The 369761-nt window shown below is 73.4% G+C and carries 276 protein-coding genes, 8 tRNA genes, 3 rRNA genes, 1 other RNA gene and 19 pseudogenes (1 of these 307 only partly in view); 149 read left to right on the top strand and 158 right to left on the bottom strand.

Translation table 11 applies throughout. The features are described from left to right. From BS72_RS35220 to rrf, 4 genes and pseudogenes are all read left to right on the top strand, one after another. Nucleotides 1-152: pseudogene (locus BS72_RS35220) on the top strand (tyrosine--tRNA ligase); the annotation flags it as partial. Nucleotides 153-638: 486 nt separating this feature from the next. Then, a 16S ribosomal RNA gene (locus BS72_RS06915) occupies nucleotides 639-2161 on the top strand. Between the two features lie 311 nt (nucleotides 2162-2472). Further along, nucleotides 2473-5596: ribosomal RNA gene (locus BS72_RS06910) — 23S ribosomal RNA — on the top strand. Nucleotides 5597-5727: 131 nt separating this feature from the next. After that, a 5S ribosomal RNA gene (gene rrf, locus BS72_RS06905) occupies nucleotides 5728-5844 on the top strand. The 16S, 23S and 5S rRNA genes sit together here, the layout of an rRNA operon. A 350-nt stretch (nucleotides 5845-6194) precedes the next feature. Here the strand turns inward: rrf and BS72_RS06900 are convergent. Then, the gene (locus BS72_RS06900; RefSeq protein ID WP_037907231.1) at nucleotides 6195-7127 is read right to left on the bottom strand and encodes a hypothetical protein; all 933 of its coding nucleotides are present in this window, start codon (nucleotides 7125-7127) and stop codon (nucleotides 6195-6197) included. A gap of 728 nt (nucleotides 7128-7855) precedes the next feature. On the opposite strand from BS72_RS06900, the gene mtnA reads away from it, so the two are divergent. The 7 genes from mtnA (at nucleotide 7856) to BS72_RS06865 (ending at nucleotide 17293) form a co-directional block, all read left to right on the top strand. Further along, nucleotides 7856-8905: an S-methyl-5-thioribose-1-phosphate isomerase gene (mtnA, locus tag BS72_RS06895; protein WP_037907229.1), complete on the top strand. Its 1050-nt coding sequence runs from the start codon at nucleotides 7856-7858 to the stop codon at nucleotides 8903-8905. A 384-nt stretch (nucleotides 8906-9289) separates the two neighbouring features. Beyond that, on the top strand, nucleotides 9290-9979 hold the full coding sequence (gene mtrA, locus BS72_RS06890) for an MtrAB system response regulator MtrA (protein ID WP_198545765.1): 690 nt from the start codon (nucleotides 9290-9292) through the stop codon (nucleotides 9977-9979). Between the two features lie 52 nt (nucleotides 9980-10031). Then, nucleotides 10032-12059, top strand: coding sequence for an MtrAB system histidine kinase MtrB (gene mtrB, locus BS72_RS06885; protein ID WP_232792257.1), 2028 nt, complete (start codon nucleotides 10032-10034; stop codon nucleotides 12057-12059). Further along, entirely contained in the window at nucleotides 12059-13885 is a 1827-nt protein-coding gene (locus BS72_RS06880) for an LpqB family beta-propeller domain-containing protein (protein WP_037907228.1), read from the top strand. Before mtrB ends, BS72_RS06880 begins: the two co-directional genes overlap by 1 nt. Before the next feature lie 430 nt (nucleotides 13886-14315). Next, nucleotides 14316-15158, top strand: a complete 843-nt coding sequence (locus BS72_RS06875) for a ComF family protein (RefSeq protein ID WP_037907227.1) — start codon at nucleotides 14316-14318, stop codon at nucleotides 15156-15158. Between the two features lie 305 nt (nucleotides 15159-15463). Then, nucleotides 15464-16156, top strand: coding sequence for a ribosome hibernation-promoting factor, HPF/YfiA family (gene hpf, locus BS72_RS06870; RefSeq protein ID WP_037907225.1), 693 nt, complete (start codon nucleotides 15464-15466; stop codon nucleotides 16154-16156). Nucleotides 16157-16612: 456 nt separating this feature from the next. Next, on the top strand, nucleotides 16613-17293 hold the full coding sequence (locus BS72_RS06865; RefSeq protein WP_407638931.1) for a response regulator: 681 nt from the start codon (nucleotides 16613-16615) through the stop codon (nucleotides 17291-17293). A gap of 285 nt (nucleotides 17294-17578) precedes the next feature. On the opposite strand, the gene BS72_RS06860 is transcribed toward BS72_RS06865, so the two are convergent. Both BS72_RS06860 and BS72_RS06855 read right to left on the bottom strand, forming a co-directional pair. Further along, a complete protein-coding gene (locus BS72_RS06860) occupies nucleotides 17579-18766 on the bottom strand; it encodes a winged helix-turn-helix domain-containing protein (protein ID WP_037907223.1) in 1188 nt (395 codons plus the stop codon). A 261-nt stretch (nucleotides 18767-19027) separates the two neighbouring features. Beyond that, nucleotides 19028-19624, bottom strand: a complete 597-nt coding sequence (locus BS72_RS06855) for a GNAT family N-acetyltransferase (protein ID WP_037907212.1) — start codon at nucleotides 19622-19624, stop codon at nucleotides 19028-19030. Between the two features lie 210 nt (nucleotides 19625-19834). Between BS72_RS06855 and secA the strand changes: the two genes are divergently transcribed. Further along, a complete protein-coding gene (gene secA, locus BS72_RS06850) occupies nucleotides 19835-22651 on the top strand; it encodes a preprotein translocase subunit SecA (protein ID WP_037907210.1) in 2817 nt (938 codons plus the stop codon). Between the two features lie 81 nt (nucleotides 22652-22732). Here the strand turns inward: secA and BS72_RS32030 are convergent, their stop codons facing one another. Further along, on the bottom strand, nucleotides 22733-23302 hold the full coding sequence (locus tag BS72_RS32030) for an Rv3235 family protein (protein WP_051950718.1): 570 nt from the start codon (nucleotides 23300-23302) through the stop codon (nucleotides 22733-22735). A gap of 142 nt (nucleotides 23303-23444) precedes the next feature. On the opposite strand from BS72_RS32030, the gene BS72_RS06840 reads away from it, so the two are divergent. The 3 genes from BS72_RS06840 to BS72_RS06830 all read left to right on the top strand — a co-directional run bounded on the left by BS72_RS06840 (nucleotide 23445) and on the right by BS72_RS06830 (nucleotide 30195). Next, nucleotides 23445-23951 (top strand): DUF6912 family protein, encoded by a 507-nt coding sequence (locus BS72_RS06840; RefSeq protein ID WP_037907950.1) that lies wholly within the window; start codon nucleotides 23445-23447, stop codon nucleotides 23949-23951. Nucleotides 23952-24209: 258 nt separating this feature from the next. Next, on the top strand, nucleotides 24210-24863 hold the full coding sequence (locus BS72_RS06835) for an HAD family hydrolase (protein WP_198545763.1): 654 nt from the start codon (nucleotides 24210-24212) through the stop codon (nucleotides 24861-24863). Nucleotides 24864-25203: 340 nt separating this feature from the next. Further along, nucleotides 25204-30195 (top strand): NAD-glutamate dehydrogenase, encoded by a 4992-nt coding sequence (locus BS72_RS06830; protein ID WP_037907208.1) that lies wholly within the window; start codon nucleotides 25204-25206, stop codon nucleotides 30193-30195. 169 nt (nucleotides 30196-30364) lie between these two features. Here BS72_RS06830 and BS72_RS06825 read toward each other — a convergent pair whose 3' ends face one another. The 4 genes and pseudogenes from BS72_RS06825 to BS72_RS37835 form a co-directional block, all read right to left on the bottom strand. After that, a complete protein-coding gene (locus BS72_RS06825; RefSeq protein WP_037907206.1) occupies nucleotides 30365-31330 on the bottom strand; it encodes a carbohydrate ABC transporter permease in 966 nt (321 codons plus the stop codon). Beyond that, nucleotides 31327-32730 (bottom strand): carbohydrate ABC transporter permease, encoded by a 1404-nt coding sequence (locus BS72_RS06820; RefSeq protein WP_078901064.1) that lies wholly within the window; start codon nucleotides 32728-32730, stop codon nucleotides 31327-31329. The genes BS72_RS06825 and BS72_RS06820 overlap by 4 nt, the downstream gene beginning before the upstream one ends. Nucleotides 32731-32736: 6 nt before the next feature. Beyond that, nucleotides 32737-34137, bottom strand: a complete 1401-nt coding sequence (locus BS72_RS06815; RefSeq protein ID WP_037907205.1) for an ABC transporter substrate-binding protein — start codon at nucleotides 34135-34137, stop codon at nucleotides 32737-32739. 479 nt (nucleotides 34138-34616) lie between these two features. Further along, nucleotides 34617-37851: pseudogene (locus tag BS72_RS37835) on the bottom strand (FtsK/SpoIIIE domain-containing protein). A 556-nt stretch (nucleotides 37852-38407) separates the two neighbouring features. On the opposite strand from BS72_RS37835, the gene BS72_RS06800 reads away from it, so the two are divergent. The 5 genes from BS72_RS06800 to BS72_RS06785 all read left to right on the top strand — a co-directional run bounded on the left by BS72_RS06800 (nucleotide 38408) and on the right by BS72_RS06785 (nucleotide 45288). After that, nucleotides 38408-40183, top strand: a complete 1776-nt coding sequence (locus BS72_RS06800) for a serine/threonine-protein kinase (protein WP_063835982.1) — start codon at nucleotides 38408-38410, stop codon at nucleotides 40181-40183. Nucleotides 40184-40516: 333 nt separating this feature from the next. Beyond that, entirely contained in the window at nucleotides 40517-41710 is a 1194-nt protein-coding gene (locus BS72_RS37830) for a serine/threonine-protein kinase (RefSeq protein WP_232792234.1), read from the top strand. Nucleotides 41711-41865: 155 nt separating this feature from the next. Further along, entirely contained in the window at nucleotides 41866-43065 is a 1200-nt protein-coding gene (locus tag BS72_RS37820; RefSeq protein WP_232792233.1) for a hypothetical protein, read from the top strand. Then, complete coding sequence (gene prfB / locus BS72_RS06790) at nucleotides 43035-44153, top strand: peptide chain release factor 2 (RefSeq protein WP_037907199.1); 1119 nt, start codon at nucleotides 43035-43037, stop codon at nucleotides 44151-44153. The genes BS72_RS37820 and prfB overlap by 31 nt, the downstream gene beginning before the upstream one ends. 343 nt (nucleotides 44154-44496) lie before the next feature. Beyond that, a complete protein-coding gene (locus BS72_RS06785; RefSeq protein ID WP_037907197.1) occupies nucleotides 44497-45288 on the top strand; it encodes a hypothetical protein in 792 nt (263 codons plus the stop codon). A gap of 461 nt (nucleotides 45289-45749) precedes the next feature. On the opposite strand, the gene BS72_RS06780 is transcribed toward BS72_RS06785, so the two are convergent. After that, nucleotides 45750-45944, bottom strand: a complete 195-nt coding sequence (locus BS72_RS06780; RefSeq protein ID WP_037907196.1) for a hypothetical protein — start codon at nucleotides 45942-45944, stop codon at nucleotides 45750-45752. Between the two features lie 546 nt (nucleotides 45945-46490). On the opposite strand from BS72_RS06780, the gene ftsE reads away from it, so the two are divergent. The 5 genes from ftsE (at nucleotide 46491) to ssrA (ending at nucleotide 50873) form a co-directional block, all read left to right on the top strand. Continuing rightward, nucleotides 46491-47180 (top strand): cell division ATP-binding protein FtsE, encoded by a 690-nt coding sequence (gene ftsE, locus BS72_RS06775; protein ID WP_037907191.1) that lies wholly within the window; start codon nucleotides 46491-46493, stop codon nucleotides 47178-47180. A gap of 174 nt (nucleotides 47181-47354) precedes the next feature. Then, nucleotides 47355-48272, top strand: a complete 918-nt coding sequence (gene ftsX / locus BS72_RS06770; protein ID WP_037907189.1) for a permease-like cell division protein FtsX — start codon at nucleotides 47355-47357, stop codon at nucleotides 48270-48272. A 233-nt stretch (nucleotides 48273-48505) separates the two neighbouring features. Continuing rightward, complete coding sequence (locus BS72_RS06765) at nucleotides 48506-49819, top strand: S41 family peptidase (protein WP_037907186.1); 1314 nt, start codon at nucleotides 48506-48508, stop codon at nucleotides 49817-49819. Between the two features lie 18 nt (nucleotides 49820-49837). Beyond that, a complete protein-coding gene (smpB, locus tag BS72_RS06760; RefSeq protein WP_037907184.1) occupies nucleotides 49838-50317 on the top strand; it encodes an SsrA-binding protein SmpB in 480 nt (159 codons plus the stop codon). 169 nt (nucleotides 50318-50486) lie between these two features. Then, nucleotides 50487-50873: a transfer-messenger RNA gene (gene ssrA, locus BS72_RS33065) on the top strand. A 113-nt stretch (nucleotides 50874-50986) separates the two neighbouring features. On the opposite strand, the gene BS72_RS06755 is transcribed toward ssrA, so the two are convergent. From BS72_RS06755 to BS72_RS06740, 4 genes are all read right to left on the bottom strand, one after another. Next, nucleotides 50987-51655: a hypothetical protein gene (locus BS72_RS06755; RefSeq protein ID WP_051950717.1), complete on the bottom strand. Its 669-nt coding sequence runs from the start codon at nucleotides 51653-51655 to the stop codon at nucleotides 50987-50989. Beyond that, nucleotides 51652-52872, bottom strand: coding sequence for an AAA family ATPase (locus tag BS72_RS06750; protein ID WP_037907182.1), 1221 nt, complete (start codon nucleotides 52870-52872; stop codon nucleotides 51652-51654). The genes BS72_RS06755 and BS72_RS06750 overlap by 4 nt, the downstream gene beginning before the upstream one ends. A gap of 210 nt (nucleotides 52873-53082) precedes the next feature. After that, entirely contained in the window at nucleotides 53083-54081 is a 999-nt protein-coding gene (locus tag BS72_RS06745) for a phospholipase D-like domain-containing protein (RefSeq protein ID WP_037907180.1), read from the bottom strand. Nucleotides 54082-54685: 604 nt separating this feature from the next. Continuing rightward, nucleotides 54686-55543: a FadR/GntR family transcriptional regulator gene (locus tag BS72_RS06740; RefSeq protein WP_051950716.1), complete on the bottom strand. Its 858-nt coding sequence runs from the start codon at nucleotides 55541-55543 to the stop codon at nucleotides 54686-54688. A gap of 863 nt (nucleotides 55544-56406) precedes the next feature. Here BS72_RS06740 and BS72_RS06735 point away from each other — a divergent pair. Together BS72_RS06735 and BS72_RS06730 are read left to right on the top strand one after the other, a co-directional pair. Then, complete coding sequence (locus BS72_RS06735) at nucleotides 56407-57720, top strand: APC family permease (RefSeq protein ID WP_232792231.1); 1314 nt, start codon at nucleotides 56407-56409, stop codon at nucleotides 57718-57720. After that, nucleotides 57720-58634, top strand: coding sequence for an acetamidase/formamidase family protein (locus BS72_RS06730; RefSeq protein ID WP_037907177.1), 915 nt, complete (start codon nucleotides 57720-57722; stop codon nucleotides 58632-58634). Before BS72_RS06735 ends, BS72_RS06730 begins: the two co-directional genes overlap by 1 nt. A gap of 139 nt (nucleotides 58635-58773) precedes the next feature. Here BS72_RS06730 and BS72_RS06725 read toward each other — a convergent pair whose 3' ends face one another. Continuing rightward, on the bottom strand, nucleotides 58774-60906 hold the full coding sequence (locus BS72_RS06725; RefSeq protein ID WP_051950715.1) for a carbohydrate-binding protein: 2133 nt from the start codon (nucleotides 60904-60906) through the stop codon (nucleotides 58774-58776). 489 nt (nucleotides 60907-61395) lie between these two features. On the opposite strand from BS72_RS06725, the gene BS72_RS06720 reads away from it, so the two are divergent. Next, nucleotides 61396-62181, top strand: a complete 786-nt coding sequence (locus tag BS72_RS06720) for an SDR family oxidoreductase (RefSeq protein WP_037907175.1) — start codon at nucleotides 61396-61398, stop codon at nucleotides 62179-62181. Nucleotides 62182-62257: 76 nt separating this feature from the next. Here BS72_RS06720 and BS72_RS06715 read toward each other — a convergent pair whose 3' ends face one another. After that, nucleotides 62258-62842, bottom strand: coding sequence for a TetR/AcrR family transcriptional regulator (locus tag BS72_RS06715; protein WP_063835981.1), 585 nt, complete (start codon nucleotides 62840-62842; stop codon nucleotides 62258-62260). A 256-nt stretch (nucleotides 62843-63098) separates the two neighbouring features. Between BS72_RS06715 and BS72_RS06710 the strand changes: the two genes are divergently transcribed. Both BS72_RS06710 and BS72_RS06705 read left to right on the top strand, forming a co-directional pair. Beyond that, nucleotides 63099-64166 carry a zinc-dependent alcohol dehydrogenase family protein gene (locus BS72_RS06710; RefSeq protein ID WP_037907173.1) on the top strand — a complete coding sequence of 356 codons (1068 nt, stop codon included), beginning with the start codon at nucleotides 63099-63101 and terminating at the stop codon, nucleotides 64164-64166. A gap of 271 nt (nucleotides 64167-64437) precedes the next feature. Beyond that, the gene (locus tag BS72_RS06705) at nucleotides 64438-65172 is read left to right on the top strand and encodes a DUF899 domain-containing protein (protein ID WP_037907170.1); all 735 of its coding nucleotides are present in this window, start codon (nucleotides 64438-64440) and stop codon (nucleotides 65170-65172) included. A 60-nt stretch (nucleotides 65173-65232) separates the two neighbouring features. Here the strand turns inward: BS72_RS06705 and BS72_RS06700 are convergent, their stop codons facing one another. Genes BS72_RS06700 through BS72_RS06685 form a run of 5 tightly spaced genes read right to left on the bottom strand, consistent with a single transcriptional unit; the run spans nucleotide 65233 to nucleotide 67021 of the window. Next, nucleotides 65233-65451, bottom strand: coding sequence for a DUF397 domain-containing protein (locus BS72_RS06700; protein ID WP_037907168.1), 219 nt, complete (start codon nucleotides 65449-65451; stop codon nucleotides 65233-65235). Between the two features lie 29 nt (nucleotides 65452-65480). Further along, nucleotides 65481-65699: a DUF397 domain-containing protein gene (locus BS72_RS06695; RefSeq protein ID WP_037907165.1), complete on the bottom strand. Its 219-nt coding sequence runs from the start codon at nucleotides 65697-65699 to the stop codon at nucleotides 65481-65483. A 29-nt stretch (nucleotides 65700-65728) separates the two neighbouring features. After that, entirely contained in the window at nucleotides 65729-65947 is a 219-nt protein-coding gene (locus BS72_RS06690) for a DUF397 domain-containing protein (RefSeq protein ID WP_037907164.1), read from the bottom strand. A 28-nt stretch (nucleotides 65948-65975) separates the two neighbouring features. Continuing rightward, nucleotides 65976-66194: a DUF397 domain-containing protein gene (locus BS72_RS33675; RefSeq protein ID WP_078901061.1), complete on the bottom strand. Its 219-nt coding sequence runs from the start codon at nucleotides 66192-66194 to the stop codon at nucleotides 65976-65978. Then, nucleotides 66173-67021 carry a helix-turn-helix domain-containing protein gene (locus BS72_RS06685; protein WP_037907162.1) on the bottom strand — a complete coding sequence of 283 codons (849 nt, stop codon included), beginning with the start codon at nucleotides 67019-67021 and terminating at the stop codon, nucleotides 66173-66175. Before BS72_RS06685 ends, BS72_RS33675 begins: the two co-directional genes overlap by 22 nt. A gap of 464 nt (nucleotides 67022-67485) precedes the next feature. On the opposite strand from BS72_RS06685, the gene BS72_RS37815 reads away from it, so the two are divergent. The 9 genes and pseudogenes from BS72_RS37815 (at nucleotide 67486) to BS72_RS36320 (ending at nucleotide 80516) form a co-directional block, all read left to right on the top strand. Then, nucleotides 67486-67959 (top strand): ATP-binding protein, encoded by a 474-nt coding sequence (locus BS72_RS37815; protein WP_407638930.1) that lies wholly within the window; start codon nucleotides 67486-67488, stop codon nucleotides 67957-67959. Between the two features lie 424 nt (nucleotides 67960-68383). After that, a pseudogene (locus BS72_RS06675) lies at nucleotides 68384-69501 on the top strand (uroporphyrinogen-III synthase). Between the two features lie 274 nt (nucleotides 69502-69775). Next, the gene (locus BS72_RS06670; protein WP_037907160.1) at nucleotides 69776-70372 is read left to right on the top strand and encodes a CGNR zinc finger domain-containing protein; all 597 of its coding nucleotides are present in this window, start codon (nucleotides 69776-69778) and stop codon (nucleotides 70370-70372) included. A gap of 308 nt (nucleotides 70373-70680) precedes the next feature. After that, nucleotides 70681-72189, top strand: a complete 1509-nt coding sequence (locus BS72_RS06665; RefSeq protein WP_037907158.1) for a PstS family phosphate ABC transporter substrate-binding protein — start codon at nucleotides 70681-70683, stop codon at nucleotides 72187-72189. A gap of 334 nt (nucleotides 72190-72523) precedes the next feature. Beyond that, nucleotides 72524-74796: pseudogene (locus BS72_RS06660) on the top strand (HelD family protein). Nucleotides 74797-75425: 629 nt separating this feature from the next. After that, complete coding sequence (locus BS72_RS06655; RefSeq protein ID WP_037907156.1) at nucleotides 75426-76868, top strand: NAD-dependent malic enzyme; 1443 nt, start codon at nucleotides 75426-75428, stop codon at nucleotides 76866-76868. A gap of 506 nt (nucleotides 76869-77374) precedes the next feature. Continuing rightward, nucleotides 77375-77878, top strand: a pseudogene (locus BS72_RS39465) (RHS repeat-associated core domain-containing protein); the annotation flags it as partial. A gap of 155 nt (nucleotides 77879-78033) precedes the next feature. Then, complete coding sequence (locus BS72_RS06650; protein WP_037907155.1) at nucleotides 78034-79944, top strand: Hint domain-containing protein; 1911 nt, start codon at nucleotides 78034-78036, stop codon at nucleotides 79942-79944. A gap of 71 nt (nucleotides 79945-80015) precedes the next feature. After that, a complete protein-coding gene (locus BS72_RS36320; protein WP_157856157.1) occupies nucleotides 80016-80516 on the top strand; it encodes a hypothetical protein in 501 nt (166 codons plus the stop codon). A 133-nt stretch (nucleotides 80517-80649) separates the two neighbouring features. On the opposite strand, the pseudogene BS72_RS40145 reads toward BS72_RS36320, so the two are convergent. Next, nucleotides 80650-81000: pseudogene (locus BS72_RS40145) on the bottom strand (tyrosine-type recombinase/integrase); the annotation flags it as partial. A 626-nt stretch (nucleotides 81001-81626) separates the two neighbouring features. Beyond that, nucleotides 81627-82085, bottom strand: coding sequence for a hypothetical protein (locus BS72_RS06640; RefSeq protein ID WP_037907151.1), 459 nt, complete (start codon nucleotides 82083-82085; stop codon nucleotides 81627-81629). Nucleotides 82086-82615: 530 nt separating this feature from the next. On the opposite strand from BS72_RS06640, the gene BS72_RS06635 reads away from it, so the two are divergent. Beyond that, nucleotides 82616-82897 (top strand): HU family DNA-binding protein, encoded by a 282-nt coding sequence (locus BS72_RS06635; RefSeq protein ID WP_037907150.1) that lies wholly within the window; start codon nucleotides 82616-82618, stop codon nucleotides 82895-82897. A 477-nt stretch (nucleotides 82898-83374) separates the two neighbouring features. Here the strand turns inward: BS72_RS06635 and murA are convergent, their stop codons facing one another. Next, on the bottom strand, nucleotides 83375-84742 hold the full coding sequence (gene murA, locus BS72_RS06630; RefSeq protein ID WP_037907149.1) for a UDP-N-acetylglucosamine 1-carboxyvinyltransferase: 1368 nt from the start codon (nucleotides 84740-84742) through the stop codon (nucleotides 83375-83377). A gap of 178 nt (nucleotides 84743-84920) precedes the next feature. Here murA and BS72_RS06625 point away from each other — a divergent pair, with 178 nt between their 5' ends. Genes BS72_RS06625 through BS72_RS06615 form a run of 3 tightly spaced genes read left to right on the top strand, consistent with a single transcriptional unit; the run spans nucleotide 84921 to nucleotide 87097 of the window. Continuing rightward, nucleotides 84921-85499 carry a YqgE/AlgH family protein gene (locus BS72_RS06625; RefSeq protein WP_198545762.1) on the top strand — a complete coding sequence of 193 codons (579 nt, stop codon included), beginning with the start codon at nucleotides 84921-84923 and terminating at the stop codon, nucleotides 85497-85499. 28 nt (nucleotides 85500-85527) lie between these two features. Next, nucleotides 85528-85842, top strand: coding sequence for a DUF3039 domain-containing protein (locus BS72_RS06620; RefSeq protein ID WP_037907146.1), 315 nt, complete (start codon nucleotides 85528-85530; stop codon nucleotides 85840-85842). Nucleotides 85843-85900: 58 nt separating this feature from the next. Continuing rightward, nucleotides 85901-87097 (top strand): tetratricopeptide repeat protein, encoded by a 1197-nt coding sequence (locus BS72_RS06615; protein WP_037907145.1) that lies wholly within the window; start codon nucleotides 85901-85903, stop codon nucleotides 87095-87097. Between the two features lie 129 nt (nucleotides 87098-87226). On the opposite strand, the gene BS72_RS06610 is transcribed toward BS72_RS06615, so the two are convergent. Further along, nucleotides 87227-87667 (bottom strand): ATP-binding protein, encoded by a 441-nt coding sequence (locus BS72_RS06610; RefSeq protein WP_078901106.1) that lies wholly within the window; start codon nucleotides 87665-87667, stop codon nucleotides 87227-87229. Between the two features lie 39 nt (nucleotides 87668-87706). Continuing rightward, nucleotides 87707-87916: a hypothetical protein gene (locus BS72_RS06605; RefSeq protein WP_157856156.1), complete on the bottom strand. Its 210-nt coding sequence runs from the start codon at nucleotides 87914-87916 to the stop codon at nucleotides 87707-87709. A gap of 456 nt (nucleotides 87917-88372) precedes the next feature. On the opposite strand from BS72_RS06605, the gene BS72_RS06600 reads away from it, so the two are divergent. The 5 genes from BS72_RS06600 to BS72_RS06580 all read left to right on the top strand — a co-directional run bounded on the left by BS72_RS06600 (nucleotide 88373) and on the right by BS72_RS06580 (nucleotide 97175). Further along, on the top strand, nucleotides 88373-89551 hold the full coding sequence (locus BS72_RS06600; RefSeq protein WP_037907143.1) for a helix-turn-helix domain-containing protein: 1179 nt from the start codon (nucleotides 88373-88375) through the stop codon (nucleotides 89549-89551). A gap of 75 nt (nucleotides 89552-89626) precedes the next feature. After that, on the top strand, nucleotides 89627-91324 hold the full coding sequence (locus BS72_RS06595) for a beta-N-acetylhexosaminidase (RefSeq protein WP_037907141.1): 1698 nt from the start codon (nucleotides 89627-89629) through the stop codon (nucleotides 91322-91324). Between the two features lie 331 nt (nucleotides 91325-91655). After that, a complete protein-coding gene (locus tag BS72_RS06590; RefSeq protein WP_037907139.1) occupies nucleotides 91656-92528 on the top strand; it encodes an FAD binding domain-containing protein in 873 nt (290 codons plus the stop codon). Next, entirely contained in the window at nucleotides 92525-94771 is a 2247-nt protein-coding gene (locus BS72_RS37075; RefSeq protein ID WP_051950714.1) for a (2Fe-2S)-binding protein, read from the top strand. Before BS72_RS06590 ends, BS72_RS37075 begins: the two co-directional genes overlap by 4 nt. 106 nt (nucleotides 94772-94877) lie before the next feature. Continuing rightward, entirely contained in the window at nucleotides 94878-97175 is a 2298-nt protein-coding gene (locus BS72_RS06580; RefSeq protein WP_232792256.1) for a xanthine dehydrogenase family protein molybdopterin-binding subunit, read from the top strand. Between the two features lie 200 nt (nucleotides 97176-97375). On the opposite strand, the gene BS72_RS06575 is transcribed toward BS72_RS06580, so the two are convergent. Beyond that, entirely contained in the window at nucleotides 97376-98167 is a 792-nt protein-coding gene (locus BS72_RS06575; protein WP_037907137.1) for an SDR family NAD(P)-dependent oxidoreductase, read from the bottom strand. Between the two features lie 109 nt (nucleotides 98168-98276). Between BS72_RS06575 and BS72_RS06570 the strand changes: the two genes are divergently transcribed. Together BS72_RS06570 and BS72_RS06565 are read left to right on the top strand one after the other, a co-directional pair. Continuing rightward, nucleotides 98277-98759: a MarR family winged helix-turn-helix transcriptional regulator gene (locus BS72_RS06570; protein WP_037907135.1), complete on the top strand. Its 483-nt coding sequence runs from the start codon at nucleotides 98277-98279 to the stop codon at nucleotides 98757-98759. Between the two features lie 261 nt (nucleotides 98760-99020). After that, nucleotides 99021-99275, top strand: a pseudogene (locus BS72_RS06565) (hypothetical protein); the annotation flags it as partial. A 10-nt stretch (nucleotides 99276-99285) separates the two neighbouring features. Here BS72_RS06565 and BS72_RS06560 read toward each other — a convergent pair. Together BS72_RS06560 and BS72_RS06555 are read right to left on the bottom strand one after the other, a co-directional pair. Further along, nucleotides 99286-100011, bottom strand: a complete 726-nt coding sequence (locus BS72_RS06560) for an isocitrate lyase/PEP mutase family protein (RefSeq protein WP_037907131.1) — start codon at nucleotides 100009-100011, stop codon at nucleotides 99286-99288. Then, a complete protein-coding gene (locus BS72_RS06555) occupies nucleotides 100008-100466 on the bottom strand; it encodes a carboxymuconolactone decarboxylase family protein (RefSeq protein WP_037907130.1) in 459 nt (152 codons plus the stop codon). The genes BS72_RS06560 and BS72_RS06555 overlap by 4 nt, the downstream gene beginning before the upstream one ends. Nucleotides 100467-100759: 293 nt before the next feature. Here BS72_RS06555 and BS72_RS06550 point away from each other — a divergent pair, with 293 nt between their 5' ends. Beyond that, nucleotides 100760-101944: an SPFH domain-containing protein gene (locus BS72_RS06550; protein ID WP_037907127.1), complete on the top strand. Its 1185-nt coding sequence runs from the start codon at nucleotides 100760-100762 to the stop codon at nucleotides 101942-101944. Nucleotides 101945-102068: 124 nt separating this feature from the next. Then, complete coding sequence (locus BS72_RS06545) at nucleotides 102069-103190, top strand: hypothetical protein (protein WP_232792229.1); 1122 nt, start codon at nucleotides 102069-102071, stop codon at nucleotides 103188-103190. A gap of 122 nt (nucleotides 103191-103312) precedes the next feature. Here the strand turns inward: BS72_RS06545 and BS72_RS06540 are convergent. Beyond that, nucleotides 103313-103387, bottom strand: a tRNA-Cys gene (locus BS72_RS06540). Between the two features lie 356 nt (nucleotides 103388-103743). On the opposite strand from BS72_RS06540, the gene BS72_RS06535 reads away from it, so the two are divergent. Then, nucleotides 103744-105186 (top strand): MFS transporter, encoded by a 1443-nt coding sequence (locus tag BS72_RS06535; protein ID WP_037907125.1) that lies wholly within the window; start codon nucleotides 103744-103746, stop codon nucleotides 105184-105186. Between the two features lies 1 nt (nucleotide 105187). On the opposite strand, the gene BS72_RS06530 is transcribed toward BS72_RS06535, so the two are convergent. From BS72_RS06530 to BS72_RS06520, 3 genes are all read right to left on the bottom strand, one after another. After that, nucleotides 105188-105676, bottom strand: coding sequence for a hypothetical protein (locus BS72_RS06530; RefSeq protein ID WP_051950763.1), 489 nt, complete (start codon nucleotides 105674-105676; stop codon nucleotides 105188-105190). Nucleotides 105677-105794: 118 nt separating this feature from the next. Continuing rightward, nucleotides 105795-106625, bottom strand: coding sequence for a heavy metal-binding domain-containing protein (locus BS72_RS06525; RefSeq protein WP_107498672.1), 831 nt, complete (start codon nucleotides 106623-106625; stop codon nucleotides 105795-105797). A gap of 94 nt (nucleotides 106626-106719) precedes the next feature. After that, nucleotides 106720-107733, bottom strand: coding sequence for a heavy metal-binding domain-containing protein (locus tag BS72_RS06520; protein ID WP_051950713.1), 1014 nt, complete (start codon nucleotides 107731-107733; stop codon nucleotides 106720-106722). A gap of 284 nt (nucleotides 107734-108017) precedes the next feature. Here BS72_RS06520 and BS72_RS06515 point away from each other — a divergent pair, with 284 nt between their 5' ends. After that, on the top strand, nucleotides 108018-108215 hold the full coding sequence (locus tag BS72_RS06515; RefSeq protein WP_037907123.1) for a hypothetical protein: 198 nt from the start codon (nucleotides 108018-108020) through the stop codon (nucleotides 108213-108215). Then, a complete protein-coding gene (locus BS72_RS06510; protein ID WP_037907117.1) occupies nucleotides 108212-108592 on the top strand; it encodes a type II toxin-antitoxin system death-on-curing family toxin in 381 nt (126 codons plus the stop codon). Before BS72_RS06515 ends, BS72_RS06510 begins: the two co-directional genes overlap by 4 nt. A gap of 12 nt (nucleotides 108593-108604) precedes the next feature. Here the strand turns inward: BS72_RS06510 and BS72_RS06505 are convergent, their stop codons facing one another. Beyond that, nucleotides 108605-109135: a GntR family transcriptional regulator gene (locus tag BS72_RS06505; protein WP_037907115.1), complete on the bottom strand. Its 531-nt coding sequence runs from the start codon at nucleotides 109133-109135 to the stop codon at nucleotides 108605-108607. Between the two features lie 263 nt (nucleotides 109136-109398). On the opposite strand from BS72_RS06505, the gene BS72_RS06500 reads away from it, so the two are divergent. The 3 genes from BS72_RS06500 (at nucleotide 109399) to BS72_RS06490 (ending at nucleotide 113605) form a co-directional block, all read left to right on the top strand. Beyond that, nucleotides 109399-111195 (top strand): DEAD/DEAH box helicase, encoded by a 1797-nt coding sequence (locus BS72_RS06500; protein WP_037907111.1) that lies wholly within the window; start codon nucleotides 109399-109401, stop codon nucleotides 111193-111195. Nucleotides 111196-111798: 603 nt separating this feature from the next. Further along, the gene (locus tag BS72_RS39460; protein WP_037907109.1) at nucleotides 111799-112623 is read left to right on the top strand and encodes an IclR family transcriptional regulator; all 825 of its coding nucleotides are present in this window, start codon (nucleotides 111799-111801) and stop codon (nucleotides 112621-112623) included. A gap of 193 nt (nucleotides 112624-112816) precedes the next feature. Continuing rightward, nucleotides 112817-113605, top strand: coding sequence for a S16 family serine protease (locus BS72_RS06490; protein WP_037907106.1), 789 nt, complete (start codon nucleotides 112817-112819; stop codon nucleotides 113603-113605). Nucleotides 113606-113720: 115 nt separating this feature from the next. Here the strand turns inward: BS72_RS06490 and BS72_RS06485 are convergent, their stop codons facing one another. Beyond that, a complete protein-coding gene (locus tag BS72_RS06485) occupies nucleotides 113721-115292 on the bottom strand; it encodes an MFS transporter (protein ID WP_107498671.1) in 1572 nt (523 codons plus the stop codon). Between the two features lie 591 nt (nucleotides 115293-115883). Next, nucleotides 115884-116354, bottom strand: coding sequence for an Lrp/AsnC family transcriptional regulator (locus BS72_RS06480; protein WP_037907103.1), 471 nt, complete (start codon nucleotides 116352-116354; stop codon nucleotides 115884-115886). A 123-nt stretch (nucleotides 116355-116477) separates the two neighbouring features. Here BS72_RS06480 and hppD point away from each other — a divergent pair, with 123 nt between their 5' ends. Both hppD and BS72_RS06470 read left to right on the top strand, forming a co-directional pair. Beyond that, entirely contained in the window at nucleotides 116478-117602 is a 1125-nt protein-coding gene (gene hppD, locus BS72_RS06475) for a 4-hydroxyphenylpyruvate dioxygenase (protein ID WP_037907101.1), read from the top strand. Nucleotides 117603-117709: 107 nt separating this feature from the next. After that, nucleotides 117710-119080, top strand: coding sequence for an FAD-binding oxidoreductase (locus BS72_RS06470; RefSeq protein ID WP_037907100.1), 1371 nt, complete (start codon nucleotides 117710-117712; stop codon nucleotides 119078-119080). A gap of 133 nt (nucleotides 119081-119213) precedes the next feature. Here the strand turns inward: BS72_RS06470 and BS72_RS06465 are convergent, their stop codons facing one another. Then, nucleotides 119214-119744 carry an SsgA family sporulation/cell division regulator gene (locus BS72_RS06465; protein ID WP_078901057.1) on the bottom strand — a complete coding sequence of 177 codons (531 nt, stop codon included), beginning with the start codon at nucleotides 119742-119744 and terminating at the stop codon, nucleotides 119214-119216. A gap of 310 nt (nucleotides 119745-120054) precedes the next feature. Here BS72_RS06465 and BS72_RS06460 point away from each other — a divergent pair, with 310 nt between their 5' ends. The 4 genes and pseudogenes from BS72_RS06460 to BS72_RS37795 form a co-directional block, all read left to right on the top strand. Then, complete coding sequence (locus tag BS72_RS06460) at nucleotides 120055-121203, top strand: RDD family protein (protein WP_051950712.1); 1149 nt, start codon at nucleotides 120055-120057, stop codon at nucleotides 121201-121203. Between the two features lie 576 nt (nucleotides 121204-121779). Next, nucleotides 121780-122211: an RDD family protein gene (locus tag BS72_RS39455; protein WP_037907095.1), complete on the top strand. Its 432-nt coding sequence runs from the start codon at nucleotides 121780-121782 to the stop codon at nucleotides 122209-122211. A gap of 996 nt (nucleotides 122212-123207) precedes the next feature. Continuing rightward, on the top strand, nucleotides 123208-125625 hold the full coding sequence (locus tag BS72_RS06450) for an immune inhibitor A domain-containing protein (RefSeq protein ID WP_037907093.1): 2418 nt from the start codon (nucleotides 123208-123210) through the stop codon (nucleotides 125623-125625). 151 nt (nucleotides 125626-125776) lie between these two features. Continuing rightward, nucleotides 125777-126073: pseudogene (locus BS72_RS37795) on the top strand (hypothetical protein); the annotation flags it as partial. A gap of 217 nt (nucleotides 126074-126290) precedes the next feature. Here the strand turns inward: BS72_RS37795 and BS72_RS06440 are convergent. Then, nucleotides 126291-126881: an isochorismatase family protein gene (locus BS72_RS06440; protein ID WP_037907090.1), complete on the bottom strand. Its 591-nt coding sequence runs from the start codon at nucleotides 126879-126881 to the stop codon at nucleotides 126291-126293. A gap of 308 nt (nucleotides 126882-127189) precedes the next feature. Further along, the gene (locus BS72_RS06435) at nucleotides 127190-128521 is read right to left on the bottom strand and encodes a nicotinate phosphoribosyltransferase (protein ID WP_037907089.1); all 1332 of its coding nucleotides are present in this window, start codon (nucleotides 128519-128521) and stop codon (nucleotides 127190-127192) included. A 191-nt stretch (nucleotides 128522-128712) separates the two neighbouring features. Here BS72_RS06435 and clpS point away from each other — a divergent pair, with 191 nt between their 5' ends. The 9 genes and pseudogenes from clpS to BS72_RS06395 all read left to right on the top strand — a co-directional run bounded on the left by clpS (nucleotide 128713) and on the right by BS72_RS06395 (nucleotide 135075). Then, a complete protein-coding gene (clpS, locus tag BS72_RS06430; protein ID WP_037907908.1) occupies nucleotides 128713-129018 on the top strand; it encodes an ATP-dependent Clp protease adapter ClpS in 306 nt (101 codons plus the stop codon). Further along, a complete protein-coding gene (locus BS72_RS06425) occupies nucleotides 129018-129578 on the top strand; it encodes a DUF2017 domain-containing protein (protein ID WP_037907085.1) in 561 nt (186 codons plus the stop codon). Before clpS ends, BS72_RS06425 begins: the two co-directional genes overlap by 1 nt. 369 nt (nucleotides 129579-129947) lie before the next feature. Continuing rightward, nucleotides 129948-131270: pseudogene (locus BS72_RS06420) on the top strand (amino acid permease); the annotation flags it as partial. 296 nt (nucleotides 131271-131566) lie between these two features. Then, nucleotides 131567-131977 carry a Mov34/MPN/PAD-1 family protein gene (locus tag BS72_RS06415; protein ID WP_037907083.1) on the top strand — a complete coding sequence of 137 codons (411 nt, stop codon included), beginning with the start codon at nucleotides 131567-131569 and terminating at the stop codon, nucleotides 131975-131977. 58 nt (nucleotides 131978-132035) lie between these two features. Next, nucleotides 132036-132140 (top strand): putative leader peptide, encoded by a 105-nt coding sequence (locus BS72_RS39450; protein ID WP_322942116.1) that lies wholly within the window; start codon nucleotides 132036-132038, stop codon nucleotides 132138-132140. A gap of 145 nt (nucleotides 132141-132285) precedes the next feature. Then, nucleotides 132286-132630 carry a MoaD/ThiS family protein gene (locus BS72_RS06410; protein ID WP_051950711.1) on the top strand — a complete coding sequence of 115 codons (345 nt, stop codon included), beginning with the start codon at nucleotides 132286-132288 and terminating at the stop codon, nucleotides 132628-132630. Then, nucleotides 132630-133580 carry a PLP-dependent cysteine synthase family protein gene (locus tag BS72_RS06405; RefSeq protein WP_037907081.1) on the top strand — a complete coding sequence of 317 codons (951 nt, stop codon included), beginning with the start codon at nucleotides 132630-132632 and terminating at the stop codon, nucleotides 133578-133580. Before BS72_RS06410 ends, BS72_RS06405 begins: the two co-directional genes overlap by 1 nt. Before the next feature lie 268 nt (nucleotides 133581-133848). Then, nucleotides 133849-134601: an MBL fold metallo-hydrolase gene (locus BS72_RS06400; RefSeq protein ID WP_037907078.1), complete on the top strand. Its 753-nt coding sequence runs from the start codon at nucleotides 133849-133851 to the stop codon at nucleotides 134599-134601. 207 nt (nucleotides 134602-134808) lie between these two features. Further along, a complete protein-coding gene (locus BS72_RS06395; RefSeq protein ID WP_265736783.1) occupies nucleotides 134809-135075 on the top strand; it encodes a PTS glucose/sucrose transporter subunit IIB in 267 nt (88 codons plus the stop codon). 184 nt (nucleotides 135076-135259) lie between these two features. Here BS72_RS06395 and BS72_RS06390 read toward each other — a convergent pair whose 3' ends face one another. Then, complete coding sequence (locus BS72_RS06390) at nucleotides 135260-136228, bottom strand: alpha/beta hydrolase family protein (RefSeq protein ID WP_037907074.1); 969 nt, start codon at nucleotides 136226-136228, stop codon at nucleotides 135260-135262. Between the two features lie 187 nt (nucleotides 136229-136415). On the opposite strand from BS72_RS06390, the gene BS72_RS06385 reads away from it, so the two are divergent. Both BS72_RS06385 and rph read left to right on the top strand, forming a co-directional pair. Continuing rightward, nucleotides 136416-137060 (top strand): TetR/AcrR family transcriptional regulator, encoded by a 645-nt coding sequence (locus BS72_RS06385; RefSeq protein WP_078901055.1) that lies wholly within the window; start codon nucleotides 136416-136418, stop codon nucleotides 137058-137060. 158 nt (nucleotides 137061-137218) lie between these two features. After that, complete coding sequence (gene rph, locus BS72_RS06380; RefSeq protein WP_037907072.1) at nucleotides 137219-137941, top strand: ribonuclease PH; 723 nt, start codon at nucleotides 137219-137221, stop codon at nucleotides 137939-137941. 399 nt (nucleotides 137942-138340) lie between these two features. Here the strand turns inward: rph and BS72_RS06375 are convergent, their stop codons facing one another. The 3 genes from BS72_RS06375 to BS72_RS06365 all read right to left on the bottom strand — a co-directional run bounded on the left by BS72_RS06375 (nucleotide 138341) and on the right by BS72_RS06365 (nucleotide 141185). Then, entirely contained in the window at nucleotides 138341-139300 is a 960-nt protein-coding gene (locus BS72_RS06375; RefSeq protein WP_037907070.1) for an ABC transporter ATP-binding protein, read from the bottom strand. Between the two features lie 123 nt (nucleotides 139301-139423). Then, a complete protein-coding gene (locus BS72_RS06370) occupies nucleotides 139424-140188 on the bottom strand; it encodes an ABC transporter permease (protein ID WP_051950762.1) in 765 nt (254 codons plus the stop codon). Nucleotides 140189-140369: 181 nt separating this feature from the next. Next, nucleotides 140370-141185 (bottom strand): ABC transporter permease, encoded by an 816-nt coding sequence (locus tag BS72_RS06365; protein WP_037907068.1) that lies wholly within the window; start codon nucleotides 141183-141185, stop codon nucleotides 140370-140372. A gap of 291 nt (nucleotides 141186-141476) precedes the next feature. Here BS72_RS06365 and BS72_RS06360 point away from each other — a divergent pair, with 291 nt between their 5' ends. Further along, the gene (locus BS72_RS06360; RefSeq protein WP_051950710.1) at nucleotides 141477-143921 is read left to right on the top strand and encodes a transglycosylase domain-containing protein; all 2445 of its coding nucleotides are present in this window, start codon (nucleotides 141477-141479) and stop codon (nucleotides 143919-143921) included. 297 nt (nucleotides 143922-144218) lie between these two features. Here the strand turns inward: BS72_RS06360 and BS72_RS06355 are convergent, their stop codons facing one another. Both BS72_RS06355 and BS72_RS06350 read right to left on the bottom strand, forming a co-directional pair. Further along, nucleotides 144219-144521, bottom strand: a complete 303-nt coding sequence (locus tag BS72_RS06355; protein WP_051950761.1) for a GroES family chaperonin — start codon at nucleotides 144519-144521, stop codon at nucleotides 144219-144221. Nucleotides 144522-144579: 58 nt separating this feature from the next. Continuing rightward, the gene (locus BS72_RS06350; RefSeq protein ID WP_037907062.1) at nucleotides 144580-144906 is read right to left on the bottom strand and encodes a DUF3618 domain-containing protein; all 327 of its coding nucleotides are present in this window, start codon (nucleotides 144904-144906) and stop codon (nucleotides 144580-144582) included. A 97-nt stretch (nucleotides 144907-145003) separates the two neighbouring features. On the opposite strand from BS72_RS06350, the gene bcp reads away from it, so the two are divergent. From bcp to BS72_RS06335, 3 genes are all read left to right on the top strand, one after another. Beyond that, nucleotides 145004-145480: a thioredoxin-dependent thiol peroxidase gene (bcp, locus tag BS72_RS06345; protein WP_037907061.1), complete on the top strand. Its 477-nt coding sequence runs from the start codon at nucleotides 145004-145006 to the stop codon at nucleotides 145478-145480. Between the two features lie 157 nt (nucleotides 145481-145637). Next, nucleotides 145638-145722 (top strand) — tRNA-Leu (locus tag BS72_RS06340). Between the two features lie 341 nt (nucleotides 145723-146063). Further along, entirely contained in the window at nucleotides 146064-146276 is a 213-nt protein-coding gene (locus tag BS72_RS06335) for an EF-hand domain-containing protein (protein ID WP_037907060.1), read from the top strand. Between the two features lie 78 nt (nucleotides 146277-146354). Here the strand turns inward: BS72_RS06335 and BS72_RS32020 are convergent, their stop codons facing one another. The 3 genes from BS72_RS32020 to BS72_RS06320 all read right to left on the bottom strand — a co-directional run bounded on the left by BS72_RS32020 (nucleotide 146355) and on the right by BS72_RS06320 (nucleotide 149891). Next, nucleotides 146355-147617 carry an eCIS core domain-containing protein gene (locus BS72_RS32020; RefSeq protein WP_078901054.1) on the bottom strand — a complete coding sequence of 421 codons (1263 nt, stop codon included), beginning with the start codon at nucleotides 147615-147617 and terminating at the stop codon, nucleotides 146355-146357. 477 nt (nucleotides 147618-148094) lie between these two features. Continuing rightward, nucleotides 148095-149192: an FUSC family protein gene (locus BS72_RS06325; protein WP_107498670.1), complete on the bottom strand. Its 1098-nt coding sequence runs from the start codon at nucleotides 149190-149192 to the stop codon at nucleotides 148095-148097. 528 nt (nucleotides 149193-149720) lie between these two features. Continuing rightward, nucleotides 149721-149891 (bottom strand): hypothetical protein, encoded by a 171-nt coding sequence (locus BS72_RS06320; protein ID WP_037907057.1) that lies wholly within the window; start codon nucleotides 149889-149891, stop codon nucleotides 149721-149723. Nucleotides 149892-150957: 1066 nt separating this feature from the next. Between BS72_RS06320 and BS72_RS06315 the strand changes: the two genes are divergently transcribed. Next, on the top strand, nucleotides 150958-152139 hold the full coding sequence (locus BS72_RS06315; protein ID WP_037907056.1) for an MFS transporter: 1182 nt from the start codon (nucleotides 150958-150960) through the stop codon (nucleotides 152137-152139). Here BS72_RS06315 and BS72_RS06310 read toward each other — a convergent pair. From BS72_RS06310 to BS72_RS06290, 6 genes are all read right to left on the bottom strand, one after another. Then, nucleotides 152131-153807: a glycosyltransferase family 4 protein gene (locus BS72_RS06310; protein ID WP_037907055.1), complete on the bottom strand. Its 1677-nt coding sequence runs from the start codon at nucleotides 153805-153807 to the stop codon at nucleotides 152131-152133. The genes BS72_RS06315 and BS72_RS06310 overlap by 9 nt on opposite strands. 53 nt (nucleotides 153808-153860) lie before the next feature. Then, nucleotides 153861-154586: a class I SAM-dependent methyltransferase gene (locus BS72_RS06305; RefSeq protein ID WP_037907052.1), complete on the bottom strand. Its 726-nt coding sequence runs from the start codon at nucleotides 154584-154586 to the stop codon at nucleotides 153861-153863. Between the two features lie 27 nt (nucleotides 154587-154613). Then, complete coding sequence (locus BS72_RS06300; RefSeq protein ID WP_037907049.1) at nucleotides 154614-154970, bottom strand: hypothetical protein; 357 nt, start codon at nucleotides 154968-154970, stop codon at nucleotides 154614-154616. Nucleotides 154971-154995: 25 nt separating this feature from the next. Beyond that, nucleotides 154996-155118 carry a hypothetical protein gene (locus tag BS72_RS39115; RefSeq protein ID WP_265736777.1) on the bottom strand — a complete coding sequence of 41 codons (123 nt, stop codon included), beginning with the start codon at nucleotides 155116-155118 and terminating at the stop codon, nucleotides 154996-154998. Nucleotides 155119-155360: 242 nt separating this feature from the next. Further along, the gene (gene rdgB, locus BS72_RS06295; protein WP_037907048.1) at nucleotides 155361-155981 is read right to left on the bottom strand and encodes an RdgB/HAM1 family non-canonical purine NTP pyrophosphatase; all 621 of its coding nucleotides are present in this window, start codon (nucleotides 155979-155981) and stop codon (nucleotides 155361-155363) included. Between the two features lie 153 nt (nucleotides 155982-156134). Then, nucleotides 156135-157277 (bottom strand): aminotransferase class V-fold PLP-dependent enzyme, encoded by a 1143-nt coding sequence (locus BS72_RS06290; RefSeq protein WP_051950708.1) that lies wholly within the window; start codon nucleotides 157275-157277, stop codon nucleotides 156135-156137. 228 nt (nucleotides 157278-157505) lie between these two features. Between BS72_RS06290 and BS72_RS06285 the strand changes: the two genes are divergently transcribed. The 8 genes from BS72_RS06285 (at nucleotide 157506) to BS72_RS06245 (ending at nucleotide 167487) form a co-directional block, all read left to right on the top strand. Beyond that, entirely contained in the window at nucleotides 157506-158957 is a 1452-nt protein-coding gene (locus BS72_RS06285; protein WP_232792255.1) for a DUF445 domain-containing protein, read from the top strand. Between the two features lie 261 nt (nucleotides 158958-159218). Continuing rightward, nucleotides 159219-160073: a fumarylacetoacetate hydrolase family protein gene (locus BS72_RS06280; protein ID WP_037907047.1), complete on the top strand. Its 855-nt coding sequence runs from the start codon at nucleotides 159219-159221 to the stop codon at nucleotides 160071-160073. 192 nt (nucleotides 160074-160265) lie between these two features. Beyond that, on the top strand, nucleotides 160266-161045 hold the full coding sequence (locus tag BS72_RS06275) for an HAD-IIA family hydrolase (protein WP_037907046.1): 780 nt from the start codon (nucleotides 160266-160268) through the stop codon (nucleotides 161043-161045). Nucleotides 161046-161321: 276 nt separating this feature from the next. Then, nucleotides 161322-162083, top strand: coding sequence for a hypothetical protein (locus BS72_RS32015; protein WP_051950707.1), 762 nt, complete (start codon nucleotides 161322-161324; stop codon nucleotides 162081-162083). Nucleotides 162084-162088: 5 nt separating this feature from the next. Then, entirely contained in the window at nucleotides 162089-162835 is a 747-nt protein-coding gene (locus tag BS72_RS06265; RefSeq protein WP_078901053.1) for a class F sortase, read from the top strand. Nucleotides 162836-163259: 424 nt separating this feature from the next. After that, nucleotides 163260-165944: an FAD-binding and (Fe-S)-binding domain-containing protein gene (locus BS72_RS06255; RefSeq protein ID WP_078901104.1), complete on the top strand. Its 2685-nt coding sequence runs from the start codon at nucleotides 163260-163262 to the stop codon at nucleotides 165942-165944. After that, nucleotides 165827-166360, top strand: coding sequence for a heterodisulfide reductase-related iron-sulfur binding cluster (locus BS72_RS33650; protein WP_037907044.1), 534 nt, complete (start codon nucleotides 165827-165829; stop codon nucleotides 166358-166360). The genes BS72_RS06255 and BS72_RS33650 overlap by 118 nt, the downstream gene beginning before the upstream one ends. A 239-nt stretch (nucleotides 166361-166599) precedes the next feature. After that, nucleotides 166600-167487 (top strand): pentapeptide repeat-containing protein, encoded by an 888-nt coding sequence (locus tag BS72_RS06245; RefSeq protein WP_407638928.1) that lies wholly within the window; start codon nucleotides 166600-166602, stop codon nucleotides 167485-167487. Nucleotides 167488-167664: 177 nt separating this feature from the next. Here BS72_RS06245 and BS72_RS06240 read toward each other — a convergent pair. Next, nucleotides 167665-167738 (bottom strand) — tRNA-Lys (locus BS72_RS06240). Between the two features lie 134 nt (nucleotides 167739-167872). After that, the gene (locus tag BS72_RS06235; RefSeq protein ID WP_037907040.1) at nucleotides 167873-168616 is read right to left on the bottom strand and encodes an IclR family transcriptional regulator domain-containing protein; all 744 of its coding nucleotides are present in this window, start codon (nucleotides 168614-168616) and stop codon (nucleotides 167873-167875) included. Nucleotides 168617-169167: 551 nt separating this feature from the next. Between BS72_RS06235 and BS72_RS06230 the strand changes: the two genes are divergently transcribed. Both BS72_RS06230 and BS72_RS06225 read left to right on the top strand, forming a co-directional pair. Next, a complete protein-coding gene (locus tag BS72_RS06230) occupies nucleotides 169168-170253 on the top strand; it encodes an LLM class flavin-dependent oxidoreductase (RefSeq protein ID WP_037907880.1) in 1086 nt (361 codons plus the stop codon). A 425-nt stretch (nucleotides 170254-170678) separates the two neighbouring features. Further along, nucleotides 170679-172448, top strand: a complete 1770-nt coding sequence (locus BS72_RS06225; RefSeq protein ID WP_037907038.1) for a glycosyl hydrolase family 18 protein — start codon at nucleotides 170679-170681, stop codon at nucleotides 172446-172448. Between the two features lie 193 nt (nucleotides 172449-172641). On the opposite strand, the gene BS72_RS06220 is transcribed toward BS72_RS06225, so the two are convergent. Continuing rightward, nucleotides 172642-174315 (bottom strand): putative bifunctional diguanylate cyclase/phosphodiesterase, encoded by a 1674-nt coding sequence (locus BS72_RS06220; RefSeq protein WP_051950705.1) that lies wholly within the window; start codon nucleotides 174313-174315, stop codon nucleotides 172642-172644. A 477-nt stretch (nucleotides 174316-174792) separates the two neighbouring features. Here BS72_RS06220 and BS72_RS06215 point away from each other — a divergent pair, with 477 nt between their 5' ends. Together BS72_RS06215 and BS72_RS06210 are read left to right on the top strand one after the other, a co-directional pair. Further along, nucleotides 174793-176067: a M6 family metalloprotease domain-containing protein gene (locus BS72_RS06215; RefSeq protein WP_232792227.1), complete on the top strand. Its 1275-nt coding sequence runs from the start codon at nucleotides 174793-174795 to the stop codon at nucleotides 176065-176067. A 165-nt stretch (nucleotides 176068-176232) separates the two neighbouring features. Further along, a complete protein-coding gene (locus BS72_RS06210) occupies nucleotides 176233-177327 on the top strand; it encodes a M6 family metalloprotease domain-containing protein (protein WP_107498669.1) in 1095 nt (364 codons plus the stop codon). A 39-nt stretch (nucleotides 177328-177366) separates the two neighbouring features. Here BS72_RS06210 and BS72_RS06205 read toward each other — a convergent pair whose 3' ends face one another. The 9 genes from BS72_RS06205 to BS72_RS06165 form a co-directional block, all read right to left on the bottom strand. Further along, nucleotides 177367-177795, bottom strand: a complete 429-nt coding sequence (locus tag BS72_RS06205; protein ID WP_037907037.1) for an OsmC family peroxiredoxin — start codon at nucleotides 177793-177795, stop codon at nucleotides 177367-177369. Between the two features lie 276 nt (nucleotides 177796-178071). Then, a tRNA-Lys gene (locus tag BS72_RS06200) sits at nucleotides 178072-178145 on the bottom strand. A 77-nt stretch (nucleotides 178146-178222) separates the two neighbouring features. Continuing rightward, a complete protein-coding gene (locus BS72_RS06195; protein ID WP_078901101.1) occupies nucleotides 178223-178834 on the bottom strand; it encodes a bifunctional DNA primase/polymerase in 612 nt (203 codons plus the stop codon). A 311-nt stretch (nucleotides 178835-179145) separates the two neighbouring features. Next, nucleotides 179146-179508 carry a hypothetical protein gene (locus BS72_RS06190; protein ID WP_037907035.1) on the bottom strand — a complete coding sequence of 121 codons (363 nt, stop codon included), beginning with the start codon at nucleotides 179506-179508 and terminating at the stop codon, nucleotides 179146-179148. Nucleotides 179509-179935: 427 nt separating this feature from the next. Beyond that, nucleotides 179936-180463, bottom strand: a complete 528-nt coding sequence (locus tag BS72_RS06185) for a DUF6879 family protein (RefSeq protein WP_037907033.1) — start codon at nucleotides 180461-180463, stop codon at nucleotides 179936-179938. Between the two features lie 204 nt (nucleotides 180464-180667). Further along, nucleotides 180668-181948, bottom strand: a complete 1281-nt coding sequence (locus tag BS72_RS06180) for an AAA family ATPase (RefSeq protein ID WP_051950759.1) — start codon at nucleotides 181946-181948, stop codon at nucleotides 180668-180670. 443 nt (nucleotides 181949-182391) lie between these two features. Then, a complete protein-coding gene (locus tag BS72_RS06175) occupies nucleotides 182392-183810 on the bottom strand; it encodes a hypothetical protein (RefSeq protein WP_063835979.1) in 1419 nt (472 codons plus the stop codon). Beyond that, nucleotides 183807-184907: a hypothetical protein gene (locus BS72_RS06170; protein ID WP_407638942.1), complete on the bottom strand. Its 1101-nt coding sequence runs from the start codon at nucleotides 184905-184907 to the stop codon at nucleotides 183807-183809. The genes BS72_RS06175 and BS72_RS06170 overlap by 4 nt, the downstream gene beginning before the upstream one ends. A gap of 236 nt (nucleotides 184908-185143) precedes the next feature. Continuing rightward, nucleotides 185144-186274, bottom strand: coding sequence for a phosphatase PAP2 family protein (locus BS72_RS06165; protein WP_232792226.1), 1131 nt, complete (start codon nucleotides 186272-186274; stop codon nucleotides 185144-185146). A gap of 352 nt (nucleotides 186275-186626) precedes the next feature. Between BS72_RS06165 and BS72_RS06160 the strand changes: the two genes are divergently transcribed. The 6 genes from BS72_RS06160 to BS72_RS06135 all read left to right on the top strand — a co-directional run bounded on the left by BS72_RS06160 (nucleotide 186627) and on the right by BS72_RS06135 (nucleotide 193085). Beyond that, nucleotides 186627-187412 (top strand): TetR/AcrR family transcriptional regulator, encoded by a 786-nt coding sequence (locus BS72_RS06160; protein ID WP_078901049.1) that lies wholly within the window; start codon nucleotides 186627-186629, stop codon nucleotides 187410-187412. A 286-nt stretch (nucleotides 187413-187698) separates the two neighbouring features. Beyond that, on the top strand, nucleotides 187699-188298 hold the full coding sequence (locus BS72_RS06155; RefSeq protein ID WP_037907031.1) for a histidine phosphatase family protein: 600 nt from the start codon (nucleotides 187699-187701) through the stop codon (nucleotides 188296-188298). 257 nt (nucleotides 188299-188555) lie between these two features. Next, entirely contained in the window at nucleotides 188556-188912 is a 357-nt protein-coding gene (locus BS72_RS06150) for a hypothetical protein (protein ID WP_407638927.1), read from the top strand. Between the two features lie 200 nt (nucleotides 188913-189112). Beyond that, nucleotides 189113-189970 (top strand): spermidine synthase, encoded by an 858-nt coding sequence (locus BS72_RS06145; protein ID WP_037907028.1) that lies wholly within the window; start codon nucleotides 189113-189115, stop codon nucleotides 189968-189970. A 519-nt stretch (nucleotides 189971-190489) separates the two neighbouring features. Further along, entirely contained in the window at nucleotides 190490-191803 is a 1314-nt protein-coding gene (locus tag BS72_RS32010; RefSeq protein WP_232792225.1) for a right-handed parallel beta-helix repeat-containing protein, read from the top strand. Nucleotides 191804-192071: 268 nt separating this feature from the next. Beyond that, on the top strand, nucleotides 192072-193085 hold the full coding sequence (locus BS72_RS06135; RefSeq protein WP_037907854.1) for a methyltransferase: 1014 nt from the start codon (nucleotides 192072-192074) through the stop codon (nucleotides 193083-193085). Between the two features lie 252 nt (nucleotides 193086-193337). On the opposite strand, the gene BS72_RS06130 is transcribed toward BS72_RS06135, so the two are convergent. The 7 genes and pseudogenes from BS72_RS06130 to BS72_RS06095 all read right to left on the bottom strand — a co-directional run bounded on the left by BS72_RS06130 (nucleotide 193338) and on the right by BS72_RS06095 (nucleotide 199212). Then, the gene (locus BS72_RS06130; protein WP_037907024.1) at nucleotides 193338-193664 is read right to left on the bottom strand and encodes a TcmI family type II polyketide cyclase; all 327 of its coding nucleotides are present in this window, start codon (nucleotides 193662-193664) and stop codon (nucleotides 193338-193340) included. Nucleotides 193665-193669: 5 nt separating this feature from the next. Beyond that, nucleotides 193670-194200 (bottom strand): SRPBCC family protein, encoded by a 531-nt coding sequence (locus tag BS72_RS06125; protein WP_051950703.1) that lies wholly within the window; start codon nucleotides 194198-194200, stop codon nucleotides 193670-193672. A 128-nt stretch (nucleotides 194201-194328) separates the two neighbouring features. After that, a complete protein-coding gene (locus BS72_RS06120; protein WP_051950702.1) occupies nucleotides 194329-194631 on the bottom strand; it encodes an acyl carrier protein in 303 nt (100 codons plus the stop codon). 69 nt (nucleotides 194632-194700) lie between these two features. Further along, nucleotides 194701-195960, bottom strand: coding sequence for a beta-ketoacyl synthase N-terminal-like domain-containing protein (locus BS72_RS06115; protein WP_037907019.1), 1260 nt, complete (start codon nucleotides 195958-195960; stop codon nucleotides 194701-194703). After that, nucleotides 195957-197225 (bottom strand): beta-ketoacyl-[acyl-carrier-protein] synthase family protein, encoded by a 1269-nt coding sequence (locus tag BS72_RS06110; protein WP_037907015.1) that lies wholly within the window; start codon nucleotides 197223-197225, stop codon nucleotides 195957-195959. Before BS72_RS06110 ends, BS72_RS06115 begins: the two co-directional genes overlap by 4 nt. After that, a complete protein-coding gene (locus BS72_RS06105) occupies nucleotides 197222-197659 on the bottom strand; it encodes a cupin domain-containing protein (RefSeq protein ID WP_037907014.1) in 438 nt (145 codons plus the stop codon). Before BS72_RS06105 ends, BS72_RS06110 begins: the two co-directional genes overlap by 4 nt. Before the next feature lie 387 nt (nucleotides 197660-198046). Beyond that, nucleotides 198047-199212 (bottom strand): annotated as a pseudogene (locus tag BS72_RS06095) (SchA/CurD-like domain-containing protein). 336 nt (nucleotides 199213-199548) lie between these two features. Between BS72_RS06095 and BS72_RS06090 the strand changes: the two are divergent. Then, a complete protein-coding gene (locus BS72_RS06090) occupies nucleotides 199549-201474 on the top strand; it encodes an FAD-dependent oxidoreductase (protein WP_078901048.1) in 1926 nt (641 codons plus the stop codon). Between the two features lie 113 nt (nucleotides 201475-201587). On the opposite strand, the gene BS72_RS32005 is transcribed toward BS72_RS06090, so the two are convergent. Further along, the gene (locus tag BS72_RS32005) at nucleotides 201588-202913 is read right to left on the bottom strand and encodes a multicopper oxidase domain-containing protein (protein ID WP_051950701.1); all 1326 of its coding nucleotides are present in this window, start codon (nucleotides 202911-202913) and stop codon (nucleotides 201588-201590) included. Nucleotides 202914-203341: 428 nt separating this feature from the next. Between BS72_RS32005 and BS72_RS06080 the strand changes: the two genes are divergently transcribed. Beyond that, nucleotides 203342-203794: a hypothetical protein gene (locus BS72_RS06080; protein WP_037907011.1), complete on the top strand. Its 453-nt coding sequence runs from the start codon at nucleotides 203342-203344 to the stop codon at nucleotides 203792-203794. A 325-nt stretch (nucleotides 203795-204119) separates the two neighbouring features. Further along, nucleotides 204120-204833 (top strand): class F sortase, encoded by a 714-nt coding sequence (locus tag BS72_RS06075; protein ID WP_037907008.1) that lies wholly within the window; start codon nucleotides 204120-204122, stop codon nucleotides 204831-204833. A 182-nt stretch (nucleotides 204834-205015) separates the two neighbouring features. Here BS72_RS06075 and BS72_RS06070 read toward each other — a convergent pair whose 3' ends face one another. From BS72_RS06070 to BS72_RS06055, 4 genes are all read right to left on the bottom strand, one after another. Next, a complete protein-coding gene (locus BS72_RS06070; RefSeq protein ID WP_037907004.1) occupies nucleotides 205016-206488 on the bottom strand; it encodes a GH1 family beta-glucosidase in 1473 nt (490 codons plus the stop codon). 63 nt (nucleotides 206489-206551) lie between these two features. Next, nucleotides 206552-207466, bottom strand: coding sequence for a carbohydrate ABC transporter permease (locus tag BS72_RS06065; protein WP_037907001.1), 915 nt, complete (start codon nucleotides 207464-207466; stop codon nucleotides 206552-206554). Between the two features lie 3 nt (nucleotides 207467-207469). Further along, nucleotides 207470-208477, bottom strand: coding sequence for a carbohydrate ABC transporter permease (locus BS72_RS06060; protein ID WP_037906999.1), 1008 nt, complete (start codon nucleotides 208475-208477; stop codon nucleotides 207470-207472). A gap of 293 nt (nucleotides 208478-208770) precedes the next feature. Further along, nucleotides 208771-210114, bottom strand: a complete 1344-nt coding sequence (locus BS72_RS06055) for an ABC transporter substrate-binding protein (protein ID WP_037906996.1) — start codon at nucleotides 210112-210114, stop codon at nucleotides 208771-208773. Nucleotides 210115-210443: 329 nt separating this feature from the next. Between BS72_RS06055 and BS72_RS06050 the strand changes: the two genes are divergently transcribed. Further along, nucleotides 210444-211466, top strand: a complete 1023-nt coding sequence (locus BS72_RS06050; protein WP_037907843.1) for a LacI family DNA-binding transcriptional regulator — start codon at nucleotides 210444-210446, stop codon at nucleotides 211464-211466. A gap of 356 nt (nucleotides 211467-211822) precedes the next feature. On the opposite strand, the gene BS72_RS06045 is transcribed toward BS72_RS06050, so the two are convergent. The 9 genes from BS72_RS06045 to BS72_RS06005 form a co-directional block, all read right to left on the bottom strand. Beyond that, complete coding sequence (locus BS72_RS06045) at nucleotides 211823-212029, bottom strand: hypothetical protein (protein WP_037906994.1); 207 nt, start codon at nucleotides 212027-212029, stop codon at nucleotides 211823-211825. Between the two features lie 202 nt (nucleotides 212030-212231). Further along, entirely contained in the window at nucleotides 212232-214034 is a 1803-nt protein-coding gene (locus BS72_RS39110; protein WP_037906990.1) for a discoidin domain-containing protein, read from the bottom strand. Nucleotides 214035-214537: 503 nt separating this feature from the next. Beyond that, nucleotides 214538-216091, bottom strand: coding sequence for a cellulose binding domain-containing protein (locus tag BS72_RS06035; RefSeq protein WP_078901047.1), 1554 nt, complete (start codon nucleotides 216089-216091; stop codon nucleotides 214538-214540). A gap of 620 nt (nucleotides 216092-216711) precedes the next feature. Then, nucleotides 216712-217683 (bottom strand): hydroxymethylbilane synthase, encoded by a 972-nt coding sequence (hemC, locus tag BS72_RS06030; protein WP_037906988.1) that lies wholly within the window; start codon nucleotides 217681-217683, stop codon nucleotides 216712-216714. Between the two features lie 150 nt (nucleotides 217684-217833). Beyond that, on the bottom strand, nucleotides 217834-218157 hold the full coding sequence (gene cutA, locus BS72_RS06025) for a divalent-cation tolerance protein CutA (RefSeq protein WP_037906986.1): 324 nt from the start codon (nucleotides 218155-218157) through the stop codon (nucleotides 217834-217836). 197 nt (nucleotides 218158-218354) lie between these two features. Next, nucleotides 218355-219002, bottom strand: a complete 648-nt coding sequence (locus BS72_RS06020; RefSeq protein WP_037906984.1) for an HAD family hydrolase — start codon at nucleotides 219000-219002, stop codon at nucleotides 218355-218357. A gap of 186 nt (nucleotides 219003-219188) precedes the next feature. Continuing rightward, nucleotides 219189-219264 (bottom strand) — tRNA-His (locus BS72_RS06015). Nucleotides 219265-219612: 348 nt separating this feature from the next. Next, a complete protein-coding gene (gene orn / locus BS72_RS06010) occupies nucleotides 219613-220242 on the bottom strand; it encodes an oligoribonuclease (protein ID WP_037906981.1) in 630 nt (209 codons plus the stop codon). A gap of 5 nt (nucleotides 220243-220247) precedes the next feature. Further along, nucleotides 220248-221555, bottom strand: a complete 1308-nt coding sequence (locus BS72_RS06005) for a GlxA family transcriptional regulator (RefSeq protein ID WP_078901046.1) — start codon at nucleotides 221553-221555, stop codon at nucleotides 220248-220250. Nucleotides 221556-222350: 795 nt separating this feature from the next. Between BS72_RS06005 and BS72_RS06000 the strand changes: the two genes are divergently transcribed. Next, the gene (locus BS72_RS06000) at nucleotides 222351-222872 is read left to right on the top strand and encodes a universal stress protein (protein WP_037906976.1); all 522 of its coding nucleotides are present in this window, start codon (nucleotides 222351-222353) and stop codon (nucleotides 222870-222872) included. A 282-nt stretch (nucleotides 222873-223154) separates the two neighbouring features. Here BS72_RS06000 and glmS read toward each other — a convergent pair whose 3' ends face one another. From glmS to BS72_RS05950, 10 genes are all read right to left on the bottom strand, one after another. Further along, complete coding sequence (gene glmS / locus BS72_RS05995) at nucleotides 223155-224969, bottom strand: glutamine--fructose-6-phosphate transaminase (isomerizing) (RefSeq protein WP_037906972.1); 1815 nt, start codon at nucleotides 224967-224969, stop codon at nucleotides 223155-223157. Nucleotides 224970-225178: 209 nt separating this feature from the next. Further along, nucleotides 225179-225454, bottom strand: coding sequence for a hypothetical protein (locus BS72_RS05990; protein ID WP_037906970.1), 276 nt, complete (start codon nucleotides 225452-225454; stop codon nucleotides 225179-225181). 258 nt (nucleotides 225455-225712) lie between these two features. Continuing rightward, nucleotides 225713-227596, bottom strand: a complete 1884-nt coding sequence (locus BS72_RS05985) for an IucA/IucC family protein (protein WP_051950700.1) — start codon at nucleotides 227594-227596, stop codon at nucleotides 225713-225715. 334 nt (nucleotides 227597-227930) lie between these two features. Continuing rightward, a complete protein-coding gene (locus BS72_RS05980) occupies nucleotides 227931-228482 on the bottom strand; it encodes a GNAT family N-acetyltransferase (protein WP_037906968.1) in 552 nt (183 codons plus the stop codon). Next, the gene (locus BS72_RS05975; protein WP_037907838.1) at nucleotides 228479-229738 is read right to left on the bottom strand and encodes a lysine N(6)-hydroxylase/L-ornithine N(5)-oxygenase family protein; all 1260 of its coding nucleotides are present in this window, start codon (nucleotides 229736-229738) and stop codon (nucleotides 228479-228481) included. The genes BS72_RS05980 and BS72_RS05975 overlap by 4 nt, the downstream gene beginning before the upstream one ends. Before the next feature lie 202 nt (nucleotides 229739-229940). Continuing rightward, nucleotides 229941-231569, bottom strand: a complete 1629-nt coding sequence (locus BS72_RS05970) for a pyridoxal phosphate-dependent decarboxylase family protein (protein WP_037906966.1) — start codon at nucleotides 231567-231569, stop codon at nucleotides 229941-229943. Nucleotides 231570-231773: 204 nt separating this feature from the next. Next, nucleotides 231774-232940, bottom strand: a complete 1167-nt coding sequence (locus BS72_RS05965; RefSeq protein WP_198545760.1) for an acyl-CoA dehydrogenase family protein — start codon at nucleotides 232938-232940, stop codon at nucleotides 231774-231776. A 3-nt stretch (nucleotides 232941-232943) separates the two neighbouring features. Continuing rightward, nucleotides 232944-233876 (bottom strand): hydroxymethylglutaryl-CoA lyase, encoded by a 933-nt coding sequence (locus BS72_RS05960; RefSeq protein WP_051950758.1) that lies wholly within the window; start codon nucleotides 233874-233876, stop codon nucleotides 232944-232946. Between the two features lie 56 nt (nucleotides 233877-233932). Next, a complete protein-coding gene (locus BS72_RS05955) occupies nucleotides 233933-236380 on the bottom strand; it encodes an ATP-binding protein (RefSeq protein WP_198545759.1) in 2448 nt (815 codons plus the stop codon). A 7-nt stretch (nucleotides 236381-236387) separates the two neighbouring features. Continuing rightward, nucleotides 236388-238016 (bottom strand): carboxyl transferase domain-containing protein, encoded by a 1629-nt coding sequence (locus BS72_RS05950; RefSeq protein ID WP_037906962.1) that lies wholly within the window; start codon nucleotides 238014-238016, stop codon nucleotides 236388-236390. Nucleotides 238017-238097: 81 nt separating this feature from the next. Here BS72_RS05950 and BS72_RS05945 point away from each other — a divergent pair, with 81 nt between their 5' ends. From BS72_RS05945 to BS72_RS05935, 3 genes are read left to right on the top strand one after another with little or no spacing between them, the layout of a single operon-like run. Continuing rightward, complete coding sequence (locus BS72_RS05945; RefSeq protein ID WP_037906960.1) at nucleotides 238098-238733, top strand: SACE_7040 family transcriptional regulator; 636 nt, start codon at nucleotides 238098-238100, stop codon at nucleotides 238731-238733. 33 nt (nucleotides 238734-238766) lie between these two features. Then, nucleotides 238767-239924 carry an acyl-CoA dehydrogenase family protein gene (locus BS72_RS05940; RefSeq protein ID WP_037906957.1) on the top strand — a complete coding sequence of 386 codons (1158 nt, stop codon included), beginning with the start codon at nucleotides 238767-238769 and terminating at the stop codon, nucleotides 239922-239924. A 13-nt stretch (nucleotides 239925-239937) separates the two neighbouring features. Continuing rightward, nucleotides 239938-240822, top strand: coding sequence for an acyl-CoA thioesterase (locus tag BS72_RS05935; protein ID WP_037906955.1), 885 nt, complete (start codon nucleotides 239938-239940; stop codon nucleotides 240820-240822). Between the two features lie 14 nt (nucleotides 240823-240836). Here BS72_RS05935 and BS72_RS05930 read toward each other — a convergent pair whose 3' ends face one another. Then, on the bottom strand, nucleotides 240837-241721 hold the full coding sequence (locus BS72_RS05930; protein ID WP_063835975.1) for a phosphatase: 885 nt from the start codon (nucleotides 241719-241721) through the stop codon (nucleotides 240837-240839). Nucleotides 241722-242233: 512 nt separating this feature from the next. Here BS72_RS05930 and BS72_RS05925 point away from each other — a divergent pair. Then, nucleotides 242234-246109: an ABC transporter ATP-binding protein gene (locus BS72_RS05925; protein WP_037907828.1), complete on the top strand. Its 3876-nt coding sequence runs from the start codon at nucleotides 242234-242236 to the stop codon at nucleotides 246107-246109. Between the two features lie 223 nt (nucleotides 246110-246332). Here the strand turns inward: BS72_RS05925 and BS72_RS05920 are convergent, their stop codons facing one another. From BS72_RS05920 to BS72_RS05910, 3 genes are all read right to left on the bottom strand, one after another. Then, nucleotides 246333-247130 (bottom strand): sugar phosphate isomerase/epimerase family protein, encoded by a 798-nt coding sequence (locus BS72_RS05920; protein ID WP_037906953.1) that lies wholly within the window; start codon nucleotides 247128-247130, stop codon nucleotides 246333-246335. A gap of 156 nt (nucleotides 247131-247286) precedes the next feature. Then, complete coding sequence (locus BS72_RS05915; RefSeq protein ID WP_037906950.1) at nucleotides 247287-247997, bottom strand: vWA domain-containing protein; 711 nt, start codon at nucleotides 247995-247997, stop codon at nucleotides 247287-247289. Between the two features lie 168 nt (nucleotides 247998-248165). Next, nucleotides 248166-249254, bottom strand: a complete 1089-nt coding sequence (locus BS72_RS05910) for a LacI family DNA-binding transcriptional regulator (protein WP_037906948.1) — start codon at nucleotides 249252-249254, stop codon at nucleotides 248166-248168. 319 nt (nucleotides 249255-249573) lie between these two features. Here BS72_RS05910 and BS72_RS05905 point away from each other — a divergent pair, with 319 nt between their 5' ends. The 7 genes from BS72_RS05905 to BS72_RS05875 all read left to right on the top strand — a co-directional run bounded on the left by BS72_RS05905 (nucleotide 249574) and on the right by BS72_RS05875 (nucleotide 258936). Further along, nucleotides 249574-250725 (top strand): Gfo/Idh/MocA family protein, encoded by a 1152-nt coding sequence (locus BS72_RS05905; RefSeq protein WP_037906946.1) that lies wholly within the window; start codon nucleotides 249574-249576, stop codon nucleotides 250723-250725. Next, nucleotides 250722-251876 carry a dihydrodipicolinate synthase family protein gene (locus BS72_RS05900; RefSeq protein ID WP_037906943.1) on the top strand — a complete coding sequence of 385 codons (1155 nt, stop codon included), beginning with the start codon at nucleotides 250722-250724 and terminating at the stop codon, nucleotides 251874-251876. The genes BS72_RS05905 and BS72_RS05900 overlap by 4 nt, the downstream gene beginning before the upstream one ends. Beyond that, complete coding sequence (locus BS72_RS05895; RefSeq protein ID WP_037906941.1) at nucleotides 251873-252718, top strand: sugar phosphate isomerase/epimerase family protein; 846 nt, start codon at nucleotides 251873-251875, stop codon at nucleotides 252716-252718. The genes BS72_RS05900 and BS72_RS05895 overlap by 4 nt, the downstream gene beginning before the upstream one ends. Before the next feature lie 327 nt (nucleotides 252719-253045). Continuing rightward, complete coding sequence (gene recD2, locus BS72_RS05890) at nucleotides 253046-255265, top strand: SF1B family DNA helicase RecD2 (protein WP_037906939.1); 2220 nt, start codon at nucleotides 253046-253048, stop codon at nucleotides 255263-255265. Nucleotides 255266-255389: 124 nt separating this feature from the next. Next, the gene (locus BS72_RS05885) at nucleotides 255390-256679 is read left to right on the top strand and encodes a citrate synthase (RefSeq protein ID WP_037906936.1); all 1290 of its coding nucleotides are present in this window, start codon (nucleotides 255390-255392) and stop codon (nucleotides 256677-256679) included. 410 nt (nucleotides 256680-257089) lie between these two features. Beyond that, nucleotides 257090-257836 (top strand): SDR family NAD(P)-dependent oxidoreductase, encoded by a 747-nt coding sequence (locus BS72_RS05880; RefSeq protein WP_037906932.1) that lies wholly within the window; start codon nucleotides 257090-257092, stop codon nucleotides 257834-257836. Between the two features lie 239 nt (nucleotides 257837-258075). Beyond that, the gene (locus BS72_RS05875) at nucleotides 258076-258936 is read left to right on the top strand and encodes a DedA family protein (protein ID WP_078901043.1); all 861 of its coding nucleotides are present in this window, start codon (nucleotides 258076-258078) and stop codon (nucleotides 258934-258936) included. Nucleotides 258937-259074: 138 nt separating this feature from the next. Here BS72_RS05875 and BS72_RS05870 read toward each other — a convergent pair whose 3' ends face one another. Continuing rightward, complete coding sequence (locus BS72_RS05870) at nucleotides 259075-259275, bottom strand: hypothetical protein (protein WP_037906929.1); 201 nt, start codon at nucleotides 259273-259275, stop codon at nucleotides 259075-259077. An 811-nt stretch (nucleotides 259276-260086) separates the two neighbouring features. Here BS72_RS05870 and BS72_RS05865 point away from each other — a divergent pair. Then, nucleotides 260087-260875 carry a DeoR/GlpR family DNA-binding transcription regulator gene (locus BS72_RS05865; protein ID WP_037906927.1) on the top strand — a complete coding sequence of 263 codons (789 nt, stop codon included), beginning with the start codon at nucleotides 260087-260089 and terminating at the stop codon, nucleotides 260873-260875. A gap of 66 nt (nucleotides 260876-260941) precedes the next feature. On the opposite strand, the gene BS72_RS05860 is transcribed toward BS72_RS05865, so the two are convergent. From BS72_RS05860 to BS72_RS05780, 18 genes and pseudogenes are all read right to left on the bottom strand, one after another. Beyond that, entirely contained in the window at nucleotides 260942-261433 is a 492-nt protein-coding gene (locus tag BS72_RS05860) for a MarR family transcriptional regulator (protein WP_037906925.1), read from the bottom strand. A gap of 1048 nt (nucleotides 261434-262481) precedes the next feature. Beyond that, nucleotides 262482-263285, bottom strand: a pseudogene (locus BS72_RS37065) (SigB/SigF/SigG family RNA polymerase sigma factor); the annotation flags it as partial. A gap of 516 nt (nucleotides 263286-263801) precedes the next feature. Further along, nucleotides 263802-264848: a hydrogenase expression/formation protein HypE gene (gene hypE, locus BS72_RS05850; RefSeq protein ID WP_037907822.1), complete on the bottom strand. Its 1047-nt coding sequence runs from the start codon at nucleotides 264846-264848 to the stop codon at nucleotides 263802-263804. A 145-nt stretch (nucleotides 264849-264993) separates the two neighbouring features. Further along, nucleotides 264994-266127, bottom strand: coding sequence for a hydrogenase formation protein HypD (gene hypD, locus BS72_RS05845; protein ID WP_037906923.1), 1134 nt, complete (start codon nucleotides 266125-266127; stop codon nucleotides 264994-264996). Next, nucleotides 266124-266498, bottom strand: a complete 375-nt coding sequence (locus tag BS72_RS05840; RefSeq protein ID WP_078901040.1) for a HypC/HybG/HupF family hydrogenase formation chaperone — start codon at nucleotides 266496-266498, stop codon at nucleotides 266124-266126. Before BS72_RS05840 ends, hypD begins: the two co-directional genes overlap by 4 nt. Before the next feature lie 16 nt (nucleotides 266499-266514). Continuing rightward, on the bottom strand, nucleotides 266515-269031 hold the full coding sequence (hypF, locus tag BS72_RS05835) for a carbamoyltransferase HypF (protein ID WP_078901039.1): 2517 nt from the start codon (nucleotides 269029-269031) through the stop codon (nucleotides 266515-266517). 7 nt (nucleotides 269032-269038) lie between these two features. After that, nucleotides 269039-270025: a hydrogenase nickel incorporation protein HypB gene (gene hypB / locus BS72_RS05830; protein ID WP_078901038.1), complete on the bottom strand. Its 987-nt coding sequence runs from the start codon at nucleotides 270023-270025 to the stop codon at nucleotides 269039-269041. A 4-nt stretch (nucleotides 270026-270029) separates the two neighbouring features. Further along, the gene (locus BS72_RS05825; protein ID WP_037906922.1) at nucleotides 270030-270437 is read right to left on the bottom strand and encodes a hydrogenase maturation nickel metallochaperone HypA/HybF; all 408 of its coding nucleotides are present in this window, start codon (nucleotides 270435-270437) and stop codon (nucleotides 270030-270032) included. Nucleotides 270438-270591: 154 nt separating this feature from the next. After that, on the bottom strand, nucleotides 270592-270696 hold the full coding sequence (locus BS72_RS39760) for a DUF6893 family small protein (protein ID WP_407638926.1): 105 nt from the start codon (nucleotides 270694-270696) through the stop codon (nucleotides 270592-270594). Then, nucleotides 270693-271349 (bottom strand): hydrogenase maturation protease, encoded by a 657-nt coding sequence (locus BS72_RS05820; protein ID WP_063835973.1) that lies wholly within the window; start codon nucleotides 271347-271349, stop codon nucleotides 270693-270695. Before BS72_RS05820 ends, BS72_RS39760 begins: the two co-directional genes overlap by 4 nt. Continuing rightward, nucleotides 271346-272899, bottom strand: coding sequence for a hypothetical protein (locus BS72_RS05815; RefSeq protein WP_051950699.1), 1554 nt, complete (start codon nucleotides 272897-272899; stop codon nucleotides 271346-271348). Before BS72_RS05815 ends, BS72_RS05820 begins: the two co-directional genes overlap by 4 nt. After that, complete coding sequence (locus BS72_RS05810) at nucleotides 272896-273651, bottom strand: DUF6084 family protein (RefSeq protein ID WP_232792224.1); 756 nt, start codon at nucleotides 273649-273651, stop codon at nucleotides 272896-272898. Before BS72_RS05810 ends, BS72_RS05815 begins: the two co-directional genes overlap by 4 nt. 163 nt (nucleotides 273652-273814) lie before the next feature. Then, nucleotides 273815-274243: pseudogene (locus tag BS72_RS37775) on the bottom strand (DUF5947 family protein); the annotation flags it as partial. Nucleotides 274244-274400: 157 nt separating this feature from the next. Further along, nucleotides 274401-274844: a hypothetical protein gene (locus tag BS72_RS05800; protein ID WP_322942113.1), complete on the bottom strand. Its 444-nt coding sequence runs from the start codon at nucleotides 274842-274844 to the stop codon at nucleotides 274401-274403. A 145-nt stretch (nucleotides 274845-274989) separates the two neighbouring features. Then, nucleotides 274990-276771: a nickel-dependent hydrogenase large subunit gene (locus tag BS72_RS05795; protein ID WP_037906918.1), complete on the bottom strand. Its 1782-nt coding sequence runs from the start codon at nucleotides 276769-276771 to the stop codon at nucleotides 274990-274992. A gap of 204 nt (nucleotides 276772-276975) precedes the next feature. Next, nucleotides 276976-278061 (bottom strand): NADH-quinone oxidoreductase subunit B family protein, encoded by a 1086-nt coding sequence (locus BS72_RS05790; RefSeq protein WP_037906916.1) that lies wholly within the window; start codon nucleotides 278059-278061, stop codon nucleotides 276976-276978. A gap of 316 nt (nucleotides 278062-278377) precedes the next feature. Next, nucleotides 278378-279694, bottom strand: coding sequence for a S53 family peptidase (locus tag BS72_RS05785; RefSeq protein ID WP_051950757.1), 1317 nt, complete (start codon nucleotides 279692-279694; stop codon nucleotides 278378-278380). Between the two features lie 80 nt (nucleotides 279695-279774). Then, complete coding sequence (locus BS72_RS05780; protein WP_157856155.1) at nucleotides 279775-281862, bottom strand: hypothetical protein; 2088 nt, start codon at nucleotides 281860-281862, stop codon at nucleotides 279775-279777. 269 nt (nucleotides 281863-282131) lie between these two features. Between BS72_RS05780 and BS72_RS05775 the strand changes: the two genes are divergently transcribed. Beyond that, complete coding sequence (locus BS72_RS05775; protein ID WP_037906909.1) at nucleotides 282132-283115, top strand: LuxR C-terminal-related transcriptional regulator; 984 nt, start codon at nucleotides 282132-282134, stop codon at nucleotides 283113-283115. A gap of 170 nt (nucleotides 283116-283285) precedes the next feature. On the opposite strand, the gene BS72_RS05770 is transcribed toward BS72_RS05775, so the two are convergent. From BS72_RS05770 to BS72_RS35175, 3 genes and pseudogenes are all read right to left on the bottom strand, one after another. Then, nucleotides 283286-283513 carry a non-oxidative hydroxyarylic acid decarboxylases subunit D gene (locus tag BS72_RS05770; protein ID WP_037906907.1) on the bottom strand — a complete coding sequence of 76 codons (228 nt, stop codon included), beginning with the start codon at nucleotides 283511-283513 and terminating at the stop codon, nucleotides 283286-283288. Between the two features lie 142 nt (nucleotides 283514-283655). Further along, on the bottom strand, nucleotides 283656-285080 hold the full coding sequence (locus BS72_RS05765) for a non-oxidative hydroxyarylic acid decarboxylases subunit C (protein WP_037907805.1): 1425 nt from the start codon (nucleotides 285078-285080) through the stop codon (nucleotides 283656-283658). Between the two features lie 189 nt (nucleotides 285081-285269). Then, nucleotides 285270-285845, bottom strand: a pseudogene (locus BS72_RS35175) (non-oxidative hydroxyarylic acid decarboxylases subunit B); the annotation flags it as partial. Between the two features lie 152 nt (nucleotides 285846-285997). Here BS72_RS35175 and BS72_RS39445 point away from each other — a divergent pair. The 3 genes from BS72_RS39445 to BS72_RS39105 all read left to right on the top strand — a co-directional run bounded on the left by BS72_RS39445 (nucleotide 285998) and on the right by BS72_RS39105 (nucleotide 287232). Then, nucleotides 285998-286645 (top strand): hypothetical protein, encoded by a 648-nt coding sequence (locus BS72_RS39445; RefSeq protein ID WP_063835972.1) that lies wholly within the window; start codon nucleotides 285998-286000, stop codon nucleotides 286643-286645. After that, nucleotides 286642-286929, top strand: a complete 288-nt coding sequence (locus tag BS72_RS39440; RefSeq protein ID WP_322942129.1) for a helix-turn-helix domain-containing protein — start codon at nucleotides 286642-286644, stop codon at nucleotides 286927-286929. The genes BS72_RS39445 and BS72_RS39440 overlap by 4 nt, the downstream gene beginning before the upstream one ends. Nucleotides 286930-287106: 177 nt before the next feature. Beyond that, a complete protein-coding gene (locus tag BS72_RS39105; RefSeq protein ID WP_265736776.1) occupies nucleotides 287107-287232 on the top strand; it encodes a hypothetical protein in 126 nt (41 codons plus the stop codon). Between the two features lie 92 nt (nucleotides 287233-287324). Here the strand turns inward: BS72_RS39105 and BS72_RS05755 are convergent, their stop codons facing one another. Continuing rightward, nucleotides 287325-289241 (bottom strand): pentapeptide repeat-containing protein, encoded by a 1917-nt coding sequence (locus BS72_RS05755; RefSeq protein ID WP_232792223.1) that lies wholly within the window; start codon nucleotides 289239-289241, stop codon nucleotides 287325-287327. 600 nt (nucleotides 289242-289841) lie between these two features. After that, nucleotides 289842-289914: transfer RNA gene (locus tag BS72_RS05750), tRNA-Arg, on the bottom strand. A gap of 329 nt (nucleotides 289915-290243) precedes the next feature. On the opposite strand from BS72_RS05750, the gene BS72_RS05745 reads away from it, so the two are divergent. From BS72_RS05745 to BS72_RS05720, 6 genes are all read left to right on the top strand, one after another. Then, entirely contained in the window at nucleotides 290244-291899 is a 1656-nt protein-coding gene (locus BS72_RS05745; RefSeq protein ID WP_037906904.1) for a dynamin family protein, read from the top strand. A 5-nt stretch (nucleotides 291900-291904) separates the two neighbouring features. Continuing rightward, entirely contained in the window at nucleotides 291905-294181 is a 2277-nt protein-coding gene (locus BS72_RS37770; RefSeq protein ID WP_456049130.1) for a GTPase, read from the top strand. 346 nt (nucleotides 294182-294527) lie between these two features. Then, complete coding sequence (gene ssb, locus BS72_RS05735) at nucleotides 294528-294938, top strand: single-stranded DNA-binding protein (RefSeq protein WP_051950697.1); 411 nt, start codon at nucleotides 294528-294530, stop codon at nucleotides 294936-294938. 589 nt (nucleotides 294939-295527) lie between these two features. Then, a complete protein-coding gene (gene ettA, locus BS72_RS05730) occupies nucleotides 295528-297192 on the top strand; it encodes an energy-dependent translational throttle protein EttA (RefSeq protein ID WP_037906903.1) in 1665 nt (554 codons plus the stop codon). Then, nucleotides 297192-297614, top strand: coding sequence for an acyl-CoA thioesterase (locus BS72_RS05725; protein WP_037906900.1), 423 nt, complete (start codon nucleotides 297192-297194; stop codon nucleotides 297612-297614). The genes ettA and BS72_RS05725 overlap by 1 nt, the downstream gene beginning before the upstream one ends. Beyond that, a complete protein-coding gene (locus tag BS72_RS05720) occupies nucleotides 297611-298336 on the top strand; it encodes a hypothetical protein (RefSeq protein WP_232792222.1) in 726 nt (241 codons plus the stop codon). Before BS72_RS05725 ends, BS72_RS05720 begins: the two co-directional genes overlap by 4 nt. Before the next feature lie 165 nt (nucleotides 298337-298501). Here the strand turns inward: BS72_RS05720 and BS72_RS05715 are convergent, their stop codons facing one another. After that, the gene (locus BS72_RS05715) at nucleotides 298502-298906 is read right to left on the bottom strand and encodes a globin (RefSeq protein WP_037906898.1); all 405 of its coding nucleotides are present in this window, start codon (nucleotides 298904-298906) and stop codon (nucleotides 298502-298504) included. Between the two features lie 152 nt (nucleotides 298907-299058). Between BS72_RS05715 and BS72_RS05710 the strand changes: the two genes are divergently transcribed. Beyond that, on the top strand, nucleotides 299059-300135 hold the full coding sequence (locus BS72_RS05710) for a methyltransferase domain-containing protein (RefSeq protein WP_063835970.1): 1077 nt from the start codon (nucleotides 299059-299061) through the stop codon (nucleotides 300133-300135). Nucleotides 300136-300147: 12 nt separating this feature from the next. Here BS72_RS05710 and BS72_RS39755 read toward each other — a convergent pair. After that, nucleotides 300148-300525, bottom strand: a pseudogene (locus BS72_RS39755) (FHA domain-containing protein); the annotation flags it as partial. Nucleotides 300526-300930: 405 nt separating this feature from the next. On the opposite strand from BS72_RS39755, the gene BS72_RS39750 reads away from it, so the two are divergent. After that, nucleotides 300931-301086, top strand: a complete 156-nt coding sequence (locus BS72_RS39750) for a hypothetical protein (RefSeq protein ID WP_407638925.1) — start codon at nucleotides 300931-300933, stop codon at nucleotides 301084-301086. Between the two features lie 153 nt (nucleotides 301087-301239). Here BS72_RS39750 and BS72_RS05700 read toward each other — a convergent pair whose 3' ends face one another. The 13 genes and pseudogenes from BS72_RS05700 to BS72_RS39745 all read right to left on the bottom strand — a co-directional run bounded on the left by BS72_RS05700 (nucleotide 301240) and on the right by BS72_RS39745 (nucleotide 320309). Then, nucleotides 301240-302562, bottom strand: a complete 1323-nt coding sequence (locus BS72_RS05700; RefSeq protein ID WP_037906896.1) for a vWA domain-containing protein — start codon at nucleotides 302560-302562, stop codon at nucleotides 301240-301242. 69 nt (nucleotides 302563-302631) lie between these two features. Then, nucleotides 302632-303744: a PP2C family protein-serine/threonine phosphatase gene (locus tag BS72_RS05695; protein WP_322942112.1), complete on the bottom strand. Its 1113-nt coding sequence runs from the start codon at nucleotides 303742-303744 to the stop codon at nucleotides 302632-302634. A 381-nt stretch (nucleotides 303745-304125) separates the two neighbouring features. Continuing rightward, a complete protein-coding gene (locus BS72_RS05690) occupies nucleotides 304126-306774 on the bottom strand; it encodes a serine/threonine-protein kinase (protein WP_078901095.1) in 2649 nt (882 codons plus the stop codon). A gap of 88 nt (nucleotides 306775-306862) precedes the next feature. After that, on the bottom strand, nucleotides 306863-308161 hold the full coding sequence (locus BS72_RS05685; RefSeq protein ID WP_051950696.1) for a hypothetical protein: 1299 nt from the start codon (nucleotides 308159-308161) through the stop codon (nucleotides 306863-306865). A gap of 314 nt (nucleotides 308162-308475) precedes the next feature. Next, complete coding sequence (locus BS72_RS05680) at nucleotides 308476-309579, bottom strand: glutamate ABC transporter substrate-binding protein (RefSeq protein WP_037906893.1); 1104 nt, start codon at nucleotides 309577-309579, stop codon at nucleotides 308476-308478. 62 nt (nucleotides 309580-309641) lie between these two features. Then, complete coding sequence (locus BS72_RS05675; protein ID WP_232792221.1) at nucleotides 309642-311063, bottom strand: hypothetical protein; 1422 nt, start codon at nucleotides 311061-311063, stop codon at nucleotides 309642-309644. Between the two features lie 509 nt (nucleotides 311064-311572). Then, nucleotides 311573-312550: an N-acetylglucosamine kinase gene (locus BS72_RS05670; RefSeq protein WP_037907787.1), complete on the bottom strand. Its 978-nt coding sequence runs from the start codon at nucleotides 312548-312550 to the stop codon at nucleotides 311573-311575. Nucleotides 312551-312651: 101 nt separating this feature from the next. Continuing rightward, nucleotides 312652-313929, bottom strand: a complete 1278-nt coding sequence (locus BS72_RS05665; RefSeq protein WP_037906891.1) for a 6-phospho-beta-glucosidase — start codon at nucleotides 313927-313929, stop codon at nucleotides 312652-312654. Then, entirely contained in the window at nucleotides 313926-314861 is a 936-nt protein-coding gene (locus BS72_RS05660; protein WP_078901034.1) for a carbohydrate ABC transporter permease, read from the bottom strand. Before BS72_RS05660 ends, BS72_RS05665 begins: the two co-directional genes overlap by 4 nt. Nucleotides 314862-314866: 5 nt before the next feature. Then, on the bottom strand, nucleotides 314867-315814 hold the full coding sequence (locus BS72_RS05655) for a carbohydrate ABC transporter permease (RefSeq protein ID WP_037906890.1): 948 nt from the start codon (nucleotides 315812-315814) through the stop codon (nucleotides 314867-314869). Beyond that, the gene (locus BS72_RS05650) at nucleotides 315811-317145 is read right to left on the bottom strand and encodes an extracellular solute-binding protein (protein WP_037906888.1); all 1335 of its coding nucleotides are present in this window, start codon (nucleotides 317143-317145) and stop codon (nucleotides 315811-315813) included. The genes BS72_RS05655 and BS72_RS05650 overlap by 4 nt, the downstream gene beginning before the upstream one ends. A gap of 326 nt (nucleotides 317146-317471) precedes the next feature. Beyond that, nucleotides 317472-318698 (bottom strand): ROK family transcriptional regulator, encoded by a 1227-nt coding sequence (locus tag BS72_RS05645; protein WP_037906885.1) that lies wholly within the window; start codon nucleotides 318696-318698, stop codon nucleotides 317472-317474. Nucleotides 318699-319056: 358 nt separating this feature from the next. Further along, a pseudogene (locus BS72_RS39745) lies at nucleotides 319057-320309 on the bottom strand (dihydrofolate reductase family protein). A gap of 607 nt (nucleotides 320310-320916) precedes the next feature. Here BS72_RS39745 and BS72_RS05630 point away from each other — a divergent pair. Continuing rightward, entirely contained in the window at nucleotides 320917-322719 is a 1803-nt protein-coding gene (locus BS72_RS05630) for a hypothetical protein (RefSeq protein WP_322942110.1), read from the top strand. Nucleotides 322720-322933: 214 nt separating this feature from the next. On the opposite strand, the pseudogene BS72_RS05625 reads toward BS72_RS05630, so the two are convergent. Continuing rightward, nucleotides 322934-324013, bottom strand: a pseudogene (locus tag BS72_RS05625) (mechanosensitive ion channel family protein); the annotation flags it as partial. Between the two features lie 424 nt (nucleotides 324014-324437). On the opposite strand from BS72_RS05625, the gene BS72_RS05620 reads away from it, so the two are divergent. After that, complete coding sequence (locus tag BS72_RS05620) at nucleotides 324438-324974, top strand: HNH endonuclease (protein WP_037906882.1); 537 nt, start codon at nucleotides 324438-324440, stop codon at nucleotides 324972-324974. Between the two features lie 105 nt (nucleotides 324975-325079). Here BS72_RS05620 and BS72_RS05615 read toward each other — a convergent pair whose 3' ends face one another. From BS72_RS05615 to BS72_RS05605, 3 genes are all read right to left on the bottom strand, one after another. Continuing rightward, nucleotides 325080-325523 (bottom strand): ATP-binding protein, encoded by a 444-nt coding sequence (locus BS72_RS05615; protein ID WP_232792220.1) that lies wholly within the window; start codon nucleotides 325521-325523, stop codon nucleotides 325080-325082. 325 nt (nucleotides 325524-325848) lie between these two features. Continuing rightward, nucleotides 325849-327033 (bottom strand): helix-turn-helix domain-containing protein, encoded by a 1185-nt coding sequence (locus BS72_RS05610; protein ID WP_037906879.1) that lies wholly within the window; start codon nucleotides 327031-327033, stop codon nucleotides 325849-325851. A 125-nt stretch (nucleotides 327034-327158) separates the two neighbouring features. Further along, nucleotides 327159-328484, bottom strand: coding sequence for a helix-turn-helix domain-containing protein (locus BS72_RS05605; RefSeq protein ID WP_078901031.1), 1326 nt, complete (start codon nucleotides 328482-328484; stop codon nucleotides 327159-327161). A gap of 215 nt (nucleotides 328485-328699) precedes the next feature. On the opposite strand from BS72_RS05605, the gene BS72_RS05600 reads away from it, so the two are divergent. Beyond that, entirely contained in the window at nucleotides 328700-329554 is an 855-nt protein-coding gene (locus tag BS72_RS05600; RefSeq protein ID WP_078901030.1) for a hypothetical protein, read from the top strand. Nucleotides 329555-329639: 85 nt separating this feature from the next. Here BS72_RS05600 and map read toward each other — a convergent pair whose 3' ends face one another. Beyond that, the gene (map, locus tag BS72_RS05595) at nucleotides 329640-330416 is read right to left on the bottom strand and encodes a type I methionyl aminopeptidase (RefSeq protein ID WP_037906875.1); all 777 of its coding nucleotides are present in this window, start codon (nucleotides 330414-330416) and stop codon (nucleotides 329640-329642) included. Between the two features lie 90 nt (nucleotides 330417-330506). On the opposite strand from map, the gene BS72_RS05590 reads away from it, so the two are divergent. After that, nucleotides 330507-330773, top strand: coding sequence for a helix-turn-helix domain-containing protein (locus tag BS72_RS05590; protein ID WP_037906874.1), 267 nt, complete (start codon nucleotides 330507-330509; stop codon nucleotides 330771-330773). Nucleotides 330774-331027: 254 nt separating this feature from the next. Here the strand turns inward: BS72_RS05590 and BS72_RS05585 are convergent, their stop codons facing one another. Together BS72_RS05585 and BS72_RS39425 are read right to left on the bottom strand one after the other, a co-directional pair. After that, complete coding sequence (locus BS72_RS05585) at nucleotides 331028-331966, bottom strand: alpha/beta fold hydrolase (protein WP_037907768.1); 939 nt, start codon at nucleotides 331964-331966, stop codon at nucleotides 331028-331030. Nucleotides 331967-332389: 423 nt separating this feature from the next. Then, a pseudogene (locus tag BS72_RS39425) lies at nucleotides 332390-332677 on the bottom strand (MFS transporter); the annotation flags it as partial. A gap of 198 nt (nucleotides 332678-332875) precedes the next feature. Here BS72_RS39425 and BS72_RS05580 point away from each other — a divergent pair. The 3 genes from BS72_RS05580 (at nucleotide 332876) to BS72_RS05570 (ending at nucleotide 338721) form a co-directional block, all read left to right on the top strand. Next, nucleotides 332876-333472, top strand: coding sequence for a TetR/AcrR family transcriptional regulator (locus BS72_RS05580; RefSeq protein WP_037907766.1), 597 nt, complete (start codon nucleotides 332876-332878; stop codon nucleotides 333470-333472). Between the two features lie 466 nt (nucleotides 333473-333938). Next, nucleotides 333939-336515, top strand: a complete 2577-nt coding sequence (gene pepN, locus BS72_RS05575) for an aminopeptidase N (RefSeq protein ID WP_037906873.1) — start codon at nucleotides 333939-333941, stop codon at nucleotides 336513-336515. 778 nt (nucleotides 336516-337293) lie between these two features. Continuing rightward, nucleotides 337294-338721, top strand: a complete 1428-nt coding sequence (locus BS72_RS05570) for an alkaline phosphatase family protein (protein WP_037906872.1) — start codon at nucleotides 337294-337296, stop codon at nucleotides 338719-338721. On the opposite strand, the gene BS72_RS05565 is transcribed toward BS72_RS05570, so the two are convergent. Continuing rightward, on the bottom strand, nucleotides 338618-339664 hold the full coding sequence (locus BS72_RS05565; protein WP_037906870.1) for an EamA family transporter: 1047 nt from the start codon (nucleotides 339662-339664) through the stop codon (nucleotides 338618-338620). The genes BS72_RS05570 and BS72_RS05565 overlap by 104 nt on opposite strands. A gap of 138 nt (nucleotides 339665-339802) precedes the next feature. Further along, nucleotides 339803-341293 (bottom strand): MFS transporter, encoded by a 1491-nt coding sequence (locus BS72_RS05560; RefSeq protein ID WP_063835968.1) that lies wholly within the window; start codon nucleotides 341291-341293, stop codon nucleotides 339803-339805. A 273-nt stretch (nucleotides 341294-341566) separates the two neighbouring features. Here BS72_RS05560 and BS72_RS05555 point away from each other — a divergent pair, with 273 nt between their 5' ends. Continuing rightward, a complete protein-coding gene (locus tag BS72_RS05555; RefSeq protein ID WP_063835967.1) occupies nucleotides 341567-342118 on the top strand; it encodes a MarR family winged helix-turn-helix transcriptional regulator in 552 nt (183 codons plus the stop codon). Nucleotides 342119-342417: 299 nt separating this feature from the next. On the opposite strand, the gene BS72_RS05550 is transcribed toward BS72_RS05555, so the two are convergent. Beyond that, complete coding sequence (locus BS72_RS05550; protein ID WP_037907763.1) at nucleotides 342418-342633, bottom strand: hypothetical protein; 216 nt, start codon at nucleotides 342631-342633, stop codon at nucleotides 342418-342420. Between the two features lie 90 nt (nucleotides 342634-342723). Then, nucleotides 342724-345009, bottom strand: coding sequence for a 4-alpha-glucanotransferase (malQ, locus tag BS72_RS05545; RefSeq protein WP_078901028.1), 2286 nt, complete (start codon nucleotides 345007-345009; stop codon nucleotides 342724-342726). A gap of 635 nt (nucleotides 345010-345644) precedes the next feature. Between malQ and BS72_RS05540 the strand changes: the two genes are divergently transcribed. Continuing rightward, entirely contained in the window at nucleotides 345645-347399 is a 1755-nt protein-coding gene (locus tag BS72_RS05540; RefSeq protein WP_037907761.1) for a TIGR03767 family metallophosphoesterase, read from the top strand. Between the two features lie 27 nt (nucleotides 347400-347426). Here BS72_RS05540 and BS72_RS05535 read toward each other — a convergent pair whose 3' ends face one another. Further along, complete coding sequence (locus BS72_RS05535) at nucleotides 347427-348488, bottom strand: hypothetical protein (protein ID WP_037907759.1); 1062 nt, start codon at nucleotides 348486-348488, stop codon at nucleotides 347427-347429. Nucleotides 348489-348686: 198 nt separating this feature from the next. After that, nucleotides 348687-351307: pseudogene (pepN, locus tag BS72_RS05530) on the bottom strand (aminopeptidase N). Nucleotides 351308-351676: 369 nt separating this feature from the next. Between pepN (BS72_RS05530) and BS72_RS05525 the strand changes: the two are divergent. From BS72_RS05525 to BS72_RS05510, 4 genes and pseudogenes are all read left to right on the top strand, one after another. Further along, nucleotides 351677-352324 (top strand): mycothiol-dependent nitroreductase Rv2466c family protein, encoded by a 648-nt coding sequence (locus tag BS72_RS05525; RefSeq protein WP_037906864.1) that lies wholly within the window; start codon nucleotides 351677-351679, stop codon nucleotides 352322-352324. 378 nt (nucleotides 352325-352702) lie between these two features. After that, entirely contained in the window at nucleotides 352703-353290 is a 588-nt protein-coding gene (locus tag BS72_RS05520; protein WP_037906862.1) for a biotin transporter BioY, read from the top strand. Between the two features lie 95 nt (nucleotides 353291-353385). Beyond that, a complete protein-coding gene (locus BS72_RS05515; protein ID WP_037906861.1) occupies nucleotides 353386-353877 on the top strand; it encodes a ribose-5-phosphate isomerase in 492 nt (163 codons plus the stop codon). Nucleotides 353878-353891: 14 nt separating this feature from the next. After that, nucleotides 353892-354778: pseudogene (locus BS72_RS05510) on the top strand (Fpg/Nei family DNA glycosylase). 162 nt (nucleotides 354779-354940) lie between these two features. Here the strand turns inward: BS72_RS05510 and BS72_RS05505 are convergent. Continuing rightward, entirely contained in the window at nucleotides 354941-355393 is a 453-nt protein-coding gene (locus BS72_RS05505) for an Lrp/AsnC family transcriptional regulator (protein ID WP_037906860.1), read from the bottom strand. Between the two features lie 133 nt (nucleotides 355394-355526). Here BS72_RS05505 and BS72_RS05500 point away from each other — a divergent pair, with 133 nt between their 5' ends. After that, a complete protein-coding gene (locus tag BS72_RS05500) occupies nucleotides 355527-356621 on the top strand; it encodes an asparaginase (RefSeq protein ID WP_078901026.1) in 1095 nt (364 codons plus the stop codon). Here BS72_RS05500 and BS72_RS05495 read toward each other — a convergent pair. Both BS72_RS05495 and BS72_RS05490 read right to left on the bottom strand, forming a co-directional pair. Further along, complete coding sequence (locus BS72_RS05495; RefSeq protein ID WP_037906858.1) at nucleotides 356586-356780, bottom strand: hypothetical protein; 195 nt, start codon at nucleotides 356778-356780, stop codon at nucleotides 356586-356588. The two genes, BS72_RS05500 and BS72_RS05495, sit on opposite strands and share 36 nt — an antisense overlap. A 177-nt stretch (nucleotides 356781-356957) precedes the next feature. Next, on the bottom strand, nucleotides 356958-358100 hold the full coding sequence (locus tag BS72_RS05490) for a SpoIIE family protein phosphatase (RefSeq protein WP_037906856.1): 1143 nt from the start codon (nucleotides 358098-358100) through the stop codon (nucleotides 356958-356960). Nucleotides 358101-358298: 198 nt separating this feature from the next. Between BS72_RS05490 and BS72_RS05485 the strand changes: the two genes are divergently transcribed. Next, nucleotides 358299-359564, top strand: coding sequence for a GNAT family N-acetyltransferase (locus BS72_RS05485; protein WP_037906854.1), 1266 nt, complete (start codon nucleotides 358299-358301; stop codon nucleotides 359562-359564). A 60-nt stretch (nucleotides 359565-359624) separates the two neighbouring features. On the opposite strand, the gene BS72_RS05480 is transcribed toward BS72_RS05485, so the two are convergent. After that, entirely contained in the window at nucleotides 359625-360008 is a 384-nt protein-coding gene (locus BS72_RS05480) for a hypothetical protein (protein WP_157856154.1), read from the bottom strand. Nucleotides 360009-360121: 113 nt separating this feature from the next. Further along, nucleotides 360122-360195: transfer RNA gene (locus tag BS72_RS05475), tRNA-Gly, on the bottom strand. Between the two features lie 110 nt (nucleotides 360196-360305). On the opposite strand from BS72_RS05475, the gene BS72_RS05470 reads away from it, so the two are divergent. The 5 genes from BS72_RS05470 to clpX all read left to right on the top strand — a co-directional run bounded on the left by BS72_RS05470 (nucleotide 360306) and on the right by clpX (nucleotide 365490). After that, nucleotides 360306-360382: transfer RNA gene (locus BS72_RS05470), tRNA-Pro, on the top strand. A 301-nt stretch (nucleotides 360383-360683) separates the two neighbouring features. Next, nucleotides 360684-362093 carry a trigger factor gene (tig, locus tag BS72_RS05465; protein ID WP_037906849.1) on the top strand — a complete coding sequence of 470 codons (1410 nt, stop codon included), beginning with the start codon at nucleotides 360684-360686 and terminating at the stop codon, nucleotides 362091-362093. Nucleotides 362094-362545: 452 nt separating this feature from the next. Further along, nucleotides 362546-363166, top strand: coding sequence for an ATP-dependent Clp protease proteolytic subunit (locus tag BS72_RS05460; protein ID WP_037906846.1), 621 nt, complete (start codon nucleotides 362546-362548; stop codon nucleotides 363164-363166). A gap of 107 nt (nucleotides 363167-363273) precedes the next feature. Then, nucleotides 363274-363912, top strand: coding sequence for an ATP-dependent Clp protease proteolytic subunit (locus BS72_RS05455; protein WP_051950754.1), 639 nt, complete (start codon nucleotides 363274-363276; stop codon nucleotides 363910-363912). A 294-nt stretch (nucleotides 363913-364206) separates the two neighbouring features. Next, nucleotides 364207-365490, top strand: coding sequence for an ATP-dependent Clp protease ATP-binding subunit ClpX (gene clpX, locus BS72_RS05450; RefSeq protein WP_037906844.1), 1284 nt, complete (start codon nucleotides 364207-364209; stop codon nucleotides 365488-365490). Between the two features lie 89 nt (nucleotides 365491-365579). Here clpX and BS72_RS05445 read toward each other — a convergent pair whose 3' ends face one another. After that, on the bottom strand, nucleotides 365580-366323 hold the full coding sequence (locus BS72_RS05445) for a hypothetical protein (RefSeq protein ID WP_051950694.1): 744 nt from the start codon (nucleotides 366321-366323) through the stop codon (nucleotides 365580-365582). Nucleotides 366324-366720: 397 nt separating this feature from the next. Between BS72_RS05445 and BS72_RS05440 the strand changes: the two genes are divergently transcribed. Together BS72_RS05440 and folC are read left to right on the top strand one after the other, a co-directional pair. Continuing rightward, a complete protein-coding gene (locus BS72_RS05440; RefSeq protein ID WP_037906841.1) occupies nucleotides 366721-369357 on the top strand; it encodes a valine--tRNA ligase in 2637 nt (878 codons plus the stop codon). Between the two features lie 186 nt (nucleotides 369358-369543). Beyond that, on the top strand, nucleotides 369544-369761 hold the 5' portion of the coding sequence (gene folC, locus BS72_RS05435) for a bifunctional tetrahydrofolate synthase/dihydrofolate synthase (protein ID WP_051950693.1). The gene runs 1408 nt beyond the window's last position; 218 of the gene's 1626 nt are visible here — the first part of the coding sequence; it begins with the start codon at nucleotides 369544-369546; its stop codon lies off the right edge, out of view.

The following is a 369761-nucleotide window of genomic DNA, read 5'->3' as shown; positions in this document are numbered from 1 at the left end:
CCCGGCGCACCATCAACGAGGGCGGCGCCTACCTCAACAACGCCAAGGTCGCAGGCGAGGACGCCGTCGCCACCCGGGAGGACCTCATCCACGGCCGCTGGCTGGTGCTGCGGCGCGGCAAGCGCAACCTCGGCGCGGTCGAGCTGACCTGAGTCGGCTGGAAACCCACGTTTGAGCGGCGGTCGAGCTTGACTCGGCCGCCGCTCGTCCGTAATGTAGTCCGAGTCGCCAAACGCCGGACGGGGTCCTGAAGGACCTCACCGCCGGCCGGCGGCCACCCAACTACCTACGTCTTCCCGTACTTCGGGCTGATTTTTGGTGCGCCTCGGTGTTCCAAAATTCATTTCGAAAACGCCGATTAGGAACCGGCGAGGGAATGGGGTAAGCTAGTAAACACGAAGGGAAAGCCCGGAGGGCAGCCGGGAGACGGTGACCGAAGGAAGCGTCCGTTCCTTGAGAACTCAACAGCGTGCCAAAAGTCAACGCCAGATATGTTGATACCCCGTCTCTCGGAGATCATCTCTGAGGACGAGGTTCCTTTGAAGAAAAACACACAGCGAGGACGCTGTGCACGGTCCGGCTTATTCCGTTGGACTGTGCCGCTCTTTCGCGGGTGTTGCCAGGATTACCTGGAAGCATTCACGGAGAGTTTGATCCTGGCTCAGGACGAACGCTGGCGGCGTGCTTAACACATGCAAGTCGAACGGTGAAGCCCTTCGGGGTGGATCAGTGGCGAACGGGTGAGTAACACGTGGGCAATCTGCCCTGCACTCTGGGACAAGCCCTGGAAACGGGGTCTAATACCGGATACGACCTGTCCTCGCATGGGGACGGGTGGAAAGCTCCGGCGGTGCAGGATGAGCCCGCGGCCTATCAGCTTGTTGGTGGGGTGATGGCCTACCAAGGCGACGACGGGTAGCCGGCCTGAGAGGGCGACCGGCCACACTGGGACTGAGACACGGCCCAGACTCCTACGGGAGGCAGCAGTGGGGAATATTGCACAATGGGCGAAAGCCTGATGCAGCGACGCCGCGTGAGGGATGACGGCCTTCGGGTTGTAAACCTCTTTCAGCAGGGAAGAAGCGCAAGTGACGGTACCTGCAGAAGAAGCACCGGCTAACTACGTGCCAGCAGCCGCGGTAATACGTAGGGTGCGAGCGTTGTCCGGAATTATTGGGCGTAAAGAGCTCGTAGGCGGTTTGTCACGTCGGATGTGAAAGCCCGGGGCTTAACTCCGGGTCTGCATTCGATACGGGCAGGCTAGAGTTCGGTAGGGGAGATCGGAATTCCTGGTGTAGCGGTGAAATGCGCAGATATCAGGAGGAACACCGGTGGCGAAGGCGGATCTCTGGGCCGATACTGACGCTGAGGAGCGAAAGCGTGGGGAGCGAACAGGATTAGATACCCTGGTAGTCCACGCCGTAAACGTTGGGAACTAGGTGTGGCGACATTCCACGTCGTCCGTGCCGCAGCTAACGCATTAAGTTCCCCGCCTGGGGAGTACGGCCGCAAGGCTAAAACTCAAAGGAATTGACGGGGGCCCGCACAAGCGGCGGAGCATGTGGCTTAATTCGACGCAACGCGAAGAACCTTACCAAGGCTTGACATACACCAGAAAGCTCTGGAGACAGAGCCCCCTTGTGGTTGGTGTACAGGTGGTGCATGGCTGTCGTCAGCTCGTGTCGTGAGATGTTGGGTTAAGTCCCGCAACGAGCGCAACCCTTGTCCTGTGTTGCCAGCAGGCCCTTGTGGTGCTGGGGACTCACAGGAGACCGCCGGGGTCAACTCGGAGGAAGGTGGGGACGACGTCAAGTCATCATGCCCCTTATGTCTTGGGCTGCACACGTGCTACAATGGCCGGTACAATGAGCTGCGATACCGTGAGGTGGAGCGAATCTCAAAAAGCCGGTCTCAGTTCGGATTGGGGTCTGCAACTCGACCCCATGAAGTCGGAGTCGCTAGTAATCGCAGATCAGCATTGCTGCGGTGAATACGTTCCCGGGCCTTGTACACACCGCCCGTCACGTCACGAAAGTCGGTAACACCCGAAGCCGGCGGCCTAACCCCTTGTGGGAGGGAGTCGTCGAAGGTGGGACTGGCGATTGGGACGAAGTCGTAACAAGGTAGCCGTACCGGAAGGTGCGGCTGGATCACCTCCTTTCTAAGGAGCACTTCCTACCATCGCAAGGTGGTCAGGGGGCCAGTTCATCGGCGAGTGTCCGGTGCTGGTTGCTCATGGGTGGAACGTTGACTATTCGGCACTGCCGGTTCGCCGGCTCGATCTAGTACGACCTCTTCGGGGGTATGGAACGGTGGGGTCGGGGGTGGTGGTGTCGGGCACGCTGTTGGGTCCTGAGGGAATGCCGTTGGTGTTCCTTCGTGTTATCGGGACCTGTCGGATCATGCTTTCGGGTGTGGTTTGTGGGTGACCGGTCGTGGCTTGAGAACTGAACAGTGGACGCGAGCATCTGTGGCCAATTTACTAAGGGCGCACGGTGGATGCCTTGGCACCAGGAACCGATGAAGGACGTGGGAGGCCACGATAGGCCCCGGGGAGCTGTCAACCAAGCTTTGATCCGGGGGTGTCCGAATGGGGAAACCCGGCAGTCGTCATGGGCTGTCACCCGCTGCTGAACTCATAGGCAGTGTGGAGGGAACGCGGGGAAGTGAAACATCTCAGTACCCGCAGGAAGAGAAAACAACCGTGATTCCGGGAGTAGTGGCGAGCGAAACCGGATGAGGCCAAACCGTTGGCGTGTGATACCCGGCAGGGGTTGCGTCAGCGGGGTTGTGGGAGTTTCCTTGATCGGTCTGCCGGCCGGTCGGAGAGTCAGAAACCGTATGTGTAGGCGAAGGGCATGCGAAAGGCCCGGCGTAGAGGGTAAGACCCCCGTAGCTGAAATGTGTACGGCTCTCTTGGAGATCACCCAAGTAGCACAGGGCCCGAGAAATCCTGTGTGAATCTGGCGGGACCACCCGTTAAGCCTAAATATTCCCTGGTGACCGATAGCGGATAGTACCGTGAGGGAATGGTGAAAAGTACCGCGGGAGCGGAGTGAAATAGTACCTGAAACCGTGTGCCTACAAGCCGTGGGAGCGTCGCAGTGTGTGCTTGCATGCACTGTCGTGACTGCGTGCCTTTTGAAGAATGAGCCTGCGAGTTTGCGGTGTGTTGCGAGGTTAACCCGTGTGGGGGAGCCGTAGCGAAAGCGAGTCCGAATAGGGCGTTTCAGTAGCACGCTCAAGACCCGAAGCGGAGTGATCTAGCCATGGGCAGGTTGAAGCGCGGGTAAGACCGTGTGGAGGACCGAACCCACCAGGGTTGAAAACCTGGGGGATGACCTGTGGTTAGGGGTGAAAGGCCAATCAAACTCCGTGATAGCTGGTTCTCCCCGAAATGCATTTAGGTGCAGCGTCGTGTGTTTCTTGCCGGAGGTAGAGCACTGGATAGGCGATGGGCCCTACCGGGTTACTGACCTTAGCCAAACTCCGAATGCCGGTAAGTGAGAGCGCGGCAGTGAGACTGTGGGGGATAAGCTCCATGGTCGAGAGGGAAACAGCCCAGAGCATCGACTAAGGCCCCTAAGCGTATGCTAAGTGGGAAAGGATGTGGAGTCGCAGAGACAACCAGGAGGTTGGCTTAGAAGCAGCCACCCTTGAAAGAGTGCGTAATAGCTCACTGGTCTAGTGATTCTGCGCCGACAATGTAGCGGGGCTCAAGTATACCGCCGAAGTCGTGTCATTGCAGCATTACCCCCAACGGGGGCTGTGATGGGTAGGGGAGCGTCGTGTGCCGGGTGAAGCCGCACTGGAAGGTAGTGGTGGACGGTTCACGAGTGAGAATGCAGGCATGAGTAGCGATTCAAACGTGGGAAACGTTTGCGCCGATTGACTAAGGGTTCCTGGGTCAAGCTGATCTGCCCAGGGTAAGTCGGGACCTAAGGCGAGGCCGACAGGCGTAGTCGATGGACAACCGGTTGATATTCCGGTACCCGCTATGAAGCGCCCAGTATCGAATCCTCTGATGCTAAGGCCGTGAAGCCGCCCTTGATCTCTTCGGAGTGATGGGGAGTGGTGGAGCCGCTGATCCGAGGGGGTAGTAGGTAAGTGATGGGGTGACGCAGGAAGGTAGTCCAGCCCGGGCGGTGGTTGTCCCGGGGTAAGGGTGTAGCCCGGACGGTAGGTAAATCCGTCGTCCATGCAGGGTGAGACCTGATGCCGAGCCGATTGTGGTGAAGTGGATGATCCTATGCTGTCGAGAAAAGCCTCTAGCGAGTTTCATGGCGGCCCGTACCCTAAACCGACTCAGGTGGTCAGGTAGAGAATACCGAGGCGTTCGGGTGAACTATGGTTAAGGAACTCGGCAAAATGCCCCGTAACTTCGGGAGAAGGGGGGCCATTCCTGGTGATGGGCCTTGCGCTCTGAGCTGGGGGTGGCCGCAGAGACCAGCGAGAAGCGACTGTTTACTAAAAACACAGGTCCGTGCGAAGCCGTAAGGCGATGTATACGGACTGACGCCTGCCCGGTGCTGGAACGTTAAGGGGACCGGTTAGTCACATTTCGGTGTGGCGAAGCTGAGAACTTAAGCGCCAGTAAACGGCGGTGGTAACTATAACCATCCTAAGGTAGCGAAATTCCTTGTCGGGTAAGTTCCGACCTGCACGAATGGCGTAACGACTTCTCGACTGTCTCAACCATAGGCCCGGTGAAATTGCACTACGAGTAAAGATGCTCGTTTCGCGCAGCAGGACGGAAAGACCCCGGGACCTTTACTATAGCTTGATATTGGTGTTCGGTTCGGCTTGTGTAGGATAGGTGGGAGACTGTGAGACCATGGCGCCAGCCGTGGTGGAGTCGCTGTTGAAATACCACTCTGGTCGTGCTGGATGTCTAACCTCGGTCCGTGATCCGGATCAGGGACAGTGTCTGGTGGGTAGTTTAACTGGGGCGGTTGCCTCCTAAAGGGTAACGGAGGCGCCCAAAGGTTCCCTCAGCCTGGTTGGCAATCAGGTGGTGAGTGTAAGTGCACAAGGGAGCTTGACTGTGAGACTGACGGGTCGAGCAGGTACGAAAGTAGGGACTAGTGATCCGGCGGTGGCTTGTGGAAGCGCCGTCGCTCAACGGATAAAAGGTACCCCGGGGATAACAGGCTGATCTTCCCCAAGAGTCCATATCGACGGGATGGTTTGGCACCTCGATGTCGGCTCGTCGCATCCTGGGGCTGGAGTCGGTCCCAAGGGTTGGGCTGTTCGCCCATTAAAGCGGTACGCGAGCTGGGTTTAGAACGTCGTGAGACAGTTCGGTCCCTATCCGCTGCGCGCGTTGGAGTCTTGAGAAGGGCTGTCCCTAGTACGAGAGGACCGGGACGGACGGACCTCTGGTGTGCCAGTTGTTCTGCCAAGGGCATGGCTGGTTGGCTACGTTCGGGAGGGATAACCGCTGAAAGCATCTAAGCGGGAAGCCTGCTTCGAGATGAGGACTCCCACCCCCTTGAGGGGGTAAGGCTCCCAGTAGACGACTGGGTTGATAGGCCGGATGTGGAAGCACCGTGAGGTGTGGAGCTGACCGGTACTAATAGGCCGAGGGATTGTCCATGTATGCTCGCGTCCACTGTTTGGTTCCCGGGTTGCGAAAGGTCGCACCGGTGAACTGGTTAATTGAAGATCGTGCTGGTTCCTGGAGCCTTGTCGACGCCCCTGTGTGATGTGGGGGTGGCCCGATAGAGTTTCGGTGGTCATAGCGAGAGGGAAACGCCCGGTTACATTCCGAACCCGGAAGCTAAGCCTTTCAGCGCCGATGGTACTGCAGGGGGGACCCTGTGGGAGAGTAGGACGCCGCCGAACAATCATTCAGCGTCAGCCCCCGTACTTCTGAAGTACGGGGGCTGACGCTTTTTTCATGCCCATTTTCGTGCCCTTTGGGGCCCGCCGCCTCGCGTGCGCCTTCATGCCGGGGGCTGGGTGCGATGCTCCTGCGGCCGCCCTCTCCTCCAGCACCCAGCAACCCAGCACTTCCAGGGCCCGGACGTTGCACCTTGCCGCTGGCTGTCCCGGACCCGTCCCGGACCACCCGCCAGGCCGGTAAGTCAGGGAGGCCCCGTTCCTCCCCGGAGTTCGCCCGCCGGCCCGGCCGGCAGGGAGACCAGCCGGCCGGGCCCGGGAAGGGAAGGAATAGGAAAGGGACGGGGAAGGAATCAGCGCTGCTGGGCCTGAGCCGCCTGAGCGAGCTCGATGTCGAGGGATTCACGCCGGATGCGCTGGTCGACGTACAGCAGCGCGATCACACCGGCCATGACCGGCATCGTGAACGCGCTGGCGATCGCCTGTCCGACACCGACGATGATGAGGTACGTCCAGCCCGGATGGCCGGAGTCCGTCAGCACACTGTCGCCGGTGAACCAGGAGGCGAGGCCCGCGAAGGGGAGCTGAGCCACGGACGAGGCCAGGACGGCCAGGAGAGCGGCGAGGATCTGGATGCCCAGGACCCGCCACCAGGCGCCCCGCACCAGCTTGGCCGAGCGCTTCAGGGCCGCGAAGACCTTCTGGCGTTCCAGGACGAGGGCCGGTGGAGCGAGGGAGAGCAGCACCCACAGCCAGATGACACAGGCCGAACCGACGATCGCGCCCAGCACTGTCAGTGCTGCGCCCGCATCATCCGACCCGGCTGCGATGAGCAGGATCCCCGGAAGCATCGCGATCAGCAGCACTACCACGTAGCCGACGGACATCAGCAACGTGAGCCCCACCAGCCTGGGCAGGCGGGGCCGGGCGTCGCGCCACATGGCCGAGGCCGTCACCGTCCAGCCGAACACCGCGCGGCTGACCACCGTCGTCAGCACCGCCGTCACCAGGAGGACGCCGAACGCCATGAGGAGCCCGCCTATGAGGGTCGGCCAGTAGGCGTCGCGGTAGGCGGACACGATGTCGTGCATCGAGGGGTTCTGCTCGTGCGTCAGCCTGTTGAGACGGCCGTTGTCGGTATAGGCGTGCTGGGTGACGACGCTGACGGCCTGGGTGACGGCTCCCACGCCCAAGGTGAGGGGGAGGACGGACCGCCAGTGCAGGCGTACCGTGCTGATCGCGCCGTCGAGGATCTCGCCGAAGCCGAGCGGCCGCAGCGGGATCACGCCTGGCTTGGGGGCCTGCGGAGCCCCGTTCCAGCCGGCGCCCCAACCGCCGTTCCAGCCACCGCCCGGGCCTGGCCGCTGCCACCCGGACTGCTGCCCGCCGGGTCGTTGGACCTGAGGCCCCCAGCGTGGGCCGCCCTGGTACTGCGGCGGCTGAGGAGCCGAAGGCCCGGCCGGCGGAAGGCCGGCGGAGGTCCATCCGGCCTGCGGCGGCGGCTGTCGGTGGGACCAGCCGGCGGGCGGTGCTCCCGGCGGAGCGGATGGCGGGCCGGACTCGTCGTCAGCACCGATCCGTTGTCGCTCCGCTCCCGCGGACTCGCCTGACGCGGCGGCGGGTTCGACTCTCCCGGCACCGTCGGCCGGCTCCGCCCCGTCGGTCGGCGTGACCCTGTCCGGAACCCCCGACCCCTCGGAAGTGTCCGCGGACGCGTCGTCAGCGGGCCGCTCGTTCGGAGCGGATGGCACGGATGAATGCGGAGCGGATGGCACGGATGAATGCGGAGCGGATGGCACGGACGGATCAGGGCCTGGGACGGGCGGATCGGGGTCCTGGGTGGACGGATCGGGGCGGTCGCCGTCTCGCGGCTCGCGGGAGTCGGAGGGTCCGGGCGATGCCCAGCCCGGATTGTCGGTCATCGGAGGCTGCCCCTTTGGGTTGCACGGCCTGTTCGGAGCGCCATCGTGTCACGGGCTCACGTCAGGGCGCCGTGTGGAGGCAGACTGAGGGGATGGCTGATCAAGCGACGCGAGCTGAGAACGCTGCCCTCCCCGCACTGCGCTGGGCGGAGCCGCCCGAGGGGCCGGTCCTGGTGCTGTTGGACCAGACCCGGTTGCCCCACGAGGAAGTCGAGTTGGTGTGCACGGACGTGCACGCACTGGTGGCGGCGATACGGTCGCTGGCCGTCCGTGGCGCCCCGTTGTTGGGCCTGGCCGGCGCCTACGGGGTGGCGCTCGCGGCGGGACGCGGCTATGACGTCGAGGAGGCTGCTGAGTTGCTGTCCCAGGCCCGGCCGACGGCGGTCAACCTCAGCTACGGGGTGCGGCGGGCCCTGGAGGCCCACCGGAAGGCCGAGCCGGGGCAGGCCGCGGCCGCCGCGCTCGCGGAGGCCCGCGCGCTGCATGCCGAGGACGCCGTCGCGAGCCGGGCGATGGCCGAGCACGGATCGCGGCTGCTCGGCGAGCTGGTGCCCGGCGGCGGCTTCCGGCTGCTGACCCACTGCAACACCGGCGCCCTGGTGTCGGGCGGCGAGGGGACCGCCCTGGGCGTGGTGCTGGCGGTGCACCGGGCCGGGGGGCTGCGGCGGCTGTGGGTGGACGAGACGCGTCCGCTGCTGCAGGGGGCCCGGCTGACCGCGTACGAGGCGGCCCGGGCGGGGATGCCGTACACGCTGCTCTCCGACAACGCGGCCGGCTCGCTGTTCACCGGCGGTGAGGTGGACGCGGTGCTGGTGGGGGCCGACCGGATCGCGGCGGACGGTTCGACGGCGAACAAGGTCGGCACCTACCCGCTGGCGGTGCTCGCCCGGTACCACCATGTGCCCTTCGTCGTCGTGGCGCCGACCACCACGGTGGACCTGGACACGCCGGACGGGGCCTCGATCGAGGTCGAGCAGCGCGCGGGGAGCGAGGTGACCGATCTGGCCCCCTCGCCGCTGGGCACGCAGGCGTACAACCCGGCGTTCGACGTGACCCCGCCGGAGCTGATCACGGCCATCGTGACCGAGAACGGCGTGGTCTCCCCGGTGACGGCGGAGACGCTCGCGGCGGTGTGCCGGTAGGCGGAGGCGGGGCGTCCGCCCGGGGCCTGCGGCGGTCCCGGGCGGGGAGGAGATCGTCGGCGGGCGAGGAGATCGTCGTCGGGGGGAGAGAGATCGTCGTCGGGCGGGGTCCGGCCGGGCGTTCGGGTGCCGCTCCGCCTCGGGCGGGGCCATACTGGCCGGATGTGCCGGTGGAGCGAGCGGGGCATGTCCAGCCGGGACAGGTACTAGGCTCGCCGCCTGGTGTCAGCGCGATGTCCGCGCCTGTCGTCGGACAAACGTCAATCGACCGTCAACGGACATCGACGGCCACGGAAACTGCTGGACGACCACGAATGACGTGGAAATGGACAGCAGTACGTGACCTCGATCACCGATGGTCACAGGAACCGATATGCAAATGGGATGATGGTCGGTATGAAGGGACGTGTCCTGGTCGTCGACGACGACACCGCGCTGTCGGAGATGCTTGGCATCGTGCTGCGCGGAGAGGGTTTCGAGCCGTCGTTCTGCGCCGACGGTGACAAGGCGCTGGCCGCTTTCCGGGAGAGCAAGCCCGATCTGGTGCTGCTGGACCTGATGCTGCCCGGTCGCGACGGCATCGACGTGTGCCGGCAGATCCGGGCGGAGTCCGGGGTGCCCATCGTGATGCTGACGGCCAAGAGCGACACGGTCGACGTCGTCGTGGGCCTGGAGTCCGGTGCCGACGACTACGTGATCAAGCCGTTCAAGCCGAAGGAACTGGTGGCCCGGGTCCGGGCACGGCTGCGGCGGGCGGAGGAGCCGACGCCGGAGCAGCTGGCGATCGGCGACCTCGTGATCGACGTGGCCGGCCACTCGGTCAAGCGCGGCGGCCAGCCCATCGCGCTGACCCCGCTGGAGTTCGACCTGCTGGTGGCGCTGGCCCGCAAGCCGTGGCAGGTGTTCACCCGCGAGGTGCTGCTGGAGCAGGTCTGGGGCTACCGGCACGCCGCCGACACCCGCCTGGTCAACGTGCACGTCCAGCGGCTGCGCTCCAAGGTCGAGCAGGACCCGGAGCGGCCCGAGATCGTGGTGACCGTCCGGGGCGTCGGTTACAAGGCGGGGCCGGGCTGAGATGTGCGCGTCGTACGAGCGTGAACGTCTGGAGAGCCGGCTGGCCGATCCCATGCGCGGGCTGATGCCGGTGATCCGCTCGTGCGTGCGCTGGGCGCGTCGGCCCCTGCAGCCCGCGACCCGCCTGTGGCGGCGCAACCTCCAGCTGCGGGTGGTCTCGTACACCCTGCTGATGTCGGTGGGCGTGGTGCTGCTGCTGGGCTTCGTCGTCATCGGGCAGGTGAAGAACGGCCTGCTCGACGCGAAGGAGAAGGCGGCCACCAACCAGGCGACCGGTGGTTTCTCGATCGCGCAGGACATGGCGAACGAGGGCACCCAGTCCCAGGACGGCACCGGTTCGAGCCCCCCGCAGGGGCCGATCGACTCCGGGACGTGGCTGACGGATCTGGTGCAGCAGTTCGCCAGCGGCGGCAAGGGCGTCTACTGGATCGTCGCGCTGACCCCGAAGAGCGGCGACGAGCCCACGTTCGGCGAGGGCAGCTCCAACGCGCACGGGCCGCGCAGCTCCGGCAGTGTGCTGCCCGACCGCAGTATCCCGGCTTCGCTGATCACGGCGGTGGGGAAGCACCCCGGCGCGCTGAAGCAGTACACGACCGTGCACACCGACGACGGCAGCAAGCCGAAGCCGGCACTGGCGGTCGGCAAGCGGTTGACCGACGTCAACGGCGGAACGTACCAGCTCTACTACCTCTTCCCGTTCGACCAGGAGGAGAAGACCCTCGGCCTGGTCAAGGGCACCCTGGCCACCGCGGGGATATTCGTGGTGGTGCTGCTCGGCGCCATCGCGTGGCTGGTGACGCGGCAGGTGGTCACGCCGGTGCGGATGGCCGCCGGGATCGCCGAGCGGCTGGCGGCCGGCCGGCTCCAGGAGCGGATGCAGGTCAGCGGCGAGGACGACATCGCCAGGCTCGGCGAGTCCTTCAACAAGATGGCGCAGAACCTCCAGGTGAAGATCCAGCAGCTGGAGGACCTGTCGCGGATGCAGCGCCGGTTCGTCTCCGACGTCTCGCACGAGCTGCGGACTCCGCTGACGACGGTGCGGATGGCCGCCGACGTGATCCACGACGGCCGCGACGACTTCGACCCGATCACCGCCCGCTCCGCCGAACTGCTCCAGAACCAGCTGGACCGCTTCGAGTCGCTGCTGTCGGATCTGCTGGAGATCAGCCGGTTCGACGCGGGCGCCGCCGACCTGGCGGCCGAGCCGATAGACCTGCGCGACGTGGTGCACCTGGTCGTGGACGCCTACGAGCCGCTGGCCGAGCGCAAGGGAAGCCGGGTGCTGGTGCGCGGCGACGCGCTGCCGGTGATCGCCGAGGCGGACCCGCGACGGGTGGAGCGGGTACTGCGCAACCTGGTCGTCAACGCGATCGAGCACGGCGAGGGCCGCGACGTGGTGGTCCGGCTGGCGACCGCGGACGGTGCCGTCGCCGTCTCGGTGCGCGACTACGGCGTGGGACTCAAGCCGGGCGAGGCGACCCGGGTGTTCAACCGGTTCTGGCGGGCCGACCCGGCGCGGGCGCGTACCACCGGCGGGACGGGCCTGGGCCTGTCCATCGCCGTCGAGGACGCACGGCTGCACGGCGGCTGGCTCCAGGCGTGGGGCGAGCCGGGCGGCGGTTCGCAGTTCCGGATGACGCTGCCGCGGACGGCCGGCGACAGCCTGCGCGGCTCGCCCATCCCGCTGGAGCCCGAGGACTCGCGGCGCAACCGTGCTCTGCGTTCCTCGGGACCGACGGCAGGGGGCGGCGTCGGGCGTTCCGGGGCGTCGGCCGGGGCGGGGACTCCCCCGCGGGCGTCGGGAGTGACGGGCCCGGGCGGGGCGACCGGAGCCACGGGTACGGCCGGAGCTGCCGGAGCGGCGGCGGGCGTGCCGGCGCCGCGCGCCGGGTCCGGGGCCTCGGGGCCCGAGGAGGGGACGACGGGCGGGCGGTCCGCCGTCCGGGGACCGCGGATACCACCGGTGCCGAAGGCGCCTCCCAGGGCGCCGACGGCCGATCCGGCGGCGCTGCCCGGGAGCGGCGCACGCGTGGTGGGGCACAGTGAGCACAGAGAAGCCGTTCGGGAGGACGACGTCTGATGGGTGCGTTGGGGGGCGGCCGACGGCTGCTGCGGTCCGGACTGCTGCCGCTGTGCGGAGTTCTGCTGCTGGCGGGCTGCGCCTCCATGCCGAGCAGCGGAGAGGTGCGCAAGGTCGGCGACACGCAGCACGCCGACTCCGACACCCAGGTACGGGTCGGCGCCATCCCGCCGAGCCCTGACGAGACCCCGTCGGCCATCGTCAGCGGTTTCATGGAGGCCACCACCAGCAGCGAGGCCGACTTCACCACCGCCCGCAAGTACCTGGCCAAGGGAGTCCAGTGGAATCCCGGGGCGAAGATCACCGTCTTCTCCGGCCAGGCGGTCTCGCACGAGACGGGCGGCTCCGCCAAGGGCGGGGAGGCGATGGTGGACCTCTCGGCCACCAAGGCGGCCGTCGTGGACACCAAGCACGCGTACGAGCCGTCCCAGGGGCCGTTCGACACGGAGTTCCACCTGATCCGGCAGGACAACCAGTGGCGGATCGACGGGCTGCCCGGCGGGCTCGTCCTGTCCGACTCGGACTTCCAGCGGATATACCACTCCGTGAATATGTACTATTTCGCCAGGCTGGGCCCTGACGGGCACGGTTCTGACGGTCCGGTACAGGCCCTGGTCGCCGACCCGGTGTACCTGCGCAACCAGACCGATCCGCTGGTGGCGACGGTGTCGGCCCTGCTGGGCGGCCCCACGACCTGGCTGGCCCCCGTGGTGAGCAGCGCGGCGCCGACCGGGGCCGCGCTCGACAGCAAGGCGTCCGACGGCGGTGTGACCGTCGACGACTCGCAGCGACTGCGGGTGCGGCTGGACCGCGCCGCGGACGGGCTGCGCGGCACACGGTGCACGATGTTCGCGGCGCAGTTGTTCGCCACCGTCCAGGCGCAGGCGTCGGCGCCGCTCTCCTCGGTCGAGCTGCTCCGTGCCGACGGCTCCACGGCCTGTCGGCTGCCCGGGCAGCAGGCTGCGCAGTACGGCTCGGACAAGCTGGTCGGGAGGGACGCGCGGCCGTACTACATCGAGGCCGACGGCGACCACCGGCTGCTGGCACTGCCCGAGGACGACGCCGACTCGGAGCCTCGGGCGACGCCGGTGTCGGGGCCCTTCGGCGCCGCCAAGGCGGGTTTGGGCTCGGTGGCGATCCGGCGCGACCAGCAGGCCGCCGCGGGGGTGCGCGACGACGGCCACGACCTGGTGGTGGGCTCACTCGTCGGCGGGACCGGGTTCGGCAAGGCGCTGGTCCACAGCCGGGCGGCCGGCGGCCTGAGCGCTCCGAGCTGGGACGGCTTCGACGACCTGTGGGTGGCCGACCGTGACCCGGACTCCCCGCGGCTCCTCGTCCTGAGCGGCGGCATGGGCACGCCGGTCGAAGTGCCGGTGCCCGGCCTGGAGGGGCGGGTGGAGTCGCTACGGGTCGCCTCCGACGGGGTGCGGATAGCGCTGGTGGTCCAGGACCACGGCACCACCCGGCTCCAGCTGGGCCGGATCGTCCGGGCCGGCAGTACCCAGCACCCGGCGTTCTCCGTCGACGACCTGCGGCCGCTCTCGCCGGTCGGGGAGAGCGTGACGTCCGTGTCCTGGGCAGGTCCCAGCCGGCTGGTGGTCCTCGACGCCGAACGTGGCGGCGCCCAGCGGATCGAGTACGTCAACACCGACGGCTCGGCGGCCTCGGCGCTCCAGGGCGTCAGCGAGGCGGCCTCGGTGTCCGCCTCGGAGAACCCGAAGCTTCCGCTGCTCGCCTCGTACGCGGGGCGCGTCTACCAGCTGCCGGCGGACGCGAACTGGAAGCAGCTCTCGCCGAAGGGCGTCAGCCCCGTCTATCCGGGCTGAGGCCGCGCTCGCCTCGCCGCGTTCGGGGGCGGGGGCGGGGCGGGTACCGGTGTGTCGGGTGCCGGCGCCATCGGGCGCGGGGGTTCCTGGGCGGCCGGGCAGGGCTTTCGTGCTGGGTCGCCTTCGGGATCGTGTCCGGGCTCCCTGTCCGGCTCGGCTTCCGGTCGCTTCCGGGGGCTTCCGGGGGCTTACGGGTCGCTTGCGGTCGGGATCTTCCCGCCGAGCCCACTGCTGGCCGGCCGCCGAGCCGCTGTCCCGTGGCGTGCGCCGGGTGTCGAGGGCGCGGCCGGCCTCTCGGCACTTCTCCCCGCTGAACGCTTTCGCGGCCCTCACCTGCGGCGATTCCCGGCTTGGCGGGCTTTCGCGCGAGTTATCCACAACCCGTACGGGTGACTGGTCGAGCCGGGGGAGCAGACCGCACAGTGGAGTCATGCGGGGCTGGTGGCGGGAGTTCGCCGGGCTGGTACTTCCGGTGGACTGCGCGGGTTGCGGGCGCCCGCGTACGGAGTTGTGCGAGCGGTGCCGAGGACTGCTGGGCGGAGCAGCCACGGTGCGGCGCGTCCGGCCGTCACCGGAGCCGTGGGGCCTTCCCGCGGTCTTCGCGGTCGGCCGGTACGAGGACGAGGTGCGGGCCGTCGTCCTCGCGCACAAGGAGCGTGGTGCCCTGGGGCTGGCCGGACCCCTGGGCGCCGCACTCTCGGCGGCGGTTCTGCGGGCGGCGTCCACGGCCGGGGCGCTCCCCGCAGGTGTCGGCGGTCTCCGTACGGTCCCGGTCACGGGCGGGGTCCGCCGTCCCGGCACCGCCCTGCCGGGTCAGCCGCCCCCGCCGCGGCAGGGTCCGCCCTGCCCGCCCGTCCCTCGGAGTCCCGCCGCTCCGAGGGACGCCCGCGGCGGCGTGCTCCTGCTGGTCCCCGTGCCCTCGTCCCGCAGGGCCGTGGCGCAGCGGGGGCACGACGCCACCGCCCGCATGGCCCGGTCCGCGGCCCGGGAACTGCGGCGGTGCGGGGTGCCGGCACGGGTGGCCGCCGTGCTGCGGCAGCGGCGGCCGGTCGCCGACCAGTCCGGACTGGCCGGGGCCGCCCGCCGGGCGAACCTCTCCGGTGCGCTGGAGATCGCCCGTTCGGCGGTACCGCTGGTTGCCGCAGGGCCGGTGGTGCTGGTCGACGACCTCGTGACGACGGGGGCGTCGCTGGCGGCGGCCGCCGGAGCCGTCGAGGCGGTCGGCGGGTGGATCTGCGGGGCGGCCGTGGTGGCGGCGCCGCCCGCCCCGTAGATCAGCTCGTATGTGTATTGCCGCAGGTAGGGAAGGCGCATTCGCTCGAACGGAGGTATGGGAGCGCTGGGGATGCCGAGATACACACTCCGGGACTATGTTCGGGAGAGAGGGAGGGCAGCACTTGGGGTGTTGATCTTCCCCTTGGGGCAGAAGGAGGTGAAAGCCGCAGCCTCGCGGACGGTGCGGCAGTACGCATCGCGAGGCGGCAGCCGACGCAGCGCCGGCGCCGGGGTGTCCCGACCGTCGGCCACAGGAAAGGGATCGCCCCTGGTCAGCGGGGGTGGTCCGGAACGGAGTTCTGCGTGGACATCGTCGTCAAGAGCCGCAAGACCGAGGTTCCCGAGCGGTTCCGGAAGCACGTGGCGGAGAAGCTGGAGAAGATCCAGAAGCTCGACGGCAAGGTGATCAGCCTCGACGTCGAGGTGTCCAAGGAGCTCAACCCCCGTCAGGCCGACCGTAGCGACCGCGTGGAGATCACGCTGAACCACCGCGGCCCCGTGGTCCGGGCGGAAGCCGCCGCAGGGGACCCGTACGCCGCGCTGGACCTCGCGGTCTCCAAGCTGGAGGCCCGGCTGCGCAAGGCCGCGAGCAAGCGGCACGACCGCCGGGGCACCGCGCGCATCCCCGCCTCCGAAGTCGGCAGCGTCGTTCCGGGAGCTGCCAGCTACAACGGCGACGGCACGTTCGTCGCCGACCAGGAGAGTGGCGAGGCCGTACCCACCAAGAAGATCGGCTCACTGGAAGTACACGGCGACGGGCCCCTGGTGGTCCGGGAGAAGACCCACGCTGCGGCGCCGATGGCGCTCGACCAGGCGCTCTACGAGATGGAGCTGGTCGGGCACGACTTCTACCTGTTCGTCGACAGCGAGACCAAGCAGCCCAGCGTGGTCTACCGCCGGCACGGGTACGACTACGGCGTCATCCACCTCAACGCCGACGAGTCGGGGGGCGTCGCGCCCAAGGGCGCGGGAGACACCCTCGGCCACGCCGAGTGATCCCCGCGGAGCTGTGCCCTCCCTGGACCGCAGCCGTCCGCAAGCCGTAGCCACCTCAGGAATCCGAGGCCGCGACGGCCGAATCCGAGGCAGATGACCTCAAGGCCGTGGCGGAGGCAGGCCGCGGCGGGAGAGTCCGGCGGGCCGTTGACACCGACCAGCGCCGCACGCTGGGCACACTCTCCCGGCGAGGAGAGGGACCGGCCGTGCCCACGGACATCGAGGTGGCGGGCGTCCTCAGCGTCGGACCGCGCTGAGGACGCCCGCCGCGACGGGGGCGCGCGCTGTAGCGCCGACTCATGTGCCGGCAACCGGAGAAGCGTCCTCGGGGCGCCACCGCACCGGGACGTGAAATGCTGGACCAGTGCTCAACTCTGGTCTGAGGGGGAGGATCTGATGCCGGACTACGGGCATGGAGCGCTCGGTGGCCGAGGCCGGTTCCCCGACGAGGAACCGATGCCCGGACCGGCCGCGGTGGAGCCCATCCGGGTGTTGGTGGTGGATGACCATGCCCTCTTCCGCCGCGGCCTGGAGATCGTGCTCGCGCAGGAGGAGGACATCCAGGTCATCGGAGAGGCCGGGGACGGCGCCGAGGCGGTGGAGAAGGCCGCGGACCTGCTGCCGGACATCGTGCTGATGGATGTCAGGATGCCGCGCCGGGGAGGGATCGAGGCGTGTACCTCGATCAAGGAGGTGGCCCCCAGCGCCAAGATCATCATGCTGACGATAAGCGACGAGGAGGCCGACCTCTACGAGGCGATCAAGGCCGGCGCGACCGGTTACCTCCTGAAGGAGATCTCCACCGACGAGGTGGCCACCGCGATCCGGGCGGTCGCCGACGGACAGTCGCAGATCAGCCCCTCCATGGCGTCGAAGCTGCTCACCGAGTTCAAGTCGATGATCCAGCGCACGGACGAGAAGCGGCTGGTGCCGGCGCCGAGGCTCACCGACCGGGAGATGGAGGTGCTGAAGCTGGTCGCCACCGGGCTGAACAACCGCGACATCGCCAAGCAGCTCTTCATCAGCGAGAACACCGTGAAGAACCACGTCCGCAACATCCTGGAGAAGCTGCAGTTGCATTCCAGGATGGAAGCGGTGGTCTACGCGATGCGCGAGAAGATCCTGGAGATCCGGTAGGTCCCGTCCGGGCCGTCCGGCGCCGCGGGGGGAGACCCCTCGCCGGCCGGTCGGTCCGCGGGCCGACCCCCGACCTGCGTCCCGCCGCCGCCCGCGCTGCGCGGGCCTCTGCTTGAGCGCGCCCGCCGCGCGTCCGACCCGCGCCCCGGGTTCCGGGCCTTCCGCGTGGCGGCCGGGACCCGGCAGCCACGCGGCGAGAGTTCCCTTACAGGCCGCAGGGCGGGTTTCGGGGGCGGAGTGGGCAGAGGTAAGGGCGGGTGGGGTGGCCGGTCAGCGGTGGTCCCGTCAGCGGCGGTCGTGGGCGCGTTTGACGGCGTCGGCCAGCGGTGCGCGCAGCGCCTCCGGCTCCACCCGCTCCACTCGGGCCTCGGTGCAGCCGACCCAGCTCGCCGCTTCCACGATCGCCTCGGCCGTCCCCTCCACGCTGCGCTGCCCCCCGAGGGAGACCTGCCGGGCGACCAGCGTCCGCCCCTCGCGGGCCGGGTCGACCCGCCCCACCAGCCGCCCGCCCACCAGCACCGGCATCGCGAAGTAGCCGTAGACCCGCTTCGGCTTCGGCGTGTAGGCCTCCAGCCGGTGGGTGAAGCCGAAGATCCGCTCGGTGCGGGCCCGGTCCCACACCAGGGAGTCGAACGGCGACAGCAGCGTGGTGCGGTGCCGGCCGCGCGGCGCCGAGGCCAGTGCGTCCGGGTCAGCCCACGCGGGCTTCCCCCAGCCCTCGACCTCCACCGGCACCAGCCCGGTGTCCGCGACCACCGCCGACACCTGCTCGCCCTTGAGGCGGTGGTAGTCGGCGAGGTCCGCGCGGGTCGCCACCCCCATCGCCGCGCCGGCCTGGGCGACCAGCCTGCGCACGCACTCGGTGTCGTCGATGTCGTCGTGGAAGAGAGCGTCCGGCACCGCCCGCTCGGCGAGGTCGTAGACCCGCTTCCAGCCGGTGCGGCGGGTGCAGACCACGTCGCCGGTGTCCAGCAGCCACTCCACGGCGATCTTGGTCTCCGACCAGTCCCACCACGGGCCGCCGTTCTTGGCGCCGCCGAGCTGGGTGGAGGTCAGCGGACCCTCCGCCCGCAGCCGGTCCAGCACGGCGCCGCAGGAGCGCTCCGAGTCCTTGAGCATGTGCCACCGGTGACCCCGGGCACGCCGGGACCTGCGCCGGAAGGCGAAGTGCGGCCACTCCTCGACCGGCAGCACACAGGCCGCGTGCGACCAGTACTCGAAGGCGCTCGCACCGCTCCAGTACGCCTCTTCGACCGCCTCCCGGCCGACCGCGCCCAGCCGCGCGTACGGCACCAGTTCGTGCGACCGGGCCAGCACCGAGATCGTGTCGAGCTGGACCGCGCCGAGCGAGCGGAGCACCCCGCGCACCCCCGCCTTCCGGTCGGGCGCCCCGAGCAGGCCCTGCGCCCGCAGGGCGATCCTGCGGGCCTCGTCTGCGGACAGGGACACGGCGGGCTGAGGCAGCGCTGTCATGGCGGACACCCTAGAACCGGCCACTGACAATCCGGCCGGGCTGACCTCGGGGCCGTCTCCGGGCCGGACCTCCGGGCCTGACTGCCGGGCCCTTCGCGGCCCGAGCGACTCCGCACGCGCCCCGATGCCGCGCGCGTCACCCGGGTCACGGGTCACCCCGCTCGTCCCACCGCGTCACCCGCGGAACCGCCGCCGCGGAACGCCGCCGAGCCCCTCCGCCCCGCTGGTCGCTCCGGTCGTCCCGGTCGTCCCACCGTCCGTTCACCGTCCGTGCGGACCCGGATGCGGCAGGTACGCCGTCCCGGAGGCGCGCCCCCAGTCGGAGGGGAGCAGCGAGCCGCTCCACGCGTCGCGCCGGGTCCCCTCGTGGACGATCTTCGCTCGCACCACGCCCTCCATCACGAAGCCGATCCGCAGCGCCACCGCGCGCGAGCCCTCGTTGCCGGCCTCGGCGAACCACTCCAGGCGCTCCACGCCCAGCTCGTCGAAGGCCCAGGCGCACACCGCGCGCCCCGCCTCCGCGGTCAGGCCCCGGCCGCGCCACTCCTTGGCCGTCCAGTAGCCCAGTTCCGCCTGCCGCTGCGCGGCGTCCAGGTGCTGGAGCCGTACCAGCCCCATCGAGCCGACCAGCGCGCCGTCCGGCGTGAAGAGGCCGAAGTTGTACACGGTGTCGTCGCGCCACCCCGCAGGGCACCGCTCGGAGACGAAGTCCTCCGCCATCTCACGGGTGTACGGATGGGGAACGGAGGTCCAGCGCGGGATGTCCGGGTCCTGGCAGGCAAGGTGCACCGCGTCGGCGTCCTGGGGGCCCAGCGGGCGCAGGACCAGGCGCGCGGTGGTCAGTGTCGGCGGCTTCAATGGCGTACCTTTCGGATGGCGGGCCGGAGCTGACCGCCGAGTATCGCCGAGCCGCTTGCACCGGGAAAACCGTTTTGCCGCCGCCGGGCCTCCCGGCCTCCCAGTGTCCTCGCTTACGATGGCCGGTGCAGCAGGGCCAGGCAGTCAGGACCCGCGCTGTGCCCCGCGCGGCAGTCGCGTGCAGGCCCGACCGGCAAGGAGTCATCCTACGTGTCCGTCATCAGCAAGATCATGCGTGCAGGTGAAGGCAAGATCCTGCGCAAGCTGCAAAAAGTCGCGGACCAGGTCAATTCCATCGAAGAGGACTTCGTCGACCTCTCCGATGCCGAGCTGCGGGCGCTCACCGACGAGTACAAGCAGCGCTTCCAGGACGGCGAGTCGCTCGACGACCTGATGCCGGAGGCATTCGCCACCGTCCGCGAGGCGGCGAAGCGGGTGCTGGGCCAGCGCCACTACGACGTGCAGATCATGGGCGGTGCCGCGCTCCACCTGGGGTATGTCGCCGAGATGCGCACCGGCGAGGGCAAGACCCTGGTCGGCACGCTGCCGGCGTACCTGAACGCCATCTCCGGCAAGGGCGTCCACCTGATCACGGTCAACGACTACCTGGCGCAGCGCGACTCGGAGTGGATGGGCCGGGTGCACAAGTTCCTCGGCCTCGAAGTCGGCTGCATCCTCGCCAACATGTCGCCGGCCGAGCGCCGTGTCCAGTACGGCTTCGACATCACCTACGGCACCAACAACGAGTTCGGCTTCGACTACCTGCGCGACAACATGGCGTGGTCGAAGGACGAGCTGGTGCAGCGCGGCCACAACTTCGCGATCGTCGACGAGGTCGACTCGATCCTCGTCGACGAGGCCCGCACCCCGCTGATCATCTCGGGCCCCGCCGACCAGGCCACCAAGTGGTACAGCGACTTCGCGCGCCTGGTGCAGCGGCTCGACCGCGGTGAGGCCGGCTCCCTGGGCAAGGAGGAGACGGGCGACTACGACGTCGACGAGAAGAAGCGCACCGTCGCCATCCACGAGTCCGGTGTCGCCAAGGTCGAGGACTGGCTGGGCATCGACAACCTCTACGAGTCGGTCAACACCCCGCTGGTGAGCTACCTCAACAACGCCATCAAGGCCAAGGAGCTCTACAAGAACGACAAGGACTACGTCGTCATGGACGGCGAGGTCATGATCGTCGACGAGCACACCGGCCGTATCCTCGCCGGCCGCCGCTACAACGAGGGCATGCACCAGGCGATCGAGGCCAAGGAGGGGGTGGACATCAAGGACGAGAACCAGACCCTGGCCACCATCACCCTCCAGAACTTCTTCCGCCTCTACTCCAAGCTCTCCGGTATGACCGGTACGGCCATGACCGAGGCCGCGGAGTTCCACCAGATCTACAAGCTCGGCGTGGTGCCGATCCCGACGCACCGCGACGTGGCGCGGGAGGACAAGCCCGACCTCATCTACCGCACGGAGGAGGCGAAGTTCGCCGCCGTCGTGGACGACATCGTGGAGAAGCACGAGAAGGGCCAGCCGGTCCTGGTCGGCACGGTGTCCGTGGAGAAGTCCGAGTACCTGTCGGCGCAGCTGTCCAAGCGCGGCGTCCCGCACGAGGTGCTCAACGCCAAGCAGCACGACCGGGAGGCGACCATCGTCGCCCAGGCCGGCCGCAAGGGCGCGGTCACCGTCGCCACCAACATGGCCGGCCGCGGTACCGACATCAAGCTCGGCGGCAACCCCGACGACCTCGCCGAGGCGGAGCTGCGCCAGCGCGGCCTGGACCCGGTGGAGCACGCCGAGGAGTGGGCGGCGGCCCTGCCCGGGGCCCTGGAGCGGGCCGAGGAGGCCGTCAAGGCCGAGTTCGAAGAGGTCAAGGAGCTCGGCGGGCTGTACGTGCTGGGCACCGAGCGGCACGAGTCGCGCCGGATCGACAACCAGCTGCGCGGCCGCTCCGGCCGTCAGGGCGACCCGGGCGAGTCCCGCTTCTACCTCTCCCTCGGCGACGACCTCATGCGGCTGTTCAAGGCGCAGATGGTCGAGCGGGTGATGTCCATGGCCAACGTGCCCGACGACGTGCCGATCGAGAACAAGATGGTCACCCGCGCCATCGCCTCCGCCCAGTCGCAGGTCGAGCAGCAGAACTTCGAGATCCGCAAGGACGTCCTGAAGTACGACGAGGTGCTCAACCGGCAGCGCGAGGTCATCTACGGCGAGCGCCGCCGCGTCCTGGAGGGCGAGGACCTCCAGGAGCAGGTCCAGCACTTCATGAACGACACCATCGACGCCTACGTGGACGCCGAGACCCGCGAGGGCTTCGCCGAGGACTGGGACCTGGACCGGCTGTGGGGCGCCTTCAAGCAGCTCTACCCGGCCAAGGTCACCATCGCGGAGGTGGAGGAGGCGGCCGGCGACCGGGCCGGCATCACCGCCGAGTTCATCTCCGAGTCGGTCAAGGACGACATCCACGAGCAGTACTCCGAGCGGGAGAACCAGCTCGGCGAGGAGATCATGCGCGAGCTGGAGCGGCGCGTGGTGCTGTCGGTGCTGGACCGCAGGTGGCGTGAGCACCTGTACGAGATGGACTACCTGCACGAGGGCATCGGCCTGCGTGCCATGGCGCAGCGCGACCCGCTGGTCGAGTACCAGCGCGAGGGCTACGACATGTTCACGGCCATGATGGAGGGCATCAAGGAGGAGTCCGTCGGCTACCTGTTCAACCTGGAGGTCCAGGTGGAGCAGCAGGTCGAGGAGGTGCCGGTGGCCGAGGACGCGGCGGCCGAGGACGCGGCGACCGAGGCTCCGTCGCTGGTCAAGCAGCCGGAGATCCGGGCCAAGGGCCTGGAGGCGCCGAAGCGCGCGGACCGGCTGCACTTCTCCGCGCCGACGGTCGACGGCGAGGGCGGCGTCGTGGAGGGCGAGTTCGAGGAGGCCGGCGTGGCCGGCGGCTCGGGCGGCTCCGACGACGCGGACGGCACCACCCGCGCGGAGCGCCGCCGGGCCGCCAAGGGTGGTCGGCGCCGCAAGAAGTAGCCGGGCGCGCGGCGCGGCACCGGCCGCGCGGCGGGATGACGGGTCTGTGGCCGTCCGCCGGGCCGTCCCTCAGGGGGCGGCTCAGCGGGCGGCCACGTCCGTGCAGTGCCAGCGCCGGCTGCCGTAGCCGGGTGTGTGGCCGCTGCCGGGCTCCAGCCGGAAGGCGACGGCCCGCACCAGGTCCTCGTCCAGGGCCACCACCGCGGCGACCTCCAGCGCCCCGCTGTACGTCGTGACGGCCCGGCAGCGCAGCACGTACGGGGTGCGGCCCCGGGCCAGGTCCCGCCAGTCGGCCCGGTCCGCGTGCAGCTGCCACAGCCGCTGGTACGCCTCCCCGCGCACCCGGCCCGCCAGCGTGGTCAGCGGGCGCCGTCCGGTCAGGACGTCGAGCAGCTGCTGGGCGAACCACAGGTGCGGCGGCAGCGCGCCCGCCCGCCCGCGGGGCTGACCTGCCGAGGGGCGCCGGGAGTCCGCACGGCCGGGTGGGGCGGTGCCGGCGGGGCCGGCGGACGGCGCCTGCCGGGCCTGGCGGACCGGTCCCAGGGGACGCCCCTCCTGGGCCGGGCGGGCTGCCGGAGACGGTGCGCGGCCGACGGTTCGGACGGTGGTCTGGGCGGGCGCCGCCGGGCGGCGGGGCGGAGTGGTCTGCACGGGTCGACCCCCAAGCTCGTCTGCTGGTTCGTGGGGCCGGTTGTACGGGCGGCCTGGCAGCGGCGGCAAAGGGCCGGCAGGGCCGTTCGGGGGGTCACCCGGATTCACCCTTGAACATGGGGGCACACGTATGCTTCACGCCATGCGCGTCTACATTCCCACCACCCTGGCCACGCTCGCCGACGCGTTCACGGCGGGTGAGCTGGGCCCGGCCCCGCTGGACGCTTTCGCCGTCACCCCGGGCCTGCGCGAGTGGTACGTGTCCGACGACATCGAGGAGCTGGAGTATGCCGCTCTGACCCGCGCGGCCCAGGCCTCGCTGCGGCTGCTCGCCGCGCAGCCGCAAGCGCGGCGCCGGCGCGTGGTGGTGGCGGTGGACGTGCCCGAGTCGGCGGTGCGATCGGACCCCGACCGGAGCCTCGACCCCGAGGCGCTGGGCGCGGTGCGGCTGCTCCAGCCGGTGGCGCCGGCCGAGGCCGCGGCGGTCCACGTGGACGCCGACGAGGCCGAGGCGGACGTCGCCGCGGCGGCGGGCGCGGTGGTCGCGGCGGATGCCGGCGACACGGACGCGCGATTCACCGTGGACGGTACCGAGGATCACGAACTGCTCTGGTATGCGACGCAGGAGATTCCCCACCTGATCGGCTGACGCCGGCGGGGCGGTCGCTCGGCCGTCCGAGGTCGGCCCGCCCCCCGGCTCGCAGTCCGTGGCCTGGCGGCGCGGGTCCGGGGTGTGCCGGCCGGGACCGCTGCGGCCGCGGCCGCCGACGGTCGTGGGTGTCGGCGGTGCCGGCCGGGCTGCCGCGCGGCTGGAAACGGCCCTCGTCGGCGGCGGCCCGCGGCTTCCGGAACCGAGTTGTCCACAGGCCGGAAACGGGTGTCCTCCGCCGCGAGTACGGTTCTGGGTGTGAACGCGCACCTGGTGTGGGATTGGAACGGAACCCTCTTCCACGACATCGACGCGGTGGTCGGGGCCACGAACGCCTCGTTCGCCGAATTCGGCCTGCCCCCCGTCACCCTGGAGCGGTACCGGGAGCTGTACTGCGTGCCCGTGACCCGGTTCTACGAGCGCCTGCTGGGCCGGCTGCCCGGCGCCGAGGAGTGGGCGACGATGGACGCCGCCTTCCACCGTCACTACTGGCGGCTGGCGGAGGGGTGCGGCCTCGCCGAGGGCGCTGCCGAGCTGCTGGCCGCGGGCGCCGCCGCGGGGCGCACCCAGTCGGTGTGCTCCCTGGCGCCGCACGAGGAGCTGGTGCCGTTCCTGTCGCGGTACGGCATCACCGAGCACTTCCTGCGCGTGGACGGCCGCCGCGGCCCCGCGGGAAGCGGCAAGGCCGCGCAGATGGCCCGCCACCTCGCGGCACTCGACGGAGTGGAGGCCGAGGGCGTCGTCGTCATCGGGGACGCGCTGGACGACGCCGCCGCCGCGGCCCACGTCGGCGCCCGCGCGGTGCTCTACACCGGCGGTTCGCACAGCCGGGCCGTCCTGGAGTCCGCCGGGGTGCCGGTGGCCGAAAGCCTCGCCGAGGCCGTCGACATCGCCGTGCGAATAACCGGTTGAGCGGAGTGAGCCCGAGTGAGCGCGAGGGCGTTCGGCACGGCGTCGGCACGGTGTCGCGCGCGCCAGGCGGAATCCGTGCGACCGGCATCTGACCTGTCCACTCGGGCCAAACCGGAGTGGTGCATTTGTACGGACACGGCGCATGACAGGCACCCCGGCCAGAGCGATAGCCTGGCAGGCGTGATCACCCTTGATCCGCGCATCGGAGGTGGCGGCGTGCCGACGCGCACGCCGCGCCTCCTTCCCGGCATAGCGGCGCCCCGCAGCGGAAACCCCGCGTCGCGGTGCGTCGTGCCACCCACCGACGTCACGCAACGGCGCGCGACAGGAGTCAGAGGACATGCAGAGCAAGCTGGACGAAGCCAAGGCCGAACTGCTGGAGGAGGCAGCGCGGGCAGGTGAGAGCAGCCCAGCCGGGGGACACCCCGGGCAGGGCCTCGACACCGGGGCGCTGACCTCCTTCCTTCAGCGGTACTACCTGCACAGCGCACCCGAGGACCTCATCGACCGCGATCCGGTCGACGTCTACGGCGCGGCGCTGTCCCACTACCGGCTCGCGGAAGAGCGCCCCCAGGGCACCGCGAACGTGCGGGTGCACACCCCGAGCGTCGAGCACAACGGCTGGCAGTCCAGCCACACCGTGGTCGAGGTCGTCACCGACGACATGCCCTTCCTCGTGGACTCCGTCACCAACGCGCTCACCCAGGCCAACCGCGCGATCCACGTCGTCGTCCACCCCCAGTTCCACGTCCGGCGGGACGTCGCGGGCAAGCTCCTGGAGGTCGTCGGCTCCGCCTGCGGCCCGGACGGGACCCGCCAGGAGGCGCCTGCGCACGACGTCCTGACCGAGTCGTGGATCCACGTCGAGATCGACCGGGAAACCGATCGGGACGACCTCAAGGAGATCGCCGCCGACCTGCGCCGGGTGCTGTCCGACGTGCGCGAGTCGGTGGAGGACTGGGCGAAGATGCGCCAGGCCGCCCTCACCATCGCCGACGAGCTGGCCGACGCCCCGCCGCCGCTGCCGGAGCAGGAGGCCAGCGAGGCGTGGGAGCTGATGCGCTGGCTGTCGGAGGACCACTTCACCTTCCTCGGCTACCGCGAGTACACGCTCACCACCGAGGCCGGCCCGGACGGCACCGAGGAGGACGTCCTGGTCGCCGTCCCGGGCACCGGGCTCGGCATCCTGCGCTCCGACCCGCAGCACCCGCAGGCCGACGGCACGCACCCCGGCCACCCCGCCTCGCCCTCGTTCAGCCGGCTGCCCGCCGACGCCCGCAGGAAGGCCCGCGAGCACCGCCTGCTGGTCCTCACCAAGGCCAACAGCCGCTCCACCGTGCACCGCCCGTCGTACCTGGACTACATCGGCGTCAAGAAGTTCGACGCCGAGGGCAACGTCGTCGGCGAGCGCCGCTTCCTCGGCCTGTTCTCCTCCACCGCGTACACCGAGTCGGTGCGGCGGGTGCCGGTGGCACGCCGCAAGGTCGAGCAGGTGCTGGAGAGCTCGGGCTACCCGGCGGACAGCCACGACGGCCGCGACCTGCTCCAGATCCTGGAGACCTACCCGCGCGACGAGCTCTTCCAGACCGGCGTCGACGAGCTGCGCTCCATCGTCACCAGCGTGCTGTACCTCCAGGAGCGCCGCAAGCTCCGCCTCTACCTGCGGCAGGACGAGTACGGGCGGTACTTCTCCGCGCTGGTCTACCTGCCGCGCGACCGCTACACCACGGCGGTGCGGCAGCGCCTGACCCGCATCCTCCAGGAGGAGCTGGGCGGCGACAGCATCGACTTCAGCGCCTGGAACACCGAGTCGGTACTGTCCCGGCTGCACTTCGTGGTCCGCGTCGGCGCCGGCACCCCGCTGCCCCAGCTGACCGACTCCGACGTCGAGCGGATCGAGGGGCGGCTCGCGGCCGCGGCCCGGTCCTGGGCCGACGGCTTCGCCGACGCGCTCACCGCCGAGTGCGGCGAGGAGCGGGCCGCGGAGCTGAGCCGCCGCTACACCGACGCCTTCCCGGACGGCTACCGGGCGGACTTCTCCCCGCGCGTGGCCGTCGCCGACCTCCAGCACATCGAGGGCCTGGGCGAGGACGACTTCGCCCTGAGCCTGTACGAGCCGGTGTCGGCCCCCACCGGGGAGCGGCGGTTCAAGATCTACCGCAGCGGCTCCCCGGTGTCGCTGTCCGCGGTGCTGCCGGTGCTCCAGCGGCTGGGCGTCGAGGTGGTCGACGAGCGCCCCTACGAGCTGCGCCGCTCCGACGGCACCCGCACCTGGGTGTACGACTTCGGGCTGCGCCTGGACCCGCCGCTGCCGGGCGGCAAGGACGCCCCCGGCCTGGGCGAGCTGGGCGACGAGGCCCGCGAGCGGTTCCAGGAGGCGTTCGCGGCGACGTGGACGGACCGCGCCGAGAACGACGGCTTCAACTCCCTGGTGCTGCGGGCCGGCCTGGACTGGCGCCAGGCGATGGTGCTGCGCGCCTACGCCAAGTACCTGCGGCAGGCCGGCTCCACCTTCAGCCAGGACTACATGGAGGACACCCTCCGCACCAACGTCCACACCACCCGGCTGCTGGTCAACCTCTTCCAGGCCCGGTTCTCCCCCGAACACCAGAAGGCGGGCAGCGAGCTCACCGACGGCATCCTGGAGGAGCTGGAGGGCGCCCTCGACCAGGTCGCCAGCCTCGACGAGGACCGCATCCTGCGGTCCTTCCTCACGCTGATCAAGGCGACGCTGCGCACCAACTTCTTCCAGCGCGGCGCCGACGGCCGCCCGCACCCCTACCTGTCGCTGAAGTTCGACCCGCAGGCCGTCCCCGACCTGCCGGCGCCCCGCCCCGCGTACGAGATCTGGGTGTACTCGCCGCGCGTGGAGGGCGTGCACCTGCGGTTCGGCAAGGTCGCCCGCGGCGGACTGCGCTGGTCCGACCGCCGGGAGGACTTCCGCACCGAGGTGCTGGGCCTGGTCAAGGCGCAGATGGTGAAGAACACCGTGATCGTGCCGGTCGGCGCGAAGGGCGGCTTCGTCGGCAAGCGGCTGCCCGACCCGGCCGCCGACCGGGACGCCTGGCTGGCCGAGGGCATCGCCTCGTACCGGACCTTCATCTCCGGGCTGCTGGACATCACCGACAACCTGGTGGCCGGCGAGGTCGTCCCGCCGCCGGACGTGGTGCGGCACGACGGCGACGACACGTACCTGGTGGTGGCCGCGGACAAGGGCACCGCGTCCTTCTCCGACATCGCCAACGAGGTCGCGGGCTCCTACGGCTTCTGGCTGGGCGACGCCTTCGCCTCGGGCGGGTCGGTCGGCTACGACCACAAGAAGATGGCGATCACCTCCTCCGGCGCCTGGGAGTCGGTGAAGCGGCACTTCCGCGAGATGGGCCACAACACCCAGGAAGAGGACTTCACGGTCGTCGGCATCGGCGACATGTCCGGTGACGTCTTCGGCAACGGCATGCTGCTGTCGGAGCACATCCGGCTGGTCGCCGCCTTCGACCACCGGCACATCTTCCTCGACCCGAACCCGGACGCGGCCGCCTCCTACGCGGAGCGGCGCCGCCTGTTCGCGCTGCCGCGCTCCTCGTGGGCGGATTACGACACCTCGCTGGTCTCGGCCGGCGGCGGCGTGTACCCCCGTACCGCCAAGGCGATCCCCGTCAGCGCGCCGGTGCGGGCCGCGCTCGGCATCGAGTCCCACGCGGCCAAGCTCACCCCGGCCGAGCTGATGAAGGCGATCCTGCAGGCCCCGGTGGACCTGCTGTGGAACGGCGGCATCGGCACCTACGTCAAGGCGTCCACCGAGTCCCACGCGGACGTCGGCGACAAGGCCAACGACGCGATCCGGGTGGACGGCTCCGACCTGCGGGTGCGGGTCGTCGGAGAGGGCGGCAACCTCGGCTTCACCCAGCTGGGCCGGATCGAGTTCGCCCGCAGCGGCGGCCCCGGCGGCGAGGGCGGCCACATCAACACCGACGCGATCGACAACAGCGCCGGCGTGGACGCCTCCGACCACGAGGTCAACATCAAGATCCTGCTCAACCGGAGCGTCGCCGACGGCGACCTGACGGTCAAGCAGCGCAACACCCTGCTGGCCGAGATGACCCACGAGGTCGGCAACCTGGTGCTGCGCAACAACTACGCGCAGAACGTGGCGCTGGCCAACAGCATGGCCCAGGCCCCCAGCCTGCTCCACGCCCACCAGCGGTTCATCCGCCGCCTGGGACGGGAGGGCCGGCTGGACCGGGCGCTGGAGTTCCTGCCCACCGACCGGCAGATCCGGGAGCGGGCGGCGGCCGGCGTGGGGCTGACCCAGCCGGAGATGGCGGTGGTCCTCGCCTACGCCAAGATCACCGTCGCCGACGACCTGATCCGTACCGACCTGCCGGACGACCCCTACCTGAAGTCGCTGCTGCACGCCTACTTCCCGGTGCCGCTGCGCGAACGGTTCGCCGCCCAGATCGACCAGCACGCCCTGCACCGTGAGATCGTCACGACCCTGCTGGTCAACGACACGGTCAACAGCGGTGGCACCACGTTCCTGCACCGCTTCCGGGAGGAGATCGGGGCCACCACCGAGGAGATCGTGCGGGCCCACACCGCCGCCCGTGCCATCTTCGGGCTCGGCGGGATCTGGGACGCGGTGGAGGCGCTGGACAACACCGTCGCCGCCGACGTGCTGACCCGGATCAGGCTGCACTCGCGGCGGCTGGTGGAGCGCGGCACCCGCTGGCTGCTCAACAACCGGATGCAGCCGCTCCAGATCGCCGAGACCATCGAGTTCTTCAGCGAGGGCGTGGCCGAGGTCTGGGCCGAGCTGCCGAAGCTGCTGCGCGGCGAGGATCTTTCCTGGTACGAGTCGATGCGCGACGAACTGACCGGGGTCGGGGTTCCGGAGGAGCTGGCGGCGAAGGTCGCCGGGTTCAGCTCCGCGTTCCCGGCGCTGGACATCGTCGATGTGGCGCGGCGCGCCGACCGGGCACCGCTGGACGTGGCCGACGTCTACTTCGACCTCGCCGACCGGCTGGGGATCACCCAGCTGCTGGACCGGATCATCCAGCTGCCCCGGGACGACCGCTGGCAGTCCATGGCGCGCGCCGCGATCCGCGAGGACCTCTTCGCGGCGCACGCCGCGCTGACCGCCGACGTGCTCGGCGCCGGCGGCGACGCGGCCGGCCCCGAGGAGCGCTACCAGGCGTGGGAGGAGCGCAACGCCGGCCTGGTCAACCGGGCCCGCACCACGCTGGAGGAGATCCAGGGCTCGGAGGAGTTCGACCTGGCGAACCTGTCGGTGGCGATGCGGACGTTCCGCACGCTGCTGCGCACGCACCACTGATCCGGCCGCGGTCCGGGGCGCCACCAGGCACCCCGGACCGCACGGCTCGGCGGCTCCCGAGGCCCGGACGGGCCCGCACCCGGGAGCGGGCCGGACCCGCGCGCTACGGCCCGCACCGGGAGCGCGCCGGGCCCTCGCGCTACGGCCCGCGCCGGCGGGCGGGTGCGCGCTACTTCACCGCACCGGCCATCACGCCCGAGACGAACTGCCGCTGGAAGGCGAAGAAGACCACCAGCGGGATCACCATCGACAGGAACGCGCCCGGCGCGAGGATGTCGATGTTGTCGCTGAACTGCCGCACCTGCTGCTGGAGCGCCACCGTGATCGGCTGCGACCCGCTGTCGGCGAAGATCAGCGCGACCAGCATGTCGTTCCACACCCACAGGAACTGGAAGATGCCCAGCGAGGCGATGGCCGGCCCGCCCAGCGGCATCACCACGCGGGTGAACAGCCGCAGCTCGCCGGCCCCGTCCAGCCGGGCCGCCTCCAGCAGCTCGCGCGGGATCTCGGCGAAGAAGTTCCGCAGCAGGAAGATCGCGAACGGCAGCCCGAAGGCGGTGTGGAAGAGCACCACCCCGCTGATGTCGCCGAAGATGCCGATCTCGCCGAAGAGCTTCGCCACCGGCACCAGCGCCACCTGTACCGGCACCACCAGCATGGCGACCACCGCCAGGAACCACCAGTCGCGGCCGCGGAAGTCCATCCACGCGAAGGCGTAGCCGGCCAGCGAGCCGATCACCACCACCAGCACGGTGGCCGGCACGGTGATCAGCGCGGTGTTCCACAACGAGTCGGTGATCGCGTGGTTGTCCAGCAGGCTGCGGTAGTTGGAGACGGTCAGCTGCGACGGCGAGGTGAACACCTTCCACCAGCCGCTGGCCGCTATGGACTGCGGCGAGCGCAGGCTCGACAGCAGCAGCCCCACCGTCGGCAGCAGCCAGAACGCCGCCACCACCACCAGGAACAGCCGCACCACGCCACCCGTCGCGGCGCCCGCCAGCCGCGCCGCGATGCCCGGCCGGCCGCCGCGTGCCAGCCGCCCGTCGCGGCGCGGGCCGCTCTCGGCGGCCGTACCGGGTGTCGGACCGCGGGTCGGCTCAGCGGCCTCGCCCGCCGCAGTGGCGTCCGCGCTCATCGCTGCCGCTCCCTTCGCAGCCGGATGTTGAAGATCATCACGGGCACCACCAGCAGCAGCAGGATCACGCCGATGGCGCTGCCCACGCCCTGGTCGTCCCCGCCGCCGAAGGACTCCAGATAGAGCTGGAGCGCCAGCACGTTGGCGTTGGACTGGGTGTTGCCGGGCGCGATGATGTAGACGAGGTCGAAGATCTTCAGCACGTTGATCATCAACGTGACCATCACCACCACCAGCACCGGGGCCAGCAGCGGAACGGTGACCCGGCGGAAGACCTGCCACTCGTTCGCCCCGTCCACCCGGGCCTGCTCCATCAGCTCCCTCGGTACTCCGGCGAGTCCGGCCGCGATCAGCACCATCGCGAACCCGGCCCACATCCACACGTAGGAGGCGATGATCGACGGGGTGACGAGGTCCGGGCCGAGCCAGTTGACGCCGCCGTACTTCCCGGAGAAGTTCGAGGCGGGCAGCCGCAGGTGGGCGCCGACGGCCTTGGCGGGCAGTGTGTAGGTGCCGTCCTTTCCGGAGGTGGCCGAGGCGACGACCTTCCCGTCCCTGACCGCCTGCACCTTCACCCCGGACAGCGCCTTCTCGCCCGGGTCGATCACGTTCGGCCTGCCGGTGCCGCCGGGCCGGAAGTCCAGCCACACCGTGCCGGTGACCTCGCCCGGCCGGGGCGCCGCCGGTTCGGCCTGCCCGGCTCCGGAGGGCAGCTTGTCCTGCGCGACGCCGACCAGCGGCAGGTTCATGGACGTGCCGCTGGACGCCGTGCCGGTCGCGGTGAACGAGCCCCCGGCGGTGGGTTCCAGGTCGCTCCCCGGCCGGGGCCGCGCCCCCGGGTAGGCCGAGTCGCTGGTGAACGTGTCGTGCACGGCCACCACCACGGCGTTGGCCACGCCCCGCGCCGGGTCCTGCTCGTAGACCAGCCGGAAGATGATGCCGGCCGCGAGCATGGAGATCGCCATCGGCATGAAGACGAGCAGCTTGAACGCCGTGCCCCAGCGCACCCGTTCGGTGAGGACCGCGAAGACCAGGCCGAGCGCGGTCGCCACGGTGGGCGCCACCACCACCCAGATCGCGTTGTTGCGCACCGCGGTGAGGATGCCGTGGTCGGTGAAGACGGTGCCGAAGTTCTTCAGGCCGACGAAGGAGTTGCCGTCGGCGTCGAAGAGGCTGCGGTAGACCGTGAAGACGATCGGATAGACCACCAGCGCGCCGAGCAGTACCAGGGCCGGCAGCAGGAACAGGGCGGCGATCCACACCCGGGTGCCGGTGACACCGCGCCGCCGGCCCGGGCCCGCGCCGGTCGGGTCGGGGACGGCGGGGTCGGGGACGGCATCCCGGATGCCGCCCCCCGCCCCCGCCGGATCGCCCGCCCCCGCGAGCGAGGCGTCAGCCATCCGCGATCAGCTCCCGTACGCCTTGGCCGCGTCGGCCTCCAGCTTGGCCTGGGTGCCCGCGATGTCCTTCGGGTCGGCCAGGAAGTCCTGGAGGTCCTTCCACTCGCCCTGCCCCTTGGTGCCGCCGAAGGCCGCCGGCGCCTGGTCGGACATGTCGAACCGGAAGTCGTCACCGGAGGCGATCAGGGCCTGGGCGATGGTGCGCTGCACCGCGTCCGGGTAGGCCGAGAGCGGCAGCGACTTGTTCGGCGACAGGTAGCCACCGCTTGACGCCCAGATCTTCGCCGCGTCGGTGGACGCCACGAAGGTCAGCAGCGCCTGCGCGCCGGGGCTGTCCTTGAGCGCCACGCCGACGTCGCCGCCGCTGACCACGGGCGCCTTGCCGCCGTCGACGGCCGGGAACGGGAACACCTTCGCGTCCGTGCCCACCTTCGCCTTGGTGCTGGAGGTGATGAACGACGCCACGAAGTCCGCCTCGTAGACCATCGCGGCGGCCGGCGGGTTGCCGGTGAAGACCTGCGTCACCGACTTCGGGAAGTCCGTGGCCAGCGCGCCCTTGGTGCCGCCGGCGATCAGGTCCTTGTTCCCGAAGAGCTGCGCCAGCGTGGTCAGCGCCTGCTTCACCGAGGGGTCGGTCCATTTGATCGTGTGGGCGGCCAGTTCGTCGTACTTCTGCGGGCCGGCCTGCGAGAGGTAGATGTTCTCGAACCAGTCGGTGAGCGTCCAGCCGTCCGCGCCGCCGATCGACACCGCGGGGGTGCCCGACTCGTAGACGGTCTCGGCGGTCTTCAGGAAGTCCGCCCACGTCGTGGGCGGTGTCACCCCGGCGGTCTGGAAGGCGGCGTTGTTGTACCAGATCAGCGACTTGTTGGCGACCTTGGCGTAGACGCCGTACTGCTTCCCCTTCCACGCGCCCAGGTCGCGCCAGCCCTTGGAGAAGTTCTTGTCCAACTGCGCCTGTGCGGCGGCCCCGAGCGGCTTCAGCCAGCCCTTGTCGGCGAACTGGTGGAGCACCCCGTTCTGGGCCAGGAACGCCACGTCCGGCGGCGCCCCGCCCTCGATCTTGGTGCCCAGGAAGGTGGACTGGCTGTCGCCGGTCGGCACGAACGTGGACTTCGCGCCGGTGCGCTGGTCGAAGGCGTCCAGGACCTTCTGGAACGCCTTCTGCTCCGGGCCGGTCCACACCGCGGCCACCTCGATCTTCTGACCGTGCAGGTCAGGGAGGTCCAGCCCGTCGGACGAGGGCAGGGCAGCCGCCGACGGCGACGCTTTCGAGCCGTCCTTCCTGCCCCCGCCACCGCAGCCCGCCGCGGTCACGGCGAGCGCGGACACCGCGACCACGGCCAGTGCCGTGCGAGTCACGTTCCGGTGGGCTCGCGTGGTGCGTGTGCGTTTCACGATACGCATGTAGCCATCCCCTCAGTGCCGAGGCGACCGTCCTACTGCCCGGTTCACAGGGTCGCAAGAGCGCGCGGCCGCGCCTGGGGACCATCGTGACCATGCCGTGATGCTGCGTCAAAACTCGTGTCGGGGGTGACTATTGGTGGAGGTGGTGGAGGTGGTGGAGGTGGTGGAGGTGGTGGACGTGGCGGGTGGAGGCAAGGGGCGGGTCCGGGAGGCGGCGGGCCTGCCCGGCGGCGGCCGACGGCCCCGCCCGCACCCCGCGGGAGCGGCGTCGACGGCGCGGGCCCCGGCCGTCCTCCGGCAGACACGGCCCCTCCCGCCGCGGCGACACCGGAGCCGGCACCGCCGCGGCGCGATAGCCGAAGCCGGGTGCGGGCGGGCCGACGCCGGGTGCGGGATCAGCGGGCGGGCCGACGCCGGGTGCGGGATCAGCGGGCGGACCGATGCCGGGTGCGGGATCAGCGCGCGGACCGACGCGGGTGTCAGATCAGCGGGCGGGCCGACGCGGCGGCCTCCGGCTGCGCGCCCTGACCACCCGGCGCCCCCGAGCCGGGCTCCTCGGCCGCCGGCGCCGCCGTCTCCGCCGCCCGCTGGAGAGCGCTGGCCAGCAGCGCCAGGTCGGTGGGCCCGTTGCCCAGCTCCCGTACCTGCCGGCGGGCCGGCGGGTCGCCCATCCGCTCCCACTCCACCGGCACGACGGTGGGCCGCAGGGTCGCCGTACGGGGGATGCGGCCGCTGACCCGGGCGGCCTGGAAGACCGTCACCGCGCCGCCCGGCCGCCGCAGGTAGGCCCGTCCGGGCAGCGCGTCGTCCAGCCCCGCCGGGTCCTCCACGTGCACCAGCAGCGCCGCCGACTCCGGGTCCGGCATCCGCAGCGCGATCCGCAGCCGGGCGCGCTCGTCGGCCTCGGTGCCCGCGGTGCGCTCCGGGCGGCCGGTCGAGGCGACCAGGTGCACACCCAGCCGCTCGCCCTCCCGGGCCACCGCCTCCAGGGCCCGCACCACGCTGCCCGCCGCGGGGCGCCCCGTGCTGCCGAGCCCGGGCGCGACCACCGCGTCGAAGTCGTCCACCACCACGACCAGCCGGGGCACGGCCGGCGCGGTCTCCCCGGTGCCGCCGGCCGAGGAGTCGGCGGCCTGCGGCCCTCCGCGTTCGACCTGGTGGGGCAGCGCCGCCGACACGGCCCGGCGGGCGTGCCAGGCGGCGAAGTCCTCGTCGCCCAGCAGCTGCGCCCGCCGCTTCAGCTCGGCCGACAGGGCCTGGGCGAACTCCCGCATCCGCACGGGGTCGGAGGCCACCAGATGCGTCGACACGTGCGGCAGGTCCGCGCACGCCGCCAGGCCCTCGCCCCGCTCGGTGCCGGCCCCGTCGACCAGCACCAGCGCCAGCCGGTCCGGCGGCTCGCCAGCGGCCAGCGCGGCCGCCACCGAGCGCAGCAGCTCCGTCTTGCCGGCGCCGGCCCCGCCGCCCACCAGCAGGTGCGGGCCCTCCGCCACGAGGTCCACGGCGACCCGGCCGCCCGCGCCCAGCCCGACCACCGCGCTCGCCCCGGCCGCCGCCCGGGCGCCTCGGACCAGCGGGCGCCGATCCGGGCCGGCGTGGCCAGCGCCAGGTCGAGCTCGTCCAGGAGCCGTACGCCGGCCGGGAGCTGGTGCCGCGACGGAACGTCCGCCGAGCCCGCGTCGGCCTCCCGCAGCGGGGCCAGGGCCCGGGCGAAGTGCTCGGCCCAGGTCGCGGAGACGGCGTCCAGCACGATCTCCGCGCCCTCGGCGCAGGCCCGCACCGCCCCCACGGCCTCGACCGGTACCGGTACGGGACCGCCCTCACCGGATGCCGCGGCGATGCCGGTCGCGGCGGCCTCGGGCGGGGAAGCGGGCCCGTTCGCGGCCGCGTTCGCGGAGCCGGCCGCGGCCGGTGCCGCCGTGCCGCCCCCGGCGGCCGTCTCGACCAGCAGCGCCGTCCCGACGTCGCCGCGGATGCGGGCGACCGCCCCGGTGGCCACCGGGGGACGCTCGCCCGACTCGGCCAGGCACAGGACGTGGACGCCCGCGGCCGGCCCGGCCGCCGCGAGCCGGGCCACCGTCTCCCGCAGCGCGGCGGAGCCGGGGTCGCCGTCCACGACGAGCAGCGCGGCCGGGCCCTCGTGGGCGGCGGCCGCCGCCTTCACGGCCTCGGGCCGGGCGGTGGCCCAGCCCGAGCCCAGCGGGCCGGCCTCCACCCTGCGCACCAGTTCGGCGGTGCGCGCCTCGGCCTGGTCCCGGTCGAAGGCCAGCAGGAGCCGGCAGTCCTGGCCGTGCCCGGGGCGCAGATGGGGCAGCCAGTTCAGCCAGGACCACTCCTCGGCGCGCTCGTCGGCGCCACGGGTGCGGTCGGCGGCCAGCAGCACGACCTCCAGGGCGGCGGGGGAGTGCAGCGCGCACAGCTGGGCCAGCACCGCCCGGGCCAGGCCGGCCAGGCGGGGCGCGGCCCGGCCAGGGTCAGCGCGGAGGTGGCCGGCGCCCGAAGGTCGACCGTGCACGGCACCGCCCGCAGCAGCCGTCGGCCGTCCGGGGCGGGCAGGTCGGCGGTGCCCAGGCGGACGGTGAGCGCGTCGGGGTGGCCGGGGCCCCGCTCCCACAGCCGGCGGCCGGGGCCGAGGGCGGTCAGCAGCACCGACGCCGGGTCCGGCCACCGCTCGCGCAGCGCCTCGGCCTCGCCGCTCTCCTCCTCGGCCGCTTCCGGACCGTCGGGAGCGCTCTCGGCCGCTGGGGAGCGGGGGCCGGCCAGCCGCCGCGCCCAGGCGCCTATGGCACCGCGGACGCCGCCGCGCGGGTCCGCCTCGTCCAGGGCCTGGCGCGGCCGCTCGCCGGTGGCCCGCCGGCCGCTGCCCGCGCCCTCCGCGGGGCTGTCGGCGGCCAGGCCGCGGCCGTGGGTCCCGGTGGCGGCGCCGGCGGACTCCGCGGGGCCCCAGGGTGCGACCGGGTACGGGCCGGGGCCCCCCGGCGCCGGGGCCGACCCGGACGGGCCGTCCGGTGGCGGCGCGGCCTCACCCGTGCCGCGCGGCCACACCCGCAGGTGGCCGTCGTTGTCCGCGCTGGTCGCCAGGGGCGGGGCCGCCGCGCGGTGGGCCGGGCTCAGCCGCAGGGTCGACTCGCCGATCCGCAGCGGCACGGCCGGCGGGAAGGCCACCGGCTGGCCGCCCACGGCGGAGCCGCCCAGCACGGTGCCGTTGGTGGAGCCGAGGTCCGCGACCGTCACTCCGCCGTCCGGGCCGACCGCGACCACGCAGTGCAGCCGCGAGACGTCCGGGTCGTCCAGCGGCACGTCGGCCTCGGCGGAGCGGCCTATCCGGGCCTGGCCGCCCTGGAGCAAGTGCACGCCGCCCGCGTCCGGGCCGCCCACCACGTGCAGCGCGGCCAGGTCCGCCGGCGGGCGGCCGTACTGCCCGAAACGGCCGTACTGGCCGTGGTCGCCGTGCTGCTCGGCGGGCGCGTGCAGGGACAGCAGCGCGCCGTCCACCAGAGGGGGTACGCCGAGGACGGCGTTCGGATCGAGCCGGCCGGCGCCGGCGTACAGCGCGACCGAGGCCCCGGCGGAGCGGCCGCCGGGCTGGGCCGAGCCCGCCGCGCTGGCCAGGGCGCCGGCGACGGCGCTCAGCGCGGTGCCGGCGGGGGCGGTGACCAGTACGTCGCATCCGCGGCCGCTGCGCGGCCCGAGGACGGTCAGCCGGATCTGCATCTCGTCCGCGGTCCCTTCTCCCGGCCCGGGCGTACCGGCTGCGCCCGCGCTGTACGGGGCATCCTCCCACCCCGCACTGACAGTTCGCTGCGGGGAGTCCCCTCCGGTTGATCTTGCCCGCCGGGCCGGCCGGGGCGGGCGGCGGCCCCGGAACCGCCGGGCAACCGGAGCGGCCGGTACGCGCGTCCTCAGGCCGGGGACCCGACGAGGACCGCGGCACCGCCGACCCGGAGTGACCACCCGGACGGCGGGTAGCGGCCGGGAGCACCGGCGGGAGTACCGGGGGAGGAGTACCGGCCGGAGTACCGGTGGTGACGGCGGAGCGCCGGGAGCGTCCGGTGAGGCCGCCGCGCGCCCCCGCGCTCCGGTCGTCCTGAAGCGGAGCCCCGCGCTTCGGGGAGGCAGGCAATAGGCTGGGCCGGAATGTGTGGACGCGAAGGTACGGGAACGTACGCGAAGGCAAGGCACGCGAAGGTACGGGAACGTGCGCCGAGGTACGCGGCAGGCCGCGGGGACGGCGTGAACGATCAGCACGAACGATCAGGGAGCTCATGACGTGCGGCCGGTAGGCAGCAAGTACCTCCTGGAGGAGCCGCTGGGACGCGGCGCGACCGGCACCGTGTGGCGCGGCCGGGTGCGCGACGACCAGGGCGGCGTCGTCCAGGACACCGTCGTCGCGGTGAAGGTCCTCAAGGAGGAGCTCGCCGGCGACCCCGACGTGGTCACCCGCTTCCTGCGCGAGCGCTCGGCCCTGCTGCGGCTGCGCCACCCGCACATCGTCCGGGTCCGCGACCTCGTCGTCGAGGGCGATCTGCTCGCCCTCGTCATGGACCTCGTCGACGGCCCCGACCTGCACCGCTACCTGCGGGAGAACGGCCCGTTCACGCCGGTCGGAGCGAGCCTGCTCACCGCCGCCGTGGCCGACGCGCTCGCCGCCAGCCACGCGGACGGCATCGTGCACCGCGATCTGAAGCCCGCCAACGTCCTGCTCGCCACCGTGGCGGGCGAGGACGGCGCGGACCGCATGCACCCGATGCTGACCGACTTCGGCATCGCCCGGCTGGCGGACTCCCCGGGGGTCACCCGGACCCAGGAGTTCGTCGGCACCCCCGCCTACATCGCGCCCGAGTCGGCGCAGGGGCGGCCGCAGACCTCCGCGGTCGACGTCTACGGCGCCGGCATCCTGCTGTACGAGCTGGTCACGGGGCAGCCGCCGTTCCGCGGCGAGTCGGCCCTGGAGGTGCTGCACGCCCACCTCACCGAGGAGCCGCGCCGCCCCTCCAGCGTCCCCGAGCCGCTGTGGACGGTGATCGAGCGCTGCCTGCGCAAGGACCCGGGCCAGCGGCCCAGCGCCGAGAACCTGGCCCGCGCGCTGCGCGTGGTCGCCGGCGGTATCGGCGTGCACGCGAGCCCGGCCGCCGTGGAGGCGGCGCTCGGCGTCGGCGCGCTGCTCGGGCCGGCCGCCGACCCGGCGCCCGTACCCGGCACCGGTGTCCCGGCGGCCTTCGGCGGCGACGCCGAACCCACCCAGGTGCTCCCCTCGGGCAGCAGCGCCTACGACCCGAACGCGCCCACCAGCGCCTTCAGCTCGAACGCGGCAGCCGGCGCCTACGACCCGTACGCCGCCACCAGCGTGCTGCCCTCCTCGGGCGGCGGCGACGCCGACCGCACCCGGGTGCTGCCCTCCGACGGCGCCGCCGGGGGCACCCCGCCCGACCCGCACCACCCGTGGGAGTCCCAGCTCAGCGCCGCCCGCCAGCGCAACGAGCAGACGGAGGTGCGGCCCGTCGACCCCGGGCTCGACCCGCTCCACCGCCCCCCGCTGCGCCGCTCCCAGCAGCCCCAGCAGCAGCCGCGCCAGGCCCAGCCCCCGGCCAGTACCACCAGGGCGGCCAGGGGGCCCAGCCCTACGGCTACCCGCAGCAGGGCGGCCAGGACCCCCGCTACGGCCACCCGCCGCAGCAGCCGCAGGCCCGGCGGCCCGAGCCGCGCTACCAGGAGCCGCCGCAGCAGGCCCCCGCCGGGCCGAACCGCGCCAGGAGCCCCGCTACGAGCCGCAGCGGCCGCCCGCCCCGCCGCGCCCGAGCCGCGGGCGCCGCGGGAGCCGCGGCGCACCGCGAACCCGATGAAGATCCCGGGCCTGGGCTGCCTCAAGGGGTGCCTGATGGTGATCCTCGTCGTCATCGTGGTGTTCGTCGTGGTCTGGTACACGACCCCGCTGCCGGACTGGGTCAACAGCACGCGCAACCTGTACGACGCCACGAGTGACTGGATCAGCTCGGCGTGGGACAAGGTGTCGTCGCTGACCGGCTCGGGCGGCTCGTCCAACTGAGCCCGGCGGGGCTGATGGGGGCCGGTAAGGGGTCCGGTGGGGGCGGAGACGGGGCGGGCACGGCCGGCTGTCGGGTCCGCCGCTGTCCCCCCTCAGGGCGGTAGTGGGGATTTGTCGACTTCCCGAGGGTGATTTCTCCGCCGTAACCCCCACCGACCGGCCACCCGTGCCCCGAACGATCCCTGACCCGCGTAGTTTTGTCGCCAACACCACGCGACGCACCCGCGCGCCAGGCGGCAGCGGGGCCCGGACACCCGGCAAGCAGGCCCGCCGGTGGCAGCAGGCGGCAGCGCGCGGCGCCACGAGGGGATCGCCGGAGGAGTCGGAGCAGAGTTGGCCAGGAAGATCGGCAGCCGGTACACCGCCCACCAGGTGCTGGGGCGGGGATCGGCGGGCACCGTGTGGCTCGGCGAGGGGCCGGAGGGCCCGGTCGCCATCAAGCTGCTGCGCGAGGACCTCGCCTCCGACCAGGACCTCGTCGGCCGCTTCGTCCAGGAGCGCACCGCCCTGCTGTCCCTGGACCACCCGCACATCGTCGGCATCCGCGACCTCGTGGTGGACGGCACCGACCTGGCCCTGGTGATGGACCTGGTGCGCGGCACCGACCTGCGCTCCCGGCTGGAGCGCGACCGCCGCTTCGCCCCCGAGGCGGCCGTCGCGGTGGCCGCCGACGTCGCCGACGGCCTGGCCGCGGCGCACGCCGCGGGCGTCGTCCACCGCGACGTCAAGCCCGAGAACGTCCTGCTGGACTCCGCGGCCCCGCCCGGCCCCGGCGGCGCCCCGCCCGCGCTGCTCACCGACTTCGGCATCGCCCGGCTGGTCGACACCCCGCGCCGCACCCGCGCCACCCGGATCATCGGCACCCCGGACTACCTCGCCCCCGAGATCATCGAGGGCCTGCCGCCTCGCGCCTCCGTCGACATCTACGCGCTGGCCACCGTCCTGTACGAGCTGCTGGCCGGGTTCACCCCGTTCGGCGGCGGGCACCCGGGCGCGGTGCTGCGCCGGCACGTCACCGAGACCGTCCAGCCGCTGCCCGGGCTGCCCGAACCGCTGTGGCAGGTGCTCGCCCAGTGCCTGGCCAAGGCGCCCGCCTCCCGGCTGAAGGCCGCCGAGCTGGGGGCGCGGCTGCGCGAGCTGCTGCCGGAGCTGGCCGGGCTGCCGCCGCTGGAGGTGGACGCGCCCGGCGGCTCGGGCGCCGACCGCGAGGCGGGCCCGCAGGGCGCCGAGGACGGCGACGACGGAACCGGGGACCCGTTCGCCGCCACGCCCTACGACGGCCGTGCCGGAGCCGGCGCCGAGGCCGCCGACCGTCGGCGGGGCGCCGTCCCCCTGGTGCGGTCGGCCGCCCCCGACTCCAGCCGCGACACCCACACCAGCATCAGGCTGCCCACCGCGGAGGAACTGGCCGGCTTCGCGGCCGCGGCCCAGGAGGAGCGCGCCGCCCGTGGCCGCGCCTCGGCCCCGAGCGCCCGGCCGGCCCCCGCCACCGCTCGGTCGCCGACGCGGTACGGCAGCGCCGGCTGAAGGTCACCGCGGCCTTCGCCGCCGCGCTCGCCGTCGCGGGCCTGGGCGGCTGGGGCATCGCCTCGGCCGGCTCCTCGGGCCACTCCGGGCACCCCGGTTCCGGTCCGGCCCGCGACGACCACTCCCCGTCGGGGGCCCCTTCGTCGGCGACCACCATGGGCCACGGCACCCCCGCCGCGCCCACCGGCGGCGCGGCCGCCCCGCAGGGCGGCACCGGCACCCCCGTGGAGCTGCCCCAGTGGTCGGCCTACCGCGACGCGCCGGCGGCCGGGGTCCGGCTCACCGGCGGCCCGCGCGCGCTGACCGTCGGCCACTCCACGTACGTCTTCGCCCGCGGCGCCGACAAGAACGTCTGGTACGTCGTGTACGACGGCTCCGGCTACGGCTCCTGGCACCGGCTGACCGGGATCAGCACCGAGGGCGATCCGGCCGTGGTCTCGGCCGCGCCGGGCCGGATCGACCTCTTCTCGGTCGGCACCGACGGCCTGCTCTACCACCGGACGCTCACCAGCGGCTACTGGCAGCAGTGGGTCCAGGTCGACCAGCGCACCCGCTTCGACGCCGCCCCCGCCGCGGCCTCGTCCGAGCCCGGCCGGATCGACCTGGTCGGCCGGGTCGGCGGCGACCTCGTCACCGCCTCGCTGGTCGACGGCCGGTGGAACGCCTGGGCGCTGGTGCCCACGGCCGGGCGGATCACCGCCGCGCCCGCGCTGGTCTCGCGGGCGCACGGCGCGCTCGACGCGTTCGTGGTGCGGCGCGCGGACGGAGCGGTGCTGCGGCTGCCGTTCTCCGGCGGGGCCTGGCGGCCGTCGTCGGTGGTGGACGGCCTGGACGGGACGGCCGCGGGGCGGCGGGCGGGCGGCCGGAGGCGCTGGCGGACAGCGGCCGGCTGTACGTCTTCGCCGGCGCGGCCCAGTCGGAGGCCGACGGTGCCCCCGGGCCGCTGGCGCTGCCCGCCGGGGCGTCCGGGCCGGTGGGGGCGGCGGCGTCCGGCGGCACGCTGGAGGTCTTCTCGCTCACCTCGGACGGGCGGCTGGCCCGCGCGACGGCGGCGGTGTAGCGGGTTCCAGCGGAACCGTTCCTGCGGCGGCCCGCGGCCCGACCCGGCGGCGGGTCAAGGTGCTTCGGGCGGTTCGGGCCGGAACAGCGGCCGGTTTCGGGGGTGCGGTTCCGTCCTGCGCAGCGGCCGTCTCCGGGCAGCGGCGCAGGCCGGAACGGGGGCCGCCACGGTGCGTCAGCGGCCGTGGACGGAGGGGCGGCGACGCCACGGGGAGCCGTACGACCGGAAACCGCCCTTCACCCGACCAGCCGGTACGCTGGACCCGTGGCAGTCGTCGACGTATCCGAAGAACTGAAGTCCCTCTCCTCCACCATGTCGTCCATCGAGGCGGTTCTGGACCTGGACCGGATGAGGGGCGACATTGCCGCGCTCGAGGAGCAGGCAGCGGCGCCCTCGCTGTGGGACGACCCGGAGAAGGCGCAGAAGATCACCAGCCGCCTCTCCCACCTCCAGGCGGAGCTGCGCAAGACCGAGGCGCTGCGGGGCCGCATCGACGACCTCGGCGTGCTGTTCGAGCTGGCCGAGGCCGAGGACGACGCCGACACCCGCGCCGAGGCCGAGGCCGAGCTGGACGCGGTGCGCCGCGCGCTGGACGAGATGGAGGTCCGCACCCTCCTGTCCGGCGAGTACGACGGGCGCGAGGCCCTGGTCAACATCCGGGCCGAGGCCGGCGGCGTCGACGCGGCGGACTTCGCCGAGCAGCTCCAGCGCATGTACCTGCGCTGGGCGGAGCGCCACGGCTACGCGACGGAGATCTACGAGACCTCGTTCGCGGAGGAGGCGGGCATCAAGTCCACCACCTTCGTGGTGAAGGCCCCCTACGCCTACGGCACCCTCTCGGTCGAGCAGGGCACCCACCGCATGGTGCGCATCTCCCCGTTCGACAACCAGGGCCGCCGCCAGACGTCGTTCGCCGGCGTCGAGGTGCTGCCGGTCGTGGAGCAGTCCGACCACGTGGAGATCGACGAGTCCGAGCTGCGGGTGGACGTCTACCGCGCGTCCGGCCCCGGCGGCCAGGGCGTCAACACCACGGACTCCGCGGTGCGCATCACCCACCTGCCCACCGGCATCGTCGTCTCCTGCCAGAACGAGCGCTCGCAGATCCAGAACAAGGCCAGCGCGATGAACGTCCTCCAGGCCAAGCTGCTGGAGCGGCGCCGCCAGGAGGAGCAGGCCCTGATGGACTCGCTCGGCAAGGGCGACGGCGGCAACTCCTGGGGCAACCAGATGCGTTCGTACGTCCTGCACCCCTACCAGATGGTCAAGGACCTGCGGACCGACCACGAGGTCGGCAACCCGCAGGGCGTGCTCGACGGCGACATCGACGGCTTCATCGAGGCCGGCATCCGCTGGCGCAAGTCCAACGAGAAGGCCGCCGCGTAACCCTGCTCCAGCCGCGTAACCCTGTTCCACGCGAGGGCGGGCACCCCACCAGGGGCGCCCGCCCTTCGCCGTACTCCCCCAACACGCGCGTGCGGCAGATCCGTTCCGCGTGTCGTGTCACAGTGCTGTACAGAAGTGGCGGGCACAGGAGGGCATTCCACCCAAGCCCGGCGTAACAGCCTTGACGGTCGCGGGTCGACGGGGAAGGGTGTTGCGCGGCATGCGCATGTAACGAGTCGTAAGCGCACGGGGACGGCCGAGAGCCGGTCCACCAGGAGCGCGGCACGCCACTCCGCATCGCTGCGCGGCCGCACACAGACATTCAACTGGGGGTACGTGACATATGAGCAAGAGAAACACCAGGCTGCGCGTCGTTCGCGTCGCCGCGGCCGCGGTGATCGCGGCCGGCGCGACCATGACCGCCGTCGGCGCGGCCCAGGCGGCGTCCGCGCCGAGTGGCGTCCACGTGCAGGTGGAGGTCGGGAACGAGGACACGATCCCGAGCGACACCCCGACCGACGGGGCGACGGACCCGACGGACCCGCCGTCCTCTCCGGCCGATGACGGCAGCGGTGGCGTGCCGACGACGGAGCCGACCTCGCCGGACCCGACCGGTGACGGCGACGGCGGCGTGCCGACGACGGAGCCGACCTCGCCGGACCCGACCGGTGACAGCGACGGCGGCGTGCCGACGTCCGAGCCGACGTCCTCGGCTCCCACGGGTGACAGCGGCGGCGACCAGTCGACCACCCCGACGACGCCCGCGGGCGGCGGCGGCTCCACGACCAGCGGTTCGTCCTCGTCCGGCGGCTCCGGCTCGGGCGGATCGTCCTCCGGCGGGTCGTCCTCCGGCACGTCCTCCTCGGCGTCCGGCGGTTCGTCCTCGTCCAGCAGCGGGAACGACAACACCTGCACCCTGACCGGCGACAGCGTCGACTGCGGCAACAACGTCAGCACCGACAACACGCAGCCGGTCGAGCAGGGCCAGACCACCACGCAGCTGGCCGAGACCGGCTCCAGCGGCACGACGTTCATGATCATCGGCGCGGCGACCCTGATCGCCGGCGGCATCGGCTTCCGGCTGACCCCGCGCCTGGTCAACCGCGCCGGCGGCAACGGCGGCGCCGCGGCCTGACGGACGCGCTCCGTGTCGCTCCACGCGGCACCACGACGGACGGCGGGTCCGGGGAGTTCCCCGGACCCGCCGTCCGCTTCTGCCGCGTTCCGCCGCGCCACGGGCAGGGGACCGAGCAGGGAACGCCGGAGAGAGCGGCGACTCTGCCGGGGCCCGGGAGGACGTGCGGGGGCGGGCCCGGGAGGATATGCGGGGCGGGCCCGGCTCGATCTCGTCTGCGGATTCGGCGCATCGCGGTGGGCGGGCGCGACACGGAGCCCTCAGACGGGCCCGGGAAGGCCGTCTGCCGGGCCTTTCGACGTCACCTCTGGCGGGGAACCGCCGCGGATGTCCCCAGGGACGTCAGGCATGTCGCGAGCGCGGTCGCGGAACGACGCCGCCGAACACGGCCCGGCGTCGCTGCCGCCGGCGGTGTGCCGGGTGGGCCGGTGTCGGAGTGTCGCCGGCGGTAGGCCGGTGCCTCAGGCCGTCGCGTGCTCGACGAGGAGGACGACGGCCAGCAGGGCGATCAGCGCGGCCACGATCGCGGCCGGTGATATGGGGGAGGACCAGCCGCTCTCCTGCTCCAGTCGGGCCCGCGTGGCACGGCACGTCGGGCAGCGGCCCTCGCTCACGGGGCCGGCACACTGCGCACACACCAGTCGGTCGAACGTCATCGCGCTCTCCTCCTCCGTCCGGTGAAACGCCGCCGGTCAGTCAATGGTTCCCCGAGGTGACCGCGCTACTCGCCGTCGCTGCGCGTCGCACGGGTCCGGTGGCGTGCGCGGCCCTCTCTCCACTGTGCCAGGTTCCGTCCCCGGGGGCGCCCCCGGGGACCGAAAGCGCCCGGAAAGCGCCGATGTGCGCCCCTGGGTGCCCCTGGGTGCCCCTTGACTGTCCTTGGGCGCGCCTGAGTGCCTGGTGGATGCCCGGGAACGGGTCCGCCCGGTGGATCGGCCCGTGGATCGGCTCGTGGATCAGCTGGTGGATCAGCCTGGTGGATTCCCCGCGGCAGGGAGAAGTGCCCGCTGTGGCCCGAAGGGGCCTGTGACGGCTTTGCCCTGGTACGGCCTGTGGCCCGGGCCACCAACCCAGGGCGGCGACTGCGCTCCCCACACGCGTTCGCGTAGTGTCGCCCCCGACATCCCCTATCCGGCCGAACCCCAAACCCCGCAGCCGTCGCGCGTTCCGCGGGCCCCGAATCCCACAACCCTGGTGCCACCGTGATCCGATTCGACAGCGTCACCAAGACCTACCCCAAACAGAACCGCCCCGCCCTGCGGGACGTCTCGCTCGAGATCGAGAAGGGGGAGTTCGTCTTCCTCGTGGGGTCGTCCGGCTCAGGCAAGTCGACGTTCCTGCGCCTCATCCTCCGCGAGGAGCGCACCGACACCGGCATGGTCCACGTCCTGGGCAAGGACCTCAACAGACTGTCCAACTGGAAGGTCCCGCAGATGCGGCGCCAGCTCGGCACCGTCTTCCAGGACTTCCGGCTGCTGCCCAACAAGACCGTCGCCGAGAACGTCGCCTTCGCGCTCGAAGTGATCGGCAAGCCCCGCGGCACCATCCGCAAGACCGTCCCCGAGGTCCTCGACCTCGTCGGCCTGGCCGGCAAGGACGACCGGATGCCCGGTGAGCTGTCCGGTGGCGAGCAGCAGCGCGTGGCCATCGCGCGCGCCTTCGTCAACCGGCCGATGCTCCTCATCGCGGACGAGCCCACGGGCAACCTCGACCCGCAGACCTCTGTCGGCATCATGCGGCTGCTGGACCGGATCAACCGCACCGGGACCACCGTCGTCATGGCCACCCACGACCAGAACATCGTCGACCAGATGCGCAAGCGCGTCATCGAGCTCGAGAAGGGGCGACTGGTCCGCGACCAGTCCCGCGGCGTGTACGGCTACCAGCACTAGCCCGGCCCACCAGCGGCCCCGCCACCTCCGCGGCGGGGCCGGCGCCGCCGCACCGGCACCCCGGCGAGCCCGGCCATGCGGGCTTCCCGCCGCCACCCGCCGCCTCACCGCGAGTGCCGCCCGCGTCGGCCGGACCCGCCCCGCACCGCCCCTCCGGAAGGAACCCCGACCCCCATGCGTGTCCAGTTCGTCCTGTCGGAGATCGGCGTCGGCCTCCGACGCAACCTGACCATGACGTTCGCCGTCATCATCTCCGTAGCGCTCTCCCTCGCCCTCACCGGCGGCGCCCTGTTGGCCAACAAGCAGGTCACGGCCATGAAGGGCTACTGGTACGGCAAGGTCGAGGTCGCCCTCTACATGTGCAACAAGGCGGACGCGTCGACCACGCCGAACTGCGCCAAGGGCGCCGTCACCGACCAGCAGAAGGCGCAGATCCTCGCCGACCTGCGCAAGCTGCCGATCGTCAAGAAGGTGTACTTCGAGAGCGAGCAGGAGGCGTACAAGCACTACAAGGAGCAGTTCAAGAGCACCCCGCTGGTCAACGCGGTCACCCCGGACCAGATGGAGCAGAACTACCGGATCAAACTGAAGGATCCGACGAAGTTCGCGGTGGTGGCCAGCGCCTTCAACGGACGGCCGGGCGTGCAGTCCGTGGTCGACCAGCGGAAGGTGCTGGAGAACCTCTTCGACCTGCTCAACGGCATGACCAGGGTCGCCTACGTGGTGCTGGCCTTCATGCTCACCGTGGCCATGCTGCTGATCATCAACACGGTCCGGGTCTCGGCGTTCAGCCGCCGCCGGGAGACCGGGATCATGCGGCTGGTGGGCGCGTCGAGCTTCTACATCCAGATGCCGTTCATCATGGAGGCCGCGTTCGCCGGACTGGTCGGCGGCGTGCTGTCCTGCGTGATGCTGCTGGGGGGCCGCTACTTCCTGATCGACGCCGGTCTGAACCTCCAGGAGAAGATCCCGCTGATCGCGTTCATCGGCTGGGGGCCGGTGATCAAGGTGCTGCCGCTGGTGCTGCTCATCGGCGTGGTGATGCCGGCGGTGGCCGCGTTCATCGCCCTGCGGCGCTACCTCAAGGTCTGACCCGGAGGTCGGCCCTGGAGGTCGGCCCTGGAGGACTGTCGCTGGAGGACTGTCTCTGGAGGGGCGGCGGTTGTCGGCCATGCGGCCGGCGGCCGCCGTTCGGCGTCTGGGATCAGGGAGTCGAGTGACTGGTCCGATGGTATGTGCGGACAACGTTCCGGTTGCCGGAATCGCTCCTGTGAGGTATCGCCATAGACCCGTCCGGACGGCCCCTCTGCCCTAGACTTCCGGCCATGTCCGGCCCGTCGCTGTTCGGGACGCCCCGCCGCTGGCGCCGCGGGGCCGCCCTGACGTTGGCGTGCGGCGCCGTACTGGCCGCCGGCGCGGCAGCCGGCAGCCTCACCGCCCCGCCCGCCCAGGCCCGTGCCTCGCGCGGGCAGGGCGCCGTCCATCCGGCCCTCCCCGCCCAGGCATCCGCCCCGGCCGCCGCCTCCGCCGTCACGGCTGCCCCGAAGGCCCCGGAGGCAGCCCCCACGGCTGTCCCGGCCGCCCGGAAGCCCGCCGCGATCATCGGCGGCACCCCGGCCGCCGATCCCCGGCCCACGGCGACGGCCACCCCCTCCCCGGACCCCGTCCCGACCGGGCAGGACGCCGCCGGCACCCTCAGCGCCTCCGCCGCCCGTGCCGCGGCCGACCGTGACGGCGACCGCTGGGCCTCCTTCTACACCGCCCGCGAGTACGCCGGCCTCCAGCAGGCCCTGGACGGGAGGTACGTCGGCACCGGCGTGTCCGTCCGGCAGGCCGACGACGGGCGCGTCACGATCACGAACATCCAGCGCGGCAGCCCCGCGGCCCGCGCCGGACTGCGCGGGGGGGACGTCCTGGACACCGTCGGCACCGCCAGTTGCGCCGGCGAGCCCGTCACCGAGGTCGTGGCCGCCCTGCGCGGCAGCGGCGTGCCCGGCAGCCGCGTCGCCCTGGGTGTGCGGCGCGGCGACCGCTCCTGGACGGTCACCGTGCGGCGGGCGACGCTCACCACCGAGCCCGTCACCGTCACCCCGCGGGCCGGCGGGCCGACCGTCATCGCCGTCGACGCCTTCACCAAGGGCGTCGCCCGGCAGGTACGGCAGGCCGCGCGCACCGCGGACCACGGCGTCGTCCTGGACCTGCGGGGCAACTCGGGGGGCCTGGTCAGCGAGGCGGTGGCCACCGCGTCCGTCTTCCTCGACGGCGGCCTGGTCGCCACGTACGACGTGCACGGGCGGCAGCGGGCCCTGTACGCGGCGGCCGGCCGGAACACCACCGCACCCCTGGTGGTGCTGGTGGACGGCGGCACGATGAGCGCCGCCGAGATGCTCTCCGGCGCGCTCCAGGACCGCGGCCGGGCCGTGGTGATGGGCTCGCGCACCTTCGGCAAGGGCGCGGTCCAGATGCCGCGCCGGCTCTCCGACGGTTCGGTCGCCGAACTGACCGTCGGCCACTACCTGCTGCCGGACGGACGGGACGTCGAGGGCCGGGGCATCACCCCGGACGTCGAGGTGCCGGCGGGCCACGACCCGGTCGCCGACAGCCTCGACGTATTTGCCGGCCTCGGAGCCGCCTCCTAGTGCGACAATGGCCCCGCTATGGCTAAAGAGACGGGTCGCAAGATGATCGCGCAGAACAAGAAGGCGCGGCACGACTACCACATCCTCGACACCTACGAGGCCGGGCTGGTGCTCACCGGGACCGAGGTGAAGTCGCTGCGCCTGGGCCGCGCGTCGCTCGTGGACGGCTTCGCGCAGCTCGACGGCGGCGAGGCGTACCTCCACAACGTGCACATCCCGGAGTACACGCAGGGGACGTGGACCAACCACTCCGCGCGCCGCAAGCGGAAGATGCTGCTGCACCGCGCGGAGATCGACAAGCTCAACCAGAAGTCGCAGGAGAGCGGCCACACCCTGGTGCCGCTCGCCCTGTACTTCAAGGACGGTCGGGTGAAGGTCGAGATCGCGCTGGCGAAGGGCAAGAAGGAGTACGACAAGCGGCAGACGCTGCGGGAGAAGCAGGACCGCCGCGAGTCGGACCGGGCGATCTCGGCGGCCCGGCGCAAGCAGCGGGGGTAGCGCCCCCCGGGGCGCCCCGAGGCCCCCTGCGGCCGGCCGCAGGGGTGGGCGGCGGCTGACCCGCGCGGGTGGACCGGGCGGAATACAGTGGCCGCCCTCGCGGCTGATCCCGTACCATGGAGACCAGCACCACCGGGTCCGCCCGGTGTGCACCTTGATAACACCACATGGGGATGATCGGTTTCGACTGGGGATGTCGAAGCAGGGGAAGCGAGCCGAGAAAGCGGCAATGATCTCGTTAACCATATGCCGAAACCAATAATCGCCAATTCCAAGCGCGATTCCTCCGCCTTCGCCCTCGCTGCCTAATTAGCAGCTAGCGAAGACTCTGCGGAGTGTCAGCCCGGGGCTGTTCCCGACCCGGATCCTGGCATCATCTAGGGGACTCAACCGCTGCGCCCGGCCACGGGACACAGCGGGAAACCAAACAGTGGCTGGGCCCGTCGGCGGCTTGTCCGCGTGACTGCCGGGGCCGAGAAAAGCACAGCGGACTGCGCTCGGAGAAGCCCTGGTTCCGCACCACAGGACGCGGGTTCGATTCCCGCCATCTCCACACTCCCCCAACGGGGCGAGGTACACCTGCCACTCACCGCAGGCGCACCTCGCCCCGTTGCTTTTCCCGCGCCCGCCTTCCTATCGCGCGGGCCCGTTCCGCGCGAGGTCAGGGTGTCACCGCTGGGGTGCTGCGGGCTGCCACTTCGCCAAATCCGCGAGGAATTCCGAGTAGGACCGGTTCGAGCCCTCGGGGTGGGTCAACATTCCCCGCTTCAGGGCCTCGGTGAGGATCACGGGACCGTCGCTCTCACGGTAACCGGGTGTGCTGAGTGCGCCGATCAGGTCCTCGTTCGGTGTCCGGCGGCGGCCTGTGTCCTTTCCGCGCAACTGCGCGGGGATGGACCAGGAGCGGTGCACCAGGGGAAAGGCGTCCGGGAAGAGCAGCAGCCATGCCTCGGACTCCGCCGCCGCGAGAGCGTACGCGGTCGAGTTCGTACCGGCTGCCTTCGCCAGGGCCGCCGAGACCGTGCGGCGGGCGAGGTCGTAGGCCGGACCGGGGGAGGCATCCATGTCCTCATGGACCGCGATGCCCACGAAGAGTCCGTTCTTCTGTCGTGCCTTGCCGCACGCCTTCTTCACCAGCGTGGTCGCGGCTGTGGAGAGGTCGGTGCCTGACTTCTTCCTGAGCCGCACCTGGTCGGTGATCTCGGTCAGGGTGACGGTATCGGCGAGCGCCGGGTGGTTCGCCTTGATGAGGGCCGCCAGCATGCGGCGGTCGTTGGAGCTTTCACCGGCGAGAACGACGATCCTCTTGCCGGAGGCGTGGACGCTCTGACGGCTCACAGCTCGTCCTCGGTCAGGTCACCGCCGAGCACGCCGGAGAACCAGAGTTCTCCCAGCGGCTGATCGCCACTCACCTCGGCGATCTCCGCAATCTCCGTCGCGGAAAGCGCCGGGATGACGGATGCGCCGTCCTGTTGGCGGTCACACACGATGAACTCGTCGGGATTCAGCCGGTCGACGAGGGCGGGCGAGTGCGTCGCCACGATGAACTGCGTGCGTTCCGAGGCTTCGCGAAGCCGCTCGACGATGAGTTCGAGTGCTTGCGGGTGCAAGCCGTGGTCGATCTCCTCGACGCAGGTGAGCGCGGGTGGATCGGGGTCGTAGAGCATGGCCAGCAGGCCCAGGAGGCGCACGGTGCCGAACGAGGCATCCGCCAGCGGAGTGGGTCGGCGCAGCCCCCGTTCACGCAGCACGACGGCGAGACGATCCGCGTATCCGCCGACCTGCTCGAACTCGATGGTCTCCAACTGCGGCAGGATCCTGCGGGCGTCCTCGGTGAGGAGGCGCCACCTCTCCTCGTCGGCGCTCAATTGGACGAGAATGGAGGCCAGGTTCTCCGCGTGCGGTGCCAGACCGCCAAGGCTGGGTCGGAGCCTGGTCGGCTGCCGCGCGGCGGTGACGTTCACGTCGAAGACCCTGAACGAGGAGAGCCGCTGGGCCACGCGGGCGACCTCCTCACCGCCGTCGGCGCGGCCCAACCGCGGCAGGGTGGAGAGGCCGCTGCTGAGCCGCTGGATGCCGAAGCTGCCGCTTTCGGACTCACGTCCGGCCCGATCGTCGACCACTCGGGCGGAGCCGCCCGAGATCTTGATACGCCGCCCCCTCCCCTGGGTGCGTTTGAACCGGAAACTCTCCTCGCGCGACAGGGTGTAGGAGGTACGCCTCGTCGACTGGGCGCGCCTGCGGATGGTCAGCTCGTACTCGTCCGGTGCCCTCAGGCTGGCATGGGTCGTCCATGTCGCCTTGAGCTGGATCTTCATGGAGGTCGGGGGCTTGGCGCCGCCCCAGAAGGCCACCTCGTCGAAGCCGCCCCGGTCCTCCAGCGCGGGTTCGAGATCCGTCTGGATGATCGCTGCCAGGAAGTCGAAGACCTTCAGGACGTTGGACTTCCCCACTCCGTTCGGACCCACCAGCACGGTGAGCGGGCCGAGCGGGATGGTCACGTCGCGGAGGCTGCGGAAGTTCTCGACGTGGAGCTCCAGTAGGCGGCCGGGCATGGGGCAAACCTATCGGGTGGCTGAGCCCGCCGCAGGCAAGCGGAGAGTGTGGTTGCGCCGCCTTGCCGGCGGTGCGCTCCAGGTCGGGGCTCGGGGCTCGGGGCTCGGGCAGCGGGGCGGCGGGGACAGGGCGGGTGCTTCCTGCCCCGGCGGGCCCGCGCCGTCCGGATCGTGCCGAGGGGGGAGGCGTGGGCCCGGGCGGGGGAGGGGTCAGGCGGCGGTGCCGCCGGTGAAGTCGGTGGCGAAGGTGGTCTCGATCGTGGTCGCGACCGACTGGGCGACGCCTGTGCCCGTCAGGATCAGGCCCAGTTCGCGGTTGCTGGAGAGGGAGTTGCTGCTGATGTTCATGGAGCCGGCCTCGACCGCCTGGGTGGAGAGGCCGTAGTCCGCGACCATCGCCTTCGCGTGGATGTAGAAGCCGTCGGGGTCGGAGTAGCCCACCACCTTGCCGCCGGCCGCCTTGATCGAGGAGACCTCGCCGGCGTAGTCCGAGGGCGTCTCCAGGACGACGCGCACGGCCACGCCCGCCTTCGCCCGGGCCACGATCGCGTTGACGACCGTGCTGTCGCTCAGCTCCAGCTCCTCCACGTCGAGCGTCTTCGTGGCCCCGTCGACCAGTGAGACCAGGCGGCTGCGGGAGTCGGTGGGGGACCACAGGAGGTGGTCGCCGTCGGTCGGGGTGACGGAGGTTCCGGCGTAGTCGGCGTTGAACACCTTCTCGATCGACGCGACATCGCGGCTGTCGTCGTCGAACACCCCGTAGTCGCGGCCGGTGGTGTAGTACTGCGAGGTCAGGTTGCCGGTGAGGATCAGGGACGTGGTGCCGTCCACGGTGATCGTCTTCTGGTGGGTGTAGACGAACGCCGACGGCGACCACACCACGCCGACGCCCGCCGCCGTCAGGGAGGCGTACGCGGAGCTGTTCTCGCTCTGGTGCTGGCGGTCCAGGATGACGCGGACGGTGACGCCCTTCTTCTTCAGGGCTATGAGGTCGTTGACCGCCGTCGTGTCCTGCAGCTCGTACATCGTCATGTCGAGCGAGCTGGTGGCCGTGTTGACGAAGTCGTAGATCGTGGGCTCCGTGGTGCCGCTCCGCGAGAAGGCGAACGCCGTGTAACCGGCGGCGCTCGCGGGGACGGTGGCGAGGGCGACGGCGGCGGCTCCGGCGGTGAGCGCGGTACCGGCGCGGGTGAGGACCTTCCACAGCATGGGTGGCTCCTGGTGGTGTCGACGGACGGTGGCGCTCACGGGCCCTTCATGGACGCTCGCGGGCACTCGCGGGCACTCGCGGGCACCCACGGGCGCTTACGGCGGAACGGGAGTGGTGCGTGGTGAGCGTGGGCATGACACCACGCGCGTAGAACGCCGGGAAAGAGCGGCGAGGTGAACGTGGTGTGACGGTCGGGACGGTCCGGGTACGACCGGGGGCGCGGCCCAGGTGGGAGGCGGGGTGGGCGGCGACCGGGGATCGCAAAGACTTGGTAAGCGGAGCGTCCCGATGCCCGCGCCCGGGGCGCCGGATCGCGCGGACGGGCTCCTCGGGCGGCACCGGTCCGTGGCCTCCGCTTCCCCGGCCGGTGGTGCGCGGCCCGGGGGATCGGCGCCGCCGCGGACGCCGGTGCGCCCGCCCGGCTGATGGCGTTGACCGGTGACCGCGGCCCGGTGACCCGGTGCTCCCCGGGCTCAGGTCGCTCCGGCGCCCGCCGTTCCGACGGGGACCTGGCCCGGCTTTCGGTTGCGGCGGCGTGGGTGGCGGCGGCGCGGCGTCCATCCTGCCCGGCGCGTTCGCACGGCACCCGAGCCGCGGGCAGGGTCAGCCCGCGGCCTCCTCGGCGATGCCGCGCACCTCCCGTTCCGCCCGTGCTCCCGACTCCCGGGGGTCGACGCGGACGTCGGCGGGGGCGCCCGAGGCCGCGGCGCCGACCGTCCGCTCGACGCGGTGGGCCAGGCGCCGGAGGACGTCCTCGGTGATGCCGAAGTGCTCGTGCGCGATCCGCGCCGCGGCGTCGCCGTCGCCGCCGCACACCGCGTCGACGAGGTGGTGGTGGCCCGGGCGGGACCGCTCGTACAGGTCCCAGGTGTAGGGCTCCATCGAGACGCCGAGGCTGACCTCGGAGAGCAGCCGCCGGTGGAGGGCGACCAGGCGCGGGTTGTGGGCGGCACGGGCGACGGCCAGGTGCAGTTCGGTGTCGATCTCCCGGGCCCGGCTGGGGGAGGGGGCCTCGTCGAAGTCCGCGAGGAGGCGGCGCAGTTCGGCCCGGTCGGCGGCGTCGGCCCGGTCGGCCGCGGTGCGGGCGATCAGGCCCTCGACGAGTCGGCGGTAGTCGAAGAGGGCCTCGAACTCCTCCCAGCGGTCGAGCAGCGTCTGCTGGACCGCGCGGGCGCTGGCCTGTGTCCACTCGGCCCGGACGAACGCGCCGCCGGCCCGGCCGCGGCGGATCTCCAGCAGCCCCTCGTCACTCAGCCGGCGCAGCGCCACCCGCACGCTCTCCCGGCTGACGCCCAGCAGCGCGGCCAGCTCCCGTTCGCTGGGGAGGCGGTCCCCGAGGCTGTACTCGCCCAGCGCGACGGCGGTGGCCAGCCGGTGGGCCACCTGCTCTCCGGTCGTGGCGGCGTGCAAGGGCTCCAGGGAAGCCCGCCCGCCGAGGGGCGGGTCTGGCAGGTCGGTCATCTTCACCTTCGCATCGGGACGTTCGGCGGAAGATTCGGCGGGGTGTCCGCCAGGGTCTGGACGGGCGTCCGGCGGGGCGCCGTTCGGGCTCCGGGCGGGGTGCCGCCCGGACTCCTGCAGGATGCCGTTCGGGCGCCGGACAATAAAAGGTCTAGTAATCAGACCTTTTATTGTCTAGGCTGCTCGGCACAGCGTCGCACCACACCCTAGGTCCGACCAGGCGTGATGTGCCGCCGCCCGGGTTCCCCGCGGCGAAACCACGGCCGTACGCCAGCGCCGCCGGCGGCCGCCGGGCGAGAACCGCCTGCCCCTCCGGCGCCGCCGTTCAGGCTGCCGGAACGGGTAGGCGGTCGAGAGCCGACGGTCTTCACCGGCCTTCCGCTGAGGTCCCCGGACCTCCGTCGCCGTCCGCCGATCTCCGTCGCCGTCCGCCGTCCGCCGTCCGCCGTCCGCCGACCTTCGTCCGGGTCCGCCGATCTCCGTCGCCGTCCGGGCAAGCCGCACCGAGCCGACCGAGTCCGGCCGAGTCCGGCCTGAGTCCGGCCGAGCCCGGCCTGAGCCGTATCGAACAGCGCGAACGACGGGAACCGACCGGAACGCACCCGAGCACTCCCCACGCCTCCGAATCCCCCCGTCCCCACTGAACTCCCGCGGAGGGCCACGCACCCATGACGTCCACCACCGACCCGGCAGGGTCCCGGCCGCCCGGGAAACCGTCCGCGAAGCCGCCGTCCGCAGGCACAGCCCCAGGCACAGCCCCAGGCACAGCCCCGGCCCCAGGCGCGGGCGCGGGCCGTGGAGCGGGCTCGGGAACAGAGCAGGACCTGGCCTCCTTCGGGTACAGCCAGGAGCTCAAGCGGTCGTTGAGACTGTCCGACCTGATCATCTACGGGTTGGTGTTCATGGTGCCCATCGCACCGTTCGCCATCTTCGGTGTGGTCTTCAACGGGTCGAAGGGCATGGTCCCGCTGACCTACCTCATCGGCCTGGTCGCGATGTTCTTCACCGCGCTCAGCTACCGCGAGATGTCCCGGGCCTTCCCGATCGCCGGCTCCGTCTACGCGTACGCCGGGCGCGGCATCAACGACAAGGTGGGCTTCATCGCGGGCTGGGGCATCCTGCTGGACTACCTGCTCATCCCCACCCTGCTCTACGTGATGAGCGCCGCCGCCCTCACCTCGCTCGTGCCCGGCGTGCCGCAGTGGCTGTGGGTCGTGGTCTTCGTCGTCGTCAACTCGGTTGTCAACTTCTTCGGCATCGAGTCCACCGCCCGGCTCAACAAGTACTTCCTGCTGGGTGAACTGGTCGTGCTGGCGCTGTTCGTCGGGTTCGGCGTGGCGGCGATCGTCGCGGGCAAGAACGGCGCGCACTTCTCACTCGACCCGTTCTACCGCCACGGGCTCGTCACCCCCGGGCTGATCTTCGGCGCGCTGTCCATCGCGGTGCTGAGCTTCCTCGGCTTCGACGGCATCTCGACGCTGTCGGAGGAGGTCGAGGGCGGCGACCGGCGCCTGGTCGGCAAGGCCACGATGTACGCGCTGGTCGCGGTGGCGGTGCTGTTCGTCGTGCAGACCTACGTGGCCGCCCTGCTGGTGCCGGGGAAGACCGGGTTCAAGGGCGACGACGCCACCAACTCCGCCTTCTACGACATCGCCGCCATCGCCGGCGGCCACTGGCTCAAGACCACCATCGCCGTCGCCTCCGCGCTGGCCACCGGCGTCGCCAACTCGCTGGTGGCACAGGCCGCGACCTCCCGCCTGCTCTACAGCATGGCCCGCGACCGCAAGCTGCCGGCGTTCCTCGGCCACGTCCACCCCAAGCGGAAGGTGCCGCAGCGGGCCATCATGTTCGTGGCGGTCGTGTCCCTGGTGCTGGGCCTGTGTTTCGTCGGCCAGGTCGACCTGCTGTCGTCGCTGGTCAACTTCGGCGCGCTGTTCTCGTTCCTGCTGCTGCACGCCTCGGTCTTCACGCACTTCGTGCTCCGCAACCGCAGCCGCCGTTACGGTCTCCACATCGCGGCCCCGCTCATCGGCTTCGTGATCATCGGCTCGGTGCTGTGGAACATGGACGACCGCGCCCGGATCAGCGGCGTCATCTGGCTCGCCGTCGGCGGCTGCGTGCTGCTCTACTACCGCCTCAGCGGACGGGGCGCCAACCTGGAACTGGAGAACACCTGATGCACCTGAAAGCCACCGACTCGCACAACGTCTGGGACAACTCGATCCCGCCGGTGCTCACCGTCGCCCCCGGCGACACGGTGACCGTGGAGACCCTGGAGTCCAGCGGCGGGCAGCTCTCCCGCACCTCGACGGCCGCCGACGCCGCCAACCTCGACTTCGGCCGCCTCAACCCGGTGACCGGCCCGATCCGGGTGGACGGCGCCGAGCCCGGTGACGCGCTGGTCGTCGACATCCTCGACGCCGCCGTCGACGAGTGGGGCTGGACCGCCTGCATCCCCGGCTTCGGACTGCTCGCCGACGACTTCCCCGACGCCCACCTGCGGATCGTCCCCATCAACGGCGACCGCGCCGAGCTGCTGCCCGGCCTCGCCGTGCCGGTGCTGCCCATGGTCGGCACCATCGGGACGGCCGTGCCGGAGCCCGGCGAGCACTCCGTGGTGCCGCCGCGCCGCTGGGGCGGCAACATGGACATCCGCCAGATCGGCCCCGGTGCCCGGCTGCGGCTGCCGGTCGGGGTGGACGGCGCGCTGCTCTCCCTCGGCGACGTGCACGCGGCGATGGGCGACGGCGAGGTCTGCGGCACCGGCGTCGAGACCTCGGCGACCATCCGGCTGCGCGTGGGCCTGGAGAAGGGCGCGGCCCCCCGCACCCCGATCCTGGAGACGTCCCCGGCCTCCCGCCGCACCGGCGCGGCCCTGGTCACCACCGGCATCGGCCCCGACCTGATGGCCGCGTCGAAGGAAGCCGCCCGCCACCTCGTCGACGAGGTGGCCCGCCGTACCGGCATCGACCCCGTCGACGCGTACCTGCTCGTCAGCATCGCGGGCGACCTGGTCATCTCCGAGATCGTCGACGTCCCGAACTGGGTCGTCAGCGCGCACCTGGACCGCTCGCTCCTCGCCGGCCTCTGAGCCCCTGGCCTCCGAGCCCCGGGCCGCGCAGCCCTCGGCTGCTCCTCACGCCGCCCTGCTCCTGAGCCGCCGCCGAAGGCCGGGGCCGGGCATCCCGCAGCGGATGCCCGGCCCCGGCCTTCTGCTTTCCCGCGTCTGCTCACCCGGCCGTCAGGCCGACCCAGTCGAGGTTCACCTGCCCGGTGTCACCCGCGTCCCACTTCAGCGTGACGGTGGGCTCGGCACCGCTGAGGGTCAGCCCCGTGACGGTGGTCTGCCCCCAGGTGTTCCAGTCCCCGGCGGTGCCGACCGGCGGCAGCTGGACCTGCCGGACCTTGGCGCCGTCGGCGTAGAGGCTCAGGGTGCGGCCGTCCCCGCTGGCGTTGGCGTAGCGGATGGTGAGGTCGTACGTGGCCGCGCCGGTCTTCGCCCGGTGCACCGGGAAGGTGCTGGAGGCCCCCTGCTGCCAGATGCCGTCGACGTATCCGCGCCCGTCGTAGCCGGTGTGGGCGTCCGCGCCGTAGATCACGTCGTTCGTGGAGACCTTCGTGCCGCCCCGGTTGATCGCGTCCTCGGCCTGGAGCCTGGTGGGTGCCGGGCAGCCGTGCAGGGCAGCGGTGCCGGGCTGGTCGGGGCAGGTGTCCGCGGCGTCGAGGACGTGGTCGCCGTCCCGGTCGGCCCGCGGCGCGCCGGTCAGGGTGATGTCGACGGTGTGCCGTCCGGTGAGGTCGGCGGGCACGCTGTGGTGGTCGGTGCGGCGGCCGTCCACGGTGAACCCGCTGACCACGTTCCCGGCGCCGTGCAGCCGTACGGTGAGGTCGGCCTGGCGGTAGGAGATGCCGCTGAGGGTGACGTCACCCCAGCCGGCGGGCAGCGACGGGGCGAAGCCGATCCCGCTGGTGGTGAAGTCCAGGCCGAAGACGCCGTCGTAGATCATCCGCAGGTAGGCCGTGGCGCTCCACGTCTGGTCGGGCTGGGAACCCCACGCGGTGCCCGCCTGCCAGCCTCCGGACTGCGCTCCGGTGTCGGCGTTGTAGATCTCGTAGAACCCGCTGCTGTTGTCGGCGAGTTCGGCCAGCCGGCCGACTTCCTGGGCGAAGGGGACCTGGGCGCCGACGTCCGCCAGTCCGCTGGCCCACATGCCCTGCACCATCGGCCACACCATTGCGTTGTGCCGGCCCGGCTCGGCCTCGCTGTAGCGCGCCTCCGTCGGGTAGGTGTCGGTGATGCCCCACGTGCTCGTGTGCGTGTGGGCGACGATCTCCCGCGCCTGCTGGGGGCTCGCGATGCCGAACATCAGGGCGAAGGCCAGCCCGGTGCCCTCCTCGTGGTCGTCGACCTGGCCCTGGAGCGCGTCGCCGTTGTGGATGAAGTAGCCGTACCTGCCCTCCTTGGGCAGCCAGAGGTACGTGTTGATGGCCTTCTTGAGGGCGGCCGCCTTGGCCTGGTAGCCGCGCACCTCGGCGGCGGGCCGCCGGAGCGACTTCGCCATGTCCGCGGCGTCCACGTACGCCTCGTAGTAGACCTCGTTGGTCGACAGCATCATCGCTGAGCGGATGGCCGGGTACGACCCGGCGCCCGCGCCCAGGGCGTCGTCGCCTTCGACGGGGGGCGACGGGTAGCCGGCGACGCCGTCGTTGAAGAAGCCCAGCCCCTCGAACAGGCCGTACGTGGTGTTGAACCCGAAGTCCGCGCCCCGGCTCGCGGCGGTCTCCCGCGCGTGCAGGGTGTTCACGGACGCCTGGTACGCCTCGCCGAGGAACGTGCGGTCACCGGTGACGAGGTAGTGGTTCCAGGCACCGGTGACCCAGATGACCTGGTCCCACTGCTGGTTGTCCTGCTGGACGACCAACTGGCCGTCGGCGTCCTTGTCCACCACGGACCACAGCGTGTTGCGGGCCGCGTCCGGCTCCAGGAGGTTGGCCGCGTTCCAGGTGTTGAGCGAGGCGTCCCGGGTCCACGGCTGCGGGTAGCCGCCGCCGGCCTTGATGAACGTACCCGGCGGGTCGGACATCAGGCCGCTGGTGTCGTAGACGTTCGGGTCGTACGGAACGGTGTTCGTCTCCGTCAGGTTCCGCACCGCCGCCCGGTACGCGGTTCCGTACAGCAGGTCGCTGTTCTGGTGCGCGAAGGCGAGTACCGGATCGCCGCCCGCCGTCGCCTGCGCTGTGCTCGTCGCCTGCGCCGTGCCCGTCGCGGCGTCGGCGGCCGTGGAGGCCGACGGGGCCGCCAGCCCCACCGCGACCGCCATGGCGATCGCTCCGGCGGACGCCAGTCCGCGGCGTCCGAACAAGCCCGTGCCTTTCCGTCCCATCGTTGCGGCACTCCCTCACTGAGTCGTTGACGTCATGGACGACGCTGACCACGGCCGGCGTACCGACTGCCGACAACGTTGTCCAAGTGATCGCTGCCCCGAGGTGGCGTCCGCACTATGGCAGAGCCGGTGCCCGCGCGGAAGGCCGCGCGGGCAAGTCCGCAGCCCCCGACCGGGTTCGTCAACGCCGTTGTGAGGCCGAGGCGTTCGGTGCGGCGCGCGCCTTCCCCCGCCGATCCGCCCGTGGTCGTGGACCACGTGGACTCCCGGGCGCGCGTGAACCCCCGGGGCCGGACCCGCCTCCCTTTCCAGGCCGGACCCGCCTCCCGGCCCCGGGCTCCCCGCCGCATACGGTGGCCGGCAGGGTGCGGGGCGCGCGGCTACGGTGCCGCGACGTGCCGTCCCGGCGGGCCGTACCGTGCGGCGCGGCGGGACGGTTTGGCCGCCTCGGGACGGGAAGGTGTGGGCATGGATCTGGGACTGGGCGGCCGGGTGGCCCTGGTGTGCGCGTCGACCGGCGGGTTGGGGCAGGCCGCGGCCGAGGCGCTGGGCGCGGAGGGCGCGGCCGTGGCGGTCACCGGCCGCCGCCGGGAGCGCGCCGAGGAGATCGCCGCGCGGATCACGGCCGGCGGCGGCCGGGCGGTCGGCCTCGGCGTCGACCTGACGGCCCCGGGCGCGCCGGACGCGCTGGTGGACGAGACGGTCGGCGCGCTCGGCCCGATCGACGTCCTGGTGCTCAACGGCCCCGGCCCGACCCCCGGCACCGCCGCCGACCTCACCCCGGAGGGCGTCGCGGCGGCCGTGGACCTGCTGGTCGCCCCGCACGTCGCGCTGGTCCGGCGGGTGCTGCCCGGCATGCGCGAACGCGGCTGGGGCCGGATCGTGGCGATCGGCTCCGGCGGCGTGGTGGCGCCGATCCCTGGCCTGGTCTCCTCCAACGCCGGCCGCGCCGCCCTCGCCGGCTACCTCAAGACGCTCGCCACGGAGGTGGCCGCGGACGGCGTGACCGTCAACCTCGCGCTCCCCGGCCGGATCGCCACCGACCGCCTCGTGCGGCTCGACCAGCACGCGGCGGAGCGCACCGGCCGCCCCGAGCGGGAGATCCGGGCCGCGGCCGAGGCCGCGATCCCGGCCGGGCGCTACGGCGGCGCCGACGAGTTCGGCGCGCTCGTCGCCTTCCTCGGCAGCGAGCGGGCCTCGTACATCACCGGCACGGCCGTCCGCTGCGACGGGGGCCAGCACCCGGCCCTGTGACCCCGTGCGGCGCGAACCCCGCCGGGAGAGACGGTGCCCCGCCCGGGAGAGGCGGCAACCCTGCCGGGGGAGGGCGCTAACCGGGCGGGCTGACCGCGTCGACGAGGAGTGCGGCCCAGCGGCGCCAGGCGCCGTCCTCGGCCGGGGTGTGGTCGGTGACGGTGCCGATCATCTCCATGAGGACCGGGAAGTCCGCGCTGGTGAAGTCCGCCCGGACCACCCCGGCCTCGCGTGCCCGCGTGACGAGCGCTTCCGCGCCCCGCCTGAGCTGGGCGCTGTGGTGCTCGACCTCCTCGGAGTGGGACTCGACCCGGGCGAGGACGTCGTGGAGGGCCCGGTCCCGGACGCGGAGTTCCAGGATGGCCCAGAGGTAGCCGCGCAGCGCCTCGCGCGGGTCGGCGACCTCGGCGGCTTCGTGGAGGAGGCCGACGAAGGCGGCCAGTTTCGCGGCGACCAGGGCGTCCAGGATGGCTTCCTTGTCGGGGAAGCGCCGGTAGACGGTGCCGACCCCGATGCCCGCCGCGCGGGCGATGTCGTTGAGGCCCACTCCGGTGCCGTGGGCGGCGAAGAGCCCGCGTGCGGTCCGCAGGATCAGTTCGCGGTTGCGCGCCGCGTCGGATCGCAGCGGGCGGGTTCCGGCGCGCGGCGTGTCGCTGGCCATGGGGGGAAGCGTACCGTCGCCCCCGCCGTAACCGGAAAGTGGAATCCGCTTTCCGGTGGTGTTACGTTTCTTCGTGCGGCCTTCGGCCGGGACGGACCGCTCCGCCCTCGCGCGAGGCGTCCGAGCAGCCGGCGCGCAGCCGGCCCGGAAGCCCCGACGCTGCCCGCCGGACACCAGTGACGCGTGCCCGGTGAGCCGCGGTCGACCGCTCCCGCCCGTCGGCGCCCACGCACCAGCACCAGCCCCAGGAGCCACCATGCGCACTGTCTACATCCACGGTGAACGCGACGTCCGCGTCACCGAAGTCCCCGACCCCGAACTGCTCAGCGGGCCGGAGGCCACCGGCCGGGACGCCGTGGTGCGGGTCGTCGCCGCCTGCGTCTGCGGGTCGGACCTGTGGGGCTACCGGGGCGTGCGGGCCACCGACGAGCCGCACGGCATCGGGCACGAGTTCGTCGGCGTGGTCGAGGAGGTCGGCGGCGCCGTCCAGACGATCAAGGTGGGGGACTTCGTCATCGCCCCCTTCTACATCTGCGACGGCACCTGCGTGAACTGCCGCAACGGCTGGACCGTGCACTGCCTCAACGGCGGCTTCTGGGGCCGCCCGATCGACGGCGAGGGCCCGTCCGACGCCGCGCAGAGCGACCGCGTCCGCGTGCCCCTCGCGGACGGCACCCTGTTCGCGGTCCCCGGCGGCCAGCCCTCCGACGACCTCATACCCGGCCTGCTCACCCTGTCCGACGTCATGGGCACCGGCCACCACGCCGCGCTCTCCGCCGGTGTGCGCGAGGGCTCCACCGTCGCCGTCGTCGGTGACGGCGCCGTCGGCCTGTGCGCGGTCATCGCGGCCAAGCGCCTGGGCGCCACCCGCATCGTCGCCATGTCCCGCCACGCCGACCGGCAGGAGCTCGCCCGCACCTTCGGCGCCACCGACATCGTCGCCGAACGCGGCGACGAGGGCATCGCGAAGCTCAAGGAGATGTTCGACGGCGTCGGCCCCGACATCGTCCTGGAGTGCGTGGGCACCAAGGAGTCCATGGACCAGGCCCTCAGGTCCGCGCGCCCCGGCGGCCAGGTCGGCTTCGTCGGTGTGCCCGCGGGCGGGCCGGAACTCCCTGTCGGCACCATGTTCGGCACGAACGTCGGGGTCCGCGGCGGAGTCGCCACGGTGCGCGACTACATCGAGGAGCTGCTCCCCGAGGTCCTGGACGGCACCATCAAGCCGGGCCTGGTCTTCACCGCCGAGATGCCCCTGTCCGAGGCCGCCGCCGCCTACGCGGCCATGGACGAGCGCCGCGCCGTCAAGGTCCTCCTGCGCCCCTGAGCCCCGCTCCCACGGCTCACGCAGTCCGAGTCTCCGAGCTGCCGAGCCTGTGATCCCCTGGGTCTCCGATCCGCTGATCCGCTGATCCGCTGATCAGCTGAGCAGACGGCGGACCGGCCGGGCAAGCCTCAACCGCTCCCGTGCCGGTCCGCCGCGGACTCCTGGCCTTCTCTGACGGTGCCCACTCTGCTCGTACCCCCTGCCTCCGGGGCCCGGGGCCGTCTAGGCTACGAAGCGCTCACGTGTCGTCATCGCTGACTGGAGCCCAAGCATGAGCCTCCCCGAGATCGTCTCCCAGGAGCAGTGGCTGGTGGCCCGCAAGGAGCTGCTCGCCAAGGAGAAGGAGCTACGCCGGGCGCAGGACGCCCTCGCCGCCCAACGACGCCGCCTGCCCATGGTGCGGATGGAGAAGCCCTACGTCTTCGAGGGCGCGGACGGCCCGGTGGGCCTGCTGGAGCTGTTCGAGGAGAAGCGGCAACTCATCGTGCAGCACGTCATGTTCGACCCGTCCTGGGACGTGGCGTGCAAGAGCTGCACGGCCGGTATCGACCAGCTCGCCGAGAAGCTGCAGGACCACCTCGGGTCCCGCGACACCCGGTACGTCCTCGTGGCCCGCGCGCCCTACCCGAAGTTCGCCGCCTACGTGGAGCAGCGCGGCTGGACGCTGCCGTGTTTCTCCTCCTACGGCAGCGAGTTCAACTACGACTTCAACGTCTCCATCGACGCCTCCGTCAAGCCGGTCTACTTCAACTACCGCGAGCTGCCGGAGCTGAAGGAAGCCGGCCTCGGCTGGATCGCCGACAAGCCGGGGGAGCAGCCCGGGCTGAGCTGCTTCCTGCGCGACGGTGACGAGGTCTTCCACACCTACTCCACCTACGCCCGCGGCTCGGACTTCGGCGGCACGTACGGCTTCCTCGACCTCACCGCCCTGGGCCGCCAGGAGGAGTGGGAGGAGCCCAAGGGCCGCGCGGTGCACGCGGGCGCGGCCATCCCGCAGTTCGAGTAGCGGCAGCCGTTCGCGGCGCTGCCCGGCCGGTGGAGCCCGCCGCCGACCGGGCAGGACGTCTCAGGCCGTGGGGAGTTCGCCCTCCCGCACGGCGCCGAGGAAGACGTTCCACTCCGCAGGAGTGAACGCGAGCACGGGCCCGTGCGGGTCCTTGCTGTCCCGTACGGGCACGGTGCCGGGGTTGTGCAGGGCGACCTCGATGCAGGCGCCGCCCGGCATGCCGTCGCTGTAGCTGGACTTGTGCCACTGAACGTCTTCGAACCTGTGCGTGCTGAGCATTGGGTCCTCCAGTGGTGGACGGCAGGGTTTCAGGCCGTGGGGAGTTCGCCTTCGCGTACGGCGCTGAGGAAGGCGTTCCACTCCGCGGGAGTGAACGCGAGCACGGGCCCGTGCGAGTTCTTGCTGTCCCGTACGGGCACGGTGCCGGGGGTGTGCAGGGCAACCTCGATGCACGCACCGTTGCTACTGCCGTTGCTGTAGCTGGATTTGCGCCACTGGGCATCGTTGAACCTGTGCGTGCTGTGCATCGGGTCCTCCAGTGGTGGATGGCAGGGGCTCAGCTCGTGGGGAGTTCGCCCTTCCGCACGGCGCTGAGGAAGGCGTTCCACTCGGTGGGGGTGAACGCGAGGACGGGCCCGTGCGGGTCCTTGCTGTCCCGTACGGGCACGGTGCCGGGGGTATGGAGGGCGACCTCGATGCACTCGCCGCCGGCCTGGCCGTTGCTGTAGTTGGACTTGTGCCACTGGGCATCGTTGAACCTGTGCGTGCTGTGCATCGGGTCCTCCAGTGGTGGATGGCAGGGTTCAGGCCGTGGGGAGTTCGCCCTTCCGCACGGCGCTGAGGAAGGCGTTCCACTCGGTGGGGGTGAACGCGAGGACGGGCCCATGCGGGTCCTTGCTGTCCCGTACAGGGACGATCCCGGGGACTCCACCGGCAACCTCGACGCATGCCCCTCCGGGCTCACCGTTGCTGTAGCTGGACTTACGCCACCGGGCGGAGTTCAGCTCGGGGGTGGCTCGCATTGCCTGTAGTCCTCCAGAACGGCCTCAATGTAGCGCGCGGACGCTCCAGCAGACAGGGCGTGCGCCTTCATCCGATCGTACCCTCGGATGCGACGCGCGATGATGAGGCGATCTTCGATCATCTCCCCTGTTTCGCCGCCCTCTTCGTAGAGCGCGGTGGAACCATCGGGGAGGGTCAGGAGAATGACAGTGCCGTTCATGATCGGGTAGCCGTAGTGTGAGAACGGCATGATCTGGACCGTCGTGTGGGTGGTGTCGACGTACGGGAGCAATGCCTCCAGCTGTTCCCGCATGACTACCGGTCCCCCTGTAGTGCGCCGTAGCACAGCCTCATCGAGGATTGCCCATAGGTCTGGCGGGTTGTCGCTCTTCAGCCGCTCCTGACGGCTGAGACGTTCCGCCGTCAGACGGTCGACCTCTTTCATGCTGAACTCAGGGTGGGCAGCTGTGAACAACGCCCGCATGTACGCCTCGGTCTGGAGCAACCCCGGAATCACGCTTGCTCCGTACTCCTGGATGCGGGTTGCCGTCGCCTCCAACTCCAGGCAGCGGTCGAACCGCTTCGGAACGCGTTCGCGCTTGATGACCACCCAGAGCCCTGCGAACAGCTTGCCCGAGCCGAAAGCCGCGTCCAGCTTCTCGGGAAGCGGGGGTAGCGGGACCCGGTCGCCGACCTCGACGCCGTGTACGTGAGACTTGGAGTAGTTGACGATGTCCGCGAGCGCGTCCAGGGACATGCCTGCCCCGAGACGTAGTCTGCGGAGCTCTGAACTGAAGAGGTCGCGCGCGGACTCGACAGGCTTGAGTTCGCGAGGGGTGGGTGTCATGTGCGCGGACCTCCTGGTGTGCCGGTCCCGCGTGAGGGACAGAGGGTGCGGCATTCGAGCCTAGTGGCGCAGCGCGACCGGTGCGATGCGAAAAGTGAGATCCGCGTAGAGGCTGAAGAGGGGTCAGGGTGCCGACCTGGGGGTTCGCACTTGTCCCAAAGCGGGTTGTGGGACAAGGGAACCTCGCGCTGGGTGGGGCTGTGGGACCCGCGGGAAAGCGCCGAGGCCCGAGAAACGAAAAGGCGTGGAGTCGCCTTGTGCCCGGCAGAAGGGTGGGACGCAGAACGTCTTGGGGCGGTGGTGGCGGACGGCCACCATGGAAATACGGCGGGTCACTCGACTGGCGGCCGTTCTCCCCGTTCCCGTAATCCCGGAGCTTCCGCATGCACATCCGCGCCACGCCCAGAACGCCTCTGATCCGGGGAGGAGTTGAGCCGGACGAAGCTCCCTTGGAATGCCCTTCCGTGCCGGGGCCGTCCACCTCGGCCGAGACCGAGTCTCAGCCCGAGCCCGAGCCCGAGCCCGGACCCGGGCCCGAGCCCGAGGCCGTCGCCTGGCGTCTGGCGCGGCATCCGCGCAGTGTCGGGCGGGTGCGGACCGCGTTCCGTGCGCAGGCCGAGGCGTGGGAGCTGCCGGAGGAGTCCGTCGAGACCGCCGTGCTGCTGCTGAGTGAGCTGGTCACCAACGCGGTGCGGTACGCGCGGGTGCGGGGGCGGCAGATCGAGGTGCGGTGTGTGCGGGAGGAGGCGGCGCTGCGGGTCGAGGTGTCGGACGCGGGCCTCGGCATGCCGGTGGTGCGGGCGGCCGACGACGAGCAGGAGACGGGCCGGGGCCTCGCACTGGTGGAGGTGCTGGCCGATGACCGGGGCGTCACGCCCCGCGCCCACGGCATCGGCAAGACCGTCTGGTTCACCTGTGGTCACGCCGCCACCGCGTGAGGCGCGCGTAGGGACGTCCTCGTCGCCTGCGGCAGGTCCGCCCACTGGCGGGACGTAACAGCGGGGAAATCAGGGCGAACCGTGGTTGTTACGGCGTCTTGGGACGATCGTGGTCCTTGCCGCGGTGGTGGGGAGGCCGGGTTCACGTCTCGTCAGGGGGCAGAGCCCGGCCACAGACGTATCGGGCCCTATGCGGCCCGGGCGCGGGCGCCGGGTCGGCGGGCCGCGCGGGACCATGGAGGGGCCGGGGCGCCTGGGACGGCGCGGCGCGGGTGCACCGGCGGGTGGCAGGGAGCGTCGTCGTCAGCAGAGGTGGGCGGGTCATGGCAGCGGAGTCCGGGGCGGACGGCGCGAGCGGGGACGGGGCCGGCGCCGGGGCGGAGCCCGAGTCGGCGGCGAGGTCGGCCGGAGTGGCGGCGGCGCGGTGGAGGTGCTGCCGCTGGCCGGGTTCACCGTCGGGGTGACGGCGGAGCGGCGGGCCGGCGAACTGGCCGCGCTGCTGGAACGGCGGGGTGCTGCCGTGGTGCACGCGCCCAGCCTGCGGATCGTGCCGCTGGCCGACGACGCGGAGTTGCTGGCCGTCACGAAGGAGCTACTGGACGACGCGCCGGATGTCGTCGTCGTCTCCACCGCGGTCGGCTTCCGCGGCTGGCTGGAGGCGGCCGGGGCTGGGGTCTGGGCGAGGCACTGCTGGGCCGTCTGGCGGCGGCGGAGCTGCTGGCGCGTGGACCGAAGGCGTGCGGGGCGATCCGTGCGGCCGGGCTGCGGGAGAGCTGGACGCCGGACTCGGACGCGATGGCGGAGGTGCGGGATCGGCTGCTGGAGCGGGGGGTGCGGGGCCGGCGGGTGGCGGTGCAGCTGCACGGCGAGCCGCTGCCCGGCTTCGTCGAGGCGCTGAGCGCGGCCGGTGCGCGGGTGGTGGGCGTGCCGGTGTACCGGTGGCTGCCGCCGGAGGACCTCGGCCCGGTGGACCGGCTGGTGGACGCGGTGATCGTGCGGGCCGTGGACGCGGTGAGCTTCACCTCGGCGCCCGCCGCGGCCTCGCTGCTGTCCCGGGCGGATCGGCTGGGGCGGCTCGACGCGCTGCTTGACGCGCTCCGTTCCGACGTGCCGGCGGTCTGCGTGGGCTCGGTCACCGCGCAACCGCTCCTCGCCCACCACGTGCCTGCGCTCCAGCCCGAACGGTCCCGGCTCGGGCCGCTGGTGCAGTTGATCACCCATGAACTGCCCGCGCGGGCCAGGAGGTTGCCGGTCGCCCGGCGTGAGCTGGAGATCCGCGGGCAGGCGGCGCTGGTGGACGGCGAGTTGCGGCCCGTGCCGCCCGCCGGGATGGCGCTGCTGCGGGCGCTGGCCCGCCGCCCCGGCTGGGTGGTGTCCCGCCCCGACCTGCTGCGGGCGCTGCCGGGCACGAGTCGCGACGAGCACGCGGTGGAGACGGCGATGGGCCGGCTGCGGACGGCGCTGGGCGCGCCGGAGCTGGTGCAGACGGTCGTCAAGCGCGGCTACCGCCTGGCGCTCGACCCGCACCCGTCCGCCCCGTAGGCGGGGGCGGCGGGAGCGGTGATGACCCTGGCGCCCCCGAGTCGCGGCGGGGGTCGGAGGACGGCGGTTCAGGCGGGTACGGGTGCCGCCGCCACCGGTGGAGTCGGTCGGGTGGGGTAACCGGAGGGGTGGTGCCGCAACACGCCTGATTCCCCAGCCCCCTTGAATGTGACGGTCCGTCATGATCGCGGTGCCGCCCCGCCGCCTGCTGGCGCGCACGTGGTCTGGTCCACTCAGGGATGGTGGTGTCACCCTGGTGGGGGAGGTGTGGCGCATGCGGTTCGACGGGGGCCGGCGGTCTCTGGATCTGGTGGCGGCGGGCGGTGGAGGTCCGGCCTCTGATGAGGACGCGTTGTGGGACCCGGTGGCGCTCACCGGCTGGCTCCGCGCGGCGGGACTGGTGCCCGCGGGCGTGGCCGTCCCGGCCACCGGCGAGTGGCCGCCGCGGTTCGCCGCGCTGCGGGAACTCGTACTGCGTCTGGTGGACGGGGAGTTGGCCGGACTGCCGGCCGACCCGCGGGACGTGGCCGCGCTCAACGGGTACGCCCGGGTGGCGCCTCCGGTGCCCGAGGCGGTCTGCGGCGGGACGGGTCCGGCGGACGGCGGGGAGGGGACGGGGACGGGGCTGCGCCGCGGTATGGCCGCCCCGCCCACCTGCGACGGGCTGCTGTCGCTGCTGGCGCGGGACGCGGTGGAGCTGCTGACCGATCCGGCCGCCCGGGAGCGGCTGCGCCGGTGCGAGGGCGAGGGGTGCGGCCGGGTCTACGTGGACACGTCCCGGGGGCACCGGCGCCGCTGGTGCAGCAGTGAGGTCTGCGGCAACCGCGAGCGGGTGGCCCGCCACCGCAGGCGTGCCCTCCTCGCCGGGTGAGCCACGGGGGCCGTCGCGCGCCGAGGTCCGGCCGCGTTCCGGGCCGCTCGGCCGGGCCCGGGCGGTCCGGCGGCCCGGACGCGCCCTATCGGGTCCCGGGCGGCTCGGCGGCGCGTTGACGGCGCGTTGGCGGCGCGAGGTCGGAGAGGTCGGTGGGGCTGGACGGCCGAGGAACGCGAATCCCGGGTGAACATCGGATTATCGGTTCAGTAAGGCGCTTCCTTGCCCCGCGCGCCCGCTTACGTTGACCGCACCGCCGCAGCGGTACGGCTGCCGGGTGTCGTCACGGGGACGAGGCGAAGCAAACCATGGGTGATTACCTCGACGCCGACAACGTCGTGGCTCTGGTCACCGCGCTGGTCGGCGTGGTGGTGTCGGTCGGCGTCGTCTGGTACGAGCGCCTGTCGCAGGGCAAGAGCATCGGCTACCGCGTCCAGATGGACATCGCCGTCGACAGCGACAACGAGCTCTTCAACTCCTCGCCCCGGACACCCGACGCCACGCTGCTCCTGCTGCGGATCGAGAACGACGGCGCGGAGAGCATCAGGGCCGACGACTACACCGGCCGCGACGAACTACGCGCCCTCACCGTCCAGTTCGCCGGCCGCCAGGTGCAGAGCGCGGCCGTCACCCAGCCCGACCCCGGCGCGCTCATCGAGCACTTCAGGCTCTCCGAGACCGCCACCGGCGTGCTGCACGAGGGCGACCGGATCTTCCTGCCCCGCGTGCCGCTCAACCCGGGCGAGCACTACAAGCTGCTGGTCCGGCTCACCGGCGGCCCGGTCCGCTCCGGGGTCGAGATCACCGGTGGCATCGCCGGGGGGAAGATCAAGCCCAACCGGTCCGTCCCGATGGACGACAAGCCGCCGCTCTTCACCCGGCCGGCCCGGCTCGTCACCATCATGCTGACCGTCTGCGTCACCGTGCTGGCCGGCATCATCTTCGTCGGCCGGAGCGCCCCGCCGCCGGCCGGCTGCGAGCGGGGAAGCCTGCGGATCACCGGCTCCACCGCGTTCGCGCCGGCCGCGGAGGAGATGGCCGCGAAGTACGCCTCCGAGTGCCCGCACGCCACGGTCGACGTCAGCGCGCAGGGCAGCGACGAGGGCGTACGGCAGCTCGCGTCGGACGGCGCGGCGAAGGACGCGTCCGCGGTGATCGCCATGTCCGACGGCCCCAAGGCCGAGGGGAGTTCGCCGAAACTCGTCGGCCACCGCACCGCCGTCATAGCGTTCGCCGTCGTCGTCAACGACCAGGTGCCGGCAACCAATCTGACGGTGGATCAGATACGGCGGATCTACAGCGGCGACATCACCAACTGGGGCCAGCTCGGCGGCCCGGACCTGCCCGTGCTGCTCATCAGCCGCAGTGCGGACTCCGGCACCCGCGACATCTTCCGGCGCCGGGTGCTCGGCGGTGTGGACGAGCCCGCGTTCACCTCCCGCGACTGCGTGCACAAGAACTCGCCGGCGACGGCCAAGGTCGTCCGCTGCGAGCTCGACTCCACCGACGAGGTCCTCCGTGAGGTCGCCGCCCACCCCGGCGCCATCGGGTACGGCGAACTGCGCGCCGCGACCTCCTCCAAGGGCCTGCACACCGTCGACCTCAACGGCCGCGCGCCCTCGGCCTCGACCATCGCCGACTCCAGCTACCCCTTCACCGAGATCGAGTACGCGTACACGTACGGCTCGCCGGCCGGGGACTCCCTCACCGAAGGGTTCCTCGACTTCATGGTCCGCGGCGCCGGCCAGGACCTCATGACGGCACGAGGCGACGTCCCCTGCTACTCCCCCGAGGGCCTCAAGCGCTGCACGACCTGACCCCGCCGCCATCCCGGCCCCGGCGGACGGACCCCCGCCGGGGCGGACGGACCCCCGCCGGGGCGGACGGACCTCCGCCGGGGGCGCGGGGAACCGCGCGACCGGCCACGGCGCCGTCGTATCCGGCCGCGCCGCAAGGGGCACCCGACCCCCGGAAGCGGCCCGCCAGGCAAGGCCGGCCACGCCAGAAGGCCGACCATATGACGAAAGACTGAGCCGAAAACCGGGCGAACCGCCGGAGGCAGTGCGCATGGAGCCCGCAGGTCGCGTACGGTTGCAGGCTGCTCCTCGCACGGCCGCGTAGGGGCGAGGCACAGGAAGAAGGGGGCCCTGCGTGGCCGCGCAGACCGCAGCAACCGGCGTCAGGGACCAGGAGGTCGCCGCCGAACAGGATCACCTGGACCGGGTGTACCGCCGCTTGGAGGAGAAGATCCACGAAGCGGAGTTCCTGGTCAGCGACGCCGCGCAACGCGGCCACGTCGGCACGCCGGGTGCCCTGGCGGAGCGCGACGCCCAGGTCTTCCGGGCCGGCATCCGGCTCAACCGGCTCAACAACGAGTTCGAGGACTTCCTCTTCGGCCGCATCGACCTGCTGGGCGGCAAGGACGGCGTGAAGGGCCCGGACGGCGCCTACACGTCCGTGGAACCGGCCGAGGACGCCGTCCGCCCGGACAACACCGCCGACATCGCCGAAACCCTGCACATCGGCCGGCTCGGCGTGCTGGACGCCGACTACGCCCCCCTCGTCATCGACTGGCGCGCCCCCGCCGCCGCGCCGTTCTACCGCTCCACCCCGGTCGCCCCCGGCCGGGTCGTGCGCCGCCGGGTGATCCGCTCCAAGGGCCGCCGGGTCCTCGGCGTCGAGGACGACCTGCTGCGCCCGGACCTGGAGACGGGCCTGCCCGTCGTCGGCGACGGCGCCCTGATGGCGGCGCTGGGCCGCTCCCGCACCCACACCATGCGGGACATCGTCTCCAGCATCCAGGCCGAGCAGGACCTGGTGATCCGCGCCCCCGCGGCCTCCGTCACCGAGGTCAGCGGCGGCCCCGGCACCGGCAAGACCGCCGTGGCCCTGCACCGCGCCGCGTACCTGCTCTACCAGGACCGGCGGCGCTACGCCGGCGGCATCCTGTGCGTCAGCCCGACGCCGCTGCTCGTCGCGTACACCGAAGGCGTGCTGCCGTCCCTCGGCGAGGAGGGCCAGGTGGCGATCCGCGCGCTGGGCTCCCTCGTCGACGGTGCCACCGCCGACCTCTTCGACGACGCCGCCACCGCGCGCGTCAAGGGCAGCCTGCGGATGCAGAAGGTGCTGCGGACCGCCGCCCGCGGCTGCCTGGACCTGCCCCTGGCGGACGGCCCCAGCCGGCTGCGGGTGGTGGCGTTCGGCCGCCGTATCGAGCTGGAGGAGCCGGAGCTCGCCGAGGTGCGCCGGCAGGTGCTGAGCGGCACGGCCCCCGTCAACCTGCTGCGGCCCCGGGCCCGCCGCCTGCTGCTGGACGCGCTGTGGCGCCGGTCCGGCCGCCGCTACGACGACGGCGAACTCGCCGCCGACGCCCGCGCCGGCTTCGACGAGGACGTCGCGGACGAGCAGTCCTTCACCGACTTCCTCGACGCCTGGTGGCCGCTGCTGGAGCCGCGCGGGGTGCTGGCCGCGCTCGCCGACGAGAAGCGGCTGGCCCGCTGGTCGCGCCGGGTGCTCACGCCCCGGAGGTGCGGCGGGTGGCGCGCTCGCTGCGCCGCGACGGCCTGACCGCCCACGACGTGGCGCTGCTGGACGAGCTGTCCGTCCTGCTCGGCCCGCCGCCGCGCGAGCGGCGCCGCGAGGTCGACCCGCTGGACCAGCTCACCGGCCTGGAGGAGCTGATGCCGCAGGCCGCCGGCGAGAGCCGCCGGGAGCGGGCGGAGCGGCTGGCCCGGGAGCGCACCGAGTACACGCACGTCATCGTCGACGAGGCGCAGGACCTCACCCCGATGCAGTGGCGGATGGTGGGCCGCCGGGGCCGTACGGCGACCTGGACGGTGGTCGGCGACCCGGCGCAGAGCTCCTGGACCGACACCGACGAGGCCCAGCGGGCCCGCGACGAGGCGCTGGGCTCCCGGCCCCGCCGCCGCTTCACGCTCACCGTCAACTACCGCAACCCCGCGGAGATCGCCGAGGTCGCCTCCGTCGTCCTGGAGCTGGCCATGCCCGGCACGCAGCCGCCCACCGCGGTGCGCTCCACCGGCGTACGGCCGCGCTTCCTCGTGGCCGGCCGCGAGCCCGGCCGGGACCTCGGCGGCGACGTGCGGGCGGCGGCGGCGCAGCTGCTGGCGGAGGTCGAGGGCACCGTCGGCGTGGTCGTCGCCATGGAGCGGCGCGCCCAGGCCCGGAAGTGGGTCGCCGGCCTCAGCGACCGGGTGGTGGCCCTGGGCAGCCTGGAGGCCAAGGGCCTGGAGTACGACGCGGTGCTGGTCGTCTCGCCCGCCGAGATCGCCGAGGAGTCCCCGGCCGGGCTGCGCACCCTCTACGTGGCGCTGACCCGCGCCACCCAGCAGCTGGCCGTCATGGCCGCCCCGAAGGACCTGCCGGACGCCGACGGGGTCCCGGACCTGCTGCGCCGGGACTGACCCCCGGCCCTCCCCGCCGCTGCCCCGACCGCGCGCCGCCCGCCCGCTCCCGAGCCCCGCACCGGGCCGGGGGCGGGGTACCGGGGGCGGGGTGCCGGGTGGGAACGGCGAAGGGGCGCGGCAACGGCGAAGGGCGCCGCCTCCGACCTCGGAGGGGCGCCCTTCGCCTCACGTCTACGACACCGACCCGCCATGCTCGCCTCGCGGCAAGTGGGCGCTCGAAGCGCCTAAGGTTGGGCCCGGGGGCTTGGATCGAGCCGGTGCCGTATCCAATCTAACAAACCCCGGGCCGAACCTCTTCCCACCCGGGGCGGTCTTCTCTCCGCTCACCCGGGCGCAGCACGGCACGGCCGCCGTCCGGGCGCGCTCCGGCGCCTCCGAGGGCCTCGCGGAGCACTCTGAAGGACCCGGTGCCTCTCCGGGTCACCGGGCCCGGAAGTTACGATTCCCCTGCGCCCACCGCGCCGGACGGGAAACCTTCCCGCGTTCACGGGTACCGGCCGGTAGGTGCAACGATCGGTCCGCGCCGTGTCGGCGCCGCCGGCCCGGCCGCCCGTCCTCGCGGCCCCGCCGGAGTCCGCCCCCGGCGCACCGCACCACCCTCACGCAGGAATCGGAAGAAGGTCGTCATGGCAACGGCGCCAAGCGTCTCGTACTCGATCACCGTCCGTCTGGAGGTGCCCGCCAGCGGAACCGCGGTCGGGCGGCTCACCACCGCGGTGGAGTCCTCAGGCGGCTCGGTGACCGGCCTGGACGTCACCGCCTCGGGCCACGAGAAGCTGCGCATCGACGTCACCATCGCCGCCACCTCCACCGCGCACGCCGACGAGATCGTCAGCAAGCTGCGCTCGATCGAGGGCGTGGCGATCGGGAAGGTCTCCGACCGCACGTTCCTGATGCACCTCGGCGGCAAGATCGAGATGGCCTCCAAGCATCCCATCCGCAACCGCGACGACCTCTCGATGGTCTACACCCCCGGCGTGGCCCGGGTGTGCATGGCCATCGCGGCCAACCCCGAGGACGCCCGCCGGCTGACGATCAAGCGCAACTCCGTCGCCGTGGTCACCGACGGCTCCGCGGTGCTGGGCCTGGGCAACATCGGCCCGCGCGCGGCGCTGCCGGTGATGGAGGGCAAGGCGGCCCTGTTCAAGCGGTTCGCCGGTATCGACGCCTGGCCGCTGTGCCTGGACACCCAGGACCCCGACGAGATCGTCGCCATCGTCAAGGCCATCGCGCCCGGGTTCGCCGGCATCAACCTGGAGGACATCTCCGCGCCGCGCTGCTTCGAGATCGAGGCGCGGCTGCGCGAGGCGCTGGACATCCCGGTCTTCCACGACGACCAGCACGGCACCGCGATCGTGGTGCTGGCCGCGCTGACCAACGCGCTGCGCTGCGTCGGCAAGCAGATCGGCGACCTGCGGGTGGTGATGTCCGGCGCCGGAGCGGCCGGCACCGCCATCCTCAAGCTGCTGCTGGCAGCCGGCGTCAAGCACGCGGTGGTCGCCGACATCCACGGCGTCGTCCACGCCGAGCGCGACGACCTGGTGGACGCCGACCCGGACAGCGCCCTGCGCTGGATCGCCGACAACACCAACCCCGAGGGCGTCACCGGCACCCTCAAGGAGGCCGTGGTCGGCGCCGACGTCTTCATCGGCGTCTCCGCCCCGAACCTGCTCGACGGGGCCGACGTCGCCCGGATGGCGGAGGGCGCGATCGTCTTCGCGCTGGCCAACCCCGACCCCGAGGTCGACCCCGCCGTCGCCCGCGAGACCGCCGCCGTGGTGGCCACCGGCCGCAGCGACTTCCCCAACCAGATCAACAACGTGCTGGTCTTCCCGGGCGTCTTCCGCGGCCTGCTGGACGCCCAGTCGCGCACCGTCAACACCGAGATGATGCTCGCCGCCGCCCGCGCCCTGGCCGGTGTCGTCGGCGACGACGAGCTGAACCCGAACTACATCGTGCCCAGCGTCTTCAACGACAAGGTGGCGGGCGCGGTCGCCGGCGCCGTCCGCGAGGCCGCGCGGGCCCAGGACGGCCGGCAGCAGGACGCCTTCGAGGTGCCCTCCGCCTGATCCCCTGGGCCTGAGCCCCGGGCCCCGTCCCCGGACCCGGTCCCCGGCCCCGGCCCCGCCGTCCCCGGACGGCGGGGCCGGGGGCGTGTACGGGCCTGGCCACGGGGCCGCGGCGGGGGAGGCACACCGCCACCACCGGCACCGTCGGCGACATCTCCACCAACGGCCCTGTGCTCGACACCACGTCCTCGTACGCGGTGTCGGCGTGGGTGAACCTCGCTGACACCTCCACCTACCGCACCTTTGTGGCCGAGGGCGACACCACCCGGGCCGGCTTCTACCTCCAGTCCACGGCCGAAAAGGCCTACCGCTTCCGCCTCGCCAGTGGAGGCCGCGGCGTGGCCCGCCGCGTTCTACGACGCCATCGCCCCCGCCGCGCCGGCGCTGAAAACCGGGGCCCACCTCGTCAGCCAGTACGGCGCGAGCACCGGAGGCATCAACCTCTACGTCAACGGCGCCCCGCGGCCACCGGGACCGACCCCTCTCCCTAGCAGAGCACCGGCCCACTGTCGATCGGCGGCACCAACCTCGCCGGCGACATCCTCACCACCTCGGCCGGCGCCACCGTCGCCTCGATCGGCTACAGCTACGACGCCGACGGCAACGAGACCGGCAAGACCACTACGGGGCTGGCCGGTGCCGCCGTCAACACGTACACCTACGACTGGGCCGACCGCCTCACCTCGTGGGACAACGGCACCACCGCGACGCTCGCCCTGACCGACCAGCACGACGACGTCGTCGGCGACTTCTCCGTCACCGGCACCGCGGTCACCGCCTCCACCGGCTACGACCCGCTCGGCAACGTCACCGCCTCCACCGGCTACGACCCGCTCGGCAACGTCACCGCCACCACCGGCACCCCCGAGGGCGACCTCGGCTACCAGTCCGGCTGGACCGACAACGCCACCGGCAAGGTCGACATGGCCGCCCGCTGGTACAACCCGGCCACCGGCCAGTTCATGAACCACGACACCGTGGCCCAGTCCCCGCTGCCCGACTCCGCCAACGCCAACCCCTTCGCCTACGCCAACGACAACCCGCTGACCGGCACCGACCCCACCGGCCACGGCCTGCTCAGCTCCATCGGCCACGCCGTCAGCGGCGGCTACCACGCCGTCAGCAGTGCCGCGTCGTCCCCGCCTACCACGCGGTGGTGGGCTGGGTGTCGGGCCTCTACGACTCGATGGCCAGCGAGGTCGCCGCCACCGTCGCCGCCCTCGACCGGGGACTCGCCTCCATCGAACGCGAGATCTCCCAGCTCAACAAACAGGTCGCCGACGCCAAGGCAGCGGCCAAACGAAAAGCCGCGACCGCGGCCCGCAAGGCGGCCACCGTCGTCAGCCACGCCGCCCACACCACCTACAAAGCCGTCGCCAAGGCGGTCAACACCAGCTCCACCTTCTTCAAGAACCACGCCGCGGCCATCGCCTCCTTCGCGGTCTCCACGGTGGTCTTCGCCGGCTGCGAAGCGGTCGTGACCGGGGCCAGCGGCGGCACCCTCGCCGTCCCCGGTGCCATCGGCTGCGGCGCGCTCGCCGGAGCGGCCGGCGGCCTGGTCGACCAGGGAACCAAGTGCGCCGACGGACAGAAGGGCGCCTGCTCGGTCACGTCCTTCGGCGAGTCCGCGGTCCTCGGCGCGGTCGGCGGCGCGGTCGGCGGCGGCATCGGCGGGGCCCTCGGCGGCAAACTGGCCGAGTCCGCACTCGGCGGCGTCTTGCCGAAACTGGTCACCAGCACCCTTGAGGGCGCCACGATCGGCGGTATATCGGGCGGCACCACCAGCGCCCTCGACTACGGCCTGACGTGCTCCGACAGCCAGGCCGGCTGCTCCTGGTCCAGCGCGGGGGACGCGGTGGCGTCCGGCGCGGTTTCGGGGGCGATCGGCGGCGGCATCGGCGGGGCGCTGTCGGGCGTCGGCCGGAGCGGCGACAGCGAGGAGCCGGCGGCGAGCGGCTGCTCGTCGCCGGAGGGGCCGCACAGCTTCGTCGGCTCGACCGGCGTGGTGATGGCGGACGGTTCGACCAAGCCCATCGACCAGGTGAAGGCGGGCGACAAGGTCGAGGACGCGGTGCCCGGCGAGAAGGGCACGCAGGTCCACACGGTGCAGAAGGTCATCGTGACCACGACGGACCACGACTTCGTGGACGTGACGGTCGCAAGCTCTGCTGCCTCTGCCTCTGCCGCGGCTTCTGACGCCCACACGGTGCCGGCGTCCAGCCCGGGGCTGGGCAAGCGGGTCCTGCGCAAGGCAGCCCTGGGCCTGGCGGCGTCCGCCGCGGTGGTCACCACGGGCCTCGGCCTCACCCACCACGGAGCCCCGCCGACCGCACCGGTCGCCTACGCCGCTCCGGCAACAGCTGCGGCCACTCCCACCGCTGACGTCACCTCAGACACCCCCGACGCGTCCGCCCTCCCGACCCAGGGCGGCACCCTCACCACCACCTACCACCACCCCTTCTACGACGAGACCCGGTCCGCCTTCGTCGAGGCCGCCGAGCTCCACCCGGGCGACCTCCTCCAAACCCCCACCGGCACCACCCGCGTCACCGCCGTCCACCGCTACCACGCCACAACCACCACCTACGACCTCACCATCGCCGGCCTCCACACGTACTATGTTGTGGCCGGCGGCGTCCCGATCTTGGTCCACAATGTAAATCTTGTTTCGAATGGGACGTGTTCGACCGCCACGGTGAGTCCTCAGCAATTGGCGGATGATGCAAGGGCGCTCCACGATACGGTAGGGGTGGGAACGCGGGCCGATCGGGCCACGACCGTTGCGACTGGACAGCTTGGGGGTGAGCTAGTGTACGCGGTAAATCAGAACGGTACGAGCCGGGCCATTCGTGCTCTGGCTGAGCGGCTCGGCTATGAACGAGTATTTGCCACGGAACTCACCCCACAGGTGCATACCGATGCAGAGCAAATCCTTTTCAATGCAATTGACGAGGGTGAATATGAAGCCGATGGCATAATTGCCTCCTCGCGCCCTGCGTGTGGCGTTGTCCGGCAGAACTGTGCCGGCAGGGCTGATGACTATCCTGGAATTCAGCTGTACGACGATCGAAGATAGTATTCGGCGGCAGGCTGGGCTCGCGATTTAGTTCGACCTGCCGCTGGACTTCATGACGCAGGGATCAGGCCATGTTGCTGCTGTGGGATCACGTGATTGAGCGCCATGCGGGCGCACTGGATCGGCTGGATCGTGCCAAATTGTGCGGTCTGGCCGTAGATGTAATTGAGTCAACGGAGCATTTGTTCAACCCGCCATTTGCTGAATTCTTCCCGCCCGCTACGGCTGAACTCATTCTATCCACAATGGTGCACATTAGGGATACTTCTCCCGATTGGCGGCTGAGTCGGGAGTATGCTGACGAGTTTTTTGCGTCGCATGACTCCCTTCCGGAAGTTGCAGTCAGGCCCGGAGTGGGGCCCTTTGTGATGGCTGTTGTGCGGCTCGTTGGCGGCCTATCGGAAAAGATGACCGCAGATGAGGTCCTGGAAATCCTGTCTGCGTGCTATGAGGCAATTCTGATGTCGCAACTAACCGGACGTGTTACTCTTGAAATGCAGCAGGGGAATGAGCGATGTAGGGCGGCAATTGACTTGCAAGAGCGGCTCACTGCACAGTATTTGAGAACCTGAGCTCTCCACTCTCCAAGTGAGCGTGATTATCATTCACGCCCAGAGATCCCACCGGATTTGTTTCTGGTGGAGCCTCTGGTGTGTCTGACGGCAGTAGTTGACGGCAACGTCGGCGGACGGATGCTAACCAAACCGGCGGATCGCCGTCGTTGGCCTCGGCTCCAGCGTCGGTGAGGTTGCCGAGGGTGTGGCCGAGGAGGTCGATGGCCTGGCGCTGGAGGCGGAGTCGGACGTGGGCGTAGACGGTGGCGGTGACGCCGATGTGGGCGTGGCCGAGGAGTTCCTTGACGACGACGAGTTCGACGCCCTGTTCCAGGAGCAGGGTCGCGGTCGAGTGGCGGAGGTCGTGGAACCGGATCATCCGTAGGCGCCCGTCGTGGAGCAACGCGTTGAAGTGCCGGGTGAGGGTGCCGGGTTCGAACGGGTGTCCATCCGGTCGGGTGAAGACCAGGCCATCACCTATCCAGCCTCCGGCGGCCTGTCGACTGCGGGCATCCGAGAGTTCGGTTCCCCGTTCGGACTCTCGGTAAGAGACCTTGTGGGGCGCCCTGGCGACTGGATCGCTCCCTCTTGGCCCACGCGCTGCTGGATCCCCATCAGCCCCACCGGACGCTGATCGGAGGCCACCCCGGTGGCTGACCGCCGAGCCGCTGGCGGCCACCAGAGCCCTCACCTGTGCGGGCCGGGGAGCGGAGTCCGGGCAGGCCGACAGCTCACGTCATCGTCAAAGCCTCGCACGGATCGTGGAGCAGTCGGCGGGTGCGCGGAGGGGAGAAGGACGATCAGTCGGTGGCTTTGGGGTGTCCGGTGCCGGCGTAGGTGATCCAGGCGGTGCGGTTGGCGTGGTCTAGCAGGTACCAGATGCGGCCGCCGCCGGTGACCTCGTACTGCCAGCGCCCCAGCGTCTGACCCTTCCAGGCCGTGGAGCCGAGCTTTCCTTTGGGGCGGTGGTGGCGCGGGGTGAAGCGGATCTTGTCGAAGGCGCGACGGAGGTTGCCTGCCGCATGGCGGGTCAGGTGGTCCCATCCGTTGGCGGCCTCGGTGTTGGCGAAGCGCAGGTCGAATTCGTCGCCGACCGGGGTGGGGCGGCGCGGTCACCGCGCTTGGGGCTCACCGGGCGGTCTCACCTTCGGGTACGGGAACGGGGCCGAGGTCACCGTCGGGCTCGCGGGTGAGGATGGCGTGGAGAGCCGGGTCGGCGTAGACCTCGGCGCTGTGCCGCCACTGGGCCAGCAGCAGCGCGATGGGAGTCAGATTCTCCAGCGCGGCAGCCCCGCGAGCAGTCTCCACGAGATCGCCGAGCATTGCCTCGACGTCGTCCTCTGGGAGGAAGACCGACCAGGGCAGGGCATCGGGCAGTGCCTGGCGCAGTGCGGTGGCGTTCTCGGTGCGGATCAGCACGCCGAGCAGGCGCGCGGTGAAGTCGACCACGGTGGAGTCCTGCTCCAGCTGCTCGGCGCGAATGAGCGCCAAGTCGCCCGCGTCGCGTTGGCGTAGGCGCAGTGCACGGACCGCGTCCAGGCGCCGGGCGGTGGCGGCGGGGTGGTGGAGCAGCTCGCTGAAGGGCACGTCCTCATAGGCCGTCGGCTGACATCCACAGTAGTTCGGATGTCCTGGACCGGGTAGCGGATCGCGGTCCGGGTGCCGCTCGGCGAGGCGATGACCGCGCCCGCGTCGCGGCTGAGGGCTGCCGCTGCGCCGGAGTCACCAGGATGTGCGACCACGGCGGTGGCGATGGGTGTGCGCGAGGCTGCCCAGGGATCAGGGGTATGGCGCCGAGCGGGTTGGGAGCGTGGTTGTCTCGCGGCGGCTGGGGCGGGCGGCAGCGGGGGTCCAGGGTGGACGCGGACGCCCGTGGGGTTGGTTGGAGCGAGCCGGTCGCGGAGAGTGATGGTGGGGGGAGGGTGGCGTCGCGGGTGTCCCCGGGGCGGTCAGGAGGGGGCGCAGGGCCCCCTCTCAGCGGTTTTTCCGCGACTCGCGCGGGCAGGCGATTGGCTTTCCCCCCATATATGGGGGCAGGATGCACACCTGGGCAGTGAGGCAGACAGCAACACGGCTAGAGCTCGCGCCCCTGGCAGAAAGAACACGGGAGTACAGATATGAACCGCAGTGAGCTGGTGGCCGCCCTGGCCGACCGCGCCGAGGTGACCCGCAAGGACGCCGACGCCGTGCTGGCCGCGTTCGCCGAGACCGTCGGCGAGATCGTGGCCAAGGGTGACGAGAAGGTCACCATCCCCGGCTTCCTGACCTTCGAGCGCACCCACCGCCAGGCGCGCACCGCCCGCAACCCGCAGACCGGTGAGCCGATCGAGATCCCGGCCGGGTTCAGCGTCAAGGTCTCCGCGGGCTCCAAGCTGAAGGAAGCTGCCAAGGGCAAGTGAGCCCCGCCGGCCTGGCCGCCGGACAGGCGGCCGGCCGTACGCCGCCGCGCGTGCGTCGAGGGCGGCCGTCCCACCCCTGAGGGGCAGGGACGGCCGCCCTCGACGTTTTCCCGCGCGTTTCCGCGTGTTTCCGCGCGTTCTCCGGGCCTTGTCCGGACCTTCCCCGCGCGTGCCTCGTACGAGCCCGTACGACGCCGTACGAGCTCGTACAGCGCGGTCTCCGCGGGGTCCGCGGTCCGGCGCCCTCACCCGTACGGCGGCAGTCCCCGTACGGGCCTTCGGCGTACCCGGAACGCGCCCCTGCCCGGAAGCGGCCCAGCGCCCGGCGCCCCGCACCCGCCTGCCGCCACCGCCCCACACGCCACCGCCCCCGCACGCCGAGGCCCCGTGCGCCGCCTCCCGGTCTGGGAAGCGGCGTACGGGGCCTCGGGGGCTCGGACGGCCCTCGTGCGGGCCGCGCGGCGAACGGGCTCGGGCTCAGGCCACCGCGCCGGTGCGCTCCTGGGACGCCGGTCGCGGCACCGGGAGCTCGATGTCGGCGCCGAGGCCGCGCAGCTTGTCCAGGAAGTTCTCGTAGCCGCGGTTGATCAGGCTGATCCCGTGCACCCGGGAGGTGCCCTGCGCGGCGAGCGCCGCGATGAGGTAGGAGAACCCGCCCCGCAGGTCCGGGATCACCAGGTCGGCGCCCTGGAGCTTCGTCGGCCCGGACACCACCGCCGAGTGCAGGAAGTTGCGCTGGCCGAAGCGGCAGGCGCTGCCGCCCAGGCACTCCCGGTACAGCTGGATGTGCGCACCCATCTGGTTGAGTGCCGAGGTGAAGCCCAGCCGCGACTCGTAGACGGTCTCGTGCACGATCGACAGCCCCGCCGCCTGGGTCAGCGCCACCACCAGCGGCTGCTGCCAGTCGGTCTGGAAGCCGGGGTGGACGTCCGTCTCCAGGGCGATCGCGTTCAGCGGGCCGCCCGGGTGGTAGAAGCGGATGCCCTCGTCGTTGATGTCGAACGCGCCGCCGACCCGCCGGTAGGTGTTGAGGAACGTCATCATGGTGCGCTGCTGGGCCCCCCGGACGGTGATGTCGCCGCCGGTGGCCAGCGCCGCGCTCGCCCAGGACGCCGCCTCCAGGCGGTCCGGCACCGCGTGGTGGGTGTAGCCGCCCAGCGAGTCCACACCGGTGATCCGGATGGTGCGGTCGGTGTCCATCGAGATGATCGCGCCCATCTTCTGCAGGACGCAGATCAGGTCCTCGATCTCCGGCTCCACCGCCGCGTTGGTGAGTTCGGTCACCCCCTCGGCGAGGACCGCCGTCAGCAGCACCTGCTCGGTGGAGCCCACCGACGGGTACGGCAGCCGGATCTTGCAGCCGCGCAGGCCCTTGGGGGCCTCCAGGTACTGGCCGTCGGCCCGCTTGTCGATGGTGGCGCCGAAGGAGCGCAGCACGTCGAAGTGGAAGTCGATGGGCCGGCCGCCGATGTCGCAGCCGCCCAGGCCGGGGATGAAGGCGTGGCCCAGGCGGTGCAGCAGCGGCCCGCAGAGCAGGATCGGGATGCGCGAGGCCCCGGCGTGCGCGTCGATGTCGGCGACGTTGGCGCTCTCCACCTTGCGCGGGTCCATCACCAGCTCGCCGGGCCGGTCACCGCTCTCGACGGTCACGCCGTGCAGCTGGAGCAGGCCGCTGACCACCCGCACGTCCCGGATGTCGGGGACGTTGCGCAGCCGGCTCGGCTCGCTGCCCAGCACCGCGGCGACCATGGCCTTGGGCACCAGGTTCTTCGCGCCTCTGACCCGGATCTCGCCTTCCAGGGGGGTCCCACCGTGGACGAGCAGCACATCGGCGATGTCGGTCATGGGTCTCGCGATCGTCGAAAGAGGGTGGTCTGAGGGCCGGGCGGCGCGCACTCCCACGCCGTCCGAGGTTCCCGCACAGCCGTGCGGGAACCACGAAGAGATGGTAATGCGCTTGACGTCATAGCCTGCCCTGCCATTGACCCTCCGTCTGCCCGCCGGTTGGGGGATCATGTGCAGCATGACCGAGGTGTCCTCGCTCACCGGACGACTGCTGGTGGCCACGCCGAAGCTCGCGGACCCCAACTTCGACCGGGCCGTGGTGCTCCTCCTCGACCACGACGGTGAGGGGGCGCTCGGCGTGGTGCTCAACCGTCCCACCCCGGTCGGTGTCGGGGACGTGCTGGAGCCGTGGGCCGGCCTGGCCGTCGCCCCGCAGGTGGTCTTCCAGGGCGGCCCGGTCTCGCTGGACTCCGCGCTCGGCCTGGCCGTGGTCCCGGGCGAGCCGGGCGTCGACCGGGACGGGGACCTGCTGGGCTGGCGCCGGGTGCACGGCGCGATCGGCCTGGTCGACCTGGAGGCGCCGCCGGAGCTGCTGGCGCCCGAGCTGAGCAGCCTGCGGATCTTCGCCGGCTACGCCGGATGGGGGCCCGGCCAGCTGGAACGGGAGCTGGTGGACGGTGCCTGGTACGTGGTGGACTCCGAGCCCGGCGACGTGTCCTCGCCCTCCCCGCAGCTGCTGTGGCGGGCGGTCCTGCGGCGGCAGCGCAACGAACTGGCCATGGTCGCGACCTATCCCGACGATCCGTCTCTCAATTAGCTCCGCGTCTCAACTAGTCTTGATGGCTATGAGCACTCTCGAGCCCGAGCGCGGGGCGGGCACCGGCACCCTGGTCGAGCCGACTCCGCAGCTCTCCCACGGTGACGGCGACCACGAGCGCTACGCGCACTACGTCCAGAAGGACAAGATCATGGCCAGCGCGCTCGACGGCACCCCCGTCGTCGCGCTGTGCGGCAAGGTCTGGGTCCCCGGGCGCGACCCGAAGAAGTACCCGGTCTGCCCGATGTGCAAGGAGATCTACGACGGTATGCCCGCCGGCGGCGGTGGCGACCGGTCAGGCTCCGGCTCGTCCGGCTCGTCCGGAAGGGGCGGCAACGGCTGACAGCGGCGCGTTCGGTCCGCCGGACGCCGCCGACGACGACGCCAGCAGCGGGGACCGCGTGCACGCCCTGGTCAGCCAGGGCCGCTTCGCGGAGGCCCACGCCGTGGTCGACGACGCCTTCGTGGAGCGCAACGGCAGCGCGGGGTACCTGCTGCGTGCCTGGGTGCTCGCGCAGGAGCAGCGTCCCGCCGACGCGCGGGACGCGGTCGACTGGGCGCTGGCCATAGCCGGCCCCGCCGAGGCCGCCGACGTCTTCGTGCTGGCCGGCGTCGTCCTTCTGGCGATGGACGAGCCGCACGCCGCGTTGACGGCGGCACTGCGCGCCTCGGGCACCGACCCCGACGGGTGGGAGCCCAAGGTGCTGCTCTCGGACGTCTACCGGCGGCTGGGGCGCCCCGCCGACGCGGTGGCCGCGGCCCGCCGGGCGGCGGCCATGGCCCCCCACGAGGTGGAGGCGCACGTGGCGCTCGCCCGGTCGCTGTGGGCCGAGCGCGGCTTCCTCGGACGCATACCGAGGCGCAGCCGCGCCGAGCACCGGGCCGCGGCGCGGCGGGCGCTGGCGCTGGGGGCCGCGCCGGGCCAGCTGGTCGCCCCGCGCGGCGGGGCGCTCTTCGGGGGCGTGGGGCTGGCGCTGTTCGCCGCCGTGCAGCTCTACCGGGTCGGTACCGGCGACACGTGGGGGCTGCTGGCCGCCGGGGTCGGCCTGGCCGTCGCGGTCGTGCTGGTCGTGATGGCGGCGCGGACCGGCGCCCGGCGCACGGGTGTCAGCGCGCTCGCCCGGATCACCGGTATCCGGGCGACCGTCCGCACCGAGCTGGTCGGCGATCCCTGGCTGTGGCGGATCGCCGCCGTCCGCACCGCCCTGCTGATGCCGCTGCCGGCCCTGGTCACCACCGGCCTGGTCGCCGACCGGGCCTGGCAGGGCCACCCGGTGCCGGCCTGGGCCGCGACCCTGCTGGCGGTGGCCGGGCTGACCGGCGTCAGCGCGCTCGTCCTCGCCGTGCCGTGGTGGTACGGCGGCATGTACGCGCGGCGCATCCTCCGTTACGGGGGTTTCGTCCGGACCCAGCTCACCGTGGTCGGCCTGCTGGCCGGCGGCACGCTGGCGCTCGCGGTCCGCGGGGCGGCGGTGAGCGGGCTGTGGGCGGCCGCGGCGGTCGCCCACTTCGTCTGGACGGTCGGCGGCTGGCTCACCGGCGCGGTCCTCGTCTCCCGCTTCCACGCCCTGCGGCGGCGCGAACTCTTCTCCACGTAGGCCACGTAGGCCACGTAGGTCGCGTAACCCACGTGGCCCACGCGGGCCGCGCAGGCGGCCTGGTGCCCACCCCGGCCACGCGGGTCGTGGTCGTCGTCGCGGTCGTCGCTGTGGTGGGGGACACGGGGCTCAGCCGTTTCCGGCGGAGGGGGCCGCGGAGGGGATCACGGCCCAGACGGCCTTCCCGGCGCCGTCGCGGCTGGAGACGCCCCAGCGGCCACCGGTGAGGGCGTCCACGAGGGACAGGCCGCGGCCGCCTTCGGCGTCGTCGGGAACCTCGCGGGGGACCGGGGCGGCGGACCCGGCGTCGTGGACCTGGATGCGGATGCCGTCCGGCAGGTGCTCGAAGTGCGTCTCGATCAGTATGTCCGACGGGACCGTCGCGTGCCGGAGCGCGTTGGTGAACAGCTCGGAGAGCACCAGTTCGGCGACGTCCGCCGTCTCGGCGAGGCCCCAGACCAGCATGTTCTCCCGGAGGGCGTGCCGCGCCGGTCCGACCGAGCGGGGCTCGACGACCCAGCGCCGTACGGAACGCGCGATCACCTCGGCTTCGAAGATCGGGTGCAGCATCACCGGCCGCTCCCTCCCGTGCGTCGCGGCCACGGCCGGCTACTCACCGGGGACCGCCGTCCGGTCCGTGGCGCGGCGGTGGGGATGCTGCCGGATCATCTCGTCGTACGTGCCGACGTTCCGGGTGTTGCCCCAGCTCCGCGCGGCCTCCCGCGCGTTGCCCGCCGCCCGGCAGATCCGGCAGCCCTCGACGGGTACGGGTTCCGGCCTCGATGGTTCGGCCTGAGTCGTCGTGGTTTCAGCGCTCACCTTCAACCCACCTCCTCGCAATCCTGTCCGTACGGCCCTCGGCGGGTGAGCCACGCGGCCGGTTCGACGTGGCCGGAGTGCCGCGTCAACCCGGGTCCCGTGGGACGCCCTTCGAGTGCCCTTGGAGCGCTCGCCGGGTGCCCGTCGGGGTGCCCTTCGAGTGCTTCGCCGCCGGAAGCGGCCGGGCCCGGGCCCGTGCTCCCGACGGTGGAGGCTCCGCACGGAGGGGGCGGCTTCGGCACGTTCCCGGACCGGGGGAACCGCCGACGGCCCGCAGGCCGGGTCGGCCTTGGCCGGTGCGACGGTCGCGCCGGCCCTCCCTCACTCGAAGCGGTTCATTTCCGGTAACCACTCAACTCCCGTGCGCCATGATCAGTTAGCACATTCCTTGCACAACGACGTTGAGCCGGGCTTCTGTTGATATGGGCCCAGGATTCGGCATGGGAGAGTGACGCCATGGAAAGCACTCCGGCGGCCGGTGAGAACATCGGCGTCCTGCGCAAGACGCGAGGGATGGGCCAGGCCAAACTGGCCCGCGAGGCCGGTATCTCCCTTTCCTACCTGAGCAAGATCGAAGTGGGCCTCAGGCCCGCCACGCCCCCTGTGGTCGCCTCCATCGCGCAGGCGCTGCACGTCACCACGGCCCGGATCTACGGACAGCCGTTCATGGGGCCGTCGGAGCAGTCGGACCGGCTCAACGACCTCCGCAGCGCGGTCCGTCGGCACACCCTCCCCAAGGAGGACCAGCCGGACCCCGCCGACCTGCTCAGGGATCTCCGGCACGCGGCGGTCCTGCGGGCGGACACCCGCTACCTGGAGCTGCTGCGGGTGCTGCCGGGACTGCTGGGCCGCGCCACCGCCAGCGCGCTGGCCTCGGACGGCGACCCGACCGCCTGGGGCAACGTCGCCGACGTGTACGGCTGCGCCTACGCCGTCGCGCACCGGTTCGGGGAGCCCGATCTCGCGGAGATGATCGTCGCACGGCAGTTCTGGGCCGCACAGCAGACGTGGAACCCGCAGGCGGAGGCGGCGGCCGCCTGGAACGAGGCCGGGACCTACCAGAGCGCGGGCCAGTACGAGGACGGCCTGGCCATCGTGGAGCGGGCGATCACGAAGTACGAGGCGGGCTGCTCCACCGGCCCGGAGAAGGTCGTGCACCTGGGCTCGCTGCACCTGCGCGGCGTGGTCCTGGCGTCCCGGAACAAGGACCACAAGGCGACCCGGAACCACCTGAACAAGGCCTGGGCGCTGGCCGAGCAGCTTTCCGGGGACGTGCTCCAGCACAACCTCACCTTCGGGGCCGGGAACACGGCCCTGTACGAACTCGCCGCCCACGTCGAACTGGGCAAGCCCGACAAGGCGGCCGAGATGTCGGCCCCGCTCATCGAAACGCCCCCTCCCGGCCTCAAGCCCAACCGCGTCGGCCGGCTCTGCATCGACGTGGCAAGGGCCCGGCTGGCCACCAAGGATCTGGCGGGGGCGGAGGAGGCGTTGAAAGCCGCGTTCAAGGTGGCGCCGCAGATGTCGGAGATCCACCCCATGAGCCGCGAGGTGCTGCGCGTTCTCTTCATACTCCACCAGCGCTCCAAGCCCGAGCTGATGGAGATGGCGAAGCGGGCCGGACTCACCGCGTAGCGGTCTTCCCGCCGGTCCGGGACCCCTTCGCGCATTGGTCTATGCCAATGGGTGTCGGCGGTGCAGGATTGCCCCATGGACCTCATCCCCACCCCGCGTCACACGGCCACCTACTCCGCGGACGACAGCCGCGCGTTCACGCTGAACCACGCGACCGTGCTGCACGAAGGCCCCGGCACCGCCGGCGCGGCGCGCTGGCTGCGCTCGACGCTGGGCGCGGCCACCGGCCTGCCGCTGCCGCCCGGCACGGGTTCGCCGGGCGGCACCGTGCGGCTGGCCCTCGACCCGACCGTCCCGGGCGGCCCGGAGGGCTACCGCCTCACCGTGGACCCGGCCTCCGGGGTCCGCGTGACGGGCGGCGGGCCGGCCGGGGTGTTCTGGGGCGCGCAGACCCTGCGCCAACTGCTCGGGCCGGACGCGTTCCGCCGCGCACCGGTGCGGGAGCGCGAGTGGCGGGTGCCCGCCTGCCACCTCTCCGACGCGCCCCGCTTCCGCTGGCGCGGCCTGCTGCTGGACGTGTGCCGGCACTTCCTGCCCAAGGACGGTGTGCTGCGCTACCTGGACCTGATGGCCGCCCACAAGCTGAACGTGCTGCATCTGCACCTCTCCGACGACCAGGGCTGGCGGATCGAGATCCGCCGCCACCCCCGGCTGACCGAGGTCGGCTCCTGGCGGAAGCGGTCCAAGGTGGGCCTGCGCGAGTCCCCGCTGTGGGACGAGCGCCCGCACGGCGGCTTCTACACCCAGGACGACATCCGCGAGATCGTCGCCTACGCCGCCGACCGGCACATCACCGTCGTCCCCGAGATCGACATCCCCGGCCACTCCCAGGCCGCCATCGCCGCCTACCCGCACCTCGGCAACGCGGACGTCGTGGACACCGCCGCGCTCGGCGTCCTCGACCACTGGGGCGTCAACCCGAACGTGCTCGCCCCCACCGAGGAGGTGCTGCGCTTCTACGAGGGCGTCTTCGAGGAGGTGCTGGAGCTGTTCCCGTCCCCGTACGTGCACGTCGGCGGCGACGAGTGCCCCAAGGACCAGTGGCGCGCCTCGCCCACCGCGCAGGCCCGCGTCCGCGAACTGGGCCTGGCCGGCGAGGAGGAGCTCCAGTCGGCGATCGTCCGCCACTTCGACTGCTGGCTCGCCGACCGGGGCCGCCGCCTCGTCGGCTGGGACGAGATCCTGGAGAGCGGGCCGCGCACCGTCCCGGAGGGCGGCCCGCGCGCCGACGGCGCACCCGGCACCCGCGGCGGCTACGGCCTGACCGGGGGCGCCGTCGTGTCGTCCTGGCGCGGCTACGCCGGCGGGGTGGCCGCCGCCCGCGCCGGCCACGACGTGGTGATGTGCCCGGAGACCCGGGTCTACCTCGACTGGCGCCAGTCGGACGCGCCTGACGAGCCGATACCCGTCAAGCACGTGCGCACCCTGGAGGACGTCTACCGCTTCGAGCCGGTTCCGCCGGAGCTGACCGAGGCCGAGGCGGCGCACGTCGTCGGCGTCCAGGCCAACATCTGGACCGAGACGATGGACTCGGTGCGGGCCCTGGACTACATGGCGTTCCCGCGGCTGTCCGCGTTCGCCGAGGTCGCGTGGTCCGCGCTGCCCGCCCCGGAGGACCGGGACTGGGCCGGCTTCGAGACCCGGATGCGCGCCCACTACGGCCGGCTGGACGCCCTCGGCGTGGAGTACCGCCCGCCCGGCGGCCCGCGGCCGTGGCAGCGCCGCCCGGGCGTCCTCGGCCGCCCGTTGCAGGGCCCGCCGCCCGAGCGCTGACCCCCCGTCCGCCCGCAGCCCCGGCCCCGTCCGTCCCCGCCTGCCGCCGTCTGCTCCCGGCCGCCTCCGTACGCCCCGCGCGCCCCCACCGCGCCGGGGGCCGGAGCCGGCTCGGTACCAATCATCCCGGTACGGTCCGAACCGCGGCGTTCCCGGCACAGCGGTCGATCGCCGCACGGCCGTACGATCTCCCCCCCGCGGTGCGGATCGGTACTTCGCGGACCCTCGCGCCGACCGCGGGGGAAGATGTGCCAGAGTTGCCACGTCCGGGCTGTCAGCACGTACGGTACGGCTACCGCGCGACGGCGGTGGGCTGGGAAGGGGCAGCTGCGTGAGCACCTACGCACGGCAGGCGGCGGCGAACGTCACACTGCCGTCCTCGCTCGACGAGGCGGTGGAGGCGCTGGCCGCCATGCCCAGTGCCGTGCCCGTGGCCGGCGGAACCGACCTCATGGCCGCCGTCAACTCCGGGCTGCTGCGCCCCGCCGCGCTGGTGGGCCTCGGCCGGATCAGCGAGATCCGCGGCTGGCACTACGCCGACGGCGCCGCCCTGCTCGGCGCCGGCCTCACCCACGCCCGCATGGGCCGCCCCGACTTCGCCGCGCTCATCCCCGCGCTGGCCGCCGCCGCCCGCTCCGCCGGGCCGCCGCAGATCCGCAACGCCGGCACCCTCGGCGGCAACATCGTCACCGCCGCGCCCACCGGCGACGCCCTGCCGGTGCTGGCCGCGCTGGAGGCCGGGGTGGTGCTGGCCGGGCCGGAGGGCGACCGCGAACTGCCCGTCAGCCACCTGCTCACCGGCCTCGACCCGCTCCGCCCGGGCGAGTTGCTGGCCTTCGTCCGCATCCCGCTGCTGCACGCCCCGCAGACGTTCCTGAAGGCCACCGGCCGCACCGGCCCCGGCCGCGCGACCGCCTCCGTGGCCCTGGTCGTCGACCCGGCGCGGCGCCAGGTGCGGTGCGCGGTCGGCGCGGTCGCACCCGTGCCGCTGCGCCCGCTGGAGGCCGAGCAGTGGGTGGCCGGCCTGATCGACTGGGACGGCGAGCGCAGCCTCGCCCCCGAGGCGTGCACCGCCTTCGGGGAGTACGTGGCCGCCGCGTGCATCCCGGACCAGCCCGGCGTCGAACTGCCGCCCGCCGCCGTCCAGCTGCGGCGTACGGTGGCCGCACTGTCCCGCCGAGCGCTCGGGAGGGCCCTGGCATGACCGACCGGCACCCCAACGAGCGCGGCCACGAGCCGGAGCGGCACCCCCAGGCGGGGCACGGCAACGCGGGCGCGTGGCAGCCCGTGCCAGGCGGCGCGGACTACGACCCCGACCAGACCATGCACGTCTCCTTCGCCGCCCAACTGCCGCCCGAGCCGCGCCCCGGCGAGGACCCGCTCGGCGCCCACGGCCCGGCCGGCGACGGCTACCAGCCCCTGGACCTGCCCGACTACGCCGGCTACCAGGCGCCCTACTACGGCGCGCCCGGCGGCACCCCCGTCTACGGCCAGCAGCGCCCCGCCGGCGGCCACCCGCACGAGGACGCCGGCCGGCGCGGCCCGCGGGACCCCGGCGGCCAGGGGCACCCCGGCGGCCCGAACCCGCGTGACCCGCAAGGCGGTTACGGCGCCGACCCGGCCGCGGGGGCGGCCCCCGGGAACGACCCCGCCACCTCGTGGACCATCCCCGTCATCCGGGACGACGCCGAGAACGACTCCGGCGAGTACAGCGTCGGCGCCTTCGCCCAGCCGTGGGACGACGTGCCCCCGCCGGCCCCCGGCCGCCCGTCCCGGCCGGCCGGCCTCTTCGGCCAGGGCGCCGCCGCCGCGCAGGCCGCCCAGGCCCGTGCCGCCGAGGCCCGCGCGGCCGAGGCCGCCGCCGCGCACGGCGCCGCGGGCCCCGGCGACGCCGAACCGCCCGCCCACCCCGGCCCGGCGGACTTCCCCGGGAACGTCGGGGCCGGCGGCTGGAGCCCGTCCGCGCCCTATGAGCCCGCCGGCGACTACGCGGGCTACCTCCCCGCCGACTTCTCCGACGCGGACTTCCCCGACGCCGACCTCCCGGACACCGGCCTTCCCGCCGTCGACCCCTGGCAGAGCTATGCCGGAACGGGCGCCGGAGCCGGAACGGGAGCCGAACCGGACGCCCCCCGAGGCCCGCTCGCCGGCTACGAGCCGGCCGAGCCCTACGGCGGCGGCGCCGTCGACCCCTGGCTGCCCGCCGCACCGCCGGCCGCTGACGGCGCCTGGTCCGGCGTGGTCGACGACCCCGACGGACCCGCCCCCGCCTCCCACACGGCAGGGACCGCCCCCTCCGAGGCGCCGGCGTCCGAGCCGACCGCCCGGGAGGCCGCGGGCCACCCGGTGGACGCGCCCGGCGCGGAAGCCGGCGAGCCCGTGCCGGACGCCCCCGCCGCGGCGGAGTACGAGGGCGGGCCGGAGGGCCACCTCCCGCCGTCCGGGTCCGAGGGCGACCCGTACGCCGCGGCGCCGGAGCTGAACCTGGACCCGCACCCGGTCGCGCGCACGCACCCGGCCCCCGCCCCGTCGCCGTCGCCGGAGCAGGCGGCCGACGGGCCCGGCCCGGAGGCTCCGCGGCACGACGTCGAGGACGCGGCCGCCCCGCGGCAGGAACGGGAGCAGGAGCAGGAACTGCCCGAGGAGGGGCTCGCCGAGGACCGTTCCCGCGAGGACGGCCAGGCCGAGGACGCCCCTTCGGACGGCGCGCTTCCGGAACCTCCCGGGCTCCACGGGCTTCCCGAGCTTCCCGAGGACGCCTTCGCCGGCGCCCTCCCGGAGGCCGCCGCCGACGGCACCGCGTCCGACCCGGAGCCGGCCCCGGACGCCGACCCCGCGCCCGTTCCCGAGACCCGCAGCGAGCACCCGCTCGCCTCGTACATGCTGCGCGTCAACGGCACCGAGCGGCCGGTCACCGACGCCTGGCTCGGCGAGTCCCTGCTCTACGTGCTGCGCGAACGCCTCGGCCTGGCCGGCGCCAAGGACGGCTGCGAGCAGGGCGAGTGCGGCGCCTGCTCGGTCCAGGTCGACGGCCGGCTGGTCGCCTCCTGCCTGGTGCCGGCGGCGACGGCGGCCGGCAGCGAGGTCCGCACCGTCGAGGGCCTGGCCGCCGACGGCCGCCCCTCGGACGTGCAGCGGGCGCTGGCCGAGTGCGGCGCCGTCCAGTGCGGCTTCTGCATCCCCGGCATGGCCATGACCGTGCACGACCTGCTGGAGGGCAACCACCGGCCCACCGACCTCGACATCCGCAGCGCCCTCAGCGGCAACCTGTGCCGCTGCTCCGGCTACCGCGGTGTGATCGAGGCCGTCCGCACCGTCGTCGCCGAGCGTGAGGCCGACGACGGGGCCGGCGCCGCCCAACCGGGGGACGAGCCGGGCCGCGTCCCGCACCAGCTTCCCCACCAGGGCGGCCCCGGCACCCCCGGCACCCCCGGAGCGGGCGCGTGACCGCCCGCCCGCCCCTCGCACCGCCCGCGCGCACCGCCCCGGGCGGCGCCGTACCGCCCGCACACCCAGCAACCGCCGCACCGTCCACGGGAGGAGCCGCGTGAGCATCATCGAAGGTCCTGCGGCCGCCGACGCCCTCGCCGACGACGGCGCCCCGTTCGGCATCGGCGCCTCCCTGCCGTCCGACGACGCGCCCGCCAAGACGCAGGGCACCTACCCGTACGCCGCCGACCTGTGGGCCGAGGGGCTGCTGTGGGCGGCGGTACTGCGCTCCCCGCACCCCAGCGCCCGCATCGTCCGCATCGACACCTCCGAGGCCGTCGCCATGCCCGGCGTGCGCGCCGTGGTCACCCACGAGGACGTGCCCGGCGACGCCATGCACGGCCGGGGGGTCGCCGACCGGCCGGTGTTCGCCTCCGAGGTGGTGCGCCACCACGGTGAGCCGGTCGCCGCCGTCGCCGCCGACCACCCCGACACCGCGCGGCTGGCCGCCGCCGCCATCCTCGTCGAGTACGAGGTGCTGGAGCCGGTCACCGACCCGGAGAAGGCGTTCGCCGCCGCGCCGCTGCACCCCGACGGCAACCTCATCCGCCACATCCCGCTGCGCTTCGGCGACCCGGACGCGGTCGGCGAGGTCGTGGTGGAGGGCCTGTACCGGGTGGGCCGCCAGGACCCGGCGCCGATCGGCGCCGAGGCGGGCCTGGCCGTGCCCCGCCCGGACGGCGGCGTCGAGCTCTACACCGCCTCCACCGACCCGCACGCCGACCGGGACGTCGCCGCCGCCTGCTTCGGCCTGGAGCCGGACCGGGTGCGGGTGGTCGTCACCGGGGTGCCCGGCGCGATGGCCGACCGGGAGGACCCGGGCGTGCAACTCCCGCTCGGCCTGCTGGCGTTGCGCACCGGCTGCCCGGTGAAGTTCGTCGCCACCCGCGAGGAGTCCTTCCTCGGCCACGCCCACCGCCACCCCACGCTGCTGCGCTACCGGCACCACGCCGACGCCGAGGGACGGCTGGTCAAGGTCGAGGCGCAGATCCTGCTGGACGCCGGCGCCTACTCCGACGCCTCCTCCGACGCGCTGGCCGCCGCCGTCGCCTTCGCCGCCGGCCCCTACGTCGTGCCGCACGCCTTCGTGGAGGGCTGGGCGGTGCGCACCAACAACCCGCCCTCCGGCCACGTCCGCGGCGAGGGCGCCCTCCAGGTGTGCGCCGCGTACGAGGGCCAGATGGACAAGCTCGCCGCCAAGCTGGGCCTGGACCCGGCCGAGGTGCGGATGCGCAACGTCCTGGCCACCGGCGACCTGCTGCCCACCGGGCAGACCGTCACCTGCCCAGCACCCGTCGGCGAGCTGCTCAAGGCGGTGCGCGACGCGGACCTGCCGCCGCTGCCGGACGGCGACGACGAGTCGCAGTGGCTGCTGCCCGGCGGTACCGCCGGCGCGGGCGAGCCGGGCGCGGTGCGCCGTGGCGTCGGCTACGCGCTCGGCATGGTGCACGTCCTGGGCGCCGAGGGCACCGACGAGGTGTCCACCGCGACCGTCCGCGTCCACGACGGGCGGGCCACCGTGCTCTGCGCGGCGGTCGAGGCCGGGCAGGGCTTCACCACGCTCGCCCGGCAGATCGTCCAGGAGGTGCTGGGCGTGCAGGACGTACGGGTGCTGCCGTCCGACACCGACCAGCCGCCGGCCGGACCGTCCGCGCGCGGCCGCCACACGTGGGTGTCGGGCGGGGCGGTGGAGCGCGCCGCGAAGATGGTGCGCACCCAGCTCCTCCAGCCGCTGGCCGCGCAGTTCGGCATGTCGGTGGAGCTGCTGTCCATCGCCGACGGCAAGATCACCTCCTACGACGGGGTGCTGTCCACCACCGTCGACGAGACGCTGGACGGCAAGGAGCTGTGGGCGACCGCGCAGTGCCGCCCGCACCCCACCGACCGGCTCGACGAGAACGGCCAGGGCGACGCGTTCGTCGGCCTCGCGTTCTGCGCGGTGCGCGCGGTGGTCGACGTCGACATCGAACTCGGCGCGGTCCGCGTGGTGGAGATGGCGGTCGCCCAGGACGTCGGCCGGGTGCTCAACCCGGCGCAGGTCGAGGCCCGCATCGAGGCCGGGGTGACGCAGGGCGTCGGGCTGGCCCTGATGGAGGACCTGCGCAGCTCCCACGGCGTCGTCAAGCGGCCCAACCTCACCGGCTACCCGCTGCCCACCGCCCTGGACGCCCCCGAGGTGCGCGTCGTCAAACTGGTCGAGGAGCGTGACGTCGTCGCCCCCTTCGGCGCGAAGGCGGTCTCGGCGGTGCCGGTCGTCACCTCGCCCGCGGCGGTGGCCGCGGCGGTGCGCGCCGCGACCGGCCGCCCCGTCAGCCGGCTGCCCATCCGCCCCCAGGCCGCGGTGGTCAAGCCGCAGACCTGACCCCCCGGGCGGGGCCGGGGGCGCCACTGTGGCGGGTGGATCAGCAGTCGGATTCCGCGGGGGTGGCCGATGAGCTGTGCGCGGTCCGCGCAACGCGGGCGAGCAGGGTGCGCAGCTGGTGGGCGTCGCTTTCGGCGAGGTCGGCGAGCGGTTCCGCCTCGGCGGCGGCGAGCCGGGGTGATCCAAAGAGAACGGGCCGGCTAGACCATTGCCGTCAGAACACCCCCGTCGGCTCGAACCGCGGCACCGTTGGTGGCTGCCGACAACGGACTGGCCAGGTAGAGCGCGAGCTGCGCGATCTCGGACGGTTCGATGAAGCGTTGCAGGAGCGTGGTCTGGTTGGCGCCGATGATCGCGGCCTTCATCTCGTCGGCCGGTACGTTTCGGGCCTGGGCGATGCCGGCGACCGCGTCCGCGACGCCGTCCGAGTAGGTGGGTCCGCCGAGGATCGTGTTGACGGTGACCGCAGTGCCGCGTGTGAGCTTGGAGAGACCGTTGCCGAGGGCGAGCATCGCTGCCTTCGTCACCCCGTAGTGCACCATGTCGGCGGGGATGTTCACGCCCGATTCGCTGCTGATGAAGATGATGCGGCCCCAGTTCCTGTCGACCATGCCCGACAGGACGTGGCGCGAGAGTCGGACACCGCTCATGACATTGACGTCGAAGTAGCGCTGCCACTCGTCGTCGGAGACATCCTCGAAGCGGTCAAGGCCGAAGAGGCCGACGTTGTTGACGAGGATGTCGAGATCGCCCAGTGATCCCAGCAGGTCCTGGACCTGAGCGGGATCGGCGAAGTCGGCAACCAGTCCGGAGACATCCGCGTCCGGGACGTCGGCACGGAGCCGTCTCACGGCGTCCTGGACGCCGGTCTCGCTGCGTCCGTTGACAACCACTGCGGCGCCCTCGCCGAGCAGTGCACGCGCGACGGCGAAGCCGATGCCTTGGGTCGAACCGCTGACGAAGGCGGTCTTGTCTTTCAGCCGCAGGTCCATGAATCCACTCGTTCCTGTGATGCCGAACCGGCTTCCTTGACTTTCCTGGGCAAGTGAAAATATACCGGGCTGACTTTCCTGGTCAAGTCATGAGGGATAGGGTGGGGCCATGTCACGACTCAGCGGCGACGACCTCGAAACCTGGTCGGCCCTGGCCACCGTCCTGGAATGGCTACCGACCGCCCTTGACGCGCAGTTGCAGCGGGACGCCGCACTCACGCACTTCGAATACGGCGTGATGTTCGCGCTCGCCAACGCTGATGACCGCACCCTGCGGATGAGCACCCTGGCCGGCTACTCCAACAGCTCCCTGTCCCGCCTCTCGCGCGCGGTGGCCCGCCTTGAGGCGAAGGACTGGATCCGCCGGGCACCCGACCCGACCGACGGTCGCTTCACCCTCGCCACCCTCACCGACGCCGGCGAGCGCAAAGTGGAGCAAGCAACCCCCGGGCACATGGCCACCGTCAACCGGCTGGTCTTCGATTCCCTGACCACAGCCCAGACGCGGCAATTGCGCGATATCAGTCGACGTATCACCACGGCCATCCGCGCGGAAGACGGCTGGACGCCGCCCACGAAGGCCACCCCGTGAACGAAGCGTCGTCCCGATCGCGGGCCAGCCGCGGGGCGAGGACTCCCCAGATCATCAGGTGAGTCGGCCGAGCGCGAGCCGGAACCCGCGCGCTCGTCGACACCAGAGCGGGGCCCTCGCTCGGGTTCACGCCACACCGCGCACGGGAACCCGCGAACTCGCACGCTTCGGGGCGTGCCCAGCAGAAGGCGGACGGAGGCGCGAAAGGCCGTCGCTTCCCTGGCCGAGGCCGGTGCTTCGGTGCGCGTGATCGCCGAGCAGATCGCCCGCTGCGCCGAGGTGGAACCCCGCCTCGCCCAGGTCCGGGTCCTGGAGCACCGGATCGGCGTCCGACCGACCCGATCCGCGGTCCGCGCGGAGGCGGCGCGGCGGGAGGACGGCACGCTGATCGTCCACAACTACGGGCACGGGGGAGCGGGCGTCACGCTGTCCTGGGGCCGCGCCGAGGAGACCCACCGCCTGACGGGCCGGGCGCGCGCTGCCGAGGGGCCGCGTGGCAGCGCGCGCCCGACCTGATCCCGCCGCGCTACGCCAGCAGGCCGCGGGCCATCTCCCGTACCGCGTCCAGGGCCTGGTGGTGCAGGCCGCCGCCGAAGGTGACCCGGGTGGCGCCGAAGCCGCCCAGCTCGCGGGGGGACGGGCCGCCCGGCCTGCACAGGGCGTTGACGGGCAGGCCGGTGGCCTCGGCGAGGTCGGCGAGCAGTTCGGGCGGTGCCGTGATCGGGTACAGGCAGTCCGCGCCGGCCTCGGCGTAGCGGCGGCCGCGTGCCACGGCGGCGGCGAGGGTCCGGTCGCCGCGCAGGAAGGTGTCGATCCGCGCGTTGACGACCAGCGCGTCGCCGGCCGCCTCCCGCACCGCCGCCAGGTAGTCGGCCTGCTCGCCGGGGTCGCGCAGCCGCCGCGTCGCCGGGTCGGAGTCCTCCAGGTTGCAGCCGGCGGCGCCGATCTCCAGCAGCCGCTCGGCCAGCTCCTTCGCCGGCAGCCCGTAGCCCGCCTCGACGTCGGCGGTCACCGGTACGTCCACGGCGCGGACGACGCGGGCCACCGCAGCGAACATCTCCTCCACGGGCGTGTGCTGCCCGTCGGCGTACCCGAGGGCCGCGGAGACGCCCTCGCTCGGCGTGGCCAGCGCCGGGAAGCCCGCCTCGGCGAAGACCCGGGCGCTGGCGGCGTCCCACGGCCCCGGCAGCACCAGCGGGTCGCCCGCCGCCCGCCCGTGGTGCAGCGCGCGCAGCGCCGCCCCCCGGCTCACACGAGCCTGCCGGGCGCGACGCGGTAGGCGACGTTGAGCCGGTTCCAGGCGTTGATGGCGGTGATCGTGCCCACCAGGCGGGCGAGTTCGTCCTCGTCGAAGTGCCCGGCCGCCTCCTGCCACACCGCGTCGGGCACGAAGCTGCCCGCAGGGCCCCCGGTGAGCAGCGTCATCGCCTCGGTGAGGCCCAGCGCCGCCCGCTCCCTGGCGGTGTAGACGCCGTCGGTCTCCTGCCAGGCGTCCAGCAGGAAGAGCCGCTCGTCGGCCTCCCCGGCCTTGCGGGCGTCGCGGACGTGCATGTCCAGGCAGAAGGCACACTTGTTGAGCTGCGAGGCGCGGATCTTCACCAGCTCCGCCACTGTCGGGTCCAGCCCCTGGGCGGCGGCCCTGCTGAAGTCCCGCATCGCCTGGAACATGTCCGGCGCCTGTTTCGAGTACGTGCCGCGTTGCGTCATACCCCGACGCTACGGCCCGTTCCGCGCGCGCGGGTGGCCCACTCGGGACCGGCTTTCGTGGGCCACTTCCCGGACGCGGGCGGGGAACCGGGCGGAGTCCTCCGGGGAGCGGGCGGGGAACCGGGCGGAGTCCTCCGGGGAGCGGGCGGGGAACCGGCCCGGGTGGCGTCGGCGTCATGGGCGGTGGCGCGCGCGGCGGTAGAGTGCGCTGGTCCAGGCGTTCCGAGCGCCGGGGCGGGACGAGGACGGCAAGGAGCGCGCGCCGGCCGTGGCGCGCGGGAAGGACGGGGGACGTGGGACTCTTCGACGCGATCCGCGGCGAGTTCGTCGACATCGTCGAGTGGACGGACGACAGCCGCGACACCATCGTGTGGCGGTTCCCGCGCCACGACAACGAGATCAAGATGGGCGCCAAGCTCGTCGTCCGCGAGTCCCAGACGGCGGTGTTCGTCAACGAGGGCCAGATCGCGGACGTGTTCACGCCCGGCACCTACACCCTCCAGACGCAGAACATGCCGCTGCTGTCCACCCTCAAGGGCTGGAAGTACGGCTTCGACTCGCCGTTCAAGGCCGAGGTCTACTTCGTCACCACCCGGCAGTTCACCGACATGAAGTGGGGGACGGCCAACCCGGTCATCGTCCGGGACCCGGAGTTCGGCATGGTCCGGCTGCGGGCCTTCGGCGCGTTCGCCGCGAAGGTCGTCGACCCGGCCGCGCTGCTGCGCGAACTGGCCGGCACCGACCCGCAGTTCCGCACCGAGGAGGTGCAGGAGTACCTGCGGCAGATGGTCGTCGGCAAGCTCGCGACGGCGCTGGCGACCTCCGGGGTGCCGATGCTCGACCTCGCCACCCGGCAGGACGCGCTGGGCACGCAGCTGGCCGCCGCGCTCAGCAAGGAGCTGGAGCCGGTCGGCATCGTCCTGCCCCGGTTCGTGATCGAGAACATCTCGCTGCCGCCGGAGGTCGAGCAGGCCATCGACGCCCGCTCGCGGATGGGCATCGCCGGCGACCTCGACCAGTACACGCGCTTCCAGGCGGCCAACGCGATCGGTGACGCGGCCCGCAACCCCGGCGGCGGGGGTGAGGGCGTCGGCCTCGGCGTCGGCATGGCCATGGGGCAGCGGATCGCCGCGAGCCTGGCCCCGCAGCCGCAGCAGTTCCAGCAGCCCGTCCAGCAGCAGTTCCCACAGCCGGGCCAGCAGCAGTTCCAGCCCCAAGCGGCCCCCGCCCCGGCCGCCGCCGTACCGCCGCCGCTGCCGCAGCAGGCGCAGTGGTTCACCGGCGCGGGCGGCGTCCAGCAGGGGCCGTACGACCTGGCCGCGCTCGCCCAGCAGGTCGGCACCGGCGCCCTCACCCGCGAGACGCTGGTGTGGAAGGACGGCCTGGCCGGCTGGCTGGCGGCGGGCCAGGTGCCCGAGCTGGGCGGCCTGTTCGGCGCGGTGCCGCCGCCCCTTCCGCCGCTTCCGCCGCAGGGCTGAGCGGGGACCGGGAGCGGGCCCGGCACAGACCGGGCGGTACGGCAAGGCGAGACCGGACACGGCAAAGCCAGGGCAGGGCAGGCCAGGCGAGGGCAGGCACGGACACGAGGGTGGGGAGCAGGGGATGAGCGGCGACGAGCTGACGGCGTCGGAGGCAGCGGGCACGGCGGGGCCGGAGAGCGGCCACCTGGTCGCCGGGCAGTCGTACCCCTGCGAGGCATGCGGCGCCAGCGTGGAGTTCAAGCCGGGTACGAGCACGCTCAAGTGCCCGTACTGCGGCCACGAGCAGGCCGTGGCGGCGGTGGCCCGCGAGGTCCGCGAGCACCCGATAGCGGAGCTGCTGACGCTCCCGGACAAGCCGCGCGCGGCCGTCCTCGGCGCCGCCCGCGCCTTCGTCTGCCCCGGCTGCGGTGCCCGCACCGAGACCGACGACCTCTCCGCCCGCTGCCAGTTCTGCGCCACGGCGCTGGTCGCCGACCCCGAACTGACCGAGCGGGTGGTACCCGAGGGGGTCGTCCCGTTCGGACTCGACCGCGCCGCGGCCCGCGAGCGGCTGCGCGAGTGGACCTCCTCGCGCTGGTTCGCGCCCTCCAGCCTGAAGAAGGTCACCGAGGCCGAGACGTTCAAGGGCAGCTACCTGCCGCACTGGACGTACGACTCCGCCACCGTCTCGTCGTACCGGGGCGCGCGCGGCGAGCACTACTACACGACCGAGACGCGGGACGGCGAGGAGGTGCAGGTGCGGCACACCCGCTGGTACAACGTCTCCGGCACGGTCGCCCGGGACTTCGACGACGTCCTGGTCGCCGGCACCGTCCACGTGGACACCAAGCGCCTCGACAAGCTCACCCCCTGGCCGCTGGACGAGGCCCGCCCCTTCCAGCCCGAGTACCTGGCCGGGTTCCAGACCGTCCGCTACGACGTGGAGCCCGAGGACGGGCTGGAGACCGCGAAGCAGCGGATGGCCGTGGCCATCGAAGCCGACTGCCGCCAGGACATCGGCGGCGACGAGCAGCGCGTCCACTCCGTCGCCACCCAGTACGACCAGGTCACCTTCAAACTCCTGCTGCTCCCCGTCTGGTTCCTCACCTACCTGCACGCCGGCAAGCCCTGGCAGGTCATGCTGAACGCCCGTACCGGCGAGGTGGTCGGCAAGCGCCCCTACAGCGGGGTGAAGATCACCGCGGCCGTCGTCGTCCTGCTCGCCGTGGTGGCCGCGGTCGTCGCGGTGGTCCAGCTCCGCTGAGGCGGCGGGGCGGCGGGCTGGCGGGGCGGCGGTCAGCTCCGGGCAGCGCTGGGCGTGGAGGTCCGGAGCCAGCTGAAGGCCGACGAGGCGGACGAGGCCGACGAGGATCGTCGCAGGTTGTCTGGAGGCCGCGACCGGATTCGAACCGGTGTATCTCGCTTTGCAGACGAGTCCCTAAGCCACTCGGGCACGCGGCCGTGCTGTTCTCGCACGGACGACGATGCCGTGTGCGGGCCGGCGGGTCAACGGGTCCGGGCGGGAAGCCACGGTGGGCAACAGGACCGCCATGCTCCGTTCACAAAAGGGCACCCGCGCCCGGGCACCCGCGCCCGGGCCTCCTCGCGTGGGCATGGATGCCCCGTCCCCCCGTTCCCTCCCGTCCGTCCGCTTCCGACCGCCGGTGGCCTCCCGCGGACGCCCGCGCACGGTGCGGCCTCCCCCCGCCCCGGACGCCGCCCCGCGCACCCCGGACGTGCGGAGTAGGACCAGCGGACCACCGCCGACCGGGCTCCGGCCAGGGGCCACGGCCCGGTTCGCCCCTTACGCTTGCCGGATGACGATTTCCGACACGCGGGACGGGGAACGCCGGGCCGGGCCCGGGGGCGCGGAGGACGGCGGGGGAGTCCTCGGCCACGCCTACCGGGCACTCACCTTCGGCATCGTGTCCGTCGTCCTCATGATCGCGTTCGAGGCGACCGCCGTCAGCACCGCGATGCCCGTGGCCGCGCGCGACCTGCACGGGCTCGGGCTCTACGCGTTCGCGTTCTCCGCGTACTTCACCACCTCGCTGCTGGCCATGGTGGTCAGCGGCCAGTGGTGCGACCGGTCCGGCCCGCTGGCGCCGCTCTCCGCCGGGATCGCCGGCTTCGCGGGCGGCTTGGTCCTCAGCGGGACCGCCGCGTCCATGCCGGTCTTCGTCCTGGGCCGGGCCGTGCAGGGCCTCGGCGGCGGCCTGGTGATCGTGGCGCTGTACGTGGTGGTCGGCCGCGCCTACCCCGAGCACCTGCGGCCCGCGGTGATGGCGGCGTTCTCCGCGTCCTGGGTGGTGCCCTCCCTGGTCGGGCCGGTGGTCTCCGGGACCGTCTCCGAACACCTCGGCTGGCGCTGGGTGTTCCTCTCCATCCCGGTCCTGGTGGTGCTGCCGCTGGCGGTGATGCTGCCCGCGCTGCGCCGCGCCGCCGCGGGCGGCCCGCACGAGCCGGCGGCCGAACGGCCCCGGATGGACCGCCGCCGTATCGGACAGGCCGCCGCGCTGAGCGTCGGCGCGGCGCTGCTCCAGTACGCGGGCCAGGACCTGAGGCCGCTGTCGGCGGTGCCGGCGCTGGCGGGCGCCGCGCTGCTGGTGCCGTCGGCGCTGCGGCTGCTGCCGCGCGGCACGTTCCGGGCCGTGCGCGGGCTGCCCACGCTGATCCTGCTGCGGGGCATCGCCGCCGGCTCGTTCATCGTGGCCGAGAGCTTCGTGCCGCTGATGCTCGTCACCCAGCGCGGCCTGTCCCCGACGCTCGCCGGGCTCTCCCTCGCCGGTGGCGGCCTGACCTGGGCGGCCGGGTCCTGGCTGCAGGCCCGGCCGCGGTTCGCGCCCGCCCGCGAGCGGCTGGTGCGGGTCGGGCTGGTCCTCACCACCACGGCGATAGCCGCCGTGCCGCTGGCGCTGCTGGACGCCGTGCCGCCGTGGCTGGTGGCCGCCGCCTGGTGCGTGGGCGGCCTCGGCATGGGGCTGGCGATCTCCGCGCTGAGCGTGCTGATGCTGCGGCTGTCGCCGCCCGAGGAGGCCGGCACCAACTCCGCCGCGCTCCAGGTCAGCGACGCCCTGTCCAACGTCCTGCTGATCGCCGCGGGCGGCACCGTCTTCACCGCGCTGGGCGGCGGCTCCACCACGGCCACCGCCGCCTCGGCCGCCCACCCGGGCGCCTTCGCCGCGGTCTTCCTCCCGGCCGCCGCCATCGCCCTCACCGGCGCCGCGCTCGCGCCCCGCCTGCGCGCCCGGCGGACGTGACTCAGCCGTCCAGCAGCAGCTTCTCCAGGGCGGCCCGGGCGCGGGCGTCGGACTCGGCCCGCCGCCCGACCGCCGTGGCCAGTTCGGTCGCCCAGGCGTCCAGCGGCACCGGCGTCCGGGACAGCACCACACCGCGTACCACGGTGGCCACCTCGCCCTGCGGCCGTCCCTGCGCCAGGGTCAGGATCAGCCGCCGGTCGTCCAGGGTGACCTCAAGCCTCTCCACCCGGCCGGCGCGCCCCGCGAGCCGGTCGCTCATGGTGCGCCTGCGCTCCAACGCCACCGAGCCGGGCGGCAGGGCGTCCGCCAGCGACTCGGTCAGCACCCGGGCGTAGACCTCCAGGTCCGCCGCGTCCCGGCGCAGCGCGGCGGCCACCAAGTCGATCGACGCGCCCGGAGCCGCCTCCGTCTCCGCCTTCGCGTCCGCGTCCCGCGCCGGTTCGGCGCCCGACTCCCGCGCCCGTTCCGGGAGCGGATCGTGCTCGCTCATCGTCTTCCCCATGCCTGATCGTTGTGTCGTCGCCTGCCGGGCGCCGAGCCCGCCGGCCATTGAGGCCCGCCGAGGCCCGCCGAGGCCCGCCGAGATCTGCCGAGATCTGCCGAGCCTGTCAGCCGTCGAGGCTGAGCACCATGGTGGGCCGTTCGATCTCGTGGTCCGGCCGCAGCGGCCGGACCGCCGTGCCGATCGAGAAGAACTCCGTGGTGTGCCCGCCCCACCGGTGGTTGTGCGCGTTGAGCTGCACCCCGACGACGCCCTCCGCTTGGAGCGCCTCCGCCTCCGCCTGCATCCGGGCCATGGCCAGCTCGCGGGCGTCGTACAGCGCCTGCGTGAACTGCTCGATCTCGACGTTGCGGCCCATGTTCGACATCACCGCGCCTATCCGCTGGTGCGCGATGTGGTAGACGCAGGTGCCCATGACCATGCCGAGCGGCGCGTAGCCGGCCCGGATCAGCGTCCAGAAGTCCTGCCCGGAAAGGTCCGAGGTGAAGGGCTGGCCCTTGTTGTTGCGCCAGGTGCCGCCGCCGGGGGGCGGGTTGTCGGCCTTGACGGCGGTACCGATCGCGATGAACTCCGCGACGTCCTTGCCGAACTCCCGCGCCTCCACCGTCAGCCGGACCCCGACGATGCCGTCGGCGCCCAACTGCGCGGCCTCCGCCTCCATCCGGGTCATGGCCAGTTCCCGGGCGTGGTACATCGCCTGGCTCAGCGTGTCCAGCTCCTGGTTCTTGCCCCAGCGGCCGAGCTGGATGCCGACGTGGTAGATCGAGCTGCCGAGCACCAGGCCGATCGGCTTGAAGCCCGCCTCGCGGACGAGGAGGAACTCGTTCACCGACAGGTCGCTGGTGAAGATCGACCCCGCGCGGCCGGGCTCCAGCTCCGACAACCGGCGCATCGCGTCCGCGGGAACGCCCTCGGCACTCGGCTGTTCGTTCGTCATGTCAGTACCCCTCGTCCACCGTGCGGTCGGTTCGGATCGGTCGTCGGGAGCGCCATCCCGCGCCGGCCGGCGCGGGGGCGGTCCGGGAGGGCCGTCACTCGTTCAACTCGCTGATCTCCTCGACCAGCCGCCGGTACTCCATGCGGTCCCCGTAGGGGCTGGACTCCACGGCCGCCAACCGCTTGCGCAACCTGGCCCCGCGGTCGCCCAGCGGCATCACGGACAGCGTCCGCGGCGGCGGCTTCCGCAGCCGGAACCGCGCGACGGTGGTGCCGACCATCGTCGCCTCCGCGACGTGGTCCTCCTGCTCGGAGTTGCCGGACTGGATGCAGCTCTCCGCCCACACCCGCAGCCGGCTGTCGGCCATGATGATCCCGTCGCCGCCCCGCCCGGCACTCTGCGCCCGGAGCTGCCGCCGCGCGTCGGAGCGCACCTCGCTGACCAGATCGGTCCACCCGGTCACCTCCACGTTGGACCACGAGTACGTCTGCGACGTGGTCCGGTAGTCGTCGTGCCGCACCCCGATGGACATGCCCACCAGCAGCTCGACCGGCACCCATCCGGAGCCGAGCAGCTTCGCGAAGCCCTCGCCGTCCAGGTGCGAGGTGAACGGCTGTACGGCGCGCTCGGTGCCCCGAGCCCGCACCGCCGTGCCGATCACCTTGAACTCCAGGCAGTTCACCTGCCCGGTGAACGGGGCCATGGTCAGCTCGGCGGCCACGACTCCGTCACCGCCGAGGGCCCGGCACTCGGCGGTCATGCGCCCCAGCGCGGTGCGCCGGGCCTGGTCGAAGACGCCGACCAGCTGCTGGGACGGGGCGCCGTTCCCCGACAGGGCGACCGGGGCGCCGCTCGTCGAGCCGAAGCTGTAGCGGTACCGGGCGGCCCCCGGGAACTGGCAGTCGTGGTAGCCCCAGAAGCGGCCGCTGCGCCCGATGCGGAAGACCGCCGACCCCATCACCTGGCCCACCGGCTCGAAGCCCACGGAGCGGACCGCGGCGAACTCCCCGGTGGAGAGCGCCGACGTCCACGTCCCGCTCCGCTCAGCCGAGGCCAGCCGCCCCGCAGCGGTGGGAGGCAGCCCCTGACCGTTCCACGGCACCGACATGTGTCCCCCGTTTCCCGCGCTCCCGCCAGGTGAGTGGGCGAAGCCCTGCCCCGAACTTTAGACCGTGCCCCGCGTGCCGTGACGGACGAGTGGCCGGTGCCGGGCGGCCTGTCGCGCCGGAGCGGGGAAGGGGGCCGAGGAGGCACCGGCGGCCGCGCGGATCGCGCGCACGGCGGGGCCGGGACAGCGGCGGGAAAGGCGGCGTGAACGGCAGTGGGAACGGCAGTGGGAACGGCGGCGAAAATGGCGGGCGGCCGAACGCCGGCGGACACTACCGTCGGCCCATGCCCGAACTGACCGTGACCCTCACCCACGACGAACTCGACGCCCTGCGGCGGCACGCCGACGCGGAGGACCGCCCCATGGAGTCGATCGCCCGTGACGCCGTCCTCCGGGCCGTCGGTGAGCGCTCCCGGCGCTTCGAGGAGGCCGCCGCCCACGTGCTCCGGGCCAGCGCCGAGCTGAACCGCAGGCTGGCATGACGCCCGCGCCGCACCACCTCGCGCCGGCCGAACTGCTCGACCTGGCCGCCCGGCTCGGCCGCCCCGACGTCCGCGACCGCGGCCTGCTGGAGTCGGCCCTCGCCCGTCCGCGCGCCGCCGTCTTCGGCCAGGACGCCTACCCCGGCGTCTGGGAGAAGGCAGCGGCCCTCATGGTGTCGCTTGTCCGCAACCACCCGATGGTGGACGGCAACAAGCGCCTGGCCTGGTACGCGGCCTGGGTCTTCCTCCACCTCAACGGCCACCGGCTGCGCCCCGGCTTCGACGTGGACGAGGCGGAGGCGTTCGTCTACGCGGTCGCCCAGGGCGAGCTGGACATCCCCCGTGTCTCCGCGACGCTGCCCCGGTTCGCCGGCTGAGAGCCGCCGGGCTCACTCCGTCCGCAGCTCGTACCGCAGGCGCTGCCCCGCGGCCGGGAAGACGGACAGGTCGACCTGGAAGGGCCGCTCCCGCTCGTCCAGCGTCACCCGGGCCAGGCACAGCACGGGCTCGCCCGGCGCCAGGCCCAGCGCGGCGCGTTCGGCGGCGTCCGCGAGACGGGCCGAGACCTCCTCGCGGACCCGGGCGGGAGACCGGCCGAGGGAGGCCAGGTAGGCGACGGCGCCGCCCTTGATCTTCGCCGTCCCCGCCAGCGGGGTGCCGCGTGCGACCTCCACCGGGTAGTAGGTGTCGGTCAGCTCACAGGGCCGCTCGTCGAGGTACATGACCCGCCGCCGGACGATCACGGTGGCGCCGTCCGGGAGCCCCAGCGGCCCCGCCACCTCGGCGGGCGCGGCCACCTCCGCCGCCTCGACGATCCGCTGCGTGCCCTTGCGGCCCCGCGCGGCCGCCTCCTCGGCCCAGGTCTCCCCGGGCCGGGGCGCCACGTACGGAGCCGATGTGCTGGTCCACTCTCCCGCCACGCCATGTCCCCTTCCGTTCCCCCGGCGAACGCGCGCCGCGCCACCCCCGGAGCCCCGCGCCGTACGAGCCCGGCAGCACCGTACCGGCCCCCGCCCCGGGCCGTCCCGGACCCCGCCGGGCCGCGCTGTGAGGTGTGTCGCAGCGCGGTCCGGGGTGGGGCGTCGGGGCCGGAGGGGGGTGGGCGGGCCGGTAGGCTGAGGCGGTTTTCGTACCGAAGGAAGGAGCCCGGCGCGCGCCCGGCCGGCTGCCGCGACGACCCCGTATGGAGACCGTGACTACCCCCGTATCCCCCTCCCACCACCTGTCGCCCGCCTTCCCCGGCCGCGCCCCCTGGGGCACCGCCAACAAGCTGCGGGCATGGCAGCAGGGAGCCATCGACGCGTACGTGGCCCGGCAGCCCAGGGACTTCCTGGCGGTGGCGACACCGGGCGCGGGCAAGACCACCTTCGCGCTCTCCCTGGCGTCCTACCTGATCCACAACCACCTGGTGCAGCAGATCACCGTGGTCGCGCCGACCGAGCACCTGAAGACGCAGTGGGCGGACGCGGCGGCCCGGATAGGGATCAAGCTCGACCCGGACTACAGCGCCGGCCCGGTGGGCCGGGAGTACCACGGCGTGGCCGTCACCTACGCGGGCGTCGGCGTGCGGCCCATGCTCCACCGCAACCGGTGCGAGCAGCGCAAGACCCTGGTGATCCTGGACGAGATCCACCACGCCGGCGACAGCAAGTCCTGGGGCGAGGCGTGCCTGGAGGCGTTCGAGCCGGCCACCCGCCGGCTCGCCCTGACCGGCACCCCGTTCCGCTCCGACACCAACCCGATCCCCTTCGTCGTCTACGAGGAGGGCAACGACGGCATCCGCCGCTCCTCCGCCGACTACACGTACGGCTACGGCAACGCGCTCGCCGACGGCGTCGTCCGCCCGGTGATCTTCCTCAGCTACTCGGGCACGATGCGCTGGCGCACCCGGGCCGGCGACGAGCTGTCCGCGCGGCTCGGCGAGCCGATGACGAAGGACGCGGTCGGGCAGGCGTGGCGGACCGCGCTCGCTCCCACCGGCGAGTGGATTCCGAACGTCCTCAAGGCCGCCGACACCCGGCTGAGCGAGGTCCGCAAGGGCATCCCGGACGCGGGCGGCCTGGTGATCGCCACCGACCAGGACTCCGCCCGCGCCTACGCGAAGCTGATCCGCGAGATCACCGGCACCAAGGCCACGGTGGTGCTCTCCGACGACCCGGGCTCGTCCAAGCGGATCGAGGAGTTCAGCGCCTCGGAGGACCGGTGGATGGTCGCCGTCCGGATGGTCTCCGAGGGCGTCGACGTGCCGCGGCTGGCCGTCGGCGTCTACGCCACGACGATCTCCACGCCGCTGTTCTTCGCCCAGGCCGTGGGCCGCTTCGTGCGGTCCCGGCGGCGCGGCGAGACCGCGTCCGTCTTCCTGCCGACCATCCCCAACCTGCTGGAGTTCGCGGGGGAGATGGAGGTCGAGCGCGACCACGTGCTGGACCGCCCGAAGAAGCAGGGCGAGGAGGACCCGTTCGCCGAGGAGGACAAGCTCCTGGCGGAGGCGGAGAAGGAGCAGGACGAGGAGACCGGCGACGACATGCTGCCGTTCGAGGCGCTGGAGTCGGACGCGGTCTTCGACCGGGTGCTGTACGACGGCGCCGAGTTCGGCATGCAGGCCCACCCCGGCAGCGAGGAGGAGCAGGACTACCTCGGCATCCCCGGGCTGCTGGAACCCGACCAGGTGCAGATACTGCTCCAGCGGCGCCAGGCCCGGCAGATCGCCCACAGCCGCAAGAAGCCGGACGACGAGGCGGACCTGCTCGAACTGCCCGCCGAGCGGCGGCCCGTGGTCAGCCACCGCCAGCTGCTCGAACTGCGGAAGCAGCTGAACACCCTGGTGGCCGCCTACCACCACCAGAGCGGCAAGCCGCACGGCGTCGTCCACAACGAGCTGCGCCGGGCCTGCGGCGGCCCGCCGAGCGCCGAGGCCACCGCCGGGCAGCTGAACGAGCGGATCAAGAAGGTCCAGGAGTGGGCGACCCGGATGAAGTGACCGCCCGCCGGGGGCGGCCGCGTGGCGTGACGGCCTGACGGGCCGGGTGCGAAGCGGCCGCCCGGGGCGGAGGTTCGCGCGCGTGGGCCCGGGGCGCCGTTGTCCCGGGCCGCCTTCGTCCGGGGGCGTCGCTGCTCCGGGCTGCCGCCCTGGGCGTCAGCGGCGGGTTGCGCGGCGGACTTTCGCGGCGGGTCCGGCGTGGCGGGTCCGGCGTGGCGGGTCCGGCGTGGCGGGTTCGGCGCGGCGGCGGTGCCGCCGGAGGGGTGCCACCCCGAGCCGGGGTGTCACTGCGACGAGTGACACCCCGGCGGGTGAAACCCGCCGTTTGGTGCCGCGGATTGCGGGTTCTTGGGACGAATTGCGGACCTTTGGCATGTCAAGACCAGGTCAAGACAGCGCCCGGATTGTGGACGACCCCTTCCGCTGAGCGGTACTCCCTCGCTAGCGTGCCGGTCACGCACGCGCCGTGGCAGTGCAGCCGCGGAGCGCAGCCGGTATTCAGAACCGACCGGCGGCCTCTCCGCGCACTGCCGTTGGGACCGGCGGTGCGGAGCCCCCAGGGGTCCAGTGGGACGCGCCGCCGATTCACGAGGAGGGGGCGTCGTGACCGCGGAGACGTCTCAAACGCTCGACCGGGGCCTGAGGGTCCTGAAGTTGCTCGCCGACACCGATCACGGCCTGACCGTGACCGAGTTGGCGTCCAGGCTGGGCGTGAACCGCACGGTGGTCTACCGCCTGCTCGCCACGCTCGAACAGCACTCGCTGGTCCGCCGGGACCTCGGCGGGCGGGCCCGGGTGGGGCTAGGCGTGCTGGGCCTGGCCCACCAGGTGCACCCGCTGCTGCGCGAGGCCGCGCTGCCCGCGCTGCGCTCGCTGGCCGAGGACATCGGCGCCACCGCCCACCTCACCCTCGTCGACGGCTCCGAGGCGCTGGCCGTGGCGGTGGTCGAACCGACCTGGACCGACTACCACGTGGCCTACCGCACCGGTTTCCGCCACCCGCTGGACCGCGGCGCGGCCGGGCGGGCCATCCTCGCCGGGCGCGGCATCCGGCCGGCCGCCGACGGCCTCGGCTGGGAGCGGGTGCACCGGGACGGCTCGGTCGAGCCGGCCGGCGCAGCCGGGGCGTACGCGGGCGGCGTCCTCTCGGGCGGCGGCTACCAGGGCTTCGCCGACTACGCGCTGCGGCCGGTGGGGACGGACGACCAGGTCGACGGCACCGACCAGGTCATGGGCGGGGAGCACCTCCGCTACGTGATCACCTCGGGCGAGCTGGAGGCGGGCGCCAGCGGCGCCGCCGCCCCGCTGCTGGGGGTGCCCGGCATCGAGGGCAGCGTCGGCGTGGTGATGCTCGTGGACTCGGTACCCGAGCGGGTCGGCCTGCGGGTCGTCGAGGCGGCCACGGAGGTCTCCGAGGCCCTGCGCTGACCCGCAGGACGGCAGGACCCGCGGCCGCTGTCCCCGCCCCCGTCCCTGCCGCCTGACGGGGTCCGACGCGGCTGCGTCGGGGCGCGGCCGCGGGACTGACCGGGCCCGGGCGCGGCCGGGGGAGCAGCGGGTCGCGGGGGCCGGGAAGCACCGTCGGGGAAGCCACCCCCGAGCCCCGGATAAGCTTCTTCGCATGCTTGCGCTCTCCCGCCGGACGGTGACCCTGGCCCTGTGCGCCGTGGTGGTCGTCGCCCTGGCGCTCGTCGCCGCCCTCGCGCCGCTGCCGATCTCCATCGTGGAGCCCGGTATCACCGCCGACGTCCTGGGCGCCGACAAGGGCACCCCGGTGATCACCGTCAGCGGCGTCCAGGTCCGCCGTACCAGCGGCCAGCTGCGGATGGTCACCATCGCGGCCACCGCGCCGAACACCACCGTGCGCTTCTCGGACGTCGCGCGGGCCTGGTTCGCCGACGACCGGGCGGCGATGCCGCGGGACTCCGTCTACCCCACGGGCGGCTCGGTCACGGCCATCAACAAGGCCAACGAGAAGGAGATGGTCCAGTCCCAGCAGGACGCGACCGCCGCCGCCCTCAAGCACCTCGGGCTGTCGTCCTCGCAGGTCAAGGTGACCCTGCGGCTGGCCGACGTGGGCGGCCCGAGCGCCGGCCTGCTCTTCACCCTCGGCATCATCGACAAGATCGACGGTGACGGGCACGGCGGCGACCTCACCGGCGGCCGGACGATCGCCGGTACCGGGACGATCACCGAGGGCGGCACGGTCGGCGCGGTCGGCGGGGTGCCGCTCAAGGAGCAGGCGGCCCGGCGTGACGGCGCCACCGTCTTCCTCGTGCCGCGCGCCGAGTGCTCGGACGCCACGGCGGAGCTGCCCGGCGGGCTGAAACTGGTCCCGGTGACCACGCTCGACGGCGCGCTGACCGCCCTCGCCGACATCCGCGCCGGCCACGCCACCCCCACCTGCTGACACCGGCGCCACCCGCCGGCACCGGCAGGGGCACCCTCCGCGCGACGCGGACCGTCCAGGCGGCCCGAGGCGGCCGGGGTGATCGATGCGCAGCCGGTGGCAGCCGGCGGGGGGCTCAGCCCGTCGGGGCCGCGTCCAGCGGTGCGGGCGCGCCGGCCGAGTCCCAGGCGCGGAAGGCCGGCATCACCAGCGGGCTCAGCGTCGTCAGCAGGTAGATCGAGCTGACGACGGCCATGGCGGTGGTCAGGCCCGCGTACTGGACGGCGTAGCCGCCGACCAGCCCGCCCAGCGGCACCGCGACCAGCACGCCCGAGCTGACCGCGCCGAAGACCCGGCTGCGCAGCCGTTCGGGCACCAGCCTGACCAGCTCCGAGCCGATGATCGGGTTGATCACACCGCCGGCCAGCCCGCAGAGCACGCACACCGCGACCAGCGGCGCCAGGTGTCCCGGCACGAAGGCCCCCACCAGGGTCCGCGGGAAGCCGGCGAGCAGGAACCCGCCGATGAACAGGGTCCGCTGCGAGAACCGGTGCCCGACCACGCCGTACAGCAGCGTCCCGCACAGCGCGGCGCCGGCGAAGGTGCCGGTGACCACGCCCAGGCTGACCGAGCCGCCCAGCCGCTCGCGGGCCTGCACCGGCAGCAGCACCGCCGACCACGCCTGGTCCAGCGCGTTCGTCATCATCACGATCCCGACGATGGCGAAGAGCAGCCGGGCCCCGAGGAGGTAGCGGAAGCCCTCCCGCAGGTCGGTGCGGTAGCCCGCCAGGGCGGCGCGGACCCCGCCGGCCGCCGGCTGCTCGGACCGCCGGCGCTGTACGGCGCCGCGCGCGCCGACCCCGACCAGCACCGCGGAGACGGCGAACGTACCGGCGTCCAGCAGCAGCAGGTTGACCGCGCCGAGCACGGCCACCAGGACGCCGGCCAGCGGCGCGCCGATCATCCGCGCTCCCCGGTAGGCGCCCTCGTAGGCGCTGTTGGCCCGCTGGATGCTCGTACCCGCCCGGACGGCCAGCGCGGGCACCAGCACCTCGCGCGCCGTGTCCCCGGGCGCGCGGAACAGGCCGCACAGCACGACCAGCGCGACCAGCCGGCCGAAGGTGAGCCCGCCGAGCAGGTGGAGCACGGGTATCGCGGCCGTCGTCAGGGCGCAGACCGCGTCGGAGCAGACGCTGGACGCGGTGACCCCGAGACGGTCGATCAGCGGGCCGCCGAGCACCGCGGCCACCACCACGGGCACGGCGGACGCGAACGCGACCACCCCGGCCCGCGCCGCGCTGCCCGTGGTGGCCAGCACGAACCACGGCACGGCGACGAGCGTCAGGGTGCCGCCCATCATGGAGATCACGCTGGCGGCGAGGAGCAGCGCCAGCGGACGGCGGTCGCGCGGCGCGTCGCCCGGCGCGGGCTCCTGGCCGCGGTCCTCCTCCGCCTCCCGCGAGTCGTCGGCCGGCTCCGCCGGGACGGCCGGTTCCGCCGCGTCCGAGGGCCCTGGCGGGGTGATCGGGTCCAGCAGCCCGCCATGAGGCGGACCGTCAAGAGACGGGCCGTCAGGAGACGGCGCGCCGGCGTCCGGGTCGGCGCCGTCCGGCGCGCCGGACCGCTCCCTGGGACCTGACCCCTCGGGGCGGCGGGCGGCCGGGGCGCCGGCGGCGGACGGTGCGGCGGACGGGTCGCGCGGGCTCAAGGCGGTATCCCCCAGATAGTCGGGTGGTCGGGTGGTCGGGTGGTCGGCGGTTGCCGAAGGACGGTCGACGGTCCGGCCGGTGGTCAGCCGGCGCGGCGGGCCCAGCGGACGCGGGCCGGTGGGCGGGGGCGGACCGGGGAGCCGTCGTCCGCCGGGCCGGGCAGCGGCCCGGCCGCCGGCGGCTCCGCACGCCACCTCGGGCGCCCGTGGGCAGCGTCCGAGGACCCCGCCGCACCACCCGCGCGGGCACCCCGGGCAGCGCCCCCGGGCGCGGGGGCGGCTGGGGCGTGAGGGGCGCGGCAGGAGTCGTGGGGCGCTGTTGGCACGTCCTTACCGTAGAGAGCACACAGATCCTGCGCAGTCGTCTTACGCAAAAAACCTGTCGCTCTTCACCGCGTTCCGGTTCCGGTCGCCGCCCGGACCGCTCCGCCCGCCGTACGTCCTCCTGCGCCGGCCCGCCCCGGCTCTCCTTTCGTCCGTTTGCGGCCCGTCCCCGTCCCCGTCCCCGTCCCTGTTCCCGTTCCCGTCCCCGTCCCTGTTCCCGTTCCCGTTCCCGTCCCTGGTGGTTCCTCGTTCCCGTCCCGCCGCGGATCAGCCCTCGCGCGCGGCCTGTTCGACCAGCGGGATGATCCGCAGCCGCACCGGGGTCTCCAGCGCGATCACCGTGGAGGCCCGCACGATGCCCTCGATGCCCACCACCCGGTCGATCACCCGCTGGAGGTCGGCGTTGGAACGCGCCACCAGGCGGCACAGCATGTCACCCTCGCCGGTGATCGTGTGCAACTCCAGCACCTCCGGCACCCCCGACAGGTGCGTCCGCACGTCGGTTCCCTGGCCCTGCCGGATCTCCAGCGTGGCGAACGCCGTGACCGGATAGCCCAGCGCCGCCGGGTCCACCTGCGGCCCGAAGCCCCGCACCACGCCCCGCTCCAGCAGCCGGTCCAGCCGGGCCTGGACGGTGCCGCGCGCCACCCCCAGCCGGCGCGACGCCTCCAGCACGCCGATCCGCGGCTCCTCGTCCAGCAGCGCGATCAGCCGGCCGTCCAGCGCGTCGATCCCCATCCCCGCCCGCCTCCGTGGTCATCATGTACGGATTGCCGGGACGATCGTCACCTCGGCTGTACAGGTTGTCCAGCGGAATCCGCACCTGTTGCGCACTCTGAACGGGGGCGGGAGGCTCGTAGCATGACCGCTCCCAAGGGCACCGAGGACGCTTTCCCCGTCAAGGGCATGGACGCCGTCGTCTTCGCCGTCGGCAACGCGAAGCAGGCGGCGCACTACTACTCCACCGCGTTCGGGATGCGCCGTACGGCCTACTCCGGACCTGAGAACGGCAGCCGCGAGACCGCCTCCCACGTCCTGGAGTCGGGCGGCGCGCGGTTCGTGTTCACCTCCGTGGTCAAGCCGGCCACCGAGCACGGCCGCTTCCTGGCCGACCACGTGGCGGCCCACGGCGACGGCGTCGTCGACCTGTCCATCGAGGTGCCCGACGCGCGCGCCGCCTACGCGCACGCCGTCGGCAACGGTGCCACCGGTCTCGTCGAGCCGTACGAACTCCGGGACGAGCACGGCACGGTGGTGCTCGCCACCATCGCCACCTACGGGCAGACCCGGCACACCCTGGTCGACCGGAGCGGCTACGACGGCCCCTACCTGCCCGGCTACGCCGCCGCCGGGCCGATCGTGCCGCCGCCCGCGCGGCGCTCCTTCCAGGCGGTCGACCACTGCGTGGGCAACGTCGAACTCGGCCGCATGGACGAGTGGGTGACCTTCTACAACAAGGTCATGGGCTTCACCAACATGAAGGAGTTCGTCGGCGACGACATCGCCACCGAGTACTCCGCGCTGATGTCCAAGGTGGTCGCCGACGGCTCCCGCAAGGTCAAGTTCCCGCTCAACGAGCCCGCGGCCGGGAAGCGGAAGTCGCAGATCGACGAGTACCTGGAGTTCTACGGCGGCCCCGGCGTGCAGCACATCGCGCTGGCCACCAACGACATCGTCGCGTCCGTACGGGACATGAGGGAGGCGGGCGTGGAGTTCCTCGACACCCCCGACTCCTACTACGACACCCTCGGCGAGTGGGTCGGCGACACCCGGGTGCCGATCGGGACCCTGCGCGAACTGCGCATCCTGGCCGACCGCGACGAGGACGGCTACCTGCTCCAGATCTTCACCAAGCCGGTCCAGGACCGCCCGACGGTCTTCTTCGAGATGATCGAGCGGCACGGCTCCATGGGCTTCGGCAAGGGCAACTTCAAGGCGCTGTTCGAGGCGATCGAGCGCGAGCAGGAGCGGCGCGGCAACCTCTGATCCCCAGTCAGCGGCGCCCGGCACCGGTCCACTTCCGGCCCGTCACCGCGAAACTCGCAGGTGGCGGGCCATTGAGGCGGCCCGCACGGAGGTGCGAGGGTGTGCCCATGCACGACACACTCATCACCGCGCTGGCCGCCGGCCTGCCCGCCGAGGCGCTGATCACCGACCCCGACGTGGTCGCCGCCCACTCCCGCGACATGGCGGGCTTCACCGAGGTCGGCACGGCCGCCGCCGTGGTCCGCCCGCGCACCGTGGAGCAGGTCCAGCACGTCATGCGCACCGCGAGCGGGCTGCGGGTGCCGGTGGTCCCGCAGGGCGCCCGTACCGGGCTGTCGGGAGGCGCCTCCGCGGTGGACGGCTGCGTCCTGCTGTCCCTGGAGCGGATGGACCGCGTCCTGGAGATCGACCCGGTGGACCGGGTGGCCGTGGTCGAGCCCGGCGTCGTCAACGCCGTGCTCTCCAAGGCGGTCGGCGAGCACGGCCTCTGCTACCCGCCGGACCCGTCGAGCTGGGAGCAGTGCACGGTCGGCGGCAACATCGCCACCGGCGCCGGCGGCCTGTGCTGCGTGAAGTACGGGGTGACGGCCGAGTACGTGCTCGGCCTCGACGTCGTGCTCGCCGACGGGCGGCTGCTGACCACCGGCCGGCGCACCGCCAAGGGGGTGGCCGGCTACGACCTCACCCGGCTGTTCGTCGGCTCCGAGGGCACCCTCGGCGTGGTCGTCAAGGCGGTGCTGGCGCTGCGCCCGGCGCCCCGCCCGCAGTTGGCGCTGGTCGCCGAGTTCCCCTCCACCGGGGGCGCGGGGCGCGCGGTGAGCGCGATCATGGCGAGCGGCCACGTGCCGTCGCTGCTGGAGCTGATGGACGGCACCACCGTCCGCGCGGTCAACGCGATGGCGAAGATGGGCCTGCCGGAGACCACCGAGGCGCTGCTGCTGGCCGCCTTCGACAGCGAGGACCCGGCCGCGGACCTCGCCGCCGTCGGCGCGCTGTGCGAGGCCGCCGGCGCCACCGACGTGGTGCCGGCCTCCGACCCGGAGGAGTCGGAGATGCTGCTCCAGGCCCGCCGGCTGTCGCTGACGGCGTTGGAACGGGTGAAGCCGTCCATGCTCATCGACGACGTGTGCGTGCCGCGCGGCCGGCTCGCCGAACTGCTCGACGGGGTGGCCGCCATCGCCCGGCGGTACGACCTGGTGATCGGGGTGTGCGCGCACGCCGGCGACGGCAACGCCCACCCGGTGGTCTGCTTCGACGGCACCGACGAGGCCGAGGCCGGGCGGGCCCGCGAGTCGTTCGACGCCATCATGGAGCTCGGCCTGTCGCTGGGCGGCACCATCACCGGCGAGCACGGCGTGGGCACCCTCAAGCGCGAGTGGCTGGCCCGCGAACTCGGCCCCACCGGGCTGGAGGTGCAGCGCGGCATCAAGGCCGTCCTCGACCCGCTCGGCCTGCTCAACCCGGGCAAGGTGCTCTGAGGCCGGGGCCTTGGGAGTCCGGGCCTTCGGGTCCGGGGCGCCGGGCCCCGGACCGTGCGGCGGCCCGGGGCCGTACGGCCTGGGCCCGTGCGGCCCGTTCGGCCCGGGCCCGGCGCCCTGGCCGGACGGCCGGTCAGGCACCGGCGTCCGGGGCGTCCTCCGCGCCCGGGCAGGCAGGGCGGGCCGGGCGGGCCGGGCCGCCGGGTCGGCGCGGCGGGGTGGGGCGGCCGCGCAGCCACACCTCGTCGCCGGCCGCAGGGGCCAGCAGCCTGGTCAACGCGTCCTCGATGGAGAGCTGTTCGTGCTCGGTGCCCGGTGGCACCGCGCGCAGCGTCCGTTCCAGCCAGGCGGCCACCTGCGGGGCCGGCGCCTCCAGCAGCGCGTCGCCGTCCGGCGAGCTGAGCGCGAGGCACAGCACCGCGCGCCCGTCCGCCTTCGTCGGCCAGATCCGCACGTCGCCGCTGCCGCACGGCCGGAACACCCCCTCCACGATCAGCTCGCGGGCGAAGGTCCAGTCGACCGGCGCCGCCGAGCCGATGTGGAAGGTGATGTGCACAGCGAACGGGTCGTCCGTGCGGTAGGACAGCCGTGCCGGAACCGGAATGCTCCGCTCCGGTGACAGCACCAGCCGCATTTCGAGTTCGCGTTCCACCACGTTCTGCATGAGTCCGACGTCCTTTCCTCGGCGCGGTGGCCCCAGGGGCGGGTGGCGTGTTCGGGGCCCGCACCTGGAGAGAGCGCGTGACTGGGCCACCATTACGCGGGAGCGGGCGCATCGGTCCGGATTTCCCGAACGCCTGACGGCGGCCCGCCCGCCGGGGTATTGGCGTGCTGGGGGAGTGGTGGTCGCCGGGCCGGGCCCAACGGGCGCCGCGGTCTGGTAGATGTGGACGTTGCCACCCCCGGCCGAGCAGATACGGATTCCGTGCACGATGAGCGCTCCACCGTCCGGCTCCCCAGGCTCCCCAGGTTCCATGCCCGGCGCTCCCGCCCCGGGCTACTACCCGGACCCCTCGATCCCGCGGTACGTCCGCTACTGGGACGGCTCCGCGTGGGTTCCCGGCACCAGCCGGCCGGCCCCGTCGGACGGCGGCGCGCCCCCGGCGGCCCGTCGGCGCGGTGGTCCGGCGCTCGACGAGTCCGGCCCGATGTTCCTCGACGAGGACCCGGCCGCCCCCGTCGCGCAGTACGGCCCGGCCGCCGCCCAGCTGCCCGACCCGCGTGCGCCGCAGGGGGGTTGGCCTGCCGCCGCCGGGGCCCCGGGGCCGGGCGCGCCGACCGGTGACCCCGAGCGGCGGCTGCCGCCCGGCCCCAACCCGACGGCTCCGCCCGGACCGGGGGCGCCGCGGATCTCCTGGGGCGCGGAGCGGGCCGCCGCGCCGTTCGCGGGGGACGCGTCCGCGCCGCCCTTCGGCGGTGGACCCGTCGGCGGCGTCCCGGCCCCGGCTCCGACGCCGGCCCCGGCCCCGGCTCCGGCTCGGGTCCCTGAGACGGGCCAGGGCCAGGGCCAGGGCCAGGGTGCCGAGGGGCCGGCCGCCGTGCCGTGGGCCGCGCAGGTGCAGGACCTGGCGCGGGGCGAGGGGCCGGTGGTGCCCTGGAAGCCGGTCGCGGCCGACCCGTTCGCGTCGGCCCGCGCCGACGCCCGGCCGGGCGGCCTGGTGCGGCGGCTGCTCGCCCGGCTGGTCGACACCGTGCTGGTCGGCGCGGTGACCGCGGTGGCGGCCGTCCCGCTGGGCTCGGCGGCCTACCACCACGCCAAGGACAAGGTCGACCAGGCGAAGCTGACCGGCCGTACGGTCCGGGTCTGGCTGCTCGACGGCACCACGGGCACGCAGCTGGGCGCCGTCCTGGCCGTCTTCCTGGTCGCCTGCCTGCTCGTCGAGGTGCTGCCGACCGCGCGTTGGGGGCGTACCGCGGGCAAGCGGCTGACCGGCCTGAAGGTGCTGGACATCGAGGCCCAGCAGCCGCCCGGCTTCGGCGCCAGCCTGCGCCGCTGGCTGGTCCGTACGGTGCTGGACCTGCTGCTGGTCGGCGTCGTGGGCGTGGCCTGGTGCCTGTGGGACCGGCCGTGGAAGCAGGGCTGGCACGACAAGGCCGCGCGCACGTTCGTCGCGGGCGGCTGATCCGCGGAACCGAGCCGGGGAGCGGAGTCGGGGAGCGGAGCTGGACGACAGGCCGGGGCCTGCCCGGGGCGTGGGCGGGTGACCCTTCCGGGTGGCCGTACGGATGGGGATCGGCGGTACTCCGATCGGCGTCCGTCGGCGGGCGGGCCCGCCCGCCCGGGGGTTGACTCGGGGCATGAGCACCGACCAGCCGCCGCCCGGCCCACCTGACGACCCGTTCGGCAACCGGCCTCCTCAGGGCGGCGGCCCCGGTGCGTCCGGCGGGTCGCCGTACGACCGGCCCGGCGGCGGGCAGCACCCGGACCAGCCGCCCCCCGGCAGTCCGTACGGCGGCGGCCCCTACGGCCCGCCTCCCCCCGGCGGCCCGCGCAACCCGTACGAGAAGGGGCCCTGGGAACAGGGCGGCCAGGGCGGCCAGGGCGGAGGCGGCGACTGGGGCCGCGGCGGCCAAGGGGGAGGCGGCGACTGGGGCCACGGCGGTCCGGGCGGCGGCCCCGGGGGCCCGGCGGTCCTGGCGGCCCGGGGGGTCCCTACCAGCAGGGACCGTACGGCGGCGGCCCTGACCCGTTGGCCGGCATGGCCCCGCTTGCCGAGCCGGGACGGCGCGTACTGGCGCGGATCATCGACATCGTCATCGTGCTGATCCCGTCGTTCCTGCTGGACTGGGCGGCCGTCGGCATCCACGGCGACAACTTCTCCACCGGCCGCTCGGCGGTCGGCGGCGTCTTCACCGCCGGCATCGGCTTCCTGTACGAGTTCTTCATGACCCGCGCCAGCGGCCAGACCGTCGGCAAGCGCATGATGGGCCTGCGGGTGGCGATGCTGAACGACGGCAGCGTGCCCGTGCCGAACGCCGCGGCGGTGCGGGCGCTGATCCTGTGGCTGCCCGCGTTCTGCTGCTCGTGCTTCTGGTTCCTGATCATCGGCCTGACCGTGTTCTCCGACCGCCCCTACAAGCAGGGCGTCCAGGACAAGGCGGCCAAGACCGTGGTCGTCCAGGCGACCTGACGGTGCGGCCGGATCACTCCGCCCGGGAGCCGGCGCCCGTCCGCGCCGCCGCCCGCGAGCGTGCCGCGCGGGCCGAGCGGTTCGAGCGGGCCGGGAACGCCAGGACCGTGCGGTGCCGGGGGGCGGGCGGCGAAGGGCCGGGCCGGCGCCCGGGACGGTGGCCGGCGGGGACGCGGACGCGGGAGAGGGCGCGGGCGAGGGCCGGGAGACGGCGGCGCGGCCGCCGGTCAGGACGGCGACCACCGTGCCCAGGAGCAGAGCGCCGAACGCCACCGCCGCCACCGCCGTGCCCGAACGCGCACCGGACAGCGCCAGCACCGCGACGGTGGACAGGACGACGGTCGCCGTACCGGCGGCGACCTGCGCGGTCGTGGGTCGCGGCACGCGCTGCGTGCGCTGCGTGCGCTGCGTGCGCTGCGTGCGCGGTGGAGGCGGTGGAGGCGGCATCGGAGGGTTCCGTCCTTGAGGGGAGGCCGGGGAGCGGCGTGCGCGGCCGGCTCCATGGCTTTCGGGATGCCCCGCGGTATCGCCAGGTAAGCATTGCCTCACCAACGGCGCGGTGCACGCAGGGGGCGCACGGGGTCGCAGAGAGGCGGGGCACGCGGCGCGCCTGCGCGCTGGTTCCCAGGTCCGGGCGGGTCCCGGGGCGCGGCGGGTCCGGGCCTCGGGCGGGTCCGGCGGCGCGGTGCTCCGGGCTCCGGCAGGGCAGTGCTCCGGGCCCGGCAGGGCAGTGCTCCGGGCTCCGGCAGGGCGGAGGTTCGGGCTCCGGCGGCGCGGTGCTCCGGGCTCCGGCAGGGCGGAGGTTCGGGCTCAAGCGGCGCGGAGCTCCGGGCCCCGGCAGGTGCGGGGCCGCAGCGGTCGACAGCCGGGACTGTCCGGTCAGCGGAGCGGGCAGCCCGGAAGGCGGGCAACCTAACGGGACGTCATGAGCAAGTCAAGATCTGTCTTTTCGGTTCCCCATCCGGTGCAATGGCCTTTCCCAAGGGGAGGTCAAGAATGGTGAAAAGACCGTGGGGGGCCCGCCGTGGCGCGGCCCTCGCCGTCGCGGCGGCCCTGCTCGGGGTGCCGGCGACCGCCGTGTCGGCCGCTGCCGCCGACCATGCGGCGGTACCGGCCGCCGCCACCGCCGCGGCTGCCGTCCACGACCCCGCGCAGAGCGAACCGCACGATCTGCCGGGCCCGTTCAGCAAGCAGCAGGCGGCCGAGCACTCCGCGGCGCTCCAGCAGGTGGTCGCCGGCAAGACCGCGGTGCAGCACCGCGGCGGCTCCGACGTCGTCCAACTCGGCAAGGGCAAGGGCAAGAAGAGCAAGTACGTCGAGCTGGGCCGGGAGAAGACGGACAAGATCTTCACCATCCTGGTCGAGTTCGGCGACCAGGTGGACAGCAGCACCACCTACGACCCGGACGGCCCCGACGGCCCCGAGCCGCCCGCCGCCAAGTACGGCGGCCAGCCCGGCCCGGCGCACAACACCATCGCCGAACCCGACCGCGGCCAGGACAACTCCACGGCCTGGCAGGCGGATTACAACCAGCAGCACTTCCAGGACCTGTACTTCTCGCACGACCAGGACAAGGAGTCGCTGGCCAAGTACTACGAGAAGCAGTCCTCGGGCCGCTACTCGGTGGAGGGCCAGGTCTCCGACTGGGTCAAGGTCCCCTACAACGAGGCCCGTTACGGCTCGGACTGGTGCGGCTCCACGATCTGCTCCAGCTCCTGGGACCTGATCCGCGACGCCACCACCGCCTACGTCGCCGACCAGAAGGCCCAGGGCGCCACCGACGCCCAGATCAAGGCCGACCTCGCCCAGTACGACCAGTGGGACCGGTACGACTACGACGGCGACGGCGACTTCAACGAGCCCGACGGCTACATCGACCACTTCCAGATCGTCCACGCGGGCGAGGACGAGTCGGCCGGCGGCGGCGCCCAGGGCACCGACGCGCTGTGGGCCCACCGCTGGTACGCCTACGGCAGCGACGCCGGCCGCACCGGCCCGGCGGGCGACAAGGCCGGCGGCACCGAGATCGGCGACACCGGGATCTGGGTCGGCGACTACACCCTCCAGCCGGAGAACGGCGGCCTCGGCGTCTTCGCCCACGAGTACGGCCACGACCTCGGTCTGCCGGACGAGTACGACACCAGCTACGTCGGCGAGAACAGCACCTCGTTCTGGACCCTGATGTCCTCCGGCTCCTGGATGGGGACCGGCCAGAACGCGATCGGCGACCTGCCCGACGACATGAGCGCCTGGGACAAGCTCCAGCTCGGCTGGCTCGACTACGGCACCGCCAAGGCGGCGACCCGCTCGACCACCAAGCTCGGGGTGGCCGAGTACAACACGAAGGACAAACAGGCCCTGGTGGTGCAGCTGCCCGACAAGGCCGTCACCACGACCGTCGCCACCCCGGCCGAGGGCAGCACGCAGTGGTGGAGCGGCATGGGCGACAACCTGTCGAACACCCTCACCCGCCATCTGGACCTCACCGGCACCTCCAGCGCCTCGCTCGGCCTCAAGGGCTGGTGGGACATCGAGGACGGGTACGACTACCTCTACGCCGAGGTCTCCACCGACGGCGGCGCGAACTGGACCGCGCTCGACGGCACCGCCAACGGCAAGGCCCTGCCGCGCGACGGCGGCGACGTCCCCGCCCTGACCGGCACCTCCGGCGCGTACGAGGACCTCTCCTACCCGCTGGACGCCTACGCCGGCCAGCAGGTCGAGCTGCGCTTCCGCTACCAGACCGACGGCGGGGTGGCGCAGAAGGGCTTCGCGGCCGACGCGATCACCGTCACCGCCGACGGGCGGACCGTGCTCAGCGACGGCGCCGAGGACGGCGACAACGGCTGGACCGCCGACGGCTTCTCCCGCATCGGCGCCTCCTTCGCCAAGGACTACCCCGAGTACTACGTGGTGGAGAACCGGGAGTACACCTCGTACGACGCCACGCTGCGCACCGGCCCGTACAACTTCGGGTGGACCTCGACCCGGCCCGACTGGGTGGAGCACTTCCCCTACCAGAACGGCCTGCTGGTCTGGCTGTGGGACACCTCGCAGGCGGACAACAACGTCGGCGAGCACCCGGGCAGCGGCGAGATCCTGCCGGTCGACGCGCACGCGAAGCCGCTGCTGTTCTCCGACGGCACGGTGATCCGCAACCGCGTGCAGGCGTACGACGCCACCTTCAGCGAGCACGCGGTGCCGGGCTTCACCGTGCACCAGGACGGGGTCGCCACCCGGATCAAGGCGGAGCCGGGCGTGCCGGTCTTCGACGACCACAGCGGCACCTACTGGTACGCGAGCAACCCGTACGGCAGCGTCCAGGTGCCGGACACGAACACCCGGATCGGCATCCTGCGGGAGGCGGGCGACGGCAGCACCGTCACGGTCAGTGTCGGACCGGCCCACCGGTGACCCCGAGGTGACGGTAGGTGTCCGAAATCGTCCAGATTTCAACTGAAGTCACCCATGTAACGTTTGTCACATCCGCCTCTGACCTGCGCTGATCCATGGACCGGCCGTCGCCCTCTGGTGGGCGGCGGCCGGTCCGGCACAAGATGTGGACATGGCAGTCGGCGGATTCACCAGGCTCCCCGGAGGCACGGTCGTGGTCGCACTCGGCCTGCCGCACCCGGGCTGTCCCAACGTGCTGGTCAGGGTCGTGGTGCACGCGGCGAACCGGCAGCGCGCGCTGACCCGGCTGAGCAACCTCGGCTTCCGCGGCGCCCGGCTCACGGGCAACGCGGAGCCGCCCACCTCCGACGAGGTCACCGCGGTGCTGCACCACCCCGACGGGCTGATCTGGCGCGACTACCAGGCCCTGGGTACGGACCCCTGGAACCCCCGGTCGGCGCTGGACCGCTTCGCCGCGCACCGCCTCCAGTCCGCCGACCACCCCGGAGGCCGTCCGGTGGCCCACCCGGCCGGCCGGCACGCCGCGCACCCCGCCGGCCACCGGGTCGGCCGGTAGCTCCTGCCGCCTCGGGCGCCCACGGGGACGGCACCGGGCCAGGTGGCGTCCTGGTTCCAGGCCCGGCTCCCCGGCTCCTGGGCTTCCCGGCTCCCCGGCTCCCGGGCGGTCAGCTCTGGACGAGCGGCTTGCCGCTCAGCTCCACGCCGGCCTCCCGCAGCTGGCCCAGGGCCAGCTCGGTGGTCGCGGCCGATACCCCGGCCGTCAGCTCCAGCAGCACCCGGGTGGCGAAGCCCTCGCGGGCGGCGTCCAGGGCGGTGGCGCGTACGCAGTGGTCGGTCGCGATGCCCACGACGTCCACCTCGCGCACGTCCCGCGCGCGCAGCCAGTCGGCCAGCCGCAGGCCGTTCTCGTCGGCCCCCTCGAAGCCGCTGTACGCGGCGGTGTACGCGCCCTTGTCGAAGACCGCCTCGATCGCGCCCGAGGCGACCACCGGGGCGAAGTTCGGGTGGAACCCGACACCCTCCGTACCGGCCACGCAGTGCGGGGGCCAGGAGGTCGCGTAGTCGGGCGTGTCCGAGAAGTGCGATCCGGGGTCGATGTGGTGGTCCCGGGTGGCCACCACGTGCCGGTAGGACCCCGCGGACTCCCCGATCAGGTCGGTGATCGCGGCGGCGACGTCGGCACCGCCGGGCACCGCCAGGCTGCCGCCCTCGCAGAAGTCGTTCTGCACGTCGATGACGATCAGTGCGCGGTGCATGGTCTCTCCGAGGGTTCATGCGGTGTGGGGTAACGAGGGTACGGAATCGGCCTCCGGCCCGGAACCTGGGGCGCGTCACCCTCCCGGGTGGGTCTGGCGCGGCTTCCCGCCGCGGGTGTGGGTGTCGTCGGCCGCCCGCCGGGGCGGTGGCGGCTGTTCGCACTGTTCCCGTGCCCCTTCGGGAGCGGCGCGAACAGCCCCGAAAGGGTGTGGGGCCTCCCGGGGAAACCGCCGGGGACCTCGGGCGACCCGTGGACCCCCGGCGCCCCCGGCGACCCCCGTGGCCCCGGGGCCGCCCGGGGGAGAGGTCAGGCCATTTCCGTGGGGATGACGGCCTCGCCACGGGAGAGCTGGGTCGCCGAGAGGGGGAGGCCGCCGCGCGCGGCGATGTGCCGGGCACGGGCCGCGTCGAGGGGCTCGCGGCCGACGACCTCGCCCCGCCGCACCAGCGGCACCAGCAGCTGCCGGTCGCGCAGCTCCTCCGGCACCGGCCCGCTGCCGACGACCTCGGCCTCGGCGACCCCGTCCGCGTCCAGCCGGCGCGCGGCCCACTTGCGGCCGCCCACGCTCGTCTTGCCGCCCAGCGCCTTCTTCGCCACCGGCACCAGCTCGGCCTCCGGCGCGGACGAGCCGGACGAGCGCGCCACCAGCTTGTAGACCATCGAGCACGTCGGGTTGCCGCTGCCGGTCACCAGCGAGGTGCCCACCCCGTACGCGTCCACCGGCGCCGCGGCCAGCGAGGCGATGGCGTACTCGTCGAGGTCCGAGGTGACGACGATCTTCGTGTCCCGGGCGCCCAGGTCGTCCAGCTGCTGGCGCACCCGGTGGGCGAGCAGCAGCAGGTCGCCGGAGTCGATCCGCACCGCGCCCAGCTCCGGCCCGGCCACCTCCACCGCCGTGCGGACCGCGGCCGTCAGGTCGTAGGTGTCCACCAGCAGCGTCGTGCCGCGGCCCAGCGACTCCACCTGCGCGGTGAACGCGTCCCGCTCGGTGTCGTGCAGCAGGGTGAACGCGTGCGCGCTGGTGCCGATGGTGGGCAGACCGTAGCGGAAGCCGGCCGCGAGGTTGGAGGAGGAGGCGAAGCCGCCCACGTACGCGGCCCGGGCGGCGGCCACCGCGGCCAGCTCGTGGGTGCGCCGGGCGCCCATCTCCATCAGCGGCCGGCCGCCGGCCGCCACCGCCATCCGAGAGGCCGCCGCGGCGATCGCCGAGTCGTGGTTGAGGATCGACAGCACCACCGTCTCCAGCAGCACCGCCTCCGCGAAGCTGCCCTCCACCCGCAGCAGCGGCGAGCCGGGGAAGTACACCTCGCCCTCGGGGTAGCCCCAGATGTCGCCGGTGAAGCGGAAGCCCGCGAGCCACTTCAGCGTCGCCGCGTCCACCACCCGCTCGCGGTCGAGGAAGGCGAGCAGGCGGTCGTCGAACCGGAAGTTCTCCACCGCGTCCAGCACCCGGCCGGTCCCGGCCACCACTCCGTAGCGGCGTCCCTCGGGCAGGCGGCGGGTGAACGCCTCGAAGACCGACCGGCGGTGCGCGGCACCGCTGCGCAGTGCCGCCTGGAGCATGGTGAACTCGTAACGGTCGGTGAACAGGGCCGTGGACGGCACGTCCACCGGCAGTGCCAGGTCTGCTGCGCTCATGCCGCGATGCTACCCCCGTTTGCGTCAGTGTGACGAGATCCCTGCCGGGGTACGGCGTGTGGGTCCTCTCACACGCCCGTTTGTGCGACGCCCCCGGACAGCGGCAGCATGGGAGTGTGAGTGCCCACCCGTCTCCCACCCTCCTCCCGCGGCGGCCCGCCGCCGCCGGGGCAGCCCCATCAGCCCCGGTCCTGGGAGCCCCCGCGGCCCCCGAGATCGAGCGCACGGAGCCCAGCCGGGCGCCGTACGCGGTCCCCGAGCCCGACGTGCCATGGGTGACCCTCGTGCACAACGACCCCGTCAACCTGATGAGCTACGTGACGTACGTCTTCCAGACGTACTTCGGCTACTCGAAGGGCAAGGCCACCAAACTGATGAAGGACGTGCACTACAAGGGCCGGGCGGTGGTCTCCAGCGGCTCCCGCGAGGAGATGGAACGGGACGTGCAGGCGATGCACGGCTACGGCCTGTGGGCGACGCTGTCGCAGGACCGCTGATGGCGCGCCGACGTAACCGCGCCGGCGTCTTCGAGTCCGCCCCCGGCGGCGGCGCGGCGATCACCCTCGACGAGGTCGAGATCTCCATCCTGCGCAGCCTCGCGGTGCAGCTGCTGGAGCTGGTCGGCCCCGGCGACGCCGCGGGCGCCGACGACGACCCGCTCGCCCAGCTCTTCGCCGAGGGCCCCAGCAAGCCCCCGGACGACCCGGCGCTCGCCCGGCTCTTCCCCGACGCCTACGAGGACTCCGAGGACGCCTCGGAGTTCCGCCGGTTCACCGAGAACGACCTGCGCGCCCGCAAGCGCGAGGACGCCCTGTCGATGATCCGGGTGCTCGACTCCGGCGGCCCCCGCCTCACCCTCACCCCGGAGGACTCCCGGCACTGGCTCGGCGCCCTCAACGACCTGCGGCTGACCCTCGGCACCCGGCTGGAGGTCAGCGACGACGAGGGCAGCGAGCTCTTCCACCTGCCCGACAGCGACCCGCGCAAGCCGCTGGTCATGGCGTACCTGTGGCTGGGCGGCCTCCAGGAGACGCTGGTCGAGACGCTGATGGGCTGATGGGCTGATCGGCGGCTGATCGGCTCATGAGGTGTTCGGCTCACGAGCTGATCACCCCGTGAGCCGAACGGCCCCGTCTCTCCGCGAGCCCGGACCCGCCGCCCCTTTCCGGACCCGCCGGTCCGCGCCGGGCCCGCCGGTCCGGTACGGGCCCGCTGTGGGCCGTCCGGGGTTCGCCGCTCCCGGCCCGGCGCGCCGCCCGGACGGCGGTGGTACGGATCGGCCATGGCGGAGATAACGGACGGCACGGCGGACGGGACCGCGGACGGCGCAGAGGCCGGGACCACGGCCGGCCCGGCGGCCGGGGTGGAGAACGGCCGCGGAGCGGGCGGGGGCTACTCCCGGGGGCTGGGGGCCCGGCAGGTGCAGATGATCGCCATCGGCGGCGCCATCGGCACCGGCCTCTTCCTCGGCGCCGGCGGTGCCATCCACCAGGCCGGCCCCGGCCTGCTGGCGATGTACGCGCTGGCCGGCGCGGCCGTCTTCTGCATCATGCGGGCGCTGGGCGAGCTGCTGGCCTACCGGCCCGCCCCGGGCTCCTTCGCCGACTACGCCCGGGAGTTCCTGGGGCCGTTCGCCGGCTACGTCACCGGCTGGACGTACTGGCTGATGTGGGTGGTCACCGGCATGGCCGAGGTGACGGCGGCCGCCGCGTACCTCGCCTACTGGTGGCCGCAGGTGCCGCGGTGGGCGGCGGCGCTGGGCTTCCTGGTGCTGCTGCTGGCGGTGAACTTCCTCTCGGTCGGGGTCTTCGGCGAGGTCGAGTTCTGGCTCTCCACGGTCAAGGTCACCGCGATCGTCGGGATGATCCTGGTGGGCCTGGCCGTGCTGCTGCTGGGCGTCTCCTCGGCCGGGAGCACCGCCTCCGTCGGGCACCTGTGGCGCGAGGGCGGCTTCTTCCCGCACGGGGTGGGCCAGGCGCTGCTGACGCTCCAGATGGTCACCTTCGCGTACCTGGCGGTCGAGTTGGTCGGCGTCACCGCCGGCGAGGCCCGCGACCCGCGCCGCACCCTGCCCCGGGCCATCAACACCCTGCCGTGGCGGATCGGGCTGTTCTACGTCGGCTCCCTGGCCGTGATCCTGTGCGTGGTGCCGTGGACGGCGTTCCAGCCCGGCACCAGCCCGTTCGTGGCCGCGTTCGCCCGGATCGGCATCCCGCTGGGGGCCGGCGTGGTCAACCTCGTCGTGCTGTCGGCGGCGCTGTCCTCGTGCAACTCCGGGATGTACTCCACCGGCCGGATGCTGCGCGACCTCGGCGTGAACGGGCAGGGCCCGCGGGCGTTCACCAAGCTGTCGGCCCGCCGCACCCCGGCGCGCGGCACCCTCGCCTCGGTGGCCGCGATGGGTGTCGGGGTCTGGGTCAACTACGTCGATCCGGCGGGCGCGTTCACCTACATCACCGCCTTCGCCACGGTGGCCGCCGTCTGGACCTGGGGCGTCATCCTGGTCGCCCACATCCGCTACCGGGCCGCGGTGCGGGCCGGGCGGGCCGCGGCGGCGTGGTTCACCGCGCCCGGCGGCGCGGCCGCGTCGTGGGCGGCGCTGGCGTTCCTCGCGCTGGTCGTCGTGGTCGTCGCGATCGACGCCCAGGCCCGTGTCAGCCTCTACGGGGCGCCGCTGTGGGCGGCGCTGCTCGCGGTCGGCTACCGGGCGCTGCGGCGCCGCTCCCCGGCCGCCTTCGCCCGCCCGCGCACCTGCCGCCCGGGCGGGAGCCGGACCCGGTCGCGGACCGGGCCGTGGACCCGGCGCAGGACCCGATCGCCGTCCAGGCCACCGACCCGGTCCCCCACCCGGTCGCGGACCCCGAGCCCGCCGGACCGGGTGCCGCGGCAGCCGGCCCGGAGCCCGACCGGGAGCTCGACCGGGAGCCCGGCCAGGAGCGCGGCACGCAGCCCGGCACGCAGCCCGACCAGGGCCCCGACGACCACCCTGATCCGCTGGCCGGAACACCGATGCGGTAGTCGAAGGGCCCCTGTTACGTTGCCCGCATGCTGACCATCACCCAGGAGCTCCACGACGCGATCGTGGCCCACGCGCGGGCCGACCACCCCGACGAGGCCTGCGGGATCGTCGCGGGCCCCGAGGGCAGCGGCCGTCCCGAGCGCTTCGTGCCCATGCTCAACGCGGCCCGCTCGCCCACCTTCTACGAGTTCGACTCCACCGACCTGCTCCGGCTCTACCGCGACATGGACGACCGGGACGAGGAGCCGGTGGTGGTCTACCACTCGCACACCGCGACCGAGGCGTACCCCTCGCGCACCGACATCTCCTACGCCAACGAGCCCGGCGCGCACTACGTGCTGGTGTCCACCGCCGAGGAGTTCCAGTTCCGCTCGTTCCGCATCGTGGACGGTGTGGTGACCGAGGAACCCGTCACCATCGTGCGGTCCTACGTCTGAGTCCCGGAACGTGAGACACATCCCTGGGGCCGAACGGGGGAATCGATACGATGACCCCATGGTTCTCCACGACGTGAGCATCTCGGCGCCGGGCACTCTGCTCGTGGCGCGGCTGCACGTCGACCTGTGCCGCCGCACCAGTGCGGCCTGTCCGCGCGGCTGAAGCCCCTCCGGCGCGGGCCGTTTCCGTCCGCCCGCCCCACCGCGCCGTTCCAGGCGCCGCCGCCCGTGAACCGCACGTCCCGCGCATCGCACGCACGGCCCTTCAGCACAGTCCAGCACTCTCACGCACCCACAGGAGCGCAGCCATGGCCATCGAGGTCCGTATCCCGACCATCCTCCGCACCTACACCGACGGGCAGAAGGCGGTGGAGGGCAGCGGGAGCACCCTCGACGAGCTCTTCTCCGACCTCGACACCCGCCACGCCGGCCTCCGCGAGCGCGTGGTCGACGGCGCCGAGCTGCGCCGCTTCGTGAACGTCTACCTCAACGACGAGGACGTCCGCTTCCTCGACGGCATCGCCACGAAGGTCGCCGACGGCGACAGCGTCACCATCCTGCCCGCGGTGGCCGGCGGCTCCGGTACCGCCGCGGGCACGGGTACGGGCACGGCGGGTACGGGCACGGCGGCGCGGTCGGCCGGCGGCCGCTGATGCGCTACGACAGCCCGCTGGCGGCGGTCGGCAACACGCCGCTCGTGCGGCTGCCGCGCCTGTCGCCCTCGGACGAGGTGAGCGTGTGGGCGAAGCTGGAGGACCGCAACCCCACCGGCTCGATCAAGGACCGCCCGGCGCTGTACATGGTGGAGCGGGCCGAGGCGGAGGGTGTGCTCACGCCGGGCTGCACCATCCTGGAGCCGACCTCCGGCAACACCGGCATCTCGCTGGCCATGGCGGCCCGGCTCAAGGGCTACCGGATGGTCTGCGTGATGCCGGAGAACACCTCGTCCGAGCGGCGGGAGCTGCTGGCCATGTGGGGCGCGGAGATCATCTCCTCGCCCGCGGCCGGCGGCTCCAACACCGCCGTGCGGGTGGCCAAGGAGCTGGCGGCCGAGCACCCGGACTGGGTGATGCTCTACCAGTACGGCAACGCCGCCAACCCCGGCGCGCACTACGCCACCACCGGCCCGGAGATCCTCGCCGACCTGCCCACGATCACCCACTTCGTGGCGGGCCTGGGCACCACCGGCACCCTGATGGGCGTCGGCCGCTACCTGCGCGAGAAGGTGCCGGGCGTGGCGGTCGTGGCGGCCGAGCCGCGCTACGACGACGTGGTCTACGGCCTGCGCAACCTCGACGAGGGCTTCGTGCCCGAGCTGTACGACGAGTCGGTGCTCACCACCCGGTTCTCCGTCGGCTCCGCCGACGCCGTCCGCCGCACCCGCGAACTCCTGCAACTGGAGGGGCTGTTCGCGGGGGTGTCGACCGGCGCCGCGCTGCACGCGGCGCTCGGCGTGGCGGCCCGCGCGCACCGCGCGGGGGAGCGGGCCGACGTCGTCTTCGTGGTGGCCGACGGCGGGTGGAAGTACCTGTCCACCGGCATCTACACCGCCGCCGGCACCGAGGAGGCGATCGAGGCGCTCCACGGCCAGCTCTGGGCGTGAGGCACCGGCGCCGCGGCGGGCGGCCGACCGCCCGCCGCGGCGAGCGACCTCACCCGTCCGGGTGTGGTCGGCACATGCCGGTGACGGATGCACGAACGGTGTTCCACGCCTGTGGGTGAACAGGAGTGGTGATTCCGCCCACAACCCGGCCCCGTGGGAGCGCGGCGTCCAGCACCCCGCTTTACCCTCTCTAGAACGTGGCGGGCCGCCGCCACGGCTGGAGCCGGACTCGGGGCGGCGCGCCGCGCCCACGGAGGTGTACCCCGCGATGAACCTCACGGTCGTCGGCTGCTCGGGCTCGTTCCCGTCCGCGGACTCGGCGTGCTCCAGCTACCTGTTCGAATCCGACGGCTACCGGCTGCTGGTCGACATGGGCAACGGCGCGCTCGGCGAGCTCCAGCGCCACGTCGGCCTGTACGACCTCGACGCGGTCCTCCTCAGCCACCTGCACGCCGACCACTGCATCGACATGTGCGGCTACTTCGTGGCCCGCTACTACCGGCACGAGGGCGGCCCCGCCGAGCCGATCCCCGTCTACGGTCCGACCGGCACCGAGCGGCGGTTGAGCATCGCCTACGGCGACGTGCCGGACGAGAAGTGCATGAGCGAGGTCTTCGACTTCCGCACCCTGGAGCCCGGCTCCTTCCGGCTCGGCCCGTTCGAGGTGGCCGTCCGCGCGGTCAGTCACCCGGTGGAGGCGTACGGCTTCCGGATCGAGGCCGGCGGGCGCACGGCGGCCTACTCCGGCGACACCGGGCCGTGCGACGCGCTGCTGGACCTGGCCCGCGACGCGGACCTCTTCCTGTGCGAGGCGTCCTTCACCGCCGGCAAGGAGGACATCCCCGACCTGCACCTCAACGGACGCCAGGCCGGGGAGACCGCCACCGCCGCCGGGGCGGGCCGGCTGGTGCTCACCCACATCCCGCCGTGGACCAACCCGGCGGTGAACCTGCGCGACGCCAGGGACGTGTTCGCCGGCCCCGTCGACCTCGCCCGGGCCGGCGCCGTCTACGAGGTGTGACCGGGTACAGCCGGAGGGGCCGGGGGCGCGTGACCGGGGGCATCCCCCGAACGGCTGCCTGAGCCGTCCGCCGGTTGCCGGGCCGCGCCCGCGTTCCCCCGGCTCCCCGCCGCCCTGTCACCGCCCTGCCGCCGGGCGGCCACGCCCGGCACCTTCGGCCAACCGTGCGTTAACGTGACATAACGGACGGCAGGACCGCCGGCGGGCCTGCCGGGAACCGCGCACAGTCAGGAGACGCGCATGTCCACCAAGGCAGAGAAGATCGTCGCCGGCCTGGGCGGCATCGACAACATCGAGGAGATCGAGGGCTGCGTCACCCGGCTGCGCACCGAGGTGGTGGACCCCGGGCGGGTCGACGAGACGGCCCTGAAGGCCGCCGGGGCGCACGGCGTGGTGAAGATGGGCACGGCCGTGCAGGTGGTCGTCGGCACCGACGCCGACCCGATCGCGGCGGAGATCGAGCGGCTGCTCTGAGCCGTCCCCGGGGGCGGCTCCGGGGACAGGGCGGCGGTAGAGCGGCGGCCGGTCGGACCGGAGGCCGGGGAGCGCGGGCGGAGGTCGCCGGGCGGCCCGGGCCACCCGACGCGCTCGTACCCGGGACCGGCCCGCCGCGGTGGACGGGCCCGCCGCGGGTGGACCGGCCCGGACCGGCCCGGGGCTACTTGGACTCGACGCGGCCGAAGGCGTCGGGACCCGTGGTCAGCGCCTCCTGCGCCGTCTGCCAGGCGTTGTCGCCGGGGTCGAAGGCGGTCCGGAGGTAGGCCGCGGTGAGCTCGGCGACCACGGCGACCCGGTCGGGGTTCTCGTCCGTGGTCTCGACGCCGTCGTGGCCCTGGATGCCGCCCAGCAGGTGCTCGCCGCCGAAGACGGTGAGCAGGGTCTTGGAGCCGGGGGCGAGGTGGTAGGGGTCGGCGTGCCAGTCCGGCCCCGTGGTCGTCCAGTGCTGGGAGTCGTCCTTGTCGCCGGCGACGACCAGTGCGGCGGTGGTCATCGTGGTGAGGTCGGTGCTCCGGAAGACCGGCGCCTTGGCGGTCATGAACCCGTCGAAGGCGTCGCCGCCCCGGCCGATGGCGCACAGCAGCACGCCCTGCGTGATCCGGGGGTCGAGGGCCTTCACCTCCTCTCCCGTCGCGGGGTCGGTGGCCCCGGCGCCCAGCAGGAGTTCGGCCGTGAAGCCGCCCAGGGAGTGCCCGGCCACGGCGACCTTGGTGCGGTCCAGGCGCCCGGCGAGCTGCGGCACGGCCTGCTCGATCTCGTCGAGCCGGTCGAGGATGTCGCTCATGTCCTGGGCGCGGGAGCGCCAGAACAGGGGCGCCTCGGGCAGGCCGCCGACCAGGTGGCTCAGCCGGGGGGCGCTGAGGTGGGTGGGCTGGACCACCACGAACCCCTGCGCCGCCCAGACCTTGGCGAGGGGGAGGTAGCCGTCGGCCGAGGCCAGGCCGTACCCGTTGCCGTGTCCGTGCGAGAAGAGGATGATCGGCAGGTCGTCGCCGGTCACGGGCGCGGAGACGCGCACGTCGAGGGGTAGCGGGCGTCCGGGAACCGACAGCGTCACCGGGCTGACGGACAGCACCGGAGGGGTGGTCGGGTGGAGGTAGGTGGCGGCTGGAGAAGTTCGCTCGGCCATGGTGCGCCTTCCCGTTCGGGGTCTCCGCCGCGCCTCTCGTGGGGCGGGACGGCAGGGGATGGGAACGCCGGTTCGGCTGGACTGAGCCAAAACGGAACGTTGCTCCACGCAGAATACGGAGCGCCGTTCCTCTTTGCAATCGTAGAGTCGTGACGTCATGACGGCGGGTCGCGGGGAAGGGGGTCTGATGTCCGGTACGGGACAGGCGGAACGGTCAGGGCAGCCGGGACAGGCAGAAAAGCCGGGACAGCCGGGGCAGCCCGGCAACGCGCCGGCCACGGCCAAGCGGGCCGATGTCGCGCGCAACGAGGAGAAACTGCTCGCCGCGGCGGCGGAGGTGTTCGTGACCTCCGGCGTCGACGCGCCCGTCCGCGAGGTCGCGGCCAGGGCCGGCGTCGGGATGGGAACGCTCTACCGCCACTTCCCGACGCGGGCGGACCTCGTCGTGGCCGTCTTCCGCCACCAGGTCGAGGAGTGCGCCCAGGCCGGGCCCCGCCTGCTGGAGGCCGAGGACTCGCCGCTGGCGGCGCTGCGCCGGTGGATCGACCTGTTCGTCGACTTCCTGGCCACCAAACACGGCCTCGCCAACACCCTGCAGCCGGACAGCAGCGGCTTCGCCAGCCTGCACACCTACTTCATCGACCGCCTGCTGCCCGTCGGCGCGCACCTGCTCGACGCCGCGGCCGGCGCGGGCGAGATCAGGCGCGCCGTCCAGCCCTACGAGCTGATGCGCGGTATCGGCAACCTCTGTATCGCCCCCGACCCCCACTACGACCCGCGACGGCTGATCGACCTGCTCCTGGCCGGACTCCAGCAGCCGGAGGCGCCCTGACGACGGGCCCGAACCGGTGCCCGCCCCGACGACGGGCACCGAACCGGTATCGGCCCGTCCGGAACCCCCGCGCGCGGACCCGCGGCGGCGCGGGAGCGGAACCTCGCCGGACCGTGCCTGGCGCCATGGCGGGTGGTCACCCGGATAGGCTCATCCGCATGTCACGATTCGACGGCCGCACCCCCGACCAGCTCCGCCCCGTCACCATCGAGCGGAACTGGAGCAAGCACGCCGAAGGCTCCGTCCTGGTGTCCTTCGGCGACACCCGCGTCCTCTGCACCGCCAGCGCCACCCAGGGCGTCCCGCGCTGGCGCAAGGGCAGCGGCGAGGGGTGGGTGACCGCCGAGTACAGCATGCTGCCCAGGGCCACCAACACCCGCGGCGACCGCGAGGCGGTGCGCGGCCGGATCGGCGGCCGCACCCACGAGATCTCCCGGCTGATCGGCCGCTCGCTGCGGGCCGTGGTCGACTTCAAGGCGCTCGGCGAGAACACCGTCGTCCTCGACTGCGACGTCCTCCAGGCCGACGGCGGCACCCGCACCGCCGCGATCACCGGTGCCTACGTCGCTCTGGTGGACGCGATCAACTGGATGCAGTCCAACCACCTCGTACGAGTGAAGGCCAAGCCCGTCATCGGCAGCGTCGCCGCCGTCAGCGTCGGTGTGGTCGACGGGCAGCCGGTGCTGGACCTCGCCTACGAGGAGGACGTGAAGGCCGGCACCGACATGAACGTCGTGTGCACCGGCGACGGCCGCTTCGTCGAGGTCCAGGGCACCGCCGAGGGAGCGCCCTTCGACCGCGCCGAGCTGGACGCCCTGCTCGACCTCGCCACCGGCGGCTGCGCCCAGCTCACGCAGGCGCAGCAGGCCGTCCTGGGCTGAGCCCGTCCGACAGCGAGACGCGGCAGCGACGCGGAACAGCGACGTGCCCCCTTCCCCGACCGCGAGTGGGTCGGAGAAGCGGGCGCGTTTCGGGTTCCGGCTCAGGCGTCGAAGTGGCCGGCCTTCACGCTGGTGAACCAGTCGCATCCGGTCGGGGACGCGTCAGGGAGGTGGGTGCTCACGGGGTCCGTTCCCTTTCTTCGGCCGCCTTGCGGATACGGGACAGGGAGTCGTCGGCGGACAGGTCGGCGCCCTGCGTGCGCGCTGGGGCTGTTCGCCCGAGGTGGTCGGCAAGACGGTCTGGGCCGAGTGCGCCCGGGGTCGGTCGGCCGCCTGGTCGGTCAGCCGCCCGGGTCAGTCGGTCGCCTGGTCAGTCGCCTGGTCGGTCAGCCGCCCGGGTCAGTCGGCCGCCGGGGCCGGGGCCGCGTACATGCGGGCGATGACGTCCTCGATGGCCGGTTCGCGGATCGACAGGTCCACCAGCGGGTAGTGCGCGGCCAGCGCCGCCACCAGCGGGGCCGCGCTCTCCCCGGCGGGGAAGGCGAAGGACTGCCGCGGCCCCTCCACCCGGACGCAGCGGGCCCCCGGCAGCTCGACCGCGGGCAGCTCGCGGGCGAAGTCCGCCACCAGCGTCCGCTCGCTGCGGCCCACCGCGTGCAGCCCGGCGAGGTCCCCGTCGTGGACGAGGCGGCCGTGGTCGATGACCATCACCCGGCGGCACAGCATCTCGATGTCCGTGAGGTCGTGCGTGGTGAGCAGCACGGTGGTGCCGCGTTCGGCGTTGAAGTCGCGCAGGAACTCCCGTACCCGGGTCTTGCTCACCACGTCCAGGCCGATCGTCGGCTCGTCGAGGTAGAGCACCTCCGGGTCGTGCAGCAGCGCGGCGGCGATGTCGCCGCGCATCCGCTGGCCCAGCGACAGCTGCCGCACCGGGACCTCCAGCAGCGGGCCCAGGTCCAGCAGCTCCACGCAGGCGTCGAGGTTGCGGGTGTAGACGGCGTCGGGGACGCGGTACATCCGGCGCACCAGCTCGTAGGAGTCCCGCAGCGGCAGGTCCCACCACAGGGTGGTGCGCTGCCCGAAGACCACCCCGATCCGCCGGGCCAGCCGGGTGCGGTCCCGGGTCGGGTCGATGCCGTCCACCCGGACCCGGCCGCCGCTCGGCGTCAGGATGCCGGTGAGCATCTTGATCGTGGTGGACTTCCCGGCGCCGTTGGGCCCGATGTAGCCGACGACCTCGCCGCGCGGCACGGTGAACGAGATGCCGTCCACCGCCCGCACCTGGTGGCGCTCGCGGCGCAGCAGACCGGTGCGGCGCCGTACGTCGAAGACCTTCTCCACGCCGTCCAGCTCGATCACCGGGTCGGCGGCGGTGGACGTACGCCCGGCCGAGGGCCCGGGGGCGGGGCGGGGCGGGCGGAGGTCCGGCGGTGGGCGGGTCGGACGGCGTCCCCGCGGTTCCTGCGGCGGTCATGAGGTGGATCAGCTCCCTGTACTGCGGTAGGCGCGGAGGCCCGCCCGCCAGGCGGCGGCCGCCAGCGCGCAGCACAGCGCGGCGGCGACGGGCGAGGCGAAGTCCAGCCAGCCGGGCAGGCCGAGCGGGTCGGGCTCGCCCAGCACGCGCAGGGCGGGCAGCCAGTTGACGAAGGCCAGCGGCACCACGAAGGTCACACCCCGGACCAGCTCGCGGGCGAAGATCCCGGGCGGGTACTGGAGCATGGTGTTGCCACCGTAGGTCACCGAGTTCTGCACCTCGGCGGCGTCCTGCGCGATGAACTGGAACGCCGCGCCGGCGGTGAACACGGCGCAGAAGATCACCGCCCCGCACACCACCATCCCCGGCACCATCGCGATCCGCCACCACGTCCAGTGCACGTCGACGCGGGCCAGCGACCAGCCCAGCACCGCCAGGCCCTGCACGATCCGGCCCGTCCGGCGCAGCGCGAACTTGTCGGCGGCGACCTGCGCCAGCACCGGTGCCGGCCGCAGCAGCAGCGTGTCCAGCGTGCCGTCGCGCACCCGGCGGCCGAGCCGGTCCATGGAGCCCAGCAGCAGGTCCGCGAAGCCGAAGGCGGTGCCGGCGGTGCCGTAGAGGAAGGCCACCTCCGGCAGCGTGAAGCCGCCGAGGGTGTGCACCTGGCCGAACATCAGCACGATGGTGACGAAGTCCAGCGCGGTCGCGGCGAGGTTCCCCAGCGCGGTCATCGCGAAGGACGCGCGGTAGGCCATCGTGGAGCGCACCCACATCCGCACCAGGAGCCCGTAGACGCGCACCCCCTCGGCGGCGCGACGCCACGGCCCGCGCGGCGCGTCGTGCCGGCTCCGCCACGCGTCGGGGACGGCGGGGTCCTCCGCCACCGCAAGGGCGGGTCCACCGGGAAGGGCGGGGGCGGCGGGGCTGCCGGGTTCCCCCGGAAGAGCGGGGCTCTCAGCCACCCTGGACCACCACCCGGCGCGTCGCGAGCCCCTGGACCGCCCGGCCGGCCGCCAGCAGCACGACCGCCCAGACCGCCTGGAAGCCGAGCGAGCCCGCCGCGCCGCCGCTCCGGTGCCGGCCCAGCAGCACGTCCGCCGGCACCTGGAGCATCGCCGACCAGGGCAGCGCCCGCGCGACGGCGCCCAGCGTGCCCGGGAAGACGCTCAACGGCAGCAGCATCCCGGAGAAGAACAGCCCGGCCAGCCACACCACCTGCGACACCCCCGCGCCGTCCAGCAGCCAGAAGAAGCTCAGCGCCACGAGGTAGCGCAGCGCGAAGCTCACCAGCAGCCCCAGCGCCACCGACACCAGGAAGAACAGCCAGGTCAGCGGGGCGGTGGGCAGGGCCAGCGTGAAGATCAGCGACCCCACGCACATCGGCACCACCCCGCGGGCCACCAGCTGGAAGGCGGCCCGTCCCAGGTCGGCCGAGAGCCACCACGCCTGGAGGTCGGCCGGCCGGTACAGGTCCACGGCGACGTCCCCGGAGCGGATGCGGTCGCCCAGCTCGTCCTCGAAGCCGCCGCCCATCAGTGCCATCGGCGTCAGCAGCCCCTGCCCGAGCCACACGTACGTCAGCGCCTGCGGCTGGCTGTAGCCGCCCAGGTGCGGGCGCTGGCTCCACAGCGCGATGTAGCTGTACGTGATGATCAGCCCGAAGACGGTGTTGGTGAACAGCCCCGCGGCGGTCGCGGTGCGGTAGGTCGCGTAGCGGCGGAAGCCGCGGGTGACGACCGCCGCGTAGAAGCCCGCGGAGAAGCCGCGCATGGTGTGAACCCCCTCACGTGGTCCGGGACACAAGCCGCGAAGCGTACTACGCCGCAGGCCAGACGGGCCAAGGGTTTTTCCGCCACGGACGGGTGACGGAAGTGCGCCGGACGGCCCGTCACAGCCTCGTCACGGATGTGCCGCACGGATCGGACGCGCCCGGATGGTGCGACAGTGTTGAGGCAGCGTGAGTTCAGTGGGCTACGTGGCTGTACGGGAGCGTACGTAACGATCTGGTCCATATGTTCCGCCCGGACCAACCCCGAGGGCGGTCGAGGAGTCCCAACAGACATGAGTGACGTTCGGAACGGAAGCACGCCCGGATCGGGCGGCTGGGGACCGCGCCCCACGCTCACCGACCGGCGCGGCCGGCCCCGCCGTACCGGCCTGCGGCGGCTGGTGCCCGGCTGGCGGCTGCTCTTCGGCGGCGGCCTGACCGTCCTGCTGCTGCTCGTCGCCGCGTTCTTCGTCGGCTACGCGCTGGTGGACATCCCCGACCCGAACGCCGCCGCGACCGCGCAGAACAACGTCTACTACTACGCGGACGGCAAGACCGAGATCACCCGTGACGGCGCCGTCAACCGGCAGAACGTCTCCCTGGCCGAGGTCGCCAAGTCGGCCCGCTACGCCACCCTCGCCGCGGAGGACCGGAACTTCTACCACGAGTCCGCGGTCAGCCCCAAGGGCATGGTCCGGGCCGCGTGGAACACCGCCACCGGCAAGGGCGTGCAGTCCGGCTCGACGATCACCCAGCAGTACGTGAAGAACTACTACCTGAACCAGAACCAGACCGCGCAGCGGAAGGCCAAGGAGTTCTTCATCGCGATCAAGCTGGATCGCAACGAGTCCAAGGACCAGATCCTTGAGGGCTACCTCAACACCAGCTACTACGGCCGCAACGCCTACGGCATCCAGGCCGCCGCGCAGGCGTACTTCAGCACCAACGCCTCCGACCTGACCGTCGCCCAGAGCGCGTACCTCGCCACCCTCCTGAACGCCCCCAGCGCGTACGACCTCTCCGCCCACCCGGAGAACGCCCACGCGGCCGAGGCGCGCTGGAACTACGTGATGGACGGCATGCTCAAGGAGCACTGGATCACCGCCGCCCAGCGGGCGAAGACGACCTTCCCGACCATCGGCAAGCCGAAGGCCACCGCCAGCAAGGCCGGCCAGCGCGGCTACATCGTCCAGGCCGTCGACGACTACCTGATCCAGCACAAGATCGTCGACGCCGCGGCGCTGCGCGGCGGCGGCTACCGGATCACCACCACGATCCAGAAGCCCGACGAGGACGCCATGGTGAAGGCGGCCCAGGAGCAGGTCTACGACAAGCGCGGCACCGCCGCGGCCGACAAGTACGTGCGGGCCGGCGGCGTCTCCATCGACCCCTCCACCGGGAACGTCGTCGCCCTCTACGGCGGCATCGACTACACCAAGCAGTACGTGAGCAGCGCCACCAACCGCACCTACCAGCCCGGCTCCACCTTCAAGCCGGTCATATTCGCCTCCGCGCTGCAGAACGACTCGACCACCCAGAGCGGTCGGACGATCACCCCCACCACGATCTACAACGGCGACAGCGGCCGCCAGGTGCAGGGCCCGGACGGGCCGGTCGGCTACCACCCGGCCAACGAGGACGAGAAGGACTACGGCGACATCACCGTCACCGACGCGATGGACAAGTCGGTGAACGCGGTCTTCGCGCAGATGGCGCAGGACGTCGGCACCAAGAACGTCATCAACACCGCCCACGACCTGGGCATGTCCACGGACATCGACATCCCGCAGACGCCCGCGATGGCGCTGGGCGCCTTCGGTACCAGCTCCGCCAGCCCGCTGGACATGGCGCAGGTGTACGCCACCCTCGCCGACCACGGCAAGGAGATCCCGTACTCGATGGTCGTCAAGGTCAGCAAGGACGGCCAGGACGTCGGCCTGCCGCAGCGCGACGCGGTGCAGGCGGTGCCGCGCACCGCCGCCGACACCACCACGGCGATGCTCAAGAGCGTGGTCGACAGCCCCTACGGCACCGCCGCGGCCGCGCAGAACTCCGGCTGGCCGGCCGCCGCCAAGACGGGTACCGCCGACGACGACAAGGCCGCCTGGTTCGCCGGCTACACCCCCAAGCTCGCCACCGTCGTCGCGGTCTTCGGCATGGACCCGGACACGGGCGCCCAGAAGGCGCTCTACGGGGCGATGGGCTCCGCCCGCGTCAACGGCGGCGGCCAGCCCGCCAACGTGTGGTCCCAGTACACCGCGGCGGCACTGAAGAACACCCCGGTCACCGGCTTCCACCTGGACCTCCAGGCCGGCAGCCAGACCCAGGCACCGGACTCCGGCGACACCCCCGGCACCGACCAGGGCGACACCGGCCAGACGCCCACCACCACCGCGCCGTCCACCGGCTCGCAGTCGCCCACCACCCCGTCGGGCACCCCCGGCGGCTCCACGTCGACCACCGCGCCGTCCACCCAGCCGACCGAGGGCGGCTCCGCGCCGACGACCGGTACGGCCACCGCGCCCACCGCGCCGCAGGACCCGACCGGCAGCGGCTCGAACGGTTCGAACGGCTCCGCGGGCTCCGCCGGATCGGCCGGCTCCGGCGGCACGGACACCGGCACCACGGACGGCCTCAGCGGCGGCACGTCGTCCGGCACGTCGTCGGGCACGTCGTCGGGCACGTCGTCCGGGCAGGGCACCGCGAGTGACGCCTCCGTGAGCGTGCCCAGCGGCTGATCCGGTGGCCCGGCCGGCCGGGCCGCACGGCGGGCTCCAGCACCGCGGGGTGTCGGGGGAGGTCCTTGAGGGCTTCCCCCGACACCCCGTGTCGGTTGATATGCGGAGGTGCTGAGGTCCAGACGTACCGAGGTGCAGACGTATTGCCGTGCCGACGTACTGACGTGCAGACGTACCCAGGTGCTGACGTGCTGACGTGCTGACGTGCTGACGTGCTGACGTGCTGACGTGCTGACGTGCTGACGTACTGATGCGCTGATCGGCCGATCGGGTCGCGGTCCGCCGATCAGCGGGGCGTCACAGGTACAGGCCGGTCGAGTCCTCCGAGCCCTGGAGCCGCTCCGCGGCCACCGCGTGCAGGTCGCGCTCGCGCATCAGCACGTACGCCACTCCCCGCACCTCGACCTCGGCTCGGTCCTCCGGGTCGTACAGCACCCGGTCGCCGATCTCGACGGCACGGACGTTCTGGCCCACCGCCACCACCTCGGCCCAGGCCAGCCGCTTGCCGACGGCGGCCGTCGCCGGGATCAGGATGCCGCCGCCGCTGCGCCGCTCACCCTCCGCGGTGTCCTGCCGCACCAGAACGCGGTCGTGCAGCATGCGGATGGGCAGCTTGTCGTGCTCGCTCTTCGAACTCTTGGGACTCACGGCGAGAAACCTACCGGCGCCGTCGCCACACGGTGAGACCGGCCACCGCCCCCAGGAGGGCGGCCCCGGCCACCGCGGCCGGCACCACGCGTTCCACCCGTACCGAGCCGTCCTCGTCCACGAAGTGCGCCCGTACCCGGTTGGCCGTCCGGTTGGCGGCGACGTACGCCTGTCCGACGGCGCGGTCGACAGCGGAGACCGCCTTGGCCTTCGTGTCCTGGATGATCGTCTGCGGGTGGACCCGGACCGCGATCTCGTCCAGGACGAGGGCGAGGTCCTGCCGCCTGCGGGTGATGTCCGCCTCGATCTGGGCGGGCGTCCTGGCAGCTTCCGACACAGCATCCTCCTCGCCTGGTTAGGTAGCGTTCGGACAGTCTGTCAGTCCGACGCGGCCCCTGCCTCGTCGGCACCCCGTTCGGCCTCCAGGAGCCACCATGCCAGCCACCCCCGGTCGCCTCGCCGCCGGCGACCCCGCGCCCGACTTCACCCTGCCCGACGCCGACGGCAACGAGGTCTCCCTGGCCGGCCACCGGGGCCGCAAGGTCGTCGTGTACTTCTACCCCGCCGCGATGACGCCCGGCTGCACCAAGGAGGCGTGCGACTTCACCGACAACCTGGAGGTCTTCGCCAAGGCCGGCTACGACGTCATCGGCGTCTCCCCGGACACCCCCGAGAAGCTGGCGAAGTTCCGGGAGAAGGAGTCCCTGCGGGTCACCCTGCTCGCCGACCCGGACCGCGCGGTGCTCAACGCCTACGGCGCCTACGGGGAGAAGACCTCCTACGGCAAGAAGATCACCGGCGTGATCCGCTCCACCTTCGTCGTCGACGAGGCCGGCGCGATCGAGCACGCCTTCTACAACGTCCGCGCCACCGGCCACGTGGCCAAACTCCTCCGCGACCTGGCCGTCTGAGCCCCCCTCACCCGCCCGCGCCGCCGCCCCCGTCCGCCCCGGCCCCGCCCCCGGGCCGGAGCCATCGCCCGATCCAGCGCGCCTGATCGCACCCGATCGCCCCCGATCGTGCCGGGCGTACCGCGGCAGGCCCCGGATGGCTACGATGGCAGGGCGCGCGGCCGTGTCGTAACTGGCAGCCGAGCTGGGTTTAGGTCCCAGTGGGGTAACCCCCCGTGTGGGTTCGAGTCCCACCGGCCGCACTCACTGCATGGTCTCTGACCTGCGGAGACGTCGGCACCACGCACGTGGTGCCGACGCATTGCCGCACCGCTACCGCACGGTGCCCTCGTAGGCCGTTCCTTATGGCATGCGTCAAGGCGTATCGGTGCCGATCATCGCCCGTTGCCCATCTGGGGGACGGCCGGAGGTCCCGCGTGTCCCGGGAGGCCCGTGCTCGTTCACCGGACGTGATCAAGGTCCTCCACCGCCCGGCCTGACCGGTGATGGAGGACACCTGAACCGCTGCGGCGTTCCTGGGGCGCGCCGCCTGCCGCTCGTTCCGAAACGGCAGGACGTCCCGTAAACGAATTCAGGAGGAGCAATGGGCAAGATGACCAAGGCCGAGGCCGAGGCGCTGTTCGCGGAGATCGACGCGGACGGAAGCGGAGAGATCAGGCTGAGCGAGCTGAGGGACTACGGGAAGGACAACGGCGGCGCCGTCGGTGGAGTGAAGCTCGCCGACTTCGTCCGGGAGGCCGACACGGACGGCGACCGGCGGATCAGCCGCTCCGAGTTCACCTCGCACTTCGCCTGACCGACCGCCCGTCACGCACGGGCCCTCTTCGCCGACGGCGACTCGATCGTCCGCGCCGGTGGACGGGCCGCCGTCCGGTCAGCCGAAGCGCCAGTCGGGGAGGTCCAGCGACGGGAGGCGTGGGGGCGCGGAGTCCCTTCCCTGCCCCCTCCGGCGTAGCGCGTCCTGCTGCTGGCGTGTGGAGAATCCTGTGGTGGTTCCAGCAGGCTGGGGTTCCCTGGGCCTTTTCTCGTCCTGCCAGGCGATGTATTTGTCGGTGACGATGATTCCGGCATAGGAAAGGCCCTGCAGCATGGCGCCCACCGACGACTGGACTGCTTTTCGGTACCCTTCGAGGGTCTGGCTCTGGCCGTACGTGACCGCGCCGGCCAGATTCATGGCGCCGAAGACGATGCGGACATAGCTGGGAATGTGGCCGGGTTCGCTGCGGAGCCGGTAGCACGCCTTGGCGATCTCGCTCAGTCCTACCGACCCGTTCAGCGCGACGCCGGCCGCGTAGATCCTGCCGCCTTCGATGGTCGTGAGTGCGTTGCCGATTCCCTGGATGATGAGTGGGGCGGCTTCGGGAAGTACTTCCGCGAGTATTTTGAGGGTGGATACCAGGGTCCCGGGCTCTCTGCCGTCGCTTCTCGCCACCCCTGCTTCTTCCTCGTCCCCCGCGGGTACCCGCTGGACCGACGGGCCGGCCGGCTGAAACGCCGGTGCCGCGTGCTCGCCGCCGGTGCGGCCAGCGGTGTCCGCCGTCGGCGCCGACCCGTTCGCCAGGCGGTGGGCCCACGCCTCCGCCTCGTTCTCGTGCTGGTCGCCCTCGGCGGAGAGGCGCAGGCCGGCACCGTTGTCGGTGCCCTCGACCTGGCCGCGCTCCTGCTGCCAGGCGTGCGTCAACTCGTGCAGCATGGTGTGCTCGTCCATGCCCTGCTCGCCGGCCACGATGTGCCGACCCGAGGTGTACGCGCGGGCCCCGAGTTCGGCTGCCGAGCGGCGTGCCGCGGGGCCGTCGTGCACCCGCACGTCGCTGAGGTCCGTACCCAGGCCCTGCTCCGCCTTGGCGCGGACGCGCGGGTCGACGGGAGTGCCGGGGGTCCGGAGCACGTCGAGCACCGACGACCGCTGCACCGGTGCGCCGTGGTGGCATCCGGCGTCGTGCTCGTGTTCCCGTCCCAGCGCCCGGGCCACGGCGGCGTTGCCGGCCAGGCGCTGGAGGTCGAGCACCGACGCCGCCGCCGTGGCGGGGGGTGCGGCACCCGCGCCGGTGCGGTGGCGCGGCGGGCGCAGCGGTGTGGTCCGGTCGGACTTCTCCGACGGTGTGTTGTACGAGTGCACCAGGGTCCCTGCCCTCACGTGGTTTCGGGTGGCGGCGCGTCCCGGCCGCCGCTGTCACTCCAGGCCCGACGCCCGGAACGGTCCGTTCGCGATCGCCCTGTCGAGCCGCCGGGCCGCCCCGTCGGGACGGGCCCTCATCAGCCGTCCCGTGCGGGGAGCCGCGCCGCCGCCTCCCTCGGTCTCCGCACTGTCGGTCCGCTCCCGGTTCCTCACAGGCCGACTGTAGAAACCTCCAACTCCCTTGTCGCGCACCCTTGACGCACCGCTGACGGGGTACGCCGCAACGTTGACGCGTCGCTGACTCACCGCTCAGCCGTTGATCAAGCGTCGTCAGGCAGCCGACTTGGACGTAAGGGGCGTCCTGGTGCTCTGACCGGGGCATGCCTCCCCGTGCGTCATCCGTCATCGCCTTCCGCGGCTTCGGTGCCGCCCCGGACTGAGAGCCGCAGAACTCATTGCGACGCTGCCCGGCGACTGAGTGGGAGCAGACTCCGTTCAGGCCGGCGGCGCTTTGGCGGTGCGCTTGGCCAACAGGCCGGCGAGGAACATGACGAGCAGGCCGATCGCCACGCCGCACAACGTCCACAGCACCCGGTAGCCCTCAGCGGCGTAGTCGGAGGGCTGCGGAAGATCCACCAGGATGAGCACCGCGGCGGCGATGACCGCGCAGTAGAGCGCGTAGTTCCAGAAGCGGATCGCCACTCCATGCATGAGCAGGAAGAGCGCGACGACTTCGAGCCCGCGATCCACCGCGAACAGCCTGAGCCCGTGTGCGCTGGTGGGCAGGAGCAGCAGCAGCGCGGCGACGACGGCACCGATCAGGGCACCGGAAAGCCGCTGCACGGCGACGAGCATGCCCTGCTCCAGGTCCGGCTTCATCGCGACGAAGGCCGCGATCGGCAGCCAGTAGCCGTGCGAGAGGTTCAGTCCGAACGCCAGCGCGACGGTGCCGCCCATGGTCAGGGCGCGGATCAACGCGAACATGATCAGCGGCCCGGTCAGTTTCCTCCGCGAGGTGTCACCGGGGAGTTCCGCGATCGGCTGGGGCCGGTCCTGGCGCCCGCAGACCAGCCATGCGGCGAACGTCACCGCGATCCACAGCGCTGCCCCTCCGGCCCAGGCGACTACCTGGGCCCACGTGTGGCTGACGAGGCGGGGGTGCTGGTGGAAGCTGAATGCGACTGCCAGAGCGACGACGAACCAGACGTTGAGCAGCAGGGCGTCGACGAACCTGCGCACCCCGAAGGCGACGGTCAGGCCTGCCACCAGCGTGACGGAGAAGGACGCCAGCACCAGCCAGCCCCACGCGACTCCACCGATGCCGAACCCCAGCGCGGTCACCCCCGCGCCGGTCAGCCCGAAGACGGCGTTGTGCGACGCGCGACGTCCGTAGCCGCCCCCCGGGTCGGCCAGCCCCGCGAACACCAGGCCGAACAAGGCGCTGAGGAGGTACTGCTCGTGCCCAATCGTCCAGAAGACGACCAGCGGCACCAGCGCGACGTCCACGAACATCACCGCTCGCGGCCAGTTGATCCCCGCGGGGTTGAGCTCGAACACCTTCGACAGCCAGCCCGTGACCTGCCGCCCGCGCATGGCCGGTCCTCCTCGTCCGGTCGCACCGGCCATGGCCCCGTACCTCACTTGACCTGTACACCACTGGTCTCGATGACCAGGAAGTGATCAACAAGCACAGCGTGGCGGGCGAACAGCCCAGCATCCCCGATTGCTCCGAAAGCGGCATGTCGCACGCCGCCGCGCCCGGTGGGGCCCGATCCCGCGGACATTCCGACGGTGTCGGACCTCGGAGCAAACGTGGTGCCCGTACGACCAGAGGAGATCACCCCCACCGTCGGATATGCCCTGAAGCGATCGCGCTGCCGCATGCCGTACGGGATCGCTCAAGCACGGCCATGCCTGGTGCGGCGAGCACACTCGTCCTCGCCTTGGCGGCGATCCACGGCTTCTCGTGCTCCCTGTCCGCGAAGACCGCGGTCGACCGAGCGCGACCGAGTCCGGCCAGGCCGTTCCGGACCGTGGCCGAGCGCGGCCGGTACGACGGCGGGTGCCGTCCGCTCCCAGGAGCAGTGGACGGGCACCCGCCGATCGGCTGGGAAACGGCCGCTACCAGCGATACCAGCGGCCTCGGCCCCCGCTGGAGTGGGTGCCCCGCACGAGGAATCCGAGCAGCCACACGACGAGCACCACGACTGCCACCCACCACAGAAGGTGGAGTGCGAATCCCACACCGAAGAGGAGCAACGCGAGCAGAAGAACGACGAGCAACGGTCCCATGGTTATCAGCCTCCGAGAGGTCGCCTGCCCTTGCCCGGGGCGGTCATGCGGGAATTCTCCGCACCCGCGTCCCGGCGGCTTCGGGATTCCCGGGGACGGGACGCCGGAGACCCCGGCCGACGGGCTGGTGCCTCTCGCGGCGAGGTGTGCCCCGCTCGCCTTGCCTGGCACGGGCCCTCGCGTCTGGTACGGCCCCCGCGCGGCGTTGGCCGAAAGGGCCGCGTGGGCCGACGGTGGGACTTTCCGGCCGCCTTGCGACGACCCGCGCCGGCGCACCTCGCTACCGGGCAAACCTCGCCGGCCATGCGTCCGTCGGACGTGAAACCCGGGGCCCTGGCGGCGTCGTCCGGCCGCTGGTCCTCCACCAGGACGATGAAGGCTTCGGCCGAGCGTTGCGGTGTGGGTGTGCCGAGCAGGACCGACACCCCGAACGCCAGTGCGGTGAGCTGTCCGTCCGACAGCGACTCCAGGTCGCCGTGGGCCACGATGGCTCGGAATTCGGTCTTTCAGGGCAAAACACCACTGGATCAGGCCGCGTTATTCGGCGTCTCGTAATGCGGCCTCAGCATGATGTTGCCGGTGGTGAGAGGCGCGAATGGCGGATCGGCCACCGGTTGATCACGGCTGGTTCCCTGACTTCCTGAGATTCTCCGAGGCGGCGGCGTTCTGGATCTTTTCCCGCACGGGGCCGGGCCCGGGTGCCGGTCCGCAGCCCAGGGCCCTGGACACGCCGCCGTCGATCACCGGATGGCGCGCGATGATGCGGTGCCGAACGTCATTGCGAGGGCGACGTGGACTCGCTAGCATGCCTGCGGCGCACATATTCATTACGCCCGGTACGGCGAATTTCTGCCGGATATCCGCCCAGATTCCGGCAGCGGCTGCCTTCACTGCGGAGCGCGCCGGCGGACCGGGGCCACGCGGCGGGGGCATTCCCCGGTCGGCGCAGGCCGAGCCTTTCCCCCGCCCTTCCCCGGGCGGTCACGAGGCGCGGGATCCACCGCCGGGCGCGTCGGCGCGGGAGATGCGCAGGGGGCCTGAACCGCCGTTCCACCAAGGAGTTTCCATGCCGCGTGTCCCGCACAAGAACCTTGTCAACGTCACTCTGGCCCTGAGTTTACAAAGCCTGTCGGTCAATCTGATCAACATCTTCGTTCCGCTGCTTCTGCTGGATCGCGGCGTGCGGCTCTGGGGCGTCTGCCTCTACTATCTCGCCTACGCGGTGTGCAAACTCGCCGTGAACTACCCCTCGGTACTCCTGATCCAGAAATTCAGCCCGCGCGTCGGCCTCGTCATCGCCCTCTGCTGCTCCTCGGTCTATGTGTCCTCCTTCAACCTCCTCAGCACCGGCCTGCCTGCCTGGTCACTGGTGGCGACCGCGGCGGCCATGGCGCTCACCAACGCCTTCCTGTGGAACTCACAGCACATCCATCTCGCCAGGATGCTGGTCACCGGGAGCAGGGGGACGGAGCTGGCGGTGATCGAATCGGTGAGCCGTCTGATGGTGCTCAGCGCTCCGCTCGTCGGCGGGGTGGCCATCTCGGTCGGCGGCCAGCGGGCACTGCTGCTGTCCGCGGTCGGGCTGACCCTTCTCGCCGTGGTTCCCGCGTGGCGTATCCAGGTCGCGGGCGAGGCGGACCCCCGGTTCGACGAACCGGTCCGCTACGGCCTGGGACAGACGTCGAAGCGCGATCTCTGGGCGAATTTCTGCTACAACGCGAACGCGGTGATCGCCATGATGGTCTGGCCGGTCTACATGGCCGAGGTCGTCAGCGACTTCGCCGACATCGGCGTGATCAACACCGTCTCGGCTCTGGCGGCGACGGTGCTCCTGTGGGTGGCGGGCCGGCGCGGAGACGCGGGAAAGACCCGACGCGTGCTGGCGGAGGGGACGGTCCTGGTCTCGCTGACCAACGTCCTGCGCCTCTTCGCGCTCAACCCGATCACGATCACCGCCGTGGGCACCGCCGCGCAACTGGCCGGCAGCTACCAGAACATCCCGTGGACCAGCACGTACTACGGTCACGCCGGAAAGGAGGGCGTGCAGTACGTGATGGCCATGGAGATCGCGGGCGACATGGCCTACGTCTTCGTGTGGATGGCGCTGTTCGGGGTCTCGCTGGCGTTCTCCCAGGGGCACACGGTCTTCGTCGTCGCCTTCGTCCTCACCTCGCTGCTCTCGCTGGGCGTCCTGCGGATGAGGGCGCCGGAGAGCCCCCGACCGGTCCCCGAGCCGGTCTCACAGTGACGGGCGCTCGGCGGCCGCACGTGCGAGGTGCCGTATGCGGTCGATCGCCCGGGAGCCGAGTTCCCGGTCGGCGGTACGCAGCGCCTCGGCCCGGCGCCATTGGCTCAGCCCCTGGTCGGTGAGCAGACGGCGGGCCTGGAGGAAGGGGTCCGGAGCGTCGGTCGCCGGCCACAGCGCGCTCCGCCCGGCGTAGGGGATGCCGAGCGCCGCGCACGCCTGGTCGACGCCCGGAACCCCGCCGGGAGCGAAGTCCACGACCGCGAGAGAGTTGAGGAGCGTCCCGAGGTGCTCCTCCACTGACCCGGCGGATCCCGCTTCGCCGGCCTCGGCCGCCTCCAGGCCGGTGAAGAGGCGCTGCAGCCGTTCCACGAGGGCGGCGTCACCCGGGCCGCCGAGAATCCACCCGTCCGCGGCGGCGGCGAATTCGCCCGGCAGCCACACGGGGATGCGGAGCTGCCCCTTGCGTGGTTTCCCGTGCGGAAATCCGGTCGACTCGGCCTCCCGGTGCCGGGTGTCCGAGGTGAGCACCCGCTCCCACTGGTCCGCGATGGCGTCCCAGCCGAGGTTCAGGGCGAACGTGCGGGACGCGGACGACCGTTCGGCCAGTTCGTCGCGTGACTGGTACATCCGTTCGAGTGCTCCGGTGGCGACGTCGCGGTTCATGAGATGGCGTGCGAATCCCGCGTTGTCCACGACGACCGCCTCGGCCGGAACGGCGAATCCGTGGTCTCCCACGAGCTCGCGGCTCGCCGAGTAGTCGACGGCGATCGGCGGCACACCAGCCGCTGCCGCCTGGAGGGTCGGCAGGCCGAATCCCTCGCCGTAGGAGCAGAGGAGGTGGACGTCGGCGGCTGCGTAGAGGTCGGCCATCTGCGCCGCCGTCAGGCCGCCGTCCGGGCCCATGCGGAAGCCCTGCGTGAACCTGACGCGGCCGGTGAGGCCGAGAGCGGCGACGTCTTCGGGGATGTTGTAGCGGTACTCCTGATAGGGCGCCTCGTACGGGTCGCAGTGCAGGTGGAGGACGGCGTCGTCATGGCGCCGCAGGAACCGGGCCGCGATCTCAAGCGTCCTGGGAATCAGCTTGCGCGGCTGGCTCTGGGCGTCGGAGAGGATCACGAACGTGTCCTCGTAGCCGAGTCTCTCCTTCATCCGCCGTTTGTCCACCGGCGGGCGGAACAGGTCCGAGTCGATGCCGTGCAGGATGCATTCCGCATCGAGCCCGCACGCGGCGGTCACCTCCCTGCCGAACTCCGCCATCGTCACGCGGACATCGACCGCGGCCAGGACATCGGTCCAGTTCTCCGGGAGCCGTCCCTCCGGCGTGGCCCCGTCGACCGGGTAGTAGAGGATCCAGCGGATCCCCAGCGTGTCCAGGAGGCGGCGGTAGGAGGGGGCGGCGAGATAGCTCATGGCGTACACGTCGCCGAGCGTCACCAGGCAATCGGGCCGTACGTCCTCCAGGTACGCGGAGAGCACGTCCGCGCCGTACCTGTCCTGGCCGGCGGGCAGCAGCCGGATTCCGTTCCAGTCGGTCCCGGCGGCGCTGGTCTGCCAGCCGAGAACGGTGACCTCGTGCCCTCTCCCGTGGAGGCGGCGGCACACGTTGGCGGTGACGGTCCCGTACCCGGAAGGGTGGTTGGGGCTGTCAGAGACCCAGAGGATCCGCATGAGTGCTCCAGTCGTCAGTCGCGATAAGGGATCGTGCGGGGGCGCCCGGCCGCTCAGGGGCGCCGGGCGACGAAGACGAACTCCCTGCCCGGACGGTCGGGCGCGTCCCGCACTTCTTGCAACACGTAGCCCTGGGCTGCCAGTTCGGCCTCGACCTCGTCCCGCTCCCGGAATCGCAGCGTCGAGTCGGAGACCATGTGCTGCCCGTCCGCGGCGAACACGAGGTGCCAGCGGAACGTCACCAGGGGCGGGCTCACTTCGACCAGTTCCACCCACCTCGTGACCACGCCGGCCTGCGGGATCTCCGTGACCCGGTACGAGGCCGCGCGGTTCCACGCCTCCCAGCCGCGGGCGGCCGGGTCCCGGGTCTCGAACACCAGGTGGCCGCCGGGGCGCAGGGCCCGGAACGCCCCGCTCAGCGTCCGCTGCCACGCGTCGGGGGCGACGATCGCCTGGGCGACGTTCGCCGTCATGGTGGCGAGGTCCACCCGCAGGGGCGGCAGCGCCGTCGCGTCACCGCAGATCCAGTGCACGCGTTCGCTTCCCGGCTTCGCCCTGGCCACGTCGACGGAGGCTCGGGCGGGGTCGACGCCGACGACCTCGACGCCGCGGTCGGCCAGCAGGAGCGCGAACACACCGGTGCCGCAGCCGATGTCCAGCACCCGTCTGGCCTCCAACTGCCCCGCCAGGGCGAGGTAGGCGTCGAGGTCGGTCCGATCGGGGTCCAGCGCGTCGTAGACCGCCGCCAGCCGTGGGTGTCCGAAGATCTCGTCAGCCATGCGTCCCAAACTACAGGTGACGGTAGGTCAGTTGCGGCGAGTTCGGCCGGTAGGACCGAACTCGACCTCCATGACGCCCTCGCCCCTCGTCAGACCCGGCAGGGCGGCCTGGAGCCCGTTCACGTCACCCGCCGGGATGTCACCCGTGACCACCGAGATGCCACCGGCGACCAGGGGCGTGTCCGGTGCCGTACGCATCCCGATCGTGGCGACGAAGGGGTTCGACGGGGTGAACACCTCCTCGAAGAACGAGCCTTCGCCTGACGGCCGCTCGATGTACGGCGGCGTCGCCTCGGCGAAATCGATCTCCAGGCCGAACTCGGCGGCGAGGGCGTCACGGATGACCTCCTTCTGCACCTCGCCGTACAAGGAGACGTAGGTCACCCGTCCTCGTCCTGGCGGAGCGGGCTCAGCGGATCGCGTCGGACAGCTCGGTCAGCGCCCCGTGGCTCTCCCCCCGCTCACCGGCGCGTCGCGGCACAACGGCCGTCTCCGTCGCCGGCGGGGCGAAGCCGGACGTCAGGCGGGACATGGCGACACCTAGTGCCGCTCCCGGCAAGGTGTGCCCCGCTCGCCGCCCTTGCACGGCCATCCGCCGCGTTGCCGTACCGGCCGAGCAGGCCCACTACGAGGCCGGTTCGGCGCCTTGCGGCCGACCGCACAAGGACACCTCGCTACCGGGCGAACCGTGCCGGTCGCGGCACCAGACCGTCCCCGATCCGCGCATGGCCGAGCCCCCACACCCGGCTCGTGGCGGGGCGGCGGGCCGCGGGCTCAGCCCAGGAGTTCGGCCACCAGGGGGGCCAGGGCGCGGAAGGCGCGGCCGCGGTGGCTGATGGCGTTCTTCTCGTCGGCGGTCAGCTCCGCCAGGGTCCGGGTGTCGCCCTCGGGCTGGAGGATCGGGTCGTAGCCGAAGCCGCCGCCACCGGTCGGCGCGTGCCGGAGGGTGCCGGTGAGGCGGCCCTCGGTGACCCGGGTGGTGCCGTCGGGCAGGGCCAGGGCGGCGGCGCAGGCGAAGTGGGCGCCGCGGTGCGGGTCGTCGATGTCGGCGAGCTGGGCCAGCAGCAGGTCGAGGTTGGCGGCGTCGTCGCCATGCCGGCCGGCCCAGCGGGCGGAGAAGATGCCCGGGGCGCCGCCGAGCACGTCCACGCAGATCCCCGAGTCGTCGGCGACGGCCGGCAGCCCGGTGGCCTCGGCCAGGGCCCGCGCCTTGAGCAGGGCGTTGTCGGCGAAGGTCACCCCGGTCTCCTTGACGTCGGGCACGTGCGGGAACGCGTCCGCGCCGACCAGCTCCACGGCGGGGCCGGTCTCGGCGAGGATGGCGCGCAGCTCGATGACCTTGTGGGCGTTGCGGGTGGCCAGGACGAGGCGGGTGGCGGGGGTCGCGGTGCTCATTCCTCGATTATCGCGGTGCGCGGCCGCCCGGCGGGGCCAGGGGACCTCCCGGGCCTCGCGGGCCTCGTGGACCTCGCGGACCGCCGGGATCGCCCGGACCGCCCGGCGCCCGGCTCTCGCCCGGTGCCGGGCGGGCCCCGCCGCATGCCGGGGTCAGCGCAGGGACGCCAGTGCCTGCTGGACGCGGTCGACCGCCGCGAGGGGGGTGGAGGCGTGCGCTGACAGGCGGACGGAGTCCGCCCGTACCGTCGGGGTCACGCCGTGGCGGTGCAGGGCCGCGCCGACGTCAGCCGCGTCGGTGCCCGGCATCCGGAAGGAGACGATGCCCGCCCGCCGGGCCGGCTCGGACGGGGACAGCACCTCGCCCCCGTAGCTCCGGACGGTGTCGATCAGCTGGTCCACCCGCAGCTCCACATGCTGTTCGACGGCCGCGACGCCCACCCGTTCGAGCAGCGCCAGCGCCGCCTCCAGGCCGGCGGCGGCGACCGGGCTGAGGTTGGTGATGCTCCAGCGTCCGGCGCCCTCGGCCGGCGGGTGCTCCTGGTCGTCGAAGAGGCCCACGTCGGTGACGCCCGTCCACCCGGTCAGCACCGGTTCGAGCCGCTCCAGGGCCCGGTCGGAGAGCACCGCGAACCCCGTCGACCAGCTGGCCCGCAGCCACTTCTGGCCGCCGGTGACCACCACGTCCGCCGCCTGCCAGGGCATGTCGACGACGCCGAAGCCCTGGATCGCGTCCACCACCAGCAGCCGGTCCGGGCCGATCACCTCCCGCAGCGCCGCCAGGTCCGCCCGGTAGCCGCTGCGGAAGTCCACGGCGCTGACCGACAGGGCCACCACGTCGTCGGGGGCGTCGGCGAGCGCGGCCCGGACGACGTCCGGAGTGGCCCGACCCGCCGGGTCGGTGCGCAGCCAGCGCGGCCGGGCCCGGCCCAGCTGCTCGGCGCGCCGCCACGGGTAGTGGTTGGCGGGGAAGTCGGCCTCGGGCGCCAGCACCGTGCCACCGGGCAGCCCGAGGGCGGCGTGGAAGAGCCCGGTGGAGGCGTTGGGCAGCAGCACGGTGTGCTCCTCGCCGGTACCGGCCAGCCGGGCGGCGGCCTGCCGGGCGCGCACCTCGGCGTCCATCAGGGTGTCCACCGTCCCCCGCCCGGCGCGGGCCGAGGCGGCCAGCGCGTCCCCGACCGCCGCCAGCACCTCCCGGGAGGGCGGGCCGTAGCGGGCGAAGTCCAGGTACCCCTCGGGCTCCTCGAAGTGCTCGGCGTAGCCGGGCAGGCCCCCGGTGGTGTGCGGCGCGGTCATCGCGGTAGGTGCTCCTCGGGGGCGTACGGTCGTGCGGGTCGTGCGGGGTCCGGGCGGTCCGGCGGTCCGGCAGGGTCCGTCGGCGCCGGCTGGTGCCGCGGCGGCGTCCGGCTCGGGGTCGTCTCAGGGTCGTGTCCGGGTCGTATCCGGGCGGCGCGCGGGAGGCGTCGGGATACGGATGGACGTTCCAAGAGTGGCAGTGGCGGTGAGAATACGCGGGTGGAGCCGATGGACGCGGGGAGAACACACGGGGTGCGGGCGGCGGCCGGCGTGACCGGTGCGGCCGGAGCCGCACGGGTGCCCGGAACGGCGGGGCCCGCCGGGCCGGGCGCGGGACCGCCCGTACCGCCGTCCGGGTCGGGCGGGCCGGGTCGGAGGGGCGGGCCTTCCGGGCCGCCGGCGGACGCGGACGCGGCGGCGGACGCGGCGGTGGACCCGGACGCGGCGCGGCGGGCCGGCGTACGCCGGATGAAGCTGATCGCGACGGGCTTCCTGCTGGTCGCCACCGTGGTGTACGGGCTGGCCAAGTGGGCCGGCGAGCGCGGCGCGGGCGACTGGGCCGGGTACGTGTCGGCGGCGGCCGAGGCGGGCATGGTCGGCGCCCTCGCCGACTGGTTCGCGGTCACCGCCCTCTTCCGCCGCCCGCTGGGGCTGCCGATCCCGCACACCGCGATCATCCCGACGAAGAAGGACGCGCTGGGCGCGAGCCTCGGCGAGTTCGTCGGCGAGAACTTCCTGTCCGGTGAGGTGGTGCGGGGCCGGCTGCGGCAGGTCGGCATCGGCGCCCGGCTGGGCGGCTGGCTGGCCGAGCCGGCCAACGCCGACCGGGTCACCGAGCAGGCGTCGGCCACGCTGCGCGGCGTCCTGACGGTGCTGCGCGACTCCGACGTGCAGGCCGTCGTCGGCGAGGCGCTGACCCGGCGGGCCGAGGCGCAGGAGATCGCGCCGGGGCTCGGGCGGCTGCTGGAGCGGATCGTCGCGGACGGCGGCCACCGCCGGATGGTCGACCTGGTGTGCGCGCGGGCCCACGACTGGCTGGTGGAGCACGGCGACTCGGTGCTGGCCGCGGTGCAGGGCGGGGCGCCGGGCTGGACCCCGCGCTTCGTGGACCGGCGGATCGGCGAGCGCGTCTACAAGGAGCTGCTGCGCTTCGTCACCGAGATGCGGGACGCGCCGGACCACCCGGCCCGCGCCGCCGTCGACCGGTTCCTGGCGGACTTCGCCGGCGAGCTCCAGTCCGACCCCGACACCCGGGCGCGGGTCGAGCGGCTGAAACGGGACCTGCTGGCGCGGAGCGAGGTGCAGGAGCTGATCGCGTCCGCCTGGGGCGCGCTGCGCTCCATGGTGGTGGCCGCGGCGCAGGACGAGGGCAGCGAGCTGCGGCAGCGGGCCCGGTCCTCACTGCTGTCGCTGGGCCGGAGGGTCGCCGTCGACCCGCAGCTCCAGGCGAAGGTGGACACCTGGCTGGAGGACGCCGCCGTCTACGTGGTGACCACCTACCGGGACGAGATCACCTCGCTGATCAGCGACACCGTGGCCGGCTGGGACGCCGAGCAGACCTCGCGGAAGGTCGAGGCACACGTCGGACGGGACCTCCAGTTCATCCGGATCAACGGCACGGTGGTCGGGTCGCTGGCCGGCCTGGTGATCTACGCGATCTCCCAGCTGGCCACCCGCTGACCTGCTGCCGAGGCCACCGATCGGCGGCGTTCGGCGATGTTCGGCCACGTCATCGCAGGCGGCGGAGGGGGGTTGGCTGTCGCTTCGGGCGGGTGGGGCGTGGACCAGGGGTTGCGGAGGACACCGGGAGGGTCGGAGGATCAGCCCAGACATCGGATGACCTGACCCGGCGGGAGGCGGGGGACCTCCTCGTCCCCGCAGTCCGCCGGGCGATGGCCGTCCAGCAAGTGCACCCCAGAAGCTGACGTTCGGAGAGCCACAGTGAAGCTGCTGCGTGTCGGACCCGCCGGAGCGGAACGCCCCGCCCTGCTCGACCAGGACGGCGTCCTGCGCGACCTGTCCGGGATCGTTCCCGACATCGACGGGTCGGTGCTGGCCGACCGGGCCGCCCTGGACCGCATCGCCGCCGCCGCGGCCGACGGCTCGCTGCCGGCCGTCCCCGGCACCCCCCGCACCGGCCCGCCGCTGGCCCGGATCGGCAAGATCGTCTGCATCGGGCTCAATTACCACGACCACGCGACGGAAACCGGCGCCACCCCGCCCGCGGAGCCGGTCGTCTTCATGAAGGCGCCCGATACCGTCGTCGGCCCCGACGACACCGTGCTGGTGCCGCGCGGCAGCCAGAAGACCGACTGGGAGGTGGAGCTGGCCGTCGTCATCGGCCGTGAGCTGCGCTACGCCGCGTCCCACGAGGAGGCGCTCGACGCCGTCGCCGGGTACGCCATCGCGCACGACGTCTCCGAGCGGGAGTACCAGATCGAGCGCGGCGGCCAGTGGGACAAGGGCAAGAACTGCGAGACGTTCAACCCGCTCGGCCCGTGGCTGGTCACCGCCGACGAGGTGCTCGACCCGCAGGCGCTGCCGCTGAAGCTGTGGGTCAACGGCGAGCTGAAGCAGGACGGCACCACCGCGGACATGATCTTCCCGGTCGCCGAGGTGGTGCGCTACCTCAGCCACTTCATGACGCTCTACCCGGGCGACGTGATCAACACCGGCACCCCGGCCGGTGTGGCCCTCGGCCAGCCCGACCCGAAGCCCTACCTGCGGGCCGGTGACGTGGTGGAGATCGCCGTCGAGGGCCTGGGCCGCCAGCGCCAGGAGTTCCACCCGGCCTGACCGGGAGCCCCGTCCCGGGCCCCGCCCGTCCGGCCGTCCCGAGAGCCTGTGGGCCGGACGGGCGGACGGGCGGGCGGGCAGGGGGCACGGGCCGGGCGGGCGAGGGCGTGAGCGCAAGGCTCTGGGGGAGATTCGGTGGCTGTGGGATGATCGCAGTATTGCTGCCCCGCGTACCCGCAGGAGACCGCTTCCATGACCCAGCGCAAGCCCATCGAGTCCTGGCTCACGGACATGGACGGCGTGCTGATGCACGAAGGTGTCCCCGTCCCCGGGGCGGACGCCTTCATCGCGCGTCTGCGGGAGTCCGGGCGCCCGTTCCTGGTGCTGACGAACAACTCGATCTACACGCCGCGCGACCTCGCCGCCCGGCTCGGCCGGATCGGCCTGGACGTCCCCGCGGCGAACATCTGGACCTCGGCGCTGGCCACCGCGACGTTCCTGGGGAACCAGCACCCCGGCGGCACCGCCTACGTGATCGGTGAGGCCGGTCTGACCACCGCCCTGCACGACGCCGGGTACATCCTCACCGACGCGGACCCCGACTTCGTGATCCTGGGCGAGACCCGGACGTACTCCTTCGAGGCGCTCACCAAGGCGATCCGGCTGATCAACAAGGGCGCGCGGTTCATCGCCACCAACCCCGACAGCACCGGCCCGTCCGCCGACGGCGACCTGCCCGCCACCGGCTCGGTGGCCGCGCTGATCACGAAGGCGACGGGCAAGGAGCCGTACTTCGTCGGCAAGCCCAACCCGCTCATGATGCGCACCGGGCTGAACACCATCGGCGCCCACTCGGAGTCCTCGGCCATGATCGGCGACCGGATGGACACCGACGTGCAGGCGGGCCTGGAGGCCGGCATGGAGACGTTCCTGGTGCTGACCGGGCTGACCTCTCCCGCTGACATCGAGCGGTACCCGTTCCGGCCGACGCGGGTCGTGGACTCCATCGCCGACCTCGTCGAGCTGATCTGACGTCGACCTGGTCTGACCTGACCTGATCTGGTCTGATCCGACCTGACCGGGCCCGGAACCGCCCGGGTCGAGGTCCGGGTCGGGGTCCGGTTTCCCCGCCCCATTGCCGGAGTGTGCGCGGCCGCGAGTGCCGACACACGTCTTTTTACTGTCCGTATACAGATCATCACCCCGATGGGTCAGTGAGTCGCCGCCCGGAGTGCGGGCGGCGGCCCCCGGCGGAATCTTCGTAACCACCGGGCGCGACTTCCCGCTCCCGGCCGAGCGGAGGTCCACATGTTTGGTCTGAAACTGCCCGTCGTCGCCGCGGTCGGCGCCGTCGCCGTCCTCGCCGTCGGAGGCGTCTCGGGCTTGCCCAAGCAGGCCCTCGCGGACGACGGCGGCGGAGGGTCGGGCAGCTCCTCGTCGAGCAGTTCCTCGTCCAGCTCGTCGAGTTCCAGCTCCAGTTCCAGTTCCGGCTCGTCGGGCACCGCGGGCGCGGCGAGCTCGGCGGGGGGCATGGACGTCAGCCCGCACACCGTCGCCCCCGGCGGAGTCGTCTCCCTGCACCTGGCCACCTCCTGCAAGGCCGGCAAGGCCGCGACGGCGAGCGCCGACGTGTTCGTGGCCGCCGTGACGCTCTCGCCGGCCGGCGACGGTGACGGCATGGACGGCAGCGCGTTCATCAGGTCCGACGCCGTCGAGGGCTCCTACCAGGTGTCCGTGCGCTGCGACGGTGCCGGCAGCAGTGCCTCGGCGTCCATCACGGTCAGCACGTCCGGCTCGCTCGGGGGCGTCGGCGGCTCGGACGGCTTCGGGGGCTCGGGCGGGAAGTCGATCAGCCCGCTGGAGCCGGAGCTGCCGGTGCCGGCCGGCGGCGGTGGCGCGGCCGCGCAGCTGGCCGCACGGGGCGCCGCCGACCACGCCGGAGCGGAGCAACTGGCGGCCGGCCCCGCGGTCGCCGGCACCAGCACGACGCCGCTGGTGGTGACCGGGGTCGCCGCCGCGGCCGGGCTGGCGGGTGTGGCGGCCTACCGGCGCCGCGCGCGCCGCGGCTGACCGGGATGCCCGGCGGGGACGACCGGGACGACCGGGACGGCGGGTACGACCGGGACGGCGGGTACGCGGAGGCGGTCCGCAGCGACACCCGCGCCCGGCCCGACGGCAGGACGTGGACGGCCGTGGCGGCCGGGCTGGTCCTGCTGGCGGCCTGGCTGCTCGGGCACGGCTCCGGAGGCACCACCACCCCCGCCGGCGCTGGCCGTGGGCTGGCCGCGGCGGCCGCCGACCACCCGCCGCACCTGTACCCGGCGCACGACCCGATGCCCGCGGCCGACCCCGTGCGGGTGGACATCGACTCCATCGGCCTGCACGCCCCGCTGGTCCCGCGCGGCCTCACCGCCGGCACGATCGACCCGCCGCCGTACTCCACGCCGGACATCGCCGGCTGGTACCGCGGCGGCCCCACGCCCGGCGCGGCCGGGGCGGCGCTGCTGGTCGGGCACGTGGACACCGAGACCGGGCCGGCCGTCTTCTTTCCGCTGAGCACCGTCAGGCCCGGCGCTCTGGTGGAGGTGACCCGGGCGGACCACTCGGTGGCGGACTTCTCGGTGGAGGCCGTCGAGGTCGTCCCCAAGGACCACTTCGACGCCACCCGCGTCTACGGCTCGGACGCCGCCGACCGCCCCGAGCTGCGCCTGATCACCTGCGGCGGGGACTTCGACAAGACGGCGCAGGAGTACTCGGCCAACGTCGTCGTCTACGCCTCGCTCACCGGCTCGCACACGGTGTCCGCCGCCCGCCGCGCGTAGCCGTCCCCGGGGAGCACCCGGCCCGGACGCGCTCGGAAGGCGCGCGGGCCCGACCTCGGCGAGGCTGAGCGGGACACGCGGTACGGCAGCCCGGCGGCCACCCGCCGGGCGGCGTCGGGCCGGCACCGGCCGCCGCACGGCTCGACGGCGCGGGCGACCGCCGCACCGGACGCGAGGCACGACGGACGACGTGACGACGGCGCGAAGCACGACACGGAGCGCGGCGCGACGGACGGCGCGGAGCGCGGCGCGACGGACGGCGCGGAGCGCGGCGCGGCGAACGGCGCGATGCACGACGCGAGGAACAGCTCGGAGCACGACACGATGCACGACGTGACGGACCGCTGTGACGATCCGATGTGACGACCGGCGTGACGACCGAGTGGTGTGCCAGTGGTGTGAGATCCCCGTGACGGAGGTCCTGATGCCCGTGCGAGAGCCGAAGGGGGACCGGTGGCGGCCGAGTCCGCCCGCGGAGCCGGCGCCCGACCGGGTCGAGGAGAGCCGGGCGGCCGGCACCCCGGCCGGGCTGCGGGATGGCCTGGCCGCGCTGCTCGGCCCGGGCAAGGTACTCACCGGGGTCGTCGACCTGGTCCGGTACGCCTCCGACGCCAGCCCCTACCGCTTCGTGCCGCAGGCCGTGGTCGTCCCCGACAGCGTCCAGGACGTCGTCAGGCTGCTGGCCTACGCCCGCCGGGAGCGGCGTGACCTGGTGTTCCGGGCGGCCGGCACCAGCCTTGCCGGCCAGGCCCAGGGCGAGGACATCCTGGTCGACGTGCGCCGGCACTTCAGCGGCGTGGAGGTCGAGGCGGACGGTGCCCGGGTGCGGCTGCTGCCCGGGACCGTCCTGGCCCGGGCCAACGCCGCGCTCGCCCGCCACGGCCGGGTGCTCGGGCCGGACCCGGCCAGCGCGGCGGCGGCCACCGTCGGCGGCGTACTGGCCGGCAACGCCACCGGTCCGGCAGCCGGGCCCGAGCGGGACTCGTACCGCACCGTCCTGTCGCTCACCGCCGTCCTGCCCTCGGGCACCGTGGTGGACACCGGCGACCCGGAGGCGGACACCGCGCTGGCCGCCGACGAACCGGAGATCCACCAGGGCCTGCTCGACATCAAGGACGAGATCGAGGCCGACCCGGAGCTGACCGCCGCCATCCGCGCCCGGTTCGCCCTCAAGAACACCGGCGGCTACCGGCTGGACGCCTTCCTCGACGCCGAGACCCCGGCCCAGATCCTGCGCGGGCTGATGATCGGCTCGCAGGGCACCCTCGGATTCGTCGCCGAGGCGGTGTACGCGACGTTCCCGGCCCGCCGGGCGGTCACCGCGGGGCTGCTGTTCTTCCCCGGGCCGGCCGCGGCGGCCGCGGCGGTGCCCCTTTTCGGGCAGGCCGGCGCGGTGGCGGTGGAGCTGCTGGACGGCCGGGCGCTGCGGGCCTGCGCGGCGGTGCCCGGCACGCCCGCCGACTGGGAGCGGCTGCCGGCGGACTGCGCCGCGCTGCTGGTGGAGTTCCGCGCCACCGACGAGACCGAGCTGGCCGCGTACGAACGGGCCGCCCGGCGGGTCTGCGACGACCTCGGGCTGGTGGCCCCGGTCCCCTCGGCCGGCAACGGCTTCACCCGCGACCCGCGGGCGGTCGCCCGGCTGTGGCGGGCGCGCGGCGCGCTGACCGCGACCGGCGGCCCGGACCGGCCGCCCGGCACCACCCTCGTCAGCGAGGACCTCGCGGTGCCGCCGGCCCGGCTGGCCGAGGCGTGCGAGGAACTGCTGGCGCTCCAGGAGCGGCACGGCGTCGAGGCGACCGTGGCCGGCCGGGCCCTGTCCGGCACGCTCCACCTCCAGCTGGCCGTCGACGCCGCCGACCCCGCCGACGTGGAGCGGTACGCGGCGTTCGCCGACGACCTGTGCCGGACCGTCACCGAACGGCTGGGCGGTTCGCTGCGGGCCGAGCAGGGCGCCGGGCGGCAGGGCGCGCCGTTCGTGGAACGCGAGTGGGGTGCGAAGGCGACCGCCCTCATGTGGCGGATCAAGCGGCTGCTGGACCCCGAAGGGGTGCTCGCCCCCCGGGTGCTGCTCGACCAGGACCCGCGCGGCCACCTGCGCGGCCTGAAGACGGCGCCGGCGGCCGGGCCCGGGTTCGACGCGTGCACGGAGTGCGGCCTGTGCGAGCCGGTGTGCCCGAGCCGGGAGCTGACCACCACGCCCCGGCAGCGGATCGCGCTCCGCCGCGAGCAGCACCGGCAGCCGGCCGGGTCGCCGGTGCTGGCGGAGCTGCTGGCCGGGTTCGGGCCGGCGGCGGTGGACACCTGCGCGGGCGACGCGCTGTGCGCGGCCGCCTGTCCGGCCGGCATCGACACCGGCGCGCTGATGCGGGACCTCCGGCGGACCGGCCACCCGCGGCGGGCGGAGCGGACGGCCGCGCTGCTGGCCCGGCGCCGACGGGGGACCGAGCGGGCGGCGCGGGCGGCGGCGGCCACAGCCGCGGTGGCGGGAACGGCGGCCGAGGCGGTGCGCGGCCTGACCGGCTCCGCGGGGCGGGTCGGCGATCGCTCCGCGGGGCGGTCCGGCGACAGCGGGCCGGCGGGGCGATCTGGTGGCCGATCCGGTGGCCGCTCCGGTGGGCGCTCCGGTGGTGAAGGGACGACGACGGAGTGGTCCGGCGAGCCGTCCGGCGGTGAGCGGGCGGTGCGGCGGTCCGGTGGTGAGGGGGCGGGGCCGGGCGGCTGGCCGCGATCGGGTTGCCCGGGTGGCTGCCCGAGACGCCGGGCCGGGCGCCGCGGATGCCCAGGACCCGGCAGCGCGGGGCGGCGGCGGTGTACCTTCCGGCCTGCGCCAACCGGCTGCTGGGGCCCGAGCCCGGCCGGGGCTGGGTGGTCGGGGCGCTGGTGGCGCTGGCCGAGCGGGCCGGCTCACCGCTGTGGATTCCGCCGGACCTGTCGGGCACGTGCTGCGCCGCGCCCTGGCACGGGCAGGGCTACGACGAGGGCTGCGCGGTCATGGCCAACCGGGTGGTGGAGCACGCCTGGGCGTGGAGCGGCGGCGGCCGGCTGCCGGTCGTCGTCGACGCGCCGGCCTGCGCGCTCGGGCTCGGCCGCGACGTGGCGCCGTACCTGACGGAGGCCAACCGGGAGCTGCACGAGGAGCTGACGGTGGTCGACGCGGTCAGCTGGGCGGCGGAGCAGCTGCTGCCGAAGCTGGCGGTGGCGGGGCAGCTCGGCGCGGTGGTGCTGCACCCGACGTGCGCCGGGCGGGCGCTGGGCGCCGACGAGGCGCTGGAGCGGATCGCCGCGGCCCTGGCCCGGGAGGTGGTCGTCCCCGAGGACGCGGGCTGCTGCGGGCTGGCCGGGGAGCGCGGTGTGCTGGACGGCCGGCTCACGGCGGCAGCCTGCCGGCCCGAGGCCGAGGAGGTGGCCGGCCGCGCGTACGACGCCTACCTCTCCGGGAGCCGGTTCTGCGAGGTGGCGCTGGAGCGCGCGACGGGGGAGCCGTACGAGTCCGTTCTCGTCGCGCTGGAGCGGGCCACGCGGTGAGCACGGCCGCCCCGGCGTCCCGACCACCCGGCGTCCCCGACCACCCGGCGTCCCGACCAGCGGCGGACCAACGGCACCGGCGGCGGCTCGCACCCCGGACCAGCACCGACGCCCACGGCCCCGACCCGCCGGCAACCCGGTCGCCGGGCGGCCGGACCGGGTACGGCACGATGGGCCCGAGCGGCCCGGGAGGCGGACCGCTCCGGGCGCACCGTCCGGTACGAGAGCGGGGAGCCGGCGTGGACAGCGGCAGCGGACAGGCGGCGGAGCGGACACGTACCGGCGGGGACGTGCCGCCCGTACCGCGTACCGGCCGGGCCGAGCTGCGGGCGGACTGCGCTGCCTGCTTCGGCCTGTGCTGCGTCGCCCTGGCCTTCACCCGGTCCGCGGACTTCGCCGCCGACAAGCCCGCCGGCACCCCCTGCGGCCACCTCGGCGCCGGCCACCGCTGCGGCATCCACGGCGGCCTGCGCGCCTCGGGCTACCGGGGCTGCACCGTCTACGACTGCTTCGGAGCCGGCCAGAAGCTGTCGCGGACCACGTTCGGCGGCCAGGACTGGCGTACCGCCCCCGACGGCGGCGCCGCGATGTTCGCGGCCCTGCCACTGATGCGGCAGCTGCACGAGCTGCTCGCGTTCCTCACCGAGGTGCTGGAACGGCCGGCCGCCGCGCCTGTGCACGCCGAGGCGGCGGCGGAGCTGGACCGGATCGACGAGCTGACCCGCCGCGACCCGGCCGGGCTGGCCGCCGTCGATCCGGCGGCCGAGCGCGCCGCCGTCAACCCGCTCCTGCTGCGGGCCAGCGCGCTGGTACGGGCCCAGGTGCCGGGCCGTCTCGCCCGACGGCGGGGCGCGGACCTCGCGGGGGCAAGGCTGCGTCGGGCGCGGCTGCGCGGGGCGGACCTGCGCGGGGCCTGGCTGATGGGCGCCGACCTGCGGGAGGCGGACCTGCGGCTCGCCGACCTGATCGGGGCGGACCTGCGTGAGGCGGACCTGCGCGGCGCGGACCTGACCGGGGCGCTCTTCCTCGCCCAGGCCCAGCTCAACGCCGCTCTCGGCGACGCCGCCACCCGGCTGCCGCACACGGTGCTGCGCCCGGACCACTGGACCGCCGAGCCGACCGCCTGACCTCACGGTCGGATCTCCGCAGTCGGATCTCCGCGGCCCGACCCGCCTGGACAAGGCCGGAACCGCCTGAACGAGGCCCGGCCCGCCCGGTCCGAATCCGTCCGGGCGCCTTCGCCCGGTCCGTCCGTAGACGCAGCGAAGGCCCCCCGCTTTCGCGGAGGGCCTTCGCTCCTCAGGTGCGCCGCCAGGGACTCGAACCCCGGACCCGCTGATTAAGAGTCAGCTGCTCTAACCAACTGAGCTAGCGGCGCCTGCTGACGTGGAAGACATTACCCCATGGTCGGCGCCGTTCCCAAACCGCGCTCCGGCCACCCGGCCGTGACCCTGGCGTCGGGTCCTGTTCGCCTTCGTCGGGCCCGTCCACCGGGCGGCCGGAGCACGACGGCTACAGGCTCACCGCCAGCAGCACCGGAGCGGCCTGCCGGTGGAGCGTCTCGGCGGCCGGGCGGAGCCGGTGCACCTCGGACAGCGGCATGGACAGCGCGATGCAGGCGGCGGACTGGCCGATGGTCACCGGGATCGCCGCGCAGACGGTGCCGATCGCGTACTCCTGGAGGTCCAGGGTGGGCGCGGTGGCGGGCTGCCGGTCCAGCCGGCTGAGCAGCACCCGCTCGTCGACCTCGGTGTGCGAGGTGAGCCGGGCCGGGCGGTGCCGGGAGAAGTGGTCGAGCCGGCGGCGGTGGTCGAGCTGGGCGAGCAGGCACTTGCCGGCCGCGCTGGCGTGGCCGGCGGACCTGAAGTCCACCCACTCGTTGACGCGCGGGGTGGTCGGGCCGTCGGCCACTCCGGCCACCCGTACCTCGCCGTCGCCGTAGCGACAGAAGTAGACGGCCGCGCCCACCGCGTCCCGCAGCTCGACCAGGGCCGCTCCCAGCCGTTCGGCGCGTGTGCCGTCGCCGGCCGCCGCGGCCTCGCCCGTCACGTAGCCGCCGCCCGGGAGCAGGCCGAGGTACTGGTCCCGGCGCAGCATGGACAGCACCTGGACGAGCTGGCTCATCGGCAGGCCGGTCTCGCGGGCGAGCTGATCGGCGCCGACGCCGTCGCGATGTGTGTCGACGGCTTCCAGGACGCGCAACGCGGCCCGCGCGGTGTGCGTCCCCGGCGCGGCCGGTCGGTGCTCAAGCGCCACAGTGACCCCCTGTCCGGCAGTTCTCCGGCTGTGGCCAGCTGCTGGTCGTGGACCGGGACGATGCCCGGTCCGCAGCTCGACCGGCCCCCACGATAGTCCCAAGAGGCTCTTCGGAAGGGGCTGTTGAATACGGTTACTACCCGCGGAAGCCGTATATGCAGGAAGGGGGCACTCTGGCATATGCCACAGGTATTGCCCGATTTTACGGGTGGTGCATATGCGCTCCCCTTCTGCTATGAGCGAGTGCCCGCGTCGGCCCGCCCGGTCCCCGCCCCGCCCTGTCCGTTCCCCCGCCCCCGTCCGCTCCCACGCGCCGCCCGGCGCCGGAGTGGTGTGCGCTGCCGGGAATAGGCCGGACGTCCGAGCGGGTTCCCCTGCACGGACGGTTCGTACGGGGTACGGGCCGCGCAGAGGGACGGCGACCGCGTCCGGGACGGCAGGGCGGACGCGGGACGGCACGGCGAGGAGGCGCGAGCACGGTGGGCGAGGCAGAGCAGGACCACGGGCGGCAGGCAGGGACGGCGGAGGGCGCGCCCGGCGGCGGGTCCGGCATCCGCGGCCCGGTCCGCGGCACCGCGCCGGTGCCGCTGTCGGTGCTGGACCTCGTCACCGTCGGCAGCGGTTACTCCGCCACCGACGCGCTGCGCACCAGCGTCGAGCTGGCCCGGACCGCCGAGACGCGCGGCTACCACCGGCTGTGGGTGGCCGAGCACCACTCGATGCCGGGCGTGGCCAGCTCCTCGCCGGCCGTGGTGCTGGCCCACCTCGCCGCCCACACCAGCACCCTGCGGCTGGGCTCGGGCGGCGTCATGCTGCCCAACCACGCGCCGCTGGTGATCGCCGAGCAGTTCGGCACCCTGGAGGCGCTGGCGCCGGGCCGGGTCGACCTCGGCCTGGGCCGCGCGCCCGGTACGGACGGCGCCACGGCCGCGGCGCTGCGCCGCGCGGAGACGCTGCACGAGGGTGCCGACGACTTCCCGCAGCAGCTCGCCGAGCTCACCCGCTTCCTGGACGACTCCTTCCCGCCGGGCCACCGCTACGCCCGCATCCACGCCGTGCCGGGGCCGGTGCAGGGCAGCGGGCCCGGCGGGGTGCAGTCGCCCGCCCGGCCGAGCCTGTGGCTGCTCGGCTCCTCCGGCTTCAGCGCCCAGCTCGCGGGCATGCTCGGGCTGCCGTTCTCCTTCGCGCACCACTTCTCGTCGCACAACACCCTTCCGGCGCTGGCGCTGTACCGGGAGTCGTTCCGGCCGTCGGAGGTGCTGGACCGGCCCTACGCGTCGATCGGCGTGAACGCGCTGGCCGCCGAGGACGCCGAGGAGGCCCGGCGCCAGGTGATGACGGGCGCGCTGAGCATGCTGCGGCTGCGCACCGGCCGGCCGGGCCTGGTGCCCACCCCCGAGGAGGCGGCGGCCCACGAGTTCAGCCCGGTCGAGCGCGAGTTCGTCGAGTCCTGGGCGGCCAACGTCGTCTACGGCGACCCGCAGCAGGTGCGGGCCGGGCTCGACGAGCTGGTGGAGCGGACCGGGGCGGACGAGCTGGTGCTCACCTCCACCGTCCACACCCCGGCGGCCCGGCTGCGCAGCTACGAGCTGGTCGCGGACGCGTACGGCTTCCCCAAGGACATCGCGGCGGCCTGACACCGCGCCCGCCGCTCGGCTCCGCCGGTTCCCCCCGCGGCCCGGCCCTGTCGGCTCCCGTGCGGCCCGGCTCCGTCCGGCTGCGCCCGGGTCTGTCCCGGCCCCCGTCCGGCTCGCCGCCGGTGGGCCGACCGGGCGTCAGCCGCACGCCGCCGTGGGTTAATCCGCGGTTACCCGAGCCCCTGTGGTTCGACCGCCGCCGGGCCCTGTGGGGCCGCTGTGCGGTGGCTCCCCTCCGGGTAAAGCCCCTCGTCACCTCGCTGACGAGGGGCTTTCCCATGCCCCGGGCGGGCGGCTCGGACGGGCAGGGGGCCGGCGATTGGTCTAGTCCAAGTCTGGTTCAGACCATTGACGTGCACTTGACCAATGGCTGACCATGCTGCGCACACCACCTGTTGGCTCCTCCTCTCCCCCCGGAGGTTCTTGTGCAGTCCAGGAAGAGAGCGTTCGCGGCCGCGGTCGCGAGCGCGGCGATCGGCCTCGGGGCCTTCGCCGCCCTGGCCGGCGGTATCGGCACCGCGCAGGCGTCCGCCCCCGCCGCCGCCAAGCCCGCGGCGGCGGCCGCCGCCAGCACCGGCGGCGTCAAGATCGCCTACTACGACCAGTGGAGCGTGTACGGCAACGCGTTCTACCCCAAGAACCTCGACACCGAGGGGATCGCCGGCAAGCTCGACGTCCTCAACTACTCGTTCGAGAACATCGATCCGACCAACCTCACCTGTTTCGAGGCCACCAAGGCGTCGGACGCCACCAACGAGAGCGACCCCAACGCCGGGGACGGCGCCGGCGACGCCTTCGCCGACTACCAGAAGTCCTTCGGCTCCGACATCAGCGTCAACGGCACCGCGGACGTCTGGAACCAGCCGCTGGTCGGCAACTTCAACCAGCTCAAGGAGCTGAAGGCGAAGTACCCGAAGCTGAAGGTGGTCGCCTCCATCGGCGGCTGGACGTACTCGAAGTACTTCTCCGACGTCGCCAAGACCGACGCCAGCCGGAAGAAGTTCGTCAGCTCCTGCATCGACATGCTCATCAAGGGCAACCTGCCGGTGCAGGGCGGCTACGGCGGCACCGGTGCCGCGGCCGGCGTCTTCGACGGCTTCGACATCGACTGGGAGTACCCCGGCTCGCCCGACGGCCACACCGGCAACCACTACAGCGCCGACGACAAGGCGAACTACACCGCGCTGCTGGCCGAGTTCCGCAGCGAGCTGGACGCCTACGGGGCGGCCAACGGCGGTAAGCACATGCTGCTCACAGCGGCGCTGCCGTCCGGCCAGGACAAGATCGCGAACATCCAGACCGACAAGATCGGCCAGTACCTCGACTACGCCAACGTCATGACGTACGACATGCACGGGGCGTGGGACGCGACCGGGCCGACCAACGTCCAGGACCCGGTGTACGCGTCCTCCGACGACCCGTCGACGGTGATCGCGCCGGGCAACGAGAAGTACAACACCGACGCGTCGATCAAGGCGTGGACGCAGGGCGACTCGGCCTACGGCATCCCCGGCGGCATGCCCGCGAGCAAGATCACCATGGGCTATCCGCTGTACTACCGCGGCTGGACCGGCGTGCCCGCCGGCAGCAGCCACGGCCTGTACCAGTCGGCCACCGGGCCCGCGTCGGCGCGCAGCCTGAGCCAGACCGCGGGTGTGGCGTACTACAAGGAGCTCAGCGGGATCGTCGACAACGCCTCGGACACCTTCTTCGACCCGAAGACGCAGTCCAACTACTTCTACAACGGCTCCGAGTTCTGGGCCGGGCTGGGCGCGCAGGAGATCCAGGCCAAGGCGGACTACGCGCACTGCGCCGGGCTCGGCGGGTCGATGATGTACTCGCTGCTGGACCTGGACAGCTCGGCCACGCTCTTCAACAAGATCGTCACGGCCACCAACGGCTCGGCGAGCAGCTGCTCGGGCTCCACCGGCACCACCCCGCCGACCACCCCGCCGACGACGCCGCCCACCACCCCGCCGACGACGCCCCCCACGACGCCGCCGACCACCCCGCCCACCACGCCGCCGACCTCGTCCTGCGGCAACGTGCCGGCCTGGAGCTCCAGCGCCATCTACGTCAACGGCAACCAGGTCTCCTACGGCGGCCACAAGTGGCAGGCCAAGTGGTGGACCACCAACGAAGTCCCCGGCACCACGGGGGAGTGGGGCGTGTGGCAGGACCTGGGAGCCTGCTGACGTCCCGTCCCTGAACCGCGGGGCCGGACCGCCCCGCTGAACCCCCCTCAGGTACGGCCGGCCGGGCGACCCCACCGCCACCGGCCCGAAGGGCCCGCGTCCTCACTCCCCCGAGGACACGGGCCCTTCCCTGCTCCGCGTCCATGCCCCCGTTCCGGGTCCCCGCCTCGGGTGCCGCAGCGCCCGGCGGCGGTCACAGCAGGCAGGAGATCGCGTCCGGGCCCACCGGCCGCGAGTAGTGCCAGCCCTGGCCGGTGTCGCAGCCGATCCGGCGCAGCCGCTCGGCCTGCTCGGCGTTCTCCACGCACTCCGCCGTGACCGTCAGGCCCAGCCGGTGGGCGAGGTCGACCAGCGCCTCGACGATCGTCTCGTCGGCCGGGTTGGGGTGCTCCGCGGACCGGAAGCCCTGGACGAACGAGCCGTCCAGCTTCAGCGCCGAGACCGGCAGCCGGCTCATGTAGGCGAGGTTGGAGTAACCGGTGCCGAAGTCGTCGATGGCGATCCGCACACCCATCTCGTCCAGCGCGTGCAGCGCCTGCAACGGCCGGCCGGCCGAGCCCATCACCGCGGACTCGGTCAGCTCCAGCTGGAGCAGCCGCGGCGGCAGCCCGGTCTCCCGCAGGATCTCCGCGACGTCGGCGACCAGGTCGGAGTCCCACACCTGGCGCACCGCCACGTTCACGCTCACCACCAGCGGGGTCTCGGGCCGCTGCCGCTGCCAGGCGCGCGCCTGCCGGCAGGACTCGGCCAGCACCCACCGGCCCAGCTGCACGATCGAGCCGTCCTCCTCGGCCAGCCCGATGAAGCGGTTCGGGGCCAGCCGCCCGAAGTGCGGGTGCTCCCAGCGCACCAGCGCCTCCACCCCCCGTACCTCCCCGGAGTCCAGGGCCACCAGCGGCTGGTAGTCCAGGACGAACTCGCCCCGCTCCACCGCCTGCCGCAGGGTGCGGGAGAGGGCCTGACGGGTCATCCGGTGCTCGTTGCGCTCGGGGTCGAAGAGCGTCCAGCGGCCCTTGCCGTCGGCCTTCGCCCAGTACAGCGTGGTGTCCGCGGCCTGCATCAGGCCGGTGGCCGTGGTGCCCTGCGCCTCCCGCTCCACCACCCCGATGCTCGCCGAGACGGCCAGCCGGTGCCCGGCCACGTCGAACGGCCGCTGGAGCGCGTCGAGCACCGCGGCGGCCAGGCCGGTGGCGTGCCCGGTGCCGGTGGAGTCCCGCAGCAGCAGCGCGAACTCGTCGCCGCCCAGCCGCGCCACCAGGTGGCCGCCGGCCTCGGCGCAGGCCAGCAGCCGGCCGGCCACGGCGGCCAGCAGCTCGTCGCCGACCCGGTGGCCGAGGGTGTCGTTGACCGCCTTGAAGCCGTCCAGGTCCAGGTAGCACAGGCCGATCCGGCCGTTGCCGCGTTCGGGGGCCCGGGCGCAGGCGTCCGTGAGCCGTTCGAAGAACAGCGCCCGGTTCGGCAGCCGGGTCACCGGGTCGTGCATCCGCAGGTGCCGCAGCTCGCGGCGCAGCTCCTCGCGTTCGCCCACGTCCTCGACGGTGAGCAGCAGCGGGCGGGTGCCGGTGCGGGACAGCACCATCTCGGCGCGCACGCTGCCGCCGTCGGGGCGGACCAGCCGGCGCACGCAGCGCAGCCGGCGGCGGCGCCCGGACAGCACCTCGTCGAACGCGGCCCGCGCGTGCGGGTCGCCGGCCAGGCCGAGCAGCGGGCCGGCCGGCTGGGCGGCCAGCCGCTCGGGCGAGGTGCCCAGCAGCCGGGCCAGCGCGCGGTTGGCCGCCACCACGGTGCCGTCGGAGTCGAGCAGCGCCATCGCCGAGCGGGCGACGGCGAACGCGGCCCGGTAGTCCGCGGCCTCGGCGGACCCCATGGACCCCGTGGTCCCTGCGGCCCCCGTGGATTCCGTCGGCTCCGGCTGCCGGGCGGGGCCGACCGGGCCGGTTCCGCCCGCTCCTCGCGAATGATCACTGCGGGTGATGGTCTGGGCTGCGCTGCCGGGCTCGACGCCGGGGCCGCCCGCGGGTGTGCCCATGGACTGCTCCTGTCCGCGCTTCCGTCACTGGCGATCATATGGGCTGGCGGAGTTGGCGATCCAGCGTTGCCGTGGTGATTCTCCGCACGGGTTCCGGCCGGTGGCCGGATTTGCCGCCGCGCCGTCCGTGGGTCCGCACGCTCTCCGTAGATCATCACGCAGGGTAGTCACCCGGGCGGCGGTGGGCATCCGCCGGGCCGGTGCCACCGCCACCCTCCCGGAGCACCCGAATCCGGCAAACCACCGCAATCCATAGCAGGGTGAGGGAGATCCCGGACGGACGACCCCCCGACGCCACCCCGCACGGAGGACCCGGTGCCCCGCTCAGACCTGCCGGCCGCCCGGCCGCCCGACACGCGGACCCGGGTGCTGCGCGCCGCGGCGGCCGCGGTGGCGGGCTTCGCCGCGCTGGTGGCCTGGACGCTGATGACCGGCCCGTCCGCGACCGCCGTCAGCGGCGACACCCCCTGCCTGCTGCCGCGCGCCGCCGCCCACCACTCCGAGGGCAACGACTGGGACACCTCCTTCGCCCGGCCGCAGGGCGACGTCAGGGCGCTGATGGTCTTCCTGTCCTTCCCCGGCACCGCCCCCGACCTGACGCCCGCCCAGGTGGCCGCCGACCACTACCCGGCCACCGGCGCGTTCTGGGACACCGCCTCCTACGGGCAGTTCCGGCTGCACCTGCACGCCGAGACGACCTGGCTGCGGATGCCGCGCCCGGCCGGCGACTACCTCATCAACCGCGACTGGGACGCCGCCGACCGCGCCGCCTACCTGCGCGACGCCGTCGCCACCGCCGACCCGCACGTCGACTTCCACGGCTACGACGTCGTCTACCTCGTCGCCGACCCGGACGCGCCCGGCGTCGACTCCGACGCCACCAAGGTGGTCAACCTCGCCACCCCGATCACCGCCGACGGCAACCACCTGCGGCGCCTGGTCACCGTCTTCGAGCACCACCCGCCGGACCGCGACGTCCTCGCCCACGAGACCGGCCACATCTTCGACCTGCCCGACCTGTACTACCGCCCGCCGGCCGGCAGCGACGCCGACTGGGACACCTACGTCGGCGACTGGGACCTGATGGGCAGCCAGTTCGGCCTGGCCCCCGACCCCTTCGCCTGGCACAAGTGGCGGCTGGGCTGGCTCGCGCCGGACCAGGTCGGCTGCGTCACCGGCGTCGGCACCACCTACCACGACCTCAGCCCGGACGAGGTCCCCGGCGGCACCAAGCTGCTGGTGGTGCGCACCGGCCCGGACCGCGCGCTGGCGATCGAGGCCCGGACCCGCGCCGGCAACGACCGCACCGCCTGCACCGAGGGCGTCCTGCTCTACACCGTGCGCTCGGACGCCTCCTCCGGCGACGGGCCGGTCAGGGTCGTCGACGGCCATCCCGGCACGTCCGCCTGCCCGGCCACCTCGGTCTACCCGCCGCTGGCCGACGCCCCGCTCGGCGTCGGCGAGTCCTGGTCGCCGCCGGACGGCAGCGTGCAGGTCACCGTCACCGACCGGCCGGCCGACGGGACCTTCAGCGTCCGGGTCACCGTGGGTACCCCGCGGCGGCCCGCCGACCTCGACCCGGCCGCCTGACGTGGCCGCCGCCCTGCGGCCCGGGGCCCGCGCCGGGCTGCTGCGGGGCGCCGCGCTCGCCGCCGCCGGGCTGCTGGCCCTCGGCTCCGTCGTCACCGCCGGCCCCGGACCGTCGGGCGCCGGCGCCTCGGCCCCCCGCCGGGCCGCCCCTGCGCGCTGCGGCAGATGCCGGGCACCGCCATGTCCGAGGGCTTCCCCGAGCACGTCCAGCACGGCCCCGACGGCGAGTTCGCCCCCTCCACCGGCACCGTCCGGGCGCTCACCCTGCTGATCGACTTCCCCGACGCCAAGAGCCCCTACAGCGCCCGCGAGCGGTACGACGAGTTCTTCCCGGCCGTCCACGACTGGTACGAGCGGGCGTCCTTCGGCCGGCTGGACTACCGCTCCACGCCGGTGCTGCGGTGGATACGGATGCCGCGGCCGTTCTCCTCCTACGGGATCGGCCGCGGCTACGGCTGGGACGCGCACACGGCGATGATGCGCGACCTGGTCAAGGCGGCCGGCTCAGGCGTGGACTTCCGCGGCTACGACATCGTCAACGTCCTCGTCACCCCCAACGCCGGTCCGCCGGCCGACCAGGCCGTCCTCTCCGTGACCTGGACCGGCGCCTCGGCCGTCACCACCGCCGACGGCGCCCACCTGGACAAGGTCTCCCTCATCTACGGCCACGACCAGTCCGGCTTCCGGGTCCTCGCCCACGAGAACGGCCACACCCTCGGGCTGCCCGACCTCTACTCCGTCTCCGACTTCCAGCGCACCGACCACCTCGCCGGGCAGTGGGACACCATGTCCCTGGACTGGGGGCTCCAAGGAGACCTGCTGGCCTGGCACAAGTGGAAGCTCGGCTGGCTCGACGACAGCCAGGTCGCCTGCGAGGCCACCCCCGGCACCCGCACCTACACGCTCCACCCGGACGAGGTCCCCGGCGGCGGCAAGGCGGTGGTGCTGCCCTTCGGCCCGACGAAGGCGTACGTCCTGGAGCTGCGCGAGGCCCTCGGCAACGACCAGGACGCCTGCCGCCAGGGCATACTCGCCTACCGGATACGCACCGACGTCGACTCCGGCCAGGGCCCGGTCACGGTGGTCGACGCCCACCCGCGCAGCACCGCCTGCGACTACAGCAGCGGCTCGTTCAACTCGCTCAACGACGCCCCCTTCGCCCCCGGCCAGCGCTGGACGGACACCGTCGACGGGTTCTCCTTCACCGTCCTGGGGCCGGACGCGGCGGGTGACTGGAGGATCCGCGTCACCCGCCGCTGACCGGGTCCGCCGTCCGGGCGACTCCCCAGCGGTTGCCGGTCAGGCGAGCAGCTCGGCCTCAAGGGTGATGTCCACGCCGGCCAGCGCCTTGCTCACCGGGCAGTTGGCCTTCGCGTCCTGCGCGGCGGCCTCGAACGCCTCGGCGGTCAGCCCCGGCACCCGGGCCTTCACCGACAGGGTGATGCCGGTGATGCCCTCGCCCGGCTGGAAGGTGACGTTCGCCACCGTCCGCACCGTCTCCGGCGGGGTGCCCGCGCCGGCCAGGCCGTGCGAGAGCGCCATCGAGTAGCAGGACGAGTGGGCCGCCGCGATGAGCTCCTCCGGGCTCGTCTTCCCGTTCGCGGCCTCGGCGCGCGACGGCCACGAGACCTCGTACGTGCCGACGCCGGAGGTGTCCAGCGAGACCGTGCCGGCGCCGCCCATCAGGGGGCCCTGCCACTGGGTGGTCGCGGTACGGGTGGTTGCCATGGTGAAGCCTCCAAGTGACGCAGGACACGTTCCGGCCGGCGGCGCCCGCCGCCGCCTGAACGCTACCCCGCCCCCCGGCCCGCCGTGGGGGAAGGCCCGCCGCGCCGCCCGCCCGGCCGATCACCGGACCACCAGGGCGGTCCCGGGACCGCCCGGCCGATCCCGCGACCGCCGGGGTGGCGCGGCAGACGTGGCGCGGCAGACGTGGCGCGGCAGACGTGGCGCGGGAAACAAACGAAGGCCCCTCGCTTTCGCGAGAGGCCTTCGTCCCTCAGGTGCGCCGCCAGGGACTCGAACCCCGGACCCGCTGATTAAGAGTCAGCTGCTCTAACCAACTGAGCTAGCGGCGCCTGCTGACGTGGAAAACATTAGCACCCGTCCCCAGAGGTTGCGAAATCCGTTCCGTGCCGGTCCCGCGTCACCCGGCTCAGGCCGGTCCGGGCACCGTGACCAGCGGCGGAACGGGCGCGGCCGTCCGTACCGGGTCCGTCCGCACGGACTCCGCGCGGGCCGCCGTCCGGTCCGTCCGCACGGCCCGCACGCACGCCCACAGCAGCACCTCCGCGCCGGGCAGCCAGGGGCTCGCCGAGGCCGGCGCCACCAGCCACCGCGAGCGGCCCGCCGCCGCCCCGCGCCCCGGACCGGGCAGCGGCGGGACGGTCACCGCGTCGCCGGCGCCGTGGCACAGCATCGGCGGCACCCGGCGGCCCCACTCCTCCCACTCCAGCAGCGCCGGCAGCCGCTGCGCGGTCCCCACCGACGCCAGCAGCAGCACCCGGCCCTGGTGGACCGCCGCCGGGCCGCTGCCGGGGCCGCCGCACGGACCGTCCGACCACAGATGCTCCAGCACCCGGCGCCCGAACAGCTCCGGCAGGTTCAGCACGTCGAAGACGGTGCCGCAGGGCAGCACGCTCGGCGCCGCCGGGCGCGCCGACCACAGGGCCCGCACGCTGCGCGGGAAGGCGCTGGCGGAGGCGAGCCAGGCCACGCCGTCGGTGGTGGCGTACGGGGTCAACTGCCGCCGTTCCGTATCGTCCATGCCCATCACGGTCGCCCACGTGGCAGTTGCCAACGGCAGGTTTCGCGGTATCCGGGACGCGGGCCGGGCGGCGGGGTACCGTGTCCGTCCGGCCTCGGAGCGTGACGGCACGAGGTCGGCGGTTTGCCGCGCGCGGGTGCGGCGCACACACCGGGCTGCCTGGCCGGAAGCGTTTTCGGCCCTCCGAACCGGAAGCCTCCGAAGCGGGACCCTCCGTCGGCCCTCCGAACCGGGACCCTGCGCCGGAAGGGCCCCGGCCAGACCCCCGAGCCGGAAGGGCCCGAGCCGGGCCGGCGCCGGGGGCGGGCCGCTCAGGGGGTGACGCCGCCGCGCTTGATCAGCCCCTCGCCGAACTCGACCATCCTGCGCGCGTAGTCCTCCGTCCACCCCGCCCGCTCGGCGAGCCGGGCCAGGGTCAGCCGGTCGAAGCGGCGCGGGTCCGCCAGCTGCGCGGCCGCCATCGCCTGGAACTCCGTGGCCCGATCGGCGGCCGCGCGGAACGCCAGCGCCAGCTCCGTGGCCCTGACCAGCAACTCCTCGGGGTCCTCCATCGACTCCAGGTCGAAGAAGCGGTCGGTGCCCTCCTCCAGCACCGCGCCCGGCTCGAACCGCAGCGGGAGCGGGCGCTTGGGCCGCTCCTCCGGTGGGCGGCGTGCCTCGGGCGGCTTCGACATCCGGTTTACCTCCTGCGTCTGGGCAACGCCCTCCATTGTCCCGCGCCCCGCCCCACCCGATCCAGGACCGCCACCAGGCACCAGCCGCTCCCACGATCCGGACCCGGCGTCCGCCAGGCCCTGCGGGTCTCGCGGACCGACCGGGACAGTGAACGGTGCGGCACCCTGATGACCGAGCTCCGGCCGCGGGCACAAGCCGAATCCGTCGCCGCCACCCCTGGCTGGACGAGCGCAGTCCTGTGCGGCACTAAACAGAGTGACGCCCTCACGCCGGCCGGCCTCGGTATGGCCGTACGTCCGGATCAGGCCCTGCGCCAGCCTGAACGTTCTCGACAGACGGCGCCATACGGGCGTTCACGACGCGCGACGATCGCGACGCGTGTCGGCCGCGGCGCTCGGCGAATCCGCCCCCGGTGGACGCGGCGGATCAGCGGGGCTGGTAGTCGTCGTGCGGGACGGCGCGTTGCCACACCGCCTCGAACGCCGAGGCGCAGGCGCGGGCGACGGCGGGTTCCTCGGTCTGGTCGGTGTGGACCCACCGGCCGACTCCGTCGAAGACGTTGAACTGGACCAACCGGTCGTCGAACAGCCAGAAGTCGTTGCCGGGCAGGGCCAGGTCGGACGCATGACGCCGTGGCAGCCAGCGGATCTCCTCACCCGCGGCAACGTTGGTGAACGTGCAGGAATGCTCGAATCGGATGTAGTCGCTCACGGGCTCGGAGACGATGCGGGCGCGGCGAATCGCTACACCCTTGTCGGTGACCGCCCGTACGAGGTCGAGCCACGGACGCCACCACGACTCGCGGTCGTCGGGGTCCCGGCGGTGCCCCTCCCGCCAAGCCGCGAACCCCTGGATCTCGTACTCCACGCCGTAGGCGTCGCGCATCTCCAGGTGGACAACCGACCGTTCAGCCGCCCGAAGCAGGTCAGCAAAGCTACTCAAGCTCTGCGACATCAAGAGCCTCCCTGAGAAGCGGGGTGCTCATCAACCCCCCTACGGCTCGGTGGCCGTGGTCCCTGTCCCCGGACCTTCACCAACGAACCGTAGTGCCATGACGACAGCGGCCGTCGAACACGTTGCGCCAGCGTGCACGAGCATCACCTTCATCGCCGGCGGGAGTCACTACGGCACCCAGCGTGGCAACTCTCTCGGGGGTGTTCACGGGGCGTAGGGCACGCGGTGTTCGGCGAGGTGGGCGAGGACAGCGTGGTTGGCCTCCCAGCCGTCGGGGAACTTGACGGTGACGCCGAGGCTCACCGGCTCGGACGAGGGGTGCTCGTCGAGGAGTTCGGCGACGCCCGCGCGGCAGACCACCAGGCAGGCGTGCCGGTGGCGGGAGGCCAGGACGCACAGCCGTCCCGTCTCCAGGTGGAAGGCGGTCGCGTCCGGGCGGCCGGAGAGCGGGTGCAGCACCACGGTGACGTCGAACTCCCGGCCCTGGAGCCGGTTCGCGGTGTCCACCGCGACCCCGGTCACGCCCACCGCGGCGAGTGCGGCCCGGACGGCCGCTGCCTGGTCGCGGTGGGCGGTGCCGACGGCGACGCGGTCGGCTGTCAGCGGCGCGGGGTCGGGGGAGGGCGCCGACCAGGTGACGCCGCCGCGGTCCAGCAGCCGCCGGACCAGCAGGGCGACGGCCCGGACAGCCTCGGGGTCGGTGCGGGGGGTGTGCCGGGCGGGCAGTTCCAGCAGGCCCCAGCCGCTGTCGGCCGCCTCGTCCAGCACCCGGTCCAGGCCGCCGCCGTCGCTTCGCACGCCGAAGGAGAGCCGCCGCTCGCCCGGGCCGGTGCCGCTGCGGAAGGGCGTGTACGGGTAGAACGCCCGCGACACCAGGGGCGCCGCCGTGGCCGGCAGCCGCCAGGACACCGGCAGCCGGTGCTGCGGCAGCTCCGGGTTGTGGGCCAGCAGGGTCACCACCGCGCTCGCCGACGGGTCCCAGCTCAGCCCCGCCCACTGCTCGGCACCGACCACGCTGAACGGGTCGAGCTGCCCCGGGTCGCCGACGAACAGCGCCCGCTCGAACAGCCCCGCCACCTGGAGCAGCGCGTCCGAGCGCATCTGGTACGCCTCGTCGACGATCGCGTGCCGCCACGGCTCGGTGTCCTTGACGTACGCCCACTTCGCCGCCGTGGCGATCACCACCGGGCGGTCGCGCAGGTCGGCCACCGAGGCGGACGCGGCGATCGACGGATGGCGGAGCAGCGCCGGGTCGGGCGGTGAGTCGGCGCCGTGCAGCCGTCCCACGGGCAGCTCCGGGTCGGCCTCGGCCAGCCGGTCCGCCAGGTCGTCGACCTGGGCGTTGGTCTGCGCGACGATCATCAGCGGCTCCCCGGCGGCGGCCAGTTCGCGGGCCGCCCGCACCACCAGCGTCGACTTGCCGGCGCCCGGCGGGGAGTCGACCACCACGCCCCGGGCGGTGCCGTGCAGGGTGTCGGCGAGGATCGCGCCGGTGGCCCGGGCGGCCGCCGCGCCCGGGTCGAAACCGCCGTCCGCCGGACCTCCGGCAGCCGTCCGCGCGGGCGGTCGCGCGGGCGACTGAGCCGGTGGTGCCTCCGGCCGAGATGCCTCCGGCTGGGCCGACTGCGTCACAGGAAGTCCTCCGGGGTCACGGGGTCGGGGTCGTCGGTGCGTTCGGTGCGTTCGGTGCGTTCGACGTGGCCGGGGGAGCCGGGGGAGCCGGGGAGCCGGGGAGCCGAGGGCGGCGGGGGCCTCGGCGGCACCGGGCGGCCCGCCGTGCGTCCAGGGCGTCGCCTCGGCGTCGGGCAGCGCCGGGCCGCCGCGCGGCTCGTGCTCGAAGAGGGTGAACTCCACCGCCGCGCCGGGCTCGGGCACCGAGCCCTCCTTGGGCGTGCGGCCACTGCCCATGCCACCGGTCAGCTGGACCGTCACGGACCAGGCCGGGGCCAGAGCATCCGGCCCGCCCTCGGGTCCGCCGTCCCGTCCGTCCTCGTACCAGGGGGCCTCGGCGGCGTCCGGATCGTCTCCCTCCCCGGCGCCCAGGGGGACGACCGAGACCAGCACCGCGCTCTGCGCCGACCGCGCCCCGGCACCGCGCGGTACGCCTTCGCGCCCGGCTCCGCCTGCGGCAGGTCGGCGGTGGCGAGGGTGACCAGCGGACGCGGCATCGGGCGGCGGCCGTCGGAGTAGGCCATCTCCACACCCGTCACCGTGCCGGCGAACGCCTCGCCGCCCAGCCGTCGCGCGGCCATCGCCAGCGGGTCGTCCAGCGCCTCCTGCGCCAGCAGCCGGGCCTGCGCGGCCTCCCGCCCGGCGAGCTTCTGCGCGGCGGTCACGGCGTCGTCCCGCCGGGGCTGCGGGGGCTCGCCGGCCCGCACCCGGTCCCGGTGGCCGGTGAAGGACCAGCGGTCCCGCTTCCACCGCTCGGCCACGTGCTCGCCCTCGGGCAGCGTCCGCAGCAGGTCGAGGCCGCGCCACACGTCGTCCCAGGCGGGGCGGAGCTGCGAGGCCACCAACTTCCGCACCTGCTCCTCGGCGGCCGCCGCCGCGGGCCCGTCGCCGGCCGCGCGGGCCCGGTCGTAGCGGGTCAGGGCGGGGGCGAGGACGCGGTTGTCGAAGACCGGGTCGGTGGCCGGGCCGGCCGGCGGGCTCAGCAGCAGGCCGTCCGGGCCGCGGCCGGTCTGCGCGCGGGCCGCGGCGGTGGGGCCGTCCAGCCCCGGAGGCGGGTCGATCCAGGCCAGCAGGGCGCCCAGGTGCTGGTCCTCCATCGCGCTCTGGCCGGTCGTCCAGTGCCGGGTGAGCAGGTCGGTCAACGCCGGCAGCAGCGCGCTGCCCGGGGTGCGGGAGCGCTCCGCGTAGTGGGTGAGCCAGCGCCCCAGCAGCGGCACCGGCGCGGGCACCGGGTGCGGCGCGTCCGGGTCGTCGGCGGTGCGCAGGAAGCGGGTGGAGCGGCCGACCAGCCGGACGTACTCCAGCGCCGCGGGGTTGGGCAGCACGATCTGCGGGGCGTCGGCGCAGACCTCGGTCTCCTCGCGGTTGCGGGTGGCCGGCTCCACCTCGACGGCGTCGGCGTAGGACTCCACGACCGGCAGCAGCGCGTCGGCCAGGTCGGCGAAGAAGCCGAACCGCAGCTCCCGGTCGAGCGGTCGCGGCACCACCAGCAGGGTGGGCGCCTCCCGGTCGGTGCCGACCATCGCGCCCAGCGGCGCGCCCGCCTCGCCCGCTGTGGTGAGCGGGACGAGGACGACGGGGCGCTCGCCCAGCCGCGTGTGCCGGACGGTGGCGGCCGGCACCGCGCGCCCGGCGGCCACCGCCTCGGCCCGGGCGAGGGTCTGCATCACGCTCATCGGGCGCCGCCGAGGGCGTCCGCGTCCAGGGCTTCCGCCGCCGCGCGGGGCGGCGCCAGCGGCGCGGACGGCGGCGGTCCGGCCGCCGCCGCCAGGGCCTCGCCGCGCAGCGCGGCGGCCCGGCGCAGGGCGGCCACCGCCGGATCGGACGGCTCCCCGGCCGAACCGTGCGCGGCGGCGAGGACCGCCTCCACGGTGGTCAGGTCGCCCAACTCGCCCCGCAGCGAGCGCCCCAGCGCCTCGACCCGGCCCGCCGCCCGGGCCCGGTCCCGGCAGTGGAAGGCCAGCTCGCAGGTGGACAGGCACTCGGGCGCGTACGCGGCCGGGACACACTCCACCGCGGCGGCCAGCTCCTCGCGCGGCCGGGTGGCCGTCACCCCGTCGGGGCCGGGGCGCAGGTCGAAGGTGGTGCCCTCGGGCAGGGCGTCGGCGATGTCGGAGATCCGGGTCAGCCGGTCGAGCTGGCGGCGGGTGACGGCGAGCTGCTTGCGGATGTCGACCCGTTCGGCGGTGGGCAGGTTGGAGAAGTCCCGGGGGCAGACGAGCACGATCTCGGGGCGGGTGCGGCCCTCGGCCACGGTGTCCAGTGCCAGCGCGTACACCGCCGACTGCCGGGCCGCGGCCCCCACCTTCTGCGCGTCGGCGGCGCCGTCCAGGATCGGGAAGGACTTGATCTCCACGACCGTCCAGGTGCCGTCCGGCGCCACCGCGACCGCGTCAGGTTCGAGGTAGACGGTGGACCCGGCGATCTCCAGGGCGAGGAGGGGGTGGTCCAGCAGTGTCCAGCCGCCCGGTTCGGCCTCGGCGAGCGCCAGCCGGGTGCGTTCGACGCGGCCCCTGGGGCCCGGCGCGCCCAGCTCCGGTGCCGCCGCCCGGCCGTCGGCGCCCAGCAGCCGCAGCAACGCCGAGTAGCCGTCGGCCTTCACCCTGGCCTCGAAGGCGTGGCCGCGGGAGAAGGCGAAGTGGGACTGGCCGAAGCGGGCCGGCGAACCCAGGGCCTCGGCCACGGCGCCCTTGTCCACCCCGGCGGCGTCCATCAGCGCGCGGCGCCGGCAGCCGGGGTTGGCGGCCAGCGCCGCCAGCGCCCGCGCGTCCATCGGGCGGGCGCCGACGTCGGGGCCGCGCAGAGCGGACAGCCGCTCCGGCAGGGAGTGCGTAGTGCTCACCCGGAAGAGTCTTGCACCAGCCGACGACAACGCGGCCCGGCGGGCGCCTCCCGTGCCGGCCGCGCGGCGGACGACGGGCGGGAGCGCGGGGGTTCAGCGGTGCGGCGCGGGGTCTGCGGTGCGGCGCGGGGTCTGCGGTGCGGCGCGGGGTCCGCGGTGCGGGGGGTTCAGCGGTGCGGCGCGGGCTCGCTGTCCGGCACGGGTGCGGCGACCGGTTCGGCCAGACCGCCCGGGGCGTCGTCCAGGCCGGACAGGTCGTCGATGCCGTTGATGCCCTCGATGTCGTCCAGGCTTTCCAGGCCGTCCAGCCGGTAGGCGAGCGTGGGGTCGGCGGTGGGCGCGTCGTCGGGCGCGGAGGCCGGGGCGGGCACCTTCAGAAGGGGGGAGGAGCTGTCCGCGGTTCCCGCCGTCGGCCTGGTGGGGCCCGCGTTGTCACCGGCGGGGGACGGGGCCGGCACCTTGACCGAGCCGACCGCGCCGGTCGCGCGGACCGATCCGGTCGAGTCGGCGGAGGCCCGGTGGGCCCAGCCGAGGTGCGCGTAGGCGGCGTCGACCACCCGCAGCGCCGGCCGGGCCAGCAGGAAGCCGAGGCCCATGACGGCCGTGCCCGCGCACGCGTCCAGCAGGTAGTGGTTCGCCGTGCCCATCACGACCAGCGCCGTGACCAGCGGGTACAGCACGCCCAGGGCGCGCACCGCGCGGTGCCGGCCGAAGCGGAAGAGCATGAGCCCGCACCACAGCGACCAGCCCACGTGCAGGCTGGGCATGGCCGCGTACTCGTTGGTGAGGTGGCCCATGCCGCGCGGCGCGCTCGCGTCGCCGCCCCACCAGCCGTAGGAGCCGTACTGCGCCATGGTGTCGATGAAGCCGTGGCCGCCGGTGAGCAGCCGGGGCGGCGCGGTGGGCAGCAGGGTGAAGCCGATCAGCCCGATCAGGGTGGAGATCATCAGCCAGGTGCGGGCCACCCGGTAGTGGGTGGGGCGGCGGCGCCACAACCACACCAGGACGGACGGGGTCACGATGTAGTGCAGCGACGCGTACGCGAAGTCGGCCGGGACGCCCAGGAAGGCGTGGTCGGTGAAGAGCCGGTTGAACGAGTGCTCCGGGTCCAGATGCACCCACTGCTCGAAGTGCAGGATGTCCACCCCGTGCTGCACCGCGGACTGCACGTCGCCCCGGACGAGCAGCCGGGCGCCGGAGTAGAGCGCGTAGACCACAGCGATGAGCGGAAGCTCGGTCCACCAGCGGAGCCGGCCGCGGTAGGCCGCGGCGCGCGGCGCGGTGGCGGTGATCGTCATGCGGACGTCTCTCCAGGTTCTCCGAAAGGCCGCGGGCCCGGGCGGTGGTCATGGTCGTCTGGCGTACGCTCTACCGTACGACGTACGGTAGAACTCGCGCACGCGGCCCCGCATTCCGTGCGGTCCGGGTGGTTCGCTGGTTCGGTGTCCGCTCCGCCGTGGTGGTGCGGACACGTCGGGGAGGACGTGGGCCGCCGCCGCAGGGTTGCCTGCCGGGCCGCGCGGTGCGTGAGGATCAGCACAACGAACGGCATGACCGAACGAAGCGATGGCCCCGACCGCGACCGCCGCGGACGCAGCGCGACCGAGAGCGCCGCGAGCACGGCGGACGCCCGAGAGCAAAGACCCTGACGTGACCCCGACTCCCGTGTCCCAGCCGGTCCGCTCACCGCGCCGCCGCGCGCCCCGCAACACCCTCAACCCGGATCGTATCCTCCAGGCGGCCACCGCTCTGCTCGATCGCGAGGGTGCGGAGGCGTTCACGATGCGCGCGCTCGCCGACGAGCTGGGCGTGGCCACGATGGCGGTCTACTCCCACTTTCGGGGGAAGGACGAGATCAGCGACGCCGTCGCCCAGCGGCTGATGGACGGAGTCGAGCTGCCGCCCGCCGGCGTGCTGACCCCGCGGCACGAGCTGCGGGAGGTCTGCCTCGGGGTCCACCGGCTCTTCACCGAGCACCCCTCGGCCCTGCAACTGCTCGCCGGCCGCCCGCAGCGGGGCGACGACGCGATAGCGCTGATCGACCGCATGCTCGCCCTCCTCCGACAGACCGGGCTGTCCGCGCCGGCCGCCGTCCGCGCGCACATGGCGCTGATGCAGTACACGGTCGGCTCGGCGCTGTGGACCATCCGCCGCAGCCGGGGCTGCGAGGAGGAGAAGGCCGCGCGGGTGCGGGCCCGGCTGGCGGCGCTGCCGCCGGGGCGCTACCCGGCGCTGACGGCCCTCGCCCCGGAGCTCCTGCACGTGAACGACGACGGCCAGGCGCAGTACGAGTGGGGGCTCGACCGCCTGTTGGGCGGGCTCCTCGACGCGGCCGCCCTGACGAACCAGGCCAGCCCGGCCGGCCCGGGCGACCCGGGCGCCTCCGCGGCCTCCGCGTCCTCCGCCACCCCGGAAGGGGCGGGCGGCGCCGCCTGACGACCCGCGGCGGAGCGCGCCGCAGGGGGCCGCCGGCACGGGGGACGGCAAGGGCCCGGCGGGGTGCCGAAGGCCGACGGGCGGGGTGCGGATGACGGTCCCGAGGCGGCCTCGGAGTGGCCTCCGGGCGGCCTCCGAGTGGCTTCCGGGCGGCCGCGGGGCGGCTTCGCACCGGCCCCGTGCGCGGTGCGCACGCCGGCGTGGGCGATGATGGGAGGGGCCCGGCCCCGCCCTCAGCGGGCGTCCGCGCCGCACCTGAACGTCGAGCCCGGAAGAGGCCACCCCCATGCAAGTGCCGGAGTCGCGCGTCGTGCTGGTCCGGCACGGCCAGACCGAGTGGTCCCGGACCGGGCAGCACACCGGCCTCACCGACATCCCGCTCACCGCCGAGGGCCGGCGCACCGCCGAACTGCTCGGCGGGCGGCTGGCGGGCGCGGAGTGGCAGGGCCTGGCCGGCGCCGAGGTGCGCACCTCGCCGCTGGCGCGGGCCTCCGAGACCGCCGCGCTGGCCGGCTTCCCGCACGCCAAGGAGTGGGACGCGCTGGTCGAGTGGGACTACGGCGACTACGAGGGCCTCACCCCCGCGCAGCTCCAGGAGATGCGTCCGGGCTTCCACATCTGGCGGGACGGCGTGCCCGGCGGCGAGGCGCTGGCCGAGGTCGCGGCCCGGGCGGACCAGGTCGTGGCCTGGGCCCGGTCGGCCCCGCGCGACGTGGTGGTCTTCGCGCACGGCCACTTCCTGCGCGTCCTGGGCGCCCGCTGGCTCGGTCTTGACCCGGCGTTCGCGTCGGCGCTGCGGCTGAACCCGGCGTCGCTCTCGGTGCTGGGCTGGGCGTACGGGGCGCCGGCGCTGGAACGGTGGAACGACACCGGCCACCTGGAGTAGCCGCGGCCCGTCCCGGCCCGGGGCTCCACAGGGAACCCCCGGCGGCCTTCCCACCCCCGATCGGGGGCGGCGGAGCGGGAATCGCCAGGCATCGCCACCCCGCAGCACCGTCCCGTCGCCACGGCAGGTGCCGTTCTCCTGGGTATGGCGCCGGTCGAGTCCGGCGCCCTCGAAGGGAGGTTGCCGTGGAAGCCGTGGAACAGGACAGTCCCTCGGACCGCAGGCACGATGCCGGGACGGCCCCGGCGCGGGATGTGGTGACCGTACCGTCGCGCCAGGGGCTGGAGGCGGCCGATCTGCTGCGGCTGACGACCGGGGTGGGACCCGTCTTCCACGACCGGGCGTGCGACAGCCTGGCGTTCGTGGTGCCACCGGGGACGGCGGAGCTGTGGGACCTGCCCGGCAGCCGCTGTTCCCGCGCGGAGGCGGACCCGGGGCCGGGCGGCTGGCTGGTGCCCCCGCACACCGACACGGCCGTGACGGACCCGGAGGTGCTGCGGGCCGCACTCGGCGCCGCGGCCCGCACCATCCGGCTGGCCGACGGCTTCACCCCGCCGCACTCCCTGCCCCAGCTCCCGCAGGCGGGCAGCGCGGCAGCCGGCAAGGCCGTATGACGAACGCGGGACCGAAACGCGGGACCGGAACGCGTGACGGGAAGGCGGGCAAGGCCGTGTGACGCGGAACGGGCCATGACGCGCGGGCAGCCGACGCCCGTGCCGCCCGACGACGCCCGTCCTGCCCGACGGACGGTCCGCCGGTCGAGCCGACCCCAGGCGTGGGCGATGGCCCGGAGTTCCGGGCGGATAATCGGAGCATGGCACGCAACCGCCGCTCCGCGGACCTCCGCTCCACCCCCGTGGACGGCGGCCTCGCCGAGCTGCGCCCGGACCAGGAGCACCCGCAGAGCTGGACCCTGCTCGTCGACGGCGCACCGCAGTCCCACGTCGACCTGGCCGACCCGGGCCGGCTCGACTTCCCCTACCAGCGCCGGCTGGGCCACGTCATCGACCTGGCCGCGCCGCCCGGGCGCCCGCTGCGGGTCCTGCACCTCGGCGGCGGCGCCCTGACGCTGGCCCGGTACACCGCCCACACCCGGCCCCGCTCCACCCAGCAGGTGGTGGAGGTCGACACCGCGCTGACCGACTTCGTCCGCGCCGAACTGCCCTGGGACCGGACCTGGCGGATCAAGGTGCGCGGCGCCGACGCCCGCGAGGGCCTGGCCAAGGCCCCGGACGGCTGGGCCGACCTGGTCATCGCCGACGTCTTCGCCGGCGCCCGCACGCCGGCCCACCTCACGACCGCCGAGTACCTCGCCGACGTCCGCCGGGTGCTCGCCCCCGGCGGCTGGTACGCCGCCAACCTCACCGACGGCGGGCCGCTGGCCTTCCTGCGCGGTCAGGTCGCCACCGCCCGGGCCGCGTTCGCGGAGGCCGCGGTGGCCGCCGACCCGGCGGTGCTGCGCGGGCGGCGGTTCGGCAACACCGTCCTCGTCGCGGCCGACGTGCCCCTTCCGGTCGCCGACCTCACCCGCCTGGTGGCCACCGACCCGCACACCGCCCGGGTCGAGCACGGACCGGCGCTGGCCGACTTCGCCGCGGGCGCCGCGGTCGTGTCCGACGCCACCGCCACCCCCTCCCCGGTGCCCCCGCCCCACATCTTCGACGACGTCTGACAGCGATCGCGCGCGCCTGACGTGATCGCACACGCCTGACGCGGCCGCGTACACCTGGCGCGCACGCGCCTCCCTGACACCACGGCCGCACGAGGGCCGGTCCGCGCCCCCGCCGGACGGCACCTGACGTACCGTCCGAGTGCCGGGCCCTCCGTACCTGCCGGCTCCGTACCTTCCGGGCCTTCCGGGCTCTCCGGGCCGCTTCGGCGGAGCCCGGGTGGGCGGCCGCCAACCGGACGGCGTCTCCCTGGTGCCCGGCGGGCCGTCCACCGCCGGTTTCGCCTCCCGCCCGCGCTGTCCGCGGCCACCGCCGTATTCGGGCTGACTGCCCGTCGGGTGGGAGCCCGCCGCCGCCACCCGTCCGGCGGCGGCCCCGAAGGGCCGTCACCCCGGTGCCGGGTGGGAGTGGCGGGGGGGATGGGGCGAACTTAGCGTCGTGCTGGCGGCCGGTCGGCCGCCGTTCCAGGTCAGGGAGCCCCGCCGACGCGGGGCGCACGAAGCAGAAGGCGGGTCGGGTCGATGGCGAGGCGAGCAGTGATGACGGCGGCGGTGTGCGTCGCGGCGGCGGCGGGAACGGCGATAGCGCCGGCCCAGGCCGCGGACGCGCCGGCGGGCACCGGGACCTGGCACGTGGTCCACCCGGGCGAGTCCGTGCAGGCCGCGGTGGACGCGGCCCGGCCGGGCGACACGGTGTTCCTGATGCCGGGCACCTATCGGGGCACCGTCCGCATCGGCACCTCCGACGTGACGCTGCGCGGCAGCGGCGCCGGCCAGACGGTACTCGCCCCGCCCACCACCGCGGACCAGTCCACGACCGCCCCGGCCGACCCGGCCCCGCTCGCCCCCACTGCCGGGGGGACGGCTGCGGCCCCCACCGGCGGTACCGTCTCCGGCGCCCCCACACGGAGCGGCGGGACGACGGCGACCACCGCGTCCACGCCGTCCACCCCGTCCAGCCCGTCCACGGTCCCCGGCGGCACCGCCGCGGCCACCCCGGCCACGGGTCCGGGTGAGACCTCTGCCGGTACGGGAACCGGTACCGGCACGGCGGCCGGCACCGCCGAGTGCGGCCAGCCCGGCAGCGGGGTGTGCGTCACGGGCGCGGCGGACGTGCGGGTCACCGACCTCACCGTCACCGGCTTCGCCACGTACGGCCTGTGGGCCTCGGCGGCCGACCGGCTCACCGTCAGCGGGGTGCGGGCCGACGCCAACGGCCTGTACGGCATCGGCCAGGAGCGTTCCGTACGCGGCCGGTTCACCCGGAACGAGGCGAGCGGCAACGGCGAGGCCGGCCTGTTCGTGGCCAACACCGTCAGCGAGGAGGGCGGCGCCACCGACACCCAGGGCACCCTGATCAGCGGAAACACGCTGAAGGACAACCACATGGGCCTGGTGGTGCGGCGGCTGCGGGACGTCACGGTCGAGCGCAACACCATGACCGGCAACTGCGCGGGCGCCTTCCTCGTCGGCGACGAGAACACCCCGCGGGCCGGCGAGCTCACCGTCGAGCGGAACACCGTCACCGACAACAACGCCTACTGCGCGGCCACCGCCCGGCTGCCCTACGTGCAGGGCGCCGGCATCGTGCTGACCGGAGTCGAGAACACCCGGCTGTCCGGCAACACGGTCACCGGGAACGTCGGCGCCTCCCCGCTGTCCGGCGGCATCGTCCTCTTCCCGAGCTTCACCGGCGGCCCCAGCTCCGGGATCTCCGTCCTCGACAACACCGTCCTGAGCAACGGCCCGGCCGACCTGGCCGACAACGACCACGGCACCGGCAACACGTTCACCGGCAACGACTGCTCGGTCTCCGTCCCCGCCGGCCGCTGCTGATCCGCCGCCCCCGGCACCCGGCCGGCCCGCCCGCTCCCGCTCCCGGGGCGGGCCGGGCCCGGTCCGCCGGCCACATCCGAACGCGCCCGCGACCCCGGCGCGTTCCGAGCCCCGAGTCCCCCCGAGCCCAGACCCCCCGCACCGCCACCGAGAAAGGGCGGCCCCAATGACGGCCCCACCCCGTATCCCGAGCCCCGAACCCTTCGCCCAGCTCGCCCAGCCCGCGGCCCAGCCCGTCGAGGAGGGCGCCGCCGGCGCCGGCTCCTCGATGCGGCTGCGGGAACTCGTCTTCGGCGCGGCCTGTGCCGCCGCCATCCGCGCCGCCGTCCGCATCGGCGTCCCCGACGCGCTCGACGCGGAGCCGGCGACCGCCGAGGAGCTGGCCCCGGCGGTCGGCACCGAGCCGCAGCCGCTGCGCCGGCTGCTGCGGGCTCTCACCTGCTACGGCCTGTTCGCCGAGGACGCCGACGGCCGCTTCCGCCACACCCCGATGTCCCGCCTGCTGCGCCAGGACGAGCCCGGCAGCCTCCACCACATCGCCCTGTGGTGCACCGAGCCGTGGACCTGGGACGCGTGGCCGCGGCTGGAGGACGCCGTCCGTACCGGGCGCGACGTCTTCCAGGACCTCTACGGCAAGGGGTTCTTCGACTACCTGCACGCCGAGGGCGGCGAGTCGGCGCGGGTCTTCGACCGGGCCATGACCGCCTCCAGCCGGCAGGCCGCCCGCGACGTGGCCGCCTACCTCGACCTCACCGGTGTGCGCAGCGTCGTCGACATCGGCGGCGGCCAGGGCCTGGCGCTGGCCGAGCTGCTGGAGAAGGCGCCCGCCCTCCAGGGCACGCTGCTGGACCTGCCGGCCGTGGTGGCCGGCGCCGACCCGCGGCTGCGCGACGGGGGCCCGCTGGCCGCCCGGGCGCGGCTGGTGCCGGGCGACTGCCGGCAGGACGTGCCGGTCCGCGCCGACCTGTACGTGCTGAAGAACATCCTGGAGTGGGACGACGCCAGCACCCGCGCCACCCTGCGCAACGTGGTGGCCGCCGCCGAACCGGGCGCCCGGGTGCTGGTGATCGAGAACCTCGTCGACGACAGCCCGTCCATGCGCTTCACCACCGCCATGGACCTGCTGCTCCTGATGAACGTCGGCGGTGCCAAGCACACCCGTTCCAGCATGACGGCGCTGATGGAGGAGGCCGGCCTCACCGTCGGCGCGGTCCGGCCGGTCAACGCCCACCTGCACGCCTTCGAGGCCGTCGTCGCCAAGCAGCCGCCCGAGGGCGTCTGACCACCGCCCGCCCGCACCACCGAGGGCGCCGGCCGCACCCCGCGGCCGGCGCCCTCCCGCATCCCCCGGCGGTTCCGTCCTCCGCGCCGCGACCCCCGCGAGGCCCCTCGCGCCCGGGCCCCAGGACGCGAAGCCCCTCGCGTCCTGGGGCCCGCGCACACCGGAGACACCGGAGCGCGCACAGCGGACCGCCCGCGCACTCCGGTGTGCGCGGGCGGTCCGAGGGGGTGCCGGGGGTGCCGGGCGACGGTGTCAGACCCCGCGCTCCCAGCGGTAGAACTCCCTGGCCATCGCGTCCTTCGGCTCCCGCCAGGTCGCCGGGTCGTACGCGCTGACGTACGGCGAGAGCGCCTGGCTGATCCGGCGGAACTCCGGGTGGCCGGCGTGCTTGGACACCTCCGGCCCCGGCGGGCGCTCGGCCTCGATGAGGTGCAGGTACACCTCGCCGAACTGGAACAGGCTGCGGCCCGTGACGCCGATCAGGCCGGGCAGATCGGTCTGGTCGGACGCGGCGAAGGTGTCGGCGATGTCGTGCGCCGCCTCCGGCTTCATCCGGGCGACGATGAGGCTGCGGTACACGGGCCTCACACCTCTTCCGGGGCGCGCCGTCCGGCCCGGCCGGTGCCCGGCTCCACGGCCCGGCCGGCCTCGGCGGCGGCCTTCTCGACCCGCTCCCGGATGCGCTCCATCTGCACCACGGAGTTGCGGTTGATGTGGCCGGTCATGCCGGCGTCGTCGACCGGGGCGTCGGGCTTCATCGCGAAGTCCTGCACCCAGCGCATCAGGGTGCCGCCGGGCACCTCCTGGTACGTCCAGAAGATGTCCATCCGCTCGAACGGCCCGGTCTCCACTCGGCGGGCCCGCACGTTCAGGGCGGCCCGGTCGGTGGTGCGCTCGGAGACCCAGCTCCAGACGACGCCGTTGTCGTCCGGCCGCATCGTGAGCCGGAAGGTGGTGGTGTCGCCCCGGCGCTCCAGGATCTCCACCTCCGCGTACTCGCTGAACAGCCGCGGCCAGCTCTCCAGGTCGTTGGTCATGTCCCAGGTCAGGTCGAGGGGGGCGGCGATGGTGATCTCGTTCTCGGTGTGGCCGGGCTGGGCTTTGGCCGCTGCCATGGCTGGCTCCTTCAGTACGGGTTCGCGGGCGGACTGGTGTCGCCGGGCGCGGACGGACCGGCGACGACGGTCGCGGACAGGCCCGCGACAGGTTCGTGACGGGCCGGTCCGCGACCGGTTCGAGCGGTTCAGGACTGGCTGGCGAGCTGGGCGTTGACGGTGGCGAGGAAGGCGTGCGGGGAGCGGCAGGTCTCGGCCTCGTCGCCGATCTTGGCGCCGTAGCGGTTCTCCAGCTCGGCGACGATGCCGAGCAGGCCGAGGGAGTCGAGGTTCAGCTCCTCGAAGGTGATGGCCGGGCTGGCCTCCATCTCCCGCGCGTCCACGCTGAGTCCGGCGCGGCCCTTCATCAGGGTGGCCAGCTCCTCGAAGGTCACGGGGCCGGCGGCACCCTTCGGGCGGGCGGCGCTGGCGGTGCCGGTGGTGTCGGTCATGGTGGTGGGTCTCCTTCTGGTCTGACCGGTCGCGGGCGACGGGTCGGGGCTGTCGGCGCGGGGTCGGGCTCAGCGCGCACCGTCGGGGTCGCGGCGCAGCACCAGGGCCGCGTTGCAGCCCATCAGCCCGCGGCTGAGCACCAGTGCGGTGCGCAGTTCGGCGGTGCGTGCCTCGCCGGTGACGACGTCGAGGTCGTGCCGCACCTCGACGACGTTGGGGGTGGGCGGCACCACGCCGTGCTCCAGGGCGAGCACGGCGGCGGCCGCGTCCAGCGCGGAGGCCGCCGCGTAGGCCCGGCCGAAGCCGGTCTTGGGGGCGGTCACCGGCACGGTGGCGGCGCGGGCGCCGAGCGCGTCGGCGATCGCCTGCACCTCGGCCTGGTCGGCGGCCGGCAGCCCGAGGGCGTCGGCGAAGACCACGTCGACGTCCTCCGGCCGGCAGTCGGCCTCCGCCAGCGCGCCGCTGATCGCGCGGGCCAGCCCCTCGCGGGACTCCGCCCACCGGCCGGCGCCGGTGAAGGTGGCGGCGTGGCCGGCGACGACCGCCCGCACCTGGGCGCCGCGCCGCCGGGCCGTCTCCTCGTCCTCCACGGTGAACATCGCGCCGCCCTCCGCCGGGGCGAAGCCGCACGCGTCCTCGGTGAACGGCAGGTAGGCCCGGTTCGGGTCGCCGGCCAGGCTCAGCTCGGGGTAGCCGAGCTGGCAGACCACCGAGTACGGGGCCAGCGGGGCCTCGGTGGCGCCGGCCACCATCGCGCCGGTGCCGCGCAGCACCGTGCGCCGCGCGTGCGCGAGGGCGTCCAGGCCGCCGGGCTCGTCGTCGGCGAGCACCCCGCAGGGGCCCTGGAAGCCGCCGCGGATGGAGATCTGGCCGGTGCTGGCCGCGTAGAACCACGCGATGGACTGGTACGGGCCGACGAACTGCGGCCCGCTGCCCCACAGCTGCTGCAGCTCGCGCTGGCCGAACTCGCCGCCGCCGGAACCGGCCGCCGTCACCACGCCGATCGCGTAGGGCGACTCCGGGTCACGGGCCAGGTGGGCCTCCTCCAGGGCGAGTTCGGCGGCCGCCATGGCGAAGTGCGTGAACCGGTCGGTCTGCACCAGGAACCGGTCCTCGACCAGCGCGGACGGGTCGAAGCCCGACACCTGGCCGGCCACCTTCAGCGGCAGGTGCCCGCAGCCCTCGCGGGTGACGGGGGTGAGGGCGGTCTGCCCCTGCTGCACGGACTTCCAGAACGCCTCGGTGCCCGTGCCGCCGGGCGCGACGACCCCCAGGCCGGTCACCACCGCCCGCCGCCCGGCGGGGGAGCCCCCGCGCTGTCCGCTCATGACGTGCTCCTCTCGGCGTGGGCCAGCACCACGGCGGACTGGAACCCGCCGAAGCCGCTGCCCACCGACAGCACCGAGCGCAGCCGGGCCTCGCGCGCCGTACGCGGCACGTAGTCCAGGTCGCACTCCGGGTCCGGGGTGGTGTAGTTGGCCGTCGGCGGCACCACGTCGTTGGCCAGCGCCAGCGCGCACGCGGCCAGTTCGATCGCGCCGATGGCGCCGAGCGAGTGCCCCACCATCGACTTGATCGAACTCATCGGCACCTTCCGGGCGTGCTCGCCCAGCGACCGCTTGACGGCGGCCGTCTCGTGCCGGTCGTTCTGCTTGGTGCCCGAGCCGTGCGCGTTGACGTAGTCGACGGCCGACGGGTCGATCCGCGCGTCCGCCAGCGCCCGGTCGATCGCCTGCGACATCTCCCGGCCCTCCTTGGTCAGGCCGGTCATGTGGTAGGCGTTGCCGAACGTGGCGAAGCCGCGCAGCTCGCAGTGGATGCGGGCGCCGCGCCGCCGGGCGTGCTCCCACTCCTCCAGCAGCAGCACCGCCGAGCCCTCGCCCAGCACGAAGCCGTCGCGTTCGGCGTCGAACGGGCGGGAGGCGTGCGCGGGGTCGTCGTTGCGGGTGGAGGTGGCCTTGATCGCGTCGAAGCAGGCCACCGTGATCGGAGAGATCGGCGAGTCCGCCGCGCCGGCCACGATGATGTCGGCCTTGCCCTCCTGGACGGCGTGGAAGGCGTGCCCGACGGCGTCCAGGCCCGAGGTGCAGCCGGTGGAGACCGTCTGCACCGGGCCGTGCGCCTCCAGGTCCTCCGCCACCTCGCCGGCCAGCGCGCTCGGCTGGAACGCCCGGTTCAGGTGCTTCGCCGCCTCCTCGGGGGAGACCTCCCAGCGCTGGCCGCCACCGCTCACCTTCACGTAGTCGCGCTCCAGCCGGGTGGTGCCGCCGACCGCCGAGCCGAGGCTGACGCCGACCCGCCAGGGGTCCTCGGAGCCGAGGTCGAGACCGCTGTCGCGGACCGCCTCACGCGCCGCCGCCAGGGCGAACTGCACGTAGCGGTCGGACCGTTCGGCCTGCTCGCCGATGATCCCGGCGGCGGCCGGGTCGAAGTCGCACTCGGCGGCGATCCGGGAGCGGAAGCCCGCCGGGTCGAAGAGCGAGATGCCGCGCGTGGCGGTACGGCCGGCGGTCAGCAGGTCCCAGAAAGCCGGTATACCGGTGCCGCCGGGCGCGACCACGCCCAGCCCGGTGATCGCTACCCGCCGGGTCATGCCCGCGCCCCAGCCGGGTCGGGAGGCGCCGCGTGGCCGGCGGCACCCTCCTGTTCGGGCTCGGTGTCGACGTGGCCGAGCTCCGGCCGCGGCGCCAGCGGGCCCAGGTGGAAGACCATCCGCGCCTCGGTGGAGCCGACGTTGCGGAACCGGTGGCGCATGTCGATCGGGATCAGCAGCCCCTGCTCGGGCCGCAGCGGGTGCGCCTCCCCGTCCAGGTCGACCTCGATCCGGCCGTTCAGCACGTACACGAACTCCTCGGAGTACGGGTGGTAGTGCTCACCGATCCGGTCGCCCGGCTGGATGATGGCGACCCCCATGAACCCGCTGGTCGAGCCGACCGACGCGGGCGTCAGCAGGGCCCGCAGGTCCCCGCCGCGCCGGGTGTTGGGTGCGGTGTCGTCGAGGTGGACGATGCGTGCTTTCTGCGTCATTACGACTCCTTGGCTCAGGTGGGGTACTGGTGGTGACGGGTCAGGGAGGCGGGCCCGGGGGGTGCGGCCCGGCGCCGGCCCCGGTCGCGGAAGCGTCCGGGGCCGGTGCCGGGCACGGGGGCCGCGACCGGCGGTCGTCCCTTCCGCCGGCCGCGGGGTCCAGGTGGGGGCGCGCGCCGCCCGGCGGGCCGGACGCGCACCCGGCCCGGGGCCGGGCCGCCGCGTCGGCGGGCACCGTGGGGGGAGGGGCGGCGCGCGCCCCGGGGGAGGGCGGCGCGTGCGGGTCGTCGTGCCGGGTGCCGGCATCGGACGGGCGCCGCACGGCCGCGGGGGCGGAGGTGCCTCGGCCGGCGGGGTCCGCGGGGGCGGACCTCGCCGGGGGCGGCACTAGCGCTCGGACGCCTCCGACGACGTCCGGTCGGTGACCGGCGTCATCGGGTAGCCGCCCAGGCCGAGGCCGGCCGGGTCGGCCGCGTCGTCGGGGCCGCCGGGCACCAGGAGTTCGCGCAGCGCGCGCACCGTGGCCCCGGGCAGCCCGGCGGTGCCGGAGCCGCCGGAGGCGGGGCCGCGTACGTCGATCATCCGGACGACGACGTCGTCGCGGTGGAAGACGGTGGCCGCGGCGAGCGGGTGCGCCGGGTCGCCGGCGGCGACCGCGTCCACCTCGGCCAGCAGCCGTGCGACCTCCGCGCCCTGACCGGCGCGGACCGGGTAGAGGTAGGCCAGGCGGGTCAGCGGACCGTGGTCCCGGCCGCCGGCCAGGTCAGCGCCGGGCGTGGCCCGGTAGGAGGCGGCCGGCAGGGCCGCGCGGGCGAAGAACGCCCGGGCCGAGGAGGGGTCGGCCAGGTCCCGGTTCTCCTCCAGGTACGGGTTGATGGCCTCCTCGACCGCCCGCACCTCGGGCTGCTCGGCCACGTGCCGCAGCGCGTTGCCCAGGTCGCCGGCCACCTCCACGGCCCGCACCACGCGGTTGCCGTGCATGAAGAGGGAGGTGCGCAGCAGCCGCGTGTGGCTGTCGACGCGGGCCTGCGGGGAGCGGTAGCCGGCCAGCAGGTCGGCCACCGGCTGCTCGCTGCCGGGCTTCACGGTGAAGGTGATCGCGTGCCGCACCACGCCGCCGCTGGCCAGCGGGGGGCCGGCAGCGGGTCCAGGCCGGCGGCCGGCGCGGCCTTCACCCGGGCGACGCGGGGCGCGCCCGAATCGGGCGTCTCGCGGGCGACGACGAAGCGCAGCGAGGTGGTGTCGCGCACGCAGCCGTGCAGCGGCTCCACCATCTTGCGGTGGGCGGCGCTCTCCACCCAGTCCAGGAAGGGCTCGCTGCCCTCCCACTCGCTGGTGATGAGCCACTGGGAGGAGCTGCCCAGCGACTGGCACAGCTGGTCGCTGAGGTGTCCGGGCACCGCGGCGACCTGGTGGCGTATCTCCTCGTACGCCTGGAGGAAGCGCTCCTGCCGGCCGTCGAGCACGTCGAGCAGGAGCACGACGCGCAGCCGCTGCGTGTCGGTGCCGGCCGGGGAGGGTTGTACGGCCTGGCGGTCGTCCACAGTCGTCACGGGGGTTCGTTCCTCTCACGGGTCATGGGCCGCGGTGCGGTGCGGTGTGCGGTGACGGCCGGGCGCGGGGCCCGGGACCGTACCGCGCCGTAGCGCGGCACGTGCCGAACGCATATGCGTCTCCGCGAATGCGGGCGGCGGTGCCGTCACTCCCGATCGTCGGGCCGGGTCGCGGATCGTGCGCGGCACGTGAGGCGCCCGGGTGAAGCACCGCCCCGCGGCGCCCCGGGCGGGCGGCGGACGGGAATGCAGCAGAGGCAGCGGGAACCCCGCGGGCCGGCACCCGCCCCGTCGGGCGGCGGCCCCGCGCCCGACACCCCCCACCGGAGAGACCTGATGACGCAACCCCGGCACCACACCCACCCGTCCCCCTCCTCCAGCGCGTCCACCCCGGCCGGCCGCGGCCCGGCCGCGGCTCCGCCACCGGCCGCGCGCCCGCCCGCCGCCGACCCGGCGGGCTCGCCGGCCGGGCTCCCGTACGACGAGCGGGTGCCGGTGCTGGTCGTCGGCGGCTCGCTGGTGGGGCTGTCCGCCTCCGTCTTCCTGGGCCGGCTCGGCGTGCCGCACCTGCTGGTCGAGCGGCACGCGGCCACCTCGCGCCACCCGCGCGGGCGCGGCAACAACGTCCGCACGATGGAGCTGTTCCGCACCGCCGGGATCGAGCCGCAGATCCGCGAGGCCGCCTCCGTCCTCGCCGAGAACCACGGCATCCTCCAGGCCGACACGCTGACCGGTGCCGAGCAGGAGTGGCTGTTCCGCACCATCGACCCGGGCGGCGCGCTGTCCCGGATCAGCCCGTCCGGCTGGTGCCTGTGCAGCCAGAACGACCTGGAGCCGGTGCTGCTGCGGGCCGCCCGGCGGCTCGGCGGCGACATCCGGTTCGGCACCGAGCTGGTGGCCGCGGAGCAGGACGCCGACGGTGTCACGGCGGAGATCGTGGACCGCGCCAGCGGGATGCGCCGCACCGTGCGCGCGGACTACCTGGTGGCCGCCGACGGCCCGCGCAGCCCGGTCCGGGAGCGGCTGGGCATCTCCATGGCCGGGCCCGGCGACCTCTTCCACAACGTCAGCATCACCTTCCGCGCCAAGCGGCTGGCCGACGCGGTCGGCGACCGACGGTTCATCGTCTGCTACCTGACCAACCCGGAGAGCCCCGGCGCGCTGCTGCCCGTGGACAACGCCGAGCACTGGGTCTTCCACGCCCCCTGGCGCCCCGACGACGGCGAGACCCTGGACGACTTCACCGACGAGCGCTGCGCCCGGCTGATCCGGGCCGCGGCGGGCGTGCCCGACCTGGAGGTCGAGGTCACCGGGAAGGCGCCCTGGCACGCCGCCGAACGGGTGGCGGAGCGGTACGGCGCCGGGCGGGTCCTGCTCGCCGGGGACTCCGCGCACGAGATGTCGCCCACCGGCGCGTTCGGCTCCAACACCGGCATCCAGGACGCCCATAACCTGGCCTGGAAGCTCGCCGCCGTCCTCGCGGGCTGGGCCGGCCCGGCGCTGCTGGAGAGCTACGACGCCGAACGCCGCCCCGTCGCGCTGGCCACCGCCGCCCGCGCCTCGGCCCGTTCCGCCGAGCACAGCCACCCCGGCTACGACGCCGTCCCGACCGGCGGGCCGAAGTCGGGGATGCTCGCGGTGGTGCTCGGCCACCGCTACCCGCGCGGCGCCGTGCTCGGGGCGGACCCCGAAGCGCCGCCGCTGGCCGCCGAGTTCAGCCCGGTCGCGGTGCTCGGCGGCCGGGCCCCGCACCTGTGGGTGCGGCGCGGCGGTGAGCGGATCTCCACCCTCGACCTGTTCGAGCGGGTGCCGGTGCTGCTGGCCGCGCCCGGGGCGGAGGCCTGGTACGAGGCCGCGTGGGAGGCGGCCGAGCACACCGGCGTGCCGCTGGAGCGCTACCTGATCGGGCGGGATCTCGTCCCGGAGCCGGCCGCCCCGTCCGACGCCGCCGCCCGGCCCGAGGGCGGCCGGCCCGAGGGCGCTCGGGCCGACGCACCGTCGGGCCGGCCGTCCGGCGGTCCCCGCCCGGAGGGTGCCCCCGGCGGCGGGCTCGGCCCGGACGGCCCCGTCGCCGGCGGCCCGGGCCGGCCCGGCGGTGCCCCCGACGGGCCGCCGGACTTCGGCCGGCTCTACGGCGTCGGGCCCGAGGGTGCCGTCCTGGTGCGGCCTGACGGGTTCGTCGCCTGGCGGTCGCAGGGCGCCGCGCCCGAGGCCGAGCAGACCCTGGAATGGGTGCTGCGCGAGGTCCTGCGGCTGGGCTGAGAAGCGGCTGCCGCCGGCGGCTCGCAGGGCAGGACGGCGGGACGTGGCAGCACGGCGGCGCGGCAGCGGAACGGCGGCCCGCCCGGACGTGGTCCGGGCGGGCCGCCGCACGCCTACGAGGTGACGCGGTAGCGGCCCGCCATCCCGTGCATCATGTGCGCGGCCACATGGCAGTGGTAGAGCCAGTCGCCCGGGTTGTCCTCCCGGTACTCCACGGTGAGCGTGGTGGCCGGGCCCAGCATCTCGGTGTCGGTCCAGCCGGCGGCGGTGCGCCAGCGGTGGCCGTGGATGTGGAAGGTGTGGAAGGAGTTGCCGAGCGTGGCCACCCGCCACCGCACCCGGTCACCCGAACGCGCGGTGAAAGTGGGGGCGTTGTCCACGAACGCGCCGCCGTTGCACAGCGACAGGTCCTGGCCCAGCGGGGGCGCGTCGGCGGCCGAGACGTCGTGGAAGAAGAGGACGAACTCCCGGTCCACCTTCGGGGTGCGGGCATCGGTGACGGCGATCATCCCGAACAGGCCCAGCTCCGCGCCGATCTCCATCACCGGCCCGCCGCCCCCGCCGAACGCCCGCACGGCGTCGGCGGTCTCGACGTTGTCGCCCATGTCCATCGAACCGCCGCCCTGCCCCTGGCCGCCCTCCGTCGCCGACGGTGAGACCGAGGACGCGGACACGGACGGCGAGACCGACGGCGACGGCGCGGCCGGAGCCGAGTCGGCCGCCGGAGGCGTCGTGGCCGGTGCCGGGTCGGACGGTTTCAGCGGGATCTGCGGCGCGGCGTGGTCGTGGTAGGGCCAACTGCCCACGGAGCCGGGAACACAGGTCCAGGTGTAGGTGTAAGTGCCCCCGTAGGGAACGGCGGTGCCGTCCTTGTCCGGGAGATCGGCCATCCAGGCACCGTCGTTGTCGGGGGTGTAGCGCACCCCGTGCGGGTGGAGGGAGTGCGGCCACCGGTAGTGGGAGTCGTTGTTGCGGAAGTGCACCCGGATCACGTCGCCCACCTCGGCGCGCAGCACCGGGCCCGGGATGCCGGTGTTCGGGCCGATGCCCTCCGGGCTCAGGTCGCCGGGCAGCGGCTTGCCCCACTGGGGGGTGTAGGCCCGGTACCCGACCGCCTGGAACGTGGTCTGCGCGGCGGTGAAGGTCGCGCCGGTCATGGCGTCGCGGCCGTTGGGCACCGCGTTGTGCTCGAAGGAGTCGGCCTGGAGCCAGAACTCGCGGACCCGGCCGCCGGCCCGGAAGGCGTCGGAGGCGAAGGGGTCGGCGCCGGTCGCGGCGTCCGGGCCCGAGCCGGCGGCCCCGGCCGGCGCGGTGTCCGCGGCCGCCGGCCCGGAGGGGGTCAGCGCCAGCGCGGCGAGCGCGCCGCCGCCGGTCAGCGCGCGCAGCAGGCTCCGCCGGCCGCGGCCGGGTGACGAGGGGGGTACCGACTCCGATGACATGCGCGTCCTCTCGCTCGGGGTGCCCGGTCCGTGCCGGGCCGGTTCCCACCGCCCCGGGGCCGCCGCACCGCCCTGACCAGGGGCTGAGCGCTCCCAGGCGTCCGCCTGACACGGGCTCAGCACCCCTTGGAGAGGGCTCGGGTGCCGCGGCTGGGCGGCGGGCGGGACCGTCCGGCGGCACCGGGCCGCCCCGCTCCACCACTGTGCGGCGGCCCCGGCGCCCGATCCGGCGCGACCCGGCCGCACGGGTGGGGCGATACAGGCGGGTGGCGGTGCCTGCCACCCGAAGAGCGGACCCCGTCACCCTCTTGCGCCGCTCTCCGGTGGCGGGCCGCCCGGCGGTCGCGCAACGTGAAGGTGTCGCCGCTGCGCTTGTCGGGCTGACACCAAGTCAGCCGGTGCATCCGTCGACGGAAGGAATCGTCCCCATGCGTACTGCCCGCACCCTCGTGGCCGGAGCCGCCCTCACCGCCTGCCTCGCCGTCGCCGCCCCCGCGTACGCCACGGGTGCCCTCAACGCGTACGACCCGAGCAGCAACGGCTCCTCCTCGTCCTCCTCCTCGTCGTCCTCCTCGACCGACTCCTCCTCCAACTACGGCAAGTCGGACAGCTCGAACGACTCGAGCAGCTGGAGCGGCCAGGGCGGCAAGAGCGACTCCGACAACCAGAGCGGCAAGAGCGACTCCGACAGCCACGGCGCCAAGGGTGGCTCGGACGACGGCTACGGCAAGCCGCACGGTGGCATGCACACCGGTGGTGGCGGCATGGCGCTCGAGGGTGGCAGCGGCATGGCCGCCGGCTCGATCTTGCTGCTCGGCGGCCTCGGCGCGGGCGCGCTCGTGCTGCGTCGCCGCCGCACCACGGCCGGCAACCTGGCCTGACCCCGGCGCCGTCACCACGGCACCGCAGCACCCCTCGGCCTGACGGCCGACCAGGCGTGGCCACCGTCCGTGCACAGCGGTGGCCACGCCCGCTGCTTTCCCCCCGATACCCGCCGTTTCCCGCTTCCCCCGCTTCCCCCCGCCTTTCCCGTCCCCCTCCGCTCCGGGCCGGGCCGCGGCGGGGCCGCCGTCCCCACCCGTCCCCGGCGCCCCCGCGGCTGCCCGGCCCGTACGCCCGGTCCCGCCACACCTTCAGAGAAATCCGCCCGCGAAAACCCGCCCGCGAAACCCGCCCGGTCCGGCCGGGCGGAGGAAGGCGTACCGCATGGCCACTCAGCCCCCGCAGGGCGACCCCGGGGCGGCCGACGCCCCGCGGCAACCCCGGGACAAGGGCTCACGCGTCCTGCGCTGGGCCACCGCGGCGACCCTGGTCGGCGCGTTCCTCGTCTACCACTCGCTCGACTCCTCCGGCGCCGGCATCGCGGTCGGCGTCCCCACGCCGCCGGCCGTCTCCTCGACCGCGTCCGGCGGCACCTACGCGACCACCTCCCCGGCGGGCACCGGGCTGTCCATGCCCCCGTCCGACCCGACCCGGCTGAGCATCCCCGGGATCGGCGTCAACGCCCCCTTCACCCCGCTGTACATGGACGCCTCCGGCTCCCTCCAGCCGCCGCCCGACACCGACCGCAACCTCGTCGGCTGGTACCAGGGCGGCGTCACCCCCGGCGAGACGGGCAACGCGATCGTCGCCGGACACGTGGACACCACCTCCGGGCCCGCGGTGTTCCTCCTGCTGTCCTTCATGAAGAAGGGCGACACCGCCGCCATCACCCGCGCGGACGGATCGGTGGCGCACTTCACCGTCGACTCCGTGCAGACCTTCTCCAAGGACGCCTTCCCGGACAAGGAGGTCTACGGCGACACCCCGGACGCCGAACTGCGCCTGATCACCTGCGGCGGCGCCTTCGACCGCAAGAGCATGAACTACGAGGCGAACGTGGTGGTCTTCGCCCACCTGTCCTCGGTCTCCAAGTCCTGAACCCGGGACCGGGCTCCCCCCACAAGCGCACAATCGCTCGTGCGAGCCGGCACGAAGCTGGTACGAGCGCGGACGAGCAGGAGGCCGGCCGCCGCTTCCCACCCTCACGGGCGGGAAGCGGCAGCCGGCCTCCTCGTGTGGTGGCAGGGCAGCACCCTCGGACCGCCCTACCGCCCGTCCCCTCAGAACCCCCCGTCCTCCTTCGGGAGGTCCGGAAGGACGTTGGCGCGGGCCACCGAGGCGTACCAGTGCGCGCTGCGCTTGGGCACGCGCCGCTGGGTGGCGAAGTCGACGTACACGGCGCCGAAGCGCTTGCTGTAGCCGTAGGCCCACTCGAAGTTGTCCATCAGCGACCACAGGAAGTAGCCGCGCACGTCGGCGCCGTCCTGGATCGCGCGGTGCACCGCCGTCAGGTGGCTGTGCACGTAGGCGATGCGCCGGGGGTCGTTGACGGTGCCGTCGGGCGAGACGTAGTCCTCGTACGCGGCGCCGTTCTCCGTCACCATCAGCGGCAGGTTCGGGTGCTCGCGGTGCATCCGGGTGAGCAGGTCGTAGAGCCCGCTGGCGTCCACCGCCCACTGCATGGCGGTGGTCTGGCCCGGCGGCAGGTGGAAGGCCACGTGCTCCGAGCCCGGCCAGGGCGAGTAGGCGCTCTTCCCGTGGGCGTGGTGGCGCGGCCCCTGCTCGCCCGGACGGCCGTCGGAGACCAGCGTCGGCGTGTAGTAGTTGACGCCGAGCATGTCCACCGGGCGGGAGGTCTCGGCCAGGTCGCCGTCCTTGACCAGCGCGCCCCAGTCGACCACGTGGGCGGTGTCGGCCAGCAGGTCGGCGGGGTAGCCGTCGCCGAGGAGGGGGCCGAGGAAGATCCGGTTGCCGACCGCGTCGATCCGTCGCGCCGCGTCGAGGTCGGCAGCCGAGTCGGTGCGCGCGCGCACCTGGTGCAGGTTGAGGGTGATCGAGGTCCTGGCGTTGGCGGGGAGTACGGATCGCAGGACCCCGATCGCCCGGCCATGGGCGAGGTTGAGGTGGTGGGCGGCCTTCAGCGCCGACTCCGGGGCGGTGCGCCCGGGCGCGTGCACCCCGGAGCCGTAGCCGAGGAAGGCCGAGCACCACGGCTCGTTGAGCGTCGTCCAGTACGGCACCCGGTCGCCGAGCGCCTCCGCCACCATCTCGGCGTAGTCGGCGAACCGGTCGCTGGTCTCGCGGACGGTCCACCCGCCGATGTCCTCCAGGTCCTGCGGCAGGTCCCAGTGGTAGAGCGTGGCGAACGGGGTGATGCCCTTGTCCAGCAGTTCGTCGACCAGCTTCCGGTAGAAGTCCAGTCCCCGCTGGACCGCCGGGCCCCGGCCGGTGGGCTGCACCCGCGACCAGGAGACGGAGAACCGGTAGGAGCCCAGGTTCAGATCGCGCATCAGCCGCACGTCGTCCCGGAAGCGGTGGTAGTGGTCGGTGGCGATGTCCCCGGTGTCCCCGTTGACGACCCGTCCCGGGGTGTGGCTGAAGGTGTCCCAGATGGACGGCGTGCGGCCGTCCTCGTCGGCGGCCCCCTCGACCTGGTAGGCGGCCGAGGCCGCCCCCCAGACGAAGCCGGGGGGGAAGGCGAGGGAGGACGGGCTGGCCAAGAGCTCGGGGCTCTCGGAACGGACAGCTGTCACGGGGACTCCAGGGGAATCAGGGGCCGAACGGGGACGGGACGGGCGCCGGGCCGGCGCGGCGGGTCAGCTCTTCACGGCGCCCGCCGTGATGCCGCCGACGATCTGCTTGCCCAGGACCATGAACACCAGCAGCAGCGGCAGCGTGGCGACCAGCGCGCCGCAGACCACCACGGCGTGGTTGATCGTGTGGTCGCCGGAGCCGAGCCCCTGGAGGGCGACCTGCACCGTCGGGTTCTGCTGGTTCAGGGCGATGAACGGCCAGAAGAAGTCGTTCCAGGACTGGACGAAGACCAGCATCCCCAGCACCGCCATGGCCGGCCGCGCGATCGGGAACACCACGTGCCAGATGATCCGCAGGGAGTGCGCGCCGTCCACCCGGGCGGCCTCCACCAGCTCGACCGGCAGCGCCTCGGAGAGGAACTGGCGCATGAAGAACACGCCGAACGCCGCCACCAGGGAGGGCAGGATCACCGACTGGATGTGGCCCACCCAGCCGATGTTGCTGACGATCTGGTAGAGCGGGATGACGGTCAGCTGCGGCGGGATGGTCATGGTGGTGACCACGATGGTCAGCAGCGCGTTGCGGCCGCGGAACTGGAGCTTCGCGAAGGCGAAGCCGGCCAGCGTGGCGAACAGCACGGTGCTCACGGCCACACACGCGGCCACGATCGTGGAGTTGATCAGGGCCTTGGTCATGTCGACCTCGGACCACACGATCTTCAGGTTGTCGATCAGGTGCGAGCCGGGCAGCAGCGGCGTCGGCGGGGTGATCAGCTCGGTGTCGGTCCGCGAGGCCGCGACCACCGTCCAGTACAGCGGGAACAGCGAGAAGAGCGTCGCGATGATCAGCAGGATGTAGGTGACGGGTCCGGCGCTCTGCGTCCGGCCGGCGCCGGTCGAGCGCTTCCAGCGGCTTGCCTTGGGCGCGGCGGACTGCCGCGGGCCCGAGGCCGGTATCGACTGGGTCAGTTCAGCCACGGGTCAGCCCCCAAGCTTCCGGCGGTTGGCACGCGCCACGAGCATCTGCACGGCGCCGATGAGCAGCAGGATGAGCAGCATCACCCACGCCACGGCGGACGCCTGCCCGAGCTCGCCGGTCTGCCAGCCCTTGTCGTACATGTACAGGCTCAGCGTCTGGTACTGGTGGTCGGAGCCGCCGGAGTAGCCGATGGAACCGCCGAACATCAGCGGCTCGCCGAAGAGCTGCGTGGCCCCGATGGTCGAGACGATGATGGTGAAGAAGATCGTGGGCCGGATCGACGGGATGGTGACGCTGATGAACTGCCGCCACCGCGAGGCGCCGTCGAGCGAGGCGGCCTCGTAGAGGTCACCGGGCACGGCCTGCATCGCGGCCAGGTAGATCAGCGCGTTGTAGCCGGTCCAGCGCCAGGTGACGATCGTCGAGATGGCGATCTGCGCGGGCCACTTGGAGTTGTTCCACTGGATGTGGCCGGCACCGAAGTGGCCGAGGACCTGGTTCATCATCCCGTAGTCGGGGTTGAAGATCTGGATGAAGACCAGGGTGGCGGCGGCGATCGAGGTGGCGTACGGAGCCAGGATCGCGACGCGGAAGAAACCGCGCGCTCGCATCTTGTAGTTGAGCAGGTGGGCCAGGCCGAGGGCGAACAGCAGCTGCGGGACGGTGGAGATCACACCCATGGTGAAGGTGTTGCGCAGCGCGCCCCAGAAGAAGGTGTTGTCCCACAGCTCCTTGTAGTTGCGCGCGCCGACCCAGGTGGCGTGGGTGCCGAGCTGCACCTCGTGGAAGGAGAGCCACCCGGTGTAGATCAGCGGGAAGAGGCCGAAGGCGGCGAAGCAGAGGAAGAAGGGGGCGATGTAGACGTAGGGCGAGGCCTTGGTGTCCAGCCGGAAGAGCCGGACACGCCAGTTGGCCCGGGGCGGACCGGGGTCGCCGCCGTGCTGCGAGTTCGGGGCGTTCCTGGACGACCCGGGGGTGCCGTCGGACGTCGCCCTGACGGAGGTGGCCACGAGTGGCATCCTTCCGGTAGGGGATCAGCGGGGGAGGAAGCGGATCAGCTGGCGCCGGCCGGGCCGCCTCGGAGGGCGGCCCACCCGGTGCGTCGTGCGGGGGTGCGTCACGCGGGTCCGTCGGACGGGTCTCTCGGACGGGTCCGTCGGACGAGTTCGTCGTGCGGGAGTGCGTGACGCGGGTTCGTCGGACGGGGTGCGTCAGGCGGGAGGTGCGGGCCGCGGGCTGCGGCACGGGGCCGCCCGGCCGGCGTGAGCCAGGGCCGGGCGGCCGTGACCGGTGTCGGCCGAGGTCAGCTCATGTCGCCGATCTGGTCCTTCACCTGCGCCTGGATCTTGCCCCACTCCTTGGACTTGGAGGTGCCGTGCTGCTCCATGTCCAGGAGGCCGTTCTGGGTGATGATGATCTTCACCGCGCCGTCGTTCGGGCCGATCGGGGCCGGCTGGATGCTGTGCGCGGTGGTGCTGAAGATCTTGCCCACGGGGGTGCCGGGGAAGTAGTCGTTGGTGGTGTTCTGCACCGCCGGGTCGTCCAGGCCCGCCTTGGTGGACGGGATGTTGCCGAACTTCTGGAAGACCTTGACCTCCTGGGCGGGGGCGGTCAGCCACTGCGCCAGCGCCTCGGCCGCGGCGGTGTTCTTACCGGACTTCGGCACCGCCAGGAACGAGCCGCCCCAGTTGCCGGCCTGCGGCGGCTGGGCGATGTCCCAGTTGCCCTTGTTGGCCGGACCGGAGTCGGTGGCGATCTGGCCGATCATCCAGCTCGGGCACGCGACGGTGGCGAACTTGTTGGTCTTGAACGCCGCAGCCCAGGTGTTCTGCTGGTCGAACTGCTGGAGCTTGGCGGTCAGACCGTCCTGGACGGCCTCGGTGGACAGGTTCCACGCGGTCTGGACACCCGGGCTGGTGGCGTAGACCAGCTTGCCGGAGCTGTCGGTGTACTGCGTGCTCTGGCTGGAGAGCACGGCGTTGAACAGGCCGCCGGCCGAGTCGGTGAAGGCCACGCCCGCCGGGGCGTTCTTCTTGAACTGGATGCCGGCGTCGACGAACTTCTGCCAGTCGCCCGCCCACAGCTTCGCGACGGCGTCCCGGTCGCTCGGCAGGCCGGCCTTCTTGAACATGTCCTTGCGGTAGCAGATCGCGGTCGGGCCGACGTCCGTGCCCACGCCGATGACCTGGCCGCTGGTGGTGGTGGCTTCCTTCTCCTTGTAGTCGAGCCAGTTGCTCGCGTCGAAGCCCTTGACCGTCTTGAAGTCGACGAACTTGTTCGCGTACTGCGGCTCGACCGCGTTGGCCACGAAGCCGATCTCGATCGCCTGGATGTCGTCGAGGCCGCTGTTCTGGTTCAGGTGCAGCTTCAGCGACTTCCAGTACTGGTCGCTGTCGGAGACGTTGTCTTCCTTGATCGTGATGTTCGGGTGCAGCTTCTCGTACTCGGAGAAGAGCTTCGCTCCGGTCTTGTCGTCGAAGCCGAACGACCCGTAGTCGCCGATGCGCAGGGTGATCTTCGCGTTGGACGATCCCCCCTTGCCCTCGTCCTTGCTGCTGCTGCTGCAACCGGTGATCAGGGTCGCGCAGGCTGCGAGACCCGCGACCGCGATGACGGCGGTCTTGCGGGTTCTGCCGGAAGTGCGCATTCCACTCTCCTTGTCAGGGTGGGTCGAGCGATGCGGTGGTGCGGGTGCTGCGGTGATGAGATGTCCCCGGGTAACTGCACACAGAACGGGACGTTCGTGGGAGCGCTCCCACTAGGCTTTCCGGAACACTCACGCCTGGGAGGGGTCAGTGTCAAGACGTGAAGTCGATTTCGTTGCCGGAACGTGTCCGGGGCGGACACGTGGTCACTTCTTGAACGGACGGAGTCACTCACCACGGGTACCGTGGGAGCGCTCTCATGCCTCTCTCCGCAGTGGGTGAGCCGGGCGCTAAGGTGGCGCGCACTGAGTTACAGGAGGCTGTAGTGGCCATGAACGGTCGGCACAGCGGACGACCCACCCTCGAAGAGGTGGCCGTCCGCGCCGGGGTGGGCCGGGGGACCGTCTCCCGGGTGATCAACGGCTCGCCCCGGGTCAGCGACCGGGCGCGGGCGGCTGTCGAGGCGGCCATCGCCGAGCTCGGCTACGTGCCCAACCGGGCGGCTCGGGCGCTGGCCGGAAACCGCACCGACGCCATCGCCCTGGTCATCCCGGAGCCCGAGACCCGGCTCTTCGCGGAGCCCTACTTCTCCGACATCATCCGCGGTATCAGCGCGGAGCTGGCCGACACGGACATGCAGCTGCTGCTGACCCTGATCCGCACCCCCAAGGAGCGCACGCGCTTCGCCCAGTACCTGGCCGCGCACCGGGTGGACGGGGTGCTGCTGGTCTCCGTGCACGAGGACGACCCGCTGCCCGACCTGCTGGAACAGCTCGACGTGCCGGCCGTGCTCAACGGCCGCCGCTCCGACCTGGAGTCGCTGTCCTACGTCGACGCCGACAACGTGGGCGGCGCCCGCGCCGCCGTCGGGCACCTGTTCAGCGCCGGGCGGCGCCAGGTGGCCACCATCGTCGGGCCGCTGGACATGTACGTGGCGCGCTCCCGGCTGGAGGGCTACCGCGGCGCCGTCGCGGACGCCGGGTTCACGCTGGACGAGGCGCTGGTCGCCCCCGGCGACTTCACCGAGGAGGGCGGCCGGCGCGCGATGCGCGAGCTGCTGGAGCGCCGGCCCGACATCGACGGCCTCTTCGCCGCGTCCGACGTGATGGCCGCCGGAGCCCGCGCGGTACTGCGCGAGTCCGGCCGCACCATCCCCGGCGACGTGGCGCTGGTCGGCTTCGAGGACTCCGCCGTCGCCCGCCACATGGACCCGCCGCTGACCTCGGTGCGGCAGCCGACGGAGGAGATGGGCCGCACCATGGCCCGGGTGCTGCTGGAGGAGATCGCCGAGCGCGAGTCCGTGCGCCGTCACGTCGTCCTGGCCACGGAGCTGGTGCGGCGGGAGTCCGTGTAGGGCGACGGGTGCCGGGGCGCCCGGTGTGACCGGGGCGCCTGGGGGTCGGCGGCTTCGGTGGCGTCATCGCCTTCGGGGTGGGCTTCGTCGGCTTCATGATCTTTCATGGCGGTTCCGGGACCGCGCGGGTGGGCCGCGCCGGTCCGGGAACCGGGTCACCGGACGTTCGCGTCGTAGCCCCCACACGGTTCACGGAGGCGAGGGAGGCGGCCATGGACGGCGGACACGGCGGCGGCGGAGACAGCTCCGGCCACGGGGGCCACGGGGCCACGGGGCCACGGGGGCCACGGGGGTCACGGAGGTCATGGGGGCCATGGAGGCCATGGGCACTACGGGCATCACGGGCACCATGGGCATCACGGGCACTCCGCGGCCGACGGGAGCGCGGAGGGCCTCGACAGGCCGCGCGGCTCGGACTCGCTGCTCAGCGGGCGGGCGGCAGCGCTGCTCGTGGTCGCGGCGGTGATCCTGTTCGTCGTGGTGAACGTGCTGGTCGCACGCTGAACCAGCCGGACTCCCGCGCGGCCGTCCGGGCCGGAGAGCGCGGAGCCGGGTCGCGACACGCCGGGCGGCGTGTCATCGCGACACGCCGCCGGGGGCGGTCCGGGGCGCACGTGGGTTCGTGCGCCCGGTCCGCCCCCGGCGGTTTCCTGTGGGGGGATGGGAGATGGCAGAGAGCGGCCCGCGGTGCCCTCGCGGGCCTGGGCCCTGTCCGACCGGTCCCGTCGGGCCAGTGGTCTCACCGGTCCCGTCGGGACGGCGGCGTCAGTAGCCGACAGCGACCTCCATGTACTGCGGGTCCTGCATGGAGGTGTACGCGGCCCGGCCGCCGACGTCGTCGTACGGGAAGCCGTAGGCGAGGCCGTTGATGGAGTGGTCGTGCCAGAACTTCGCGTACCAGTTGGCCGGGCTGCCCGAGTAGAACTGCGTCGGGTCCTGCTGCTGGGCGGCGGGCAGCGTGGCGGTGTGCCGGTTGAGCGCGGCGCACGTCGTCGGGTCGCCGGCCAGGGTGCCCGCGCAGCCGAAGATGTCCGAGGTGGCGGCGGTGACGCCGACCGACTGGGCGTAGGAGGTGAAGTAGTTCTGGTTCACCCCGCCGCTGCGGAAGCTCGGGTCGCTGCCGGGGGCGATGATCCGGTACGGCGCCTGGGTCTGGGCCAGCACCTTGAACTCCTGCGGCACGGCGTTCTGGAACTCCTGGAACACCTGGTCGCGGCTGGTGGTGAACAGGTCCTGGCTGTCGCCGAGCTGGACGTCCTGGCCGGAGTGGGAGTGCAGCCGGATCGCCAGCGGCAGCCCCCACGCGTCCACCCGGGTGGTGTTGCCGTTGAAGACGTCCGGGCCGATGGTGAACTCGATGAAGTCGTAGTACTGGCTGGCGGGTGAGCCGAGGTAGAAGTACATCCGGCCCGAGGAGTTCGCCGGCATGTCGAAGTACGGCTGCTCGGCGATGGAGTGCGTCTGGCCGTTGAAGCTCCAGTACACCTGGCTGTCGGGGTACTGACCGTTGGTCCGGTTGAGGACGGCCACCTCCAGCACGTTCTGGGCCGCCGGGATGGCGCTGGTGTCGCCCCAGAAGGTGGAGTCACCGCCGCCGCCGGGCGTGGTGGGCGGCGGGGTCGCTCCCGAGGCCAGGTGGACCTGGAACTCGTAGAGCGAGTCGCCGTACGCGGTGGCCCGGGCGGTCGCGTAGACCCGCACGTACCGGCCCGTGCCGCTGACGGCGAGGTTCTGGGTGCCGCCGGTCCCGGTGGTGGTGGAGTAGACGTTCGTCCAGGTGGTCCCGTCGTTCGAGACCTGGATCTGGAACGCCGTCGCGTACGCGGCCTCCCAGCTCAGGCCGATGCCGCAGACCGGCTCCGCCGCGCCGAGGTCCACCCGCAGCCACTGCGGGTCGCTGAAGGCGCTGGACCAGCGGGTGGTGGCGCTGCCGTCGACCGCCGCGGTGGCCGGGGTGCCGGCGTTCTCGGTGGACGAGGCGGTGGCGGGCCGGTTCAGCGCCGCGTTGTCGGTGCCGCAGGACGAGGGCGTGCCGGTGCCGCCGCCGTAGACCTGGAACTCCCACAGCGAGTAGCCGTACTGGGTGGCGCGCGTGGTGCCGTACATCCGCACGTAGCGGCCGGAACCGTTTACGTTCAGCGTCTGGGTGCCGCCGGTGCCGGTGGTGGTGGAGTAGACGCTGGTCCAGTTGGTGCCGTCGGTGGAGGTCTGGAGCTGGAAGGCCGTCGCGTAGGCGGCCTCCCACTGGAGGACGACCTGGGTGACGGCCTGGGTGCTGCCGAGGTCCACCTGGAGCCACTGCGGGTCGGCGGCGGCGCTGGACCAGCGGGTGCCGGTGTTGCCGTCGACGGCCGCCGAGGCGGGGAAGGTGGCGTTCTCGGTGGAGGACGCGGTGGCGGGCTTGCCCTGCGAGAGCAGGGTGGCCGCGGCGCGGGCGGGCGTCTGGGAGGTGGCGACGAGTGCGAGGCCCGCCGTGAGCGCGATCAGGAGACAGAAGACGAGGTAGGGCCGGGATCTGTCGTGCCGTCTGGTCCGCGGCCGCACCAGTAGCGCTGCGCTGCCTGGCATGGTGTGGGTTCTCCTCAACCGGGTGGGGGTCCGTGACGGAGGCCCGGGAGCGCGGGTGAGAGCGCTCTCTGGCGAGGTGATGGTGGCAAGGCCGACCCGACGGCGTCAATAAGTTGTTCCATACTGGCCGGTTGCCACCCCGGCTGCTTCGACTCCCGAACGCTCAACGCCCTGCTCAGCGGCGAAACGCGGCACGATCGGGACATATCGCCGTGCTGTCGGGTCGGCGTCGGAAAGCACTGGGAGAGCTGGGGGCACTGGGAGAGCTGGGAACGGGCGAACGAGGTGAACGGCGGGGGGAACCGGGGAACGGGGGACGCGGGAACGGGGGAGCCGGGGAACGGGGGACGCGGGAAAGGGGCGGCCCCGTGTGCGCCATCCACGCACGGGACCGCCCCCGCTCGGGTGGGTGCGGCGTCCTCCGGGAGCCCGTCACCCGGTCGGCCGGTTGCCCGGTCAGCCGGTCGCCACGTCGCCCGTCGGCCGGTCGCCTCGTCGCCCGGTCAGCCCAGTGAGGCCAGGTGGTTCTTCAGGCCCTGCCCGTAGGCCGTCGGGGTGCCGTCGTAGGCGGAGATCAGCGACGGTCCGGAGGAGCAGTCCCAGGTGTTCCAGGTCCAGCCGAGGTAGGACAGGTGGTGGGTGTCCAGCCAGTTCATGAACGTGTCGGTGAAGGAGTGGGCGCAGGTGTTCTCGCCGATCTCACCGGCCACCAGCGGGACCTTCGCCGCCACCGGCGCCAGCTGGCTGTCCCAGCACGACTGGCTGGAGCAGGAGTTGAAGTTGTACACGTGCACCGACGCGGCCAGGTTCCCGTCCGGGTCGGTGGGCTCGTGGGCCAGCCACCCGGTCAGGTCGTTGGAGTAGGCCAGGCCGCCGAGCATGAGCACGTTCCGCGCCCCGGTGCCGCGCACCGCGTCGACCAGATCCTGCATCCCCGCGACCTGGTAGGAGATGCCGGGGCAGGTGCCGCCGTCGCGCCAGCAGGTCCACGCCTGGTCGCTGGTCGAGGTGGCGCGGTCCGGGTACGGCTCGTTGAACAGGTCGAAGACGACCGCGTTGTCGCCCTTGAAGGCGTTCGCGACGCTCTGCCAGAACGGCACCGCGTACTGCGCGTCCGGCATCGGCTTCTGGCAGGTGGCGTTCACGTCGGAGCAGCCGGCCGAGTTGCCGCCGTACTGCCCGTGCGTCCAGTGCAGGTCGAGGATCGGGGTGAGGCCGTGGGCCTCCAGCCGGTGCACCCAGTCGGTGACGGCGGCGACGTACGCCGAACCGCCGTCTGCCGCCGGCACGTACGACAGGGCCTCCCAGCAGTCCTCGTTGAGCGGCACCCGCACCGCGTTGACGCCCTTCCAGCTGGTGATCGCGTTCACGGCGGTGTCGTCCACCGGGCCGTCGAAGATGCCGTTGCCCTGGGCGCACGCGAACTCCGTACCGGAGCGGTTCACCCCGTGCAGGACCACCTGCTTGCCGGTGGAGTCAACCAACTCGTTCCCGGAAACGTGCAGTTGGGGCGGGGCGGTGTCGCCGCCGGGGGGAGTGGTGGGCGGCGTTGTCGGCGGCGTTGTCGGCGGTGTGGTGGGCGGTGTGGTGGGTGGCGTCGTCGGCGGGGTGGTGGGCGGTGTGGTGGCGCCGGTCTGGTTGCAGGTGGTGCCGTTGAGCTGGAACGCGGTGGGGCCGGCGTTGCTCCCCGACCAGCTGCCGAGGAAGCCCGCGGACACGCTGGCGCCGGGGGTCAGGGCGCCGTTGTAGGAGGCGGAGGCCGCGGTGACGGTGGAGCCGGACTGCGTCCAGGTGGCGTTCCAGCCCTGGGTGACCTTCTGGTTGCCGGGGAAGTCGAAGGTCAGCTTCCAGGAGGAGACGGCCGCCGCGTTGTCGGTGATGACGACGGAGCCCTGGAATCCGGTGTCCCACTGGCTGGTCACCGAGTAGGCCACCGTACAGGCCGGGGTGGCGCCGGCGGCGGAGCCGGCGGTGAGCGCGGGCAGCAGGGCGGCCGCCGCGGCGGCCGTGGTGAGGGCCGCGGCGGACAGCGCCGCGGCGCGCGTGGGTCGTCGCATGAGCGACTCCTCGGGCGTGGGGGGATGTGGGGGGATGCGGTGTGGCGGTACGCGGGAGTACGTGGGGGCGCATGGGCGACGCTGAGATGGGGTGCGTGGGGTGCGTGGGGTGCCCACCCGTGTGTGCTTGGGGGCCACGGGTGAGCAGGGTGTGCCGGCTGTTGCGTGGACGCGCTCCCACTGGTTCGCGGCCGACCATAGCGCCAACTCCGGGCCGTCGGTAGGGGTGGTACGGGCCGTGACGGTCTCGCCCCGGGAGGGGTGGTCGGTGGAATGGTCCCTGACCGGCCGTGTTGGACGTGAAGGGGCTTTTGTCCCCGCGACTTGACAGTTCTCCCGCGTGGCTCGATTGTGGGAGCGCTCCCATTGGTTCGCGTCAACGAGAGCGCGAGAGCAGCAGCACCACCACCACCCAAGGCCCCCGGACCCGGGGCCGGCGGGGATGACCCGAGCAGGCCCGTCCGGCCCGCCCGGCCCGCCGCCCCGGCTCCGGCCAGGCACCGAGGCCCGCCCCGCGGAGAGTGCGGGGGGCGGGCCTCGGTGCGTGGGGGACGGGACACACCGAGGCCCGGCCGTCATGCGGGCGCGGGTGGCGGCAGGGGGTGGGCGGAGGGCTGGGGTCAGTGGGGGATGCCGGCGATGATCTCCCGGGCTCCCTGACGGAGCAGTTCGGCGGCGACGCGGGCGCCGAGGACGGCGGGGTCGTTGCCGCCCTCGCTCCTGAGGCGGGTGTGGACGAGCTTCGAGCCGTCGTCGGAGAAGACCATCCCGCGCAGCGAGAGCCGCCCGTCCGGTTCGGTGGTGCAGTGCCCGGCGATGGGGCTGTTGCAGTGGCCGCGCAGGTCGTGGAGCATGACGCGTTCGGCGGTGACCTCGTTCGTGGTCCGCTCGTGGTCGAGCCGGCCGAGCAGGCCCGCCATGGCCTCGTCGTCCTGACGGCACTCCAGGCCGAGGGCGCCCGCGCCGACGGCCGGCAGCATCTCGTCCACGGTGAAGACCTGGCGTCCGCGGTGGGACAGCTCCAGCCGGGCCAGGCCGGACGTGGCCAGGATCATGGCGTCCGGCGCGGCCTCGCCCCTTCTGCGCCCGTCGAGCTTGTCGATCCGGCTCCCGACCGCTCCGCGCATCCGGACGACGTCGAGGTCGGGGCGCATCCGGTGGAGCTGGGCCTTGCGGCGGACGGCGGAGGTCGCGACGGCGGCGCCGGGCGGCAGGTCGTCGAGGGTCCGCATCGGCGATCCCTCGGGGAACAGGAGGACGTCGCGCACGTCGTCGCGCGGCAGGTGGGCGGCGAAGACCAGGCCCTCCGGGAGGGGGGTGTCGCCGGGCACGTCCTTCAGGCAGTGGACGGCCATGTCCACCTCGCCGCGCTGGAGCAGGGCGTCGATCTGCTTGACGAACAGGCCCTTGCCGCCGAGTTGCGCGAGGTCGCCCTGCCACAGGTCGGCCTCGGTGGTGACGGACACCAACTCGACCTGGACGCCGGGCTGCTCCTTGCGAAGGAGGTCGGCCACCATGTTCGCCTGGGCCAGGGCCATCGGGGAGCTGCGGGTGCCGATCCGCAGCGTCCGGTCCGCCGGGAAGGTGTTCATCGGGTGGGACTCCTCTCGTCGCGGGTTTCACGGTAAAGGGTCGGTCCGGGGAGCCGGAGGCTGCCTCCTCCGAGGTGCCCGGCCGCGCGCGGGAGCGCGACCTCCGTCGCTTCGGTGGGGGCGGCCCGGGTCGGCGGGGTGCCGGGCGGTTCAGTCGCGGGTCGTCTCCGCGCTCACCCAGGACAGGTAGGCGTCGCTGCCGCCGGTGACGGGCGTGGCGATGATCTCCGGGGTGTCGTAGTCGTGGTGGGTCCTGATGTGGGCCTCCAGTTCCGGGTACCGCTCGGCTGTCGTCTTGTAGACGACGCGCCACTCCTGGTCCGTCCGGACCGCGCCCTCCCACCGGTAGACGCTGGTGATCGGGCCTTCGACCTGTGCGCAGGCGGCGACCCTCGCCTCGACGGCACCGGCCGCCAGCGCGCTCGCCTTGCCTGCGTCGTCGGTGGTGGTGAGGACGGTCACGTACTCGGCCATGGTGGCTCCTTCGTCAACGGCGGGCTCGGACCGTACCGCTGTCGCGGACGCCCCACGCCTCGGTCAGCCGGACCGGTTCCAGCTCCGCCGCGGCGAGGCCGGCGGGTCCGGTCGTCGGCACGGTCGGCGCGCCGAGGTCGGACGCGTTCAGGTCGGACGCGTTCAGGTCGGACGCGCTCAGGCGGCACGCGCTCCGGTCAGACGCGGGACGTCAGCCGGTCGGCGAGTTCGGTGAGGGAGCCGACCCGCAGGTCCGCCGCGAGGGCGGTGTCGGGGTCGTCGGCCCACAGGTGTCCCCAGGGGCCGCGGCGCAGGTGTGCGGTGGACAGGCCCGCGGCGGCGGCCGGGTAGAGGTCGTTGGCCGGGTGGTCGCCGACGTAGAGGATGTCCTGCGGCTCGCACTCGGCGATGCCGACGACCTGGGCGAAGAAGGCGGGGTCGGGTTTGGCGACGCCCCACTCGCCGGAGGTGGCCAGCACGTCGGCCGGGAGGTCCAGGGCGCGCAGCAGTTCCGCGGCCCGTGCGGTCTGGTTGCCCGCGACGACCACCCGGTAGCCGGCGGCCCGCAGCGCGGCCAGGGCCGGACGCACGTCCGGGTAGAGGTCGCCCTCGTCCAGCCGCTCGCCGCGGCCGGCGGCCTCCATGGCGGCCTGCTCCGCGGCGACGTCGAGCCCCGGCCGGATCAGGCGGAGCGCGTCCGCGTTGTCCTGGCCGCGGGCGACGACCGCGCCCATCAGCGCGGACACCGTGTGCGGCGGGACGTCGAGCCAGTCCGCCCACATGGCCCAGATACGGGTGTCGGAGACGAGGGTCTCGCCGATGTCGAAGGCCACGGTACGGATCACCGCGCCAGGGTACCGAGGGGCCCGGCGACGTGCCGTGGACGCGCGAGGGCGGCCCGCCGAAGGTCCGGGACCGTCCTGCCGTCCGGCCGCGTCCGGGCGCGAACGCGCGCGGCTCCCCAAGAAGGCCCAGGAGTACGGGAGACGACGAGGGCCCGGCCTGCTTTCGCAGACCGGGCCCTCGACCGGTGGGGTGAGTGACGGGACTCGAACCCGCGGCATCCTGGACCACAACCAGGTGCTCTACCAGCTGAGCTACACCCACCATCAGCGGCGCTTTTCCTACCGGACTGCGCCGCCGGGAAAAAGTGTACAGGGTTGCGAGGGGTGGTCGCGCCACCCTTTTCCGCCGGGCCTGCGCGGCCCCCGGGGAGCCCGTCCGGGCCGGTCGCGCCGGGTCTCAGCCGGGTCGGCCGGGGCTCCTTCCGGCCCTGGAGCGGGCCCGGCGCTGGTCCTCGGAGCGGGCCTCCGCCGCCCGGCCCGCCCCCAGGGACCTGGGTGCCCGGAGCCGCCGCCCCGGGCCGTCCCGGTATGCGGAAGGCCGCCCGGCGGCCCCTGGGGGCGGGCCGGGCGGCCTCGGGAGGTCGAACGGGCAGGCGGCGGCGTACCGGCGTCAGTGGGCCGGAGGGGCCTCGCCGGACGGCGCGGCCGGGAGCGCGTGGCGCGCCGCGATGGCCCGGGAGGTGTCGGTGTCCGGGCCGGGGGCCGGGACGAAGACCGCCTCGCGGTAGTAGCGCAGCTCCGCGATGGACTCGCGGATGTCGGCCAGCGCCCGGTGGTTCCCCTTCTTCTCCGGGCTGTTGTAGTACGCCCTCGGGTACCAGCGCCGCGCCAGCTCCTTGACCGAGGAGACGTCGACGATCCGGTAGTGCAGGTGCTGCTCCAGCGTCGGCATGTCCCGGGCCAGGAAGCCGCGGTCGGTGGAGACCGAGTTGCCGCACAGCGGGGCCTTGCGCGGCTCGGCGACGTGCTCGCGGATGTAGTCGAGCACCAGCTTCTCCGCCTCGGCCATGCCGACCCCGCCGGACAGCTCCTCCAGGAGCCCGGACGCCGTGTGCATCTGCCGGACGATGTCCGGCATGGACTCCAGCGCCTCGGCGGGGGGACGGATGACGATGTCCACCCCCTCGCCGAGGACGTTCAGCTCGGAGTCGGTGACGAGCGCGGCCACCTCGATCAGCGCGTCATGCGCCAGCGACAGCCCCGTCATCTCGCAGTCGATCCACACCATCCGGTCGTTCATATGTCTCACCCTACGGGGCGATCCCGAGGACCCGGCAGTGCGGCGCCCAGACCCCGCGGCGGGCGCAGCCGGCCGCGGTGCGGCGGGTCGGCCGACTCACCCCGCCCCGGCTGCTCCGGAACCCGGGCGCCGCCGGAGTACGCGTCCGGGTCGCCCTTGGCCGGCGCGGCCGGCACCAGGGGCACGCCCGGGTGCGGACCGCGCCGTACCGGCGCCGCCTCGGGGGGCGGCACCGCCCGGTCCGCGTCGTCCTGGGGACGCCGGGCCCGGTAGGCGGCCCGGTACGACGCCGGGGAGGAGCCGAGCTGCCGCCGGAAGTGGCCGCGCAGCGCGACGGGCGAGCGGAACCCGCACCGTCCGGCCACCTCGTCCACCGAGTAGTCCGACGTCTCCAGCAGCCGCTGTGCCTGGAGCACCCGCTGGGTGATCAGCCACTGGAGGGGGGCGCTGCCGGTCAGCGACCGGAACCGCCGGTCGAAGGTGCGCCGGCTCATGTAGGCGCGGGCCGCCAGCGCCTCCACGTCGAACTGCTCGTGCAGGTGCTCCAGCGCCCAGGCGACGACCTCGGCCAGCGGGTCGGCGCCGATCTCCTCCGGTAAAGACCGGTCCAGGTGCCGCTGGCCGCCTTGCCAGTCGGCCCGGCGCGGCGGGACCACCAGGCGCCGGGCCAGCGCGGCCGCCGCCTCCGCGCCGTGGTCGGTGCGCACCACGTGGAGGCACAGGTCGATCCCCGCGGCGGTGCCGGCCGAGGTGAGCACGTCGCCGTCGTCGACGAACAGCTCCCGCGGGTCGACGTGCACCGACGGGTACCGCTTGGCGAGCGTGGGCGCGTACATCCAGTGCGTGGTCGCCGGGCGGCCGTCCAGCAGCCCGGCGGCGGCCAGCACGAACGCGCCCGTGCACAGCCCGATGATCCTGGCGCCCTCCTCGTGTGCGCGCCGGATCGAGTCCAGCGCCTCCGCCGGCGGCGCCTGGGATATCGAGCGCCAGGCCGGCACCACCACCGTCCCGGCCCGGGCGAGCGCCTCAAGCCCGTACGGTGTGCTCAGCTCCAGGCCGCCGGTCGTGCGCAGCGGGCCGTCCTCCCCGGCGCAGACCAGCAGGCGGTAGCGGGGCACGCCCGCGTCCTGCCGGTCGATGCCGAAGATCGACAGGGGTATGGAGCTTTCGAAGATCGGTCCGCCGCTGAACAGCAACACCGCGACGACCTCGGGTCGGCGGCGTGTGGAGAGCTTGCGGATGGCGCGAGGCGGTGCCGACAGTGTTTGCGACGGCGTTTCCGTCGCCGTACCGGAACCGGACTCCTGGCTCATGGAGCTCAAGCCCCCCTCGTATCGACGCGTCGTCCCCTCGGTCCTGCACGTAAGTCCCCCGCTGTATGCAGCGCAGCCACCATGATCAAATCTACTGTGTCGGATGGGGCGTTAGTGACAAGTTCCCCATCTGACGCTAAGTCGACAAGACAACGTGGCGTGAAGCATTCGATCACGAAGCGTTTCACTCCGGGAGCCCGCTGGGAAGTACGCCTCGGCGCACCGGGGCCGCACGCGTCTCCGTCCGCGTCATGCCGCATCGTAAGACCGCAGGTGGTGCGGGTGTTAGTGCGGGTTGCCCCCAACGATCGTGTAACGGTGGGAAGTTGGCCGAAAATCATCGTTCGGTGGCGGAGTGCGGGTAAGAGTCGTGCGGACGCCCGTCCGGACCCGCCGCCACTCCAACGGCCCTCCGCCGCCCCCGACCTGGACCGACGTCCGGTTCGAACGGCCGCGGCCGCCGGCGCGTTCGGGGGCGCGTGGGGCGGGCGGGGCTGACGCGCCCCCGCCGTGCGCCGTTGCGCCCGGCCGTGCTGCCGGTTGGCCCGATGGCGTTGCGCTCAGGGGCCGGCTCCGGCATTCTCCTGGAAACCCCGGGTACGGCAGTCCTGAGTGGACTGTCCCTGTGAAGAGGCCGTCATGCCTGTGCAGGCGGTCGCGGGGGCCGTACCCTGGAAGGAGTGGGACGGGAAGTGGCGAACTGGCCGAAACCGGCTGCTGCGGCGGCCCGTCTCCCGCGATACGTCTTGTCCGCTGCTCGGCGCGCGAGCGCCGCCCTCGCCGAGAATCCCCACCATGGCCGGTCATGAGATCCCCGAGCCCGCCGAGGGCAGGCCGCTCGCCGAGTCGGCGGCCGTCCCCGAGCAGTCAACCGCGAGGCATCACGAGTGCGACCCGGCCTTCCGGCACGGCGTCGTGGTCGGCTTCGACGGCTCCCTCTCCAGCGAACGCGCCCTGGCGTACGCCGTCGGCATGGCCCGGCGGACGCGGTCGGCGCTGATCATCGTGCACGTGGCCAACCGGCTGCCGGCCACGGTGTGGGCCGGCTGCGAGCCACCCGTCTTCGTCGACGTCCCCGACCACCGCACCGAGGTGCTCGGCCTGGAGCTGGCCTGCGCCGAGCACCTTGCCGAGATCTCCTGGGTGCTGGTGGAGCGCGGCGGCGACATCTGCCACGAACTGGAGGAGGTCGGCCGCGAGTACGAGGCCGACGCCATCGTGGTCGGCGGTACGCACGGCATGGTCGGCCGGATCTTCGGCTCCGTCGCCGGGCGGCTGGCCAAGCGGGCGCAGCGCCCCGTCGTCGTCATCCCGTAGCGGTCGCCCACGGCCCTCCCGGCTCGTCATCCCGTAACGGTCACCCACGGCCCCTCCCGGCCTCCCGCCGGGACCCGATCCCGCCGTGGGCCTGTCGCCGGGCCCGCCGCCGGGGTTCGATCCCGCCAGGGGCTCCGGCAGGACGTCAACCGGCCTGGGCTCCTGGCATACCCCCGTACGGGTGCGGTGCGGGGGGCCTGCCGGACCACGTGCGGCAGTGCGGCGGCCCCGAAGGGCAGGGCCGCCGCAGGAGGCGTCACTCGACGGTGACGGCGGGAGGCGTCACTCCACGGTGACGGACTTGGCCAGGTTGCGCGGCTTGTCGATGTCCCGGCCCAGGGCCAGGGCGGTGTGGTAGGCGAAGAGCTGGAGCGGGATGCCCATGAGGATCGGGTCCAGCTCGTCCTCGTTCTTCGGTACCACGATCGTGTGATCCGCCTTTTCCTGCTCCTGGTGGGCCACCGCAAGAATCCGGCCGCTGCGCGCCTTGATCTCCTCCATGGCGGCCCGGTTCTTCTCCAGCAGGTCGTCGTCGGGCACGATCGCCACCGTCGGCATGGCGGGCTCCACCAGGGCCAGCGGGCCGTGCTTGAGCTCCGAGGCCGGGTACGCCTCGGCGTGCACGTAGCTGACCTCCTTCAGCTTCAGCGCCGCCTCGCGGGCCACCGGGTAGCCGCGCACCCGGCCGACGAAGAGCATCGACCTGGCGTCGGCGAAGTGGGTGGCCAGCCGCTTGATGTCCGGCTCGGTCTTGAGCACCTGCTCGATCTGCTCCGGCAGCTTGCGCAGCCCCGCGATGATGCGCCGCCCGTCGGCCACCGACAGGTCCCGCACCCGGCCCAGGTGCAGGGCCAGCAGCGCGAAGGCCACCACCGTGTTGGTGAAGCACTTCGTGGACACCACGCAGACTTCCGGCCCGGCGTGCACATACATCCCGCCGTCCGACTCGCGGGCGATCGCCGACCCCACGACGTTGACCACGCCCAGCACCCGGGCGCCCTTGCGCTTGAGCTCCTGCACGGCGGCCAGCACGTCGTACGTCTCGCCGGACTGGGACACGGCCAGGTAGAGCGTGTCGGGGTCCACCACGGCGTTGCGGTAGCGGAACTCCGAGGCCGGCTCGGCGTCCGACGGGATACGGGCCAGCTCCTCGATCAGCTGGGCGCCGATCTGGCCGGCGTGGTAGCTCGTGCCGCAGCCGAGGATCTTGATCCGCCGCACACCGCGCGCCTCGCGGGCGTCCAGGTTCAGCCCGTCCAGCCGCACCGTCGCGAACCGGTCGTCGATCCGGCCGCGCAGCACCCGGTCCACGGCCTCGGCCTGCTCGCAGATCTCCTTGTGCATGTACGTGTCGTGGCCGCCCATGTCGTACGACTCGGCCTCCCACTCCACGGTGGTCGGCGTCGCGCTGGTACGGGAGCCCTCGGTGGTGTACGTGCGGAAGTCGTCGGCCTTGAGGGTGGCCATCTCGCCGTCCTCAAGGGTGACGACCTGCCGGGTGTGGGCGACGAGCGCGGCCACGTCGGAGGCGACGAACATCTCCTTCTCGCCGATGCCCAGCACCACGGGGGAGCCGTTGCGGGCCACCACGATCCGGTCGGGGAAGTCCCGGTGCAGTACGGCCAGCCCGTAGGTGCCCTCCACGGAGCGCAGCGCGTCGCGCACCTTCTGCTCCAGCGTCTCGGCCGCGGAACGGGCGATCAGGTGGGCCAGCACCTCCGTGTCGGTCTCCGACACCAGCTCGGCGCCCTCGGCGACCAGCCGGGCGCGCAGCTCGGAGGCGTTGTCGATGATCCCGTTGTGGACCACCGCGACCTTCTCGTCGTTGTCCAGGTGCGGGTGGGCGTTGAGGTCACTGGGCTTGCCGTGGGTGGCCCACCGGGTGTGCGCGATGCCGGTGGTGCCGGCGAAGCGCTTGGGGACGCGGGCCTGCAGCTCACGCACCCGGCCCTTGGCCTTCACCACCCGCAGGTCACCCGTCTTGCCGGTGATGACGACACCGGCCGAGTCGTACCCCCGGTACTCCAGCCGCTGGAGGCCCTCCAGCAGCAGTGGAGCGACGTCGCGCCTGCCGATGTAGCCCACGATTCCGCACATATGCCGTCCCTCTCGGTCGTCCCTGGCCGTCCCGTGCCGGCCCTGCGTTGTACGAGGCCCGGTCGGCCCCGGTCGGCCCCGGGGCACCCGCTCGGCCCGTGGGGTGCGCCGGGCGCTTCCCGGGCGGCCCCTGGCGTGGCGCCGCGGGTGCCGGCCCGTGGTGTCCAGGCCCCCCTGGCGTCCCTGCCGTCCCTGCTGTCCTGTGAGGCTCAGCCGTAGACGATGCGGCGCAGCTGCCGCTGGGAGAGCGGCGCCGGGGCGACCGCCCGGTGGGGCAGCTCCTCGCCGATCCGCTCGAAGATCTCGGCGTTCACCAGGCCCTTCGCCTGGAGCTCGCGATGCCGCCGCCGGACGTACTCCTCGGTCGTCTCGTCGAAGTACGCCAGGACGTCCATGACCACTCGGGCCGCCTCGCCCCGCTGGAGCGGTGTGGTGCGGACCAGGTGGTCGAGGAGGTCTTCGTATGTCGATCGGCGTTCGAGCACCCGTTGATATTCATCAGATCATCTCCACTTTGCAAGAATCCTGCCCGGTATCGGGCAGAACTGCCGGGTGATCTACGGCCGAACGGGTGATTCGGGGACGGCGACGGCCCCCCGGACGTGTTCCGGGGGGCCGTCGTGGGAGGCGGGGCGGGCAGGGGCAGGGGCAGGGGCAGGGTCAGGTCAGGGTCAGGTCAGGCCGCGGGGCTCCAGGGCGGCGGGGGCAGGGCCGCTCGTCTCGTCCGGGTCCCGCGGGCCGGATCACCGGCGGGCCCCGGGGCGGAAGGGGTGGAGCGGGTTGTCCAGCTCGCCCGCGAACTGGAGCGCGGCGCTGGGGTCGGCCAGGTCGACCATGGCGGTGTTGTCGCGCAGCTGGAGCCGGTTCAGGCAGGAGAGCGGGAACCGCGCCGCGAAGAGGTCGTACCGGGCGAACCGCGCGGCCAGTTCCGGGTGTGCCCCCTGGTAGTCCGCCAGGCAGGCGGCGGCCGTCCGCCAGAAGGCCGTCTCGTCCAGTACGCCCCCGGTGTGCAGGACCGCCGACAGGAAGCGCAGGAAGCAGTCGACGACGTCGGTCAGGACCGGCAGCGCCCACTGGTCCTCCGGCACGACCGAGCGCACCCGCTCCACCCGCGGCGGCATCGGCGCGTCGGGCGAGAGCACCGCGATCTCCTCGGCGATGTCCTTGAAGACCGTCCGCTCCACCCGGCCGTCCCCGTCCAGCACCAGGATGACGTTCTCGCCGTGCGGCATGAACGCCAGGTCGTGCGCGTACAGGCAGTGCACCACCGGCACCAGGTAGGCGTCCAGGTAGCCGCGCAGCCACCGCTCCGGCGGCTCCCCGGCGCGCTCGATCAGCGCCGCCGCGTACGAACGGCCCTCGGCGTCGACGTGCAGCAGCGCGGCCATCGTCACCGCCGTGCGCCCGGGCGCCAGCCCCGGCACCGGGCTTTCCCGCCACAGCGCGGCGAGCATCTTGCGGTACGGCGACCCCGGCGCGGTGGCCGCCTCGTACGGCAGCGGGTGGTAGCCGACGGCGGCCCGCTCGCGGATGATCGAGAAGCCGGCCCCGGTCAGCACCGGGTCACCGGCGACCAGCCCGGCGAGCCAGTCGTTGATCGCCGGGGTGTCCTTCATGTACGCGGCGGACAGGCCCCGCATGAAGCCCATGTTCAGCACCGACAGCGCCGTCTTCACGTAGTGCCGGTCCGGCCGGCTCGCGTTGAAGAAGGTGCGGATCGACTGCTGCGGCAGGTAGGCGTCGTCGCTCCGCCCGACCGGCACCAGGCGGTCCCGCGCCACCTCCCCGGCGAAGGTGACCGCCAGTTTGTGCTCCCACTGCCAGGGGTGCACCGGTATCAGCAGGTAGTCGTCCGGTTCCAGGCCGCGGGCGCGCAGCACGCCGTCGAAGCGGTCGCGGACCGCCCGGCCGAGCTCGGCGTCCATCAGCTCCTCGTAGCCGGTGCCCTCGCCCGCGCTGAACGTGGCGAGGTCGCGGCGGGCGGCCACCCAGACCAGGTGGACCGGGGCGGCGGCCTCGGGCGCGTAGGCGAGCAGGTCGCCGGCGCCGAAGCCGAGACGGCCGCTGTTGGCGACGAAGCAGGGGTGGCCCTCGGTCATCGCGGCTTCCACGGCCTGCTGGCCGGCCCGGGCCAGCGCGGGGGAGGAGAGGGCCTCGGGCGCGGCCTCCTGCGCGGCGTACCGGAACGCGAGGGCGGAGAGGGTGGCGGTCGTCTCCTCCAGGTAGACGGGAAGCACGGTGTCGGACAGGCCGAGGGTGCCGCGGAACTCGGTGAGGAAGGCGAGGACGTCGAGGGGGAGGGGGGTCTCGCCGCTTCCGCCTGTGCGGTCGGCCTGGGTGCTGTCCGCGCGGGTGCCGTCGGCTCGGGTGCCTTCGGTCAGGGTGCGGTCGGCCTGCGTGCCGTCGGCTCGGGTCCCCGGGGTGGTCCGGTCGGGGGCGAGGCGGTGGCGGGTGAGGGAGGCCAGGTCGACGTGCCAGTGGTCCAGGGCGAGGCGCTGGGCGGTGAAGCGGTAGCGCACCTGGCCGTCGTCGCTGTCCACCGCCCAGCCGGGGCCGTCGGGCGCCGGGTCGGGGACGGGGGTGAGCAGCCGCTCGTGGGCGAACTCGGCGAGGGCCTTGCGCAGCAGGTGCCGGGTGGCCCGTTCCCAACGGCGCGGGGTGAGATGGCCGGCCGGGCCGGGGGTGCTCGCGGCGGGTGGCTCGGGGGGTGCGGGCGGCTCGGGGCGGGTAGGCGGCGCGGGAGGCGCGGCAGCGCGGGAGGCGCGGGCAGCGCGGGCGGCGCGGAGGTCGGCACCGGTGTCGGCGCCGGGTCCTGGCGGGGCTTGGCCGGCTGGACGTACCGGCGGGACCGCGAGGGCGCCACGGAACGGGCGGCGGCATCCTCCGTGCCGGTACTGCCGCCGGGGCCGACAGCGGGGTCGGGACCGGAGCCGGTGGCGGGGGTGTGCGGGTGCGCGGGGGTCATCGGGCGGCCTCGAACTGTTCGCGGGTGCAGGTACTGAGCAGCGCTTCCTTGTGCGGTGTGCGGACGGTGCCGACCGTGCGGAAGCCGACGGCCGCGTTCAGTGCCTGCACGGCCGTGTTCCGCACGTCCGGCTCGACGACCACCCTGCGGACCGACGGGTCGGCGAAGAGCTCGGCCATCACCGCGGTGATCACCGCCCGGGTGAAGCCGTGGACGGGCCCGGTGGCCGGGTCGGCGGGCGCCGTCAGGAAGTGCATGCCGACATCGCCCGGCTCGGCGTCGAACAACCCGACGAGTTCGACCCGCGCCGGGTCGTACCGCTCCATCAGGCACACCGGTCGGCCGTCGAGGAGCCCCACGAAGGCGTCCTGGTACGGGGCCGCGGCGATGTCGGCGTAGACGCGTTCGACCTCGGCCGGGGTCGCGTCGTCCATCAGCCAGAACGACGCCTTGGGGTGGGTGACCCACGGGTACAGCAACCCGGCGTCGGCGGACGGCTCGACGGGGCGGAAGGTGAAGCGGGCGGGGTCGGGCGGGAGGGCGGTCATGCGCTGAACTCCTGGAAGGCGATGGAGGTCTCCACCGGGTACGGCTCCGCGCCGCCCGACAGCCGGCGGATGATGCGGGAGTTGCGGTAGGCGGCCATGCCCAGGTCGGGCGCGGTGAACCCGTGGGTGTGCAACTCGGCGTTCTGGACGTAGATCCCCTCACCGGTCACGTCGATCGCGTAGTCGCGGGTGACGTCGTAGCGGCCCCGGCCGTCCCAGCGGATACGGTGCCGTACGGGCTCCAGGAACGCGGGCACCTCGTACCGGTAGCCGGTGGCCAGCACCAGGCCCTCGGTGTCGAGGCTGTGGGAGCGGTCCTGCTCGACCTGCCGCAGCCCGAGGGTGTACGTGCCCGTGGCGGCGTCGTAGCGGGCGGTGTCCAGCGAGGTGTTGGTGAGCAGCCGGGTGGGGACCTCGCCGCGGCGGCTCTTGGTGTAGAGCAGGTCGAAGACGGCGTTGATCAGCTCGGAGTTGATGCCCTTGTACAGGTTCTTCTGGGCGGCGCCGAGGGTGTCGCGCACCCCGGGTGGAAGGGCGTGGAAGTGGTCCACGTACTCCGGGGAGGTCATCTCCAGGGTGAGCTTGGTGTACTCCAGCGGGAAGAAGCGCGGGGAGCGCGTCGCCCAGGTCAGCCGGTAGCCGTACCGGTCGATGTCCTGGAGCAGGTCGTGGTAGATCTCCGCGGCGCTCTGGCCGCTGCCGACCACGGTGATGCTGCGCTTGCGCTGGAGCCGCTCCTTCGCCGGCAGGTAGCCGGAGCTGTGCACGAGGTCGCCGCCCAGTCCCTCGCACGCGGGTGGCAGGTGCGGCGGGGTGCCGGTGCCCAGCACCAGGCGCGGCGCGTGGAACGTCTCGCCCTCGGCGGTGCGGACGGTGTACTCCCGCGTGCGCTCGTCGTGGACGACTTCGGTGACGGTCCGGCCGAAGCGCACCGAGGAGAGGCGGGCCGCCGCCCAGCGGCAGTAGTCGTTGAACTCCTCGCGCAGCGGGAAGAAGCTCTCGCGGATGTAGAAGGGGTACAACCGCCCCTTCTGCTTGAGGTAGTTGAGGAAGCTGAACGGCGAGGTCGGATCGGCGAGCGTCACCAGGTCGGAGAGGAACGGCGTCTGGAGGGTGCTGCCCTCCAGGAACATGCCCGAGTGCCAGTCGAAGTCCGGCTTGCGTTCCAGGAAGACGCCGCGGAGGCCGGGCAGCGGCTCGGTCAGGCAGGCGAGGCCGAGGTTGAACGGGCCGAGGCCGATCGCCACGAAGTCCAGGGCGGCGGGGTCCCCCCGGTCGGCCCGGCTGGTCCGGTCGGTCTGGTCGGCGCGGTGGGCGGGGCTGGTCCGGTCGGTCCGGTCGGCGCGGTGGGCGGGGCCGGTCCGGTCGGTCCGGTCGGTCCGGTCGATCGGGGTGCTCTGGGCGCCCTGGGTGCTCCGGGTGTTTCGGCCCGGTGGGGTCGACGCGGTGGGGCGGGGGTCAGCAGGCGGCGTGGACAAGCCGGCCTCCGAGGTCCAGATGGCGGGCGGCGTGGTCGGCGATGAGGTCGAGCACGGCGGCGATGTCGTCGGTGGTGGTGGCGGGGTTGAGCAGGGTGAACTTCAGGTAGTGGCGGCCGTGCACCTTGGTGCCGGCCACGACCGCCTGCCCGGACGCGAACAGGGCGCGCCGCGCGTGCAGGTTCGCCTGGTCGACGGCGTCGTCCGCCAGGTCGGCGTGGGCGGCGGAGCGTGCGGGGGAGGGGGAGTCCGGGGCGGGCGGCGCGGGGACGGAGCCGGACAGCACGGGGACGGTGGCGGACGGCGCGGGGACGGTTGCGGACGGCGCGGGGACGGTTGCGGACGGCCGGGCGGCGGTCGGAACGCCGGGCACCGTGTCGCCGTCGCCGGGCGGGACCCAGCGGAAGGTCAACGTGGAGAGCGTCGGGCGGGTCACCACCTCGAACCGCGGGTCCTCGTCCAGCAGCCGCCAGGCCCCGGCAGCGAGGTCCACCACCTCGTCGAAGAGGGCGCCCACTCCGTCGGCACCCATCACCCGGAGCGTCATCCACAGTTTGAGCGCGTCGAAACGGCGGGTGGTCTGGAGCGACTTGTCCACCTGGTTCGGGATGCGCTCGGCCACCGCCCGGCGCGGGTTGAGGTACTCGGAGTGGTAGGTGGCATGCCGCAGCACCGCACGGTCGCGGACCAGCAGCGCGCTCGAACTGACCGGCTGGAAGAACGACTTGTGGTAGTCCACGGTGACCGAGTCCGCGGCCTCGATGCCGGACAGCAGCTGCCGGCGGGTGGGGGAGACCAGCAGGCCACAGCCGTAAGCCGCGTCCACGTGCAGCCAGACGCCGTGCCGCGCGCACAGCCCGGCGATCTCCGGCAGCGGGTCGATCGAACCGAAGTCGGTGGTGCCCGCTGTGGCCACCACCGCCATCGGCGACGTGCCCTCCCGTGCGCAGACGGCCAACTCGCGGGCCAGCGCGGCCGGGTCCATCCGCATCTCGGCGTCGCAGGCCACGACGACCAGTGCCTCGGGCGGCAGCCCCAGCAGCTTCGCCGACTTGCGGACGCTGAAGTGGCCGCACTCCGACGTGAACACCCGCAGGCGCGCCGGGTCCGCACCCCGCGCCACCGCCTCCTCGCGGGCCAGCAGCAGCGCCTGGAGGTTCGACTGGGTGCCGCCACTGGTGAAGACCCCGTCGGCGTCGGGTCCCAGGCCGATCCGTTCGGCTGTCCAGTCGACGAGTCTGCGCTCGATCAGCGTCGCCCCGCCACTCTGGTCCCATGTGTCCAGCGAGGAGTTGACCGCGCTGAGCACCGCCTCGGCGGCCACCGCCGGAATCGCCACCGGGCAGTTGAGGTGGGCGAGGTACCGGGGGTGGTGGAAGTACACCGCGTCCCGCAGGTAGACCGACTCCAACTCCGCCAGTGCGGCCGCGGTGTCACCCAGGGGGCGGTCCAGGTCGACCGCGTCGACGCTCGGCGCCAACTCGTCCGGCGCGATCCCGGAGAACGGGCGGTCGGCGGTGGCCAGCGCACTGGCCACCTGATCGACTCCCTGCGTGACGGAGCGGCGGTACTGCTCTGTCGTCGTGTGACTGAGCAGGTGTGAACGCATGAGGGCACGCCTCTCATGAGGGGGCTTAGATTAGGCAAGGCTAACCTAACTCACCCTCTCGTGGGGGCTTCTTCCGCCCCTCAGCCCCCACGCAAACCGCCCGGCGCGGATCGTTGGGCGGTTCGCGTGCGGCTGATCGTCCGGCGCGATCCGCCCGGCGCCCGCCGACCGGCCCCGTCGGCTGCCTCGGTCCACTGCCCCCGGCTACCCCGCCAGTCCCAACTCCCGCGCGATCAGCATCCGCTGCACCTCGCTGGTGCCCTCCCCGATCTCCAGGATCTTGGAATCCCGCCACATCCGCGCCACCGGATACTCGTTCATGAAGCCGTACCCGCCGTGGATCTGGGTGGCCTCCCGCGCGTTGGTCACCGCGATCTCGGAGGAGTACAGCTTCGCCAGCGCCGCCTGCTTCTTGAACGACTCCCCGCGCACCATCCGTGAGGCCGCGTCCCGCCACGCCAGCCGTGCGGTGTACGCCCGCATCTCCATGTCCGCGAGCTTGAACTGGATCGCCTGGTTCGCTCCGATCGGCCGCCCGAACGCCTCCCGCTGACCGGCGTACGCCACCGACTCGTCCACACACCCCTGCGCCAGCCCGGTCGCCAGCGCGGCGATGGCGACCCGTCCCTCGTCCAGGATGCGCAGGAACTGCGCGTAACCGCGGCCCTCCCCACCCAGCAGGTTCTCCTTCGGCACCCGGCAGTCGGTGAAGGACAGCTCCCGGGTGTCCGACGCGTTCCACCCGACCTTGCTGTACTTCTTCGACGCGGTGAACCCCGGGGTCCCGGCCGGGACGATGATCGCCGAGATGAGCGGTCGCCCGTCGTCCTTGCGGCCGGTCACCGCGGTCACCGTGACGAGGCTGGTGATGTCCGTGCCGGAGTTGGTGATGAAGCACTTGGTGCCGTTGACCACCCATTCCCCGGCGGCCTCGTCCAGCCGCGCGGTGGTCCGGGTCCCTCCCGCGTCCGATCCGCCGCCGGGCTCGGTGAGGCCGAACGCGCCCAGTGCCTCCCCCGAGCACAGTTTCGGCAGCCAGGCCCGCTTCTGCTCCTCCGTGCCGAAGAGATGGATCGGCATCGCCCCCAGCGACACCGCCGCCTCCAGGGTGATCGCCACCGACGAGTCCACCCGGGCCAGCTCCTCCAGCACCAGCCCCAGGGCGAAGTAGTCACCGCCCATCCCGCCGTACTCCTCGGGGAACGGCAACCCGAACAGGCCCATCCGCCCCATCTCCCGCACGATCTCGTACGGGAACTCGCCCTGCTCGTAGTACTCGCCGATCTTCGGTGCGACGACATCCCGGGCGAACTCCGCCACGGTCGCGCGCAGTGCCTCGTGCTCCTCGGACAGACGGTGGTCGATCGACATGGCTCACTGCTCCCGGTGGGTGAGGGCGCGGACGGTACGGGACGGACTCGGCCGTCCCAACTGCTCCGCCATCCACGCGCTTGTGGCGCTGAGGCGGACGAGGTCGACCCCGGTGCGGATGCCCAGCCCCTGCAGCATCCAGACGAGGTCCTCGGTGGCCAGGTTGCCGGTGGCGCTCTTCGCGTAGGGGCAGCCACCGAGACCCCCCGCCGAGGCGTCGACCACGGTCACCCCCCGGCCCAGCGCGGCCAGCGTGTTCGACAGCGCCTGGCCGTAGGTGTCGTGGAAGTGGACCGCCAGCTCGCCGACCGGGACCCCGCTCCCCGTCAACTCGTCCAACAGCGTGACGACATGGCCCGGGGTAGCCACCCCGATGGTGTCCCCGAGGCTCAACTCCGAGCAGCCCATGGCGTGCAGCCGCCTTGCCACCGAAGCGACCTGCCCGACGGGAACCGGGCCCTCCCACGGGTCGCCGAAGCACATCGACAGATAGCCCCGCACCCGCAGGCCCTCCGCCCGGGCCCGGGCAACCACCGGCTCGAACATCGCCAGCGACTCGTCCACCGTCCGGTTCAGATTGGCCTTCGCGAAGGACTCGGTGGCGCTGCCGAAGACCGCGATCTCCCGTACGCCCAGCTCCAGCGCCCGCTCCAAACCACGCTGGTTGGGCACCAGCACGGGCAGGCGCATCCCGGGGTCCGAGGCAAGGTCCGCCAGCAGCGGCACCAACTCCGCCGCGTCAGCCAGCTGCGGCACCCACGCCGGATGGACGAAGCTGGTCGCCTCGATCGTGCTCAGCCCCGCCGCAGCCAGCCGGTGCACGAACTCGGCCTTCACCTCGGTCGGCACGGTGGCCTTCTCGTTCTGCAACCCGTCACGGGCCCCCACCTCGTGGATGCGCACTCCTGACGGGAGCCCGGCCAGCGGCACCTCCATCGGCAGTCCCTCGGGCACCACAACGGCGCTTCCCGCGGTGGTCCTCTCCTCCGCCGTCACGGCTGCTCACCCTCTCCTGCCCGTACCGCCTCCACCGGCGGCGAGGGAGATGACGCTGGCGCCGGTGCGGCCGACGCTGATGGCGACGGCGGCGGCGCTGGCGGCGGCGCTGGCGGCGGCGATGGCGAACGCGATGGGGATGGCGATGGTGCTGATACTGATACGGCCGAGGCGTTGCCGACTGCCCTGTCGTCGGTCACTGACGCGGGTGCCCCGTGGCCGCGCCCGCTGTCATGACCAGCCGCCCGACCCGCCGTCACGCCGCCGACTGCGCCCCGGCCCACGCCGCCCCGCGTCGGCGTGCTCGCCTGCCCGGACCCGGCTTCCCCCAGTCCAGGGGAGGCGCTCACCTGCCCGGAGCCGGCCTCCGTCGGGCTCGCCGTCACGAGCGCCGGTGTGGCGGAGGTATCCGGCGGGCCGGCCTCCTCCTGCCTGGCGGGTGCGACCACGACCAGCACCTGGTCCATCGTGACCGCGGAGCCGACCGAGACGTCGATCTCCGCCACCGTCCCGTCATGCGGGGCGGTGATCACGTGCTCCATCTTCATCGCCTCCACCACCAGCAGGCTCTGCCCGGTCACCACCTCCTCACCCTTGGCGACCTTCACCACCGTCACCGTGCCCGGCATCGGGGCGGTGAGCGCCCCGCCGCCCGTGCCCGCGGCCGTGCCCCGCAGTGCCGCCGCGACCGGGTCGTACGGCTGTACCTCCCAGCAGTCGCCCTCCCGGCCCAGCCACGTGCCGGCCCGTTCGAAGGCGGTCACCCTTCCCGACAGGTGCAACTGGACCCGGTGCCCTTCACCGGTGATCCGTGCCGCTAGCACCGGTCCGTCCTCGATCCGCGCCACGCCCTCGCGCACCCGCACCAGCACCGGGTCCCGGCCGGGCACCCGCAGGTGGTGCGCCGTCCAGGCCGGCTCGCCGCCCAGCCGCCATCCGCTGGGCACCGAGAACGGGTCCACCCACCCCGAGCCGTCCGGTACCGGCCCCAACTCGCGCTGCCTCAGCAGCGCGGCCGCCACGTACACCTCATCCGGAACCCCGTCCGGCACCAGCCGCGCGGCCTCCCGGTCGATCAGCCCCGTGTCGAGCGCGCCGGCCGCCACATCGGGGTGTCCCAACAGCCGGCGCAGGAACCCTGTGTTGGTCTCCAGCCCGAGTACCACCGTGGCCGCCAGGGCTGCCCGCAGCCGCCGCAGTGCTGTGGAGCGGTCCGGCCCGTAGGCGATCACCTTGGCCAGCATCGGGTCATAGGCCGTGCCGACCTCGGTGCCGACGGCCAGCCCGGAGTCCACCCGCACCCCGGTTCCGGAGGGCTCCCGCAGCTCCAGCACCTTCCCGGCCGAGGGCAGGAAGTCCACCCGCCCTTCGCCCAGCCGGGCGGTCTCGGCGCAGATCCGCGCCTCCACCGCGTGGCCGGTCAACCGCACGTCCGCCTGGCCGAAGTCCAGCGACTCCCCGCAGGCCACCCGCAGCTGCCACTCCACCAGGTCGAGCCCGGTCACCAGCTCTGTCACCGGATGCTCCACCTGGAGCCGGGTGTTCATCTCCATGAAGTAGTACGCGTCCGGCCGCGCTCCCGGAACGATGAACTCCACCGTGCCGGCTCCGGTGTACCCGCAGGACCTGGCCGCCTGCACAGCTGCCTCGCCCATGGCGGTCCGGGTGGCCTCGTCCAGCAGCACCGACGGGGCCTCCTCGACGACCTTCTGGTGACGGCGCTGCAGTGAGCACTCCCGCTCGCCCAGGTGCACCACGTTGCCGTGGCCGTCGGCCAGCACCTGGATCTCGATGTGGCGGGGACGGTCCACCCATCGCTCCACCAGCAGCGTGTCGTCGCCGAACGAGCCGCGTGCCTCCCGCCGGGCGGCGGCGATCTCCTCCGCCAGCACGGCCTCGTCCCGAACCAGCCGCATGCCCTTCCCGCCGCCGCCGGCCGAGGGCTTGAGGAGGACCGGCATCCCGATCTCACAGGCGGCCGCCACGAGTTCGGTGTCCGTCAGGCCGCTGCCGCTGCTGCCGGGGACCACCGGAACCCCGGCCGCGCGCACCGTCTCCTTGGCGCGGATCTTGTCGCCCATCAGCTCGATCGCGGCTGCGGGCGGCCCGATGAAGACCAGCCCGGCGTCGGCGCACGCCCGGGCGAACGCCGCGTTCTCGGCGAGGAAGCCGTAGCCGGGATGGACGGCCTGCGCGCCCGCCGCTTCCGTCGCCCGCACCATCTCGGCGGCGGAGAGGTAACTCTCCACCCGCACCGCCGTGTCGGCCTCCCGCACGTGGCGCGCCTCGGCGTCCGCGTCCGTGAAGACGGCGGCGGAGCGCACCCCCAGCTCGCGCAGCGTGCGCATCACCCGGACCGCGATCTCCCCCCGATTGGCCACCAGCACGGTGTCGAAGGCGTCCGCGAGGCCGGATCCGGGACGGCGTGTCGTCTGCGTGGTCATCTCACCCTCACATTCGGAAGACGCCGTAGCCCGGCGCGCTCGGGTCGGCCTCCGGCAGGGGGGCGTTGGCGCAGGCAGAGAGGGCGAGCCCCATGACGGCGCGGGTCTCCATCGGGTCGATGACCCCGTCGTCCCAGAGCCGGGCGGTGGCGTAGTAGGCGCTGCCCTGGGTCTCGTACTGCTCACGGATCGGGGCCTTGAACGCCTCCTCCGCGTCCTCGTCCCACTTCTCGCCCGCGGCGGCCAACTGGTCCCGTTTGACGGTGGCCAGCACCGAGGCCGCCTGCTCGCCACCCATCACGGAGATCTTGGCGTTCGGCCACATCCACAGGAAGCGGGGGCTGTACGCACGGCCGCACATCGAGTAGTTGCCCGCGCCGTAGGAGCCGCCGATCACCACCGTCAGCTTGGGTACCCGCGCGCAGGCTACGGCGGTCACCATCTTCGCCCCGTGCTTCGCGATACCGCCGGCCTCGTACTGCCGGCCCACCATGAAGCCCGCGATGTTCTGCAGGAACAGCAGCGGGACACCCCGTTGGTCGCACAGCTCGACGAAGTGGGCGCCCTTGAGGGCGGACTCGCCGAACAGGATGCCGTTGTTGGCGACCACACCCACCGGATGTCCCTGAACGCGTGCGAAGCCGGTGACCAGCGTCGTGCCGTACTCCGCCTTGAACTCCGCGAACCGGCTGCCATCCACCAGCCGGGCGATGACCTCGCGGACGTCGTAGGGGGTCCGCGGGTCCGCGGGCACCGCGCCGTACAGGCCCGCCGGGTCCACCGCGGGCGGCTCGGCGGGGGCGACCTGCCAGGGTGGCGCACCGCGTCCGGGCAGGGTGGCCACGATCTCGCGGACGATGGCCAACGCGTGGGCGTCGTCCTCGGCGAGGTGGTCCGTGACCCCGGACACCCGCGCGTGGACCTCGCCGCCGCCGAGTTCCTCGGCCGTGACCACCTCGCCCGTGGCTGCCTTCACCAGGGGCGGTCCGCCCAGGAAGATCGTGCCCTGGCCGCGCACGATGACCGCCTCGTCGCTCATCGCGGGCACGTAGGCACCCCCGGCCGTACAGGAGCCGAGCACCGCCGCGATCTGGGGGATCCCCCGGGCGGAGAGAGTGGCCTGGTTGTAGAAGATGCGGCCGAAGTGGTCCCGGTCGGGGAAGACCTCGTCCTGCCGGGGGAGGAAGGCGCCGCCGGAGTCCACCAGGTAGACGCACGGCAGCCGGTTGTCGAGCGCCACCTCCTGCGCGCGCAGGTGCTTCTTCACGGTCATCGGGTAGTACGTGCCGCCCTTGACGGTGGCGTCGTTGGCCACCACCACGACCTCGCGCCCCGACACCCGGCCGATCCCGGCGATCACCCCGGCCGCCGGCGCCTGCCCGTCGTACATCCCGTCGGCCGCGAGCGGGGCCAGTTCGAGGAACGGTGAGCCGGGGTCCAGCAGTCCGTCCACCCGGTCGCGAGGCAGCAGCTTTCCGCGCGCGGTGTGGCGCGCGCGGGCCTTTTCGCCACCGCCGAGGCGTGCGGCGGCGAGTTTGTCGCGCAGCGCCGCGTTGAGCGCGGTGTGCGCCTGCGCGTTGGCGCGGTATGCCTCCGACGCCGTGTCGACGGCGCTGATCAAGGCGGGTGCTGCCATGCTTCGGCCCCCCGTGTTAGCGAGCGTTAACCAGATGACTCAACGTTAACGCTCGCTAACCGGATTGTCTAGACTCGACTCATGGGTACGACGAAAGCTGTGGAAAACCGGCGCGAGCAGATCCTTCGAGAGGCCGCGCGGCTCTTCGCCGAGCGCGGGTTCCACGGCGTCGGCGTGGACGAGATAGGGGCGGCCGTGGGCATCAGCGGCCCCGGCCTGTACCGGCACTTCGCGGGGAAGGACGCGATGCTCGCGGAGCTGCTGGTGGGGATCAGCGACCGCCTGCTCGCGGCCGGCCGTATGCGTGTGGCCGAGGCCGCGAGCCCGGTTCAGGCGCTCGACGCGCTGATCGGCGGCCACATCGACTTCGCCATCGACGACCGCCCGCTGATCACGCTGCACGACCGCGAACTGGACAGGCTGCGCGAGGCGGACCGCAAGCTGGTCCGCCAGCTCCAGCGGCAGTACGTGGAGGAGTGGGTGTCGGTCGTCCGGCAGGTCTATCCGGGGGGCACCGAGCTGGAGGTCCGGGCCGCGGTGCACGCCGTCTTCGGCCTGCTGAACTCCACGCCCCACCTCGGCGGGCAGTCCGGGCTGCCGGACCGGTCGGCGATGGCCGAGTTGCTGCACCGTCTCGCGCTCAGCGCGCTGGACGCCCTCGGCGGACCGTCCGGAGGCGCTCTGGACAGCGCGGACGACCGGCGGGTAACTTTCTGAGCGCTTGCTTATCGTCGGGATGGGAGGCGCGCTGTGCGTCGTACGGTGTTCAACGAGGACCACGAGGCGTTCCGCGAGACGATGCGGGACTTCATCGAGTCCGAGGTCGTCCCCGTCCACGACGAGTGGCTGGCCGCCGGCCAGGTGCCCCGCGACTTCTACTACAAGCTCGGTGAGCTGGGTGTCTTCGGCATCGAAGTGCCGGAGGAGTACGGCGGCGCGGGCGAGCACAGCTTCAAGTTCCAGGCTGTCATCAGTGAGGAGTGCGCCCGCGCCGGGGTCAGCTTCGGCGGCAGCGGCGTACACGTCGGCCTGTGCCTTCCCTACGTCATGGCGTACGCCACCGGCGAGCAGAAGAAGCGCTGGCTGCCGGGCTTCGTCACCGGCGAGACCATGTTCGCCATCGCCATGACCGAGCCGGGAACCGGCTCCGACCTGGCCGGCATGAAGACCACCGCCAGGCTCTCGGCGGACGGCACCCACTACGTCCTCAACGGTGCCAAGACCTTCATCACCGGCGGAGTCCACGCCGACCGCGTCATCGTCTGCGCGCGCACCGCCCCGGCCACCCCGGAAGACCGCCGTGCGGGCATCTCGCTCTTCGTCGTCGACACCGGCTCCGAGGGGTACGCCGTCGGCCGCAAGCTCGACAAGATCGGCCTGAAGACCTCCGACACCGCGGAACTGTCCTTCTCCGACGTCAAGGTCCCCCTGAACGACCTCCTCGGCGAGGAGGGCAAGGGCTTCTCGTACCTCGGCCAGAACCTGCCCCAGGAGCGCCTGGCCATCGCCGTCGGCGCGTACGCCCAGGCCGCCGCCGCCATCCGGTTCGCCAAGGCCTATGTCCAGGACCGCACCGTCTTCGGCCAGACGGTCGCGTCCTTCCAGAACACCAAGTTCGAGCTGGCCGCCTGCAAGGCCGAGGTCGACGCCGCCGAGGCCGTGGTCGACCGCGCCCTGAACGCCCACGACCGGCGTGAACTCACCGCGGCGGACGCCGCGTCCGCCAAGCTGTTCTGCACCGAGGTCGCCAGCCGGGTGATCGACCGCTGCCTCCAACTGCACGGCGGCTACGGCTACATGAACGAGTACCCGATCGCCCGCCTGTACGCGGACAACCGGGTCAACCGCATCTACGGCGGCACCAGCGAGGTCATGAAGTCGATCATCGCCAAGTCCATGGGCCTGTGATACCGACGAACCCGTGAACGACAACCCGAACGCGCTGCAGTCCCTGCTCGACCTGCTCGACCTGGAGCGGATCGAGCAGGACATCTTCCGCGGCGTCAGCCGCTCAGCCGTGGTACCGCGTGTCTTCGGCGGCCAGGTCGCGGCCCAGGCCCTGGTGGCGGCCGGGCGCACCGTCCCCGAGGAGCGCGGGGCGCACTCCCTGCACTCCTACTTCCTGCGCCCGGGCGACCCCGGGGCGCCGATCGTCTACGAGGTCGACCGCATCCGGGACGGACGGTCCTTCACCACGCGCCGGGTGGTCGCCATCCAGCACGGCCAGCCGATCTTCCACCTCTCGGCGTCCTTCCAGTGCCATGAGGAGGGGCTGGAGCACCAGGAACCCATGCCGGACGCACCCGATCCGGAGACCCTGCCGTCCGCGGACGCGCTGCTGCCCGCCCACGCCGACCGCTTCCCGGACCCGACCGTGATCGAACGCCTCCTGGAGGCCAGGGCGGCCATCGACCTGCGCTACGTCGAGGCCCCGCCCTTCCTCACGGCCGGGGTACGGCGCGAGCCGCGCTCCCAGGTGTGGTTCCGCACCCGCGGCAAGGTGGCCGACGACCCCATGCTCCACGTCTGCCTGGCCACCTATGTGTCGGACATGACCCTGCTGGACTCCGTCCTGCTGGCCCACGGCCGCGGCGGCTGGGCGGTCGGCGACGTGGTCGGTGCCAGCCTCGACCACGCCATGTGGTTCCACCGCCCGCTGCGCGCCGACGAGTGGCTGCTCTACGACCAGCAGAGCCCGTCGGCGTCAGGGGGGCGGGGCCTTGGCACCGCGCGCATCTACACCCAGGACGGCAGGCTCGCCGTCTCGGTGATCCAGGAGGGCCTGGTCCGAGTGCCCCGCGCCTGACCGCTGCCCGGGGTCTACTGGTCGCGGCTCTTGCGGGGCCTGGGGCGCCGGGTGCGCGGGTCGGGGCGGTGCCGGCCGCCGCCGTTGCGGTTCAGGGCCGGGCGCCGCCGCAGCCCGGCCGCCTCCACCAGGTAGGAGCTCATCGGGGCGTAGTAGTGCGGCTGCACGTTGTCGTCGAGCGGCACGGTCACCAGGACGCTGCCCTCGGCCTCCGCCACGAAGAGCGCCGGGTCGTTGCAGTCCGCGAAGCCGACGGTGTCGATACCGCGAGCCGCCGCGCATCCCGCCCAGCCGTGGTCGGCCACCACCAGGTCGGGCAGGCCGCGCCCCTCCCGCTCCAGCGCGTTGAGGACCTCCGTCATCGGATCGGGGGAGTGGGTGTGCACCAGCCCGCCGCCCCGGTGCAGCATGAACACCCCCGAGATGTGGCGGATCTCGCCGCCGTCCGCGTACAGGTGCTCGGCCGCCTCCACCACCCGGCAGCCGGCCGCGCGCAACCCCGCTGCCAGGACCTGGTGCACGGCGAAGAGCCCGGCCGGATGCCCGCTGGCCAGCAGCACCGTGGACTGGTTCTCCACGGCCTTGTCCAGTACCGCCGCCATCCGGTCCAGCGCGTCGACGGTGAGCTCCGGGTCGATGGTGTCCTGTCCGCTGACGTGCGACGGGTCGGCCACCACGCCGCACCGCTCGGCCATCAGCTCCAGCACGGCCGACTCCTCCGTCCAGCGGTCGCCCAGGTCCAGACCGAACCAGAAGTAGCGGTTCCCTTCGGCGAGCTCCCGGTAGTGCTCGAGGTTGTTCTCGCGGCTGGTCGCGACCTCGCCGGCTATCCGGGTCCGTATCAGGTGGGCGGTGAGGGCCTGGCGGTCGAGCGCGGCAGGCAGGGGGTCCATCGGCATGGCCGTATTCTCCCGTCCCCGCGCGGGGCGGCGCGACGCCTCGGGAGCGTCGCTCGGCCACGACAGGCCCGTGCATCGGGGATGAAGCGCGCAATCCGCTGCCCGGCGTCCCGCCCTGCCGGCCGTGCCGGTCGGGCGAGTCAGCGGAACGCGCCGCCGTCGGCGGATCGGGTCCCGCTGCGCCGGGTGGACGAAGATCACCCGGATGGCCGACGACCAAGGTCGCACTCGTGTGCGACTTTGGTCGTCGATGGTGTTGCGGGAGGATGAATCACGGTGCCGTCGGTGTTGCGAGCCGTGAACGACTTCACGGCCCGCGCTCTCCGTGTGGCCGGTCGGTCACACGGGGGAACCGGCGGCGGTGTGTCGCTGACAACGGGCGGGAGGATCACGTGGGGAAGACGAGGGCGGTGACGCCCGACAAGGGTGGCCGGGACCTCGGGCACGGCCACGGCACGGGACACGGCCAGGACGGAAGCCCGGAGAGCGGCCCCGCGCAGGCCCCCGGCTGGCTGCGGCGGCTCAGCGGCTACGCGTGGCGGTACAAGCGCAGTGTGCTCCTCTCGCTCGGGGCGTCCCTGGTCGGCATGGGGGTCACCGCGCTGGTCCCGCTCGTCCCCAAGGTGATCATCGACCACGTCATCGTCGGCCACGACCAGCCGCTGGCCCCGTGGGCCGCGACCCTCGTGGGAGCCGCCGTGGTCGTCTACGTGCTGACCTACCTGCGCCGCTTCTACGGCGGCCGGCTCGGCCTCGACGTCCAGCACGACCTGCGCGAGGACATGTTCCGGTCGATCATGCGCCTGGACGGACGGCGGCAGGACGAACTGAGCACCGGACAGGTCGTCGGCCGCGCCACCAGCGACCTCCAGCTGATCCAGGGGCTCATGTTCATGCTCCCCGTCATGATCGGCAACCTGCTGCTGTTCGTGCTGTCGCTGGTCGTCATGCTGGTCCTCTCCCCGCTCCTCACGGTGATCGCGCTCGCGGTCGCCCCGGCGCTGTGGTTCATCGCGGTCCGCAGCCGCGCGAAGCTCTTCCCCGCGACCTGGTACGCCCAGGGGCAGGCGGCCGCCGTGGCGGGCATCGTCGACGGGTCGGTCACGGGCGTGCGGGTGGTCAAGGGCTTCGGGCAGGAGAGCCAGGAGATGGCGAAGCTGGAGCGGGTCAGCCGCAGGCTGTTCGCCGGCCGGCTGCGCACCGTCCGCCTCACCGCCCGGTACACGCCCGCCCTCCAGGCGGTCCCCTCCCTGGGCCAGATCGGAATGCTGGCTCTCGGCGGCTGGATGGCCGCCCGGGGCGAGATCAGCCTCGGCACCTTCGTGGCGTTCTCCACGTATCTCGCCCAGCTGACCGGCCCGGTCCGGATGCTCACCATGATGCTCACCGTCGGCCAGCAGGCCCGCGCGGGCGTCGAACGGGTCCTGGAGCTCATCGACACCAGGCCCACCCTTGAGGAGGGCGACCGCACCCTGCCGGCGGACACCCCGGCCGTTGTCGACTTCGACAGCGTCTCCTTCGGCTACAAGGCCGGACGCCCGGTGCTGGACGGCTTCGACCTGACCGTGGCGCCGGGCGAGACCATGGCCGTCGTCGGCGCCTCCGGATCGGGCAAGTCCACCGTCTCCCTGCTGCTGCCCCGCCTGTACGACGTGACCGGCGGCGCGGTACGGATAGGCGGCATCGACGTCAGGGAGCTCACCTTCGACTCGCTCCGCTCCGCGATCGGCCTCGTCCCCGAGGACAGCTTCCTCTTCTCCGACACCGTGCGGGCCAACATCGCGTACGGCCGCCCCGAAGCCACCGACGAGGAGGTCCTGGCCGCCACCCGTGTCGCACAGGCCCACGGCTTCATCGAGGCGCTCCCCCAGGGCTACGACACCGTCGTCGGCGAGCAGGGCCTGACCCTCTCCGGCGGGCAGCGCCAGCGGATCGCACTCGCCCGGGCCGTCCTCACCGACCCGCGCCTGCTCCTGCTCGACGACGCCACCTCGGCGATCGACGCGCGGGTCGAGGCCGAGATCTTCGACGCCCTGCGCGAGGTGATGCGCGGCCGCACGACCCTGCTGATCGCCCACCGGCGCTCGACGCTCGCGCTCGCCGACCGGATCGCCGTCCTGGACGGCGGAAAGCTGTCCGACGTCGGTACCCACGAGGAACTCCAGGCACGCAGCCCGCTGTACCGCGCGCTCCTCACCGACCCCGACGCGCTCGGAGCCGACGTGGTCGAACTCGACCCCGCCGGCACCGCTGCCACGGCGCGATGTCCCCACGGGGTACCGGCCGGGTCCGGCTGCTCCGATCCCCAGTGCCTGCTGCTGGACGACGCCGGAGCCGAGGCCGTGGCGGAGGCCGAGGAGGTCACCCGAGAGGGTGCCGCCGACGGAGGCGGGGACAGCGGTGTGTCGCGGGGCACCGTCACTCCGGAGCTCTGGCCGGAACACCTGCGCGGCCCGGAGAACGGAGCGGATGATCCGCGCCCCGCGGCCGGCGCGACCACGGTGGCCCGGCCGCGGTCGATGGGCGGCCCGGGCGGGATGGCCGGCGCACTGGCCGGGATGCCGGCCACCCCCGAGCTGCTGGCCAAGGTCGCCGCGCTGCCACCCGCTCTGGACATGCCCGAGGTGGACGAGAAGGCGGCGCGGCGAGCGGACCACGGCTTCGGCCTGACCAGCATGCTGCGGGGCTTCCGCGCCCCGCTCCTGCTCAGCCTCGGCCTGGTCGCGGTCGACGCCCTCGCCGGGCTGCTGCTGCCGGTGCTGATCCGCCACGGCATCGACTCCGGGGTGCGCCAGCAGGCGCTGCACGCGGTCTGGGCGGCGTCGATCGTCGGCCTGGTCCTGGTCCTGGTCCAGTGGGCGGTCGAGTGGGCCTCCACGCTGCTCGCCGGCCGCACGGGTGAGCGCGTCCTGTACGGCCTCCGGGTCAAGATCTTCGCCCACCTGCACCGCCTGGGCCTGGACTACTACGAGCGTGAGCTGTCCGGCCGGATCATGACCCGGATGACCACCGACGTGGACGCCCTCTCCACGTTCCTCCAGACCGGCATGGTCACCGCCGTGGTCAGCGTGCTCACCTTCGTCGGCATCCTGGTGGCGCTCCTCGCCATCGACGTCGAACTGGCGCTGCTGGTCTTCGCCACCCTTCCGGTCCTGGTCGTCGGCACGTGGATCTTCCGCCGCAAGTCCGTGCGCGCCTACGAGGCGGCCCGTGAGCGGATCGCCATCGTGAACGCCGACCTCCAGGAGCACGTGGCCGGCCTCCGTGTCGTCCAGGCGTTCCGGGGCGAGCAGCACGGCGCGGAGCGCTTCCTCGACCGGAGCAACGACTACCGCCGGGCGCGGGTGCGCGGACAGCACCTGATCTCCGTGTACTTCCCCTTCGTGCAGTTGCTCTCCAGCGTCGCCGCCGCGCTGGTGCTGATCGTCGGAAGCCACCGGGTCAACGCCGGCACGCTGTCGGCGGGCGCGCTTGTCGCCTACCTGCTCTACATCGACCTCTTCTTCTCGCCGGTGCAGCAGCTCTCACAGGTCTTCGACGGCTACCAGCAGGCGTCCGTCTCCATGGGCCGCATCCGCGAACTGCTGCGCACCCCCACCACCACTCCCGCCGCCGAGAACCCGCGCGCGGTCGGCGCGCTCACCGGCGACGTCGAGTTCCGCGGGGTGAGATTCCGGTACGGCACGGCTGACGCCGACGCGCTCAGCGGTGTCGACCTGCGCGTTCCGGCCGGGCAGACGGTCGCCTTCGTGGGCGAGACCGGTGCGGGCAAGTCCACATTGGTCAAGCTGATCGCGCGTTACTACGACCCCACCGAGGGCGCGGTGCTGGTGGACGGCACGGACATCCGGACGTTCGACCTCGCCGGCTACCGGCAGCGACTCGGCGTCGTCCCCCAGGAGCCGTATCTCTTCGCCGGCACGATTCGCGACGCCATCGCCTACGGCCGGATGGACGCTACGGACGCCGAAGTGGAGGCCGCGGCCCGCGCGGTGGGTGCCGACGCCATGATCGCCACCCTGGAGGGCGGTTACCTCCATGAGGTGACCGACCGGGGACGAAACCTTTCCGCTGGGCAGCGCCAGCTCATCGCGCTCGCCCGAGCCCAATTGGTCGACCCCGCCGTGCTGCTGCTCGACGAGGCCACCGCGGCCCTCGACCTCGCCACCGAGGCCGTGGTCAACGAGGCCGCCGACCGACTGGCGGTGCGCCGTACCACCCTGGTCGTGGCCCACCGGCTCAGCACCGCTGCCCGCGCCGACCGGGTGGTCGTCCTGGACCACGGGCGGGTCGTGGAGGACGGCACCCATGACGAGCTGCTCGCCCGCGGCGGCCAGTACGCCCGGCTGTGGCGGACCTTCACGGGCGAGGTCAGCGAGACCGTCTGAGCCGCGCTTCGCGACCGTACTGGTCCGACCGGCAATCGCCGAGCCCGTCCCGTCCGCCTCCGCTCCGCGCCCTCTCAGGCCGGCGACGGCGAGGGGTGCCCTCCTCGGGCATTGCCTCGCCGTCGCCGCCCACGGCGGGACGGCCGGACAGGCGTGCCATGGACGCCCGTCGTGCGCCGTTCCGCCCTCGGTCGCGAGGTCCGGCCTGCCGGCCCTTCGGTCCTCAGACCGACTCCGTGAGCAGCCGCATCAGATGCTCCCGGCCCGGGGTCAGCAGCGGGGGCAGCTCAGCGGCCTGCTCGTACCATCGCTTCTCGTACTCCCAGCACAGCCAGCCGTCCCATCCGGCGCGGCTGAGCACCTCGACGGTCTCCGCCAGTGGCAGCACACCGGAGCCCAGCGGCAGGGGGGTCAGGTCCTGCGCCGACGCGATGTCCTTGACCTGCACGTAACCCAGGTAGGGCGCGACGGCCGGAAAGGTCTCCGACGGCTGCTCTCCGGCCAGCCAGGTGTGCATCACGTCCCACAGGGCGCCGGCCCAGCGGTGGCCGACAGGGCCGAGCACCCGTGCGATGTCCGCTCCCGCCCGGTGCGAGTCGTGGGTCTCCAGCAGCACGCGCACACCGAGGTCCTCCGCGACCTCGGCGACGGCGGCGAGTCGTCGGGCCGCGGCCGCGTCGGCCTCCGCCGCTCCCGCGTCCCCACCGCCGGGGAAGACCCGTACGAAGGACGCGCCCAGGTCGGCGGCCAGCGCGAGAAGCGCCTCGATCTCCGCGAGTACCGGCTTGTCCGGTCCCGGAGCCGCGACCTTCGCGTACCCGGCCACGGCCAGCACCGCCACCCCGCCGTCGGCGAACTGCCCGACGACAGCGCGGCGTTCGTCGGCGCTCAGGCCGGTGTGCACCGGACCCTCTTCGCTCGCGCGCAGTTCGACGCCGTGGTAGCCGTGCTCACCGGCGAGCCGCACGACCTCCCCGACAGGCAGGAATGGGACACCGAGGGTGGAGAAGGCGAACTTCATTCGCCGGACACTAGTACCTCTCCCGGCACGATGTGCCCCGCTCGCCGCACCAGAACATTTCTCCACCGGGTGGACCTTGCCGGTCACGGCACCAGGCACCGGACCCGGCCTGGTCAACCATGGCCAGTCCGCCGCCAGTCCGCCGCCATCCCGTCGTCAGCCGCCGACGATCCCCAGCTCGCGGGCCGACGCCAGCCATTCGGGGAACTCCGCGGTGAGCAGGTCGTACAGCTGTCCGTCGGGTATGGAGCGCGGATCGGCACCCGCCGCGAAGAACCCCGCGTTGTCGACCACCCGCGCCGACGGCACCGGCAACGTGTCCAGCCGCCGCAGGAATCGGAACTCGTCCTGGCCGAACCCGACGAACTGCCAGAACATGGGCAGCCGCGCGGCTCGGCACAGGGCCTCCACCGCGGCGCTCCGGCTGCTGGGCCCGCCGTCGGTCTGGAAGACCACGAAGGCCGGCGCCGTCGAGCCGGACTCCCGGTAGTGCTCGACGACGGCCTCTATCGCGGCGGCGTAGTTGGTCCTGCCCATGTGGCCGTACGCGTCGTTGAGCTTGGCGATCCGCCCGGTGTAGTCGGTGAGCGACACCTCGGTGACACCGTCGACGTCGGTGGAGAAGAACACCAGGGGCACCACGCCGTCGTCGTCGAAGTGCGCGGCCAGGCCGAGGACCTGCTCTGCCAGGTGCTGAACGGTGCCGTCGCGATAGAACTCCCGCATGCTGCCCGACCGGTCCAGCACCAGGTAGACGGCCGCACGCTCGCCGGTCAGCCCCCGCTTGTCCAGGCTGACGGCCGCGTTCTTGTAGAGGCTGACCAGCCCGGGTGCGGTCTGCTCGACCTTCGTCATGGAAATGGGCATCTCTCTCCCTTGTCCGTATGCCACGGCGTCCTTGGCCGCCGCTGAACCCGCGCCGAGGCAGACCCCCTTCTCCGCCGTGCGGTCTCCTTCGGCTGATCCCAAGGTATTCGCGTGGCGACAGCGCCGGGGAAGGGCCGTTCCCTGCCTGTGGATAACCCCGTGAAGAGGTCAGCGGCGGGTGTCCCGCGGGGGTGCCGTAGAGGCACGGACCATCAGTTCGGTGGGCACGGTGGCCACTCCGCCCGGCGGCAGGTCGACCCGGCCCAGCACCAGCCGCCCGGCCCGCACGCCCGCCTCATGGAGCGGGACGCGGACGGTGGTCAGGGCGGGCGAGGCGTCGATGCCGAACGGCAGGTCGTCGAACCCGGCCACCGAGACATCGCCGGGGACGTCCAGGCCGAGGTCGCGGAGGGCCGCGCACACGCCGAGCGCCACCGTGTCGTTCGCGGCCGCGACGGCCGTCACCGTGCCGTCCCTGCGCAGCAGTTCGAGCGCGGCGTCGTAGCCGGAGGCCCGGTCGTAGCCGCCCCGGACGATCAGCTCCTCCGCGGCGGCGCCGTCCGCCGTGCCGGGACCGAGTCCGTGCGCTTCCAGCGCCGCCCGGTGGCCCTCCAGCCGGTGGCGGGTCGTGCTGCGGCCGGGCGGCCCGGTGACGTAGCCGATCCTGCGGTGGCCCAGCGAGAGCAGGTGCTCGGTCAGCCGGCGTGCCCCGCCCCGGTCGTCGAAGGTGAGGGAGGCCGGCGCGGGCGCGTCACCCGGAAGGGCGAGCGGCGGGCGCCCGCACAGCACGACGCGGGTGCCGGACGCCGCAAGCCGGGCCAGCCGCGCGGCGACCGCGGCCGTGTGGGCGGGGTCCTCGACCGCTCCGCCGGTCAGCACCACACCCGCGGCGCGCTGCCGCTCCAGGAGGGTGAGGTAGGTGAGTTCGGCCTCGGGTGACCCGCCGGTGTTGCAGACGACGGCGAGCTTTCCGCTGTCGGGGCTGCCCGGCGCGGCGCTGATCTCACCCTGCAGCGCGCTGGCGAGCAGCCCGAAGAAGGGATCGGCCACGTCGTTGACCAGCACACCCACCAGGTCCGACGTGGCGGCCGCGAGGGCGCGGGCCTGGCCGTTGACGACGTAGTCCAGCTCCTCCACCGCGCGCCTGACCCGCTCCCGGGTGCCCGCTGCCACCGGGTAGTTGCCGTTCAGCACCCGCGAGACGGTCGCCGAGGACACGCCGGCGCGGGCGGCGACATCGGCCAGGGTCACTGCCATCTCGGTGGGGTCCTCCTCGTGGCGCGGCCCGGTGGTGTCCGGCTCCGGCGTGCTGGCGGTCCTGTTCGAACCGGGTCAGGGGCGGGTGCGGCACATGCTCTCATCCCCGCGGCGGTGCGGCGTCGCGATGGTCGGGTGATCGACAGAGCCAGAGAGAAAGCGCTTTCTGCTCCGAGAAGACCATTGCCGTAATCCCTCGCTGAAAGCTAGCGTATCTGGCAAGTAAGCGCTTGCCATCTTGAGGAACGCGGTGCTCGACGACCCCGGTGAGGTCCGGCGGGAGTCCGGCCCGAAGACCTGACCGCGAGGAGAGGCTCCGATGACACGCAGGACCGTCCGGATCGCTATGAACGGCGTCACCGGACGCATGGGCTACCGCCAACACCTGGTCCGCTCGATCCTGAGCCTGCGCGAGCAGGGCGGGCTCGACCTCGGCGACGGCACGACGCTGTGGCCCGAGCCGGTGCTGGTGGGCCGCCGCGAGCCCGCGCTGCGGGCGATCGCCGAACGCCACGGCATCGAGCACTGGACCACCGACCTGGCCGAGGTGCTCGACGACCCGTCCGTCGAGATCTACTTCGACGCCCAGGTGACGGCGGCCCGCGAGGAGGCCGTCCGCCGTGCCATCGCCGCGGGCAAGCACATCTACTGCGAGAAGCCCAGCGGTACCACGCTCGCCGGCGCCCTGGAGCTGGCCCGGCTGGCCGCGGCGGCGGGCGTCAAGCACGGTGTGGTGCAGGACAAGATCTTCCTGCCGGGGCTGCTGAAGCTGCGCCGCCTGGTGGAGGGCGGCTTCTTCGGACGCGTCCTCTCCGTGCGCGGCGAATTCGGCTACTGGGTCTTCGAGGGCGACTGGCAGGACGCCCAGCGGCCGTCCTGGAACTACCGGACCGAGGACGGCGGCGGCATCATCGCCGACATGTTCCCCCACTGGGAGTACGTCCTGCACGAGCTGTTCGGCCGGGTCACCGGCGTGCAGGCGCTCGCCGCCACCCACATCCCGCAGCGCTGGGACGAGGGCGGCGCGCCCTACGACGCCACCGCCGACGACGCGGCCTACGGCCTGTTCGAGCTGGAGGGCGGCACGGTGGCGCAGATCAACTCCTCCTGGGCGGTGCGTGTCCACCGTGACGAGCTGGTGGAGTTCCAGGTGGACGGGACGCACGGATCGGCCGTCGCGGGACTGCGGTACTGCCGCGTGCAGCACCGGTCAGCCACTCCCAAGCCGGTGTGGAACCCCGACCTGCCCGCCACGGAGCGGTTCCGCGAGCAGTGGCAGGAGGTGCCGGACAACGCCGAGTTCGGCAACGGCTTCAAGGCGCAGTGGGAGCTCTTCCTGCGCCATGTGGTCCTGGACGAGCCGTGGCGATGGGACCTGCTGGCGGGTGCCAGGGGAGTGCAACTGGCCGAGCTCGGTCTGAAGTCGTCGGCCGAGGGCCGCCGGTTCGAGGTACCGGAGCTGTCACTGTGACCCTCATGCTGCCGGACGGTGCCGGCCAACTGCACTCCTATGAGCCCCGTTCCGAACCCGTCACCTGTGCGGCCGCCCTGCCGCTGCGCAGCCGGGTGGTGTACTCGGCCGCCCATGTGGTCGCCGATCCGCTGCGGGCGGGAGCGGACGGACCCTCCGCCGTCGACTGGGACGCGACCCTCGCCTTCCGCCGCCACCTGTGGGCGCACGGCCTCGGCGTGGCGGAGGCCATGGACACCGCTCAGCGCGGTATGGGACTCGACTGGGGAAGCGCGGCGGAGCTGATCCGCAGGTCGTCCGCCGAGGCCCTCGCGGTCGGCGGACGCATCGCCTGCGGTGTGGGCACCGACCAGTTGACCGCCGCTGAGCCGACCCTCGCCGATGTCCGTGCCGCCTACGAGGAGCAACTGGCACTGGTCGAGGCGGCCGGGGCGCAGCCGATCCTGATGGCCTCACGCGCCCTGGCAGCCGTGGCCAAGGGCCCCGAGGACTACCTCGAGGTCTACGGCCACCTGTTGCGGCAGTCGTCCGAACCGGTGGTGCTGCACTGGCTCGGCCCGATGTTCGACCCCGCGCTGGCCGGCTACTGGGGCAGCGACGACCTGGACGTCGCCACCCAGACGTTCCTCGACGTCATTACCGCGCACCCTGATCGCGTCGACGGTGTGAAGATCTCACTGCTGGACGCGGGGCGTGAGGTGGCGCTGCGCCGCCTCCTGCCGCAGGGTGTCCGCTGCTACACCGGTGACGACTTCAACTATCCCGAGCTCATCGCCGGCGACGAACGAGGTTTCAGCCACGCCCTGCTGGGGATCTTCGATCCCCTCGCCCCGCTGGCCGCGGCCGCGGTCAGCGCCCTGGACACCGGTGACACCGCCGGCTTCCGTGCGGTCCTGGACCCCACCGTCGAGCTGTCACGGCACCTGTTCCAGGCTCCTACGCGCTTCTACAAGACCGGAGTGGTCCTCCTCGCCTGGCTCGCCGGGCACCAGGACCACTTCACGATGGTCGGCGGGCTGCAGTCCGCCCGTCCACTGCCCCACCTGGCGCGGGCCTACGAGCTGGCCGACGCCCTGGGCCTGTTCCCCGATCCGGCGCTGGCCGAGGAGCGGATGCGCCGGCTGCTCGCCCTGTACGGGGTGGACGCGTGAGCGCCGCGGGGCCCGGCGGCCTCACCCGGCTCAGCATCAACCAGGAGACGGTCAAGCAGTGGTCGCTGCCGGAACTGGCCGAGGGCTGCGCGGCCCTGGGCGTGTCCGCGGTGGGGCTGTGGCGGGCGCCGGTGCAGGAGTACGGGGTGGAGCGCGCCGCGCGGCTCATGCGCGACCACGGACTCGCCGTCACCTCCCTGTGCCGGGGAGGCTTCTTCACCGCCGCCGAACCGGAGGCTCGGGCCGCCGCCTTGCAGGACAACAGGGCGGCTGTCGACGAGGCCGCGGAGCTGGGTACGGACACCCTGGTGCTCGTCTCCGGCGGTCTGCCCGAAGGCGATCGGGACATCGCCGCCGCCAGGGAACGGGTTGCCGAGGCGATCGCCGAACTGGCCCCCTACGCCGCAGAACGGGGGGTGCGCCTGGCCATCGAGGCCCTGCACCCCATGTTCGCCTCCGACCGCTGCGTGGTCTCCACGCTCGGCCAGGCCCTCGACATCGCCGAGCGCTTCCCCGCCGAGCAGGTCGGCGTCGTGGTGGACACCTACCACCTGTGGTGGGACGACCAGGTGGCCGAGGGCATCGCCCGCGCGGGCCGGGCCGGGCGGATCGCCTCCTTCCAGGTCGCCGACTGGGTGACCCCGCTGCCGGAGGGGGTGCTGCTCGGCCGCGGCCAGCTCGGCGACGGCTGCGTGGACCTGCGGGGGCTGCGGGAGTCGGTGGACGCCGCGGGCTTCCGGGGAGCCGTCGAGGTGGAGATCTTCAACCCGGCGCTGTGGGCCCGGGACGGCGGCGAGGTGCTGGCGGAAGTGGCCGAGCGCTACCTGCTCCACGTCGTCTGAGAAACGGCGGAGAATTTTCTCCCCGATCCGTGCAACCCTTTCGGACCCTCGGCGGTCGTACTGTGCATCGCGGCTCCGGGGGTTCGGGGCCGGGAGGACGGTAACGCCCGAGGGGGGCTTCGGGGGGTGCCAGGGGGGTGAGTTGGGGGAGTGAGTGGGGTCCCGCTTTCGGCGGGGCCCCACTCGCGTTTCCGGTCTCGCCGCGTCGGCCGTTCCACCTGCGCCGACGCGGGTTTTCCACAGGTATGCGACGGGTGCCGACGCGATGTCGGGCCGGACGGGTACCTTCGGAGCGAATCGGTACGACCGCTCGGGAGGAGGCCCAGGATGGCCGAGGCGCCGCACCTTTCCGTCCTTGAGGGCGTCCTGGAGCGGATCACGTACGCCAACGAGGAGAACGGATACACCGTCGCCCGCGTCGACACCGGCCGCGGCTCGGGCGACCTGCTGACCGTGGTGGGTGCCCTGTTGGGCGCACAGCCGGGCGAGTCGCTCCGGATGCACGGCCGTTGGGGCTCCCACCCGCAGTACGGCAAGCAGTTCACGGTGGAGAACTACACCACCCTCCTGCCCGCGACGGTCCAGGGAATCCGCCGCTACCTGGGTTCCGGACTGATCAAGGGCATCGGACCGCGGATCGCGGAGCGGATCGTGGACCACTTCGGTGTCGGCACCCTGGAGGTCATCGAGACCGAGCCCGCCCGGCTGATCGAGGTGCCCGGACTCGGCCCGAAGCGCACCAGGAAGATCACCGCCGCGTGGGAGGAGCAGAAGGCGATCAAGGAGGTGATGGTCTTCCTCCAGGGCGTGGGGGTGTCGACGTCCATCGCCGTGCGGATCTACAAGAGCTACGCGGACGCGTCCATCTCCGTGGTGCGCAACCAGCCCTACCGGTTGGCGGCCGAGGTGTGGGGCATCGGGTTCCTCACCGCCGACCGCATCGCCCAGGCGGTCGGCATCCCGCACGACAGCCCGGAGCGGGTGAAGGCGGGCCTGCAGTACGCGCTGTCGCAGGCCACCGACGCGGGCAACTGCTTCCTGCCCGAGGAACGCCTGATAGCGGACGCGGTGAAGCTGCTCCAGGTGGACACCGGGCTGGTCATCGAGTGCCTGGGCGAGCTGGCACAGGACGAGGGCGTGGTGCGCGAGAGCGTGCCGGGGCCGGAGGGGGGCGAGCCGGTCACCGCCGTCTACCTGGTGCCCTTCCACCGCGCCGAGCTGTCGCTGACCGGGCAGCTGATGCGGCTGCTGCGCGGCCCGGAGGACCGGATGCCGGCCTTCCAGGACGTGGAGTGGGACAAGGCGCTGGCGTGGCTGGCCGACCGTACGGGCACCGACCTCGCCCCGGAGCAGCGGTCGGCGGTGCGGCTGGCGCTCACCGAGAAGGTGGCCGTCCTCACCGGCGGGCCCGGCTGCGGCAAGTCCTTCACGGTCCGCTCGGTCGTGGCGCTGGCCGCGGCGAAGAAGGCCAAGGTCGTGCTCGCGGCGCCGACCGGCCGGGCCGCCAAACGGCTGGCCGAGCTCACCGGCGCCGAGGCGTCGACCGTGCACCGGTTGCTGGAGCTCAAGCCCGGCGGTGACGCCGCCTACGACCGGGACCGGCCGCTGGACGCCGACCTGGTCGTGGTCGACGAGGCGTCCATGCTCGACCTGCTGCTGGCGAACAAGCTGGTGAAGGCCGTCCCGCCCGGCGCCCACCTCCTCTTCGTCGGCGATGTGGACCAGCTGCCCAGCGTCGGCGCCGGGGAGGTCCTGCGAGACCTGCTGGCCCCCGGGAGCCCGGTCCCCTCGGTGCGGCTGACCCAGATCTTCCGGCAGGCGCAGCAGTCCGGGGTGGTCGTCAACGCCCACCGCATCAACTCCGGCGTGCCGCCGCTCGTCCAGGGGCTGCCCGACTTCTTCCTCTTCGCCGAGGAGGACTCGGAGGAGGCCGGACGGCTGACCGTCGACGTGGTGGCCCGCCGCATCCCCGACAGGTTCGGCCTGGACCCGCGCCGGGACGTCCAGGTGCTCACCCCCATGCACCGGGGCCCGGCCGGCGCCGGGGTGCTCAACGGCCTGCTCCAGCAGGCCGTCACCCCGGCCCGCCAGGACCTCGCCGAGCGGAGGTTCGGCGGGCGGGTCTTCCGGGTCGGCGACAAGGTCACCCAGATCAGGAACAACTATGACAAGGGTGCCAACGGGGTCTTCAACGGCACCGTTGGCGTCGTCACCGCGCTGGACGTGGTCGAGCAGCAGCTGACGGTGCGCACGGACGAGGACGAGGAGGTCGGGTACGGCTTCGACGAGCTTGACGAGCTCGCCCACGCCTACGCGGTGACCATCCACCGTTCGCAGGGCAGCGAGTACCCCGCCGTGGTGATCCCCGTCACGACGGGGGCGTGGATGATGCTCCAGCGCAATCTGCTGTATACGGCTGTGACCAGGGCAAAACGCCTGGTGGTCCTGGTGGGGTCGCGCCGGGCGATCGGGCAGGCGGTGCGGACCGTCTCCGCCGGGCGCCGGTTCACCGCCCTCGACCATCGGCTTGTTCTCGCTGCAAAATAGGCACTCCGTGCCACTTTTCGGCCCGATGGCCGACCCCGAGTGCACACCCCCGTGCCAAATGGGGGACAGTGGATGTAGTCAGGGCACCTCGAAGAAGAGGCAGAACCGTCGGTGAGGGAATGACGTGAGCGACAACTCTGTAGTACTGCGGTACGGGGACAGCGAGTACACCTACCCCGTTGTGGACAGCACCGTCGGCGACAACGGCTTCGACATCGGCAAGCTGCGCGCCGACACCGGTCTGGTCACCCTGGACAGCGGCTACGGCAACACCGCGGCCTACAAGTCCGCGATCACCTTCCTCGACGGCGAGGAGGGAATCCTCCGCTACCGCGGGTATCCGATCGAGCAGATCGCCGAGCGCGGCACCTTCCTGGAGACCGCGTACCTGCTGATCAACGGTGAGCTGCCGACCGTGGACCAGCAGTCCGAGTTCCAGAGCCAGATCACGCAGCACACGCTGCTGCACGAGGACGTCAAACGGTTCTACGACGGCTTCCCGCGCGACGCCCACCCGATGGCGATGCTGTCGTCCGTGGTCAGCGCGCTGTCGACGTTCTACCAGGACAGCCACAACCCGTTCGACCCGGAGCAGCGGGATCTGTCGACCATCCGGCTGATCGCCAAGCTCCCCACCATCGCGGCCTACGCGTACAAGAAGTCCGTGGGTCAGCCGGTGGTCTACCCGCGCAACGACCTCGGCTACGTCGAGAACTTCCTGCGGATGACCTTCTCGGTCCCCGCCGAGGAGTACGAGCTCGACCCGGTCGTGGTCAACGCGCTGGACAAGCTGCTCATCCTGCACGCCGACCACGAGCAGAACTGCTCCACGTCGACCGTCCGCCTGGTCGGCTCCTCGCAGGCCAACCTCTTCGCGTCGATCTCCGCCGGCATCAGTGCGCTGTGGGGCCCGCTGCACGGCGGTGCCAACCAGTCGGTGCTGGAGATGCTGGAGCGCATCAAGGCCGAGGGCGGTGACGTCGACTCCTTCATCCGCCGGGTGAAGAACAAGGAGGACGGCGTCAAGCTGATGGGCTTCGGCCACCGCGTGTACAAGAACTTCGACCCCCGGGCGAAGATCATCAAGGCGGCCGCGCACGACGTCCTCTCGGCGCTGGGCAAGTCCGACGAACTGCTGGACATCGCGCTCCGCCTCGAGGAGCACGCGCTCAGCGACGACTACTTCGTCTCCCGCAAGCTCTACCCGAACGTGGACTTCTACACCGGTCTCATCTACCGGGCCATGGGCTTCCCGACCAGCATGTTCACCGTGCTGTTCGCGCTGGGCCGGCTGCCCGGCTGGATCGCCCAGTGGCACGAGATGATCAAGGAGCCGGGCTCCCGCATCGGCCGCCCGCGCCAGATCTACACCGGCGTCGTCACCCGGGACTACGTCCCGGTCGAGGCCCGCTGACCTGGCCCCGCACCCGCACGCAGAGAAGCGCCCCGCGACGGATCCCCCCACGGGTCCGGCACGGGGCGCTCCCGTTCCCGGAGCGGATCCCCCCACGGGTCCGTACCGGGCGTCTTCGGCGGACAGCCACGCCAAGCCGGGGCGAAAGGCCGGGTGCCGCTCAGCTCCCCGGCGCCGCCCCGGCGACGCAACCCGGTCCGTCCCCCAAGACGGACCGTACCTCAACCCCTGCCACCGGCTCCGCCGGGGGCCGGTGTTCAAGACATAAGACCGCCGAAACCCCTGAATGGTTACGTTCCCGCCCTGTGATCTACGTCTCTTGACCCGGGGTGTTCGCGCGGCCCACCCCGGTCGCGGCCGACCGCGGACGATCCCGTAGCGTGCTGTCTCTCCTTCAAGGGGCGGAGCACATGGCAGAGAACGGGAAAGCGGTCCGCGACATCGTGGTCACCGGTGGAGGCACCGGTATCGGACTCGCCATCGCGACACGGTTCGCGGAGGACGGCGACCGCGTGACGATCGTCGGGCGCCGGCGCGAGGTCCTGCGCACCGCCGCGGCCGAACTGGCTGGGAAGCGCGGGCTGGACATCACCCCGGTCGTGTGCGACCTGGCCGATCCCGATGACGTGGAGCGGGCCCTGCCCAAGCTGCCCGGGCGCGTGGACGTGCTGGTCAACAGTGCGGGGAGCCGGGAGCTCGCGGCGCCGTCCGGTCCGCACGGTCTGCTGGCGCGCTGGCGCGGCGACTTCGAGCGGAACGTGCTCACCGCCGTACTCCTCACCGAGTCGCTGCGGGACCGCTTCACCGACGGTGGGCGGGTGGTCACCGTGACCTCGGTGGCCGCACTGCGCGGCGGGGGCTCCTACGGCGCCTCCAAGGCGGCCCTGCACGCCTGGAACCACTCCCTGGCCGCCCAGCTCGGCCGCCAGGGCGTCACGTGCAACATCGTGGCCCCCGGGACCGTCGCCGGCACCGAGTTCTTCGGATCACGCCTGAACGAGGCCGAACTGACCCGCCGCGCCGGCCGCACCCTGGTCGGACGCGTGGGCCGTCCCGACGACGTCGCCGCCGCGGTGCTCTTCCTCGCCTCGCCCGAGGCGGGCTTCATCACCGGCGAGATCCTCCAGTGCAACGGCGGGGAACTGCTCGGCCGCTGAGCGCTCAGCGCTCAGCGCTGAGCGGCCGAGCGCCCGGAGCACCCGGAGGATTCCGAGGACTCCCGAGGACTCCGCCGTACGGAGCGAGGCATCATCCCCGCGACGGACACGGCATGCTTCCCCGGGATGAAATGCCGGGGACAATCCGTGACGAGCGGCCCGCAGCCGGTGAAACGGGTTGCCGACCCCCGCGTACCGCTGTCAGCGTTGAAGGAGAGGGCGGGAAGAGGGGCGGCGGGATGGACGTTGCACTAGGCGTGTCGACGCTGGACTTCACCTCCGGGCTCGCCGAGCACCTGCGAGGCGGCCATGTCGTCGTGGCCTACGCCCTGCTGGCCCTCACGACCTTGCCCCCGTTGATACCCAACAGTGTGCTGCTGGTCACCGGCGGTGTGATGGCGGCGGAGGGCCGCCTGAACATCGCCGTGGTGCTGTCGGTGGTGGCCGGCAGCGCCCTCCTGGGCGACATGCTGATCCATCGCAGCGGCCGCGCGCTCAGCGGCCGCGTCCTCAGGCTCACGCAGCGCCGTCCCCGTAGGGCGGCGCTGCTCGGCTGGGCGGCACTACGGATCCAGCGGCACGGTGTGCCCTTCGTCGTAGGCGTCCGGTTCCTGCCCAGCGGCCGGGTGATCGGCGGGCTGGCCGCAGGAGTGGTGCGCTATCCCGGCCGCAGATACGCGCTGGGTGCCGGTATCGCCGAGGTGGTCTGGGCGTCGTACTCCGTGGGCGCCGGGTACATCAGCGGCAGAGAGGCATCCAACTCCTTCTACGCCCTCACTCTGGGCCTCGGCATATCCCTGCTGGTCGCCGCGTGCGGCACGCTCGCGCAGTGGATCTCCCGCAGCAGGGAGCGGCGGGCCGGCAACCCCTCGCCCGTCGTGACGGCCTCCTACCTCGGGGGCCGGACAGGGCCGCCGGGAAGCCCTTCCGCTTCCGCCGCGCCCATCGCTCCTCCTCGGGGGTCCGCGCTTCCGGTGCGCGGCGCCACGGCTGCCACGGCTGCCACTGAGGCCGACGCCCTGCCTGCTTCGCTGTCGTCCTCGGACGACGACACCGGAGACAGCTGGTATCCGGCCGGTGAGCGCGAGGGCAGCCGCTAGGGTCCGGCGGACTCCTACGCCCGGCCGGCCTCGGGCGGCGTGCTCCCGCTGGAGCCGCAGGCCGCGTCCCCATCACCCGCCGCCGAGCCGGACGTCTGCCTGGGGCCGCGCCCCCCGGCAGCAGAGGAGGGCGGGTCTTCAGTCGGGCCGACGCCCCCGGTTGCCGGGGCGGCGCGTGTTCCAGGAGCGGATGGTGTCCGCGTACCAAAGGGGCTTCCCGCTCTGCACCACGTCGGGATCTGGCAGGTGGCCGTGCTTGCGGTACGAGCGCACGGTGTCGACCTGTACGCGGATGTAGGAAGCGATGTCCGCGTACGACCACAGTGTCCGGTCGGTCATGCTGCACCTCCGTGTGACGGGGCTGTCGATCAGCACCTTTGTCCGGACAACGAGACGCCGCGATCGCCGCATACGGCTGTCGATCTTCTGTGACACGGAACCCGCGTAACGGAGACAAATGGAACCGTTTCCATTCGACCGGGAGAGTGAAATCCGCAGGCCGTCGGGGCGTGATGGGGTGTGCAGGGGCGCGGTAGCGGGTCCTGTGCGCTCGTGGGCGTCGCCGAGTGCCCGAGCCGAGCCGGGCCGGGCAGGCCGTTCGCGGGCGCGAAGCCCGTCCGGGGCGACCGGGTGGGTACGTTCCGTGGGTTTTTCGGTGCGGTGCGGTGCGGTGCGGGTTGGGGGCGCGGCGGTCTTCTGCAGTCGCGGGCCCTCGCGGGCGGTCATACGTGTCGTACCGCAACGCCCATCGGTCACTCGTTCGAGTTGTTCGAGGAGTGTCGCCGTTTTGTGCGATGCGCGTGGCGGCAGACTGCTCTCGCGGGACGGTTTCGCCGGCCCGGCCCGGTCCTCCTTGCCTGGTTCGCCCGCCACGATCCGGAGCGGGTGGGCAGTGTCGGTCGCCGTCTCGCGTGTGGGGCGGTGAGGTGGGCTGCGGGTCGCTTCGGGGGCCGGGTCGGGGACGGATGGGGCCGGATGAGGTCCGATGAGGTCCGCAGACGCAGTCTGTGGCAACGCGGTGATCGATTCTGATGGAAAGAGAAGAAAATGAGCAATAAAGATCATGTCGAGTTCGGCGTGTCACACTCACCGGTGATGAGCGACGGACCGTCCTCGGTGTGTCGCGGCGGCAGGTGGAAAAGGTGGCGGATTGTCCAAGCGGCAGCGGTGGAACGTGCTCATGGAGTTGCTGGCGGAGCGCGGCCGGGTGGAGGTGGAGGAAGCCGCCACCGAGTTGGCTGTCTCCGCGGCGACGATCCGCCGCGACCTCGACGAACTGGCGGGCCAGCGGATGCTGGTGCGGACCCGGGGCGGAGCGGTGGCCCACAGCGTCTCCTACGAGTTGCCGTTGCGGTACCGGACCGCGCGGAACGCCTCGGAGAAACAGCGCATCGCGCAAGCGGCGGCGGAACTCGTGGCAGCCGGGGGAGTTGTCGGGCTCAACGGCGGCACCACCACGACCGAGACCGCGCGGGTGCTCGCACTGCGCCACGCGGACGAGCCGGTCGTCGCCGGCTCGCCCCAGCTCACCGTGGTCACCAATGCCCTGAACATCGCCGCGGAGCTGGCGGTCCGGCCGCAGATCAAGACCGTGGTGACCGGCGGGGTCGCCCGGCCGCAGAGCTACGAGCTGGTCGGCGCGCTCACGGCCGGGGTGCTGGACCAGGTGGTGCTCGACGTGGTGGTGCTCGGCGTGGACGGGCTGGACCCGGAGCGCGGCCTGATGGCGCACCACGAGGACGAGGCGGGCGTCAGCCGGCTGCTCGCCGCCCGGGCGCACCGGGTGGTGGTCGCCGCCGACTCCTCCAAGGTGGGCCGTAGGGCGTTCGCCAGGATCTGCGGTCTGGAGCAGGTGCACGTCCTGGTCACCGACTCCGGGATCAGCGCCGAGGATGAGGCGCGGGTCGCTGAGGCCGGGGTGAGGGTGATCGCCGTCTGAGTCGGAAGGTGGCTGCTCCGAAGGCTGCCCGGGGTGTCGCCGAGGCGGCCGGCCGGGGTGGACGCCTCAGGGCTTGGCGAGCCGGTCGGTGGCCAGGCGCCCGGCGAGGGCGCTGCGTTGGAGGAATTCCGCGATCATGAGGAGGTCGGCGTCCGCGTAGTCGGAGCAGAGTTCGTCCATGGCGCTGTCGAAGCCGGAGAAGAGGCACGCCACCTCTGCCTCCTTTCCCTCGATCACCTGGACCAGGATCGCCCGCCGGTCGCTGGGGTTGGGGGTGCGGACCACCCAGCCGCCGCGCTCCAGCCGGTCCAGGATGCCGGTGAGGGTGGCGGGGTGGAGTCCGGTGTGCCTGGCCAGCGCCGTCGGACCCATCGGCCCGGACCGGCTGATCAGGCCCAGGCACTCAAGGTCGGTGACCCTGAGGTCGAGGTGGGAGCCTATCCGGTGGTTGAGCAGTGCTATCTGGACGCTGAGGTCGCGCAGTTCCCCCCTGACGCGGCTGGCGAGCCGTCTGCGTTGGCGTGCTGTGGAAGTGGCCCGGGACAGTGTCGAATCCATGCGCAACGACCCTCGCATCGTCTGCTCGCTCGCCGGGTTGGCCCATGACCGCCCGTAACGGCCGCCCGGCCGACCGTGGTGCCGACAGGTGCTCGAAGTCTGCCGGTGCGCTCAGTCGCACACCTTCTCACACCGTCCGATGGGCCCCGTAGCCCTTACAGGTAAACAATCCGGCACGTGCCCATCTGCGGAGAGACGGGCGGGAAGCGGGATGCGGTGGGGGAACGTGGGTCGTCGTAGAAGGGTCGGAACGCCCTGTCGGGTGTCCCCTCGAAGCGCCCCTCGGGTGTGTCGTCGGAACTGTCGCTATGAGGCCGTGCGGCAGCCGCCGCTGATGCGGTGTCGGTGACGCTCCGGCGTAGGCGCGGGTAGGTAGGTGCGGAGTCGGCCGGCGTGGAGAGCCGGCTCCACCGGGGGCCCGCCGGGAAGGCCGCGGCGAACCCGTCCGGCCGCCGCCAAGGCGTGGCCGGGCGGCTCAGGCGGCCCGTCGCACCGGTGCGGCCGGGTCCTCCTTGCCCTTCCGAACGCGATGGCTCTCCGCACTGCCGGAGTCGCGGCGGGGCCTGTTGGCGCGCCGTGGACGGGCCTTGCCCGGGGTTCCGCTGTCGCGGTCCGCCCGGGTCGCACCGCCAGGGGACGCCGGGTTCTTCTTGCCGGCGCCGCCGCCGGTGTGGCTCCCGGTCTTGCGAGCCTCTGCCCGCCGGGTTTCGGTGCGCGCGCCCGATGCCGATCCTCCGTTGGGGGCCGACCGGGCCGCACCTCGGCCACGGACGCCGGCTGCCGCAGGCTCGGCGCTCGGGGGCGCTCCATGCTGGGAGCCGGAGCCGGAGCCGGAGCCGGAGCCGGAGCCGGAGCCGGAGCCGGAGCCGGAGCCGGAGCCGGAGCCGGAGGCGTCCCGGGTGGGGGTGTGACGGTCGGCGCGGCGGGTGCCGCTCCTGGTGGTGGTGCCCTCCCCGTCGGCTTCGCGGCCCTCGCCCTCCGTGCTCTGGGGGCGGCTGCCGTCCGCCGGGTCGTCCGAGGCAGCTTCCACCGCTTCCTCGCCACCCGCCACCTCGGCTCGGATGGCCGAGCATGAGCGGCTGATCAGCCGGGAGACGTGCATCTGCGAGATGCCGAGCCGTTCGGCGATCATGCTCTGCGTCATCCCGCCGAAGAACCGCAGGTAGAGGATCTCCCGCTCGCGTTCGGGGAGGCGGCACAGCTGCGGCTTGACGGCCTCGCGGTCCAGGACCACGTCCAGTGCCGGATCGGGGGCGCCGAGGGTGTCGGCCAGGGACATGGGGCCCGCCGAGTCCGCGGCGCCGGTGCACTGGGCGTCCAGGGAGAGCGAGCTGAAGCTCTCCAGGGCCTCCAGCCCGTCCGTGGTCTCCTGCTCGGTGAGTCCGGCGTGGTGGGCGATCTCGGCGGCCGTGGGCGCGTGGCCGGGTGCGCTCTGGGCCAGCTCCTGCGCGGCGGCCCGCACCCGGGCGCGCAGCACCTGGACGCGGCGCGGTACGTGCACCGACCACATGCAGTCGCGGAAGTGGCGCTTGATCTCGCCGTCTATGGTCGGCACGGCATAGCTCTCGAAGGCCGTGCCGCGGGCCGGATCGTAGCGGCTGACCGCCTTGACCAGGCCGAGCGCCGCCACCTGCCGCAGGTCGTCCAGCGACTCGCCGCGGTTGCGGTACCGGCCGGCGAGCCGGTGCGCCATGGGGAGCCAGTCCGTGGCGATCTCCTGCCGCAGCCGCTCCTTGCTCGCGCCCTCCGGCAGCCTCGCGAGACGGCGGAACGCCTCGGCGGTGTCGGGCGCGTCGTCGTGGGGGTGCCGGTTGCGGGCGGTGGGGGAAGGGGTGGGAGGGGGGGAGTGCATCCGTGACCAGCCTCCTCGTACTACGGGCTGTCACCACCGGGAAGGAACCCTCGGTGAGTTCCCTGTCCCGGATCGGGCAAATCCATCTTAAAAGCGGGAAATACGCCCCGCATGTGGTCGCCCGGTACTGCCGCGTCCTGCTTATTCCCGGCCCGGGTCCAGCTCCCGGGCGTGCCGTGATGACAGGCCCCCGGCGATCCCGCCCGCCATCCCCGCTTCGGCGGCCTCCAGCCCCGCTCCCACCCCTCCGGGCCCATCCGCTCCCGGCCGCCCGCGCCCCGCGGGTGCCGGACGGCCGGGAGCAAGCCTGCGCCACCTTCCGTCTCCTCGTGGGCGGGTACGAGGCAGGTGCCTACGAGGCAGGCGCATACGAGCGTGGATACGTACCGTGGACTCGAAGGCCCGAGGCGGCCTGGGCGCGGTGGTCCCGCTGCGTGGCGGGAGCCACCGCCCCCGGTCCACGCGGTCCACCCGGTCCACGCGGTCCACCCGGTCTGCTCGGTCCAGTGGGACCGTTCAGCAGATCCTCGGCAGTTGCTCGCCCAAGGGCAGGTCGACGACGCGGGTACCGCCGAGCCCGGTCCGGGCCACCACCATGCCCGGATGCTCCTCCACGCACTCCCCGATCACCGCGGCCTGCGCGCCCATCGGGTGGGCCCGCATGGCGGCGAGGACGGCGTCGGCGTGCTCACGTGGTACGAACGCCACCATGCGGCCCTCGTTTGCCACGTACCAGGGGTCCAGCCCCAGGATCGCGCACGCGTTGGCGACCTCCGGCGGCACCGGCACGTCCCGCTCGCGCACCGCGACCCCGACCCCGGAGGCCGCCGCGATCTCGTTGAGTGAGGCCGCCAACCCGCCCCGGGTCGGGTCGCGCAGCACGTGCACGTCCTTGGTGGCACCGAGCACGGCCTCGACCAGGCCGTTCAGGGGCGCGGTGTCGCTGCGGACATCGACGCCGAACTCCAAGCCCTCGCGGACGCTCATGATGGCGACCCCGTGCGCCCCGACCGGGCCGCTGAGCAGGACGACGTCGCCGGGTACCGCCCGCTGCGGCCGGATGTCGACGCCCTCGGGGACCAGGCCGATGCCGGCGGTGTTGATGTAGACGCCGTCGCCGTGGCCGGCCTCCACCACCTTGGTGTCGCCGGTGGCCACCTCCACCCCGGCGACCCGGGCCGCCTCGCCCAGCGCCCGCGCGACCTCGGCGACGGTGGCCGTCGCCACCCCCTCCTCCAGGATGAAGCCGCACGACAGGTAGGCCGGCCGTGCGCCGCTCATCGCCAGGTCGTTGACCGTGCCGTTGACGGCCAGGTCGCCGATGCTGCCGCCGGGGAAGAACAGCGGGCGCACCACGTAGGAGTCGGTGGAGAACGCCAGCCGCGCGCCCCCCAGCGCCAGCACGGCCGAGTCGCCGAGCTGCGCGAGCGCGGCGCCGCCGAACGCGGGTGCGAAGACGTGCTCGACCAGTTCGGCGGACAGGGCGCCCCCGCCGCCGTGGCCCATCACGATGTGCGGCTGGTCGCGCAACGGCGCCGGGCAGGTCCAGCCGGAGAAGTCCACGGTGGGTTCGGCGGACGTTGTGGCTCCGGCGGACGTGGCGGCTCCGGCGGTCGTGGTGTCCGCGGCGGGGACCGGGTCCGCCGGCCCGTCGATCCGGGCGGGCGGCGGGACGGTGCCGCCGGCCAGGGCGCGGGCGGTGGTGCTGTCAGCCAACGGGGTTCGCCTCCTTGCCGGCGGCGGGCACGGGCGTGCCGCCGAGGCGTCGGTAGAGGTAGTACGCGGCGCAGGCCCCCTCGCTGGAGACCATCGTGGCGCCGAGCGGGGTGCGCGGGGTGCAGACGGTGCCGAAGGCCTCGCACTCGTGCGGCTTGAGAAGCCCTTGGAGGACCTCGCCGGCCCGGCAGGCGGCCGGTTCGAGGGTGGTGACGTCCTCGACGGAGAAGCGGTGCTCGGCGTCGAAGGCGCGGTAGCGCTCGGAGAGCCGCCAGCCGCTGCCGGGGATGGTCCCGATGCCGCGCCAGGCACGGTCGGTGACCTCGAAGACATCGGCGAGCATCGCCCGCGCCGCCGGGTTGCCCTCCGGGCGCACGGCCCTCGGGTAGGCGTTCTCGACGGTGTGCCGGCCGGCTTCCAGCTGGCGCACGGAGCGGCGTACGCCCTCCAGGATGTCCAGCGGTTCGAAGCCGGTGACGACGATCGGCACCCGGAACCGCTCGGCCAGCTCCGGGTACTCGCCGGTGCCCATGACGCTGCACACGTGCCCGGCGGCCAGGAAGGCGTCCACCCGGCAGTCCGGTGAGCACATGATCGCCTCGATGGCGGGTGGGACGCGCACGTGCGAGACCAGCATGCTGAAGTTCGGCACGCCCAGCCGGGCGGCCTGGTGGACGGCCATGGCATTGGGCGGCGCGGTGGTCTCGAAGCCGATCCCGAAGAACACCACCTGCCGGTCGGGGTTCTGCCGGGCCAGCTTCAGCGCGTCCAGCGGCGAGTAGACGACGCGGACGTCACCGCCTGCCGCCCGGACCTGGAACAGGTCGCGGCCGGACCCCGGCACCCGCAGCATGTCGCCGAAGGAGCAGAAGAGGACACCGGGCCGGGAGGCGATCTCCAGCGCCTTGTCGATCATTTCGAGCGGGGTGACGCACACCGGGCAGCCGGGGCCGTGGATCAGCTCGATCTGCTCGGGCAGCAACTGGTCGATGCCGTGCCGAATGATCGAGTGGGTCTGCCCGCCGCACACCTCCATCAGCGCCCAGGGCCGGGTGACGGTCGCGTGGATCTCGTCCAGCAGCCGCTTCGCGAGGTCCGGGTTCTGGAACTCCTCGATGTACTTCACCGGCCGACCTCCCGCGTGAGCGTCTCTGCCGCCGTCGCCGTCGCCGTCGCCGTCGCCGTCGCCGGCGCTGCCGCTGCCGGTTCCGACCCCGCGGCCACGACCGGTTCGGACGCCGCCGCCTCCCACGGGTCGCCGAACTCCTCCTCCAGGAGTCCGAGGTTCTCGAACAGGTCGAGGGTCCGGCGCGCGGACTCCTCGTCCAGCCGCTGGAGGGCGAAGCCGACGTGCACGATCGTGTACTCGCCGACCTGGAGGTCCGGCAGGTACTCCAGGCACACCTCCTTCACGACGCCGCCGAAGTCCACGGTCGCCATCCGTGTTCCGTCGCGCTCCTCGACGTCCAGGACCCTTCCGGGCACCGCCAGGCACATACCGCTCTCCTAGCTCTCACGTTCGTCGACGACCGGATGCGTCGACCGGATGTCCGGGGTCGTCCCCGGCACAGTTGGGGCCCTCGGCGGTGCTCGGCCGCGGGCCGGACAGCGGGCCAGGCCGCAGTCCGGACGGTGGGCCGGGCGGCGAGGGACGGCGGGCGGCGACGGCCAACTGGCCGAGGGCCAGGCCGCCGTCGTTCGGGGGCACCAGCCGGTGCCGCAGCACGGTGAAGCCGTCCTCGCGCAGCGCCCGGGCGGCTGCCGAGGCCAGCAGCACGTTGCCGAACACGCCGCCGCTGAGCGCCACGGTCTCCAGCCCGGTGCGCTCGCGCAGCAGCCCGCACGTGCGGCGGACGGCGTCCGCGACCGCCGCGTGGAAGCGGGCGGCCACCACGGACGCGGCCACGCCGGCCCGGACGTCGGCGACCACGGCCGCGAGCACCGGCGCAGGGTCCAGCAGCAGCGGACCCTCGGTCCCCCCCGGCCGCGGCCCCTCGGTCCCTCCCGGCCGCGGCCGGGCACGCAGGGCAAAGGAGTACGGGCCCCCGGGGCCGACGCCGTCGGGCCCGGGGAAGGCGCAGGCAGCCGCCTCCAACTCGACGGCCGCCTGCGCCTCGTACCCGGCCTGCTGGCAGACCCCGGCCAGCGCCGAGACCGCGTCGAAGAGCCGGCCCATGCTGGACGTCGGCACGCAGTTCAGGCCCAGCTCCAGCTGGCGTTCCAGCAGGGCGAGTTCGCCGGGCGGGCAGGCGGCGCAGCAGGGCAGCGACGGGTGCCGGGGCAGGCCGGCCGCCCGCAGGTGGGCCACCGCCATCCGGTACGGGCGGCGCACCGCCGCGTCGCCGCCGGGCAGGGGCACGTACGCCAGATGGGCGGCGCGCTCGTACCCGTCGTAGTCCGCGACCAGGAACTCGCCGCCCCACACAGCCCCGTCGTCGCCGTACCCGGTGCCGTCGAAGGCGACGCCGAGGACGGGACGGGAGCCGTCCAGGCCGTTCTCGGCCATCACGGCGGCGACGTGGGCGTGGTGGTGCTGCACCTGCCGCAGCGGGCGCCCCGCCGCCGCACCGCGCGCCCAGCGCACCGAGCGGTAGCCGGGGTGCCGGTCGGCGGCCAGCAGCCGCGGCACGACCCGGGTGATGGACTCCAACTGCCGCTCCGCGCGCTCGAAGGCGGTGAGCGTGGCGAGGTCGTCCATGTCGCCGACGTGGGCCGAGAGCCACGCCTGGCGGCCCTCGCCCAGGCAGAAGGTGTTCTTGAGGTCGCCGCCGGTGGCCAGCGCCGGCTCGACGGGGAACGGCAGCGCGACGGGGAAGGGCGCGTAGCCGCGGGAGCGGCGCACCGGCAGCACCTCGCCGTCGCAGACGCGGACCACCGAGTCGTCGCAGGGCACGTGGATCGGGCGGTCGTGGCCGAGCCAGGCGTCGGCGAGGCCGGCCAGCCGCTCACGGGCCTCCGCGTCGCCGGTGGCGATCGGCTCGCCGCCCCGGTTGCCGCTGGTCATCACCAGCAGCCGTGGCCCGGGCGGGTCGCCGGGCAGGCCCAGCAGCAGGTGGTGCAGCGGGGTGTAGGGCAGCATGACGCCGAGGTCGGCGCTGCCGGGGGCCACGGCCTCGGCGATCGGTCCGGCGTCCCTGCCGTGTCGCCGCAGCAGCACGACGGGCCGCCGGGGGCCGGTGAGCAGCGCCCGTTCGGCCGTGCCGATCGCCGCGACCGCCGCGACGTCCGCGAGGCCGGCCGCCATGAGCGCGAACGGCTTGGCACCGCGGTCCTTGCGGCGGCGCAGCAGCGCCACCGCCCGGGGGTCGGCCGCGTCGCAGGCCAGGTGGTAGCCGCCGAGCCCCTTGACGGCCACGACGGCGCCGGCGGCCAGCAGCTCCCGCGCCCCGGCGACCGGGTCCGGCGGGCCGGACGAGGGTCCGCCGCCGGTGTCCAGCCACAGCCGGGGCCCGCAGTCGTGGCAGCACACCGGTTGGGCGTGGAAGCGCCGGTCGGCCGGGTCGGAGTACTCACGGGCGCAGGCGGCGCACATCGGGAAGCCGGCCATCGTGGTGCTGGCGCGGTCGTACGGCAGGCCGGTGACGATGGTGAAGCGCGGGCCGCAGTGGGTGCAGGTGATGAACGGGTGGCGGTGGCGGCGGTCGGCGGGGTCGCGCAGCTCGGCCAGGCACGCGTCGCAGGTCGCGGTGTCGGGGGAGACGAGGGTGCGGGCCCCGCCGCCGGCGACGGAGGGCGCGATGGCGAACCCGGCGCCGCCGAGCGGCGGGAGGTCCTCGTGGCGCACCCCCTGGACGACGGCCAGCGGCGGCGCCTGCCCGCCCACCCGGGCGCAGAACGCGGCGACGGCCTCGGGGGCGCCCTCCACCTCGGCGACGACGCCCGCGTCGGTGTTGGACACATGGCCGGTCAGGGCCAGCTCACGGGCCAGCCCGTAGACGTGGGGGCGGAAGCCGACCCCCTGGACCACCCCGGAGACCGTGACCCGGCGCCGTACCGGGCCCGGGCCGGCGACGGGGGAGTCGGTGGTCACCCGCGCCTCAGCGCGTCCCGGCGGGGGCGCGGGTGCCGTCCCGGCCGCTGCCGTGGCCGTCGTGGCCGTGCGGGTCGCCGGGCGCGGCGGTGGCGGGGTGCGGGCGGTCGTGGGAGCGGGCCTGGTCGTGGTCGTGGTCGTGGACGGGCGGGTGGTCGTGGGGGTGCGGGTGCGTCTGCGGGCCGTCGTGGACGGGGCCGGAAGCGGGGCCCGGTCCGGGTTCGCCGCCGGGCACCGGGCCGTTCCCGTTCCCGTTCCCGAGCCCGTGACCGTTCCCGTGCGCGTGACCGTGCCCTGTCGCGGCGAGGGCGGTGGCCATCACCGGGCGGTGGACCGGGCCGCCGGCACCCGCCGCCAGCGCCCGGTCGAGCAGCAGCCCGACGCCCTGGCCGCCGCGGGCCGAGGTCGAGACCACCTCGACCCCCGGATTGACCCGGTGGACGTTGGCGAGGAAGGCGTCCCGGTCGAACCCGACCGCCGCGGCGATGTCCTCCTTGGTGATGACCACCAGGTGGGCCAGGCCGAAGGCGGTCGGGTACTTCAGCGGCTTGTCCTCGCCCTCGGTGACGGACGCGAGGACCACCCGCAGCGTCTCGCCCAGGTCGTAGGAGGCGGGGCAGACGAGGTTGCCGACGTTCTCCACGAACAGCAGCCGGGTCCGTGGCGGCAGCCACCCGTCGAGGTGGCCGCGGAGCATGTCCGTCTCCAGGTGGCACAGCCCGTCGGTGAGCACCTGCCGCACCGGAGCGCCCGAGCGGGCCAGCCGGGTCGCGTCGTTCTCGGTGGCGAGGTCCGCGGTGAGCGCCGCCACCGGGACGCCGCGCCGCCCGGCGAGGGCGAGCTCCGCCTCCAGCAGCGCGGTCTTGCCGCTGCCGGGGCTGGACAGCAGGTTCACCAGCACGGTGCCGCGGGCGGCGAGTTCGGCCCGCAGCACGTCGGCGGCACGGTCGTTCCTGCCGAGCACCGCGGTGCGCAGGTCGTCGGTACGGCACATGGTCTCAACGCTCCTCGTGGGGAACTCCGGCCGGCTCGGGCGGCCGGCCGGCCTCGGGGGCCGGCGGGCCCGACCACGACACCGCGGCGATCTCCAGCTCCCGCCCGGACAGCAGTCCGGCCGCCGCCGCGCCGCACCGCGGGCAGCACAGCTGGGGCGGCAGGCCGGTCGGCCACTCACCGGCGCAGCCGCCGCAGCGGGCGCGGCCGGGCACCCGCTCGGTGACCAGCCGGGCCCCGGCCGCGAGGGTGCCCTCACAGGCGAGGTCGAAGCAGAAGTGGAGGGAGTCGGGCACCACGCCGGCGAGTTCGCCCACGCGCAGGGTCACGGTGTCGACGCCGGTCCGGCCCGCGGCGCGCGCGGCGTCCTCGACCTGGCCGACCACCGCGAGCGCGATGGACATCTCGTGCATGGACAACTCCCCGACGCCCCCGTACCGGACGGCCCGGGAGCACCCGGACCTCCCCAGTACAGGGCCGGCGGCCACGGGCCCGGACGCGACACGCCGCCGGGGCGCCGCACCGTCGCCCGTACGGCGGGGGCGCCTCGGCGAGCCCCCGCGCGCCTCACATGCCGCGGATTCTCAGGTACCGCCGGATGTCGGGGATGTTCACCGCGACCAGGGCGGCCAGCGCCGCGGCCGCGACGCCGCCGAGCACGATCTTCGTCATGGCTGCAACTCCTTGTCGGTGGGCCGCCGCCTCTGCGGGCGGCCGGTGGGGGGAAGGGCGGCTCCGGCCCCGATGGCACCGTCCGCGCCGGGGCGACGGGCGGCGGCCGCGTCCGCCAGCAGGCGCAGGACGGTGTCCACGGCCGGGTCCACGGCCGCGGCGACGGCGTCGCTCAGGCCGATCCCCTCGTCCAGGCAGGCCGGTTCGCATCCCACGACGGCGATCCGGCGCGGCCGCCGCCCGCCGGTGCCCGCGCTGAGCGTTGCCAGCAGGGCGAGGACGGCGTCGGGGGTCATGCGGTGCCCGTCGATGACGGCGCCGGCGCCCGCGGCGGAGACGCCGGACGAGGCGGGCGCTTCGGGTTCGGCGTCCTCGACGAGGTAGACGGTTCCGGGGGTGCCGCCGCGGGCGGTGGCGTCCAGCAGGACGACGGTGTCGTAGCCGTCGAGCAGCTGGTAGGCCAGGTGGACGCCGCGTACCCCGACGTCGGCGGTCTCCACCCCCGGCGGCAGGTCCTGGCGCATCAGGCGGTGCACGGCCGTCACGCCGAACCCGTCGTCGCCGAGGAAGATGTTGCCCAGGCCCGCCACGAGGGTGCGTCCGCCGGACGCGGGGGCGCCGGCCGGGTTGGAGGTGCTGGAAGCGGCGGTCACGTGTCCTCCTGGAGGGCCACCTCGTCGGGCTGGAAGTACCGGAACCTGCCCTGCGCCCGCTGGAGTTCGGCACCCGGGTCGCCGTCGACGACCACGGCGAGGTGGACACTGCCGTCGACGTCGTGCAGCACCGCCTCGACCAGCGCGGTGCGGCCGTGCAGGAACATGTCCTGCGCGTCGGTGCGCCGTCGGCCCGGCCGCAGCACCACCCGGTCTCCGGCGCCGACCAGCGTGCCGTCGACCAGCACCCGGTCGCGCTCCGGGTCCACGCTCGCGTCGGCCGCCGGGTCCCACCAGGGCGCCTGGGGCCGCATCAGCTCCTCGGCGGCCCGCTCGGCCGCCTCGTCGCCCGGCGTGGTCAGCACGGGGGGCTCGTCGAGGCCGCCGAAGCCGCCGAAGCCTCCACGGGAGCCGGCCCCCGCGAGGCCGTCCGGCGCCTCGCCGGTGACCGCGCGCAGGGAGCGGACCGCGCCGTGCAGCCGCTCCAGCACCTCCGGCGGCATCGAGTCGGCGAGGTCGACGACGGCTCCGGCGCGTGCGTCGGTGCCGCGCGCCTCCCGCTTCTCCTCCTCGGTGAGGGTGGCCGTGCGCAGCGTCAGGATCTCGTCGATCTCCAGCGCGTCGTACAGGGCGCCGGGGCTCTCCGGCGCGAGCCGGGGATGGTCCTCCAGGATGATCGGCGAGGACAGCACCACGTCGGCGCGGCCCTCCCGCCCGGCCAGCACCGGCCAGGTGTGCTCGCTGCGGCACCCGGCCGCGGCGCCGGCCGCCCAGAGCGGCGGGTCGGCCATCGACAGGAAGCCGCCGCTGTCCACCCCGAGCATCAGGTGCGCCGAGACGAGCGCGTACGGCAGCATCTGCTCGCGGGACGCGCCGGCGGACGGGTCGGCCGGGCAGGCGCCGGTGTTCTCCACCACGGCGGTCAGCCGCAGCAGGCGGCAGGGCCCGGGAACCTCGGCCGCGGTCAGCCGCAGCAGCGCGTCGATCCGCTCCCGGCGGCGGACCAGCCGGCCCGCCACGGCGCCGGAGCCGTCCCGGACCTCCTCGGTGTCGCTGCCCTCCGGCAGCCACACCGGCACCTCGACGCCGCGGCCGGTCAGGGCGCTGACGGCGGCGGTCACGTCGGCCTGCTCCTCGACGCCCTCGTCCCAGGGGACCAGGACCCGGTCGGGCAGGTCGAGGCGGTCGGCCGGCTCGAAGCCGCCGCCAGGGCACGGCTGTTCGACGGTGCGCCGCTGGACCCGCAGGAACCGCAGCCGGACGTGGAGCAGGGCGTCGCCGCGCGGCTCGACCAGGCACTCGGTGCGCTGGGCGCGCGACTCGCCGCCGACGCCGTCCCAGGACGGGGGCGCGAGTACGCCGAACTGCCAGCGCATCCGGTTCTTGGCGGCGGAGGCGCGGTAGGGGTAGAGGACGTAGCCCTCGTAGAGGACGGCGTCGGCGACCTTGGCGGCCGTCTCGAAGAGCCGGTCGGCGGTGCCGGGGGAGACCGCCGGGGCGTCCGGGCCGGGGGCGGTGCGCGGCGCCGCCGCGGACGGGCTGCCGTTCACCTGGCCGCCGCCTGCTCGGGCGCGAGCCCGTCGGAACGCCCGTCGGGAAGGCCCTCGGGACGCCCGTCGGGAAGCCCCGGCGGGACCTCCGCCCGGGCCCCTGCCGCGACCAGGGCGGCGGGGGTGTTGCCGGCCGTGTCCAGCAGCGCTTCGACGGTCTCCTGCCAGGAGGTCAGCGCGTTGCGGGAACGGTAGGCGAGCAGCGCCTCCATGGTGTGCCGGGGCAGCCGCAGCCAACCGCAGCCGGGGAAGTGCTGCTCCATCATCTCCCGCCAGGTCCGGGCCGGCATGCGGCACGGCGCCTCACGGTCCCAGGGCACGGGCTCGACCTGGAAGCCGCCGGGGCCGCGGAAGGCGGTGCCCGAGAAGAGCAGCGTCAGCGGGGCCTCGCCGTCGCCCAGCGAGGAGAAGTAGCGGGACGCCGCGATGTCCAGGTCGTACGTGCACGGCACCGGCAGGTCCACCTCGGAGGAGCCGGTGAACCCGGGCACCACCACGGAGGCGTGGGCGAACTGGATCGGCTGCATGCTGCGGCCCCAGCGGGAGCGGTCGCCGAACAGGTCGTGCAGCCGGCCGGCCTCCGCGTCGTCGTAGCCGCGCAGCGCGGGCTCGATGCGGATCTGGCAGCGCAGCGCCAGCGCGTGCACCCGCTCGCCGCCGGCCGCGCTGATCCGCAGCCGGAAGACCAGGGTGGGACCGGCCGCGTACGGGTCGGGGCGTACTCCGGCGCAGGTGAAGGCGAGATCGCTCATCGGGCGCCTCCCGGCGGGGCTTCGGCGGCCGGGTGGGGCGATCCGGCGGCTCGGGGCGCGGCGGTGGCCCGGGGGAGTCGGCGGCTCGGGGCGCGGCGGTGGCCCGGCGGGCCAGATCGGCGAAGAAGCCCTCGATCTCGGCGCGGGCCCGCTCGCCGCCGTCGAAGCCGCTCCAGTGCAGCCGCAGTCGGCCCACCAGCTCGTACGCGGCGTCGACGGGGACGAGGTGGCAGCCCGCGCCCTCCTCGGTGTGCCGCACGATCAGCGCCTCGGTGTCGGGCGTGAGGGCTTCCGCCAGGGCGGAGCCGGCGAAGAACGCCTCCCAGGCGCGGTCGTCGATCTCGTTCTCGGTGGCCCCCGCCGGGCTCGGGTAGAGCGCGACGGTCCGGCCCTGCGCGGAGTTGCGCAGGAAGAACGCGACGCCCACGGGCACCCCCAGGGCGTCCCACGTTCCCGGCGCGGGCTGCCAGCCGGGGTCGGCCAGGTAGCGGTCGGGTACCGGGCGGAAGCGCCCCTCGACGGCGCCCTCGCCGGCGAAGAGCAGCGCGCAGGCGGTGCAGGCGCAGGCCAGCAGCCGCTGCCGGACGTCCACGAGGTGGCGGTGGCGGTCGTCCAGCGCGACCGCGCACAGCTCGCAGCGCTCCACGGCGGGCGGCCGGGGCCGAGGAAGCGGCGCAGCCCGCCCGCCGGCCGCGCCGCGCCGGCGGCCTGCCCGGCGCGGCCGGCGGGCGGGGCGGACACCGGCGCGGTCACCGGGCCTCCGCGCGGTCCTGGCGGCCCGGCGGCCGCGTCGCGATCTGGAGGAGCACCGGCTCGGCCGCGGCCGGGACGTCCTCCCACTCCACGACGGCCACCTCCGGGGCGAAGCACCCCAGCGCGGCCTCCACCCGCTCCTGTACCGCGTCGGCCGAGCCGCCGCCGCAGCCGCAGCCGGACGCGGTGGTACGGCGCAGCCGCAGCCGGCCCGTGCCGGCGTCGAACCCCGCAGCGTCGACCTCCCCCTGGGCCTCGGCGCGGCGCAGCGCACGGTCGATCCGGCCGTCCAGGCTGTCCGGGTGCAGGCCGTGCAGGACCAGCAGTCCCGCCACGGCCTCGTCGTCCAGCAGCGGGCCGAGCGGGTTGCCGCTGCGGCCCGACAGCAGCGCCACGGCCCGTGCCAGGCCGGCGCCGTAGAGGTCCATCAGGGCGCGCACCAGCTCCTCGGCCGCCTCCGCGACCGCGGGCCCGCCGGCGCCGCCGAGCCCGTCGAGCAGCTCGTCGATCCGGCGGGCGGCCGAGTCCGGGGTGGGCGCCGGGCCTGGTGCGGGGCGGGGCGCGGCGGCGCGTCCGGGGCGGGCGTCATCCGGCGAGCCGGCTCAGCCCGGTGGGCACGTGCATGGTCTGCACCGTCTTGCCGCCGCCGACGTACATGTGGACGCCGCACGGCAGGCACGGGTCGAAGCTGCGCACGGCCCGCATGATGTCGATGCCCTTGAAGTTCTCCGGGGGGTTCTCCTCGAAGATCGGCGTGTTCTGCACCGCGTCCTCGTACGGGCCGGGTGTGCCGTAGGTGTCGCGCACGCTGGCGTTCCACGGGGTCGGCGGGTACGGGTGGTAGTTGGCGATCTTGCCGTCGCGGATCACCATGTGGTGGGAGAGGACGCCGCGCACCGCCTCGGTGAAGCCGCAGCCGATGCTCTCGTCCGGCACCTCGAACTTCTCCCACGTCTGGGTGCGTCCGGCGCGCACCTCGGCCAGCGCCTGCTCGGCGAAGTGCAGGGCGGCCGCGGCGGCGTACGCCTGGAAGTAGGTGCGCGCCCGGTTGCGCTCCAGGGCGTTGCTCCACTTCGGGATCTTCCACTCGAAGGTGGTCTCCGGCTTCGTCAGCGAACGCGGCAGGTTGATCACCACGCTGTGCCCGGTCGCCTTGACGTAGCCGATGTCGACCAGCCCGGACAGGGCGGTGGACCACAGCCGGGCGATCGGGCCGCCGCCGGTGTCCAGGGCGAGGTGGTCCTTGCCGTCGAACCAGCGCGGTGACATCACCCAGCTGTACTTGTCGTCGAAGTTCCGCTTCTGCGGCGCCGGGACGGTGTGCTGGTTCCACGGGTGGCGCGGGTCGACGGGGTTGCCGAGCGGGTCGTGGGTGACGAACTGCTCCTTGCCCTGCCAGTCCTCGTAGTACGAGCTGCCCAGCAGGATCCTGATGCCGAGGTTGATCTGGGTGAGGTCGTTGGTGACGAGCTTGCCGTCGACGACGATGCCGGGCGTGACGAACATCCGCCGGCCCCAGTCCGACATGTTCGCGTAGGTGAAGTCGCAGTACTCCGGGTCGTTGAGGGCGCCCCAGCAGCCCAGCAGCACGCGGCGCCGGCCGACCTCCTCGTACCCGGGCAGCGCCTCGTAGAAGAAGTCGAACAGGTCGTCGTGGAGCGGCACGACGCGCTTCATGAACTCGACGTACCGCATCAGCCGGGTGAGGTAGTCGGTGAGCAGCTGCACGGAGGCGATGGTGCCGACGCCGCCCGGGTAGAGCGTGGAGGGGTGCACGTGGCGCCCCTCCATCAGGCAGAACATCTCCCGGGTGTAGCGGCTGACCTGGAGCGCCTCCCGGTAGAACTCGCCCTCCAGCGGGTTGAGCGAGCGCATGATGTCGGCGATGGTGCGGAAGCCGTGCTCGGCGGCGTGCGGCGCCTCGGTGCGCTCGGCCAGCTCCAGCACGCCCGGGTTGGTCTCCTTGACCATCTTCTCGCAGTAGTCGACCCCGACCAGGTTCTCCTGGAAGATGTTGTGGTCGAACATGTACTCCGCGGCCTCGCCGAGGTTGATCAGCCACTCGCCCAGGTGCGGCGGCTTCACCCCGTAGGCCATGTTCTGCGCGTAGACCGAGCAGGTGGCGTGGTTGTCGCCGCAGATGCCGCAGATCCGGCTGGTGATGAAGTGGGCGTCGCGCGGGTCCTTGCCGCGCATGAAGACGCTGTAGCCGCGGAAGACCGACGAGGTGCTGTAGCACTCCGCCACGCGCTTCTGCTTGAAGTCGATCTTCGTGTGGATGCCGAGGCTGCCCACGATCCGGGTGATCGGATCCCAGGACATCTCCATCAGGCCGCTGCCGTCTCCTGCGGCCGTGGGTGTTGCCATCGTCTGTGCCGGCCCTTCGTCTGGTTCGGTGGGGCGTGCGGGGCGTGGGGGCGTGCTCGGTTTCTGCTCGGGTTCTGCTCGGGTTCCTGCCCGGCGTGGTGCCGCGGGGGTCGGCCGGTAGGGCGGCGGCAGCGGGCGCGCCGTCCTCGGGCGGACTGCGCGCCCGCGGTCACCGGGGCGTGGGACGGGCTGCGGCCCGCCGGGTCACCAGGGCCTGCGGTAGCCCGTGGTCAGCTCGCGGCCGCGGTGGCGCCACTTCGGCTCCTCGTCCACCGTCTTCATCGTGATGCCGCGCAACCGCCGGATCGCGGCGCCGTAGATGCCGCTCGCGGTGCTGGACACCTTGCCGCCGGGGGGCTCGTCCATGAACGGCATGAACTTGTCGGGGAAGCCCGGCATGGTGCAGGCGATGCAGATGCCGCCGACGTTGGGGCAGCCGCCGACCCCGTCCATCCAGCCGCGCTTGGGCACGTTGCACTTCACCACCGGGCCCCAGCAGCCCAGCTTGACCAGGCACTTGGGGGAGTCGTACGCCTCGGCGAACTGGCCCTGCTCGTAGTAGCCGGCGCGGTCGCAGCCCTCGTGGACGGTGGCGCCGAACAGCCAGGTCGGCCGCAGCTTCTCGTCCAGCGGGATCATCGGGGCCGAGCCCGCGGCCTGGTAGAGCAGGTACGTGAGGGTCTCGGCGAAGTTGTCCGGCTGGACGGGGCAGCCGGGCACGCACACGATCGGGATGCCGGCCTTGGACTTCCAGTCCCACCCGAGGTAGTCGGGCACGCCCATGGCACCGGTCGGGTTGCCCTCCATGGCGTGGATGCCGCCGTAGGTGGCGCAGGTGCCGATGGCGACCACCGCGAGCGCCTTGGGCGCCAGCCGGTCGATCCACTCGCTGGTGGTGATGGGCTGGCCGGTCTCGGGGTTGTCGCCGAAACCGCACCAGTAGCCCTCGGCCTTGATCGACTCGTTGGGGATGGACCCCTCCACCACGAGCACGAACGGGTCGATCTCGCCGCGCTCCGCCTTGAAGAACCACTCGATGAACGCGTCCGCGCCCTGCACCGGACCGCACTCGAAGTCGATCAGCGGCCAGTGGACGGCGATCTTCGGCAGGCCGGGCAGCCCACCCAGGGCGATCTCCTCGATGCTCGGCAGCGTGGCGGCGGTCAGGGAGACCGAGTCGCCGTCGCAGGACAGGCCGGCGTTGATCCACAGGACGTGGATCGGCGCGTCGTCCGCGCCAGGCCCGGACGCTGACGCTTCGGAGCTCTCGGAAGTGCTCGCATCCGTCATGGAGATGCCTCCTGGGGGCACGGGTGGCGGCTGAGGGCCAGACAAACCAGACAAAGGGTTTCCCCTCCTGGTTACCTCGCGCCGCGCCGTGGGGCCTCACGGAAGGGGACCGCCCGGGTGACGCCCCTGCGGCCATCACGGGCGGCCGCGGAACGCCGCGCCCCTGCCCCCGCGCCCCTGCCTCCGCAGCCCCTGCCCCGTAGCCCTGCCCCCGCGCCCCTGCCCCCGACGAGCAGCGCGGGTCCCGCGGCCGACGCGCCGCGGGGCGGGGCGGCCCCTTCCGGCCGCCCCGCCCCGTCCGCGCGTCGTGCCTGGCCTAGAACGCCCCGGTGCCGTTCGGGGTGCCCAGACCGGTGGGGCCGTCGTAGCCGGGCAGCGCGGTGCAGACGTAGCTGCTGTCCGGGCAGCCGCTGCCCGCGTCCGGGTTGGAGACGTTGCCGCCCTGGACGTCGTACAGGTGGGAGCGGTGCGCGTAGGCGTACGAGGCGTCCTTGACCTGCGCGGTGTTGCCGGCCAGCGCGTACACGCCCGCGACGAAGGGTGAGGAGGCGCTGGTGCCGCCGACCACGAACCAGCCGGCGGGTATGCCATCGGGGTTCGGCGTGCTGTCGTAGACGGCGAGACCGGTCGCGGGGTCGGCGTCCGCCGAGACGTCGGCGACGGTCCGGCCCGGGCAGGCCGTGTCGTGCTGCCAGGCGGGCTTGTCGTAGTAGGCCGAGCAGGCGGAGCCGGCGGCCGAGCCCTTCTCGTCGAGCGCCCAGGCCGTCTCGCTCCAGCCCCGGGCGGTGCCCGGCGCCCTGGTCAGTGAGGTTCCGCCGACCGCGGTCACGGTCGGCAGGCTCGCCGGGAACGGCGCCGCCAGCTGGTAGCCGTAGTCACCGCTGGAGACGGTGATCGCCACGCCGGGGTGGTCATAGGAGCCGGCGTAGGGTGCGACGTTCGTGCCCTCGGCGACGGAGTAGCTGTTGGACACCGCGGCGGCGCCCAGCCGTACGGCGGTGTCCTCGGCGGCGGCGAGATCGGGGAGGGCCGGGGTGTTCGCCTCGACCAGCAGGATGTGGCAGCCGGGGCAGGCGGCCGAGACCGCCTGGAGGTCGAGGCTGATCTCCACGGCCCAGCCGCCGTCGGTCACGGGCAGGGAGGCCGACCCGTCCTGGCCGACCTTGGTGAAGCAGCCGTTGCCGGTGGTGCACGCCGGCAGGCCGTAGGTGGAGCGGTAGACCGCGAGGTCGGCCTCGGCCGTGGGGTCGTCGTACCCGTCGACGATCGCCACCGTCGTGCCGTCCCCGGCGCCCGCGGCGACGGCCGAGCCGAGGTTGTAGGCGGACTGGAGGTCGGCCGGGCCGTACCCCTGGGGGAGCGCCGCCGTCGTGCCCTGCGGGGTGGCCGCGCGGAGCCGTTGGACGGGGGCGCCGGGGGTGAACTGCGCCAGGCAGCGGGCGAATCCGGGCTTCGGCAGGTCGCAGGCGTCCACCGGGGCCGTTCCGGTCGCTGACGACGGGGTGGCCGAGGCGGTGGTGGCGTCGGAGCTGGTGCCGGGCGTGGCCATGACCGGGCCGGCGCTCAGCAGGGCGGCGGTCGCGGCGGCGGCGAGGGCGGCCAGCGGCAGCCGGCGGCGGAGGGATCTGCTCACAGAGGTCTCCTGGGAGGTGGGGAGGTCGAGGGGCTGCGCGGGGCGGGTCCCGATGGTCCGGTGGCGGGGCCGGGGCCAGGTCATCCGGCGGTGTAGGCGCGCAGCACCGTCTGGTCGATCCGGTCGCCGGCCGTGTCCCAGGCCGAGACGCGCAGCGCCGCGTAGCCGTTGCCGCCGCCCGCGGGCACGGAGAAGGCCGCCGAGTAGGCGCCGTCGCGGCCGGTGACCCGTGCGGGCACCCAGGTGGCGCCGTCGTCGTAGGAGACGGACACGGTGGCGCCGGAGACGGCCGCCGCGGCGGCGTCCTGCTGGTGGTCGACCGACAGGCTCAGGGTGTGCGGGCCGGCCGTCAGCGCGTCGTCGGCGGTGGCGTCGGCCTGGTAGGACGCGAACAGCAACGGCAGCGCGGTGCAGGACCGCCCGCCGTCCATGCAGGTCAGGTCGGCGGGGACGCGGCCGTTGGAGCCGGGGTCGGCGGTGAAGGTCCAGGTGGTCGACGAGGAGGTGGACAGCGGCAGCGTGGTGAGGTTGCGCCGCACCTGCTCGGTCAGCTGGTAGGTGGCGCGGCCCTTGGGCGCGGTGACGGCGACTTCCTGCGGGCCGAAGTCGGCGTCGCCCAGCAGCTTGCCGTTGCGGCGGACCTCCATGCCGATCGGTTCGGACTCGCCGTCGAGCAGGGGGTCGGGGGCGGCGACGGTGCCGGGGTCGGTGCTGAACGGATAGATGTCGAACTCCAGGCCGGCCGCGTCGGAGCAGGCCGCGCACTCCACGCTCCGGCCGTCGGCCGCCACCTGGACGCCCGGGTGCTCGGGCGCGGCGAAGAAGGAGTCGGCGGTGCGCTCTCCGGGGCGGTAGGAGCGCAGGGAGGTGGTCTGCGTGTCGCGGACGTAGGCGTCGGCGCCGATGGCGGTGGTCCAGTACAGGTCGGGGCGGGCGGTGAAGTACTCGGTGCGGGTGGTGCCCAGCGGCACCAGGCTGTAGCCGCGCAGGCCGATCATGTTGTCGCCGTTGGCGGCGTCCTGCGCCAGGGCGCCCGAGGTGACGGAGAGCGCCGTCGCGGGCGTACCGGTGGGGTTGCCGTAGTGCCGGGTCGCGGTGGCCAGGCCGGAGGCGTCGACCGAGGTCGGGAAGGCGCTCGGCACATGGTCGTACGGTTCGGTGATGTGGTAGGCGTACGGCTGCTGCGCATCGGCGGGCGAGCTGAACTCGTACGACGGGTAGACGCCGAAGCGGCCGTTGCGGACCGGCGCGGTCGGGTTGAAGAGGTAGCTGATCGGCCCCGATCCGCTGAAGGCGAAGTTGATCTCGTCGAGGAGCGAGTCGTCCTGGTGCGCGCCGGTGTCACCGGTGGTGATGCTGAGCGAGGAGCTCTCCAGCTCGCTCGGCCGCGGGGTGCTCGGCGTGGTGGCCTCCACCGTCGCGGTGCGCTCGTCCAGGGTGATCGAGGAGCCGTCGGAGAACGTGAAGTCGGGGTTCGAGACGATCCGGTAGGCCCCGCTGACTCCGGGGCGGTCGATCAGCACGGCCGAGTAGTGGCCCAGCGGGAGGGCGATCTTGACGAGGCCGTCCTGACTGCCGCTGACCACGACGGTGCGGGCCTCGGTCTGGTCGTCCAGGTTGGTGAGGACCACTACCTCGGAGGTCGACGCGCCGTCGGCGTCGAGCGTGTGGACCGTCAGCCGGCCCAGCTTGTACTCGCTCTTCCGGCTCTTCTCGCTGATCGCGGTCGACTTCGCGGCGGGCAGTCCGCACTGCCGGGTGGCCGCGGCGACGGCGTCGTACCGCGACGGATCGGTCGCACCGGACCTGATCGACGGCAGGGCGTCGGCCGGCAGCACCAGCTCACCGTTCCCGGTGCCGATGGAGATGACGCCGTTCCGAAGGGCCGCCATGGGGTCGGCGAGCTGGACCCGGGGGCGGCCGCCCGCCTCGGAGACGACGGCCTTGACTCCGCCGGGGACGGTGACGTCGCAGGAAGCGGACCCGGAAGCAGCGGCCGCGGCGGCGGCGGGCGTGGTGGCGGCCGTGGCGGACGCCGCCTGCCGGATGGCCGGGGCGCCGTCCGTCGTGCCGGACGGGTCGGCGGCCATGGCCGGTACGGCGAGGAGAAGAGATCCGACGGCCATGGCCGCGGCTGATCTGATCAGCAGACGTTTGCGCTGGAGCAAGGTGACCCCTCGTCATGACGTCAACGCGCCACACCGGTCCCGAGCAGGGCGGAGCCGACCCGGGGTACGAGGGCATGGCTCATCGCCGCTCACGCGGGTCTCAGGAGTGAAGGACCAGGGCAGCGCACCGAGTTGTTGTGGACGGGTAAAGTCAACGGTCAGCGAGCGCATGGTGTCTACATCAACCGGGTGGCACATGCCGCCGCGTGGCATTCTGCGCCACGGCCCGGGGGCATGGTGTCCGCGGTGGCGGGAACGACGGAGCGATCGTGCTGCAGGTGCTGGGGATAGCCGACTTCGACGAACGGGTCTACCGGGCGCTGCTGGCTCGGCCGGAAGGGCCCCTCCGGGAGCTCGCGGCCGGCGTCGGAGCCTCCTCCGGACGCACCCGCAGCGCGCTCGGCCGCCTCATCGGACTCGGCCTGGTGCGGCGGGTCGCCCCCGGTGCCTATCTGCCGATCGGGCCGGAGTCGGCGCTGACGGTCCTGCTCAACCAGCGGCGGATGGAGAGCGAGGCGGCGCTGGCGCGGGTGCGCGACTCGATCGAGGAACTGGCCCGCGAGTACCGTGCGGGCCGGATGCGCGGCGACCCGGGCTCGCTGATCGAGGTGCTGGTGGGGCGCGAGGCGGTCAACCGGCGGGTGGACGAGCTGACCCACTCCGTCGTCAGCCACCTGTGGGTGCTGGACCGGCCGCCCTACCTGGAGTGGGCCGACGGCGCGCCCGAGACGAACGAGTCGGAGACGGCGTTCACCCACTCGCTGCTGGCCAAGGGCGCCGACATCCGTACCGTCTACTGCCCGCAGTCCATGGACCGGCCCGGCCGCTTCGAGACGGTGCTGCGGCTGGCGGCGCTGGGCGAGCAGGCCCGGATGCTGCCCCAGCTCCCCTTCAAGCTGCGGGTGATGGACCGCCGGGTGGCGCTCATGCCGCTGATCGGCGAGGTCTACGACAACCTGGTGGTGGTGCACCCGTCGGGGCTGCTGGACGGGCTGATCGAACTCTTCGAGGCGTACTGGGAGCGGGCGCAGCCGCTGCTGCCGGAGGCCGTTCCCGGACCGGTGCCCGGCGACAAGGAGGACCGGCTGGTGGCGCGCATGCTGATGGCCGGTCTGAAGGACCAGGCCATCGGCCGCCAGCTCGGGGTGAGTTCGCGTACCGCGACCCGGCGGATCGCCGCGGTGATGGAGCGCCTCGGCGCTGACACCCGCTTCCAGGCGGGCGCCGAGGCCGTTCGCCGGGGATGGATCTGACGCGGCGGCGGCAGCGGGGGAGCCGCGGCCAGGGCCGGGCCGTGGCGGGCCGGGGTTGGCGGGCGCGTCCGCCGCGGGTCGGGGGGAAGCACGCGGCGGACGCGCCGGTTCGGGGCCGCCTCCGGCCGCCGGGGTCAGGACACCCGGCGGCCGGAAGTGGGTGGGCCGCCTCAGCCGCCGAGCAGCGGCGGGACCGTGGGCACCTCGATGGCGTTGGCGATGTCCTCGGCGGTCATGCGGAACTGCACCGGGTAGGCGTGGCGCTGGGTGCGCCGCTCGGGCTCGGTGGTGCGCCACATGTAGAGGCAGCGCTGGCACTGGAGGACCTCCCACACCCCCGGGACGGGGGAGGTGGTGGTCGTCTCGACGGTGTCGGACGCGCAACGCGGGCAGATCATCTGGGGACTCCTCGACGTGGTGGGGGTTCTCGGCGGGCCGTGGCCGCCCGGGCCCGCACGCGGGCGGGTTGCTCCGGCCCGTGCGCGGGCCCGGGCTTCAGCCCGTGCGCGGGCCCGATGTCCGGCCCGTGCTCAGCGGTGCTCAGCGGTTGGCGAGCAGGGACTGCAGCCGTGCCGCCCATTCGGCGGTCTCGGGCAGGTCCCTGGCCGGGGTGCTGAAGTTGCCGCGGACGTCCGGGGCCACCGGCGTCGTGGCGTCGATGATCATCTTGCTGGTGATGCCGGCCGGCTGCGAGGCCGGTGCCAGCTCCAGCACCGAGAGGTTCGGGATGACGACCACGTCCTCCCTGGGATTGACCTTGGCCGACTGCGCCCACAGCACCTGGGGCAGGTTGAACGGGTCGACGTCCTCGTCCACGACGATCACCTGCGTGACGTAGCCGAGGCCGTGCGGGGTGGTCATCGCGCGCATGCCGACGGCCTTGGCGAAGCCGCCGTACCGCTTCTTCGTGGAGATGATCACCAGCAGCCCGTGGGTGTACATGGCGTTGACCGCCTGCACCTCGGGGAACTCGGCGCGCAGCTGCTTCAGCAGCGGGACGCAGGTGTTGGGGCCGACGAGGTAGTCGCACTCGGTCCAGGGCATGCCCAGGTACAGCGACTCGAAGACGGGCTTGGTGCGGTAGGAGATCCGGTCGATCCGGACCACGGGCATCCGGCGCCCGCCGGAGTAGTGGCCGGTGAACTCGCCGAAGGGCCCCTCGATCTGGCGCACCCGCGACTCGATGACGCCCTCGATGACCACTTCCGAGCCCCAGGGGACGTCGAACCCGGTCAGCGGGGCGGTGGCGATGGGCATGGGGGCGCCGCGCAGCGCTCCGGCCATCTCGTACTCGGACTGGTCGTAGGCCATGGGCATCCCGGCGACGATCGGCACCACCGGGTCGTTGCCCAGCGTGATCGCCACGGGGAGGTCCTCGCCCCGCTCCTCGGCCGCGCGCAGGTGCTTGGCGATGTCGTGCATCGGCACGGGCTGGAGCGCCAGCCGGTTGCGGCCGATCACCTCGATGCGGTAGATGCCGAGGTTCTGCTTGTCGAAGTTGTCCGGGTCCTGCGGGTCGCGGGAGACGACCGCGGCCTTGTCGAGGTAGAAGCCCCCGTCACCGTCGTTGAGGCGGAACAGCGGCAGGATGTCGAAGAGGTCGACGTCCTCGCCCGCCACGCTGTTCTCCTGCCACGGCGGGTCCTCGCGGCGCTCGGGGGCGACCGGGAACGCGTCCCAGCGCCGGGCGAACTCCTCCACCTGCTCCTTGGTCGTCGTCTCCTTGGGGAGGCCGAGGGCGAGGGCGTGGTTGCGCCAGGAGCCGTGGACGTTCATGACGACGCGGGCGTCGGTGAACCCCTTGATCCGGTCGAACCAGATGGCGGGAGCGCCCTCGCCGATGCGTCCGCAGGCGTTGGCGGCAGCGGCTATGTCCGGTTCGGGCAGGACCTCGTCCGCGATGCGCAGCAGCTGGCCCTCCTTCTCCAGCGTGTCCAGGAACGACCGCAGGTCGTCGTATGCCATGGGTGACTCCTTGGTGGAATGTTCAGGCGGCGGGGGCGGCCGGTGCGGCAGGCGCGGCAGGCGCGGCAGGCGCGGTGAGCGCGGTGGCTGTGGTCGGCGTCCCGGTGGGCGCGGCCGGCGGGGCGGGGCGGCCGCGGGCCCGGGCGCGGCCTCGCGCATGCTGGGCTCGGTGAGCTCGGCGGCGTGCCTCCTGGCCGCGCGCATGCCCGCCCAGCGTCCGGGCCCGGTGTCCGGGACGGACAGGTCGAACTGGTCGAGGATGCGGACCACGATGTGGTCGACGAGGTCGTCGATGCTCTGCGGGTGGTTGTAGAAGGCCGGCATCGGCGGCACGATCTGCACGCCCTTGCGCGCCAGGTCGAGCATGTTCTCCAGGTGGATCTCGCTCAGCGGCGTCTCCCGGGGGACGAGCACCAGCTTGCGGCGCTCCTTGAGCACCACGTCCGCCGCCCGGGCCACCAGGCCCTCCGCGTATCCGGTGCGGATGCCGGCCAGGGTCTTCATGGAGCACGGCACGATCACCATGCCGTCCGTGCGGAACGACCCGGAGGAGATCACCGCGCCCTGGTCCTCGGGGCTGTACACGGCGTCGGCGAGCGCGTGCAGCTCGCGCACCCCGCGGCCGGTCTCCAGCTCGACGGTGGCACGGGCCCAGTGGCTCAGCACCAGATGCGTCTCCACATCCGGCAGCTCGGCCAGCGCCTCCAGCAGCCGTACCCCGAACACCGCTCCGGTGGCTCCGGTCATCCCCACGATCAGTCGCACCGCGTCCCGGCTCCTCGTCTCGTGTCCTGCAGTCCGCTTCCCCTCCGACGCTAGGAGCGGCGCCGTCGGCCACCGGGGTATCCTCGGGACCGAGTACGGGAAAAAACGGACATCCTCGCCCTCGGACGGGCGGGATGCCGGAAGGGTGCGGGATGGCCGGGCGTCCAGGACCACAGATCGCCGAGGTCGCCTACCGCCCCTCGCTGGGCGCGCCCATCGGCATGGACGTCCTGGACTTCGAGGAGCTGCGGGCCCGCGGCCACCGCCGCGGCATCGACCTCTCGGCGCCCCAGCGCCCGGCGTTCCACCACCTGCTCCACCTGCACCAGGACTCAGCCCCGCTGGTGCACACCGTGGACTTCTCGGACTTCGTCCTGGAGCCCGGCAGCTGGCTGTGGGTCCGCCCCGGGCAGGTCCACCAGTACGGCAGGGACCTGCCGCGGGCGCGCGGCACCATCGTGATCTGGCAGCCCGGCTTCGTGGTCGTCGGCACCCCCCACACGCAGGTGCCCCTGCTGCCGTCCGGCGCCCACGAGCGGGCCATCGGGCTCGCCCTGAGCCACCTCGCCCACGAGTACGCGGACGTCGGTACCGTCCCCCTGGACGCGCACATCGACGCGCTGCGCATGCTGCTGGCGGTGCTCCTGCTGCGCCTCGCGCACGCGGGGCCCGCCCCGCGGCGGCCGTCCCCCAGGACGGCCCCTTCGAACGGTTCCGGACCGCCGTCGAGCGCGACTTCACGCGCACCCACCGGGTCGCCGACTACGCGACGGCGCTCGGCTACAGCCCCCGGACGCTGACCCGGGGGACGGCGGCGGCCACCGGGCAGACCGCGAAGCAGTACCTGGACGCCAGGATCCTGCTCGAAGCCAAGCGGCTCCTCGTCCACTCCGACGCCCCCGCGGCCGATATCGCGCGGCGGCTGGGGTTCCACGAGCCGGGCGACTTCGCCAAGTTCTTCCGCAAGCGCCAGGGCTGCACCGCCCTGGCCTTCCGCGCCACGGCGCGGGGGACCCCGCCGCCGTCGCACGGGTCCCGCCGACGCGGGGAGGGGCCGGCCGGCGGGACACCCCTCGGGGGGTGACGGCAACACTGCACCTGGCGTGGCACCGGGGGCCATACGCATAAATGCGCAGGGCGAGATCGCGCCGCCGTACGCGCCACCCCGCGCGGGTACGTCAACTCGCCGTGATCCGCAGCCCCGTACGAGGTCGCCGGTGCCGCCCGCGTGAGCGACGGCGCGCCGAGGGCGTCAACAACCATGGCCTGTTCTGTCGTGCTCGGGCTCGTCCGCCACGGGGCGGACGACCTGGAGGCGCGGCCTCGCGCGCTGAGGGACGTGGAGCGGGCCATGGATCTGTTCCACGCGGGTTGCGCGGCGGCGTGACGGTGTGATCGCGCTTCGATCCGTGGTCCTTGGGCGGTGCCTTTCGACACACGGGCAGGTCCTGGCGGCGGACTGTCATCCCTCGGCTCCCGTCAGCGTTTGATGCGGCCTCGGACGGCGAGGACTGCAAAGCCCAGGAGGACGGGTTCGGTGAGGCGGGAGGCCATTTCGGTGTAGGTGCCGGTGGTGGTGAGGTCCTGGCCGGAGGAGCGGAAGACCACGGAGTTGACGACGATGCGCAGGCTTTTCTCGAAGCGCTCGGTCGTAAAGCGGTCGCCAGGGGGCCCGGTGGGGTTCTCGGGGGCGGGACTGTCGGTGGTGACGGTGATGCGGTGGCCGGTGATGATGCCGGTGCTGAGCGAGGACGTGTCACGCTGCGGCAGCCCCCACAGCATCATCACCAGCATGGTGCCGGCCACCGCGAGCAGGAGCCAGCCCAGTGCGCGGGTAGCGCGCAGGCCGTAGCCGGACAGCGCCCAGTAGGCGGTGAGCAGCCCGCGCTCGCCCGGGGCGGTGCGGGGATCGGCGCGGCGCATCTCCATCTCGCCGTAGTAGAAGTCCGCGGCACCGGGTTCGTTGCCGGAGTCCTCATGGGACGTGCGCAGAGCTCGGTAGACCGCGGCCAGGGCGCGCGGCTGCACGACGTTCTCAGGGATGAGAGGCGGCTGCCAGCCGATGACGGCTCGGGGCAGGCCGTGGCGCCAGTGATGTTCCTCGGCCAGCGTGCGGCGGCGGGTGCACCGGACGAGCCACAGTCGGCCCCGCCGGTGGACGCCTTCCGGTGTCGCGGCGAAGCGGCAGTCGCCCTCCAGCCGGAGCTGGTTCAGGTGGACCGTGCCGGCGAACAGGCACTGGCTCAGGTCGAGATCCGTCAGGATCATCTGGGCGGCGTCCACACCCCGCAGTGAGGTCACCCGCGCCTCGACCGTCGCCAGGCCCGCCAACACGGACTCGTCCACCAGGTCACCTGACACGTGCGTGAACGGGCGGGGTCGCGCGGCGATCGTCACGGGGTACTCCGCCACGGCGTCACTCACGTCGGCGTCGGCGTAGCGCAGCCACACCGTGGCCGGCTGCGCCCACCGCGTCCGCCGGAACAGCACCGCCTTCGCCGCGACCTCCACGGTCACCGCCACCCCGAACAACGCACTGGACAGATTCACCGTCCCCGCGCACACCAACGGACCCAGCACTGACGTGCCCTTGAACACGGTCGAGGTGAACCCGGCGTCCCTGGTGAAGGTGGCTGAGCCGAATCGGGTTTCCCTGGTGAAGGTGGCTGAGTCGAATCGGGCGTGCCCGGTGAAAGTGGCTGATCCGAACGACGCGTCCTGGGTGAAGGTGGCTGACTCGAACGACGCGTCCTGGGTGAAGGTGGCTGATCCGAACGAGGCGTGCCCGGTGAAGGTGGCTGAGTCGAATCGGGCGTGCCCGGTGAAGGTGGCTGAGTCGAACGAGGCGTGCCCGGTGAAGGTGGCTGAGTCGAATCGGGCGTGCCCGGTGAAGGTGGCTGAGTCGAACCAGGCGTCCTGGGTGAAGGTGGCTGAGTCGAATCGGGCGTCCCTGCTGAAGGTGGCTGACCCGAACGAGGCGTCTTCGGTGAAGGTGGCTGAGTCGAATCGGGCGTGCCCGGTGAAGGTGGCTGAGTCGAACCAGGCGTCCTGGGTGAAGGTGGCTGACCCGAACCAGGCGTCTTCGGTGAAGGTGGCTGATCCGAACGACGCGTGCCCGGTGAAGGTGGCTGACCCGAACGACGCGTGCCCGGTGAAGGTGGCTGATCCGAACCAGGCGTCTTCGGTGAAGGTGGCTGACCCGAACCAGGCGTGCCCGGTGAAGGTGGCTGACCCGAACGACGCGTCCCCGGGGAAGACGGCCGAGTCGAATCTGGCGTTCCCTATGGTCGGCCTTCGGGTTGCCGGGTCGGTCATGGCGGTGAGGACGCGGCCGATGAGTGTCTCGTCGACGCTGGTGCCCCGGAGGTCCAGGTCCGCGCCGGGTGACAGGGACACGAGATACGCGGTCTGGTCGGCTTCCTCGGCGTGGGCCAGGCACCGACCGGAAGCGGTGACGGTGACTCCGGTGCAACCCGCGAGCGGATCACCTGGAACGGTGCCTTGTCCGCAGTGAGCCCACGACGGGCCGGCGATCGTCATGACCAGGTCCTAACCCACCCCCGGCTGCCGCCGGGCCGGTGTCCCCGAACCGTTACGACACGAGGACCGCCGCGCACACCGCGCGGCGCAGCAGGGCCCCGGCCCGTCAGTGGAGGCCGGGCGCGGGGCGCGGGACGTATGCCGCGCGGCGGCGTACCGGCTCGCAGCGGCTCGCGCCGGTCGTCGAGGAGGGCTATGGCCGGCGCCGCGGCGAGCCATCGGGTGCGGCCCGGAAGCCCGGAGTCGTCCCGGCTCGTCTGCGCGGACGGGAACGGGGCCCCGGTCCACCATTCGTTTAGTGGGACGTATGGGGCACGGGCACCCGGAGGAGGCCCTTCCCCCATGGCGCCAGCCGGACCGCCGCGCTACGGAGGAGGGATTCCGGAGTCGCGGGAGACTTCCGCGACGTGCCGTCTGACCTGTGTAAACAGCACCCTGTCAAGAGTGTGTTCTGTGTGCCCCCGGCAGGACTCGAACCTGCGGCCAAGTGCTTAGAAGGCACCTGCTCTATCCACTGAGCTACGGGGGCCGGACAGTGGCCGTGGCTGACTTCCGCCCCTTGGTCGTTCCCTGGCCTCGTACCGCGGTCAAGGATAGGGCGCCGTATGCCTGCTGCCGGGCGCTTCACCCGTGTGACATGTTGTGGAGGTTCGGTGAAGCGGTCCGATAATCCCAGGCCGCCGCGCGAGGCGCATCGCTTTTGGCGGCTCGAGATGCGGCTGTTGTGCAGTCGTTATGCCGTTGGCTCATTCTGCCCCTCGCATCCCGTACGCCCCAGGTGGACCCGTCTCGGTCCGAATCGGGCAAATCGGTGCGAATAGACTTCGAAATCGCCCGTATATGGGGCATTCTGCCATTGTGGTGATCCTGGACGTCCGGCCCGAACTGCTCGACGCGCTGTCCGCACTGCGTGAGCGAGTCGATGCGGCACGCTTCCCCTTCCCGCTCCCCGGAGCCGTGCGGGCCCGCCGCACGCGGCAGGAGCTCATTGCCCAGCTCGACGACTACCTCGTCCCCCGGCTCAGGGCACCGGAGGCACCGCTGCTGGCCGTGGTCGGCGGTTCCACCGGGGCGGGCAAGTCCACGCTGGTCAACTCCCTGGTCGGCCGCCGGATCAGCCAGTCCGGGGTGCTGCGGCCGACCACCCGGGTGCCGGTGCTGGTCTGCCATCCCGAGGACCGCGCCTGGTTCGCCGACCCGCGCGTCCTGCCCCGGCTGACGCGTACCTGGTCGGTACGGCAGCGCTCCCGAGCCGACGAGGACGGCACCGACCGGGCCGACCTCGACCGGCGGGGCTCCGACCGGCGGCCCCCGGACCGGGCCGAACTGCGCCTGGAGGCCGACGACTCCCTGCCGCGCGGCCTCGCCCTCCTTGACGCGCCCGACGTCGACTCGCTCGTCGCGGGGAACCGCGACCTGGCCGCCGAACTCATCTGCGCGGCCGACATCTGGATTCTCGTCACCACCTCCGCCCGCTACGCCGACGCCCTGCCCTGGCACCTGCTGCGCGCCGCCAAGGAGTACGACGTCACCCTCGCCACGGTGCTCGACCGGGTCCCGCACCAGCTCGCCGAGGAGGTCGGCCGGCACTACGCGGCGCTGCTGGCCCGCTCCGGCCTCGGCGACGTGCCCCGCTTCACGGTGCCCGAACTCCCGGAGTCCGCCGCCGGGGCGGGCCTGCTGCCGCAGACCACGGTGGCGAGCCTGCGCGCCTGGCTGATCCACTGCGCCGAGGACCCGGCGGCCCGCCAGCTCGCGGCCCGCCGCACCGCCGTCGGCACCCTCGACTCCCTCAGCGTGCGGCTGCCCGCGCTCGCCTCCGCCTCCGCCGCCCAGCACGCCGCCGCCCAGCGGCTGGCCCGGACCGCGGAGGACGCCTACGGGGAGGCCGTCGCCCGCACCCGCGACGCCGTGGCGGCGGGCGCGCCGCTGGCCGGCGAGGCTCTGGCGCACTGGGAGAGCTACCCCGCCTGCGGCCCCGACACCCTCCACCACGCCCTCGCCGAGGAGCTGGCCGCGCTGCTGCGGACCGAGACCGACGCGGCGGACGACCGGATGGCCGAAGCCTGGCGCCGGGATCCCGCCGGGCGGGCCCTCCTCGACGAACCCGGGGCCCGCCCCGACCGCGAGCGGGTGGCCCTGGCGGCGCGGATCGACAAGGGCGTACGGCGGTGGCGCCGCGGGCTGGCCGACCTCGCCCATGCCGAGGTCCGCGCCGCCCGGGCAGCGGACCGCCCGGCGGCCGACCCCGCTGACGTCGCCGCCCTGCTGGCCACCGTGCTGCTCGGCGGGCGGGCCGGACGCCCGGCCGGCGAGCGGCTCGCCGAGACCCTCGGCGCCAAGGCCGCGGTGCGACTGCGCGACACCGCCCGGAGCCGGCTGGACGACGTGGTCCACGAACTGCTCGCGCGCGAACGCGAGCGGCGCCTGGCGCCGGTCGACGGGTACGACGTCACCTCAGGCCAGCAGGCCGCCCTGATCGCCGCACTGTCCGTACTGCAGAAGGAGAGGTGACCGCGGTGGCCGCCAGCCCCTCGGCACGGGACCCCCAGGACCCCTCGGCCGGACCGCGCGACGGGGACCCGCTGACCATGCGGGTCGACGCGCTCGGGGAACTGCTCGGTCTGTCCCGGGCCCGGATCAGCCCGGAGGACCTCGCCGACAGCACCGAGCTGCTGGCCCGGATCGCCGAGCGGCGCAGGCTCTCGCTCGACCACACCGTGGTGGCGCTCGCCGGGGCCACCGGCAGCGGCAAGTCCACGCTCTTCAACGCGCTGGCCGGGAAGGAGCTGTCCGCCACCGGCGTGCGGCGGCCGACCACCGCGCGGCCCGTCTCCTGCGCCTGGCAGCCCGAGCGGGCGGCGGGGCTGCTGGACCGGCTGGGGATCGCTCCCCAGGACCGCTACGCGCGGCACGGGCTGCTCGCGGCACCGGCCCTGCCGCCGGCCGCGCTGCCCGCGCAGGCGGGCCGGTCCGAGGTACCGCCGCCACCGGGTCCGCGGGCCGCGCCGGGTGAGGGGCAGGACCCGTCGGCCGAGTTTCCAGGGCAACCTGAGCCCCTCCTCGGCCAGCCGTGTCAGCCGTGTCAGTCATGTCAGTCGTGTCGGCTCGGTCAGCCTTGTGGCGATGGCCGGGCTGCCGGGGCCGGCTGCGGTCCGGCCGACGACCGGGCGGAGGACCGCGTGCCCCCGGCTGCGGCCGAGGACGCCTGGGCGGTGCCGTCCGCGCAGTCGGGGCACTCGGGGCTGTCAGCGCGTTCGGGGGCGGCGAGCGCGGACGGGGGTGGCGAGCACCGGGCGGCGGGAGCGGCCACGGACACGGCCGCTGCCGCGCTTGGGGCGTACGGCGGGCACGCGGTGGAGGACGAGACGGGCCTGGAGGGGCTGGTCCTCATCGACCTGCCCGACCACGACTCCGCCGTGGGCGAGCACCGGGAGCAGGTGGACCGGCTGCTGCGGCTCGTCGACGTCGTCGTATGGGTGCTGGACCCGGAGAAGTACGGGGACGCCGCACTCCACGAGCGCTACCTTCGGCCGCTGGCAGGGCACGCCGACGTGACCGTCCTCGTCCTCAACCAGGTGGACCGGTTGCCGGGGGACTCCTCCGACCTCGTCCTGGACGACCTGCGGCGGCTGCTGGACGAGGACGGCCTGGCGGTCGGGGAGCACGGCGAGGCGGGGGCGATCGTCCTGTCGGCGTCGGCCGCGACCGGGCAGGGGCTCGCGGACCTGCGGGCCGTCCTCGCCCAGATCACCGGCGAGCGCGCGGCCGCCGGGCAGCGGCTGGCAGCCGACCTGGACAGCGCCGCGCACGACCTGCACCCCCTGTACGTCGGCGAGGGCTGGGCGGGGCTCACCGACGAGGCCCGCGAGGACTTCCTGGACCGGCTCGCGGACGCCGTGGGCGCGACAGCCGTGGGCCAGGCGGCGGAGCGCGACTGGGGGCGGGCCGCGTGGGACGCCTGCGGCACGCCGTGGAGCCGCCTGATGGCAGGACGCACCCCCGGGTACGGCTGTTCCCGTTCCGCGCCCGCCCGCCCGATGTCCCCCGAACGGTGGACACGGGACGGCCGCACCGTGCGTCCTGTGGCCCCGGCCGCGCCCGGCCGGAACCACGGGACCTCCGGGGGCGGGCCCGGGACAGCGGACAGGGCGCCGAAGCGCGGCGCCGGAGCCGCGGCAGGAGGTGTGGGCGCGGCCGGCGCGCTCCCGGCCCCCCGCGGGTCGGGCCCCGCCGCGTCCCGTCCAGTGGTCGAGGAAGCCGTGCGGGGGCTCGCCGTCGACGCCGCACGCGGGCTGCCGGAGCCGTGGTCGCGGGCGGTGGGCGACGCCGCCCGGCGCGGCGGCGGTTCGCTGCCCGAGGCACTGGACACGGTGGCGCTGCGCGCGCGCCCGGGACAGCCCGAGCGGCCGGGCTGGTGGTCGGTGGCGGCGGCGGTCCAGTGGTTGCTGCTGGCTCTCGTGCTGGCCGGCGTGGTCTGCCTCGCCGCGGTGGCGGAGGGCTCGCTGGCCCTGCCGTGGTGGCCGCCGCTGGCGACGGCCGTGCTGGGCGGGCTCGGGGGTCCGGTGGTCGCCGCGGCCTGCCGGTTCGCGGCCCGCGGGCCCGCCAGACGCTACGGCCAGGCCGCCGAGCGCCGGCTGCGGGACGCGGCGGCCGACTGCGGCCGGGCCGGGGTCCTGGAACCGGTCGCGGCCGAGCTGATGCGGTACCGGGAGGTACGCGAGCAGTACGCGGTCGTCGCCGGTGCCGCACCTGTGCCCAGCACCTCGCGGCTCCGACCGGTGGGGGTGCGGTAGGGCGTCGCGGGGTTCCGGGCCGGTTCAGCTCAGCCCGCTCAGCCCGCTCAGCCCGCTCGGTCAGGGCTGTCAGGGCTGTCAGGGCTGTTGGGCTGCTGGAGGGGCGCTGGAAGGTCATGAACGCGCGGGCCGGATAACTCCGTCACTCACACGAGTGACGGAGTTATCAACATTCAGAAGGTTTTCCACAGATTCGCGGCAGTTGATTTGGAAGAGTCGGAATTCGAGCACGATGTCCTTGTCGCGTTCCACAGGGGAGCGCGAGGGGCCCGCCGGAGGACACGGGCACCGGACAGCGCCGGGGAGCGGGAGACGCGAGCCGGCGCGGAAGGACAAGGAGAGTGCCATGAACGAGACCCTGGTCACCGTCGTCGGAAACGTCGCCACCGAGCCCGAGTGCCGGGTGACGCCGTCGGGCGCCGCCCTCACCCGCTTCCGGCTGGCCACGACCACCCGCCGGTACGACTCCGAGCGCGGCGCGTGGACGGACGGCCCGACGAGCTTCTACACGGTGAGCGCCTGGCGGAATCTCGGCACGAACGTGAAGGAGTCCGTGGGCCTCGGCGAACCGCTGGTGGTTCAGGGACGGCTGAGAATCCGGCAGGAGGAGAAGGACGGAAAGCGCTACGTCTCGGCCGAGCTGGAGGCGGTGGCCGTGGGTCATGACCTGGCCCGGGGTGTGGCCCGGTTCAACCGCTCTTCCTCCTCCGCTGCGGCCGTCCTGCGCCCGCCGGCCGCTCCGGCCGCGGTCACCTGACCCGTGCCCCGCCGCCGCGGGCATATGGGTGCCCGGCCGCCCGCGGTCCGGTTCCGGAGGTCGGCGCCCGAGCCCCCTCGCGCCGACCCGCCCAACCCGCCCAGCCTGGCTTGCACCACGGTTGCTTCGTGCGGGCCTCGGCGTCGGCTCCGGCGGCCGGGGCGCGGCAGGCCTTGGGCGACGTGGGCCGCACCGAGGACGTGGTGGCGTCGTCCGACGACACGATCCGGGCCAGGCGGGCCGACCCGGGGCCGTCTCCCGCGGCCGTGACGTGCTGGTCTCGCGTGCAGGCGTGCAGGCGTGCAGGCGTGCAGACGTGCAGGCATGCATGCGTGGTGGTGTGCAGGCGTGGGTGGCGTGCACACGTGGTGGTGTGCAGGCGCGGTGGCGTGTGACGTGTTGATCAAGGAGGACCTATTGGACAGACGACCGAGGGCGCCGAGCCGTTCGGCCGCGCGTCGGCGAAAGGGGGAGAAGCGGCCGACCTACCCGTTCGCCCCCGGGGCTGGACGGCTGGCAAGATGGGGTGTATCTGCCCTCACGCGGCGGAGCCGCACAATGGCCCATCTCGATTGCCGGACGGTTTCTCTTGGCTGAGTACATCTACACGATGCGCAAAACGCGCAAGGCGCACGGCGACAAGGTCATCCTGGATGACGTGACGCTGAGCTTCCTGCCGGGAGCGAAGATCGGTGTGGTCGGGCCGAACGGTGCCGGTAAGTCCACCGTGCTGAAGATCATGGCCGGGCTGGAGCAGCCCTCGAACGGCGACGCGTTCCTGAGCCCCGGGTACACCGTGGGGATGCTCCTCCAGGAGCCGCCGCTGGACGAGTCCAAGACGGTGCTGGAGAACGTCCAGGACGGCGTCGCGGAGACCAAGGCGAAGCTGGACCGCTTCAACGAGATCGCCGAGCAGATGGCCACGGACTACTCCGACGCGCTGCTGGACGAGATGGGCAAGCTCCAGGAGCAGCTGGACCACGCCGACGCCTGGGATCTGGACGCCCAGCTGGAGCAGGCGATGGACGCGCTGGGCTGCCCGCCTGGCGACTGGCCGGTCACCAACCTCTCCGGCGGCGAGAAGCGCCGGGTGGCGCTCTGCAAGCTGCTGCTGGAGGCCCCCGACCTCCTGCTGCTGGACGAGCCGACCAACCACCTGGACGCGGAGTCCGTGCAGTGGCTGGAGCAGCACCTGGCGAAGTACCCGGGCACCGTCGTCGCCGTCACCCACGACCGGTACTTCCTGGACAACGTGGCGCAGTGGATCCTGGAGCTGGACCGCGGCCGCGCGCTGCCCTACGAGGGCAACTACTCGACCTACCTGGAGAACAAGGCGTCCAGGCTCAAGGTCGAGGGCGCGAAGGACGCCAAGCGCCAGAAGCGGCTGAAGGAGGAGCTGGAGTGGGTCCGCTCCAACGCCAAGGGCCGGCAGGCGAAGTCCAAGGCGCGACTGGCCCGCTATGAGGAGATGGCGGCCGAGGCGGACAAGATGCGGAAGCTGGACTTCGAGGAGATCCAGATCCCGCCGGGCCCGCGGCTGGGCTCGGTCGTCATCGAGGTCGACGACCTGCACAAGGCGTTCGGCGAGAAGGTGCTGATCGACGGCCTGTCGTTCACCCTGCCGCGCAACGGCATCGTGGGCGTCATCGGCCCGAACGGCGCGGGCAAGACCACGCTGTTCAAGATGCTGCAGGGCTTCGAGGAGCCCGACTCCGGCAGCATCAAGGTCGGTGAGACGGTGAAGGTCTCCTACGTCGACCAGGGCCGTGCCAACATCGACCCGAAGAAGACGCTGTGGGAGGTCGTCTCCGACGGCCTGGACTACATCAACGTGGGCCAGGTGGAGATGCCGTCGCGGGCGTACGTGTCCGCGTTCGGCTTCAAGGGCCCGGACCAGCAGAAGCCGGCCGGGGTGCTCTCCGGCGGTGAGCGCAACCGGCTGAACCTGGCGCTGACCCTCAAGCAGGGCGGCAACCTGCTGCTCCTGGACGAGCCGACCAACGACCTGGACGTCGAGACGCTCTCCTCGCTGGAGAACGCGCTGCTGGAGTTCCCCGGCGCGGCCGTGGTCGTCTCCCACGACCGCTGGTTCCTGGACCGGGTGGCCACGCACATCCTCGCGTACGAGGGTGAGTCGAAGTGGTTCTGGTTCGAGGGCAACTTCGAGTCCTACGAGAAGAACAAGGTGGAGCGGCTCGGCCCGGACGCGGCCCGTCCGCACCGCGCCAGCTACAAGAAGCTGACCCGCGGCTGATGGCGCGGCACGTCTTCCCCTGCCCGCTGCGGTGGGCGGACATGGACGCCTACGGGCACGTCAACAACGTCGCCTTCCTGCGGTACCTGGAGGAGGCGCGGATCGACCTCATGTTCCGCCTGGGCTCGCAGGAGGGAGGCGCGACGTTCTCCGGCGGGTCCGTGGTGGCCCGCCACGAGATCGACTACCTGCGTCCGCTGGTCCACCGCCACACGCCGGTGGCCATCGAGACGTGGGTGAGCGACATCACCGCGGCCTCGATGACCTTGCGGTACGAGGTGCGGGACGGCGAGCGGGTGTACGCCCGCGCGTCCACGGTCGTCGTGCCCTACAACCTGGCCGAGGAGCGGCCGCGGCGGATCACCGCGGAGGAGAAGGCGTTCCTGGAGCGGTACCGGGACGACGGAACCGTGGTCGCGTGAGCGCGCGGCTGGCCCTCGCGCCGGGGCCGGGCGGGGCCGCGGCCGTCGAGGCGGATCTGGCCGCGTTCCTCGGGCGGCTGGTGCGGTGGGACAAGGCCGCGGTGGTGCGGCTGCGTTCGGCCGTGGACGATCCGGCGCTGGGCGTCTTCGGCCAGCCGCCGTTCGGTGGGGTCGTCGCTGTCAAGAGCCTGCCGCTGGCCGAGTCGGCGCTCCGCGCGGACGTGGACGCGACCGTTTCGGTCGGGCAGCTGCTGGAGGCCGTCTCGGCCGCCGTGGACGCCCGCGAGGAGCGGGAGTTCACTCTGCCGCCGTCGGTGACCGGTCCGGCCTGGGCCGGAGTGCTGCCGCCGCGCGGCGGGTGGCGCCGGCTCGCGGAGCTGGACGCCGCCACGGTGCGCGAGGTGGCGGCGCGGGTGGTGGCGGAGTTCCGCGCCCGGACGGAGGCGCTGGTACCCGAGCGCCGCAGCCGGGCCGAGTTCGACGCCCTGGCCGAGGAGCTGTGGCAGCGGTCGCTGCCCGGCGGCGGCGTCGGCATGACGCTGCGGGCCGTGCACGCGGCCCACGCGCTCGGCTTCCTGCCGGCCCGGCGCTCAGGTGAGGCGGCCGACGAGCCGGTGGTCGTCCTGGCCGCCGGCGCGTGGCTGCGGCTGCGCACCGGGTACGGGTCGGTGGCGATGCGCGCCGCCTCGGCCGGAAGGGGACTGCTGGTCTCCCCGCTGTGAGCCGCGCTCCGCCGGTCCCGGCCCCTGGCCCGGACCGGCGGGGACCCGGCGCGGAGGCCCGGCCCTGGGGCACGGCGCGGGTGCGTCAGCTCCGCGGGCGCGACCGTGCCCCGGACCGCCGTCCCGTCCGCTGCCGGGCAGCGGTCCGCGGGCCCCGGGCGGACGTCAGCCCGGGGTGTTGACCATGGAGGCGGCGGCGTAGGTCAGGTAGTCCCACAGCTCCTTCTCCTGCTCGGCGGGCAGCTCCAGATCGTCGACGGCGGCGCGCATGTGCCGCAGCCAGGCGTCGTGCGCGGCCCGGTTCACGGCGAACGGCGCGTGCCGCATGCGCAGCCGGGGGTGGCCGCGCGAGTCGCTGTAGGTACGCGGACCGCCCCAGTACTGCATGAGGAAGAGCAGCAGCCGCTCCTCGGCGGGGCCGAGGTCCTCCTCCGGGTACATGGCGCGCAGCTCGGGATCGTCCGCGACGCCCTCGTAGAAGCGGTGCACCAGCCGACGGAAGGTTTCCTCGCCGCCGACGCGGTCGTAGAACGTCTGCTGTTGGAGTTCGCCCTGCCGGATCTCGTTCACCCCTCCATGGTCGCAGACGCGGCGGCCGAGGACGCCGGTCCTAGTTCCCGCTCCGCTGAGGCGCTCGGCATGGCACCGCCCGTCCCCGCCGGTAGCCCTGTGGAGGCGGGACGGGAGCGGCGCGGGCGGCGGATGCGAGGGACGATGGAGGCATGGCCGGGTTCGCACACCAGAGTCGGCGGGCGCGGGAGGGCGCCGCGGCGCGGACGCTGCGAGCCCGGATGGTGGAGCGGATAGCGGCCAACGGCGGACTCTCCGACCCGGCCTGGCGGGCGGCCTTCGCCGACGTGCCGCGGCACCTGTTCGTGGCATCCTCCGAGGCCCCTTCCGAGGACACGCTTGAGGAGTCCGGCGAGGAGCCTGGCGAGGAGTTCGGCCTTGAGGAGTCCGGCGAGGAGTTCCGCGAGGACCTCGAACCCGGCGCCCACCTCGCCCCCGGGCCCGACCCGTACGAGGCGCACGCGGGCGGGTGGTGGGGGCGCCGCGCCCGGCTGCTGGCTGAGGCGTACGCGGACCGGCCGATCGCCACCCGCGTGGTCGGCGGCGAGCTGGTCTCCTCCAGCAGCCAGCCCTCGCTGATGGCGCTGATGTGCGAGGCGCTGGAGGTGCGGGAGGGCCAGCGGGTGCTGGAGATCGGCGCGGGCACCGGCTACAACGCGGCGCTGCTGGCGCACCGCCTCGGGCCCGGCACCGTCACCACGATCGACCTGGAACCGGAGATCACCTCCGCCGCCCGCGCCCACCTCGACGCCTACGGCACACCGCAGGCCCGCTCGGTGGCCGTGGTCACCGGGGACGGGGCTCTCGGCTGGCCGCCCAACGCCCCCTACGACCGGATCATGGCCACCTGCGAGCTGCCGTCCGTGCCGCCGGCCTGGCTGGAGCAGTGCGCCCCCGGCGGCCTGGTGCTGGCCCCGGTCGCCACCGGCCTGGTGCTGCTGCGGGTGGCGGGTCCCGGCTGCGCCGAGGGGCGCTTCCTGGACACGCCCGCCTACTTCGTGCCGCTGCGCGGTGGCGGCGCCGGTGCCGCCACGGCGCCCTTCGACGCCGGTGCCCGCGCCGACCGCACCCGCTACGGCCTGAGCGTCGACGGACCCCGCCAGTGGATCTGGCGCGACCGTCCCGACGGCCCCCGGACCTGGCCCCTCACCGCACCAGGCGCACCAGACGCACCGGGCGGGCCGGGCGCGGTGAGGGGCCGGTACCGCCGGCCCGGCACGTACCGCTGACCCCGGCCGGCCTCACGCCCGCCTGACGGTGATGGTGGTCCACGCCCCCACGTGCACCCGGTCGCCCTCCGCGAGCGGGACCGGGGTGTAGGGCTGGATCGGGTCCTCGGCGAGGTTGACGGTGGTGCCGTTGGTCGACTCCTTGTCCACCACCGACCAGCTGCCGTCCGGCTGCTGGACCAGCACCGCGTGCTCGTGCGAGACGCCCGGGTCCTCCGGGGCCCGTGAGAGGTCGATGTCGGGCACCGCCCCGGTGGTGTGCCGGCGACGGCCGATGGTGACCTGGCGGCCCCGCAGCGGCACCTCCCGCTCCGGGGAGTAGGACGGGAAGTACAGCCCGTGCGCCTCGGGCCCGCTGCGGGCCATCATCGCGGTGAAGTACGCGCGGTCCGCCGCGACCACCGCCACCCACGCGGCGGCCCGGTCCGCCGTCTGCGCGGTCCCCCCGGCAGGGTCCTCGACGTCGGTGCCGCCCGCCCCGGCGCCGTCCTGCCGCGGCACCACCGGACCGGACGGCGGGTCCAGCAGGAAGTCACCCGAGCCCGAAGCCGACCCGGACCCCGAGCCCGACCCCGATCCCGAACCGGACCCCGAACCCGAACCCGAGGTCACGGTGACCGACTCCGACGGCAGCGGCTCGGCCGCCCGGTGGACCTGCGAGGGCCGCGACGGCTGCGAACCGTAGCGCCGGTACGGCGGGAACGCCGGCGCGGCCGGCGGCAGGGGCCCGGTCCGGCGGCGGCGCGGAAGTCGTGGCGGCACTCCTCGCAGAACAGCTCCCCGCCCTCGCGCGGGGTGCCGCACGCCGGGCACAGCTCGCCGATCTCGTCCGGGCCGCTCCCGTACGCCGGCGGGCCGCCCTCGAACCCCGGCGGGGAGGGCGAGGCCGGCGGCGCGGAGGCCGGCGAGGCCGAGGACGACGACGCCGCGGACGCCGGACGCGACCCGTAGGCCGCCGGCGGCGCCGCGATCCGGATACCGCAGACATCGCACCAGTCGGCGGCGCTCGTCTGATGGCCGTTCACACAGACCGGCATGGCTTGGGCTCCCGACCCGCCACTGGGGCGTCAGCTCGGTGGCCCGCGGACAGCGTCTGCCCGCGGGCTACTTCTTCACGCGGACGGTCTTCGTCGACCGCGTGTTCAGGGTCATCTCGTCGGCGTCGGCGACCCGTTGCTTCAGCCGCACCGTACCGCTGGCCGCGTCCACCACGTCCACCACGCGCGCCAGCAGCCTGGCGGTGTCCTCGTTGCCGGAGGCGCTGGCCAGCTGCACCGCGCGGCCCAGCTTGGCGGTGGCGCCGTCCTGGTCGCCGGCCCGCCGCGCCTCCAGGCCCTGCTGGATGGCCTGGGCCAGCTCGGCCTGCCCGGTGTAGTGGGCGACCTGCGGGCTGATCCGGGTGGAGGCGGCCATGTCGTCGGTCCACACCGCCCGCACCAGGCCCTGGCCCAGCGTCTCGACGGTGCCGTCCGGCCGCGGCAGCACCAGCGACACCCGCGCGGCCAGCATCTCCTGGCCGACCGCGGCCGGCGGCACCCGCACGCACACGTGGTAGTCGCGGGACTCGTCGCCCCACGAACCGGTCGGGTAGTCGCCGGCCCGCGGACCGGCCTGCGCGCGGCGGGCGGACAGGTCCTCCAGCACCGGGGCGACCTGCTTCACGAAGGCGATCTCCGAGCCCTGCGGCGTCCACAGCCGCAGCGCCACGTCGGCGACCTCCTTGCCCATCGCGTCCGCCATCATCGACCGGAAGTCCGCGGCCAGCCCGGAGGGGTCGGCGACGATGTCCACCGAGCCGAGCAGCGCCGACGCGATCTGGGTCAGCTCCGCCACCTCCCAGTCGGTGCCGACCCCGCGCGCGTCGCAGGTCAGCCGTCCGGCGCAGTCGGCCAGCGCCTGCCGCAGGTCCTCCGGGCTCTCGTGCTCGTTGCGGCCGTCGGTGAGGAGGATGCCGTGCCGTATGGACACCCCCGAGGCGGACAGCAGCCGGTCGGCCAGCCGCAGCCAGGTGCCGATCGCGGTGCCGCCGCCCGAGGTGAGCCGGCGCAGCGCCCGCCTGGCCTGGGCGCGGGTCTCCGGGCCGGCCATCGCCAGGCCGCCGTCGGCCGGGTAGACCTCGCGGGCCTCGTGGCTGCCGGCCACGACCGCGAAGGCCACGCCGTCGCGCAGCGTGTCGATCGCGGCGGCGGTGGCCTCGCGGGCGTTGCGCATCTTCGCCGGCGGGTACTCCATCGAACCGGAGCAGTCCACCATGAGGACCACCCCCGCCGAGGCGCCGCCGTCCAGCGGCCGGCCGCCGGAGGTGCCCTCACCGGTCGCGGTCACGGTGACGACCGCGTTGACCTCGCCGCCGCCCTCCGGCAGGTACTCGTTGTGGTAGACGTCGACCGAGAACCGCGGCACGTTCGACTTGGAAAGACTCGGCATCGCTCCTGGGCTCCTTGTCACCGCCGGCCCGCCACTCCCCTGGGCGCGCCCGCGGCGGAAACTAGGCGACTACTGGACGGTGGGGGAGGGTGTCCGCGCGCTTCCCGGCGTGCTGTCCACGGTTGCTCCGGCCGCTCCGGCCGCTCCGGCCGCTCCGGCCGCTCCGGCCGGTCCGGTCGCTCCGGCCGGTCCGGTCGCTCCGGCCGGTCCGGTCGCTCCGGCCGCTCCGGTCGGGAACGGCAGGACCGCGACCGTGACGTTGTCGTGGCCGCCGCCGTCCAGGGCGGTCCCTAGCAGGGCGCGGGCGGCCGCCAGCGGGCGGGCCCGGGCGTCGGGGGGGACCGCGCCGGCCATCTCGTCGGCGGACTCCGCGTAGTTCCACAGCCCGTCGGTGCACACCACGACCACGCCCGGCCCCTCCGGCTGGAACGCGGCCACGTGCGGGTCCACCTCGACGGCGTCGGCGCCCAGCCATCCGGTGATCGCGTGCGCCCGTTCGTCCGCGTACGCCTCCGCCTCGCTCATCAGCCCGGCGGCGATCATCCGCGCCGCCCACGAGTCGTCCTCGGTCAGCCGGGCCGGCGGGGTGGCGCGGTCGTCGGGTACCCAGTACACGCGGCTGTCGCCGATCCACCCGACGGTGAAGACCGACCCGGTGACCACGGCGCTGACGCAGGTGCAGGCCGGGGCGTTGCGCGGCGGCGGCTGCCCGGGCCGCTCCTCCTCGGCGAGCGCGGCCACGGCGTCGAAGGCGGCCAGCAGGGCGGCGCGCATCGCCTCCCGCGCGTCCGTGCCGGCTTCCAGGGCGCCGATCAGCGCCCTGCTGCCCGCCACCGCGGCGGCGGCCGAGGCGTCGTCGGGCCGGTAGGCGCTGGACACCCCGTCGCAGACCACCGCCGCCACCGCGCGGGTGCCGTCGGGCAGCGGCGCTGCGGCCACCGCGAACGCGTCCTCGTTGCGGTGGTGGCGCAGCCCGCGGTCGCTGACCGCCGCCACGCCCGGCAGCTCCTCCTCCTGGTGGTCCCGCGGTCGCGGCTGGGCGTGGCCGCAGCGCTCGCAGTAGCCGTCGGCGTCCACCCCGCCGACGCCGCAGGCCACGCACACCGGGCCGGCGGCCTCCGGGTCGGCGGGCGCGGCCGGTGCGGCGCCCGGCGAGGCGGGTTCCGGTGGCGGGGTGGGCACGCCAAGCGGCAGGGTGGCGTCGCCGGCCGGCTTCGGCGGCCCTGCGAGCGGGTACGCGTCGGTGGCCGCCGGGCCCTGGCCCGGGGCAGACCCGGGTGCCGTGGCGGGCGGCTCGGCCGACCGCCCTACGGCGGCCCCAGCGGACGTGGCGCCAGCGGACGCGGCCCCCGGAACGGGACCCTCAGCGGGCACGGCGTTCCCGCCCGGCGCCGGCGCGCGGCCCGCCGCGGCCAGGCCGGTCCCGCAGTTGCCGCAGAAGCGGTCGTCGGGGTCGTGCGGCTCGCCGCACCCCGGGCACCGCGCGACCGCGGCGGCGGGCACGGGAGGCGCGTGGGGCGCTGAGGGGGCTGAGCGCGCGGAATCGGGCAGAGGCGGCATCGGTCACACCCACGTCCGGGGGCGGAAACGGTTGGCCCGCTCCACCAGTTCGATCCTCGTACCGCCCTGGCTGGCGAGCCTGGCGAGCACCCGGTAGGAGCGCTCCAGGCCGAACCGCAGCCCGCGCTCGTCGAGTCCGGCGCCGAGCAGCGGCGCCGGGGCGCCGCCGGGGTCGCCGGACCGTCCGGCCAGCACCCAGTCCAGGGCGCTGCCGTACACCTCGGTGGCCAGCCGCTCGCTCCGGTCGGCGTCCAGGCCCTGCCGTCGGAGGGCCTCCACCTGGCGGGCGGCGGCGCGCAGGTCGGCCAGCAGCGGTTCGTGCGGCGGCCGGCCCCGCAGCCGGGCCCGGACCGCGGCGACCCGGGCCGCGGTGTGGTGCGAGGAGGACTCCGGCACCGACTCCAGGGCGCGCACCGCCCCGGCCCGGTCCGCGGACCTCAGCAGCACCCGGGCCAGGCCGAACGCGGCGCTGACGTACGACTGGTCGGTGGTCCACACCAGGCCGTAGTACTCGGCGGCGTTGTCGAGCTGGCCGAGCGCCTCCGCGCAGATCCCGAGCGCGAGCTTCGGCGCCGGCTCGCCGGGGAACGCGTCGTACACGGCGTCGAAGGCCAGCGCGGCCGTCGCGTCGTCTCCGGCGCACAGCGCGGCGAGCCCCCGGTACCAGACCACCCGCCAATCCTCCAGGTCGTCGTCGGCCAGTGTCTGCAGGACACGCTGGGCGCCGGCCGGATCGTCCAACTCCAGCCGCGCCCGCAGCTCCCGCAGCCGCCACTCCACCGAGTCCTGCGGCGCCGCCTGGAGCGCGGCGAGCACCTCCCCGGGCGCGGCCGCCGAAAGCCCGGCCAGAAAGCCGGCGTTGGGGTCGCGCGGGTCGACGTGCGGCACCGGCAGGGCCAGCGCCGCCGCGGCCGTGTCCAGCCGGGAGACGACGGCTCCCCCGCTCCCCGGCGACGACGCGCCCGACGCGCCCGACGCGTTCGGAAGCGGGAACACCGCCGCCCTCAGCCCGACCTGCCCGGCCAGCGCGTCCTGTCCGTCCTGTCCGGCCAGCGCGGCCTGCCCCGAACGCCCGTGCCGCTGCGGCCGTCGGGCGCCCAGTACCGACGTGTCGCCGTCCACCGGCGGCACCAGTCCGGTGTCCACCACCCGCAACTCCGGCCCGTACAGCGTGGACAGCGCCGGGCGCGGGGTGCCCGACTCCATCGCGACGATCTCCCGCAGCACGCCCAGCAGTTGCTCGGACATCTCCGCGGCCGAGCCGAACCGCTGCTCCGGGTCCGGGTCGGTGGCCCGCACCAGCAGCCGGTAGAACGACTCGTACCGCTGGAAGACCTCGATTCGGTCCGGGTCGGGCAGGCTGTCGGCGAAGACGTTGGTGTAGCCCTGGAAGTCGAAGGTGAGCACCGCCAGGGTCCGGGCCACCGTGTACAGGTCGGAGGCGACGGACGGGCCGACCTCGGCGACCTCGGGCGCCTGGTAGCCGGTGGTGCCGAAGATGGCCGACTCCCCGTCGTCCATCCGCCGCACCGCGCCCATGTCGATCAGCTCCAGCCGGTCCCCGGTCTGGATGGCGTTGTCGACCTTGAAGTCGCAGTAGAGCAGGTTGCGGCTGTGCAGGTGGCCCAGCGCGTCCAGTGCCTCCAGGGCGAAGGCGATGGCCTGGGCGACCGGCAGCGGTTCGCGCCGGCCGTCGGGGGTGCGGCGCTCGTTGGCGATCTCCTTGAGCGACTTGCCGCCCACGTACGCCATCACGATGTAGCCGTCGAGTGTGCCGGTGCGGTGGTCCAGGTGCTCGACGAAGTTGTAGATTCGCACGATGTTGGGGTGCTCGATCTCGGCGAGGAAGCGCCGTTCGGAGACCGCGGCGGCCAGCGCGTCCTCGTCGCCGGTGTCCAGCAGGCCCTTGAGGACCACCCACCGGTCGGAGACGGCCCGGTCCACGGCCAGGTAGATCCAGCCCAGGCCGCCGTGGGCCAGGCAGCCCTCCACCACGTACTGCCCGTGCACCACGTCGCCGCGGCGCAGCTTCGGGGTGAACGAGTACGGGTGGCCGCACTTGGTGCAGTAGCCCTCGGTGCGGCCCGGCCGGCCGCCGCGGCTGCGGCCCACCGGGGCACCGCACTCGCCGCGGCTGCAGAACCGCTTCCGCTCGGGCACCTCCGGATCGGCCAGCACCGCCGCGGCCGGGTCGGGGCGCGGGATCGGTGGGACGGTCACCAGGCCGGCGCCGAGCTTGCCGCGGGTCTGGCCGCTGTTGCCGCCACGGGTGCTGCGCACGGACACCGTCCGCCCGGCGCCCGGACCGCCGGGGCCCTGCGGCAGCCGGCCGGAGACCGAGCGCCTCGACGCCCGCGAGGTGGAGCCGGAGGAGCGCGTGGAACGGGACGAGGAGGACGACGAGGAGCGCTCCGGCTCGGCCGCCGCGCGGGCGGCCGGCACCGTGGCCAGGTCCGGGGCGTTGGGGGCGGGCGGGAAGGGCAGGGCGGGCAGGGCGGGTACGCCCGATGGCAGACCCGGCGGCACACCCGGTGTCGGACCCGTCGGCACGTTCGTCGGGAGACCGGCCGGCAGGCCCGTCGGCACCCCCGGCGGCGCGGCCGGCAGCGGGGCCATCCCGCAGGTGTCGCAGTACAGTTGCCCGCCGCCCATGTCCTCGATCGTCCCGCCGCAGTCGGGACGCCGGCACTCGGTCACGCGCTCCCCCTCTCCCGCCCGGCGCGGGCCGTCGTCCGCGCCCTCACCGCGGCCCCCGGTCGGCGGGGGCGCCCTGTGCGCCCTGTGTGCCGGACTCGGCGACGGCCTGCTGGTAGCGCTGCACGGCCCGTTCGGCCGCGCCCAGGTCGCAGGGCGCGCTCCACAGCAGCCGGCGCGCCTGGTCGTGGCGCTCGATCAGCAGCGGGTCCTCGGCCAGGCCCAGCCGGGCCACCTTGGCCCGGTACGCGTCGAGCCGGCCGCGCAGCTCGGCCCGGATCGCCAGCGGCGCCGTCACCGCGGTGAGCGAGTCGCGGGCCCGCAGCAGCTCCTCGTCGGCGTGCCGTTCCAGCCCGTCGAGCAGCGGCGAGAGCCGGTGCCACTGCGCGGACCTGGTGAACTCCTCCGCGGCAGCCAGCTGTTCGTGCAGCGCGGTGGCGGCGCCGCTGACCGCGGGCACGTCCGAGGCGAGGATCTTCGACAGCACCTCCACCCGTGCGCTGCGCGCCTCCGTCAGGGTGCGGTCCGCCCGGGAGAGCACGTCCCGCAGCCGCTTGAGCCGGTGCTCGGCGTCGTCGCGTACGTGCAGCACCGCCTCCACCTCGCGGCGGATGTCCTCCAGCCGGCGGCCGGCGTCCTCGTACCGCGTGGTGTCCGGGCCGGCCGGCGGCGGGGCGGAGCGCCAGAAGGCCAGCGGGTCGGAGACGGTACGGCCGCGCAACTCGGTCAGCTCGGCGACCAGTTGCTCCAGGTCGTCGCCGGACGGGTGGCTGCCGGGGCGCACTCCGACGGAGTGGGCCAGCGAGCGCACCCGCCCCACCTCGGCGCTCAGCAGGTCTATCCGGGCGGGCAGCGCGGACCAGACGGAGTCGGCCGCCGCCACCGTCTCCATGGCCTGCGTGTACCAGGCGTTCATCCGCCGCAGCAGCTCCCGCAGGCTCGTCGCCTCGCCGTGCCCGGCCGGAGGGGCGGTCAGCGACCGCTCGCCGTCCGGGACGGGCCGGCCGGGCACGGTGACCCCGTCGCCGCGCAGCAGGGCGGTGAGCGCGGACAGGTCGGTCTGGGTCGGCCAGCGGCGCCGCCCGCGCAGCCGCCGCGCGGTCTCCAGCGTTTCGGTGAGGACGTCGAAGTGCTCCCAGAGCGCGGTGATGGCGGAGTCCGTGCGCTCCCAGCGCTCCCGGGTCACGCCGGTCAGCTCGGCGCCCTCCAGCAGCCGCCGCCCGGAGTGGTCCTGGAGGGCGAGCAGGGAGGACTCGACGGCCTCGTGCTCGACGCCGAGCCGTTCCAGGGCGCGGTCCACGTCCTCCCGGCCCATCACCGGTCCGGAGGCTCCAGCGAGCGCCATCACACCCTCTTTCCCGTCGCGTTGCCCGCGTCCCCGACTGCTTCCGACTGCTTCCGACCGATACCAACTGGTGCCGACTGGTGCCGACTCGTGCCGACTGGTACCGGCCGACGCCAACCGACACTCACCGACGGCGACCGCTTCCGGCCGACGCCTACCTGTGCCTACCTGTGCCTGACGATGCCTGCCGATCTCCGTTGGTCCCTGCTGGCCCCTACAGTCCCAGACAGCCGCGACAGGCCCTTGACCGCGTCCCACCTCCGCCGCCCGGTGGTGCGCCCGCCCGGGGCCGCGCCGCTGGGGAGGACAGCCCCTCACTTGTACGTCGGCTTCGGCGGCTCCTCGGACTCGGGCAGGTGCGGGGCCAGCCACTTGGCGTAGGACTTCTCCCAGGCGCTCTGGGCGCCGCCCGAACAGTACGCGGCCAGCACCTGGTTGACCCTGCGTACCAGATCCGGCGCGTCGAGGTTCATGGCCACGCCGTACGTCTCCGTGGTCAGTCGGTGGCCGACCAGGTGGACGGCCGGGTCCTGGGCGGCCTGGCCGGCGGCGAGCGCGTCGTCGGTGATCACGGCGTCGGCCTGGCCGAGTTGGACGCGGACGAGGCAGTCGAGCTGGTTGTCGACGGTGATGACGCGCGCGCCCTGCCGGTCCTTCCCGATCAGCTCCTGCGCGGTGGAGCCGTTGGCGACGCAGACGGTACGGCCCCTGAGGGTGTCGTTGAAGCCGGTGATGCCGGAGTTCTTGGGCGTGAGCACCTGCTGGCCGGCCTCGAAGTACGGGGTGGAGAAGGCCATCTGCCGGACACGCTGGCAGTCGATGGTGGTCGTGCGGACCACCATGTCCACCTCGTGGTCCGCGACCGCGCTCTGCCGTCCCTTGGTCGACACCACGACGTACCGCACCTTGTCCGGGTCGCCGAGGATGTCCTTCGCGATCGCCCGGACGATGTCGATGTCGAAGCCGGCGAGTTGACCGGTGATGGGGTCGCGGAACCCCCACAGGTAGCTGCTCTGGTCCACGCCGACGGTCAGCAGGCCGGCCCGTCTGATCTTCTCGACCGCCGGGCCGTCGGTCGTACCGCCGGCCGGGTCGAGGCTGGGGTACGAGGGGTCGCAGCCCTGCTGGTCCGGCAGGACGTACGTGCCGTCGGGCCCCGGCGAGGGGCTCGCGGCCGGCTCGGCGCGGACCGCTCCGGACGGAGCAGCCGTCGACGCCGTCGCCGCCGTCACCGGCGGGATCGAGCCGGGGGCCGGAGCCGTGGCGCCCGGGCGGGCCGCCGCGCCGGAGTCGAGCGGCCAGACGAGGGCGGCCAGCGCGAGGGCGCACGCCGCCGCCATGGCGGTCACCCCGCCCCAGCCGCGCGGGCCCGCCGGCCGCAGCGGGCGGCGCCGGGCCCGGCCGGTCCGTTCAGCCATCGTTCTCCTCCCGTCCTCGGGCCTCCGCCGTGCGGCGGGCGGTCCGCCGCTCCGTGCGGCGCTCACCGGTACTCCGCCAGCCGGCGGCCGATCCCCAGCACGGCGCAGGCCGCCGCGGCCAGGGCCAGCCCGCCGGCGCCGTAGGGGAGCAGGTCCAGCGCGTCGCGGCCGTCGGAGGCCGCCGCCTGGAACTCCCCCTGCTCCTGGCGGATCGCCGAGTCCAGGGCGTTGTCCGCGGCCTGGAAGTTCTGCTTGGTCGACGCGATGTCCTCGCCCTGGGCGTCCTTGCCGCCGATCACCTTGCTGACGGCCTCGTCGTACCGGCCCTCGCCGTCCAGCCGGAGCTCGGCCGCGTGCCGGACGCGCCACTGGGCGACGGCGTCGGCGGCGGCCAGGACGGGGGCCTTGCCGCGCGGGTCGTCCGCCAGCTTCAGGGCCTGTGCCAACTCACCGCCGAGAGGGCCGTTCTCCGGGCCGGCCAGCGTGGTCATGGCGGTGGTGAAGCGGGTGTCGTAGGAGGTGTCCACGCCGCGCGCCACCAGTGCCAGGTTCTCGTCGCCGCGGGCCTGCAGCAGCACGATCTGGGCGTTGTCGAGCACCCGCGTCGACCGTGCGCCGTGCGCGGCGGAGTCCTCCAGGTCGGTACGGGCCACGGTGTGCGCGGCCGCCAGCCACAGCAGCACCACCGCGGTGGCCGCGCTGGCCGAGAGCAGGCCGCGGTTGAAGACCCGGTTGGTACGGCGGTAGTGGCGGCGCTGCGCCCACGCCAGGGCGGCCAGCGTGGCCACGCCCAGCGCCCAGGAGGCGTAGGGCAGGTCCTTGGCGTCGGTGTAGTCGGAGCCGAGCCGGGCGTTCTCCGCCGTGTAGAGCCGGCTGGCGGCGTCCAGCAGGCCGCCGTCCTGGCGCATCCGCTGGTCGGCGTAGCGCAGGTACGCGCCGCCCAGCGGCAGGCCCAGCCGGTTGTAGGCGCGGGCGGTCGCCACCAGCTGCGTGTAGGCGGGCAGTTGGCTGCTGAGGGTATTGATCTGGGCGCGGGCCTGAGGGGAGCCGGCGCTGTTCGCGGCGGCCTCGGCGATCAGCCTGGCGGCGGTGGTGACGTCGTCCTGGTACTTGTCGACGACGTCGGCCGGCTCCTGCCCGCCGGCCAGGAAGCCGTCGGCGACGGTGGCGTCGGCGTCGGCGAGGGAGCGGTAGATCGCGGCGGCGTTGGCGCTCAGCGGGGCGCTGTGGTCCAGGACGTTGCCCGCCGCGGCCTGCCGGTCGGCCACCTGCCAGGCCGTGACCGCGCCGAACGCGACGATCAGCAGCGCCAGGACGGCGCCGACGACGCGCAGCCGGCCCGGCTCGGTGGCGGCCCCGGCGCGCAGGGACCGCAGGTGTGCCGCCGCTGCCCGCCGCAGGTGCCCGGAATCCGGCCCGCCACCCGCCGTACCCGGGGCCTCCCCGGCCGGGACGGGCACGTGTCCCACCGGCGTCTGCGTCACGCGTCCTCCCCACGAAGCGGTCGGCTACCCAGCAGTATGGCTGCCGCTGCCCACCTGTGCACACGCCCCGGTTGGTCCGGCGGTTCCCCCTAGAGACCGTTCCGCGCCTTCCGTGCCGTGATCGCCGAACTCCGCCGAACTCCGCCGAACTCCGCCGTCCTCCGCCGAACTCCGCCGACCTCTGAGGAGCTTCGGCGACGGACGACGCGGACTGACGCGGACGGAGACGGATTGAAGCGGGTTGACGCGGATTGGCTCGGCTTGACGCGGATCGGCTCGGCTTGACGAAGGCGGCTGCCCGCAGGCCATTCTGACGGAGGAACGGGCGGTGCGTGCAACGACTTTCCGAACACGGAAGGTCAGGCTTCGATGTCCTCCGATGCCATCCGATCCCGCCGCCGGGCACCGTTGCCGGTGGTCGTGGCCCGGGATGGTCCGGCCCGGTCCTGGTGGGGGCCGCCCGTTCGGACGGCCCCCCGGCTGACCGGACCCGGCCGGGCGGTCCGGGATCAGGCGTAGTGCGCCCGCAGCGCGGCGTGCGCCTCCGGCGGCGAGGCCGTCCGGTCCAGGCCGAGCAGCGCGGCGCCCAGGATCGGCGGCGCGGCGATGACCCGGGTGCGGGCCTTGGGCGCGACGGCCGCCAGCAGCGTGTCGATCCCGTCCATCAGCTGCGGGTGGCGCGCGGCCAGCACCCCGCCGCCGAGCACCACGTCGGCCTCCTCGTCCAGCAGGTCCAGCCGGCGCAGCGCGACCGAGGCGAGGGCGACGATCTCCTCGGCCTGCCGGTCCACCACGGAGCGGGCGACCGGGTCGCCCGCGGCGGCTGTCGCGAAGAGCACCGGAGCCAGTTCGAGCCGGCGGCCGCCGGGGACATGTCCCAGGTGCAGCGCCTCGATGAGCGCGTACATCGAGTCCAGCCCGAAGTGCGCCGGCAGCGTCCGGGCCAGCTCGGTGGGGGCGCCGCGCCCGTCCTCCGCGCGGGCGGCGAACCACAGCGCCTCCTCGGCGAGGCCGCCCCCGCCGCCCCAGTCGCCCGACAGCCTGCCGATCGCCGGGAAGCGGGCGGTGCGCCCGTCCGGCAGCAGGCCGACGCAGTTGATGCCGGCCCCGCAGACCACGGCCACGCCCCGCGGCGCGTCCACGCCGGCCCGCAGTATCGCGAAGGTGTCGTTGGCCACGGCGGTGCTGGACGACCAGCCGCGCGCGTGCACGGCCTGCTCCAGCTCGCGTTCCTCGACCGGCAGGTCCGCGTTGGCCAGGCACGCCGACACGTGCGCGGCCAGCGGTCGGCCGCCGCGTTCCCGGGCCGGCGGCAGGCCGGCCGCCGCTGCGGCGCGCTCCACCGCCTCGGCGACGGCGTCGACAGCCGCCGCGACGCCCACGACGGGCGGCTGGAAGCCGCCGCCGCGGGCGCTGCCCAGCACCCGGCCGTCGGCGGCGACCAGCGCCACGTCGGTCTTGCTGTTGCCCGCGTCGACGGCCAGCACGCCGCCGCGGACGAGCGGCTCGGGGTCGGCGTCGGACCTGCCCGGCCTGCCGGACCCGTCCGATCCGTCGGGCCGGGGGGCCTGGGGGTCCCCGGGGGAGTTCACGCCCACGCGAAGTGCTCCCGGTTGTGGGCGACCAGCCGGTCGGTCAGCGCCTCGGCCTGCGCGTACTGGCCGACCAGCGGGTGGGCCAGCAGGGCGGCGAAGACCCGGTCCCGGCCGCCGCGCAGCGCCGCTTCCAGGGCGAGGTCCTCGTAGGCGGTGGTGTGCGCCACCAGCCCGGCGTAGAGCGGGTCCAGCGGTGGCACCGGAAGCGGGACGGCGCCGGAGCCGTCGACGGCCGCCTGCACCTCCACCACCGCGTCGTCCGGCAGGAACGGCAGGGTGCCGTTGTTGTACGTGTTGACGACCTGTATCCGGCCGCCGTCCGGCACGGCCGCCGGGCGCAGCAGCGAGGCGGCCAGCGCCACGGCCGCCTCGGAGTAGAAGGCGCCGCCGCGCTTGGCCAGCAGCTCCGGCTTCTCGTCCAGCGCCGGGTCGGCGTACATCTCCAGCAGCCGCTTCTCCATCGCGGCCACCTCGGCGGCGCGGGACGGCTTGGTGCGCATCTCCTCCACCACGGCGTCGTGCGCGTAGAAGTAGCGCAGGTAGTAGGAGGGGACGACGCCGAGCCGGTCCAGGACCGGGCGGGGCAGGTGCAGGTCGTCGGCGATGGCGTCGCCGTGCTCGGCCAGCAGCCTGGGCAGCACGTCCGCGCCGTCCGGGCCGCCGAGCCGCACCGCCCGCTCCCAGGTGAGGTGGTTGAGGCCCACGTGGTCGAGGTGGACCTGCTCGGGTTCGACGTCCAGCAGCCGGGCGAACTTGCGCTGGAAGCCGATGGCCACGTTGCACAGCCCGACCGCGCGGTGGCCGGCCTGGAGCAGCGCCCGGGTGACGATGCCGACCGGGTTGGTGAAGTCGATGATCCAGGCGCCGGGGGCGTGCCGGCGCACCTGCTCGGCGATGTCGAGTACCACCGGGACGGTGCGCATCGCCTTGGCCAGGCCGCCCGCGCCGGTGGTCTCCTGTCCGACGCAGCCGCACTCCAGCGGCCACGTCTCGTCCTGGAGCCGGGCCGCCTGCCCGCCCACCCGCAGCTGGAGCAGTACGGCGTCGGCGCCCTCCACACCGGCCACCAGGTCGGAGGTGGTGGTGACCTTCCCGGGGTGGCCCTGCCTGGCCAGGATGCGCCGGGCCAGGCCGCCGACCAGTTCCAGCCGGTCCGCCGCCGGGTCGACCAGCACCAGCTCCTCGACCGGAAGGCTGTCCCGCAGCCGGGCGAATCCGTCGACGAGCTCGGGCGTGTACGTGGACCCGCCGCCCACGACTGCCAGTTTCATCCCTTGACTCCTGTCAGGGTCACACCTTCGATGAAGGCTTTCTGTGCGAAGAAGAACACCATGATCACCGGCGCCATGACGAGAACGGTGGCCGCCATGGTGAGGTTCCAGTTGGTGTGGTGGGCGCCCTTGAAGGACTCCAGGCCGTAACTGAGCGTCCAGGCGGCCGGGTTGGAGCTGGTGTAGATCTGCGGTCCGAAGTAGTCGTTCCAGCAGGCGAAGAACTGGAAGAGGGCGACGGCGGCGATGGCCGGACGGATCATCGGCACCACCACCCGCAGCAGGGTGCGCAGTTCGCCGCACCCGTCGACGCGGGCCGCCTCGGTGTACTCGCGGGGGACGGTGAGCAGGAACTGCCGCAGCAGGAAGATGCTGAACGCGTCGCCGAACGCCAGCGGCACCAGCAGCGGCCACAGCGTGCCGTCCAGGTGCAGCTGCTTGGCCCAGAACAGGTACATGGGGATGATCACCACCTGCGGCGGCAGCATCATCGTCGAGATGACCAGCACCATGACGGTGTTCCGGCCGCGGAAGCGGAACTTGGCCAGCGCGTACGCCACCGGCAGCGACGACACCACGGTGAGCACGGTGCCGACGACGGAGTAGACCAGGGTGTTGCGCCACCAGGTGAGGAATCCCGGGGTGTCCCACACGGTGCGGAAGTTGGACCACACGAAGGGGTGCGGCCACAGTGAGCGGGTGAGCGCCTGCTGGTCGCTCATCACCGCGGTGAGCAGGACGAAGACGAACGGCAGCACGAAGAACGCGGCGGCGGCGATGCCGAGGGAGTGCACGGCCGTCCACTCCAGGGCGGCCCGGCGGCGGGCGGCGCGCCGGGCGCGGGTGCCGGCGGCCGTGCCGGTCCGGGAGGCGGTCCGGGACGGGGCGCCGGGCAGGTCGGGGGCGCCGGGGTCGAGCGTGGCATGGGTCATGGGGATCAGTCCTCCGCCGACAGGAAACCGTTGCGGCGGCGCATCAGCAGGGCGGTGAAGGCCATCGCGAGCACGAACAGCACCAGGGCGACCACGCACGCGGAGCCGTAGTCGAAGCGCTGGAAGCCGAGGTTGTAGACGAGCTGCGGCAGGGTCAGCGTCGACCGGTCCGGGTAGCCGGGCTCGAACTGCTGGCCGGAGTTGCCGATGATGCCGGAGGCGACCTTCCCCGCCACCAGCGGCTGCGTGTAGTACTGCATGGTCTGGATCACCCCGGTGACCACGGCGAACATCACGATCGGCCGGATGTTCGGCAGCGTGATGTGGCGGAACCGCTGGACCGCGCCGGCGCCGTCCAGCTCGGCCGCCTCGTACTGCTCCCGGGGGACGTCCAGCAGCGCCGCCATGAAGATGACCATCAGGTCGCCGATGCCCCACACGGCCAGCACGGTCAGCGCCGGCTTGGACCAGTGCGGGTCGGTGAACCATCCGGCGCCGGGGATGCCGATGCCGCCGAGGACGTGGTTGACCGGGCCGGTGGCCGGGTTGAGCAGGAAGACGAACGCCATGGTCGCGGCCACCGGCGGGGCCAGGTAGGGCAGGTAGAAGGCGGTGCGGAAGAACCCGGCGCCCGTCCTGATCCTGGTGACCAGCAGCCCGACGCCCAGGCCGAAGACCACCCGCAGGGTGACCATGACCACCACCAGCCACAGGGTGTTGCGCAGCGCCGGCCAGAAGAGCGGGTACTCGGTGAAGACGTAGGACCAGTTCCTCCCGCCGCTCCACACCGGGGCGTTGAACCCGTCGTAGTGCATGAAGGAGAAGTAGACGGTGGAGAGCAGCGGGTAGCAGAAGAAGACCGAGAAGCCGATGATCCACGGCGACAGGAAGGCGAGGTTGCGCAGCGCTGCCCTCCTGCGCCGGGCGCGCAGCGCGGGGTGGACGGCGGTCATCCCTGGGCCTGCGCGATGTCCTTGTCGACCTGCTGGTCCACGCCCGCGAGCCCTGCCCTGAGGTCCTTGGCCTTGCCGGACTCGTACGCGTAGCCGAAGTCCTGGAGGGTGACCTGGTAGGCGCCGCCGTTGACGCTCGGCGGGGTGGTGGTGCTGCCGGGGTTCTGCGCGATGCCGATGAACGTGCGGAAGGCCGGGTCGGGGTCGAGCTTCGGCGACTTCAACGCGGCCAGAGTGGAGGGCACGTTGTGGATGGCGTTGGCGAAGGAGACCACCGCGTCGGTGTCGGTGGTCATGAACTTCACCAGCTCCCAGGCGGCGTTCTTCTTGGTGCTGGTGGCCGCGATGCCGGTGATGGTGCCGGTGATGTAGCCCTTGCCGTACGTGGACGCCTGGTCGTCGGGGACCGGGAACGGCGCCACGGCCAGGTCCTTCATGCCGGCGGCGCGCGCCATGCCCATCCGCCACTCGCCGTCGATGCCCATCGCCACCTGGCCGGTCTGCAGCGGGTTCTTCGCGCCGAACTCGTCGCCGAAGCCGGAGCGGTACTTCTCCAGCTTCGCGAACCCGCCCAGGGACGCGATCAGTCGCTGCTGCCAGCCGAACATCGCCGCGAAGCCGGGGTCCTTGGCGACCTGGGACTTTCCGGCGGCGTCGAAGTACCTCACGCCCCACTGCGCCGCCAGGTGGCCCGGGACGGACTCGTAGCCGTGGAAGTCGGGCATGTAGCCGAGCCGGCTGTAGCCGCCCGCGGTGGACCTGGTGAGCTTCACGGCGTCCGCGTCGAACTCCGAGAGGGTCTTCGGCGGCCCGCTGATCCCGGCGGCTGCGAACTCCTTGGTGTTGTAGTAGAGGCCGTAGGCGTCCCCGAGCAGGGGCAGCGCGCACCGCTTGCCCTGGTACTGGGTGTACTCCAGCATCGGCTTCGGGAAGGTGGCGGCCGGGTCGATCCGGTCCTTGGCGAGGAAGGGCGAGAGGTCGGCGAAGGCGCCCGAGGAGCAGAACTGCCCGACGTTGTCGGTGGTGAAGGAGGAGACCACGTCCGGCGCGGTGGGGCCGCCGGCCCGCAGCGCCTGGTTGATCTTGTCGTCGGTGATGTTCCCCTGCACCTTGACGTGGATGTTCGGGTGCAGCTTCTCGAACCGGGCGACGTCGGCGTTGACCGCCTTCAACTCGCTGGGCGCGGACCAGCCGTGCCAGAAGGTGATGGTCACGTCCTTGCTCGCGTCGTCGGTGGCACCGGGCGAGCTCTGGCCGGTACACGCGCTCGCCAGCAGGGCGAGGGCGGCGGCGGACGCCGCGAGGGCGGCGGCCTTCGACAGTCGGGACACTGCGCTTTCCTCCGGTTCGGTGCGAGGGTGCGAGGGTGCGTCGAGACGGCGCCGGGAGGGCGCCGGGGGTGTGCCGGGGCGGGTGCTGAGGGGTGCTGAGGGGTGCTGAGCGGGGCCGGGCGGGCGGCGGGCGGGCGGCGGGCTTGCCGAGGGTGTGCGGTGCCGACGGGACCGCGGAGGGTGCGGTTCCGCTGGGTTGCGGGGGAACTGCGGAGAACTGCGGAGAACTGCGGGGCGCGGACGGGCCGCGGGGACGACCGGGTTGCTGACGGGCTGCTGCTGGTACGGGGTCGTACGGCGCCTGCGGGCTGGGCGGGCCGGGTGGTTCAGCGTGCCGTGTCGAACACCTCGTCCCGGGTGGTGGCGAGCGCGCTCTCCAGCGCCCCGCTGAGGACGGGGTGTCCCGCGGCGGTGCCGAGCACCAGCCGGGGCCTGGGGACGGCCAGTTCGGCCAGCTCGGCCTGGATCATCGCGCGCAGCGGCTCGCCTCCCGCGAGGGTGACCCGGCCGGCCAGCACGATCAGCTCCGGGTCCAGCACGGCGACGATGGAGGCCAGTCCGATCGCGTGGCCGGTGGCGCAGCGGGCCAGCAGCGCGGCGTACGGGTCCTCGGCCTCCGGGCCGCCCCGCGTGTACCCGGCCGCGGCGGTACGGAGCAGTTCGGCGGCGGCGTCCTCCTGGCTGCCCGAGGGCAGGTCGAGCCCCAGCTCCCGGGCGATCCGCAGCACGGCGTTGCACCCGGCCAGCTCCTGGAAGCCGCCGTTGTTGGCGCGCGCCACGTTGCGCACCAGCGGGGTGCCGGGCACCGGCAGGAAGCCGACCTCACCGGCGCCGCCGGTCCAACCCCGGTGCAGCCGGCCGCCGATGACGAGGGCCGCGCCGATGCCCTCCTCGTTCCACAGCAGTACGAAGTCGCCGTGTCCGCGGGCCGCGCCGATCCGCTGCTCGGCGACGGCCGCGAGGTTCACGTCGTTGTCGTACTCCAGCGGCATCGGCAGCGCGGCGGCCAACTCGTCCAGCAGCGTGGGCGCGTGCCAGCCGGGGAGGTGGCTGGCGTACCGCAGCCGCCCGGTGCTCGGGTCGAAGGCGCCCGGTGTGCCGATCACCACCCGGTGCAGGGCGGCGCGGCTGAGCCCGGCCGCCTTCACCGCGCCGTCCAGCGCCTCCACGACCTGGGCGACGGCGCTGCCGGCCCGGTGCCCCGGCGTGGCCAGCCGGAAGCTGCCGACGGTACGGCCGGTGATGTCGGCGACGGCCGCCCTGATCCGCTCGGTGTTCACGTCCAGGCCGGCCACGTACGCCGACTCCGGGTTCACCGAGTACAGCTGCGCGTTGGGCCCGGGCCGGCCGGCGGTGGTACCGGTGGCCAGCACCAGCCCGGCCGCCTCCAGCCGCGCGAGCAGCTGCGACGCGGTCGGCTTCGACAGCCCGGTCAGCTTGCCGATCCGGGTGCGGGAGAGGGTGCCGTGCTCCAGCAGGAGGTCGAGCGCGGCGCGGTCGTTCATGGCGCGCAGGACGCGCGGGGTTCCGGGGGTGCCAGCCATACGCGCCATCCTTTCGCAGCTCACTGTTAGGAAGGTTTCCTAATGGCGAACGCCAAGGTAGGCCCGCCGTCACTGGAGCGTCAAGGGTCCGCGGGCGCGGGCGCGGCGAGCCGCCGCGCCGACGTACCCGTACCCGGCTGCGGGGCCGGTACGCGCGCAGCCGTCAGGCGATGTGACGAGTCGTCAGGCATCGGGCGGGGGTGCGCTGCCGGGGGGCTCCCGGCGGGACCGGACCGGTTGCCTCCCGCAGCGGACGCGGCCTCGCGGGTCCTGGGCGACGTGCGGGCCGTTCGGCTCGTTCGGCCGTTCGGCTCGTTCGGCTCGTTCGGCCGTTCGTGATCGTTCGGGCCGTTCGGGGCCGTTCGGGTCAGGAGTCGCCGTCCAGCCGGAGGTGGGCGTTGACCGCCATGGCCTCCTCGGCCAGCTCCGGCAGCTCCACCACCTCGACGCCTGCCTCCCGCAGCAGCTCCACGCCCACGCAGTCGGCCACGAACAGGCTCGGCTCGCGCCAGGCCACCACCACCCGGGGCACCCCCGCGGCCAGGATCAGCCGGGTGCAGGGCAGCGGTCGGGACGCCCGCTGGGAGCAGGGCTCCAGCGTGCTGTAGACGGTCGCCCCGGCCAGCCGGGGGTCGCCGGCCGGCAGCTTGGCGAGCGCCGACTCCTCGGCGTGCACCACCGGATCACCCTCACGGCTGAACCCGGTCGCCAGTTCCGTGCCGTCCGCGCCGACGACCACCGCGCCGACCGAGTAGGCGCCCTCGGCCGGCGGACAGCGCCGGGAGAGCTCGATCGCGCGCCGCATCCAGCGCAGGTCCCGCTCGTGTTGGCTCGGGCCGGAGGCGGTGCGGACGGGGGAGCTTGTCGGGCCGGGCGTCGGGTCGGGCGTCGGGCCGGGGACGGGATCGGTCACGGGGTGCGGTCCTTCGGTGCGTAGCGGAGCAGGACGGTGTCGCCCACCGGCCGGGCCTCCACCAGGCGCATCCGGGCGGCGGAACGGCCAGGGTAGTGCGCCGGGCGCAGGAAGCGCGGCGCGTCCTCCTCGCCCACGACCAGCGGCGCGACGGCCACGTGCAGCTCGTCGGCGAGGTCCAGCGCCAGCAACTGGGTGTGCACGCTGCCGCCGCCCTCGACCATCAGCCGGCGCACCCCCCGGCGGCCGAGCTCGTCCAGCACCCGCCCCCAGTCCAGTTCGGGCCCGGTCGGAGCGACCTCTGCGAGGCCCGCCAGCCGCGCCCGCAGCCCCTCGGCGGCACCGTCGCGGGTGAGGACCAGCCGCTCTCCGCCGTGGTGCCAGAACCGCAGCTCCGGGTCCAGGTCGCCGCCGCCCGTGACGGTCACCCGCAGCGGCTGCTCGGGCCGGCCCTCGGCCACCCGGCGGGCCCGCCGCGCCGGGTCGTTGACCAGCAGCCGTGGGTTGTCCTTGCGCAGCGTCGAGGCCCCCACCAGGATCGCGTCGCTGCCGGCGCGCACCTCGTCCACCCGGGCGAAGTCCTCCGGCCCGCTGAGCAGTAGGCGCTCGGGCGAGGCGTCGTCCAGCCGCCCGTCGAGGGACACGGCGGCCGAGAGCAGCACGTAGGGCCGGCCGCCGGGGGTCGGCGGCCGGCCCGGCCCGTACACGTCCCAGGCCCCCGCCCCCGCCCGCCGGATGCCCGGCCCCCGTCCTCGCCCACGCCGCTGTCGCCTGCCACGTGCCCGAGCGTACGGGGCGGGGCGGCCGGCCCCGTGCGGGGCGCCGTGTCGCCCGGATGGCCGCCGGACGCCCGGGCGGACGGGGACGCGCCGAGGGCACGGTGCCTCCGCATCCTCGCCGCGTCCTCTCCGCGGGCTCTCCGCGGGCTCTTCTGCGGTGTCTCCGCGGCCGTCTCCCGGGCGGGGGCGGGCCGGGGAGCAGGCGGGGAGCGGGCAGGGGAGTTGACGGGGGGCAAGGCAGGGGAGCCGGCGGGGAGTGTGCGGGGCGGGGACGGTCCTGGCGGCGGCTCGGGCGGGCGCGGCTCCCCTCCGGGCGGGCGGCGGGTTGGGCCGCGCGACCGGGATGCGGGGCGGGCGGGGGTGGCTTCTCATGGAGCCGTCCGCCCTTACGCACGGAGGGTCGGGCTCCGTTCACTGTGTGGCCATTCCTGAGCAACCATCCGGACGTGTCGCCTGTCTTCCGGGTTGCTGGTGTGCCGTGGCGGCCTCGTTACCCACGCAGGGCCCGCGGCCGGAGGGGAGAGGACCTGACGTGATGGCGGACCACGGCGAACCCGGAGCCGTGCCGAGCCCGGTACCGGCGAGATCGACCACCGTGACGGACCCCGACGCCTACCCGGCGCCGTCCACCGTGCTCGGCCTGGCGGCGGCGGCGCTGCGCGGCCGGGGCCTCGGCCAGGACGACGCGGCCCCGGCGCAGGCGCACCGCGGCATGACCCTGATCGCGGTGATCAGCCTGTTCATCGGCACCCGCGGCACCTGGACGGACGCGGTCCCCGACCACCTGGCGACCGCCGCCGGCATCAGCCTGGTGTACGGCGGCATCCTCGCCGCCGGCGTCCTCACGCTGACCGTGCGGACACGGCGGGCCCTGGTCGTGGTCGACGCGGTGGTGCTGGCCATGGCCGTCGCCCTCGTCGTCGTCGGCTGGATGCTGTTCCACGGTGCCACCGACGAGGCCGCGCTGACCGCCCAGGCGGCCGACGCGATCGACCACGGCCGGCCGGTCTACGGGCAGGCGTGGCCGTGGATCTTCCACGGCCGGGCGGCGCTGACCAAGACCATGGACGGCAGCGCCGACTACACCTTCGGCTACCCGCCGCTCGCCCCGCTGCTGACCGCCCCGGTACGGGCGGTGGTGCACGGCCCGACCGCCGCGACCATCGTGTCGACCGCGGCGCTGCTGGCGGGGACGTGCGCGCTGTGGGTGCTGCTGCCCGCCCTGTGGCGGTCCGCGGCCACCGCCGTCTGCCTCGGCTTCGGCCTGCTGCCCGGGTACGCGCGCGACGGCTACCCGGCGGTCGTGGCGGTGGCGCTGCTGGTACCGGTGGCCGTGGGATGGACGCGGACCGGCGCGGGCGGGCGGCTGGGCCGCGCGGGCGTGCTGCGGGCGGTGTGCCTGGGCGCGGCCTGCGCCACACAGCAGCTCGCCTGGTTCCTCGTGCCGTTCCTGCTGGCCGGCTTGTACGCGGTGCGCCGTGGCGAGCTGGGCGGACGTCCGGCGCGCGCGGTGGTGGCGCGCTACACCGGGATCGCTCTGCTGGTGTTCGCCCTGGTCAACGCCTATCCGGCCGCGCAGGCGCCCAGGGCGTGGGCGGGCGGACTGCTGCTGCCGCTCACCCAGAAGGCGATCCTGCACGGCCAGGGGCTGATGGGCATCTCGTACTACCTCACCGACGGCAGCAGCCGGCTCAGCTTCTACTCCTACGCCAGCGTGCTGCTTCTGCTGGGGCTGCTCGCGGCGACCGTCCTCTTCATGCGCCGGCTCGGCCCGGCACTGACCGTGCTGCCCTGGCTGGCGTTCTACCTCGCCACCCGCTCGCAGGACGGCTACTACCTGATGATGACGCCGCTGTGGCTGGCCGCCGCCGCGACCGTGCCGAGGGCGGCGCTGGCCAGGGCCTGGCAGCCCCGGCTGCCCCGCGGGCTGCGCTCGCCCCGCGCCAAGGCCGCGCTCGCCGGCGGGCTGCTGGTACCCGCGCTGCTGAGCACGGTGGTGGCCGCGGCCAGCCCGCCGCCGCTGCGGATGACGGTCACCCCGCAGGCCGCGCCAGGTCACCCGAACGGGTTGTCCGGCGTCACCGTACGGGTGCGCAACACCAGCGCGGCCACGCTCGTCCCGCACTTCGCCAGCCGCTACGGGCAGGGCGCCTCCGCCTGGTGGGACACGCTCTCCGGTCCCCGAAGCCTGCGCCCGCGCACCTCCGCCACCTACCGGCTGCGGCCGAGCGGCGGCTACCGCGCGTACCCGGGAGGGCAGCACCCGCGCTTCGTGCTGATCGCGGTCACCGGCACCCCCGAGACCATCAGCTCGGCCCTGATCCCCAAGCCGAGCTGAGCCGGCCGGGGGCCGGGGGCCGCCGGCCGGCTGCCGGCGAGGGGGCGAGGAGGCCAGGAGGCGCCCGTCGACGGCTCCGGGAGCGGTCGGAGGCTGTCCGCGGCCGGTATGCGGCCGGTATGCGGCCGGTATGCGGCCGGTACGAGGCCGGTACGAGGCCGGTACGAGGCCGGTCAGGCGCCGCCGGCGTCCCCGTCGCCGCCGGAACGGTTGGCCGACGCGCGGGCGGTGGGTCGGGGCACGGTGGCTCCGGTAGCGCCAGAAGCTCCGTCACCGTCGCCGTCGCCGCCGTCGCCGCCGTCTCCGCCCTCCTCGTCCGGCGCGTCGGCCGCCGCCCCGCGTCGTCGGCCGCCCCGGCCTGAGCCGGGATCTCACCGGCCACCGGGCCACCGGTGATCTCGATGCCCTCGCGCTCGAACGCGTGCCGGAGGCGCCAGCGCAGTTCGCGGGCCACCCCCGCTGCCTGGCCCGGCATGGTGCGGGCCTGCACCATGACGACGACGGAGTCCGGGCCCACGGACTCCAGACCCAGCACCCGCACGGGCTCCCACAGCACCTCGTCCCAGGGGTCCTCCTTGGACATCTCCTCGGCCGTCGCGGTGATCACCGACCGGGCCCGCGCCAGATCCTCGCCCGCTCCGACCTGGACGTCCACCAACGCGGTGGCCCAGCCCTGGCTGAGGTTGCCGATGCGCTTGACCTCGCCGTTGCGCACGTACCAGATCTCGCCGCCGTCGCCGCGCAGCTTGGTGACCCGCAGGCCGACCTCTATCACGGTGCCGCTCGCGACGCCCGCGTCGATCACGTCGCCCACGCCGTACTGGTCCTCCAGGATCATGAACACCCCGGACAGGAAGTCGGTCACCAGGTTGCGGGCGCCGAAGCCGATGGCCACGCCCGCCACCCCGGCGCTGGCCAGCAGCGGCGCCAGGTTGATCTTCAGCACCGAGAGCACCGTCAGCGCCGCCGTGCCCAGGATCAGGAACGACGCCACGCTGCGCAGCACCGAACCGATCGCCTCGCTGCGCTGCTTGCGCCGCTCCGCGTTGACCAGCAGACCGCCCAGCGTCGTGTTGGCCGCGGCCTCCGCGCCCCGGTTCATCCGGTCGATCAGCCGGCTGAGGGTCTTGCGCACGGCCGAGCGCAGGACCACGGCGATGGCCACGATGAGCAGGATGCGCAGCCCCGCGCTGAGCCAGCCGGCCCAGTTGTCGTCGACCCAGCTACTGGCCTGGGCGGCGGAGCGCGGCACCGCGTCGAGCGGCGTGCCGGCGTGAGGTGTCGCGGTGGACACGGGCGGTGACCTCCCCGTCCTGGTTGTGGAAGGCCCAATCTAACGGCGTAGCGCGCCCCGCCCCGACCGTGCCGATGCCGGTGGGCGCCCTCTCGTGCCGTCTTCGAACGCACGTCGGGTACGTCGGGCGGCTTGCCGGGCCTCGGCCGCGGTGCCGGGCCGGGTGCGGGCGGCAGCCGCTGGGGCGCCGCGGCGGCCTACGGTGCGGTGCCCTGGCGGCCCACGGTCCGGTGCCCTGGCGGCCTACGGCGCGGTGCCCTGGTGGCCTACGGTGCGCCGGCCGACCGCTCCGCCCGGCCCTGTGGCCCAAAACACCCCCGGTCCGTTACACCGGCATGGTGGCGCGTCCCCCCGCCTTCCGGGGACACTGAGGCCAGAACGTCCCGGCGCGAGCCACGCGCCGCCGGCGCCCAAGGAGGCATCCGTGCCGCATGTCCTGGTCCTGAACGCGTCGTACGAGCCCCTCGGCGTCGTACCACTCCGCCGCGCACTCATTCTCGTGCTCAACAACAAGGCTGTGTGCCTGGAGGAATCCGGCGCCTACCTGCACAGCGAGACCCAGGCGCTGCCCGCGCCGAGTGTCGTGAAACTCACCAAGTTCGTCCGCGTGCCCTTCCGGGGCACCGTCCCGCTCACCCGCCGGGCCCTCTTCGCCCGGGACGGCGGGAAGTGCGCCTACTGCGGGGCGGCGGCCACCAGCGTCGACCACGTCATCCCGCGCAGCCGGGGCGGCCAGCACGCCTGGGAGAACGTGGTCGCGGCGTGCAGACGCTGCAACCACGTGAAGGCGGACCGCCACGTCGCCGAGCTGGGCTGGCGGCTGCGCCACCAACCGGCGCCGCCCTCGGGTCTGGCCTGGCGGATCATCGGGACCGGCCACCGGGACCCCCGATGGCTGCCCTACCTGCAACCCTTCGGCGCGGACGACGCCCTGGCCCGGATCGACGGCATATCAGCCTGACATCCGGGCCTTCGTGTTTCCGGGCCGGACCCGCGCCGGCCCGGCCCCCGCCATGCCCGGGGCATGGCGGGCGTCCCGGGCCGAACGCCGCCACCGGCCCGGGGCTCAGACGCTCTCGGACACGGTGACCTCGGCCCAGATCCGCTTGCCCACGCCGTCCCGCGCGCAGGCACCCCAGCGCCCGCCGGTCACGATGTCGATCAGCTCCAGACCGCGCCCGGACTCCTCGTCCTCGGCGGGGTCCGCCCGCACCGGCAGCGACGGGTCCGCGTCGTGCACCTCGATGCGCACCCCGTCGGGCAGCCGCGCGTAGCGGGTCTCCACCAGCCGGTCCTGCGGCACGTCGGCGTGCCGCAGCGCGTTGGTGACCAGCTCCGACAGCACCAGCTCGGCGGCGTCCGCGAGCCCGGCGTGCCCCCACGCGAGCAGATACCCGCGCAGATCGTGCCGCGCCTGGCCGACGACACGCGGCTCCATCACCCACCGCCGCGCGACGGTCGTCCCCGGGTGCCCCTGGACGGTCTGTACGGGGATCGGCCGCAGGGTCACCGGGCCGCCCCCACACCGCAGGTCCGGCGCGGCGTACCCGCCTGCGGTCGGCAGTCGGCACCCCGCCGCGCGGGCAGCACGGCCCGGGAGCAGCGGGACGACGGCGTACGGCGCCCGAAAGGCGCGGACGGGCCGGAAGCGGCCCTCGCCCTTTCACAGCACGGACGGATAGGGTCTCGCATGTCAGCCTGCTTTCGAGGTTGGCCATGCCCCCGGACCGAGTGCGCGGTCGCGGGGGTCTCCTTACGGCCAGTCAGCCTGCCGACACGCAGGGGCCGGAAGTACCAGACGTCGCTGATACCGTCGGCCATGGATTGACGGCACGTCAGACGCGCAACCAGGAAGCGAAGTTGCTGAACGTCTCCGGCATGCGCCGCCTCGCGGCCTCCAGTCCGCTGTACGTCTCACGGACGACCGGGTGGTAGCGCGTCTGCTGAGGCGCGATCCTGCGTGCCGTCTGGAGGCTGCGGAACGCCCCGGCGGTGTCGCCCATCCACATCTGCGCCCAGGCGACCTCCGCGTGGTGGTGCGCCAGCCTGGAGAGCGGCCACTCGGCCGCCATGGTCATCCGGCCGGCCGCGTCCACGGCTTCGGGGTACTTGTCCAACTCCGCGAGCACGCTCACCCGGTGCGCCTGGACGTTGGTCGGCCCGAAGGACAGCCAGTGGACGCGCTCGGCGGGACCGGTGCGCTCGGCGATGCGGTACGCCTCGCCCAGGTGCCCCTCCGCCGCGTCCTCGTCCTTGTCGCGGCCGGCCAGCACCGCCGCGCCCAGGTGCAGTTGACCGGTCACGACATCCCGAACCCGCCCGGCCTCGGCCTGTTCCAGGGTGGACCTGCCGAGCTGGATCAGCCGCTTTCCGGTGCGGTAGTCGCTGGCCCGCAGGTAGGCCAGGGCGCGCAGGTACTGGCGCAGCCCGCCGATGACGGGGTCGGAGGCGCGCTGGGCTGCCCAGTCCATGCGGTCGAGTGCCACCGCGCAAAGGTCCGAGTACCCGAGTTTCGTGGTCACGTCGTACGCCGTGCGGTACGCGGAGGCGAGGAGCCGCCAGTGCCGGGCGCTGGGGGAGGTGTGGGCCGTGGTGGTGGCTTCGAAGATCAGGCTCGATAGCAGGGCGGCGGCCTTCTTGATGTCGGTCGCCCGGATCATGGCGCACAGTTCGTCCGCCTGTGCCTCCAGCTCTTCGGTCGAACGGGGCAGGACATCCGGGTCCGGTCCCAGGTCGTACACGTTCAGCGCCTCGCGGATCGGCTGGATCAGCCCGTCCAGTTGATCCAGCTTCAGCTCGTCGAGGTAAGGCTGCCCGGTCAGCTCGGTCACCGGCACGGACAGTGCCCGGGCCAGCGCACCCGTCACCGAAGGGCTCGCGGGCATCGCCCCCTGCTCCACCTTCGTCAGGGTGCTGTACGACACATGCGAGAGGTCCGACAACTCGCGCTGGGTCAGGCGGCGTGCCTTGCGGGCGCGCGCGATGCGGTATCCGGTGTGCTCTTCACCGTACGGCGCCATCTCGATCTCCGTTCTGCGTCCCCCTCGTAGCAAGGTACCCGCCGCCGGGGCCCGCAAGGCGACGAACAGCGGGCCTGTGGAGGGACGTTGAACGCGGATCCCGTCCGATGGTTCGTGCTGCCGCCTCAGGTCGGCTCCGGCGAGTGCCCTGATCTGCGTCCCGGCCTTCCCGGCCTTCCCGGCCTGGGATGGCGTCCATGCGTACCCTGCCGGGCAGGTGCCCCGCTTTCGCGACGCTGAGTGGCGATTCCCAGGAACTCCGCCAACGCCCTCAGCCCGGAAGGGTGGTTGGGAAGCGACCACAGGTCGCGCACGATATCGACGGCCGAGGTGTGGTGCTGCATCCACGTCGGGGCGACCCGCCGCAGCGACTCCAGTGTCCTGACCGCCCCGGTCGCGTCTCCGAGGTCGGTGTGGGCGCGGGCCACGTCGAGCAGCAGCCAGGTCCGCCAGGAGGGCGGGGTGTCCTTCGACAGGCGCATCCCCTTGGAGAGGCTCAGGGCGTCTTCAGGGTGGCCGTACTGGACGGCCAGGCGGACGCGTTCGATCCGGACCGACGAGGGGCTGAAGACACTGACCATGCGGTTGTCCGAGCCGGCGGGCAACCTGGATACGCGGGCGGCCTCTTTCTCCGCCTCCTTCATCATGTTTGCCGCGCGGTCGTAGTCGCCGCTGCGGGCGGCCGACGTGGCGGCGCTCATGGTGAGCGCACCCCACACCTTGAGGCCGTCGGCGGTGTCCGTGTGCCCGGCGTCCTGGATCGCCGCGGCGGCGTGCAGTGCGACGCCCAGGGCGTCGGCGAGGCGCCCCTGTCGCTGGTACGTCCAGGCCACGGAGTTGACGATCATGGGAACGAGAAGCGGGTCCGACGTCCTCCCGGCCGCCTCCGTCGCCCGTTCCAGACTCGTCAACGCGAGGTCGGTCTTGCCCATACGCACGGCGACGTGTCCGCCGAGCTGCAACGCCTTGGCCAGTGCGGCGAATCCGAGTCCCCTCTCCTCCTCGCCGCCGGTTGCGGCGGCGGAGCGCGCGTCTGCGATCAGCTCGGGGAGCACCTTCATCACCGTGTCGAACTCGGCCGCGTGGTACTGGGTCCAGGCGTCCGCGATCTGCTCGCGCAGGCGCTCCGGGGAGAAGTCCGGGCCGGTCGGAGGCGGTGGCGGCCCCCACAGGGTGGGCATGATGGCTCTGCGTACGGCGACGAAGCGAGGGCCGTCGTTCTCCCCGGTCGAGGCCACGGCCGGTGGGTCGCCGAGCAGAGTGGTCAGCTCCACTCCCAGCCCGTTCGCCAGCGCGTGCAGCGTCGGGAGCCGCGCCGAGTGCTTGCGCCCCTGTTCCAACTGCCGGATGACGTCCACCGATACGTCGGAGCGCTCCGCCAACCCCTCCTGCGTCAGGTCAGCCAGTCGGCGCAGGCGCCGCACCGTCCGTCCCAGGTGCTCACTCGCCACGCGTTCACGGTACGCCGGGGCGGGGCGGTCGACAGCGCAGACCTGGTCGCTGAGGCCAGGGGGAGTCAGAATGGAGCGGGGGGAGGGGCCGGATGAGCACTTCTGAACGTCGGCGCTTCGGGACCTGCGGGGCTTCGACTGTCCCGAGGTCGGAGTTGGGGAAACGGCGGGTCGGGGTGGAAAGGGTCCACGACCTCGCGTCCAGGGTGCATGCTTTGCGGCTGGCCGACGATCTTGTCACCGGGGGCTACCTGTTGGGGCCCGCCTTCCGTGAGCTCAACGAGGCCGTACGGCTGCACAAGGAGGCGGTGTTCAGCGAGGCCGTGGGGCGGATGCTGCTGGCGCGGATCGGTGAACTCGCCCAGATCGCCGGATGGATCGCCTCGGACGCCGGACGGTACGCGGACGCGGAGCGGGCGTACACCCTGGGGATGTCCGCCGCTCGGGAGGCGGGCGACACCACGCTCGTGGCCAACCTCGCGGGCTCCCTGGCCTACCAGCACACCAACACCGGGAGGCAGCGCGAGGGGATCGAGCTGGCCCATGCGGCGGTGGAGGAAGCCGGGCCGAATGCCCCGGCGGCCACGAGGGCCCTGTTCCTGGACCGGGTGGGGTGGGCCTATGCCAAGGCGGGAGAGGCGCAACCGGCGATGCGCGCGCTCGAAGAGGCACATGAGGCGCTGGTCGGCGGCGACGGGACCCCGGCGCCGGAGTGGGCCTACTGGGTGACGCACGAGGAACTCGACGTCATGGACGCGCGGGTCTTCACGGAACTCAAGCGTCCCTTGCGGGCGGTCCCCCTGCTGACAGAGGTGCTGAGCCGATACGACGCCACCCATGTGAGGGAGGTGGCGCTGTACCGGTCGTGGCTCGCGGTGGCCCTCGCCGACGCGAACGAGCCGGAGCGGGCCGTGCGGGAAGCGGGGCGGATCGTCGAACTCTCCTCCTGCCTCGCCAGCGAGCGCACCGCCGAGCGCACCCGAGCCGTCCTGCGGCGGCTGGAGGAGTACGGCGACGTGCCCGAGGTACACGGCCTGTTGTCCGCCAACCGGCACCTTCTGGTGGCCTGACTCCTGGCGGGTGCAAGGGATTGGCCTGCTTGCCGCTGAGTCAGCCGTCCGGATCCTGACGCGCTCCTGCCGGCGGCCAGCCGTCTTATGCGTGCTGCGGGCGGCGGGTGAGGACGAGGGGGCCGGCCTCGGTGATGGCGACCGTGTGCTCCGAGTGGGCGGTGCGCGAGCCGTCGGCCGAGCGGATCGTCCAGCCGTCGGGGTCGAAGACGATCTTGTCGGTGCCCGCGGCGAACCAGGGCTCGATCGCGATCGTCAGGCCGGGACGGAGCTTCCAGCCGCGGCCGGCGCGGCCGTCGTTGGGGATGTGCAGGTCCTCGTGCATGGTGCGGCCGATGCCGTGGCCGCCGAACTCCAGGTTGACCGGGTAGCCGTACTCGGCGGCGACCGCGCCGATGGCCGCCGAGATGTCTCCGAGCCGGTTGTCCGGCTGGGCGGCCTTGATCCCGGCTTCCAGGGCGACCTCGGTGGCCTCGATCAACCGCAGGTCCTCCTCGGCGGGGGTGCCGACGATGACGGAGTACGCCGAGTCCGCGGCCCAGCCGTCGATGGTCACCGCCATGTCCATGGTCAGCATGTCCCCGTCGCGCAGCGTGTAGCGGTGCGGCAGTCCGTGGAGTACGGCGTCGTTGACCGAGAGGCACACCACGTTGCGGAACGGGCCCTTGCCGAACGAGGGCGCGTAGTCCCAGTAGCAGGACTCCGCGCCGCGCTCCTTGATCCGGCGGCGGGCGTGGTGCTCCAGGTCCATCAGGTCGACCCCTACCGCGGCGAGGTCGCCGAGTTCGGCCAGCAGCCGGCCGAGGAACTGGCCAGTGACGCGCATGCGCTCGATGTCTCTGGGCGACTTGAGTTCGATCACTGTGAACCTCGATTCCCCGGGGTGCCGACAGGTATATTTATACCAGGGTGAGTGCTTGCCGCCGCCCACCAGCGGCTCTAGCATGTGCGTATGGTTCGCCACCCCCTCGCCCCGGAGCAGATCGAGGCGGGCCGACGTCTCGGGGCCGCGTTGCGCGCGGCGCGCGCCGGGCGCGGCCTCGTCGAGGTGGCCCTGGCGGCGGGGATGTCGCCGGAGACCCTCCGCAAGATCGAGACCGGCCGGCTGCCGACGCCCGCGTTCGGGACCGTCGTCCGGCTCAGCCAGGTGCTCGACGTGCCGCTGTCCGAACTCGCCGTCGTCTGGTGCGCCGATCCCGCCCTGAGCGAGGCTTCCTGAGCCGTGCTCTGAGAAGTGCGGGTGCGGGTCCGTAGCCATTCACCGGTGCCGGAAAGAGCTGCGACAGTCTCAGCGGCGGGCTCGTGTTCAGCCGTCCCATGGGTTCCCGGTCGCCGCGCGGGTGATGGCGAGGTCCTGGTCGCGTACGTCGAGTCGGCGGACCGCCGGGATGTGGGCGTCCTGGCGGTCCGCGCGTCCGCGCGTCCGGGTGGGGGCGCGTCCGGGCGGGGCGCGCCGGGCGGGTCCGGGCGGCGTCAGTGGTGGTCGGCGATGAAGCCGGCTATGGCGGCGGCGACGGCTTCGGGCTGCTCGTCGGGGATGAAGTGCCCGGCGTCGGGCACGACGACTCCGGTGGTGTTGTCGGCCCAGGGGCGGATGGAGGCAGCCATGTCCGGGATGGAGCCGTGGCTGCTGGAGATTCCGAGGACGGGCAAGGTCAGGTGCTTCCGGCTGAGCGCCTGGTGGTTCCTGCGCGCCGACTCGGCGGCGTCCCGGTAGTAGGCGAGCGAGGCGTGGAGGCCGCCGTCGGCCGCGAGGGCCGCCGCGTAGTGGTCGAGGTCGGCGCCGTCGAACGTGTCGGGGGAGAGGGCCTTCGCCTTCAGGAACCAGCTGACGTATTCCCGTTCGCGGCCCGCGAGCAGGGTCTCGGGCAGGTCGGGCACGAGGTGGAACGCGAAGTGCCAGGTCTTCCACGCCCGGGCCGGGTCGGTGGGAATCGACTCCGGGAGGGTGATGCCGGGGATTCCGGCGTCGAGCAGGGCGACCCCGCGCAGCTGGTCCTCGTGGTTGAGGGCGAGGGAGAAGGCGACCCAGGCGCCGATGTCGTGGGCGGCCAGCCAGTAGGTCGACACTCCGAGCGCCTTGACGGCGGCGTGGACGTGCGCGGCGACCGTGTGGGTGTCGTAGCTGAGCTCCGGACGCTCGGAGTGGCCCTGGCCCGGCAGCTCGACCGCGATGACGCGGAACCGGTCGGCGAGACCGGGCATGACCTTCCGCCAGGCCCGCCAGGTCTGCGGGAAGCCGGCGAGCAGGACGACGGCCGGACCGGCCGGCTGGCCGCCTTCGACGGCATGCAGGCGGATGCCGTCCGCGTCGACCCAGCGGTGGGTGAACCCGTCCAGGTCGTGCAGGGGCAGGTCGCGGACGGGATGGGCTTCGGAGACATGCTGAGCGGTGGTCGCGGGGTCAGTCACGGGAATCCTCCAGGGGTGTGGCGTCTGCTGGTTCGGTGCCGCGCCCCAGGGCCAGGCCGGTGAGCGCGATGGCGATGACGAGGGCAGTGAGGGTGATGCCGGCGATCCGGGACCCGGCTGGCTGGCCGAGACGCCGAGCAGCAGGACGGGGCAGAAAAGGCCGGCGTAGACGAACAGGAAGTACGTCGCGCTGAGTTCGGCGCGGTTGCCGGGTTCGCTCAGGGCGTCCGTGACGCCGAGGCCGTGGCGCATCAGGATCCCGACGGCTGCCCCGGCGAGGACGGTGCCGGCGGTGAGGACAGGCGCGGAGCGGGTCCACGGCGCCGTCTCGATGAGGACCATCCCGACGGCCAGCAGGCATGTCCCGGTGCTCCGCCGCAGGAGCCGCGGCGGCGTGAGGACCTGGGCCGGCAGTGCGCTGACGAACAGGGCGCCGGCGCCAGCACCGATGACGGCGCCAGCACCGATGACGGCGTCGGCGCGTGCGAACCCGAGGGCGCTGACCGCTGTGAGCGCCAGTGCCAGAGCCAGGACGGGGCGGCGTCCGATCGCGTCGGACAGCGAACCGGCCACGAGCAGCATGCCGACGACGCCGATGACGTAGGCGATGAACACGAGGGTCGTGGTGACGGGCCCGAAGCCGAACTCCGACGCCCACAGGGCGTAGAGCGGAACGGTCGGATTCCCGCCGGCCATGACGAGGGCGTAGATGACGACGACGACGGCGGCGGCCGGGACCAGGCTGCGTGCCCGGTGGCGCTGTCTCGGATTGCGGGTGGGCCGCGGTCGTGATCATGGCTGCCAACGTACACATCTTGAACCATCCGGTTCAAGATAGGATGGTGTGCAGCACGGCACATGGACATCGGACCCATCGGCAAGATCGACGCACCGGCAAGGAAGCGCCACGTGGCAGGCAAGAAGCAGTTCGACATGGACACGGCACTCGACGCCGCGATGACCCAGTTCTGGCGCGCCGGCTACGCCGACACCTCGGTCGACGACCTGTCACGGGCGACCGGCCTGAACCGCAGCTCCATCTACTCCTCGCTCGGCGACAAGGACACGCTCTTCCTGCGCTGCCTGGACCGCTACACCGCGCGCTACGGCGACAGGTACGACGCCGCCCTGTCCTGTGCGGCCTCGGAGCCCCTTGCCGCCGTCCGCGCGTTCTTCGATGTCACCCTCGGGCGCATCGCCGATCCCGAACTGCCCGACGGATGCCTGATCGCCCAGTCGGCCATGGCGATTCCGGTGCTGAGCCCGACCGTCGCGGCGCACGCCAAGGAGGCGCTCGGCTTCCAGCGTCTGCGCCTGCGCGCCGCGTTGAAGGCCGGTGGACTGACCGACCAGGACGCCGACGCCTTCGCTGAACACGCTGCGGCCGTGAACCAGTCCCTCGCCCTCATGAGCAGAGCCGGGGCGGGCCCGGCACAACTCCTGGCCATCGTGGGCGTGACCGTTGACGCGCTCTCGCAAGCCTTGCGCGCGGCCAGGGGCGCTTAGGAGGCCAGGGCGAGGGGCCGCCGAGCGGAAGCGGAGGCGGGCCGTCTGAACCCACCTCCCGTCCCGGCGGCCACCTCCGGTCCCGGCGGCTTGCCTCCCGTCCCGGCGGCGAGGTCCGCGGCCGCGTCCATGCCTGCGTCCGTAGTCGCGTCCGCGACTGCCACTGTCTGCCGCCGTCTGCCGCCGTCTGCCGACGGGTACCTTCTGGCGGTCTTAGTTCTCGCAGCTCGCGGGGGGCGGAGGGCCGCGGTCGGGGGCCGTGCGGGTGGTGCGCGAAGTTATCCACAGGGTCCGAGCACGGGAACGGGGCGGCGTGCGAGGATGGGCGTCTCGCCTGACGAGACCCGGAGGGCGGGGCCGGACCGGTCGGCTGGGAAGCCGGTGCGGGTCCGGGCGCGAGCCCGGACGCGAGTGCAGCACGAGTGCAGTACGAGTCCAGTACGAAGAATGCGAAGGAGAAGCCGTCGTGGCGGGTACGAACCTCACGCGTGCGGAGGCGCAGGAGCGCGCGCGCCTGCTCGCGGTCGAGCGGTACGACATCGAGCTCGATCTGAGCGGTGCGAAGGAGGGCGGCACGTTCCGTTCGGTCACCACCGTGCGTTTCGAGGCGCGCGAGGCCGGCTCGACCTTCATCGACCTGGTCGCCCCCGCCGTCAAGGAGGCGGTGCTGGACGGCACCGCCCTCGACCCGGCCGCCGTCTTCTCCGACTCCCGCATCGCCCTGGACGGGCTGGCCGCGGGCAGGCACGAGCTGCGCGTCGTCGCGGAGTGCGCCTACACCAACTCCGGTGAGGGCCTGCACCGCTTCGTCGACCCGGTGGACGGCGAGGCGTACCTCTACACGCAGTTCGAGGTGCCGGACGCCCGCCGCGTCTTCGCCAGCTTCGAGCAGCCCGACCTGAAGGCGGAGTTCGCCTTCACCGTCAAGGCCCCCGAGGGCTGGACGGTGGTGTCGAACTCGCCGACCCCCGAGCCGTCCGGCGACGTGTGGGCCTTCGAGCCGACCCCGCGCATCTCCACGTACATCACCGCCCTCATCGCCGGCCCCTACACCTCCGTGCACAGCACGTGGGAGGGCGCGGACGGCCACGTCGTCCCCCTCGGCGTCTACTGCCGCCCCTCGCTGGCGGAGTTCCTGGACGCCGACGCGGTCTTCGAGGTCACCCGCCAGGGCTTCGACTGGTTCGGCGAGAAGTTCGGGCACCCCTACCCGTTCGCTAAGTACGACCAGCTCTTCGTACCGGAGTTCAACGCCGGCGCGATGGAGAACGCGGGCGCGGTCACCATCCGCGACCAGTACGTCTTCCGCTCCAAGGTCACCGACTCCTCCTACGAGCTGCGGGCCGAGACGATCCTCCACGAGCTGGCCCACATGTGGTTCGGCGACCTGGTCACCATGGAGTGGTGGAACGACCTGTGGCTGAACGAGTCGTTCGCCACCTACACCTCCATCGCGTGCCAGGCGCACGCCCCCGGCTCACGCTGGCCGCACGCCTGGACCACGTTCGCGAACACCATGAAGACGTGGGCCTACCGGCAGGACCAGCTGCCGTCCACCCACCCGATCATGGCGGAGATCAACGACCTGGACGACGTCCTGGTCAACTTCGACGGCATCACCTACGCCAAGGGCGCCTCCGTCCTGAAGCAACTGGTCGCCTACGTCGGCATGGACGCCTTCTTCACGGGCGTGCAGGCGTACTTCCAGCGCCACGCGTGGGGCAACACCCGCCTCACCGACCTGCTGACGGCGCTGGAGGAGACCTCGGGCCGGGACCTCAAGACCTGGTCCAAGGCGTGGCTGGAGACGGCCGGCATCAACGTCCTGCGCCCGGAGATCGAGGTCGACGAGGACGGCGTGGTCACCGCCTTCGCCGTCCGCCAGGAGGCCCCCGAGCTGCCGGCCGGCGCCAAGGGCGTGCCCGTGCTGCGGCCGCACCGCATCGCGGTGGGCGCCTACGAGCTGCGCGACGGGCGCCTGGAGCGCACCCGCCGGATCGAGCTGGACGTGGACGGCGCCCTCACCGAGGTGCCCGACCTGGTCGGCGCCGCCCGCCCGGACGTCGTGCTGCTCAACGACGACGACCTGTCGTACGCCAAGGTCCGGCTGGACGCCCGCTCGCTGGCCGCGGTCCGCGACCACGTCGGGGACTTCGCCGAGTCGCTGCCGCGCGCCCTGGTGTGGGCCGCCGCCTGGGACATGACCCGCGACGGCGAGCTGGCCACCCGCGACTACCTGGAGCTGGTGCTGCACGGCATCGGCAAGGAGAGCGACATCGGCGTGGTGCAGTCGCTGCACCGCCAGACCAAGCTCGCGCTGGACCTGTACGCCGACCCGGCGTGGCGCGAGGCGGGCCTGGCCCGCTGGACCGAGGCCGCCCTGGCCCATCTGGAGGCCGCCGCCCCGGGCAGCGACCACCAGCTGGCCTGGGCCCGCGCCTTCGCCGTCACCGCCCGCACCCCCGAGCAGCTGGACGTGCTCCAGGGCCTGCTCGACGGCAGCCGCTCCTACGAGGGCCTGGCCGTGGACACCGACCTGCGGTGGGCGCTGCTCACCCGGCTCGCCTTGACCGGCCGGGTCGGCGAGGACGCGATCGCGGCCGAGCTGGTCCGCGACGCCACCTCGGCGGGCGAGCAGCACGCCGCGGCGGCCCGCGCGGCCCGTCCCGGCGCGGAGAGCAAGGCCGCGGTGTGGGCCGCGGTGGTCGAGGACGACAAGCTGCCCAACGCGGTCCAGGAGTCGGTGATCTCCGGGTTCGCCCAGGCCGACCAGCGTGCCGACCTGGCCCCCTACACCGAGCGGTACTTCGCCGCGGTGAAGCAGGTCTGGGAGACCCGCAGCCACGAGATGGCCCAGCAGGTCGTGATCGGCCTGTACCCGACGTTCCAGGTCGAGCAGGCCACGCTGGACGCCACCGACGCGTGGCTGGAGACGGCGCAGCCGGCTCCGGCGCTGCGCCGCCTGGTCGTCGAGAACCGCGCGGGCGTGGAGCGCGCGTTGCGCGCCCAGGCCGCGGACGCGGCAGCGGCCGCGCGCGGCTGACGGCCCCGTCGCGCCCCGCCGCGCTCCGCAGTGTTCACCCGCGGAGCGCGGCGCTCGGGCGGGCCGCACGACGGTCCGCCCGAGTTCTCCTTCTCCCGGCTGCTCCCGGCTGCTCCCGGCCACGCGCGAGGGCGTTGTCCGCAGCCCGCCCGGGCTCCCTTCCTTCCGGCGAGCCGGGGGTCCCTCCTTCCCCGGCCGGCCTCCCCGGCCGGCCTCCCCGGCCCACCTCCCCGGCCGGCCTCCCGGCCGGGAGGGCTGGGCGCGGCCGCCCCGTGCGCCTCGGTGGCTGTCCGTGCCGCTCCGCGGCCTGGCGCGCCTCCGCGCCTCTCCGCCCCGCCCGGTTGTCGGCCCTCTTCCGTCCCGGCGGCTCGGCGAGTCGATGCCTGGCGCCGGTTCAGCGCCGGTTCAGCGCCGGTTCAGCGATGGTCGGCACGGTCCGGCTCGGCGGTTCCCCGAAAGCGGATCGTCGCGCCGTCCCATCCGCGCGCCGGAACCGCCCGGATCTGGTCAACGCCGCTTGCGCACACCTGTGCTGGTGTCGCGTCAGGGATTCCGGTGATCACCGGCGGGCATCGGAGTGAGTGGCGGGGCCGCCAAGCGGACGGTTCGGCGTGGTGCGGGTGACCTCCTGGTGGCAGAGGTAAGGGTGTGGCCATCCGGCGGCGCCTCCTTCGCATCACGTTCACCCCTGTTCACTTTCGTACCGCGCCGCGCTCCAGCCATAGTGCCGTGGGGCGCCTGACAAGGGTGCTCCACCGACGCTCAAGGAGGAATGTCCATGGCCGAGCTGACGCGACGCAGACTCCTGGGTTCCACCGCGGGGGCACTCGGAGGCGCGGCGGCGCTGTCCCTCCTCCCGCCCAGCGTGCAGAAGGCGGTGGCGGCGGGCCCGCCGCGGCAGGGATCGCTGCGGGACATCGAGCACGTCGTCCTCCTGATGCAGGAGAACCGCTCGTTCGACCACTACTTCGGCACCCTCTCCGGTGTGCGCGGCTTCGACGACCCGCGGGCCCACCGCCTCCCGGACGGCAGGTCGGTCTTCTACCAGCCCGACGCGGCCAACCCCGACGGCTACCTGCTCCCGTTCCACCTGGACACCAAGAGCACCAGCGCCCAGGCCATCCCCTCCACCAGCCACGCGTGGGCGGTCCAGCACCAGGCGTGGAACGGCGGCGCCATGGACCAGTGGCTGCCGGCCCACCGTGCCGCCGACGGCGCCAACGGCCCCTATGTGATGGGCTACTACACGCGCGACGACATCCCGTTCCAGTTCGCGCTGGCCGAGACGTTCACCATCTGCGACAACTACTTCTGCTCGATGATGGGCCCGACCTGGCCCAACCGGCTGTACTGGATGACCGGCACGGTGGACCCGTCCGGCACCAAGGGCGGTCCGATCACCTCGAACGCCGCGCCCAGCCCGTACCGCTGGACCACCTACGCCGAGCGCCTCCAGGCGGCGGGTGTGGACTGGAAGGTCTACCAGGAGACCGACAACTACGGCACCAACATGCTGTCGGAGTTCCAGCAGTTCCAGGACGCCAAACCGGGTGACCCGCTGTACGACCGGGCCATGGTCGCGCAGCCGGCCGGCACCTTCGAGGACGACGCGCGCAACGACCGGCTGCCCGCCGTCTCCTGGATCCTGCCGACCAGCTACCAGTCCGAGCACCCGGACTACCTGCCCGCCGCGGGCGCGGACTTCGTGGCCTCCAAGATCGAGGCCGTCGCCGCCAACCCCAAGGTGTGGGCGAAGACCGCCTTCATCCTCAACTACGACGAGAACGACGGCCTGTTCGACCACGTCGTGCCGCCCACCCCGAAGGCGGGCACGGCGGACGAGTTCATCGACGGCGAGCCGATCGGCGCGGGTTTCCGCGTCCCCGCGATCATCGTCTCGCCGTGGACGGTCGGCGGCTGGGTGACCGGCGAGGCGTTCGACCACACGTCGGTGCTCCAGTTCCTGGAGCACTTCACCGGCGTCGAGGAGCCGAACATCAGCCAGTGGCGGCGCCGCACCTTCGGCGACCTGCTGTCGGCGTTCCGGTTCTCCGACGCCCGCGGCACCGCGCCGAAGCTGCCCCGGAACACCGCCGAGCAGCTCACCGAGGCGCAGCAGGAGGTGGCGACCCTGCCGAAGCCGACGCTGCCCGGTGCGGCGCAGACCTTCCCGAAGCAGGAGAAGGGCAACCGCCCGCACGTGTGAGCCGCCCCGCGTCCCGGGCGGCGGACCGCTGCCCGGGACGCGCGTGCGTCCCCGCCCGGCGTCCCACCGGTCCTCCCGTACCGCTGCCCCGGCCGGACCCGCCGCGCTGGCCGAGCACGGTGCCGCCGAGCGCGACCAGCACGCCGGCCACCTGGACCGGGCCCAGTGCCTGGCCGAGCGCGATCCAGCCGATGGCCGCCGCCGACACCGTGCTCAACAGGGTCAGCAGGCTCACCGAGGCGGCCGGGAGTCGGCCGATCCCACGGAACCACAGGGCGTAGGCGACCGCGGTGTTGGCCACCGCGAGGTACGCGTAACCGACCGTGCCGCGGCCGTCCAGGGCGGGCGGGAGCCCTTCCGTGAGCAGCGCGACGGGTGCGATCAGCAGGCCGCCCGCGGTCAGTTGCCACCCGGTGAACGCCAGCGGCCCCACCCCCTCGGGCCGCCCCCACCGCTTGGTGAGCACCGTCCCGGCCGCCATCGAGACCGCTCCGCCGAGCCCGGCGAGCAGGCCGACGGCGTCGGCCCCGGCGCCCGGCCGCAGCACCACCATCGCCACCCCGAGCGCGCCGGTGAGCGCCGCGCCCACCGACCGGCGGGTCGGCGTCTCCCGCAGCAGCCCGGCGGACAGGGCCACTGCGAAGAGCGGCCCCGCCGCACCGCAGACCGCCGCCACCCCGCCCGGCAACCGGTAGGCGGCAAGGAACAGCAGCGGGAAGAACACGCCGATGTTCAACGCGCCCAGCACCGCCGCCCTCCCCCACCAGGAGCCGTGCGGTCTCACCCGGGTCATCGCGGCCAGCAGCAGCCCGGCCGGCAGCGCCCGCGCCAGCGCGGCGAAGAGCGGCCGGTCGGGGGGCAGCCACTGCGTGGTGACGGCGTAGGTGGAGCCCCACGCCAGGGGGGCGAGAGCGGTGAGAGCGGTGGTCGCGATCCGGTTCATGGCGTTGCCTCTTCAGGTTGGTGGCGGGTGGTCGAGCCGGGGGTCGAGCCGGGTGGTCGCGCCGGGTGGACGGCGGGGCGTGCGGCGGCGGGGGAGTGGCACCGCTTCCGGGAGCGCGCCGCGCCGGTGTCCGTACGGTCAGCCGGCCGACGCGGCGCCGGCCGCGGGGATGTCCTCGGCAGGTGACGGTGCAGGTGACGGGGCGGGTGACGGGACCGGGAGCGGGGCCGGGGCGGCGGACGTGGCCGGCGGCGCCAGCCGCACCGCCTCGGCCGGCAGGCGGTGCTCCAGGCGGAGCAGCGCCGCGGCGGCGGCGAGCGCGGTGCCGGTGAGGACGGCCCACGGCAGGCTCGCGTTCGCGGCGTTCAGCGCGGTGAACAGGGAGGGCGCCAACGTGGCGGCCAGCGACCAGGACAGCTGGTACGCCGCCAGGTAGCGGCCGCGCAGCGGTTCGGGGGAGGCGGCGACGGCCAGGGAACCGGCCGCGGGATTGTGGACGAGTTCGGCCACCGTGTAGAGCGCGACGAGAGCGAAGAGCGCCACGGGCGCGGCCCAGCCGAGCCGTTGACCCACAGCGCCGAGGACGGCCAGTCCCGCGAAGGCGGCGCCGAACAGCACCGCGCCCAGGGCCGCGGCCCGGGTACGCCGGGCCCGGCGCCGCCGTACGAACCCGGCCACGGCCACGCCGCCGACCGCGCACAGCACCGTGTTCACGGTGAAGGCGGCCCCGGTCAGCGCCTGCGGCTCGCCCAGCCGGCCGCCGATGAAGAGCGGGAAGAGCACGCCCAGGGCCGAATAGCCGAGCGCGGTCAGGAAGTTGGCACCGGTCAGCCCCAGGAAGGGCCGGTCCGCGAGCACCAGCCGGTAACCGGCCCGCGCCCGACCCGGTCCGCCCCGCTCGGACCGACCACCCGACGTCCTGCCGGAGCCGTCGGACCCCCTGGACCGCTCGGACCCGTCGGAGCCCTCAGAACCTCCAGGCCCCTCCGAGCCTTCAGACCCCTCCGAGCCGTCGGATCCCACCGAGCCGTCGGACTCCGCGGAACCGGAGCCGCCGGGACCGCGAGCGCCCGCGACCAGCCTCCCGCCCGTCGCCCCGGCAGGGTGGACGCGGCGCATCAGCAGCGCGGCCAGCCCGAAGCTCGCCGCGTTCAGCCACGCCACCAGCGTGAAGCCGCGGTCCCCGGCGAGCGAGACCACCAGGGACGCGAGCAGCGCGCCCGCGCCCAGCCCGCCGTTGCGCAGGGCCCGGGACGACGCCTGGAGCCGGTCGCGGTCGCCCCCGGCCGCGACCTCCCCGATCCACGCCTGCTGGACCGCGGGGAAGGCCCGGTCGCCGAAGGCGGTGCCCAGGGCGACGGCCGTGAACGCGGGCAGCGCGGTGGCGAACGGGTACAGCGCGAAGCCCGTGCCGCGCACCCCGTACAGCAGCAGTTGCGTCCGGCGCGCGCCGTAGCGGTCGACGGCCGCGCCGGCCAGCGGCAGCGCGGCCATCCCGGCCAGCCCGACGCCGGTGAGCACGGCGCCCACCACGGTGAACGACAGTCCGGTCACGTGGTGGAAGAAGACCAGGCTGAAGGGGACGTACATGCCCGAGCCCAGCGCGTCGATCCCCATCGCGGTGAGCATCGCCCGCTCACCTGGCAGCCGCTCCGGCACCGGTCGAGGCCGTGGCCCTGGCCGTGACCGAGGCCGTGGCCGTGCTCCGGACCGGCCGGTGTCCGGCGAGCCGCCGGTCGGCCGTCCGCTGCCACCGTCGCCGTGTGCCATCGCGAGCCCCCGTCCCTTGCGCCGGCCGAGGACCGGCGCCGTATGTAGGTCGTGAGTCAGTAGCTTAGATGCAAGCTACTTAGTGTCAAGCTACTTTCTGGCTGTCGACCGTCCCGGGTGGATACTCGGGCCATGCGAGACGACGCCGTGGACGCCATCACCGCCCAGTGGGACAGGGAGCGCCCGGAACTCGACACGCTGCCGATGGCGCTGTTCGGGCGGGTCTACCGGCTGTCGCGGCTGATGGGCGACCGCACGGAGAAGGAGTACCGCCGCTTCGGCATCGGCCGCGGCGAGTTCGACGTGCTGGCCGCGCTGCGCCGTTCGGGTGCTCCGTACACGCTCTCGCCGCGGCAGCTGTCGGCGACGCTGATGCTCACCACTGGCGGGATGACCGGGCGGCTGGACAAGCTGGAGAGTGCCGGGCTGCTCGCCCGCTCACCCGACCCGGACGACCGGCGCGGCCTGCGGGTCTCCCTCACCGAGCGCGGGCTGGAGCTGGTGGACGCCGCGGTGGGCGCGGGTCTGGAGCTCCAGCGGGCGGCCGTGGACGGACTCGCCCCCGGACAGGCCGAGCAACTCGCCGACCTGCTGCGGCTGCTGCTGGCGGCCACCGAGGACCCGGGGGGCACGGCGGGCTCGGCGGGGGCCCCGGAGGTGCGAGGCGCATCGGCCCGGCCGTAGGGCGTGGGCCGAAGGAAGGGCAGGGCCGGAAGAGGTACGGGAGCGCGCGCTCGGCCCTTCCCGCGAGGGCTCCGTGCCGGGGGCGCGGCCGGCAGCAGGCGCGTCAGTCTGCCCGGCCGCCCCGGCGGAGTGGTCAGCGGGGGGCGGCGGGGAGCCGGCGGGGGGAGGACGGCGCCCGGCGACTGGAGCCAGCCGTGCGCGGGAAGTGGCGGCGCGCCCGGTCGGACGGGAGCGGACAGCCCCGTGCCCCCGTCGGGCACCGGTGTGCGGTGACGGGGGCTCGCGCGCCGTCAAGAAGGTCAGGGCTGCTGCTGCTTGCGGGACTTGTCGGTGACGATGACCAGGCCGGCGATGATCACGAAGAGCGCGATCGGGATGCCGACGAACAGGCCGAGGGTCTGGGCGACGTTGAGGCCGCCGCCCGGGTCGTCGCCGTCGTCGTGGGACACCGCGAACGCGGGCGACGCCGCGAGCAGCATCAACGTGGTACCGGCGGTCACGACCCCGGCGCGCATGACCTTCTTGTTGAGCTTCTTGTCCACACCCTCAATGTAGTGACCACCTCCGGGCCCCGCGCGCGCGGGGTGCCCTACGGGCACCGTCCGTCACCCGGCCGCCCCGCTCCCGGCCCGTGGTCGCCCGGCCCGCCCGTCGTCCCCGTCGGTGCCGTCCTGCCCGTCGCCGGCCGCGCCGGCGGCCGTGTCCCCCGTCCCGGCGCCGGTCCCGGCACCCGTCCCGGCACCGGTCCCGGCACCCGTCCCGGCACCGGTCACGTCGGCCGGCGCGGCCGGTGCCGGGAGGGCGCTCTCCGGGGGTGCCGTACGCCCGTTCGCGGCCAGTGCCCGCCGGACGTCCTCGGCCAGGGCGCGCAGCCGCGCGGAGTCCGCCAGCTCCTCCAGGGTCAGCGGCGTGCCGTCCGGGCCGGCCACCGGGAGCCGCCAGTTGGGGTACTCGTCGCTGGTGCCCGGCAGGTTCTGCGGGCGGCGGTCGCCGACCCCGTCGGGCAGCCACACCCCCACCATCCGGGCCGGGGTGCGGGCCAGGAACCGGTGCACCGCCGTGACGGCCGCCTCCTCGCCGGCCGAGCCCTCCGGCAGTAGCCCCATCCGCTCCAGCAGCGCGATCCACTCGGCGACCTCGGCGGCGTCCTCGGCCTCCTCCTCCGCCAGCGGGCGCGCCAGGAGCCCGAGCCGGTGCCGCAGCCCGACGTGCTCCCCGGTCAGCCGGGCGGCCGTGCTGGGCAGGTCGTGCGTGGTCGCCGTGGCCACGCACCACTCCCGCCACTCCTCCGGCGGCAGTGGCGCCCGGTCGGCGGCCGGCCCCTCCCAGTGGCGCTCGAACCACAGCACGGAGGTGCCCAGCAGGCCCCGGTCGGCCAGTTCCTCGCGCACCCCCGGCTCCACGGTGCCCAGGTCCTCGCCTACCACCACGGCCCCGGCCCGGTACGCCTCCAGCGACAGCAGTCCGAGCATGGCCTCGGCGTCGTACCTGACGTACGTGCCCTCCGTCGGCGGCCGTCCCTCGGGCACCCACCAGAGCCGGAAGAGCCCCATCACGTGGTCGATCCGCAGGCCGCCGGCGTGCCGCAGCATCCGGGCGATCAGGTCGCGGTAGGGGGTGTAGCCGGCGGCGGCCAGCGCGTCCGGGCGCCAGGGCGGCAGCCCCCAGTCCTGGCCACGGGAGTTGAACGCGTCCGGGGGCGCGCCCACCGACATCCCCGCGGCCAGCACGTCCTGCATGGACCAGGCGTCCGAGCCCGCCGGGTGCACCCCCACGGCCAGGTCGTGCACCACGCCCACGGGCATGCCCGCCTCCCGTGCCGCCCGCTGCGCCGCGCCGAGCTGGCCGTCGGTGAGCCAGGTCAGCCAGGAGTGGTGGTCCACCCGCTCGCGCAGCCGGCCGCGCTCGCGGGCGACCTCGTCCGAGCGGGGATCGCGCAGCCCGGCCGGCCAGGCGTGCCAGTCGGGGCCGTGCACCTCGGCCAGCGCGCACCAGGTGGCGTGGTCCTCCAGTGCGGTCCCCTGGGCGGCCAGGAAGTCCGCGTACTCGGCGCGCCGGCCCGGGCCCATCGGCACCTGGCGGACCAGTTCCAGCGCCCGGTTCTTCAGCGGCCACACCGCGTCCCGGTCGATCAGCGCCGCCCCGGACAGCACCCCGCGCCGCAGCTCCGCCGCCCGCCGCACCAGCTCGGCCGCCTCCTCGCGGGCTGGGCCGGCCAGGTGGGCGAACTCCGGCACCGACTCCACCCGCAGGTAGACCGGGTCGGGGAAGCGCCGTGAGGACGGCCGGTACGGCGACGGGTCGGTCGGCGTGCCGGGCACCGCCGCGTGCAGCGGGTTCGTCTGCACGAACCCGGCCCCCAGTGTCCGGCCGGACCACGCGGCCAGGTCCGTGAGGTCGCCGAGGTCGCCCATGCCCCAGGACCGGGCGGACAGCACCGAGTACAGCTGCGCCATGAAGCCGAACGTGCGACCGGGCGGTCCGGGCAGCTGCTCGGGGGCCACCACGAGGTGGCCGCGGGCGGTGCGGCCGTCGGGTGCGTCGGCCCGCAGCACGTAGCGGCCCGGCGCCGGCAGCCCCGCCGCGGGCAGCCAGCCGGGCGCGTCTTCGACGGTGAGCGCGCTGCCCGGCGGCAGCCCGGCCCGGAGCGGGTCGAGGCTGCCGCGGCCGGCCCGCAGCACCGTGCACGGCGGCAGCAGCCGGCCCGCCTCACGCAGCCGGTGTGCCGCCAGGGCGTCCTGGACGGCGCGCCCCGTGCTCGCGTCCACCCCGAGCGACGCCAGCACGGCGACGACCGTGTCCCGCGGGACGGGCACCTCCGAGTCCGCGGTCGGCCTGTACGCCACGTCCACGCCGTACAAGCCGGCGAGCCGCACCAGGTCACGGTCCATCGGGCCTCCGTCCTCACGTTCGGTGCACAAAGCCCTACCCCGGGGCGCGCCGCTCCTACCCCGGCGGCACGCCGGCACCACCCGGGCCGGGCGCCCTGACGGAGCATCCGGGTGTCCGGCGGGGGTGTCCGGCGCGTCCCGGGGCGCCCCCACCGGTCGGGGCGCCCTCGCCGTCCCGGGGGGCACGGGCCGGTCCGGGGACGCGTGCCGTCCGGACCGAGGCGCGGGAGCCACCGTGGCGGCTGACCCGGCGGCGTACCCGGAGGATGCGGGCCCGGCCGCGAAAGGGCGCGGTGGGAAGGGCAGTTCGCGGTGGGCCGGAGCCGCGGGGAGGCGCCGCACAGACGTGCGCGCTGCCGTTCGTTGCCGTTCGTTCCGCATTGGGGCGCGGGTCATCTGACGCCCTGACGATGCTGGTGTGGGCGCCCACCACCCGGGCCGCCCGTCCGCCTCAACGCCCCACGGGGGAACTGATGTCCGGACCCGCAGCCCAGCCCGAACCCGGTGCCCCGGAGCCCGGGTCCCCTGCCGCCCGGCCCGGACCCGAAACGTCCGTGCCCGGCGCTGACGCCGGCCGCACCGCCGCCGGCCTGTCGGCACCGGGCGCGGCGACCCCCGTCCGGCCCGGCACCACCGTGCCCGTCCCGGCACCCCGGTGGGTGGACCGCCGGGCGCTGCTCGCCGCGGGCGCCGCCGTGGTGGCCGCCGGGGGCACCACCGCGTGGGTCTTCGGCCCCAGCGGCGGCCCGTCCGGCGCGCGCGCCACCGTGCCCGAGCCGTCCCGCACCCCGGCCCGGCCGGCGGCGACGGCCTCCGCCACCCGTGCCGTCAGCCCGCCGGTCCCACCGGCGACCGCCACCACCCTGCACAGCGCCGCGGCGCCCAGCGGCCGGGGCGGGTACCGGCGGCTGGTGGACGGCCCGGGCTGGCGCCAGGTGGTGCGCACCGAGCTGGCCGCCGCGCACCCCGGACGGGAGGAGCGCCGTACCGTCCTCGCGGCGTTCGTCCAGCTCACCGACCTGCACGTGGTGGACGTGCAGTCGCCGCTGCGGTTCGAGTGGCTGCGCGCGCACGCCCCGCACGACTGGCGCCCGCACGAGGCGCTGTCGGGGGCCGGCACCGTCGCGCTCGTCGAGCGGATCAACAGCCTGCGCGGCGGCCCGGTCACCGGCGCCCCGCTGACCTGCGCCGTCACCACCGGCGACAACACCGACAACAACTCGTCCGTCGAACTCGACTGGTTCCTCACCGCGTTGACCGGTGGCGTCCTCACGCCCAACACCGGTGAGCCGGACGTCTACGAGGGGGTGCAGAACTCGGGGCTGCCGCTCTTCTGGCAGCCCGAGAGCTCCCGCACCGACGACGACAAGAAGCGCGGCTTCCCGCACCTGCCCGGCTACCTCTCCGCCGCGGTCCGCCCGGTGTCCAGCCCCGGCCTGAAGCTGCCCTGGTACTCCACCGTCGGCAACCACGACGCGCTCTTCAGCGGCGCCTACGCCTCGGGCGGCTCCGGGTTCGCCGCCGAGGTGGCCGCCGGCTCGCGCAAGGTGGAGCAGGTGGCCCTGGCGGACGCGCTGCGTGCCGCCAAGGCCGTCCAGACGCACACCGACCCCACCGGCAAGGTGCTGCGGGAGATCGTGGAGCACTACTCCCGGACCGCCCGCACCGTCACCGCCGACGCCCGCCGGGTGCCGTTCACCCCCCAGCAGTACCTGGACGCCCACCTGGACCCGCGCCGCGCCGGCGCCGGACCGGTCGGCCACGGCTACGCGGCGGACGGCGTGGACGCCGACCACCTCTACTACACCTTCGACCTCGCCGAGGGCGTGCTCGGTGTCAGCCTGGACACCACCGACCGCGGCGGCTCCTACCTCGGCTCCATCGGCACGGCCCAACTGGACTGGCTGGACCGCACGCTGGCCGCCAACAGCGACCGCCACGCGATCGTCTTCAGCCACCACACCAGCCACACCATGACCAACCTGATCACCGATCCGGCCCGCCCGCACGAGAAGCGGCACGACGGCAAGGAGCTGACCGCGCTGCTGGGACGGCACCGCAACGTGCTGGCGTGGGTCAACGGCCACACCCACGTCAACAAGATCGAGTCGCACGGCTCCTTCTGGGAGGTCAACACCGCCTCCCACGTGGACTACCCGCAACTCGCCCGGGTGATCGAGCTGGTGGACAACCACGACGGCACGCTGTCGCTGTTCACCACGCTGATCGAGTCCGCAGCCCCGCACCGCACCGACTACACGGACCTGTCGCCCACCGGCCTCGCCTCGCTCTACCGCGAGCTGTCCTACAACGCGCCCGGCGCCGACCTGACCCGCTTCGTCGGCGCGGAGAACGACCGCAACACCGAACTGCTGCTGAAGAAGCCCTGAACCCCGGCCGGCCGCCGGCCCGGCGGCTCAGCGGGGGGTCACCACCAGGTACGCGGCCGAAGCGAGGTCGGCCGCGGCCGTCAGGGCGGTGCGGATGACGGCCGCCTGCCCCTCGGGGTCCTCCCGCAGCCGGGCCGGGGCCATCCGCACCACGGTGACCCCCAGTTCGGCCAGGGTGGCGTGCTGCCGGGCGCGGCGGCCGCGCAGCGCGTCGTCGTGCCGGTCGAGCACCACGGCCACCGCGAGCTCCGGCCAGAACGCGTCGGCCCGGCCCAGCGGCGGGCGGCCGGGCAGCCGCAGCTCGACGTTCCACACCGGGTCCGGCAGCCGGTAGCGGCCCACCACGCCGTACAGCAGCTGCTCGGCCGCGCCGTGGTCCTCCGCGCGCAGCACGTCCAGCGCCCGCCGCACCCAGGGCCGCTCCAGCAGCCGGCCGGCCGCCAGCTCGCGCACCACCGCGGCCGCGTCGCAGTGCCCGGCCCGCACCGCCTCGCTGAACAGCGCGCGCACGGTGTCCGGGTCGTCCAGGACGGCGACCGTGTCGGCCAGCGCCCGGGGGACCGGGGCGCACGGCAGGCCGTCGAGGTCCTGCGGCCGGGGCAGCTGCCGGTCCCGGTGCACGACGACGTCCCCGACGTCCCGCAGCCGGCGCTGCCGCGGCACCAGTACGTCGATGCGCGGCAGCCCGATCACCGGGGGCACCGCCGCGAAGCCGTGCAGCGCCAGGGCGGCCGGCCCCGTCACCATCACCTCGCGCCCGGCGGCGGCGCGGCCCCAGAACCCGTCCGAACCGTCGCCGTCGGGGACGCCGCCGTCCGGGTCGGCGGTGTCCGGGCCGGGAAGGTCCCGGTCGGGCGCGTACCCGGCGTACAGCAGCGCCGCCCGGACCCGCTCCTCGCTGCTGGGCGGCCCGGAGTGCAGCAGGCACACCTGCGGCAGCACCTGCTGCCACGGACCGCCCGGCCGGCAGCGGGCGGCCACGTCGGCCGAGGACAGGCCCAGGCCGCGCAACTGGCGGACCGTCATCACGGTGGTGCGGAAGGCGTCGCGACGGTCCAGGGCGTGGGGGGTGAGGTCGTTCACGTTCATGGGCAGGAGCATCCCGCTTCGGAGACGACGGGTAACCGCTTGTTACCGTCCCGTCGACAAAACCGGACAATGCCGGGCTCAAGCCCCGGCTCCGTACCGCCGATCGGCCAATTTCCCCCGAACGAGTGACGGGGCCGCTCCGACCTGCCGGAACGGCCCCGCCCTCACGGCCTCACACCGCCGCGCCCGTCCGGGCGGTCACCGGCGCGCGTCGCACTCCTGCGCGCGGAGGGCGCGCGCGAGGTCGTCGCGCGCCTCCAGTACGAGCCGGCGCAGCGCGGGCGCCGCCTCCGCCCGCGCGTCCAGCCACGCGTCGGTGGCCGCCAGCGTCTCCGGCGAGTCCTGGTACGCCGGGTACAGGCCGCGCACCACCGCCATGCCGATCTCGATCGACCGCTTCGCCCACACGTCCTCGATCGCCGCGAAGTACGGTCCGGCGTAGGGAGCCAGCAGCTCCCGCTGCCCGGCCTCGGCGAAGCCCGCGATGGTCGCCTCCACCAGCGCGTTGGACAGCGCGTCGGACTCCACCACCGCCCGCCACGCCTCGGCCTTCACCTCGGCGTCCGGCCGCGCGGCCAGGCAGCGCACCTCGTGCCGCTGCCCGGAGGCGGTGTCGTCGCGGCGCCGCTCGGCGGCCACCTCGTCGGCGCCGGCCGCACCCGCCGACACCAGCGCCCCCAGCAGCGTCCAGCGCAGCTCCTGGTCGACGTCCAGCCCGTCGATCCGCGCCGAACCCTCCAGCAGGCCCCGCAGCAGCTCCAGTTCGGCCGGGTCGGCGGCCACCGCGGCGAGGAACCGGGCCCAGGCCAGCTGGTGGCCGCTGCCCGGCTCGGCCTGCCGCAGCTCCCGCACCGCGCCCGCGGCCAGCGCCCGGCCGGCCTCCTCGCGGGCGGCCGGCGCCACGTAGCGGTCCAGGGCGGCGCGGGCCTGGCCGTGCAGCGACTGGAGCACGCCGATGTCGCTCTCCCGGCCGGCGAACCGCAGCACCAGGTCCAGGTAGTCGCGGGCCGGCAGCAGCCCGTCGCGGGTCAGGTTCCACACCGCCGACCAGCACACCGCGCGGGCCAGCGGGTCGGTGATGTCGCCCAGGTGGGAGCGGAGCGTGGCCAGCGACGCCTCGTCGAAGCGGGTCAGGCAGTACGTCAGGTCGTCGTCGTTGACCAGCACCAGGTCCGGACGGGGCTGCCCGGCCAGCTCCGCGACCTCCGCCGACGCCCCGCCACGTCCGCCTCCGCCCGCGCGTACCGCTCCAGCGCGCCGTCGGCGGCCCGCCGGTACAGGCCCACCGCGATCCGGTGCGGGCGCACCACGGGCTGCTCGCCGGCACCGCCCTGCGCGACCGTGAGCCGGGTGATCCGGCCCTCGGCGTCGCAGACCACCTCCGGGGTCAGCGTGTTGACGCCCGAGGTCTCCAGCCAGGCCCGCGACCAGGCCGCCATGTCCCGGCCGGAGGTCTCGGCCAGCACCGACAGCAGGTCGGCCAGGGTGGTGTTGCCGTAGGCGTGCCGGGCGAAGTAGCGGCGCGCCGCCTCCAGGAACGCGTCCCGCCCGACGTAGGCGACCAGCTGCTTGAGCACCGAGGCGCCCTTGGAGTACGTGATCCCGTCGAAGTTGAGCTTGGCGTCCTCCAGGTCCCGGATGTCGGCCACCACCGGGTGGGTGGACGGAAGCTGGTCGGCCCGGTACGCCCACGCCTTGCGGCGGTTGGCGAAGGTGATCCAGCCCTCCTCGTACCGCGTCGCCTCCACCAGCGCGAACGCGCCCATGAAGTCCGCGAAGGACTCCTTCAGCCACAGGTCGTCCCACCAGCGCATGGTGACCAGGTCGCCGAACCACATGTGCGCCATCTCGTGCAGGATCACGTTGGCGCGGCCCTCGTAGGCGGCGCGGGTGACCTTGCCGCGGAAGATGAACTCCTCCCGGAACGTCACGCAGCCCGGGTTCTCCATCGCGCCCAGGTTGTACTCCGGCACGAACGCCTGGTCGTACTTGCCGAACGGGTAGGGGTAGCCGAAGTTGTCGTGGAAGAAGTCCAGCCCCTGCTTGGTGACCCCGAAGACCGCGTCGGCGTCGAAGTGCTTGGCGAGCGAGCGGCGGCACAGCACCGACAGCGGGATGTCCAGCACCGCCTTGTCGTCCAGCCGCCGCGCGTAGTGGTCGTGCTCGACGTGGTACGGGCCGGCCACGACCGCCGTGATGTAGGTCGAGATCGGCTGGGTGGGCGCGAACCGCGAGACGGTGCCGCCGTCCGCGACCGGCTCCGGGTCGCCCTCGCGTGCGCCGTTGCCGACCACCGTCCAGCCCTCGGGCGCGGTGACCTGGAAGGTGAACGGGGCCTTCAGGTCGGGCTGTTCGAAGTTGGCGAAGACCCGGCGGGCGTCGGCCGGCTCGTACTGCGTGTAGAGGTAGACCTCGCCGTCCTCGGGGTCCTCGAAGCGGTGCAGGCCCTCGCCGGTACGGCTGTAGGCGCACAGCGCGTCCACCACCAGGGTGTTCCGCTCGGCCAGGTCGTCCAGGGCGATCCGGGCGCCGTCGAAGACCTCGGCGGGGTCGAGCTCGCGGCCGTTGAGCCGCACCGACGCCACCGCGGGCGCGATCAGGTCCGCGAAGGTCGAGGCGCCCGGCTGGGTGCAGCGGAACTCGATCACCGTGGTCGAGCGGAAGGTGCGGGGGCCGCTGCCCGCGGTGCCGGCCGTGCCCGCCGCCTCGTCTCGCGGGCCGACGGCACCGCGCACGTCGAGCGCGACGTCGTACCGCTCCACGGACAGGATCGCGGCCCGGGCGCGGGCCTCCTCACGGCTCAGGTTCTCGCCGGGCACGGGCGCTCCTCTGCTGCTGCGGTGCTGCTGGGTCGCCCCCGCGGTGTCCGCGGCACGGCGTGGGCGAGCCCCGGATCGCGGGGCACCCGGGCATCCTCCCACGGGGGCGCGGGCCTGCCGAGGCGGCGGGGCGGGGCACCAGCGGAGGCACCCCGGGGGGCTCGTGCGGGGCCTCCCGGAAGGTCTCCCGGAGGACCTTCGGACGCCCTTCCGGAGGGGGTCCGCCGAGGCTGTCCGCCCCGCGGCGGACGCGGGAATTCCCCGGGCCGGACGGGCGTTGAGGCGGATGCCGGGACTGCTCCCTGCCCCGGCGCGGGTCGGCGGGTGCCGGTCCGCGCAGCGCACCCATGTCGTCGGAGGAACAGGACTGTGAGCGCCACCGAAACCACGGCCGGACCGACCCCCGCGGACTTCTGGTTCGACCCGCTGTGCCCCTGGGCCTGGATGACCTCGCGCTGGATGCTGGAGGTCGAGAAGGTCCGCCCGGTCTCCGTCCGCTGGCACGTGATGAGCCTCGCCGTGCTCAACGAGGACAAGCTCGACACCCTGCCGGAGCAGTACGCCACCTTCCTGCGGGACGCCTGGGGCCCGGTCCGGGTGGTCATCGCGGCGCAGCAGGAGCACGGCGACGAGGTCGTCGGCCCGCTCTACACCGCCCTCGGCACCCGCTTCCACAACCGCGAGCTGCCCAGGACGCGCGAGACGATCCTGGAGGCGCTGGAGGAGGTCGGCCTGCCCGCCGCCCTGGCCGACTACGCCGACTCGGACCGCTACGACCAGGAGCTGCGCGCCTCCCACAAGGAGGGCATCGACCTGGTCGGCCAGGACGTCGGCACCCCCGTCATCGCGGTGCCCGGCGCCGATGGCGAGCAGGTCGCCTTCTTCGGCCCCGTGGTCACCCCCGCGCCCAAGGGCGAGGCGGCCGCGAAGCTGTGGGACGGCACGCTGCTGGTCGCCTCCACCCCCGGCTTCTACGAGCTCAAGCGGACGCGCACGCAGGGCCCGGTCTTCGACTGACGCGAGCAGCACGCCGCGAGTGCGCACGGCCGGCCGCTTCCGGACCCGGCCGGCGTGCGCTCCTCGCGGTGCTCGTCCCGCCCGACGGGCCTTTGGTGGGATTCGACAGCACCGACGGGTGGACCCCACCCGGGCCGACGCCCGCCGACTCCGCTTCCGGTGAGCCGACCGGGCGTGACGCTGCTCACGCCACCTGCTGGTATCCCTCCCGAGGGGGCGATCCGAGGTCGGCCAAGCCGGTCCGGAGGCGGGGTGGAAGCCTCCAAGGGCGGCCCTCGGGCTTTGTCGGAGTCGGACGATGATCACCTCTCGACGGGTGGGCTAGCGTCGCGGTGTCCCCCTGACCGCTCCCGACGCCCACCCCCGTGGAGGCCCCCCTTGAGCACCGCCGCACCCACCGCCCCCGGCCTCGTCCTGGCCGACCTGCTGCCCGCCTCCACCGCCGCCCGGGCGCGGCTGCGGGACGCGGGCCTGGTGCTGGGCGGCGCGGCTCTCACCGGCCTCGCCGCGCAGCTGTCCGTCCCCGTGCCGGGCTCGCCGGTGCCGGTCACCGGCCAGACCTTCGCCGCCCTGCTGGTCGGCGCCGCCCTCGGCAGCCGGCGCGGCGCCGCCTCGCTCGGCCTTTACGCCGTCGCGGGCATGGCCGGACTGCCCTGGTTCGCCGGCGCCTCCTCCGGCTGGTCGATGCCCACCCTCGGCTACGTCCTGGGCATGGTGCTGGCCTCGGCCGTCGTCGGCGGGCTGGCCCGGCGCGGCGGTGACCGCACGGTGCTGCGCACGGCGGGCGTGATGCTGCTCGGGTCGGCCGTCGTCTACGCGGTCGGCGTCCCGTACCTGGCCCACGCGGCGCACCTGTCCGCAGGGCAGGCGTTCCGGCTCGGGCTGCGCCCCTACCTCCTCGGCGACGCGCTCAAGGCCGCCCTGGCGATGGGCGCGCTGCCCGCCGCCTGGCGCCTCACCCGCTGACCTCGGCTCCTTCCGGTCCGGCCCGCATCCCGGGGCGCCCGGAGGCCCGGCCACCCCGGAAGCGGGGTGGCCGGGGACCGTGGGAGACTCGCCCCATGCGCGTCTACATCGGCTCCGACCACGCCGGCTTCGACCTCAAGAACCACCTCGTCGCCTGGCTGGGCGCCAACGGCCACGAGGCCGTCGACTGCGGCCCCCAGATCCTCGACGCGGAGGACGACTACCCCCCCTTCTGCCTGCGCGCCGCCGAGCGCACGGCCGCCGACCCCGACGCCCTCGGCATCGTGATCGGCGGCTCCGGCAACGGCGAGCAGATCGCCGCCAACAAGGTGAAGGGCGTGCGGGCCGCCCTCGCGTGGAGCGAGCAGACCGCCACCCTCGCCCGGGAGCACAACGACGCCAACGTGCTGAGCGTCGGCGCCCGCATGCACACGGAGGAGGAGGCGGTGAAGTTCGTCGAGCTCTTCCTCGCCACCCCGTACTCGCACGCCGAGCGCCACCAGCGCCGGATCGACATGCTGGCCCGCTACGAGGCCACCGGCGAGCTCCCGCCGATCCCGGCCCACCACCCGAACAACCAGGACTGAGGACTGACCGGCCGATGCCCGAGAGCCACACGATCCACCGGCTGGCGGCCGAGTGCCTCGACCGGTTCGCCGGCCGGCCGGTCCGGGTCGGCAGTCCGCAGGGCAAGTTCGCCGACGCGGCGGCCCTGCTCGACGGCTCCGTGCTGGAGGCCGTCGAGGCCCACGGCAAGCACCTCTTCCTCGGCTTCGACGCCCTCGGCCCGGTCCGCTCCGGCGGGCCCGGCCCGGGGGAGCCGGGGAGGGCGGTGCGCACGGCGGCGACGGGCCGGGTGCCTGGGTGCACATCCACCTCGGCCTGATCGGCAAGGTCGCCTTCGACGGCCCGGTCACCGACACCGTCCGGCTGCGCCTCACCGGCGGCCCGGACGCCACCCGCACCATGGAGCTGCGCGGCCCCGCCACCTGTGCGCTGATCACCCCGGCGGAGAAGCGGGCCGTCCACGACCGGCTCGGCCCCGACCCGCTGCGCCCCGAGGACGGCCCGGACGGCGCCTACGCCCGGATGGCCCGCTCTCGGATGCCGGTCGCCGTCCTGCTGCTGGACCAGAAGGTGGTCGCGGGCGTCGGCAACGTCTACCGCGCCGAGGTGCTCTTCCGGTTCGGCGTGGACCCGCTCCTGCCCGGCCGTGACCTGCCCCGGCCGCTGTGGGACGCGATGTGGGCCGACCTGGTGGCCCTGATGCGCCAGGGCGTCGAGCGCAACCGCATCGACACCGTACGGCCCGAGCACGAGCCCGAGGCCATGGGCCGCCCGCCGCGCCGCGACGACCACGGCGGCGAGGTCTACGTCTACCGCCGCACCGGCGAGCCCTGCCTGGTGTGCGGCACGCCGGTGCGCACCGTGCCGCTGGCCGGCCGCAACCTGTTCTGGTGCCCGACCTGCCAACCGCCCGCCGGGTAGCACCGCCCGCCGCGTGGCACCGCCCGCCGCGTGGCACCGTCCGCCGCGTGGCACCGTCCGTGACGGCGCGCCCGCCCAACCGGGCCGGGCCGTCCGGGTGTTCTACCGCCCGCCACTCACCGCCGGCTCGGCGGACGAGGGCGTGCGGCAGGAGGCAGGAGGTCAGTCGACCGGTACGCCCTGGGGCGACTTGATCCGCTTCATGATCATCTGTGAGTTGACGTCGGCGACGCCGGGCATGGCGATCAGCCGCTCCCGCCAGAACCGCTCGTACGCGTCGGAGTCCGCGACCGCGATCCGCAGCAGGCATCCGGGCGCTCCGTACAGCCGGTACGCCTCCACCACGTCCGGGGTGGCCTGCACCTCCGACTCGAAGGCGGCCACCGACTCCGGGTCGCGCCGCACCTCCACCGAGGCGAACACCTCGAAGCCCCGTCCCACCGCCGCCGGGTCGACCACGGCGCGGTACGTCTGGATCACCCCGTCCTCCTCCAGCTGCCGCACCCGCCGCAGGCACGGGGAGGGGGTCAGGCCGACCCGCTGGGCCAGCTCCTGATTGCTCAGCCGACCGTCAGCCTGTAGTTCGCGCAAGATGCTTCTGTCAATCGCGTCCATAGGAGTGGTTCCTACCACGATGTGGACCGCGAACGTCATACATGAGCAATCAAATGACAGGTCTACGCGCATATTATTGTGCTGGGGGAAGAGGTCCAGACGGGGTACGCGTCCAAAGGAGGCGGATTCAGACATGCGCAATGTCGTGGTCATCAGCACCGGGGGGACCATCGCCAGCCGCTGGCAGGGGGACGGTTACGCCGCCGAGGCGGCCGGCAGCGAGGTGCTCGCCGCCGGCGCGGTGCCCGAGGGGGTCGAGGTGCGGGTCGTCGACCTCTTCACCGTCAACAGCTCCAGGATCACCACCGCCCACCAGCTGCGGCTGCTGCGCACCGTGCACGAGGTGCTCGCCGACCCCGCCGTGAGCGGTGTCGTCGTCACCCACGGCACCGACACGTTGGAGGAGTCGGCCTTCCTCGTCGACCTCTTCCACGACGACCCCCGCCCCGTGGTCTTCACCGGCGCCCAGAAGCCGCTGGACGCCGAGGACGGCGACGCGGCCGGCAACCTGTACGACGCGCTGCTCACCGCCTCCTCCGGCCGCGACATCGGCGCCGTCATCACCTTCGCCGGGCAGGTCTTCGCCGCCCGGGGCACCGTCAAGAAGCACACCCTGGACGCCCACGCCTTCGGCGACCCCGACGGACTCCCGCTCGGCCGGGTCGAGTTCGGCCGGGTCAGCTGGGGCCGCCGGCGCCCCCGCCCGGCCGCGCTGCCGCTGCCGCCGGAGGCCGCCGGGCACCCGCGGGTGGACATCATCACCCACCACAGCGACGCCGACACCGTGCTCCTGGACGCCGCGCTGGCCGCCGGCGCCCGCGGCGTCGTGCTGGCCGGCACCGGCGCCGGGAACCTCACCCCGCCGATCGTCGACAGCGTCCGCCGGGCCGTCGCCGACGGCGTGCTGGTGGTCGTCAGCACACGAGTGGCGGCCGGCAGCGTGGCGCCCCTGTACACCGGCGGGGGAGCGGTCGACCTGGTCGCCGCAGGCGCCGAACTCGCCGGCACCCTGCGTCCGGCGCAGGCCCGGGTCGCCGTCCTCGCCGCCCTGCTCGCGGCGGGCGACACCAAGGGGGCCGACGGGGCGAACCGGGCCGAAGGGGGCGGCGGGACCCCCGGGGCCGCGGACGGGAACGGCCCGGCGGAGGTGCTGCGCCAGGTGCTGCGGGCCGAGCCGCAGTCCCTGCCCGCGTCAGAGCTTTATCTGGCTGATGGTGTCGGCCACTGAGTTGAGGAACCGGTTGATGTCCGGCGCCATGTTCGACGAGGCGAGGAAGAAGCCGAAGAGCGCGGCGACGATGGCAGGCCCCACCTTGATGGAGTTGGCACGGATCATCACCACGAGAACGATCGCCAGCAGCAGCGCGGCGGACAGGGAGATAACCACAGCGGTTCACTTCCTCTTTCGGTAGGCCCTAGCCGGTCCGGGGACCGCGCCTGCCGCCCCCGTCCGCCCGGTACCCATACTGCCATCGTCCGGGCGGCCGGGGGGCGTCATCGGCACTCCGCCCCCGGGGCCTTCCGGTCGCTTCCGGCGTGGGCCCCATACTCCCATTCCCACCGCCTAGTCGCGGCACACCAACAGCAACGCCCGGTCGTCGTTGACGTCTTTGGCCACCGCCTCGATCAACCGCCAGGCGGCGCCCCGGAATCCGGTCGCCACCAGCCGTTCCGCCTCGCCCATCAGCCGGTCCATGCCCTCGGAGATGTCCCGGTCGGCGGTCTCCACCAGCCCGTCGGTGAACAGCATCAGCATGTCCCCGGAGGCCAACGTCCCCTTGCAGCCGTGGAACTCGGCGCCGTCGTAGACGCCCAGCAGCGGACCCTCGGCGGCCTTCTCCTCCCAGCGCCCGGTCCCGGCGTGCAGCTGAATCCCCGGGAGGTGCCCCGCGGACAGCAGTTCGTAGTCGCCGCTCTCCAGGTCGAGCACCAGGTGCACCGAAGTGGCGAACCCCTCGTCCCAGTTCTGCCGCAGCAGGTAGCCGTTGGCGGCGCCCAGGAAGGCGTGCGGCGGCAGCGAGCCCAGCAGCCCGCCGAACGCCCCCGACAGCAGCAGTGAACGGGACGCGGCGTCCATGCCCTTGCCGGACACGTCGGTGAGCACCGCCTCCAGCACCCGGCCGCCCGAGGTGCGGGTGGCCACCACGAAGTCCCCGGAGAACGACTGGCCGCCGGCCGGGCGCAGCGCCATCTCCGCGTGCCAGCCGGCCGGCAGGTGCGGCAGCCGGCTCTGCACCCTGATCCGCTCGCGCAGGTCGAACAGCATGGTGTGGCCCCGCCGCCACGGCACCCCGACCCGGGCCCTGAACTGGGCGATCACCAGCCCCGTCAGGGCCACCGCCGTGACCAGCAGCACCGTGCCCGGGGTGACCCGCGCCGGGCCCTCCCGGTACGGGCCCAGCACCGCCGACTCGACCACCAGCGCCAGCGCGGAGCCGGCGTACAGCAGGAGCAGGCTCGCCGGGCGCAGCAGCAGCCCGCCGGCCAGTATCGGCAGCACCAGGGCGCCCGGCGGGCACCACACGGGTATGAACACCGTGGTGACCGCCAGCACCGGTATCGCCGCCGCCACCACGGCCAGGCCGGCCCAGTCGGAGGCGTCGCCGCGGAAGTAGTCCACCCCGACACGGCGCACGGCGACGCGGATCCGGTGCAGCCTTCTGCGCCACCGGAGCCGGAACTCTTCGCCCACCACCGCGTCAACCATGTTCGGGCGACCCTACCGAGCGATCCGCGCCGTGTGCAGGGCGGATGGGCTGTGAGCTTGCCCCGGGGGCGCGCACGGGGGCTCGCCCGTCCTCGGACCGGCCGTCGGCACGCCCCCGCCGCGCGCTTCGCCGCCACCCGAACTCCCCTTCCGTTTAACGGTTCGCCGCCCACCGCGCCAGGCTGGTAGGCAGGTGCCATGGCGATCGAATTCAGAGAACTCGGCCCGGAGTACTGGGACCTCTTCTACAGCCGGCTGGAACGCGCGTTCAGCAGCCCCCCGGACTCGGTGGAGGAGCGCGCCCAGTGGCGCCGGGTCGCCGAGTTCGACCGGATCACGGCGGGCTGGGACGAGGGCTCGCTGGTCGCCACCTCGGGCGCGTTCAGCTTCCGCATGACGGTGCCGGGCGGGTCGCCGCTGCCGGTGGCCGGTGTGACGATGGTCTCGGTCCAGTCCACGCACCGCCGCCGCGGCGTGCTCACCGCCATGATGCGGCGACAGCTGGACGACATCCGCCGCCGCGGCGAGTCGGTCGCGGTGCTCACCGCCTCCGAGCCGGCCATCTACGGCCGCTTCGGCTACGGCGTCGCCAGCCGGCAGCTGCGCGGCGCCGTCGACACCACCCGGGTGCGCTTCGCCGCCCCCGAGGGCGTCGACGAGCTGCGGATGCGGCTGGTGGACGCGGCCGGCGCCGTGGAGGCGTGCGAGGCGGTGTACGCGGGGCTGGTGCCGAGGCGGCCCGGCATGCTGGCCCGGCAGCCCGGATGGGAGACCCAGCCGCTGCTGCCCCCGACCACCCCGGCCGCCTCGGGCGGGCTGCTCTGCGTGCTCGCGGAGTCCGGCGGCGAGCTGCGCGGCTACGCCCGCTACTGGATCACCCCGCACTGGTCGGCCGCCGGACCCGAGTCGGTGGTCCAGGTGCGCGACGTGGAGGCGCTCGACCCGGTCGCCTACGCGGCGCTGTGGCGGTACCTGGCGTCCATCGACCTCACCGCCGAGGTCGCCTTCGGCAACCGCCCGGTGGACGACCCGCTGCTCCACCTCGTCTCCGACGTCCGCCGCTGCGGGCTGAACCCGCGCGACGGCTTCCACCTGCGGCTGGTGGACGTCGGCGCCGCGCTCCAGGCCCGCTCCTACACCACGCCGCTGGACGTGGTCCTCGACATCGACGACCCGTTCTGCCCCTGGAACACCGGCCGTTGGCGGCTCAGCGCGGACGGCGGGAGCAGCGGGGGTGCCGACGGTAGCGGCACGGACGGCGGGGGCGCGGTGTGCGAGCGCACCACCGACCCCGCCGACCTCGCCCTCGGCGTCCGCGAGCTGGGCGCGGCCTACCTCGGCGACACGAGCCTGCACTCCCTGGCCGGCGCCGCCCTCGTCCGCGAGCTGCGCCCCGGCGCCCTCGCGGCCACCGCCCGAGCCTTCCACTCCGACCAGGCCCCCTGGCTCCCGCACGGCTTCTGAGCCGCGGCGCGCCGCCCCCGCTCCGGTCGCCGTGATGCGGGGGCGGGCAGGCGGGGCGCGTCAGCGCCCGACTCCGGGGCACCGGGAGCCCCGAACCGCCGGGCGGCGCACGTAGAGGATGACCAGCGCCGCCAGCAGGGCGCCTCCGGCGAACGAGAGGAGTCCGCCGAGGCGAAACGTCCGGTGAGGGCCGAAGAGTATGTACCCGCCGTAGAACAGATGCGTGGCGGCGGCCACGCACGGTACGAACAGGCGGCCCGCGTTCGGGACGAGGTCCCGCCATCCGAGCGGCTCCCGAGGCCGGGTGGGCCACCCCCGGAACCACTCCCCGAGCCGCTGGCGCAACGGCGGCCGGGTGGGCGATCCCTCGACCCACTCGGTGAGCCGCCGGCCCAGCGGCACGCGCGGCAGCGCCGCACCCCGGTGCCTTCCATGTTCAGTCACAGCAAGATCATGGGCCTCGGGGCGCGAGGAGCCGCGCGCGGGTACCTGGAACGCGCTCGGAAACGGCAGCGGCCCAGGTGGCGGAGTGAACTCCGCCACCTGGGCCGGGTGCGTGGAGCGGGCGACGGGAATCGAACCCGCGTAGCTAGTTTGGAAGACTAGGGCTCTACCATTGAGCTACGCCCGCAGCGCCAGTGATTCTGGCACATCGCATACTAGCCGGTCGAACCGGCGCGGCCGCGCGTGAATACCGGCTGCCCGCGCGTACGGGGCCATGTACTCTACGTGTCGCACCAGCGGGGTGTGGCGCAGCTTGGTAGCGCGTCCGCTTTGGGAGCGGAAGGCCGTCGGTTCGAATCCGGCCACCCCGACCACCAGGTCCGCCGCGGGTCGTGTCCCGCCGTCGTCTCCGGCCGCGGTCACGGCCCGCCGCGGCCCCACTGGGCCCGCCACGGGGCCGGAGGGAACCCGGACCGGCCCCCGGGCAGGCCGCTGCAGAGCCTGCGGCACGGCTCTCCGGAGGTCCTCCGGATTCCGCCGCGACCGACCCCGTCCAGTGTGTTTGGCGCTACCGGTAGGATGGGCGGTCGGCGACCGTCGCGCGGCCCCGCCCAGGGCGGAACCGCAGGCGGGCGAGTCGCCCCCATCACCGTAAAGCCCCAAGGAGACCCAACCGTGAAGAGCGCCGTCGAGACTCTGAACCCGACTCGGGTTCGACTCACTGTCGAGGTGCCCTTCGAGGAGCTCAAGCCCAGCCTCGACGCGGCGTACAAGAAGATCAACCAGCAGATCACGGTGCCGGGGTTCCGTAAGGGCAAGGTCCCCGCGCGCGTCATCGACCAGCGGTTCGGGCGCGGCGCGGTCCTCGAAGAGGCGATCAACGACGCGCTGCCGAAGTTCTACACGAGCGCGGTCACCGAGGGTGAGCTCGCGGATCGTGCGCTCGGCCAGCCGGACGTGGACATCACCGAGTTCAACGACGGCGACGAGCTGAAGTTCACCGCCGAGGTCGAGATCCGCCCGACGATCGAGATCCCGGACTACTCCGGCATCGAGGTCACCGTGGACGCGGTCGAGGTCTCCGAGGAGGACGTCGAGAAGTCGCTGGAGCAGCTGCGCGACCGCTTCGCCTCGACCACCTCCGTGGAGCGCGCCGCCGCCGAGGGCGACGTCGTGGTCGTCGACCTGGAGGCGTCCGTCGACGGCGAGGTGCTGGAGGACGGCGTCGCCAAGGGCGTCAGCTACACCATCGGCTCCGGCCAGCTGCTCGACGGCATCGACGAGGCCGTCACCGGCCTGGAGAAGGGCGGCTCGGCCACCTTCACCTCCGACCTCCAGGGCGGTTCCGCCGCCGGCCGTGCGGCCGAGGTCAAGGTCGAGGTCACCGACGTGCAGGCCCGCGAACTGCCCGAGCTGGACGACGAGTTCGCGCAGCTCGCGTCCGAGTTCGACACGCTGGAGGAGCTGCGCGCGGACTCCCGCAAGCGGCTGGAGCGGGTCAAGGGCTACGACCAGGCCACCCAGGCCCAGGAGAAGGTCCTCGACGCCCTGATCGAGCTCATCGAGGTGCCGATCCCCGAGAAGCTCCTGCAGAGCGAGGTCGAGACCCGGGTCCACAACCTGGAGCACCACCAGTTCCCGGCCCTCGGCCTGACCTGGGACAGCTACCTGGAGCGCGAGGGCAAGACCCGCGAGGAGCACGACGCGGAGCTGGAGGCCCAGGCGGTCAAGGGCATCAAGACCCAGTTCGTCCTCGACGAGCTGGTCAAGACCGAGAAGCTGTCGGTCAACCAGGAGGAGCTCACCGAGCACCTCGTGCGCCGTGCCGCCTCCTCCGGCATGACCCCGGACCAGTTCGCCCAGGCCATCGTCGAGAACGGCCAGGTCCAGCTGCTGGTCGGCGAGGTCGCCCGCGGCAAGGCGCTGGCCACCGTGGTCGAGGCCGCCAAGGTCACCGACAGCAACGGCGAGACCGTCGACCTGTCCGACGAGGACGAGGACGGCGAGACCGTCGAGGCGTCCGACGACGCCGAGGCCGCCGAGGCCGAGGCCGGCGACGACGCCGAGGCCGGCAAGGACGCCTGAGCCGGTACCGCACCGCGCCTGAGCCAGGCTGAGCACAGCCGCTGAGGCGGTCCACGGGCCCGAACGCCGCACCGCGTTCGGGCCCGTGGCGTCGGATGGTCCGGGCGGGGTGTCCAGGCGTCCGTTTGGCCGGGCCTCCGGGCCCGTCCGGGCGCCTCTCCGCTGTCTCCGGCCGTCTCCGGCGTGCCTCCCGGGCGCGCGGGTCCGCCGGGCACCGCGTCAGGGTCCGCCGGGCGCCTTCCGGTTGAGCCGGACGTCCGGGCGCGGCCGCTCACCCTGCGCTCACAGCGAACAGTTCCCCGTAGGGGATGGCTCCACCCGACCTGCGCGTTAGGGTCCATGGATAGGAGGGCAGGGGGTAGCGAAAGCAGGCGGCCGCCCCCGGCCCGCACGAAGACCGTGACGGCCACTCGACCGTCCGACAACGAGCAGGTGGACACGTGACGACTCCGATGCCTTCCGCCGCCGGCGAGCCGACCCTCGGCGGTCTCGGCGACCAGGTCTACAACCGACTGCTCAACGAGCGCATCATCTTCCTCGGCCAGGCCGTCGACGACGACATCGCCAACCGCATCACGGCGCAGCTCCTCCTCCTGGCCGCCGAGCCGGAGAAGGACATCTACCTCTACATCAACAGCCCCGGCGGTTCCGTGACGGCCGGCATGGCGATCTACGACACCATGCAGTTCATCAAGAACGACGTGGTCACCATCGCCATGGGCATGGCCGCCTCGATGGGCCAGTTCCTGCTCACCGCGGGTACCCCCGGCAAGCGGTTCGCGCTGCCGAACACCCGCATCCTGATGCACCAGCCCTCGGCCGGCCTGGGCGGCTCCGCGAGCGACATCAAGATCCAGGCCGAGCAGCTGCTGCACACCAAGCGGCGGATGGCCGAGCTCATCGCCCAGCACTCCGGGCAGACCTTCGAGCAGATCACGAAGGACTCCGACCGCGACCGCTGGTTCTCCGCCGAGGAGGCCAAGGACTACGGCCTGCTGGACGGCGTGATGACCTCCGCGGCGCACGTCCCCGGCGGCGGCGGCACCGGCGCGAGCGGCCCGGACGCCTCCTGAGCCCCGCGAACACCCAGACCCATCACCAGGAGCACCAGGAGACGGTGGACGTGAACCTCGTGAAGAACCCCTTCAACTTCCCCGGCGGCGGCCTGTACGAGCGCGCGATGGACGAGCGCCACGGGCTGGCCGGCGCCGAGGCGCGCTACGTGATCCCGCGCTTCGTCGAGCGCACCTCGCAGGGCGAGCGCCAGTACGACCCGTACGCGAAGCTCTTCGAGGAGCGGGTGATCTTCCTCGGCGTCCAGATCGACGACGCGTCGGCCAACGACGTGATGGCGCAGCTGCTGTGCCTGGAGTCGATGGACCCCGACCGCGACATCTCGATCTACATCAACAGCCCCGGCGGCTCGTTCACCGCGCTGACGGCGATCTACGACACCATGCAGTTCGTCAAGCCGGACATCCAGACGGTGTGCATGGGCCAGGCCGCCTCGGCCGCCGCGGTGCTGCTCTCCGCCGGCAGCCCCGGCAAGCGGATGGCGCTGCCCAACGCCCGCGTGCTGATCCACCAGCCGTACACCGAGACCGGCCGCGGCCAGGTGTCCGACCTGGAGATCGCCGCCAACGAGATCATCCGGATGCGCCAGCAGCTGGAGGAGATGCTCGCCAAGCACTCCACCACGCCGATCGAGCAGATCCGCGACGACATCGAGCGCGACAAGATCCTCACCGCTGAGGAGTCGCTGGCCTACGGCCTGGTGGACCAGATCGTGTCCACCCGCAAGTCCTCGCTGAGCGTCTGAGCAGGGCACCGAGCGCCGGCCGCCCAGCGAGGGCGGCCGGCGTGCTCACCGGACCGGACCGCGGCCGACCGCGGCGTTCACAGGTCGGCAAGGCGGTCTGTCAAGGCCGGGCACTGCCCGATCCGGTCCGACGGCGGTAAGCTGCCCCGCCCGGGCCTCCGGCGGACTCGTGTACGCGAGTCCGGTCAAGGGGGGCCCACACGGGGGGCGCGGCAAGGTACCGTCGAAGAGAAGCACCAGGCTCCGTTGAAGGTCGGCGGACCCAGGCGACTCCAGGCAAAGGGGAAAGACCTCGTGGCACGCATCGGTGACGGCGGAGATCTGCTGAAGTGCTCGTTCTGCGGAAAGAGCCAGAAGCAGGTGAAGAAGCTCATCGCAGGCCCCGGTGTGTACATCTGCGACGAGTGCATCGACCTCTGCAACGAGATCATCGAGGAGGAGCTCGCCGAGTCCTCCGAGGTGCGCTGGGAGGACCTGCCCAAGCCCCGGGAGATCTACGAGTTCCTGGAGAGCTACGTGGTCGGCCAGACCCCGGCCAAGAAGGCCCTCTCCGTGGCCGTCTACAACCACTACAAGCGCGTCCAGGCAGGCGAGAGCGGCCGTGCCGGCCACGACGACGCGATCGAGCTGGCCAAGTCCAACATCCTGCTGCTCGGCCCGACGGGCTCCGGCAAGACGCTGCTGGCGCAGACCCTGGCCCGGATGCTCAACGTGCCGTTCGCCATCGCCGACGCCACCGCGCTCACCGAGGCCGGCTACGTCGGTGAGGACGTCGAGAACATCCTGCTGAAGCTGATCCAGGCCGCCGACTACGATGTCAAGAAGGCCGAGACCGGGATCATCTACATCGACGAGATCGACAAGGTCGCCCGCAAGAGCGAGAACCCGTCGATCACCCGGGACGTCTCCGGCGAGGGCGTGCAGCAGGCGCTGCTGAAGATCCTGGAGGGCACCACCGCCTCGGTGCCGCCGCAGGGCGGGCGCAAGCACCCGCACCAGGAGTTCATCCAGATCGACACCACGAACGTGCTGTTCATCGTCGGCGGCGCCTTCTCCGGTCTGGAGAAGATCATCGAGTCCCGGGCCGGCGCCAAGGGCATCGGCTTCGGCGCCACGATCCGCTCCAAGCGCGAGATCAGCATGTCCGACCCGTTCTCCGAGATCATGCCCGAGGACCTGGTGAAGTTCGGCATGATCCCCGAGTTCATCGGGCGGCTTCCGGTCATCACCAGCGTGCACAACCTCGACCGCGAGGCGCTGCTGCAGATCCTGGTCGAGCCGCGCAACGCGCTCGTCAAGCAGTACCAGAAGCTCTTCGAACTCGACGGCGTGGAGCTGGAGTTCGAGCTCGGCGCGCTGGAGGCCATCGCCGACCAGGCGATCCTGCGGCAGACCGGCGCGCGCGGTCTGCGGGCGATCATGGAGGAGGTGCTGATGTCGGTGATGTACGAGGTGCCCTCCCGCCAGGACGTGGCCCGCGTGGTGATCACCGCCGACGTGGTGCACTCCAACGTCAACCCCACCCTGGTGCCGCGCGACCCGCGCATGGGCGGCCAGGGCGAGCAGAAGAGCGCCTGAGCGCCACCGCGCCACGCGAAAGAGGGGCGCCCGGTCCGAGGTGGACCGGGCGCCCCTCTTCCGCGTCACGCGGGCGGTGGCCGGCGGCCCTACGAACCGACCTGGACCTCGACGTCGTTGCGCACCTTGGCGGTCAGGTCGCCCGCGTCGGCTATCGAGGGGGCCGAGCCCGTGCCGGCGAGGGCCGCGGGGACGTCGACCGGCAGCACGTAGGCGACCGTGCTGTAGTCGGCCCAGACGCAGACGGTGGTCTTGATGGTGAGCTTGTGGCCGTCGCTGTCACCGGTCTCGGTGACCTGCTGGCACTTGATGACGGCGTCGCTCTCCATCCCGGCCGGTTCGACCAGCTGGGGGCTGCCGGACGTCGTGATCGTCGTGCCGTCCTTCTTGTCCGCCTCGGTGCCCGCCGCCAGCAGCGCGAACATGCCGTCCACGACCTTGCCGGGGTCCTTGACCTTGCCGTAGACGCCGGAGAACTCCAGCAGGTCGGTGGCCGTGATCAGGCTGCTGCCCTTGGCGTAGCCCGCGGTCACCTGGGTGGGGTCGGTCACGCCCAGCGCCTTGATCTTGCCGAGGTCGCTGTCGTCGAAGCTGTCCTCGTCCCCCATGTCGGGGTCCTTCGTGTAGTCGCTCGCGACCTTGTCCGGCGTGGTCAGCCGGTACGTCTTCCCGTTGTCCGCGAGCGAGCCGCCGCCGCTGCTCTTGTGGGCGAGGAGGAGACCGCCGCCGGCCAGGGCCAGCACCACCACCACGGCGCCGATGATGACGCCGGTGCGCTTGCCGTTGCCGCCCTGGGGCGGCGGCGCCGGGTAGCCGTAGCCCTGCTGCGGCACCTGGCCGTACGGCGGCTGGCCGTAACCCGGCTGGGGCTGGCCGTACGCGGGCTGCTGGCCGTACCCGCCGGGGCCGGCTGCTGCGGGTAGCCGTACCCGGGCTGCGGTTGGCCGAAGCCGGGCTGGGGCTGGCCGTAGCCGGGCTGCTGCGGGGGCTGCGGAGGCTGGGGGGCGCCGTAGCCGCCCTGCTGAGGAGGCTGCGGGGGCTGCTGGGGCGGGCCGTAGCCACCGCCCTGGGGCTGCTGCCCGTAGGGGCTCGGCGGCGGCTGGTCGTAACTCATGGATTCGTCCCCTCCGTTAACGAGTCCGCTCATCCTCCCGGACGAGAGGCCCTGCTCACACGGTGTGGGGGCAACTGATTCGTAACGGCCCCGCGGACCGCCGTAGAATCCGTACCGTGACCGACAACACTCAGCAGGGCCGAACCGCCGGCCCCGACAGCGCCGCCCCCGAACTGCCGACCCAGTACGCGCCGGCCGAGGTAGAGCGGAAGCTGTACGAGAGCTGGGTAGAACGCGGTTACTTCGAGGCCGACGCCAAGAGCGCCAAGCCCGCGTACACCATCGTCATCCCGCCGCCGAACGTCACCGGCACCCTGCACCTGGGCCACGCCTTCCAGCACACCCTCATGGACGCCCTCACCCGGCGCCGCCGCATGCAGGGCTACGAGGCGCTGTGGCTGCCCGGCATGGACCACGCCGGCATCGCCACCCAGAACAAGGTCGAGCAGCAGCTCGCCGAGGAGGGCCTGTCCCGCCACGACATCGGCCGGGAGGCGTTCGTCGAGCGCACCTGGCGGTGGAAGGAGGAGTACGGCGGCCGCATCCTCGGCCAGATGCGCCGGCTCGGCGACGGCGTCGACTGGTCCCGCGAGCGCTTCACCATGGACGAGGGCCTGTCCAGCGCCGTCGGCACCATCTTCAAGCGCCTCTACGACGACGAGCTGATCTACCGCGCCGAGCGCATCATCAACTGGTGCCCGCGCTGCCTGACGGCCATCTCCGACATCGAGGTCGAGTACCAGGACGACGACGGCGAGCTGGTCTCGCTGAAGTACGGCGAGGGCGACGACTCCGTCGTCGTGGCCACCACCCGGGTCGAGACGATGCTCGGCGACACCGCCGTCGCCGTCCACCCCGACGACCCGCGCTACGCGCACCTCATCGGCCGCCGGATCAAGCTGCCGCTGACCGACCGCACCATCCCCGTCGTCGCCGACACCCACGTCGACCCCGAGTTCGGCACCGGCGCGGTCAAGGTCACCCCCGCCCACGACCCCAACGACTTCGCCATCGGCCAGCGCCACGGCCTGGAGTCGCTGACGATCATGGACGAGCGCGGCGTGATCACCGTGCCCGGCCCGTTCCAGGGCCTGGACCGCTTCGAGGCGCGCTCGGCCATCGTCGAGGCGCTGCGCGAGCAGGGCCGGATCGTCGCCGAGAAGCGCCCGTACGTCCACTCCGTCGGCCACTGCTCCCGCTGCAAGACCACCATCGAGCCGCGGCTGTCGCTCCAGTGGTGGGTGCGGGTCGAGCCGCTGGCCCGCGCCGCCGGTGACGCGGTCCGCGACGGCCGGGTGAAGATCCACCCGCAGGAGATGGAGAAGCGGTACTTCGACTGGGTCGACAACATGCACGACTGGTGCATCTCGCGCCAGCTGTGGTGGGGCCACCGCATCCCCGTCTGGTACGGCCCGAACGGCGAGCAGGTCTGCGTCGGCCCGGACGACGAGGCGCCCACGGGCGAGGGCTGGACCCAGGACACGGACGTCCTGGACACCTGGTTCTCCTCCGCGCTGTGGCCCTTCTCCACCCTGGGCTGGCCGGAGCGCACCCCGGACCTGGAGAAGTTCTACTCGACCGACGTGCTGCTCACCGGCCACGACATCATCTTCTTCTGGGTCGCCCGGATGATGATGTTCGGCCTGTACGCGATGGACGGCAAGGAGCCCTTCCGCACCATCGCCCTCACCGGCCTGGTGCGCGACGAGTTCGGCAAGAAGATGTCCAAGTCCAACCCCAACTCGGTCGACCCGCTGACCTGGATGGACGCCTACGGCTCCGACGCCGTCCGGTTCACCCTGGCGCGCGGCGCCAACCCGGGCGCGGACGTGCCGATCGGCGAGGACTGGGTCCAGGCGTCGCGGAACTTCGCCAACAAGATCTGGAACGCCACCCGTTTCGCGCTGATGAACGGCGCCACCGTCGAGGGCCCGCTGCCCGACCGTGAGCAGCTCTCCGGCACCGACCGGTGGATCCTGTCCCGGCTCAACAGCGTCGTCGCCGAAGTGGACGCCCTCTACGAGGACTTCCAGTTCGCCAAGCTCAGCGACGCCCTCTACCACTTCGCGTGGGACGAGGTCTTCGACTGGTACGTCGAGCTGTCCAAGACCGTCTTCGCCCAGGGCGGCGAGGCGGCCGCGGCCAGCCGCCGGGTGCTCGGCGAGGTGCTCGACGTGACGCTGCGGCTGCTCCACCCGATCGTGCCGTTCGTCACCGACACCCTGTGGACCACGCTGACCGGGCGCGAGTCCGTCGTCATCGCCGAGTGGCCGAAGGACAGCGGGTTCCGCGACGCGGACGCCGAGGCGGAGATCGCCGAGGTGCAGCGGGTGGTCACCGAGGTCCGCCGGTTCCGCTCCGACCAGGGCCTCCAGCCCGGCCAGCGGGTGCCCGCCGAACTCACCCTCGACGGCACGCTGCTGGTCCCGCACGAGCCGGCCATCCGCCAGCTGCTGCGCCTCCAGCCGCCCGGCGAGGGCTTCCACGCCACCGCCACCCTGCCGGTGGCCGGCGCCCGGGTCGCCCTCGACCTGTCCGGCACCATCGACGTGGCGGCCGAGCGCAAGCGGCTGACGAAGGACCTCACGGCGGCGCAGAAGGAGAAGTCCGACACCGAGCGCAAGCTCGGCAACGAGGCGTTCCTGGGCAAGGCACCCGAACCGGTGGTGGCCAAGATCCGCACCCGGCTCGCCACCGCCGAGACGGACATCGCCCGCATCACCGCCCAGCTCGCCGCCCTGCCGCAGGGCTGACGACCGGGTAACGGCCCACCCGGGAGGCGACGCCACCTCCCGGGCGGGCCGCACGGGTACGGATCGCCTCCCGGGCGGCGGGCGGCTCCCGGTCACGCCGTGCGCGCCCCGAGCCGGCGGCGGGCAGAAGCGTCCGGCGGCGAAGGGCCGGTAAAAGCCGACCTCGCGCTTTCGTAGACTGGACCGGTGAGCGAACACTCCGAGGACGGCCGCGGGCCGCAGGACGGCCGGTCCCGGCGTCCCCAGGGACCCGACGTGACCGACGGCCCCGACACGCCGGACGAACTGGACGAGCTGAGCGGGGCCGACGCCGAGGACGTCTTCGCCGCCGATCTGGCGCAGGCGGCCGAGGACGCCGACCGCGAGGCCGACATGGCCGTCATCGAGGCCGGCAGCCGCACCCT

The organism is Actinacidiphila yeochonensis CN732 (assembly GCF_000745345.1).
In the GTDB taxonomy this organism is placed as follows: Bacteria; Actinomycetota; Actinomycetes; order Streptomycetales; family Streptomycetaceae; genus Actinacidiphila; species Actinacidiphila yeochonensis.
Note: the sequence above shows the minus strand (reverse complement) of the source record. Positions and strands in the feature narration are given on the sequence as shown.

What these genes read in the sequence shown, in the direction of transcription:
- mtnA (WP_037907229.1), top strand. Translation starts at nt 7,856, where the DNA reads ATGGCTGATCAAGCGACGCGAGCTGAGAACGCTGCCCTCCCCGCACTG.
- mtrA (WP_198545765.1), top strand. Translation starts at nt 9,290, where the DNA reads ATGATGGTCGGTATGAAGGGACGTGTCCTGGTCGTCGACGACGACACC.
- mtrB (WP_232792257.1), top strand. Translation starts at nt 10,032, where the DNA reads ATGCGCGGGCTGATGCCGGTGATCCGCTCGTGCGTGCGCTGGGCGCGT.
- BS72_RS06880 (WP_037907228.1), top strand. Translation starts at nt 12,059, where the DNA reads ATGGGTGCGTTGGGGGGCGGCCGACGGCTGCTGCGGTCCGGACTGCTG.
- BS72_RS06875 (WP_037907227.1), top strand. Translation starts at nt 14,316, where the DNA reads ATGCGGGGCTGGTGGCGGGAGTTCGCCGGGCTGGTACTTCCGGTGGAC.
- BS72_RS06865 (WP_407638931.1), top strand. Translation starts at nt 16,613, where the DNA reads ATGCCCGGACCGGCCGCGGTGGAGCCCATCCGGGTGTTGGTGGTGGAT.
- BS72_RS06860 (WP_037907223.1), bottom strand. Translation starts at nt 18,766, where the DNA reads ATGACAGCGCTGCCTCAGCCCGCCGTGTCCCTGTCCGCAGACGAGGCC.
- BS72_RS06840 (WP_037907950.1), top strand. Translation starts at nt 23,445, where the DNA reads ATGCGCGTCTACATTCCCACCACCCTGGCCACGCTCGCCGACGCGTTC.
- BS72_RS06830 (WP_037907208.1), top strand. Translation starts at nt 25,204, where the DNA reads ATGCAGAGCAAGCTGGACGAAGCCAAGGCCGAACTGCTGGAGGAGGCA.
- BS72_RS06825 (WP_037907206.1), bottom strand. Translation starts at nt 31,330, where the DNA reads ATGAGCGCGGACGCCACTGCGGCGGGCGAGGCCGCTGAGCCGACCCGC.
- BS72_RS06820 (WP_078901064.1), bottom strand. Translation starts at nt 32,730, where the DNA reads ATGGCTGACGCCTCGCTCGCGGGGGCGGGCGATCCGGCGGGGGCGGGG.
- BS72_RS06815 (WP_037907205.1), bottom strand. Translation starts at nt 34,137, where the DNA reads ATGCGTATCGTGAAACGCACACGCACCACGCGAGCCCACCGGAACGTG.
- BS72_RS37820 (WP_232792233.1), top strand. Translation starts at nt 41,866, where the DNA reads ATGGGCCACGGCACCCCCGCCGCGCCCACCGGCGGCGCGGCCGCCCCG.
- BS72_RS06785 (WP_037907197.1), top strand. Translation starts at nt 44,497, where the DNA reads ATGAGCAAGAGAAACACCAGGCTGCGCGTCGTTCGCGTCGCCGCGGCC.
- BS72_RS06780 (WP_037907196.1), bottom strand. Translation starts at nt 45,944, where the DNA reads ATGACGTTCGACCGACTGGTGTGTGCGCAGTGTGCCGGCCCCGTGAGC.
- ftsX (WP_037907189.1), top strand. Translation starts at nt 47,355, where the DNA reads ATGCGTGTCCAGTTCGTCCTGTCGGAGATCGGCGTCGGCCTCCGACGC.
- BS72_RS06765 (WP_037907186.1), top strand. Translation starts at nt 48,506, where the DNA reads ATGTCCGGCCCGTCGCTGTTCGGGACGCCCCGCCGCTGGCGCCGCGGG.
- smpB (WP_037907184.1), top strand. Translation starts at nt 49,838, where the DNA reads ATGGCTAAAGAGACGGGTCGCAAGATGATCGCGCAGAACAAGAAGGCG.
- BS72_RS06750 (WP_037907182.1), bottom strand. Translation starts at nt 52,872, where the DNA reads ATGCCCGGCCGCCTACTGGAGCTCCACGTCGAGAACTTCCGCAGCCTC.
- BS72_RS06745 (WP_037907180.1), bottom strand. Translation starts at nt 54,081, where the DNA reads ATGCTGTGGAAGGTCCTCACCCGCGCCGGTACCGCGCTCACCGCCGGA.
- BS72_RS06740 (WP_051950716.1), bottom strand. Translation starts at nt 55,543, where the DNA reads ATGACCGACCTGCCAGACCCGCCCCTCGGCGGGCGGGCTTCCCTGGAG.
- BS72_RS06730 (WP_037907177.1), top strand. Translation starts at nt 57,720, where the DNA reads ATGCACCTGAAAGCCACCGACTCGCACAACGTCTGGGACAACTCGATC.
- BS72_RS06720 (WP_037907175.1), top strand. Translation starts at nt 61,396, where the DNA reads ATGGATCTGGGACTGGGCGGCCGGGTGGCCCTGGTGTGCGCGTCGACC.
- BS72_RS06715 (WP_063835981.1), bottom strand. Translation starts at nt 62,842, where the DNA reads ATGGCCAGCGACACGCCGCGCGCCGGAACCCGCCCGCTGCGATCCGAC.
- BS72_RS06710 (WP_037907173.1), top strand. Translation starts at nt 63,099, where the DNA reads ATGCGCACTGTCTACATCCACGGTGAACGCGACGTCCGCGTCACCGAA.
- BS72_RS06705 (WP_037907170.1), top strand. Translation starts at nt 64,438, where the DNA reads ATGAGCCTCCCCGAGATCGTCTCCCAGGAGCAGTGGCTGGTGGCCCGC.
- BS72_RS06700 (WP_037907168.1), bottom strand. Translation starts at nt 65,451, where the DNA reads ATGCTCAGCACGCACAGGTTCGAAGACGTTCAGTGGCACAAGTCCAGC.
- BS72_RS06695 (WP_037907165.1), bottom strand. Translation starts at nt 65,699, where the DNA reads ATGCACAGCACGCACAGGTTCAACGATGCCCAGTGGCGCAAATCCAGC.
- BS72_RS06690 (WP_037907164.1), bottom strand. Translation starts at nt 65,947, where the DNA reads ATGCACAGCACGCACAGGTTCAACGATGCCCAGTGGCACAAGTCCAAC.
- BS72_RS33675 (WP_078901061.1), bottom strand. Translation starts at nt 66,194, where the DNA reads ATGCGAGCCACCCCCGAGCTGAACTCCGCCCGGTGGCGTAAGTCCAGC.
- BS72_RS06685 (WP_037907162.1), bottom strand. Translation starts at nt 67,021, where the DNA reads ATGACACCCACCCCTCGCGAACTCAAGCCTGTCGAGTCCGCGCGCGAC.
- BS72_RS06670 (WP_037907160.1), top strand. Translation starts at nt 69,776, where the DNA reads ATGCGGTTCGACGGGGGCCGGCGGTCTCTGGATCTGGTGGCGGCGGGC.
- BS72_RS06665 (WP_037907158.1), top strand. Translation starts at nt 70,681, where the DNA reads ATGGGTGATTACCTCGACGCCGACAACGTCGTGGCTCTGGTCACCGCG.
- BS72_RS06655 (WP_037907156.1), top strand. Translation starts at nt 75,426, where the DNA reads ATGGCAACGGCGCCAAGCGTCTCGTACTCGATCACCGTCCGTCTGGAG.
- BS72_RS36320 (WP_157856157.1), top strand. Translation starts at nt 80,016, where the DNA reads ATGTTGCTGCTGTGGGATCACGTGATTGAGCGCCATGCGGGCGCACTG.
- BS72_RS06635 (WP_037907150.1), top strand. Translation starts at nt 82,616, where the DNA reads ATGAACCGCAGTGAGCTGGTGGCCGCCCTGGCCGACCGCGCCGAGGTG.
- murA (WP_037907149.1), bottom strand. Translation starts at nt 84,742, where the DNA reads ATGACCGACATCGCCGATGTGCTGCTCGTCCACGGTGGGACCCCCCTG.
- BS72_RS06625 (WP_198545762.1), top strand. Translation starts at nt 84,921, where the DNA reads ATGACCGAGGTGTCCTCGCTCACCGGACGACTGCTGGTGGCCACGCCG.
- BS72_RS06620 (WP_037907146.1), top strand. Translation starts at nt 85,528, where the DNA reads ATGAGCACTCTCGAGCCCGAGCGCGGGGCGGGCACCGGCACCCTGGTC.
- BS72_RS06610 (WP_078901106.1), bottom strand. Translation starts at nt 87,667, where the DNA reads ATGCTGCACCCGATCTTCGAAGCCGAGGTGATCGCGCGTTCCGTACGG.
- BS72_RS06600 (WP_037907143.1), top strand. Translation starts at nt 88,373, where the DNA reads ATGGAAAGCACTCCGGCGGCCGGTGAGAACATCGGCGTCCTGCGCAAG.
- BS72_RS06595 (WP_037907141.1), top strand. Translation starts at nt 89,627, where the DNA reads ATGGACCTCATCCCCACCCCGCGTCACACGGCCACCTACTCCGCGGAC.
- BS72_RS37075 (WP_051950714.1), top strand. Translation starts at nt 92,525, where the DNA reads ATGACCGACCGGCACCCCAACGAGCGCGGCCACGAGCCGGAGCGGCAC.
- BS72_RS06575 (WP_037907137.1), bottom strand. Translation starts at nt 98,167, where the DNA reads ATGGACCTGCGGCTGAAAGACAAGACCGCCTTCGTCAGCGGTTCGACC.
- BS72_RS06570 (WP_037907135.1), top strand. Translation starts at nt 98,277, where the DNA reads ATGTCACGACTCAGCGGCGACGACCTCGAAACCTGGTCGGCCCTGGCC.
- BS72_RS06555 (WP_037907130.1), bottom strand. Translation starts at nt 100,466, where the DNA reads ATGACGCAACGCGGCACGTACTCGAAACAGGCGCCGGACATGTTCCAG.
- BS72_RS06545 (WP_232792229.1), top strand. Translation starts at nt 102,069, where the DNA reads ATGAGCGGCGACGAGCTGACGGCGTCGGAGGCAGCGGGCACGGCGGGG.
- BS72_RS06535 (WP_037907125.1), top strand. Translation starts at nt 103,744, where the DNA reads ATGACGATTTCCGACACGCGGGACGGGGAACGCCGGGCCGGGCCCGGG.
- BS72_RS06530 (WP_051950763.1), bottom strand. Translation starts at nt 105,676, where the DNA reads ATGAGCGAGCACGATCCGCTCCCGGAACGGGCGCGGGAGTCGGGCGCC.
- BS72_RS06525 (WP_107498672.1), bottom strand. Translation starts at nt 106,625, where the DNA reads ATGACGAACGAACAGCCGAGTGCCGAGGGCGTTCCCGCGGACGCGATG.
- BS72_RS06520 (WP_051950713.1), bottom strand. Translation starts at nt 107,733, where the DNA reads ATGTCGGTGCCGTGGAACGGTCAGGGGCTGCCTCCCACCGCTGCGGGG.
- BS72_RS06515 (WP_037907123.1), top strand. Translation starts at nt 108,018, where the DNA reads ATGCCCGAACTGACCGTGACCCTCACCCACGACGAACTCGACGCCCTG.
- BS72_RS06510 (WP_037907117.1), top strand. Translation starts at nt 108,212, where the DNA reads ATGACGCCCGCGCCGCACCACCTCGCGCCGGCCGAACTGCTCGACCTG.
- BS72_RS06500 (WP_037907111.1), top strand. Translation starts at nt 109,399, where the DNA reads ATGGAGACCGTGACTACCCCCGTATCCCCCTCCCACCACCTGTCGCCC.
- BS72_RS06490 (WP_037907106.1), top strand. Translation starts at nt 112,817, where the DNA reads ATGCTTGCGCTCTCCCGCCGGACGGTGACCCTGGCCCTGTGCGCCGTG.
- BS72_RS06480 (WP_037907103.1), bottom strand. Translation starts at nt 116,354, where the DNA reads ATGGGGATCGACGCGCTGGACGGCCGGCTGATCGCGCTGCTGGACGAG.
- hppD (WP_037907101.1), top strand. Translation starts at nt 116,478, where the DNA reads ATGACCGCTCCCAAGGGCACCGAGGACGCTTTCCCCGTCAAGGGCATG.
- BS72_RS06470 (WP_037907100.1), top strand. Translation starts at nt 117,710, where the DNA reads ATGCACGACACACTCATCACCGCGCTGGCCGCCGGCCTGCCCGCCGAG.
- BS72_RS06465 (WP_078901057.1), bottom strand. Translation starts at nt 119,744, where the DNA reads ATGCAGAACGTGGTGGAACGCGAACTCGAAATGCGGCTGGTGCTGTCA.
- BS72_RS06460 (WP_051950712.1), top strand. Translation starts at nt 120,055, where the DNA reads ATGCCCGGCGCTCCCGCCCCGGGCTACTACCCGGACCCCTCGATCCCG.
- BS72_RS39455 (WP_037907095.1), top strand. Translation starts at nt 121,780, where the DNA reads ATGGCCCCGCTTGCCGAGCCGGGACGGCGCGTACTGGCGCGGATCATC.
- BS72_RS06450 (WP_037907093.1), top strand. Translation starts at nt 123,208, where the DNA reads ATGGTGAAAAGACCGTGGGGGGCCCGCCGTGGCGCGGCCCTCGCCGTC.
- BS72_RS06440 (WP_037907090.1), bottom strand. Translation starts at nt 126,881, where the DNA reads ATGCACCGCGCACTGATCGTCATCGACGTGCAGAACGACTTCTGCGAG.
- BS72_RS06435 (WP_037907089.1), bottom strand. Translation starts at nt 128,521, where the DNA reads ATGAGCGCAGCAGACCTGGCACTGCCGGTGGACGTGCCGTCCACGGCC.
- BS72_RS06425 (WP_037907085.1), top strand. Translation starts at nt 129,018, where the DNA reads ATGGCGCGCCGACGTAACCGCGCCGGCGTCTTCGAGTCCGCCCCCGGC.
- BS72_RS06415 (WP_037907083.1), top strand. Translation starts at nt 131,567, where the DNA reads ATGCTGACCATCACCCAGGAGCTCCACGACGCGATCGTGGCCCACGCG.
- BS72_RS39450 (WP_322942116.1), top strand. Translation starts at nt 132,036, where the DNA reads ATGGTTCTCCACGACGTGAGCATCTCGGCGCCGGGCACTCTGCTCGTG.
- BS72_RS06410 (WP_051950711.1), top strand. Translation starts at nt 132,286, where the DNA reads ATGGCCATCGAGGTCCGTATCCCGACCATCCTCCGCACCTACACCGAC.
- BS72_RS06405 (WP_037907081.1), top strand. Translation starts at nt 132,630, where the DNA reads ATGCGCTACGACAGCCCGCTGGCGGCGGTCGGCAACACGCCGCTCGTG.
- BS72_RS06400 (WP_037907078.1), top strand. Translation starts at nt 133,849, where the DNA reads ATGAACCTCACGGTCGTCGGCTGCTCGGGCTCGTTCCCGTCCGCGGAC.
- BS72_RS06390 (WP_037907074.1), bottom strand. Translation starts at nt 136,228, where the DNA reads ATGGCCGAGCGAACTTCTCCAGCCGCCACCTACCTCCACCCGACCACC.
- BS72_RS06385 (WP_078901055.1), top strand. Translation starts at nt 136,416, where the DNA reads ATGTCCGGTACGGGACAGGCGGAACGGTCAGGGCAGCCGGGACAGGCA.
- rph (WP_037907072.1), top strand. Translation starts at nt 137,219, where the DNA reads ATGTCACGATTCGACGGCCGCACCCCCGACCAGCTCCGCCCCGTCACC.
- BS72_RS06370 (WP_051950762.1), bottom strand. Translation starts at nt 140,188, where the DNA reads ATGTGGGTGCGCTCCACGATGGCCTACCGCGCGTCCTTCGCGATGACC.
- BS72_RS06365 (WP_037907068.1), bottom strand. Translation starts at nt 141,185, where the DNA reads ATGCGCGGCTTCTCCGCGGGCTTCTACGCGGCGGTCGTCACCCGCGGC.
- BS72_RS06360 (WP_051950710.1), top strand. Translation starts at nt 141,477, where the DNA reads ATGAGTGACGTTCGGAACGGAAGCACGCCCGGATCGGGCGGCTGGGGA.
- BS72_RS06355 (WP_051950761.1), bottom strand. Translation starts at nt 144,521, where the DNA reads ATGCTGCACGACCGCGTTCTGGTGCGGCAGGACACCGCGGAGGGTGAG.
- bcp (WP_037907061.1), top strand. Translation starts at nt 145,004, where the DNA reads ATGCCAGCCACCCCCGGTCGCCTCGCCGCCGGCGACCCCGCGCCCGAC.
- BS72_RS06335 (WP_037907060.1), top strand. Translation starts at nt 146,064, where the DNA reads ATGGGCAAGATGACCAAGGCCGAGGCCGAGGCGCTGTTCGCGGAGATC.
- BS72_RS06325 (WP_107498670.1), bottom strand. Translation starts at nt 149,192, where the DNA reads ATGCGCGGGCGGCAGGTCACGGGCTGGCTGTCGAAGGTGTTCGAGCTC.
- BS72_RS06320 (WP_037907057.1), bottom strand. Translation starts at nt 149,891, where the DNA reads ATGGGACCGTTGCTCGTCGTTCTTCTGCTCGCGTTGCTCCTCTTCGGT.
- BS72_RS06315 (WP_037907056.1), top strand. Translation starts at nt 150,958, where the DNA reads ATGCCGCGTGTCCCGCACAAGAACCTTGTCAACGTCACTCTGGCCCTG.
- BS72_RS06310 (WP_037907055.1), bottom strand. Translation starts at nt 153,807, where the DNA reads ATGCGGATCCTCTGGGTCTCTGACAGCCCCAACCACCCTTCCGGGTAC.
- BS72_RS06305 (WP_037907052.1), bottom strand. Translation starts at nt 154,586, where the DNA reads ATGGCTGACGAGATCTTCGGACACCCACGGCTGGCGGCGGTCTACGAC.
- BS72_RS39115 (WP_265736777.1), bottom strand. Translation starts at nt 155,118, where the DNA reads ATGTCCCGCCTGACGTCCGGCTTCGCCCCGCCGGCGACGGAGACGGCC.
- rdgB (WP_037907048.1), bottom strand. Translation starts at nt 155,981, where the DNA reads ATGAGCACCGCGACCCCCGCCACCCGCCTCGTCCTGGCCACCCGCAAC.
- BS72_RS06290 (WP_051950708.1), bottom strand. Translation starts at nt 157,277, where the DNA reads ATGACCGCGCCGCACACCACCGGGGGCCTGCCCGGCTACGCCGAGCAC.
- BS72_RS06285 (WP_232792255.1), top strand. Translation starts at nt 157,506, where the DNA reads ATGGACGCGGGGAGAACACACGGGGTGCGGGCGGCGGCCGGCGTGACC.
- BS72_RS06275 (WP_037907046.1), top strand. Translation starts at nt 160,266, where the DNA reads ATGACCCAGCGCAAGCCCATCGAGTCCTGGCTCACGGACATGGACGGC.
- BS72_RS32015 (WP_051950707.1), top strand. Translation starts at nt 161,322, where the DNA reads ATGTTTGGTCTGAAACTGCCCGTCGTCGCCGCGGTCGGCGCCGTCGCC.
- BS72_RS06265 (WP_078901053.1), top strand. Translation starts at nt 162,089, where the DNA reads ATGCCCGGCGGGGACGACCGGGACGACCGGGACGGCGGGTACGACCGG.
- BS72_RS06255 (WP_078901104.1), top strand. Translation starts at nt 163,260, where the DNA reads ATGCCCGTGCGAGAGCCGAAGGGGGACCGGTGGCGGCCGAGTCCGCCC.
- BS72_RS33650 (WP_037907044.1), top strand. Translation starts at nt 165,827, where the DNA reads ATGGCCAACCGGGTGGTGGAGCACGCCTGGGCGTGGAGCGGCGGCGGC.
- BS72_RS06220 (WP_051950705.1), bottom strand. Translation starts at nt 174,315, where the DNA reads ATGGGGTCCGCCGAGGCCGCGGACTACCGGGCCGCGTTCGCCGTCGCC.
- BS72_RS06210 (WP_107498669.1), top strand. Translation starts at nt 176,233, where the DNA reads ATGCCGGGCACCGCCATGTCCGAGGGCTTCCCCGAGCACGTCCAGCAC.
- BS72_RS06205 (WP_037907037.1), bottom strand. Translation starts at nt 177,795, where the DNA reads ATGGCAACCACCCGTACCGCGACCACCCAGTGGCAGGGCCCCCTGATG.
- BS72_RS06195 (WP_078901101.1), bottom strand. Translation starts at nt 178,834, where the DNA reads ATGGACGATACGGAACGGCGGCAGTTGACCCCGTACGCCACCACCGAC.
- BS72_RS06190 (WP_037907035.1), bottom strand. Translation starts at nt 179,508, where the DNA reads ATGTCGAAGCCGCCCGAGGCACGCCGCCCACCGGAGGAGCGGCCCAAG.
- BS72_RS06185 (WP_037907033.1), bottom strand. Translation starts at nt 180,463, where the DNA reads ATGTCGCAGAGCTTGAGTAGCTTTGCTGACCTGCTTCGGGCGGCTGAA.
- BS72_RS06175 (WP_063835979.1), bottom strand. Translation starts at nt 183,810, where the DNA reads ATGAGCGTGATGCAGACCCTCGCCCGGGCCGAGGCGGTGGCCGCCGGG.
- BS72_RS06170 (WP_407638942.1), bottom strand. Translation starts at nt 184,907, where the DNA reads ATGGACGCGCGGGCGCTGGCGGCGCTGGCCGCCAACCCCGGCTGCCGG.
- BS72_RS06165 (WP_232792226.1), bottom strand. Translation starts at nt 186,274, where the DNA reads ATGACGATCACCGCCACCGCGCCGCGCGCCGCGGCCTACCGCGGCCGG.
- BS72_RS06155 (WP_037907031.1), top strand. Translation starts at nt 187,699, where the DNA reads ATGCAAGTGCCGGAGTCGCGCGTCGTGCTGGTCCGGCACGGCCAGACC.
- BS72_RS06145 (WP_037907028.1), top strand. Translation starts at nt 189,113, where the DNA reads ATGGCACGCAACCGCCGCTCCGCGGACCTCCGCTCCACCCCCGTGGAC.
- BS72_RS32010 (WP_232792225.1), top strand. Translation starts at nt 190,490, where the DNA reads ATGGCGAGGCGAGCAGTGATGACGGCGGCGGTGTGCGTCGCGGCGGCG.
- BS72_RS06135 (WP_037907854.1), top strand. Translation starts at nt 192,072, where the DNA reads ATGCGGCTGCGGGAACTCGTCTTCGGCGCGGCCTGTGCCGCCGCCATC.
- BS72_RS06125 (WP_051950703.1), bottom strand. Translation starts at nt 194,200, where the DNA reads ATGGCAGCGGCCAAAGCCCAGCCCGGCCACACCGAGAACGAGATCACC.
- BS72_RS06120 (WP_051950702.1), bottom strand. Translation starts at nt 194,631, where the DNA reads ATGACCGACACCACCGGCACCGCCAGCGCCGCCCGCCCGAAGGGTGCC.
- BS72_RS06115 (WP_037907019.1), bottom strand. Translation starts at nt 195,960, where the DNA reads ATGAGCGGACAGCGCGGGGGCTCCCCCGCCGGGCGGCGGGCGGTGGTG.
- BS72_RS06110 (WP_037907015.1), bottom strand. Translation starts at nt 197,225, where the DNA reads ATGACCCGGCGGGTAGCGATCACCGGGCTGGGCGTGGTCGCGCCCGGC.
- BS72_RS06105 (WP_037907014.1), bottom strand. Translation starts at nt 197,659, where the DNA reads ATGACGCAGAAAGCACGCATCGTCCACCTCGACGACACCGCACCCAAC.
- BS72_RS06090 (WP_078901048.1), top strand. Translation starts at nt 199,549, where the DNA reads ATGACGCAACCCCGGCACCACACCCACCCGTCCCCCTCCTCCAGCGCG.
- BS72_RS32005 (WP_051950701.1), bottom strand. Translation starts at nt 202,913, where the DNA reads ATGTCATCGGAGTCGGTACCCCCCTCGTCACCCGGCCGCGGCCGGCGG.
- BS72_RS06080 (WP_037907011.1), top strand. Translation starts at nt 203,342, where the DNA reads ATGCGTACTGCCCGCACCCTCGTGGCCGGAGCCGCCCTCACCGCCTGC.
- BS72_RS06075 (WP_037907008.1), top strand. Translation starts at nt 204,120, where the DNA reads ATGGCCACTCAGCCCCCGCAGGGCGACCCCGGGGCGGCCGACGCCCCG.
- BS72_RS06055 (WP_037906996.1), bottom strand. Translation starts at nt 210,114, where the DNA reads ATGCGCACTTCCGGCAGAACCCGCAAGACCGCCGTCATCGCGGTCGCG.
- BS72_RS06050 (WP_037907843.1), top strand. Translation starts at nt 210,444, where the DNA reads ATGAACGGTCGGCACAGCGGACGACCCACCCTCGAAGAGGTGGCCGTC.
- BS72_RS39110 (WP_037906990.1), bottom strand. Translation starts at nt 214,034, where the DNA reads ATGCCAGGCAGCGCAGCGCTACTGGTGCGGCCGCGGACCAGACGGCAC.
- BS72_RS06035 (WP_078901047.1), bottom strand. Translation starts at nt 216,091, where the DNA reads ATGCGACGACCCACGCGCGCCGCGGCGCTGTCCGCCGCGGCCCTCACC.
- hemC (WP_037906988.1), bottom strand. Translation starts at nt 217,683, where the DNA reads ATGAACACCTTCCCGGCGGACCGGACGCTGCGGATCGGCACCCGCAGC.
- cutA (WP_037906986.1), bottom strand. Translation starts at nt 218,157, where the DNA reads ATGGCCGAGTACGTGACCGTCCTCACCACCACCGACGACGCAGGCAAG.
- orn (WP_037906981.1), bottom strand. Translation starts at nt 220,242, where the DNA reads ATGAACGACCGGATGGTGTGGATCGACTGCGAGATGACGGGGCTGTCG.
- BS72_RS06005 (WP_078901046.1), bottom strand. Translation starts at nt 221,555, where the DNA reads ATGAGCCAGGAGTCCGGTTCCGGTACGGCGACGGAAACGCCGTCGCAA.
- BS72_RS06000 (WP_037906976.1), top strand. Translation starts at nt 222,351, where the DNA reads ATGGCCGGTCATGAGATCCCCGAGCCCGCCGAGGGCAGGCCGCTCGCC.
- glmS (WP_037906972.1), bottom strand. Translation starts at nt 224,969, where the DNA reads ATGTGCGGAATCGTGGGCTACATCGGCAGGCGCGACGTCGCTCCACTG.
- BS72_RS05980 (WP_037906968.1), bottom strand. Translation starts at nt 228,482, where the DNA reads ATGACCGCCCTCCCGCCCGACCCCGCCCGCTTCACCTTCCGCCCCGTC.
- BS72_RS05970 (WP_037906966.1), bottom strand. Translation starts at nt 231,569, where the DNA reads ATGCGTTCACACCTGCTCAGTCACACGACGACAGAGCAGTACCGCCGC.
- BS72_RS05965 (WP_198545760.1), bottom strand. Translation starts at nt 232,940, where the DNA reads ATGTCGATCGACCACCGTCTGTCCGAGGAGCACGAGGCACTGCGCGCG.
- BS72_RS05960 (WP_051950758.1), bottom strand. Translation starts at nt 233,876, where the DNA reads ATGGAGGTGCCGCTGGCCGGGCTCCCGTCAGGAGTGCGCATCCACGAG.
- BS72_RS05955 (WP_198545759.1), bottom strand. Translation starts at nt 236,380, where the DNA reads ATGACCACGCAGACGACACGCCGTCCCGGATCCGGCCTCGCGGACGCC.
- BS72_RS05950 (WP_037906962.1), bottom strand. Translation starts at nt 238,016, where the DNA reads ATGGCAGCACCCGCCTTGATCAGCGCCGTCGACACGGCGTCGGAGGCA.
- BS72_RS05945 (WP_037906960.1), top strand. Translation starts at nt 238,098, where the DNA reads ATGGGTACGACGAAAGCTGTGGAAAACCGGCGCGAGCAGATCCTTCGA.
- BS72_RS05930 (WP_063835975.1), bottom strand. Translation starts at nt 241,721, where the DNA reads ATGCCGATGGACCCCCTGCCTGCCGCGCTCGACCGCCAGGCCCTCACC.
- BS72_RS05920 (WP_037906953.1), bottom strand. Translation starts at nt 247,130, where the DNA reads ATGAAGTTCGCCTTCTCCACCCTCGGTGTCCCATTCCTGCCTGTCGGG.
- BS72_RS05915 (WP_037906950.1), bottom strand. Translation starts at nt 247,997, where the DNA reads ATGCCCATTTCCATGACGAAGGTCGAGCAGACCGCACCCGGGCTGGTC.
- BS72_RS05910 (WP_037906948.1), bottom strand. Translation starts at nt 249,254, where the DNA reads ATGGCAGTGACCCTGGCCGATGTCGCCGCCCGCGCCGGCGTGTCCTCG.
- BS72_RS05905 (WP_037906946.1), top strand. Translation starts at nt 249,574, where the DNA reads ATGACACGCAGGACCGTCCGGATCGCTATGAACGGCGTCACCGGACGC.
- recD2 (WP_037906939.1), top strand. Translation starts at nt 253,046, where the DNA reads ATGGCCGAGGCGCCGCACCTTTCCGTCCTTGAGGGCGTCCTGGAGCGG.
- BS72_RS05880 (WP_037906932.1), top strand. Translation starts at nt 257,090, where the DNA reads ATGGCAGAGAACGGGAAAGCGGTCCGCGACATCGTGGTCACCGGTGGA.
- BS72_RS05875 (WP_078901043.1), top strand. Translation starts at nt 258,076, where the DNA reads ATGGACGTTGCACTAGGCGTGTCGACGCTGGACTTCACCTCCGGGCTC.
- BS72_RS05870 (WP_037906929.1), bottom strand. Translation starts at nt 259,275, where the DNA reads ATGACCGACCGGACACTGTGGTCGTACGCGGACATCGCTTCCTACATC.
- BS72_RS05860 (WP_037906925.1), bottom strand. Translation starts at nt 261,433, where the DNA reads ATGGATTCGACACTGTCCCGGGCCACTTCCACAGCACGCCAACGCAGA.
- BS72_RS05840 (WP_078901040.1), bottom strand. Translation starts at nt 266,498, where the DNA reads ATGTGCCTGGCGGTGCCCGGAAGGGTCCTGGACGTCGAGGAGCGCGAC.
- hypB (WP_078901038.1), bottom strand. Translation starts at nt 270,025, where the DNA reads ATGTGCCGTACCGACGACCTGCGCACCGCGGTGCTCGGCAGGAACGAC.
- BS72_RS05825 (WP_037906922.1), bottom strand. Translation starts at nt 270,437, where the DNA reads ATGCACGAGATGTCCATCGCGCTCGCGGTGGTCGGCCAGGTCGAGGAC.
- BS72_RS39760 (WP_407638926.1), bottom strand. Translation starts at nt 270,696, where the DNA reads ATGACGAAGATCGTGCTCGGCGGCGTCGCGGCCGCGGCGCTGGCCGCC.
- BS72_RS05810 (WP_232792224.1), bottom strand. Translation starts at nt 273,651, where the DNA reads ATGAGCGATCTCGCCTTCACCTGCGCCGGAGTACGCCCCGACCCGTAC.
- BS72_RS05795 (WP_037906918.1), bottom strand. Translation starts at nt 276,771, where the DNA reads ATGGCAACACCCACGGCCGCAGGAGACGGCAGCGGCCTGATGGAGATG.
- BS72_RS05790 (WP_037906916.1), bottom strand. Translation starts at nt 278,061, where the DNA reads ATGACGGATGCGAGCACTTCCGAGAGCTCCGAAGCGTCAGCGTCCGGG.
- BS72_RS05770 (WP_037906907.1), bottom strand. Translation starts at nt 283,513, where the DNA reads ATGATCTGCCCGCGTTGCGCGTCCGACACCGTCGAGACGACCACCACC.
- BS72_RS05765 (WP_037907805.1), bottom strand. Translation starts at nt 285,080, where the DNA reads ATGGCATACGACGACCTGCGGTCGTTCCTGGACACGCTGGAGAAGGAG.
- BS72_RS39445 (WP_063835972.1), top strand. Translation starts at nt 285,998, where the DNA reads ATGGCCGGGCGTCCAGGACCACAGATCGCCGAGGTCGCCTACCGCCCC.
- BS72_RS39105 (WP_265736776.1), top strand. Translation starts at nt 287,107, where the DNA reads ATGGCCTGTTCTGTCGTGCTCGGGCTCGTCCGCCACGGGGCGGACGAC.
- ssb (WP_051950697.1), top strand. Translation starts at nt 294,528, where the DNA reads ATGAACGAGACCCTGGTCACCGTCGTCGGAAACGTCGCCACCGAGCCC.
- BS72_RS05725 (WP_037906900.1), top strand. Translation starts at nt 297,192, where the DNA reads ATGGCGCGGCACGTCTTCCCCTGCCCGCTGCGGTGGGCGGACATGGAC.
- BS72_RS05710 (WP_063835970.1), top strand. Translation starts at nt 299,059, where the DNA reads ATGGCCGGGTTCGCACACCAGAGTCGGCGGGCGCGGGAGGGCGCCGCG.
- BS72_RS05700 (WP_037906896.1), bottom strand. Translation starts at nt 302,562, where the DNA reads ATGCCGAGTCTTTCCAAGTCGAACGTGCCGCGGTTCTCGGTCGACGTC.
- BS72_RS05690 (WP_078901095.1), bottom strand. Translation starts at nt 306,774, where the DNA reads ATGGGCGGCGGGCAACTGTACTGCGACACCTGCGGGATGGCCCCGCTG.
- BS72_RS05685 (WP_051950696.1), bottom strand. Translation starts at nt 308,161, where the DNA reads ATGGCGCTCGCTGGAGCCTCCGGACCGGTGATGGGCCGGGAGGACGTG.
- BS72_RS05680 (WP_037906893.1), bottom strand. Translation starts at nt 309,579, where the DNA reads ATGGCTGAACGGACCGGCCGGGCCCGGCGCCGCCCGCTGCGGCCGGCG.
- BS72_RS05665 (WP_037906891.1), bottom strand. Translation starts at nt 313,929, where the DNA reads ATGAAACTGGCAGTCGTGGGCGGCGGGTCCACGTACACGCCCGAGCTC.
- BS72_RS05660 (WP_078901034.1), bottom strand. Translation starts at nt 314,861, where the DNA reads ATGACCCATGCCACGCTCGACCCCGGCGCCCCCGACCTGCCCGGCGCC.
- BS72_RS05655 (WP_037906890.1), bottom strand. Translation starts at nt 315,814, where the DNA reads ATGACCGCCGTCCACCCCGCGCTGCGCGCCCGGCGCAGGAGGGCAGCG.
- BS72_RS05645 (WP_037906885.1), bottom strand. Translation starts at nt 318,698, where the DNA reads ATGGCGCGTATGGCTGGCACCCCCGGAACCCCGCGCGTCCTGCGCGCC.
- BS72_RS05630 (WP_322942110.1), top strand. Translation starts at nt 320,917, where the DNA reads ATGGCGGACCACGGCGAACCCGGAGCCGTGCCGAGCCCGGTACCGGCG.
- BS72_RS05610 (WP_037906879.1), bottom strand. Translation starts at nt 327,033, where the DNA reads ATGGCGCCGTACGGTGAAGAGCACACCGGATACCGCATCGCGCGCGCC.
- BS72_RS05590 (WP_037906874.1), top strand. Translation starts at nt 330,507, where the DNA reads ATGGTTCGCCACCCCCTCGCCCCGGAGCAGATCGAGGCGGGCCGACGT.
- BS72_RS05570 (WP_037906872.1), top strand. Translation starts at nt 337,294, where the DNA reads ATGGCCGAGCTGACGCGACGCAGACTCCTGGGTTCCACCGCGGGGGCA.
- BS72_RS05565 (WP_037906870.1), bottom strand. Translation starts at nt 339,664, where the DNA reads ATGAACCGGATCGCGACCACCGCTCTCACCGCTCTCGCCCCCCTGGCG.
- BS72_RS05560 (WP_063835968.1), bottom strand. Translation starts at nt 341,293, where the DNA reads ATGCTCACCGCGATGGGGATCGACGCGCTGGGCTCGGGCATGTACGTC.
- BS72_RS05555 (WP_063835967.1), top strand. Translation starts at nt 341,567, where the DNA reads ATGCGAGACGACGCCGTGGACGCCATCACCGCCCAGTGGGACAGGGAG.
- BS72_RS05550 (WP_037907763.1), bottom strand. Translation starts at nt 342,633, where the DNA reads ATGCGCGCCGGGGTCGTGACCGCCGGTACCACGTTGATGCTGCTCGCG.
- malQ (WP_078901028.1), bottom strand. Translation starts at nt 345,009, where the DNA reads ATGGACCGTGACCTGGTGCGGCTCGCCGGCTTGTACGGCGTGGACGTG.
- BS72_RS05535 (WP_037907759.1), bottom strand. Translation starts at nt 348,488, where the DNA reads ATGAACGTGAACGACCTCACCCCCCACGCCCTGGACCGTCGCGACGCC.
- BS72_RS05515 (WP_037906861.1), top strand. Translation starts at nt 353,386, where the DNA reads ATGCGCGTCTACATCGGCTCCGACCACGCCGGCTTCGACCTCAAGAAC.
- BS72_RS05505 (WP_037906860.1), bottom strand. Translation starts at nt 355,393, where the DNA reads ATGGACGCGATTGACAGAAGCATCTTGCGCGAACTACAGGCTGACGGT.
- BS72_RS05500 (WP_078901026.1), top strand. Translation starts at nt 355,527, where the DNA reads ATGCGCAATGTCGTGGTCATCAGCACCGGGGGGACCATCGCCAGCCGC.
- BS72_RS05490 (WP_037906856.1), bottom strand. Translation starts at nt 358,100, where the DNA reads ATGGTTGACGCGGTGGTGGGCGAAGAGTTCCGGCTCCGGTGGCGCAGA.
- BS72_RS05485 (WP_037906854.1), top strand. Translation starts at nt 358,299, where the DNA reads ATGGCGATCGAATTCAGAGAACTCGGCCCGGAGTACTGGGACCTCTTC.
- BS72_RS05460 (WP_037906846.1), top strand. Translation starts at nt 362,546, where the DNA reads ATGCCTTCCGCCGCCGGCGAGCCGACCCTCGGCGGTCTCGGCGACCAG.
- BS72_RS05455 (WP_051950754.1), top strand. Translation starts at nt 363,274, where the DNA reads ATGGACGAGCGCCACGGGCTGGCCGGCGCCGAGGCGCGCTACGTGATC.